Origin of the sequence: Sorangium sp. So ce887 (assembly GCF_051521455.1) — a bacterium.
In the GTDB taxonomy this organism is placed as follows: Bacteria; Myxococcota_A; Polyangia; order Polyangiales; family Polyangiaceae; genus Sorangium.
On the sequence record NZ_CP150354.1, the window covers coordinates 5,186,915 to 5,600,000 of the forward strand.

333 protein-coding genes, 4 tRNA genes and 2 pseudogenes (1 of these 339 only partly in view) are annotated in these 413,086 nt (G+C 72.4%); 167 read left to right on the forward strand and 172 right to left on the reverse strand.

Annotated elements, in window-relative coordinates; all coding sequences use genetic code 11:
- On the forward strand, positions 1-744 hold the 3' end of the coding sequence (locus WMF36_RS19260) for a protein kinase domain-containing protein (RefSeq protein WP_437581076.1). It extends 813 nt beyond the left edge of the window; the window shows 744 of its 1,557 coding nt (coding positions 814-1,557); its start codon lies beyond the left edge, outside the window; its stop codon occupies positions 742-744.
- A 28-nt stretch (positions 745-772) separates the two neighbouring features.
- Here the strand turns inward: WMF36_RS19260 and WMF36_RS19265 are convergent, their stop codons facing one another.
- Together WMF36_RS19265 and WMF36_RS19270 are read right to left on the reverse strand one after the other, a co-directional pair.
- A complete protein-coding gene (locus tag WMF36_RS19265) occupies positions 773-3,478 on the reverse strand; it encodes a dynamin family protein (RefSeq protein WP_437581077.1) in 2,706 nt (901 codons plus the stop codon).
- Between the two features lie 304 nt (positions 3,479-3,782).
- Positions 3,783-4,055, reverse strand: a complete 273-nt coding sequence (locus WMF36_RS19270) for a hypothetical protein (RefSeq protein WP_437581079.1) — start codon at positions 4,053-4,055, stop codon at positions 3,783-3,785.
- A 242-nt stretch (positions 4,056-4,297) separates the two neighbouring features.
- Between WMF36_RS19270 and WMF36_RS19275 the strand changes: the two genes are divergently transcribed.
- The 6 genes from WMF36_RS19275 (at position 4,298) to WMF36_RS19300 (ending at position 11,926) form a co-directional block, all read left to right on the forward strand.
- On the forward strand, positions 4,298-4,537 hold the full coding sequence (locus WMF36_RS19275) for a hypothetical protein (RefSeq protein WP_437581080.1): 240 nt from the start codon (positions 4,298-4,300) through the stop codon (positions 4,535-4,537).
- Positions 4,522-4,986, forward strand: coding sequence for a hypothetical protein (locus WMF36_RS19280; RefSeq protein WP_437581081.1), 465 nt, complete (start codon positions 4,522-4,524; stop codon positions 4,984-4,986). Before WMF36_RS19275 ends, WMF36_RS19280 begins: the two co-directional genes overlap by 16 nt.
- Positions 4,959-5,792 (forward strand): WD40 repeat domain-containing protein, encoded by an 834-nt coding sequence (locus WMF36_RS19285; RefSeq protein ID WP_437581082.1) that lies wholly within the window; start codon positions 4,959-4,961, stop codon positions 5,790-5,792. The genes WMF36_RS19280 and WMF36_RS19285 overlap by 28 nt, the downstream gene beginning before the upstream one ends.
- 172 nt (positions 5,793-5,964) lie before the next feature.
- The gene (locus tag WMF36_RS19290; RefSeq protein WP_437581083.1) at positions 5,965-6,552 is read left to right on the forward strand and encodes a Uma2 family endonuclease; all 588 of its coding nucleotides are present in this window, start codon (positions 5,965-5,967) and stop codon (positions 6,550-6,552) included.
- Positions 6,553-7,051: 499 nt separating this feature from the next.
- Positions 7,052-8,059 (forward strand): hypothetical protein, encoded by a 1,008-nt coding sequence (locus WMF36_RS19295; protein WP_437581084.1) that lies wholly within the window; start codon positions 7,052-7,054, stop codon positions 8,057-8,059.
- 111 nt (positions 8,060-8,170) lie between these two features.
- Positions 8,171-11,926 carry a TIR domain-containing protein gene (locus WMF36_RS19300; RefSeq protein ID WP_437581085.1) on the forward strand — a complete coding sequence of 1,252 codons (3,756 nt, stop codon included), beginning with the start codon at positions 8,171-8,173 and terminating at the stop codon, positions 11,924-11,926.
- Between the two features lie 116 nt (positions 11,927-12,042).
- On the opposite strand, the gene WMF36_RS19305 is transcribed toward WMF36_RS19300, so the two are convergent.
- On the reverse strand, positions 12,043-12,393 hold the full coding sequence (locus WMF36_RS19305; RefSeq protein ID WP_437581086.1) for a hypothetical protein: 351 nt from the start codon (positions 12,391-12,393) through the stop codon (positions 12,043-12,045).
- Between the two features lie 200 nt (positions 12,394-12,593).
- Here WMF36_RS19305 and WMF36_RS19310 point away from each other — a divergent pair, with 200 nt between their 5' ends.
- Complete coding sequence (locus WMF36_RS19310) at positions 12,594-12,986, forward strand: hypothetical protein (RefSeq protein WP_437581087.1); 393 nt, start codon at positions 12,594-12,596, stop codon at positions 12,984-12,986.
- Positions 12,987-13,420: 434 nt separating this feature from the next.
- Here the strand turns inward: WMF36_RS19310 and WMF36_RS19315 are convergent, their stop codons facing one another.
- From WMF36_RS19315 to WMF36_RS19325, 3 genes are all read right to left on the reverse strand, one after another.
- Positions 13,421-14,440 (reverse strand): methyltransferase, encoded by a 1,020-nt coding sequence (locus tag WMF36_RS19315; RefSeq protein WP_437581088.1) that lies wholly within the window; start codon positions 14,438-14,440, stop codon positions 13,421-13,423.
- A gap of 196 nt (positions 14,441-14,636) precedes the next feature.
- Positions 14,637-17,543 carry a serine/threonine-protein kinase gene (locus tag WMF36_RS19320; RefSeq protein WP_437581089.1) on the reverse strand — a complete coding sequence of 969 codons (2,907 nt, stop codon included), beginning with the start codon at positions 17,541-17,543 and terminating at the stop codon, positions 14,637-14,639.
- A 247-nt stretch (positions 17,544-17,790) separates the two neighbouring features.
- On the reverse strand, positions 17,791-19,269 hold the full coding sequence (locus tag WMF36_RS19325) for a hypothetical protein (RefSeq protein WP_437581090.1): 1,479 nt from the start codon (positions 19,267-19,269) through the stop codon (positions 17,791-17,793).
- 415 nt (positions 19,270-19,684) lie between these two features.
- Here WMF36_RS19325 and WMF36_RS19330 point away from each other — a divergent pair, with 415 nt between their 5' ends.
- Positions 19,685-20,419 (forward strand): hypothetical protein, encoded by a 735-nt coding sequence (locus WMF36_RS19330; protein ID WP_437581092.1) that lies wholly within the window; start codon positions 19,685-19,687, stop codon positions 20,417-20,419.
- 21 nt (positions 20,420-20,440) lie between these two features.
- Here WMF36_RS19330 and WMF36_RS19335 read toward each other — a convergent pair whose 3' ends face one another.
- From WMF36_RS19335 to WMF36_RS19345, 3 genes and pseudogenes are all read right to left on the reverse strand, one after another.
- On the reverse strand, positions 20,441-21,517 hold the full coding sequence (locus tag WMF36_RS19335) for an outer membrane protein assembly factor BamB family protein (RefSeq protein WP_437581093.1): 1,077 nt from the start codon (positions 21,515-21,517) through the stop codon (positions 20,441-20,443).
- 192 nt (positions 21,518-21,709) lie between these two features.
- Positions 21,710-21,931: pseudogene (locus WMF36_RS19340) on the reverse strand (Uma2 family endonuclease); the annotation flags it as partial.
- Between the two features lie 104 nt (positions 21,932-22,035).
- On the reverse strand, positions 22,036-22,662 hold the full coding sequence (locus tag WMF36_RS19345; protein ID WP_437581094.1) for a CDP-alcohol phosphatidyltransferase family protein: 627 nt from the start codon (positions 22,660-22,662) through the stop codon (positions 22,036-22,038).
- A 232-nt stretch (positions 22,663-22,894) separates the two neighbouring features.
- Between WMF36_RS19345 and WMF36_RS19350 the strand changes: the two genes are divergently transcribed.
- Positions 22,895-25,315, forward strand: a complete 2,421-nt coding sequence (locus tag WMF36_RS19350) for a PQQ-binding-like beta-propeller repeat protein (protein ID WP_437581095.1) — start codon at positions 22,895-22,897, stop codon at positions 25,313-25,315.
- Positions 25,316-25,360: 45 nt separating this feature from the next.
- Here WMF36_RS19350 and WMF36_RS19355 read toward each other — a convergent pair whose 3' ends face one another.
- Positions 25,361-25,933 carry a septal ring lytic transglycosylase RlpA family protein gene (locus tag WMF36_RS19355; protein WP_437581096.1) on the reverse strand — a complete coding sequence of 191 codons (573 nt, stop codon included), beginning with the start codon at positions 25,931-25,933 and terminating at the stop codon, positions 25,361-25,363.
- The gene (locus tag WMF36_RS19360) at positions 25,933-26,478 is read right to left on the reverse strand and encodes a hypothetical protein (protein WP_437581097.1); all 546 of its coding nucleotides are present in this window, start codon (positions 26,476-26,478) and stop codon (positions 25,933-25,935) included. Before WMF36_RS19360 ends, WMF36_RS19355 begins: the two co-directional genes overlap by 1 nt.
- Before the next feature lie 750 nt (positions 26,479-27,228).
- Here WMF36_RS19360 and WMF36_RS19365 point away from each other — a divergent pair.
- From WMF36_RS19365 to WMF36_RS19375, 3 genes are all read left to right on the forward strand, one after another.
- On the forward strand, positions 27,229-27,870 hold the full coding sequence (locus tag WMF36_RS19365; RefSeq protein WP_437581098.1) for an RNA polymerase sigma factor: 642 nt from the start codon (positions 27,229-27,231) through the stop codon (positions 27,868-27,870).
- Between the two features lie 61 nt (positions 27,871-27,931).
- Entirely contained in the window at positions 27,932-28,813 is an 882-nt protein-coding gene (locus WMF36_RS19370) for a hypothetical protein (protein ID WP_437581099.1), read from the forward strand.
- Positions 28,801-31,293 (forward strand): hypothetical protein, encoded by a 2,493-nt coding sequence (locus tag WMF36_RS19375; RefSeq protein ID WP_437581100.1) that lies wholly within the window; start codon positions 28,801-28,803, stop codon positions 31,291-31,293. Before WMF36_RS19370 ends, WMF36_RS19375 begins: the two co-directional genes overlap by 13 nt.
- On the opposite strand, the gene WMF36_RS19380 is transcribed toward WMF36_RS19375, so the two are convergent.
- A complete protein-coding gene (locus tag WMF36_RS19380) occupies positions 31,294-32,079 on the reverse strand; it encodes a sigma factor-like helix-turn-helix DNA-binding protein (RefSeq protein WP_437581101.1) in 786 nt (261 codons plus the stop codon).
- 239 nt (positions 32,080-32,318) lie between these two features.
- Entirely contained in the window at positions 32,319-32,837 is a 519-nt protein-coding gene (locus WMF36_RS19385) for a MerR family transcriptional regulator (RefSeq protein WP_437581102.1), read from the reverse strand.
- 353 nt (positions 32,838-33,190) lie between these two features.
- On the opposite strand from WMF36_RS19385, the gene WMF36_RS19390 reads away from it, so the two are divergent.
- From WMF36_RS19390 to WMF36_RS19400, 3 genes are read left to right on the forward strand one after another with little or no spacing between them, the layout of a single operon-like run.
- Positions 33,191-34,084 carry an alpha/beta fold hydrolase gene (locus WMF36_RS19390; RefSeq protein WP_437581103.1) on the forward strand — a complete coding sequence of 298 codons (894 nt, stop codon included), beginning with the start codon at positions 33,191-33,193 and terminating at the stop codon, positions 34,082-34,084.
- Positions 34,081-36,771, forward strand: a complete 2,691-nt coding sequence (locus WMF36_RS19395; RefSeq protein WP_437581104.1) for an ABC transporter substrate-binding protein — start codon at positions 34,081-34,083, stop codon at positions 36,769-36,771. Before WMF36_RS19390 ends, WMF36_RS19395 begins: the two co-directional genes overlap by 4 nt.
- A gap of 53 nt (positions 36,772-36,824) precedes the next feature.
- Positions 36,825-37,877, forward strand: coding sequence for an ABC transporter permease (locus WMF36_RS19400; protein ID WP_437581105.1), 1,053 nt, complete (start codon positions 36,825-36,827; stop codon positions 37,875-37,877).
- Between the two features lie 19 nt (positions 37,878-37,896).
- Here the strand turns inward: WMF36_RS19400 and WMF36_RS19405 are convergent, their stop codons facing one another.
- The 3 genes from WMF36_RS19405 to WMF36_RS19415 all read right to left on the reverse strand — a co-directional run bounded on the left by WMF36_RS19405 (position 37,897) and on the right by WMF36_RS19415 (position 44,176).
- Positions 37,897-40,704 carry a response regulator gene (locus WMF36_RS19405; protein WP_437581106.1) on the reverse strand — a complete coding sequence of 936 codons (2,808 nt, stop codon included), beginning with the start codon at positions 40,702-40,704 and terminating at the stop codon, positions 37,897-37,899.
- 181 nt (positions 40,705-40,885) lie between these two features.
- Positions 40,886-42,424: a serine/threonine-protein kinase gene (locus WMF36_RS19410; RefSeq protein WP_437581107.1), complete on the reverse strand. Its 1,539-nt coding sequence runs from the start codon at positions 42,422-42,424 to the stop codon at positions 40,886-40,888.
- 543 nt (positions 42,425-42,967) lie between these two features.
- Positions 42,968-44,176 (reverse strand): SPFH domain-containing protein, encoded by a 1,209-nt coding sequence (locus WMF36_RS19415; protein WP_437581108.1) that lies wholly within the window; start codon positions 44,174-44,176, stop codon positions 42,968-42,970.
- A 339-nt stretch (positions 44,177-44,515) separates the two neighbouring features.
- Here WMF36_RS19415 and WMF36_RS19420 point away from each other — a divergent pair, with 339 nt between their 5' ends.
- Together WMF36_RS19420 and nikR are read left to right on the forward strand one after the other, a co-directional pair.
- Positions 44,516-45,637: a hypothetical protein gene (locus WMF36_RS19420; protein ID WP_437581109.1), complete on the forward strand. Its 1,122-nt coding sequence runs from the start codon at positions 44,516-44,518 to the stop codon at positions 45,635-45,637.
- 119 nt (positions 45,638-45,756) lie between these two features.
- Entirely contained in the window at positions 45,757-46,188 is a 432-nt protein-coding gene (nikR, locus tag WMF36_RS19425) for a nickel-responsive transcriptional regulator NikR (protein WP_437581111.1), read from the forward strand.
- 28 nt (positions 46,189-46,216) lie between these two features.
- Here the strand turns inward: nikR and WMF36_RS19430 are convergent, their stop codons facing one another.
- Positions 46,217-47,044 (reverse strand): SPOR domain-containing protein, encoded by an 828-nt coding sequence (locus WMF36_RS19430; RefSeq protein WP_437581112.1) that lies wholly within the window; start codon positions 47,042-47,044, stop codon positions 46,217-46,219.
- A gap of 328 nt (positions 47,045-47,372) precedes the next feature.
- Between WMF36_RS19430 and WMF36_RS19435 the strand changes: the two genes are divergently transcribed.
- The 4 genes from WMF36_RS19435 (at position 47,373) to WMF36_RS19450 (ending at position 50,484) form a co-directional block, all read left to right on the forward strand.
- On the forward strand, positions 47,373-48,776 hold the full coding sequence (locus tag WMF36_RS19435) for a hypothetical protein (protein WP_437581113.1): 1,404 nt from the start codon (positions 47,373-47,375) through the stop codon (positions 48,774-48,776).
- A gap of 469 nt (positions 48,777-49,245) precedes the next feature.
- Positions 49,246-49,863: a DUF47 domain-containing protein gene (locus WMF36_RS19440; RefSeq protein ID WP_437581114.1), complete on the forward strand. Its 618-nt coding sequence runs from the start codon at positions 49,246-49,248 to the stop codon at positions 49,861-49,863.
- A 22-nt stretch (positions 49,864-49,885) separates the two neighbouring features.
- Positions 49,886-50,011, forward strand: coding sequence for a hypothetical protein (locus WMF36_RS19445; protein WP_437581115.1), 126 nt, complete (start codon positions 49,886-49,888; stop codon positions 50,009-50,011).
- 143 nt (positions 50,012-50,154) lie between these two features.
- Positions 50,155-50,484, forward strand: coding sequence for a hypothetical protein (locus WMF36_RS19450; protein WP_437581116.1), 330 nt, complete (start codon positions 50,155-50,157; stop codon positions 50,482-50,484).
- Between the two features lie 155 nt (positions 50,485-50,639).
- Here the strand turns inward: WMF36_RS19450 and WMF36_RS19455 are convergent, their stop codons facing one another.
- Positions 50,640-51,662, reverse strand: coding sequence for a helix-turn-helix transcriptional regulator (locus tag WMF36_RS19455; RefSeq protein WP_437581117.1), 1,023 nt, complete (start codon positions 51,660-51,662; stop codon positions 50,640-50,642).
- Positions 51,663-51,849: 187 nt separating this feature from the next.
- Here WMF36_RS19455 and WMF36_RS19460 point away from each other — a divergent pair, with 187 nt between their 5' ends.
- Positions 51,850-52,803: an SDR family oxidoreductase gene (locus WMF36_RS19460; RefSeq protein WP_437581118.1), complete on the forward strand. Its 954-nt coding sequence runs from the start codon at positions 51,850-51,852 to the stop codon at positions 52,801-52,803.
- A gap of 81 nt (positions 52,804-52,884) precedes the next feature.
- On the opposite strand, the gene WMF36_RS19465 is transcribed toward WMF36_RS19460, so the two are convergent.
- The 3 genes from WMF36_RS19465 to WMF36_RS19475 are packed head-to-tail and all read right to left on the reverse strand — an operon-like array spanning position 52,885 to position 55,594.
- Positions 52,885-53,322: a 23S rRNA (pseudouridine(1915)-N(3))-methyltransferase RlmH gene (locus WMF36_RS19465; RefSeq protein ID WP_437492872.1), complete on the reverse strand. Its 438-nt coding sequence runs from the start codon at positions 53,320-53,322 to the stop codon at positions 52,885-52,887.
- Positions 53,323-53,330: 8 nt separating this feature from the next.
- Positions 53,331-54,224 carry a ribosome silencing factor gene (gene rsfS / locus WMF36_RS19470; protein WP_437581119.1) on the reverse strand — a complete coding sequence of 298 codons (894 nt, stop codon included), beginning with the start codon at positions 54,222-54,224 and terminating at the stop codon, positions 53,331-53,333.
- A 59-nt stretch (positions 54,225-54,283) separates the two neighbouring features.
- Positions 54,284-55,594, reverse strand: coding sequence for a glutamate-5-semialdehyde dehydrogenase (locus tag WMF36_RS19475; protein WP_437581120.1), 1,311 nt, complete (start codon positions 55,592-55,594; stop codon positions 54,284-54,286).
- 70 nt (positions 55,595-55,664) lie between these two features.
- Between WMF36_RS19475 and WMF36_RS19480 the strand changes: the two genes are divergently transcribed.
- The 10 genes from WMF36_RS19480 to WMF36_RS19525 all read left to right on the forward strand — a co-directional run bounded on the left by WMF36_RS19480 (position 55,665) and on the right by WMF36_RS19525 (position 65,451).
- Positions 55,665-56,048: a hypothetical protein gene (locus WMF36_RS19480; RefSeq protein ID WP_437581121.1), complete on the forward strand. Its 384-nt coding sequence runs from the start codon at positions 55,665-55,667 to the stop codon at positions 56,046-56,048.
- On the forward strand, positions 56,045-56,347 hold the full coding sequence (locus WMF36_RS19485) for a hypothetical protein (RefSeq protein ID WP_437581122.1): 303 nt from the start codon (positions 56,045-56,047) through the stop codon (positions 56,345-56,347). Before WMF36_RS19480 ends, WMF36_RS19485 begins: the two co-directional genes overlap by 4 nt.
- A gap of 78 nt (positions 56,348-56,425) precedes the next feature.
- Positions 56,426-58,000 carry a glutamine-hydrolyzing GMP synthase gene (gene guaA, locus WMF36_RS19490; RefSeq protein WP_437581123.1) on the forward strand — a complete coding sequence of 525 codons (1,575 nt, stop codon included), beginning with the start codon at positions 56,426-56,428 and terminating at the stop codon, positions 57,998-58,000.
- Between the two features lie 2 nt (positions 58,001-58,002).
- Complete coding sequence (locus WMF36_RS19495; protein WP_437581124.1) at positions 58,003-58,320, forward strand: PEGA domain-containing protein; 318 nt, start codon at positions 58,003-58,005, stop codon at positions 58,318-58,320.
- 187 nt (positions 58,321-58,507) lie between these two features.
- Positions 58,508-58,930, forward strand: coding sequence for a hypothetical protein (locus tag WMF36_RS19500; RefSeq protein WP_437581125.1), 423 nt, complete (start codon positions 58,508-58,510; stop codon positions 58,928-58,930).
- Positions 58,927-59,874, forward strand: a complete 948-nt coding sequence (locus WMF36_RS19505) for an RNA polymerase sigma factor (protein WP_437581126.1) — start codon at positions 58,927-58,929, stop codon at positions 59,872-59,874. Before WMF36_RS19500 ends, WMF36_RS19505 begins: the two co-directional genes overlap by 4 nt.
- A 420-nt stretch (positions 59,875-60,294) precedes the next feature.
- Complete coding sequence (locus tag WMF36_RS19510; protein ID WP_437581127.1) at positions 60,295-61,959, forward strand: serine/threonine-protein kinase; 1,665 nt, start codon at positions 60,295-60,297, stop codon at positions 61,957-61,959.
- 66 nt (positions 61,960-62,025) lie between these two features.
- A complete protein-coding gene (locus WMF36_RS19515) occupies positions 62,026-63,009 on the forward strand; it encodes a hypothetical protein (protein ID WP_437581128.1) in 984 nt (327 codons plus the stop codon).
- 72 nt (positions 63,010-63,081) lie between these two features.
- Positions 63,082-64,455, forward strand: a complete 1,374-nt coding sequence (locus WMF36_RS19520; protein WP_437581129.1) for a 3-deoxy-7-phosphoheptulonate synthase class II — start codon at positions 63,082-63,084, stop codon at positions 64,453-64,455.
- A gap of 345 nt (positions 64,456-64,800) precedes the next feature.
- Positions 64,801-65,451 (forward strand): hypothetical protein, encoded by a 651-nt coding sequence (locus WMF36_RS19525; RefSeq protein ID WP_437581130.1) that lies wholly within the window; start codon positions 64,801-64,803, stop codon positions 65,449-65,451.
- A 252-nt stretch (positions 65,452-65,703) separates the two neighbouring features.
- Here WMF36_RS19525 and WMF36_RS19530 read toward each other — a convergent pair whose 3' ends face one another.
- Positions 65,704-68,313: a S8 family serine peptidase gene (locus WMF36_RS19530; RefSeq protein ID WP_437581131.1), complete on the reverse strand. Its 2,610-nt coding sequence runs from the start codon at positions 68,311-68,313 to the stop codon at positions 65,704-65,706.
- 437 nt (positions 68,314-68,750) lie between these two features.
- Between WMF36_RS19530 and WMF36_RS19535 the strand changes: the two genes are divergently transcribed.
- From WMF36_RS19535 to WMF36_RS19550, 4 genes are all read left to right on the forward strand, one after another.
- Positions 68,751-69,383, forward strand: coding sequence for a class I SAM-dependent methyltransferase (locus WMF36_RS19535; RefSeq protein ID WP_437581132.1), 633 nt, complete (start codon positions 68,751-68,753; stop codon positions 69,381-69,383).
- Positions 69,380-70,342: an NAD-dependent epimerase/dehydratase family protein gene (locus WMF36_RS19540; RefSeq protein WP_437581133.1), complete on the forward strand. Its 963-nt coding sequence runs from the start codon at positions 69,380-69,382 to the stop codon at positions 70,340-70,342. The genes WMF36_RS19535 and WMF36_RS19540 overlap by 4 nt, the downstream gene beginning before the upstream one ends.
- A 50-nt stretch (positions 70,343-70,392) precedes the next feature.
- Positions 70,393-71,064, forward strand: a complete 672-nt coding sequence (locus tag WMF36_RS19545; protein ID WP_437581134.1) for a glutathione S-transferase C-terminal domain-containing protein — start codon at positions 70,393-70,395, stop codon at positions 71,062-71,064.
- Between the two features lie 97 nt (positions 71,065-71,161).
- Entirely contained in the window at positions 71,162-72,910 is a 1,749-nt protein-coding gene (locus tag WMF36_RS19550) for a cation:proton antiporter (protein WP_437581135.1), read from the forward strand.
- A gap of 27 nt (positions 72,911-72,937) precedes the next feature.
- Here the strand turns inward: WMF36_RS19550 and WMF36_RS19555 are convergent, their stop codons facing one another.
- A complete protein-coding gene (locus WMF36_RS19555) occupies positions 72,938-73,876 on the reverse strand; it encodes a DMT family transporter (RefSeq protein WP_437581939.1) in 939 nt (312 codons plus the stop codon).
- 300 nt (positions 73,877-74,176) lie between these two features.
- Here WMF36_RS19555 and WMF36_RS19560 point away from each other — a divergent pair, with 300 nt between their 5' ends.
- A complete protein-coding gene (locus tag WMF36_RS19560; protein ID WP_437492908.1) occupies positions 74,177-75,052 on the forward strand; it encodes an MlaE family ABC transporter permease in 876 nt (291 codons plus the stop codon).
- 15 nt (positions 75,053-75,067) lie between these two features.
- On the forward strand, positions 75,068-75,925 hold the full coding sequence (locus WMF36_RS19565) for an MlaE family ABC transporter permease (RefSeq protein WP_437581136.1): 858 nt from the start codon (positions 75,068-75,070) through the stop codon (positions 75,923-75,925).
- A 39-nt stretch (positions 75,926-75,964) separates the two neighbouring features.
- Here WMF36_RS19565 and WMF36_RS19570 read toward each other — a convergent pair whose 3' ends face one another.
- Positions 75,965-76,705: an ABC transporter ATP-binding protein gene (locus tag WMF36_RS19570; RefSeq protein WP_437492912.1), complete on the reverse strand. Its 741-nt coding sequence runs from the start codon at positions 76,703-76,705 to the stop codon at positions 75,965-75,967.
- 147 nt (positions 76,706-76,852) lie between these two features.
- Between WMF36_RS19570 and WMF36_RS19575 the strand changes: the two genes are divergently transcribed.
- Complete coding sequence (locus tag WMF36_RS19575; RefSeq protein WP_437581137.1) at positions 76,853-77,875, forward strand: MlaD family protein; 1,023 nt, start codon at positions 76,853-76,855, stop codon at positions 77,873-77,875.
- 127 nt (positions 77,876-78,002) lie between these two features.
- Here the strand turns inward: WMF36_RS19575 and WMF36_RS19580 are convergent, their stop codons facing one another.
- Positions 78,003-78,218: an acetyl-CoA carboxylase biotin carboxyl carrier protein subunit gene (locus WMF36_RS19580; protein ID WP_437581138.1), complete on the reverse strand. Its 216-nt coding sequence runs from the start codon at positions 78,216-78,218 to the stop codon at positions 78,003-78,005.
- Between the two features lie 429 nt (positions 78,219-78,647).
- Here WMF36_RS19580 and WMF36_RS19585 point away from each other — a divergent pair, with 429 nt between their 5' ends.
- From WMF36_RS19585 to WMF36_RS19595, 3 genes are read left to right on the forward strand one after another with little or no spacing between them, the layout of a single operon-like run.
- Positions 78,648-79,415, forward strand: coding sequence for a hypothetical protein (locus WMF36_RS19585; protein WP_437581139.1), 768 nt, complete (start codon positions 78,648-78,650; stop codon positions 79,413-79,415).
- Positions 79,416-79,434: 19 nt separating this feature from the next.
- Positions 79,435-80,217: an orotidine-5'-phosphate decarboxylase gene (gene pyrF / locus WMF36_RS19590; protein WP_437581140.1), complete on the forward strand. Its 783-nt coding sequence runs from the start codon at positions 79,435-79,437 to the stop codon at positions 80,215-80,217.
- Positions 80,214-80,960 carry a TrmH family RNA methyltransferase gene (locus WMF36_RS19595; RefSeq protein WP_437581141.1) on the forward strand — a complete coding sequence of 249 codons (747 nt, stop codon included), beginning with the start codon at positions 80,214-80,216 and terminating at the stop codon, positions 80,958-80,960. The genes pyrF and WMF36_RS19595 overlap by 4 nt, the downstream gene beginning before the upstream one ends.
- Positions 80,961-81,420: 460 nt before the next feature.
- On the opposite strand, the gene WMF36_RS19600 is transcribed toward WMF36_RS19595, so the two are convergent.
- Positions 81,421-82,593 carry a cysteine desulfurase family protein gene (locus WMF36_RS19600; protein ID WP_437581142.1) on the reverse strand — a complete coding sequence of 391 codons (1,173 nt, stop codon included), beginning with the start codon at positions 82,591-82,593 and terminating at the stop codon, positions 81,421-81,423.
- Positions 82,594-82,630: 37 nt separating this feature from the next.
- Positions 82,631-83,893: a hybrid sensor histidine kinase/response regulator gene (locus WMF36_RS19605; protein WP_437581143.1), complete on the reverse strand. Its 1,263-nt coding sequence runs from the start codon at positions 83,891-83,893 to the stop codon at positions 82,631-82,633.
- A gap of 314 nt (positions 83,894-84,207) precedes the next feature.
- On the opposite strand from WMF36_RS19605, the gene lnt reads away from it, so the two are divergent.
- Positions 84,208-85,926, forward strand: coding sequence for an apolipoprotein N-acyltransferase (lnt, locus tag WMF36_RS19610; protein WP_437581144.1), 1,719 nt, complete (start codon positions 84,208-84,210; stop codon positions 85,924-85,926).
- Positions 85,927-85,995: 69 nt separating this feature from the next.
- Here the strand turns inward: lnt and WMF36_RS19615 are convergent, their stop codons facing one another.
- From WMF36_RS19615 to coaE, 3 genes are all read right to left on the reverse strand, one after another.
- Entirely contained in the window at positions 85,996-86,646 is a 651-nt protein-coding gene (locus WMF36_RS19615) for a DUF72 domain-containing protein (RefSeq protein WP_437581145.1), read from the reverse strand.
- 103 nt (positions 86,647-86,749) lie between these two features.
- Positions 86,750-88,189: a ribonuclease H-like domain-containing protein gene (locus WMF36_RS19620; RefSeq protein WP_437581146.1), complete on the reverse strand. Its 1,440-nt coding sequence runs from the start codon at positions 88,187-88,189 to the stop codon at positions 86,750-86,752.
- 42 nt (positions 88,190-88,231) lie between these two features.
- Positions 88,232-88,864: a dephospho-CoA kinase gene (coaE, locus tag WMF36_RS19625; protein WP_437581147.1), complete on the reverse strand. Its 633-nt coding sequence runs from the start codon at positions 88,862-88,864 to the stop codon at positions 88,232-88,234.
- Positions 88,865-89,183: 319 nt separating this feature from the next.
- On the opposite strand from coaE, the gene WMF36_RS19630 reads away from it, so the two are divergent.
- On the forward strand, positions 89,184-91,175 hold the full coding sequence (locus tag WMF36_RS19630) for an EAL domain-containing protein (protein WP_437581148.1): 1,992 nt from the start codon (positions 89,184-89,186) through the stop codon (positions 91,173-91,175).
- Positions 91,176-91,218: 43 nt separating this feature from the next.
- Here WMF36_RS19630 and WMF36_RS19635 read toward each other — a convergent pair whose 3' ends face one another.
- Positions 91,219-91,902 (reverse strand): cysteine hydrolase family protein, encoded by a 684-nt coding sequence (locus tag WMF36_RS19635; RefSeq protein ID WP_437581149.1) that lies wholly within the window; start codon positions 91,900-91,902, stop codon positions 91,219-91,221.
- A gap of 70 nt (positions 91,903-91,972) precedes the next feature.
- Positions 91,973-93,349: a nicotinate phosphoribosyltransferase gene (locus WMF36_RS19640; protein ID WP_437581150.1), complete on the reverse strand. Its 1,377-nt coding sequence runs from the start codon at positions 93,347-93,349 to the stop codon at positions 91,973-91,975.
- An 89-nt stretch (positions 93,350-93,438) separates the two neighbouring features.
- Here WMF36_RS19640 and folD point away from each other — a divergent pair, with 89 nt between their 5' ends.
- From folD to WMF36_RS19655, 3 genes are read left to right on the forward strand one after another with little or no spacing between them, the layout of a single operon-like run.
- Entirely contained in the window at positions 93,439-94,308 is an 870-nt protein-coding gene (folD, locus tag WMF36_RS19645; protein ID WP_437581151.1) for a bifunctional methylenetetrahydrofolate dehydrogenase/methenyltetrahydrofolate cyclohydrolase FolD, read from the forward strand.
- A complete protein-coding gene (locus WMF36_RS19650; RefSeq protein ID WP_437581152.1) occupies positions 94,305-95,048 on the forward strand; it encodes a class I SAM-dependent methyltransferase in 744 nt (247 codons plus the stop codon). The genes folD and WMF36_RS19650 overlap by 4 nt, the downstream gene beginning before the upstream one ends.
- Before the next feature lie 9 nt (positions 95,049-95,057).
- Positions 95,058-95,801: a hypothetical protein gene (locus tag WMF36_RS19655; RefSeq protein ID WP_437581153.1), complete on the forward strand. Its 744-nt coding sequence runs from the start codon at positions 95,058-95,060 to the stop codon at positions 95,799-95,801.
- A 22-nt stretch (positions 95,802-95,823) separates the two neighbouring features.
- Here WMF36_RS19655 and WMF36_RS19660 read toward each other — a convergent pair whose 3' ends face one another.
- Positions 95,824-96,525 (reverse strand): ABC transporter ATP-binding protein, encoded by a 702-nt coding sequence (locus WMF36_RS19660; RefSeq protein WP_437581154.1) that lies wholly within the window; start codon positions 96,523-96,525, stop codon positions 95,824-95,826.
- 17 nt (positions 96,526-96,542) lie between these two features.
- On the reverse strand, positions 96,543-97,817 hold the full coding sequence (locus WMF36_RS19665) for a hypothetical protein (RefSeq protein ID WP_437581156.1): 1,275 nt from the start codon (positions 97,815-97,817) through the stop codon (positions 96,543-96,545).
- A 219-nt stretch (positions 97,818-98,036) separates the two neighbouring features.
- On the opposite strand from WMF36_RS19665, the gene WMF36_RS19670 reads away from it, so the two are divergent.
- The gene (locus tag WMF36_RS19670; RefSeq protein ID WP_437581157.1) at positions 98,037-99,116 is read left to right on the forward strand and encodes a DUF72 domain-containing protein; all 1,080 of its coding nucleotides are present in this window, start codon (positions 98,037-98,039) and stop codon (positions 99,114-99,116) included.
- A gap of 175 nt (positions 99,117-99,291) precedes the next feature.
- On the forward strand, positions 99,292-100,857 hold the full coding sequence (locus WMF36_RS19675; protein WP_437581158.1) for a phytoene desaturase family protein: 1,566 nt from the start codon (positions 99,292-99,294) through the stop codon (positions 100,855-100,857).
- Between the two features lie 67 nt (positions 100,858-100,924).
- Here WMF36_RS19675 and WMF36_RS19680 read toward each other — a convergent pair whose 3' ends face one another.
- A complete protein-coding gene (locus WMF36_RS19680; protein WP_437581159.1) occupies positions 100,925-101,821 on the reverse strand; it encodes a sugar phosphate nucleotidyltransferase in 897 nt (298 codons plus the stop codon).
- Positions 101,822-101,916: 95 nt separating this feature from the next.
- Positions 101,917-103,440 (reverse strand): protein kinase domain-containing protein, encoded by a 1,524-nt coding sequence (locus WMF36_RS19685; RefSeq protein WP_437581160.1) that lies wholly within the window; start codon positions 103,438-103,440, stop codon positions 101,917-101,919.
- 293 nt (positions 103,441-103,733) lie between these two features.
- Here WMF36_RS19685 and WMF36_RS19690 point away from each other — a divergent pair, with 293 nt between their 5' ends.
- From WMF36_RS19690 to gyrA, 3 genes are all read left to right on the forward strand, one after another.
- Entirely contained in the window at positions 103,734-104,480 is a 747-nt protein-coding gene (locus WMF36_RS19690; RefSeq protein ID WP_437581161.1) for a hypothetical protein, read from the forward strand.
- A gap of 462 nt (positions 104,481-104,942) precedes the next feature.
- Positions 104,943-106,064 (forward strand): hypothetical protein, encoded by a 1,122-nt coding sequence (locus tag WMF36_RS19695; protein WP_437581162.1) that lies wholly within the window; start codon positions 104,943-104,945, stop codon positions 106,062-106,064.
- Positions 106,065-106,358: 294 nt separating this feature from the next.
- Complete coding sequence (gyrA, locus tag WMF36_RS19700; protein WP_437581163.1) at positions 106,359-108,989, forward strand: DNA gyrase subunit A; 2,631 nt, start codon at positions 106,359-106,361, stop codon at positions 108,987-108,989.
- A gap of 119 nt (positions 108,990-109,108) precedes the next feature.
- On the opposite strand, the gene WMF36_RS19705 is transcribed toward gyrA, so the two are convergent.
- The 5 genes from WMF36_RS19705 to WMF36_RS19725 form a co-directional block, all read right to left on the reverse strand.
- Positions 109,109-109,741 carry a gamma-glutamylcyclotransferase gene (locus WMF36_RS19705; RefSeq protein ID WP_437581164.1) on the reverse strand — a complete coding sequence of 211 codons (633 nt, stop codon included), beginning with the start codon at positions 109,739-109,741 and terminating at the stop codon, positions 109,109-109,111.
- 58 nt (positions 109,742-109,799) lie between these two features.
- Positions 109,800-112,820, reverse strand: a complete 3,021-nt coding sequence (locus WMF36_RS19710; protein ID WP_437581165.1) for an nSTAND1 domain-containing NTPase — start codon at positions 112,818-112,820, stop codon at positions 109,800-109,802.
- A gap of 213 nt (positions 112,821-113,033) precedes the next feature.
- Entirely contained in the window at positions 113,034-114,233 is a 1,200-nt protein-coding gene (locus WMF36_RS19715; protein ID WP_437581166.1) for a saccharopine dehydrogenase family protein, read from the reverse strand.
- A 38-nt stretch (positions 114,234-114,271) separates the two neighbouring features.
- Positions 114,272-115,732, reverse strand: coding sequence for an amidase (locus WMF36_RS19720; RefSeq protein WP_437581167.1), 1,461 nt, complete (start codon positions 115,730-115,732; stop codon positions 114,272-114,274).
- A gap of 178 nt (positions 115,733-115,910) precedes the next feature.
- The gene (locus WMF36_RS19725; protein WP_437581168.1) at positions 115,911-116,915 is read right to left on the reverse strand and encodes a hypothetical protein; all 1,005 of its coding nucleotides are present in this window, start codon (positions 116,913-116,915) and stop codon (positions 115,911-115,913) included.
- A gap of 774 nt (positions 116,916-117,689) precedes the next feature.
- Between WMF36_RS19725 and WMF36_RS19730 the strand changes: the two genes are divergently transcribed.
- The 7 genes from WMF36_RS19730 to leuB all read left to right on the forward strand — a co-directional run bounded on the left by WMF36_RS19730 (position 117,690) and on the right by leuB (position 126,201).
- On the forward strand, positions 117,690-118,118 hold the full coding sequence (locus WMF36_RS19730; protein ID WP_437581169.1) for a hypothetical protein: 429 nt from the start codon (positions 117,690-117,692) through the stop codon (positions 118,116-118,118).
- A 91-nt stretch (positions 118,119-118,209) separates the two neighbouring features.
- The gene (ilvB, locus tag WMF36_RS19735; RefSeq protein WP_437581170.1) at positions 118,210-119,919 is read left to right on the forward strand and encodes a biosynthetic-type acetolactate synthase large subunit; all 1,710 of its coding nucleotides are present in this window, start codon (positions 118,210-118,212) and stop codon (positions 119,917-119,919) included.
- 137 nt (positions 119,920-120,056) lie between these two features.
- Entirely contained in the window at positions 120,057-120,605 is a 549-nt protein-coding gene (ilvN, locus tag WMF36_RS19740) for an acetolactate synthase small subunit (RefSeq protein ID WP_437581171.1), read from the forward strand.
- Positions 120,606-120,657: 52 nt separating this feature from the next.
- Entirely contained in the window at positions 120,658-121,671 is a 1,014-nt protein-coding gene (gene ilvC, locus WMF36_RS19745; RefSeq protein WP_437581172.1) for a ketol-acid reductoisomerase, read from the forward strand.
- 34 nt (positions 121,672-121,705) lie between these two features.
- The gene (locus tag WMF36_RS19750) at positions 121,706-123,409 is read left to right on the forward strand and encodes a 2-isopropylmalate synthase (RefSeq protein ID WP_437581173.1); all 1,704 of its coding nucleotides are present in this window, start codon (positions 121,706-121,708) and stop codon (positions 123,407-123,409) included.
- A gap of 84 nt (positions 123,410-123,493) precedes the next feature.
- Positions 123,494-125,140 (forward strand): citramalate synthase, encoded by a 1,647-nt coding sequence (gene cimA, locus WMF36_RS19755; RefSeq protein WP_437581174.1) that lies wholly within the window; start codon positions 123,494-123,496, stop codon positions 125,138-125,140.
- Positions 125,137-126,201, forward strand: a complete 1,065-nt coding sequence (leuB, locus tag WMF36_RS19760; protein WP_437581175.1) for a 3-isopropylmalate dehydrogenase — start codon at positions 125,137-125,139, stop codon at positions 126,199-126,201. Before cimA ends, leuB begins: the two co-directional genes overlap by 4 nt.
- Positions 126,202-126,346: 145 nt before the next feature.
- On the opposite strand, the gene WMF36_RS19765 is transcribed toward leuB, so the two are convergent.
- Entirely contained in the window at positions 126,347-126,592 is a 246-nt protein-coding gene (locus WMF36_RS19765) for a hypothetical protein (protein ID WP_437581177.1), read from the reverse strand.
- Between the two features lie 289 nt (positions 126,593-126,881).
- Between WMF36_RS19765 and WMF36_RS19770 the strand changes: the two genes are divergently transcribed.
- Positions 126,882-127,403 (forward strand): hypothetical protein, encoded by a 522-nt coding sequence (locus tag WMF36_RS19770; protein WP_437581178.1) that lies wholly within the window; start codon positions 126,882-126,884, stop codon positions 127,401-127,403.
- 230 nt (positions 127,404-127,633) lie between these two features.
- On the opposite strand, the gene WMF36_RS19775 is transcribed toward WMF36_RS19770, so the two are convergent.
- Positions 127,634-129,010, reverse strand: coding sequence for an MFS transporter (locus tag WMF36_RS19775; RefSeq protein ID WP_437581179.1), 1,377 nt, complete (start codon positions 129,008-129,010; stop codon positions 127,634-127,636).
- 238 nt (positions 129,011-129,248) lie between these two features.
- A complete protein-coding gene (locus WMF36_RS19780) occupies positions 129,249-130,847 on the reverse strand; it encodes a serine/threonine-protein kinase (RefSeq protein ID WP_437581180.1) in 1,599 nt (532 codons plus the stop codon).
- 412 nt (positions 130,848-131,259) lie between these two features.
- On the opposite strand from WMF36_RS19780, the gene dusB reads away from it, so the two are divergent.
- On the forward strand, positions 131,260-132,246 hold the full coding sequence (gene dusB, locus WMF36_RS19785) for a tRNA dihydrouridine synthase DusB (protein ID WP_437581181.1): 987 nt from the start codon (positions 131,260-131,262) through the stop codon (positions 132,244-132,246).
- A gap of 9 nt (positions 132,247-132,255) precedes the next feature.
- Here the strand turns inward: dusB and WMF36_RS19790 are convergent, their stop codons facing one another.
- The 6 genes from WMF36_RS19790 to WMF36_RS19815 form a co-directional block, all read right to left on the reverse strand.
- A complete protein-coding gene (locus tag WMF36_RS19790; RefSeq protein WP_437581182.1) occupies positions 132,256-133,761 on the reverse strand; it encodes an HAD-IG family 5'-nucleotidase in 1,506 nt (501 codons plus the stop codon).
- An 86-nt stretch (positions 133,762-133,847) separates the two neighbouring features.
- Positions 133,848-134,405, reverse strand: coding sequence for an STAS domain-containing protein (locus tag WMF36_RS19795; protein ID WP_437581183.1), 558 nt, complete (start codon positions 134,403-134,405; stop codon positions 133,848-133,850).
- A 7-nt stretch (positions 134,406-134,412) separates the two neighbouring features.
- Entirely contained in the window at positions 134,413-134,979 is a 567-nt protein-coding gene (locus tag WMF36_RS19800) for a SpoIIE family protein phosphatase (RefSeq protein ID WP_437581184.1), read from the reverse strand.
- Positions 134,976-135,551 (reverse strand): ATP-binding protein, encoded by a 576-nt coding sequence (locus WMF36_RS19805; protein ID WP_437581185.1) that lies wholly within the window; start codon positions 135,549-135,551, stop codon positions 134,976-134,978. The genes WMF36_RS19800 and WMF36_RS19805 overlap by 4 nt, the downstream gene beginning before the upstream one ends.
- Positions 135,552-135,868: 317 nt before the next feature.
- Positions 135,869-136,570, reverse strand: coding sequence for a hypothetical protein (locus WMF36_RS19810; RefSeq protein ID WP_437581187.1), 702 nt, complete (start codon positions 136,568-136,570; stop codon positions 135,869-135,871).
- Positions 136,571-136,942: 372 nt separating this feature from the next.
- Positions 136,943-137,215, reverse strand: coding sequence for a hypothetical protein (locus WMF36_RS19815; RefSeq protein WP_437581188.1), 273 nt, complete (start codon positions 137,213-137,215; stop codon positions 136,943-136,945).
- A 122-nt stretch (positions 137,216-137,337) separates the two neighbouring features.
- Between WMF36_RS19815 and WMF36_RS19820 the strand changes: the two genes are divergently transcribed.
- The 4 genes from WMF36_RS19820 (at position 137,338) to WMF36_RS19835 (ending at position 140,385) form a co-directional block, all read left to right on the forward strand.
- Entirely contained in the window at positions 137,338-138,084 is a 747-nt protein-coding gene (locus WMF36_RS19820) for a nucleotidyltransferase family protein (RefSeq protein ID WP_437581189.1), read from the forward strand.
- Positions 138,081-139,076, forward strand: a complete 996-nt coding sequence (locus WMF36_RS19825) for a GHMP family kinase ATP-binding protein (protein WP_437493006.1) — start codon at positions 138,081-138,083, stop codon at positions 139,074-139,076. Before WMF36_RS19820 ends, WMF36_RS19825 begins: the two co-directional genes overlap by 4 nt.
- A 69-nt stretch (positions 139,077-139,145) precedes the next feature.
- Entirely contained in the window at positions 139,146-139,766 is a 621-nt protein-coding gene (locus WMF36_RS19830) for a D-sedoheptulose-7-phosphate isomerase (protein ID WP_437493008.1), read from the forward strand.
- A 7-nt stretch (positions 139,767-139,773) separates the two neighbouring features.
- Positions 139,774-140,385 carry an HAD-IIIA family hydrolase gene (locus WMF36_RS19835; protein ID WP_437581190.1) on the forward strand — a complete coding sequence of 204 codons (612 nt, stop codon included), beginning with the start codon at positions 139,774-139,776 and terminating at the stop codon, positions 140,383-140,385.
- 23 nt (positions 140,386-140,408) lie between these two features.
- On the opposite strand, the gene WMF36_RS19840 is transcribed toward WMF36_RS19835, so the two are convergent.
- Positions 140,409-141,695, reverse strand: a complete 1,287-nt coding sequence (locus tag WMF36_RS19840) for a DUF4388 domain-containing protein (RefSeq protein ID WP_437581191.1) — start codon at positions 141,693-141,695, stop codon at positions 140,409-140,411.
- A 94-nt stretch (positions 141,696-141,789) separates the two neighbouring features.
- On the opposite strand from WMF36_RS19840, the gene WMF36_RS19845 reads away from it, so the two are divergent.
- On the forward strand, positions 141,790-142,791 hold the full coding sequence (locus WMF36_RS19845; protein WP_437581192.1) for an AAA family ATPase: 1,002 nt from the start codon (positions 141,790-141,792) through the stop codon (positions 142,789-142,791).
- Here WMF36_RS19845 and dnaE read toward each other — a convergent pair.
- Positions 142,784-146,422, reverse strand: coding sequence for a DNA polymerase III subunit alpha (gene dnaE, locus WMF36_RS19850; protein ID WP_437581193.1), 3,639 nt, complete (start codon positions 146,420-146,422; stop codon positions 142,784-142,786). The two genes, WMF36_RS19845 and dnaE, sit on opposite strands and share 8 nt — an antisense overlap.
- Positions 146,423-146,659: 237 nt before the next feature.
- Here dnaE and WMF36_RS19855 point away from each other — a divergent pair, with 237 nt between their 5' ends.
- From WMF36_RS19855 to WMF36_RS19880, 6 genes are all read left to right on the forward strand, one after another.
- Positions 146,660-147,739 (forward strand): hypothetical protein, encoded by a 1,080-nt coding sequence (locus tag WMF36_RS19855; RefSeq protein WP_437581194.1) that lies wholly within the window; start codon positions 146,660-146,662, stop codon positions 147,737-147,739.
- Positions 147,740-148,241: 502 nt separating this feature from the next.
- Positions 148,242-148,829 (forward strand): OmpA family protein, encoded by a 588-nt coding sequence (locus tag WMF36_RS19860; RefSeq protein ID WP_437581195.1) that lies wholly within the window; start codon positions 148,242-148,244, stop codon positions 148,827-148,829.
- A gap of 207 nt (positions 148,830-149,036) precedes the next feature.
- Positions 149,037-149,480: a c-type cytochrome gene (locus WMF36_RS19865; protein WP_437581196.1), complete on the forward strand. Its 444-nt coding sequence runs from the start codon at positions 149,037-149,039 to the stop codon at positions 149,478-149,480.
- A gap of 6 nt (positions 149,481-149,486) precedes the next feature.
- Positions 149,487-149,951 carry a hypothetical protein gene (locus tag WMF36_RS19870; RefSeq protein ID WP_437581197.1) on the forward strand — a complete coding sequence of 155 codons (465 nt, stop codon included), beginning with the start codon at positions 149,487-149,489 and terminating at the stop codon, positions 149,949-149,951.
- A gap of 463 nt (positions 149,952-150,414) precedes the next feature.
- A complete protein-coding gene (locus WMF36_RS19875) occupies positions 150,415-150,594 on the forward strand; it encodes a hypothetical protein (protein ID WP_061607000.1) in 180 nt (59 codons plus the stop codon).
- 93 nt (positions 150,595-150,687) lie between these two features.
- Positions 150,688-151,779: a TIGR04552 family protein gene (locus tag WMF36_RS19880; RefSeq protein WP_437581198.1), complete on the forward strand. Its 1,092-nt coding sequence runs from the start codon at positions 150,688-150,690 to the stop codon at positions 151,777-151,779.
- A gap of 406 nt (positions 151,780-152,185) precedes the next feature.
- Here the strand turns inward: WMF36_RS19880 and WMF36_RS19885 are convergent, their stop codons facing one another.
- Positions 152,186-152,947 (reverse strand): Crp/Fnr family transcriptional regulator, encoded by a 762-nt coding sequence (locus tag WMF36_RS19885; protein ID WP_437493026.1) that lies wholly within the window; start codon positions 152,945-152,947, stop codon positions 152,186-152,188.
- A 211-nt stretch (positions 152,948-153,158) separates the two neighbouring features.
- On the opposite strand from WMF36_RS19885, the gene WMF36_RS19890 reads away from it, so the two are divergent.
- The 9 genes from WMF36_RS19890 (at position 153,159) to WMF36_RS19930 (ending at position 160,831) form a co-directional block, all read left to right on the forward strand.
- On the forward strand, positions 153,159-153,671 hold the full coding sequence (locus WMF36_RS19890; RefSeq protein ID WP_437493027.1) for a DUF507 family protein: 513 nt from the start codon (positions 153,159-153,161) through the stop codon (positions 153,669-153,671).
- Positions 153,672-153,879: 208 nt separating this feature from the next.
- Positions 153,880-154,197 (forward strand): hypothetical protein, encoded by a 318-nt coding sequence (locus WMF36_RS19895; protein WP_436618698.1) that lies wholly within the window; start codon positions 153,880-153,882, stop codon positions 154,195-154,197.
- Between the two features lie 22 nt (positions 154,198-154,219).
- The gene (locus WMF36_RS19900) at positions 154,220-155,266 is read left to right on the forward strand and encodes an SDR family oxidoreductase (protein ID WP_437581199.1); all 1,047 of its coding nucleotides are present in this window, start codon (positions 154,220-154,222) and stop codon (positions 155,264-155,266) included.
- A 26-nt stretch (positions 155,267-155,292) separates the two neighbouring features.
- Positions 155,293-156,162: a YicC/YloC family endoribonuclease gene (locus WMF36_RS19905; RefSeq protein ID WP_437581940.1), complete on the forward strand. Its 870-nt coding sequence runs from the start codon at positions 155,293-155,295 to the stop codon at positions 156,160-156,162.
- Between the two features lie 9 nt (positions 156,163-156,171).
- Positions 156,172-156,810, forward strand: a complete 639-nt coding sequence (gene gmk, locus WMF36_RS19910; protein ID WP_437493031.1) for a guanylate kinase — start codon at positions 156,172-156,174, stop codon at positions 156,808-156,810.
- Entirely contained in the window at positions 156,807-157,694 is an 888-nt protein-coding gene (mtnP, locus tag WMF36_RS19915; RefSeq protein ID WP_437581200.1) for an S-methyl-5'-thioadenosine phosphorylase, read from the forward strand. Before gmk ends, mtnP begins: the two co-directional genes overlap by 4 nt.
- A gap of 148 nt (positions 157,695-157,842) precedes the next feature.
- Entirely contained in the window at positions 157,843-158,769 is a 927-nt protein-coding gene (locus WMF36_RS19920; RefSeq protein ID WP_437493035.1) for a PfkB family carbohydrate kinase, read from the forward strand.
- A 77-nt stretch (positions 158,770-158,846) separates the two neighbouring features.
- Positions 158,847-159,512 carry a hypothetical protein gene (locus WMF36_RS19925; protein ID WP_437581201.1) on the forward strand — a complete coding sequence of 222 codons (666 nt, stop codon included), beginning with the start codon at positions 158,847-158,849 and terminating at the stop codon, positions 159,510-159,512.
- Positions 159,513-159,796: 284 nt separating this feature from the next.
- Positions 159,797-160,831 (forward strand): hypothetical protein, encoded by a 1,035-nt coding sequence (locus WMF36_RS19930; RefSeq protein WP_437581202.1) that lies wholly within the window; start codon positions 159,797-159,799, stop codon positions 160,829-160,831.
- 136 nt (positions 160,832-160,967) lie between these two features.
- Here the strand turns inward: WMF36_RS19930 and proS are convergent, their stop codons facing one another.
- The gene (proS, locus tag WMF36_RS19935; protein ID WP_437581203.1) at positions 160,968-162,524 is read right to left on the reverse strand and encodes a proline--tRNA ligase; all 1,557 of its coding nucleotides are present in this window, start codon (positions 162,522-162,524) and stop codon (positions 160,968-160,970) included.
- Between the two features lie 280 nt (positions 162,525-162,804).
- On the opposite strand from proS, the gene WMF36_RS19940 reads away from it, so the two are divergent.
- Both WMF36_RS19940 and WMF36_RS19945 read left to right on the forward strand, forming a co-directional pair.
- Positions 162,805-163,701, forward strand: coding sequence for an isoaspartyl peptidase/L-asparaginase (locus WMF36_RS19940; RefSeq protein ID WP_437581204.1), 897 nt, complete (start codon positions 162,805-162,807; stop codon positions 163,699-163,701).
- Positions 163,702-163,717: 16 nt separating this feature from the next.
- Positions 163,718-165,232, forward strand: a complete 1,515-nt coding sequence (locus WMF36_RS19945; RefSeq protein ID WP_437581205.1) for a phytoene desaturase family protein — start codon at positions 163,718-163,720, stop codon at positions 165,230-165,232.
- A gap of 27 nt (positions 165,233-165,259) precedes the next feature.
- On the opposite strand, the gene WMF36_RS19950 is transcribed toward WMF36_RS19945, so the two are convergent.
- Entirely contained in the window at positions 165,260-166,960 is a 1,701-nt protein-coding gene (locus WMF36_RS19950) for a sigma 54-interacting transcriptional regulator (protein ID WP_437581206.1), read from the reverse strand.
- 363 nt (positions 166,961-167,323) lie between these two features.
- Complete coding sequence (locus WMF36_RS19955) at positions 167,324-168,361, reverse strand: hypothetical protein (protein ID WP_437581207.1); 1,038 nt, start codon at positions 168,359-168,361, stop codon at positions 167,324-167,326.
- A gap of 356 nt (positions 168,362-168,717) precedes the next feature.
- Between WMF36_RS19955 and WMF36_RS19960 the strand changes: the two genes are divergently transcribed.
- On the forward strand, positions 168,718-170,127 hold the full coding sequence (locus WMF36_RS19960) for an alkaline phosphatase family protein (RefSeq protein ID WP_437581208.1): 1,410 nt from the start codon (positions 168,718-168,720) through the stop codon (positions 170,125-170,127).
- Positions 170,128-170,187: 60 nt separating this feature from the next.
- Positions 170,188-171,843, forward strand: coding sequence for a murein biosynthesis integral membrane protein MurJ (murJ, locus tag WMF36_RS19965; RefSeq protein ID WP_437581209.1), 1,656 nt, complete (start codon positions 170,188-170,190; stop codon positions 171,841-171,843).
- On the opposite strand, the gene WMF36_RS19970 is transcribed toward murJ, so the two are convergent.
- Complete coding sequence (locus WMF36_RS19970; RefSeq protein WP_437581210.1) at positions 171,812-172,432, reverse strand: protein-tyrosine phosphatase family protein; 621 nt, start codon at positions 172,430-172,432, stop codon at positions 171,812-171,814. The genes murJ and WMF36_RS19970 overlap by 32 nt on opposite strands.
- A 282-nt stretch (positions 172,433-172,714) precedes the next feature.
- Between WMF36_RS19970 and WMF36_RS19975 the strand changes: the two genes are divergently transcribed.
- Complete coding sequence (locus WMF36_RS19975; RefSeq protein WP_437581211.1) at positions 172,715-174,259, forward strand: L,D-transpeptidase; 1,545 nt, start codon at positions 172,715-172,717, stop codon at positions 174,257-174,259.
- Between the two features lie 62 nt (positions 174,260-174,321).
- Here WMF36_RS19975 and WMF36_RS19980 read toward each other — a convergent pair.
- From WMF36_RS19980 to WMF36_RS20025, 10 genes are all read right to left on the reverse strand, one after another.
- Positions 174,322-174,398, reverse strand: a tRNA-Met gene (locus tag WMF36_RS19980).
- Between the two features lie 132 nt (positions 174,399-174,530).
- Positions 174,531-175,919, reverse strand: coding sequence for an energy transducer TonB (locus tag WMF36_RS19985; protein ID WP_437581212.1), 1,389 nt, complete (start codon positions 175,917-175,919; stop codon positions 174,531-174,533).
- Positions 175,920-175,986: 67 nt separating this feature from the next.
- A complete protein-coding gene (locus tag WMF36_RS19990) occupies positions 175,987-176,790 on the reverse strand; it encodes a TatD family hydrolase (RefSeq protein ID WP_437581213.1) in 804 nt (267 codons plus the stop codon).
- A gap of 8 nt (positions 176,791-176,798) precedes the next feature.
- Positions 176,799-179,201 carry a PrkA family serine protein kinase gene (locus WMF36_RS19995; RefSeq protein WP_437581214.1) on the reverse strand — a complete coding sequence of 801 codons (2,403 nt, stop codon included), beginning with the start codon at positions 179,199-179,201 and terminating at the stop codon, positions 176,799-176,801.
- 24 nt (positions 179,202-179,225) lie between these two features.
- Positions 179,226-179,702, reverse strand: a complete 477-nt coding sequence (locus tag WMF36_RS20000; RefSeq protein ID WP_437493064.1) for a hypothetical protein — start codon at positions 179,700-179,702, stop codon at positions 179,226-179,228.
- A gap of 212 nt (positions 179,703-179,914) precedes the next feature.
- Positions 179,915-181,177, reverse strand: a complete 1,263-nt coding sequence (locus WMF36_RS20005) for a serine/threonine-protein kinase (RefSeq protein ID WP_437581215.1) — start codon at positions 181,175-181,177, stop codon at positions 179,915-179,917.
- A 13-nt stretch (positions 181,178-181,190) separates the two neighbouring features.
- Positions 181,191-181,946 carry a zinc ribbon domain-containing protein gene (locus tag WMF36_RS20010; protein WP_437581216.1) on the reverse strand — a complete coding sequence of 252 codons (756 nt, stop codon included), beginning with the start codon at positions 181,944-181,946 and terminating at the stop codon, positions 181,191-181,193.
- Between the two features lie 35 nt (positions 181,947-181,981).
- Positions 181,982-182,055 (reverse strand) — tRNA-Ile (locus WMF36_RS20015).
- Between the two features lie 261 nt (positions 182,056-182,316).
- Positions 182,317-183,306: a formylglycine-generating enzyme family protein gene (locus tag WMF36_RS20020; RefSeq protein WP_437581217.1), complete on the reverse strand. Its 990-nt coding sequence runs from the start codon at positions 183,304-183,306 to the stop codon at positions 182,317-182,319.
- A gap of 1 nt (position 183,307) precedes the next feature.
- A complete protein-coding gene (locus tag WMF36_RS20025) occupies positions 183,308-184,357 on the reverse strand; it encodes an SUMF1/EgtB/PvdO family nonheme iron enzyme (RefSeq protein WP_437581218.1) in 1,050 nt (349 codons plus the stop codon).
- A 291-nt stretch (positions 184,358-184,648) separates the two neighbouring features.
- On the opposite strand from WMF36_RS20025, the gene uvrA reads away from it, so the two are divergent.
- Positions 184,649-187,618 carry an excinuclease ABC subunit UvrA gene (gene uvrA, locus WMF36_RS20030; RefSeq protein ID WP_437581219.1) on the forward strand — a complete coding sequence of 990 codons (2,970 nt, stop codon included), beginning with the start codon at positions 184,649-184,651 and terminating at the stop codon, positions 187,616-187,618.
- Positions 187,619-187,744: 126 nt separating this feature from the next.
- Here the strand turns inward: uvrA and WMF36_RS20035 are convergent, their stop codons facing one another.
- Positions 187,745-188,107 (reverse strand): TraR/DksA family transcriptional regulator, encoded by a 363-nt coding sequence (locus tag WMF36_RS20035; RefSeq protein WP_437493075.1) that lies wholly within the window; start codon positions 188,105-188,107, stop codon positions 187,745-187,747.
- Between the two features lie 500 nt (positions 188,108-188,607).
- On the opposite strand from WMF36_RS20035, the gene WMF36_RS20040 reads away from it, so the two are divergent.
- Together WMF36_RS20040 and WMF36_RS20045 are read left to right on the forward strand one after the other, a co-directional pair.
- Entirely contained in the window at positions 188,608-189,519 is a 912-nt protein-coding gene (locus WMF36_RS20040) for an NUDIX hydrolase (RefSeq protein ID WP_437581220.1), read from the forward strand.
- Positions 189,520-189,522: 3 nt separating this feature from the next.
- A complete protein-coding gene (locus WMF36_RS20045) occupies positions 189,523-190,110 on the forward strand; it encodes a response regulator (protein WP_437581221.1) in 588 nt (195 codons plus the stop codon).
- Positions 190,111-190,150: 40 nt separating this feature from the next.
- Here WMF36_RS20045 and WMF36_RS20050 read toward each other — a convergent pair whose 3' ends face one another.
- Entirely contained in the window at positions 190,151-192,088 is a 1,938-nt protein-coding gene (locus WMF36_RS20050) for an N-acetylmuramoyl-L-alanine amidase (RefSeq protein WP_437581222.1), read from the reverse strand.
- 84 nt (positions 192,089-192,172) lie between these two features.
- Between WMF36_RS20050 and WMF36_RS20055 the strand changes: the two genes are divergently transcribed.
- The 3 genes from WMF36_RS20055 to WMF36_RS20065 all read left to right on the forward strand — a co-directional run bounded on the left by WMF36_RS20055 (position 192,173) and on the right by WMF36_RS20065 (position 195,532).
- Complete coding sequence (locus WMF36_RS20055) at positions 192,173-192,589, forward strand: YbjN domain-containing protein (RefSeq protein WP_437493083.1); 417 nt, start codon at positions 192,173-192,175, stop codon at positions 192,587-192,589.
- Between the two features lie 372 nt (positions 192,590-192,961).
- A complete protein-coding gene (locus tag WMF36_RS20060) occupies positions 192,962-193,981 on the forward strand; it encodes a hypothetical protein (protein ID WP_437581223.1) in 1,020 nt (339 codons plus the stop codon).
- Between the two features lie 90 nt (positions 193,982-194,071).
- Positions 194,072-195,532 (forward strand): hypothetical protein, encoded by a 1,461-nt coding sequence (locus WMF36_RS20065; RefSeq protein WP_437581224.1) that lies wholly within the window; start codon positions 194,072-194,074, stop codon positions 195,530-195,532.
- Between the two features lie 20 nt (positions 195,533-195,552).
- Here the strand turns inward: WMF36_RS20065 and WMF36_RS20070 are convergent, their stop codons facing one another.
- Positions 195,553-196,980 (reverse strand): sigma 54-interacting transcriptional regulator, encoded by a 1,428-nt coding sequence (locus WMF36_RS20070; RefSeq protein WP_437581226.1) that lies wholly within the window; start codon positions 196,978-196,980, stop codon positions 195,553-195,555.
- A 124-nt stretch (positions 196,981-197,104) separates the two neighbouring features.
- Here WMF36_RS20070 and WMF36_RS20075 point away from each other — a divergent pair, with 124 nt between their 5' ends.
- Positions 197,105-197,917, forward strand: a complete 813-nt coding sequence (locus tag WMF36_RS20075; RefSeq protein WP_437581227.1) for a hypothetical protein — start codon at positions 197,105-197,107, stop codon at positions 197,915-197,917.
- Between the two features lie 101 nt (positions 197,918-198,018).
- Positions 198,019-199,230, forward strand: coding sequence for a protein phosphatase 2C domain-containing protein (locus tag WMF36_RS20080; protein ID WP_437581229.1), 1,212 nt, complete (start codon positions 198,019-198,021; stop codon positions 199,228-199,230).
- A 105-nt stretch (positions 199,231-199,335) separates the two neighbouring features.
- On the opposite strand, the gene WMF36_RS20085 is transcribed toward WMF36_RS20080, so the two are convergent.
- Positions 199,336-199,665: an FKBP-type peptidyl-prolyl cis-trans isomerase gene (locus WMF36_RS20085; protein ID WP_437581231.1), complete on the reverse strand. Its 330-nt coding sequence runs from the start codon at positions 199,663-199,665 to the stop codon at positions 199,336-199,338.
- Positions 199,666-199,782: 117 nt separating this feature from the next.
- Complete coding sequence (locus tag WMF36_RS20090) at positions 199,783-200,886, reverse strand: M48 family metalloprotease (RefSeq protein WP_437581232.1); 1,104 nt, start codon at positions 200,884-200,886, stop codon at positions 199,783-199,785.
- A gap of 138 nt (positions 200,887-201,024) precedes the next feature.
- Between WMF36_RS20090 and WMF36_RS20095 the strand changes: the two genes are divergently transcribed.
- The gene (locus tag WMF36_RS20095) at positions 201,025-201,624 is read left to right on the forward strand and encodes a hypothetical protein (RefSeq protein ID WP_437581234.1); all 600 of its coding nucleotides are present in this window, start codon (positions 201,025-201,027) and stop codon (positions 201,622-201,624) included.
- Between the two features lie 81 nt (positions 201,625-201,705).
- On the opposite strand, the gene WMF36_RS20100 is transcribed toward WMF36_RS20095, so the two are convergent.
- Positions 201,706-202,761 carry a hypothetical protein gene (locus WMF36_RS20100; RefSeq protein WP_437581235.1) on the reverse strand — a complete coding sequence of 352 codons (1,056 nt, stop codon included), beginning with the start codon at positions 202,759-202,761 and terminating at the stop codon, positions 201,706-201,708.
- A 176-nt stretch (positions 202,762-202,937) separates the two neighbouring features.
- Here WMF36_RS20100 and WMF36_RS20105 point away from each other — a divergent pair, with 176 nt between their 5' ends.
- The 4 genes from WMF36_RS20105 (at position 202,938) to WMF36_RS20120 (ending at position 207,900) form a co-directional block, all read left to right on the forward strand.
- Complete coding sequence (locus tag WMF36_RS20105) at positions 202,938-204,377, forward strand: serine/threonine-protein kinase (RefSeq protein WP_437581236.1); 1,440 nt, start codon at positions 202,938-202,940, stop codon at positions 204,375-204,377.
- 188 nt (positions 204,378-204,565) lie between these two features.
- Positions 204,566-205,543, forward strand: coding sequence for a pyruvate dehydrogenase (acetyl-transferring) E1 component subunit alpha (pdhA, locus tag WMF36_RS20110; RefSeq protein WP_437581237.1), 978 nt, complete (start codon positions 204,566-204,568; stop codon positions 205,541-205,543).
- On the forward strand, positions 205,540-206,523 hold the full coding sequence (locus WMF36_RS20115) for a pyruvate dehydrogenase complex E1 component subunit beta (protein ID WP_437493105.1): 984 nt from the start codon (positions 205,540-205,542) through the stop codon (positions 206,521-206,523). The genes pdhA and WMF36_RS20115 overlap by 4 nt, the downstream gene beginning before the upstream one ends.
- Before the next feature lie 39 nt (positions 206,524-206,562).
- Positions 206,563-207,900, forward strand: a complete 1,338-nt coding sequence (locus WMF36_RS20120) for a dihydrolipoamide acetyltransferase family protein (protein ID WP_437581238.1) — start codon at positions 206,563-206,565, stop codon at positions 207,898-207,900.
- Positions 207,901-208,072: 172 nt separating this feature from the next.
- Here the strand turns inward: WMF36_RS20120 and fxsT are convergent, their stop codons facing one another.
- The 3 genes from fxsT to WMF36_RS20135 form a co-directional block, all read right to left on the reverse strand.
- Positions 208,073-210,943 (reverse strand): FxSxx-COOH system tetratricopeptide repeat protein, encoded by a 2,871-nt coding sequence (gene fxsT / locus WMF36_RS20125; protein WP_437581239.1) that lies wholly within the window; start codon positions 210,941-210,943, stop codon positions 208,073-208,075.
- A gap of 147 nt (positions 210,944-211,090) precedes the next feature.
- Positions 211,091-212,167 (reverse strand): ATP/GTP-binding protein, encoded by a 1,077-nt coding sequence (locus WMF36_RS20130; RefSeq protein WP_437581240.1) that lies wholly within the window; start codon positions 212,165-212,167, stop codon positions 211,091-211,093.
- Positions 212,168-212,193: 26 nt separating this feature from the next.
- The gene (locus WMF36_RS20135; protein WP_437581241.1) at positions 212,194-213,696 is read right to left on the reverse strand and encodes an SIR2 family protein; all 1,503 of its coding nucleotides are present in this window, start codon (positions 213,694-213,696) and stop codon (positions 212,194-212,196) included.
- A gap of 296 nt (positions 213,697-213,992) precedes the next feature.
- On the opposite strand from WMF36_RS20135, the gene WMF36_RS20140 reads away from it, so the two are divergent.
- Both WMF36_RS20140 and WMF36_RS20145 read left to right on the forward strand, forming a co-directional pair.
- Complete coding sequence (locus WMF36_RS20140; protein WP_437581242.1) at positions 213,993-214,898, forward strand: formylglycine-generating enzyme family protein; 906 nt, start codon at positions 213,993-213,995, stop codon at positions 214,896-214,898.
- Between the two features lie 67 nt (positions 214,899-214,965).
- A complete protein-coding gene (locus WMF36_RS20145) occupies positions 214,966-215,910 on the forward strand; it encodes a metallophosphoesterase family protein (RefSeq protein WP_437581244.1) in 945 nt (314 codons plus the stop codon).
- Positions 215,911-216,125: 215 nt separating this feature from the next.
- Here WMF36_RS20145 and WMF36_RS20150 read toward each other — a convergent pair whose 3' ends face one another.
- Complete coding sequence (locus WMF36_RS20150; RefSeq protein WP_012236438.1) at positions 216,126-216,332, reverse strand: cold-shock protein; 207 nt, start codon at positions 216,330-216,332, stop codon at positions 216,126-216,128.
- A gap of 738 nt (positions 216,333-217,070) precedes the next feature.
- Between WMF36_RS20150 and WMF36_RS20155 the strand changes: the two genes are divergently transcribed.
- Both WMF36_RS20155 and def read left to right on the forward strand, forming a co-directional pair.
- The gene (locus tag WMF36_RS20155; protein WP_437581245.1) at positions 217,071-219,281 is read left to right on the forward strand and encodes an ATPase, T2SS/T4P/T4SS family; all 2,211 of its coding nucleotides are present in this window, start codon (positions 217,071-217,073) and stop codon (positions 219,279-219,281) included.
- A gap of 138 nt (positions 219,282-219,419) precedes the next feature.
- The gene (gene def, locus WMF36_RS20160) at positions 219,420-219,932 is read left to right on the forward strand and encodes a peptide deformylase (protein WP_437581246.1); all 513 of its coding nucleotides are present in this window, start codon (positions 219,420-219,422) and stop codon (positions 219,930-219,932) included.
- An 18-nt stretch (positions 219,933-219,950) separates the two neighbouring features.
- Here def and ribD read toward each other — a convergent pair whose 3' ends face one another.
- The 9 genes from ribD to WMF36_RS20205 all read right to left on the reverse strand — a co-directional run bounded on the left by ribD (position 219,951) and on the right by WMF36_RS20205 (position 227,296).
- Positions 219,951-221,096: a bifunctional diaminohydroxyphosphoribosylaminopyrimidine deaminase/5-amino-6-(5-phosphoribosylamino)uracil reductase RibD gene (gene ribD / locus WMF36_RS20165; protein WP_437581247.1), complete on the reverse strand. Its 1,146-nt coding sequence runs from the start codon at positions 221,094-221,096 to the stop codon at positions 219,951-219,953.
- 16 nt (positions 221,097-221,112) lie between these two features.
- On the reverse strand, positions 221,113-221,574 hold the full coding sequence (nrdR, locus tag WMF36_RS20170; protein WP_437581248.1) for a transcriptional regulator NrdR: 462 nt from the start codon (positions 221,572-221,574) through the stop codon (positions 221,113-221,115).
- A gap of 24 nt (positions 221,575-221,598) precedes the next feature.
- Complete coding sequence (fabF, locus tag WMF36_RS20175) at positions 221,599-222,846, reverse strand: beta-ketoacyl-ACP synthase II (RefSeq protein WP_437581249.1); 1,248 nt, start codon at positions 222,844-222,846, stop codon at positions 221,599-221,601.
- 127 nt (positions 222,847-222,973) lie between these two features.
- Complete coding sequence (acpP, locus tag WMF36_RS20180; protein ID WP_020736512.1) at positions 222,974-223,222, reverse strand: acyl carrier protein; 249 nt, start codon at positions 223,220-223,222, stop codon at positions 222,974-222,976.
- A 144-nt stretch (positions 223,223-223,366) separates the two neighbouring features.
- Positions 223,367-224,113 (reverse strand): 3-oxoacyl-ACP reductase family protein, encoded by a 747-nt coding sequence (locus tag WMF36_RS20185; protein ID WP_437581250.1) that lies wholly within the window; start codon positions 224,111-224,113, stop codon positions 223,367-223,369.
- A 6-nt stretch (positions 224,114-224,119) separates the two neighbouring features.
- Positions 224,120-225,061 carry an ACP S-malonyltransferase gene (fabD, locus tag WMF36_RS20190; protein WP_437581251.1) on the reverse strand — a complete coding sequence of 314 codons (942 nt, stop codon included), beginning with the start codon at positions 225,059-225,061 and terminating at the stop codon, positions 224,120-224,122.
- A gap of 163 nt (positions 225,062-225,224) precedes the next feature.
- Positions 225,225-226,220, reverse strand: coding sequence for a beta-ketoacyl-ACP synthase III (locus tag WMF36_RS20195; protein WP_437581252.1), 996 nt, complete (start codon positions 226,218-226,220; stop codon positions 225,225-225,227).
- Positions 226,221-226,314: 94 nt separating this feature from the next.
- The gene (gene rpmF / locus WMF36_RS20200; RefSeq protein ID WP_020736516.1) at positions 226,315-226,509 is read right to left on the reverse strand and encodes a 50S ribosomal protein L32; all 195 of its coding nucleotides are present in this window, start codon (positions 226,507-226,509) and stop codon (positions 226,315-226,317) included.
- A gap of 4 nt (positions 226,510-226,513) precedes the next feature.
- Entirely contained in the window at positions 226,514-227,296 is a 783-nt protein-coding gene (locus tag WMF36_RS20205) for a YceD family protein (protein WP_437581253.1), read from the reverse strand.
- A gap of 106 nt (positions 227,297-227,402) precedes the next feature.
- Between WMF36_RS20205 and WMF36_RS20210 the strand changes: the two genes are divergently transcribed.
- From WMF36_RS20210 to asnB, 7 genes are all read left to right on the forward strand, one after another.
- Positions 227,403-228,737, forward strand: coding sequence for a hypothetical protein (locus WMF36_RS20210; protein WP_437581254.1), 1,335 nt, complete (start codon positions 227,403-227,405; stop codon positions 228,735-228,737).
- A gap of 165 nt (positions 228,738-228,902) precedes the next feature.
- Positions 228,903-229,466, forward strand: a complete 564-nt coding sequence (pyrR, locus tag WMF36_RS20215; protein WP_437581255.1) for a bifunctional pyr operon transcriptional regulator/uracil phosphoribosyltransferase PyrR — start codon at positions 228,903-228,905, stop codon at positions 229,464-229,466.
- A gap of 8 nt (positions 229,467-229,474) precedes the next feature.
- On the forward strand, positions 229,475-230,440 hold the full coding sequence (locus tag WMF36_RS20220) for an aspartate carbamoyltransferase catalytic subunit (RefSeq protein WP_437581256.1): 966 nt from the start codon (positions 229,475-229,477) through the stop codon (positions 230,438-230,440).
- Positions 230,441-230,632: 192 nt separating this feature from the next.
- Complete coding sequence (gene nadE, locus WMF36_RS20225; RefSeq protein ID WP_437581257.1) at positions 230,633-231,607, forward strand: NAD(+) synthase; 975 nt, start codon at positions 230,633-230,635, stop codon at positions 231,605-231,607.
- Positions 231,608-231,916: 309 nt separating this feature from the next.
- Entirely contained in the window at positions 231,917-232,177 is a 261-nt protein-coding gene (locus tag WMF36_RS20230; protein ID WP_061625355.1) for an acyl carrier protein, read from the forward strand.
- 21 nt (positions 232,178-232,198) lie between these two features.
- Entirely contained in the window at positions 232,199-233,794 is a 1,596-nt protein-coding gene (locus WMF36_RS20235) for a class I adenylate-forming enzyme family protein (protein WP_437581258.1), read from the forward strand.
- Between the two features lies 1 nt (position 233,795).
- Positions 233,796-235,808, forward strand: coding sequence for an asparagine synthase (glutamine-hydrolyzing) (gene asnB / locus WMF36_RS20240; RefSeq protein WP_437581259.1), 2,013 nt, complete (start codon positions 233,796-233,798; stop codon positions 235,806-235,808).
- A 48-nt stretch (positions 235,809-235,856) separates the two neighbouring features.
- Here the strand turns inward: asnB and WMF36_RS20245 are convergent, their stop codons facing one another.
- From WMF36_RS20245 to WMF36_RS20295, 11 genes are all read right to left on the reverse strand, one after another.
- Positions 235,857-237,077: a lipoprotein receptor gene (locus WMF36_RS20245; RefSeq protein ID WP_437581260.1), complete on the reverse strand. Its 1,221-nt coding sequence runs from the start codon at positions 237,075-237,077 to the stop codon at positions 235,857-235,859.
- Positions 237,077-238,042 carry a hypothetical protein gene (locus WMF36_RS20250; protein ID WP_437581261.1) on the reverse strand — a complete coding sequence of 322 codons (966 nt, stop codon included), beginning with the start codon at positions 238,040-238,042 and terminating at the stop codon, positions 237,077-237,079. Before WMF36_RS20250 ends, WMF36_RS20245 begins: the two co-directional genes overlap by 1 nt.
- A 63-nt stretch (positions 238,043-238,105) precedes the next feature.
- A complete protein-coding gene (locus WMF36_RS20255) occupies positions 238,106-239,641 on the reverse strand; it encodes a protein kinase domain-containing protein (RefSeq protein ID WP_437581262.1) in 1,536 nt (511 codons plus the stop codon).
- Positions 239,642-239,894: 253 nt separating this feature from the next.
- Positions 239,895-241,268 carry a tetratricopeptide repeat protein gene (locus WMF36_RS20260; protein ID WP_437581263.1) on the reverse strand — a complete coding sequence of 458 codons (1,374 nt, stop codon included), beginning with the start codon at positions 241,266-241,268 and terminating at the stop codon, positions 239,895-239,897.
- A gap of 86 nt (positions 241,269-241,354) precedes the next feature.
- Positions 241,355-241,876, reverse strand: coding sequence for a hypothetical protein (locus tag WMF36_RS20265; protein WP_437581264.1), 522 nt, complete (start codon positions 241,874-241,876; stop codon positions 241,355-241,357).
- Between the two features lie 66 nt (positions 241,877-241,942).
- Positions 241,943-242,947: a collagen-like protein gene (locus tag WMF36_RS20270; RefSeq protein WP_437581265.1), complete on the reverse strand. Its 1,005-nt coding sequence runs from the start codon at positions 242,945-242,947 to the stop codon at positions 241,943-241,945.
- Positions 242,948-243,321: 374 nt separating this feature from the next.
- Complete coding sequence (locus tag WMF36_RS20275; RefSeq protein ID WP_437581266.1) at positions 243,322-244,686, reverse strand: M16 family metallopeptidase; 1,365 nt, start codon at positions 244,684-244,686, stop codon at positions 243,322-243,324.
- Positions 244,683-246,125 (reverse strand): M16 family metallopeptidase, encoded by a 1,443-nt coding sequence (locus WMF36_RS20280; protein WP_437581267.1) that lies wholly within the window; start codon positions 246,123-246,125, stop codon positions 244,683-244,685. Before WMF36_RS20280 ends, WMF36_RS20275 begins: the two co-directional genes overlap by 4 nt.
- Before the next feature lie 23 nt (positions 246,126-246,148).
- Positions 246,149-246,796 carry a hypothetical protein gene (locus WMF36_RS20285; protein WP_437581268.1) on the reverse strand — a complete coding sequence of 216 codons (648 nt, stop codon included), beginning with the start codon at positions 246,794-246,796 and terminating at the stop codon, positions 246,149-246,151.
- A 65-nt stretch (positions 246,797-246,861) separates the two neighbouring features.
- The gene (lepA, locus tag WMF36_RS20290) at positions 246,862-248,664 is read right to left on the reverse strand and encodes a translation elongation factor 4 (protein ID WP_437581269.1); all 1,803 of its coding nucleotides are present in this window, start codon (positions 248,662-248,664) and stop codon (positions 246,862-246,864) included.
- 289 nt (positions 248,665-248,953) lie between these two features.
- Positions 248,954-249,163, reverse strand: coding sequence for a ribbon-helix-helix domain-containing protein (locus tag WMF36_RS20295; RefSeq protein ID WP_437581270.1), 210 nt, complete (start codon positions 249,161-249,163; stop codon positions 248,954-248,956).
- 293 nt (positions 249,164-249,456) lie between these two features.
- Between WMF36_RS20295 and WMF36_RS20300 the strand changes: the two genes are divergently transcribed.
- From WMF36_RS20300 to WMF36_RS20310, 3 genes are all read left to right on the forward strand, one after another.
- Entirely contained in the window at positions 249,457-250,224 is a 768-nt protein-coding gene (locus WMF36_RS20300) for a hypothetical protein (protein ID WP_437581271.1), read from the forward strand.
- 1 nt (position 250,225) lies between these two features.
- A complete protein-coding gene (locus WMF36_RS20305) occupies positions 250,226-251,002 on the forward strand; it encodes a hypothetical protein (RefSeq protein ID WP_437581272.1) in 777 nt (258 codons plus the stop codon).
- A 244-nt stretch (positions 251,003-251,246) separates the two neighbouring features.
- On the forward strand, positions 251,247-252,515 hold the full coding sequence (locus WMF36_RS20310; RefSeq protein ID WP_437581273.1) for a pseudouridine synthase: 1,269 nt from the start codon (positions 251,247-251,249) through the stop codon (positions 252,513-252,515).
- Here WMF36_RS20310 and WMF36_RS20315 read toward each other — a convergent pair.
- Complete coding sequence (locus WMF36_RS20315) at positions 252,427-253,590, reverse strand: AAA family ATPase (RefSeq protein ID WP_020736536.1); 1,164 nt, start codon at positions 253,588-253,590, stop codon at positions 252,427-252,429. The genes WMF36_RS20310 and WMF36_RS20315 overlap by 89 nt on opposite strands.
- 163 nt (positions 253,591-253,753) lie before the next feature.
- Positions 253,754-253,828: transfer RNA gene (locus WMF36_RS20320), tRNA-Gly, on the reverse strand.
- 414 nt (positions 253,829-254,242) lie between these two features.
- On the opposite strand from WMF36_RS20320, the gene WMF36_RS20325 reads away from it, so the two are divergent.
- Entirely contained in the window at positions 254,243-255,472 is a 1,230-nt protein-coding gene (locus WMF36_RS20325; RefSeq protein ID WP_437581274.1) for an FHA domain-containing protein, read from the forward strand.
- A gap of 107 nt (positions 255,473-255,579) precedes the next feature.
- Here WMF36_RS20325 and amrB read toward each other — a convergent pair whose 3' ends face one another.
- Positions 255,580-256,848 (reverse strand): AmmeMemoRadiSam system protein B, encoded by a 1,269-nt coding sequence (amrB, locus tag WMF36_RS20330; RefSeq protein WP_437581275.1) that lies wholly within the window; start codon positions 256,846-256,848, stop codon positions 255,580-255,582.
- Positions 256,849-257,123: 275 nt separating this feature from the next.
- Here amrB and WMF36_RS20335 point away from each other — a divergent pair, with 275 nt between their 5' ends.
- On the forward strand, positions 257,124-257,726 hold the full coding sequence (locus WMF36_RS20335) for a YkgJ family cysteine cluster protein (RefSeq protein ID WP_437581276.1): 603 nt from the start codon (positions 257,124-257,126) through the stop codon (positions 257,724-257,726).
- Positions 257,727-257,735: 9 nt separating this feature from the next.
- Here the strand turns inward: WMF36_RS20335 and WMF36_RS20340 are convergent, their stop codons facing one another.
- Positions 257,736-259,910, reverse strand: a complete 2,175-nt coding sequence (locus WMF36_RS20340) for a RelA/SpoT family protein (protein WP_437581277.1) — start codon at positions 259,908-259,910, stop codon at positions 257,736-257,738.
- A gap of 289 nt (positions 259,911-260,199) precedes the next feature.
- On the opposite strand from WMF36_RS20340, the gene hemW reads away from it, so the two are divergent.
- The gene (gene hemW / locus WMF36_RS20345; RefSeq protein WP_437581278.1) at positions 260,200-261,444 is read left to right on the forward strand and encodes a radical SAM family heme chaperone HemW; all 1,245 of its coding nucleotides are present in this window, start codon (positions 260,200-260,202) and stop codon (positions 261,442-261,444) included.
- Positions 261,445-261,529: 85 nt separating this feature from the next.
- Positions 261,530-262,471 (forward strand): pyridoxal-phosphate dependent enzyme, encoded by a 942-nt coding sequence (locus tag WMF36_RS20350; RefSeq protein ID WP_437581279.1) that lies wholly within the window; start codon positions 261,530-261,532, stop codon positions 262,469-262,471.
- 53 nt (positions 262,472-262,524) lie between these two features.
- On the opposite strand, the gene WMF36_RS20355 is transcribed toward WMF36_RS20350, so the two are convergent.
- Both WMF36_RS20355 and WMF36_RS20360 read right to left on the reverse strand, forming a co-directional pair.
- Complete coding sequence (locus WMF36_RS20355; RefSeq protein ID WP_437581280.1) at positions 262,525-263,289, reverse strand: carbon-nitrogen hydrolase family protein; 765 nt, start codon at positions 263,287-263,289, stop codon at positions 262,525-262,527.
- A gap of 109 nt (positions 263,290-263,398) precedes the next feature.
- Complete coding sequence (locus WMF36_RS20360) at positions 263,399-263,818, reverse strand: response regulator (RefSeq protein WP_437493192.1); 420 nt, start codon at positions 263,816-263,818, stop codon at positions 263,399-263,401.
- 293 nt (positions 263,819-264,111) lie between these two features.
- On the opposite strand from WMF36_RS20360, the gene WMF36_RS20365 reads away from it, so the two are divergent.
- The gene (locus WMF36_RS20365) at positions 264,112-268,530 is read left to right on the forward strand and encodes a protein kinase domain-containing protein (protein ID WP_437581281.1); all 4,419 of its coding nucleotides are present in this window, start codon (positions 264,112-264,114) and stop codon (positions 268,528-268,530) included.
- Positions 268,531-268,608: 78 nt separating this feature from the next.
- On the opposite strand, the gene WMF36_RS20370 is transcribed toward WMF36_RS20365, so the two are convergent.
- Entirely contained in the window at positions 268,609-269,799 is a 1,191-nt protein-coding gene (locus WMF36_RS20370) for a hypothetical protein (RefSeq protein ID WP_437581282.1), read from the reverse strand.
- A gap of 399 nt (positions 269,800-270,198) precedes the next feature.
- On the reverse strand, positions 270,199-272,958 hold the full coding sequence (locus WMF36_RS20375) for a transglycosylase SLT domain-containing protein (protein ID WP_437581283.1): 2,760 nt from the start codon (positions 272,956-272,958) through the stop codon (positions 270,199-270,201).
- A 274-nt stretch (positions 272,959-273,232) separates the two neighbouring features.
- Between WMF36_RS20375 and WMF36_RS20380 the strand changes: the two genes are divergently transcribed.
- The 4 genes and pseudogenes from WMF36_RS20380 to WMF36_RS20395 form a co-directional block, all read left to right on the forward strand.
- Positions 273,233-273,715: a MarR family winged helix-turn-helix transcriptional regulator gene (locus tag WMF36_RS20380; RefSeq protein WP_437581284.1), complete on the forward strand. Its 483-nt coding sequence runs from the start codon at positions 273,233-273,235 to the stop codon at positions 273,713-273,715.
- Between the two features lie 354 nt (positions 273,716-274,069).
- Positions 274,070-275,239: a hypothetical protein gene (locus WMF36_RS20385; RefSeq protein WP_437581285.1), complete on the forward strand. Its 1,170-nt coding sequence runs from the start codon at positions 274,070-274,072 to the stop codon at positions 275,237-275,239.
- 189 nt (positions 275,240-275,428) lie between these two features.
- Positions 275,429-276,226 (forward strand): CDP-alcohol phosphatidyltransferase family protein, encoded by a 798-nt coding sequence (locus WMF36_RS20390; RefSeq protein WP_437581286.1) that lies wholly within the window; start codon positions 275,429-275,431, stop codon positions 276,224-276,226.
- A gap of 221 nt (positions 276,227-276,447) precedes the next feature.
- Positions 276,448-277,080, forward strand: a pseudogene (locus WMF36_RS20395) (phosphatase PAP2 family protein); the annotation flags it as partial.
- Positions 277,081-277,127: 47 nt separating this feature from the next.
- On the opposite strand, the gene WMF36_RS20400 reads toward WMF36_RS20395, so the two are convergent.
- Complete coding sequence (locus tag WMF36_RS20400; protein ID WP_437581287.1) at positions 277,128-277,838, reverse strand: cob(I)yrinic acid a,c-diamide adenosyltransferase; 711 nt, start codon at positions 277,836-277,838, stop codon at positions 277,128-277,130.
- A gap of 99 nt (positions 277,839-277,937) precedes the next feature.
- Here WMF36_RS20400 and WMF36_RS20405 point away from each other — a divergent pair, with 99 nt between their 5' ends.
- On the forward strand, positions 277,938-279,515 hold the full coding sequence (locus WMF36_RS20405; RefSeq protein WP_437581288.1) for a hypothetical protein: 1,578 nt from the start codon (positions 277,938-277,940) through the stop codon (positions 279,513-279,515).
- A gap of 73 nt (positions 279,516-279,588) precedes the next feature.
- Positions 279,589-280,752: a molybdopterin-synthase adenylyltransferase MoeB gene (gene moeB / locus WMF36_RS20410; RefSeq protein ID WP_437581289.1), complete on the forward strand. Its 1,164-nt coding sequence runs from the start codon at positions 279,589-279,591 to the stop codon at positions 280,750-280,752.
- A gap of 108 nt (positions 280,753-280,860) precedes the next feature.
- On the opposite strand, the gene WMF36_RS20415 is transcribed toward moeB, so the two are convergent.
- On the reverse strand, positions 280,861-281,193 hold the full coding sequence (locus tag WMF36_RS20415; protein ID WP_437581290.1) for a hypothetical protein: 333 nt from the start codon (positions 281,191-281,193) through the stop codon (positions 280,861-280,863).
- A 266-nt stretch (positions 281,194-281,459) separates the two neighbouring features.
- Here WMF36_RS20415 and WMF36_RS20420 point away from each other — a divergent pair, with 266 nt between their 5' ends.
- The 5 genes from WMF36_RS20420 to WMF36_RS20440 all read left to right on the forward strand — a co-directional run bounded on the left by WMF36_RS20420 (position 281,460) and on the right by WMF36_RS20440 (position 285,905).
- Positions 281,460-281,828, forward strand: a complete 369-nt coding sequence (locus tag WMF36_RS20420) for a hypothetical protein (protein WP_437581291.1) — start codon at positions 281,460-281,462, stop codon at positions 281,826-281,828.
- Between the two features lie 199 nt (positions 281,829-282,027).
- Positions 282,028-283,044 (forward strand): tetratricopeptide repeat protein, encoded by a 1,017-nt coding sequence (locus tag WMF36_RS20425; RefSeq protein WP_437581292.1) that lies wholly within the window; start codon positions 282,028-282,030, stop codon positions 283,042-283,044.
- 56 nt (positions 283,045-283,100) lie between these two features.
- On the forward strand, positions 283,101-284,099 hold the full coding sequence (locus tag WMF36_RS20430) for an FxLYD domain-containing protein (RefSeq protein ID WP_437581293.1): 999 nt from the start codon (positions 283,101-283,103) through the stop codon (positions 284,097-284,099).
- A gap of 49 nt (positions 284,100-284,148) precedes the next feature.
- On the forward strand, positions 284,149-284,364 hold the full coding sequence (locus WMF36_RS20435) for a hypothetical protein (protein WP_437493219.1): 216 nt from the start codon (positions 284,149-284,151) through the stop codon (positions 284,362-284,364).
- Between the two features lie 62 nt (positions 284,365-284,426).
- Positions 284,427-285,905: a hypothetical protein gene (locus WMF36_RS20440; protein ID WP_437581294.1), complete on the forward strand. Its 1,479-nt coding sequence runs from the start codon at positions 284,427-284,429 to the stop codon at positions 285,903-285,905.
- 6 nt (positions 285,906-285,911) lie between these two features.
- Here the strand turns inward: WMF36_RS20440 and WMF36_RS20445 are convergent, their stop codons facing one another.
- The 8 genes from WMF36_RS20445 to WMF36_RS20480 form a co-directional block, all read right to left on the reverse strand.
- Positions 285,912-287,801, reverse strand: coding sequence for an ArnT family glycosyltransferase (locus WMF36_RS20445; protein WP_437581295.1), 1,890 nt, complete (start codon positions 287,799-287,801; stop codon positions 285,912-285,914).
- Positions 287,798-288,784 (reverse strand): hypothetical protein, encoded by a 987-nt coding sequence (locus WMF36_RS20450; protein WP_437581296.1) that lies wholly within the window; start codon positions 288,782-288,784, stop codon positions 287,798-287,800. The genes WMF36_RS20445 and WMF36_RS20450 overlap by 4 nt, the downstream gene beginning before the upstream one ends.
- Before the next feature lie 51 nt (positions 288,785-288,835).
- The gene (locus WMF36_RS20455; protein WP_437581297.1) at positions 288,836-289,624 is read right to left on the reverse strand and encodes a hypothetical protein; all 789 of its coding nucleotides are present in this window, start codon (positions 289,622-289,624) and stop codon (positions 288,836-288,838) included.
- Positions 289,621-290,043, reverse strand: coding sequence for a hypothetical protein (locus WMF36_RS20460; protein ID WP_437581298.1), 423 nt, complete (start codon positions 290,041-290,043; stop codon positions 289,621-289,623). The genes WMF36_RS20455 and WMF36_RS20460 overlap by 4 nt, the downstream gene beginning before the upstream one ends.
- Before the next feature lie 114 nt (positions 290,044-290,157).
- Positions 290,158-292,227: a hypothetical protein gene (locus WMF36_RS20465; RefSeq protein ID WP_437581299.1), complete on the reverse strand. Its 2,070-nt coding sequence runs from the start codon at positions 292,225-292,227 to the stop codon at positions 290,158-290,160.
- Positions 292,228-292,460: 233 nt separating this feature from the next.
- Positions 292,461-293,972, reverse strand: coding sequence for a metallophosphoesterase (locus WMF36_RS20470; RefSeq protein ID WP_437581300.1), 1,512 nt, complete (start codon positions 293,970-293,972; stop codon positions 292,461-292,463).
- A 760-nt stretch (positions 293,973-294,732) separates the two neighbouring features.
- Positions 294,733-295,347 carry a hypothetical protein gene (locus tag WMF36_RS20475; RefSeq protein WP_437581301.1) on the reverse strand — a complete coding sequence of 205 codons (615 nt, stop codon included), beginning with the start codon at positions 295,345-295,347 and terminating at the stop codon, positions 294,733-294,735.
- A gap of 704 nt (positions 295,348-296,051) precedes the next feature.
- Complete coding sequence (locus tag WMF36_RS20480) at positions 296,052-296,294, reverse strand: hypothetical protein (RefSeq protein WP_437581302.1); 243 nt, start codon at positions 296,292-296,294, stop codon at positions 296,052-296,054.
- Positions 296,295-296,442: 148 nt separating this feature from the next.
- Here WMF36_RS20480 and WMF36_RS20485 point away from each other — a divergent pair, with 148 nt between their 5' ends.
- Entirely contained in the window at positions 296,443-297,462 is a 1,020-nt protein-coding gene (locus WMF36_RS20485; RefSeq protein ID WP_437581303.1) for a hypothetical protein, read from the forward strand.
- Positions 297,463-297,569: 107 nt separating this feature from the next.
- Here the strand turns inward: WMF36_RS20485 and WMF36_RS20490 are convergent, their stop codons facing one another.
- The 4 genes from WMF36_RS20490 to WMF36_RS20505 all read right to left on the reverse strand — a co-directional run bounded on the left by WMF36_RS20490 (position 297,570) and on the right by WMF36_RS20505 (position 302,379).
- Complete coding sequence (locus WMF36_RS20490; RefSeq protein WP_437581304.1) at positions 297,570-298,691, reverse strand: hypothetical protein; 1,122 nt, start codon at positions 298,689-298,691, stop codon at positions 297,570-297,572.
- A gap of 147 nt (positions 298,692-298,838) precedes the next feature.
- On the reverse strand, positions 298,839-300,017 hold the full coding sequence (locus WMF36_RS20495) for a hypothetical protein (RefSeq protein ID WP_437581305.1): 1,179 nt from the start codon (positions 300,015-300,017) through the stop codon (positions 298,839-298,841).
- Positions 300,014-301,369, reverse strand: a complete 1,356-nt coding sequence (locus tag WMF36_RS20500) for an RNA polymerase sigma factor (protein WP_437581306.1) — start codon at positions 301,367-301,369, stop codon at positions 300,014-300,016. The genes WMF36_RS20495 and WMF36_RS20500 overlap by 4 nt, the downstream gene beginning before the upstream one ends.
- 113 nt (positions 301,370-301,482) lie before the next feature.
- On the reverse strand, positions 301,483-302,379 hold the full coding sequence (locus tag WMF36_RS20505; protein ID WP_437581307.1) for a hypothetical protein: 897 nt from the start codon (positions 302,377-302,379) through the stop codon (positions 301,483-301,485).
- A 551-nt stretch (positions 302,380-302,930) separates the two neighbouring features.
- Here WMF36_RS20505 and WMF36_RS20510 point away from each other — a divergent pair.
- On the forward strand, positions 302,931-303,521 hold the full coding sequence (locus WMF36_RS20510; RefSeq protein ID WP_437581308.1) for a Uma2 family endonuclease: 591 nt from the start codon (positions 302,931-302,933) through the stop codon (positions 303,519-303,521).
- Positions 303,522-303,739: 218 nt separating this feature from the next.
- Here WMF36_RS20510 and WMF36_RS20515 read toward each other — a convergent pair whose 3' ends face one another.
- Both WMF36_RS20515 and WMF36_RS20520 read right to left on the reverse strand, forming a co-directional pair.
- Positions 303,740-303,952 carry a Uma2 family endonuclease gene (locus tag WMF36_RS20515; RefSeq protein WP_437581309.1) on the reverse strand — a complete coding sequence of 71 codons (213 nt, stop codon included), beginning with the start codon at positions 303,950-303,952 and terminating at the stop codon, positions 303,740-303,742.
- Positions 303,953-304,059: 107 nt separating this feature from the next.
- Positions 304,060-304,440, reverse strand: a complete 381-nt coding sequence (locus tag WMF36_RS20520) for a hypothetical protein (RefSeq protein WP_437581310.1) — start codon at positions 304,438-304,440, stop codon at positions 304,060-304,062.
- A gap of 421 nt (positions 304,441-304,861) precedes the next feature.
- Here WMF36_RS20520 and WMF36_RS20525 point away from each other — a divergent pair, with 421 nt between their 5' ends.
- The 5 genes from WMF36_RS20525 (at position 304,862) to WMF36_RS20545 (ending at position 308,694) form a co-directional block, all read left to right on the forward strand.
- Positions 304,862-305,737 (forward strand): DUF6445 family protein, encoded by an 876-nt coding sequence (locus WMF36_RS20525; RefSeq protein ID WP_437581311.1) that lies wholly within the window; start codon positions 304,862-304,864, stop codon positions 305,735-305,737.
- An 86-nt stretch (positions 305,738-305,823) separates the two neighbouring features.
- On the forward strand, positions 305,824-305,973 hold the full coding sequence (locus WMF36_RS20530; protein WP_437581312.1) for a hypothetical protein: 150 nt from the start codon (positions 305,824-305,826) through the stop codon (positions 305,971-305,973).
- A gap of 207 nt (positions 305,974-306,180) precedes the next feature.
- The gene (locus WMF36_RS20535) at positions 306,181-306,720 is read left to right on the forward strand and encodes a 2OG-Fe(II) oxygenase (protein WP_437581313.1); all 540 of its coding nucleotides are present in this window, start codon (positions 306,181-306,183) and stop codon (positions 306,718-306,720) included.
- Positions 306,721-306,802: 82 nt separating this feature from the next.
- Positions 306,803-308,113: a hypothetical protein gene (locus WMF36_RS20540; protein ID WP_437581314.1), complete on the forward strand. Its 1,311-nt coding sequence runs from the start codon at positions 306,803-306,805 to the stop codon at positions 308,111-308,113.
- A gap of 89 nt (positions 308,114-308,202) precedes the next feature.
- Positions 308,203-308,694, forward strand: a complete 492-nt coding sequence (locus tag WMF36_RS20545; RefSeq protein WP_437581315.1) for a type II toxin-antitoxin system RatA family toxin — start codon at positions 308,203-308,205, stop codon at positions 308,692-308,694.
- Between the two features lie 5 nt (positions 308,695-308,699).
- Here the strand turns inward: WMF36_RS20545 and WMF36_RS20550 are convergent, their stop codons facing one another.
- A complete protein-coding gene (locus WMF36_RS20550; RefSeq protein WP_437581316.1) occupies positions 308,700-311,546 on the reverse strand; it encodes a helix-turn-helix domain-containing protein in 2,847 nt (948 codons plus the stop codon).
- A 112-nt stretch (positions 311,547-311,658) separates the two neighbouring features.
- Between WMF36_RS20550 and WMF36_RS20555 the strand changes: the two genes are divergently transcribed.
- Complete coding sequence (locus WMF36_RS20555; protein ID WP_437581317.1) at positions 311,659-312,237, forward strand: prolyl hydroxylase family protein; 579 nt, start codon at positions 311,659-311,661, stop codon at positions 312,235-312,237.
- A 16-nt stretch (positions 312,238-312,253) separates the two neighbouring features.
- On the opposite strand, the gene WMF36_RS20560 is transcribed toward WMF36_RS20555, so the two are convergent.
- Positions 312,254-313,114 (reverse strand): NAD-dependent protein deacetylase, encoded by an 861-nt coding sequence (locus WMF36_RS20560; RefSeq protein ID WP_437581318.1) that lies wholly within the window; start codon positions 313,112-313,114, stop codon positions 312,254-312,256.
- A gap of 323 nt (positions 313,115-313,437) precedes the next feature.
- Here WMF36_RS20560 and WMF36_RS20565 point away from each other — a divergent pair, with 323 nt between their 5' ends.
- Positions 313,438-314,049: a cytochrome c-type biogenesis protein gene (locus WMF36_RS20565; RefSeq protein ID WP_437581319.1), complete on the forward strand. Its 612-nt coding sequence runs from the start codon at positions 313,438-313,440 to the stop codon at positions 314,047-314,049.
- 35 nt (positions 314,050-314,084) lie between these two features.
- Here WMF36_RS20565 and WMF36_RS20570 read toward each other — a convergent pair whose 3' ends face one another.
- From WMF36_RS20570 to WMF36_RS20590, 5 genes are all read right to left on the reverse strand, one after another.
- Positions 314,085-314,540, reverse strand: a complete 456-nt coding sequence (locus tag WMF36_RS20570; protein ID WP_437581320.1) for a TlpA family protein disulfide reductase — start codon at positions 314,538-314,540, stop codon at positions 314,085-314,087.
- Positions 314,530-315,105, reverse strand: a complete 576-nt coding sequence (locus WMF36_RS20575; RefSeq protein WP_437581321.1) for a peroxiredoxin — start codon at positions 315,103-315,105, stop codon at positions 314,530-314,532. Before WMF36_RS20575 ends, WMF36_RS20570 begins: the two co-directional genes overlap by 11 nt.
- A gap of 199 nt (positions 315,106-315,304) precedes the next feature.
- Complete coding sequence (locus tag WMF36_RS20580) at positions 315,305-316,453, reverse strand: hypothetical protein (RefSeq protein WP_437581322.1); 1,149 nt, start codon at positions 316,451-316,453, stop codon at positions 315,305-315,307.
- A 57-nt stretch (positions 316,454-316,510) separates the two neighbouring features.
- A complete protein-coding gene (locus WMF36_RS20585) occupies positions 316,511-317,893 on the reverse strand; it encodes an OmpP1/FadL family transporter (RefSeq protein ID WP_437581323.1) in 1,383 nt (460 codons plus the stop codon).
- Positions 317,893-319,215, reverse strand: coding sequence for an OmpP1/FadL family transporter (locus WMF36_RS20590; protein ID WP_437581324.1), 1,323 nt, complete (start codon positions 319,213-319,215; stop codon positions 317,893-317,895). Before WMF36_RS20590 ends, WMF36_RS20585 begins: the two co-directional genes overlap by 1 nt.
- Before the next feature lie 51 nt (positions 319,216-319,266).
- On the opposite strand from WMF36_RS20590, the gene rlmN reads away from it, so the two are divergent.
- The 3 genes from rlmN to tatC are packed head-to-tail and all read left to right on the forward strand — an operon-like array spanning position 319,267 to position 322,192.
- Positions 319,267-320,517: a 23S rRNA (adenine(2503)-C(2))-methyltransferase RlmN gene (gene rlmN / locus WMF36_RS20595; RefSeq protein WP_437581325.1), complete on the forward strand. Its 1,251-nt coding sequence runs from the start codon at positions 319,267-319,269 to the stop codon at positions 320,515-320,517.
- A 44-nt stretch (positions 320,518-320,561) separates the two neighbouring features.
- Positions 320,562-321,236: a Sec-independent protein translocase protein TatB gene (gene tatB / locus WMF36_RS20600; RefSeq protein ID WP_437581326.1), complete on the forward strand. Its 675-nt coding sequence runs from the start codon at positions 320,562-320,564 to the stop codon at positions 321,234-321,236.
- A complete protein-coding gene (gene tatC / locus WMF36_RS20605) occupies positions 321,233-322,192 on the forward strand; it encodes a twin-arginine translocase subunit TatC (RefSeq protein ID WP_437581327.1) in 960 nt (319 codons plus the stop codon). Before tatB ends, tatC begins: the two co-directional genes overlap by 4 nt.
- Before the next feature lie 261 nt (positions 322,193-322,453).
- Here tatC and WMF36_RS20610 read toward each other — a convergent pair whose 3' ends face one another.
- The 5 genes from WMF36_RS20610 to WMF36_RS20630 all read right to left on the reverse strand — a co-directional run bounded on the left by WMF36_RS20610 (position 322,454) and on the right by WMF36_RS20630 (position 325,923).
- Positions 322,454-323,392 (reverse strand): prolipoprotein diacylglyceryl transferase, encoded by a 939-nt coding sequence (locus WMF36_RS20610; RefSeq protein ID WP_437581328.1) that lies wholly within the window; start codon positions 323,390-323,392, stop codon positions 322,454-322,456.
- A 2-nt stretch (positions 323,393-323,394) separates the two neighbouring features.
- Positions 323,395-324,168: a signal peptidase II gene (gene lspA / locus WMF36_RS20615; protein ID WP_437581329.1), complete on the reverse strand. Its 774-nt coding sequence runs from the start codon at positions 324,166-324,168 to the stop codon at positions 323,395-323,397.
- Positions 324,169-324,318: 150 nt separating this feature from the next.
- The gene (gene lspA, locus WMF36_RS20620; protein ID WP_437581330.1) at positions 324,319-325,002 is read right to left on the reverse strand and encodes a signal peptidase II; all 684 of its coding nucleotides are present in this window, start codon (positions 325,000-325,002) and stop codon (positions 324,319-324,321) included.
- 79 nt (positions 325,003-325,081) lie between these two features.
- On the reverse strand, positions 325,082-325,543 hold the full coding sequence (locus WMF36_RS20625) for a DUF4398 domain-containing protein (protein WP_437581331.1): 462 nt from the start codon (positions 325,541-325,543) through the stop codon (positions 325,082-325,084).
- 26 nt (positions 325,544-325,569) lie between these two features.
- Complete coding sequence (locus WMF36_RS20630; protein ID WP_437581332.1) at positions 325,570-325,923, reverse strand: DUF4398 domain-containing protein; 354 nt, start codon at positions 325,921-325,923, stop codon at positions 325,570-325,572.
- A gap of 533 nt (positions 325,924-326,456) precedes the next feature.
- On the opposite strand from WMF36_RS20630, the gene WMF36_RS20635 reads away from it, so the two are divergent.
- Entirely contained in the window at positions 326,457-328,862 is a 2,406-nt protein-coding gene (locus WMF36_RS20635; protein WP_437581333.1) for a DEAD/DEAH box helicase, read from the forward strand.
- A gap of 190 nt (positions 328,863-329,052) precedes the next feature.
- Here the strand turns inward: WMF36_RS20635 and WMF36_RS20640 are convergent, their stop codons facing one another.
- Positions 329,053-329,871, reverse strand: coding sequence for an SDR family NAD(P)-dependent oxidoreductase (locus WMF36_RS20640; RefSeq protein WP_437581334.1), 819 nt, complete (start codon positions 329,869-329,871; stop codon positions 329,053-329,055).
- A 323-nt stretch (positions 329,872-330,194) separates the two neighbouring features.
- Between WMF36_RS20640 and WMF36_RS20645 the strand changes: the two genes are divergently transcribed.
- Positions 330,195-331,799, forward strand: a complete 1,605-nt coding sequence (locus tag WMF36_RS20645) for a protein kinase domain-containing protein (RefSeq protein WP_437581335.1) — start codon at positions 330,195-330,197, stop codon at positions 331,797-331,799.
- 56 nt (positions 331,800-331,855) lie between these two features.
- Complete coding sequence (locus tag WMF36_RS20650) at positions 331,856-332,734, forward strand: class I SAM-dependent methyltransferase (protein ID WP_437581336.1); 879 nt, start codon at positions 331,856-331,858, stop codon at positions 332,732-332,734.
- 129 nt (positions 332,735-332,863) lie between these two features.
- Here the strand turns inward: WMF36_RS20650 and WMF36_RS20655 are convergent, their stop codons facing one another.
- Positions 332,864-333,991 (reverse strand): DUF1566 domain-containing protein, encoded by a 1,128-nt coding sequence (locus tag WMF36_RS20655; RefSeq protein ID WP_437581337.1) that lies wholly within the window; start codon positions 333,989-333,991, stop codon positions 332,864-332,866.
- 332 nt (positions 333,992-334,323) lie between these two features.
- On the opposite strand from WMF36_RS20655, the gene WMF36_RS20660 reads away from it, so the two are divergent.
- Positions 334,324-335,106, forward strand: coding sequence for a hypothetical protein (locus tag WMF36_RS20660; protein WP_437581338.1), 783 nt, complete (start codon positions 334,324-334,326; stop codon positions 335,104-335,106).
- Positions 335,107-335,239: 133 nt separating this feature from the next.
- On the opposite strand, the gene WMF36_RS20665 is transcribed toward WMF36_RS20660, so the two are convergent.
- The 3 genes from WMF36_RS20665 to WMF36_RS20675 all read right to left on the reverse strand — a co-directional run bounded on the left by WMF36_RS20665 (position 335,240) and on the right by WMF36_RS20675 (position 339,976).
- On the reverse strand, positions 335,240-336,793 hold the full coding sequence (locus tag WMF36_RS20665; protein WP_437581339.1) for a pre-peptidase C-terminal domain-containing protein: 1,554 nt from the start codon (positions 336,791-336,793) through the stop codon (positions 335,240-335,242).
- A 961-nt stretch (positions 336,794-337,754) separates the two neighbouring features.
- Positions 337,755-339,365 (reverse strand): hypothetical protein, encoded by a 1,611-nt coding sequence (locus tag WMF36_RS20670; RefSeq protein ID WP_437581340.1) that lies wholly within the window; start codon positions 339,363-339,365, stop codon positions 337,755-337,757.
- A 311-nt stretch (positions 339,366-339,676) separates the two neighbouring features.
- A complete protein-coding gene (locus WMF36_RS20675; protein ID WP_437581341.1) occupies positions 339,677-339,976 on the reverse strand; it encodes an FtsB family cell division protein in 300 nt (99 codons plus the stop codon).
- Between the two features lie 306 nt (positions 339,977-340,282).
- On the opposite strand from WMF36_RS20675, the gene WMF36_RS20680 reads away from it, so the two are divergent.
- On the forward strand, positions 340,283-345,565 hold the full coding sequence (locus WMF36_RS20680; RefSeq protein ID WP_437581342.1) for a protein kinase domain-containing protein: 5,283 nt from the start codon (positions 340,283-340,285) through the stop codon (positions 345,563-345,565).
- Here WMF36_RS20680 and WMF36_RS20685 read toward each other — a convergent pair.
- Positions 345,502-346,686, reverse strand: a complete 1,185-nt coding sequence (locus WMF36_RS20685; protein ID WP_437581343.1) for a hypothetical protein — start codon at positions 346,684-346,686, stop codon at positions 345,502-345,504. The genes WMF36_RS20680 and WMF36_RS20685 overlap by 64 nt on opposite strands.
- Between WMF36_RS20685 and WMF36_RS20690 the strand changes: the two genes are divergently transcribed.
- The 3 genes from WMF36_RS20690 to WMF36_RS20700 all read left to right on the forward strand — a co-directional run bounded on the left by WMF36_RS20690 (position 346,646) and on the right by WMF36_RS20700 (position 349,162).
- On the forward strand, positions 346,646-347,782 hold the full coding sequence (locus tag WMF36_RS20690) for a Fic family protein (protein WP_437581344.1): 1,137 nt from the start codon (positions 346,646-346,648) through the stop codon (positions 347,780-347,782). The genes WMF36_RS20685 and WMF36_RS20690 overlap by 41 nt on opposite strands.
- Before the next feature lie 121 nt (positions 347,783-347,903).
- The gene (gene nth / locus WMF36_RS20695) at positions 347,904-348,713 is read left to right on the forward strand and encodes an endonuclease III (protein ID WP_437581345.1); all 810 of its coding nucleotides are present in this window, start codon (positions 347,904-347,906) and stop codon (positions 348,711-348,713) included.
- Between the two features lie 155 nt (positions 348,714-348,868).
- A complete protein-coding gene (locus WMF36_RS20700; RefSeq protein ID WP_437581346.1) occupies positions 348,869-349,162 on the forward strand; it encodes a hypothetical protein in 294 nt (97 codons plus the stop codon).
- A gap of 124 nt (positions 349,163-349,286) precedes the next feature.
- On the opposite strand, the gene meaB is transcribed toward WMF36_RS20700, so the two are convergent.
- The 3 genes from meaB to WMF36_RS20715 form a co-directional block, all read right to left on the reverse strand.
- Complete coding sequence (meaB, locus tag WMF36_RS20705) at positions 349,287-350,360, reverse strand: methylmalonyl Co-A mutase-associated GTPase MeaB (protein WP_437581347.1); 1,074 nt, start codon at positions 350,358-350,360, stop codon at positions 349,287-349,289.
- 69 nt (positions 350,361-350,429) lie between these two features.
- Positions 350,430-350,702 (reverse strand): hypothetical protein, encoded by a 273-nt coding sequence (locus WMF36_RS20710; protein WP_437581348.1) that lies wholly within the window; start codon positions 350,700-350,702, stop codon positions 350,430-350,432.
- Between the two features lie 138 nt (positions 350,703-350,840).
- Positions 350,841-351,635, reverse strand: coding sequence for an arginyltransferase (locus WMF36_RS20715; RefSeq protein WP_437581349.1), 795 nt, complete (start codon positions 351,633-351,635; stop codon positions 350,841-350,843).
- A 375-nt stretch (positions 351,636-352,010) separates the two neighbouring features.
- Here WMF36_RS20715 and yhbY point away from each other — a divergent pair, with 375 nt between their 5' ends.
- Positions 352,011-352,313, forward strand: coding sequence for a ribosome assembly RNA-binding protein YhbY (yhbY, locus tag WMF36_RS20720; protein WP_437493389.1), 303 nt, complete (start codon positions 352,011-352,013; stop codon positions 352,311-352,313).
- Between the two features lie 54 nt (positions 352,314-352,367).
- On the opposite strand, the gene WMF36_RS20725 is transcribed toward yhbY, so the two are convergent.
- The 5 genes from WMF36_RS20725 to WMF36_RS20745 form a co-directional block, all read right to left on the reverse strand.
- Entirely contained in the window at positions 352,368-356,207 is a 3,840-nt protein-coding gene (locus WMF36_RS20725; RefSeq protein ID WP_437581350.1) for an FAD-dependent oxidoreductase, read from the reverse strand.
- A gap of 230 nt (positions 356,208-356,437) precedes the next feature.
- On the reverse strand, positions 356,438-357,784 hold the full coding sequence (gene accC / locus WMF36_RS20730) for an acetyl-CoA carboxylase biotin carboxylase subunit (RefSeq protein WP_437493394.1): 1,347 nt from the start codon (positions 357,782-357,784) through the stop codon (positions 356,438-356,440).
- Between the two features lie 21 nt (positions 357,785-357,805).
- On the reverse strand, positions 357,806-358,324 hold the full coding sequence (accB, locus tag WMF36_RS20735; protein ID WP_437581351.1) for an acetyl-CoA carboxylase biotin carboxyl carrier protein: 519 nt from the start codon (positions 358,322-358,324) through the stop codon (positions 357,806-357,808).
- A 39-nt stretch (positions 358,325-358,363) separates the two neighbouring features.
- On the reverse strand, positions 358,364-358,831 hold the full coding sequence (locus tag WMF36_RS20740) for a type II 3-dehydroquinate dehydratase (RefSeq protein WP_437494878.1): 468 nt from the start codon (positions 358,829-358,831) through the stop codon (positions 358,364-358,366).
- Positions 358,828-359,187 carry a roadblock/LC7 domain-containing protein gene (locus tag WMF36_RS20745; RefSeq protein ID WP_437581352.1) on the reverse strand — a complete coding sequence of 120 codons (360 nt, stop codon included), beginning with the start codon at positions 359,185-359,187 and terminating at the stop codon, positions 358,828-358,830. Before WMF36_RS20745 ends, WMF36_RS20740 begins: the two co-directional genes overlap by 4 nt.
- A 486-nt stretch (positions 359,188-359,673) precedes the next feature.
- Here WMF36_RS20745 and WMF36_RS20750 point away from each other — a divergent pair, with 486 nt between their 5' ends.
- Positions 359,674-361,551, forward strand: a complete 1,878-nt coding sequence (locus tag WMF36_RS20750; protein WP_437581353.1) for an aconitase family protein — start codon at positions 359,674-359,676, stop codon at positions 361,549-361,551.
- 104 nt (positions 361,552-361,655) lie between these two features.
- Here the strand turns inward: WMF36_RS20750 and WMF36_RS20755 are convergent, their stop codons facing one another.
- Complete coding sequence (locus tag WMF36_RS20755) at positions 361,656-363,749, reverse strand: hypothetical protein (protein WP_437581354.1); 2,094 nt, start codon at positions 363,747-363,749, stop codon at positions 361,656-361,658.
- 23 nt (positions 363,750-363,772) lie between these two features.
- The gene (locus WMF36_RS20760; protein WP_437581355.1) at positions 363,773-364,882 is read right to left on the reverse strand and encodes a hypothetical protein; all 1,110 of its coding nucleotides are present in this window, start codon (positions 364,880-364,882) and stop codon (positions 363,773-363,775) included.
- 77 nt (positions 364,883-364,959) lie between these two features.
- On the opposite strand from WMF36_RS20760, the gene WMF36_RS20765 reads away from it, so the two are divergent.
- Positions 364,960-366,474, forward strand: coding sequence for a sulfatase (locus tag WMF36_RS20765; RefSeq protein ID WP_437581356.1), 1,515 nt, complete (start codon positions 364,960-364,962; stop codon positions 366,472-366,474).
- A gap of 15 nt (positions 366,475-366,489) precedes the next feature.
- Here WMF36_RS20765 and WMF36_RS20770 read toward each other — a convergent pair whose 3' ends face one another.
- From WMF36_RS20770 to WMF36_RS20780, 3 genes are read right to left on the reverse strand one after another with little or no spacing between them, the layout of a single operon-like run.
- Entirely contained in the window at positions 366,490-367,524 is a 1,035-nt protein-coding gene (locus WMF36_RS20770; RefSeq protein WP_437581357.1) for a hypothetical protein, read from the reverse strand.
- A complete protein-coding gene (locus tag WMF36_RS20775) occupies positions 367,521-367,931 on the reverse strand; it encodes a hypothetical protein (protein ID WP_437581358.1) in 411 nt (136 codons plus the stop codon). Before WMF36_RS20775 ends, WMF36_RS20770 begins: the two co-directional genes overlap by 4 nt.
- Complete coding sequence (locus WMF36_RS20780) at positions 367,928-368,593, reverse strand: hypothetical protein (protein ID WP_437581359.1); 666 nt, start codon at positions 368,591-368,593, stop codon at positions 367,928-367,930. The genes WMF36_RS20775 and WMF36_RS20780 overlap by 4 nt, the downstream gene beginning before the upstream one ends.
- Positions 368,594-368,984: 391 nt before the next feature.
- On the opposite strand from WMF36_RS20780, the gene WMF36_RS20785 reads away from it, so the two are divergent.
- Positions 368,985-369,350, forward strand: a complete 366-nt coding sequence (locus tag WMF36_RS20785) for a hypothetical protein (RefSeq protein ID WP_437581360.1) — start codon at positions 368,985-368,987, stop codon at positions 369,348-369,350.
- A gap of 72 nt (positions 369,351-369,422) precedes the next feature.
- Here the strand turns inward: WMF36_RS20785 and WMF36_RS20790 are convergent, their stop codons facing one another.
- Complete coding sequence (locus tag WMF36_RS20790) at positions 369,423-369,638, reverse strand: hypothetical protein (protein ID WP_104981979.1); 216 nt, start codon at positions 369,636-369,638, stop codon at positions 369,423-369,425.
- Positions 369,639-369,957: 319 nt separating this feature from the next.
- On the reverse strand, positions 369,958-371,232 hold the full coding sequence (mutY, locus tag WMF36_RS20795) for an A/G-specific adenine glycosylase (RefSeq protein WP_437581361.1): 1,275 nt from the start codon (positions 371,230-371,232) through the stop codon (positions 369,958-369,960).
- 139 nt (positions 371,233-371,371) lie between these two features.
- On the opposite strand from mutY, the gene WMF36_RS20800 reads away from it, so the two are divergent.
- The 4 genes from WMF36_RS20800 (at position 371,372) to WMF36_RS20815 (ending at position 374,745) form a co-directional block, all read left to right on the forward strand.
- Entirely contained in the window at positions 371,372-372,145 is a 774-nt protein-coding gene (locus WMF36_RS20800; RefSeq protein WP_437581362.1) for a hypothetical protein, read from the forward strand.
- Positions 372,146-372,397: 252 nt separating this feature from the next.
- A complete protein-coding gene (locus WMF36_RS20805) occupies positions 372,398-372,904 on the forward strand; it encodes a hypothetical protein (RefSeq protein ID WP_437493432.1) in 507 nt (168 codons plus the stop codon).
- Positions 372,901-373,395, forward strand: a complete 495-nt coding sequence (locus tag WMF36_RS20810) for a hypothetical protein (protein WP_437581363.1) — start codon at positions 372,901-372,903, stop codon at positions 373,393-373,395. The genes WMF36_RS20805 and WMF36_RS20810 overlap by 4 nt, the downstream gene beginning before the upstream one ends.
- A 135-nt stretch (positions 373,396-373,530) precedes the next feature.
- Positions 373,531-374,745, forward strand: coding sequence for a phosphodiester glycosidase family protein (locus tag WMF36_RS20815; RefSeq protein ID WP_437581364.1), 1,215 nt, complete (start codon positions 373,531-373,533; stop codon positions 374,743-374,745).
- Positions 374,746-374,787: 42 nt separating this feature from the next.
- Here the strand turns inward: WMF36_RS20815 and WMF36_RS20820 are convergent, their stop codons facing one another.
- Positions 374,788-376,512 (reverse strand): ATP-binding protein, encoded by a 1,725-nt coding sequence (locus tag WMF36_RS20820; protein ID WP_437581365.1) that lies wholly within the window; start codon positions 376,510-376,512, stop codon positions 374,788-374,790.
- Between the two features lie 25 nt (positions 376,513-376,537).
- Positions 376,538-379,012, reverse strand: coding sequence for a hypothetical protein (locus tag WMF36_RS20825; protein WP_437581366.1), 2,475 nt, complete (start codon positions 379,010-379,012; stop codon positions 376,538-376,540).
- Between the two features lie 305 nt (positions 379,013-379,317).
- Between WMF36_RS20825 and WMF36_RS20830 the strand changes: the two genes are divergently transcribed.
- Positions 379,318-380,814 (forward strand): serine/threonine-protein kinase, encoded by a 1,497-nt coding sequence (locus WMF36_RS20830; RefSeq protein WP_437581367.1) that lies wholly within the window; start codon positions 379,318-379,320, stop codon positions 380,812-380,814.
- Positions 380,815-380,837: 23 nt separating this feature from the next.
- Here the strand turns inward: WMF36_RS20830 and WMF36_RS20835 are convergent, their stop codons facing one another.
- Positions 380,838-381,917 (reverse strand): tetratricopeptide repeat protein, encoded by a 1,080-nt coding sequence (locus WMF36_RS20835; protein WP_437581368.1) that lies wholly within the window; start codon positions 381,915-381,917, stop codon positions 380,838-380,840.
- A 280-nt stretch (positions 381,918-382,197) separates the two neighbouring features.
- Here WMF36_RS20835 and WMF36_RS20840 point away from each other — a divergent pair, with 280 nt between their 5' ends.
- Together WMF36_RS20840 and WMF36_RS20845 are read left to right on the forward strand one after the other, a co-directional pair.
- A complete protein-coding gene (locus tag WMF36_RS20840) occupies positions 382,198-383,994 on the forward strand; it encodes a protein kinase domain-containing protein (protein WP_437581369.1) in 1,797 nt (598 codons plus the stop codon).
- Between the two features lie 239 nt (positions 383,995-384,233).
- The gene (locus WMF36_RS20845; RefSeq protein WP_437581370.1) at positions 384,234-384,497 is read left to right on the forward strand and encodes a GlsB/YeaQ/YmgE family stress response membrane protein; all 264 of its coding nucleotides are present in this window, start codon (positions 384,234-384,236) and stop codon (positions 384,495-384,497) included.
- Here WMF36_RS20845 and WMF36_RS20850 read toward each other — a convergent pair.
- The 5 genes from WMF36_RS20850 to WMF36_RS20870 all read right to left on the reverse strand — a co-directional run bounded on the left by WMF36_RS20850 (position 384,458) and on the right by WMF36_RS20870 (position 389,683).
- On the reverse strand, positions 384,458-385,255 hold the full coding sequence (locus tag WMF36_RS20850) for a hypothetical protein (RefSeq protein ID WP_437581371.1): 798 nt from the start codon (positions 385,253-385,255) through the stop codon (positions 384,458-384,460). The two genes, WMF36_RS20845 and WMF36_RS20850, sit on opposite strands and share 40 nt — an antisense overlap.
- Before the next feature lie 144 nt (positions 385,256-385,399).
- Entirely contained in the window at positions 385,400-386,944 is a 1,545-nt protein-coding gene (locus WMF36_RS20855) for a serine/threonine-protein kinase (protein WP_437581372.1), read from the reverse strand.
- 216 nt (positions 386,945-387,160) lie between these two features.
- Positions 387,161-388,609: a flippase gene (locus tag WMF36_RS20860; protein ID WP_437581373.1), complete on the reverse strand. Its 1,449-nt coding sequence runs from the start codon at positions 388,607-388,609 to the stop codon at positions 387,161-387,163.
- A 353-nt stretch (positions 388,610-388,962) separates the two neighbouring features.
- A tRNA-Gly gene (locus WMF36_RS20865) sits at positions 388,963-389,035 on the reverse strand.
- Between the two features lie 105 nt (positions 389,036-389,140).
- Positions 389,141-389,683 carry a hypothetical protein gene (locus WMF36_RS20870; protein ID WP_437581374.1) on the reverse strand — a complete coding sequence of 181 codons (543 nt, stop codon included), beginning with the start codon at positions 389,681-389,683 and terminating at the stop codon, positions 389,141-389,143.
- 186 nt (positions 389,684-389,869) lie between these two features.
- Here WMF36_RS20870 and WMF36_RS20875 point away from each other — a divergent pair, with 186 nt between their 5' ends.
- Positions 389,870-390,184, forward strand: coding sequence for a hypothetical protein (locus WMF36_RS20875; protein WP_437581375.1), 315 nt, complete (start codon positions 389,870-389,872; stop codon positions 390,182-390,184).
- A gap of 340 nt (positions 390,185-390,524) precedes the next feature.
- Here the strand turns inward: WMF36_RS20875 and WMF36_RS20880 are convergent, their stop codons facing one another.
- From WMF36_RS20880 to WMF36_RS20905, 6 genes are all read right to left on the reverse strand, one after another.
- Positions 390,525-391,163 (reverse strand): sterol desaturase family protein, encoded by a 639-nt coding sequence (locus tag WMF36_RS20880; RefSeq protein ID WP_437493471.1) that lies wholly within the window; start codon positions 391,161-391,163, stop codon positions 390,525-390,527.
- A 204-nt stretch (positions 391,164-391,367) separates the two neighbouring features.
- Positions 391,368-392,522, reverse strand: a complete 1,155-nt coding sequence (locus WMF36_RS20885) for an iron-containing alcohol dehydrogenase (RefSeq protein ID WP_437581376.1) — start codon at positions 392,520-392,522, stop codon at positions 391,368-391,370.
- A complete protein-coding gene (locus WMF36_RS20890; protein WP_437581377.1) occupies positions 392,519-393,880 on the reverse strand; it encodes a glutamine synthetase family protein in 1,362 nt (453 codons plus the stop codon). Before WMF36_RS20890 ends, WMF36_RS20885 begins: the two co-directional genes overlap by 4 nt.
- A 175-nt stretch (positions 393,881-394,055) precedes the next feature.
- Positions 394,056-394,667: a hypothetical protein gene (locus WMF36_RS20895; RefSeq protein WP_437581378.1), complete on the reverse strand. Its 612-nt coding sequence runs from the start codon at positions 394,665-394,667 to the stop codon at positions 394,056-394,058.
- Positions 394,660-396,453, reverse strand: a complete 1,794-nt coding sequence (locus tag WMF36_RS20900; protein WP_437581379.1) for a serine/threonine protein kinase — start codon at positions 396,451-396,453, stop codon at positions 394,660-394,662. Before WMF36_RS20900 ends, WMF36_RS20895 begins: the two co-directional genes overlap by 8 nt.
- A 262-nt stretch (positions 396,454-396,715) precedes the next feature.
- Complete coding sequence (locus tag WMF36_RS20905; RefSeq protein WP_437581380.1) at positions 396,716-396,970, reverse strand: hypothetical protein; 255 nt, start codon at positions 396,968-396,970, stop codon at positions 396,716-396,718.
- 1,157 nt (positions 396,971-398,127) lie between these two features.
- Here WMF36_RS20905 and WMF36_RS20910 point away from each other — a divergent pair.
- From WMF36_RS20910 to WMF36_RS20920, 3 genes are all read left to right on the forward strand, one after another.
- Entirely contained in the window at positions 398,128-399,366 is a 1,239-nt protein-coding gene (locus tag WMF36_RS20910; protein WP_437581381.1) for an alpha/beta fold hydrolase, read from the forward strand.
- A 344-nt stretch (positions 399,367-399,710) separates the two neighbouring features.
- Positions 399,711-401,309: a hypothetical protein gene (locus WMF36_RS20915; RefSeq protein WP_437581382.1), complete on the forward strand. Its 1,599-nt coding sequence runs from the start codon at positions 399,711-399,713 to the stop codon at positions 401,307-401,309.
- A gap of 41 nt (positions 401,310-401,350) precedes the next feature.
- Positions 401,351-402,103: an ABC transporter ATP-binding protein gene (locus WMF36_RS20920; protein WP_437581383.1), complete on the forward strand. Its 753-nt coding sequence runs from the start codon at positions 401,351-401,353 to the stop codon at positions 402,101-402,103.
- Positions 402,104-402,451: 348 nt separating this feature from the next.
- On the opposite strand, the gene WMF36_RS20925 is transcribed toward WMF36_RS20920, so the two are convergent.
- The gene (locus WMF36_RS20925) at positions 402,452-403,363 is read right to left on the reverse strand and encodes a lysophospholipid acyltransferase family protein (protein WP_437581384.1); all 912 of its coding nucleotides are present in this window, start codon (positions 403,361-403,363) and stop codon (positions 402,452-402,454) included.
- Between the two features lie 387 nt (positions 403,364-403,750).
- On the opposite strand from WMF36_RS20925, the gene WMF36_RS20930 reads away from it, so the two are divergent.
- Positions 403,751-404,389, forward strand: a complete 639-nt coding sequence (locus tag WMF36_RS20930; protein ID WP_437581385.1) for a response regulator — start codon at positions 403,751-403,753, stop codon at positions 404,387-404,389.
- Positions 404,390-404,474: 85 nt separating this feature from the next.
- On the opposite strand, the gene WMF36_RS20935 is transcribed toward WMF36_RS20930, so the two are convergent.
- The gene (locus tag WMF36_RS20935; protein ID WP_437493507.1) at positions 404,475-404,747 is read right to left on the reverse strand and encodes a hypothetical protein; all 273 of its coding nucleotides are present in this window, start codon (positions 404,745-404,747) and stop codon (positions 404,475-404,477) included.
- 416 nt (positions 404,748-405,163) lie between these two features.
- Entirely contained in the window at positions 405,164-406,495 is a 1,332-nt protein-coding gene (locus tag WMF36_RS20940) for a hypothetical protein (RefSeq protein WP_437581386.1), read from the reverse strand.
- Positions 406,496-407,219: 724 nt separating this feature from the next.
- Here WMF36_RS20940 and WMF36_RS20945 point away from each other — a divergent pair.
- Positions 407,220-407,522, forward strand: a complete 303-nt coding sequence (locus WMF36_RS20945; protein WP_437581387.1) for a KGG domain-containing protein — start codon at positions 407,220-407,222, stop codon at positions 407,520-407,522.
- Positions 407,523-407,685: 163 nt separating this feature from the next.
- Here WMF36_RS20945 and WMF36_RS20950 read toward each other — a convergent pair whose 3' ends face one another.
- Positions 407,686-412,608, reverse strand: a complete 4,923-nt coding sequence (locus tag WMF36_RS20950; RefSeq protein ID WP_437581388.1) for an Lhr family helicase — start codon at positions 412,606-412,608, stop codon at positions 407,686-407,688.
- Positions 412,609-413,086: the final 478 nt, after the last annotated feature.

Below are 413,086 nucleotides of genomic sequence, written 5' to 3' on the forward strand. Positions count from 1 at the left end.
GCGATCATCCTCACCGCGCTCGCGAAGTGGCCGAGCCAGCGCCAGCAGGGCGCGCGCGAGCTGCGCGAGGAGCTCGAGCGGCTCCTGCCCCACCTGTCGGACGCGCTGCTCCCCGCCGCCCAGGCGAGCGCGCTCGCGGACGCGCCGACCGTCGAGTCGGCGATGCCGGTGTCGATCCGGAGCACGATGACGGCCGCGCCGCCGCTGCGCGAGGTCGATCTGCCGCCGCCGGCGCAGCGGGGCGAGGTGCTGGCGAAGGCCATGTTCCGCGAGGGCGCGTTCACGGAGGGGCCGGCGTCGAGCGCGATCTCGTCGCGCGCCGCGACGCTGCCGGGCGGCGCCCTCCGGCACGACCCGCTCGCCGGGCCGACGTCCGAAGACCTCTCGCGCACGCTCCCCCAGGCGCGGCGGATCGGCACCCCGTCGAGCGATCCGCCGGCGAGCGACGTCGTGATCCACGATCGCAAGGACTTCGCTCCGCTCTTCTCGCCGTCGGGCGCCCGCGCGCCGTCCCCTCGGCCGGAGGCGCCGCGCGGCCCCGGGGCGCCCGTCGCCGCCGCGCCGCCGCGGCACCCCGCGCGGCCCGCGGCCGAGCACGTCATCGAGGTCACGCCGCTCGTGGCCCGGCGGGATCGCCGGCCGCCCCCGCGCCCGACGGACCTGTGGCTGGTCCGGCTCGCGGTGCCGCTGGCGCTCGTGATCGGGCTGGCGCTCGGGGTGCTCGCGTTCTTCCTGAGCCGCTGACGCGGCGCCCCCTCGAGCCCGGCCGCGCTCAGGCGCGTGAGGCGTCGACCGACGCCTCGCGCGCCTCGAAGGCGGCGCGGAGCGCCTGCGCGCGCAGCTCGACCGCCGCCGAGGCCGGCGGCGGCACGGGCGCCTCCGCCTCGGCCGACAGCGCCATCGCGAAGGCGTCGATCGCGGCCTCGACCACGCCCTCGATCGAGCGCGCCGCGAGCTCATCGGGGGCGTCGTGCACCGCCACCATGCCCATCACGACCGCGCGCACGTGGGCCGCCGCCCGCGGCGACGGCGCGGCGCCCGCTTCTTCCACGCCGCCCTCGCTGTCGTCGTCGACGCCCCGCGCGCGGCGCGCCCCCGGCTCCACGCCCGCGTGCGCCGCCCGCGCGATCTCGGCCGACAGCGGCCAGCTCAGCCGCGTCACGAGCCGCTCCTGCACGTAGGCGCGGACGCTGGCGTCCGTGCGCTTGCGCTCCTCGGGCAGCGCCGCGATCGGGCGCAGGTCGGCCGCGAGCTCCCGGCGCGCGGGCTCGAGCGCCTTGTCGATCGCCGCGGCGATCGTCCGCCGCTCGCGGCGCAGGTAGGCCGCGCTCGCGCGGAGCCGGTCGGCCTCGGCGCGCGCCCTTCGCCCGGCCTCGCGGTCCTCCGCGGCGCGCGCCGAGGCCGCCTGCGCGAGCTCGGCCGCGATGCGGCCCGCCTTGCGCCGGAGCGCGCGCTCGCGGAGCGCGTCGCTCGCGTCGACGATCTGCTCGGCGAAGAGCGCCTCGACCTCGGCCCACCCCGAGGCCGCGAGCGCCGCCTCGTCGCCGAGCCGCCCCTTCAGCGAGAGCCGCGCCGAGAACGCGATCGGCGGCGTGAGCGAGGTGATGGCGCTCGCCGCCAGGCTGTCGCGCACGTGCGCGAGCACCGTCTCCAGGGCGTCGGGCTTGAGCCGGTCGGCCTTGTTCGCGAGGATCTGCACGGGCACGCCGAGCGCGCTGATCTCGGAGAGCACCCGCCGCTCCGACTCCTTCATCGCCTGGGGCGCGTCGAGCAGCCAGATGACGACGTGGGCCTCGTCGAACGCCCGCCGCGCCTCCGCGATGTGGTCCGGGTCCGGCGCGTTGAAGCCGGGCGTGTCGAGGATCTCGACGCGCTTGAGCCGCTCGATCGGCGCGTAGATGAAGACCCGCGCGACCTTCGCGCCGGAAGCGCCGAGCGCGCGCAGCGTGTCCTTCACCGCCGCGTGCGGCACGACGCGGTCCTGGCCGCCGCGCACGACGATGCGCGCGAACGGATCGGGCGCCCAGGCGACCCAGTGGAGCGTCGCGGTCGTCGGCAGGACGCCCGTCGGCGCCACGTCCTCGCCGAGCAGCGCGTTCAGGAACGTGCTCTTGCCGGCGTTGAACTCGCCGAGCACGGCGGCGCGGAGCGGGCGCTCGCGCTCCACCGCGAGGGCCTCGGTCGCCGCGAGCAGGTCGAGCCGATCGAGGCGCTTGGCCGTGCGCGCGAGCTCGCGCAGCACGTCGCCCCACGCCGCGGCGGCGACGCGGGACCCGGACGCGCCCTCCGCGGGGGAGAGCCACGCGCGCACGATCTCGCGGCGCATGTCGTCGGCCCACGCCGCGCCCTCGCCGGTCACCGCGTCGAGCGCGTCGAGCGCCTCGCTCCCCTGCCCCTCGGACGCCATGGCCGCGGCGTCGCGCAGCCGGACGAGGTCGGGCGGGAGCGGCGGCGCCGTCGCGCCGCGCACGTCCACGCCCGCCGCCCGCGCCGCGAGCGCGTCGAGCGCGCCGAGGTCGCGGGTCTCGACGGCCATGCGGAGCAGCGCCGCCGCGGCCGTGCGATCGCCGGCGGAGAGCCCGCGCGCGAGCGCTCGCCGCGCGTCGTCGCGCCGCCCCTCGGCGAAGGCGAACGCGGCGGCCCAGGTCGGCTCGTCGAGCGCGCCCGCGGCGCGGACGACGCGGCGCACGCGGTCGACGACGAGCACGTCGCGGGAGGCGGCGACGAGCGAGGCGCAGAGCTCCGCGGCGCCGGGGACGTCGAGCACGAGCGCCCGCAGCCCGAGGTCGAGCGCCCGCGTCACCTCGGCGGGCGGCAGCGCGGCCGCGGAGGCGCCCGGCGCGGCGCCCGCCTCGGCCAGCGCGAGCCGGGCCAGCACGAGGGCGGCGCGCCCCTCGATCGCGGTGGGCTCGCCCAGGATCTCCGCGGCCGCGCGCGCGCCATCGAGGTCGCCGTGCGCGAGCGCGCACTCGGCGCGGCGGAGGGCGGCGTCGCGGTCGGGCACGGTGGAGAGCGGCGCCGGGATGCGGTCGAGCCAGCGCTGCGCGCGGGCCGGATCGCCGGCGGCGAGGTCGAGGTCGCAGAGGTCGAGCAGCGCGAGCCGCGCCGCGTCGCGCTCCTCGGGCGCCGCGGTGGCCCGCTCGAGCGCGTTGCGCGCGCCGTCCCAGCCGACGCGCTGCCCTGCGCGCCCGAGGCGGAGCCACACGTCGGCGCGCCAGGGCACGCGCTTCGCGAGGTCGGTGAGCGCGGTGACGACCTCCTGGTCGAGCCACGCGTCCTCCGCGGCGTCGGCCCAGAGCGCGAGCCCGACGGCCGAGTCGGGCAGGACGGAGAGGATGCCGCGGGCGTGCTCGCGCGCCTCGAGCGGCATGCCCTTCGCGAGCGCGGCCTCGGCGGCGCTGCGCTCGTTCTCGAGGCCGAGGGCGAGGATCTCGACCCGCCCGAAGAATCGATTCAGCGCCTCGACGAGCCTCGCCATGGGCGGGATGAAAGCCTTGCGGGAGGGCGCTCGTCCAAGAAAATCGGCCAGGTCGCGGCCCGGGCGGGAGGCGTTCGGGGTGCAGCTCGGGTCGCCCGTCGTGCCGGGCGGGACGAGGCCTCGCCCGCGCGATGGCGCGCGCGCTTGTTTGTCAGAGTGGCCCGGTGCCGCCGAACCTCTCCACAGGGCGCGTCGACGCGCTGGTCGTGACCGCGCTGCAGGACGAGCTCGAGGCGGTGCTCGCGCTCGGCGAGGGCGGCCGGGACGGCTGGCGGGAGGCGCGGGATGCGGCCGGCTTCCCGTACTACGTCCGCGAGCTCCCGAACGACCGCGGCCAGCCGCTCCGCGTCGCCGCGGCGTGGTCGGGGCGGATGGGCGAGAGCGCGGCGGCGGCGAGGGCGCAGGGGCTCATCGAGAGGAGCTCGATCCGGGGTGCCTCGCGATGTGCGGCATCTGCGCCGGCAAGCGCGGCGAGGTGTCGCTCGGCGACGTCATCGTTGCGGATCGGGTCTACAGCTACGACGAGGGCAAGCGCGTCGCCGCGTCCGCCGGGGGCGGCGCCGGCGAGTTCTTCCACGACATCGAGACGTACAACCTCGAGCGGACGTGGAACATGGACGCCGCGCTCTTCGCGCGCGAGTTCGAGCGGCAGGCGGCGCTCGCGGCCGAGCGCCCGCCGCCTGCGGCGTCGCAGGCGTGGTGGCTCCGGCACGCGCTCTACGCGAGCCAGGTCGAGGGGGGCCGCCGCCGGTCTCGCGGCCGGAACGCCGCTTCCCTGCGCGCGCGGCGGGCCGCCACGCGGATCCGCACGGCGACGAGATGCTCTTGCCGGGTGAGGGGCGCAGCGACGACTTCCTCTCGCGCGTCGAGCGCGTGTGCAGGCTGCGCGAGCCCGACCGGCGCGAGGATCCCGGCCTCGTGTCCACGCTGGTCTACGGCGGCGAGCCCGCGCCGGAGGAGCTCGTCCGCTACGCGAGCGCGCCGCGCGTGCGCCTCGTGCGGTTCCTGGAGTACCAGGGGCTCATCGATTTCCGCGGCTACCTTTGCCGACGGAGCTGATCGCGGCGCTGCAGGAGCTCGGGCGGCACGAACTCGACCTCGGGGTGACGGAGCACCAGATCGGGTCGGGGACGCTGCTCGTGTGGGACGACCAGGAGAACTTCCGGTTCATCCACCAGTCGGTGCTCGAGTGGCTCGTGGCGCGGGAGGCGGCCGAGGAGGCGCAGCGCGCCGGCGGGGCGGCGGCGCTCGCGCAGCGGGAGGTGAGCGACCTGATGGCCGATTTCTTCGGGGCGCTCGCGGGGCGCGAGGCGGCGGCGGCGTGGGCGCGGAAGGCGCTCGGCGGGGCGTTCGGGGCGGTGGCGTCGGGGAACGCGCTGCGGATCGACGGGCGGATGCGGCTCGGCGTGAGCGAGCGGATGAACCTCGCGGGGATGGCGCCGTCCGGCTCTGGCAGGTCACCACATGCCACGAGCTCAGCGTGCTTCAGGGCCACGCGCATGGGGTGACTGCTGTGGCCTTCTCTCCTGAAGGCGACAAGCTGGCCTCGGGCTCTATTGATGAGACCGTGCGGCTCTGGCACGTGCCTTCGGGTCACGCGCTGTGCGTGCTGGAGGGCCACGCAGGGTCGGTGACGAGCATGGCGTTCAGTCCCGACGGGATGCTGCTGGCCTCCGGCGCGCACGATCGCACGGTCCGGCTCTGGCACGTGCCTTCGGGCGACGCGGTGCGCCTGCTGGAGGTCGACTCAGCCGCGGTGACGAGCGTGGCGTTCAGTTCCGACGGCGTGAGGTTGGCGTCCGGCGAGTCCGACGCCGAGATCCTCCTGTGGCATGCAATCACGGGCGTTCTGATCGACCGCTTGCAAGGTCATTCCGGCCTGGTCACGAGCGTGGCACTCAGCCCCGATGGCGCTCTGCTTGCATCGAGTTCGTACGACACCAGCGTTCGCCTGTGGGATATGGCGACCTGCAAGGTTGCGTGCGTGCTGCGGGGGCACTCCGGTTTGGTCATGAGCGTGGCGTTCTGGTCCGATGGCGCGACGCTCGTCTCGAGCTCCACCGATGGCACCCTTCGCCTCTGGGACGTGCGCACCGGCGCTTGTCTCGCCGTGCTCCTCAAGCTCCCCGAGGGCTGGGTCGCCTTCCGCCCCGACGGCCGCTACAAGCTCGGCGGCAACATCGCGGGCGGCTTCTGGCACGCCGCCAATCTCTGCCGCTTCGAGCCGGGCGAGCTCGACGCGCTCATCCCCGGCCTTCGCATCCCGGACGACGAGCCGCTGCTCCCCGTGCGGCCGGCGCTCGGCCGGGACTGAGCGCGAGGTTGACGAGGGGCCGGCCGGCGCCGGCGAATCCCGATCGATGGCGCGTACGTCTTCCGGATCCGCAGCTCCGAGGGGCGTCGCCTCTTGGCCGGCCGCAGCCGCGGTCGTGTTCGCGCGGCGCGCTCCGGGTGAGGTAAGCTCCGTGTGACCTGGGAGCCCCCTGATGAGCCTTGCCCGAAAGCTGGATCGCCCCGCCACGAGGGCGGACCTCGAGGCGCTGCCCGACACGATGCGCGGCGAGATCATCGACGGCGACCTCTACGCCTTCCCCCGCCCGCGCGCCCCGCATGGCAGCGTCGAGACCAGCATCGCCACCGACCTCCACGGCCCATTTCAGAAGCGGCGCAACGGCCCCGGGGGCTGGTGGATCCTCGTCGAGCCGGGCATCGAGCTCCCTCGCGCCCCGGAGATCTCGCCGGGCGTCGCGGGGTGGCGGCGCGAGCGGCTGCCTCGCCTGCCCGTGAAGGAGTCCATCCGCGTCGTGCCGGACTGGGTCTGCGAGGTCCTGTCTCCCCGGACGCGTGCTCATGATCTCATCGTCAAGCGACGTTTCTACGCCGAGATCGGCGTGAGCCACCTCTGGTACGTGGATCCCGAGGCGAGGTCGCTTGCGGTCAGCCGTCTCGTCGACGGCAGATGGCTCGAGCTCGGCGTCCACGGCCCGACGGAGCGCGTGCGCACCGAGCCCTTCGAAGAGGTGGAGATCGAGCTCTCCCTCTGGTGGGAGGACCTCGATCTCGAAGGCGATTGAGCGCTCCACGTCCGATCGACCGCTGGATCGCGAGCCGTCCCGTCCGGCATACAGAGCGACCTCGGCGGCGGCTACTGGCAGCTCAGGGGCGGAGCCTTCACGCTGTTCGTCGTCGAGATCGACGCCGCGGCAGAGGCGGAGGATGACGATCAGCTACGCTTGTTCGGGCACGGCGAGGCCCGGCCTACCCGCCGGCTCGGACGCGGCCCCCCAAGCCCGGCCACGGATTGCCCGTCGCCTCGGAGACAGGTTTGTAAGCTAGATTGCGCCTCCACCGCCAGACGGGACGCTGCGCTGAAAGCACGGCGACGCCGGGCGCGTCGCTTCGGCCGGAGGACGGCCGGAGGACGCAAATCGCGCCTCCGGCGCCGGGGCCGCGGCGCGGGCACGATTTCGCCGGTGCTCGCGAGGTGCGGAGAGTGCGGTCGGATTGAACAGATCGCCCGCTCCATGGCACGGTCGCCGGCTGGACAAACCGCGCGCACGCGGAGGGAGACCCATGGGCGGAAACAAGGACAGGAAGGCTGGCGCGAAGGACGCGAAGGCCGGCAAGAGGGATGGCGAGAAGGCTGGCGCGAAGGACGCGAAGGCCGGCAAGAAGACTGGCGCGAAGGCCGGCAAGAAGGAGGCACGGAGCGCGCGCAAGAGGGCTCGGGCGGGCGTCGATCCCGCGGTGCTCATCGCGGAGGCCCGGGCGGACGCGTTCACCGACGAGGCCCCCGAGCGCGCCTTCGCGCACTTCCGGCCGCTCGCCGAGCGCGTGCCGGCGGCGGATCTGCCCATCTTCACCGGCCAGCCGCTGCTCATGCGCGCGAACGTCAGGACCGCGCTCGACGCGCTCGCGCCGCACCTGCCGGCCGCCGTGAGCGCGCTGCGCGAGCCCAGGCTCAAGGAGGTCTTCGAGCTGCCAGCCCTGGTCATGGCGCTCGACTTCAGCGCGGCGCGCGTGCCGGTCGCGACGCTCAGCGCGGGCGAGATCGACAAGATGCTGGCCGAAGGCGCGCCGTGGCGCGAGCTGATGCTGAGCTACCTCGAGGTGGCGTCCCACCCGCTGCTCGGCCTGCTGCCACGCGAGCGCGTCGCCGCCGTGCGCGCGGGCTCGGGCAAGCTCGACAAGGCGCGCGACTTCGTCGCCCTCCCGGGGCTCTTCGCCGAGTTCTCCGGCGCGCTCGCCGGAAAGCACCCGTTCCCTGCCGACCAGATCGACCTGCTCGCCACGCTGGGCGGCGCGCTCGTGCAGCAGGTGCGCCCGGGCAACGCCGCCGCCGCGGTGCCGAAGCGCACCGGAGAATCGATCCTGCGCGACCGGATCGCGGCGCTCGTCGCCGAGCGCTACGACCACCTCCAGGTACTCGCGGCCGTCGCGCTCGGCAAACGCAAGGCCGACGAGCTGCTGCCCGCGCTCCGCGCCGCGGTCGCGCTCGGCAGCAACGGCGCGGCCGCGGCGCCGGAGGACGCGCCGGCCGAGGCGCCGGTGGGCGCGCCGGCCGAGATGACGGACGGATGACCGGGTGAACGATGTGGAGGGTGCGGCGCGCGTGCGCCGTGCGCTGCGCCCCCTCTCCGTCTCGATCAGGCCGTGCGGCGGCGCGACGAGGTCGTCTGTTAGACTGGCGCCGTGGCGAGAGACCTCATCGACTTCGGCATCGAGCGCAGCCGCCACGAGCGCTTCTTCGGTCGAGAGGACGTGCTCGCGGCCATCGATCGCCACCTCGATGGCGCGGGCGCGTCGGGCCGCTGGGTGCTCGTCACGGGCGGGCCCGGCATGGGCAAGAGCGCGATCCTCTCGCGATGGCTCGACGTGCAGGAGCAGCGAGGCCACGGGGCGCCGCACCACTTCCTGCGGCGCGACGTCATGGACTGGGATCGTCCCGAGGCGGTCGCGCGCTCCCTCTCGGCGCAGATCGAGGCGCTCTACCCGGCGCAGAAGGACCCCGTGGCGCGGCCGGAGAGCCGGCTGATCGAGCTCCTGGCGAAGGTCTCGAAGCACGAGCTCGCCCCCCGTGGAGAGCGCCTGGTGCTCGTCGTGGACGGCCTCGACGAGGCGCGGAGCGAGGGCGCCGGGCAGAACCCGCTGCCGGGCTTTCTGCCCTACACGCTGCCGCCGCGCGTGCACGCGCTCTGCGCCTCGCGCCCGCAGTACCCGCACCTCGGGTGGCTGGAGAGCCGAGGGAACGTGCGGCGCATCGACCTCGACGCGCCCGCGTGGGCGGGCTCGAACGAGCAGGCCTGCCGCGCGTTCTGGGGCGATCAGGCGCCGCGGTTCACGCCGCGGCTCGGCCCGAGGCTCGTCGAGGAGGCGGTCGCGCGGGCGGAGGGGAACCTGCTCTATGCGGTGAAGCTGCGGGAATGGCTCGAGGAGCAGCCGGTCACGCAGCGGCGTGTGGAGCGCCTGCCGCGGGGGCTGAGCGGGTTTCTGGAACAGATCTGGCAGCAGCTCCGGAGCCTGCCGCGCGAGCAATTCGGGCTCGTCGCGAACGGGCTCGGGCTGGTCTGCGCGGCGCGCGAGGCGCTGCCGCTCGAGGAGATCGAGGCGGCGGGGGGGTGGAAGGACGTGGAGGCCGGCGAGGACTTCCTCCGCGCCGTGCGAGCACTGCTCCTGGAGGAGCCGGAGGCATGGCGCGGCGCGCGGGCGTATCGGCCATACCACGAGGCGTTTCGCGCGTTCGTCGCCGAGAAGCTCGGGCTGAAGCGCATGGCCGAGCTGCACCGGCGGCTGCTGGAGACGACGGCGCACTGGCCGGTGGCAGAGAGGGAGACCGAATTCCGGAGGCGGTATGCGGCGCGCCATGCGATCGCGCATGCGCTCGCGGCGGGCGAGCAGGAGAAGATGCGGGGGCTGTGCCGAGATCTCGGGCTCCTGGAGGGGCTCTGCCGCGAGGACGGGCCTGCGGCGCTCGAGGATGCGCTGCGCATAGGCGCGAAGGAGCTCGGAGATGGCGAGCTCGACCTGCTCTACCGGGCGGTGCGGGCCGAGTCGCACTGGCTCCGCGAGGCGCCGGAGGCGCTGCCGGAGCTGGTCGACAACCGGCTGCGGTCGGCCGGGTGGGAGGCGGAGCGTGTTGCGCGGACGCTGGAGTTCCGGCGCGGCCTGCCGAGGCTTCGGCTGCGGCATCCGGTGCGGATGTGGACTGGCGAGGAGCGCACGCTGCACGGCCACTCCGATTCGGTCAATGCCTGCGCAATCAGCCCTGATGGCCAGCGTATCGTCTCGGCCTCCGACGACAGGACGCTCAAGGTATGGGACCTTGCGACCGGGCAGCTCCTCTCCACCCTCGAAGGCCACTCCGATTCGGTCAATGCCTGCGCGATCAGCCCGGATGGCCAGCGCATCGTCTCGGCCTCCGACGACAGGACGCTCAAGGTATGGGACCTTGCGACCGGGCAGCTCCTCTCCACCCTCAAAGGCCACTTCTCTTTGGTCAATGCCTGCGCGATCAGCCCTGATGGCCAGCGCATCGTCTCGGCCTCCGACGACAGGACGCTCAAGGTATGGGACCTTGCGACCGGGCAGCTCCTCTCCACCCTCAAAGGCCACTTCTCTTTGGTCAATGCCTGCGCGATCAGCCCTGATGGCCAGCGCATCGTCTCGGCCTCCGACGACAGGACGCTCAAGGTATGGGACCTTGCGACCGGGCAGCTCCTCTTGACCCTCAAAGGCCACTCCTCTTTGGTCAATGCCTGCGCGATCAGCCCGGATGGCCAGCGCATCATCTCGGTCTCCTACGACAGGACGCTCAAGGTATGGGACCTTGCGACCGGGCAGCTCCTCTCCACCCTCGAAGGCCACTCCTCTTCGGTCAATGCCTGCGCGATCAGCCCGGATGGCCAGCGCATCATCTCGGCCTCCCGGGACAGTACGCTCAAGGTATGGGACCTTGCGACCGGGCAGCTCCTCTCCACCCTCGAAGGCCACTCCAATTGGGTCAATGCCTGCGCGATCAGCCCGGATGGCCAGCGCATCGTCTCGGCCTCCTACGACAGGACGCTCAAGGTATGGGACCTTGCGGCCGGGCAACTCCTCTCCACCCTCGAAGGCCACTCCAATTGGGTCAAGGCCTGCGCGATCAGCCCTGATGGCCAGCGCGTCGTCTCGGCCTCCTGGGACAGGACGCTCAAGGTATGGGACCTCGCGACCGGGCAGCCCCTCTCCACCCTCGAAGGCCACTCCTCTTCGGTCAATGCCTGCGCGATCAGCCCTGATGGCCAGCGCATCGTCTCGGCCTCCTGGGACAGGACGCTCAAGGTATGTGGCCTTGCGACCGGGCAGCTCCTCTCCACCCTCGAAGGCCACTCCGATTCGGTCCAGGCTTGCGCGATCAGCCCTGATGGCCAGCGCATCGTCTCGGCCTCCGACGACAGGACGCTCAAGGTATGGGACCTTGCGACCGGGCAGCTCCTCTCCACCCTCGAAGGCCACTCCGATTCGGTCCAGGCTTGCGCGATCAGCCCTGATGGCCAGCGCATCGTCTCGGCCTCCGACGACAGGACGCTCAAGGTATGGGACCTTGCGACCGGGCAGCTCCTCTCCACCCTCGAAGGCCACTCCTTTTCGGTCAAGGCCTGCGCGATCAGCCCTGATGGCCAGCGCATCGTCTCGGCCTCCTACGACAGGACGCTCAAGGTATGGGACCTTGCGACCGGGCAGCTCCTCTCTACCCTCGAAGGCCACTCCAATTGGGTCAATGCCTGCGCGATCAGCCCTGATGGCCAGCGCATCGTCTCGGCCTCCGACGACAGGACGCTCAAGGTATGGGAAACTTCGACGGGGGAATGCCTGGATACAGTGCGCGGAGCCAGCCCATTCGTCAGCGTGGCTGTATCGCAACAGCTTCTCTGCGCGGGCGACGCATACGGCAACCTCTGGCATCTCGATTTCACGACCCCGGCACCTCTTGAGAAAGGTCTCCGGGCGAAGAAGGCCATCCGCCTCTTCTTCAGCTACTCCCACAAGGACGAGGCGCTCCGTGACGAGCTGGAGACCCACCTCGCCCTTCTCGAACGCGAGGGCCTCCTCCAGAGCTGGCATGACCGCCGCATCGCCGCCGGCGATGCGTGGGCTGGCCAGATCGACAAGAACCTCGACGATGCCGAGGTGATCCTCCTCCTCGTCAGCGCCGACTTCCTTGCCTCGGATTACTGCTTCGACAAGGAGATGAGGCGCGCCCTCGAACGCCACGACGCCGGCCAGGCCCGCGTCATCCCGGTCCTCCTTCGGCCGACCGACTGGCACAGCGCGCCCTTTGCCAGGCTCCAGGCGCTGCCCAAGGAGGCCAGACCGGTCACCCTCTGGCAGGATCGCGACGAAGCCTGGACCGGCGTGGCCATCGGCATCCGGCGCGCAATCGAAGCGCTTCGAGGGCGCTCCCGGTAGCTTTCCCGGCCACGTCCCTGACGGCACACCGCCGGTCAACGCGCGACATGCCGCCTGCCGCGCCGACCAACCCCAGGCCATGTCGCGACATGCCCGCCCGCCCCGCCCTCGCCCCCTCACCGGTACGGCCCGCCCCGCCGTTCTCCCCGCATCTCGCGCGCGAGCGCCAGCATGGGCCGCAGCACCTCCTGCGCTGCCGCCGGATCCGCGAGCGGCGCCGCCATCACCACGGAGATCTCCCCCGGCGCCACCGCGACCCCCTCCTCCGCGTCCGCGACGCCCCCGACGCGCGCCGCCTGCTCCAGGATCGCCGCCGCGATCCGCTGCTCCGCCGCCTTCATGGTCCCGCCCGCGCCCGCGATCGGCGGATCCAGCCGCAGCACGAGCCGCGTGCCCGTCGGCGCAGCCCCCTTGAACAGCGTCTCCAGCTCGAACCGCGCCCCCTCGAAGGTCCACGCCAGCCGCATCGACCCGACCCCGAGCGCCCCGGCATTCTCCTCCGATCACCACCGGCACGGAGTGCAGCACCCGCCCCCCTGTGTGCTCGAGCATCACCTCCAGCCGGTACTCCAGGGAAACCTCCGCGGAGCTGTAGGAAAACGCGAGCTCACGCGGCAGAGCGATGCGGAATGGCACCTCGTCCCCCTCGGCTATCCCATCGAGATCCTTGAAAAATGAGAGCCGACGGCCCTCGCTGGAAAAGCTGCGCTGGCGCGTCTGGGCCTGCTCGACGGCGATCAGGGAGACACCGAGCGTGAACGGGCGGCGCCCGACGAGATCACCGAAGGCGATGGCGCCGGCCAGGATCTCGCCCGGGGCGAAGGTCCGACCCGGCAGCGACACCTCGACGAAGGCGCCCTGCCCCCGGGGGCTCGCGCTGGTGAACGGCTCGTCTTTCGGCACCGGAACGGTCGGACGCCCGACGAGGATCACCGTGCTCTCCTCGGCGTCGAGCCACCACGGGAGGGAGACAAGCGCGCTGACCCGGCACCGGCAGGTCGCGAGAGAGCCGGCGTGCGACGGCGGGAGATCCACCGGCAGCGCGAACGAGACCCGGTAGCGGTGAACCCCCTCGCCGAGCCGCCCCTTCCCGGCGACGTCCTCGCTGAGAAGAAGCAGGTCGCGGGACACGGGGAACGCCCGGCTCCCCTGGCTCCATACCTTCTGCGTGTGCTCCAGGGTCACGCGCACGACGTCGATCGGCGTCTCCGTGACGCTGTCGAGCGAGAGCCCGACATCGATCGTCTCGCCCGGGAACACGACCCTGGACACCTGCAGCCGGATGAGAGGACGGCTCCTCATGGCCAGCTTCCGAGCGTAACCCACCGCCGCCTGACGGAGGAGCCCCGCCGCTCAGCCGCTCGGTGAGCGACAACGCCCCCGCCCTACCCGCCCGGCAGCGCCCCTCCGCCGCGCTCGACAGCGACGCGCGCGCCTCGGCCGCGTCGCCCGCCGCACGCCAGTCGTACCCGGGAGGCTGCCCCTCTCGAGCTGCTAGCGATAGGAGATGGCCAGGTGCTGCCCCGACGGCGGCAGGGGGTAAAACTCCGTTCGCGAGAACCCCGCGCCGCCGAACATCGCGCCGAGCTCCGCTTCCGTGTACGCGTCGCCCCGCGGCGTGTGGCTGAGCATCGTCATGGCGAACGCCGCCGCGTTCGGGGGCGAGACGCGGTCCTCGTTCGGAACGAACTCCAGCGTGACCGCCCTGCCGCCGTCGGCCAGCGCGGCGCGCGCCTTGCGCAGGAGCGCCTCGCACGTCGGGACGTCGAAGTGGTGCAGGAAGTTCGTCAGCAGCACCAGGTCGTACCCCTCGTCGAACGGCACATCGAACGCGCTGCCGTGGAGCGGCCGCCACCGCTCGGTCACGCCGGCGGCCGCCGCGTTCTCTCGCGCCACCTCCAGCACCGCAGGCCAGTCGAGCGCCACGACCTCGACGTTCGGGTGGCGCTCCGTCAGCGCGATCCCGAAGACGCCGTGCCCCGCCGCGACGTCGAGCACGCGGACCGGCCTGCCGTCCTCCACCTCGACGAGGTTCGCCATGAGCTCCGCCGGCAGCCGCATCGACGGGGCCATGGCGCGCGCGAACCTCACCCACACCGGGTGCTCGGGCGTCATCGATCCCTCGTCGGGCAGCACCGTCCCGCCCTTGCGCACCGCGGCGGCGATGTCGCTGTTGGCCTCCATCACCATCGGCGAGAGGACGAACTCGGTGACCCCGCCCAGGTACATCGGCGAGCGCCGGTCGAGGAACGCGGCCGAGTCGTGCGTCAGGCGGTAATGACGGCGCTCGTCCTTGGTCAGGAAGCCGAGGATGACCAGATAGTCGCAGAGGATGCGGACGCCCCGCTCCGAGGCCCGGCAGGCGCCGGCCAGGTCCGCGGCGGTCTCCTTGCCGGCCGCGATCGCGGTGAACAGGTCGAGATCGATGGCGCCCTTCAGCGCCGCGGTGCGCACGTGAGCGCCCAGCGTATCGAACAACAGCGCGGGAGACGGCCCCGCATCCGCTTGCGACATCGGGACTTCCTTTCTCTGTCGTGCCGATCCATTGCAGACCACGCCTGCTCCAGCGCTCCGCTCGCCCTCCGGCGCAGGCGGGGAGAAAGCTACTGGATCCAGCGCGGCGTTCGACAGGAGATGTCGCGCGCAGATCGCCTCGGCACGTCCACGGCGATCCCTGCAGCGCACCGCGCGCCTCGCGAGCAGAGGCGCATCACCTCGCCGGCTCGGCCGCCTCGCTCAGCCACGCCCGCACGAGCTCGATCGTGCGGGCATCGTCCGCTGCGCGCTCGAGGCGGGCATCGTCCGCCACACGCTCGTGGCGGACATCGTCCGCGGCGCACTCGAGCAAGCGCGCCTCGCTCTCGACGCGGCGGAGCTCGTCCACGACGGCAGGCGCAGGATCGCAGGCGATGCCGCGCGCCGCCCGCGCGAGCGCCGCGCCGGGGTCGTTGCCCCGCAGCGCCTGCCGCGCCGCCGCGAGGTGCGCCGTGGCCGCGCGCGCTGGCTCGCCGCCGCGCTCGAAGTGCTCGGCCAGCGCCATGGGATCGGCCTCGCCGCGCTCCGCGAGGAAGCCGCCCGCGAGCGCGTGGCCGAGCCGCCGGTCGCCCTCGGTCAGCATGCCGTAGGCGGCCTCCCGGAGGAGCGCGTGGCGGAAGCGGTACGCGGCGTCGCCGTCCACGCCCCGCACGCCGAGCCGCACGATCGCCTCGCCCCCCACGAGCTCGTCGAGCTCGCGCGTGAGCTCCGTGCGGCCCACGAGCGCGGCGACCCCCGCCTCGGAGAACGCCTCGCCGAAGACGCTCGCGGCGCGGAGCACCCGCCGCGCCTCCGGCGCGATCGCGTCGAGCCCGGCCTGCACCATCGCGAGCACCGTCTCCGGCGGCGACGAGGTCCTGCCGCGGGCAGCGGCGCGGATCTGCTCCTCCAGATAGAACGCATTGCCGTCGGCGCGCTCCACGAGCGTCCTCACGAGGTCCGCGCTCGCCCCGGCGCCGAGCGCCTCCCGCACGAGCTGCTCGCCGCCCGCCGGCGGCAGCGGCGGGAGGCAGATCTCCCGCAGCAGATGCGGCTCCCAGAGCCCCGGAAAGCGCTCGCGCACGCCGGGCCGGGACAGCGCGAGCACCGCGAACGGCCTGCCCCTCAGGCGGCGCAGCGCCGCCTCGACAAGCGCCACGGTCGGCAGATCGCCCCAGTGCAGGTCGTCGAGCACGAGGAGCACCGGCTGCGCGGCGCACTCGGCATCGAGGAAGCCCTCCCAGGCGAGGCGGAGCGCCTCGCTCACAAGGGGCGGGCGCCGCCGCGCCGCCCTGAGCTGCGCGTCGCCGTCGTCCGGGAACGGCGCGCCCGCGAGCTCGGCGAGGAAGGGCGAGATGCGCGCGCCGGCGGCGGCGCCGCAGCGACGCTCGACGCGCGCGTGGATCTCGCGGCGCCTCGACGCGATCGGCTCGACGTCGAGCAGGCCAAGCCCGCGGCGGAGCGCGCGCTGGAGCAGGCCGAAGGCGGAGCCCGCGCTCATCGGGTCGGCCTGGCCGATCCACACCTCCAGGGGCTCGCAGCGCGCCCTGAGCGCGCGGACGAGCTCGTAGCCGAGCCGCGACTTGCCCGCCCCGACCGCGCCGGTCACGAGCACCGCGCCCGGGGCCCTCCCGCGGAGGCAGGCGTCGAGCTCGGCCACGATCAGCCCGAGCTCGCGCTCGCGCCCGACGTACGGCGTCGGCCGGCCGAGGAGCGCGGGCGGCGCCTCGGGCTCCTCGCGGGGGCCGTGCAGCCAGCACCCCGACGCGTCCCGGGTCGCATCGAACCGCGCGCCGAGCAGGCCCGCGGTCATGTCGTCGATGCGGATGGCCGCCGGGCGAAGCGGCTCGCGGCAGCCCTGGACGAGCTGCACAAGGCGATCGATCACCGCGCCGACCGGCAGCCGCGCCGCGATCTCGGCCCGGCCGGTGACCAGGGAGAGCCGCGCGCCGCCGAGCAGCTCTCGGAGCGCGAGCGCGCAGCGGGCCGCCTGCGCCGCGAGATCGGTGGGCGCGGCCGACCCCGAGAGCGTGACGAGCTGCCACCGCGCCTCCAGGAGCTCGACCCGGCCGCGGTGGCGCTCGACGATCCCGCGGATCGCCTGCGACCGGCCCTCGTCCGCTGTATCGGAGAGGGTCGCCTCGGCGTCGGCCTCGTCCTCGCGGGCGAGGATGAGGCACATGACCCTCCGCTCGCTGGTCGTGATCTCGCGCGCGCGGTGCGGCGGCGGGTGGGACGACGAGGGCTGCTGCGGGGGCGTCGGACCCGCGCCGAGGCGCTGTTCGAGCGCCTCCGAGGCGAGCGCCGCCGCGACCGCGCCGCCGTCGCGCGGCCGGGCCTCGCGGGCCTTCGACAGCATCCGCGCGACGAGCCGCTCGAGCCCGGCCGGGAAGTCGCCGCGGAGCTCCCTGAGCCGCGGCGGCTCCTCGAGGAGGACCTTCATGAGCACCGAGAGCGGGTCGCCGCCGGCGAACGCGGCGCGCCCGGTCAGGCACTCGAAGAGCACGCTGCCGAGCGCGAAGACGTCGGCGCGGACGTCGATCCGAGGCTCGCCGCGGGCCTGCTCCGGGGCCATGTACTGCGGCGTGCCGCGGATCTCGCCGAGCGTCGGGAACTCGTCGTCGTCCCCGGAGAAGCGCGCGGCGCCGAAGTCGATCAGCCTGGCGCGCTGGAGGTCGCCGCCCTCGAGGAGGAGGTTGCCCGGCTTCACGTCGCAGTGCACGAACCCGAGCCGGTGGACGGCGGCGAGCGTCTCGGCCACGCGCGCGGCGAGCGTCAGGCTCTCGGCGATCGTGAGCGGCGCGCGATCGAGCCGCGCCGAGAGGGTCTCGCCCTCGAGCCACTCCGTCGCGAGGTAGAGCCGGCCTCCCGCGGTCACGCCGTGCGCGACGTAGCGGACGACGCCGGGGATCGCGAGCGTCGCGAGGGCGAGCGCCTCGCGCGCGAGGGCGCTCAGCGACGGGGTCGCGGCCGTCTGGAGGAGCTTGAGCGCCACCGGCGCGCCGGACCTCCGGTCGCGCGCGCGGTACACCCGCGCCGTCGCGCCCGAGGCGGCGTGCTCCTCGATCTCGAACCGGTCGTCGACGACCTCTCCTGACTGCATCGCCCTGACGCGCTCCTTCCGGGCGCTCTGCCGCTTCTACACAGCCTGCCAGCTGCGCGCGTCCGCCGTCCACTGTCACCTGCGACGACGCCGCGCGACGTGGCGCGGCGCGCATGCCGGCTCGCCGTGCCGGCTCGCTGGCGCGGCTCACATGGCGCCCGCGTCGGTGTCGCGAGCACGCCGGCGCACCTCGGTCGCGCCCACGTCAGCGCCGCATGCACGCTGGCGCACCGCCACGGCGACCGCGTCAGCGCGGCGCGACGCCTGCGCCCTCCTCCGCGGCGCGCCGCCGCAGCACCACGTACCGGAGGTGCGGCACGCCGCTCACCGCCGCCAGCGCGAACGCCTCGCCGGCGCCGGGCAGGCGCGCGAGGTGCAGCTCCACCCCGCGCGCGAACCGCGACGCGGTCCAGGGCGACGCGAGCGCCTGCCCCTCGGCGAGCAGCAGCACGAGCGCGTCCACCCCGCGCGCGTCCAGCAGCGCGCCGGGGATCCGCTTCGTTGTGTGCCCGCCGGGCAGCGCCGCGATGGCCGGATCCGTGACCCCCGCGAGATCCACGAGCGTCGCGCCGGTCGCGGCCCCGAGCCAGCCGATGTCGAGCGCCGCGACGACCTCGGCCCCGGCGAGCGCGCCGCGGAGCTCCTCGACGACGCGCAGGCGGTCGACGCCGACGCGCGCGGCGGTGGGGCCGACCCGGATCATCACGAAGAGCTGCCCCGCGAGCGCGAGCGAGATCCGGAGCGCCGTGGCGCGCGCGTCCGCCACCGAGGCGACGTGGGCCGCCGCGAGCGCCACCGCGGGCAGCGCCGGCACGACGAGGCGCGACAGCGGCATCCAGTCGCCGCCGGCCGCCGCGACCGCGAGGAAGTGCACGGCGATCGCCGCGAGCAGCCCGCGTGGCCACGCCGGCAGCGCCCGCCACGCGACCGGCGCGATCAGCGCCACCGGGCCGGTCAGGAGGAAGCACGCGAGCGCGTACCGGGCCCCGAGCGCGGCGTCCGGCGCCTTCGCGAGGGCGGCGAGCGGCGCCGCCCGCCCGAAGATCGCGAGCCGCGTGACGGCCACCGCGGCGAAGGGCACGCCCGCGAGCGCGAGCGCGGCGAGCGCGCGGGCCCACGCGGGCCGCTCCGGTCGAGGCGGCGCGCCGCCTGCGCCTTCGGCGCGCGGGGCCGCCTGGGCCGCGAGCGCCACGACGAGCGCGAACGGCAGGAGCTCCGGCCGGAGCGCCGCCGCCGCCCCGGCGCAGGCCGCGCCGGCGAGCGCGCTGCCGAGCGCGGGCAGCGCGACCGAGAGGGCCCCGAGCGCCGCGACGACGCCCGTCTCCATGCCCGCCGCGGACCACGCCGCGAGCGGCGCCGACGCCGGCACGAGCGCGAGCGCCGCGAACCGCACGGGCCGGTCGGACGCCCGATCGATCGCGAGCGCCAGCGCGCCGGCGGCGAGCGTCCACGCGACGACGCCGAGCGCCTTCGCGGCCGCGAGCGCGGCGAGCGGGCCTGCGGCCGCGAACGGCGCCAGCACGAACGCCCACCCGAGCGGCGTCACGCCGTCGGTCACCGGCCCCGCCGCGTTGAAGCGGTAGCCCAGCCCCCGCGCGAGGTGGTGCGCGTAGCGCGCCGTGATCAGCGCGTCGTCGACCGTGAACCCCGAGAGCGCGAGCGCCGGGAGCAGCGCCGAGAGGGCGCCGGCGAGCGCGACGAGCAGCGAGCGCCTCCGCCCCGTCACGCGATCCGTGCGTCCGCGCGGCACTGGAATGTGCAGGAGGACCGGACGCGCGCCCTGGACCGGCTCCCAGGCTCCGCCGCGCGCGCTCCATCGAGGACGCATCGGCGGAGGAGCAGGCGCTCGGGTTGCACGGCCATCACCACGCCCGGCGATCGTGTGGCAGGCGCACGAGGGACGCAATTGCGCTCGTGCATCCGCGACCGCGTGGACGCGCGGACGCGCGGGCAAGCGGGCATGCGTCACCGCGGGCATGCGTCACCGCGGGCACGCGTCACGAGGAACCGCGGACGTACGGGCCCGGGCGCGCGGACGTCGCGAACGCCCGGGTCCGCCGTGTCGCTCGCGACGTGGACGGCGACGACGACACGGCGCCTCGTGGCAGCCATGCGCCCTCGTGGACGGTATAGTTGCGCGCATGGCACTTCCCGCCGCGCTCCTGGCCGCCGTCGAGCGGCATTCCTGTTTCACCGGCTGCTATCGCAGCGAATCGGAAGTCCAGGTCTGCATCGATCCCACGCAGGCGCTCGTGCCGACGGTGCCTGTCTGTTGCAGCGATTGCCTGAACTTCCACCCGGCGGCGCTCGTGAGCCTCCTGCCGCTCGGCATGACGTCGTACGCGCTGGCGAACGCGCTGACGGCCCACGTCCGATCGCTGCGCGGGTACAGATGGGCGACCGGCGGCTACCACACCGCGGGCACCGGCTTCTGGCTCAACGCCGCCTACTACGGCAACGGCCTCTTCCTCGTCGACGCCGCGCGCAACCGCAACGCGCGCACCGACGTCGATATGCTGATCGAGGCCTTCCAGCACGGCATCGTCCAGCCCGAGGATCCGCGCATGCTCGATCCGGCGCTCTACACGGCCGAGCTCGCCTACATCAACATGTCGCGGCCCATCCTGCCGGTCTGCAGCAAGCAGGATCTCCTGGCCTCGCCGCAGCGCAGCGCCACGCCGAGGCAGGGGTTCTCGCGCGTGTCGATCCTGGAGTTCCAGCCGCTCGCCGTCGCCGGCGTCTCCGCGGGCGCGCAACCGGCGAAGCCGGCGCCTCCGCCCCGCGAACTCAAGCTCGGCGACACGTGCCCGACGTGCGGCGCCGCCGTCATGGAGCGGCCGCTGTTCTCTGGCACCTTCGTCGGCTGTCTCTGCTGAGCGCGCGGACGCCTGGCCGGCTCACGGGGGCAGCGGCGCGGTCGCGCGCCACACGGTGCCTCCGGTCGCCGGGTCGATCGCGCGCAGCGCGGCGCCGCTCACCGCGGCGCCGCTCACGACGTACACGTAGGGGCCCGCGGCCTTCGCCGCCACGAGCCGGTCGCCGAGGTAGCCCGCCGCGCGCTCGTACCGGCTGGCCCCGGACGCGGGATCGAGGGCGAGGATCCGCAGATCGGTGCCCCCCACGACGTCGACGCCGAGGACGATGGCGGCGCCGCCGCTCGCGACAAGGAAGAGATCCGGGCGCCCGCCGGAGCGCGGCGCGCGCGCCGGGAGCTCTTTCTTCCAGAGCGACGCGCCGCCGCGCCGCCCCTCGGCGATGAGGCGCGGCGGCCCCTCGGCCGGCGTCGTGAGCACGACCTCCACGTCGCCGACGTGGACCACCTGGGGGTTCTTCTTGCGCTCCCAGAATTGCCCCGTGATCGCCGACGGCTGCGGCGCCGTCGGGCAGTCGGCCACCGCGCCCCCGTCGAGCTGGATGCCGGTCGCCGAGCCGTCCTTCATCACGACGGTCGCGCAGCCCTCGCCTCCGGCGACCTCGTCAGGGACCCCGGGCAGGCTCGCCGCCCAGCGCGCCTTGCCCGTGCGGGCGTCGAGCGCGTGCAGCGTGGTGTTCTCCCCGCCCGCGAGCACCGTGCCGCCCGCGAGCACCGTGCCGCCCGCGAGCACCGTGCTCCGGTCCGGGCAGGCGAGCGCGTCCGGCTTCTCGAGCTCCTGCGAGGCCCAGAGCCACTGCCCGCTGCGTCCATCGACGGCGACCACCCGCCCGCGCGTCTTGCCGTCCTGCCACAGGACCGGGTCGGGCGCGTCGTCGCCGTTCGCGTCCACGAAGCAGAGCGCGTCGAGCTGTGTCGAGAGGTGGCGCGCTTGCGGCGCGGGATCCCGCGGAGGTTCGACGCGCGCGAAGAACATCACCGCGAAGCCGACCCCCACCGCGACCATCGCCACGGCGAGGAGCACCTTCACCGCCCGGGGCGGCCCCGGCGCCGGCGCGGCAACGGGGGCGACCGGCTGAGCGGCCGCAGCGCCTGCCACCACGAGGTTCTCGGCGCCGCAGCGCGGACACGTGATCCCACGACCGCTTGCCTCCAGGGAGGCACCACAGCTCCTGCAGGGCCGCATCGCGCCAGTCTATCGCCGCGGGGGGCCCGCGATCGAGAGCGACGGCGCTCGATGCGCCGGCCAGGGCGCGGCCAGGCCGCGTTCAGCCGGAGCCGGGACCCGCTGCGGCTACTTTGCCCACAGCAGGGAGAGATCGAGCTCGATGGCGTCGAAGGGCTCGACGCGAACGCGCGCGGCGTCGCGGTGAAGGGGGCCGCGCTCCCAGCCCCGGCCCGGGACGAGGGAGAAGACCTCCAGCGTCCGCTGGATGGGGTCGACGAGCCACGCGTGGAGCACGCCCTCGCGCGCGTAGACGGGCATCTTCTCCTCGCGGTCGACCTCCTCGGTCGAGCGGCGCGCTCACCGGCGCAGGGCGACGACGGTGAGCGCCAAGGCCAGCCCGAGGGCGTGCGGGGCCGGCGGTGGGCTCGCCAGCATCGTGGTGAGCCTCGCCGCTACGGCTTCGGGATGCGGAGCGTGCCGCTGACCATCGCGCTGCCGCTCACGACGTAGACCAGGCTGAGCGGGTGGAACGCCCAGGGACCGAGCGCGATGGACCCGAGCCAGAGCTGCTCGTGCACGCGCCCGAGCGCGAAGAGCACCCCGAAGAGCAGCACGATGAGCAGGCTCGTGGGAATGGGCGTGCCCTCGTAGTAACGCACCTTCCCGCGATCGTCCGACAGCTCGGCCGCGGTCACGTTGTACCGCGCGAGGCGGCTGATCCCGCAGGCGACGAAGTAGACGAGCGCGGCGGCGTCCCACGGGCCGCGCAGGCCGAGCGCGTAGCCGAGCACCGCGGGCGCGACGCCGAACGAGACCACGTCGGCCAGCGAATCGAGATCGGCCCCGAGCGGCGAGTGCCGGCGACGCCACCGCGCGATCGTGCCGTCGAGGACGTCGCACGCGAGCGCGAGCGGCAGGAGCCCGAAGACCACCCAGATGTAGATGCGCTCGCGCTCGGCCACGTAGTTCAGGCAGAGCAGGATGCTGAGGGTGCCGCTCGCCGCGTTCGCCAGCGTGAAGAAATCGGCCAGCGCGAACGACCGGAGCATCGAGAAGTGGGGCGGTCTTTCGGGAGGCATGGCGGTCGGGGGGCGGATTGTTGCACGTCCGGTTGGATTTCCAACCAGTCTGCGCGCCGCCCGTCGGCGACCTCGGGCCGTCCTCGCGCCGCGGGGCTCGTCGAGCGGCAGCAGCGGCGGGGGCGCCAGGCGCCGGCGCTGTCTAGTCAGGTGCCACGTGCTTGTCCACTCCGCGGCTATCCGCGCACAAAACTTAGGACCCGGCCCCACGATGCCTAGCATCCCTCGACGGATGCCCGGACTGTCACTTGTCGCCGACACCACCCGATGCTCACCGGAGCTCGAGCGCACGTCGCTGCACGATGTGCTCGGCTTCGTCTTGGAGGGGGCGCGCAACGCGCCTCCTCCACTCGATGAAGCGGCGCTGCCGCTACGCGCCGAGGCCGAGGCGCTGCCGCTGCTCTGCGATCTCGCCGAGGCCGCGGCGGAGCTCGCCTCCGGACGCCGCGCACGCGCGGTCGTGCGGCTGTGCCTCGAGCCCGACCCATGGGAGCTCGGGCTGGAGCGCGTGGGCCGCGACCTCCTCGTCACCGTCTTCCAGGGCGGCGACGTGCCCGAGGTCGCCCTGCACGAGCGGCGCTTCGAGGGCGAAGCGCTCTGCGCGCGCGTCCTCGCGGCCGTCGATCGGTTCGCCTCGCGGAGGGGCTCGGGCGCGCGCCGCGACCCCGCCTTCCCCCGCAACGACGCGGACCACGGCGGGCTCGGCGAGCACCGGCTCCAGGCCGCGCGGAGGTGCCTCGCCGCCGCCCTGCCGTTCTCGCCCGACGAGGCGGGCGGCGAGCCCGCCATCGTGGGCGTCGAGCCGACCGGCGAGATCCCGATCGCCATCGCGGCCGAGGCGCTCCTGCGCACGTCCCCGGGCGCGGCGCTCGCGCAGCCGGCCGTGCTCCGGGCCGACCTCTTCTCGCTCCTCTTCCGGGGCAAGATCCGCGTGCTCGTGGGCGAGGAGGCGCGCGAGCTGCCCGACGTCTTCATCTTCCCGATCGCCGAGCAGCTCGCGTCGCTGTCGCTCGAGTCGCTCGACGCGTGGGCGCGGCGGCAGCCCTACCACCGGCGGCTGACCGTCGGCGGCGCGATCCTCGGCGTGCGGCTGCACAGCGAGGGGGCGCTCTCGCTCACGCTCGGCGTGCCCCGCGTGGGCCGCGTCCCGCCCGCCGATCCGCGCGCGCTCGGCCGCGGCTCGCCGTTCGCGGGCGCCGAGGAGCGGGCGCAGACCTGGACGTTCCCCGCCGTCGACGTGGCCGCGCTCGCCCAGGGCGTCGTCGCGTTCGGGAGGGCGCTCGCGCGCAGCCTCGTGCGCCGAGATCGCGGGCAGGCGTCGAACCTGCGCCTGTTCGAGTTCCGGGCGCGCGTGCGCGAGCTCGCCGAGCGGCTCCGCGAGCTGACGCGCAACGACGCGAAGATCAACGTGGCCCCGGAGACGTACCGCGCCTTCGCGGCGGCCGCGCGCCCGCAGGCCGCGGCCGAGGACACGTTCGGGCGGACGCGGCTGCGCTTCACGGCCCGGTGGGTCGCGGCGATCCCCTCGCTGGATCTCCGCGCCACCTTTCTCTGCGGCGACGTGCTCGTCGTGGGCTCGACGCGCGAGCTCACCTGCATCGATCGGCGCACCGGCGAGTGCCTGTGGCGCAAGCAGGCGCCGCGCGCGGTCTCGGTGATGACGCCGGTCGGCCTCGGGCGGCTCCTGCCCGACGGCACGCTGCAGCTGCACGAGCTGTCGACCGGCGAGGTGGCCTGGTCGGCGCGGCTCTCGCCGCGCGTCGGCGCGAACGCCTCGGGCGCCGTGGTGAGCGCCCCGGGGCTGCCCCGGATGCTCATCGTGAGCGAGGGGACGCGCCACCTCGCGGCGGTGGACCTCTACTCCGGCGAGGTGCGCTGGCGCTACGCCGCGCGGCGCGGCGAGAACTTCCGGCTGCGCCGCGCGGGCAAGCTCGTCGTGGTCGGCAGCGGCGAGCCTGCGCTCGCGGCGCTCGACGTGCTGAGCGGCGAGGTCGTCTGGCGCTTCTGCGACCGGCTGCCGTTCGCGTCGCCGGTGGCGGTCGATCACGACGCGCTCTTCGCGCTGGCCGGCGACGGGGCGTTCGTCGGCCGCGGCGGGGCGCGGCTGCACCACCTCGACCCGTGGTCGGGCGAGGCGCGGTGGACGGTCGACCTGCCGAAGCACGTGGCGCCGGTCGGCGCGCCGCTGCTCGGGCCCGAGACGGTGTGCGTGGTGACCCACGGGCGGCGCGGCACCGGGCTCGTGGGGATCGATCGCCGCACCGGGGCGACGCGCTTCGATCTCACCGCGTGCGCGGCGACGGCCTCGTGCCTGATGGTCGACGACGTGGTCGTGGTGAACAGCGAGACGGGCGAGCTCGTCGGGGTCGACGCGCACGACGGCTCGGTCCGTTACCGGCACGTCCTCGCGGGCGGCGTCGAGGGGGACCGGCCGCGGCGCCTCGAGCCGGTGCTCCGCTCTGGGGCGCTGTTCGTGCCGCAGAGCGAGGTGCACGTCGTGCGGCCACGCGACGGCGCGCTGCTCGGCAAGGTGCCGACCGACCTCATCCCGGATCTCCTGCGGGTCGACGAGCGGTGCGACGTCTACGTCGCCGAGGAGAGCGGCCACCTCGCCGCCTTCGCCGCGGCCCCGCGGCTCAGCCTCGTCCAGTAGCAGCCCACAGGTCGAAGCCCCTGGCCGCCCGGCGCTGCGGCGCGATCAACGCGACCGCCGCGCCGGCTTCCAGATGAGCTCGAGCGACACGTCGGTGACCCCGTCCTTGATGAGCCCGATCCGCTCGGCGGCCCTGCGCGACAGGTCGATGATCCTGCCGCGCTTGAACGGGCCGCGGTCGTTGATCCGCACGCGCACGCGGCGGCCGTCCCGGCGGATCACATCGACGAGCGTGCCGAAGGGGAGCGTGCGGTGGGCGGCGGTGAGCGCGCGGGGGTTGTAGGGCTCGCCGCACGCGGTGGCGCGGCCCTTGAACTTGTCGGCGTAATAGGTGGCGCGCCCGCGCTGGATCGGGACCCCCTTCGCCGCGCCCCGGGCGCTCGCGGGCGCGATCGGCGTGGAGATGCGGCCGCCCTCCTCGTCCAGGTCGTCGTCTCCGGCCCGACCCGGCCCGGGCCCCGCCATGGGGCCAGGCGGGCGGGAGACCTCGGTGGACAGGGGCTGCGCGTCGCCGCTCGTCCGGGCCGGGAGCGGCTGGTGCGCGGAGCAGGCCGGGGTGCAGAGGAGGAAGAGGAGGCCGAGCGCCCTCGCCGCGGCGCGACGTCCCGCCGGCGTCATCACGTCGCCTCGGGCGCGGCGCGGTCGGCCGACGAGGGGTCGAGGGCAGCCGCGGGCGGGGTCACCGCAGCGACGAGGGCCAGCTCGGCGGGCGCGTTCCCCTCCCCGTCCGCGGACAGCCCCGCCTGGGCCCTGGCGTTGGACCGCACGAACCTGGCCAGCTCGCGGAACGGCACGCCGGTCGGGCAGATCTGCTCCTTCTCGGCGAGCACCTCCTCCGGCACGTGCGCCAGCGCGAGCGCCGCGGCGTCGAAGTCCGGCATGCTCCGCGAGGACGCGAGCACCACGGTCATGAGCCCGGGGTAGGCCCCCCTGGAGGCGGCGATGCGCTCGGCCTCGCCGAGATCGCAGCGCCCGCACGCGATGCAACGGGAGAAGCCGGGCAGCGCCGCGCGCTCGGCGGGCGAGAGCGGCGGCAGGCCGTCGGCGTCGTAGTTCTCGCGGAAGAGCGCAAGCCCGCTCGGCCCGTCGAAGAGACGGCGCACCACGACCTTGAGGAGCGACCACGCGAGGACCGCAAGGGCTAGAGCACGGCCGGAAAGCACGCTTGGTCCATAACCCGAAACAGGGCCGCGCGCAGACCTGATGCGCGCGCGTCGCCGGGGAACGGCGGCCGCGGCGGGGCGCGCGGCTGGATCTTTTCACCCTTGTAGCAGGCGTCACCTCCTGGCGACGGGGGGCGCGGGCGGGGCGGACCTCGTCCCGCCGTGCGGCGCACGATCGCGGAGCGTCGCCGGGGCGGGCGAGCCCATCCCGAGCACGCCGGCCCCGGATCCTCGTCGCGAGGAATGACTACCGGGCCGGCGCGGCGCAACAGAGTCTCCGAGGCCCGCTTTCAGGCTGCCATCGACCGACGGCGCCTCGGCGGACACGACACCTCTGCTCGCCGGCAGCGCGCGCCGGCGTCGACGGCGGGATCAACCTCCTCACCAAGGTGAATGCGAAACTGAATATCTCGACAACTCCGAGCAACGGAGTCCGCCATGCTCTTCGAGATACTATCGCACGCCGCACTCCACGTCCGGTCCGCCGGCGTCTCGCCCGCCGAGCGCGCGGCGCTCGGCCGCGGCCTCTCCGTGGAGCGCTACCTGTGACCGCCGCCGGCCCGGGAAGCCCCCCGGACAGGCGGCGCGGCGGTCTGCGCTCTGCGCCCTTGCCCCCCGCGCCCGGCGTGCAGTGAACCCTGGTTAACAGCTGCCGAGGTACGGTCACACGGAAACGGCGGCACACCGCCGATGAGCCGCCCTTTATCCGCCGCTGACGGCGCTGGCACGTCGGGTGCACTGACTCCCGGCATGCCCAACGACTTGCCTCTCTGCGGTAAGGGATGCTCGGAAGACCTCGGCGACATCGCCGAAGGGGTGCTGGTGAAGGAGATGATCGCGGGGAACGAGCGCGCCTGGCGCGCCTTCCACGCCCGGTACGACCGGCTGGTCCACCGCTGCATCCGCGGCGTGATCGCCCGCTTCTCCGCCGTGGTGGCGCAGGACGACATCCGCGACATCCACGCGACGCTGCTCATGCAGCTGCTCTCGAACGACATGCGCAAGCTGAGGACCTTCGACGCGGACCGCGGCACGCGGCTGAGCTCCTGGATCGGCACGCTCGCCGTCCACTGCGCCTACGACCACCTGCGCGGGGCCCGGCGCGCGCCGCGCTGCGCCCCGCTCGACGACGCGGCGGTCGAGCTCCCCTGCGAGCGCCCCTCCCCGCAGGAGCACGCCGAGCGCCGCGAGCGCGCCGCGATCGTGGGGCAAGTGCTCCACGATTTCTCCGACAAGGACCGCGAGTTCGTCGCGCTCTACTTCGGCGAGGGCCTGCCCCCGGAGCAGATCGCGGAGCGGATGCGCATCAGCGTGAAGACGGTCTACTCGAAGCGGCACAAGATCCAGAGCCGCCTCGAGGCGATGCTGTCCGGCGCGAGCCTCGCGGCCTGAGCCACCCCCTCCCCCGAAGGGGGCTCGGCGGCCGTCGGCCCTGTGGTATGAGCCGGAGAGGATGGCCCCCCCGCTCCGCATCATCACCGCGCTCGCCGCCGCCGTGGCCGCCGTCCCGCTGCTCGCCGGGTGCGGCGGCGGCAACGGAGACGCCCCCTCGATCCCCCTCGCCGACGAGCGCGGCGGCGGCGCCCGCATCGTGGATCTCGTCGGCAAGGCCGCGTGGTTCAACGCCGATCCCAGGACCCAGGACAGCGAGGACTGCAAGGGCGTGCCGGCCGATCGCCGCGTCAGCGTCACGGCCACGACGCTCATCGCGATCGACCGCTTCGACGAGACCGGCGAGGGGGCGCACGGCAACTACTACGTGCAAGACAGCGCCGACGAGCCGGTCGCCTACTCGGGCATGACGGTCTTCCAGCCCGCGTTCAGCCCCCCGGACCTGCGGCTCTTCCCCGGCGACGTTGTCGACCTGCTCGGCGTGCTCACCGAGTTCCGCGGCCCCTCCTCCGGCCGGTTCCCCGGCTGTCGCACCCTGCCCGAGATCGGCGGGACCATGAGCTTCCGTTTCGAGGACGGCCCCGCGAAGCCGATCCGCGTGCCGCTCGACGAGCTGACGAGCTACGCGACCGCGCGCAGCTACCTCGGCATGCTCGTGCGGATCGAGGGGGTCCAGACCGTCGGCGACCCCTCGAGGAGCGGCGGCCGGTACACGGCGCGGATCAACGTGGGCGCCGGCGTGCCCGCCGGCGACATCCCGAGCCTCTCGAACGAGCTCTACGATCTCGAAGCCGAGGGGCCGCCCCTCGGGGGCGGCGCGTCCTTCGGCTCGGTCACCGGCGTGCTCACCTACTTCTACGGCTTCAAGATCGCCCCGCGATGCCCGGCCGACTTCCAGCTGGAAGGCGCCCCCCTGCCGGCCGACGACGCATGCGCTCCCTGAGGCCCGCGCTCCCGCTGCCGCTCGTCCTGCTCGCCGCCTGCAGCGGCGCGGCGCCCGGCGGCCCGACGGCGCCGGGGCGCGCGCTCGTCTCGACGCCCGAGGGCAGCGTCGGCCGCATCGAGGTGCGCAACCTCGACGCCCGGCCGCGGCTCACGCTCGTCTCCCGCGACGGCGACCCCGCGCCCGCGCTCGTCGTCTCGGTCGCGACCGATCTCGGCTCGGTCGCCACGACGGCGCTCGCCAGCGTGGTCGAGGCGCGGCTCGTCGCCGCCGGCTTCGACGTGGACGCGCGCATCGACCGCAGCGCCTTCCGCGTGCGCCTGCTCGTCCGGGACGCGGCGCGCGTCGCGCCGTTCCTGCGCGCGCTCGCGGCGGCGTTCGCGCAGCCCATCGCGGCCGGCAGCCCGGAGGTCGCCCGGGCCATGGAGCGGCTCCAGGCGCTCCGATCGAGCCCCCTCGACGCGCCAGAGCTCTCGCCGGTCGCGGCGTGCACCGGCCGGCTGGGCCTCGCGGGCGCCGAGCCCGTGGTCGACCTGGCGACGCCCGCGGGCGTGCGGGAGCTCGAGGGGTGGCGGACCGCGGCGCTGCACGCCGGGCGCACCTCGATCGCCGCGGTCGGCCCCGCCGCGTTCTGCGCGGAGGCGGCCCGCGCCGCGGAGGGCGTCGACCGCTGGCCCGCGGGCGGCCCGCCCGCGGACGCGTGGCCGGCGGCGGACACGATCGGCGTGTACAGGACGAACCAGCTGGAGCGGCGGGCCGCTCGCGTCACCGTGGCCGTGCGCGTCGCGAGCCCGCAGGCCGCGGTCGCCGCGGCCGAGCGGCTCGGCGCGCCGGGGTCGCCGCTCCGGGCGCGGCTCGCGGCGCTCCCCTCCCCGTTCCGCACCGTCGAGGTGCTCGGGGTCGCCCGCCCGCGCGGCGGCTGCGTCAGCGTGACCATCGAGGCCTCCGATCTGCCCGCGGCGCCGCCCGCCGAGACCTCGGCGGCGCTCGCGGTCGCGGTGGCGCGGCAGGAGATCCGCCGCGGCCTCGCGGCGCCGCCGAGCCCCGCCACCGCCTCGCGGCAGATCCTCACCGCGCAGGACCCGCGCGACGCCGGCGCGCGCGCCGCCTGGTGGGCGCTCTCGGGCGGCGCCCCGAACGCGCCGGCGGAGCGGTGGGCGACGGCGCTCGGCCTCCCCCCGAGCGCCGAGCCGCCGAGGCCCGCCGCGCCGGGCGAGGCCGGCGAGCGGCCCTTCGAGACGGAGCTCGGGCGCGCGCTCTCGGCGGGGGCCCAGCCCGCCCTGGAGCGGCGCACGCTGGTCGAGCGCGGGCAGGGCGAGGTCTGGGTCCTGCTCGCGAGCCCGTGCGGCGTCGCGGAGGAAGGGGTGTACGACGCGGGCGCGACGGCGCTCGCCGCGCTCGCCGCCGTGCAGACCCGGCGGCGCGAGCTCGACGTGACGATCGAGCCCTGGGTCACGGCGGACGCCGTCGGGGTCATCGCGCACGCGCCGTTCCGCGACGACCGCGAGACCCCGGCCGAGCTCGGACGCCGCGTCGCGAGCGCCGCCGCGCGCACGGTCGCGGCGACGACGCCGGGCCCCGAGGCGCTCACGCTGGCGCGCGCCGCGGCGCTCGAGCACCTGGAGCGCCTCTCCGGCGGGCGGGCCGCGGCGCTCGAGGCCTTCGCCTCCGCGATCGCGCCCGACCACCCGTCCTGGATCGAGCCGTTCGGCGTCTGGGATCGGGTGGCGAGCGGCGCGCTCGAGACCGTGCAGCTCCGCTGGCAGGCGCTCGCGACCGGCCCGCTCCGGCTCGCCGTCCTCGCGAACGCCGACGCGTCGCAGGCGGCCGCCGCGGCGGAGGCCGCCGAGCGCTGGCTCTCGCCGCGGCTCGCGCCGCGCGGGTGCGCCTCACCGGACGGCGCGGTGGTGCCCCGGCTCGGTCACCACGACGCCCGCCTCCCGGCCGGGACGCCGCTCTCGCAGGCCGTCGTCGGCGCGCGGCTCCCGGCCGCGCGCGAGGCCACGACCACGGCCCGCGAGCTCGCGGAGATCACGGTCGCCGCCCTCAACGGCGAAGGCGGCCTGCTCGCGGCCGCTCTCGGCGCGGCGGCTCTTCCCGCGGCGGACGCCGCGGCCCCGAGGCGGCAGCTCGCGGCCCGCGCGAGCGCGCGTGTCCTTGGCGGCACGCGCGCGGCGGCGCTCGCGGTCGAGATCCGGGCGCCGAGCGCGGAGCTCGACGAGGCCTCGGCCCGCGTGAAGGAGCTCCTCGCCGGCCTGGCGCAGCGGGTGACCGACGCCGATCTCGGCCGCGCCGAGGCCCACGTCACCCGGCGAGAGCGCGACGCGCTCGCGGAGCCCCGGCGCCGGCTCATCCACCTGTTCAACGGCCGCGCCCCCCGCACGCCGCCGGCGAAGGCCACGCTCGCCGCGTGGCGCGCCTTCCTGGCGGGCGCGCTCGGCGCGGACGCGATCGTGACCGTGGAGGCCCGGCCCGACTGATCACTCCCCGCTGTCGAAGTCGCCGGCGTCCTCGATCTCCGCCGTCCGCTCGGGGGGCGTCGCCTCGACGCCCTCGTCCTCCGCGTCGCCCGCGACCTCGTCTTCGTCCTCATCCTCGTCGAGCGCGACCTCGTCCTCGTCCTCTTCCTCGTCCTCTTCGGGCTGGGTCAGCACCGGGAGCCGGCGCTTGCCGACCGGGCCCTCGTCGACGAACTCGCGCAGCGCCGACATGTCCTTCAGCGCCTCGAGCTTCGCGAGCGCCTTGACCTCGACCTGGCGGATCCGCTCGCGCGTCAGGTTCATGATCGCCCCCACGTCCTCGAGCGTGGTGCCGCCGCGATCCGCGACGTCGAGCGCGCACGTCTCGTTCATATCCCAGACCTCGAGATCGGGGAAGTTGAGCTTGATGGCGCCCGTCCTGGCCGACACGTCGAGGTAGAGGTGGTGCTGGCACGAGACGTACGGGCACGGCCTCGGGCCGTCGACGCACTCGGCGCGGGTCCGCGGCTTGTAGTAATCGGTCTCCGGATACAGCATCCGGCCGATCTCTAGCTCGCGCTTGGTCATGCGCTTGACGCTGATCGTCCGCGCCCGGATCTCGCGCTTCCTCCGGGACCTGCGCTGCTCACGCGTGATGGGGTTTCCCGGCGCCGCGGGGTCTATCTGGAGCGCGAGGGCGCCCTCCACGACTGGCTCACTGGAGCCCGCCGGTTCGCAGTCACCCCCCGCCGCATCCGCTCCGTCCAGGCCGAAGATCTCGAGCTCGCTGTCAGACACCGTCGCCATGCGCTGCCTCCGTTTGGTAGCGTCTCCGCTCTCAAGCGCGCGCGTCTCCCCACGCGCCCGAGTCCCAGCTCGAGCGCAAAGAGATCCCGCTCCTTGCCCGACGTAACGCCGGATGCCGTCCCTAAAAAATTGCGACGAAACGAGCCGTGCCCGTCCCGTCGATCGCGTCAAACCCAGGAGGGGCCGCGCTCGCGGCCCCATTCACTTCACGAAGACGAGAGATCCTGCGACTCGGTCCCTCAAGAGGATGCCGCCTGTTTCGTGAGCCGCGCTTGCGCCATCAAGCGCTCTTCTATCAACGACAGCTTCGCGACGAGCTCCCGCGCGAGCGTCTCCGCGCTCGCGAGGTCCAGGGCGATCGCCCTGCCGCTCGTCTCGCTCCGCCTCTCCTTGGCGGCGTCCCTGAGCGCATTGAAGACCTTGGTCATCGTGCGCTCGAGCTCCTCGATATCACCTCTCACGAACAGGAATTCACGCTGGATCTCTTCGATGGTGTAGTCCTGGGCCATCATCTCTTTGATGCGCTGAACCTGGCGGACTACCGTGGCCGGATACATCCCCTGTGAGCCCTGATGCTTGCCCTTGCGCCCCACCCGCACGCTGCGCGGGAGGAGGCCGAGCTGCACATATTTCCGGAGCGTCGCCTCGCTGAACTTGATGCCATGCGCCGCGAACAGCTCGAGGATATCGCTCGAGGTAATCCCTTGGGCGTGCTCCCGCTCGATGCGATTCAGCACGTCCTCGGGGATCCTTTGCACCGGTCCTCCCATCGATTGCCGGAGGCCCTACCCAACCGACGCGGGCGACTCTATTCCACTGAATGGAATACAGTCAATTGACGCGACTACGATTATTGTGTGGCTGTCACGGGACGCGGTGCTTTCCCGGGGTTCTTGACACGCCTCGGACATTTTTCGTCCGTCGGAACCGGGGCTCGATCCGCTCCGCACATCGGGAAGCCGGGGGCGAGGCGGGAAAATTGCGACGCGGGGCGCAATGGGTGGGAGCGGGGAGGCGCCCGTCCCGCAGCGGGGCTCGTGGAGCGGCATGGCCCTTACCCTGACACACATCGGTCCTTTCAGACAAAAGGGCTGATAGTCTCGTCGCCACCATGGCCAAGGCCCTTGCCAGCGAGGGTCGGGGCGCGGCCTCGCCCGCCGCCCCCCGACCCGTCGAGCGCGTCATCAGGGATGTCACCGCCCGGGGTGTCAGGATGCGGGTCCTGGTCGCCGGGGCCGGCAACGGCCCGGCGCTCCTCTTGATCCACAGCTTCCTCGCCAGCCACCTGGAGTTCGACGACGTGATCGACGCGCTGGCCCAGCGCTTCCACGTCATCGTCCCGGACCTGCCGGGGTTCGGCGAGAGCGAGAAGCCGAGCCCGGCGCGGTACGCCTACGGGATCGAGACGTTCGCCGAGGCGGTGGCCGATCTCATCGCCGCCTTCGGCGTGGGCCGGGCGCACCTCGTCGGCCACGCCATGGGCGCGGCCATCGCCATCACGCTCGCGGCCGACCACCCGGAGCTCGTGCAGCGGCTCGTCCTGGAGGACGCGCTCTGTTACCCGTTCCCGATGAGCTTCCGGATGAAGCTCCCGCTCCTGCCGATCGTCGGCGGCATCGTCTTCAAGCAGCTCCACGGCCGCGGGATGTTCCGGTCGTACTTCCGCGACGACGTGTTCCGCGCGGACGCGGCGGTGCCGCTGTCGCGCGTCGACCGGCACTACGACCTCTTCAACGCACCCTCGGCGCGCGAGAGCGCCCACGCGGTCATGCGCGCGGTGCTCGACGCGCGCCCCGTCGTCGCGCGCCTCACGCGGATCACGGCGCCGACGCTCGTCGTGTGGGGGCGCGACGACCGCATCTTCCCGGCCGCGGGCGCGCAGCGGCTGGCCCGCGAGATCTCGGGCGCGATGCTCGAGATCATGGACGCCGGGCACTCGCCCCACGAGGAGCGGCCCGAGGAGTTCGTCGCGCTCGTGACGCAGTTCCTCGAAGGGAAGCGGTGACGGCGGCGGCGCGCTGGACCCGCCTCGCTCGCGACGCGGCGCGGGCGGGCGAGCGCGCGGGTCGGGCCCTCCTCGGCGAGGACGCGGCGCGGCGCTTCCTGAGCGACCGGTCGGCGCTGCTCGGCCTCGGGATCGTCGTGCTGCTCGCGCTGTTCGCCGCGGCGGGGCCGGCCGTGGTCGGCCACGACCCGAACGCGAGCGACTTCGGCCTGTCCCGCGACGCCTTCGGCGCGCCGCCCGGGCCGTCGGCCGCCCACTGGCTCGGGACGGACCCGCTCTTCCGCGACCTCCTCGCGCGCCTCGCCCACGGCGCGCGGCTCTCGCTCGCCATCGCGCTCTCGTCCACGGCCCTCGCCACGGGGCTCGGCGCGCTCGTCGGCGTCGCCGCCGGCATGGCCGCGGGCACGCGGGCGAGCGCCCTCGACGGCGCGCTCATGCGGCTCGTCGACGTGATCCTCGCCCTGCCCTATCTCCTGTTCGTGACCGCGATCGGCGTCGCGGTGGGGCGCGCGGACGCGGGGACGATCCTGCTCGTCCTCGGCCTCACGGGGTGGACCGGGGCGGCGCGGGTCGTCCGGGCCAAGACGGTGGAGCTCGCGCAGCGCGACTTCGTGGCCTCCGCGCGCGCGCTCGGCGCGGGGCCGCTGCACGTCGTCCGGCGGCACGTCCTGCCGAACGTCGGCGGGACGCTGCTCGCGCTCGCGACGATCAACGCCGGGCAGATGATCCTCGCCGAGGCCGCCCTCAGCTACCTCGGCGTCGGCGTGCAGCCGCCGACCGCGACCTGGGGCCGCATGCTGCACGAGGCGGAGCCGTACCTCGGGGTGAAGCCGCTCCTGGTCGCGGCGCCGGGCTTCGCCATCCTGCTCGCCGTGCTCGGCTTCCACCGCGCGAGCGAGGGGCTCCGCGACGCGCTCGATCCCGCCGGCGCCGAGCTCCCGCGCGGCCGGCGCCTGCCGGTCGATCTGCTCGTCGCGGGCGCGGCGCTGCTCCTGCTCTCGGGCGGCTCGCCGCGCCGCGTGCGCCCTCCCCTCGGCGACGAGGCGGCCTCCGGCGCGCCGGTGCGGGGCGGGACCCTGCGCCTCGCGACCACGGTCAACGCCCGCACGCTCGACCCGTCGATCGCCTACGACGAGCTCTCGAGCGCCATCGCCGAGCTCGTCTTCGCCCGCCTCGTCACGTGGGACCGGGACGGCCGCCTCACGCCCGAGCTCGCGCGCGCGATCGCGGTCGAGCGCGGCGGCCGGACGTACGTCTTCACGCTGCGGGAGGGCGTGCGGTTCCACGACGGCGCGGAGCTCCGCGCCGCCGACGTGAAGCGCTCGATCGAGCGGACGCTCCACCCGGGGACGCCGAGCCCGGGCGCGAGCCAGTACGACATGATCGAGGGGTTCGCCGAGTTCCACGCGGGCGCGGCGCCGCACCTCGCGGGCGTGCGGGTGCTCGGCGATCACACCGTCGCGATCGATCTGCGCGCGCCGGACGCGACGTTCCTGCCCCGCATGACGCTCGCGTTCATGGCGCCGGTGTGCCCCTCGTCCGGCGCCGTGGTCGACGCTGCGCGCCCCCCGCCGCCGTGCGGCGCGGGCCCGTTCCGCGTCGCGCGGTGGGACCAGGACGGCAGCATCGGGCTCGCCCGGCACGAGGGATACTTCCGCCCGGGCCTGCCGTACCTCGACGCGATCGAGTGGCAGACAGGGATGCGCGCGACGACCCAGCGCTACAAGTTCGAGGAGGGCGAGCTCGACTACCTGCGCGATCTGACGGCGATCGACGCGGCGACCTACCGCGCCGACCCCCGGTGGCAGGGGCGCATGCGCTGGGTGAACCGGAACCGGACCAACGCCGTCTTCCTCAACACCGAGCTCGCGCCGTTCGACCAGCTCGCCGTGCGGCGCGCGGTCGCGTTCGCCCTCGACCCCTCCGTGCTCGAGAAGGTGCGCCCCGATCTCGTCGCCCTCGATCGGGTGCTGCCGCCGTCGATCCCGGGCCCCCCGCGCGACGAGCCGATGCGGCGGCACGACCCCGCGCGCGCCCTCGCGCAGATGGCCGCGGCCGGCTATGCGTACGACCCGGCGACCGGGAGGGGCGGCTACCCGGGCGTCGTCGACTACATCGCGATCCCTGACACCCTGGAGCAGGCGATCGGCGAGATCGTCCAGCAGCAGCTCGCGACGATCGGCCTCCGCGTCCGCCTGCGGCTCGTCAGCTGGGCGACCTACCTCGCCGAGGCGTCGCGGCGCCGCGCCGTCCCCATGGGCTGGGTCGGATGGCAGGCCGATTTCCCCGACCCGGCGAGCGTCTTCGAGCCGACGCTCTCCACGCGCGCCATCCGCGACGAGGGCTCGCAGAACTACGCCTTCTTCAGCAGCGAGGAGCTCGATCGCACGCTCGACGCCGCCCACGCGGAGCAGGACCGCGCGCGGCGCCTCGAGCTCTACGCCCGCGCCGAGCGCGTCGTCCGCGATCTCGCGCCCTGGGTGCCCACGCACACGATGCGCCAGCTCGAGCTCTGGCACCCCTACATGCGCGGGTACGAGCGCTCCGCCGTGATCCCGTGGCACTTCCACGAGGTCTGGCTCGACCCGTCCGCCCGGCCCGCGGCCGGCGGAGGGCCGCGCGCGGGCACGTCCCCCTCCGCCCGACCGCTCCGCGCGCTGCTCGCGCGCGCCGCCCTTCCGCGATGAGCCCCCCGCCCGCGCGCCGCACCTCCTCGCCTCGATCGGGCCGCGCTCCCGCGATGGGCGCCGCGCTCGCGCACCTGCTCCGGCGCCTCGCGTGGGCGGCGATCCTGATCGCCGGGGTCACCGCCGTCTCGTTCGGGATCGCGTACCTCCTGCCCGGCGACCCGGCGCGGATGCTCGTCGGGCCGCAGGCCTCGGCGGCGGATCTCGAGCGCGTGCGGACGATCTACGCGCTGGACCGGCCGGTCCACGTGCAGTTCGCGCGGTTCGTCCGTCGGCTCGTCCACCTCGGCCCCGCGCGGGGCGACGGCGGCGCCGCTGTCCCGCCCGAGGGCGCGCGCGGCGATCCGGAGCACCGGAGCTGCGCGGCCGGGCCGCTCGGCGTGCACCTCGATCTCGGCTACAGCTTCCACTACCGCAAGCCGGTCGTGGATCTGCTGGAGGCGAAGGTGCCGCGCTCCGTCGAGCTCGCGCTGGCCGCGCTGGTGGTGCAGCTGGCGCTCGGCCTCGCGCTCGGGATCGTCGCCGCGGCCCGCCGCGGGACGGCCTGGGAGGACGCGGCGCTCGGCGCCACCCTGCTCGGCGCCAGCGCGCCGACCTTCGTGATCGGCCCCGCGCTGCAGTACGTGCTCGCCTACAAGCTCCGGCTCTTGCCGTACGATGGGTACGGCGCCACGGCGGCCGATCACCTGCGCTCGCTCGTCCTGCCGGCGCTGACGCTCGGCATCTTCGGCAGCGCCCTCTACGCGCGCATCGTCCGCGAGGAGCTCCGGACGCTGCTCCGTCAGGACTTCATCCGGACCGCGCGGGCCAAGGGCGCCTCTCGCCTGCGCGCGCTCGTCGTCCACGCGCTGCGCAACGCGCTGCTGCCGCTCGCCACGCTCGCCGCGCTCGACTTCGGCGCGCTCGCGGGCGGCGCGATCGTCACGGAGAAGCTCTTCCGCTGGCCGGGCGTCGGGAGCATGGCGGTCGAGGCACTGCAGAACCGGGACGGCCCGCTCATCGTCGGGACGGTGCTCTTCGCCGCGGCCGCCATCGTGCTCGCCACCGTGGCGCTCGACCTCGCGGCCCTGGCCCTGGATCCCCGGCTCAGGTCGCGGTCGCGCTGAGCGCGCGCGGCCCGGGCGATCAGGGCATGCCGGCGAGCGCGCGGCACTCGGCGCCGAGCGGGGAGTCGGCCGGGGAGAGCTCGGCGCACTTGCGGAACGAGGCCCGGCCGCCGCGCCCTGCGGCCTGCTCCGCGGCGCCGCGCAGGTGCCACGCCGCGGCGCTCCCAGGCGAGGCGGCCGTGAGCTGCTGCGCGAGCTGCACCGCCTTGCCGGCCTGCCCCGACTCCAGGGCGCGCATCACGCGGGCCGAGAGGGACCCGCCCTCTTCGTCCGGCGCAGCGGGCGGTGGCGCCGACGCGCTCGGCGAGGCCGTCCGCGCCGGTGCGGCGACCTGGCCCGCGGTCGACGGGGCACCCGGCGGCGCCGCCGGGACGGCGGGCGCGGGCGAGCCCTGCTGGACGGGCGCTCCGGCCGGCGCGACGGGGCTCGCCGCGGCTGGCCTGGCCGTCGCGGCTGACGCGAGGTCGGCCGGCTCGCTGGCCGAGGTGTCGGCCGGGGTCGCCGTGGAGAGCCCCGCGGCGGCGGTCGGCTCCGCCTCCGGCGCGGCCGGAGCCGCTTCGATCGCGGCGCCGGAGCTCTGCTCCTCCGCCTGCAGGGGCGCATCGACCGGAGCCGGGGGTACGGGGTGCCGCGTCTGGCTGATCAGCCAGACGCTGGCGGCCCCGATCGCGAGCGCCGTGACCAGACCGGCGACGATCCGCGTGATGCGCGCCCGGCGCTCCTCCGGGCGGGATCGCCAGAGCGTGGCCTCGACCGCGCCGGCGGTTGTGTCGGTGTCCTCGGTGGAGGGATGCTCCTGCGTCAGGATCCGCTCCGGCGCGTCCACCCCTCCGCCGAGGAAGAAGCGCTCGCTCTCGCTGATCGGCCCGGGGTCGCTCGGGGGCGCGTGGTCCAGCGCCGCCGCGAGGCCCGCCGGCGGCGCCGCGGCAGCGTCGAACGAGCGCGCCTCCGCGACCGTCGCTTCGCCGCGCTGCGCCTCGCGTGGGATGGTGACGGCCGGCGGCGCGTCGCTCGGCGGGCGGGGCCGGAGCGTGGGGGTCGTCGGCGGAGGCCCAGCGGCGGCGCGCTCGTCGCCGGCGGTCGGCGGCGCGGCGGACGGCTCCGCCGCGGGCTCGGACGGCGTCGACGCGGGCAGCTCGGGCGGCCTGGATCGGGGGCGCTGCTCGGCGGGAGCGGTCGCGGCCGCGGGCCTGTCGCTCCTCGCGGCGCGGTGCTTCTGCGCGAAGCTGCGCGGCGTCACCAGCGGTCGCGTGAGCGGGGCCTCGTCGCTGCTGGTGAGCGTGGTGTCCTTGTCGATGTCGATCTCGGCACGCGCGCGCAAAGCCTGGACGGCCTCGGCGCCCGGTGCGACGCCCCGCGGAGGCTCCGACGGCACGCGGCCCAGTGCTGCGCCGCCCGAGCGCCGCGCGGCGCTCGCCGCGGCGCTCCACGGAGGCTCCGACGGCGCGCGCCCCGCCGTCCGCGGAGGCTCCGACGGCGCGCGCCCCGCCGTCCGCGGAGGCTCCGACGGCACGCGCCCCGCCACGCCCGAGCGCCCCGCCGCGGCGTTCGCGGCGGTCGCCCGGCCGACCGCCGCGGCCCCGTGGACCGCGCTGCGGGCCGTCACCGGACGCCCGGCGGATTCCGCGTCGGGGTCCGCCGCCGGCGCGGGCAGCTCGTGTCCGGGCCGGGAGCGCGGGAGCATCGCCGGCGACAGCCGGGTCGAGAGAGGCGCCGGAACCACGGCGGCATCCTCGAAATCGTCGGAACCGGCGTTCCCCGGCACGCCGTCGGGGAAATGGGAGCGCCGCGCCCCCGACGGCGACGAGAGCGGCGAGAACTCGTCGTGGAACGCCGCCTCCGGCTCGCTCGGCACCACGTCGTCGGGCGGGAGCGCCGCGGCGGGGACCAGCAGCCCCTCGAAGTAGAGCTTCGAGATGGTGGAGAGCGTCGAGAGATCCTCGAACGGGGACGCGTCGACCACCTGCATCAGCGTCCGCTTCCCGTCGAACAGGCGCAGGATCCCGTTCAGCTCGTCGGGGATCTCGTTCAGCCGCTCCAGGAGCTCCTCGCTGTCGACCTCGAAGACGGTGGCGAGCGACGGCAGCACCTCGAGGAGCCGGCCCCACTCGTCGACCCGGCGCATGCCCTCCATGAGCAGGCCCTGGGTCGACGTCTCGATCACGTCAGGGTTGTCGACCTTGCAGAACTCGACCTCGAACGTCCCCTCGTTCCACAGGAGCGCGCGGTAGACGGCCTCCTCGCCGCAGAGCCGGCCGAGCGTTGCGTCGACGACCTTGCCCTCGCGGAAGTAGACCTGCGCCTCGTTGTCCCCGTGCGAGAGGTGGACGATCCCGCTCTTCCGGCTCACCTCGAACGTCTGCAGAAGATCGACGACGTTCATGTCGAGGATCGACCCGGAGAACCTCGTCCGCCCGGTGGTCGAGAAATGGCGCGTCGTGATCCCCTCGCGCGTCCGCCGCGCGAGCAGCAGCGTCACCCGCGCGATGAGCTCGCGCACGAAGATCGGCTTGGTCAGGTAGTCCTCGACCCCGAGCTCGAGCCCGCGGATCTTGTCCTCGATCGACCGCTGGCTCGTGAGGAAGACAACCGGGATCGACGCCCAGTCGGCGTGCTCTTTCATCTTGCGGACGAGCGCGTAGCCGTCCACGTGGGGCAGGCGGGTGTCGCTGAGGACGAGGTCCGGCGTCGAGACCTCGAGCTTCGCGAGGGCGTCCGCTCCGTCCGTCGCGGTGGTCACGCTGTAACCGGCCTTCTTCAGGCTGACCTCGAGGACCCGAACGCTGCGTGGATCCGCGTCGACCAGGAGGAGCTGTTGCTTGGCCACTAGAGGTTTCCGCCTCGCGAAGGATGGCGAGCCCGAGCGGACGCTGTCAAGCGCTCCGCCCGGAGCGTCGCCGCTGCCGTCGATCGCTCGTCCCGCCGCCGTGGTCCCGGCGATCGACGGCGCCCATGGTGCGCACAGGACGCCTGCAAAGGCCAGGTTTCGTCGTGGGCCGCCCGCGCGATCAGTGCTTCCAGGGATCGATGATATCGCCGGTCGCCTGCGGCCTCTCGGGGGAAGCGGCTGGCGCGGCGGTCGCCGCCGGGCGGGCCGTCGCCGCGGCCGGCTTCGCCGGGCTCGCGGCGGGCGCCCCGTGCGGGCGGGACGGCTCCTGCGTGGGCGGCGCGGCCGACGCGCTCGGGGCCGGGGCCGCCGCCGCCGCCGCGGGCGGCTCGTCGGGCGCCGCGCCGACCGCCGTCGTCGCGTGGAGGGCGCCGGCGGCGGCGGCCTCGGGCGGCACCGCGCTGGCCGAGGCGCGGAGCGCGCGAAAGCCGAGGGCGATCGCGATCGGCACGAGGATCGCCGCGAGCGCGATCGCGACGCGCGCGCCCATCGAGAGCGGCTCCGACGCCTCCCTGGGCACCTGGACGGGGCCGAGCATCTCGTCGCGCTCGCGCAGCTTCAGCGGCTCGCGGCGCGGGTGCTCGTCCTGGAGCATGGTGACGGTCGCGCGCCCCGGCGCCTCGACGGCGAGCTCGATGGCCGCGGCGAGATCGGCCATCGAGGCGAAGCGCTCCTCGGGGTTCTTCGCGAGGCAGCGCATGACGATCGGGCCGAACGCGCCGAGCGCGGAGGCGTCGGGCATCACCTGCTCGAGCGGCTCGGGCGACATGTACATGTGCTTGGTGAGCACGCCCATGTACGTGTCGGCCTCGAAGGGGACGCGCCCCGCGAAGCACTCGTACATGAGGACGCCGAGCGCATAGATGTCGGCGCGCGCGTCGATGCGCTTCCCCTCGGCCTGCTCCGGGCTCATGTAGTGCGGCGTCCCGAACACCATGCCGATGCGGGTGAGCCGCTTGCCGCCCGTGACCTTCGCGACGCCGAAGTCGAGCAGCTTGACGAACTCCTGATCGCCGTTGCGCACGAGGTAGACGTTGTCGGGCTTGAGGTCGCGGTGGATGACGCCCGCCGCGTGCGCGGCCCCGAGCGCCGCGGCGCACTGGAGCATGATCTGGCCGACCCGCTCGGACGGCAGCGTCCGCTCGGTGCGCAGCAGCGACGCGAGGGAGGTCCCGGTGAGGAACTCCATGACGAAGAAGGGCAGCTCCGGCTGCCCCGGCTCGACCTCGATCGCGCCGAAGTCGCTCACCGCGACGATGTTGGGGTGGCCGATGGCCGCCGCCGCCTTGGCCTCCTGGATGAAGCGGGCGACGAGCTCGGCGTCCTGCGCGATGTCGCGCCGGAGCACCTTCAGGGCGAAGAGGCGGCCGAGCGACTTGTGGCGCACCTCGTACACCGTCCCCATCCCTCCCTCACCGACCACCGCCTGCACCTCGTAGCGGCCGTCGATCGTGCGCCCGAGCAGCGGATCGGCCGACGGGTTCCAGTCGGGCGCGTCGGCGAGCGGGTCGCCGTCGAACGGGCAGAACCGGGAGTCGCCGGAGAAGGTCAGCTTGCAGGTCGGGCAGCGCCGCGCGCGTGGGACCTGCTTCACCTTCCCCCGGCGCGCCGCGAACCCGTCACTGCGCGCTGGCAGCGCCGGCAGCGGCGGCAGCGCCATGTGTGCCTCGCCGCGCGCAGGAGGCGCCGAGCCGCGCGCAGGAGGCGCCGAGCCGCGCGCAGGGGGCGCCGAGCCGCGCGCAGGGGGCGCCGAGCCGCGCGCAGGGGGCGCCGAGCCGCGCGCAGGGGGCGCCTCGCTGCGCGCAGGGGGCGCCTCGCTGCGCGCAGGGGGCGCCTCGCTGCGCGCAGGGGGCGCCTCGCTGCGCGCAGGGGGCGCCGAGCCGCGCGCAGGGGGCGCCTCGCTGCGCGCAGGGGGCGCCGATCTGTGGACTGACGGCGCATCGCTGCGCGGTGGCGGCTGCGAGGCCAGGGTGTCTCCGTGCGGCCGCGGGATGTCGTCCCGATGGAACAGCTCGGCAGCTTCGGACTCGCCGGCGGTCATCTCAGGCTGAGCATCCCCGGCCATGCGGAGCGTGACGGGCACCTCGGCGAGTCTAGCCGAAAGCGCGTGCGGTGTTTCGGATCAGATGGCGTCAGATGGCGAACGCGGGGGGCGCCCCCCCACGGGTCCGCCGGGCGCGGCGGGCAGAGCGCCCGGAAGGACTCAGATCTCCTCCAGAATCTTCGCCTTGCGGGCCTGGAACTCCTCGTCCGTGATGAGGCCCTTGTTCTTGAGCTCCGCGAGGCGCTCCAGGCGCTGCTCGATGGACGGCCCCGCGGCCGGGGCGGCCTGCGGCGCGCCCGGGTAGCCCTGCTGCGGCGCGCCCGGGTAGCCCTGCTGCGGCGCGCCCGGGTGGCCCGGCTGCTGCATGTGCGGCGGCACGAACTGGGGCTGCCCCTGCGCCGCGAGCGCGGGGTTCATCGCCTGCGCCAGGCCGGCGCCGATCGCCACCTGGGCGCCCAGCCCCGCGACCCCGCTGCCGTCGCCGCCCTGCGCCATGCCCTGGCCGGCGCCCATCATCGCCTGGCCGGCGGCGTAGTTCTGCCAGTTGCCCGCCAGCTGCTGCACGTACCGCGCGTCCTGCTGGAACCGCTGATCGAGCTCGAACTGCTTCGCGCGGGCGGAGTCCTGCGCGACGCCGATGCCCCGGCGCGCCTCGCCGCGCGCCTTGTTCGCCTCGCGGAGGAGCTTCTGGTCCTCGGCCGAGAAGTTGATGTTGAAGTTGCCGATCTCGAGGATCTTGCAGCCGATCTCCTCGAGGTTCGGCGCGGACTGCACGATGCGGGCGCCGAGCTCCATGCTCATGCCGCCAAGGTTGAGCAGGCTCTTCTGCTGCTGCGCGCAGACCTGGCCGATCACGGTCTTCACGCTCATGAAGAACTTGCCCTTGATCCAGCTCAGGACGACGTCGTTGTCGCCGCTGCCGCCGCACTGGCCATGGTAACCGACGACGAACCGCACCGGATCGACCACGACCAGCGAGAACTCACCGAAGATGCGCGGCGTCACGAACTCGTAGAGGGTGGGATCCTCCATCGACTCCAGCGGCCCGCCGAAGGGCACGCCGCGGACCGGCTGCATCTTGACGAAGAAGATCTCGGCGATGAAGACGTCCCCGCCCGTGAACTTGTTGACGAGGTTGTTCAGGAACGGGATGTTCTGCGTCTGGAGGGTGTGGCGCCCCGTCGGCAGGTAGCCCACATACCGCCCGTCCTTGAAGAAGAGGGCACACTCATCGCTGTCGACGGTCAGCTGCGACCAGAAGGGGACGTTCTGGTCCGGGTGCTTGTAGACGATGAGATGCTTCGCTGCGTCCGGGCGCGCGATCATCATCTCGCGGACGCCGCTCTTCACGAAATCGAAAATCCCCATGTCGCGCTCCTCTTCGGTGTGCTGGATGTGACGGGCCTGCCGGTACCCTGCCCCCGGGACCTCGGGCTCATTTCGGCAGATGGCGCACTCGGCCTGCGCTGTTCGTTCTACGTTGACGATCGCCGCGCCTTTCAGGCACACAGCGGCCTCAGGATAATCCGCAGATCGCAGGGCAGCAATGCCCGCCGGGGAGGACCGCATGTCCGTCGCTTCGCTCGCGTCACCGGCGCAACCGAGGAAACCCGCGCCGCGGGCGCCGTCCGAGATCCCGGGCGCCGCCGCCCGACAGACGACGCGCTCGCCCCGCTGCGGCACGGCCGCGCCGGGGAGGACCCCGCGATGATCGCGCCGATCGACGTCGGCGTCCTCTCGGCGCCCGCGCAGAAGATGGCGCAGCCGGGGGCGCCGCAGAAGCTCCGCGACATGGCGGCGCGCGGCATCGCCCCCGGGCTCAAGCCGGGCGATGTGGTGACGCTGCTCGTCCTGCTCGCGTCGCGCGAGGAGGAGCCCGCCCGCGCGGCCGCGGAGAAGACCCTGTCGGCGCTGCCCGACCCGCTCCTCCAGGGCGCGCTCGGCGGGGAGCTGCTGCAGCCGCTCGTCATCGACCGGCTGGCCCGCCTGTACGCGGACCGCCTCCCGGTCGTCGAGCGGCTCTGCGCGATGCCGGGCATCGCCGCCGACACGCTCGAGGAGCTCGCGCGGACCGGGGGCGAGGCGGTGACCGAGCTCATCGCCGTCAACGAGGAGCGGCTGCTCAAGAGCCCGCGCATCATCGAGCGGCTCTACCTCAACAAGCACACGCGGATGTCGACGGCCGATCGCCTCGTCGACCTCGCCGCCCGCAACGGGGTCGAGCTCACGGGCATCCCGGCGTGGCGCGAGGTCAGCATCGCGATCAAGGACGAGCTCATCGCGGAGCCGTCGCCGGAGCCCACGCCGGACGACGTGCTGTTCGCCGAGACGCAGGCGCTCGCGGAGGCGCTCGCGGCCGAGGAGACGGTCGACACCCACGTCGAGGACGAGGAAGGGAAAGAGGAGATCAAGGAGCGGTACATCCCGCTCTCCAAGCGGCTCGCCGACATGACCATGTCGCAGCGGATCCGGCGGGCGATGCTCGGCTCGCGCGAGGAGCGCATGCTGCTCGTGCGCGACTCGAACCGCCTCGTGGCCAGCGCCGCCGTGCGCAGCCCGCAGATGCAGGAGGAAGAGGTCGTCCTCATCACCCGCAACCGGAACATCTCGGACGAGGTGCTGCGGATCATCGCGACCACGCCGGAGTGGATGAAGAGCTACACGGTGAAGCGGAACCTCGTGGAGAACCCGAGGACGCCGGTGCTCGTCGCGACGCGGCTGGTCCAGCACCTGCGCGAGTCGGACCTCCGGGGCGTCTCGAAGAGCAAGAACGTGACCTCGCCGGTGAAGGACGCCGCGAGGCGGCACCTCGATCGGCGCAAGAGCTGAGCGGCGCAAGGGCTGAGCGGGCGGCGCGGCGCGGCGCTCGCCCTGACGCCGGCGGAGCGCTCTCCGGGTGGCGAGCCCCCTTCCCGCCCGGACCCATGCCCCGCTAGCCTGCGCCCACGATGAGCGACCTGGTCCGCTTCGGCGTGGCGATGGATCGAGCGCTTCTGGCCGAGTTCGATCGGCGCATCACCGCGCAGGGATACGAGAACCGCTCGGAGGCGCTGCGGGATCTGGTTCGCGCGGACCTGACGCGCGCCGCCTGGGACGAGGGCGCCGAGGTGGCGGCGACGCTGACCGTCGTCTACGCGCCCGAGGTGCGGGAGCTCGTGCAGCGCATCACCGCGCTGGAAGAGCAGCACGCGGGGTCGGTGGTCTCCAGCCTGCTGGTCCGCCTCGACGAGGGCCGAGTGCTCCAGGTCATGGTGCTGAAGGGCCGCGGCGCGGCGCTGTCCGGGCTCGCCGGGCAGCTCGCCGGGGCCAAGGGGGTGCTGTCCTGCGCGCTCACGCCGGCCGCGGCGCTCTCGGAGGCGGCGCGCCGGCCGCGGGGCTGACGCGGCGGGCGCCCGGCCGTCCCCTGGTTCACGCGTCGTCGCCGGGGCTCTCGGCCACTTTCACCGTGGTCTTCGGCGGATCCACGATGAACGTCACGAGGCGCTCCTTGGCCTCGAACTCCTGCCGGTAGATCACGGCCGAGCGCTTGTACTTGAAGGGACCGATCCGCACGCGGTGCCAGAGGCCGCGGCCCTTCACGTACGCCGGCTCCACGTACGCCTTGTGCCCGCGGCGGCGCAGCGCCGCCGCGAAGCCCTCCGCGTCGGTGGGCTCCTTGAACGAGCTCACCTGGAGCTGGTAGCTGCCCGGCCCGCCGCGCTCGATCTCGGGCCCCTCCTCGCGCGAGACGTGGCGGGCCATCGCGGTGAGCGTGTCGTTCGGAGCGACCTCGCCCCCCGCGGGCCCGAGGACGTGCTGCGCCGGCAGCGAGACCACGGGGAGCCGGTCCGCGGCGAGCGGCGGACCGGCGTCAGCGGCCGGCGGCCGGTCAGCGGCGGCCGCCTTGGCCGCCCGCGGGTCGCGCACGGCCTCGAGCGCCGTCGTCGGGTGCTCCGCGTCCGACAGGATCGCGGGAAAGGTCACGTCTGCCCCGATCGTCGCGCGGCGCGGGGCCGGCTTCACGCCGGCCGGATGAGCGCGCGCGACCAGATCGCCGAGCGGATCGGCGCTGACCGGCTTCTCGCGGTGCGGCGCGCGCAGGAGCGCCACCGCCGCGAAGACGATGCACGCCCCGCCGAGCGAGGCCAGCACGAGGGCGCCCGCGCGCGACGGGCGAGCCCCGGGATCCTCTTCCTGGATCTCCTCGAGGTTCCGCACCGCCCCGGTGTCCATGCTCTCGCCTTTGCTGCGCCTCATGCTGCCTCCTCAACCCGTCTACCCTGCCCGGCCGAGACGCGACAACTTTCGTGTCTCACTTTATCCCACATCTGCCAGAGGGATCCGATCGCTGCACGAGCGCGCGCTGGATGGGGCGCCCGGCGGCGAGCCTGCGCCTCGGCTCGGGCCGGGCAGCCTCGCACACGCGGCGGCCGCGGGAAAAATTCTCGGCCGGCGACGGGGCGCGCGTGACCGGCCGGCTCCGCGGGCGTCGGTGCCCAGGGCCGCCTCACTTGCGCGCCGCTACGGGGCCGTCCGGCGGCTCCGCTGGCCTTTCGCGCGGCCGAGGCGCTAAGACTCCGCCTTCATGAAGACCCTGCGCATCGGCCGTGTCCTGCCCGCGATCGGCCTGCTGCTCCCGAGCTGCGCCGAAGGGCCGCGGACGCTCACGATCGAGGTCGTGCCGGGGCACGAGGCGGTCGCCTTCCAGGACGACCCGCCCGTCACCCGGATCGAGGTGACCGCGACGGCGGTCGAGGGGGACGTGGCCGTGTCCGCGGCGGCGGCGCCGGGCGGGGAGCTCGATTTCGGCGAGATCCCGGCGGAGCGGGCGTACACGTTCGAGGTGCGCGGCGTCGACGCGGGCGGGGCGACCGTGGTGCGCGGGCGCTCCGCGTCGGGCATCTACCTCGCCGGACTGGCGGGCGAGGTGCTGCCGCTCTTCGCCCAGCGGATCGGAGGCTGGGCGCGGCCGCCGGGCGAGCTCGCGGCGTCGCGCGTCGGCGCGCCCGGCGCGGCGCTGGCGGAGCGTTACGTGATGCTCACCGGCGGCGCCGTCGCGGACGGCGCCGCGGCGGATGACGTCGACCCGGCGCGGATCGACGGCTACGACCTCGCCGCGTGGGGCGGGAGCGCCTCCGGCGGCGCGCTCCCGCGGGCGGCGCGCTCGCTCGTCGTCCGGGCGAACCTGCTGCTCACCCTGGACGACGAGGGCGCGACCTGGACCGATGTGGCGTCGGGGCAGAGCGCCGAGGCGTCGCTGCCCGCGGGGCTCGGCTCGTTCGCGGAGGTGGCGGGCGGCCGGACCGTCGAGGCCGCGGACGGGCGCTCGTTCGTGGTGGGCGCGGCGCGCGCGGGGCAGACCGCGGGGGCGCCGGGCGAGCCCTCGGACGCGGTGCTGGTCGTCGGCGCGGACCAGGCGCTCTCGGTGGCGAGGCTCCGGTACGCGCGGGCCGGCGCGGCGGCCGTGTGGGTGGAGGGCGTGGGCCTGGTCATCGCGGGCGGGGGCGCGGACGTCGCCGGGCTGGAGGTGCTCGGCGACGGCGCGACCGCGTTCGAGCCGCGCCCGTTCCCGCCGGACGCCGCTCGGGGCGCCGGCGCCGCGGTGACGGCGCCCGGGGAGATCGTGCTGGTCGGCGGGGTGCGGGGCGACGCTGCGGCGCCGACCCGCCGGCTCGCGCCGGGGTGCGTCGGCGCGTGTACCGCCGTGGAGATCGCGGGCGCCGCGCTGCCGGCGGCGGTCGTGGACGTCGCGGCGTTCGCGCTGCCCGGCGGGCGCCTCCTCGCCGTGGGCTCCGAGGCCGGCGCGGGCGGGCTGACCAGGAGCTTCGTGGTCGACCTCGCCGCGGCGCACGTCGAGGAGCTGCCGCTGCGGGAGCCGCGGCGCGGCGCGACCGTGGTGCCCGCGCCGAACGGGACGCTCGCGCTGCTCGGCGGGGTCCACGCGGCGGGGACGCCGGCGCTCACGGTCGAGACGTTCTTTCCGGAGTGAGCAGGCGATAGGCGGGCTCGCCGGTCCGGAGCAACGGTATCTCGGGTTGCTGCGGCGGTGTCGACGTCGTCGCAGGTGACAGGACATTCTCCTGTGCGATCCGGCACCCCTGAAAAAGCGACGCTAGCTCAATAGCTTGCCAGAGCGAACGGGTCGCAGGCGCGGGGGCACGCCCCCTCGCTGTCCGCGGTCAAGCTGGTGGTCGTCCCGGCGGAGGTCGCGGCGGCGGACGCCGCGGTCCTCCAGGACGACCAGGGACCCGTACTCGTGGCGCTCAAAAATGCTTTCCAAAGCGGAAATGGGGGGGGGGCGCGAGCGGTGCGGCGCATCGTCAACGTGCCTGATCGCAAGAACCGGAGGTGGACCGCGCCAGAGGCGGAGGCGACTCCCAAGTTTTGCATTGTTCAACGAGGTGTCTTGTTCGTTTGCCCGCATTGACGAGCCCGGCGACGCCGGAGTATCACACGGCATGGGATTGACCCAGGACGCCTTCTTCTTCGACGCCCTCGCCGAGCACGCCCAGAAGAGCGTCATCGCGAGCAAGCTCCTCCTGGACATGCTCGACCGGCTGGAGGACGCCCCGACCATCGCCACGAAGATCAAGGAGATCGAGCACGAGGGGGACCGGATCACGCACCGCTGCCTCGCCGCGCTGCACAAGACCTGGATCACCCCCCTCGATCGGGAGGAGATCCACGCGCTGATCACCCGGCTCGACGACGTGCTCGATTGCATCGAGGCCGCCAGCGAGCGAATCGTCCTCTTCGAGATCGAGAGTGCGATGGCGGAGGCGCGCCCCCTCGCGGAGTCGGTGGTGGCCGCGTGCGTCACCATGAGCGCGGCCACGAGCTCGCTCCGCGACGTGAAGGACGGCGCCCGGCTGCTCGAGCTCTGCGTCGAGATCAACCGCCATGAGAACGCCGCCGACACGCACTACCGCGGGGCGCTGGCGGCGCTCTTCAAGAAGGGCACCGACCCGCTGCTCGTGCTGAAGTGGCGCGACATCTACGATCAGCTCGAGAACGCCAGCGACCGCTGCGAGGACGTCGCCAACATCATCGAGGGCGTGGTGCTCGAGCACGCATGACGACGTACCCGCCCTCATCCGCATGGAGGGCACGATCGACGGGTGGAGCTGCTCGAAGAGCGTCGACGCGACGCTGAAGTACACCCAGATGATCTACGAAACGCTGGGAATCAAGGACTACCCGGGCTTCCCCCAACCCGCCCCGTGATCGCTGCGAGCAGCCAGCAATGCGTCCACGGATGCATCGCGAGCGCACAGACGGACAGGCACCGCCGTTGCATTCTGTCCAACCGTGAGCGCTCGACGCATGACTGGAGTGTCGAGCCTTCACCGAGAGGATGGTAGACCATCATGAGCAGGATCAAGACCGGGAAGATCTGTGCTGGGTTCGGCATCGCGCTCACGGCGCTCGCCTTCGCAGGCTGTCTCGCGACGCCGGCCGACGCCGACGAATCGCTGGGCGTGGCCGAGCAAGCCTTTGTGAACGCCCCGCCGGGGACCAGAGTGCCTTGCACGATGTCCGGCGGCCCCACCGGGAGGCGGAGGGCGAATCTGGTCGTCGGCAACGACCAAAGGACCTGTTACCGGGTGCCGCTTCCGGGGGATATCCCGGAGGATCCGAGCGTCCCTAGCTGCCACTCCGTCGGCTACTCCATGGGGTGTGAGTTCATCTCTAGATGAATCTCGGTGACGCGGCCGGCGCCCGCGCCGCGCATCCGCGTCAACCGGGACCCGGGCCAGCGCCGCCGTCGCGCGCTGGCGCCGGGACCTGCTCTGACTCCCAGGGAATGTGGAGAGGGACCGGCCGAGGCGCGCGCCGCCTCCTCCGCGCGCTTCTACATCACCGCCTTCCGCCGGCCTCGCCGCGTCCGCGGCGGCGCCGCGTCGCGCGCCCCGTACACCGCGCGGAGGTCCGCCACGATCGCCTCGAGCCGCGCCCGCAGCGCCGCCGGCTCGACCACCTCGACGCCCCGGCCCAGCCCCACGATCTGCGAGACCGCGATCGACTCCCGCTCGAAGTCGACCGTCACGGTCCTCGCCCCGTCGCGCCCGCACCTCCCCTGCCCCCACCGCTCGTGCTCGCCGCTGGGCCGGATCCGCCGGAGCGCCGCTTCCCCCTCCTCGGTCACGCGCAACGTCGTCACGTAGCTCGCCCTGCGCTCCGCGAACCGCTGGCACCACGCCTTCCAGCACCCCGCCAGATCGAACCCCTCCGGCCGCGCAAACCCCTCGTCCAGGAGCCGCGCCCCCTCGACGCGCGCCCCACGGAACACGCTCGGCCCCCGCTCCGTCCCGGCCACGAGGTACCAGCGGTCGGCCTTGATCACGAGCCCGTACGGGTCCACCACCCGCTCGCTCGCCACTCCGTCGAAATCCCGGTACGCGAGCCACACCTTGCGATCCTGCCAGACCCCCTCCCGCAGGACCTCGAGGTACGGCACCACCTCCCTCCCCTGGAACCACCCCGACGAATCGACGTGGAGCCGCTGCCGCGCGTGCTCGGCCGCCGATCGCTGCACCACCGGCAGCGCCGCCGACAGCTTGATCAGCCCGCTCTGCAGCGCCGCCGACAGCCCGATGTCCGCCAGGGCCCCGGGCGCGGCGATCGCGGAGAGCGCCTGCACCTCGGGCTGCGTCAGCCCCGTCAGGCTCGTCTGCCACCCCTCCAGCAGCGCGATCCCGCCGTTCGGGCCGCGGTGCGCATAGACAGGCACGCCCGCGGACGACAGCGCGTCGAGGTCCCGGTAGATCGTCCGCGCCGAGACCTGCAGGCGGCGCGCGAGCTCCTCGGCCGTCAGCTGGCGGCTCTTCGCCTGCTGGAGGAGCAAGAGCAAGCTGAGCAGCCGATCCGCGCGCATGACTGACCTTCCGTGGCCCCTGCGTGGCGCCGGATACCGATCCGACCCGGCACCGAGGCTACGCGCAATTCATGACAGGAGGTGTCAGGAATCGTCCCGTAGCGTCCCCGGACGACCGGAGCCGCAGCGCCGCACCGCAAGGATCCCGCGCCGCCGCGAGCCCCGGTGCTCAAGGAGGAGACAGCGTATGAGACCGCTTGAAGGACAGGTCGCCCTCGTCGCCGGCGCCACGCGCGGCGCGGGGCGCGCCATCGCGTGCGCGCTCGGCGAGGCCGGCGCGACGGTCTACTGCACCGGCCGCAGCGTCCGCGGCCGCCCCGCCACGGGGCAGCGCCCGGAGACCATCGAGGAGACCGCCGAGCTCGTGAGCGCGCGCGGAGGACGCGGCATCGCCGTGCAGGTCGACCACACCGCCGAGGAGCAGGTCGAGGCGCTCTGCGCCCGGATCCGGCGCGAGCAGAGGCGGCTCGACGTCCTGGTCAACGACGTCTGGGGCGGCGACGAGCTCACCGAGTTCGGCCAGCCGTTCTGGAAGCTCTCGCTGGCCAAGGGCAATATCCTGCTCGAGCGGGCCGTCACCTCGCACATCATCACGAGCCGCCACGCGGTGCCGCTCATGCTCGAGCGCGACCGCGGCCTCCTCGTCGAGGTCACCGACGGCGACAACTTCGGCTACCGCGGCAACCTCTTCTACGATCTGGCGAAGATGTCGGTCATCCGCCTCGCCTTCGCCATGGCCTGGGAGCTGCGCCGCCACCCCGCCATGACGGCGCTCGCGATCACGCCCGGCTTCCTGCGCTCGGAGGCCATGCTCGACGGCTTCGGCGTGACCGAGGAGAACTGGCGCGACGCGACCGCCAGGGACCCGCACTTCATCGCCTCGGAGACCCCGTTCTACGTGGGCCGCGCCGTCGCGGCGCTCGCCGCCGACCCGAACGTCGCGGCGAAGGCCGGCCGCGTCTTCAGCTCGTGGGATCTCGCCCGGGAGTACGGCTTCACCGACGTCGACGGCCGAAAGCCCCACTGGGGCGAGTACTTCGAGGAGACCTTCGGCGAGTACAAGAAGGCCGACGAGGCCGCCTACGCGACCTGGTTCAACGGTCCGATGGACCTCGCGTCCCCCGACTGGCCCAGGGAGTGACCGGCCCGAGGGCCGCGGCGCGCACGCGGCCCGCGGCGCCGGCGGCCGCGCGGGCCGCGCTGGCCGACCGACAACCGCGCGTCAGTGGGCGTACGGCTCGCCGCGCAGCAGCGTCATCGCGCGGTAGAGCTGCTCGATCAGCACGAGCCGCGCGAGGCGGTGCGGGAACGTGAGCGGCGACAGGCTCCACCGGTCGTCGGCCGCGGCGGACACGTCGGCCGGCAGCCCATCCGCGCCGCCGATCAGGAACGTGACCACCCCCTTGCCGCGCGAGCCCCACCGCTCCACCCCGGCCGCGAACGCCTCGCTGCCGAGCGCCTTGCCGTTCACCTCCATGGCGATGACGCTCGCCCCCGCCGACGCGCGCGCGAGCAGCGGCCCGACCTTCGCCGGCGGGCCGTCCGGGATCTCGATCTCGTCGCACGCCACGTAGCGGCGGATGCGGCCGAGGTACTCGTCCATCGCCGCGCGCAGCGGCTTGTCCTTCACCCGCCCGACGGCGGCGACGACCAGTCGCACGGGCGCGCTCAGTCCGGATCGAACCGAGGGGCGGGCTGCGCCCCCGGCGGCAGGCTCTCCTCCGGGACCGGGACGCGGCCCGCGTCGATCCAGAGCCCCTCGATGTCGTACAGGCGGCGCGTCTCCTCCTGGAACACGTGCACCACCACGTCGCCGAAATCGATCAGCACCCAGGTCGCCGCGGCGAGGCCCTCCATCGACAGCGGCGCGAGCTTCTCCTTGCGCACCGCCTCCTCCAGGCCCGTCGCGATCGCGTGGACGTGCCGGTCGGAGCGGCCGGTCATGATCACCAGGTAGTCCGCGTAGTCGACGCGCCCGACGACCTCCAGGATCTCGACGCCGATCGCCTTCTTGTCGAGCCCCGCCGCGGCCAGCGCCAGCGCGAGCTCGCGCGCCGCCGCCGACGGCTCGGGGGCCGGCGGCGGCGCGCTCCGGCGCGGGCCGGAGCGCTTCGGGCCGGCGAGCGGCGACTTGCCCCGCGCCGGCGACCGCCCCGCGAGCGGCAGCATCGCCTTCGCGCCGCCCTCGCCGCCTCGCGCGGGCCGCGGCGCGTCGCCCTCGTCCCGCGCCGGACGCCGCGCCCGCGTCGCCGGCCGATCCGCCGGGATCGGCCGCGCCCGGCGCTCCAGCGGCTCGACCTCGTCGCCCGCGCCCGCCGCGCGGCGCACGCGCGCCGCCTTCTTCGCGGCGGCGTCCCCGACACCCGCGTGCGAGGCGCGGATCCGGGGCGACGCCGGCCGCTTCGTCTTCGCCGCGGACGACGCGCGCCCGGCCGCGCCCGCCTTGGCCGTGCTCGCCTTCTTCCGCGCCGGAGGGCGAGGCTCCACGCTCTCGCCCGCCTTCGACCCCGACTTCGCCCGCGGCTTGGTGCTCGCCTTGCCTGCGTCCTTCTTCGTCGCCAACGTTCTCTCGCTTTCTTCTGCGCCCGCTCGGTCGCCGGGCGCCCCTCGTCTCACCCGCGTCAGCGGGTCTGGCCGTCGCCGTATGCAATCCACTTGAGCGCCGTCAGGCTCGCGAGCCCCATCGGGCCATAGGCGTGGAGCTTCGTCGTGGAGATGCCGATCTCCGCGCCGAGACCGAGCTCGCCGCCGTCGTTGAACCGGGACGACGCGTTCACGAGCACGCAGCTCGCGTCGACCTCGCGCAGGAACCGCTGCGCGTGATCGTAGCGCGGCGTGCAGATGACCTCGGTGTGCAGCGACCCGTAGCGGCCGATGTGCTCGATCGCCTCGTCGAGCGATCGCACCACCCGCACCGCGAGGACGGGCGCGAGGAACTCCTGCCCGTAGTCGTCCTCCGTGGCCCTGCGCGCCGACGGCACGAGCGCGCAGGTGGCCTCGTCGCCGCGCAGCTCGAGCCCGCGCTCCGCGAGCGCGGCGACGCGCCCGAGCAGCGGCGCGGCGACGCTCTCGTGCACGAGCAGGCACTCGAGCGCGTTGCAGACGCCGGGGCGCTGGAGCTTGCCGTTCTCGACGAGGCGGCAGGCCATCTCCACGTCGCACCCGGCGTCGGCGTAGAGGTGGTTCACGCCCTTGTAGTGCTGGATCACGGGGACGCGCGCGTTCTCGGCCACGAACCGGATGAGCCCCTCGCCGCCGCGCGGGATGGCCAGATCGATCATGCCGGTCATGCCGAGCAGGATGCGCGTGGCCGCGCGGTCGAGCGAGGGGACGATCTGCACCGCGTCGGCCGGCAGCCCGACCGAGCGCAGCGCGTCCGAGAGCAGCGCGCCGAGCGCGGCGTTCGAGCGCGACGCCTCCTTGCCGCCGCGGAGGATCGCGGCGTTGCCGCTCTTCAGGCAGAGCACCGCGGCGTCGACCGTCACGTTGGGGCGCGACTCGTAGATCATGGCGATCACGCCGAGCGGGACGCGCACCTGCCCGACGAGGAGCCCGTTCGGCCGCCGCTCCATCCCGACGACCTGCCCGACCGGATCGCTCGCGGCGGCGACCTCGAGCACCGCGCCGGCGATCGACGCGAGCCGCGCCTCGTCGAGCACGAGCCGGTCGACGAGCGCCTCGGAGAGGCCTGCGGCGCGCGCCGCGGCCACGTCCTCGGCGTTCGCGGCCAGCACGGCGGAGCGCTTGCCCTCGCCGGCCTCGGCGCGCAGCCGCTCGGCGACGGCGCGCAGCGCGCGGTCCTTCTGGGCCCGGTCCAGCGGGGCGAGGGCCCGGGCAGCCGCCCGGGCGCGCACGCAGAGGGCGCGCAGCGTGCTCTCAAGATCGACGTTGCCGAGATCGACGTTGCCGAGATCGACGTTGCTCTGTTCCACAGCGGGAACCTAGCTCGCCTCCCTGCGCGGGCCAACCGTTCTCCTTCGCCTCCGTGCTAGCGTACCCGCCGTGTCCGGCGATCTCCGAAGCTCGAGCCAGGCGTCCTTCGCACCCCGCTCCCGCCCGGCCTGTCGCACGCCGCGCGCGGCGCCTGCGCGGCGCAGGGCGGCTCTCTTCGCGGGGGCGCTCCTCGCGGCGCTCGCGCCTGCGGCGTGCGGCGGCGCGGACGCCGCCGAGGACGCGCCCGCCCCGCCGAGCACGGGCATCCCGCTCGCGGCGCCGGACGCGCGCGGCGCGCCGCTCGAGGCGGCGCCGCCGGCACCCTCCATCCCCTCCTCACCGTTCATTGATCCGGAGGGCCTCCAGATACCGCCCGATCCGTTCCGTGTTCCCGAAATACCGCCGGATCCGGCTCCTTCCGGGAACGCCGGGGGGAGCGGAGTGGAGCTATGAAACGCCCTCACCACGCCTCGCAGATCGCCGCGATCGCCGCGGCCTTCGCCGCGCTCCTCGCCGCGGCGTGCTCGTCTTCCGCACCCAGGCCGCTCCCGGCCGGTCCGCCGCCCGAGTACGAGCGCCCGCGCGCGTTCGACGGCGGCGCGCCCGCCGATGGCGCGCCGCCGACGCCCGTTGCTCCGCCGGACGAGCCGGCGGCGACGCCGGGCGCGCCGCTGCTCGCCCCGTCACCGGCCGCGCCGCCGACGGGCGCACCGCCGCCGCCCACCCCGCCGCCGCCGCCCACGCAGCCGTGATGCCGGCGCGGCGGGCGAGCGCGCGTTCAGCGCCTCGCAGCGCCTCGCCCGTCCGACTCTGGCGGATCCAGCCCCGCCATGCTAGCGGCAGCCATGCTCTCACCCCGGCGGGACTTCGTCGTCATCCTCGATTTCGGCTCCCAGTACACGCAGCTCATCGCCCGGCGCGTGCGCGAGTCTGGCGTCTACTGCGAGATCCACCGCTTCGATGTGCCCGTCGCCGAGCTGCGCCGGCTCGCCCCGCGCGCGCTCATCCTCTCCGGCGGCCCCGCCAGCGTGTATGGAGACAACGCGCCCCACTGCTCCCGCGAGGTGCTGGAGCTCGGCGTCCCGACGCTGGGCATCTGCTACGGGCTCCAGCTCATGGCGCACCACCTCGGCGGCAAGGTCGAGCGCGCGCACACGGGCGGCGAGTACGGCCCCGCCACGGTGCGGGTCGAGCGCGCGGCGGGCATCTTCTCCCGCCTCGCCGAGGGCGACTCCATCGACGTCTGGATGAGCCACGGCGATCGCCTCACGGCGATGCCGGAGGGGTTCGTCGCGCTCGGCACCACGGCCGGCAGCCCGCTCTGCGCCGTCGCCCGCGAGCGCGACAAGCTCTACGGCCTCCAGTTCCACCCCGAGGTCGTCCACACCCCGCGCGGCAAGGAGATCCTCCACGCCTTCCTCTTCGACGTCGCCGGCCTCTCCCCGACCTGGACGCCCGCGTCGTTCGTGGAGGAGGCGATCGCCGCGGTCCGCGAGAAGGCAGGCCAGCACGATCGCGTCATCCTGGGCCTCTCGGGCGGCGTCGACTCCTCGGTCGCCGCGGTCCTCTGCCAGCGCGCCCTCGGCGACCGGCTGACGTGCATCTTCGTCGACAACGGCCTCCTGCGCGAGGGCGAGGCCGAGGCCGTCGAGCGGACGTTCCGCGACCACTTTCACATGAACCTCGACGCCGTCGACGCGTCGGCGCGGTTCCTCGAGGGGCTGCGCGGCGTCGTGGATCCCGAGCAGAAGCGCAAGGTGATCGGCCGCCTCTTCATCGAGGTGTTCGAGGAGGAGGCGAAGCGCGTGCAGGGCGCGAAGTGGCTCGTCCAGGGCACCCTCTACCCCGACGTGATCGAGAGCGTCTCGTTCAAGGGGCCGAGCGCCGTCATCAAGAGCCACCACAACGTCGGCGGCCTGCCCGAGCGGATGAACCTTGGCCTGATCGAGCCGCTGCGGGAGCTCTTCAAGGACGAGGTGCGGGCCGCCGGCGAGGCGCTCGGCATGCCGCGCGAGATCCTCTACCGCCAGCCGTTCCCCGGCCCGGGCCTCGCGGTGCGTTGCCTCGGCGAGGTGACGCCGGAGAAGCTCCGCGTGCTCAGGGAGGCCGACACGATCTTCGACCAGGAGATCCGCGCCGCCGGGCTCTACGAGTCGCTCTGGCAGAGCTTCTGCGTGCTCCTCCCGGTCCGCTCGGTGGGCGTGATGGGCGACGAGCGCACCTACGACGAGGCGATCGCGCTCCGCGCGGTGCACTCGACCGACGGCATGACCGCCGACTGGGCGCGGCTGCCCTACGACCTCATCGCGCGCGCGAGCTCGCGCATCATCAACGAGGTGCGCGGCGTGAACCGCGTGGTGCTCGACGTGTCGTCGAAGCCGCCCTCGACCATCGAGTGGGAGTGACGATGGCCGCCGGGAACGCGAGGCGGACGCGCGCCGCTCTGGCGCTCGTCCTGCTCGGGCTCTCCTCGTGCGTCGCGCGGACCCCGGCGACGGTCTCGCTGCGGATGAAGGGGAACATGCCCGACGCGTCGGTCACGATCGACGACCAGTACATCGGCGCGCTCGCCTACGTCGCCGCCCACGGCGTCGCGCTGCCGCCCGGCACGCACCGCATCACCGTGGAGAAGGCCGGCTACTTCGCCTGGGATCGCCTCGTCGAGGCAAGGAACGGGGCCCCGCCAATCCACCTCCAGGTGCAGCTGACGCCCGTGCCGGATTGACGATCTCGCGGACGGACACCGGCCGGTCCATCCCGCCGTCGTCGCCACCACCGCCCGCCGCTCCACTGCCTCGCGGGCGCGCGACAGCACAAGACGAAATCATCTCCGGGCGCTCTCCGTAATCCAGGGAGATGGATGCGCGCAGCACGCATTCATCGTCAACCCCAGGCTGATGATGGACAGGAACATGCCGAATCGGAGCCCTCCGAAGGCGCTGTCGTGCGCGTCTTCCACGAAGAACATGGCCCGGCGCGCCCGCCGGTGCGCCACCCTCGATGTGTGCGGTCCCGGGAGCTGTCGTCCGGGAGGCCGCCTGTTTCATGCCCTGTGCGATCTCGCCGATCGCTTCCTGCAGCGCCGGGGAGATCAGCGGGCGATGCAGCTCGGCACCGTGTTGTTCTATGTCGCCTTCCACAGCGCTCGCGCGGCCGAGGACGACGACTTCCGCCTCTCTCTCCGGACCTCCCTCGACATGCTCGTCGAGCTCGAGCCGATCGAGCGCTGGCTCCGCCCGCCGCCGGCGTTCGATCCGTCCGCCGGCCGGCCCGCGCCGCGCCCCTACCCCACCTGCGCCGGCGCGGATTTCCCGGCGGTACGGGGCGACGGATGACGCCGCCCGCCCCGCCTTCCCCTCCGGCGCGGCCGTCGTTCGAGACGGTCTATGCCGTGGGCCTTCCGTTCCTGCACCGCTCGCTCCGCTGGCTGGGCGTCGAGGCGAACGATCTCGACGACGTGCTCCAGGAGGTCTTCCTGGCGGCGCACCGGGGCCTGCCGAGCTACGAGCCGTGGCGCTATCACGCGGCGCCTGCGCCCGGGCCCCCCACGGACGGGCCGCCACCCCTGCGCATCACGCCCGAGGCGGCGCTGCAGCGGTGGCTGTTCGGCATCGCGTGGCGAAAGACGAGCCACTACCACGCGCGCGCTCACCGGCGCCGCGAGATCCCGTCCGGGGCCGGCGCGTCCTGGCCGTTCGACGGGCGCGACCCGACGCCGACGCCGGAGCAATCGCTCGCGAGCAGCGACCGCGCCGAGATCGTGACGGCGCTGCTCCTGAAGGTCGCGCCCGAGCGGCGCGTGATCCTCGTGATGTACGACCTCCTCGGCGTCGCGGTGGCCGACATCGCCCGCGAGCTCCAGCTCAAGGAGAACACGGTCCGCTCCCGCCTGCGCCTCGCCCGCGAGGACTTCCGCGCGGCGGTCGCGCGCCAGTCGTCCGAGCGCCGGAGCGCCCTCACCGCGTCAGAGCGCCCCCACCACGCCGCGACCGCGTCCCTGCTCCGCGCCGCGCGCGCGTTCCCGCCCGTCCCCGCGCCCGCTGCGCGCGCGCTCTGGCTTCGCCTCCAGCAGCGGATCGCGAGTGACCGACGTACCGACGTGGACGAGCGCGGGAAATACGCAGCCGGCGACCCCACTGACAGCTTGACGCCCCCGCACGTTTGTGTAGTCTCCGCCCCCCTCGCAGAGAAAGTCCTACGATCATGGCCAATACCCCGAAGTGGAATGTCCGTCTGCGTCACGAATGGCTCGCCACCCCGCTCAAGAAGAAGCGCCTGAAGCGCTGCCAGAAGGCGCGGATCGGCCTTCTCGACGCGGAGAAGCGCAAGGCTGCCAAGCAGAAGCCGGCCCCGGCGGAGCAGTCCACGGGCTGACCATCCGACCACCGTGCGGCGATAACCGGACCGGCCGCGCCAACGCCTCGACATCGCGTGCCGATCACGGTCCGGCATGTCGGCGCCCTCGCGCGGCGCGATCCATGGTAGCGTCGCTGTGCGGTGTTCGCCCGCGCGTTGGCGACGAATCGTCGGTCCCCGCCTCCGGCGAGGATCGACCCGGATCCATGGGAGCGAGGCCCTGAGCGTGTCGGATTCGAGCTTTTCGCCCGGTCGCTCGGGCAGCCCTGCCGTACCCTCATCCCGCTCGGCCGGAGGCGCGTCCTCGTCGGCGTCCGAGGAGGGCGATGGACCCACCCGCGTCATGAGCGACACAGAGCGGCAAGCCGCTCTGGCCGCCGTCCGCGCAGCGCAGGCCCAGGCCGCCGCGGCTGCATCCCCCTCCACGACCGCGGAGACGGTCCGCCCTCCTCCTCCCCCTGCGGGGAACGCGGCGGAAGACGACCTGGCCCCGGTGACGGTCCGACCGCATGCCGTCTCCATGGGGCCCGCGGCGGCGGCGCACTACGCGACCGCCGACACGGTCCGTCCACCGCCTCCGTCCCCGTCGGGCGAGCCGTCGGTCGAGGCGGACCCGCTCGTCGGCACCACCGTGGCGGGCGCGTACCGCATCATCCGCCTCCTCGGAGAGGGCGGCATGGGCCGCGTCTACGAGACGCACCACACCCGCATCCCGGGCAAGCGCTTCGCCCTGAAGACGCTCCACCCCGACCTCGCCCAGCACGCCACCGTCCTCGCGCGGTTCCAGCGCGAGGCCGAGGCGGCGGCGTCGGTCCGGAGCCCGCACATCGTCGAGATCTTCGACGTGAACCGGCTGGACGACGGCCGGCCGTGCATCGTCGCCGAGTACCTGGACGGCCAGGGGCTCGGCGAGCTCCTCGCGGCGTCCGGGGGACGGCTGCCGGTCGGCGCGGCGGTGCGGATCGCGCGCGAGGTCTGCGACGGCATCGCGGCCGCGCACGCCGCGGGCGTCGTGCACCGGGACATCAAGCCGGAGAACATCTTCCTGACGGGCGACCCTGCGTGTCCCACCGTGAAGGTCCTCGATTTCGGCATCTCGAAGACCTCCGCGCCGTCCGCGCTCACGAGGACCGGCATGGTGCTCGGAACGCCGGCCTACATGGCCCCGGAGCAGGCGAAGGGGGACGAGATCGACGCCCGGGCCGACATCTACGCCGTCGGCGCGGTCCTCTACCACGCGCTGACCGGGCAGCGCCCCTTCGAGCGCAGCGACCCGACGGCGATGCTGCTCGCCGTCATGACCGAGGAGCCGCCGGGGCTGCGGACGCTGAACCCGGAGATCCCGCCGGCCCTGGAGCTCGTCGTCCAGCGCGCCATGGCGAAGGAGAAGGAGGCGCGCCACGCCTCGATGAGCGAGCTCGCCGGCGCGCTCGCGCCGTTCGAGGAGGCGACGGGGGGGCCGTCCAGCGCGCGCGCGTCGCTCGCGCGCTCGTCCGTGGTGCTCGGGAAGCCCTATACGCTCTCGCACACCTTCGGTCTGCCCGGCTCGGCCGCGTCCGAGGCGTACCTGACGCGGCAGATGGTCTTCCTCTCGGCGAGCCTGGGCCTCGGGTGGCTCGGCGCCGGCCTCGTCAGCTGCCTTGCCGGCCTCGCGCGCGCGGCGCGGAGCGACACCGCCGCGCTATCGGGCCAGGGCGCCACGCTGCTCACGCTCGGGATCCTGTGCGCCCTGTTCGGCGTCGGGCTGCTCGGCGGCTTCTACGTCTTCCGCCACGTCTGGCGCGACGACACGAGGCTGAGCACGCTCGCGCCGCGGCTCACGACGCCCGTCGTGCTCGCCCTCGTGGCCTACGGGGTCGCGTCGCTGCTGGTGCGGCTGCTCGAGGCCGTGTTCCTGCAGCGCGCCATCGGCATCGCGTGGCCGGTCTGGGACGCGTTGCTCTTCCTGATCAGCGTGGGCGCCGCGCTCGCGGCCGCCCTGTTCCAGTGGCGAGCGCAGCGGCGATGAGCCCGCGGCGGGGCTGCGCGACGCCGCCCATGGGCCTCGGCCAGCGCCTGTGTTAGGGGAGCGAGCATGGCACCGCAGGCACCCGGGACGAGCGCCAGCCGGGCCAGCCCTCCCGACCGGCCGGGCTCGCTCCCCGGGACAACCACCGTGCTCGCCGCGGGCGGCAGCGCCCCGGGATCGCGCGCTGCCCTGCTGACGCGGGCGCCGGCCGCGGCGCAGTGGCTGGTCGCCGGCGCGGCCGCCCTCGTGGCCGTCGTGCTCGCCGCCGCCCTGCTGCGCGACGGCGACTCGCTCGCGCGGCTCGAGGCGGCCGCGAGCGCCGAGCGCGCGGCGCCCGCGGCCTCGGCGCTCCGGCGTCCAGTGGTCCCGCGGCCGAGCGATGCGGTCCCCGCCGACGAGCTCGCCGCTGCGACCGCGGGCGGCGTGCTCCCGCTCGAGGCGCTCGCCGCGCGCTACCCCAAGGATCCGGCGATCTTCCGCGCCCTCATGCTGCGCCACGCGCTCCCGCCGCCCTACCACGCCGCCGCGCTCGCCGCGGCGAAGCGGCTCCTGGAGCTCGATCGGGGGGCGGCGTCGGACGATGACGTGAAGCGCGTCGTCGCGAGCGCCGCCGGCGGACCTCCCGAGGCGGCGTCGGCCGCGATCGAGCTGATGGCGAGCAGCATGGGGAGCCACGGGGCGGATCTCCTTTACGAGCTCTCGGTGGGCACCTCTGCGCTGAAGGAGCGCGCCGCGCGGCGGTTCGCGGAGGCCGCGGTCCTGGAGCGGGCGACGCCCGCGCTGCGCATCGCGCACGAGCTCCGCGTCGCCACCTCCTGCAAGGCGAGGCAGGCGCTCCTGGAGCGCGCGGCGGCCGACGGCGATCGGCGCGCGATCGACGTCCTCACGCCGCTCACCTCCGGCAAGAGCAAGGGGTGCGGCTTTCTGGGAATGAGCCGCTGCGCGGCGCCGTGCGGCTCGATCGCGAAGGAGATCAAGGCGGCAATCCAGGCGATCGAGGCGCGCACCGGGCCATCGCCCGGGGCGGCCGACGCGCCGGCGAGCCGGTGATCGCGCCGGCGGGCCGATCCCGTTGACCGAGGGTTGCGCGGGTGGGAGCCTTGCCATATCAGGGCTCAACTCATGCACGTTCCTGCTCAATCCTGGTCGCCAGATTCATGGCGTGAACGTCCCAACGCAGCGCCGCTCCCTTATGACGATTCCGACGCTGTCGAGGCGGTCGTCGAGAGGCTCCGGGGGCTGCCGCCGCTCGTGACCTCGTGGGAGGTCGAGCGGCTCAAAGGCCATCTGGCCCAGGCGCAGCTCGGCCACCGGTTCGTGCTGCAGGGGGGCGACTGCGCGGAGACGCTCGACGACTGCCGCCCGAACATCGTCACGAACAAGCTGAAAATCCTGCTGCAAATGTCGCTCGTGCTGGTGCACGGCGCCCGCCGGCCGGTCGTTCGCCTCGGGCGCTTCGCCGGGCAGTACGCCAAGCCGCGATCCAGCCAGATCGAGACGCGCGACGGCGTGAGCTTGCCGAGCTATTTCGGGGATCTCATCAACCGTGCTCCCTTCGAGGCCGCCGCCCGCCGCCCGGATCCGGGCCTGATGATCGCGGGATACCAGCATGCGGGGCTCACCCTGAATTTCATCCGTTCCCTGTCGGAGGGTGGCTTCGCCGATCTGCACCACCCGGAGTACTGGGATCTGAGCTTCCTCGAGCGGGCGGATCTGCCCGGCGAGCTGCGCGAGCGTTACCAGCGGATGACCGATCAGGTCGGCGAGGCTCTCCGGTTCATGGAGGCGCTGGCCGAGGTGCCTGTCGGGGAGCTGTCGCGGGTCGAGTTCTTCACGAGCCACGAGGGGCTCAACCTGCACTACGAGTCGGCGCAGACGCGGAAGGTCGCGCGCCGTCCCGGCTACTACGACCTGACGACCCACCTGCCCTGGATCGGCGAGCGCACGCGGCAGCCCGACGGCGCGCACGTCGAGTTCTTCAGCGGGGTCCAGAACCCGGTGGGCATCAAGCTCGGCCCGAAGACGCTCCCCGGCGAGCTGATCCGCCTCCTCGACCGGCTGAACCCGGCGGACGAGCCGGGCAAGATCATGCTCATCGTGCGCATGGGCGCGGGCCGCGTGCGCGAGGGGCTCCCGGCGCTCATCGAGGCGGTGCGCTCGGCAGGGCGCAAGGTGCTCTGGATGTCCGACCCGATGCACGGCAACACCCAGACGACGGCCGGCGGGATCAAGACACGAAGTTTCGAGGACATCCTCACCGAGATCGAGGCGAGCTTCGAGGTGCACGAGGCGCTCGGGTCCCACCTCGGCGGCGTCCACTTCGAGCTCACGGGCGAGGATGTCACCGAGTGCATCGGGGCGGGTCTCACGGAGTCCGATCTCGACCTGCGCTACGCGAGCCTGTGCGATCCGAGGCTGAATTACCGCCAGTCGCTGGAGATGGCCTTCCGCATCGCCCACCGCATGGCGGAGTCCTCCCGGCGCGCGAGGGGCTGAGCACCGGCTCCGCCCACGAGCGGTGCTCGGTCAAGAAGGAGATGCGCCGCCAGGGCGTCAGTAAGAGAGAGAATGAGAATTCTCAGCTCTCCTGGCGTCCTCGGCGTCTTGGCGGCTTTTCTTTCATCGAGAGTACAGGACCTTTGTCGTGATTCCCATTGTGGCGTCAATGTCTTCTCGTCGGGTTTCGCCCGCGGGACGTGCTCCGCCCGCCCATCACCGGGAGCAGGATGCGCCTGCTGGCGATCCGTCGAGGCTACCCCAATGAATCATCGCAGGGGGTAGCTCGCCATGCAGAACATCTCGACAGAACAGGGTGAGATCCGACAGGGGGAGGGACAGACCATGACGGAGGGCTCGTTCGAGGGGCAGCAGCGCTGCGCCGCCGGCCCGACGCTGCTCGAGTCTTTCCTGCCGGAGGCCGATATCGTCGTGAACGAGGAAATCGTGATCATGGCGACGCCGGAGGTCACGTACGCCGCGCTGAAGAGGTTGGATTTCGCGAGGAGCCGCTCTCTCCTGCTGCGCGCGGCCCTCGCCCTCCGCGTGGCCGGAGCGCGCCGCGCCCGGAGCAGGCTCCGCCTCGCGCCGCTGCCCGCGCCCGCGCGCGTGTCGCTCCAGAACGTCGAGGACTATGGCCAGATCAGGCTCGCCGAGAAGGAAGGCTCCGAGATCGCCGTCGGCGCGATCGCGCGCCCGATGAGCACGGAGAGCCTGTACGCGAGGCGAACCGCCGCCGAGTTCAAGGCGTTCGACTGCCCCGGGCACATCAAGGCGGCGGCCAGCTTCGTCGTGACGCCCTACGGCCAGCGCCGGACGATGCTCTCGTACGAGGTGCGGATCCGCGCGACCGACACGCGGACACGGCGGCAGCTGTTCCTCTGGGACGCCCTGACGGCGCCGCTCACGAGGGCCATCACGCGCCGGCTGCTCGGCTACGCCGCGAAGGTCGCCGAGCGTCAGTGCGCCGCGCAGACGTATCGCCAGGCGATCTAACGCACGCGCAGCGCCGAGCGCCGGAGAGGCAGGCGCGCACGGCTCGCCGCAGCGCAGCCGGGGCGCGCCTTGCGCGCCTGCCCTCGCTCGTGCGCCCTACGCGGCGGAGGAGGCCCGCCATGCGCCCGATTGCAACGACGAGCCTCGGTCTGACGCGCCGCTGAGCGCGCCAGCGAGGCTCACATCCCCGAGCTCATTCGGTGGGGCGGCGGCGCGGAAGGCGCAACGCGAGGAGCGCCGTGAGCGCGCCCCTCATGGCCGGTCGAGGGTGACGACAGGCGACGTCCACGTGTCCCAGTGCGCCTCGTTGCCCGGATCCCCGAGCGCCCTGAGCGCGCGGAGCTTGATCCGATAGCCCCCGTCCGGCACGACCGTCGCCCGCCCGTTCAGCTTCGTCGTGCCCTTCCATCCGTACCGCGTGAACGCGATCGTCGACGCGCTCTGACCGACGCGCGAGAGCGAAAGCGCGCGCCCCCACGGTTTCGCGGTCGCGGCCTCGATGATGTCCAGGGTCAGACGCTCGGCGCCGTGGTCGAGGTGGACCATCACGTACGGGACGTCGCCGGACGCCAGCGTGTAGGTCGCGCCGCTCCGCTGCGGGGTCATGCGCGTCCCGCTCAGCTTGCCGAGCCACGGCGCCTCCTGATCCGACAGCTTGAGGACGGGCACGCTCTGGTAATCGCCCTTGAAGCCCGCGTACGGCACCCGCAGCGCGCCATCGGCCGCGCCGCCCCGCGGGGTGAACACGAGGTAGCCGCCGAACAGGCTGCCATCCGGGAGCGCGTCGCTCGCCCCGATGGTGGCGGAGACGGTCGCCTTCCCGCGGGCCGGCACGGTGACGCTCGGGGCGCCGAAGTCGACGCGCGCGGCGCCGGTCGTCGCGCTCGCCGGCCTCCAGTGATCGCGCCCGGTCGCGCACGCAGCCGGCGCGTGCGACAGGTCGTAAGTGACGTCGTGCCCGCTCGCGTTCTCGAGCGTCAGCGTGCGCGCGGCGGGGCCGGCCTCGCTCTCGCCGAGCGCGAGCTTGCCGGGGCTGATCACGGTGCTCGCGCGGATCGACCGGTCGACGCGGATCACCCCCGCCCCCTGCCGGTGCGCGCTCTCGGGCACCCCGGCGCTCAGATCGCCGCTCCACGGCGCGGGGACGGCGCTGTTCTGCAGGACGTCGCGCACGCGCGGCGCGGAGAGCTCCGGGCGCGCGTCGAGCAGGAGCGCGACGGCTCCCGCCACGTGCGGCGCCGCCATCGACGTGCCGCTGAGCGTGTCGTACGAGCCTTGCTCGACCGGGATCGTCGAGTAGATCGCCCCGCCGGGCGCGGCGAGGTCCGGCTTGAAGGAGAGCGTCGCGCTCAGGCCGTGCGAGCTGAAGCCGGAGATGAGGCCCGCGGTGCTGCTCTCCGCGGCCACGGCCCGGTCGGTCCAGCTGTGGGTCAGCGGCCCCGCGTCGAGGCGCGCGTTGAGCAGCTCGCCGTCGGCCTGCGCGATCCCCACGACCGGGATGGTGATCGAGCCGCCCGCCTCGACCGACGGGCTCATCACCCCGGCCCTGTCGTCGTAGATCACGACGCCGGCCGCGCCTGCGGCCTGCGCGCGCGCGGCCTTCTGGTGGAAGGGGCAGCCGCCGCGCCGGACGAGCGCGATCTTGCCTGCGAGGCTGCCCGCGGGGAGCTCGTCGCAAGCGTCGCGCGCGCTGGTGGGCGTCCCGGTGCGCTCCAGCGGGGCGCTCCCCGAGAGCGGCGGAGGCGGGCTCCCGATCGCGCGCGCATAGCCGATCGCCGCGCTGCCAGGCGCCACGGTGAACGACAGGCGGGTCACGCGGGTGCCGTCGACGGACGCGGTGCCGATGACCGCCTCGCCCACGCCGGGCGCGCCCGCGGCCCAGAGCCCCTTCTCGCCGCTGTTGCCGATCGACGCGACGACCACGACGCCGCGCGCGACGAGCGCGGTCGCCGCGGTCGCCGTCGGATAGTCCGGCCACTGGAACGGCGTTCCGATGCTGATGTTGACGACGTGCATCCCGTCGTCGGCGGCCCGCTCCATGGCCTTGACGATGATGTCGGAGCGCGAGCCGCCGCGGCAGCCGAACACGCGGTAGGCGCCGAAGGTCACGTCCGGCGCCACGCCCTGCACGATCCCGTTCGCCCCGATGATGCCGGCGACGTGCGTGCCGTGGCCCAGGCAATCGTCGGGGTCGCCGTCGGGCGCCGGCTGCGTGCTCGCGTCGCCGGCGACGAAGTCGTCGCCGACGAAATCGTGGCCGAACGCCACGCGGCAGCCCGGCCCGAAGCAGCCGCCGAGATCGGGGTGATGGTAGTCGACGCCGCTGTCGATCACGCCGACGCGGATGTCCGCGCCGGTCACGCCGAGGTCGCGGCGCACGAGGTCCGCGCCCGACATGTCGCTCGCGACGGCGAGGTCCGGGTCGACCGAGGTCACGGCGCGCGTGGTGTCGAGCTCCACCGGCACGACGGGGTAGACGGCCTTGACCCCGGGCATCTCGGAGAGCGCTGCGGAGCCCCCGCGCGCGACGCGGACGGAGAGGCCGTTCCAGAGCTCCTCGAACGAGAATCTTACTCTGTACCGGAGCCCGCGCTCTTCGGCCGCGCGCCGGAAGCGCTCCCGCTCCTCGCCCGCGAGGCCTTTGACGCGCGCCACCCCGCCGCTCCTCGCGGCCGGCGCGCGCTCGAGCTCCACGAACCAGAGCTCCGTCGGCTCATCCGGCGCGAACGTCGCCTCGCCCGTCTCTGCGCCGTCCGGAGGGGCGGTGTTCTGGCCCGTCGCCTCGCCTCCAGACTCTCCGCCGCACCCTGAAAGAGCGATGTAGAGGGAGGCCAGACCGAACCAGCGCACACCAACTTTCACGAGCCCTCTTCCGCGCGTGCCGATCATCGAGTCAGCTATGTTCGATGGCGCGAATCGGTCAAGCGCGAGCGGGGCGAGAACGGCTCGGGGAGCGAGCCTCACGACGTCATTGTCGTAGACCCTGGAAGAGTGGCTGTTTCACGGCAGCTCTCCTTTCGGGTCGGGCATAACGAGATACGCTTTGTCGGCCTCTGTCGCCACCGCGGGAGCGCGCGGGCCCCGGAGTCCAGGGCATCTTGCCAGTCGTCCTGGAGGGGTCTTGTTTTCGCGATCTCGCCGCTGTCCTGTCTGGCCACGGCCTCCCGGCTCCCCGCGCGCCGGAGAGCCGCGCCACGCTCGTCGAGCGCGGCGTGGCCCCGGGGCGTTGCCGGTCCTCGCGCGCTCGACTAGCGTGGCGCGGCTCTCCGGCGCGTGCGGCGCCGGGGCTCGGATGTGGAATGACGGTCCTCGCGCGCGGCTTGTTCTCCTTGCACCATCGCCTGGTCCACGTGCCTCGCGTGGGCCGCGTCGCGCGGGCGCTGGCCGCGCAGGTGGGCCGCGCGGCGTCGCTGCTCGACGTGGGCGCGGGCGACGGGACGGTCGCGCTCGAGGTCGCGCGCCGGGTGGGCGCGCAGCGCGTTGTCGGCGTGGACGTGAAGGCGCGCCCCGGGGCGGCGCTGCCGGTCGTCGCGTACGACGGCGAGCGCCTCCCCTTCCCCGACGGGGCGTTCGAGGCGGTGCTCCTCTCCGACGTGCTGCACCACTGCGCGCGCCCCGGCGCGCTGCTCGCGGAGGCCCTCCGGGTCGCGTCGCGCGCCGTCGCGCTCAAGGATCACTTCCGGTTCGGCCCGGTCTCGGAGAAGGTCCTGCTCTGGATGGATCTCGTCGGGAACGCCGCGCCGGGCGTCGAGGTGCGCGGCACCTACTTCACGCCGGGCGAGCTCGCCGAGCTCGTGCGCGGCGCGGGCGGGCGCATCACCGGCCTCGAGTGGCCGCTCAGGATCCACGACATGCCGTTCCGTCTCGTGACGCAGGATCGCCTGCAGTTCGCGGCGCGGGTCGAGCGCCTGGCCGCGGGAGGCGGGCGATGACCGGGCTCAGGTCGTTCGTCGTCGGCGGCGCCGGGTTCATCGGGAGCCACCTCACGGATCGCCTCGTCGAGCGCGGCCCCGTGACGCTGTATGACAACCTCTCGGTCGGGCGCCGCGCGTTCGTCACCTCGCACCTCGCCTCCGGGCGCGCGACGCTCGTCGAGGCGGACGCCCTCGATCTGGATCGCCTCACCGAGGCCATGGCGGGCCACGACCTCGTCGTGCACCTCGCGGCGAACCCGGAGGCGCGCTGGGGGCTCGCGCGGACGCGGCTCGACCTCGATCAGGGGACGATCGCGACGTACAACGTGCTCGAGGCGATGCGCCGCGCGGGGGTGGGCCGGCTGATCTTCTCGTCCTCCGGGACGGTCTACGGCGACACGGCGCGGCGGTGCGCGGAGGGCGATCTCGGCGCCTTGCCGATCTCGCTCTACGGCGCGAGCAAGCTCGCGGGCGAGGCGCTCATCAGCGCCTATGTCGAGTGCTTCGGCCTCACCGCGTGGATCTACCGCTTCGGCAACGTGGTCGGGCCGCGCGGGACGCACGGCGCGGCGCTCGATTTCCTGAAGAAGCTGCGCGCCCTTCGGACGGAGCTCGAGGTGCTCGGCGACGGGCGCCAGTCGAAGCCGTACCTCGATGTCCGGGACTGCGCGGAGGGCATCCTGTTCGGCTTCGATCGGGCCGGAGAGCGGCTGAACCTCTTCAACCTCGCGCCCGAGGACGCGACCCGCGTCTCTCGGATCGCGGAGCTGTGCGTGGCGGCGTCGCCCTATCCCGACGCGGTGATCCGGTATCAGGGCGGCGAGCGCGGGTGGCCCGGCGACGTGCCGGTATCTCGGATGGATCCGGGCAAGCTGGCGGCGCTGGGCTTCCGGGTGCGCCACACGAGCGACGAGGCGGTGCGCATGGCGGTGGAAGCGCTGGCGAGCGAGGTGTTCGGGGGCGAGCCGGCGGGGTGATGGGCCTGGCGCGCTGCCGCCCGGGGGGGCGACGGTGGTAGGCTCTGCACATGGCTGAGCTCACTCTCTACATTGGAAACAGGTCCTATTCGTCGTGGTCGCTCCGGCCCTGGCTCGTCCTGAAGCACGCCGGTGTCGAGCTCGACGAGGTCGTGATCCCGCTCAGGGCGCCCGGCGTCCGCACGCTGGAGATCCAGCGCCACTCGCCCTCGGGCAAGGTGCCGGCCTTGAAGCACGGTGCGCTCACGATCTGGGAGTCGCTCGCGATCGCCGAGTACGTGGCGGAGAGCTTCCCCGAGGCGAAGCTCTGGCCGGAGGCGCGCGACGCGCGCGCCGTCGCGCGGGCGGTGAGCGCCGAGATGGTGAGCAGCTTCGCCGCCCTCCGCACCGCGCTGCCGATGAACGTGCGGCGGAAGATCCAGGGCGTGGCGCTCACCGAGGCCGCGTCGCAGGACATCGCGCGCATCCAATCGATCTGGAACGACTGCCGATCTCGCTTCGGCCAGGGGGGCGAGTTCCTGTTTGGCCGCTTCAGCATCGCCGACGCGATGTACGCGCCGGTCGCGACGCGGTTCGACACGTACGGGGTCGAGCTCGACCCGGTCTCCCGGGGCTACGTGGCGTCGATCCTGGGGCTCCCCGCGATGCAGGAGTGGATCGCGAAGGCCAGGGAGGAGCCGCACGTCATCGAGGCGTACGAGGCGATCGGCGTCGTCGGGTAGGGGCGAGCACGGCGCGGCCGACGAGGTCGCACGGCCTTCGTCGCCCGTCGCGCGGTAGCGGCTGCGATCGGTGAAGAGAAGCGCTACTAGTGCCGAAATGCCGCACGAACTCGACCTCATCCTCACGCTCACGGGCGGCTTCACCGCCGCGCTCGCGTTCGGTTTCATCACCCAGCGCCTGAGGCTGTCGCCCATCGTCGGCTATCTGCTGGCCGGGATCCTCGTCGGCCCGTTCACGCCGGGGTTCGTGGCGGACAAGGGGCTCGCCGACCAGCTCGCGGAGATCGGGGTCATCCTGCTGATGTTCGGGGTCGGCATGCAGTTCCACGTCCGCGAGCTCCTCGCCGTGCGGAAGGTCGCCGTGCCAGGCGCCCTCATCCAGATCGCCGTCGCCACCGCGCTCGGGGTCGTGGTCGGCCGCGCCGCGGGCTGGACGTGGGCCGCGTCGGTCGTCTTCGGCATCGCCATCTCGGTGGCGAGCACCGTCGTGCTCACGCGCGTCCTCAGCGACAGCCACGTCCTGCACACCCCCGCTGGCCACCTCGCCATCGGCTGGCTCGTGCTCGAGGACGTCTTCACCGTGCTGGTGCTCGTGCTGCTCCCCGCCCTGGTGGGCGGGGGCGGCGACGCCGGCGCGACGGGGATCGCCGTATCCGTGGGCCTCGCGGTCCTCAAGCTCGCCGGGCTCGTGGCCTTCGTCTTCATCGTCGGACAGCGCGTCATCCCCGCGCTGCTCGGGTATGTGGCGAAGACCGGCTCGCGGGAGCTCTTCACGCTGACGGTGCTCGTCGTCGCGCTCGGCGTCGCCGTCGGCTCGGCGAAGCTCTTCGGCTCGTCGATGGCGCTCGGCGCCTTCCTGGGCGGCCTGGTCGTCGGCCAGTCCGACTTCAGCTCGCGCGCCGCCTCGGAGGCGCTCCCGATGCGCGACGCGTTCGCCGTGCTGTTCTTTGTCTCGGTCGGCATGCTCTTCGACCCCGCGCAGTTCGTCGCGAGCTGGCCGGTCGCCGTGGCGACGCTCGGGGTCGTGCTGATCGGCAAGCCCCTCGCCGCGCTCCTCGTGGTGGTGGTGCTCCGCCGCCCCCTCCAGACCGCCTTCGCCGTCGCGCTCTCGCTCGCGCAGATCGGGGAGTTCTCGTTCATCCTGGCGACGCTCGGCCGGCAGCTTGGCATCGTGCCGGACGAGGCCTCGCAGGCGCTCGTCGTCGCGTCGATCGTGTCGATCACCCTGAACCCCCTGCTCTTCAGCATCCGGGATCGCCTTGCGCGGTCGACGTCGGCGCTCTTCCTGCGGCGCGGCGCCGCGGCGGCCCCCGTCGCCGAGGCCGCTCCGGTGGACGAGCCCGCCCACCGCACGGTCGTGGTGGGCTACGGCCCGGTCGGGCGGACGCTGACGCGGCTGCTCCGGGAGAACGGCATCGAGCCCACGGTCGTCGAGCTCAACCTCGACACGGTGAAGCAGCTGCAGGACCAGGGCATCCGCGCGATCTACGGCGACGCGACGCAGCGGGAGATCCTCGATCGCGCGGGGGTCGGGAAGGCCGACAGCCTGCTGTTCACGTCGGCGGGCGCGCCCGGAGACGGGGTGATCGAGCAGGCGAAGGGCATCAATCCGCGGCTGTTCGTCCTCGCCCGCGCCTTTTATCTGCGCGAGGTGGCCGCGCTGAAGAAGGCGGGCGCGGACGTCGTCGTGACCGGCGAGGCGGAGGTCGCGTTCTCGATGACCGAGCGCCTCCTCGTGCGGCTCGGCGCGACGGCCGAGCAGGTGGAGCGCGAGCGCGAGCGCGTCCGGAGCGAGTTCTTCGGCACCGGCACGCCGGAGCCTCACCCCGCGACGCCGGCCGGGTGACCTCACCGGCGGGCGCCGACCTCGAGCTCAGCGCGATTTGCCGAGCCAGGTCACGCCGCCCACGACGAGCGCGAGCCCGACGACCTGCTGCCACGCGAACGGCTCCCCCAGGATGACCCATGAGAAGGCGATCGTGAGCACCGGTCCGAGCGTCGAGAACGTCGCGGCCCGGCCCGCGCCGAGCCGCCGGATCGCCTCCGCGAGCAGGACGATGGGGAGCACCGTGCTGATCGTCGCCATCGCCGCCGCGTACCCCCACACCGAGGCCGGGATCTCCCCCAGCCTGGCGGGGCTCCCCGTCGCCACGTAGTGCGCCAGCACCATCAGGCACGAGGTCGCCCCGCAGTACGCGGCGAGGCGCGTCGAGCCGACCCTGGACGCGAGCTTGCCGACGCCGATGTAGTAAAGCGCGTAGGTCACCGAGCTCGCGAACACCCACGCTCCGCCGACGGCGACGGTCCGCGCGTCCCCGGTTTGCACGAGATCGTGCCAGACGGCCGCCGCGAGGCCGAGATAGCACACGGCGAGCGCGCCCCAGGCCTTGGGGCGCACCGGCTGATTCAGCCACACCGCGCCGATCATGAGGACGAGCGTCGGATACACGAACAGGATCAGGCGCTCGAGGCCGGTGCTGATGTACGTGAGCCCGATGAAGTCGAACAGGCTGGACAGGTAGTACCCGAGGAACCCGACGAGCAGCACGCCCCCCCAGAGGCGGGGCGTCATGGGCTCGGCGGCCTCTCCGCGCTCCCTCCGGGCGAGCCACAGGAAGAACGGCAGCGCGATGCCCATCCGCAGCGCGAGCAGCGACACCGCGTCGATAGGGTGCGCGGCGTAGGCGAGCTTCACGAAGATCGCCTTCAGCGCGAACGTCGCGGCGGAGAGGACGGCAAACGTTCGGCCATCGTCGAGCAGGCCAGTCGGGAGCTCGCCTGTCATGGTGCGCGCGCGCGCGCGATCGGACATGGGATCCGTTTTTCTTTTCGTCACGGGCTCGATCCGCTGTTGACCGGACGTCGTCACCAGCGGCGCCCGCCCCGGCCGGCGCTCCTCCGGCGGCATCCGGCGGCCTCCGGCGTGAGACGAGTCAGCATTACGCGTGGAAGTCCGCGTTTGCCATCGCACAGGACGGCTTCGAAGCGAGGCATGCGCTTTTCAGATAGAGGACGATCTCCTGCTTGGGTAGCTGCCGGGCCGCTGCGCACGCCGGATCGCAGCGGATCGGGCCGCGCTCCCCGGGAGCCTTGGGCTAAGCTCCCTGTTCCGATGACGTCTCCTGCTGGCCCAGGCACCGCCGCGCGCGGCCCGGGTGCGCTCCCCGCGCCCGGCGGGCCGCCCGCGAGGCGGCTGCGTGCGCCGATCGCGCAGGAGCCCACCGGCGTGCACCAGGTCGGCGCCACGTTCCTGCAGATCGCCGCCACGGTGGGGGGCATGGCCGTGCTCGCGGGGCAGATCGCGACGCGCGTGGCCACGCTCCGCGTCGACGGCGCCGAGTTCATGCGCAACCTCTACAAGATGGGCGTCAAGTCGATGCCCATCGTCGCCGTGACGGCGCTCTTCACCGGCGCGATCATGGTCATCCAGGCGGCGCCGCTGGTCGAGCGCTTCGGCGCGCACGGCCTGCTCGGCTGGGGCGCGGGCTTCGGCACGCTCCGCGAGATCGCCCCGCTGCTCACCGCGCTCATGATCAACGGCCGCGTCGGCGCCAACAACACCGCCGAGCTCGGCACCATGGTCGTCACCGAGCAGATCGACGCCCTCCGCGTCCTCGCGATCGACCCGGTGAGCTTCCTCATCGCCCCGCGCTTCCTCGCGATGGTGCTGACGCTGTTCCTCTCGGTGATCTTCGCCGACGCGCTCGCGCTGATCGGCGCCGCCTTCACCGGCGATCTCCTGCTCGGCGTCGCCCCGGCCGTCTTCTACAACGGCCTCACGAGCGGGCTCCTCGGCATCGGCGACGTCATGAGCGGCCTCGTCAAGAGCGTCGTCTTCGGCGTCGTCCTCGCGCTCTCGAGCTGCCAGTACGGCCTCGGCGTGACCGGCGGCGCCCCCGGCGTCGGCCGCGCCGTCAACGCGACCGTCGTCGCCTCGGCCGCCGGCATCTTCATCCTCGACTACTTCGTCTCGTTCACGCTCGACTGATCGACGGCGCCGCGCATGCCCCCTTCCCACCCGAGCTTCCCGGACCGCGCGAGCGCGGGCCCCCCCTCGAGCGAGCTCCGGGATCTCGCGCCCGAGCAGTCCGGCGTCGCCGCGGTCGGCAGCGCCGCGCTGTCCCTCTTCGCGTCGGCGCGCGAGCTCTACTCGGTATTTGTAAGGACGCTTTACTACTGCGCGAAGGGCCGCCACGAGCCGGGCGCCGTGCTCGTCCAGATGTACGAGATCGGCAACAAATCGCTGTTCTTCCTGACGGTCGTGATGGGCTTCATCGGGATGATCATGGTCTTCCAGGCCGGCCAGCAGGCGAAGCGGGTGATCCCGGATCTGACCATGCTGGGCGCGACCTACCTCGAGCTGCTCATCCGCGATCTCGCCGCCTCGATCGGCGCGCTGATGCTCGCCACGCGGGTCGGCGCGGGCATCGCCGCCGAGATCGGCTCGATGGTGGTGACCGAGCAGGTCGACGCGCTCCGCATGTGCGCGGCCGATCCGATCGACTACCTCATCAAGCCGCGGTTCATCGCGAGCCTCCTCATGACCACGTGCCTCATCGTCTGGAGCGCCGCGGTCGCGTTCACCACGGGGATGGTCACCGCATACAGCATGTTCGACGTGAGCCCCGAGACGTTCATGAACGTGAGCCTCGTCGACGCCGGCGACCTCGCGACCGGCCTCGCCAAGTGCCTGGCTTACGGCGCCGCGATCCCGATCGTCTCCGGCCACTCCGGCCTCTCGACCTTCGGCGGCAGCGAGGGCGTGGGCTGGGCGACGACGCGCGCGGTCGTGAACTCCTCGCTCGCGGTCATCATCCTCAACATGCTGATCTCGGCGGCTGCCTTCCTGATCTTCCGCTAGCCAGGCCGCCTCCCGCGTCGCCGCGCGGCGCCCGGCGCCTCACTCGATCGGCCCCTCGGCGCTCCCGGTGATGAACTGCTGGACGATCGCGTCCTGCGAGCCCTGGAACCCCCCGCGATCTCCGAGCAGGCGGACGAGCCCTTGATAGAGCATGACGATGCGGTCGGCGATCGTGAAGATGCTCACGAGATCATGGCTCACGACGATGCTCGTCACGCCGAGCGTGTCGCTCAGCTCGCGGATCAGCTTGTCGACGCGCCGCGCGCTCACCGGGTCGAGGCTCGTGGTCGGCTCGTCGAAGAGCACATAGCGCGGGTCGAGCGTGAGCGCGCGGGCGATGGCGACCCGCTTGCGCATCCCGTCGCCGAGCTCCGGCGGGAAGCGGTCCCCGAACTCGCGCATGTGCACCTGCTCGAGCCGCCGCCGCGCCTCCGCGAGCGCCTCCTTCGGCTTGAGCCCCTTGTGCTTGCGGAGCGGGAGCGCGACGTTCTCGGCGCACGTCATCGAGTCGAACAGCGTCGAGTGCTGGAACACCATCGCGCACTTCATCCGGACCGGGTACATCCGGGCCTCGTCGAAGCGGCTCACCTCCTCGCCGTCCAGCCAAATCTCCCCGCCGTCCGGGTAGAGCAGGCCGACGAGGTGCTTGATGAGCACGCTCTTCCCGACGCCCGACTGCCCGATGATGAAGAACACCTCGCCGTCCTCGACGTCGAACGAGACGTCCTTGAGGACCTCTTTGGGCCCAAAGGATTTTCTGACATTTCGGAACGAAATCATCGCGGCCTGGGAGGCAAGTACGGTTGCGTCAGGGCAAAGGCAGCGCGAAGCGTCACGACGCGCGCCGGAGACAATGCGTCAGGGCAGCTGGATCCTGGCCTATTTCCCTCACCTCCCCGCCGCCAGATCGGAGAAGATGAAGACCCCATGGCAAGCCCGCGATCGATCGAGGTCAAGGTCGGGATCCTCATACTCACGGCGCTCGGGCTCCTCGCCACGTTCATCCTCGTGATGGGCGGAGTCAACTTTCAGCCGAAGTACTCCATCTACGTCGAGTTCGATAACCCGGGCGGCCTGCAGACCGGGGCGCCGGTGAAGATCGCCGGGGTGGAGGTCGGCAAGCTCAGCGAGATCCACTTCCGCGGCGGCCAGCTCGGCAAGGACGGCAGGCGCGAGCCGCTCGTGCGGATCCAGCTGCGCGTCGAGGAGCGCTACCAGCAGAGCATCCACGACAACGCAACGTTCTACGTCACGACGCAGGGCGTGCTCGGCGAGCAGTTCCTCGCGATCGAGCCCGGCTCGACCGATCGGCCGGTGCTCCCCGCGAACGCGGTCGTCCGGGGGCTGGATCCGCCGCGCCTCGACATGCTCCTCGCCGAGGGCTACGAGCTCCTGCACGCGACCGTCACGGCGATGCGCGAGCACCGGGAGGAGGTCGGCGAGGCGTTCGACGGGCTCCGGAAGACGCTGAAGGGCACCGGCGAGTTCATGCACCGGAACCAGGACCGGCTCGATCGCATCGCCGAGAACGTCGAGCAGATGAGCCTCGACGGCACGGATCTCGTGAAGGACGCCCGGCAGAAGTACGTGAACAACCCGCAGATCGACCGGATCCTCGCGAACGTCGATCAGGTGAGCAGCACGACCGCGCGCGATCTGCCGCCGCTCATGACGGACGCACGCGAGACGCTGGCCAACGCGCGCCGGCTGTCGACCACGGTGGGCGGCGAGACGGAGCAGGCGAAGATCAAGAAGACGCTCGACGACATCGCCGAGATCGCGGGCAGGGCGAGGTCGGCGACCGCCGACGCCCAGGAGGTCCTCGCCCACGTCAAGCGCGGCAAGGGGACGGTGGGCGCGCTGGTGATGGATGAGCAGCTGTTCGACGACCTGCAGGAGCTCGCCCGCGACCTCAAGCACAACCCCTGGAAATTCTTCTGGCGCGAGTGATCGGCGCCGCGCCCTCGGAGGCGCGCGCGTCGCCGCGGCCGGGCCCCGCGGCCGCCCTTGCGAGCGGCGGCCGCGCGCCGGCGCGCGGCGAGTCCGTGAAAACGCGGACGCGGGCCGGCCCGGGCGGTCAGGCCAGCTTGATCAGCGGGGCGCCTTCGGTGACCGAGGCCCCCTCGGTGACGAGGATCTCCTCGACGGTCCCCTCCTCCTCGGCCTCGACGGGCATCTCCATCTTCATGGACTCGAGGATGACGACCACGGTCCCCTCTTCGACCTTGTCGCCCGGCTTGACCTCGATCTTCCAGACCGTACCGGTGATGTGCGCCTTGATGACGTTTGCCATGGGCGCGCGAACCTACCGGAGAGCCACCGAGAATCCAACGGGACCGTGGCGCGGGGCGCGGCCTCGGGCGGGTCCGTGCTCGGGCGTCCTCCAGGCACCTTCTCTGGACGGTCGAGGTCGCCCGGTGGCGCGGGCACGCAGGACGGCGCCGGTGGGCAGGTGCGCGCGCAACGGACGTGGGGACGTGGAAGGGACGGAGCGCTGCGATTTCCGCTGGTACCTGCGGTGCACCACGGCGATAATCTGGCTGGCGGTTCCGCGGTTCCTCGACATCGCGAGGGTCGCGGTGATCGCGAATAATTGCGTGAAAGCCGCTCTGCGGGTCAGAATCGTCTTGCTCGGTGGCCCCACCCAGGGCGACCTGCAGGTTCTCCGCGCCGCCCCTTGGTAGCCCAACCGCACGCGCTCGATCGAAGGAGCCACGAGGTCATGTCGGAACAGAAGGAAAGCTCGGTCCTGTTCTCGCTCAAGGAGCTGATGAACCTCGAGGAGGATCGCATCAAGACCGAAGAGGCCCAGAAGGCCGCCGCCGCCGCCGCCGCCGAGAAGGCGCGCGTCGAGGCGGAGCGCGCCGCGCGCGAGGCCGAGGAGCTGCGCATCCGCACCGAGGAGGAGCGCCGTCGCAACGAGGAGCGTCGCTCCCGCGAGGAGGCGGCGCGGCTCGAGGCGATCCGGCAGGCCGAGATCGAGAAGGCGCGCGTCGAGGCCGAGCAGAGGGCGCGGCTCGAGGCGATGGCCGCGCAGCAGCACCACGAGCGCTCGCTCGCGGCGCTGCAGCAGGACGAGTCGAAGAACAAGCTGCGCAAGCTCCTCATCGGCGGCGCCATCGCCAGCGCGCTGGTGATCGGCATCGTCACCGTCGCCGCCGTCAAGTCGTCCCAGGACAACGAGGCGCGCATCGCCGCGGAGGCCGCGCGGGCCCGCGATCTCGAGGAGGCGAACAAGCGGCTCGAGGCGCAGTTCAAGGAGTCCGAGTCCAAGATGTCCGGGCTGCGCGACCAGCTCTCGAGCGCCAAGGACGAGGCGACGCGCCTCGCCCTGCAGAAGCAGCTCGAGGCCGAGCAGCAGAAGCAGGAGCAGCTGCGCCGCGGCGGCGGCAGTGGGCGGCCGGCCGCGGGCGGCCAGCCGGCGAGCGGCGGCGGCACCAAGGCCCCCTGCAACTGCGCCCCTGGCGATCCGCTCTGCAGCTGCCTCTGACACGGAACGGGAACACCGAATGGCGAACACCGGCTCCGTCAGGCAGCGGACGAGCCTCGGCGGCAGCTCGCTCGACGAGGCGCGCCGCAGGCTCGTCTTCCCGCTCGATTTTGCGACCCTGGACGAGGCCAGGGCGGCGGCGACCCGCGTCGCTCCCTCGGTCGGCGTGCTCAAGGTCGGCCTGGAGCTGTTCGTCCGCGAGGGGCCGGCCGCGATCGAGATCGGCAGGTCGCTCGGCCTCGACGTCTTCCTCGATCTGAAGCTGCACGACATCCCCGAGACGGTGGCGCGCGCGGTGGCGAGCGCCGCCGCGCACGGGGTCCGTTACCTGACGGTGCACGCGGCCGGCGGCGCCGAGATGCTGAAGCGCGCGGCCCAGGAGGCGGCGCGCTCCCAGGAGCTGATCCTCCTCGCCGTCACCGTGCTCACGTCGCTGGACGACGGCGATCTCGCCGCGCAGGGCGTCCAGGGGAGCGCTTCGGAGCACGTGGTCCGGCTGGCGCAGCTCGCGCGCGGCGCCGGCATCCACGGGTTCGTCGCCTCGCCGCAGGAGGTGCCGGCGCTGCGGCAGGCGCTCGGGCGGGGCGAGCTCCTCGTGACGCCGGGCATCCGCCTCGGCCCCGGCCCGACCGGCGCGCGCGCCGACGATCAGAAGCGCATCGCCACGCCGTCGGCCGCGATCTCGGCCGGCGCCGATCTCCTCGTCGTCGGCCGGCCGATCCGGGACGCCGCCGATCCACTCGCCACCGCGCGCTCCATCGTCCAGGAGATCGCGCACACGCTCCACCCGCCGCGCACGTGAGCCGTCTCGTCTACGGTCTTCAGCCGGTCCGGGAGGCGATCCGCGCGCACGGCGCACGGGTCGGCTGGGTCCTCGTCCAGCGCGACGGCGGCCCGAAGCTCGACGCGCTCGCGCGCCTCGCGGAGGGCCAGGGCATCCCGACCGAGCGCGCGCCCCGCAACGAGCTCGATCGCCGCAGCGCCGGCGGCCGCCACCAGGGCGCCGTCGCGTCGGCGCCCGAGCTCCAGATCGTCGGGGTCGACGCGATCCCGGTCGTCGAGGAGGGTCAGCCCGGCGCCGGCACGATCACGGTGGCGCTCGACGGCGTGATGGATCCGCAGAACTTCGGCGCGGTGATCCGCAGCGCCGTCGCCCTCGGCGCGCGGGCCATCCTGTGGCCCGAGCACAGCTCGGCGCCGCTCACGCCGGCGACGTTCCGCGCCTCCGCCGGCGCGATCGAGCACGCGAGGCTCTGCCGTGTCCGCTCCTTGCCCGACGCCCTGGAGTCCCTCGCCGCCCGCGGCGTCGCCGCGATCGCGCTCGACGCCCAGGGCCCGGTGGAGCTCGGCGATCTGCCCCTGACCGGCCCTGTCTGCATCGTCATCGGCGCCGAGGACAAGGGCACGCGCCGCTCGGTCCGGCGCGTCTGCCAGCACGTGGCCCGGCTCCCGATGACCGGCCCGATCTCCTCGCTGAACGCCTCGGTCGCCGGGGCGATCGCGCTCTACGAAGTCGTCCGGCAGCGCCGCACGTCGCGCGCGTAGTCCGGCAGCAGCCCTCGCCCCGCGACGCCAGCCCCCCGGCGATCCGCGCGCCGCGCGCCCGTACAACCAGCGCCGTAGGGCATTCCCGTAGCCTCCCGGGAACCTCGCTCGCTTGATTCCGCGCAATCGATCCGGGCTCGGCACGACCGCGCGCTGCGAGGTTGTCCGGGGACGCCGTAGGTCAAATCCTTAACCAAGCAAAATTCACAACAAATTTGCATGGATACGCGCAACATGTGATGCAGGTTCGAGCACCGCATCGATTGCTGAACAGGCTCGCAGGAAGACGACCGATTCGATCCATTCAATGGATCGACAAAAAGAATCCACACCCCCCTCGAAAAGCTCAGTCACTGCGGAGGGTTACCCCTGTGGACTCACCCTTCTCTGCGCGGTTATCCGGAATGGCTCGAGGGATGGTTCAAGAATCGGGGGGATCCCGGTAAGCGGCTGGATCGGCTCAGCTTCGGGCTGGAAGTGACCGCAGGCGGGAGAGCACGCGGGCCATGCGGAGCGCGGCCTCGGCCAGGTCGGCCTCGGTCGTGTCCTCGCCGATCGAGAAGCGCACGGCGGAGGCCGCGCGCTCGAGGCCGAGCATCGCCATGAGGACTGGGGACGGCTCGGCGGTCCCGGCGCTGCAGGCCGCGCCGCTGGACGCGGCGACGCCCTCCAGGTCGAGCGCGGCGCAGAGCTCGTCGCCGCGCCAGCCGGGCCAGGAGAGGTTCGTGACGTGGGGGGCGCGCGCGCCGTCCCCGTTGCGGAGGGGCGCGGCGCCGGCCGCGCGCCCAACCTGGGTGAGCGCGGCCTCGAGGCGATCGCGGAGCGGGGCGAGCGCCGCGTACCGGGCGGGGGCGTCGATCGCTCGCCGGGCGGCCACGGCGAAGCCGGCCGCGGCGAGCGGGTCCTGTGTCCCGGGACGCATCCCGCGCTCCTGGGCGCCGCCGAGCAGGACGGGCCGGAGCCGGATGCCCGGCCGCACCGCGAGCGCTCCGATCCCCTTCGGGCCCCGGATCTTGTGGGCCGCGACCGACACGAGATCCGCCCCGGCCCACGCCTCCGGCGGGAGGCGTCCCACCGCCTGGACGGCGTCCACGTGGAGCCGCGCCCGGCGGGCATGGACGATCGCCGCCGCCTCGGCGACCGGCTGGACGACCCCCGTCTCGTGGTTGACCGCCTGGAGGCTCACGAGCCGCACGGGCGCGATCGCTGCCGCCCGATCGATGGCGGCGGCGATCGCCTCCGGCGCGACCCGGCCGGACGGCTCGGGATCGACCCAGGCGACGTGCACGCCGCGGGCGGCGAGCCCCTCCGCGGCGCGGGTCACCGAGGGGTGCTCGATCCGCGAGACCACGAGCGCGCCGGCCTCCTCCCCGAAGGCGTGCCCGAGCGCGAGGTTGTTGGCCTCGGTCCCGCCCGAGGTGAGGGTCACGTCGCGCGCGTCGAACCCGGTCAGCCGGGCGACCGCCTCCCGCGCCTGCTCGACGAACGCGCGCGCTCGCCGCCCCGGTCCGTGCACGCTCGCCGGGTTGGCCCAGGCCACCTCGGCGGCGGCCTGCATCGCCGCCAGGACCTCGGGGTGCGGCGGCGTCGTGGCGTTCCAGTCGAGATAGATGACGCTGGAGGCAGGGCGCATCAGGACGGCGACGGAGAGGCAGGGCGCATCAGGACGACTACGGATCGGCGGGCGGCGACGAGGGCGGGCCGAGGCGGCCCGGCGAGCTGCCGTCGTCCTGGAGGGGCGCGCGCCGGGCGACGGTCAGGTAGAACGCCGATCCGGTGAGCGTCTCGCCCTCGATCACCTCGTTGCTGGGCGACACGACGCGCAGGTCGCCGCCGAGCCCGCGGGCGGTGCGCCGCGCGATCGCGAGCCCGACGCCGACGCCGCCGTAGGCGCGCGTGGCCGAGCCGTCGACCTGGTAGAACGGCTCGAAGATGCGCTGCAGGCGGTCCGCCTTCACCCCGGGCCCCGTGTCGGCGACGCAGAGCTCGTAGTGCCCCGACTGGAGCACGCTGACCCGCACGCCCGCGGTGCCGCCGGCCGGCGTGAACTTCGCGGCGTTCTCGAACAGCTGGATCATCGCCCGCTGCAGCCGGCCCGCGTCGCCCCAGGCGGGGAGCGGGCCGCGCGGCAGGTCCTCGACGAGCTGCACCTTCCCCTCGGCGAAGCGGTCGGCCACCTGCGCGAGGGCGCGCCGCGTGGTGTCGAGGAAATCGTACTCCGAGTGCATGAAGCGCATCCGGCCCGTCTCGATGCCGGTCACGTCGAGCAGGTTGTCGATGAGCGACCGGAGCCTGCGAACGCAGTCCTCCATCGCGAGCAGCGCCTTCTTCTGCGCCTTGTTGAGCGGGCCGAGCTCCTCGTCGGCGAGCAGCTTCACGTACCCGACGATCGGGGTCATCGGGGTCGCGAGCTCGTGCGAGATGTTGCGGTAGAACTCGGTGCGCGCGGCGTCGAGCTCGCGGAGCCGGGCGTTGGCGCGCGAGAGCTCGGCCACCTTCTGCTCGAGGTGGGCGACGATGCGCTGGCTCTGCTCGCGCAGCCGGAGCGGCCCCTGCGACGCGGGGAGCTCCTCGCGCGCGCCGCTGAGGTAGCGGGCGATGACCGCCGAGAAGGAGCGCGCGTCGATCGGCTTCTGGAGGAAGCCGTCGCAGCCGACGGCGAGGCTCGTGTCCCGATCGCCCTCGGCGGTGATCGCGACGATGGGGACGCCGGCGAGCGACGCCTCGCCGCGCAGGCGCAGGGTGACCTCGAACCCGTCGAGGCCGGGGATGTTCAGATCGACGAGGACGAGGTCCGGGTGAAGCGTGCAGGCAAGGCGCACCCCTTCGAGCCCGTCGGCGGCCTCGAGGACCTCGTAGCCGGCGCTCTGGAGCAGCTTGCGGACGAGCAGGCGGTTCGCGGGATCATCCTCGATGTGAAGTATCTTCGACATGGGCTCTGCGTGCGCATAGTAGTCGCGATCGACGGGGGTCAGGCACGTTCTGCGTTACTTTCCACCGCCTGACCGGGTCCGCCGGCCCGGCCGGCGCCCGGGTCGTCCGCTTGGGGCGCTCGCTTGCGCCGCGCTTGTTCCTGCGGTCGTGCTGAGCTCGTCACCGCGCGCGCGCCGAGCGGGTTGCCAGGCGAGCGCCGAGCGGGTTGACGACCGGCGGCGCCCATCCAATACGGGGGCGCCATGCCCGGCTCCTTCAGGTTCCACCGCGCCTTCGCCGCGGCGCGCTGCTTCCCCTTCCCCCGGCGCTCCCGATGACGACCGCGCACCAGCAAGAGAGCGAGGCCGCCGGCGCCGACGTCGGAGGCGGAGCGGCCGAGCACCTTCCTCGGCCGGAAGCGCCGGGCAGCGCGAGCGCCCCGCGCGCGAGCGCGAACGACGCGGTGCGGCCGCTGCCCGCGCGCCTCTCCTACGGGCTCGCGGCGCTCTCCGGCTTCCTCTACTTCCTCGGGTTTCCGGGGATGGATCTCTGGCCGATCTCGTTCTTCGGCCTCGTCCCGCTGATCGTGGCGCTGCGCGGACAGACGCCGCGGCGCGCGGCGCTGCTCGGCTGGATCGCCGGCTTCGTCATGACGATGACCGGCTTCTACTGGCTGCTCGAGATGCTGCGGGTGTTCAGCGGATTCCCCACAATCCTCTGCACGGTCTTCATGGCCATCCTCTGCGCCTACCAGGCGGGACGGATCGCCCTGTGCGGCTGGCTCTACGGGCGGGCCGAGGCGCGCGGCTGGCCGGGCGCCGTGGCGTTCGCGCTCGCGTTCGTGACGAGCGAGCTCGTCTATCCGCTGCTCTTCCCCTGGTACTACGGCGCCTCGGTCCACAACGCCCCGGTGATGGGCCAGGTCGCGGATCTCGGCGGCCCCTACCTCGTCGGGCTGGTGCTTGTCGCCGCGAACCTCGCGATCGCCGAGCTGGTGAAGCTCTGGCTGGATCGCGCGTCGCAGCGCGCGCCGCGCGAGGCGGGCGGCGACGCCGGCCCGTCGCGGCCCGGCCGCCCGCTGAACCGCGCCGTCGTCGCGGTGGGCGTCGCGGCCCCCGCCCTCGCCGCCGTGTACGGCCTCGTCCGGATGCGCGCCGTGGACGCGGCAGTCGCCGCGGCCGAGCCGATCAAAATCGGCATCGTCCAGCCGAACCTCGCGCTCTTCGATCGCCGGAACGCGGTCAAGATCCACCTGAAAAGGACCCAGGAGCTCGCGAAGCAGGGCGCTGGGCTCGTCGTGTGGAGCGAGGCGGGCGTGCCGCAGGCGTTCCGCGAGTCGGCCTACAAGACCGAGGTCCAGCGGTCGCTCACGGGCCGCCTCGGCGTGCCCACCGTGGTCGGCACGGTCATCCACCGGCTCCCGGCCGACCGGAACGAGCGCGGCGTGAGCTTCAACACGGCGCTGATGGCCGGCAAGGACGGCGAGATCCTCGGACGGTACGACAAGCAGTACCTGCTCGCGTTCGGCGAGTACCTCCCGCTCGGCGACACGATCCCGTACCTCTACACGCTGTCGCCGAACTCGGGCCGGTTCAGCCCCGGCACGTCGCTCGCCCCGCTCGAGTGGGACGGCCACAGGATCGCGACGATGATCTGCTACGAGGACATCCTGCCGCACTTCGTGAACAAGCTGGTCGCCGAGGGCGACCCCGACCTCCTCGTCAACCTCACGAACGACGCCTGGTTCGGCGACTCGACGGAGCCGTGGATCCACCTCGCGCTCGCGAAGATGCGCGCCATCGAGCACCGCCGCTACCTCGTGCGCGCCACGAACAGCGGCGTCTCGGCGATCGTCGACCCGGTCGGCCGGGTCGTCGTGCAAAGCGACACCTTCAAGGAGCAATCGCTCCTCGGCGAGGCGCGGTTCATGCGCGCGCAGACCGTCTACGGGACCGTGAAGGACATCCCGTGGTACGTCGCCGCGGTCGTGAGCGTCGCCATGGCGCTGTTCACGCGTCCGGAGCGCCTGCGCCTCCGGCGCGCCGAGCGCTGAGCCACGCGTCCGGAGCGCCGGACGCTGAGCCTCGCCGCCGGGGCGCGCCGACCGCGCGGCGCGCCCGCGTCAGATCTTCATCGCCTTCTTGAAGCGCTTCGCGTCGGCGAACATGTCGACGTTCGTGAACACGTACGTCGCGTCGTCGTGCTTCGCGCCGCGCGCGATCTCGGCGAGCCGCTCGATCGCCGGGTCCTCGTAGCGCGACTTGTGCCCCGCCGGGCCGTGCAGGCGGTAGTAGGCGACCTTCAGCCGCGAGAGCCCCGTGGTCAGCGGATCGCGCGCGGCGAGGGCGCCGACCTCCTGGGTGAGCTCGTCGCTCTCGTCCGGAGCCCACCCCGGCGGCGGCTCGAAGACGACGCGCTCGAAGCGCTTCTTCACGCTGGCAAGGAACTCGCGGAGGATGGCCTTGTTCGCGCGCGTCGGCGTGAACTCCGGGGGACCGACGAAGACGGCGCTCTTCGCCTCGAGCTCGTCGGCGACGGCCTCGATGCTCTTCAGAGCCGTCTCGATCACCTTGCCGTCCCGAAACCCCTCCTGCCCGATCTCACGCGGACCGAGCAGGGCAAATCGAAAGCCGACCGGAGCTTCGCGCCGCCAGCGCCGGATCGTTCCAGGTCCCGGAAGGGACACATGGGTCTCCTGCACCTCCACGAACATAAACTCGCGGAAATAGCGCGTCGCTGGGACGGGGAAACCGGCGCAGCCGACGGTAATCATCGCCCCCACCCTAGCCCACGCACGCCCCGGCGAGAAGCCAGACGGATGGATTTCTCGATCGGACCGTCCAGACCCCCGAACCGCGGGACTGCGGGGTGCCCGCTCACTCTCCGCCCTTGCGTCGCGGCGCGGCGGCGGGCAGGGGGCAAGGCCGCGCTCCGGCGGCGGCCTCGGCGCGCTCGAACGGCAGCGCGAGCGCGGCGCCGGCGGCGCTGCGATCGAGCTTGCGCCGCAGGCGGGCTCTGCGGCGGGCCTGCGCGGGCTCGGGCTCGGCGGTGCCCTGGTCGGCCAGGTCAAGGGCGCGGGCGAAGGCGCGGACGTGGTGCTCGTAGAGCTTCGCCAGCGCGAGGCGCACCGCGGGATCGTCGATCTCGGCGGCGAGCGCCTCGTAGTCCGAGAGCGCCCGCGCCTTGTCCCCGCGCGCCTTCGCGATGTCGCCGCGCGCGCGGCGCGCGACCGCGCCCCCGCCGCGCTCGACGGCCGCGTCCGCGAGCTCCGCCGCGCGCTCGAGCGCGCCCGCCCGCCGCAGCGTCGCCGCCGCCCCGGCGAGATCGCCGGCGGCGAGGCCGCCGAGCGGCTCGCCGTAGAGGCCGACCAGCGCGACCATCGCGAGCACGTCGGCCGCGTTGTGCTCGACGACGCCGAGCAGCGCGTCCTCGTCCCCGGTGCGCAGAAAGTGGGCGTAGCACGCGACGATCTCGCCGCCGGGCACGTCCCCGACGCGCACCCGGCCGAGCACGTCGTGCTCCAGCGCGATGAGCGTGCAGGTCTTCAGGCGCGCCTTGTGGATGCGGCGCGCGACGTGGACGAGATCGAGGTGCGGCAGCTCCGGCGGCGGCGGCAGGCGGTTCATCACGTAGCGCGTGCGCAGGAGCGGCATGTCGAACGCCTTGCCGTTGTACGTGACGATCATCGAGGCGTCGGCGAGGCGCTCGGCGAGGCGGCGCAGGATGGGCTCCTCCTCGCCGAGGCGGCGCAGGAGGAGCTGCTCCATGACGAAGGCGTCGAACGACGGCTCGCCGAGCGGCCCCGCGCCGGCGGCCCCGGGGTCGAACCAGGCGAGGCCGATCAGGAACGGCACGGTGCCCGTGCCGCCGGCGAGGCCCGTCGTCTCCGTGTCGAGGAACAGCGCCCTCCGCAGATCGCAGCCGGCGAGCGCCGGGTCGAGCGCCAGGAGCGCGAGCATCGCCGGGTCGGCGTCGCGCGCGGCGACGAGCGGCGCGCGGCCGACGCGGGCCGCCGCGAGCGAGCGGGTGCGGCTCACGTAGAGCGGCCCCCCGGGCGTCTGCTCGACATGGAAGGGGAGCTCGCCGCGCGCCGGATCGGCCCTGGGGGTCGGCGGCGCGCCGCGCGCGACGATGCGAGAGATGCGCTCGCGCAGCTCGTCCAGCGACGGTCGAGCGCCGACCGCGGCGGGCGCTCCCGCCGCCGCCACCGGCGGCCGCGACGCCTCGGCTTGTGCGATCGCGCCCGGGACCGCGCCGGCGCGTGGCTCCGTCGGGAGCGGCCCGAGCCGCGCGAGCTTCGACTTGAACGACGTCATCGGCCGGTCGCGAGACTTCCACGCCGGGCACTGCGCATCAAGTCAGCGTCCCGCCCGTTCAGCGCGGCCGCCGAGCTTCGCCCGGATCGAGGCGAGCACCTCGTCGGCCTGGCGCTCGGTCGCGGCGCGATCGCCGGCGTTGTCGATGACGTAGTCGGCGACCGCGACCTTGCTCGCGAGCGGGAGCTGCGCGTCGAGCCGGGCGCGCACCTGCTCCGCGGTCGCGCCGTCCCGCGCCATCGCGCGCGCGATCTGGACGGCCTCAGGCACCGCGACGACCACGAGCGGACGGAACGCGTCGGCGACCCCGTTCTCGACGAGGAGCGCCGCCTCGTAGCACGCCAGCGGCTCGCCTCGCGCCTCGAGCGCCGCGGCGCGCTCCAGCAGGAGCGCCGCGATGCGCGGGTGCACGATCGCGTTCAGCTGCCGGCGCTTGCCCGGGTCGTCGAACACCATCGCGGCGACGCGCGCGCGATCGAGCGAGCCGTCCGGCAGCAACACCTCCGGACCGAAGGCGCGGACCACCTCGCCGAGCCCCTCGGTCCCCTCCGCCACCACGTCGCGGGCGAGCGCATCGGCGTCGATGACCGGAAGCCCCTCCGCGCGAAAGCGCGCCGCCACCGTGCTCTTGCCGGATCCCAGGCCGCCGGTGAGCCCGAACAGGACAAGCCCCATCGATGCCTCAGCCCGCACCGAGCGCGATCCGCGCTCCCACACCGTCCCCCGATCCCGACACGCCACCACAACGCATCGCGTTAGCCCAGTCCTTCGTGGGCCTGTGGCCAGGCGTTTTTTGCTGAAGCTCGACAAATCGCCGCGACGCCGGCGAAAGGACGGCGGCGCTGGCGCCGAGCCCCGGCTTGGAGCGCCTGCTCTCCTCGTGACCACCCATGACCCGAGCCTACCCCAGCGGTCGGTCGTGGCCGTCGAGTTTCCTCGCCGCCGGCGCTTAAGAAGTCCGCTTCTCCGGGAATGCAACTACCATAACCGGGTGGTGGCAAAGATCGATGACCGGCCGGAGTCGAGCCTGCACGCCGCGTTCGATCGCTCGGACGCGCACCGTGGCTCGCCGGACAAACACCTCGCTGCGTGGCTGTCCGAGGTCGACGTCGGGCTGATCGAGATCGACGCCGAGCAGCGCGTGGTGCGCTGCAACGGCGCGGCCGAACGGCTGACCGGCTGGTCGATCGTCGAGGCGCGCGGCGCGCTGCTCGATCGCGTGCTCCGCCTGATCCCGGCGGCGGGGACGACGAGCGGAGATCCGGACATCGACGTCGGAGAGATGAACGAGCTGTTCGACGACGGCGCGCCCGCGAAGCCCGCTCCGCCGCCGGCGCTCACGCCGCGGCGCGAGCCCGCGGTGCCGCTCTCGCCGGTGATCATCGACGAGGGCGCGCTGCGCACGCCGGGCGCGCCGCTCGCCGCCCCCGAGGCGACCCGGCCGCCGGCGCGGTACACCGCGCTGCTCGAGCGCCGCGACGGCTCCGTCATCCCGATCCTCCACACGATCGGCACGATCGCGGGGCGGCCCTCGCGCGAAGGCCAGCGCGACTCGAAGCCGCCGCCTCCTCCCGGGCAGATCGTGCTCTTCCGCGAGCTCGGCGCGCCGGGGCCCCTGCCGATCCACCCGGCCAAGCCCCGCTACGACGCGCTGACGCGCCTCCTCGACCGGTACGCGATCATCGATCGCATCGAGGAGGCGCTCAACGACTGCAGGAAGACGGGGACGCCGTACGCGCTCTGTTACATCGACCTGGATCGCTTCCGCCTCGTCAACGCGACCTGCGGGCACGAGGCGGGGGACGATCTGCTCCAGTGGGTCGCGACGCGCGTGCACGAGATCGTCGGCCCGCAGGACGCGGCCGGGCGCATCGGCGGCGACGAGTTCGTGCTGCTGCTCGCGAACAAGAGCGAGCGAGAGGCGGAGCGGATCGCGCGCGATCTGCAGATCTGCTTGCTCGAGTTCCGGTTCGGGTGGGCGGAGAAGACGTTCTCGATCGGCGCCAGCATCGGGCTCGTGGTGCTGACGCCCCACTTCGAGCGGGCGGTCGACGTGCTCGGCGCCGCCGATCACGCGTGCCGGATCGCGAAGGAGAACGGGCGCGGGCGGCTGCAGGTCTACCTCGACGACCAGCAGATGACGACGAGCCGGCGCTCGATGCAGTGGGTCGCGAGCCTGCAGCGCCACCTCGCCGAGGGGCGGCTGCGGCTCTACTCGCAGGGCATCCACCCGCTCGTCATGCCGGGCGCGGCGCCCCGCCCCCACGGCGCGCACTTCGAGGTGCTCGTGCGGCAGCTCGGCGAGGACGGCCGGCTCTACTCGCCCGTGGGCATCATCCAGGCGGCGGAGCAGAGCGGCCTGATCCACGTCATCGATCGCTACGTCGCGCGGCAGGCGTTCCGGCTGATCGGCGCGATGCCGCAGCACGCGCTCCGGCGCCTCGACACGTGCTCGATCAACCTGTCGGGCGTGTCTCTCCTGCGCGAGGGCCTGCTCGACTTCCTTGTCGAGCAGCTGCACCGGGCGCAGGTGCCGCCGAGCAAGATCTGCTTCGAGATCACCGAGACGGCGGCGCTCGCCAACCTCGGCGAGGTGCTGTGGTTCATGCAGGAGCTCGGCGCCATGGGGTGCCGGTTCGCGATCGACGACTTCGGCAGCGGGCACGCGTCGTACGGCTACCTGGAGAGCCTGCCGGTCGACTACGTGAAGATCGACGGCATGTTCGTGCGCGATCTTCAGGACAACACGCTCCACCGCGCGATCGTCGAGTCGGTGCAGCGGATCGGCGACACGCTCGGCATCAAGACCGTCGCCGAGCAGGTGGAGAACCAGGAGATCGCCGATCTGCTCACGTCGATGGGCATCCACTACGCGCAGGGGTGGCACTTCGACAAGCCGCAGCCGCTCGTCGACCTCTGCGCGTCGCTGCGCGCCCAGGGCGAGCCGAGCGATCCCGGCGCGACGGGCTCTCCGGAGGGCCGCTGACGACGCCCCCGCGGGCGCGCCCGCGGGGACCCCGCCGGGCTCGCTAGCGAAGCAGGGCTGACGACGTGGTGAGCGTGACGCCGGCGGCGTGCATCTCGGAGAGCGCGGCGGCGACGCCGGCCTCGGTGATGCCGGCGACGGCGTCGGTCAGGAGCGTCGTGCGGTAGCCGCGCTGCGCCAGCCCGAGGGCGGCGGAGCGGACGCAGTAGTCGGTCGCCACGCCGTACACGACGAGCTCCGGCGCGCCGCCGAGCGCCGCGGCGAGCTCGCGCAGGAACCCCTCGGCGAGGGGGTTCGCGAAGAGGCTGTAGACCTCCTTCTCGAAGTAGACCGCGTGGATCGTGCCCGTCGCGAGCTCGCGCACCGCCGCTTCGATGGGCGCGCGCTCGACGTTCGGGAGAAAGCGGAAGCGCGGCGGCAGCGTCCCCTCGACCTTCAGCCAGCCCGGCGTCCCCTTCACGCAGTGGTCCGGGAAGCCCGGCTTGTCGCCCTCCGGGGCCGGGACGTCGTTCGACGCGAACTCCCACGCGTCCCACGCGTGCGAGTCGACCGAGCCGACGATCGGGATCCCGTGCGCGACGGCGTGCTCCGTGAGCCTCCGGAACAGCGCGTTCGGCGAGCCCTTCACGTAGAGCGCGCCGGCCTCCTCGCAGAAGTCTCGCTGCACGTCCACGTCGACGAACACCCTCGGGGGCGGAGGTTGCCGGGTCACGTTGCCACTCGCCATGTCCTCTCTCCTCTCGCGTGCCGCTCACGTGGGGCGCGCCGCCGCGCCATCGCCGCCTCGCTCGCTCTCGCTATCCTACGCCGGAGACGACGCGGGCGCGCACCGTCTCCACGAGCGCGCCGAGCTCCGGTGACACCTCGACCGGGAAGGGCGCGCCCGGCGAGGGGTCGTCGTCGATGCGCCGCAGCGCCTCCGGCAGCCCGGCGATCTCGGCCCGCACGCGCGCCCGGACCGCGTCGAGCCCCTCGGGCGGCGCGACGCGGGCGCCCTGCTTCATCACGGGCGCGAGCAGCGGCTCGGCCCCGGGGCCCGCGGGCTCGCCGTCGAGCGCGATGACGTCGCGGGCGAGCCTCCCGGCCGGGTCGCGGAAGCGGTGCACCTGGTGCGCGCCGGGCAGCGTCGCCTTGCCTTCCGAGAACTTCGCGATGGGCGTGCGCGCTGCTCCGGCGCCCGGCTCGACGCCGCCGATCTCCACGAGCTTGTACACGCCGCCCAGCGCGGGGGAATCGATCGACGTCACGAGGTCCGTCCCGACGCCGTAGAGATCGATGGGCGCCCCGGCGCGCCTGAGCTCGGCGATCCGGTGCTCGTTGAGATCGCCCGAGGCGACGATCTTCGCCGACGCGCACCCGGCGGCGTCGAGGATCCTCCGCACGGCCACGCTGAGCGCGCCGAGGTCGCCGGAGTCGAGCCGGACCCCCTTCAGCTTGTCGCGCGCGATCGCCGCCGCGCGCGCGGCGCCGACGAGCGTGTCGTACGTGTCGATGAGCAGGATCGCCGCGCTCGGGAAGACGGCGACGTAGCCCTCGAACGCGGCCTCCTCCGACGGGTGGGCCATGGTCCACATGTGCGCGGCCGTCCCGAGCACCGGGATGCCGAAGCGCATGCCGGCCTCCACGTTGGAGGTGCCGACGCAGCCGACCGCGTACGCGGCCCGCGCCGCGTCGAGCGCCGCCTCCGGGTGAGCCCTCCGGGTGCCGAACTCCATGACCCCCGCGTCGCCGGCAGCCAGGACGATGCGCGCGGCCTTCGACGCGATCGTGGTGGCGTGGTTGACGGCGGACAGGGCGAACGTCTCGATGAGCTGCGCCTCGATGATCGGCGCGGTGACGCGCAGGAGCGGCTCGTTCGGGAAGAACACCGTCCCCTCCGGGACGGCCCAGACGTCGCCGTGAAAGCGGAAGTCCCGCAGGTAGCTGCAGAACGCCGGCGTCATCGCGTCCGCGAGGGCGGGGAGCGCGCTCAGGTAGGCGATCTGCTCGTCGGTGAAGCGGAGCTGCTCGAGGTAGCGCAGGACGCGCTCGAGGCCCATCGCGACGAGGAAGCGCCGGTGCCTGGGCAGCCGCCGCACGAAGAGCTCGCACGTCGCGACGCGCGAGGCCATGCCGCGGTGGAAGTACCCCGCCGCCATCGTCAACTGGTAGAGATCGGTGTGCAGCGCGTCCACCGCTCATGGCTAGAGACGCTGGACGGAAGGGTCAACCCGAAGATCGCGCCGCTCCCGCGACGGCCGCGGCTGGTCTAAGCTCCGCGGCCGTGGCAGCCAAGATCCTGGACGGCAAGGCGATCGCTCAGAAGGTCCGCGACGAGGTGCGGGAGGGGGTGGCGCGCTTCGCGGCCGCCCACGGCCGGCCCCCCGGCCTCGAGGTGGTGCTCGTCGGCGAGGACCCGGCCAGCGTGACCCACACGCGGAGCAAGGAGCGGGTGTCGAACGAGGTCGGCATTCGGGGCCGGCTCCGCGCGCTCCCGGCCGGGACGACCGAGGCCGAGCTGCTCGCGCTCATCGCGGAGCTCAACGCGGACGACGCGGTCGACGGGATCCTCGTCCAGCTGCCGCTGCCGGAGCACCTCCGGGAGCACGCCGTGCTCGACGCCATCGCTCCCGCGAAGGACGTCGACGGCCTCCACCCGGTGAACGCAGGCCTGCTCGCGCTGGGCCGCCCAGGCGGCCTCGCGCCGTGCACGCCGGTCGGCTGCATGCGCCTGCTCGCCGAGGCGGGCGTCGAGCTCGCCGGCGCCCGCGCGGTGGTGGTCGGGCGGAGCCACCTCGTCGGCAGGCCGATGGCGCAGCTGCTGCTCGCGCAGCACGCGACGGTCGCGATCGCCCACTCCCGCACGCGCGATCTGCGGGCGATCTGCCGCGAGGCCGACGTCCTCGTCGCCGCCGCGGGCAAGGCGAAGCTCATCGGGGGCGACTGGATCAAGGAAGGGGCCACGGTGATCGACGTCGGCATGAACCGCGACGACGCGGGCAAGCTGGTGGGCGACGTCGATTTCGAGGCCGCCAGGGAGCGCGCTGCCTGGATCACGCCGGTGCCGGGCGGCGTCGGCCCCATGACGATCGCCTCGCTGCTCGAGGCGACGCTGCGCGCGGCGGAAGCGCGGGTCGCGAAGCAGCGGCCGTGATCGCTCGGGCGCCGGAGCCCCGCGGGCCCGTCGAGGCCCTCGCCCCTGCCGCGAGCGCCGCGGCGTTCGTGGCGCGCGAGACCGCCGTGGCCAGCCCGCCGCTCGTCCCCGAGGTGCGGCTCCACCTCGCGACCGAGGTCACGCCGCTCTGGCACGCGACCGAGGCGGCGCTCGCGCGCGCGGGCGTGCCGCCGCCGTACTGGGCGTTCGCGTGGGCCGGCGGGCAGGCGCTCGCGCGGTACCTGCTCGATCACCCCGCCGCGGTCTCGGGCAAGCGCGTGCTCGACCTCGCCGCCGGCGGCGGCGTCGTCGCGATCGCCGCGGTCCGCGCCGGCGCGGCGCACGTCAGCGCCGCCGACATCGATCCATTCGCCGCCGCCGCGCTCCAGCTGAACGCGGCCCTCAACGGCGTCGCCGTCGACGTCATCACGGAGGATCTCACGGCGAGCGCCGCGCGCGGCGCGTGGGACGTCATCGTGGCGGGCGACATCTTCTACGAGCGCGCGATGGTCGACCGGATGCTCCCCTGGCTGCGGCGTCAGGCCGCGGGGACGGCGGCCGTGCTCGTCGGGGATCCGGGGCGCGCCTACTGCCCCTCGGAAGGCGTCGAGGAGCTCGCGCGTTGCCTCGTCCCCACGTCGCTCGACCTGGAGGGGCGCGAGGGGCGCGAGGCGCGGGTGCTGCGGCTGTTGCCGCTCCCCCGGTGCGCCGAGGTGGACGCAACCCAGGATGGAGAATAGGGGCGTTTCATGAGTCGATCGGCGATGGTCTTCGCGGGCGTCCTGCTCGTCACCGGCTGCGGGCGCGGCGACGTGGCCCCCGCCTCCTCCTCATCGAGGACAGCTGCGGTGTCCCGCGGCGAGAACGGAGCTCAGCCGCCCCCGGCCGCCGCCCCAGCCTCCGGCCAGCCTGCGCCGCGCACGGCGGCCCCCGACGCAGCGGCCGACGCCGGAAGCCCCGGGGCCGCCCGGGAGGCGTCGGGCGACCCTCGCATCGATGAGATCCGGAAGAGATACGAGGAGATCCAGGCGGACAAGGGGCTCAGCACGAGCGAGGTCCGCATGGCCTGCCCGGGTCGCGAGGGGAGCGCCGAGCTCCGGCTGCACCGGAAGAACAAGGCTGTCGTGAGAGCGGAGCTGAAGGACCACGCCGCGGGAGACGCCGGGTCCACCTACCTCTTCTATTACGACAACGGACAGCTCATCTTCGCCCTGAACGACGCCGAGCCCTTCGGCGGGCTCACGGAGCTCCGCCTTCTGCAGCGCCGGTACTACTACCACCAGGGCAGCCCGATCCTCTGCATGAAGAAGAGCGTGGAGGGACCCCCCGACAAGGTCGAATCCCTGCTGCACAAGGCGCCGAACGAGCGTGTCGACTGCTCCTTCGCGCCCAAGGTCCAGCGAATCGCTTCGGTCGCGCTGCGGGGCGCAGAGGCGATCGACGAGCTGAAGAAGCTGCTCTGCCCGCAGCCGCCCAGGCAGACCGGCGGGTAGGCCGCGTCCGGCGGCGCGGCCCTCACGGGTCGCGAACGCCTTGCGTCGCCCTCCGCTCGAGGGCCACGCCGCCCGCGACCTCGGGGCCAGGAGCGGCCCCGTCCACGCCGAGCCGACCCGCGCTGAGCCAGCGCGGCCGCCCCCCGAGCGCCGGCGCGAGCGCCGGGTCGTTCGTCGTGAGCAGGGTCGCCTTCCCCTCGGCGCGGCGCTCCTCGATGAGGCCCAGCACCATGCGCGCGCCGTCGGTGTCGAGCCCGTTCGTCGGCTCGTCGAGGACGAGCAGCCACGGGTCGCCCACCAGCGCGGTGAGCAGGAGCGCGCGCTTGCGCTGCCCGAACGAGAGCCCGGAGAGACGCTGTCGCCAGAACGACCCCGCGCCGATCCGCTCGATCCACGCGCGATCGAGCGGCGGCGCTTGCTTGAGCGCACGCACGAGGGCGACGAGCTCGCAGACCTGCAGATCCGGCAGCGCCTCGGTGGCGTCGGGCGCATACCCGAGGCGGCGCCGCGCCGCGACGCCGCCGCCGTGAATGGGATCGCCGCAGAGGACGACGGCGCCTCGATCGGGCTCCAGCAGCCCGGCGACGATCCGCAGCAAGGTCGATTTGCCGGCGCCGTTGCCGCCCATCACGACCGCCACGTCCGAAGGTCCGCAACGGAGGTCGACGCCCGAGAGCACGTCCCTGCCCGCGAGCCGCTTGTGGATCCCCGTCGCTTCCAGCATCCCCCCACCCTCCTCTCTCATACCGCGGCGCCGCGCTCGCGGCGCGACGAGATCCAGCGCGCGCCGGCGGGCCCCGCGAGCAGCGCGGCCCCCGGAGCCCAGGCCGCGAGCGCGAGCTCGCCCCACGTCCACACCGACGCGGTCGCCACCACGACGGCGGCGAGCACCGAGAGGAGCACCCGGCTGCTGTCGCGCCCGTCCTGCCGCACGGACCAGCGCACGCAGCCGAGCGCAACCCCGGACAGGAGCAGCCCCGCCAGGCCCGCGCCGCCGAGCAGGCGCAGCGCCGCGAGGGGCGCCGCGCGGGTGAGCGCGCCGACCGCCGCCCCGTGCGCGAGCGCGAGGGCGACGAGCGGCGCGGCGACCGCCGCCGCCGCTGCGATCGCCCGGAGCGGGGCCGCCGCGCCGCACGCGTCGAGGAGCCACGTGATCCGCCGCTCCTCGCGCAGCACCGGACCGGAGAAGCCGGCGCCCAGGCAGAGCGCGACCGGCGCGAGCGCGACGAGCGATCCCTCGGCGAGCGGCGCGGCCCCGAGCGGTCCGTGGGTCCGGGCCCAGGCCGCCATGGCGAGCGCGCCGAGGGCGGTGAGCGCGAGGCCGCGCACCAGCACCGCGCGATGGCCGCGCAGGAGCGCCGCCAGGTAGGCGAGCGAGAGCGCGACGAGCCCGCCGCCGAGGACGGGCACGGCCGACGGGATCAGCGGGCGCTCGCGGCCGAGCGGGACCTCCGGCGCGCGGACGACGGCCGCGCGCAGCCCGAGGGCGAGCGCGGGCGCGGCGCACGCGAGCAGGATCGACGCCGGCGCCCCGAGCAGGATCGCGCCGGCGAGCAGCGAGAGGGACGCGAGCTCGCGCGCGCCGCGCGGCCGGGCGAGGAGCATGCAATGCGCCGCGAGCGCGGCGACGCAGGCGGCGCTCGCGGCGAGCGCGCCGGCGCCGAACGCCCAGAGCGCCACCCACGGGAGCTCGGCGACGGCGAGGAGCAGCGCATGCGCCGACAGCAGCAGGGGGCGCGGGACCGGCAGCGCGCGGAGGAAGAAGGTCGCCGGAGCGCGGAGCAGCGCGCGCGCCGCCGACGTCCCGACGAGAAGCCACGCCGCCCACAGCGCAAGCCGGAACGGGAGCGACTCGCCCGCGAGGCCGGTGAGCCGCGCAGGGTCCATCCCATTGCCGCCGAACACGACCGCCCCGACGAGGCCCAGCCCCATGTACAGCGGCATGGCGCGGGCGAAGGCGTCCTTGCCGGCCGTCGAGACCAGGACGCGCAGGACGAGGGCGAAGCGGCGCAGCACGTCGGGTGCATGGTACAACCGCGGCGGGCCCCGGCTCTTCCCATCGGAAACGCTGCCAGGGCCGCGCACGATCGCAGCGCGAGGGGCAGCCGCCCGTGACCCGGCCTGCGCCGGCCCGCGCCGCCGCTCGCGCTCGGCGCGCCGGGACGCGCGCCCCGGGCAGCGCCGGCCGGCGCAGCCTGTGTCGCGGAGAGCGCCGGAAGCGGTAGACTCGCCCGGGTGAGCCGGTCTCCCGGGCGCCGTGGTCCCGCCCCCTCGCAGCTCTCGCTGTTCGCTCCAGCGCCGGAGCCCGCCGCCGAGGCGCCCGAGCTCGACGCGATGGCGGCGGTCCACGACGACGCCGCCCGCCTCGCGGCGCGGCTGCCGGCAGGGCTGCACCTGGGCACGAGCTCGTGGAGCTTCCCGGGCTGGCAGGGCCTCGTCTACGCCCGGCGGCGGAGCACGGAGGAGCTCGCGCGCGACGGCCTCGCCGAGTATGCGCGGCACCCGCTGCTCACGACCGTCGGCATCGACAGGAGCTTCTACGCCCCCATCCCCGACAGCGACTTCCTTCGTTATCGAGCGCAGCTGCCGGACGGCTTTCGCTGCGTGTCCAAGGCGCTGCACGCCGTCGTGTCCCAGACGCTCCAGCGCGCGCAGACGCCGCCGGACGAGGACGAAGGCCGCGGCGCGCACCGCGCGCGCGTCGAGCCGAACCCGGACTTCCTGTCGGTCCCGCTCTTCCTGTCGCGCGTCGCCGCGCCGCTGCTCTCGGTCTTCCGGGCGCACGCGGGGCCGGTGCTGCTCGAGCTGCCCCCTGTCGGCCCGCCCCACCGGCTCCCGCCGCGCGCCTTCTTCGAGCGGCTCGACGCCTTCCTCGGCGCGCTGCCGCGCGAGCTCGCCTGCGCCGTCGAGCTCAGGGAGCGCGCCTATTTCACCGGCGAGTACCGGGAGATCCTCGGCGCGCACGGCGTCGCCCACGCCTACAGCTACTGGCGCAACATGCCGTCTCCCGCCGCCCAGGCGGACGTGGTGCCCGTCTCGAACGCGCCGTTCGCGCTCGTCCGCCTCTCGCTCAAGCCCGGTCGCCGCTACGAGGCAGAGCAGCGGCGGTTCCACCCGTTCAACCGGATCGTCGAGCCCGATCCCGCCATGCGCGCGGAGGTCGCGCGGATCCTGTGCGAGGCCGCGGCGCTGCGCATCGAGAGCTTCGTGCTGGTGAACAACAAGGCCGAGGGCTCTGCCCCCCTGACCGTGCGCGCCATCGCCGAGGAGGTCGCCGCGGCGTGGCAGGGGCCCACCGCGCGCGAGACGCGGTGAGGACAGGCTGGAAAGGGGCACCGTGCGGGCGGTCTCGAGGCCGGCGCGGCGTGCTCCTCCGGATTTCGGGGCGCGAAAAGGCCTCTCCTCGCCGCGCCATCCGTGCAACACCTCGCGCGCGGCGGCCCCAGCGCCGGCCGCGGCAGCGGACGCGCACAGCGCTTGGAGGTGCCCAGTGAAACGCAGTGAAGCTCCGACCCGCGCCGACGTCGTCATCGTCGGCGCCGGCCACAACGGTCTCGTCGCCGCCGTCCTCCTCGCCCGCCGCGGGCTCGACGTGGTGGTGCTCGAGGAGAAGGACGCCGTGGGCGGCGCGGTGAAGACCGAGCACCCCTTCAAGAAGGCGCCGTCCCTCGGCGTCTCGAGCGGCGCCTACCTGCTCGGGCTCGCCCCGCCCGAGCTGCTCCGCGAGGTCGGCGTCACCCTTCCCCTGAGAAGGCGCGATCCGCACTACTTCCTCCCGACGACCGACAGGCGCTACCTGCTCTTCGGCTCGGACCAGGCCGCGATGAAGCGGCAGTTCCTCGAGTTCTTCTCCCAGGAAGACTGGGACGCGAACAGCGCCCTCCAGGCCGAGCTCGCCGCGCTCCGGGACGACATCGCCCCGACGTGGCTCGAGGAGCCGCTCTCCATCGAGGAGACCGCGGAGCGCTACGTGCGGCCCGCCCTCCGGCAGACGTTCGTGGCGCTCTGCCGGGGCACGATCTCGGACTACCTCGCGCGGTTCCCCTGGAAGAGCGATCTCCTCCAGGCGATGTACGCCGCGACCGACGCCTTCTCGGGGCTCGCGGGCGGCTTCGACACGCCCGGCACCGGGATGAACTTCCTCGTCCACAACATGTGCCGCCTCCCCGGCGCGGACGGGACCTGGATGATCGTCGAGGGCGGCATGGGCACCGTCACCCGCCTCTTCGCCGAGAAGGCGCGGGCCGAGGGCGCGACGATCGTGACCGGCGCCCGCGTCGCACAGATCGAGTCGTCCGGGGGCGCCGTCTCCGGCGTGCTCCTCGAGGACGGCACGCGGATCGCCGTCGGGGCGGTCGTCTCGAACGCCGATCCGTTCCGCACCCGCGCGCTGGCCGGCAGCGCGGCGATCGGGGCGGCGCTGTCGGGGCGGCTCGACGCGCTCGCGAGGGACGGCTCGACGCTCAAGGTCAACATGGCGCTGACCGGCCTGCCCAGGTTCACGTGCCTCCCGGAGGACCGCGGGCAGTTCGGTCCGACCATCCACCTCCTGCCGGACGAGGACGTCGTGATGGACACGCTGCGCCAGGCCCACCGCGACGCGATGAGCGGTCGTCTCCCCGAGTTCCCCGCGATCGAGTGGTACTTCCACACGCCGATCGACCCGAGCCTGCGCGACGCGGAGGGGCACCACAACGCCGCGCTCTTCGTGCAGTGGGTGCCCTACGCGCTCGCGGACGGCGAGACGTGGGGCGAGGCCGCGCCGCGCTACGTGAAGCACCTCCTCTCGATCTGCGATCGCTTCGCGCCGGGGATGAGCGACCTCGTGCTGGACACGTTCACGCTGGCGCCGCCGGACATCGAGCGGCACTTCGGGATCACGCGGGGGCACATCCACCACATCGACAACGGCTTCGGCTTCGCCGATCGCGTTCCCTACCGGTTCGGGCTCGCCGGGCTCTACTCGTGCAGCGCCGGCACGCACCCGGCCGGGTCGGTGATCGGCGCGGCCGGGCACAACGCCGCCAGGGCCGCGCTCGCCGACCTCGGCAAGTAATTCGAGGAGTAATTCGGGCGGCGCGCCCGCGAGCGCTCCCGGTCGTGGGCCGCCCCCGGCCGAGCGATCACCCGGCCGCGCGCACGACGCGTCCCTGCGTCGTCACCACCGCGCGCTCGCACGGCGCGCCGACGTCCACGCCGACAGCGACCCGCGCCCCTGGCCATACCACGCACCCGCGCAGCGCCCCGGCCCCCTCGACCCGCGCTCCGGCGCCGACGACGCTGCCCGTCACGTCCACGCCCTCGGCCACGGACGCCCCCGGGCCGACGTAGCTCGGCAGGCCGCGCTGCGAGAGCCAGCGCGCGCTGGCCGCGAGGTAGGCGGCGATCGTGCCGATGTCATGCCACACGGCGGGCGCCGCGAACGTCGCGAGCGCGCGCCCCTCGCGCAGCCACGGCAGGGACACGTCCCCGACCATGCAGCCGCGCGGCGGCAGCCGCCGCCGGAGCGCCTCGCCGACCACCTGCACGCCCACGAAGTCGCCGCCCGCGACCTCCTCGCCGAAGCGCTCCCCGCGCAGCCGGACCACCTCGCCCCGGCCGCCGACGCCCACCGTCCCCTCCCCGACCGGCCGCGGCGCCACCGCGAGCGTCGCGGCCGCGCCGCGCTCGGCGTGCGCCGCGTGGAGCGCCGCCACGTCGAGGTCGATCAGGATGTCGCCGTTCCAGAGGACCACGTCCCCGTCGCCGAGCGCGCCCGCCGCGTTCGCGAGTCCCCCCGCCGTGCCGAGCGGCTCCGGCTCGTGCAGGACCTCGACCGGCACCGGGAACGCCGCGAGCAGCTCCCGCGTGAAGCGCTCGGCGAGGTGGGACTTGTTCAGCGCGGCGCGCCGGACGCCGCCCGCGGCGAGCTGATCGGCGATGTGCGCGATGAGCGGACGATCGCCGAGCCACAGGAGCGGCTTCGGCAGCTCGTCGGTGAGCGGGCGGAGCCGGGTCCCGAGCCCCGCTGCCAGGATCATGGCAGAGACCATGCGCCAAGGATCGCCCCTCCGCGAGGAACGTCCAAGAAGCTCGAGCGCGTGACCGCAGGCCGAGGCCGGAAGCCGCCGGGCGCTCACTCGCCCCGCTCGAGCAGCTTCCGCGCCGCGCGCTCGAGCAGGTCGTGCCCTGTCGTGTCGTCCTCCTCGAGGTGGGCGACGCCGATGCGGAGGGTCATCGGGAAGGGCATCGACGGGATGCGCCGGAAGCGGTGCTGGCGCACCTTCTCACCGAGCACCTTCGCGAACGCGGACGCCCGCGTCCGTCCGATCCCGGGGCGGACGATGGCGAGGATGTCGCGGCGGTAGCTCCCGAGCAGCCCGTCCACCGGCACATAGATCCGGACGACGCGCGCGAGGTCGCCCAGGATGCGATCGACCGCCGCCCGCCCGTGCTTCTCCTCGATCTCCTGGAGGCCGTTCACGCCGAGCAGCAGCAGGGAGAGCCTCCTCGTCCGCTGCTCCCTGGCGCGCTGGATCTCCTTCTTCAGGAAGGCCCGGAGCCGCTCCTCGTGGACGACCGCGGCGAGGTCCTCGTCGCGGTGCCGCGTGTCTCCCGCGGGCTTCGACCCGGGATCCGGCGGCTTCGGTCCGGGGTCCGGCGTGGCGGCGGCGCGCCGGTCGTCGGGCTCGCGGCTGCGGCGCGACGACGGCGGGGGGTTCGAGGGCGGAACGGGCGCGGGGGGCGGGCTCGACGGCGCGGGCGCGCCGAGGGCCTCCGCCATCAGGGTGACGGCCGCTGTCGCGCGGTCGAACCGGTCCTTCGGATCGATCGCCGTCGCCTGCTGGAACCAGGCGTCGAAGGCGGGCGGCAGCCGGACGTTGCGGCGCCGCGCGGCGGCGCGGACGCTCGCCGGCTCGGGCAGCCCCGCCGCCATCCGCTGCAGGAGCGCGAAGATCGAGGGCAGGACGTTGGCCTCGGTCAGCCAGTACGGGCTGCCCACGAGCAGCGTGAAGGCCACGTGCGCGAGCGCGTGGATGTCGGCCTTCGGCCCGACGGCGCCGTCGCCGCGGATCTGCTCGGTCGCCATGTAGAGCGGCGTCCCGACCATCGCCGTGCGGTCCGCCATGCTGCTCTGCGCCGCGACCTTCGCCAGGCCGAAATCGAGGACCTTGACGCACGGCGAACCGTCGTCCCGCCGCGTCAAGAAGAGGTTCGCCGGCTTGAGGTCGCGATGGACGATCGCCGCCGCGTGCATCTTGTCGAGCGCGCGCGCGACCTGGCCCAGGTAGAGCACCACCTCGACCGGCGGCAGCGGGCCGCGGCGCGCCGACAGGCTCGCGAGCTCCTCGCCCTGGAGCAGGTCCATGACGAGGAACGGCATCCCGGACTCGGCGTCGATGCCGGCGTCGGAGACGGGGACGATGTGATCGCTCTCGATCCCGCCGGTGATCCTGGCCTCCTGCGCGAACCGGGCGCGCATGGCGGGGTCCTGGATGGATCCCGGGAGCATCACCTTGAGCGCGCGGCGGCGGTCCGTGACCTCGTCCACGACCTCGTACACAGCCCCCATCCCGCCCGCCTTGAGCGAGCGGATGACGCGGTATCGCCCGTGGAAAAGCGCATCGGGTCTGAGCTGTGCGAGGCTCGGCGGCTCCATCGGGGGATCGAGGCGCTGGGAGCATAGATCGGACAGAGCCTGGGCCGGTCACCGTTCGCGACGAGCGCGGCGCCGGGGCGCGGCGCGACCTCCGAGAGCGCTGCGTCGGCGCGACACGCCCGGCGCTGCGGCTGCGCCGGCTCGGTTGCACCCTGCCGGTTGCACCCTGGACGCGCGCCGGCCTGCGGACGGCTGCTCCGCTGCGGGGGCGCCGGCCGCCCTGCCTGCGAACTGCGAGGTGGTGGGCGGCTGAAAATTCGACGCCCCCAGCGGCCACGTGGTAGCTCCGCCGGGTGGGTTCCTCTGCGCTCGCCGTCCTCTCCGCCGCGAGGCGGAGCTCCGCAACATGGGCCGCGGCCGGGTTGCTCGGCCTCGGGGCCGTGACCCTCGCAACGCAGAGCTGCGGCAACGACGCCGTGGGCGTCGACGCCTGCCGGCAGATCGAGGCGGCCCGGTGCGAGGCCGCCGCCGCGTGCCCGGGGTGGGTCGGCTCGGCTGACGCCGACGAGCGGGTGAAGACCTGCGTCGAGTTCTACTGGGATCAGTGCCTCCACGGCATCGAGAACGACGGCACCGGCGGCGACAACCGCGCTGCGGCGGAGCCGACGGACGGACAGGTGAAGGCCTGTGTCGACGCCGTCGGCGCGGCGCGCAAGTGCGCCGGCGACAAGGTCGCTTCCATGGCGGAGTGCTCCGCTGCGCCGCTCGCGGAGGGCGTCGATGGCGCGATCAGCCCCTGCGAGGTGATCACCGAGAAGGCGCATGAGCTCGCGGCCTGCGCGTTCGTGGTCGCCCCGACCGGTGGGAGCGGCGGCGCTGGTGAGGGTGGCGGCGGAAGCGCCAGCGGTAGCGGCGGCGCTGGTGAGGGCGGCGGCGCTGGTGAGGGCGGCGGCGCCAGCGGTATCGGCGGCGCTGGTGACGGCAGCGGCGGCGCCGGTGAGGGCGGCGGCGGCGCCGGTGAGGGCGGCGGGAGCGCCGGCGGTACCGGCGGCGCTGACGGCAGCGGCGGCGCTGGTGCGGGTGGCGGCGCTGACGGCTGATCCCTGGATCTGAGCGCCTGCATGGCTCGTCTCGCTCGAGGATCTCCTCGAGTCGCCCGTTTCAAGGCTCGAGATGGCCCACTCGCCTCCCGAGTCGCCCATTTCAACGCTAGAAACGCTCTCCTGGCGACCCGAGCCGGCGATCTCAACGCTTGCGATGGCCTCCTCGGCCTCCGAGTGGGCCATCTCGAGCCTTGAAACGGCCCACTCGCCTCCCGAGTCGCCCGTTTCAACGCTTGCTTCAAGCCTTGCAACGGCCGGGGCCCCACCTCCACGCAGGGTCGCTGCGCCGCCTCGCCGCCCGAGCGGGCCGCGTTTCATGTGGCGCCATTCCCCGGCTTGGACTAGTGCCCCCTGCCGATGGGCCGAGCTCGTGCTGGTGTTGGAACCTCGTTCGGTGCGGATCGCGGCGGCGGGCTCCCCCCGCGGCCACGGTCTGGCCGGCACGCCCTGGCGCTCGCCGTGCTCGCGATCGCGGCCTGCACCAGCGGGAGCAGCGACGACGACGACGACGACGGGCGGATCCAGACGTCGCTCACCATCGACCCGCTCGCCTTCCTGGGCGACGTGCGGTGCTCGAGCGAGCCGGGGGCGATCCGCAGCTACGTCGCCACGCTCACGGACGAGAGCGCGGAGGGCGGGCCGTTCACCCTCGCCTCGTCGCCGCCGATCCCCTGCTCGTCGCGCGTGTCGTTCACCTACGTCGTCGAGGCACACGAGTACACGGCGAGGATCGACGGCTACGCGCAGCACGCCGAGGAGCTCGCGCCCGTCGGCGACGAGACCTCCGGGAGCCCCCACATGCTCGTCGACGGAGCCCCGGTCGCGCCGCGCTGGACGTGGGCATGCCCCGGCCCCGACGCCACGGACGACGCCGGCAAGCTCGTGGCGAAGACGGGCGTCAACGTCGTCGTCCAGGGGTGCGCCCCGGTCGCCGGCCCCGACGACGCGCAGCGCGCGGCCATCGTGCTCGACCCGGCGAGCGCGCTCGGCGCGCTGCGCTGCGGGGCCGACGACCGCGAGGTCGCATCGTTCGATGTCCTCCCCGAGGGCAGCGCGCTCGCGCCGGTGCTCGGCGTCGGCTGTCCGCCGGCCGAGCCGGTCGTCTACGATCTCGGCGCCGCCCCGGGCCGAGCCCACTTCTTCCGCCTGGAGGCGAAGAACGCCGCGGGTGACCTCCTGTTCGGGTCGCGCTGCTTCGCGGCGGCGAGCGCGGGGATCACGGTGACGGCGACCTGCGCCCCGCTGTCCGACACAGGAGCGCTCGAGCTCGACCTCGACGCGCTCCTCGCGGCGGAACAGCTCGCCTGCGGCGCGGGCGCGTCCACCTACACGGCGGCCGAGCCGCGGCCCGACGGCGGGCAGCCCGGGACGGAGGTGCCCTACGTGCCCTACGTCGGCCCCGTGCCCTGCGGCCAACGCGCGCTCCTGTCGGCCCTCTCCCCGGGCACGTACGCGACGTCCGTCGCGGTGCTCGACGCGAAGGGAGCGTCGGTGCTCTCCGCCAGCTGCGCCGGTGAGGTCCGCCCCGGCGCGACCACCCGCGCCACGTGCGCGCCCAGCGCGTCCCGCGCGCCCCGCTGACCGCTTCCGCCGCGCCTCCCGGCGCTGCCCGGCGAGCCTGACGCCGCGACGTCTTCAGGCCGGCAAACCCTTTGCGCCGGCCTGCCCCTTGGAGTACCTGAACGCATCCGTCGCATCCCCTGAACAGCGCGGGTCAAGGGCGCTCGGCGGAGGCCAGACTCGACCTCATCGATCGTCGATCGAGGCCGAGAGATGCCTCCACCGACCCGCTCGACGCTCGAGCCGCGCTGGGATGGGCCTCTACGACGGGGCCGTGCGCGCCGCGCCCGCCCCCGTGCCTCGGGTGCAGATCCCATGGAAGAGACGTCGAACATCCAGCAGAAGATCCCGGTCAGCATCCAGGACGAGCTCCGGACGAGCTACCTCGACTACGCGATGAGCGTGATCATCGGCCGCGCGATCCCGGACGTGCGCGACGGCCTGAAGCCGGTGCACCGCCGGATCCTCTACTCGATGAACGAGCAGAAGATCGGCCCCGGCGGCTCGCACAAGAAGTGCGCGCGCGTCGTCGGAGACGTCCTCGGCAAGTACCACCCCCACGGCGATCTCGCGGTCTACGACGCGCTCGTCCGCATGGGGCAGACCTTCAGCCTGCGCTACCCGCTCATCGACGGGCAGGGCAACTACGGCTCGGTCGACGGCGACTCGCCCGCGGCCATGCGGTACACGGAGTCGCGCCTGTCGCGCATGGCGGTCGAGCTGCTCGCCGACCTCGACAAGGACACGGTCGACTTCGTCCCGAACTACGACGACTCGGAGCTCGAGCCGAGCGTCCTGCCGGCGAAGTTCCCGCAGCTGCTCGTCAACGGCTCCGGCGGCATCGCCGTCGGCATGGCGACGAACATCCCGCCGCACAACCTCGGCGAGATCATCGACGCGACGATCGCCATCATCCGCAACCCCGAGATCACGCTGGAGGAGCTGCTCCACCTGGTCCCGGGCCCCGATTTTCCGACCGGCGGCCTCATCTACGGCAAGAGCGGGATCGTGCAGGCGTACACGACCGGCCGCGGCTCGATCACGATGCGCGGGCGCAGCCACGTCGAGAAGACGATGAAGGGCGACCGCGAGCAGCTCGTGATCACCGAGATCCCCTACCAGGTGAACAAGGCCCGGATGGTCGCGAAGATCGCCGAGTGCATGAAGGAGAAGCGCATCGAGGGGATCAGCGAGGTGCGCGACGAGAGCGACCGCGAGGGGATGCGCGTCGTCGTCGAGCTGAAGAAGGACATCTTCCCGCAGGTGGTCCTGAACCAGCTCTTCCGGCTGACGGATCTCCAGGCGACGTTCGGCGTCATCAACCTGTCGATCGCGAACGGGCGCCCGGCGGTGCTGAGCCTGAAGGACACGCTCTCGCACTTCATCGAGCACCGGCGCGAGGTCGTGACGCGGCGCTGTCGCTTCGAGCTCCGGCAGGCCGAGTCGCAGCGCGAGCTCATCGAGGGGCTCGGGATGGCGACGAGCGACATCGATCGCATCGTCGCGACGATCCGGGCCTCGAGCGATCCGGAGGAGGCGCGGGAGAACCTGCAGAAGCTTCCGCTCCGCGGGCTCGGCGAGTTCCTCCGGCGCGCCGGCCGGCCGGAGCCCGAGTGCGCCGAGGCCGACGGGCGCGGCGACTACTTCCTGTCCGAGCGGCAGGCCAAGGCGATCCTCGAGATGCGGCTGTCGCGCCTGACCGGCCTCGAGCGGGAGAAGCTCGCGAAGGAGTACGGCGAGCTGTCGCAGACGATCGAGCGGCTCCGGGCGATCCTCGCGGACATGGAGCTGCTCATGAACGTGATCGTGATGGAGCTCGAGGAGATCAAGGCGCGCTTCAACGACAAGCGGCGCACCGAGATCGTGCCGGCCGAGGCCGAGATCCAGATGGAGGACCTGATCCAGGAAGAGGACATGGTCGTGACCATCTCGCACGCCGGCTACCTGAAGCGGACGCCGACCTCGACGTACCGGGCGCAGCGCCGCGGCGGCAAGGGGATGGTGGGGATGGAGGCGCGCGAGGAGGACTGGGTGAGCCAGCTCTTCGTGGCGTCGACGCACTCGTACGTCTTCTTCTTCAGCGACAAGGGCAAGGTCTACGTCAAGAAGGTCTACGAGATCCCGCAGGCGCCGCGGAACGCGAAGGGCCGGGCGATCGTGAACTTCGTCGGGATGGAGCCGGGCGAGAAGGTCGCGGCGATCACGCCGGTGCCGAGCTTCGACGGCGAGACGTTCGTCGTGACCTTGACCCGCCGGGGGCAGATCAAGAAGACGGCGCTCAACGAGTACGAGAACTACCGGGACAAGGGGATCATCGGGGTCCGGATCGAGGAGAGCGACCAGCTCTTCACGGCGGCGCTCACCGACGGCAAGCGCGAGCTCGTGATCGCGACGCGGAGCGGGATGAGCATCCGCTTCCCCGAGGATCAGGTGCGCCCGACCGGCCGCGCGACGATGGGCGTGAAGGGCATCGAGCTCGACGACGGCGATGTCGTGGTGGGCCTCGGCGTGAGCGGCGACGGGCGCGACCGGGTGCTCGCCGTGTGCGAGCGCGGGTACGGCAAGCAGACGCCTCTCGAGGAGTTCCGCCTCCAGAGCCGCGGCGGCAAGGGCGTGATCCTGATCGACGCGAGCGAGCGGAACGGGCCGGTGGTGGGCGTCGCCATGGTGAGCCCGAGCGACGAGGTGCTGATCGTGACCGACCGCGGGCAGATGATCCGCACGAAGGCGAGCGAGATCCGCGAGACGGGGCGCAACGCGCAGGGCGTGCGGATCATGCACGTCGGCCAGGACGAGCGGGTGGTCGCGGTCGAGGCGTTCGCGGCGGATGCGGCCGTGGCCGAGGCCGAGGAGGGCGGCGGGTCGACGCCGCCGGCGGCGGGGGCGGACGGGACCAACGGGGTCGCGGATCACACGGGCGGGGAAGGCGGCAGCGAGGTCAACTAGAGGCCGACCGAGCGGGGGGGGCGCGCGCGGGGGATCCCGGGCGGCCCGGCCCCGAGGGTGGGTGTCGCGCGCGCGGGGCGGGGGCCCCGGCGAACTCGCCTGTGCCAGCGCTCCTCCGGCTACACCGGAGGAGCGCTGGCACTCTGGCTCGAACACGGCCCGTCCCCTGCCCCGCGCGCGCGACACCCACCCTCGGGGCCTGCGGTGGTTCCGGGGGTCGGGTGGCCGACGAGCTGCGCGAGCGCGGTCACGTGCTCGTCATTCGCATCCATCGACGCGAGCGCCTCGGCGAGCCGCAGGAGGTACTCGACGTTCGAGCCGCTCGGCCCGCGCGACGCGAGCACCTGCGCGGCAAGCTCGGCCAGCGGCGCCTCACCGAGGTAGTCCGGGTTGTCGGGCGTGGCCATGTACACGACGGCTGTCCGAGGCGCGGGCTCCGGGTGCGCCGCCTCCAGGTAGAGCGGCACGTCGCAGCGCGCATATCCGCCCTTCTCGCGGTGGTCCAGCGCGCGCAGCACCTCGTCGAGCTCGGCATCGGCGACCCGATAGGCCATCCCCCAGCAGCGCGCGCCGGGCTCGGCGATGAGCGTGACCACCCGCCCCGGCGCACCGGGAACACCCCGATGATCGGTGGAGCCCTGCCAGAAACGGCGCGCCCACCCGGTGATGTACCCGGGTACCCTCTGCTCGAAGCGAAACGCCGGCCGCCAGATCAGCGAGCCGTAACCGAAGATCCAGGTCTCGCGATGCACGGGACCCATCCTAACTCGAGCTTCCCACCGCTCTCATGATGGCCACGAGGAACGCCCGCTACCGGATGTTGCCCACGGAGCGCTGGATGAGCTGCTCCAGCGCCTCACTGCTGCGGCGCTCGTGCTCGGCCGCCTCCCTGGCCCGCCGCTCCTCGGCGCCGGCCCGGGCCTCGGCGTCGCGGGCCCCGGTCTCGGACGCCCGCGCCATGTCGCGCGCCGTCCGGGCCTCCCGGGCCGCCTTGCGCGCTCGCTCGGCCGCGTCCTCGGCCCTGTACCGCGCCTCCTCGGCCTCCTTCTGCAGGAGCTCGGCCCGCAGCCGCTCGTCCTCCGTGTTCTTCCGGGCCCGCTCGGCCGCCTCGCGGGCCGCGCGCTCGTTGGCGAGCGCCTGCTCGAGGTTGTACTCGGTCTGGCGGATCTCCTCGAGCTGCGCGGTGATGACCTGGTTCTGACGGACCACCTTGATGATCCCCAGGGCGGCCAGGGCGACAAGCAGGGAGAGCCCCGTCATGATGCCGATGATCAGCGTGCGCCGCCTGCGCTGCGCCTGGCTCGCCAGCCGGAGCACCGCGTCGAGATACCGCTGCTCCCGCTCGGGCAACTGGCCTTGATAATAAACCCTATCGCGAAAGAGGCGCGCCTCCTGGGCGATCTTGCCGCGCCAGAGGGTGTCGTCGGCGCAGCCGCTCGACTCCCACTGCCTCGCCGCCACGCGCAGCTTGTCGAGGAACGCCGCGTCCTTCTGGTTCTCGTCGAGCCAGCGCAGCAGCGTCGGCCAGCGCTCGATGAGCGACTCGTGCACGATCTCCACCCGGTTGCCGGCGTCGTCGCGGCCCGTCTCGACGGCGAGCAGCCGCGCATCCGAGAGGACGTGGACGACCCCCTCGAGCTCGTCCGGCTCCCCCGGCAGCTCGCGGATCTCCCGCAGGCTGGCGATGGCCCTCGTGCGCTCGGGCGTGACCAGGCGCTCGAACACGGCCCGGCAGAGCTTCGCCTGGCGCCCGCTCATCCCGGCCAGCACCGTGTCGGCGTGGCTCGCGAGCGTGCCGGCCACGCCGCCGATCGCCTCGTAGCTCGCCCGCGTCAGGAGCCGGCGCCCGCGATCGCGCAGATCCCACCACCGCGCCGCCATGAACTGCAAGAGCGGCAGCGCGCCGCGGGTGGTCTCCAGCACGTCGAGGATCTCCTCGACGAGCGCCGGATCGTCGATCTCGTACCGCGCCGCCTGGACAGGCCTGGTCAGCGCCTCGCGCAGCCCGGCGCGGCCGATGGGCGGCAGGACCACGAGCCCGCGGGTCACCGCCGTCATGAAATGCCGGTCCTCGGCCACCCGCTCGATGAAATCCGACCGGATCGACAGGATGACGCGCAGGGGCGACGAGGCGTCGTCCGCGACGCCGCCGAGGCACGAGAGGAACGCGGCGCGCTCTCCGGCGTCGCACGAGAGCGTGTAGAGCTCCTCGAACTGATCGACGAAGAGCACGACGCGGCGCTGCTTCCGGGCCGACCACGCGCGCAGCTCGGCGCCGAGGTAGCCCGGCTCGGCGCGCAGCCTTTCGCGCAACACGCGCCCGCGCGATGCCTCGATGTCGAGCGACTCCGGCCGCTCCGAGCCGCCCCTCGACAGCAAGGAGGGATGATTGAGCAGCTCGGCGAGCGCCGCCATGGGCTCGCGCCCCGGCCGGAGGATGAGCGACTCCCACCCTCCTCCGGACCGCTTGAGCGCCGGGACGATCCCCGCCCGGACGAGCGACGACTTGCCGACGCCCGACGCGCCGACGACGGCGAGGAGCGGCTGGCTGCGGAGGCGCGTCACCATCCCGGCGACGTCCTCCGCGCGGCCGAAGAAGCGGTCCGCGTCGGCCTCCTGGAACGCCGACAGGCCCGCGAACGGGCTCTCGTCGGCCCCGAGGACGATCTCGTGACGCCCGGGCAGGAGCGGCAGGAGCTCGGCGAGGAGCTGCTGCGCCGAGGCGGTGCGCTCGGCCTTCCGCTTGCGCAGGCAGCGATCGATGATCGCGCCGAGCGCGCCGAGCTCCGGGCGCTCGCCGTCGAGCTCGGGCATGGGCTGGTCGAGCAGGGCGACCTGCATGAGGCTGTGCACCGTCACCGGCGCGAGCGGGTGCGCGCCGGTGACGAGCTCGTAGAGCATGATGCCCATGGCCCAGATGTCGCTCTCGTGATCGATCCCCTCCCCGAGCCACTGCTCCGGGGACATGTACGGTATCGTCCCCATCATCGCGCCCTCGCGCGTCAAGGTCGTCCGGAGCGAGACAGGAGGCCGCTCGATCGAGCTGGCGACGTCCGTGTCGAGCAGCTTGGCGATGCCGAAGTCGAGCACCTTGATGGCGCCGGACGCCTCCAGCATGATGTTCTCGGGCTTGAGATCGCGGTGGACGATGCCGAGCTTGTGGGCGCAGGAGAGGGCGCGCACCACCGGCACCATCATCTCCACGGCCGCGCTCGCCGACACCGGCGCGGTCGCGACCGCCTCGTCTGCGCCGGCCGGCCTGCGCTGATCCATCCAGGCGCGGAGGCTCTGGCCCTCGATGTATTCGAGCACCATGTACGGGTATCCGTCGTGCTCGTTCACATCGTGGATCGTCACGATGTTCTCGTGCTTGCAGAGCGCGGTGGCGCGGGCCTCGACAAGGAACCGCTGGAGTCTGGCGCCGGTCAGGGTGGTGACGACCTTGATGCCCACCAGACGCCCCAGGCGAACGTCGCGGGCGAGGAAGACGGTGCCCATGCCCCCTCGGCCGAGCTCGCGGATGAGCTCATAATGCCCGATGAGGGTCCCGGCGCGGATGGCCGGACCGGCGGCCTGCCGGCTCGACATGGGCGGGCCGCCGGGCTCCTGGGCCACCGAGGATCGCCGCAGAGGGGCCGTCCTGCTCGCGAAGCTCTCCTCCGGGCGCTGCGCGGGGTCGGGCGACCCCACAGGCAACGTGACAAGCGACGCGCCGGCGACCGCGGATTCCGCCGGCGAGGTGCTCGTCTGCACACGGCTGCCGGCCCCGGGCCCCAGCGACAGGGGCGCCGTCTCCTCCCCGCCAAGGCGGGTCTCCTCCGTGCCGGTCACTTCCCCCGAGGATACTCCAGGGACTCAGCCGTTCACAATGTCAGAGGGTGGGGTCATTTGAACATGAAGACGGGAAGAAAATCTCAAGGATCTTCCCGCCTTCCCGCCCTCATGGGACGTCTCTCTGGCCAGATGCCCCCACCACCCCGAGATGGGCAGTGCGACCTGGTACGTTGGGAGTGGCTCCCGTCTCCAACGGATCACCGCCGCAGCTCACCCCTCGAGCAGCTCGAACCGGATCCCCGCCGCCTGCAGCCGCTCGATGAGCCGCTCCCCCATCGCGACGGCCGGCGTGAGGACCCCGGCGCGCGCCGGCAGCCGCTCGCGGTCGAACGCCATGCAGAGCGCCGACTCCGCCACCATCTTCGCCGTCTCCGAGTAGCCCGGATCGCCGCCGCTCACCCGCGTCACCACCCTGCGCGACGCGCTCTTGCCCTGGAAGGTGACCTGGAACCAGCTGCGCGCCCGCTCCTCGGCGCTCGGCCCCTCCCCCGGGCTGCGCACCTTGCGGAGCAGCTCCCGCGCCGGTCCCACCTTGGCGAGCGCCGCGACGGCGCCGAAGCCGGCGATCCCGACCACGAGCTGCAGCCCGGACTTGACCTGCATGTAATGCCCGTACTGGAAGTCGGGGCCGTAGACGTCGAGCTCCCGCGCGCTCCGCAGCACGACCTGCGGATCGATGCTCGGCATCGGACAGACCCAGGCGCGCAGCCCCTTCTCGTAGCGGATGCGCGCCTTGAGCCCCTGCACCTTCCGCGCGCCGTGCGCCCCCTCGGAGCGCGCTTCGCGCTTCCCGCGGCCGCCGCGCGCCATGATCTCGAGCAGCGACTGCCAGGTACCGCCGGAGAAGCTGGCGTGCGCGCGCACGATGCCCTCCACCACGATCGGCTCGCCCGCGGGGAGCCTCGTCACCGTGAAGAGCGCCCCGAGGTCGTGCGGGATGCTGTCGAAGCCGCAGCAGTTGACGATCCGCACGCCGCGCGCGCGGGCGGCCTCGTGGTGGCGCTCGACGAGGCGGTCGACGAACTCGGGCTCGCCGGTGAGATCTGCGTAGTCGGTGCCCGCGCGGATGCACGCCTCGACAAGCGGCTCGCCGCGGGTCGAGTACGGGCCGACCGTCGTGATGACCACGCGCGCCTGGCTCGCCATGCGATCGAGCGACGCCGCGTCCTCCGAGGTCGCCTCGACGACGCCCACCGAGGAGCAGGCCGGATCGATCGCCTCCAGCGCCGCCTTCACCTCGGCGAGGCGCCCCGCGTTCCGGCCGGCGATCGCCCAGCGGATGGATCGTCCTGCAGCGTCGTCCCGGGCAGAGGCCTCCTTGCCCTTGGTGGCGAGATACTCGGCGACGAGGCGACCGGTGAAGCCGGTCGCGCCGAAGACGATCACGTCGTACGTGCGGTCGATGGTCATGGGGGGGAGCCTTGATACCACGACCGCGGGCGGGAACGTCACCGTCGGCACCACGACAGAGACGGCGGGACCCAGCCGCCGAACGAGCGCTCCAGGTGCTGCGCCACGGCGATCGTCACGTGATCGTTGCCGTGGATCGCCGCCACCTGGACGCCGAGCGGCAGCCCCTCGGCGTTGAGGCCCAGCGGGACCTGCGTTGCCGGCATCTCCATCACGTTGAGCACCGCCGTGTACGTCCACTGGAAGGGCGGCAGGAGAGGCGCGTAGTGCCGCGGCGCGGGCGTCGGATACGACGGGTAGAGCATCACGCCCCGCGCGCCGATGCGCGACACGAGCTCGGCGCGGAGCGCCTCGCCGAGCTCCAGGGCGCGCGCGATGCGCGAGGGGACCAGCCTGCCGACGTCCTCCAGCAAGGTGAGCCCGAGCGCGGGCAGCGTGTGCGGCGAGCGGCGGATCGACCAGCGCGCGAGCTCGCGCGGCAGGCTGACCGGACGGCCGTCCCCGAGCAGCGCCCGGAACGTGACGCCCCCCGCCACGCCCAGCATCGCCGTCCAGATGTCGAGCGCCCGCGCGAGGAGCTCGACGCGCGCCTTACGGACCGTCGCCCCGCGCGCGGCGAGCGCCTCCTCCGCCTTCCGCTGCGCGGCCTGGAGATCGTCGCTCACCCGGTGCACACCGTCGTCCTCGACCGAGAGCACCGTCAGCCCGCCGAGGTCGACCGAGGCCGGGTCCCCGAGGGGCAGCGGCGCGCAGCTCGGATCGCCCGCGTCGGGGCCCGCGAGGATGCGGAGCACCGGCATGAGATCCTCGGCGCGCCGCGCGATCGGGCCGGTCGTCATGAAGCGGAGCCCTCGCTCGCCGGGCAGCGGAAACTGGCCCGAGGTCGGCACGAGCCCGCCGGTCGGCTTGTGACCGAAGACGCCGTTGAAGAAGGCGGGCATCCGGATGGACCCGCCGATGTCCGAGCCGAGCCCGACCGGCGCGCCGCCCGCGCCGACCACCGCGGCCTCGCCGCCCGAGCTGCCGCCCGCGGTGCGCGTCGGGTCGTAGGGGTTGTTCGTCCGGCCGTAGAGCCGGTTGTTCGTCTCCATCCACATGCAGAGCTCCGAGACGTTTGTGACGCCGAGCGGGATGAAGCCGGCGGCGCGCATGCGCGCGACCGTCACCGCGTCCTCCTTCGCGCGCACGCCGGCGCGGGCGACGAGCCCCGCGGAGTTCGGCATGCCCGAGACGGCGAAGCTCTCCTTGATGGAGCACGGGACCCCGAGGAACGGCGGCGCGCCGGCGGCCTCGCCGCGATCGAGGAGCCCGTCGGCGGCGCGCGCCTCGGCGCGGGCGGCGTCGAACCGGTTCGCCACCATCGCGTTGAGCGTCGGGTTCACGCGCTCGATGTGCCGGATATGGACCTCCACGACCTCGGCCGACGTCACGGCTCGGGCGCGGATCAGCGCAGCCAGCCGCGTGGCAGAGAGCAGGAGCAGCGGATCTCGTGAAAGCATGGGTGTGGGTGGGATAAGGGATCAGGCTCGGGACGGCGGCCCAGGTCAAGGGTCCGCCACCCGGAGCCCGACAATGGCCCACCCGCCCTCCTGAGCGCCAGCCGCGCGTGGGCCCTCGCCGGGCGCAGCCCCGCGTGGGCCCTCGCCGGGCGCAGCCGCGCGGACGACCGCCGCCTGCCTACTCGCCCGCGGCGGTCCCCGCTGCGGCCGCGCCCTGCGCCGGCTCGGACGCGACCGCGTGTCCCCGCGCTCGCTGCGGGAAGGCCCACCGCACGGCCCCGGTCACCAGCCAGTCGACCGCGCCGCGGCTGTCGACCTGGATGCCCGGATCGACGTACACCTGCACGCGGTCGCTGAGCTCTGCGCCGACCTCCAGCACGCTCGTCGACACGACGCGGGGCGCGCCGCGGTGGTTGAACTGGAAGCTCTGGTCCGGCCCCACCCAGAACCCGCGCGGCAGCTCGATGATCGCGAAGGGCCGCACCACCGACGTCTGGATGTCGTCCCGCCGCGGATCGCCGCCGAACGACACCGCATGCTGCAGCTGCAGCCCCAGCCGCGCGGGCCGCGCCACGCGGACGTACGCCTGGACGAGGGGCGCGACCTGGTTCTTGCCCGAGCCCAGCGCGCGGCGCGCCGCCGAGTCGAGGACGAGATCCGAGCCGAGGACGAGCGCGAACCGCGGCGTGGCGATCGCGCGGACGAGCGGCCGGATCAGGATGTCGCCGAGCCCCACGTCGCGCTGTCCCTCGAGCCCGCCCGCGTACGCGAGCGGCACGTCCGCGCGCAGCGAGAAGCTCCTGTTGAAGGCGTAATCGCCCCGCAGCACCGCGGCGTTGAAGAAGCCGCTGCTGCCGCGCGAGACGTAATCGTCCCGGAGCTCGATGAACGTGCTGAGGTTGGCGGCCGCCGTCGCTTGCGTCCGGGGCGCCGCGGCGTCGCGCCGCCCCGGCCCGCGGCGCGGGGGCGCAGGCGCCACCGGCCGCGCGGGCTGCGCGCTCGCGAGCGCCGCGACGTCCGCTCGGCGCGCGGGATCGACGCGATCCGCGGCGGCGCCGGTCGAGGCGCTGCACAGCGCGAGGAGCCCGACCGCGGCGGAAGAGGCCGCGCGTCGGCGCCGGCGGCAGCAGGGCGAGATCGTTCGACTGGCAGGGCACGCCTGCGCCACGCGATGCGCTTGCATGGCGGATCCATGGTGGCGTCGCGCGATCCGTCGGCAGTCGGTTCAAGGCAGCACTCCGCACCGCGGGCGCGCACGAGCCGAGGTCCGGCGTTTGCGCACACCTCCCCCCGGCGCTCCGGGATCCGCTCGCCTCTGCGCGCTCCACGCGATGCGCTCGATGCGCCCGATGCGCCTCGCTCGACCCGCTCGGCGTCGCGATCGAGCGACGCTTCCCTGCACACCGCGCGCGCCTCCGTCGCGGACATCGCCGCTCGAGAGACGTGCCTAGGTAACGACTGAACGACTGAACGACCCGGACGGCGACCGTTCGTGCGGAACATCACGCGCTTCTTGCAGGCATTGCTCGAACAAAAAACGTCTCGAAATGCCGCAGAAACAAGCGATCTGTAAAGAAACAGCTTGACGCGACGCAGCAGCTCTGCAAGGTAGAGACCCTCACGCTATGCAGAAGTCGACATGCACCGCCAGCGCCCACGCCTCCGGCGATGGGACCCCCGCTGTGAAGCTGGTGCACCGCGCTTCGTCGGCGTCCTCGACGACCCGTTCGCTCGTCGTCGAGGGCGGCGTGTCCGTCGGGCTCCTAGCGGGCCTAACCATTCCTGCGCTCGTCAGCCTAACCGACATCGTCGGGCTGATTCGCGTCGGGAACGGGTGCGGGCCGCCGCTCTGAGCTGAAGCAGCATGGAGATAGGCCCCCGCACCGAGAAGGTCCGGGGGCTTTCCTTTTTCTGGCCTGTGGGTTCACGAAGAGCAGCCGTCGTCAAGGAGGATCAGGTGAGCAAGGAACATTCGAGGAAGAATCGCGAGGACGCCTCGAGCGAGGCCGTTGGCCAGCGCATCGCGGAGCTCGCGGAGCTCGTCGCCGCCGGCTGTGGGATGCCCGTCGCGTCGAGCGCCGTGCGCGAGGAGCTCGAGGCGCTCGTCGACGAGATCCGCGCGCGCGCCGGCGGCGGCGCCGCCCGGGCGCCCCAGCGCTCCTCGACGCACCTGAAGGGCGCGCGCCCGGACGGCGCAGCCGAGGCCTCGTTCGAGTTCCACTCCGACCCGCCCTCCGCGCGATCCGGCTCGGACCTCCACGCGGGCGCCCCGGGCTTCTCGCGCGTCGTGTCGCTCGACGACGCGCGCAGGGTGCTCGAGGCCATCCGCCGCGAGGAGACGAGCGGCGACGGCCCCCGGGAGGACCTGCAGCGCGCGATCGCCTAACTCGCCGGGCCTCTTAGAGACGGCAGAACCCCGCGGCCAAGGCGCCCCCGGGCGCCACCTTCACCAGCGTGACTCGATCGGAGTCAGGAATATGAAACGAACCGGTGCACAGATTATCTGGGAAGTCCTCGTCCGCGAAGGCGTGGACGTGGTCTTTGGCTATCCGGGCGGCGCGATCATGCCCGCCTACGACACGATCCTCGGCTACCCGATCCGCCATGTGCTCGTCCGGCACGAGCAGGGCGCGGCGCACATGGCGGACGGCTACGCCCGCGCCTCGGGCAAGGTCGGCGTGGCGATCGCCACCTCGGGGCCCGGCGCGACGAACCTCGTCACCGGGATCGCGACGGCGATGCTCGACTCCTCGCCGATCGTCTGTATCACCGGGCAGGTCCCCTCGAAGCTGCTCGGGACCGACGCCTTCCAGGAGACCGACATCACGGGCGTCACCCTCCCCATCACCAAGCACAACTACCTCGTGACCGAGGTCCAGGACATCGCCCCCGCCATCCGCGAGGCGTTCTACATCGCGCGCTCGGGCCGCCCGGGCCCGGTGCTCGTCGACATCACCAAGGACGCCCAGCAGGCGTCGATGGACTTCGAGCCGCCGAAGGGCGATGTCCGGCTGCCCGGCTACCGCCCCTCGCAGCAAGCCGTCCAGACGGAGATCGAGAAGGCGATCGAGCTCATCGACGACGCCCAGCGGCCGCTCATCCTGGCCGGTCAGGGCATCGTCAGGGCGGAGGCGACGCGCGAGCTGCTCTCCTTCGTGGAGAAGGCGGGCATCCCCGTCGCGTGCACGCTGCTCGGCCTCGGCGGCTTCCCGGCGACGCACCCCCTCAGCCTCGGCATGATGGGGATGCACGGCGAGGCGTGGGTGAACAACGCCATCCAGGAGGCCGACCTCCTCATCGCGCTCGGGATGCGCTTCGACGACCGCGTGACCGGCAACCTCAAGACCTACGCCGTGAAGGCGAAGAAGATCCACGTCGAGATCGACCGGTCCGAGATCAACAAGAATGTCAAGGTCGACGTCGGCCTCGTCGGCGACGTCCGGGACACGCTCCTGTCGCTCATCCCCGGGTGCAAGCAGCGCAACCGGAGCGAGTGGATCGAGCGCATCAGCCTGCTGAAGGGCGACTCGGCGGTCCGTGACATTCAACAATTGCCGTACCACGACAAACTGTACGCGGCGCACGTGCTGCACGACCTCTGGCGGCTCACCGACGGCAAGGCGCTTGTGGTAACCGACGTCGGCCAGCACCAGATGTGGGAAGCGCAGTACTACAAGCACGATTACCCGCGGAAGCTCATCACCTCCGGCGGGCTCGGCACGATGGGCTTCGCCCTGCCGGCGGCGATCGGCGCGCGCTTCGCGAAGGCGGACGACGAGATCTGGGTGGTCGTGGGCGACGGCGGCTTCCAGATGACCGCGTGCGAGCTCTCGACCTGTGCGCAGGAGGGCATCAAGGTCCACGTGGCCATCATCAACAACGGCTACCTCGGCATGGTGCGCCAGTGGCAGGAGTTCTTCTACAACCGGCGCTACTCGGCGACCCCGATGCGCAGCCCGGACTTCGTGAAGCTCGCCGAGGCCCACGGGCTGACCGGCATCCGCGTCACGAAGCGCGAGGAGATCGCGGGCGCGGTGGAGCGCGCCCGGGCGACGCCGGGCACCGTGGTCGTCGACTTCCGCGTCGAGCAGGAGGACAGCGTCTATCCGATGGTGCCCGCCGGCGCCGACCTGAACGACATGATCCGCCGCCCGAGCCCCATCGTGGAGACCGGGGAGGACCCGTGAACGCACCGGTAGAGGCGCGCGCCCCGAGCGCCCGTCCGGCGCCCCCGTCGCCTCCGTCGGACGGGCGGCGCGCGTCCGAACGCGACGCGGCCATAGCTGCGCGCACCACTGACAAGAGGGACTTTCGAGAGGCATCCATGGATCGACCCATCCTGCGCACGTTCATCGCTTACGTCGAAGACCGCCCCGGCGTGCTCAACCGAGTGGCGTCCCTCTTCCGGCGCCGCGCCTACAACATCGAGTCGCTGAGCGTCGGGCGCACCCACATCGCCGGGATCTCGCGCCTGACCCTGGTCCTCGAGGCCGACGAGGACGGGGCGCGCCGCCTCGAGGCGAACCTGTACAAGCTGGTCAACACCCTCTGGGTCCGGGACGTCACCCACACCGCCTCGGTCGCGCGCGATCTCGCGCTGATCAAGGTGAAGGCGAACGCGACGACCCGGGCGCAGGTGCTCCAGCTCTGCGAGGTGTTCCGCGCGCGCACCGTCGATGTCGCCCCCGAGGCGCTGACCATCGAGATCACCGGGACCGGCGACAAGATCGAGGGCCTGCTCGACGTGCTCCGCCCCTTCGGGATCATCGAGATGGTGCGGACAGGGATGATCGTGATGACCCGCGGCGCAGAGGAGGCGGAGGCCAGGTTCGACTCGATCCCTGCGCGCTCGGCCGACAGCGGCGCCGCCTGACGACGTGAAGGAAGGGAGCCGCGAGGTGCGGTCCCTGTTGAAGGAGACTGAGATGGCTAAAATTTTCTATGATAACGACGCGGATCTATCGCTCATCCAGAGCAAGAAGGTCGCGATCGTAGGCTATGGCTCCCAGGGGCACGCGCACGCGCTGAACCTGCGCGACAGCGGCGTGACGGTGATCGTCGCCCTGCCCGAGGGCAGCAAGAGCCGGCCCAAGGCGCAGGCCGCGGGGCTGCAGGTGGCCACGGTGTCCGAGGCCGCGAAGGCCGCCGACATCATCATGATCCTCGCGCCCGACACGTCGCAGGCGCGCATCTACAACGAGCAGATCGCGCCGCACCTCGGCCCGGGCAAGACGCTCATGTTCGCGCATGGGTTCAACATCCGCTTCAACACGATCACGCCCCCCGCGTCGGTCGACGTCTCGATGATCGCCCCGAAGGGCCCCGGGCACCGGGTGCGCGAGACGTACGAGGCCGGCGGCGGCGTCCCCGCCCTGCTCGCCGTCCACCAGGACGCGAGCGGCAAGGCGGAGGCGCAGGCGCTCGCCTACGCGAAGGGCATCGGCGCGACGCGCGCCGGGGTGCTCTGCACGACGTTCGCGGAGGAGACCGAGACCGACCTCTTCGGCGAGCAGGCGGTGCTCTGCGGCGGCGCGAGCGAGCTCGTGAAGGCCGGGTTCGAGACGCTCGTGAACGCCGGTTACCAGCCGGAGATCGCCTACTTCGAGTGTCTGCACGAGCTCAAGCTGATCGTCGACCTCATGTACCGCGGCGGCCTCAACTACATGCGGTACTCGATCAGCGACACCGCCGAGCAGGGCGACTACGTCTCCGGCCCGCGCATCATCACCGACAAGACGCGCGAGGAGATGAAGCGCATCCTCGCCGAGATCCAGAGCGGCGAGTTCGCCCGCAAGTGGATCGCGGAGAACGATGAGGGCCGGCCGACGTTCGAGGCGACGCGGGCCAAGGAGCGGGAGCAGCGGCTCGAGGTCGTGGGGGCCAACCTGCGCAAGATGATGCCGTTCATCGACCCCGTCACCATCAAGCCCGGCGACTGAGCCTCTCCACTCGTGGGAGGCGGCGGAGGAGACCATGCCTGAGATGATTGCGAATCAAGCGATGCCCCAGTCCGATTACGTGCGCATCTTCGACACCACGCTGCGAGACGGCGAGCAGTCGCCGGGCGCGACGATGACGTCCTCGGAGAAGCTCGAGATCGCGCTCGCGCTGGCGAAGCTCGGCGTCGACGTCATCGAGACGGGCTTCCCCGCCGCTTCCCCCGACGACCTGCTCGCCGTCCAGACGATCGCCGAGCGCGTGGGCACGGCCGCGGTCCCCGGCCGCCCCGCCGCGACCCCGCCGATCATCTGCGCGCTCGCCCGCGCCACAAAGGTCGACATCGACAAGGCGTGGGAGGGCGTCAGGCGGGCCGCGCACCCGCGGATCCACACCTTCCTCGCCACGAGCGACATCCACCTCAAGCACAAGCTCCGGATGAGCCGGGCCGAGGTGCTCGACCGCGTGCGGGCCATGGTCGCGTACGCGCGCGACCTCTGCGCCGACGTGGAGTTCAGCCCCGAGGACGCCGGCCGGAGCGAGCCCGAGTTCCTCTACCAGGTGCTCGAGGCCGCGATCGCCGCCGGGGCCACCACGCTCAACATCCCGGACACGGTCGGCTACACCATGCCGAGCGAGTTCGGCGCGCTCATCGCCGGGATCCGCAAGAACGTTCCGGGCATCGACCGCGCCATCATCTCGGTGCACTGCCACAACGACCTCGGGCTCGCGACGGCCAACGCGCTGGAGGGCATCCGCGCGGGCGCGCGCCAGGCCGAGGTGACCATCAACGGCATCGGCGAGCGCGCCGGCAACACCGCGCTCGAGGAGGTCGTCATGGCGCTCGCGACGCGCCGGGCCGTCTTCGGGCTGCGCACCGGCATCGACACGACCCAGATCGCCACCGTGAGCCGGCTCGTCAGCGCGGCCACGGGCTTCAACGTCCAGCCCAACAAGGCGATCGTCGGCGCCAACGCCTTCGCGCACGAGTCGGGCATCCACCAGGACGGGATGCTGAAGCACCAGGAGACGTACGAGATCATGCGGCCGGAGATGGTCGGGGTGGCGCAGACCCGGCTCGTCCTCGGCAAGCACTCGGGCAGGCACGCGCTCAGGAACCGGCTCGAGGAGCTCGGCTACCACCTGGACGAGGCCCAGCTCGCGGCGGCGTTCGCCAGCTTCAAGGCGCTCGCCGACAAGAAGAAGCACGTCACCGATCCCGACATCGAGGCGATCGTGTCGACGACGCGGGCGCAGGGCCCCGAGCTCTACACGCTCGACGCGCTCCAGGTCGCCTGCGGGACCACCGGGATGCCCACGGCCACGGTCCGCCTCCGCGGGCCGGACGGGGCGCTGCACGTCCGCGCCGCGATCGGCACCGGGCCGGTGGACGCCGCCTACCGGGCGATCGACGAGATCGTCCGCGTGCCGAGCAGCCTCCTCGAGTTCTCCGTGCACGCGGTGACCGAGGGGATCGACGCGCTCGGCGAGGTGAGCGTCCGGATCCGGGCGGACGCGACGTCGGGCAAGCGGCACCCGCAGCACGACGCCGCGCCGCGGGTCTTCCACGGCCACGGCGCCGACACCGACATCCTTGTCGCGAGCGCGACGGCGTACCTCACCGCCCTGAACCGGCTGCTCGCGACCTACGGCGTCGAGCCCAGGGACGACGCGGCGGCGTCCGAGAGCAACGAGAGCAACCAGAGCGGCCGCGGCGCCGCCGTCGAGACCGCGAGGTAGGTCGATGAGCGGAGCGCAGAGGGCCCCCGCGAGGGCCCGACGAGCTCGTCGGCCTGCTCTCGCTGCACAAGGAAGTTGAAGCTTATGAATCCGCCTCTCAACGGCGCGGAGCAGGGCGCCTGCCCCACGGACCGCGTCGACATCTACGATACCACCCTACGGGACGGCACCCAGCGCGAGGGCATCTCGCTCGCGTGCGAGGACAAGCTGCAGATCGCGCGCCACCTCGACGCGTTCGGCCTGACCTTCATCGAGGGCGGCTGGCCCGGCTCGAACCCGAAGGACGCGCAGTTCTTCGAGCAGGCGAAGGACATCGAGTGGAAGCACGCGAAGATCGCCGCGTTCGGCTCGACGCGCCGGGCCTCGCTCGCGCCCGAGGACGACGCCGGGCTGCGCGCGCTCCTCGCCGCCGGGACGAGCGTCTGCACGATCTTCGGCAAGAGCTCGACCCAGCACGTGACGGCGGTGCTGCGCACGACGCTCGACGAGAACCTCCGGATGATCGAGGAGACCGTCGCCTTCCTGCGGGCGCACGGCCGCCGCGTGATCTACGACGCCGAGCACTTCTTCGACGGGTTCGCGCTCGACCGGTCGTACGCGACCGAGACGCTGCGCGCCGCGGTGCGCGGCGGGGCCGAGGTGCTCACGCTCTGCGACACGAACGGCGGCTCGATGCCGTGGCAGATCGAGGCGGTGGTCGCCGAGATCAAGGCGCTGCTCGGCCACCCGCTCGGCATCCACGCGCACAACGACGGTGAGTGCGCGGTCGCCAACTCGCTCGCCGCCGTGCGGGCGGGCGCCCGCCACGTCCAGGGCACGATCAACGGTTACGGCGAGCGCTGCGGGAACGCGAACCTCTGCGCGATCATCCCGAACGTCGAGCTGAAGCTCGGCCTCCCGGCGCTGCCGGAGGGGGCGCTCGGCGGGATCACCGAGCTGTCGCACTACGTCGCCGAGGTGGCGAACCTCGCCCCCGACGATCACATGGCCTACGTCGGCCGGAGCGCCTTCGCGCACAAGGGCGGCGTGCACGTCGCGGCCATGCGGCGCGAGCCTGCGTCCTACCAGCACGTCGACCCCGCGCTCGTCGGCAACGCGATGCGCACCGTGGTGAGCGAGCTGTCGGGCCGCGGCAACCTCCTCAGCAAGGCCGAGGAGTTCGGGCTCCAGGTGCCGATCGGCGCCGAGGTGGAGGTGCTCGAGCAGATCAAGGAGCGCGAGGCGCGCGGCTCCTCGTTCGAGGCGGCCGAGGCGTCGGTCGCGCTCCTGCTCCACCGGAGCTCGCCGGGCTACAAGCCGCCCTTCCGGCTGCTCGATTTCAAGGTCACCGCGGGCCAGCGCGAGGGCGTCGGCACCTTCGCCGAGGCCATGATCAAGATCGCGGTCGGCGACGAGGTGGTGATCACGGCGGCCGAGGGGTCCGGCCCCGTCAACGCGCTCGACGGCGCGCTCCGCAAGGCGCTCGCGCCCGTGTTCCCGGCCGTGCGCGACATCCAGCTCGTCGACTACAAGGTCCGCATCCTCGACGGGCGCGACGGCACCTCGGCGACGACGCGCGTGCTCATCGACAGCCGCAACGCGCAGCGCCAGTGGAGCACCGTGGGCGCCTCGATGAACATCATCGACGCTTCCTGGCATGCGCTCGCGGACGGGATCGAGTATGGGCTCACGCTCGCAGCGAGAGAGCCAGAGCAGTACACATCCACGTTGCCTGCCAGCGAGGTCGCATGAAGGCCAATATCGTTCTTTTGCCCGGCGACGGCATCGGCGTCGAAGTGGTCGCCGAAGCCCGCGCCACCCTCGATGCTGTCGCCGCCCAGTTCGGCCACAGCTTCACCTACTCGGAGCACCTCATCGGCGGGTGCGCCATCGACGCCACCGGCACCGCGCTCACGCCGGAGACGCTCGACGCGTGCCGCGCGGCGGATGCCGTCCTCCTCGGCGCGGTCGGCGGCCCCAAGTGGGACAACCCGAGCGCGAACGTCCGCCCCGAGCAGGGGCTGCTCGCGCTGCGCCAGGGCCTCGGTCTGTACGCGAACCTGCGGCCGATCCGCCTGTTCCCTGAGCTCATCCAGGCCTCCCCGCTCAAGGCGGAGCGGCTCGCGGACGTCGACATCCTGGTCGTCCGGGAGCTCACGGGCGGGCTCTACTTCGGCAAGCCGCGCCTCCGCGAGGAGGTGAACGGGCGCAGGCGCGCGGTCGACACGCTCGAGTACACGGACGAGGAGATCGAGCGCGTCGTCGAGCTCGCCTTCCGCCTCGCGTCGTCGCGCAGGCGCCTCGTCACGTCGGTCGACAAGGCGAACGTCCTCGAGTCGTCGCGGCTCTGGCGGACGGTGGCGAACGAGGTCGCCGCGCGTCACCCGGAGATCCGCATCGAGCACCAGCTCGTCGACTCGTGCGCGATGCGGCTCATCACGTCCGCGTCGGCGTTCGACGTCATCGTCACCGAGAACATGTTCGGCGACATCCTGACCGACGAGGCCGCCGTGCTGGCCGGCTCGCTGGGGCTCTGTCCGAGCGCGTCGCTGGGCGACGGCACGCGCGGTGTCTACGAGCCGATCCACGGCTCGGCGCCCGACATCGCCGGCAAGGGGATCGCCAACCCGATCGGCACGATCCTGAGCGCCGCGATGCTGCTCCGGCACTCGCTGCGGCTCGACAAGGAGGCAGCCGTGCTGGAGCGCGCCGTGGCGCAGGCCATCGCCGGCGGCGCCAGGACGGCGGACCTCGGCGGCAAGCTGTCGACCCAGGCGATGGGCGGCGCGGTGCGGGCGAAGCTCGCGACCTGAACGCCCGCGCGGGGCGGCCTGGCAGCCCGGGGCCGGGTCCACCGCCGGCCCCGGGGACCGGTTCACCGCCGGCCCTCCGGGGCCTCGCGTTGCCGCCGTCCGGCGCGCCGCTAGCCATCCGCCATCTTCATCGTCGTCAACACCCTCACCGCCCCCGGTCCGGCGCTTCAGGCCCTGTGATCCGGTTCGTCGGCCGCAGGCGCGCGATCACCGAAAACGCCCTGTCCTCCACGAGCACCGGTCCCACCGGCTGCTCCAAGATCTCGCCCCTCGCGTAGCCTAGGAGCTCCAGGGCCGCGCGGCTCACGCGCTGGATCGACCCGTCCATCCGGAGCACGAGGAGCGCGTCGGGATCGCGGAGAGGATGTTCCGCGCGCCGCGCTTGCCGCACAGCGCTCTCTCAGGGGCCGGAGCCTCGGGAGCGCCGCGCCATCTCGGTCGACCGAGATGCTTGTATTTCAGGGCGCCACCAGGGCCGCCTTCGAGCATGGGCCGCGGAGGGTGTCGCCGAAAGCGTCCATGGTGTCTCAGGTGTCCTTCCTGGGGCAATCGACATCACTCCCCGGACACCACACATGATCGTGTGACGGGGAAGCTCAGGTCCCCGCGTGTCAACGCTCGTCGTCGAGACGGGCGATGACTCCATCCACATGAATTGATGTGCACAGGAGAATGGGAACATGAGCCAATTGACGAAGTTCGCATCGCTCGTCGCCCTCGCGACGGCCCTCTCCGCGGCCGGATGCGTGGCCGAGGCGATGGCGTCGGAGGCGACGACGGACGACACGACGGTCCAGACCGATGAGGCGAAGCAGGCGTCTCAGGTCGAGGAGATGGACTCCGCAGATCAGGAGTCGAGCGCGGCGCCGGCGACGGGCGTGAGCCCGGAGGACCCGAGCGCAGCAGACCCCGGCTCGGCGGACCTCGGTTCGACGAGCTCCGGTGAGGAGGAGAGCGTCGGCGAGAACCCCGACGCGGCTTCGCGCTTCTGGGGTGGCGGCTGGGGCTTCCGGCCCTGGGGGGGCTTCGGCGGCTGGGGCTTCCGGCCCTGGGGGGGCTTCGGCGGCTGGGGCTTCCGGCCCTGGGGGGGCTTCGGCGGCTGGGGCGGCTGGGGCGGCGGCTGCGGCGGCTGGGGCGGCGGCTGCGGCGGCTGGGGCGGCGGCTGGGGCGGCGGCTGCGGCACAGGCTTCTGCGGCTGGTAGCGCGCGCTGGCGATCGCGCGCCCCGGTGACGCCGACGTGCGGCCCTCGATGAGCGGCGGCAGCGCCGTGGCTCGGTCCTCGCCACGGCGCTTCACGCGCTCAGGGCTCACCATCGGCTCGCAGAACGGTCGTGGATCCTTGTCACGCCGAGGCCTCCTCACGCAGCCCCGCGGAGGAAGCCTCGGCGTCAGGAGGCGTTCGGAGATCGCCGGCGCGCCGGCGAGCGCGGCTCAGGCGTCGGCCTCGGCGAGGCTCGGGATGCGGTTCACGAGGAAGCGGGTCCTCATGTAGCACCACCACGTGAGCCCCATGCAGGTGAGATAGAAGACGAAGAAATACATGAGCGCCGTCGAGGCCCCGCCCGTCGCCTTGATCGAGGCGCCGAAGCTCCGCGGGATGAAGAAGCCGCCGAGCGCCCCGAGCGCCGAGGTGAACCCGAGGACGGCGGCGCTCTGGCGGCGCGCGGTGATCAGCGCCTCCTCGCGCGCAGCCTCGCCCCTGCCCTGTGCCGCGCGGAGATGGTCGCGCCGGAAGAGGATGGGGACCATCCGGAAGGTCGAGCCGTTGCCGATGCCGGTCGTGATGAACATGACCATGAACATCGTGACGACCCCGGCGTAGCTCTTCTCGTCGAGGAAGTGGATGATCCCGAGCGACGAGAGGCCCATCACCACGAAGTTGCAGAACGTGATGCGCGCTCCGCCGATCTTGTCCGCGAGGTAGCCGCCCAGCGGGCGGGCCACCGAGCCGATGAGCGCGCCCAGGAACGTGAGCTCGAGCGTCACGGTGGGGAACTGCATCTTGAGCAGGAGCGGGAGGGCCGCCGAATAGCCGATGAACGAGCCGAACGTCCCGATGTACAACCAGGCGATGATCCAGGTGTGCTTGTTCTTTGTGGCGGCCAGCTGGTCTTTGAAATTCGACTTCGCCGACGCCAGGTTGTTCATGAAGAAATACGCGCCGGCCGCCGAGATGAGGATGAACGGGATCCACATCAGCCCGGCGTTCTGCAGGTAAATCCCCGACTCGGTGTGGTACCCGCCGATCGCCGTCGCGACCGCGCCGGGCCCGACGAGGAGGGGCACGATGAGCTGCACATTGCTGACGCCGACGTTGCCGCCGGCGGCGTTGAGCCCGAGCGCCAACCCCTTCTTCTTGTCCGGATAGAAGAACGAGATGTTCGTCATGCTCGAGGCGAAGTTGCCCCCGCCGAGCCCCGCGGTCCCCGCCGCGATCGCCATCAGCCAGAACGGCGTGTCGGGCTTGGTCACGAGCACCGAGAGCGAGATCGCGGGAATCAGCAGCAAGAGCGCGCTGACGACCGTCCAGTTGCGCCCGCCGAACCTCGGGACGGCGAACGTGTAAGGGAACCGGATCAGCGCGCCGACGAGGCCCGGGATCGCGACCAGCAGGAAGAGCTGGTCCATCGTGTAGTTGAAGCCGACCTTGGGGAGCCGGGTGGCCGTCACGCTCCAGAGCAGCCAGACGGAAAAGCCGATGTTCTCGGCGATAATCGACCAGATGAGGTTCCGACGGGCGATCCGCTTCCCTGTCTTCTCCCAGAACGCATCATCATCGGGATTCCACTCGGTAATCAAAGTCGACATCTGTCCTCCTCACCGAGACCGGTGCACGGCCGCCTTGAAACATGGCGAGTCGAAGCCGCCGCTTTCCGATCAATTCCTGCTCTGCATCGGCCCTCGCGTCATACCGGTGGAGATCCAAAATCGGAGTTTCTCGTGTGTTTCCGAACCGTTTCGACGCATTTTTCCCGCGCGGCGTCGATCTCGTGGACGGTCGACGGCGCGGCGACGACAGCGCACGACGCCGCGCGGTGTCCCGGCTCTATCGAGCTGAGGCGGTGTGCGTCGAGCCCCCGCGCGTCGGGGCGACGCGCTCGGGCGGCGCCTCGATCTGGCCGAGCTTCTCCGCTCGATCGGCCACCCAGAAGCGCTCCGCGTCTGCCGCGCTCCAGGCGGACTCGTCCAGCAGCGGGAGGAGCGCGTCGAACAGGGCGCGCGCGCTCTGGAAGCGGTGGCGCGGGTCCTTGGCGAGGCACCGCAGGACGAGGCGGTCGATCGCGCGGGGGACGACCGGGCCGCGGCGCACCGACGGCGCGAGGGGCGCCTTCGTCATGTGCGCGACGAAGAGCTGCCCGGACGACGAGCCCTCGAACGGCAGCTCGCCGGTGAGGAGGAAATAGAGCGTGCCGCCGAGCGAGTAGACGTCGCTGCGCGCATCCGCGCGGTCGCCGCGGCACACCTCGGGCGCCATGTAAGCGGGCGTCCCGCAGAGCATGCCGCTGTTGGTCAGCTCGGCGTCCCGGCCGCCCTCGACCATCCGCGCGACGCCGAAGTCGAGCAGCTTGACGAAGTCGTGATCGTCGCCAGCGCGGGTGACGAAGAGGTTCTGCGGCTTGATGTCCCGGTGGATGATCCCGGCCTCGTGCGCCTCGATGAGCGAGCGGCAGGCCTGCAGGGCGAAGCGCACGGCGCGCGCCACGGGCATGGGGCCGTAGCTGCGCACGATCGCGGCGAGATCCGCTCCGCGCAGGTGCTCCATCGCGATGTAGTAGATGCCGTCGTCGCTCGCGCCGAAGTCGAAGATCCGGATGGTGTGCGGATCGCTGAGCTTGCTGGCCGCGTGCGCCTCCTGCTCGAAGCGCTTCAGCAACGCCGTGTCCGGCGCGTCACGGGTCCTCAGGAGCTTGAGGGCGACGCCGCGCTGGAGCGTCTCGTCCCAGGCGAGCCAGACCTCGCTCATCCCCCCCTTGCCGATCGGCGCCTCGAGCCGATACCTGCCCAGCTTGCGCGCCTGATACACCTGCTGCCGCGCGGCCCAGACGACGTGGCTCGACAGGGCCCCGATCACGCCCGAGGAGGGGACGAAGATGTAGTGGCTCGCGGCCGTGAGCAGCGTCGTCGGGTCGAGCCACGCCGCCAGGATCGACGGGGAGAAGATCGCGGCGACGCCCATGACGGCCGGGAAGGCGAGGAACATCGGCGCGGAGGCGACGAGCGCCTTGCCGAACGGCGCCGGCACGAGCGCCGTGCGCAGCAGCACGACGATGGAGAGCCCGTGCATGTACGTGCTGGTCAGGCCGCCGAAATCGAGCGCCATGAGCGAGATGAAGAGCGCGGCGACGAGGAACGCCGCGTCGTACCCGAGCAGCACGACGCGCCCCGAGAGCGTCGGTCGACCCGTGAGCCGGTACACGGCGATGGCGATCGCCTGCTCGATCATGCGCATGACGATGCAGCGCCACACCGGCGCCCCGGGGTACAGCACGGTCGCCATGAACACGTCGACGAGCGTGAACGCGGGCCAGATCCAGAGCGCGACCCGGAAAGCGCGGCGGACCGCGCGACGGACGCTCTCGGTGTCGTGGGCGGACAGAGCGCTCCGCGGCGCGCCGATCGGGCGGGTCTCGCGCTCCCTGAGCATGCGTGACGAGGCCGAGCGCTCAGCGCGGAGAGCCTCTCTGGTCAGCGCACGCTTCATGGCGACACTCGAGGGTCGCCAGAGCCGCGCCGAACGTCAAGCGAGCGTTGCTGGCTTCGGCGCGGCTGGTTTCCTCGGTCACGATGGCGGGCTGCGCCGCTCGCCGTCTCCCACCCAGGATGTCATACCAACAAGGTCGCTCGCCGTCCGACCCGCCGTGTTCGTGCGCTGATCGCATACACGCCCCGAGGTCCGAGGTGATGAATGCCGGCCGCGCCTCCGCGGCGCGGCGCGGGATCGAGCTCGGCGGGCCCGGCGCCCGGCGCTCGGCGCGCGGGGGGCCGCGCGCCGAGCGCCCGAGGTCGCGGCGTCGCCCTGGTCAACCGGCCGGATCCATGCTTGAAAGCTCGCCACCGTGCCGCTCTCGCCTGAAAGCTTTCGCCGGCTGTTCGAAAGCCGCCCCGTCGTCCTCGCGCCCATGGAGGACGTGACGGACGCCGTCTTCCGCCGTATCTGCCGGGAGCTCGGCGCCGAGCTGTGCGTGACGGAGTTCGTCAACGTCGAGGGGCTGCTGCGCGGGTGCAAGACCGCGCGGCGCAAGCTCACCCTGTCCGCCGACGATCAGCCGACGGCGATCCAGATCTACGGCGCCAACCCGGAGCGCCTCGCCGAGGCCGCGCAGGTCGCCGAGCAGGCAGGGCCGGCGTTCCTCGACGTCAACTGCGGCTGCTGGGTGCCGAAGATCGCCGGCCGCGGCGCGGGCGCGGGCTGGCTGCGCGATCCGGAGGCGATGGTGGCGATGGCCCGGCTCGTGACGCGCACGGTCGCGCTGCCGGTCACCGTGAAGACGCGCATCGGCTGGGGACCCGAGTCCCACATGCCGATCGTCGACCTGGCGCGCCGCCTCGAGGACGCCGGCGTCGCCGCGCTCACGATCCACTGCCGCACGGCCCAGATGGGGCACAGCGGCGCGGCCGACTGGAGCTGGGCCGCCCGCGCGCGCGAGACCGTGTCCATCCCCGTGGTGGTGAACGGCGACATCAAGACCGCAGACGACGCCGCCCGCGCGCTCCAGGAGACGGGCTGCGCCGGCGTGATGGTCGGCCGCGCCGCGATCGACCACCCCTGGGTCTTCCGCGAGGCCCGGGCCCTGCTCGACCACGGCGCGCGGCTGCCGCCGCCGACGGCCGAGGAGCGCCTCGCCCTGTGCCGCGCGCACCTCCTCGCGAACACCGAGGCGCGCGGCGAGCCGCACGGCGTGCGCGTGACGCGGCGCCACCTGACCGGCTACCTCCGCGGCCTGCCCGGCGCGTCCGCCCTCCGGCGCGAGCTGCTCTTCTGCGACAGCCTGGCGGGGTGCCTGGACATCCTCGACAGCGCCGCGCAGCGGCTCGCGGCCTGAGGCGGCCGCCTACATCCCCACCGGGGTCGCGTCGTCGACCGGGGCGGGCTCGCCGTTCTGCGGCTCGGCGCCCGGCGGCGCGCCCATGGGGTCGTGCGGCAGGCTCCCGCGGTGCGAGCGGAGCAGCACGTGGGGCGTCGCCAGGAGAAAGTTGGAGACGCGGGACGTGTAGATGTCCGCCGAGCGCTCGATCTGCCGGGCCAGGTGGCTCTTGTCGTTCCCCGCGCGGAGGAGCAGCCCCCACCGCGGGTTCAGCGTCTCGGCCGACGCCTTCGCGAGCGGAGCGATCCGCGCGTCGAGCGCCGCGAGGCTCACCTTGAGCTCGTTCATCTTCGCCTGGACCTCGGCCTCCGTCGCCCCGACGACCGGCCCGTAGCCGGCGCGCATCCGCTGGAGCTCCAGGCGCAGCCTGGCGTAGATGCGCTCCGCGTCCTCCTTCTCCCGCATCCAGAGATCGAGGCGCGCCTCGGCCCCCCGCGCCTCCTCGATGGCGAGGATCTCGTCCTCGAGCTCCCGGATGATGAGCGCCGTGCGCCACCGCAGGGCGCTCTTCGACACGTGCACATCTCCATAGATGTGATCGCCGATATAGAGGATCTCGTCGCCGGACAGCCTGAGGTGATGCTCGACGAGCCCGGCGTTGCCGCCGAGGTAGTGTCCGCCCTCGCGCAGCCGGCCGGCCGGGCGCAGGAGGCCGTCCTCCGTGACCACCTCGAAGAGCGGGCTGCGGCTCGAGAAGAACTCCGGCTTCCGCGCGGACACGATCACCACGTCGAACAGGTCGCGCCACGTCATGCCGTCCGGCAGGAAGCGATCGAAGGCGTAGCTCATCATCGCGTGCGTGTAGACCCACTCGGAGTTCGTGATCAGGACGAGCTTCTTGCCCGCCTCCTTCTGGTCGAGCACGGTGAGCGGGGTCTCCGGATCGAGCAGCACGAACCGCTCCGGATCCGCGATGATCTCGGCCTTCAGCTGCCCCTCCATGTGCGTCGCGTCGAGGCGATCCTTCACGCGGCGGTAGATGTCGCTGTAGCCGAGCACCTCGGGAAGCCGGCGCTGATCGAGCAGGTCGACGAGCTTCGCGTACATGCACCCTTCCGAGAGCGAGAAGAGCGTGTTCAGGAAGACGTAGCGCCCGTCCGCGAGGTCGACGATCGTCCGCGCGTAGGTGGCGCGCTGGGCCTCGAAGTCGATCGGCTTCGTGCCGTGGTAGGCCCGCTTCACGTACCCAAACCGGTTTACCTTGAGCAGGTTGCCGAGCTCGGTGTCCAGGATGAGCCCCCGGATCACGAGGTCCGGCTCGAAGGTCAGGTCCCCGACTGGCCAGCCCTCGTTTTCCAGCAGGTGGCGGAGGTGCTCATACGCCCGACGCTCCCACGCCTCCACCCGGTAGTGGATCAGCGTGTAATCCATATCGTACCCGATCGCCTTGATCGAACGGAGGTTCAGCGTCCGGTTGCAGAAGATCCCCCGCTGCTTGGGCGGCGGAGCGCAGAGGCAATCCAGCTTGTCCATGGTGATCGCCCGGAGAGCGGTCGTGAGGCATACCAGGGACCCACGGCGTTGCCCACCGGGACCATCGTCGTCACGCGGCCGTCAGATCAGCGACGCCTGAGGCGGCTCTTGCCGTTCTCCCGCCGATCCGTGCTCGCGCTGGACCGCGGCGACCGCCCGGCCGCCGGCGCGCGCGTCGAGTCGCTGCGGTCGTCCGCCTCCCATCCGTCGTCGTCGTCCTCGTCGTCGTCCTCGTCGTCGAAGAGATCGTCGTCGTCCTCGTCCTCGTCGCGCGCCTCGGCCCGGCGCACCTCGAGCCCGAGCATGGTGAGCGCCTGCTCGAGCGTCAGCGCCGTCTTCACGGCCTCGAGCTCGACCCCCATGGCCTGCAACGTCATCGCGATCTCCGGGCTCAGCCCGGACAGGATCGTGGGCGTGCCCATGAGCCGCGCGGCGGAGGCCAGGTTCGAGAGCACGGCGCACAGGTGGCTATCCATGATCCATACGGCCGTGAGATCGATGACCAGCCCCTTCGCCCCGCTCTCGTGGATGGCCCGCAGCACCTCGGTGTTCAGCTGCTCCGCGAGGTCGTCGGTCACGTCCCCCTGGATCGGAACCAGGATCCGGTCCCACAGGTTGATGATCGGAAGGCGCTTGAGCTCCATGGTCATCCTAAGGTTCGATGTCGGCGATCAAGACCGTTGAGTCGTCGTGCGAGCGCCGGTGTCGGCTCATGAGGACGCGGCACGCCTCCGCGGCCTTCATCCCACGCAACAGCGAGAGGTCGAAGCGGGGGGAGACCCCGTCGGAGAAGACGACGAGTCGGTCGCCCGGCGCGAGCTGCGCGTCGAAGATCCGGACCTTTCCGAGCGACGCGCCGAGGATGCCCGGGCTCTGGAGCCACTGCACGCGTGTGCCGTAGGACATCAGCTCGACGTTGCCGACGCCGCAGCCCTGGAGCCGCCCCTCCCGGAAGCGGCAGATCATCCCGGCGGCGCCGCGGGTCCCGCGGAGCCGCGCGTGGAGGCGGTCGACGAGCGCACGGACGTCCTCGCCGCTCGGCGCGTCGCCGAGCGCCTTGAGCGCGACGTCCGCCGCGGCCGCCGCGTGCTCGCCGTGGCCCAGCGCGTCGATGACCGCGAAGACGACGCCATCCTCGCCGGCCCGCACGAAGGCAGCGTCGCCGCTGACGCGCTCTCCGTCCTTGGGGAGGATGGTGTACTCGACGGCGAGCTTCACAGGTGGACCTCGATCTCCACCCGCGTGCCTTTCGGTCCCGAGTCGATCTGGAAGCGATCGGCCAGCCGCTTGACGCCGATGAGGCCGCGGCCCATGCCGGTCTTGCTCTTGTAGCGGCCGGCGAGGATCTCCTGCAGGTTCTGGATGCCGCTGCCCTCGTCCACCGCGACGATGAGGAAGCGGACCGGGCTGTCGCGCTGCACGGCGATCTCGATCGTCCCGCCCGGGGTATAATGAACGATGTTCCGGGCGAGCTCGCTGACGATGGTCGCGACCTTGTGCGAGGTGAAGCTCTTTGCGCCGGCCGCGTCGCAAATGGCCTTCGCGCTCAGGCGCGCCTCGCTGATGTCGGCCTCCACGTTGATGACCATGACCTTCGAGCGCCGCGAAGGTCGATCGCCGCCGATTGCAGAAATTTCCGACTTGAGCCGCCCGAGCCGCGCTGGATCGACATAGAGGCGGGCCCGGCGCTCGATGCTGGGAATGATGTCCGGGAGGTCGTCGAGCGAGAACCTCTCGGGCTGGATCTCCGCCTCCCGCATGGCCCGGAGCAGGACTCCCTCTGCATTCATCGCCGAGAGATAGCCGAGCAGGACGTTGAGAATCTGTTCGTGCGCGGGAGTCATCCGGGAAGAGCCTGGAAGGGCAGGTTACCGGGGGCCCGTGTCCGCGTCGAGTGCGTGGCGACGGCCTCGCAGGGTACGTCAGCCAACACACACACATGTCCGGCCGGATCAATCCGCAGGGCTCGCTCGGCTCGTCGCCGGCGGCCCGCGGCCTGGTGGCTTGTTCGGTAACGCCGCGCCGGCGCCGGCCCGCGTTGGCCACGCGTCAATCTGGCCGGCTCCTGGCAACGCTCATGCCCGGATGGCAGGCGCATCGACGTCGCTCAGGTCGGGTAGTACGACGTCTGCCCCTGGCTCAGCTCCTCGGTGATCTTGTTTTCCTCGAGAAGCTTCTTGATCGGCTCCTGGAGCTCGGCTGCGGGGGTGCCCATCGCCAGCGCAAGGTCGTCGATGCCCTGGCCCGGCTCAATTTCCACATGGGCGAGCAGCGCCTCGGCGATCTCGTCCCCGGGGATCCCGGACGGCGGGTTCTCCGGGCTCACCGGACGGGTTTGCTCGGTCCCTTTCCCTGCGGCCCCGACGGCGGGCGCCGCCAGGGCGCTCGCGCCACGCGCCCTGGCCGGTGCGGCCGCCGGACGCGCGGCGCCCCGGGTGGTCCGCGGTACGGCCGCCGGACGCGCGGCGCCCCGGGTGGTCCGCGGTGCGGCCGCCGGACGCGCGGCGCCCCCGGTGGTCCGCGGCGCGACCGCTTTCTTGGGCGGCGCGGCCGCTTTCTTGGGCGGCGCAGCGCGCTTGGGGGTGGGGGCCTTGCGCGACGGCGCGCTGCGGGCCGGCGCGGCCGGGCGGCTCGGCGCCGGGCGGCTCGGCGCCGGAGCGCGCTCGGCCTTGCGGGCCGGCTTCATGGGAGTCGCGGCGGGCCCGGTCGATATCCCTGCGGCCTTGATGTCGACTTCCAGGTACCGCGCCGCGTTCTGGACAACGTCCTTACGGGCCAGCGCTCTCATGCCCTCCAGGAACTTGGCCACCAAAGAACGAATCTCATTCTCGATCTCGACATCGGATATCACGCAGCCGCCGTCTCACGAATCCCCCGGAATGTCAACGTCTTCCGCGCGGAGTGGCCCGCAGAGACCGGAGAAACCCGGACGATCACGCGCCGGCCGGCGCCAGCGACCCGGCGCTCGATCGCTGGCCGCGGCGCGTGTCCAGTGTGAATTTGCCGCTCTATCAAATGAAATGCGGGCAAGATCCGAAACCCATCGACAATCCATGTCGGGCCCCTCCGTCCGCGGCGTGGGCCGCGGGCGCGGGCCACGTCGTTGAGCAGAGGTCGACTCGCCGCTCGCGGCCGCGCCGGCGGGGGCGGCCCTCCCGGGGGGGCGTGCGGGGGCGGGTGATCAAGCCGCCTTGACCGCGTGGAGCGACGGGGGGCGCAGCGGGCGGAGCGGCGCCGCCGCGAACGCCGCGCCGAGCGCAAGCCCGCGGAACGTCAGCCGCATCCGGAGGGCATCGAGGTAACCCTCGCGGTGCAGGGCGTTGATCACCCGTCGGACGTCGGCCCGGCGCACCGCGAGGGCCGTGGTCAATGTTTCAAGGGTCACCGTCTTGCCCTCGCTCTGGAGGGCAACCAGCGTCCGGAGAAGATGAGGAACGAGGTCCTTGTCCGTCATGGCGCCGAACCTAGTTCAGTAGCTGAACGGTCGTACAGTTTGTGACCACGATTTCTTCGGGCCGCCGGCGGGAGCGCCCGAGGCGCGCCGAAGGTGGCCGTCGTCTATGGTACGTCCCGCTGGTGCGCCCCGACGCCTCCTCCCCTCAAGCCGTGATCCTCGCCGGCGGGCTCGGCACCCGGATGCGCCCGCGGACGGAGCGCACGCCGAAATTCCTCCTGCCGGTGGTCGGCAGGCCGTTCGGGGCGTGGCTCCTCGAGCGGCTCGCCGACGCGGGCTTCGGCGAGGTGGTCCTCTGCGTGGGTCACCTCGGCGACGCCATCCGAGCGGCGATGGGCGACCGGTTCGCGGGGCTGCCGCTCCATTATGCCGACGACGGCCCCGAGCTCCTGGGCACGGCCGGCGCGCTACGCCGGGCGCTGCCCCACCTGGCCCCTGTGTTCCTCATGACCTACGGCGACTCCTACCTCCCCTTCGACTATCTCGCCCCGCTCCGAGACCTCTCCGCGCACCCGGGCGCCCTCGGTACGATGGCCGTGTTCCGGAACGAGGGTCGGTTCGACGCGTCGAACGCGGCGATCTCGGGCGACCTCGTGGTGCGCTACGAGAAGCTCCGCGCCGGCGCCCCGCCCGACCCTGCCCTCGATCACATCGATTACGGCGCGACCGCGCTCCGCCGCGGGGTCGTCGAGGCGCTGCCGGCGGACACGCCGCTCGGCTTCGATGCGGTGCAGCGCGATCTCGCTTCGCGCGGCCGCCTGCGGGCCCTCGCGGTCGCGGCGCGCTTCCACGAGATCGGCTCCGAGCGGGGCCTCCGCGAGCTCGAGGCCGCGCTGGCGGCATCGGCCACGGCGGAGGAGCGGGGATGATCGTCTCCCGCGCCCCGGTCCGCTTCTCCCTCGGCGGCGGCGGGACCGATCTGCCCGCCTACTCCGACCGCTTCGGCGGCTACCTCCTGTCGGCCTCCATCGACAAGTACATCTACGTCACGGCCAACAAGCGCTTCCACCGCGACATCCGCCTCGCCTACTCCAAGACCGAGATCGTGCCCTCGGTCGACAGGATCGAGCACCCGATCTTCCGGGAGGCGCTCCGGATGATGGGAATCGAGCACTCGATCGAGCTCACGAGCGTCGCGGATCTCCCCGCGAACTCGGGCCTCGGCTCGTCGAGCTCGTTCACGGTCGCGCTCCTCAACGCGCTGCACGCGTACAAGCGCGACTTCGTGTCGTCCGAGCAGCTCGCGCGCGAGGCGTGCGCCATCGAGATCGATCGCCTCGGGGAGCCGATCGGCAAGCAGGATCAGTACATCGCCGCTTACGGCAACGTCACCGCGTTCACGTTCTCGCCGGACGGGTCGGTGCACGTCGAGCCCGTGCCGGTCCGCGACGAGGTGCTGGACGAGCTCGAGAGCAACCTGCTCATCGTGTGGAGCGGCATCGAGCGACCGGCCAGGATCGTGCTCTCGGAGCAGGGGCGACGGCTGCACGACCTCGAGCCCGCGGTGGTCGAGCGGATGCATCGCATCAAGGAGATCGGCCGCGACGTGCACCGCATCCTCGTCTCGGGCAGGCTCGACGACTACGGCGAGCTCCTGCACGCCCACTGGACCCAGAAGCGTAAGCTCGCCTCCAAGATGACCGACGAGGTCCTCGACGAGATCTACGAGGTGGCCCGGGGCGCCGGGGCGCTCGGCGGCAAGCTGATGGGGGCCGGCGGGGGCGGGTTCTTCATGTTCTACGTCCGCCCGGCGGAGAAGCGCCGGGTGCTGGAGGCGCTCGCCGCGAAGGGCCTGCGCGTGCTGCGCTTCCGCTTCGATCTCGACGGCGCGCGCATCGTCGCGAACCTGCACCGATCGTGAGCGGGCGCGCCGACGCATCGGCGCGCCTCCCGCTGGGCATTTCTACGGGACTCTGGCTATAAATCGATCATGCCTCAGCGCACGCACGACTTCGTTGAAAAGTACCTTCGCGAGACGTCCGAGATCGCCCTCGCGACGAGCCCGGACGACATGACGCGGGTCATCGAGCTCCTCTTCGAGGCGTACCGGAACGACCGCACCATCTACACGTGCGGCAACGGCGGCTCGGCGGCCAACGCGAGCCACCTCGCGTGCGACATCGCCAAGTTCACGTGGGTCGAAGGCAAGCCGCGCTTCAAGTGCACCTCGCTCTGCGACAACGCGGCCCTCCTCAGCGCCCTGACCAACGACGTCGGCTTCAACCGGATCTTCCTCGAGCAGCTCGACGGCCGCGTCGTCGCGGGCGACGTGCTCGTGTGCCTCAGCGTGCACGGCGGCTCGGGCGCCGATCGGGCCGGCCCGTGGTCGCAGAACCTGGTGGCCGCCGCAGATTTCGCGAAGAAGTCGGGGGCCAAGGTGGTCGCGCTCGTCGGCTACGACGGCGGCGCCCTGCGCCAGATGGCCGACGCCAGCGTGATCGTGCCGAGGACGCGGGCCGGCTACACGTCGACGCCGCACGTCGAGGGCTTCCACGAGGTCTACCACCACCTGATCTGCGAGCGGCTCCTGCAGCTCGTGGCCGAGAGCTGAGCGCCGCGTGGCGAGGCGCGGGGTCGTGCTCGACCGCGACGGCACCCTCATCGACGTGGTGCGCGATCCCGAGCTCGGCGTCGTCGTGACGGCGTTCCACCCGGACCAGATCCGCCTCCTCCCCGGCGTACTCGAGGGCCTGCGGCGCCTCGCGGACGCGGGGTTCTTGCTGGCGATCGCGACCAACCAGCCGGGGGCGGCGAAGGGCCAGGTCCCGTGGGGGGCGATCGAGCGCACGAACCGCGCGCTCGTCGACGGCCTGCGCGCGGCGGGCGTCGCGATCGCGGCGCTCGCGGTGTGCCCGCACCACCCCGAGGGCGGGCCGGGCGGCGATCCGGCGCTGATCGGCCTCTGCGACTGCAGGAAACCGAGGCCGGGCATGCTCACGGGGCTCGCGCGCGATCTCGATCTCGACGTCGCCGCGAGCTGGATGATCGGCGACACGCCGAGCGACGTGGCGGCCGCGCGCGCCGCGGGCATGCGGGCGGGGCTGATCCTGGATCGACGCCGCTGTGAGCTGTGCCCGCTCCGGGGCGAGGCCGACCTCCCCTGCCCCGATCGCGCGGCGCCGCGGCTCGATCTCCTGGCCGCGGAGATCCTCGCCGAGCCGCGCGGCTAGTCCCGTGCGGCCGCCGTCGGCGGCTACCTGGGCGCGAGCGGGCCCACGAGCGCGGCGACGCGCTTCGACAGCGGGGGCTGGTTGTCGCTGCGCCTCGAGAGCGGGATGCCCTCGGGCGAGAGGCGCAGGCACGGCTCCGCGACGAACATGGCGAACGAGATGTACTCGTGTAGCCACTGCGAGAGCCTCGCCTCGGCCTGCTCGGGGCCGGCGAGGATCGTCGCGTTCTCGATCATCCTCGCGGGCTCGAACGTCCCGTCCGCTGCCGGCCCCGCCCCGCGGAAGAGGGCGTCGTAGAGGCCCGCGCCGGCGACGAACGCGGCGAGCTGCCAGCGCACCTCGTCGCCCCGCTGGACCCCGTCGGCGGCGGAGAGGATCGACGCGATCGCCTCGTTGAAGAGCGCGATGCCGGCGGCGGCGCCCGTCGGCCCCGGCGCGCGCATCACCACCCGTCCGGACTGCGCCAGCTGGAAGAGCGCCCGGGTGGTCTCGAATTCCCCCTGCCCGATCGCGCGCGCCACCTCCGCCACCGAGCGCTCGCCGTCGACGGCGTCGTACACCGCGCGGAGCTCCCCCGGCGCCGGGCCGCGATCCGAGACGCGCGCGGGCACGTGCTGGTCCGACGGGATCCGCTCGCGGAAGTAGCGCATCTCGTCCATGCGGCGCACCGCCTCCAGGAGCAGCGCGTGGACCGGGAGGTTGTGGCGCGTCGGGATCTGCTCCTCGTCGAAGCCCGCGAGGAAGTAGAACATCCCCTCGCCCGCGAGGAGCACCCGGTAAGCGATCTCCTCCGCCTGCGTGCTGAGCAGCTGGTACAGCCGCTCCCGGGGTACGAAGCCGAGCTTCACCGCGGCCTCGCCGAAGCGCACGTCCGGCGCTGCGGCGGCGAGCGTCTGCTCGACCTGCGCGCGCGAGAGCGCGCCGTAGCGATAGAGCACCTCGCCGATGCGCTCGCCCTCGACGGTCGAGCGCGCGGCGATGGCGTGGCCGGGCTCGAAGAACAGGGACCGGCTCTCCCCGCCGTCGATCACGATGAGCTCGCCGCACCACGCCGCCTGCCCGATGAGCGACACGACATCGCAGAGCGCGCCCGGCCCCGTGATCTGCCCGGCGAGCCGGAGCGCCGCGCCGGTCCCCGCGTCGCGCGGCGCCTCCTCTCCCACGTGGCGCATCACGACGAGGTGGTCGGGCGCCGGCAGCAGCTGGAACATCCCCTGCCGCGCGCGCAGGTGCTTGCTGGCGTCCAGGTCGACGGGGTGAGCCGTGCCAGTCGCGTCGATGCGCACGAGCGAGCGTTGCTCTTCGGTCATCGTCGCGATCTCTAACCCAGCACCGAGAGGGGGGCCACGGCCGGCCTCTGGCGCCGCGTCATCCCGCGGTCGCGCGGCGTGCTACCGTCCCGCCGTGACGCCCCCCCCGGATCACGACGACGGCGCGCCCGGCGATCCGAGCGCCCGCGACGACACCCCGGCCACCGCGGACGCGCTCGACGCGCGCCTCTCGGCGGCCCGCTACATCTCCGATCCGGCGACCTCGCTCGCGCTCTGGCTTGCCCTCCGGATGGAGCGGCCGCTGCTGCTTGAAGGACCGGCGGGCGTCGGCAAGACCGATCTCGCCCGCGCCGCGGCCGAGGCGCTCGGCCGCGGGCTCATCCGGCTCCAGTGCTACGAGGGCCTCGACGAGGCGAAGGCGCTGTACGAGTGGGACTACGCGAAGCAGATGCTCTACACGCAGCTCCTGCGCGACGCGGTCGCGAAGGAGATCGTCGGCGCGACGAGCCTCGCCGCCGCCGCGCGCGCGATCGCGGGGAGCGAGGCGTCGTTCTTCAGCGAGCACTTCCTGATCGCGCGCCCGCTCCTCGCGGCGCTGCGGAGCCCCGCTCCCGTCGTCCTCCTCATCGACGAGGTCGACCGCGCAGACCCGGAGTTCGAGGCGTTCATGCTGGAGGTGCTCTCCGACATGCAGGTCACGATCCCCGAGCTCGGCACGATCCGCGCCGCGCGCCCGCCGCTCGTCCTGCTCACGACGAACGCGACGCGCGAGATGACCGAGGCCCTGCGCCGCCGCTGCCTGCACGCGTTCCTGGACTACCCGCCGCCGTCGCGCGAGGTCGCCATCCTGAAGGTCGCCATCCCGGGGATCGAATCCCGCCTCGCCGCGCAGATCGTCGCGTTCGTCGGCGCCTTGCGGGCCATGGATCTGCGGAAGTCCCCCGCCATCAGCGAGACGATCGACTGGACCCGCGCGCTGCTCCTGCTCGGCAAGCGCGCGATCACCCAGGAGGTCGCCCGCGACACGCTCGGCGTCCTGCTCAAGCACCAGAGCGACCGCGGCGACGCCGAGGCGAAGCTCGGTGCCCTCGTGAGGGCGGCCGAGCACGCGGGCGCGGGCGAGCCGCCTACCTGAGCTCGGCCACCTTCTCGCCGAACAGCTTCTCGAGCCGCCCGAGCATGGCGTCGTTCGGCTCGACGCGGAGATCGCGCCCCAGCGACAGCACCGCCTCCGCCCCGTCGTCGAGCTGGATCACGAGCTGCACCGGGCACACGCCCGGGCTCGCCCGCAGGAGCGCCCCGAGCCGATCGATGTGCTCGCGCCTCGCGCTGCGCGACTTCAGCGTGATCGCCACGCTCCGCGTCTGCGCGAGGATCGCGTCGGAGAGCGGCTGCACCTCGTCGAGCAGGAGGGTCGGCTCGCGCGGCGCGGACTCGGTCTCCTCGGCGCCCTCCTCCACCATGGGGAAGCTGACCTTCCCCGAGATCAAGACCGGCTCTCCCCGGTTCAGGAGCTCACCGTAGGCCTCGATCTGCTTCTCGCGCACCTTGACCTCGACCCGGCCCGCGGTGTCCTCGAGCACGAAGAACGCGATCTTGCCGCCGCCCCCCTTGAAGATGCGCTCGCGATAGCCCTCGACCATCCCGCCGACGCGCACCCTGGACCAGGGATCCATGCCGGCCAGCGCGCTCACCGCGGTCACGTCGAAGCGGTTCAGATCCACGCCGTATCGATCGAGCGGGTGCCCCGAGACGTAGAAACCGAGCGACTGCTTCTCGCGCGAGAGCGTCTCGCGCAGATCCCAGTCCTCGGCCATCGGGTAGTCGTCCAGCCTCACGTCGCTCTTGGACGCGACCGCCGCGAACAGGCCGATCTGCGCGCTGTTCCGCTCCTTGCTCGCGGAGCGCGAGCGCTCCAGCGCCCTGTCGATGCCGGCGAACGCCCGCGCCCGTGAGATGCCCCGCGCCTGGAGGCTCGCGTCGAACGCGCCGCACTGCACGAGCGCCTCGAACACCCCCTTGTTGACCCGCCGCGGATCGACGCGCTCGGCAAAGTCGAACAGATCCGAGAACGCGCCGCCCGCCTCCCGCGCCTCGAGGATCGCCTCGAGCGCCGACTCGCCGACGCCGCGGATCGCTCCCATTCCGAAGCGGATCTTCGGGTCGTACGGATCCTTCACCCGCGAGCCTCCGCGCCGGGTGCCGGTCACGCGCTTGCCGCTCGTCCCCGGCGTTGCGCTGTAGACGACGGTGAAGTCCATCTTCGACTCGTTGATCTCGGGCGGCAGGATATCGACCCCCCACGCGCGCCCCTCCGCGATGATCCGCACGACCTTCTCGATCTTGTCGCGGTCGGCGGTCATCAGCGCGCAGAGGAACTCGACCGGGTAGTGCGCCTTCAGGTAGGCCGTCTGGTAGGTGAGCAGCGCGTACGCGGCCGAGTGGCTTTTGTTGAAGCCGTAGCCCGCGAAGTACTCGAGGAGCCCGAAGATGCGCTCGGCGTCCTCCGCCTTCACCCCGTTGTTGAGCGCGCCGTCGACGAACGTCGCCTTCTGCTTCGCCATCTCCTCGGGCTTCTTCTTGCCCATGGCGCGCCGGAGCAGATCGGCGCCGCCGAGCGTGTAGCCCGCGAGCTGCTGCGCGATCTGCATGACCTGCTCCTGATAGACGATGACGCCGTAGGTCGGCTTGAGGAGCTCGTCGACGAGCGCGTGCATCTTCTCGATCGGCTTGCGGCCGTGCTTGCAGTCGACGAAGTCCTTCACCATGCCGGTGCCGAGCGGCCCGGGCCGGTAGAGCGCCACGGCGGCGACGATGTCCTCGAAGGCGTCCGGCTTCAGGTCCTTGAAGAGCTGCTGCATGCCGCTCGACTCGAGCTGGAAGACCCCGGTGGTCTCGCCCGACTGGAGGAGCGCGTAGGTGGCGGTGTCGTCGAGCGGCACCGCGCTCACGTCGAACCGCGCGCCCTCCCTCGCGGCGACGTCCGGCCGCGCGTTCACGAGCCGCACGGCGATGTCGATGACGGTGAGCGTCTTCAGCCCGAGGAAGTCGAACTTGACGAGCCCGGCCAGCTCGGCGTCGTCCTTGTAGTACTGGGTGACGAGCTGCTCGCCGTTCTTGAAGCACGGGACGTGGTCCCAGAGCGGCCCCTCGCTGATCACGACGCCGGCGGCGTGCATGCCCGCGTGCCGCGTCAGGCCCTCGAGCTTCTGCGCCTGCTTCAGGAGCTCCGCGACCGTGGGGTCGCTCTCCCTGAGCGCCTTGAGCTTCGGCTCGATCTCGAGCGCCTCGGGGATCGTGTACATGATCCCCGGCGACTTCTGCGGGATGAGGCTCGCGATCTTCTGCGCCTCGATCGCCGGGAACGCCATCGCCCGGGCGACGTCCTTGATCACGCTCCGCGCCTTGAGCTCGTGGAACGTCGCGATCTGCCCGACGGACGGCTTGTCGGCCTCCTTGCTGTACTTCTTTGTAACGTACGAGATGACCTCGTCGCGCCGGTCCATGCAGAAGTCGACGTCGAAGTCGGGCATGCTGACGCGCTCCGGATTCAGGAAGCGCTCGAACAGCAGGTTGTACGGGAGCGGATCGAGATCGGTGATCTCCATGGCATAGGCCACGAGCGAGCCCGCGCCCGACCCGCGGCCCGGCCCGACCGGGATGCCGTGGTCCTTGGCGTACTTGATGAAGTCCCAGACGATGAGGAAGTAGCCCGGGAAATCCATCTGCACGATGACGTCGAGCTCGATGTCGAGCCGCGTCCGGTAGACGGCCTCGTCCACCTTCCGGCCCGAGCGCGCGATCTGGGCGAGCCGCTTCGTGAGCCCCTCGTGCGCCACGTGCCGGAAGTACGACCCCGTGTCGGCGAACCCGCTCGGCAGCGGGAACGTCGGCAGCATCGGTTTGCCGAGCTTGAGCTTGAGCGCCGAGCACCGCTCGGCGATCTCGAGCGTCGAGCGGACCGCCTCCGGGTAGTCGCGGAAGAGGTGCATCATCTCGTCGGCGGGCTTGAGGAACATCTCGAAGCTGCCGTGGTGCGCGTCGCTCGCCTCGGCGAACGTGCGGTTCGCCGCGATGCACGACAGGTAGAGCTGCCCCTCGCCGTCCTCGCGAGCGCCGAAGTGGGCGTCGTTCGTCGCGACGAGCGGCAGTCCCAGATGGCCCGCCGCGCGCGCCAGGATGCCGTTGAGCACGGACTGCTCGACGAGCCCGTGGTCCTGCAGCTCGACGTAGAGGCTCCCCGGCTCGAAGCAGTCCCGGAGCCGGCTGAGCGCCTCGCGCCCCTCCTCCTCGCCCTGCTCCAGGATCCGCTGGGCGACCACGCCGCCCATGCAGCCGGTCAGGCCGATGAGCCCCGCGCTGTGCTGCGCCACCATGTCGAGCCGCACGCTCGGCGCGAGCCCGCTCGCGGGATCGACGTGCCCCTTGGACACGATGCGGACGAGGTTCTTGTAGCCCTCCTCGGACGCCGCGAGCAGCACGAGGTGATCGACGGGCGTCTCGTCCACGCCCGAGCGCGACACCTGCCCCGCGGCCGCGCCCCAGCTGCGCGCCACGTTCACCTCGCAGCCGATGATCGCGCCGATTCCCTGCTCCTTGCAGGCCTTGTAGTGCTGAATCGCCCCGAACATGTTCCCGTGGTCCGTCAGGGCGACGGCGCGCATTCCCAGCGACTTGGCGCGCGCGGCCAGGTCCTTGATGCGCAGCGCGCCGTCGAGGAGCGAGTACTGCGAATGCACGTGGAGGTGGATGAACTCAGCGGTCACAGCGGGCTTCCAGGTGGCTTCTCATCGTCGTGCGAGTCGGGAAAGACAGGGAATCATGGAGAACGGAATCTGAAGGCAATTGGACGACCAACCGTCGCTTGCCGGCGAGCTCACATATAGCGCATTGCGCAGCGGGGATCGCCCTTGATGAGGCGCGCGAGCCGGCGCTAGCCTATGCGCCCGTTTGTAGAGCACTTGCCTGATTTGGGGTGGGGTTTCCAGAAAGTGAGGTCGATGATGCGTCATTCCCGTATCGCCGTCGCGGTCTATTTGGCGACGGCGCTCCTGTCCGTGGCCGGTTGTGGCTCCGATCCTGCGGCGCCGCCTGCCGAACAAGACCAGGACGTCGACCTCGGCCAGCCCCCTGCGCCGGGCCCGGCGCAGGCCGGCGACGGCGCGGGGGTCGCATTCGCGATCGACCGCCTCTTCCTCGGCGACACCGATCGCGACGGGAAGAAGACGGCTGGCAGCTGGAAGCAGTACGGCTTCAACATCGACGGCAAGGTGTCCAACACCATCTCGGAGGACCTGTGCCGGCCGGTCGACGATGCCCCCCCTTCCGAGGTCTATCCGGACGGGCTCGACGGGATCGACAACGCCTTCGGAAGCAAGCTCGTCGGCCTCATTGGGACTCTCCTGAGCGACCCCTCGACGAGGGTCACCGACGCCATCGCCAACGGTGATTTCACGGTGATCCTGAAGGTCGACGGGCTCGGCGCGCAGTCGTCCTACAACCCGCTCACCGCGAAGCTCTACGGCGGCGCCACGCTGGGCGCGGCGCCCGCCTGGGATGGCAGCGATGCGTGGCCCGTCGTTCCGGAGCTGCTCGATGACGCTCAGGACGTCGAGAGCGCCAAGATCGTGTTCCCGAAGAGCTACGTCGTCGACGACACGTGGGTTTCGGGCCCGGAGTCGCAGGTCGCCTTCAAGCTGAACCTGACGATCTCGGGGACCACCATCGGCCTCACGATCCGCAACCTGAGGATCGCGATGGACCTCGCGCCAGATCACAATTCGGTGATCAAAGGCACCCTCGCGGGCGTGCTCGAGACGGCTGTCCTCGTCGAGGAGCTGCGCAGCGTTATCGGCGCTGTCCAGCCGGGCGTCTGCGAGGGCACCGCGCTGGAGGCGATCCTCGACTCGGTCCGTCGCGCCTCGGACATCATGAAGGATGGTAGCCAGGACCCGAGCCAGGACTGCGATGCCATCTCCATCGGCATCGGGTTCACGGCGAAGGAGGTCCAGCTGGGCGAGATCGCCCCCCCGGCCGAGACGACCGGCGCGCCGTGCGGGACGGCTCCCGCGGACGAAGGCTGAGCGCCGCGCGACTCCCCTCCGTCTGCGGCCATCGCGGCGAGCCCTCGTTCAGGGCTCCGCGGGCGCCTCCCGGGTGCCCTCTGGCCAGAGCTCCACACAGCCTGCGACGTGCAGCCAGCTCAGCCTGACCGCGCCCTGCGCGAAGATCGTGCTCGCCGTTGAGCCGTCGCGCGCCCCGCGAGCGTCTCTAGAAGCGACCCCGCCCGTCCAGGGTGCGCGCTCAGGCGAGGGAGACCTCGGCGGCGTGCTCTCTCGGTCCGCCCGCTTGTGGGGGTCCGAGAGGCGCCCTCTTCCTGGTTTCGTTTGTCCCGACTTTTCGCTAGAAGTCGGCATCGCTTCGATGCGTCCACCACGCAAATACCCGATGGCAGTGAAGATTCATGGCGAGCTGCCGTCCCAGGGCGTCAGCCCGGCGGGTTGCCGACGCGAGCTCTGGCTCGTGTCCCTCAGAGGAGAACAACGTCCCATGCGTAGATACGTCGCTTCCGTTCTGTGCGCCGTGATGATGGTTGGTACCGCCGCCGCGACGGCGGGTTGCACGGCCAGCGCCTCGTTCAACACCGGCAAGGAGCCGGTGGCCGAGCCCCCGCCCCCGCCCCCGCCGGAGCCGGCGCCCGAGCCGAAGGAGGAGAAGAAGCCCCGCCCGCGCTTCAAGATGACCTTCAAGCTCAAGGGCAACCAGGTCGAGCTGCCCGGCCCGGTGGTCTTCGAGACGAACAGCGACAAGCTCCTGCCCGAGAGCGACGAGGTCCTCAGCATCGTCGACGACTTCCTGAAGCAGCGGAAGGACGTCACCCTGCTCCGCGTCGAGGGCCACACCGACTCCGACGGCGAGGACGCCGCGAACCAGACGCTGTCCGAGAAGCGCTCGATGTCGGTCGCCCGCTGGCTCGTCGCGAAGGGCCACGACTGCAAGCGCTTCATCGCCGTCGGCTTCGGCGAGAGCAAGCCGGTCGCCGACAACAACACGCCCGACGGCAAGGCCCAGAACCGCCGCACCGGGTTCTTCATCGCGGCCCTCGAGGGCAAGGCGGTCGACAAGCAGCCCGTGGACGGCGGCGGCAAGGTCGCCGGCGATGCCTGCAAGTGATGGCGCTCCGCCCGGGCGCGCTCCGGATGGCGCGCCGCGCTCCCCGCGGCGCACGTCCGAGGTGCGCTCGGCGGGCTGACAGCTGACGGCGGAGCCCCGCTCGCCGCCGCGCCGCGTCCCTCCGGGCGCGCCGGCGGCGGACGTCGTCTTGTTGTCCTTCTTTGCTTGCCTCCCCCACCATCTTCACTATCCGTACTCCTCCACGACATGCGGAGACGCCACGACAAGCCCCTGGGCCGCCTCCTCTTCACGGCCGTCCTTTCGCTCGGCCTCTTCGGCTGCGACCCCGGGACGGGCGACGTCCGCGAGTGGACGCCGGCCGATCACGATCCGCCGAGCCCCAACGAGGGGCAGGGCGGCAAGGTCGCCGCGCGGCCGGTCGCCTCGAACGAGACCGACCCGGGGCTGATCGAGCTCGCCTGGCAGCGGAACTGCTCCAGCTGTCACGGCAGGGCCGGCCGCGGCGATGGCCCGCAAGGTCCGATGGTCCGCGCTCCGGACCTCACCGACGCGGCATGGCAGGAGCGGGTGACCGACGTCCAGGTGGCCGAGGTGATCCGGAAGGGCAAGAACAAGATGCCCGCCTTCGACCTGCCGCAGCAGGTGATCGACGGCCTGGTGAAGCGGATCCGCACCGGCAAAGTGCGCTGAACCCCGATGAGCTCGACCTCGCAGGAGGATCTCGATCAGGCGCCGGAAGAACGACCGGACGCACGGGAAGAACGGTCGGACGCGCCGGAGGGGCGTCCGCCCTGGGTCCGGCGGCTCGCTCCGGCAATCCTTGTCCTGGGTGCGCTGTTCGCGGGGAGCGTCCTTTTCAAGAACCTACCCGAGGAACGCGAGGTCGAGCTGCGGCTGGACGACGCGGCGACGGTCGTGCGGCTCGCGGTGACCTGGACGGATCCTTCTTCGGATCAGCCTGCGACCGACGCCGCGCCGATCATCGACAGTTCGTGGCAGTTCGCCGAGGGGACGGCGCCGAGAACGGTCCTCACCAAGGTGTCGCTTCCGGACGGCCTCTACCATGTCGAGATCGCCGTCGGCCGGAAGCGCGGGCACGACGTCGTGAGCCGGACCGTCACGTTGGCGGACACCTCCCGGATCACGCTCTTCGTGCACTGAACAGCGCCCTCCTGAAGCGCGCGACAGCCTCCGGAGGACCGGCGATCCGCTCCCTCGCCGGCCGCTGTCGGCGGGTGCAGGAGACCGTTGACTCCAGGAAACTGACAAGCCAGGCACTGCCGTGAGTTGGAAGCGTGTCCCTGAGGCGCCACTTCGCGTCCAGCGGGCCGCGCGCAGCTCTTGATGCAAAAGCTTCAACTTCTGCGACAAACATTTGTTTCTGTTCAGTTTTTCGCGTAAGCCGTGGCGGCGGTTCGGATGGGAATGGAATATGAGAACGAATTCCCTTGATGCGTTCACCCCGGAACCGCTACTTCTTGGCCCGCAGCAGCAGGGCGTGGCACCTTATCCTACAACCACTTACACGCTCTGACCGGGACAACCGTGAAGCATCGTGGTGCCCTCCCGGAGCGAGCGACCATGCGGCCTTTACAGTGCCGCTGGAGGCGGAGAAGGAGAACCGATGAGGATCACCCCGTGGTATCTGGCTGCGCTCGCCCCGTTCGCCGCCATTGGTTGCAGTGGCGCGTACCTCGGCCACGCCACCGTCGTGGCATTGACGATCGGCATCTTCCTGGGGACCCTTTCGCTCGGCCGTACTCCGAGCTCTCGCCCTGCCCCGCCGAACGCCCCTGTCTCCTGACTTTCTCGCCCAACTGCCACCTGCCGCACGTCGACGCGACGCTTTCCCGAGCGCTCGACCGCGCCGGCGCTTACGCTCGGGGGGCGTGAGGTCATGACGCACGACGCCTCCGTCGGCCGGCTCAAGCGGCTTGAAGAGTTCACGCTCATGGACCTGGAGTCCGTGCACCTCATCCTGCGCGGCGAATCGGTCATCGACTGGCGGAGGCTCAACCTTCAGAGCGAGCAGGACGCGCGCGATCTCCTGCTCGCGCAGGAATTCCGCTCCGACGAGCCGGGGGATCGCGCCCACCTCGAGAGCGTCAAGAACGAGGCGATCGCGTACCTGCGCCGCCACTTCGAGTTCCCGATCCCGAGCCCTGTCGCGCGTGCGTCGGTGGAGGAGATCCTGATGCTCGCCTCGGGCAAGGGTCACCGCCAGCTCTGCGCCTGCACGATCCTCAAGGCGATGCACATCATCCATCACCTGGCCGGGCGCGAGCTCCTCTTCTCGATCCCGATGTCGGACCAGGACGTCTTCCACCTCGTCGAGGAGAAGGTGTACCGGGTGATCGGCGGCATGCTCGCGGCGGGCTTCCCCATCACCGAGTTCATCGGCGGGCGGAAGAACAAGGACTCGCTCTACACGAAGCTGCTGTCAAAGACGGACACGACCGCGGCGGCCATCTACGACAAGCTCCGCTTCCGCATCGTCTGCCGCACCGTGGACGATCTGCTGCCCGTCCTCCTCTACCTCTCCGAGCGCCTGTTCCCGTTCAACTACGTCGTGCCCGGCGAGAGCACGAACACGATCCTGCGGTTCCGGAGCTACTGCGAGGCGCGGCCGTTCCTCCAGCCGATGCTCGAGGGGCTGCAGACGGACGTCGACGACGGGCTGACAGCAGGCGACAACAGCTTCAGCGATCGGAGCTACCGCGTGATCCACTTCGTCGTCGATCTGCCGGTGCGCCTCCCCGCCGAGATCCTCGACATGGCGCCGCCCGCGGCCTGGGCGCTCGGGCCGATCATCTTCGTCCTCTGCGAGTTCCAGCTGATCGACCGCGAGACCGAGGCGGCGAACGAGATCGGCGAGGCGAGCCACGCCAGGTACAAAGAACGGCAGAAGCACGCGGTCATGCGCAGGCTCAAGCTCGGCGTGCGCTCCACCCGCGACCCGGTGAGCGGCGGACCCAAGCGCGACCGCTAGGCGCGCCGCAGCGCGGGCGCGGATCACGCTCCGGATCGACGGGGCCATCGGCGCGCGCGGTGCGCAACGGCGCGCGGATCGCACCATGCGCCGATCGCGCGAGGCGCGATCGTACGCGGAGCCGATCGCGCGAGGCGCTAGCCGCAGGCGTGGCCGCGACGTCGTCGCGGCACGTGGCGCGGGATGGAGCTGCGAGAGCCCAGCGGGGAGCTGGGAGAGGTCCGCAGGATCTCTGGATGGGGGGTCCCTGGAGGAAGCAGCGCTTGGAGCAGGGGGCGGACGCCGCCGGGAGGCCGGGAGCAGTCGGGCTATCGAAGCAGGAGCCGCCGAGCGAGCAGCCAGGGCAGTGACGGGCGTGCGTGGAGGAGACGCGCAGTCCCTCAGCGACGCCGCCGTGCGAGCGAGCTCAGATGCGGCCCTTCAGCGCATCTCGATCGAGGACGACGATCCGGCGGCGATCGATCTCGATCACCCCCTTGCGGCGGAGATCGCCGAGGGTGAGCGTGACGGTCTCGCGCGTGGAGCCGATCATGCTCGCCATCTCCTGATGGGTGAATGGCGCGGAGATGAGCACCCCGCGCGGATCGGGGATGCCCCAGCGCGTGGCGGCCTTGAGCAGGAACTCACAGAGGCGGGCCTCCACATTGCGGAAGAGCATCGAGGCCAGGCGCTCCTCGGTGTCCGTGTGGCGCTCGACCAGCGTGGTCACGATCGCGGCGGCGAAGTTGGCGTCGCTCGCCATCAGGTTGCGCACCGTCGTCAGGGGGATGATGAGCGCCTCGACGTCCTCGGTGGCGATCGCGCTCTCCCGGTGGGCCGTGACGCCCCCGAGCGCGGCCTCGCCGAGCACGTCGCCGGCCCCTCTGTAACCGAGCGACAGGCTGCGCCCGTCGCTCATCCCTCGCACCAGCCGGACCCGGCCGAGGCTGAGCATCGCGAGGGCGGTCGATGCGTCGCCCTGCGTCACGAGGTGACGCCCTTTCGCGACGCGTTGAATCGTCCCCCCGTCGGCCAGCGCCGCCTGCGTGGCCGGGGATGCCGCATTGCCGATCGCCCCACGCCGGACAACCCGTCGCTTGCGCGAGTCTAGGTCGAGTCCACCGTCGTTCCCGAGTGCGCCAGGCTGGACCCTGACGCTCCGTGCCATCGCATCCTTACCCATCATCATCGCGGCTGCTCCTGCGGTTTGCGGTGTCGCGGTCCTGCTGTTCCCTGAGGGCCCCGCCGGCCGGGGGGCACCGACTTGTGCCGGAACCTCCCACTTGCGTTGACATCTCGGAGACGCGGCCCGTACCTTTCGGTTTGAGCCGGGCACGCCCCGTGAATGAACCCCTGCACGGGGGAGCCAGTTCGACCGCTCCTCCAGCTACGGACGTTGGATGCGCCTCTTTAGCGGCAAAATTACTCCTCTCACAGAAGAAATCGTCCGCGCGCTCGTGGACAACCGTGACATCGAAGTCGAGTCGAAAAAAGAGGTCGCGCTCGACGTCGAGTCGGTGTTCACGAGCTACCTGCACGCCGAGCGGGAAGCGACCGAGCGGGCGAAAGAGATCCTTCAGGCACGCGGGCTGCCCCAGGGCGAGTTCAACCGGGTCAAGCGCCTGGCCGCAGAGCAGAAGGGGATCAAGATCGGCGAGGAAACGATGGATTATCTCCTCGACCAGCTGCTCGAGATGCTGATGCACTCGAACAACGTCGGAGAGGTGTTCGTCGAGGACCACGACCTGCGGCGCCGGATGAGGCCCATCCTGCGGAAGTACCTCGAGATGGACGAGGCGCTCGACACCGAGGTGCGCGGCAAGCTCCGCCACGTGCAGGAAGGCTCCCGCACCTGGGAGGTCGAGTACCAGCGGGTCATGGGCGAGATCCAGCGCCGCAAGGGGCTGCTGTAGCCGCCGGCGCCAGGCGGACGAACTCGCCGCAGGGCGAGCAGGCCGCCCCTGGCGTCCGTCGGATCCAGCGAGACCTTGCCCGAACCGCGCCGCGGCGCCCGTTCCACAGGAATGCTTCTGTAGGACAGGAGCGCACTGCCTGCGACCATTCCCCGTGTGGAACGTTCCGCCTGCCAGATCGGGCTCCGTCGTGGTACCGGAGGACATCATGAGCTGGATTCCCAAGGTCGAGGCGAAGCGGCACTTCTGTCATAAATGCAAGAACGAGCTCATCTTCGAGGTGAAGCTCCAGCGCGCGGACACCTGCCCCCATTGCGGTGTCGACCTCCACTGCTGCAAGAACTGCGAGAACTGGGACCCGGCTGCGCATAACCAGTGCAAAGAGCACATCGCCGAGTACATCCCGGATCGGGAAAGCGCGAACTATTGTACTTTCTTCACGTTCAAGAACGGCGTACCGGAAGATAACTCGAAGCGCATCGCGGATTCGCGCTCCAAGCTCGACAACCTTTTCAAGAAGAAGTAGGCGCCCGCTGGGGAGCACGCACATGTCCACGCCTCGCTACTTGGTCACCGGCGGTGCCGGATTCATCGGAAGCAACCTCGTCGCGGCGCTGACCGCCGCCGGGGAGCGGGTCCGCGTCCTCGATAACCTCGCGACGGGCCGGTGGGAGAACCTCGACGGGCTCCCGCACCAGTCGCTGATCGAGCGCATCACCGGGGACATCCGGGAGGCGGCGGCGGTCGCGGCGGCGGCGAAGGGGGTCGAGGTCATCCTCCACCAGGCCGCGCTCGGCTCGGTCCCGCGCAGCGTAGAGACGCCGGTCGAGTCGAACGCCGTCAACGTCGGCGGCACGGTCACGGTGCTCGACGTCGCGCGCCGGCAGGGCGTGCGCCGCGTGATCTTCGCCGCGTCCTCCAGCGCGTACGGCGAGACGCCCGTCCTCCCGAAGCACGAGGGCATGGAGCCGATGCCGCTGTCGCCGTACGCGGTCACGAAGCTCGCCTGCGAGCACTACATGAAGGTCTTCGCGGGCATCTACGGCCTGGAGACCCTGAGCCTGCGCTACTTCAACGTCTTCGGGCCGAACCAGACGCCGGACGGCGCCTACGCCGCGGCGATCCCGCGGTTCGTCGACGCCGCCTTGCAGAACCGGCCGATCCCGATCTTCGGTGACGGGGAGCAGACGCGCGACTTCTGCTTCATCGAGAACACCGTCTCCGCGAACCTGCTCGGCGCGACGTCGCCGAAGAAGTTCAGGGGCGAGATCATCAACATCGCCGGCGGCCGCAGGATCGGGCTGAACGAGCTCTGCAAGGAGATCTCGCGGGTCCTCGGGCGAGACGTCGCCATCGAGCACCTCCCGGCCCGCGCGGGGGACATCCGCCACTCGCTCGCCGACATCTCGCGCGCGTCCGAGCTCATCGGGTACGAGCCCCGCGTGCGCTGGGAGGACGGCATCGCCCCCACCGTCACGTACCTGCGGACGCTCCGTGAGAAGGGCCCCGCGGCCGCGTCGGCCACGGTCACCTGTGGCAAGGTTCCGCTGCCCAAGGCCCAGGCGGCCTCGGACACCGGGCCCCAGGCGAGCTAGGTAGAGCGGGGCGGCTCGTGCGGAGCATGACCGGCTTCGGGCTCGGTGACGCTTCGCTCACCGAAGGGCGCGTCGTCGCCGAGATCCGCTCGGTGAACCAGCGCTTCCTGGATGTGCGCGCGCGGCTCCCGCGCGAGCTCGTCGATCTGACGATGTTCGCCGAGCAGGTGGCGCGCGAGCGGCTGCGCCGGGGCCGCATCGAGATCATCGTGCGCACCGAGGGGGCGGTGCTGGCCCCGAGCACGCTCGATAAGTCGAAGGCGCGCGCGGCGTTCCGCGCGCTCGCCGAGCTCCGCGACGAGCTCGCGCCGGGCGCCGACGTGCCGCTCTCGCTGCTCTGCGCCGTGCCGGACCTCTTCGCGCCCGCCGGCGGCCACGAGATCGCCGCCGTCCGCGCCGCGCTCAAGGTCGCGATCGAGCGCGCGATCGACGCGATGGAGGGCATGTGTCACCGCGAGGGCGAGGCGCTCGCCAGCGACATGCGCGGGCGCGTGGCGACGCTCCGCGCGCTCGCCTCGGAGGTCGTAGCGCGCGCCGACGACGCGCGCGAGGCGCTCCGGCGGCGCCTGCGCGAGCGCGTCGAGCGCCTGCTCCACGGGGTCGAGGCTGGCTTCGAGGCGACGCGAATCGAGGCGGAGGTGATGTTGCTCGCCGAGCGCAGCGACATCACCGAGGAGGTCACCCGCCTCCGGAGCCACCTCGACCAGTTCGGCGGCGCGCTCGCGGCGCCGGGCGGCGACCCCTGCGGAAGGAGGCTCGACTTCCTGCTTCAGGAGATGGTACGCGAGGCGAACACGCTGGGCTCCAAGGCGCAGGACGCCGCCATCTCCCATCACGTCGTGGCGATGAAGGTGGAGCTCGAACGCCTGCGGGAGCAGGTCCAGAACATCGAGTGACAGGAGAGCATGTCGACCGAAGCACTCAGTGACGACTTCCTCCTCCTCATCGTGTCGTCCCCGTCCGGCGCCGGGAAGACGACGCTCTGCGGGAGGCTGCGCAGCGAGTTCCCCGACCTGCGCTTCTCGGTCTCTCACACGACGCGGCGCCCGCGCCCGAACGAGGTCGACGGCCGCGAGTACCATTTCGTCGACCCGAGCACGTTCGAGCAGATGATCCGCATCGGCGCGTTCGCCGAGTGGGCCCGCGTGCACGATCACCTCTACGGGACGAGCCTGAAGGAGATCGAGATCGCCCGCGCCACGGCGCGCGGCGTCCTCTTCGACATCGACCACCAGGGCGCGAGGCAGATCAAGGCGAGCCTTCCCGAGGCGGTCGCCGTGTTCATCCTGCCCCCGTCGCTCGCCGAGCTCGAGCGGCGCCTGCGCGGCCGCGGCACCGAGGACGAGCAGACGACGCTCCGGCGCCTCCGCAACGCGAAGGGGGAGATCGAGCACTACGGCTTCTTCGACTACGTGATCGTGAACGACGAGATCAACCGCGCGTACGAGCAGCTGAGGTCGCTCGTCTTCGCCGAGCGGTGCCGCCGCCAGCGGCGCGCGTCGCTCTGCGAGCGGTTGCTCGCAGAGAGGAGGTTCGAGCGATGAGCACCAGCGCGACGCACGACGTGCTCGCCGTCATCGGCGGCAGCGGGCTCTACGAGATGGGGTGGCTGGAGGACGTCGAGGAGGTCTCGGTGTCCACGCCTTTCGGTCTGCCGAGCGACGTCGTGCTCCGCGGCCAGGTCAAGGGCGGCGACGCGACCGTCCTCTTCCTGCCGCGCCACGGGCGCGGACACCGCTTCTCCCCTTCGACGATCAACTACCGCGCGAACATCTGCGCGCTGAAGATGCTGGGCGCAACGCACGTGCTCAGCGTGAGCGCCGTCGGCTCGCTGCGCGAGGAGATCGAGCCCGGTGACCTCGTCGTCGTCGACCAGTTCATCGATTTCACGAAGCGCCGGGCCTCGACGTTCTTCGACGACGGCGTGGTCGCCCACGTGCCGTTCGCCGATCCGGTGTGCCCGTTCATGGCGAGCGCCGTCCACGACGCCGCGAGCTCCACCGCCGCGCGCGTCCACCGCGGCGGCACCTACGTCTGCATCGAGGGCCCGCAGTTCTCGACGCGGGCCGAGAGCCACATGTTCCGGTCCTTTGGCGCGCACGTCATCGGGATGACCAACCTGCCCGAGGCGAAGCTCGCGCGCGAGGCAGAGCTCCCCTACGCCACGCTCGCGCTCACGACCGACTTCGACTGCTGGCGCGTGACCGAGGAGGCGGTGAGCGTCGAGGCGGTCATCGCCGTGTTGAACCGCAACATCGTGCATGCACGGAACGTCGCGAAGGCCCTCGCCCACAGCCTCCCCGACGTGTCGCAGAGCCCGGCCCGCCACGTGCTGCAGAAATCCATCATGACCTCGGCCGGCGCGACCTCGCCCGACGCACAGGCGCGGCTCGAGTGGCTCATCGGCCCTCGGCAGAAGGCGGAGTGAGCGGTGCTCCCCGGCGAAGGCTGTCGCCGCGCCCGCTCCGCGGCAGCGAGCCAGCATCGTCTCGCCCGGCCACACGGGCGCGGCGACGGTGTCGCTGAAACGAACCGCGCAGCTAGCGGCTGCGCGCCAATCTGACTAAGAGGCTTCTGTGACGACCTCCTCCGCGATCCTCATCATTGGCTCGATGGCCTTCGACGACCTCGAGCTCCCCTCCGGCAGCGCCAGGAACGTCGTGGGTGGCTCGGCCACCTACTCGTCGTTCGCCGCGTCGTGCTTCGCTCCGGTGCGCACGGTCGCGGTGGTCGGCGACGACTTCCCCGAGGAGACGCTCGCGGCGATGCGCGCCCGGGGCATCGCCGTCGAGGGCGTCGAGCGCGCTGCGGGGAAGACGTTCCGCTGGGCCGGGCGCTACGACGTCGATCTCATCCATCGCACGACGCTCGACACGCAGCTCAACGTGTTCGCGTCGTTCGCGCCGAAGCTGCCGGAGGCGTACCGCGACACGCCCTTCGTCCTGCTCGGCAACATCCACCCCGCGCTCCAGCTCGACGTGCTCGAGCAGGTCCGCTCGCCGCGCTTCGTCCTCGCTGACACCATGAATTTCTGGATCGAGGGGGAGCCGAAGGCGGTCGCGGCGATGCTGCGCCGCATCGACACGCTCGTGGTCAACGACGAGGAAGCGCGCCAGCTCTCGGGCAAGTACAACATCCGCCGCGCCGCGAAGGAGATCCTGTCCCGCGGTCCGCGCCGGCTGATCATCAAGCGCGGCGAACATGGCGCGCTGCTCTTCGACGAGGACGGCGTGTTCGCGGCGCCCGGCTTCCCGCTGGAGGACGTTGTCGATCCGACGGGGGCCGGCGACGCCTTCGCAGGCGGGCTCATCGGTTACCTCGCTTGCCAGCCGGAGATCACGCCGCTCGCCCTCCGACGCGGCATGCTCCACGCGACGGCGACGGCCTCGTTCTGCGTCGAGGCGGTGGGCACGCAGCGGATCGCGACGGTGGCGCGCGCCGACATCACGGCGCGCCTGATCGAGATCCGGGCGCTCTACGAGTTCGGCGCGAGCACCATGTGAACCCACCCGGGGGTGGACCCGCGCGAGGGCCTTCCGTGTGCGGTCGCTGTTCACCTTCCGGCGCATAGCCGTGCTAGATGACCGTCAAAGTGAACATGAACCTCACCACCCGTACATTCGCAGGCACCGTCTTGCTCGCCCCCCTCGTCTTCGGCTGCGCGGCCCGCTCGGCGCCGTTCGACGAGATGGACAAGGCGCAGATCACGGTGCTCCGCCTCCAAGGGCAGGAGCTGGCCCCCACGCCCACGACGACCCAGGCCCCCACCCTCATTCCGGGGATCCCGCCCGAGCTCCAGCAGATGGGCCAGGCCGCTCTCCAGGGGCTGCAGCAGGCGCTCCCCGGCCTGATCCCGCCCAACCTCATCCCTGGTCAGACGGCGAGCACGCCGGTGCTCCCCGCTCAGCCCCGCTTCAAGAACTTCGTCATCCTCCAGCAGCGTCAGCTCACGACCGGCGACAGCGATGAGGAGCTCAAGGACCAGATCCTCGACATCTTCGGCGATGAGGGCAGCTTCACCGCGGACCGCGGCAACTGCTTCTACCCGGGCCTGGGCATTTCCATGATTCGGCCGAACAACCCCACGCCGGTCGACCTGCTCATCTCCTTCTCGTGCAATCAGGCCATGGGCGACGGCTTCGTTTGGCCCCACCAGGGAGTCAACGGCTTCACGGCCGAGACCCACCAGAAGCTCAGCGAGATCTACCAGCAGCTGTGGGGACAGTCGGTCCCGCCCGGCGCGTGATCTCCCGGCGCGGCGAGGACACCTCCCGAGCCGCATTCATGTAAGCAGCGCTACATAGCGCGCCTGCAGGGCCCGGATGCTAGACTTGATCGAGCTTTCCGATGTCCCTGCCTTTCGGCCAGGAGCGCGCCGCGGCATCATGATCCCCCAACCCCAGCTGTTGCCGGGAAAGGAGCTCGGGCACTACGAGTTCCTCCTGCCCATCGCGCAGGGGGAATGCGCAAACCAACCCCGGGCAAGCCTCCCTCGACGCGGTGGGGGCCGACCGTGACCACTCCCGGGTTTTGAGCGGCCGCAGGACGCGGCAGCTCCGCGACGCGCTCCTCCTGGCAGCGAGCCTGGGCGTCATGGGCAGCGTCCTGCTGTTGCGCCGGAGCCGGGAGCCCAGCGCCTCGCCTGTCCCGGCGCCGTCGAGCACGTCCGCGGAGCCGTCGCCGCTGCCCAGGGGTGGCGAGCCCGAGCGCATGGCGCTCGACGAGCACGAAGCGCAGGCGGGGTGCGACTTCGCCGACCACGGCTTCGGTGGCTACGAGCGCTGGCGCCCCCTCCCGGTGGGCAGGCTCCTCGTCCCGCCGGCACGCGCGATCTCGACGGATGGCGGCTACGATCTGCTCGTCCATTTTCACGGCGCCGAGGCGATCCGAAAGGTGCTGGCTCCCAGGGACCTGGAGCTTGTCATCGCCGGGGTCGATCTGGGGACCCGCTCGAGCGCCTACGCGCGCGCCCTCGAAGGCGGCGGCTGGGACGCGCTGCTCCAGGCCATCGACCGCGAGGTCGGAGCTGCGGCCGGGATCGCGGGCGCGCGCGCACGCCGCCTGGTGCTGTCGTCCTGGAGCGCCGGGTCGGGCGCGATCGGCAGGGTCGTCGAGCGCGGGAGCCGCCACGTCGACGCCTTGATCCTGCTCGACTCCCTCTATGGCTCCTACATGCCTGGGCAGACGTCGCTCGTGCAGGGCCAGCTTGCCCCTTACGTGGCCCTGGCGAACGACGCCGCGCGCGGCGCGCCCGTCTTCTACCTGACGCACACCGAGACCCCGACGAGCGGCTACGCGTCCACGAAAGAGGTGGCCACCTTCCTGCTGCGCGAGCTCGGAGCGAGCCCCATCGCGGTGACCTCCAGCGGCGACGGCGCGCCGCCCGGAGCTCCGGGCCTCGGCGCCGAGGAAGCGGGAGACGCGCTGCGGCTCACCCGGATGTACGACGGCGGCAGCCTCTACGTCCGCGGTTACGCCGGAGCGGGCCCCGGCGGACACTGCGCGCAGCTGCGGCTGCTCCCCGCGATCCTGGCGGAGCACGTGCTCCCCGCGCTCGGCCGTTGAGGCGCCGCTGCTCCGAGGGCGCGCGGCGTCCTCTCCGGCGAGGCGCCGGGCGCGCCGGCGACGCCGCGCGCGCCCGGTGAACCGGCGGCTGCCCGGTGAGCCGGCGGCTGCCCGGTGAGCCGGCGGGCGCCTCGGCTCAGTACGATTTCGCGAACACCACGCGCCGCGGGCTGGGCTTGCCGGTGAAGATGCATGTCCCTTCGCCGGTCACCGCGTCGGCCCACGGCGCGCCTTCGAACCCGCCGGTCGGGATGCAGCGGATGGTCACCTTGTGCGCGTCCTTCACCGCCGTCTCGATCTCCGGATCGCCGGACCAGTGCGCCAGCGCGAACCCGCCCTGCGACTCCTTGCCCTCCTTCGACGCGAAGAACGCATCGAAATCGGCGCGGCTGTTGATCACATGCGTGTTCGCGTCGCGCATCGCGAGCGCGCGCCCATAGAGCGTCGCCTGGATGTCGGCGAGGATCTCGGTGATGCGCCCCGTGAGCTCTGCGCGCGCCATGCTCGACTTGTCCTTCGGCGAGCGGTCTCTGCGCATGACCATGGCCACACCGCCGTCAACGTCGCGCGGCCCGACCTCGATCCGGACGGGGACGCCCTTCTTCACCCACTCCCACTGCTTGTCGCCGCCGCGGATGTCGCGCCGATCGATCTCGACCTCGACGCGCCGCTCGCCGAAGCGCTGCGCCCGGAGCTCCTTCGCGAGCCCATCGATGTACTCGTCGACCTTGGCGCGCGTGTCGTCGCCCCGGTAAACCGGCAGGATCACGGCGTGCGCGGGCGCGAGGCGCGGCGGGAGCACCAGGCCGTCGTCGTCGCTGTGGGTCATGATCAGGCCGCCGACGAGGCGCGTCGACACGCCCCAGGACGTCGTCCAGGCGTACTCTTCGGTCTCCGCCTTGGTCTGGAACTTGATGCCGCTCGCCCGGGCGAAGTTCTGCCCCAGGAAGTGGCTCGTCCCGGCCTGCAGGGCCTTGCGATCCTGCATCATCGCCTCGATCGCGTAGGTGTCGACCGCGCCGGGGAAGCGCTCGCCCGCCGTCTTCGGTCCCTCGAGGACGGGCATCGCCATGAAGTCGCGCGCGAACGTCGCGTAGACGCCAAGCATGCGCAGCGTCTCCTCGCGCGCCTCGGCCTCACTCGCGTGCGCGGTGTGCCCCTCCTGCCAGAGGAACTCCGACGTCCGCAGGAACAGGCGCGTCCGCAGCTCCCACCGCACGACGTTCGCCCACTGGTTGATGAGCAGCGGCAGATCCCGGTAGCTCTGGACCCAGCTCGCGAACGAGGCGCCGATGATCGTCTCGGACGTGGGGCGCACGATGAGCGGCTCCTCCAGCCGGGCCTGGGGGTCGGGGATGAGCCCGCCGCCGGGGCCGGGCACGAGCCGGTGGTGGGTGACCACCGCGCACTCCTTCGCGAACCCCTCGACGTGCTCCGCTTCCTTCTCGAGGAACGACTTCGGGATGAACAGGGGGAAATAGGCGTTCTTGTGCCCGGTCGCCTTGAACATGCTGTCGAGCTCGCGCTGGATGTTCTCCCAGATCGCGTAGCCCCACGGCTTGATGACCATGCAGCCGCGGACCGGGGAGCTCTCGGCGAGGTCGGCCGCGCGCACGACCTGCTGGTACCACTCCGGGTAGTCCTCGTTGCGCGTGGGCGTGATGGCGGTCTTCGGCGCTTCGTTCTTGGCCACGGTCTCTGCTCTCCTCGCTGGGCGGCTTCGCAGGCGGCCTTCGACCTGGCCGCGCTCTTCCCGCAGCGGGCGGTCAGCTGGCACCGGCCCCGCTCCGGGCTGAGCGCGCGACGTATCAGGAGCGCGGCAGGGTGTCGAGCGCAGCGGCCCTGCCCGGGAGCCGCGCGGGCTCCCCGCTCGATGCACCCGCGCTCGCCGCTCGACGGCTCCCCGTCCTGGCCGCTGCGCGCCCGGCCGGCTTCGCGGCGGCGCGTGGCCATGGTACGCGCAGGAGAACGACGTGAAATACGTCATCCTCACGCACGGCGGGGTGGCCGCGCCGCAGAACGGCGCGGACAGCTGCGCCAGGGCCGCCGACGAGGCGCTCGGCGCGCTGGACGCGGGCGGAGAGGCGCTCGCGGCGGCGATCGCGGCGACCGCCCGCCTCGAAGACGACCCGCGCTTCAACGCCGGGACGGGCTCGAACCTCCGCCTCGACGGGCAGACGATCGAGATGGATGCGGCCGTGATGGCCAGCGATGGACGGTTCGGCGCCGTCGCGTGCGTCGAGCGCGTGAAGAACCCCGTCCTGGTCGCGGCGAAGGTGATGGAGACGCCCCACCTGATCATCGCCGGCGCCGGCGCGACCGCGTTCGCGCGCCGGCTCGGGTTCACCGACCACGATCCGGTCACCGAGGCGGCGCGCGAGAGGCACGGCCGCGCCCTCGCCGCGCTGCGCGGCGACGGGGGAGACAGCGACTACACGAACGACGCGGCGCGGTTCCACGCGCTCACGGCGACGCGGTTCTGGAACTTCGACGCCGAGCCGGTCGAGTGCGACACGGTCGGGGCCGTCGTGCGCGACACGCACGGCCGCTTCGCCGCCGCGGCGTCGACGGGCGGGTCGACCTACTCGCTCCGCGGCCGCGTCGGGGACGTGCCGCTGATGGGCGCGGGGATCTACGCCGGCCCGCACGGGGCGGTGGCGGCGACCGGGGTCGGCGAGGAGATCGCGCGACGCCTCCTCGCGCGAACGGTCTATGACTGGCTCGCCGACGGCGTCGCGCCCGCCCGGGCCGCGCAGCGCGGCGTCGCGATGTTCCCGGACGTGATCGCCGTCGGCGTGCTCGTCGTGGGGCGTAACGGCCAGGCGATCGCCTCGAACCGCAACATGCCGAGCGCGCAGCTCGCGGGCTGAGGAGCCGCAGACGACGATGCAGAGCGGAGACCCTGATGCGATCGTGGTGGGCGCGGGACCGAACGGCCTCACCGCGGCGGCGTACCTCGCCCGCGCGGGCTTCTCGGTGCTCGTGCTCGAGGCCGAGCAGGAGCCGGGCGGCGCCGTACGGACGCGCGAGGTGACGCTCCCGGGGTTCCACCACGATCTCGGCGCGGCGTTCTTCCCCTTCGGGCAGACGAGCCCCGCGCTGCTGCCGCTCGACCTGCCAGGGGCCGGCCTCGTCTGGCGGCACGCGCCGGTCGACAGCGCTCACCCGGCGCCCGATGGGACCTGCGCCTCGATCGCGCGGGACGTCGACGCGACGGCGAGGTCGCTCGGCGAGGACGGCCCCGCGTGGCGCCGGATCGCCGGCTGGCACGCGGCCACACGCGAGCGGCTGCTGAACGCGCTCCTGGCCACGCCGCCCGCCCTCGGGGCGCTGCTCCGCTTCGGGCCCCTCAACCTGCTCCGCCTCGCGCAGGTGGCCCTCTCGAGCGGCCGCGGCTTCTCGACGCGCACCTTCCGGACCGAGGCGGCCCGGCGAGTGATCCCCGGCCTCGCCCTCCACACCGACGTGGGCCCGGAGGATCCCTGCGGCGCGATCGTCGGCTTCATGCTCACCCTGCTCGCCTCGAGCGGCGGCTTCGCGGTGCCCGAGGGCGGCGCCGGCGCGATCACGCGCGCCCTGCTCCGGCGCGTCGAGGAGCGCGGCGGCAGCCTCCGCTGCGGCGCCCGGGTCGAGCAGATCATCGCCACGCAGGGACGGGCGACCGCGGTCCGGCTCGCGGACGGCGAGGAGATCCGCGCGCGCCGCGCGATCGTCGCCGACGTCGCGGCGCCGACGCTCTACCTCCGCCTGCTCGCGGCAGAGCTCGTCCCCGCCCGGGTCCAGCGCGCCATGCGCCGGTTCCGCCAGGGGTTCGGCACCTTCAAGATGGACTGGGCGCTCGACGGCCCGGCGCCGTGGTCCCACGAGGACGCCGCGCGCTCCGCGGTCGTGCACGCGGGCGACAGCCTCGACGATCTCGCCGAGTTCACGCGGCAGGTGCGCGCCGGCGCGCTCCCCGAGCACCCGTACCTCGTGATCGGGCAGCAGTCGCTGGCCGATCCGACCCGCGCGCCGGCCGGGCGCCATACCCTGTGGGCCTACTCGCGCGTCCCCTCCTCCATCGACGGCGGCTGGGCGTCCTCGCGCGAGCGCTTCGCCGACCGCATCGAGGCGCGGATCGAGGAGCTCGCCCCCGGCTTCCGGCAGCGGATCCTCGCCCGGAAGATCTGGGCGCCGGACGACCTGGAGGCGATGGACGCAAACCTCATCGGCGGCGATCTCGGCGGCGGCTCGGCCGACATCCGGCATCAGCTCTTCTTCCGACCGGTGTTCCCCTACTTCCGCTACCGAACGCCGGTCCGCGGCCTCTACCTGGGCTCGTCCTATGCGCACCCCGGCGCCGGGGTCCACGGCGCCTGCGGGCGCAACGCCGCCCTGGCGGTGCTGGAGGACGAAGGCTGAGCCGCCGGCGCTCCGCCCGTTCGAGGCCTACTTCGACCGCGAGGGCGGGCCGTCCCGGTAATCGGAGCGCTTCAGGCCCTGGCTGGCGATCTTCTCCTGGAGCGTGCGCAGCGGCATCCTGAGCCGCCGCGCCGCCATCGCCAGGTTGCCGTTGGTCGCGCGGAGGGCCTCGAGGATGATCTCGGCCTCCAGGCGGTCCATCTGCGCCTTGAGCCCGATCATCGGCGCGGAGCTGGGCGGCGCGATCTCGACGAAAGGCCGGTCCGGCGGCGGCGGCGTGGAGCGCTTGCGCGCCGCGAGGGCGTTGATGCTCTCCGGCAGGTCGAGCGCAGTGATGACGTTTCCCCTCGCGATGACGACGGCGCGCTCGATGGCGCTGCGCAGCTCGCGCACGTTGCCGGGCCATGGATACTGCTCCAGCAGCGCGAGCGTCTCCGGATCGAGCGAGCGCACGTTGCGCCGGTGCGCTTCGTTCGCCTGCCGGAGGAAGCGCTGCGCCAGCGGCCCGATGTCCTCGCGCCGCTCGCAGAGCGGAGGGATGCGCAGCGGCACCGCGTTGAGCCGGTAGAGCAGGTCCGAGCGGAACGTGCCCGCCTCGCACATCGCCTCGAGATCGCGGTACGTGGTCGCGACGATCCGCACGTCCACCTCGATCTCCCTGGTCGATCCGATGCGGCCCATGCGACCGGTGTCGAGGAGGCGCAGCAGCGCGGCCTGGGAGGAGGGCGGGAGATCGCCCACCTCGTCGAGCACCACGGTGCCGCCCGCGCACGTCTCGAAGACGCCCTCCTGCGCCTGGGTGGCGCCCGGGAAGGCGTCGGCCTCGTGGCCGAAGAGCGTGCTCTCCAGGAGCTGCGCGGGCACGCCGCTGCACCCGACGCGGACCATGTGCTTCCGGTGGCGCGGGCCGGCCTCGTGGATCAGGCGCGCGAGCACGTCCTTGCCGGTCCCCGACTCGCCCTGGAGCAGCACGGGTGCGGACGAGCGCGCGAGGCGCATGGCGGTCTCGAGCACCGGCCGCATCGCGGGGCTGCGCATCACGAGCCCCTCGTCGTTGACCGCGCGCACGCCGCCCGCCGGCGTCGGCCCGCCCATCAGGCTGTCGGCGTTCGGCAGCTCTCTCCGCTCCAAGGCGCCGCGGCGCGCGTCCAGCGCGTCGAGGTTGAGCACCGGCAGCTCGGCGCTCGCGATGACGCGCAACGACGCCGTGATCTCCCCGAGCACCACCTCGTCGCCGGGCTTCAGGGTGCCCTGCTCCACGCGCTGCCCGCTCAGGAAGGTGCCGTTCGTCGAACCGAGATCCTCGATGAGCACGTCGCCGCACTGGAACGTGAAGCGCGCGTGGCGCCGCGACAGGCTGCGCTCGGGGATCGCGACGTCGGCGCTCGGATCGCGACCCACGACGACCCCGACCCCGTCGGTCAGCCGCACCGTCTCGGCGCCGTGCCGGTGGTAGATGATGAGCAGCACGTGCGGCTGGGTCCCCCGCTCGCGGCTCAGCTGCTTCAGCGCGTCACGGACCTGCGACATGGCGATCGGATCCGTCACGCCCAGCTGCGAATCGAGCTCGGCCTCCTGTGCGTCAGGATCCTCGGCCGGCGCGAATGGCTGTGCGACCGCGGTCTCCGCCGGCGACGCGTCGCCACGGTGCCCCTCCTCGGGCGCGCCCGGCTCGCGGACGTCCGGCGAAGGTAGACTCCTCGGAGCGGCCGGACGCGAGTGATTCATGCGTTCTCTCTCAGTGCGTGCCCGAGGAACCCCCGGCACCGGATGCTGGCCCGCGAACCCTGCTCGCGCTCATCCTTTATCCTGTGACCATAAGCCGCAGGTAGGCCAGCGCGCAAGGCGCGAGCAGTCGTTCGTCGGCTCGTCCGCGGCCAGCGCGGCCAGCGACTCACCCAGCCACACCGCTCTCCACCTCTATCTCGCCCCGGTCTCTCCCCTCTCCCACTCTCCCCACTCCCGTGTCCCGTCGCTCGCGCCTCGCGCCTCGCGCCTCGCTCCCCTTTTTACCGCCGCCTTCTTTCTCGTTCGTTTCAGCAGCGTGCCGCCTCGGGCAGCTCCCCTGTGCAGGCCGCCTCGATGCTCTGCTCAGGCGCCGCGCGCGGCATGCTCGCCAGAGCCGGGCGGTCGCGCGGAGGGCGTGGCCGGATCTTCAGCGCGGCAGTGCGCGTCGAAGTGTGAACACGGGATGTCCTCGATCGGCGGGAGCTCCGCGTAGCCGCGGGGGCCGGCGATCTCGTTGAAGCGGCGACCGAGCCAACCTGGGATCACGAGCGCGTAGGTGCGCGCGAGCCGCCTTCGATCGTCCAGGGTGCGCAGCATCGCGTGGTAGGTGACCTCGCCATAGGTCGCCTTGAAGGCGGCCGCCTGCTCAGGGCGCGCGAGCCAGCTCATGACGCCGGCGCGATCCGCTTCCGGATGGAACTGGACCGCCTCGACCCCCGGCGCGACCTGCAGCCCGAGAATCGCCCGGCCCTTGGAGATCCCGTCACGGCTCTCGCGGGCGAGGAGCTGGCCACCGAGGGAGCCCAGGCGGCGCTCGTCGAGGTTCACCGCTTCCCAGTTGCGGTGCTCGAAGGCGAAGAGACGATCGCCGAACGGAGACAGCAACGGGTGCTGCTGGCCGACCGGGGTCGTGTAGATAGGCATGACCCCGAACTTGCGATCGGCGCGCGGCACGACGTCGGCCAGCCGGTAGTGATGGACGACGAGCTCGAACGAATAGCAGATCGCGAAGAGCGCTCGCCGCTCCGCGCCCCCCTGGACCGCCGACTCGACCACGCCGTCCAGCAGACGCGCGAAGTCGAGCGTCCACGGCTCGCCCTCTCCATCGAACGGAGAGCCGGGGCCCCCCGAGGAGAGGTACAGATCACAGTCCGTAGGGATGGGTGTGTTGGTGTCCCGGGGAGACGCCTCGACAACCTCGCAAAATATGCCCGGATTGTGCCCTCGGACACGTTCGAAGAACGTTGCGGCAAGCCCGCGCAGGCAGCGCATCGCCTGGTTCACGTGGCCATTGTTCATGTCCACGATGCAGAGCCGGAGCGGTCTCAGCGGCCTCATCGACCGGCCGTTCTCGACGGTATGTATCCCGGCGGGCGTAGGTGGGAGCGGATTCGAGCTCATCGGAAGTGGACAGAGTGCAAACGTCGGCCCCCGCGTTTCTACCCATATCACCGTGTTGACCTCGCGAAAAGAAAGGTTTTCTTGGTTACGTGGGCAGTCGTGCGGGTGTGCGCGGAAGGTCACGTGGGTCACGCGGCGGTTGCTCGGCGGTTACTCAGGGGTACGCGCGGGGCATTGTCGAATCGAGGGCAGACCAAAAGTCCTTCCTCGGCCCCGCGTTCCTGGGGATCCTGTGTGTGATGAAAAAACAGAATGTACTGCCGCGTGATCCGCTGACTCGACGCCATGTGCTGACAGGCCTCGGCGCAGCGGTCGGCGCCGCGACCTTCGGATGCACCGCCACGGAGAGCGCGACGATGCTCGGGAACGTCGGTTCGAGCACGGATAGCTCGGGCGGAAGCGACGGATCCGGCGGCGCGGGCGGCGCCGGCGGCGCAGGGGGAACGGGCGGCTCGGGACAAGCGGGAGCGGGCGGCGCCGGCGGCGCTCCTGCGGATCGCTGCGCCGACACGGGAGGCCTGAGCCCCGCAGAGCTGCTCGCGCCCATCAGCACCATCGTCGTCCTCTGTATGGAGAACCGCTCGTTCGACCACTACCTCGGCTCGCTGCGGCTGAAGGAGGGCAGGCGGATCGACGGCCTGACAGGGAACGAGTCGAACCGAGCGCCGGACGGCGCGCGGATCTCGCCCTTCCAGCTCGACAACTTCACGCCCGTCGACCCGCCGCACAGCTGGGACGCGGCCCACGCGCAGTGGAATCAAGGGATGAACGACGGGTTCGTCGCCGCCCACGCAGGGCCGGATCAGCGCGACGTGATGGGCTACCACGTGCGAGAGCACCTGCCGATCCTCTACGCGCTCGCCGACGCGTCGGCGATCTGCGAGCGCTGGTTCTGCTCGGTGCTCGGACCGACCTGGCCCAACCGCTTCTTCCTGCACGGCGCCACGTCGAGGGGCGTCGCCAGGAATGTGCCGGTCACCGGCTTCACGAGCGTGTTCGAGCTGCTGAGCGACGCGGGGATTTCGAGCAGGAACTACTACCATGACGTGCCGTGGTGCTCGGGGGCGTACTTCAAGTTCAAGGGCGTCTCCGGGATCGAGCGCTTCTTCGAGGACGCGGACGCGGGGCTCCTCCCCGCGTTCTCCGTCATCGATCCCCAGTTCTTCGGCGCCACCGCGAACGACGATCACCCCGACCACGACGTGCAGCTCGGGCAGGTGCTCATCGCCAGCATCTACAACGCGCTCGCGAGGAGCCCGCAGTGGGGTCAGTGCCTCTTCGTGATCACCTACGACGAGCACGGAGGCTTCTTTGACCACGTCGCGCCGCCCACGGCGACGGACGACGATCCGCTGTTCTCCCAGCTCGGGTTCCGGGTCCCGTCGATCGTCGCGGGCCCGTTCGTCCGGAGAGGCTGCGCGGTGAGCACGGTGCTCGACCACGCGTCGGTGATCCGCACGCTGGAGGCGCGCTTCGACATCCCCACGCTGAACGCGCGCTCCGGCGGGGCGAACGATCTGTCGTGCTGCATCGAACCGGCGCTCCTCCGCGATCCGCAGGACCCGATCCTCCTGCCCACGGTCGAGATCTCCCTGTCGCAGCTGCGCTCGCGGACCGAGACCGGGATCTCCCAGCCGGAGCTGTGGGAGGCCGCGGAGCGCGGGCTCATCCCGCGGCACCTGGATCGCCGGAGCGAGGGTCCGGACATCGCGCGGCGGGTGCTGGCGCACGCGGAGCGGATCGGCGCCGCGAGGCTCAGGGACTGAGCCGCCGGCCAGCCGGCGCCGAGGTCGCACGGGGGCGGGAGGTCTGATAGAAGCGGCGCCGTGCCGCCCGACCTCGATCCGCCCGCCGCCACGCAGGCAGGGACCGCGCCGGCGAGCGCAGCCCCGGGCGCGCCCGCGGCGACCGGCGCGCGCCGGCCGGCCGCTGGACAGGAGGCGGCGCCCAGCGCGGCGCGGTCGTCGGCGATGGTCACCGCGGGGATCATCCTCTCGCGGCTCGTTGGGCTGGTCCGCCAGCGCGTGACAGCGCACTTCTTCGGCACATCCGAGCTCGCCGACGTGCTCGCCGCGGCGTTCCGCGCGGGGAACATCACCCAGAACCTCCTCGGCGAGGGGACGCTCTCGGCGACGTTCATCCCGGTCTATGCGCGCCTTCGAGCGGCCGACAACGCGCGCCGCGCGGCGCACTTCGCGCTCTCCGCGCTCGGGCTCCTGCTCGTCGCCGCCGCGGCCGCGTCGATCGTCGGCGTGATCGCGGCGCCGTGGCTGTCCTTCCTGGTCGCGGCTGGCTTCGACGAGGACAAGCTCGCGAGCACGACGCGGATCGTCCGGATCATCTTCCCGATGACTGGCCTGCTCGTGCTGTCGGCGTGGGGGCTCGGGGTGCTGAACGCGCACCGGCGGTTCTTCCTCCCCTACGCCGCGCCCGTCGCGTGGAGCGCCGCCCAGATCGCGGGGCTGCTCGTGTGCGGGGCGTGGCTCGGGATGCGCGGGGAGCCGCTCGCCGAGGCGCTCGCGTGGAGCGCGCTCGCCGGCGCCGCGCTGCAGCTCGCGCTGCTGCTCCCCTCGGCGCGCTCGCTGCTCGGCGGGCTGAAGCCGCGCCTCGACACGCGCGACCCGAGCGTCCGGGAGGCGGGCGAGAAGCTGCCCGCCGCGCTGCTCGGCCGCGGGATCATCCAGGTCTCCGGGCTCGTCGACACGCTCCTCGTGAGCTTCCTCGGCGCCGGCGCGAACGCGGCATTCAACTACGCGCAGACCATCTACCTGTTGCCGATGAGCATCCTCGGCACCGGGGAGGCCGCGGTGGCGCTGCCCGAGATGGCGCGCGACACGGCCGAGGCGGACGTCGCGCGGCGCAACGAGGCGCTGGCGCGCCGCCTCGGAGCGTCGCTCGCGCGGATCACAGTGCTGACCGTGCCGGCGACGGCCGTGTTCATGGTGCTCGGGCGGGAGCTCATCACGCTGCTGCTGCAGACCGGGACGTTCGATCGGGCGTCGACCGCGCGGGTCGAGCCGCTCGTGTGCGCCTACGGGCTCGCGCTGCTCGGGAACGCCGCGGGGCGCGTGCTGATCACCGCCTCGTTCGCGCTGGGGGACACGAGGACGCCGGCGCGCTACGCGCTCTATCGCGTGATCGTCAGCACCGTCGTCGCGCTCCTCCTGATGCAGCGGCTCGACGTGCTCGGCGTGGTGATCGGCGCCGTCATCGCCGGGTGGGTCGAGGCGATCGCCCTCGCGCTCCGCGTGCGGCGCGAGATCGGCGGGCTCGGGCTGGATCAGGTCCGGATCGGCCGCGTCGCCGCGCTCACGGCGGTCTCGGTCGGGTGCGGCGTGGCGCTGAGGGCCGCGCTGCCGGAGGCGATCGTCGCCACGCCGTGGGGCGCCGCGCTCGTCCTCGCGGGGTGCGGCGGGGGCTTCGCGCTCGCGGCGCCGGCGCTCGGGCTCTTCAGCCTGAGGTCCCTGCTGCGCAGGAGGTGATCGCGGGCGGCGACGCGCGCTCGCTGACCTCCGCTTGCGCGCGGTACCAGGCGACGTACCGCTCGACGAACTCGCGCTGCACCCGGCGCAGCGCGACGCGCGGGCGCTGCCGCTCGAGCAGGGCGATCGCCTCGCCGATCTCGAGGCCACCGCGGGTGGCGAGGTAGCAGAGCGCGAGCGTGACGCTCCGCCCGACGCCGCTCGCGCAGTGGACGTGGACGCGATGGCCAGCGCCGAGATGGCGCTCGAGGAACGCCACGCCGCGCGCGGCTTCCTCGATCGTGGGGGCGCACATGTCCCAGCAGGGGATGCGCAGGTACTCGACCCCCGCCGCGCGCAGGGCGAGCACCGGATCGTAGAGCTCGCGCGACACGTTGATCACCGCGCGGACCTCGAGGCGGCGGAGCTCGGCGACGTCGCCAGGGAGGAGAAACCCGCCGATCAGGAGGTTCGGGCTCACCCACGTGCGCCACGGGTGCCGCGGTCGGAACGACGCGGTGGCGCGGCGCAGCGCCAGGAATGCATAGAAAACCACGGCATAGGGCGCGAGCAGGAGGACCACCAACGCGGGGCGGAGGCGCACGCGCATCTCATGGCGTCGTCGCGCGCACGGCGCCAGCGGCCGGGCGGCACGCGCGCGGGCGATGCGCACGCCGCGCACGCACACAGGCGGCGCCCTGGAACTTGGCCCAGGGCGCGCAAGTCGGGCATGCGTCGGCCGATGCCGCTCGCTTCCCTGCCGACGGAGCTCTCCCGGCCGGTCTCGCCTCCGGACCTCCGGGCGCCGGTGACCCGCGCGCCACGACGCTCCGGGGGCGGTGCCCGACCGCGTCTTCTCGACGGGCTCGCAGGCCTGATCGTCGTGCTGGCCATGTCCGGTTGCAAGGCGGCAGGCGCATCGGTGGAGCTGTCGAAGGACGAGGCGGGCGACGGCGGCGAGCTCCAGGTCGTCGCGCTGCCCGCGGACGGGCCCAAGCTGATCGCGCTCCGCGCGGGGACGCCCGTGCTCGCGCGCCCGCAGTCAGGCGCGCGCAGGCTCGGAGAGCTCTATCCCGGCGCCGCCGTCGTGCGGTCCGTGGAGCCGTACGGACGCGCGGGGTGCAGCGGAGGGTGGTACGCGATCCGCCCCCGCGGCTTCGTCTGCGCGGGCGACGGCGCGACGCTGCACACCGACGCGGTCGCGGTGCTGCCGGCGCCGCCCGATCTGTCGCGGCCCCTTCCCTACCGCTACGGGCGCGCGCGGACCCAGGGAACCCCGGCGTACTTCGGGGTGCCGAGCAGCGAGGAGCTGCGGCACGCCGAGCCGGATCTCGAGCGCCATCTCGAGCGCGTGCAGCGCAGCGACACGCAGCTCGGCGCGTCGGCCAACGACGTCCCGCTGGATGAGCGCGGCGTCGCCACCGGACCGCCGGTGCTGCTGCCGCAGCGAGACGGCGTCGGCGAGGACGGGCGGAGGACCGAGTCCGGATACTTTCTCTTCCCGCTCGCCGACGCGATCGCGCCGCTCCCACCCCTCGCCGCGCTCGGCATCGAGCTCGGCGCGAAGGATGGCGCGCCCGTCGATCTGCGCTCCGCGATGAAGACGGTGGCGCTGCGCAAGGGCAGCGGGGTCGCGATCACCCGCACCTTCACGGCGGGAGAGACCGACGGCCGCAGGCTCGGCGTGACGCCGGACGGCCGGCTCATCCCGACCGATCGGCTACAGGCCGCGCTCGGCTCGCCGTGGCACGGCCTCGACGTCGAGAAGATCGGGCTGCCCGTGGCGTTCGTGCATCGCCACGACGTCAACACGTGGTCGATCGGCCGCGGCAAGGCGACTCCCGACGAGGAGGAGCTCGAGCGGCACACGGGCGTGCCGCTCACGGGCAAGTTCAGGACGGTGGCCGGCGTCCGCTTCGAGGAGGCGCGCGACGGTTTCTGGCTGCGCTCTCAGGATCTCGTCGTCATCGTGCGGCGCGCCAAGCTCCCCGAGTTCGCCAAGGGCTCGCAGCGCTGGCTCGACGTCAGCCTGGCCAACCAGACCCTGACGGCTTACGAGGGGCAGAAGCCGATCTACGCCACGCTGATCTCTTCCGGACGCGATCAGCTCCGCGATCCCGCATCGAGCGCGTCCACGGCGCGCGGCACCTTCCGCGTGCGGAGCAAGCACGTGACGCGCAACATCGACCCGCGCGAGGTGGCCGACAGCTTCGACGTCGCCGACGCCCCCTGGGTGATGGACTTCGCGCCGGGCAACGCGATCACCGGCATGTACTGGGGCGCCGGGGTCGGCGAAGCGCAAGGCTTCCACGACATCGCGCTGACGCCCGTCGATGCGCGGCGCATCTTCCTGTGGGCCGAACCGGCGCTCCCCGACGGCTGGCACGCCGTGCACAGCAGCGGCGAGGAAGGATCCCTCGTCCACGTCCGGCCTTGAGGAGCTCGTCGCAAACGCTGGCCCTGAGGTCAGGGAGGCCAGCGGCCGACTGTCACCATTGCTGGTGCCGAAGGAGGGACTCGAACCCCCGACCCGGCGCGTATGAAACGCCTGCTCTGGCCAGCTGAGCTACTTCGGCAAAAGTGAGGGCGGACTAGTACCGCTCCGTTCCCAGCCTGTCAAGCGATGTCTCGCCCTTGCGACCCCGCCGTCGAGACGCGTCGGGCTCATCGATCGCATCGATCGCATCGACCGCATCGACCGCATCGACTCATCGATCGCGGGCGGGGTGCTTCGGCAGGACGGCGGGGTTCCTCGCCTCGAACGGCATCGACCACCGAAAGCTCTCGCCGAGCTCGGGGGGCACCGGCGGGTACGGTGCGCCGCGCAGCACCGCGCGCCGGCAGTTCTCGTCGAACTCGGGGATGCCGCTCGGCCGCGTCACCGACGCGCTCTCCATCGTCCCGTCCGCGCGGATCACGAACGTCACGATCACGGTCCCCTGGAGCCCCTCGCCCGCAGCCCACTTGGGGAACGCGTCAGCCCAGAGCGGGTGCAGCTTGGCCATGATCTGCCGCATGTAGAGGTTGCGCCGGCGATCGAGCGGGTCGTTGTCGAGCAGCCGGCCGCGCCCCGAGCCGAGCGCGCTGGAGCGCGATCCGCGGCCTGCCACGCCGCCCGATCCGATCGCGCCCGGCCCCGCCTCTCCGCCCGGACCGAGCCCGCGCGCGCCACCGGCCGAGCTGGCATGGACGAGCGACTGGATCGCGGTCGCCACCTCCTGCTCGCTGTCGACCGTGTCGCTCGGGCGCCCCGCGACGTCGGCGGGGACCGAGGGCGTGCCCACGGCGACCCTCGGCCGCGCCAGCGGGACCGCCGCGCTGTCGCGATGATCCGCGCCGGGCCGCCCGTCGCGCACGCCCAGCCCCGCGGACGAGCGCTCGCCGCCCTCCACGGCCCCGCCGACCGCGCGCGGGCTCGCTCCGAGGGACAGCGTCGCGCCGGGTGCGCCGGACACGTCGACCTCGCTCTCGACGCCCGCGGGCCGGGCAGCTGCGCCGAGCGCGCTGCCCCGACGCTCGGGCGCCCCGCCGTCGCGCGCGCCGACCGACGGATCGCGCTCGGCCGCGGCCCGTCGCTCGGCCCGGCTGCCGACGCGGCCGCCCGCGAGGAACGTGAGCTCCATGGGCTCCCGGCTGGCTCGCCAGTCCTCGCGCGACGCGCGATGGGACGACGAGCGGATGCGCTGGATCTGGCTCCTGTCGAGGCGCGAGCGGACCTCGGGAGACAGGAAGGTCGCGTCGTCCCTGTCGGCGAGGTTCAGCGCGGGCAGCTCGGCCGCCTCGGTGCCGCCGCGGCCGCTCGTGCCCGTGTCCGGCCGCGCCGCGGCTTCCCCTCCGCCCCGCGTCAGGCTCGCGGGCAGCTCGGGCGCGATCGCAGCGGCGCTGTCGAGCGTGCCGTCCGAGACCACGGGCAGGTCGATCTCGATCGGCGCGCTCATCGCCGCCGGCGCTCCGACCGTGCGCGCGAGCGTCACGTCCCGCGCCGAGAGCGAGCCCGCGACGACCACCGCGCCTGCCCCGACGAGCCCGGCGTGGGCAGCGACGGAGAGCGCCCACGCGGATGCGATCCGGCGGCCGTCGCGTGACCTCTGCGCCATCGTCCTCTCACTATGCCTTGAAACTCGCACGAGGCGAGCCCGGAGGCGCCGCAGGCGCGGGCTCGTCTCAGGCGGTGAGCGAGGCGAACGCGTCGGCCTTCGGGAGCCGCAGCCGCCGGCGGGTGTTCTCCGCGGTGCGCGCGGCCAGCGCCTCGAAGGGCTCGCCCCGGAGCTCCGCGACGAAGCGGGCCGTGTGCAGCACGTGCCCTGGCTCGCACCGCTTTCCGCGGAACGGCACGGGCGCGAGGTAGGGGCTGTCGGTCTCGACCAGGATCCGGTCGCCGGGAGCCCACGCGGCGACCTCCTGGATCGCGCGCGCGCTCTTGAAGGTGACGATGCCGGAGAACGAGATGTCGAAGTCGAGCGCGAGCGCCCGCTCGGCGAACGCGCGATCCTCGGAGAAGCAATGGATGATGCCGCCCACGTCGCTCGCCCCTGCGCGCTCCAGGATCGCGAGCGTGTCCTCCGGCGCCTCGCGCGTGTGGATGACGATCGGCTTCTCGACCCTCCGCGCGAGGGCGACGAGCTCGGCGAAGACGCGCTGCTGTGTGTCCCTGGGCGAGTGCATGTAGTGGTAGTCGAGGCCGATCTCGCCGACGGCCACGACCTCGGGGCGGCGCGCGAGCACCTCGATCTCCGCGAGCATCCTGTCGTCCAAGGCGGAGGCGTCGTGCGGATGGACGCCGACCGCGGCGTGCACGTCGGCGCGCCGCGCCGCGAGATCCGCGGCGAAGCGCGCCGCCGAGAGATCGGCGTCGACGCCGACGACCACGAACGCGTCGACGCCGGCGGCCCGCGCGCGGTCGAGGACGGCGTCCGCGCCCTCGCGGAAATGCTGCGGATCGACGTGGCAGTGCGAGTCGATGAGCATGCTTCGGCTCAGGTGACGAGCTCCGCGAAGCGCGCGCGGAGCAGCGCGCTCGCTGCGTCGAGCGCGCAGCGGTCGCAGTAGCCCATCCCGCGCAGCCGCTCCAGCGCGCGCGTCGCGTTCCTGCGCTCCTCCTCGCGCAGCTCGCCCCAGCCCTTGTCCGACTTGCCGTCGCTCTGCGCGTCGCGGAGGAGCGCGACCAGGTCGCGGACGAGCAGCGCCACGCCCTTGCGCCGCTCCATGAACACCGCCTCCCGCACCTTGCGGATCTGCTGCGGGAACACGACCGCGTTCACGATCTTCTGGCCCGGGTGGTCGATGGCCCACGCGGCGATCGCCGAGATCAAACCGCGCCGGTGATCGTCGTGCTTCGTGCGGACGCCGAGCAGCGCCTCCACCTCGCGCATCATGCGCTCGTCCGGGTTCTCGAAGTCGCCGGTGTGCGGGTTCCGGATCTTCTCCCCCTTCACCCAGACGCCGACGTGGGAGATGTACCGATCGAACAGCTCGGCGTAGCGGGTCTCGTCGACGAGGCCGCTGGCCGTCCGCATCTCCTCCTCGAGCGTGTCGAGCAGGCGCGTGCGCACCACCTCGCGGAAGAGCCGGTGGTCGTGGTAGCCGCCCGCGAGCTGCTTCTCCTTGAGCCAGTCGTACTCCGCCTGCCGCTTGCAGAGCGCGTCGAGCTCCGACAGGACGGCGAACGGCGAGAGGCACGCGTGATCCACGCTCTGCGCCGCGTCGAGCAGGAGCGACCGCACCTCGCGCGGCGAGACGCCGAGCCGCCCCTCGAAGTCCACGGACGCATCGCTCTCGTGGTAGATGGCCTCGATGCCCGCGCGCAGGACCTTCTGCGCCTCGACGTCAAACCGCTCCGGCGCCGTCCCCGTCGCGAACAGCTCCATCTTCTCGACGGCGGTGAGGCTCGAGACGAGCGGCGCGAGCGCGTCGGGGTACCGCTTCGCCTCCGGCTGACGCATGCGGGTGAGCACGGCGAACTGCGCGGCGACGCGCGTCGCATGCGGGGCGACGTGGCGGGTCACGAACGGGACGATCTGCGCGTCGTAGATCGTCTGCTCGTCGAGGTAGCTCCGGAGATAGGGCGCGCGCAGGAACTCGAAGCGCCCGCGGAAGCTCGGGAACTCCGGGTGCTCCCGGAAGGCGTTGAGGTGCACGTCGTTGGCGCTGCCGATCATGACGACGTTCGTCTGCACCGTCTGCTGCGGAAGGCTGACCTCGCCCGTCTCCAGCGTGAGCTGGAGGTAGCGGAAGGCGTCGAGCGGGCGCTTCAGGAGATCGCTGAACTCGAGCACGCCCCCGGCGGCCTCGATGAGCTCGCCGTGCGCCTCGAAGAGCGTCGTGGCCTGAAGCGAGGTCGGGAGCGAGGCGAGCGAGCGATCTGCCGTGATCTGCCGCTCGCCGGCGTCGACCGAGAGCTCCGGGCCGATCGTGACGGCGCCGACGCGGTAGTGGCGCGAGATGAAGTACCGCTCGACCTGGACGTGCCGCAGCGTCTCGACGAGCGAGCCGCCGCTCGCCACGAGGAGCGCCTCGAAGACCTGCTGGTTCTTGTGGGACAGCTTGCCGCTCATCAGCCACTCGGGCGGCGGCTCCGCCGCGCCGGCGTCCTCGTAGAGCTTCAGGATGAGCACCCGCCGCTCGCGCACCGGGAGCAGGAAGAGCGGGTGGTCCCTGAGCTCGATCACGAGCCGGGCGTCGATCTGATCGTCCTCGAGGTGGGCGTAGCTCGTGCCGTCCGCGGCGCTCGCCTTCACGTCGCCGCCGAAGCCGATCGAGCCGCGCATCGTCTTGCGGCTCGGGAACACCCAGTGGAAGCGGTACACGGCGCCCTCGTCGAGCGTCGAGTAGTGCTCCAGGGCGCGCAGCATGCAGGCGGCGAGCGTGCTCTTCGCCGATCCGTTCGGCCCGTGCATCAGGACGAGCCGGTTGGCCCTGCCCTCGCGCACGAAGTTGCAGAGCACCCGGTAGACCTCGGCCTGGAGCTCTTCGTGGCCGATCAGCGCGAAATCCCGCCCGTGGTAGGCGGCCGACGCCGTCGCGCCCTGCTGCTCCGGCCCGGTCGGAGGGAGCTCCCACGGGAGATCGAACAGCTGGAAGCGCGTCAGCTCACCCCAGGGCTTCTTGATCGTCCGCGTGCCGAAGTGATCGAACATGTCGCGGACGTAGCGAGCCGCGTCGCGCCCGAAGCGGACCGGATTGGAAGCGAACAGCTCGAGGTACTGCTGGAAGGAGAGGACCCGCTGCTCCTCGCTGAAGCGCCGGGCCATCGATGAGGCGATGGTGTCGAGCTCGGAGAGGGCCTTTCGGGCCCGCTCGGCTGCACTGCCTTGAACTGTCTGGCTGGGGCCGACCTCGCTGGGCTGGCCCCCCCGGCTACCTGAGGTGTCGTTATTCACGTGGGGCCGAGTTTACCGTTGTGCCTACTGCACGTCGATGACCGCCTCGAGCTCCTGCTTCTGCATCAGGCAATTCGCGGCGCTGCAGATGCTGAAGGAGAGCACGCCCGCCACCTTGGTCTTGCCCTTCTTGGCCGCGACGAACGGAACCTTGAGGGTGCCCTTGTTCTCCTCGAACGCGCCGTCTTCTCGCTTGAGCAAGGGCTTCGGGTACGTGACGCCCTCGGCGGCCGCCTCAGCGACCTTGAACTTGATGGGGTACTTGTCGTTGATGTGGTAGTCGCCCTTCGACAGGAGCGAGACCTCGACGACCCCCTCCTGGCCGGCCTTGTACGTCCCCGCCGGCTTCATCTCGAGGGTGTAGACCGCATCCTCGACCTTCGACTTTCCGCCCTGGGGTGATGCCGCAGGCACATCGGCGGCGCCGCGGGAGGTCGCCGCTTCGCTCTGGCTACAGCCCGAGCCGAGGACGGCGAGCCCGGAGAGTGCGATCAGGCACATCGCGGCGGAACGGGGCTTGCGGGTCCGAGTTGAAGGATGAGTGCTCATGGTCAACACAAATAACACAGCGGCGACGTCCGCGCGAACCGGGGGCTCCCGGCGCCCGTGAGGACGGGCGCACCGCGCCGCGGCGCTGGCGGGGCTCACGCGCTGCGGCGATGCACGTCTTCACGCGCTGCGGCGCCGGGCGGGCGCGTCTCCAGCGCGACATCTCAGCGCGCGATCAGCAGGGCAACGAGCGCGCAGAGCAGCACGGCCGCGCTGGCCACCGCGGGGACGACCCACCGCGGCACGCGCTGGGGCACCCCCATCACGATATCCTCGGCGAACGCGTCGGCGGCTCCCGGCGACGGTGCGGCGACCGCGGCGACGGGCGGTCGCCCTGCGCCGGCGACGGCCGCGCGCGCGGAGCCTTGTTCGTGGCGGGCCAGGACAGCGGGCATCGCGGCGCGGATCTGCGCCGCGAGCTCCTTCTGCGGCATGCACGCCCAGTCGCGGTGAGACCCCGCGAGGCCGTACGCCTGACCGACGCGATCGGCCAGCAGACCGACGGACGGGAGGCGCGCCTCCGGGCTCTTCATGAACGCCGCCTCCATCACCGGATCGAGCGAGGCGGGCACCCCGTACGCCTTGCCCGCCTCGCTCGGGGGCAGCGGGTTGCTGCCCATGATGCTGACGAGGATCATCGGGCCGGTCGACGCTTGGAACGGGACACGCCCCGTGACGCACTCGAACACGATCGCCGCGACCGACCAGACGTCGGCGCGATGATCGAGCGCGAGCAGCCCCTGCGCCTGCTCGGGCGACATGTAGAAGGGCGAGCCGATCGTCGTGCCGACGACGGTCAGCTTCTTCGCGCCCTCGCTGTTGTCGCGCACGCTGCCGAAGTCGAGGATCTTCACCCGGTCGCCGTCGTGCGTGCCGACGAGGAAGATGTTGTCCGGCTTGAGATCGCGGTGCACGACCTTGCGCTCGTGGGCCTCCACGAGGCCGAGCGCGACCTGCGACAGCATCCGCACCAGGCGCTCGGGGGGGAGCACCTTGTCGCGCTTCAGGACCGTCCGCAACTCCTCCCCCTCGAGGTACTCCATGACCAGCGCGAAGCTGTGGTCCTCGGTCCTCTCGAAGGCGAGCACCTCGACGATGTGCTCGTGGGGCAGCGACGCGCTGACCTGGAACTCGCGGTGGAAGCGCTCGACGCTCACCTCGTCGAGCGCGACCTCGGGGTGGAGGATCTTCAGGGCGACGCTGCGGCCGACCTGGAGATCGAGCGCCTGGTAGACGCGCCCCATGCCCCCGTCCGCGACGATGCGCCAGACCTGGTAGCGCCCGCCGCAGAGGGTCGCGCCGACGCGCCGGTCCTCCCGGTGCCTCGGCGGCGAAGCCTGGGCGACCGGGATGAGGCGCTGCCCATCGACCGGGCAGAAGCCGCTGTCATGCGAAAAGAGCCTGAAGCAGGCGGAGCAGGTCTTCAATCCGCACCCGGGGTCAGGCGCGGGAGGGGTCCGCGGGCGGCGAGCTGCCCGACGCGGGCTCTGGCGGCATGTAGTAGAGGATCCGGTTGCAGTTAGGGCACCGCTCGAACTCGTCCTGGCGGCGCATCTTCTGGAATATCATCGGCGGCACAGACAGGTGGCAGCCGAGGCACGTGCCGTCGTAGGTGCGGGCGATCGCGACGGGCCTGCGAGTGCGGATCGACTCGTAGCGACGGTACAGGACGACCGGCAGCTTGCTGACCACCTGCTGGCGCGCCTCGGCGCGTTGCGCGCGCTCGGCCTCGAGCGCGGCCAGCGACGCCTGCGTCCCCGGCGCGCTGCCGTCGATCGCCCCCGAGAGCTCGACGCGCTTCGCCTCCGCTTGCTCGATCGCCACGCGTGCGCCCTCGGAGGCCGAGTTCAGGCGCTCGATCTCTTCCTCGCGATCGCGGTGCAGCTTGCGCAGCTCCTCGATCTCGCGCTGCGCTGCGTTCGACTCGCGCTCGTTGCGGGAGCGTTGCAGCTTCTCCCGCGAGCGCTCGATCTGGTTCGACATCTGGCGGAACTCGATGAGGAGCTCGGAGCGTGTCTTCTCCATGGTCGCCAGGGTTTCCCGATCGGCCTTCAGCCGCTCCTCTAGCCGCTTCAGCTCGGACCGCATCCCTTCCAGGCTGCCGCGCTGTTTGTCGAGCTGCTCATCGATGCGGCGGATCTCGCTGTCGATGGCCGACAGCTCTTCGAGGAATGCGATCTGCTCGCGGATGCTCACGTGCTTCCTTGTCTCCTTGTGTTTCGTGGCTTTCGTGGGCCCACCTGGACTCGAACCAGGAACAGCCCGGTTATGAGCCGGGGGCTCTGACCGATTGAGCTATAGGCCCTGGTGCACGAGCGAAGCCCCGATCGGGTCCGCGCACTTTCGCACCGGCCGACAACGTAGTCCAAGCCGCGCGCAGTTGGAAGGGGAGCGGTTCGGCCGCCACCGGTTCTCGGCGGCGCCACGGCGGTCCGGGGTGGATCGCCCTCACGACAGCGCCGGCCGCGGGCGGCGCGCCGCGCGGCGGAGGCGCGCCATCCACGGCCGGCGCGCCGCGACAGCGCGCGCAGCCACCCGCGCCAGGCCCGCCCGGGCGGCGATCCGCTCACGGCCCCTGCCGCCCGCCCGGATCGACCATCGGGCTGCGGTGCGGGATGCGGGCCGTCTTGGCGGCGGGCGCCACGGCCTTGCCCCCGTCGAGCGCGTCGGCGCAGCACCGGAACCCGACCTGATAGAAGCGGAACCACCGGTTGTGCGTCGAGGTGACCGGGCGGCACCGCGAGCGGATCGGCCCCCAGTACCCGCCTTTCAGCGTCGATCGAAACGGCTTCTCGTCCAGCTTGCCCAGCTCGTTGTTGACCCACTCGTCGACGTTGCCGGTCATGTCGCGCACGCCGAAGGGGCTCACGCACCGATGCATCTCGCCGGACGCGACCCGGCGGTCGAGCCGCTCGACCTCCGCCGAGATCTTCCAGGGGTCGGAGAACGTCTCGAGCACGGGCATCGCGATCTTCCTGTCGATGTTGCAGGCCTCGGGATCACGAGCGATTCCATAGGGATAGGGCCACATTTGCGGGCCCTCGCACGCGAACTCCCACTCCTCGCCCGAGCAGAGCCGCTTGCCCTCGATCTCGCAGGCGCGCTTCGCATCCAGCCAGTTGACCATCACCGCCGGGTGGACGCCCTCGATGTTCGGGTACTCGAACACGTCGACGCAGAAGCGCCGGTGCTGGAGGCGCCCCTCGCAGAGGACTTCGGGCTCGAACCGCGCGCAGATATCCTTCTCCTCGTCGATGTACGCCGCGCAGTGGTGCCCGACGTAGGGGCAGTAGATGCCGTCGACGAGCACCATCCCATCGAGGCACGCCGTGGCGCTCGCAGGGTTGACGCGCACGTACGCAGGGAGCGGCGGGGGCGGAGGAGGCGCGAGCGCGGGCGGCGCCGGCGCTGGCTCCGGCGCGGGGACGCTCACCGGCGGCGCCGCGCTCGCAAGGTCGAGCGGCTCCGGCCGCCGCTGCAAGCGCGGGGCGAAGAGGAGCGCGCTCACCAGGGCGGCGACGACGAGGGCAGCGACGAAAGCGAGGCGCTCGCGCATGTCAGTCGTACACGCCGTCCTTCTCGCGGTCGCGCTCGATGAACGGCCGCGGCGGCGGCGTGACGACGCCGTCCACCGTGTCCGCGCAGCAACGGAAGCCGGCCTGGTAGAACCTGAAGGTCGGCCCGTGCCCCCCCGTCGTGAGGCGGCACGTGTTCCGCACGGGGCCCCAGTAGCCGCCGTTGAGCGTGGCCGGGCGCGGCGTGCCCGGATCATCGGCGAGGTTGTCGGTCCACTCGTCGACGTTGCCGGACAGGTCGTACGCCCCGTAGGCGCTGATGCAGCTCGGGTGCGACCCGATCGGATCGGCCTGCCACAGCCGGGTGATCTCGCCCTCGCGGGTCGCCTCGTCCGTCATCGCGTCGATGTCGAACGCGATCGCCGCGCGATCGATGTTGCAGGGGCTGGGCGTGCGCACGAATCCCCAAGGATAAGGCAGGCGCTTCGGTCCTTCGCAAGCGAGGATCCACTCGGAGCGCCGGCAGAGCCGCTTGCCGCTCGAGGCGCAGAGCGACTTCGCCTCGTACCAGTCGACATAGACGCGCGGGAGCTCGCCGACCCGGTTCGGCCACTCGTGGCGGTCGATGCAGAAGCGCCGGGGGTCCACGGTCGCCCGGCAGCGCGCGCCGCGCGCGTACTCGGCGCAGCCGTGGCCGATCCCGTCGCCGGCGCGAGCGCAGACATACGGGAGAGACGGGCAAAAATCGCCGTCCACGAGGGTCATGTCGGCCGGACACGCGGCGCGCGCCACCGGATCGTCCGCGAAGGGATCGACGAGCGGGGCCGCGGAGGCCGGCGGGGTCGCGCCCCGCGGAAGCGGGGCAGGCCCGGGGGGCGAGCCCGGAGCGGACGACGCCGGCTCTCCCGGGCGAGCGGGCGCGCCGGGCGAGGGGGAGGCCGGCGCCGCGGGCCCCATGGAACGCGGCGCGGCAGGAAGGGCTCCGGAGCGCCCGGGTGGAGCGGGCGGCATGAGCAGCAGCGCGTCCAGCTCGGGGGCGTACCGCGCCAGGAGCGCGACCGCACCGAGCGCAGCACCGGCGCCGACCGCCATCAAGAGACTCCTTGGTTGCGCTTCCACGTCACCCCGCGCGCCCCCTCATAATCCAGCTCGCGGCACAGCGACGTGAGAAGAATTGCAAGACATCCGGAAGACCATGTCCGGCGCGGTGCGTCTCGACGCGCTGCGCGCCGGAAGAGCGGGAAGACGCGCCGCGCGCGTCGAGCGAGCGGGAAACGCAACGCGCCCTCCGGGAAAGCGGGGAGACGCGCCAGGGGAGCGGGGCGCGACGAGCAGGAGCGCGCCACGCCCGCTTCCGTGTGTGATAGCTCTCCGGCTCCCCCTATGGATCGACTGGTCGTTCGAGGCGCTCGGCAGCACAACCTCAAGAACGTCAGCGTGTCGCTTCCGCGCGACCGCCTGGTGGTGATCACCGGTCCGAGCGGCTCGGGCAAGTCGTCCCTGGCGTTCGACACCATCTACGCGGAGGGGCAGCGACGCTACGTCGAGTCGCTCTCCGCCTACGCGCGGCAGTTCCTCGAGCAGCTGTCCAAGCCCGACGTGGAGTCGATCGAGGGCCTCTCGCCCGCGATCGCGATCGAGCAGCGCGCGCTGGCCAAGAGCCCGCGCTCGACCGTCGGCACGGTGACCGAGATCTCGGACTACCTCCGCCTGCTCTTCGCGCGGGTCGGCACCCCGCACTGTCCCGCGTGCGGCAAGCGGATCGAGGCCCAGACCGTGCAGCAGATCGTCGACCGCATCCTCGATCTCGGGGACAAGACGCGGGTCACGATCATGGCGCCGATCGCGCGGGGCCGGCGCGGCGAGCTGAAGCTCGACATCGAGCGGCTGCGCCGCGAGGGGTTCGTGCGCGCGCGCATCGACGGCGAGATCGTCGACCTCGGCGACGAGATCGTCCTCGACCGAACGCGCGCCCACGACCTCGACGTGGTCGTGGACCGGATCGTGGTCAAGGAGGGCATCAAGGGTCGGCTCACCGACTCGGTCGAGCTCGCCCTCAAGCTGGGCGAAGGCAGGCTGCTCGCCGACATCTCCAGCGACGGCATGAAGATCGAGCCGCTCTGGATGAGCGAGCGCTTCGCGTGCATCGACTGCGGCATCTCCCTGCCGCCGATCGAGCCGCGGATGTTCTCCTTCAACGGCCCGCACGGCGCCTGCCCCGCCTGCGACGGCATCGGCGCGCGGACCCGCATCGATCCCGAGCGCGTGGTCCCCGATCCGCGGCGAACGATCCGCGAGGGCGCCGTGGTGGCGTGGGGGCGCCGCGGCTCGCTCTCGCTCGCGACGGAGACCGAGCGTGCCGTCAGCACGCTCGGCTGCGATCCGGACGTCCCCTGGGCGAAGCTGCCGGCGGGCGTGCGGCAGGCGATCCTCGACGGGAGCGACGCCCAGGGCGCCGGCGGACGGGGGAAGAAGAAGGCGGCCTACGAGGGGATCATCCCGCGGCTCGAGCGCCTGCTGAGCAGCGGCGAGTCCGCCCTCGCCGACGAGGAGGAGGCCGATCTCGACGAGGACAGCGCCGCGCTCTCCGACGAGCTCGGCCGCTTCGTCATCACGCGGGTGTGCGATGCCTGCGACGGCAGGCGCCTGCGCCCGGAGGCGCTCGCCGTGCGCCTCGGCGATCGCAACATCGCGGACGTCGGCACCCTGCCGCTGCGCACGCTGCGGGTCTTCCTCGATGGGCTCATGCCGCCCAAGGAGGGGGCGCCGCGGCCCTCCGGCGACCGAGCCGCCGCGGGCGAGGCCCCGGCCGACAGCGGGCTCGCTCCGCGCGAGCGCGCGATCGCCGAGCCGCTGCTGCGGGCGGTGATCGCGCGCCTCGGCTTCCTCATCGACGTCGGGCTCGACTACCTCACGCTGGACCGCTCCGCGCAGACGCTCTCCGGCGGTGAGGGGCAGCGCATCCGCCTGGCGACGCAGATCGGGGCCGCGCTCGTCGGCGTGCTCTACGTGCTCGACGAGCCCTCGGTGGGCCTGCACGCGCGCGACAACACGCGCCTGCTCGAGGCGCTCCGGCGGCTCGTGGACCTCGGCAACACCGTGATCGTCGTCGAGCACGACCGCGACGCCATCCTCGCGGCCGACCACGTCGTGGACATGGGCCCGGGCGCTGGGGTGCACGGCGGCAACGTGGTGGCGCAGGGCACGCCGGAGGAGCTGAGCGCCGATCCCGCGTCGATCACGGGCCCGTACCTCAGCGGCAAGAAGCAGCTGGCGATCCCCACGAAGCGCCTGCAGCCCGACGGGCGCTTCATCCGCGTGGCCGGCGCCCGGGCGCACAACCTCCGCAACGTGACGGCCGAGATCCCGGTCGGCCTCTTCTGCACGGTCACCGGCGTGTCGGGCTCGGGCAAGTCGAGCCTCATCGTCGACACGCTCCTGCCGGCCGCGAAGAACGAGCTGTACCGGAGCTCCGCCCCGATCGGCGCGTGTGACGGCATCGAGGGCCTCTCGCACATCGACAAGGTGATCTCGATCGACCAGGCCCCCATCGGCCGCACGCCGCGATCCAACCCGGCGACGTACACGGGGGTCTTCGGGCTCCTCCGCGAGCTCTACGCGGGCCTCCCGGAGGCGAGGACGCGCGGGTACAAGGCGGGCCGCTTCTCGTTCAACGTGAAGGGCGGCCGCTGCGAGGCGTGCCAGGGCGACGGCGTGCTCCGGATCGAGATGCACTTCCTGCCCGACATCTTCGTCACGTGCGAGACGTGCGGGGGGCGCAGGTACAACCGCGAGACGCTCGAGGTGCTCTATCGCGGGATGTCGATCGCGGACGCGCTCGACCTCACGGTCGAGCAGGCGATCGAGCAGTTCGAGGCGCTCCCCCGCGTCCGGGAGCGGCTCGCTGCGCTCGCGCGGGTCGGCCTCGGCTACATCACGCTGGGTCAGCCCGCGACGACGCTCTCGGGCGGCGAGGCGCAGCGCGTGAAGCTCGCGCGCGAGCTCGCGCGCAAGGCCACCGGCCGCACGCTCTACGTGCTCGACGAGCCGACGACGGGCCTGCACTTCTCGGACATCGAGGTGCTCACCGCGAGCCTCACGAGCCTGCGCGACGCCGGGAACACCGTCCTCGTGATCGAGCACAACCTCGACGTGATCGCCTGCAGCGACTGGGTGATCGACCTCGGCCCCGAGGGCGGCGAGCGCGGCGGGACGGTCGTCGCGGCGGGCACCCCGGAGGAGATCGCCCAGGAGGAGGCGTCGTACACCGGCGCGTACCTGCGCGAGGTGCTCACCGCGGCCAAGCGCCGCGGCCCGCAGCCCCCGCGCAGCCGCGCCGCGGCCCGCAAATAACAGAACGGGCGTGGCCCCGCCCGGTCCGCACGACGTGGACCGGAGGCGGAGCGCACGCCCGACGGCGCGGAGGCACCACCGCGCGTGAAGGCCGCCGACCCGGGGACCTTCACGCGCAGCGCGGCGTCAGCCGTAATCCTTCTCGACCCTCTCCTGGTCCTCTTTGCAGCGGATGCAGAGGGTCGTCTCGGGGCGCGCCTCTAGGCGCTTCGCCGAGATCTCCTCCTCGCACTCCTCGCACTTACCGAACGAGCCGTCCTCGATCTTCAAGAGCGCCTTCTGGATCTTGTCGAGGAACGACTTCTCGCGACCGCGGAGCCGGAAGGTGAACGACTGCAGGTACTCGCTCGACGCGAGATCCATCTCGTCAGGGAGATCGTTCGCGTCGAGCATCATGTCCTCGGTCAGCGTTTGCTTGGCCTTCTTGATGATCTCGTCGCGCTTCGTCTCAAGCAGGGTCTTGAACTTCTTCAGCTGGGCCTTGTTCATAGGTCCTCTCGCGTCGAATGCGCCGTTCGGCGCTGCCATCTGAGCTCCCTGGCGCATGCAAGCCGCGGGGCGTTGACCCCCAGCTGCCGGAACGGGGCTTACGGCTCCGCGACATGTCCGGAGAGGCCGGATAGCCCCCCGAATTAGCGAGGCGCGGGATTCTAGGCGTGAGCGCCGTGCCCGTCAACGACGCCTCCGTCGGTGGCAGAGTTCGCCCGATCCACGCGGCAAATAACGCAGTTTCGCCGATCCAGGCCGCGACCGATCGCTCGCTGCGGCATCGATGTCGGGAGAGCATGGAAAGCACTTGCGGGAAGTCCCCGAGTCGCCGGAAAAGGCGTCTGTTTTGGCCCCAAACCCGCATGCTCACCGCAGAGTACGCCGGAAATGAGACGCAGCGGACGGTTTGACGAAAGACAGCTCACGTGGAACAAATTTATCCCATATTGCTGGATTTCGATCAGAACCGAACCGCGGTCCGACCTCGCGATGCCGCCACGGTGATCGTCCTGCGCGACGATCGCGCGGGGATCGAGGTGTTCTGCGTCCGCCGCCACGCGAGCTCGAGCTTCATGGGCGGCGCCGTTGTGTTCCCCGGTGGGAAGGTGGACGCGCAGGACGGCGCGGAAGTCTGGAGGGATCGGGCGACCGCGCCGCCGGCGCGCGCCGCTGCGTTCGCGACAGACGCGGCGCCGGCGCAATCCCTGTGCGTGGCGGCGTGCCGCGAGACGCTGGAGGAAGGGGCGATCCTGCCGACGGATCCGCCGCTGTCCGGCGACGAGATCGACGCGGTCGGGCGGGAGCTTGCCGCCGGGACGCCGCTCGACGCGATCCTCGATCGGCGTGGCCTGAAGCTCGCCCTCGCGGCGCTCGTGCCGTGGGCCCGGTGGATCACGCCCGTCGCCGAGACGCGCCGCTTCGACGCGCGCTTCTTCCTGCTGCCGCTGCCGCGCGGCCAGATCGGGCGCCACGACGGGCACGAGACGACGATGAGCTTCTGGGCCGCGCCTTCGGAGGTGCTGGAGCGCGCCGAGCGTGGCGAGATCTTTCTCGCCCCGCCGACTTCGCGCACGCTCGAGCTGCTCTCCGGGGTCACGGACGTGCGCAGCGCCGTGGCGCTCGCGGAACGCCAGCCGCTCCTGCCGATCTGTCCGCGCTTCGTCCCGGGCGATGGGGCCGAGCCGCCGTACCTGGCGCTGCCGGGCGACCCTTCGCACGAGATCCGCGAGCGACACACCGAGGGTTCGACCCGTTATGTCCTGCGCAACGGGCGCTTCGTCGCCGAAGAATGCTGCGCACAGGGATCCCCGATCCACATCAAACAGGAACGAGAGCCCAGATCCACGACCAGCATCGACCCCCCCCTGACGAATGCCCCCTCCGTGCCGGCGACGCCTGATCTCGAGGAGTGAGCCATGGAAACGAACCCGAAAGAGAACACGACGCAGCCCGAGCTGTTCACCGCGAGCGACGTCGCGCGCTTCTGTCAGGTGGACCTCAAGACCATCCACAACTGGGCGGACAAGGGGGAAATCCGCCACTTCCGCACGCCCGGACGGCACCTCCGCTTCCGACGGCTGGACGTGCTCGATTTCCTCCGGAAGTACGGCTACCCGATCCCGGAGATCCTGCGGATGGGCAAGCCGAAGGTCGTCGTGGTCGACGATGACCCCGCCGTCCTCGCCGCGCTCCGCAAGACCCTCTCGCGGAGGTTCGACCTGACCACGTTCCAGGATCCGTTCGACGCCCTCGTCGCGGTGGGCAACCTCCAGCCCGACGCGCTCATCCTGGACGTCATGATGCCGGGCCTCGACGGGGTGCGCTGCCTGGAGCGCCTCCGGTCCATCGACGCGACCTCGCACATCCGCTGTATCGTGTACTCGAACCACGAGGAGATGAAGAAGAACGCCACCGAGGCCGGCGCCTACGACTTCATCAAGAAGGGCGAGGCCAGCGAGCTGCGCGACTCGCTCGAGCGGCTCATGGGCCTCGAGCGGGGGTGATCCCGGCGCGGGCGACGCCTGCGCGGGCCGGCTTCGCCCTTCACTTGCCTTCGCGGTAGGCGCGGATCGCGTTCACGATGGCGTCCGCCATCTTCTGCCGGAAATCGGCGGTGGCGAGGCGGGCTTCGTCCTCGGGGTTCGAGATGAACGCGGTCTCGAACAGCGCAGCCGGCATGTCGGCGCCCGCGAGGACGAAGAACCCCGCGCCCTTGACGCCCTGATCCTTCGTGTCGGGGTAGCGGGGCGACAGCGAGGCGAGCGACGACCGCTGGAGGAGCTCGGCGAAGTGGCGCGAGCGGGCCGCCATGTCGCCGACGTTGAGGTTCGACAGGATCGCCGCCACCTCGCGGCGGGCGTCGGGATCGCCAGGGTCCACGCCCTGCCCTCCCCTGGCGGCGCGGGCGGCGTTCTCGCGCGCCGCGAGCGCGGCCGACGTCCCCTCGCCGTCGTGAGGCGCCGCGAGCGAGAAGGTCTGGACCCCGCGAGCGCGGCCGTTGTCGCTCGCGTTGCAGTGGATCGAGACGAACAGGTCGGCGTGGAATGCGTTCGCGCGCGCGGTGCGGAGATCGAGCGGGACGTAGACGTCGCTGTCCCGGGTGAGGAGCGTCTCGATCTTGAGCTCGCGCGCGAGGAGCGGGGCGACGCGGTGGGCGACGTCGAGCGTCACGTCCTTCTCCTTCAACCCGGTGGGGCCGACCGCGCCGGTGTCGTTGCCGCCGTGCCCCGGGTCGATCGCGACGCGCCGGACCTCCCGCGCGCCGCCGGGCTTGCCCTCGTCGTCGCGCACCGGAGGGCGGGTGCTCACGTCGACGACGATCCGGAACGGCTCGGGCAGGTAGAAGACCCGGCGATACAGGTTGGCGGCGAGATCCAGGACGACGCGCGTGCCCTTCGGCTGCACGCCGACGCGCACGCGCCGCAGGACGCCGCCGACCTCGATCTCGCGCGCGACGCCGCGCGACGTCGCCCCCGCGATGTCGACGAAGATGCGCGCGTCCCTGCCGGCGGTCTCGTCCGCCGGGAGCGTGCCGACGTCGAACGTCGTCGGCGCGGACAGCTCGATGACCACGCGCGCCCCCTTGTCCGAGCCGTGCCGCTCGATCGCGGTGACCTTCACCGGGCCTGTGGGCGCGGCGGACGCGGGGGGGGCGACGACGAGATCGCCGGAGGCGTCGGCGGTCGTCACCTGCACCGCGCTCGCGGCGCTCGCCGGCGCGGCGGAGGTGCCCGGCGCAGACCCCGGCGAGAGCGCGAGCGCGACGCCCTCGACGCGGTGACCTTCCTGCTCCAGCGCACGCAGCGCTTCCCCGCTGGGCCGGTAGGCGGCGGCCTGCGCCAGCGCGACCGCGATGGCGCCGAGGCACGGCGAGAGCGCGGGCGGCGCGCCGCCGGACGGCGCGGGCGGGGCGAGGGCCGCGTAGCGCCGCGAGACCAGGTAGAGCTCGTGGTACGCGACGGCGGCGTCGTGGGCGAGCTCGCCGGCGAGCAGCGCGCGGCGGCGCTCGGCCTGGCACGCGCGCTCGACGAGGGCCGGCTCGGCCGAGGCGCGGAAGGCGGTCGCCGCCGCGCCGTACAGCTCCATCGCCTCACGCGCGTCGGTGGCCGCCTGATCGAGGCGGAAGAGCCGCACGCGAAGGTCGCCGGCGAGCTCCGCGAGCGAGGCAGCCTGCGCCCCGGCCCCGGCCCGCGACGACGCGATGGCGACGGCGTCCGCGAGAGCGACCGTCTCGGCGCGGGGCGGGAGCAGCGCGCCCGGATCGAGCAGCGCGGCGGCGCGCTGCTCGTCGGAGAGGGCGGCGGGCGCAGCGGGCGCGCCGCCCTCGGCGCTGCACCCGAGGATGTGCGCGGCCGCGGCAAAAAGCGTGATCGCCGCGAAGGCCGGGGCGCTACGATGCAGCTGCGCTGGGGTGGTGCGCCGTCGGCTCGCCAGAGCAGCCCCGCGCGCCGAGTGAACGGCGATACGTCCCGGAGGTTTCACGTGCCCGACCTCACGCCCACTTCAACCACAGAACCCCTCTACGCGGATCGTGCGTCGGGGGAGAGGTTTGCTGACGCGACGAGCATGGTCAACGCGTATCTCGCCCGGTACGCCGCGAGCTCTCGGGGCGGGGCCGGATCGCTGGGTGGAGCGGGCACGAACACGCTCGACGAGACCGGATACGCGCAGCTCCAGCACGGGAGCGCGACGATCGGGGTCAACGTGCTCGAGGCCCAGGGGGTCCTGATGGTCTTCGCTCCCATCATGGCCGTCCCCCTGAGCGGGCGGGAGGCCTTCTACCGGCGCCTCCTGGAGCTCAGCTTCATCGCCACCTCCGACGCGGCGTTCGCGATCGACAGGTCGCGCGACGAGGTGGTGGTGCGCTGTCTGCGGCGGCTCAGCGCGCTCGAGTACGAAGAGTTCGAGGATATCGTCACGACGGTGAGCCAGGTCGCCGATACCTGGGACGACGCGCTTCTGCGCGAGGTGCGCGGCGGATGAGCGGGTCGCGATGCCTTCCGGGGGCGTCGGGAGGCGCGCGCCCCGGGCCCTCGCGCGGCAGGTAGGTAGCGCGCGGATCCGTCGCGAGATTGCGGTGCGGCGGATGCGGGTGGTAAGTTCCTCACCGCGATGACTGCGGGGGAGCGACCGACGACCGCGGAACCTGGTGAACGCTCCCTCTCTGCGGAGGAAGCGGATCGGATCGCGGCGTCGATCCGGCCTTCCTGGGAGGCATTCGACGAGCTGTCGACCGCGCGGGGTGGCGAGCGCGGCGGCGCCCCCGAGCCGGAGACCGGCGCCCCCGCCGCGAGACCGCCGGAAGCCCCGGCGACGCCCCTGGGCGAAGCGCCCGCTGCGTGGCGAGAGCCCGCGATGGCGTCGTTCCCTGCTGCGTCGACCGCGCCCACGGCCCGCGTGATCGAAGCGCCGCCGGCCGGCGCGTCCGGCGTGTCCGACACCGTGATCGAGGGGGTCCCGACCATCGCCATCGGCGACGACGTGCAGGGAGCGCCTGCAGCGGAGGCCACGCCCCACGGCGCGGTGGGCACACCGGGTGCCGGTGCGCACGCCAGCCCCTCGCCTCAGCCGCTCGCGGACCCGCAGACGACCGGCAGCGCTTCCAGCGCAGGCGCCACGGGCACGACGGGCAGCGGCGCGGCGAGGCCGGGCGAGCCCCCCGCGCCCGCCGGAAAAACGCGCGTGGGAATGGGCGAGCCGGATGCGGTGGCCGGCGCGCCGACGGCCGAGCTCGGCGCCGGGGTCGACGCACGATCCGCTGAGCCGCAGGCGCGTCCAGGGGCGGCCCCCCCTCCGCCCCGCGAGGGTGAGCCGCCGTCTGCGCGGCCTGCGCGCACGCGATCTCGCGCGGCGCATCCGGCGGTGGGGAGCGCCGACGCAGCGGCTGCATCCGCCGTCCGCACGGAGGACCACGATCCGATCGAGATCCCCGTGTCCAGTCCGAACAAGACGGCGCTGCGGCTCGTCATCGCCCTCGTGGGCGCGGTCTTCGTGTTCTTCGTCGTCCGCGCCCTGCGTCACGACGACGATGGCGTGGATCCCTGGCCCCCGACGGCCTCGCCGACGACGGAGGCGCCGCCCGCGGCGGCCGCAGCAACCCCCGCCGCCACCGCGCAAGCGACCGCCGGCGACCCACCTGCGGTCGCAGCCACGGAAGGCAGCGCTGGACCGACGCCGAGCGCCTCAGCGCCGGCGAGGCCTCCGGCTCCCGCGGCGACGATGTCTGCCACCGCCTCGACGCCGGCGGCGCCCACGACGCCGGCGGCCGGGCCCGAGACAGCCCCCGCACCGAAGAAGCCTGCGCCGACGCAGCGTGGGACGAGCTCCACCGGAGGCAACAAGAGCGGCGGCATCATCCGCGATGCGCCTTTCTGAAGCGCACCCGTTTCTCGCCTCGACAGCGAGGCTTTCTGCAGTCGTTACCTTCCGCGGACGCCGACGAGGCGAAGCCCGACCTGAGGAGCCATGAAAACACGCGCCTGCGCCCCCGTCCTCCTGCTCTCGCTCATCGCGCCAGCTGTGCTCACCGAGGCCGGGCTCACCTCCTCTCTTCTCAGCGAGCCGCTGAGCTTCGCGCAGTCGTCCGATCCCGTCACGGAGGTCGCGCGCCAGCGTTACGAGGAAGGGGTCAAGGCGTATGACGCCGGTCGGTTCGAGGATGCGCGTACGGCGTTTCTTCAGGTCTACGCGCTCAAGCGACACCCGGCCGTGCTGCTCAACCTCGGACAGAGCGAGCTTCGCTCCAATCACCTGGAGGATGCCGGCAAGCACCTCCAGCAGTTCCTGCGCGAGCACACCACCGCGACCCCGGAGCAGCGCGCCGCCGCGGAGAAGGCGATCGCCGACGTCAAGCGACGGACCGGCTTCCTCCTCGTGACCACCGACGCGAACGGCGCGGACATCAGCGTGGACGGCGTCCTCGTCGGCAAGGCGCCGTTGCCCGATCCGGTGTTCGTGACCCCCGGCAAGCACACCCTGTTCGCGACCTATCAGGACCGATCCGCGACCCTCCAGGTGGACGCGAAGATCGGCACAGCCACGCCCGCGACGCTGACCCTGGGAACGACCGGTGCGCCCGCTGCCGGCGCGCCGACGCCCGCGCCGGGTGTGCCGCCGACCGCGCCCACCTCGGCCTCGCCGGCCGCGGTCCCGCCAACGCCGGCGCAGCCTCCCGCGGTGGGCACCGCGCAGCCAGCCCCCGGCGCGGCGGCACCGGGCGCAGCGGCACCGGGCGCCGCGACACCCGGAGCGACGGCACCCGGAGCGACGGCACCGGGCGCGACGACACCCGGAGCGACGACACCCGGAGCGACGGCGCCGGGCGCGACGACACCCGGAGCGACGGCGCCGAGCACCTCGCCCGCAGCGCCGACGAGCCCCGGTGGGCTCAGTGTCTCGACGAGCAACACGATGGGCTCGATGAGCCCGGACCAGAGCTCCGGCGGTCGCGAGCCGTTCTTCCACTGGTACGCACGCAAGCCGCTCGCCTGGGCGGGGACCGGCATCGCGGGGGTCGGTCTGGTCATGGGGATCGTCGGGTCGGCCATCGCCGTCAACGCGAGCAGCAACGCCGACGACGTCGGAACGCAGATCAAGGCGTACGTCGCGAGCCACGAGAGCACGATCCCCGCAAACCGCAGGTCCCAACCCTGCGGCGCGCGCGAGGATCCGTCGGGCGACCTCCCCGGCTTCGAGACCGCGTGCGGGAGCCTCCGGGGGGAGCTCGACAGCTACGACGGCGCGCTCCCCTGGGCGATCACAGGCTGGGTCCTCCTCGGCGTCGGGGTCGTCGGCACCGCGACGTACGCCATGATCGACTGGTACCCCCGGAAACAGCAGGCCGCGTCCGACGGCCCGCGCGTCACCGTGATCGCGCCGTTCGTGGCGCCCGGTCAGGCCGCCGTCGGCGTCGCGGGCACCTTCTAGCTTCTCCCACGGACGTCAGCTCACCGCTCCCTCGCGATGCGGAGCAGATCCCGCATCGTCGAGCGCGGGATGTCCGCGAGGCGCGCGGCGGCGCTGATGTTGCCGCCCACCTCCTCGAAGGCGCGGAGCGCGTCCGCCGGCGTGATCTTCCGGCGGACCGGGGGCTCGCGATCGGCGAGCACGGCCGTGACGTGCTCCGGCAGCACGCGGCCGTGGGCGCGCAACGCGGCTTGAATGAGCACGTTCCGTAGCTCCCGGACGTTGCCTTGCCAGCGGTGCGCCCTCAGCGCGACGAGCGCCCCGGGGGAGAGCTGCCGCGGGCCGATCTCGGAGGTCGCCAGCAGGTGCTCGGCCAGGAGCGGGATGTCGTCCGGCCGATCGCGCAGCGCTGGAAGATGGATGCGGCACACCGCGAGGCGCTCGTAGAGGTCCGCGCGGAAGCGACGCTCGGCGACGAGCGTCTCCAGGGGCTCGCAGGTCGCGACGATGAGCCGCACGTTGACCTGCGTCGTCCCCTCCGCGCCCAGCGGGCGGACCACCCCCTCCTCCACCGCGCGCAGCAGCTTCGCCTGGACCTCCAGCGAGAGCGCCGCGATCTCGTCGAGGAAGAGCGTGCCCAGGTGGGCCTCGGCGAACGCGCCCCGCCGATCCCGATGCGCGCCGGTGAACGCGCCGCGCCGGTGACCGAACAGCTCGGACTCGGCGATGTCGCGCAGGATCGTGGCGGCGTTCAGGACCACGAACGGCCGGTCGGCTCGGTTGCTCTCCGCATGGATCGCCCGGGCGACCAGATCCTTGCCCGTGCCCGACTCGCCGCGCAGGAGCACGGGGAGCTGGAGCGGCGCGACCCGCCGCACCGCTGCGGCGAGCTGCCGCATGGGCCGCGAGCGGCCGACGAGCGACGGCAGCGGCAGCCCCTCCTCGATCGGGGGGACCCTCCGGGCCGCCTCGACGCACACGGTCGTGCGGCCGACCTCGAAGCAGCCGCCGGGGACGAGCATCGCCTGCCGTACCCGCACGCCGCCGACGCGAACGCCGTTGCGCGAGTCGAGATCCGTCACCTCGATCGAGGCGCCGCGGTGCGCGACACGGCAGTGGCGAGCGCTCACCGCAGCGTCGTCGATGCTCACGTCCGCAGCCGGGGCGCTGCCCAGGATGAGCTCAGCGCCCGGCGGGACGGCGATGCGCACGGGGGTGCTCCAGCCGCTCTGATCGCAGCGGAGCCACACCGTGGTGAGCGCTTCGCGATCCTCCACGAGCTCCACCGTGGTGTCCCGGGTCGCTCGGGCCCCACCGCCGTGAGCTCCAGAGCCCGGCCGGTCGCGGAGCGCTCCCGCCGGCTCCCCTCGCAGCGCCGCGGCCGGCGAGAAGGGCTCGGCGGCGGCGTGAAAAGACGTGACGGGCCTGAAGTAGTTGCCTTGATCGCTGCGGGTCGGTGCGTTGTCCATGGTCCAGGAGGTCTGTCGTCGACACGCGGCGCGCAGTTGCGTCGTTCCTCCGCCCGGTCGACATTCCTCACGCCGGCCCGTCACCCCCTTTGCGCTCGGGACCGCGCTGTTCTAGAGGCCGTTCGTGAGATCGCGCTCAACAAGGTGGACCGCGCCGGCGCTCGGCGTGGCGGCAGCGGGCTGGGTGCTCTCGGCCAACCAGGCCCTCGCCCAGCCAGCAGATCGAGAGACCGCGGCCGAGGAAGAAGAAGACGAGGCCGGGCCGGAAGCCGGCGCCAAGCGCCCCGCCGGACCCGACGAACGAAGCGGGCACATCCTGCTCCAGGGACGGGCCGGCTACAGCCAGCCCTTCGGCAGCATGGCCGCCGGCCAGCCGGTCAGCGAGAAGGTCTCGGGCGGCTTCGCGTTCGGCGGCAACGTTGGACTCGGCCTGAGCCGCGTGACCGTCCTGGAAGCAAGCGGCTCCTACGCCCTGCTCTCCGCCGCCGAAGGCTGCAACGGCTGCTCCGGTCGAAGCCTCGATCTCGGCCTCGGGTTCGTCTACCACCTCGCCCAGGGCATCGCCTTCGACCCCTGGATCAGCTACGGCGTGGGATACCGGCGAGCGGTCCTCACAGGGTCGGAGGACTCGGCCTCAGGGCCGACAGTCTCCGACGATGTGTTCCATGGGCTTGATGTCGCCCGCATTGCGCTGGGCGGCGATTTCTACCCGGTGTCGAGCTTTGGCATCGGGGTGTTCGCCGAGCTCGACGCCGGCACGTACCTCTCGCGCCCGGGCGAGGGCACCGATGCCACCGTCTACGGATTCTTCCAGTTCGGCCTGCGCCTCGCGCTGGATCCCGTACCCCGGGGTACGCGTACGCCCGCCGTCTCGTCCGGTACGTCTCGGAGGGTCGCCGTCCAGGCGACGGGCTCCCGGGGAGCCGCCCACCGGTAAAGCAGCCGGAATGTGGGCGGTCCGGAGGGCTGGGCAGGTATAATCAGCCGCGAATGGGCGAGTTCAGGACGAGCAGCCGCACCCGACCCGTCGCGGCTGCCGTGACCGACGTTGGACGCCAGCGAAAGCACAACGAGGACAACATCCTCGTGAAGTCCGAGCTCGGTCTCTTCGTCGTGGCGGACGGCATGGGTGGGCACAACGCGGGCAACGTCGCTAGCGCGCTCGCGACCAAGTCGCTCGACAACTTCTTCGAGGCGACCCGCGCCGGCAGCCTGCCCGGCCCCGTCCCAGTCGACGAGCAGGAGCTCGATCCGGAAGCACGGCGCGTCGTCGCCGCGATCCGCAAGGCGAACCACGATGTGTTCGTCATCTCGAACACGTACACCCAGCACCAGGGCATGGGCTCGACGGTGGTCGCCGCCTACGTGTCGCGCGAGACGGAGCAGATCCACGTCGGGCACGTCGGCGACAGCCGCTGCTACCGGATCCGGCTCGGCGAGATCGAGCAGCTCACGAAGGACCACTCGCTCATCAACGACGCCCTCGCGCTGAAGCCCGACCTGAGCCCGGACGAGCTGGCGAGGCTCCCGAAGAACATCATCACGCGCGCTCTCGGCATGAAGGACGGGGTGAAGGTCGACATCCGCTCGGAGCGCATCCAGCTCGGCGACGCTTTCCTGCTCTGCTCGGACGGGCTGAGCGGGATGGTCTCGGAGCAGCAGATGCTCGATGTGCTCGACATCACCCAGGACCCGCAGGAGGCCTGCGAGCTCCTCATCGAGATGGCGAACGACGCGGGCGGGACCGACAACATCTCGGCGCTGATCATCCGCATCCAGCCGGAGGCGCAGGACGAGCGGCAGCCCGACAGCGCGGAGCTCGAAGACACCCGGCCCCACCGCATCGACGAGTTCGGCGCGATGCTCCCGCCGCCGCAGGTCCAGGCGGCGCAGGCCCCGGTCGAGGAGATCGAGCTCGACGCGGCCGCCTCGAGCGACGAGCGCATCGCGGGGCAGCAGGTCCACTCGATCGGGGGCAACGGTCTGCGGAGCCAGGCTCAGGGCGCGTCGGGCACGATGTCGCGCGTGGCCGCCGTGCCGTTCACCGACCGGCGCTCCCGGGCGGCCGCAGGCTCCGGCCGCTACGTCGCGGTCGCGACGGAGCCGAAGCCTCCGGTGAAGGAGGCTCCGCCGTCGAAGCCCGCGAAGCGCCCGACCGAGGTGCGCGTCGCGCGGTGCGCGCACTGCAAGCACGAGCTCTTCATCGGCAACCGTTTCTGCGTCGAGTGCGGCGCGCCCATCAAGCCGTGAGCGGCCCCGCGGGCGCGCGAGGCACGGCGCCTCGCCGGAAGCGCGCGCGCCGCCCCGCGCGCCGATCGCGAGCCGCGACCAGCGCTGCGGGGGCGACGCCGCGCATCACTTGAGCGAGAGCAGCTCGACCTCGAAGATGAGGGTCGAGTTGGGCGGGATCACGGGCGGGAAGCCGCGAGCGCCGTAGCCGAGCTCCGGCGGGATCGTCAGCTTGCGGAGGCCGCCGATCTTCATGCCGGCGACCCCCTGATCCCATCCCTTGATCACCTGCCCGGCCCCCAGCTTGAACGAGAAGCCCTGGCCGCGATCGCGCGAGCTGTCGAACTTGTCGCCGTTGGTCAGCGTGCCGACATAGTGAACGGTCACGAGCTGGCCGTGCTTTGCCTCGGCGCCCGTCCCTTCCTTGAGGTCCTCGATCCCAAGCTCTGCTTGCATGACTGACTCCTTTCGACGCGATGGGAGGAGCGCTGCGCGGTCGCGTCAAGCTGAAGCAGCGCGCGGGCGCTCCGGACGAGCGCTCGCGAGCGCACAGGGGCTCGGGGAAGTCGCGGGTCAGCCGCCGAAGCCGGGGAACGAAAACACAGGCGCGCCTCCGGTCAGGCGCCAGGTGTTCGCGGTCTGCTGCACGACGGGCTGGCGCAGCGTCGGGTGCGGGTGCGTCTGCTCGAAGGCGAACAGGATCGCGGCCGGCGTGAGCTGATCGAGCGACGCGAAGAAGCCGAGCGTGAGCATCGCTCCCCCCTCGGTCCACCGGTACCCCTGCCGCCGGGCGCCGGCGGTGAGCAGATTGTTCACGCCCGCCACGTCCGCCGCGATCTCGTTCGGCTGGTTGAAGACGGGGAGCGTGCGCGACAGCATCCGCCCGAGATCCGCGGGCGTTACGCCACGGCTCCCGCCCTGCCCGTTCGCGCAGCCCGTGTGCCCGAGGTGATGGTGGCCGAGCTCGTGGCCGAGCACGAACGCGAGCTGCTCGTGATAGAGCTGGCGCTGCCGCTCGACCTTGCGCGCGTCCGTGTGCTGCGCCGGATCGATGAAGCCCATCGGCGGACGGATGATCGGCTGCCCGGGCCGCTGCCGCTGCGCGAGCAGCCGCAGGAACTCGTCGAGCTTCCTCGTCCCGAAGATCTCGTCGGTCGCCTTGAACTGCGCGATCTGCGCCTGCACCTCGAGCAGCCCGTCGGTGATCGCCATGAACGGCATCCGCTGGTCGTCGCAGCCGGCGAACGCGTTCACCTCGCCGACCGTCGGATCGGCGATGAACGGGATGCCGTTCACCTTCTGCTGTGCGGCCGACGGCAGCGCGCCGATCAGCGCGCCCATCACGACGCCGGCCTCGGACTGGAGCCAGCCGACGTGGATGTCGTTGATGGGATCGCCGAGCACCGGCAGCCCGGGCATCGTGGGCACGGTGAAGGTGGGCGCCGGCGCGGGCCCGGTCTGCGCCGGCGGGTAGCCGGGCTGCTGCTGCGGGTAGCCGGGCTGCTGCTGCGGGTAGCCGGGCTGCTGCTGCGGGTAGCCCTGCGGGGGTGCGCCGTACGGCGGGTAACCCTGGCCGTACGACGGCTGGGACGGTGGTCGGCGCGAGCTGCTCCGTTGACAGCCTGCGACGAGTCCGAGAGCCAGAGCGAGCGCGCCGATCGATCGAAGCAGATTCATCGCCGCGAGCATAGCGCACGGAGCGGGCGTCAACCCGCGCCCTGGAGCGAGCAGGATCCCAGCGCGCAGGATGCGTGGGCCGCGCGGCGCCGCAATGAGCCGAAAGCCGCGCGCCGGGCGTCAGGCGCAGGAGGACCGATGAACAGATACCGAGCCTGGTCTACCGCAGCCGCCCCCCTGTGGATCAGCGCCGTCGCGCTCTCGGGCTGCGGCGGCGCCTCCGTCGCGCAGGCGCCCGCGATGCCGGAGCCCGCCGGTGCCGCCTTCATGTCGCCGCGCGAGGAGGGCTCCATCGAGACGGCCGAGGATGCGCTCGCAGAGCTGGAGCGCGCGGAAGGTGAGCTCGACCAGGTCCTGGGCGCACCGACAGGCCGCGAGGAGGACCGTGCCGTGACGCAGGCAGCTCCGCCGGGGGCTCCACCGCCGCCAGCGGCGGCGCCATCACCGCCGCGCGCGGCGTCACCGTCGCGTCCGGAGGCATCCGACAGCACCCCCGCACCGGCCCCGCGGGCGACGGCCGCCGGCGCTGAGCGCCCGGCGAAGAAGGCCGAGGCCGAGAGGATGACCGCGACGCCGTGCGAGACCGCGTGCCGCGCGCTCGCGTCGATGAACCGCGCAGCGCAGCACCTCTGCGGGCTCGCCGGCGACGCGGACCCGCGGTGCGACGCCGCGCGCACCCGGGTCAACGGCGCGACCGACCGCGTCGCGTCGCGGTGCCCGCGCTGCGTCGAGCTCTAGCTCGCACGAGGCTCCTCCCCGCTCGGCGCACCGGCATCCGCCTTCGAGGCCGCCGGACGCGCCCCCCTCCGCCGAGCGATGTCAGGGGCCCGGCGCGAGGAGCTGGAGCAACCGTACGTTCTTGTACATCTCCCCGAGCGAGCCAGCCGCCGCCTGGCCGGCCTTCGCCAGCCGCTCGATCTCTTCGGGGCGCACGTCCACCTGCACCGTGAGCCGACCTGCACCCTGATCCACGGTGAGCGTCGCGCGCTTCGCGATCTCGGCAAGCGCCGCGCCGGGCTCCGGACCGGCGAGCGCCTTCAGCGCATCCACGTTCGCGCGCTTCTCCTCCAGGAGCTTCCGGAGCTCCTCGGCCGCGTCGGCCGACGCGGCATCGATCACGACGGTCGCCGCGAGGCCCTCCTTCGTCGAGACGCCGACGGTGACGGCGCGCGGGCCGGTGGAGCCGGTGAGGATCGCGCGGAGGCTCGGCTTGCTCTCGGCGAGCAGGGCGACGCCCAGGAGGGGACGATCCCACCCGATGTGCGCGAGGCGCGAGGTGACCTCGTCCCGGCTCGCCAGCGACGTCTCGGACTCCTCGGCGTCGATGCCCGCGCGGATCTCGGGCTCGGTGCCGTACAGCAGGATCGATCCATCGCGCACGGCGATCGCGTCCTCGCCGGCGCGGAGCAGGTACCTCACGCCCTTGTACTCCGCCTGGACGTAGCTGTGCTCCGCGAGGCGCGCCGCGAGCTTCTGCTCGTCGAAACGCCCGCGCGCGACCACGAGCGACGGGGAGAGGATCAGCTTGTCGACATCGAACCCGAGATCGATGCCCGTCGCCTTCTTGATGTCGTCGCGGGTGCGCTCGATGTGCTGCCGCACCGAGCCGCCGTCGACGCCGAGCGCGTTCAGGTCGAGCTGGTGAGGGTCGACGATCACCACCCCGGGAACGCTGCCATGGACATATTCGAGCAGGGACTCGTCCTTCGGGAACGTGGCGGCGCGGAGGTGCGACAGCCCGAAGCCGAGGAGCCCGGTCTGCTGGGCGAGGACGATGGAGAACACGAGGCCGAGGAGCACGATGTACTTGGCCTTGCCTCGCTTCCTGGGTGCTCCGGCGGCCCGTGCCGGCTTTGACGCGCTCTCGGTGCTCATCTGTGCTCGCTGCGCCCTCGCTGGATACCGCGTCCGCCGGGCCCTGCGGGGACCACCGCCGCAGCGCCTCGAGCGCCGCTCGTCGACCCGGCGCGCGCTGCGGCAGAGCATAACCGGAAGCGGGACGCCGGCCAGGCCTTCCGCCGGGGCCGCTGGACGGATAGAAACGACGCGACGTGCCTGGATCATCGTCCCCCGATGGCGGCCGCGGCGCGCTCGCACAGCCGAGCGACGGCGCCGTGCTGCCCGCCTCCCTCGGCCGCTACCACGTGCAGCGCCTCCTCGGCGAGGGGGCGATGGGGCGCGTACTGCTCGCGCACGATCCGCTGCTCGATCGCGACGTCGCGCTGAAGCACCTGCGGGACGATCTCCGCATCCCGCGCGACGTCCGCGAGCAGCTCGTCGTGAGGATGCGCCACGAGGCGCGCGCCGCCGCCCGCGTGACGCACCCGAACCTCGTCACGCTCCACGACGTCGGCGAGGACCCGGACTTCGGGCTCTACCTCGTCTTCGAGTACGTCGAGGGGCCGACGCTGAAGCAGCAACTCCTCGAGCGCCCGCTCTCGGCGGCGCAGGCCGCGCGCCTGGCGCGCGAGCTCGGCGAGGCGCTCACGATCGCGCACCGGGCAGGCATCGTCCACCGCGACATCAAGCCGGAGAACATCATCCTCTCCACGAAGGGCGGCAAGATCGCCGACTTCGGCATCGCCCGGATCCCGGACTCGACGCTGACGCACCAGGGGGGGCTCATGGGGACGCCCGCGTACAGCGCGCCGGAGACGTTCCGCGCCGGGAAGTTCTCGCCCGAGAGCGATCAGTTCTCGCTCGCGGCCGTGATGTTCGAGGCGATCTCCGGCAAGCGCGCGTTCCCGGGCGACGACGCGGTCTCGGTCGCGTCGAAGATCGCGAGCGACGAGCCGCCGTCCATCGCGAGGGAGCTCGGCGTGCCGCCGTCGCTCGATCAGGTGCTCGCGCGCGGCCTGTCGAAGCGACCCGAGGACAGGTACCCGAGCTGCGACGCGTTCGGCGCCGCGTTCGCCGACAGCCTCGAGTGGGCCGCCTCCAGCCAGCTGCCAAGGCGCATGCTGGAGGCCCCCGTCGCCGCGACGGCGGCGCTGTCCACGGAGCCCGGCGCGGTGCGCGCGGATCCGCTCGACGACCACTTCCCTCCCCGCGAGCGGAAGATGGGGCAGATCGTCCTCGGCGCGGCCGTGGTCGTTGCGACGGCCATGCTGCTCGTGCGCACGGCGATGCGATCGACGGACGCGCCGGTCGAGGCGCCCCCCGCAGGCGCGGCGCCGATCGCGTCGCCCGCGCCCACGCCGCCGCGGCCGCGCGTCGTCCCGACGACGCGGCCTGCGCGCCCGAAGCACGAGCCCGCCGACACGGCATCGCCGGCCTCGCCGGCGCCGCGCGCGACGGGCAGCGTGGAGCCGAGCGCGAGCCCGTCGGGCAGCGCCAGCGCCCCGAGCCAGCCCGCGACGGAGGCTATCCCCGAGGACGAGGACGAGGAGGCCGCGGACGCCGGGACGCCTGAAACCGACGACTTCGGCGCGCCGCAGACCACCGAAGGTGACGCGCCGGACGCCGGGGCGGCCGATGCCGCCGCGCGTTGAACGGCTGAGAGCGCGGATGCGTTGTCACGCGGAAAAAACTCCCGTAAAGGAGCCCGGGTAAGCGGCGTCGCTGTCCGGAACGGCCGACGTCAAGCGCCCCTCGCGGGCTCGGCATGTCGTCCACGATCACGCCGACCGCCGCGCTGGCGACTGTCTGGAACGCTGTCCTGCCCCCTGAGATCTCCGCGATGACTACCCTGACAAACGGCGACGATCTCCATCTGTCGCTCTACCGAAAGATGTTTCAGATACGCCGCTTCGAGGAAGAAGCGGCCCGCGCCTACGCGCAGAGCAAGATCGGTGGGTTCCTGCACCTCTACATCGGTCAGGAGCCCATCGCCGTCGGCGCGTCCGCGGCGCTCCGCCCTGACGATTACGTGATGACGACCTACCGCGATCACGGCCTCGCGCTCGCCCGCGGGATGACCCCGCGCGCCGCGATGGCGGAGCTCTACGGCAAGGTCACCGGGTGCTCGAAGGGGCTCGGCGGCTCGATGCACTTCTTCGACAAAGAGCACAACATGCTCGGTGGCTACGGCATCGTCGGCGGCCACATCCCCATCGCCGTCGGGACCGCGTTCGCGTCGAAGTACCGCGGCGAGGACAGGGTCTCGATGGTGTTCTTCGGCGAGGGGGCGGTGAGCATTGGTGACTTCCACGAAGGCATGTCGCTCGCGGCGCTCTGGAAGCTGCCGATCGTGTTCGTCTGCGAGAACAACGAGTACGCGATGGGGACGCCGCTCTCCCGGACGCTCTCGGTCGAGGACGTCTCGCTGAAGGCGCTCGCCTACGGGATGGAGCGCGATCGCTTCAACTCCGAGCACGTCCTCCAGGTGCGCGATCGCCTCGCCGAGGCCATCACGCGGGCGCGCACCCACTCGGAGCCGACGCTGGTCGAGATCAGGACGTACCGCTTCCGGGGCCACTCGATGAGCGATCCCGGCAAGTACCGGACGAAGGAGGAGCTCGAGGAGCGCAAGAAGAAGGACGTGCTCCTGCGCTCGCGCATCGAGCTCGAGGAGAAGGGGCACAAGGCCGCCCTCGAGGCGATCGATAAAGAGGTGGAAGACGAGATCGCCGATGCGGTCCGCTTCGCCGAGGAGAGCCCCGAACCCGGGCCCGAGGTTCTCGAGCCCACAACCTACGCAGGACCTTTTGCGCGATGACCGTCCTAAGATACCGGGAGGCGGTTCGCGCCGCCATGATCGAGGAAATGGAGCGCGACGAGCGGGTGTATCTCGTCGGCGAGGAGGTCGGGCACTACCAGGGCGCCTATAAGGTGACCGAGGGGATGCTCGATAAGTTCGGATCCAGGCGCGTGATCGACGCGCCGATCACCGAGAGCGGGTTCACCGGCATCTCGATCGGCGCCGCGATGGTCGGGCTCCGGCCGATCGTCGAGTACATGACGTGGAACTTCTCCGCCGTCGCGTTCGATCAGATCCTCAACAACGCAGCGAAGCTCCGGCAGATGTCCGGCGGACAGCTCACCATCCCGCTCGTGCTGCGGGCGCCGAACGGCTCGGCGCGGCAGGTCGGCTCGCAGCACTCGCACTCGATGGAGCACTTCTACGCGCATATCCCCGGCCTCAAGGTGCTCGCGCCCGCGATGCCCGCGGACGCGAAGGGGCTCCTGAAGTCGGCGATCCGGGACGACAACCCGGTGCTCTTCATGGAGAGCGAGACGCTCTACGGTGTGAAGGGCGAGGTGCCCGACGATCCCGACTTCATCGTGCCGCTCGGGGTCGCCTCGATCGTGCGCGAGGGGACGGACGTCTCGATCATCGCCTGGAGCCGGATGGTGCACGTGGCGCTCGAGGCGGCCGCGGAGCTCGAGAAGGAGGGCATCAGCGCGGAGATCGTGGATCTGCGATCGCTGCGCCCGCTCGACGAGGAGACGGTCGTGCGGAGCGTAACGAAGACCCACCGCGCGGTCGTGGCGCATGAGGGCTGGCCCTACGGCGGCGTCGGCGCCGAGGTCGCCGATCGCATCCAGCGGCTCGCGTTCGACGAGCTGGACGCGCCCGTCCTGCGCGCGACGACGCTCGACGTTCCGATGCCCTACAACGCACGGCTGGAGCAGTACGTGATCCCGCAGGCAGCGCGGATCATCGAAAACGTTCACCGCGTTCTCTACAAAAGCTGACTGAGCGGACGCACATCCCCGATCAAGGTTGATAGACCCATGGCGAAGGTTCTGGAACTGCCGAAGCTGTCCCCAACCATGGAGGAGGGGCAGATCAGTGCGTGGCACAAGAAGGAAGGCGACACGATCGACATCGACGATCTGCTCGCAGACGTCGAGACCGACAAGGCGACCATGGAGTACAAGTCCTTCGATCGAGGGACGTTGCTCAAGATCCTCGTGCCCCCGGGCAGCGTGGTTCAGCTCGGCCAGCCTGTCGCGATCATCGGCAACCCGGGCGAGGACATAAGCGCCCTCGCCGGGGGGAGCGGTGGCGGCGCTCCGGCGCCGCAGCCGAGCGCGGCGGAAGCTCAACCCAAGGGGGATCGCGCGGCGCAGCCGGCCGGCAGCGCCGCGCCGAGCGGCGAGGCGCCCGCGACGACCGCGCCGCCCGCGGCCCGCGGCGACGCGGTCTCGCCGCCCACGCAGCCGGCGGCGCCGCAGCCGTCGTCCGACGGGCGCGTGAGGGCGTCGCCCTACGTGCGCAAGCTCGGCCGCGAGCGCGGGCTCGACCTGACCAGCGTCGCCGGTACGGGTCCGCGCGGGCGCATCGTCGCGCGCGATCTCGAGGGGCTGAAGCCGGCGCCGACCGCCGCGGCGGCTGCGCCCGCCGCGCCCGGCGAGCTCGCTGCGCCGGAGGTGCGGCCGCTCAGCATGATGCGCAAGGCGATCGCCCGGCGCCTCACCGAGTCGAAGCAGACGGTCCCGCACTTCTATCTCTCGATCGACGTCGACGCCGATCCGCTGAACGCGCTGCGCGAGCAGATCAACGCGGATCTCGCGGCGACCGCCGGCGAGGGCGAGAAGCCGCCCAAGATCAGCTTCAACGATCTCCTCGTCAAGGCGTGCGCCATCGCGCTCGTGCGCGTGCCGGAGTGCAACGCGCAGTTCACCTCGGACGCGATCCTCATCCACCGGCGCGTCGACATCTCGGTGGCGGTCGCCGTCCCCGAGGGCCTCGTCACGCCGGTGGTGCGTGACGTCGACCGCAAGCAGGTGCTCGATATCGCCGCCGAGGTGCGCGAGCTCGCGGGGCGGGCCAAGGCGAAGAAGCTGCGGCCCGAGGAGATGGCGAACGGGACGTTCTCGATCTCGAACCTGGGCATGTACGGGATCGACAACTTCGGGGCCGTCATCAACCCCCCCGAGGGCGCGATCCTCGCCGTGGGTCAGGTCCGCCGCGAGCCCGTCGTGCGCGGCGAGCAGGTCGTGCCGGGCCGCCGCTTGAGCATGACGCTCTCCTGCGATCACCGCGTCGTCGACGGCGCGGTCGGCGCGACCTTCCTGAAGGTCCTGCGCCAGCTGCTGGAGCACCCGACGCAGATCCTGCTCGGCTAGCCCTCCACACCTCCACTGCCAGAGAACAGCCAGGATGCAGAGGACGCCGGGGAGCTCCCGGCGTCCCCATGCGCAGCGCGCGCTGGCCTCACCGCCGCGGGCACGCGCTGGCCTCACCGCCGCGGGCGCGCGCCGACCTCACCGCCGCGGCGCACGAGCGCCGCGCTTCTGCTCAGGTAGCCTCGGCGCTGCTCCCGAGCGCGTCGCCGAGGCGCGCCAGGTTCCGCGAGAAGATCTGCACCGACGGGTGCGACGGCCCGAGCGCCTTCGTGGCGATCGCTACCGCGCGCTCGATCTGCTGCCACGCGCCCGATAGATCGCCGAGCGCCTGCAGCACGCGCCCGAGGTTGTTCACGATGCTCGCTACGACCGGGTGATCCGGGCCGTAGGTGGCCTGCGCGATGCCGAGCGCCCGCTCCAGCTGCTCGCGCGCCCCGGGCAGCTCGCCGAGCGCTTGCAGCACGCTGCCGAGGTTGTTGCAGCCGATCGCCACCGCCGGATGATCCGGCCCGTAGGTCGCCTCGGCGATCCTCAGCACGCGCGCGAAGTTCGCCCGCGCCCCCTCGAGATCGCCGAGATCGCGCAGCACGCTGCCGAGATTGTTGATGTCCCGCGCGACGTCCGGGTGATCCGGCCCGTAGGTGTCCTCGACGATCGCGAGCGCGCGCTCGAAGTCGGCGCGCGCCCCGGCGAGGTCGCCGAGGTCGCGCAGCACGCGCCCGCGGTTGTTCAGCGCCAGCGCGAAGCGCGGGTGGTAGCAGCCGTAGCTGTGCTCGTCGATCTTGAGCGCCTCCTCGAACTGCTCGCGCGCGCCCTTGAGGTCGCCGAGATCGTGGAGCAGCCGGCCGAGGTTCGTGCGCCCGATCGCGACCGTCGGGTGCTCCTGCCCGTAGGCGCGGATGTCGATCGCGAGCGCCCGCTCGAGGTGCACGCGCGCGCCGGCGAAGTCGCCGAGGTCACGGAAGAGCGCGCCCAGGTTGTTGAGCCGTATCGCGACGCTCGGGTCGTCGGGGCCGTACGTGGCCTCGTCGATGGCGAGGGCGCGCTCCAGGTGCTTGCGCGCGCCCGGCAGATCGCCCTGATCCATGAGCACGCTGCCGAGGTCGTTCACGTCGCGCGCGACGTCCGGGTGGTCGGGGCCGAAGCTCGCGATGTCGATCGCCAGCGCGCGCTCCAGGTGGGCCCGCGCGCCGCCGAGATCACCGAGGTCGTGCAGGACGCTGCCGAGGCTGCGCAGCACGGCCGCGACCTTCGGGTCATCGTGGCCGAACACCGCCTCGTGGAGCGCGAGCGCCCGCTCCAGGTAACCCTTGGCCTCCGCGAACGCCGCGCGCCCCTGCAGGTAGACGGCGAACCGGGCGAGGAGGCGCCCGCGCACCTCCTTCGCGACGTCGTAGGCCTCGGACTGGCTCGCCGCGGCGAGCGCGTGCGGCAGCCAGCGGGCGCAAAAGGGCCACGTCTCCACGTCGTCGCTGCTCTCGGGGAACGCGTGATCGACGAGCCGGACCGCCGCCTCGGCCCACATCCGCCGGTCCTGAGGCGAGAGGCGATCACGGACCACCGCCTGGACGAGCCGGTGCACCGAGAGCGCGCCCTCGTGCACGTCGATGAACGAGTAGCGGCGGAGCGCGGCGACCGCCTCGTCGAGCATCAGCGGATCGCTCAGCGCCTCCGCGAGCGCCGGCGGCAGGTGCGGCGCGGCGTCGGCGAGGCCCTCGCGCGGGATGTCGTCGGGCGCGAGGAACGCGCACAGGCTCAGCAGATCGACGGCGACGGGCGAGAAGCGCTGCGCCTCCTGGAACGCGAGGCCCCAGGTGGTGGCGACCGGCGTCGGGTAATCCATCGGCACGCCGCGGAGCAACAGCTCGCGCTGATGGTCGCCGAAGACCGCGTGGTAGGTCGCGATCGAGGACCTCGTCTCCTTGATGGTCGCCGCCGCCTGCACCAGCGCGAGCGGCAGACCGCCGAGCGTCTCGGCGAGCTTCTCCGCGGCGCGCTCGTCGCTCTGCCCGGTCCGATCGAGCAGGAACTTCACCGAGTCGGCGCGATCGAGCGCCGGCACGGTGAGCGGCGTGGCGATGCCGCGAAAGCTCGGGTTGCGCGAGGTGATCAGGATGTGCCCGGTGCGCGGGTGCGGGAGGTAGGGGGCGACGTCCCGCGGGTCGTTGACGTTGTCGAAGACGACGAGCCACTTGTCGTTGCGCGACAGCCACGACCGGACCGCCTCGATCGCGATCCGCTGGTCGGCCTCGTTCTGCTCCGGCAGGTCGAGCGCCGCGGCGAGGCGCGCGAAGTCCTCGGCCATCGTCGCCGGCTCCTCGGCGCGGACCCACCAGACGACGTTGTACTGGCTCGCGTACCGGTGCGCGTACTCCGCGGCGAGCTGCGTCTTGCCGATCCCGCCGAGGCCGCTGATCGCCTGCGTGAGCGCCGCGGGCCCGCCCGTCGTGAGCGCGCTCCGCAGCTCGTCGAGGAGCTGGTCGCGCCCGGTGAAGCTCGGGTTGCGCGGCGGCAGCTTCTTGATGTGCGGCTCGGCGTCGGGCGAGCTCGACTGTCGCCGGGGGGGCGGCCGCTGCGTCGGCGGCTCCGTCTCGCGGACGGCGCTCCGTATCCCCTTCGCGATCTCGGTGAAGGCCTCGCTCTGGTTGGGGTAGCTCGTCACGGGCCGCGCGCGGTTGGGCAGCGGCTGCAGCTTGCCGAGCACCGTCTTCTCCCAGGCGCAGGGCCGCAGGACGACGGGGATGACACGACATTCCCCCGCCTCGTGCCGGGCGATCGCCTCCCGGATCTCCGGCGAGAGCCACGCGTCGGCGTTGAGGAAGTCCGCGCTCACGAGCAGCAGCACGACCCGGGCCTCGCGCAGCCTCGCCGCGAACGCCTCTCGCCGCTCCCTCCCCCCGCCGAGCGCGAAGCCCTGGTACGTCCGGATGACCCCCTGCCGTTTGAGCGCGTCGAGGTGCGTCTCGATCTTGGGCCGCAGGTCCTCGTCCCTCGGGGAGTAGGAGAAGAACACATCGGCGGGGCTCGTCGCCAAGGCAACCATAGTTCCTCTCGCGGGCCTTAAGGTCTCACGACGGACCTGAAGCGCAACGAGAATACGCGGTCGGGAAAGACCCAGGAAGAGACGGTATATGACGCTCTCGGCGGATACATGCGGGTCGAACCTCCATGGCTGCTTCGGGGGTTTGCCTTACCCCGAATCCGGCTCCGTCCTACCTTCGCGTTCCTCTTCCGTGCTGGGGAAGAATCTGCCGGAAGCCTGGACGATGCGGCGCGCCGCTTCCATCCATTGCCGCCGATCGTCCCGTCGCAGCTGGTTGCGGACGACGATTTTTACGAGACGATGAACGCTGAGCGCGTGCGGCCGCACCTCGATCAGCGAGTGCAGCCGCAACATCGCGATCGCGTCGTCGAGCGCGAGCGGGTCGTACTCGTTCAGCGCCCGCCGCGGGATCGCGTCCATCGGCAGGAATGAGCAGAGGCTGAGGAGCTCCGCCGCGGCCTGGTGGCTGAACACCGCGGCGAGCGCGCTCTCCCACGCGGTCGCGACCGTCACCGGGAAGCTGACCGGGCGCTCCAGGAGCGCGGCCGGTCGCTGGCGGAACAGCGCGAGGTACTCCGCGAGCGGGCGCCCGGTCTCCTCGATGTACGCGCCGGCTTGCGCCAGGGCAAGCGGCAGGTCGCCGAGCTCCTCGGCGAGCGCGTCGGCCGACTCCGCGTCGGTCTCGCCCGTGCGCCGCAGCAGGAAGCTCACCGACTCGGCGCGCTCGATGCCGCGGACGGTCACCGTCGTGAGCCCGCGCCAGATCGGATTCTGCGACGTCGTGATGATGTGGCCTCCCTGCGAGACGCTCGGAACGTAGGGCTCGACCTCGCTCGGGTCGCGCACGCTGTCGAAGAAGAGGAGCCAGCGCCCGCGGCGCCCGAGCCTGTTGCGCACCGCCGCGACCCCGCGCGCCGGATCCAGCTGCTCGTGATCGGGCAGCCGCATCTCGGCGGCGAGCGCCATGAAGGCGGCGTCCATCGTCGCCGGGCTCTGGCCGTCGATCAGGAAGACCGTGTCGTAGGCGCTGGCGTTGCGGTACGCGTACTCGATCGCGAGCTTGGTCTTGCCGGTGCCGCCGAGCCCGCAGAGCGGCGCCATGCCGCGCCTCGCGAGCATGGCGCCGATCTCGGCGAGCAGATCCTCGCGCGCGGCCAGGTTCCGGCTGCTCCACGCGGGGACGCTCCAGATCCCGGGCGGCGGTGGCACCTCTGATTGGCTCACCGGCTGGGCGCCGGTGCTCGGTGAGCCTACGGGGGGTTTTGGGTGAGCTGCTCGACCTGCTTTCGGATGCCCTTGGCGATGTCGGTGAAGGCCTCGCTCTGGTTGACCCAGCTCGTCACCGGGCGCCCACCTCGCGGCAGGCTGGCCAGCTTGCCGAAGGGCGCGCCCTCCCAGTCACAGGCGTCGAGGATGACCGGGATGACGCGCGCCTCACCCCGCTCGTGACGATCGATCGCCTTCTGCATCTCGACGTCGTAACAGAAGTCCGACGCGAGAAAATCGGCGCTGATGAGCAGGAGGACGACCCTCGCGGTCTCGAGGTGCTCGGCGAGCGCTCTGTCGCGCTCCTCGCCGGCGCCGATCTCGCCGTCGTGCCAGCCGCGGATGACGCCCTTGCGCTTGAGGATGGCGAGGTGCGTCTCGAGCTTGTCGCGCAGCTCGCGGTTGCTCTCCGAGTACGAGAAGAACACCTCGATGGGGCTCGCCGGAGGCTCGGACACCCGGTCGCGCCGCGGAGAGTCGAGCGCCCCCGGCACCGTGACCGTGTCGTCGTACGCGGCCGGGCCGGGCGGGAGATCGTACGCCGGGAAGCCGAGCGGCGACGACGACGGCGGGAGCTCCAGGTCGGGGATCGGCGGCGGGACGATCGAGCGGGAGCGGAGCGGCGTCGCGCGCGGGCGGGGCGCGCACATGCGCTCGAGGATCGCGAGCGCCTTGTCGTGGCTGCCGTCGGCGGTGTCGTAGGGCAGGAGCAGGAACCCCATGTCCACGAGCGTCGCGCGGCGGTACGGCGTCAGGCTCGCGCTCGGGACGATGACGAAGCGGGGCGGCGGCGAGCTGCCCGAGAGCGCGTGGATGTCCGACAGCATCTCGTCGAAGTTGTTGTCGGCGCGCCCGAATCCGATGAAGAGCACGGGGCACTTCGACAGCACGGCCGTGAGCGACCTGCGCACGGCGGGGGCCGCGATCGACGCGAGGAAGCGCTCGCGCTCGAACACCCAGCTGCCCGGCTCCTTCAGCGTGCCGTGCAGCTTGAGGATGAACCGCCGCCGCCACGCGGCCTCGTCGGTGACGCGCCACATGGTGTCCCACTCGATGCCGAAGGCGCGCTCGAGCAGGTGGTTGAGGTTCGTGGTGAGCACCGCGCGCAGCTTGTCCCGCAGCGCGGCGATCGCGAGCGCGATGCGCGGCGGCTCGAGCCCCTCGTCGTCGAGCGCGTCCTCGACGAACGCGTTGAACTCCGCCGCGCCGAGGGCGTGCTCCGCCGCGGCGAGCGCCTCGCTGTAGCGCTGCGATCGCGCGAGCGACGCGACCTCGGCGGTCACGACGTCGTCGCCGACCTGCTCTCGCACCCTCTCGACGAGCAGGTCGACGAGCTGGCGCCACGTCGGCAGCCCGGCCGCAGCCGAGATGCCTCCCCCCACGAAGAGCACGAGCTCTCCGCTCTCGAACGCCTCATGCAGCTCTTCGATCACCGCGGCGTCGAGCTCCGCGCTCATCGTATTCGCGTTGTCCATAAGGGTTGACATCGAGCCCCTCGAGTCTATCGCTCCTCGGCGCCCAGCGCACTTTTGCGACGCGTCGCGCTCACCTTCGCGCATGACGCGCGACGCCGCGTCGAGCGCGCGACGCCGCGTCGCGCGCCAAGCCCAAGACGTCCCAGACGACAGACCGCGTCGCCTCGGGCGCGGTGCCGCCTCGGGCGCAGTGAAGCGCGGTCGGAGCAGCGGAAACAGTCCGCAAGCCTGGAGCATGCTACGCCTCCGACATGCGTCCGGCGGCTCTCTTTACGCTGGCCACGCTGGCCTCGATTTTCGCAGTCTCCATGATCGGCGTGGCTGCCCCTCCCCCCTCCCGCGCGCGGCGCGCCCCGCGCCTCCCGGCGAGCGCGGAGGCCGCGCTCCCGGCGGGCGCCGGCGGCCCGCGCTCGCCCGCGAGCGTCGTCGCGCTGCGCGCGCCCGGCCCACCTGCGGTCCTTGTGCGCGCGGGCAGCTTCACGATGGGCTCGAGCGAGATCGAGATCGCGCACGCGGTGACGCTCTGCAAGCTCGAGCCGGGCGGCGATCTGTGCGTCGACGAGACCGAGGCGAGCTTCGCGAACGAGCTCGTACCGCACGAGGTGTACCTGTCGGACTTCTGGATCGACCGCACGGAAGTGACCGTCGCGAGCTATCGCCGGTGCGTCTCGGCCGGACTCTGCACCGAGCCTCCCTATGCGTCCGGCGGGCAGCGGTTCGATCGGCCGGATTATCCGGTCGTGCTCGTCTCGTGGAGTGATGCGCAGCGCTACTGCGCCTGGGCCGGCGGTCGCCTGCCGACCGAGGCCGAGTGGGAGCGCGCCGCGCGCGGCGCGGCCGGGCGTCGCTACCCCTGGGGCCATGTCTACAACCCCTTCCACGCGAACCACGGGAGGCTCTCGTTCGACGAGCTCGACGACGGCGACGGCTTCCTCGAGCTCGCTCCCGTGGGCTCGCTCGTCTCCGGGCGGACCCCCGACGGCATCGACGATCTCGCCGGCAACGTCGAGGAGTGGGTCGCCGATTACTACCATCCCGAGTATCCAAGCAGCAGCGCGAAGGACCCGCGGGGGCCCGACATGGGCGAGGAGCGCGTGCTGCGGGGCGGCAGCTATATCCTGGGTCGGCCCTGGCTGCGCGGCGCCGCGCGAGGGCACGACCTTCCGACGAGCCGCCGGGCATGGCGCGGCTTCCGCTGCGCGCGCGACGCCTGAGCCGGAGCGCGGGCGACGGGCCCGCGCGGCGGTTGGCCACCGCGCGCGAAGGGCCCATACTGCGCCCGTGAGGATCGCGCACCTCTCTGATCTGCACCTCCTGTCCCTCGAGGGGGCCATCCCGTTCCGGCTGCTGAACAAGCGGCTGACGGGCTACATCAACCTTCGCTTCCGGCGCCGCGCCATCCACAAGCCGCACGCGGTGCACGCGGCGGCGAAGGAGATCCGGCGGCTCGACGTGGACCACGTCGTCATCACGGGTGACGTGTCGAACCTCGCGCTCGAGCGAGAGTTCGTCCTCGTCCGCGACTTCCTGCAGCGCGATCTCGGGTTCCCTCCCGATCGGGTGAGCATCGTCCCGGGGAACCACGACGCGTACACGAAGGGCGCGCACCGCTCGCAGCGGTTCTCGCAGTACTTCGCGCCGTACCTGCGCTCCGACCTCCCGCTCGACGCGCCGGCGGGACGCGATGACGTCGAGCCCGGCAGCGACGGTGGGAGCTCGGCGTTCCCCTTCGTGCACCTGCGCGGGCCGGTGGCGATCATCGGCCTGTCGACCGCCTGGCCCCGTCCCCCGCTGGTGGCCTCGGGGCGGATCGGCCCGGTCCAGCTGCGCGCGCTGGAGCGTGTGCTGTCGCACCCGGAGGTGCGACGGCGAACGCCGATCGTGCTCCAGCATCACCCCTTCCACAACCCTGCGAGCCGGACGAAGACCTTGCTGGAGGGCCTGGGAGACGCCGCGGCCGAGGGGCGGCTGCTCCGGCAGGTCAGCCGCGGACTGCTGCTGCACGGGCACCTGCACCGGCGCATTCACCGGAAGCTGCACACCGAGCGGGGTCACATTGACGCGGTGGGCGCCGCCAGCGCTTCGCTGCTTCACGAGAGCGATGAGCGGATGGCGGGGTTCAACGTCTACGAGGTCGACGACGCCGGGGCGATCAGGGGCATCACCTCGCTCCGCTTCGTGCCGGGTCAAGAGGCGTTCCGCGAGGTCCCGGTACCCGAGCGCTGAGCGCTCGGCGGCGCGCCCCACCGGAAGCGACGCTCGCCGAGCGCCCACGGGAGGCGGCGCTCCGCCGAGCGCCCCACCGGAGCCACACGCAGATCATCCGCTGCGCGCGGGACCCGCCTTGCGGGCGCGCGATGATCAGGCTCGGAGGTGGGATGGATCGAGCGCAGCGGAGGCGCTGCGCGGGCAGTCCGGTGGGGCGCTGGTCAGGAGGAGAGTCAGGCGGTGGCGCGGATCACGTTGACCGCCTGGAGACCTTTGGGACCTTCTTTGATCTCAAATTCAACGGTCTCGTCCTCGAACAGACGGCGGCGCCCCTCCCCGTTGATCTGCGAATAATGAACGAAGACGTCGGGGCCAGTCTCTTGCTTAATGAAGCCCCAACCCTTCTCATCGTTGAACCACTTTACCTTGCCAACTGCCATATTTCCTCCACTTCAGAGCTCGTCGATACCCGAGGCGCGCAGGCTGGCAGTCGGGAGGAGACCGCGGCTGCGGTCCCTGATTCCGATGCGGGCTTGGCTGCTTGCAGCAAACCCCCCTCGTAGACAGATCCAGCTTGCGCAGGGCGATTGCCCAGCCGCTGGTTGATGTGCATGCGCGGCGACTTCGACGATTCTCCCCGGTCCGAGCGGGCGCCAACGTAAACGGCTCGAACCGCCAAGGTCAAGCAGCGATGATGGTTCGGCACGAGCTAACGCGAGGCCGTGCCGCGTCACCGGAAGTCCCTGCTTGCAGCAGCTCCCGACGAGAATGTTCCGCCGTACAGCAGATCCTGGCGGCGAGTACGGAAGCGCGTTCGAATCACGGGCGCCCCGCGCGGTGCGAAGCAGAATTCGCGCGGCCGTCAAGATTTGCGCTCTTATCGAAGAGCCTTGTGCGTCGGCCCGTGCATGGCGTCGTGCCCTCCACGCGCGTCTCGAGGTGTCGCGCGGCGGGCGACCTCCCGCGGGCGTCGTGCAGCGGGCGCTGGCCGACGATGGCTCCGCCTGTTCGCCGGCGAGCCGCCGACGTTTTACCCGGCGCGAGCGCGCGGCGGCTCGATTTTCTGGACCCGCGCCTCCGCGCTCCGCCTGCGCCGCGCCGCCTGGGCGCGGCCGGCGCGCGCCTGGGCTCGCGCCCGCTCGCCGCCGGGGAGCAGGATCCGAAGGCATCTCGTTGACATGTCTGTTCGAGCTTGCTCGTATGGCGTGGCGAGGGCATCGGGTCTCACCTCCGCCCTGGCCCCGCGAGGCGACGACGAGATGTTCTCGGTGATCATCAGCGAGAAAGGGGGCGCGGAGCGCCGCGAAACCTTCGACCGGACAGAGATCAACGTCGGTCGCGTGCAGGGCAACGACCTGATGCTGCCGAAGGGCAACGTGTCGAAGCGGCACGCTCGGCTGCTCTTCCGCGACGGGCGCTTCATCGTCACCGACCTCAAGAGCACGAACGGCACGTACGTCAACGGCCGGAAGATCGCTCAGGCGACGATCGTTCGCGAGGGCGACAAGATCTACATCGGCGACTTCGTGCTGCGGATCGAGACGGCCGCGGCCGGAACGGCGCCCCCGGACAGCACGGCGCCCCCGGCGCGCGTGCCGGAGGAGACGGGCACGGGCGATCCGGCGCATCTGGCCGACCGCGCGCCGCCGTCCGCCGAGAAGGGGCTGCACCGGTCGGCGCCCCTGCCGCTGATCAACGAGAAGGGCGAGCCATCGCGCACCAGCCAGGGCGTGATCAGCCACTTCCCGCTCGAGAACGATCCGGACGAGTCAGCCGATGCCGCCGCGCCCGTCCCCGGTCCGCCGCGCATCCCCTCGCCTCGCCCGCCCATCGTGCCCGGCGCGCAGGGCGGCGCGTACGCTCCGCCGCTGCCGGTCCCTCCCGCGACACCCAACGCCTCGCCGGCGCGCGACGGTCGCGCGGCGGTCAACACCGTCCACCCGACCACGCAGATGGCGCGCCCGTACCCGACCGCGACCCCGCTGCCGGGACAGGGCGGAGCGAGCGCCGCCGCGCCGCCGCAGGGCGCTGCGAACGTCGCCGTCCACCCCAGCGTGGTCCCCATCCCGAGCCGGCGCGCCATCCCGCCCGTCTCGGACCGGGTCGACCGCGGGCAGGGCGATTCGGCGCAGGCCGTGGCGCACCGCAGGGCGCTCGGGCGCCTCGTGGAGCGGCTCGGCGACAAGGTCGACCTCGCGCCGCTCGACAGCGGAGCGCCGCCGGACGGCGCGCTCGCCCAGCGGATCGAGCAGGCCATCGCCGCCGGCGCGGAGGCGATGCGCGCGGCGGGCGAGCTGCCCTCCGAGATCGACGCCGAGGCGCTCATGGCCGACGCGCACCGGGAGCTCTTCACGCTCGGCCCGCTCGATCGTCTGCTCGACGACGCCGAGGTCGGTGAGATCCAGGTGTTCCGTCACGACCACGTGATCGCGATGCACGGGCGCCGGCGCGCGATCACGGAGGTCGGGTTCAGCAGCGAGCGCGCGGTCGACCGGGCCATCCGCCGGCTCTGCGTGATGGCCGGGCAGCCGCTCGAGAGCGGCGCGAGCTTCGTCGAGCGGACCCTGCCGAAGGGGCGGCGGCTCTTCGCCGTGCTCCCGCCGGCGGCGACCTCCACGCTGGTGATCCGGAAGCCGCAGCGCCCCGATGTCACGCTCGAAGACCTGGTGCGCAACGGGACGATCTCGCGCGCGATGGCCGGGCTGCTCTCCCAGTGCGTGCTCGGGCGCGGCAACCTCCTCGTCACGGGGACGCGGGACGCAGGGACGGGCTGGTTGCTCGGCGCGCTCGCAGCCGCAGCGCAGCCCGACGATCGGTTCGTCGTGCTCCAGGACGAGGACGAGCTCGCCCTCGATCAGCCCAACACCCTGTCGATCGCGCTCGGCAGCACGACGGTCGAGCGGACGCGGGCGGTGCAGGCGGCCGTGCGCATCCGGCCCGAACGGGTCGTGGTGAGCTCGTTCTCGGGCCACGTCGCGGCCGAGATCGTGGATGCGATCGGCGGCGGCATGGACGGCGTGCTCGCGGCCGCCCGGGCGCCCACGCTGCGGCAGGCGGTGACGCGGCTCCCTGCGGACATCGCCGCGACCCGCCCGGGGATCACGCCGGAGGCAGCGCGCGAGTGGCTGGCGTCGTCGTTCGATCTGGCGATCGAGATCGCGCTGCTCCGCGACGGTCGTCACCGCGTGCTCCGCATGGCCGAGCTCGCGGTCGAGAACGGGCAGATCGCCATTCGCGACGTCTTCACGTTCGTGGTCGAGCGGACGGCCGCCGGCGGCGCGCTCGAGGGGACGTTCCACCCTTCCGGGCTGGTGCCGGACATCGTGGAAGACCTCCAGTCCCGCGGGCTCACCGTCGATACGTCGACCTCGTTCCGCAGGAACCGCTAGCCCCGCCCGCCAGAGATCCGACCGGAGATCCGGCCACCCAGCACGAGCCAGCACGAGAAGACGGGAAGAACTCTGGCGCGCGACGAGAACGTCTTGACGAGCGCCGGCGAGAAACGGAGGTTATGCTGTTGAGCAGCCATGGCCATCCGCACCATCCTCCACTATCCCGATCCGCGACTGCGACAGAAGGCGCAGCCGGTCGGGGACGTCACCCCCGAAATCACGAGGCTTATCGACGACATGGCCGAGACCATGTACGCCGCGCCCGGCGTCGGTCTCGCGGCCACGCAGATCGGGGAGCCACACCGCATCTTCCTCGTTGACATCGCCTCCGACAACGAGCCGAGCAACCTCCTCGTGTTCATCAACCCGGAGATCGTCCGGCAGGAGGGGCAGCAGGTCGGCCCCGAAGGGTGCCTGTCGTTCCCCGGCATCAGCGAGGACATCAAGCGCGCCGAGAGCGTCCGCATCCGCGCCCGCGGGCGCGATGGCGCGACGTTCGAGATCGCGGCCGACGGCCTGCTCGCCGTGGCCGTCCAGCACGAGCTCGATCACCTCGACGGCGTGCTGATGATCGACCGGATGGGCCCGCTCAAAAAGCGCATCGTCCAGCGGAAGATGCAGAAGCGCGGCGCCGAGGCGGCGGGCTGACCCGCGCGAGCGCCCCGATCAGCTGCGCGCCGGGAAGGCCAGAGGGCCGCTGACGTACGCGTCGCGGCCGCAGAGCTCCCATCGCGGATCGACGATCCGGGGCGCGTCCCCCGGCGTGTCCGGGCCGGCCCAGTCCACCGCGCCCGGCCGGCCGCGGGGGCCGAGCAGGATGGGCGCGACGAAGGCGTGCAGCTCGTCCGGCAAGCGCGACGCGAGCAGGCTGCCGGCGAGCTCGGCGCCGCCCTCCACGAGGATGGAGACGATCCCCTGCGAGGCGCAGAGGCGCATCGCGGCGGTCACGTCGACGCGGCCCTCCGCCGAGGTCGGCGCGCGCAGGACGACGCAGCCCGCGTCCACGAGGACCTGCTCCGCCGCCTCGGGCGCGTCGGCGCCCGTGAGCACCCACGTCGGCACCTCCCGCGCCGTCTGCGCGAGGCGCGTGTGGAGCGGCAGCCGGAGCCTCGTGTCGAAGACGAGCCGGATGGGGCTCCGCCCGCCGGGCGCGAGCCCGGCCTCGCGCAGCGTGAGGCGAGGATCGTCGGCCAGCGCGGTGCCGATCCCGATCGCCACCGCGTCGTGGCGCGAGCGGAGCTCCTGCACCTTGGCGCGTGCCTCCGGGCCGGTGACCCACTTCGAGGCCCCCGTGCGGGTCGCGATGCGACCGTCCAGCGACAGGGCGAGCTTGAGCGCGATGTGAGGGATGCCGGTCGTGATGAACTTGGTCCAGGGCGCGATCAGCGCGCGGGCCTCGGCGCCGGCGACGCCGATCTCGACGGCGAGGCCGGCGTCACCGAGCCGCTGCGCCCCGCCGCCGACCACCCCTGGGTTCGGATCGGGCGCGCCGATGACGACGCGCTTGATGCCGGCGCTCAACACCGCGTCCACGCAGGGCGGCGTGCGCCCCTCATGGTTGCAGGGCTCCAGCGTCACGTAGAGTGTCCCGCCGCGCGCCACGTCCCCGGCCCTCGCGAGCGCGAGCCCCTCCGCGTGCTCCTCGCCGGCGCGCGCGTGGTGCGCGACGGCCACGACCTCCCCCGCGGCGTTCACCACCACCGCGCCGACCGGGGGGTTCGGCGACGGCATCGCCTTGTGCGCCTCCTCGATGGCGAGGCGCATCATCGCGGCGTCGAACTCGGGATCGGGGGTGGGGAGCTTCGCAGACATCGAAGTGCCGGATCTACTAGGGCGCCTTGGCCTTCACAAGCTTGCCAAGCTCGACCATGAACTGGTCGATGTCCCGAAAGGAACGATAGACGCTGGCGAACCGGACATAGGCGACCTCATCGAGTGTCCGCAGGTGGTTCATCACCCGTTCGCCTAGCTCGGTCGACAGGATCTCCCGCCGCTCGGACTCCTGCGCCTCGCGCTCGATCGCGTCGGCAATGGCCTCGATCTGGTCGGTGGACACGGGCCGCTTGTTGCACGCGATCCGCAGCCCCCGCACGAGCTTCTGCCGGTCGAACGGCTCGCGCCGGCCGTCCTTCTTGACGACCGTCGGCAAGATGTCCTCGACGCGCTCGTAGGTCGTGAACCTGCGCTCGCACGACGCGCACTCGCGCCGCCGGCGGATCACCTCACCCGCGCCGCCGGCGCGGGAGTCGATGACCCGGTCTTCGAGATGGCCGCAAAATGGGCACTTCATCGAGCCATCCAGCGCGGCGCGCGATCAGCCGTCGAACTGGGAGAACACGAGCGACACGTTCGTCCCGCCGAAGCCGAAGGAGTTCGACATCACGTGCGTCAGGCGGCGCTCGCGGGAGGTGAACGGCACGTAGTCCAGGGTTGTGCACTCGGGATCGGGGTCGTCCAGGTTGAGCGTCGGCGGCACCGCGCCGTGACGCAGCGCGAGGGCGCAGAGCGCCGCCTCGACCCCGCCTGCACCCCCGAGCAGGTGGCCCATCGCCGACTTTGTCGAGCTCACCCAGAGGCGCTTCGACGCCGCGTGATCGCCGAAGACCTTCAGGATCGCCCGGGTCTCCTCGATGTCACCCTGGGGCGTCGAGGTGCCGTGGGCGTTGATGTAGTCGATCGCGTCCGGCGCGAGCCTGGCGTCTTCGAGCGCCATCCTCATCGCGCGCTGCGCCCCGGCGCCCTCGGGCGCCGGCTTCGTGATGTGGTACGCGTCGCACGAGGCGCCGTAACCCACGACCTCCGCGTAGATCTTCGCGCCGCGTCTCTTCGCGTGGGAGAGCGACTCGAGCAGCAGCGACCCGGCGCCCTCGGAGCAGACGAAGCCGTCGCGCCCCTTGTCCCAGGGGCGGCTCGCCCGCTGCGGCTCCTCGTTGCGCCGCGAGAGCGCGAACATCGCGCAGAAGCCGCCGATGCCGAGGCCGGTGATCGTCGCCTCCGCGCCGCCCGTGAGCATGATCTGCGAGCGCCCACGGCGGATCCACTCGAACGCCTCGCCGAGGGAGTGCGCGCTCGACGAGCACGCGCTCGTGTTGCAGTAGCTCGCGCCCCGCAGGTCGAGCGACAGCGCCACCTGTCCGGCGGCGAGGTTCGCGATGACCGTCGGGATGAAATAGGGGCTGACCTTGTGAGGGCCCTTCTCGTGCAGCGTGATCGAGTGCTGGAACAGGTACTCGAGACCACCGAGGCCGACGCCGATGAAGGTGCCGCACTGATCGCGGTCCTCCTCGGTGAACTCGATCCCCGCGTCCTTCACGCACATCTGCGAGGCGGCGATGGAGAGCTGGGCGAAGCGGCCCATCTCCTTCACCTTCTTCTTGGGGATGTACTCCTCCGGGGCGAAGCCCTTCACCTCGCCGGCGAAGCGCGTCGGGAAGACGCCCGCGTCGAAGAGGGTGATGGGTCCGATACCGGACTGACCAGCCAGCAAAGATTGCCAGGTGGCCTGCGTCCCGATGCCGTTGGGCGTGATGAGCCCGATGCCGGTGATGACAACGCGTTCCATGGCTCTTATTGCCCTAGCGCCACCACAGAGGTGAGGACACGTGCTTCGGCGAAGAGCGGACCCTTCGCTGGCTCACGCGCCATCACACCTCCATGGTGACGCCGCGTCCGGTAGGGCGGTAGGGACGCTACTTCTTGGCATTCCTTTCGATGTAGTCGACCGCATCCTGGACGGTCCGGATCTTCTCCGTGTCCTCGTCCGGAATGTCGATCTCGAACGCCTCCTCGAACGCGAGGACAAGCTCCACCAGGCCCAGCGAATCGGCGCCCAGATCGTCGATGAAACTCGCTTCAGGCTTGATGTCCTTCTCGTCGACGTCGAGCTGTTCCTTGATGATTCGCTTTACTTCGGCCGTGATGTCGCGACCTTCAGCCATGGTATTCCTCCCGGGAAAACGGACCCCCTAGTAGCCCATCGCCATGGGCGTTGCACCATCGAATTACCAGCGACCGGCTTTTTCGTGTGCGCCTGGTTTGCCGCTGAGCGGACGCCTGGCTGCCTACGTTTCCATCCGGCGCGCTCAGACGTACATGCCGCCGTTGACGCGCAGCGTCTCGCCCGTCACGTAGCTCGCTTCGTCGGAGCACAGGAATGCGATCGCCGCGGCGACCTCCTCCGGTCGACCTGTACGCCCGAGTGGGACCATCTTGGTCAGGCCCTCTTTCATCTCAGCGCTGATCGTCGTCGTCATGTCGGTGTCGATGAACCCGGGCGCCACCGCGTTGACGGTGATGCCGCGCCCCGCGTACTCGCGCGCGAGCGACTTCGTCACCCCGAGCAGGGCCGCCTTCGTCGCGGCATACGCCGTCTGCCCGACGTTGCCCATCTCCGCCACGACGCTGGAGAGGAAGATGATACGCCCCGTGCGCGCGCGCATCATGACCTTCGTCGCGGCGCGGGCGCACGCGATCGAGCCCTTGACGTTGACGGCGAAGAGGCGATCGAGGTCCTCCTCCTTGATCCGCAGGAGCAGGCCGTCGATCGCGATCCCCGCGTTCGCGACGAGGATGTCGAGCCGGCCGAGGCGCTTCGCCGCCTCGGCGATGGTGGCCTCGGTCGCCTGCAGGTTCGCGACGTCGAAGCCGAGCGCCTCGGCCTTGCCGCCGCGCGCGGTGATCGCCTCGACGAGCGCGCGCGCCTCGGCCTCCCCGCGCACGTAGTTGACGATCACGTGCGCCCCCTGCGCCGCAAGCGCCTCCGATGCAGCCCGCCCGATCCCTCGCGAGCCACCCGTGACGATCGCAACTTTGCCCGTAAGGTCGAACATCGATGCCTATGCCTCCGAAAGGAACGCGCTCACGCGCTCAATCCCCGCCATGTCGCTCACGCTGAGCACCTTGATCTGCTTCGTGATCCGCTTCACCAGCCCGGCGAGCACCTTGCCAGGGCCGATCTCCAGGGCGTGCGTGACGCCGTCCTCCGCCATGCGCTCGATCGTCCGCATCCACTGCACGGTGCCGTCGACCTGGCGCAGGAGGAGCGACCGGACCCGCTCCGGATCGACGTTCGGCGTGGCATCGATGTTCGCGATCACCGGGAAGGCGAGCGGCCTGAGCTGGGTGCGCTCGAGCTCGGGGCGCAGGCGCTCGGCCGCGGGTCGCATCAGCGCGCAGTGGAAGGGAGCGCTCACCTTGAGCGGGATCGCCTTGCCGCCGCGGGCGACGGCGAGCTCGCCCGCCCGCGCCACCGCGCGGCTCTGGCCGGCGATCACGATCTGCCCCGGCCCGTTGTAGTTCGCCGGCGCGACCACCTCGCCCTGCGCGGCCTCCGCGCAGATCGCGAGCACCACGTCCTGATCGAGCCCGATGAGCGCGGCCATGGCCCCCTCGCCCGCCGGCACGGCCTCCTGCATCGCGGCGCCGCGGATCCGGCAGAGCCGCACCGCCTCCTCGATCTCGAGCGCGCCGGCGGCGACGAGCGCGCTGTACTCGCCGAGCGAATGGCCGGCCGCGTAGAGCGGCGGCTCGAGGTCGGGCAGGTGCTCGATGAGCGCCGCGGCGACGGCACAGCTCGTGGCGACGATGGCGGGCTGGGTGTTGCTCGTCTGCGTCAGCTCCTCCATCGGCCCTTCGAAGCAGAGCCGCGAGATCGGCTCGCCGAGCGCGGCGTCCGCCCGCGCGAACGCGCCGCGCGCCGCCGCCGAAGCCTCCGCGAGGGCCTTGCCCATCCCGACCTCTTGCGCCCCTTGCCCTGGAAACAGCCAAGCGATTTTCACGTTTGCCCTCACTTCCAAGCGGGGGAGGCGGACGTCGTCCGTCCCCGAACCACGTCACGAGGCCAGCGCGCGCCAGGCCTCGCTCACGCTGGCGCGCCCGGCGAGCACAGCCGCCTTGGCGCGCAGATCCCGACCTCGACACCGGCGCGCGCGCATGGCCCGCTCACATCCGGACGACCGATGCGCCCCAGGAAATGCCAGCGCCGAGCGCGCAGAACAGGACGTTGTGACCCGGCTTGATACGCCCGTCGCGGACCGCCTCATCGAGGGCGATGGGGATCGAGGCGCTCGAGGTGTTGCCGTATTCCTCGATGTTCAGCACGAACCGCTCCAGCGGGAGGCTGAGCCGCGCGGCGACCTGGCTGATGATCCGCAGGTTCGCCTGATGCGCGACGACCCAGTCGAGGTCCGCGGCCGCCATACCCGCCGTATCGAGCGCGATCAGCGAGGCGCTGGAGAGGTTCTTCACAGCGACCTTGAAGATGTCCTGCCCCACCATGTGGACCTTGTTGCGGTTCTGCTCGATGCCCTCGGCGGTGAGCGGCTCGGCCGTGCCGCCGCCCGGGATGACCAGGGAGCTCGCGAGCGCGCCGTCGCTGAAGATGCGCGTCGAGACGATGCCCCTGCCGTCGCCGGACGCAGGCCCGAGCACGACCGCGCCGGCGCCGTCGCCGAACAGGACGCACGTCGTGCGATCCTTCCAGTTCAGGATGCGCGAGAGCAGCTCGACGCCGATCACGAGGACGTGCCGGGCCACACCGTTGGAGATGAACTGATCGGCGATCGTGAGCCCGTAGACGAAGCCCGCGCAGGCCGCCGAGATGTCGAACGCGGGGATCTCCTCGGCGCCGAGCTTCTGCTGCACGTGCACGGCGCAGGCGGGCACCGGCGAGTCGCCGCTGATCGTCCCGACGATGATCATGTCGAGATCGGCCGCAGAGAGCCCGGCGGCCGCCAGCGCAGAGCGGCCGGCAGCGGCTGCCATATCGCTCGTGAGCTCGCCCTCGGCCGCGATGTGACGCCGGCGGATCCCCGTTCTCTCGCTGATCCAGCTGTCGGAGGTGTCGACGATCTTTTCGAGATCGGTGTTGTGCAGGACCCGGGCGGGCGCGTAGCTGCCCGTCCCGAGGATGCGGCTCCTCGGCCGCGCGGCGCTCATGCGCCGACCTCTCGCGCGCCGGTGTGGGCCTTTGCCGCGTCCGGGGGCGCGGGCGCAGCGTTCACGCGCGCCGGCGTCCGCGCGCCCGCCCCTGTCATGTGGCCGCGGTCGCCTTGGTCGCCTTCGCCTTGCGCCCGTTGTAGTGCCCGCAGGCGCCACAGGCGCGGTGCGGGAGCCGGGCTTCCCCGCAGTTCTCGCAAGAAACGAGCTGGACGGGGGTTACCTTGTCGTGGTTGGCGCGCCGCATGTCGCGCTTGCTGGGGGTGGTTTTCCTCTTGGGGACGGCCACGGAGCTACTCCTTCTTGGTCTTCTTCTTCGGTGTCCCGGCCTTGGCCGGGGAAGTTGAGGCAGGTTGCGCGCGCCGGTCAGAGCCGCCGGGCTTCTGTCCAAGCTTCTCTCGGAGCGCGCTCAGCGGCGCGAGCCGCGGGTCGAGGCCTGGAGCGGCCTCGTCCTCCTCCACCGCCCCGCGGGCGAGGGTCGAGGAGCCGCCTTCGCGGTCCTCTCGGGACGCGGCAGGACCGATACCCGGGCAAGCCTCCGAGCACAAGGGGAAGTTCGGCATCTCGAGGAGAATGGCCTCCCGGATGAACGGATCGAGAACCACCGTCTCGCCGTCGTACGTGTCAACGTCGGCCTCGTCGGCCGAGAACTCGTACTCGGGCTCCTTGGTCTTGGCCACCGCCTTCGTCGCCCCGTTGTGCCCCGCGTCGTCCCGCCGGTGGCCGTGCCCCGCGTCGTCCCGCCGGTGGCCGTGCCCCGCATCGTCCCGCCGGTGGCCGTGCCCGTGGCCCTCGGCCTTCGGCGCCGGACGCAAGAGGAGCGAGAGCTCGGCGTCGATGTCCAGCGCGGCCGGAGAGAGACACCGCGCGCACGGCATGGCGACAGACGCCTTGACGCGACCGCGCACGACGATCTCGTTCCCCGTGCGGGAGAGGCGGGCAGAGAGTTGGCCTGGCGCGCGGCTGGTGACGTTGACGTCAGCGAGCTCAGCGTTCAGCCAGTCGGTCGGCAGCGGCATTTCCAGCGAGGTGCCGGAGAGGTCGATGTCATTGGCGGAGAGGGCGATCTTGGACATGGGTTCGGGGCCAGTGAAGGCGGAGCGTTTAGCGCGGGGTGCGTTGGCTCGCAAGACCGAGTACGACCGCCGTCAGAACGGGGCTGCATGGTAGCGTCGCCCCTGCATGGACCCTAGCGCAACGCCCGAGGTCCCCGCCGCGAGCGCCGCCGACAAGCGACCGGAATCGTCAGGGGAGGCACGGCGGGCGAGCCGGCGCAGAGCGGTCGCGCTCGCCCTCTACGTGCTCGTGACGCTCGTGTACGCGGTCAGCTGCTCGCGCGAGCTCTTCACCGTCCACACGCCTTACAACCACTACGCCCTGCTCGCCGAGGCGTGGCTCCACGGCCGCCTCGACCTCGGCGGACCGCCGCCGGCGTACGCGGGCGGCAACGACTTCGCCGCGCTCGGCGATCGCTACTACGTCAGCTTCCCCCCCTTCCCCGCGGTCCTCATCGCGCCGCTCGTCCAGCTCGCCGGCAGCGCCGAGCGCGTGCGCGACGGGCAGTTCTTCCTGGCGTTCGCCGGCGTCGGTCCGGCCGTCCTCTTCCTCGCGCTCGAGAAGCTCTCGGCCTCGCGGCGCAGCCGCCGCACGCAGGCCGAGAACGTCGCGCTCTCGCTGCTCTTCGCGCTCGGGAGCGTCTACTGGTTCAGCGCCGTGCAAGGGACGGTGTGGTTCGCGGCGCACGTCGTCGGCGTCGCGCTCGCGTGCATCTATCTCTACTGCGCGCTCGACGCCGCCCACCCGCTCGCTGCAGGCCTCGCCCTGGGCCTCGGCTTCGCCACCCGCACGCCGCTCGGCTTCGCCCTGCCGCTGTTCCTCTGCGAGGCGCTCCGCGCGGGCCGCTCGGACCCGCGCGCCCTCGCGCGCCGGCTCGCCCTGTTCGCCGCGCCCGCGGCGCTCGTGCTGGCCGCGCTGCTCTGGCACAACCACGCGCGGTTCGGCGACGCGACCGAGTTCGGGCACCGGTACCTCCACATCGCCTGGCGCGCGCGGATCGAGAAGTGGGGGCTCTTCTCGTACCACTACCTGCCGCGCAACCTCGCGGTGGTGCTCACGAGCTTGCCGTACGCCCACGTGCAGGGCGCGCCCTTCCAGATCAACGTGCACGGGCTCGCGCTCTGGGTGACGACGCCGATCTACGCGTGGGCGCTCTGGCCCCGGCGCACGCCGCCCCTGTTCTGGGCGCTCGCCGCCACGGCGTCCGCGGTCGCGCTGCCGAGCCTCTTCTACCAGAACACCGGCTGGATCCAGTTCGGCTACCGCTTCTCCAACGACTTCGCCCCGTTCCTCTTCGCCATGATCGCCGTCTCCGGCCGCCGCTTCGGCGTCCCGTTCTACGCCCTCGGCGCGGCCGCGATCGCCGTGAACGGGTTCGGCGCGGTCACGTTCCAGCGGGCGGGCTTCGAGCGGTTCTATTTCCTCGAGCGCACCCAGCGCGTCCTGCACCAGCCCGACTGAGCGCGCCGGCGCCGCCGCTCAGCCGCCGCGGCGCCGCGCTGTTCATTCCCTCCTCCGCACGCGAGCCCGGGAGCGGCCCGCTTCCTCGGGCCAGCAGGGAATCCAGCGGACGGCGCACGCGGCCCTTGGGTGCAGGGCGCTCGCTGTGCTAGCCCTCGCCGCGCCATGGAAGCTCTGCTCGACCCGGCCGCCATCGGGCGCGGCCTGCGGCGCATCGCGCTCCAGATCGCCGAGCGTGGCCGCGGCGTGGACGATCTGGCGCTCATCGGGATCCGACGGGGCGGCGAGCCGCTGGCCAGACGGCTGGCCGCGCTGCTCCTCGAGATCGAGGGGCAATCGCCGCCGGTCGGCGCCGTCGACATCACGCTCTACCGCGACGACGCCGCGACCGCCCTGCCGAACCCGCGCATCGGCCCCAGCCACATCACCTTCCCCGTCGACGGCCGGCGCATCGTGCTGATCGACGACGTGATCTACACCGGCCGCACCATCCGCGCGGCGCTCGACGCAGTGCTCGACTACGGGCGTCCGCAGCGGATCGAGCTCGTCGCGCTCGTCGATCGCGGCGGCAGAGAGCTGCCGATTCACCCTGACTACATCGTCCGCGCGGTCGAGCTCGCCCCCGGGCAGCGCGTCGACGTCGTGGAGCGCGCCGGCGAGCTCTGGGCTCTCGTCACCGCCGTCGGCGCCAAGATCTCGGAGCCCCCTGCTCCCCCGGAAGGGACGTAAGCCAGCGCATGAGGAGGATCTACCCGCACCGACACCTGCTCGGCATCGAGGGGCTCACGCGGCCCGAGATCGTGGCCCTCCTGGACGCCGCCGAGTCGCTCTTCGACGTCTCCCGGCGGAGCGTGCGCAAGGTGCCCACGCTCCGCGGCAAGACGGTCGTGAACCTGTTCTACGAGCCCTCGACGCGCACGCGGACGTCGTTCGAGCTCGCGGGCAAGCGCCTCAGCGCCGACGTCATCAACATCAGCGTCTCCACATCGAGCGCCGTCAAGGGGGAGTCGCTGCTCGATACGGTGCAGAACCTCCAGGCGATGCAGCCCGACGTCCTCGTCATCCGGCACAGCGCGTCCGGCGCGCCGCACCACATCGCCGCGCGCACGCGCGCCGCGGTCATCAACGCGGGGGACGGCACGCACGAGCACCCGACGCAGGCGCTGCTCGACGCGTTCACCATCCGGCGCGCCAAGGGGCGGCTGGAGGGGCTGGAGGTCGCCATCTGCGGCGACATCGTCCATAGCCGCGTGGCCCGCTCGAACGCCCACCTGCTCACGACGATGGGCGCGCGGGTCCGCTTCGCCGGGCCGCGCACGCTCCTGCCGGTCGCAGGCGAGTCGCTCGGCGCGACCCTCTACGACCGGATCGAGCCCGCCCTCGAGGGCGCCGACGTGGTGATGATGCTGCGGGTGCAGCGCGAGCGGCTGAGCGGCAGCTTCCTGCCCAGCACGCGCGAGTACAGCCGCACCTTCGGCCTGAGCCCGGCCCGGCTCGCGCTCGCGAAGCCGGACGCGATCGTGATGCACCCGGGGCCGATGAACCGCGGCGTGGAGATCGATCCGCGCGTCGCGGACGGCCAGCAGAGCGTGATCCTCGACCAGGTCGAGGCCGGCGTCGCGGTCAGGATGGCGGTGCTCTGGATCCTGGCCGCGGAGACCAACGAGTTCTCCGCGACCGGCGAGCCGCGGCCCGCGCCCTGACGGGGCCGCGCCGCCCCGCCGCGGCCCGCGCAGCGGCGGCGGATGGGCTGCTCTCGCCCGCGCGAAGCGAGGAGCCGGCGCCGGCTCCTCGCTTGGCCGCCCGGGCTTGCGGCGGCTCGCAGCGAACGGGGTTCCCTGCCGCGCCTCGTTTTAATAGGCTGGTCCATCTTTTTGAAAGGGTGGATGCCAATCATGTTTTCGCGAGACGTCCTCAGGATCGATGCCCCGGCAGTAGCGCAAGAGATCGAGCAGGCCATCCGGGATCAGGTATTCGGCACGCTGCGGCGGCGCGGGGCCGTGGTCGGGCTCTCGGGCGGGATCGACAGCTCCGTCGTCTCGACGCTGTGCGTCCGCGCGCTCGGCAAGGACAAGGTGCTCGGCCTCTTCATGCCCGAGCGCGACACCTCGGACGACGCGCTCCGGCTCGGCAAGCTGCTCGCCGAGCAGCTCGGCATCGAGGCGGTCATCGAGAACATCAAGCCCGCGCTGACCGGCCTCCGTTGCTACGAGCGGCAGGACGAGGCGATCCGGATGGTCTACCCGGACTACGACGAGAGCTGGAAGTTCAAGATCACCCTGCCCTCCATCCTCGAAAGCGACCGGCTGAACGTCTCGCAGCTGACGGCACAGCCGCCCGGCGAGGAGCCGCGGGTGAAGCGGATGCCGCTGAACGCGTACCTGCAGCTCGTCGCCGCGACGAACTTCAAGCAGCGCATCCGCAAGATGATGGAGTACTACCACGCGGACAGGCTCAATTACGCCGCCGCCGGCACGCCGAACCTGCTCGAGTACGATCAGGGCTTCTTCGTGAAGCAGGGAGACGGCGCCGCGGACTTCAAGCCGATCGCGCACCTGTACAAGAGCCAGGTCTACGCGCTCGCCGAGTACATCGGCGTCCCCGCCGACATCCGCAGGCGCGCGCCGACCACCGACACGTTCTCGATGCCTCAGGGGCAGGACGAGTTCTACTTCGCGCTCCCCTACGACAAGATGGACCTCTGCCTCTACGCCTACAACAACAAGGTCCCGGCCGCGGAGGCGGCGTCCGCCGTCGGCATCAAGCCGGAGCAGGTCGAGCGCGTGTTCAAGGACATCGAGGCGAAGCGCCGGGTAGCGCAGTACCTCCACGCGCAGCCGCTGCTCGTCCGCGATCAGAGCCACGCCTGACGATCCGCGCCCCTCGCGCCGCACGGGCCGGCGTCGACGCCCGGCGGCGCTGCCCCGGGCGTGAAACCGACCGGAAACAGCGCAGCCCGCGTCGACGATGACGTGAGAGGCGGGACGCGCTCGCGCGAGACCGCTCCACGACCACGACGGACTCGCGACGAGATCGCGAGTCGCGACTCTCACCTCGGCAGCGTCCCCCCGACGGCGGAGCGGCGTTGCGGTCTGCAGCGGCCTGCACACCGCAACGCCGCTCCGCCGAGTGTTCTCGACAGGAAAGCCTGGAGGGTGATAGACGTAGGAACTAACTCCATGAGCACTTCCAGCATCGAATCGACGATTCGCAACTTCCTGGTCGCCTCGTTCGGATACAGGGGCGCTACCGCCGATCTTGGGGCCGAGGTCCCTTTGCTCGATCAAGGTATCCTGGACTCGACGGCCGTCCTCGAGATCGTCCAGTTCCTCGAGCAGGACCTCGGCATCCAGGTCGCTGACGAGGAGATGGTGCCGGAGAATTTCGGCTCGATCGCCCGGCTCGTGACCTACGTCAACGGGAAGAAGAGCAGCAACTAGCCCGAACACCCCGGGGGGCGCATGAGCACGCAGCACACCGCTCGTCGCGATCCGCGCTCGGATCGCTTTCTCATCGACTCAGCGCTGCGATCGTTCGCCGCTTCGCGCCCCGACCACGTCGCGCTGGTCTCCGAGGGGCGGCGGCTCACGTACCGCGAGCTCGACGTGCTCGCCGACCGCTGCGCCGCCCTCTTCCGCGAGTCGGGCGTGCAGCGCGGCGATCGCGTCATGATCGCGCTCGACAACGGCGTGGACGCGGTCGTCGCCTACTACGGCACGCTCCGGGCCGACGGGGTGCCGTCGCTGCTCGGCACCGCGATGCGACCCCGGCGCCTCGGCCAGGTGATGGCGCTCGCCGAGCCGCGCGTGCTCGTGGCGGCGCGCGGCATGCGCGACGGCCTCGCCGCCGTGGCCGAGCTCCCGCCCGCCGCGAGGCCCGCGGCGACGTTCCTGAGCGGCGCGGCGCCCCCGGCCGCGGCGGCCGGCCCCTCGCCCGAGGGGCGCGACCTCCAGGAGGCGCTGGCCGGCGCGCCGAGCGACGCCCCCCCGGAGCGCCGCGCCATCGAGCTCGACCTCGCGACGCTCTGCTGGACGAGCGGCAGCACGGGCGAGTCGAAGGGGGTCATGCTGACGCACCAGAACCTCCGCAACAGCACCGCGGCGATCGGCGCGTACCTCGAGCACACGGCGGACGACGTGATCCTCTGCGTGCTGCCGCTGTCGCACACCTACGGGCTCTTCCAGCTGCTCGTGACGCACGCGTTCGGCGGGACCGTCGTGCTGGAGAAGGGCTTCTCCATGCCGTGGCCCATCGTCCAGAAGATGGCCGAGGAGCGCGCCACCGGCTTCGCGGGCGTGCCGACGATCTTCGCCTCGATGCTGTCGCTCAAGAACTTCGCGAAGGCCGACCTGTCGGCGCTCCGCTACATGACGAACGCCGCGTACGGGCTCCCGGCGCCGCAGCTCCTGCGCCTCCGCGAGCTCCTGCCCAACGTCTCGTTCGTCGCGATGTACGGCCAGACCGAGTGCACGCGCGTCTGCTACCTGCCGCCATCGCTGGCGCTGGAGCGACCGTCCTCCGTGGGCATCGCGATGCCGAACGAGGAGCTCTGGATCGAGCGGGAGGACGGCACGCGGGCGGAGCCGGGCGAGGTGGGCGAGCTCGTCGTGCGCGGGCCGAACGTGATGCGCGGTTACTGGAAGAACCCCGACGCGACCGCGCGCGCGCTCCGGCCGGGGCCCCTCCCGGGCGAGGTCGTGCTCCACACCGGCGACCTCTTCAAGATGGATGAGGAGCGGTACCTCTACTTCGTCGCGCGCAAGGACGACATCATCAAGACCCGCGGCGAGAAGGTGAGCCCCCTCGAGGTCGAGTCGGTGATCTGCAAGGTCCCCGGCGTGATCGAGGCGGCGGTCGTCGGTGTGCCGGATCAGGTGCTCGGCGTCGCGGTGAAGGCCGCCGTCGTGAAGGCCCCCGACGCCGTCGTGACGGCCGACGACGTCCGCAAGAAGGTACGGTCCGAGCTCGACGAGTTCGCCGTGCCCAAGTTCGTCGAGTTCATGGATACGCTCCCCAAGACGGCGAGCGGCAAAGTCAAGAAGAGCGAGCTCATCTGATATGTGCGGTATCGCCGGCCTGATCAACCTCCGCTCCGACGCGCCGAACCCCGACCGCGACCTGGCCCTCAAGATGGCTCGAGCGCTGCGCCACCGCGGCCCCGACGGCTTCGGCATCTACCGCGATCACCACGTCGCGCTGGCCCACGCCCGCCTGTCGATCATCGACCTCGACGGCGGGTGGCAGCCGATGGCCAACGCCGAGGAGACGCTCTGGGTCTGCTTCAACGGCGAGATCTTCAACTACATCGAGCTCCGCGAGGAGCTCACGGCGAAGGGTCACCACTTCCGAACCAAGAGCGACACCGAAGCGCTGATCCACGCCTACGCTGAGTACGGCGAGGCCATGGTCGATCGGCTGAACGGCCAGTGGGCGTTCGTCCTCTGGGACGTCAAGCGGAGGCGCGCGTTCTTCTCGCGCGACCGCGTCGGCATCAACCCGCTCTTCTGGACGGTCCACCGCGGCGTCCTCCGGTTCGCCAGCGAGGTGAAGTCGCTCTTCCAGGACCCCACCATCCCCCGCGCGATCTCCCGCGAGGGGCTCGACGAGGCCCTGACGTTCTGGGCGCCTGTCGCCCCGCTCACCCCGTACGAAGGCATCCAGCAGATCCCGCCGGGCGCCGCGGCGACGCTCGACCTCGATCGCGACGTGGCGCCGCGCGTCTCGATCCGCTTCCGGCCCGCGTTCCCCCACGGGCGCGCGCCTGGCGGCGACGAGGCCTCGCTCGTCTCGAGCGTGCGCGAGGCGGTCCGCGGCGGCTCGACGATCCGCCTGCGCGCCGACGTCCCCGTCGGCAGCTACCTGAGCGGCGGGCTCGACTCCACGATCGTCGCGGCGCTGATCGCGTCGAACCGCGAGGTTCCGCTGCGCACCTTCTCGGTCGAGTTCGCCGAGCACGAGTTCGACGAGACCGAGTACCAGCGCGCCGCCGTCGCGCACCTCGGCACGTCCCACGCCTCGATCCAGTGCGGTGACGCCGACATCGCCGGCGTCTTTCCGGATGTCGTCTACCACGCCGAGGCCCCGCTCCTGCGCACCGCCCCGGCGCCGCTGTTCATCCTGGCGCGGCTCGTCCGCCAGAGCGGGTACCGCGTGGTGCTGACGGGCGAAGGCGCCGACGAGTTCTTCGCCGGCTACGACATCTTCCGCGAGGACCGGGTCCGCCGCTTCTGGGCGCGCCACCCGGACAGCAAGCTCCGGCCCCAGCTCCTCCTCCGGCTCTACCCTTACCTGCAGCGGTCGCCGGTCGCGCAGGTCGAGATGGCGAAGGCATTCTTCGGGCGGAACCTCACGCAGACGGACGACCCGTTCTACTCCCATCGCCCGCGCTGGGACGCCACGAGCCGCATCAAGCTGATGCTCGACCCCGCGATGCGCGAGGGCGTCAGCGACACCGCGGCGGCCGATCGCCTGAGGGAGCAGCTGCCCGCCGACTTCATGCGCTGGACGCCGCTCGCGCGCGCGCAGTACCTGGAGATCACGACCCTGCTCTCCGGCTACCTGCTCTCCTCCCAGGGCGAGCGCATGATGATGGCGAACTCGGTCGAGGGTCGCTTTCCGTTCCTCGATCCCAACGTGATGGACGTGGCGGACGCGCTGCCGGACGCGCTCAAGCTCCGCACCCTCGACGAGAAGCACGTGCTGAAGCGCGCGATGGGCGATCTGTTGCCGCCCGGCGTCCTCGCGCGGAAGAAGCAGCCGTACCGCGCGCCCGTCGTGCAGCCGTTCTTCGGGAGCGGGACGCCGGACTACGTGGAGATGTGCCTGTCGCCGGACGCCATCAAGGACGCGGGCATCTGGCATGCGCAGCCGGTCGCGTCGCTCGTCGCGAAGTGCCGCAAGACCGGCGGCAAGTCGATGAGCAACACCGACGACATGGCGTTCTGCGCGATCCTCTCCACGCAGCTCATGGCGCGGGACATCATCCAGGGTGCGCGGGTCGTCTCGGCCGCCGACGACATGTCGGGCCGGCTGGGCGTCGACGTCGACCGGCTGCGCGACGCCGCGGGCTGATCCCGGGCGCTCGACCTCGAGGCGAGGCTGCGCCGGGCGCGCCCCCTCTCAGCGGGGCAGCTTGCGCACCCCGCCGGCGCCCTTCTCCTCCACCCAGAAGACGAACCCGCCGTGGAGCGCGATCCCGCGCGGCGCGCCGCCTTCGTACAGCACCTGCTGCCTCCCGCGGCCGTCCTTGCGCCTCCGCAGGACGCGGGGCGTCCCCTGGTCGGTCCAGTAGACGTAGTCGTCGTTCCCATCCACGGCGATGCAGTCGGGGGACGGGTGCTCCACGTCGTCGTCCTCGGAGGGCTCCCAGATCGCCATCGCCTCCTGCGAGCCGTCCTTCGGCGCCCTCATCACGGCGGCTTGCTGGTCGGTGTCGTTGCCGCGCGGGCTGTTGGTCCAGTAGACGAACGCCTCGTCGACGGCGATGGCGTACGGGAACGGCTGCTCGTCCGCCAGCTCGACCGTGTCGCCGGTGTCTCGCCGCGTCCGGTTCACCGTGCCGCGCGCGCTCCGATCGACCCAGTACACGTGCTCCGCGTCGAGCGCGATGAGGTGCGGCGACGCCTCATCGTCCTCGTGGAACTCGTCGTTCGCCCCCTCGTCGTTCGGCCACTCGTCGAGCATCGCGATCCTGCCGATGAGGCTGCCTTTCCCTGGCACGCCGATGCCGGCCGCGCGCTGCGCCCAGAACACGTCGCTCTCGTCCGCCGCCACGCCGAGGGTCGCGTGGTTCGAGTCGTAGATCACCTTCGGCGTCTCCTGTCCCTCACGGTCCACCCACATGACGTTCGTGTCGTTGAGGTTGGCCCAGAAGACGCCTTGCTGGTTGACCGCGATCCCGTACGGAGCGTTCTGTCCGGCGGCGAGCAGCGTGACCGACCCGCCGAGGGCCGGCACCTTCTGCACGCTGCCGTTCGCGCCTTCGCCGGCCGTCCAGTAGATCTCGTCCTGGTAGATGACGAGGAGCCTCGCGTTCGCGTCCTCCGGGGTCGGGAACCCGCGCGCGATCTCGGTGACCCCGCTACAGCCGCTCTCGCTGCACATCCCCTCGTCCAGGCACACCGAGCCGCAAGCGCCGCAATTCTGGGGGTCGTCGTGCAGGTTCACCTCGCAGAACGTGTCGCCGTTGCAGTCCGCCATGCCAGGCGGGCACCCGGAGGACCCACCGGACGAGCTCGCGCCGGGCTCTCCCACCGTGAAGTCGCCGAGCACGCTTGTGCATGCAGAGGCGGTCGCGACGGCAACGCTGAGCATCAAGCCGACCTGGAACGCCTGGTGCATCAAAAACTCCCCTTCGCTCCCGCGGAGCCGAGCCCGATCACGGGTGTGATCGATATCCCGGCGCGCTGCGGCGACCTCGGCGCTGTCAGGAGAAGGAACGCCCCCGCGCCGACGCCCACGGCGCCGATCGCGAACCCGATCGTCGAGAGCGTGCTCATCGCGTGGTAGCTGTCGACGTCGCCCTGGAGCGACGGGTCGCACCGGCCGGCGGGGCAGCGCTCCGAGAGGTCGCGGTGCTTGCCGATCGCGAGCACGCCGCCCACCGCGCCGGCCGCGAGGCCGACGCCGCCGAGCCCCAGCGCGGCGATCCCGAGGACGGTGCGGCTGCTGCTGCCCGAGCCTGAAGGAGCGCCAGAGCCCGTGTCGCGCGACGGTGCGCCCGGCGGAGGCGACGCGACCGACGGCGGCAACGCGACCGGCTTGAGCTCGAGCGCGAGGGTCTCGCTGGCGCCCTCCGCGAGGGTCACCTTCGCCTCCGCCGGAGCGAACCCCGCCGCCTCCGCGCGGACGGTGTGGCCGCCCGGATCGACCGGCCGCCGGACCCCGAGGGCGGCGCGCGGCACGGGCTCGCCATCGATCGTGACGGCGGCGGTGTCCGGCCCGATCACCGAGATCAGCACCTGCGGGATCCGGGGCGCGAGCGCGTCGAGCTCGCGTTGAGCGTCCGCGATCGCCTCGAAGAACTGCTCGGGCGAATTCTCCGGCGCCCCCTCACGGACGATGCGGCTGTACGACTCCTGGGCCGCGATCCACTGGCCCACGCCCACCTGGGCTCGAGCGACGCCGAGCAGCAGCGTCGGGGCGTGGATGATGGCGTCGGCGCGGCGGAACCGCTCGAGCGCGGCGGAGAAGTCCTGCCGTTCGAGGGCCTCCTGCCCCTCCACGGCGAGCGAGCGCGCCGTGGCGCGATCGGCGTCCGAGACCTGTGCCAGCGCGGCGGGCGCGCAGGTCAGCGCGAGCAGCAAGGAAGCGATCCCTAGTCGACGAGCCATACGAACAAGGTCTGTGCGAGATGCTGCGGGTGAACTTCAGATGCCGAAATCCGTCGGCTTCGGCTTGCGGCGCACGCTACCGGCCGGCGCCGGGGCACGCGGCCTCGCCTGAGCGGGGTTCGCCGCGGGAGCGCGCGGGCCGCTCCGGGGCGCCGACGACGAGGCCGCGGGCGCCGGCGCGGCAGCGCTGGCCGCCGAGGCGGGCGGCTCGGGCTCTCGCAGCGGCGCGGAGGCTGACGCCGCGACGTCGGGGCCCCGTGGCACACCGGACGCCGACGCCGTGGGAGCCGGCTGCGCGAGCGGCTGGGCCGGGGCGCCGGGGCTCGCGCCGCGCAGGACGAAGAACCCGACGGCGACGAGGACGACCGCGGAGGCCCCCGCAGCGGCGAGCACACGCCCGACGACGGGCCGCCGGATCGGGGGAGACACCACCGAGACCAGCGCGCTGGCGGTCTGCGACCGCATATGGCGGCCCGACATCGCGGACGCCGTCTGCGCCTCTCCCGGCGAGGCCACCGTCACGCCGGAGCTCGTCGAGATCCGCTCGGCCTCGGCCTCCGACGAGGCGACCAGCGTGGCCGCGTCGCCGAGCGACGGCGCGGCGCTGTCGGGCCCGGCGTCGAGGGGCGTCGTGCTCGCCCTCGAGCGCGGGGCGAACCCGAGCTCCACCGAGGCGCGCTCGCCGGGCGCGCGGAACGGGACGAGGCTCATCCTCGGCTCGAAGCTGTCGCTCGCGATGTCGAGGGCGATCGCGAGCGCGTCGCAGAACTCCTTCGCGCTCTGGAAGCGGGCCTCCGGCTCGCGCGACGCCGCGCGGGCCCACCAGGCGTCGAAGCCGGATGGCACGGGGGCGAGCTGCGACGGCACGGGCAGCGGCTTGACCATGATCTTGAGGAGCAGATCGCCGAACGCCTCGCTGTTGAACGGGAGATTGCCGGTCAGGCACTCGAACACCACGACGGCGAGCGACCAGAGGTCCGAGCGGTGATCGATGCGCTTGGTCCCTTGCGCCTGCTCCGGGCTCATGTACGCGGGGGTCCCGAGCAGCGAGCCGGTCTTCGTCGTCGAGGTGACCCGCGGCGTGCTGTCCTTCGCGATGCCGAAGTCGAGCACCTTGGCGATCTCCCGGTCGTCGTCCCGGACGAGGAAGATGTTGGCCGGCTTGAGATCGCGATGGACAAGGCCGGCCGCGTGGGCCCGCGTGAGGGCGCGCGCCACCTGCGCCGTGATCGCCATCGTGTCGTACGGGTCGAGCCGCCCTACCCGCTGGATGCGGGTGTCGAGGTCCTCCCCATCGAGGTACTCCATCGCGATGTACGGCGTCCCTTGCCACACACCGTGGTCCAGGATCTGCACGACGTGGGGGCTGCGGATCTGCGCTGCGACCTTCGCCTCCCGCTCGAAGCGGAGCCGCACCTCCTTCGAGACGCCCTGCGCGTGCATGAACTTGATCGCACACGGGATGTCGAGGCCCATGTGCTGAGCGAGCCACACCGAGCCCATCCCGCCTTGCCTGAGCGGACGCACGAGGCGAAAGCGATCGGCAACGGTGGTCCCCGCGGCGGGTGTCACGCAGCCTCCCAGACCTTCGGGAATATCACAGGTGGCCGTCCAGGGTCACCTTTGCGCCGTGCAAATGAACGGCTGGCCAGCGCAATTCGTTCGGTCGAGGCGCGCGTCGGTTCCATCGGTTGCCGTCGGTTCCATCGGTTGCCGTCGGTTCCATCGGTTGCCGTCGGTTCCGTCAGCTTGCCCGCACCGGAGGCGCAATGCGGTCGCGGCTTGTGCTGCCCGTCACGAACCTCGCGGGACCTCGGGCGCGGCGCTAGCGAGAGCCCGAGCTCGCCGCGGGCTCCTGCGGGGACCGCCGCGCGCCGGGCCGGGACGGAAGCGCGCTGCCGCCGCCCGCGGCGCCGAGCGGCGTGCCCGTCGTCTGCGCGAGCTGGCTGCCGCGCGGATCGTCCGGGAACGCGTCGAGGAACTTGCGCGCGTGGTGGCGCGACTCCTCGACGATGCCCGCGCGGTACGTCAGGAGCGCGACGTTGTAGCGCGCCTCAGCGTTCCTCGGATCGGCCTTCAGGGCGGTGAGGTAGCCCTGGCGGGCGCCGTTGTAGTCGCCGCGTTTGTCGGCGATGAGCGCGAGGTTGTAGAGCACCTCGGCGTCGGAGGGATCCTGCTCGGCGAGCGGCGCGAGGTGCGCCTTCGCCCCGTCGAGATCCCCGGCGAGGATGGCCAGCGCGCCCGCGAGCAGCTGCGCCTTCCGGCCGGCGCCGGCCTCGATCGCGCGCTCCGCCTCGGCCCTGGCGTCCGATAGGCGGCCTGCGCGCTCGTGCGCGAGGGCGAGCGCGTAGCGGAGCCGCGACGGGTCGCCGCCCTCTTCGAGCGCGGCCCGCGCCTCGGCTTCTGCGCGCTCGGGGCGGCCGGCGACGGCGAGCGCCTCGGCCAGGACGGCGCGCGTGCTCTGCTGATCCGGGCATCGCTCGCGCGCTGCCTCCGCGTCGCGGAGGGCGGCGACGGCGTTCCTGGCGTGCAGCCTCGCCTCGGCGCGGAGCGCCAGGCAGGCGCACGTGGCCGGCGCGGCGGGCGCGGCGGCGACGGGGTGCATCTTCAGGCAGCGCGCCGCGACCCCGTCGAGCTCGTCGAGCTTTCGCCGATCGAGGAGCGGTCTCGCGAGCTCGTCGACCGCGCGCAGGTGCGCACCGTCGCGGCGCAGCGCCGCCCACCACATCCGCTCGCGCGACCCGAGCAGGGGCGCGGCCCCGAGCAGCTGGACGGCGCCGAGGCCGATCACGACGATCGCGGCCCCCATCCGCCGGTGCTTGAAGCTCGACCCGAGCCAGTGCTCCGCCGCGGCCGCGGCGAGCGTCGCGAGCGCTGCCCACAGCGGCACGCCGACGAGCGCGACCCCCTGCGCGAGCGGCGCGCGAGGCCCGCGGTAGTAGAGCGCGGCCGCGAGCGCCGCGGCGATCGCGAGCCACAGCAGCGCCGCGCCGTTCCTGGCGAGCCGCGTCTCGATCCGCGCGGCGAACCACGCCGACAGGCCGAGCGCCGCCGCGAGCGCGGCCGCCGAGAGCGCGCCCGAGAGCGCGAGCGCGGCCGGCGGCAGCGGCTCGGGCGAGAGCCACGTGGGCGCGATGGCGAGGACCGCGAGGTGAAGCACGCGGCTCAGGTGCAGGGCGAGCTCAGCGAGCCAGGGCACGGCGTGACCTTAGCCCAGCGCCCATCGCGGACCAAACGGCGGCGGAGCGGCGAGGCTGCTGCGAGGCCGCCGCGGCGGCGGCGCGCTCACGGCAGGATCATCTCGACCTCGACGGCGACGCGCGTCCCGGGCGGCGGCACGCCGATCCCGAGCGGGATCAGCCGGAGGCATTGCGCTGCGTCGGGGCGCTCCATCCCTCGCACCTCGCTGATGCCGCGGGCGATCTCCTTCCCGGACTCGTCGAAGGTCATGTTGAAGAGGTATTTGGCGCGCGCCGGCGTTGAGCTCTTCCTGAGCGAAGGCTCCCAGCACTGCTTCACGAAGAGCGGCCGCCGCGCTTCGAGCGCCCTGATGGCGTCCGCCTGGACGCGCTTGTAGAGCGCGCCCGGCTGCGCCGGCGGGGCCGCGGCCGGCGCCGGGTGAGGCCGCGAGAGAGACGGCGCGTCCGCCGGTACCGGTGGCGCCCTCATGGAGCCTGACGCGGCCTCCACGCTGGCCGGAGGGGGCCCGGCGGAGGGCGCCGGGCGCTGGAGACCCAGGTAGAGACCCACCGCGATGACGACGCTGCCGAGCAGGATCGCCGCGGGGGTCATCAGCTCCTTCTGCATGGTGGAAATCGCGGGGCAGGCGCCGCGCAGGCCGTCGTGCGCGAGGCTGGGCTCCCAGCCCGGACCTTACTCCATGGTGACGACAGCGGAGGTGTACGAATAATCGTTGTTGGTCCAGAAGGGGCTCTCGGAGCTCCCGCAGAGGCCGACGTTGTGCTGGCCGGGGGGCAGCAAGAGCACCGCGCTCAGCCCCATGATGATGCTGGTGTTCGCCGGGACGCGGAGCGCATAGACGCCAGTCCCGGTCCGCTGGATATCGCCGAGCGGCACGAGCTGCTGGGAACAGATCCAGAGAAAGAGCCGATCCGCAGGGGACGCCGCGGCGCCGAGCGCCTTGTTGGACACGACGAAGACGCGCTGCCCCGGGTCGGTCACGTTCACGGCGGCAGGTGCAGCCAGGAACTGAAGCGTCGACCGGGGGTCGGCGCCCACGCCGGAAACGGAGGTGCTCGAGACCACGCCGGGAGGCCCCTGTGCGCCGGCGGCCCCGGGCTCACCGGGCGGCCCCGGCTCACCGGGCGGCCCCGGCTCACCGGGCGGCCCCGGCTCACCGGGCGGCCCCACAGGCCCGATCGGACCGGTCGGACCTTGCGCGCCCTGCAGACCCACGGAATCGCCGACCCACACGCCGCTGCTGTCGATGACGAGGCGGCCGCCGACGGAGATGGAGTTCGGCGTGATGTCGCCGGCGACGTTGCTCGCCTGGAGCGCGTACGGAACGCTCGCGATCCTGGCGCGCGGGCGCATCTCGGGGTCTTCCCCCACGGTGATCCCCAGGTAGCGTGCCGTGCCGTTGAAGACCGGCTTGTCGATGGGCGCGAGATCGCCGAGGTCGGCCGAGAAGTACCCGTGGTCGAACGTGATGGAGTGGACCTCGCTCCAGATGGGCACGGTGGCGTCGAGCGCATCGTAGAACGCGAACACCACCTCGAGCGTGTCGTCGATGGGCTGGCCTGCCGCATCGAACAGGCGCCCCTGATGGGTGATCGTGATCGGGACCGCCGCTGCGGCGGTCCCGCACAGCGCGGTCGCCGCCGCGAGGACCAGCGCGTTGATCGTTCGTGCCTTCATCGCGAGCTCCCGTCGTTCGCCCTCGCGAGCCGGCGCCGGGGAGCGCCGGAGCGCCCATCGAAGGTCGCGTGCGGAACGATCGCGGCCGAAGGCGCCGGAAATTCTCGATCGCAGCGCGATCTCTGCCCTGATCTCGCGAAGAAGCAGCGCCTTCGATGCCGGCGGCTATCGGACGGTTGCGACGGTTGCGATCGCGTTCGCGGTCGTTCCGCCTTCGTCCGAACCGGCCACCCGGCGTCGCCATCGCCTGGGCCGCGCTGCCTCGGGTCGGGCGTCCGCGACGGGCGAGCGCCCGGCGCTGCGGGGGCGCGCCCGTCGCGGATGCGCCCCAGCTCCGTGCGTCAGCGATCCCGCCTGGGATCGCCGACGCTCTGCTACTCGAGGTCGTGCGGCTCGACCTTCACCTCGGTCAGCCTCGGAATGGCCGCGGCGATCGCCTCGCCGATCTCTTCGTGGGTCCCGACGACACCGATCACGAGATCGTCCTCCGGGAGCCGGCGGCGCACGGCGCCGTTCGCCTCCGCGAGCGTGACGTCCTCGACCCGCGTCAGGTAGGTCTCGTGGTACCCCTCGGGCAGGTCGTACAGGATCTCCTCGAGCCTCTGGTGGACGCGCTTCCTCGCGGTGTCGATCTCGAACGCGTGGGAGCGGACGAGGTAGCGCTTCACGAACGTGAGCTCGTCCTCGGTGATCCCGTCGTGCCGCAGCGCCTCGAGCAGCCCGAGCTCCAGGGAGAGGCACGCGGCGGCGTCCTGCGCCGCGGGGGCGGTCCACATGGTGAAGGCGTCGCGGTGCCGATCGAAACCCGCCCGCGACGAGGCGCCGTAGGACCAGCCACGCTTCGCGCGCACCTCCTGCATCAGCCGCGAAGAGAAGGTGCCCCCGAAGACGGTGTTCGCGACCAGGAGCGCCATGTGATCGGAGTCGTGGGCGTCGGTGCCGAGCCCGCCGATGACCATCTGCGTCTGCGTCCGCTCGGCCTTGTCGACGAACACGAGACACCGCCCCGGCCTCGCGCTCGGCTCCGTCACCGGATCGGCGATCGCCTCGCCATCGGCCAGGCCGGACAGGAGGCGCTCCGCGACCCGGTGCGCCTCGCCGAGCTCGATGTCGCCCGAGATGGCCACGATCGCGTTGCGTCGGGTGTAATGCCGCGCATAGAAGGCCGCGACGTCGTCGCGCGTGATCTCCCGCAGCGTCGGGATGGTGCCCGCGACGCGGCGGCCGTAGGCGTGCCCCGCGAACAGGGTGCGCCGGAAGGCGCGGCTGCAGAGCGAGCGATCGCTGTCGCGCGCCTCGATGAGCTCGGCCTCGGCCTCGCGCAGGAGCCGCGCGAGCTCGGTCGGCGAGAACGTCGGGCGCGCGAGGAGCGTGGCCCCGAGCTCGATGAACCGATCGAGCGAGCGCTTGATCACCTCGAAGTGGACCGTCGTCGCGCTCGTCGCCACGTCGGCGCCGAACTCACCGCCGAGCGCGTCGATCGTCTCCTCGATCTCGTTCGCGCTGTAGCCCTCCGCCCCGCGGCGGAGCATGCGCGCCGTGATCCGGGCGAGCCCCTCGCGCCCGACCGGGTCGTGCGCCGCGCCGGAGCGGAACGCGACCACGATGCTGACGATGGGGAGCGCGTGGCTCGTCTCCACGAGCACCGCCCCGTCGCGCGACGCCACGCGCCCAGCCGACGCTCCCCTGCCCTGCCCCTCGGCGCCCCATGCGAGGCCGCTCTTCACGCTCTGGCTCACGATGCCTCCTCGCTCTCCGCGTCCGCCTCGTCCCCGTCGTCATCGGTGCTCGATCCGTCCGGGATCACGTGGACCACGGTCCGCGCCGAGCTCACGAGGTAGCGCCGCGCCACGCGCAAGAGGTCCCCCACGGTGGCCCGCCGGTAGGCGGCGAGCCGCTCGAACAGCGCCGCGGGATCGCCGAGCACCGTCTCGTAGAAGCCGATCTGCTCGGCCTTGCCGGCGACCGTCTCGAGCCCTTGCAGGATCGAGAGCTCGATGCGCGCCTTCGCCCGGTCGAGCTCCGCCTCGCTGACCGGGGTGCGGCACACCGCCTCCAGGAGCGGATCGAGGGCCGCGAGCAGCGCCTCGCCGGTGTGGGCGCCGCGGGCGCAGAGATAGATGTCGTACAGCGCGGGATCGCGGAACGAGCCGACCCAGCCACGGATCTCGCTCGCGATCTCCTGCTCCTGCACGAGCGCGCGGTGCACGCGCGACGACCGCCCGGCGAAGAGGATCTCGTTCAGCAACACGAGGGGCGCGTGGTCGAAGTCCCCGAGCGCCGGCGAGCGGTAGCCCATCGCGATCTTGTGCGTGGCGGTCGGCTTCGCCACCTCGGCGCGGCGCTCCGCGACCTGCGGCGGCTCGGGGCACACGTCCTCCACCGGGAGCTTCGACGGCTCCTGCGTGCCGTAGTGGTCCTGCACCGCCCGCAGCGCCTGGTCGAGCGCGACGTCGCCGACGACGACCAGCGCCGCGTTGTTGGGGGCGTAGTACGTCCGGTAGAACTCGAGGCAGTCCTCGGTCGTGAAGCCCTTGATGTCCTCCATCCAGCCGATGGTCGGCCACCCGTAGGCGTGCTCGCAGAACGCCTCCTTGTAGAGCAGCTCGCTCACCGCCCCGTCGACGTCGTCCTCGACCCGCTGCCGCCGCTCGTTGGCGACGACCTCTTTCTCGCTCGTCACCTGGGGGTCGCGGAGGACGAGCCGCGCCATGCGCTCCGCCTCGAGACGGAGGGTGAGCTCGAGCGCGTCCTTCGGCAGGTTCGTGTGGTAGTAGGTCCAGTCGAGGAACGTCGCCGCGTTCGTCTCGGCGCCGGCCTCCTCGAGCATCCGGTCGAACGCGCCGTGGGCGACGCTCTCCGTCTCGCCGAACATGAGGTGCTCGAACAGGTGGGCGATGCCGGTCTTGCCCACGCGCTCGTGGCGCGAGCCGACGCCGAACCAGGTCTGCAGACAGACCACGGGCGCCGAGGCGTCGGCGAGCACGAGCACCTTGAGCCCGTTGCCCAGGACGAAGCGCTCGACGCGCATCGCGGGACCGAACGCGATGGTGGCGTCATGGCACAGCCGGGCGAGCGGCGAGCGGTCGCGGTTCAGTTCGTCGAGCATGTCGGCGAGCGGATCCAGTCGAGGGAGCGCGTTGGCGCCGGGGACCGAGTAGGCAAGCGTCTCCTGCATGGCAGACGCAGCCCATACCACGCTCAGCGCCGCGGCGCTGCGTGGCACAGAACGTCGTTCGGATCTCGCGTCGACTGGTGGCACTCCCACAGGGCGTCGTGGCAGGAGACGACGAGGACCCCCGCGTCGTACGCCTCCTGGAGAGACGAGCCTGCCCGCTGCGCCAGCAGGTTCGACGGGGTGCGCTCGGTGCACCCCTTGCCCATGTCGACCTCGATCTTTCTGTTCCCCTTGGCCGGCTTCACGGGGCTCGGCGGGGTCTTGCCTTTGTCCGCGGTGCGCACCGCCGTGGCGAGCTTCGGCAGGATCCGCTCGAGGTAGGCCTTGTCCACGAGGGGATCGGTCGGCTGCGGCGACACCATGGCGAGCGTGTACTGGATCGCCATCATCTGCTGTTCGGCCGGGGCGCTCGGCTGGATCGGCCCGCTCGACCCCATCGGGACCGGCCGCGGCGGCATCTCTCGCTTCGCGGTCTCCGTGGCCGCGGGGGTCGCCGCGGCGCTCTGGGCCGGCGCGGCGCTCGGCGCAGCCGGCGGCGTGAGAGCTGAGGCGGACGCCCCCGGCGCCTGGGCGCGCGGATCGTCGCACGCGAGGACGGCGAAGCCGAGGGCAAGGGCGAGGACAGGGTGCACCGCGCGGCGATCGCGCGAGCGGACGAGGGCGGGCTGCATGGGCGGCTTATACGGGCGGGGGGCGCCCGCCGCCACGCCGGCGTGCCGGCGGCGCCCCGCGCGCCTCAGTCGATCTTCAGGATGGCGAGGAACGCCTCCTGCGGGATCTCGACGCTCCCGACCATCTTCATCCGCTTCTTGCCCTCCTTCTGCTTCTCGAGGAGCTTGCGCTTCCGGCTGATGTCGCCGCCGTAGCACTTGGCGGTCACGTCCTTGCGCATCGCCTTCACGGTCGTCCGCGCGATGATCTTCGACCCGATCGCCGCCTGGATCGCGACCTCGTACTGCTGGCGCGGCACGATGTCCTTGAGCTTCACGGCGAGGTCCCGGCCCCGGGCGTAGGCCTTGTCCCGGTGCACGATGACGCTCAGGGCGTCGAGCGGATCGCCGTTCACCATCATGTCGAGCTTGATGAGCTCGTCGGCGCGGTACCCGACGAGCTCGTAGTCCATCGACGCGTAGCCGCGCGACACGCTCTTCAGCTTGTCGTGGAAGTCGAAGAGCACCTCGCTGAGGGGCATGTCGTAGGTGATGATCACGCGGTCGGACGAGGCGTACTGGATCGACTTCTGCTCCCCGCGCCGCTCCTGGCACAGGGCGAGGACGGCGCCGACGTACGTCGACGGCACGTGGACGGTCATCCGGAAGATCGGCTCCTCGATGCGCTCGATGAGGTTCGGCGGCGGGAGCTTCGCCGGGTTCTCGATCGACTTCATCGAGCCGTCGCTCAGGAAGCAGTGATAGACGACGCTCGGCGCGGTCGTGATGAGGTCGAGGTTGTACTCGCGCTCGAGCCGCTCCTGGATGATCTCCATGTGGAGCAGGCCGAGGAAGCCGCACCGGAAGCCGAACCCGAGCGCCTCGGACGTGTCGGGCTCGAAGACGAACGCCGCGTCGTTCATGTGGAGCTTCGACAGGGCGTCCCGGAGGTCCTCGTACTGGGCCGAGTCCGTCGGGAAGATCCCGGCGAAGACCATCGGCTTGACCTCTTTGAAGCCGGGCAGCGCGACCGTCGCGGGGTGGACCGCGTCGGTCACCGTGTCGCCGATCTTTGTGTCGACCACGCTCTTGATGTTGCCGACGAGGAAGCCGACCTCCCCTGGCCCGAGCTCGGTGATGGCGGCCGCGTGGGGCGTGAACACGCCCATCTCCGTGAGCTCGTAGTCGCGGCCGGTCGCCATGAAGCGGATCTTCTGCCCCTTGCGGAGGACGCCGTCGACCACGCGCACCATGACGACCGCGCCGCGGTAGCTGTCGTACCAGCTGTCGAAGATGAGGGCGCGGGGCGCCGCGTTCAGGTCGCCCTTCGGCGCGGGGATGCGCTCGACCACCGCCTCGAGGATCTCCGCGATGCCGATCCCCGTCTTGGCGCTGGCGGGGATGGCGCCGGAGCAGTCGAGGCCGATGACGTCCTCGATCTCGCGGGTCGTCCGCTCGACGTCGGCCGAGGGGAGGTCGATCTTGTTGAGGACCGGGATGATCGCGAGGTTATTGTCGAGGGCGAGGAAGACATTGGCGAGGGTCTGCGCCTCGACGCCCTGGGTGGCATCGACGACGAGCAGCGCCCCCTCGCACGCCTGGAGGCTGCGCGAGACCTCGTAGTTGAAGTCGACGTGCCCGGGCGTATCGATGAGGTGGAGCCGGTAGGTCTGCCCGTCCTTCGCGGTGTAATCGAGCCGGACGGTCTGGGCCTTGATCGTGATCCCCCGCTCGCGCTCGAGGTCCATCTTGTCGAGGAACTGCTCCTTCTGCTCGCGGGCGGTGAGCGCCCCGGTCACGTCGAGGATGCGGTCGGCGAGCGTGGACTTGCCGTGATCGATGTGGGCGATGATGGAGAAGTTGCGGATGAGCTTGGAGTCAACGGGCATAGCGAGCTTCAGGGCGCGGCGACCTGACCAGCGTTAGCGGCCGCAGCGCGCGGCCTCGACCGAGATGCGAAAGGAGCGGACCTGAGGCCCGTGCCCCCTCCGGGAACCGAGCCGCAGCGCGCGGCGCTGCGGGCGCCGAGGGAAATGGTGGACCGCGGCGTGCCTGCTCCTAGCGCGAGCAGCGCCGCGAAGCTATCCGCCCGGACAGCGCGCGGCGTCCAGGCACATGCCCTCCCTCGGCCTCCCGGGTGCTTCCCAAACCCGGAGGCGCGCCAGCCTCCAGCCTGGGTCATTTCTTCGGGATCGGCGGCGGGGGAGCCGGCGTGCTCTCCAGGGACATCTGCCCCGGCAGCACGTGCTCGTAGTGCTTGAGGAGCATGTCGATCCCTTCGCGGATATAGACCGCGATCGGGACCTTGGTGCGTTCGTGCAGGATCTTCAGCCGCTCGGCCTGCTCCGGCGTGATGTAGATGGTCGTCGAGACTTTCTTCCGCGACATGTCACGCCCGGGAGGGTAAACCCGCCAGTCTCGATGGGTACGACTGACAAGACGTTACCCTAGATGCCGGTACGTATGATGTCAATCGGAATGGCGCTGTCGCTCGGCGGGGCGCGGTCGTTCATCCCGCACGCATCCCGCACGCGGGCCGGCGGGGTCATCTCCCGTGGCCTTCTTGATGTGCGCACGGACGGCGGTCTAGACTGCCGCCGAAGCTGGTCCGCGTCGGGACGGCTCGCCCGGCGCGTCGAGCTTTGTCCCGAAAGTCCCGGGCCCGCCGGAGGAATCTCTTGATGACGCGATTCCCGCTCACCTGGCCGTCGCCCAGGTGCTTGCTCGTGGCCCTGATGACCGCTGCCGTCGCCTCCTGCGCGTCCTCGACGCCGGCGCCTTCGAGCGCGAAGAGCTCCACCGGCGAGCGGGACACGGCGGTCGTCCACGAGCCCTGCGAGAAGGACTCCGCCTCTGCGCAGAAGGTCGATGTGAACGGCGACCGGATGCCCGACATCATCCACGTGAAGAAGGACGGCCGGGAGGTCTGCCGGGTCGTCGACCTGAACCTGGACGGCGCGATCGACGCCTTCATCTACTACGACGGCAACGGGGTCGAGCGCCGGCGCGAGTCGGACTTCGATCGCGATGGGCGCGCCGACGAGATCGCGCACTACGAGCGCGGCGCCGTCGTGCTGAAGGAGCGCGAGACCAACTTCGACGACAAGCTCGACACCTGGGACTACTACGAGGGGCCGCGCCTCGCGCGCCGCGAGCGCGACTCCGACGGCGATGGAATCATCGACCAGTGGTGGCAGTTCAACAACCCGAACGACCCGAGGTGCGCGGTCGTATCCACCGATCAGAACACCGACGGCAAGCCCGACCCGAACAGCGTGGTTGATCTCTGCGCCGAGTCGTACGGCGCGCCGAAGGCGATCCCCCCGCCTCCTCCGGGCAGCGCGTCGACCCCGGCCGGCGCCGCCCCGGCGACGAACGCCGCGCCCGCGAGCGCCGCGCCCGCCCCCGCCAACGCCGCGAGCCAGCCGGCCGACAAGAAGGGACCGTGACATGAGGAGACAGGCGCTCATCGCGCTCGCCGCGCTCGGCTTGCTCGGCGCGGCGTGCGGATCGGATCCGGGGTTCGAGGGCGCGAAGGCGCCGAAGGTGGAGGCGGCCCGCAACGCCGACGGCAGCATCGACGATCGCTCGATGTGCGACTGGAAGGGCAGACAGGATCGCGAGGCGAGCGAGACCGCGGGGCCGGGCGCGATCCAGCCCAACGTGCGGCGCGTCTGGCAGATCGTGGGCACCGGCGAGGACCGCCACCGGGCGCTCGTCTGCCGCGAGATCGACACAAACTTCGACGGGGTGAAGGACGTCGTCCGCAAGTACAACGACAAGGGCGAGAGCCTGCACGAGGAGTCCGACTCGAACTACGACGGCCGGATCGACACCTGGCTCACGTTCGCCAGCGGGAGGCTGGCCGAGGTGAAGATCGACTCCGATCGCGACGGCAACCCCGATGAGTGGAAGTACTACGGCGGCGGCAAGCTCGCGCGCATCAAGCGGGACACGAACCGCGACGGCAAGCCGGACGTCTGGGAGATCTACCGCATGGGCCGGCTCGAGCGGATGGGCGTGGACATCGACGCCGACGAGCGGGTCGATCGGTGGGACCATGACAACGAGGTGAAGCGCCGCGTCGAGGAAGACGAGCGCAAGAAGGAAGAGGAGGCCGCTGCGGCGGCCGCGAAGAAGGCCGCGGAGGATCAGTCCGCCGCGGACAAGGCGAACGCGGCCGCGGGCGGCAGCGGGAGCGCGGATCCCCCCAAGGACAAGAAATAGCGCGCGCCTCCTCCGACCGAGTGGAGGTCGATCTCGCCCGCCCGGCCCCGCCCGCGTCCTGCTCGCCCCGGTGCTCCTGCCGCCGCAGGCGCTCGCCGCGGCGGACATGCGGGCGCGCCGGCGTCGGCGTCGGCCTCGGGCCTGAGGAGAGCGCGGCACCAACGTTGGTCGACGCGGCGCGAGGGGCGTGCTTATCAGAGCCGCCGGCCGGCAGCGCAGCGTCGGCGTAGGTCCCGAGCACACCATGGAAGAACGTCTGCAGAAGATCATCGCGCGCGCCGGCGTGGCCTCACGCAGGTCGGCCGAGGAGCTCATCCTCGCCGGGCGGGTACGCGTGAACGGCCACGTCGTGACCGAGCTCGGCGTGAAGGCCGACCGGCAGAAGGACCGGATCGAGGTCGATGGCAAGCGCCTCGTCTCCGAGGCGCCGGTCTACGTGGCCCTGCACAAGCCGCGGAACGTCGTCTCGACCTTGAGCGATCCCGAGGGGCGCCCGACGGTCGCCGACTACGTGCGCGGCACCGGCGCGCGGCTCTACCCCGTGGGTCGGCTCGACTTCGCTACCAGCGGGATCCTGCTCATGACGAACGACGGCGACTTCGCCAACGCGCTGCTCCATCCGCGCGGCGGCGTGCCGAAGACGTACGTGCTGAAGGTCCAGGGGACCATGAGCGACGACGACCTCACGCCGTGGCGCGAGGGCATCCGCCTGGAGGACGGCGTCACGCTGCCGGCCGAAGCGCGGCTGCTCCGCCGCGAGGGCGACAAGACGTGGATCGAGGTGACCCTCCGCGAGGGCCGCAACCAGCAGATCCGGCGCATGGGCGAGGCGAGCGGTTGGCCCGTGATGCGCCTGGCCCGAACGACGTTCGCCGGCGTGACCTCGGAAGGGCTCCGGCCCGGAGAGTGGCGCGCCTTGAAGGTGGACGAGCTCATCCACATCCGCGAGTCGTTCGGCGTGCCCAAGCGCATCCGTGGCGCGATGATGGGCGCGTCGTCCGGACCGGTCGACCATCGCCGCACAGCGGGCTTGGCCCGGTCGACCGCGAAGGCGTCGCCTCGACCTGCGCCGGAGGCCGGCGGCCCGGCCGCGCGCAGCCGCGGGCCCGCTGGGCCGAGGGCTCGCACGAGGACCAGCGCCGACGTCCCGAGCGCATCCGGTCCGGCCCCCGCTGGGCCGAGGGCTCGCTCCAGGACCAGCGCCGACGTCCCGAGCGCATCCGGTCCGGCCCCCGCTGGGCCGAGGGCTCGCTCCAGGACCAGCGCCACCGCGCCGACAGGGCCCGGCCCGGCCCCCGCTGGGCCGAGGGCTCGCTCCAGGACCAGCGCCACCGCGCCGACGGCGCCCGGCCCGGCCCCCGCTGGGCCGAGGGCTCGCTCCAGGACCAGCGCCACCGCGCCGACAGCGCCCGGCCCGGCCCCCGCTAGATCTGCGCGAAACGCCCGCTCCGAAACGAAGCCTCGAGCAGCTGAGACACGCGCGCCTCGAGCTCGCGGGCGCGGGCGTCGTTGATGCCGGCAAGCGCCTGCTTGATCTCGCCGAGCGCCTTCAGCTGACTGAACAGCTGCACGTCACCGAGCGCGGCGCCGCCCGTGAGGATCTGCCGGATGCGGTCGATCTCCGCGGCGAGCGCCTCCACCCCGACGCCGAGCGCGCCGACGCGGCGGCGATCCGGGTGCTCGCGGAAGAACGCCTCCAGCACCGGCTGCACGATCCCCTCGAGGATCGCCGCCTGATCCTGGTTGTTCCAGATGTGTTTGAGCACGAAGAAGTCGCTCGCGTCCGTGGTCTGACGGCCGTCGAGGTAGGCGCTGGCGGCGAAGAGCTTGAGCATCTTCACGACCCGGCGGTCGGAGAGCGATATCCCCTCGGCGCGGATCTGGAAGACCAGTCCCTTGTAGGCCGAGAGGAACGCGTCGCCGAAGTTCATCCGCGCGCCGAACCCCCGGCCGAGCTCGGCGAGCTCGCGCGCCGCGACGAGCGGGCGGAGCGGCTCGCCGGCCATGTGCCGGATCTCCTGCTGGATGCCGCGCTGGAGCAGCTCGCTGAAGTGGTAGGCGTCGAGGTTGTCGGACTGCACGCGCAGGAGGAAGCGGTCGAAGATCGCTGTCAGCGTCTCGTCGCCCGGCACCTCGTTCGAGGCCGCAAAGACGCTGATGAGCGGGCAGCGGATCACCTGCCCGCCGCTCGAGAACTTGCGCTCGTTCAGCAGCGTGAGCAGCGCGTTCAGGATGGCGCTGTTCGACTTGAAGACCTCGTCGAGGAAGACGATCTCCGCCTCGGGGAGCATTCCCGACGTGTTCCGGCGGTAGACGCCCTCGCGGAAAGCGCCGATGTCGACCGGACCGAAGATCTCGTTCGGCTCGGTGAAGCGCGTGAGCAGGTACTCGAAGTACTGGGCCTGCATCAGCTCGGCGAGCGTGCGGATGAGCGCGCTCTTCGCGGTCCCAGGCGGGCCGAGGAGCACGCAATGCTCCCCCGCGACGACCGCGATCATGAGCAGGCGGATGATCTCGTCCTTGCCCAGGAACTGCCGCTCGAGGCTGTGGGCAAGCAGGCGCAGGCGCTCGTGGAGCGGAGCGGACATGAGGCGAATCCTCGTATCACAGGCCCGCCGCCCGGCGCATCGATCGCCGTAGCGCCCCGTGCGTTCCCGCGGCGCCCGCACGCCGGGCAGTGGAACAAAAACACAGAGGCCGGTGGGTCGCACCGGCCTCGCTGGTCTGCTCGCTGTTGCAGAGCCTATCTCGTGGAGCGGGAGACGGGATTTGAACCCGCGACGTCAACCTTGGCAAGGTTGCACTCTACCACTGAGTTACTCCCGCAGATGTCAATCGCCTGTTTCAGGAAATCATCATCTGATGGCGCTTGTCAGAGAATTCCTGATTCGCGCCGGGTCATCACCGGAGGGCGTCTCCGTCGATGCGTGGCGGATGAGTACCAATCGGCGTGACCAGAGTCAAGCTCTCAAGAACAAAACCTTAAAACTTCCGTCGCCGGCAGGTTGCACGGCCGCTCTGGTCGAGTATTGTGTGGCCATTGCGAGCGAGGGGGCTCGCCAAGCAGCACCGCGCTACGGTGCCGCTCACAAAAGCCTTCGCGTTCGCGACAGCGGCACCGTGTGGCGTGCTCTTACATCATAAGGGTGCCCGCCGCTCGGCGCGCTCTTGGTTGGCCTGGGTCGACCAGGCGGGTCCTTTGGACTTGGGGGGAGCATGAACGAACAGACTGCTTTGCGAGTGGACGTTGCGGAGACGCCGGCACCGGTCCTTCAGAAGGAGTACCGGTCCGGAGTCCACGCCAAGCGACAGGACGATGATGGAGGGTGGGGGCTCGTCCTGATCGGTCTCGACGCCCCGCCGCGGATCGTGAGCCTCATGGACGGCGCCGTGATCGGCAGCGCCGCGCGCGACGGGCGCATCGAGGGGAGCGGTATCGCGCCGGAGCACGCCAAGATCAGCGTCCGCTCGGACGGTTGTTACATCGAGGACATGGATACCCACGACGGCACGTGGGTGAACGGCGTCCGCGCCCGGCGCATCGGCGTGATGCACGGCGACGTGGTGCGCCTCGGCCAGCAGCTCGCGATCTTCGTGGAGCGGCACCTCGCGCTGTACGACGGCGCGCCGTCGCGGCTCGGGCCGCTCGTGTTCGGCTCGAAGCAGCGCAAGGACTGGATCGACCCGGTGATGAAGCTGGTGCAGTCGGGCTCCAGCGTCTGCATCGAGGGCGCGCCCGGGGTCGGCAAGCGCACGCTGGCCCGCCTCGCGGCCGCGGTGCGCGAGGGCCTGGGGGAGACCCTGGTCGTCGACGGCGGCGCCGAGACCAAGCCGGTCATCCCGCCGGGCGCGCGGCCGATGACCTGGCTCGTCCTCGACGCCGATCGCCTGCCGCGCCCGCAACAGCTGGAGATCGCGCACTCGGTCGGCCGCTCGAACGGCGTCAGCATCATCGCGACGACGGGGCAGCCGCTCGATCGGGCGGCCGGCGACGGGCGCGTGGCGCCGTGGTTCGCGTCGCTCTTCTCCGGCAAGCGGATCACGATCCCGACGCTCGAGATGCGGCGCGAGGACGTGCCGCTCATCGTGCGCGACATCGCGGAGCGCAACGCGATCGGCCTCGATCGCTTCACCCCGCAGCTCCTGGAGGCGCTCGTCCGCGCCGGCTGGCCGGGCGGCGTGCCGCAGCTCGAGTCCGCCATCGTGACGGCGGCCCAGGCCTCGCCGGACGGCCCGCTCTCCGTCACGCCGATCGCGGGCTCGCTCGCGCGCGGCCCGCGCGTGAAGCCGAACCTCCCGCCGGCGACGGATCCGTCGCTCGCGCGCGCCCGCCTCGAGGACGCCCTCGCCCGGGCCAACGGCTCCGTCGCGTCGGCAGCGCGCGCCCTGGGCATGTCGCGGCAGGCGATCTACCGCGAGGCCGACCGGCTCGGCCTCGACATCGCGCGCCGCAGGGTCCCGCGCGGCTGAGCTGATCGCCGCCTCACGCCCGGGAGCCTCGCGGCGCGCCAGCGCCGCCAGGGGCTCTCGGCGCGCCTCATGACGAAGCGCGGCGCGCGCCGGGCAGGCGCGTACCTTCAGCCGTAGAATCCAAGAGACGTGTGGCTGACGATCGATCCCTCCTCGGGGTCGATGCACTGCTCGTAGTTCAGCAGCTCTCCGCGCGACGACGGCGGGAGCGCGCGGAGCAACGTGTAGATGGGGCCGAGGCCGCAGACGCGACGGGTGCCGAGGTCCTCTGCGACGTCGGCGAAGAAGCTCGGCGGATCGACCGACGTTGCGCGCTCGATCGAGGCGAGATCGCGATCGCGCAGCGCCATCCGCTGGCGCTCGCCGAGCGGCGCGGGGTCGCCGAAGCGCGGACCGACGTGGGCGAGGTCTGCCCCTGCGATCACGAGGACGCGGCCGGGGCGCCTCGCCAGGGCGTCGCGGAGCGACGTCAGGAACGACTCGGCGCCGTCGTCCTGCGCGGGGTCGCGGCGCCGCGCCTGGCACTCCGAGAGGCCGCAGAGGATGGGCACGATCGACGCCGCGCGGTCGCCGAGGAGGTGCCGGACGAACACGGCCTGGAACTCGATCGAGTGCTCGTTCTTGTGCAGGTACTGATCCTCATGCACGTCGAAGCGGCTCGCGGCCGCGAGCTCCGCGATCATCTCGCGATCCGGATCGAGCGGGCCGAGCGGCGTCGCGAACGTCTTCTCGCAGACGGCATACGGGCGCCGCATCGGGGCGTGCGACGTCCCGAGCAGAACGAAGATGTCGACCTTCTCCAGCCCCGGCGCCGCCAGCGCCTGTTCCAGCGCGGCGTAGGCGTGCCCGTAGCCCGCCGCGGCGCGCCAGAGGTCCATGTGCGGCGCGCAGAGCCCGACCATGCGCTTCGGCGCGCCCTGCGCCGCGGCGGCGCGCGTCGCTCCGCCCTGCGGCCGCGCGCCCCGGAGACACTGGCGCTCGATGAAATCGGCGAGCCTCAGCCGATCGCCGTGGTACGCGCCGCCCGCGTGGGCAGCCATCCGGATCGGCGACGCGTCGAACGACCGCACGACCGTCCGCCGGCGCGCGTGGAACCGCGGGCTGTCGAGCATCCACGCGCGTTCCAGCTCGTCGGCCAGCTGCGCCACGTGGGCGGCATCCACCTGCTGGCCCGTCGACCGGGAGACGTCGCGCGCGATCTCGTCGACCGATCGCCGCCCGTCGAAGCGCGCGAGCACCGCGGAGCTCGCGGCGGGCACGACGACGGTGGACGGCGCGATGCCCTCTGTGTCGCGCAGCATCAGCGCGCGGCCGTGGCGCTCATCCTGGATGACGATGACCTCCAGAGCTCGGAGCTTCGGGCGCAGGGACGACATCTATCGCGAGGATAGCGCGTGCGCGCCCGCCGCCCAGCATGCAGCCTCGCGCGCCCTGCCGCAGCGCCGACGGCCCCCTCGGTCGCAGGGGGCAGCTCGTTCCGGAACGGACCGCGCTGGTGCCACGCGTCAGAGCTCCCATCAGGATCGCGGATTGCCGCTTCGCGGCGGAGCAGCGTGGCACTAGGCTCGTTCCTCGGGATCCGCCCCGCTCCGCCCCCGCCGCGCGCCGACCACCGTCGTGCGCGCGGACGCACGAGAGCTCGCCCTGACGAATGCGCCGCACCGCGACCCCTGAGCCGCACGCCCGTGAAGCCGACCTGCTCGCCGAGCTCTCGGCCGTGTACCGCGAGGCGGAGGATGTCTTCCACGGCTGGACCTGCCAGGCCTCGACCGAGTGCTGCCGGTTCGGCGTCACGGGTCGCGAGCCGTATGTGACGTCCATCGAGCTCGCCGCCGTCCGGCGCGCGATCGCGGCCCGTGGCGGCCCGCGGGCGCTTCAGGGAATCGTGCGAGCCAGCGGGACCGGAGCGCCCGAGCAGCCCTCGTCCGCCGGTGAGCCGAGCCGTCGGCGCGCGCTGCCGCAAGCCTCGGAGCGGCGGTGTCCGATGCTCACCGACGCTGGCCGCTGCGCGATCTACGCCGCGAGGCCGCTCGGGTGCCGCACGTTCTTCTGCGATCGCGCCACCGCCGGATCCCCGGTGCGCCACCACGACGTGACCCGGCTCGTCCGCAAGGTGCAGGAGGTCGCGGCGCGGCACGAGCCGGGCGGCGACCTCGGCCGCCCGCTCACCCGCGCGCTCGCGGACGCCGGTCCAGGCGCCGGGGGTGGACCGCCCAGGACGAGCAGCGCGGCGCGCGCTCGCCGCGGTCGCTGACGCGCCGGCTCAGGTCCGCTCGACGGCCATCACGCCGGGGATCCGCTGCAGGTGCCGGATGACGCTCTTCAGCTGCGCGAGGTCGGAGCAGAGGAAGGTGAACGTGTTCATCGCCCGGCCATCGTCGCCCGCCCGACAGGTCGCCTCGCTGATGTTGATGCCCTGCTCGTGGAACGTATGGCCCACCGTCGCGAGGATGCCCGGCCGGTTCGCCGTCATCACCTTGATCTGCACCGGGCGGTTGATCTTCGCGCGCGAGTCCCACGAGATCTCCACGCGTCGCTCCGGGTCCGTGTCGAACGCCTTGGCGCAGTTGCGGCGGTGGACCGTGATGCCGCGGCCGCGCGTGATGAACCCGACGATCTCGTCGCCGGGGAGCGGGTTACAGCACTTCGTGTAGCGAACGAGGACATCGTCGATGCCGTTCAGGCGGATGCCGTGGCTGTCGCGCCCCGTGACCTTGCGGACGAGCGACTCGATGCGCCCCTCCTTGATCGACTCGGGCGGCGGCGTCGGGGTGCCCTTCTCGTTCTCCTTGGGGGTGGGCGCGAGGAACTCGCACACCGCGCGGACGCTCACCTTGCCGTAGCCGACCGCGATGAACAGCTCGTCGGCCGAGGAGACGCCGAACCGCTCCATGACCTTGCGCAGCTCGGCCTCGTTCTTGGTGAGGCGGCTCAGGCTCATGCTCCGCTGGTGCATCTCCTTCTCGAGGAGCTCGCGGCCGAGCTTGAGCGACTTCTCTCGCTGCTCCGTGCGCAGGTAGTTGCGGATCTTGGAGCGCGCGCGGCTGGTCGAGACGTAGTCGAGCCAGTCCTTCGAGGGGTGCTGGCTCGGGTTGGTCATCACCTCGACGACGTCGCCGTTCCGGAGCTTCGAGCGGAGCGGGACGATGGCGCCGTTGACCCGCGCCCCCGAGCAGTGATCGCCGACCTTCGTGTGGATCGCGTAGGCGAAGTCGATCGGTGTCGAGCCGCGGGGGAAGACGCGTACGTCCCCCTTCGGCGTGAAGACGTACACCTCGTCCTGGAACAGGTCGACCTTGACGCTCTCGAGGAACTCGGCCGGGTCCTTGAGCTCCTTCTGGAACTCCATCAGCTGGCGGAGCCAGCCGAACCGCGCGGCGTCCTTCGGGTCGATGCCGCCGGAGTTGTTCTCCTTGTACTTCCAGTGCGCGGCGATGCCCTGCTCCGCCACGCGGTGCATCTCGTGGGTGCGGATCTGGATCTCGATCCGCTCGCGCCCAGGTCCGATGACCGTCGTGTGCAGCGACTGGTACATGTTCGGCTTGGGCAGCGCGACGTAATCCTTGAAGCGGCCGGGGACCGGGGTCCACTGCGAGTGGATGACGCCGAGCGTCGCGTAGCAGTCGGCGACCGACTCGACGAGCACGCGGAACGCGATGACGTCGTAGACCTGATCGAAATCGCACTGCTGCGCCTGCATCTTGCGCCAGATCGAGTAGAGGTGCTTCGCGCGGCCGGTGACGTCGACCGCGAAGCCCTGCTCCGCGAGCTTGCCCGCGAGCACCTTCGAGACCTCGTGGATGTACTTGTCGCGCTCCTTCGCGGTCGTCTTGACCTTCTGCGAGAGGTCCCCCCAGGCCTCCGGCTCGACGTACCTGAACGACAGGTCCTCGAGCTCGCTCTTGAAGCGCGCGATGCCGAGGCGGTTCGCGAGCGGGGCGTAGATCTCCATCGTCTCCCGGGCGATCCGGTCCTGCGCCTCGGGCTTCATGAACTCGAGGGTTCGCATGTTGTCGAGGCGGTCGCACAGCTTCACGAGGAGCACGCGAATGTCGCGCGCCATCGCCACGAGCATCTTGCGGAAGTTCTCGGCTTGCCGGTCTTCCTTGGAGGCGAAGTTGATCTTCGAGAGCTTCGTCACACCGTCGACGAGGAACGCCACCTCCTGGCCGAAGCTGTTCTCGATGTCGGTGGTCGTCGCGAGGGTGTCCTCGACGACGTCGTGAAGGAGCCCGGCGCAGACGCTCGCCGTGTCCAGCTTGAGCTCGGTGATGATCGCGGCGACGCTCGCCGGGTGGGAGAAATACGGGTCGCCGCTCTTGCGGGTCTGCCCCCTGTGAGCGTCAGAGCTGTAGGCGTAAGCCCGGGCGATGAGATCGACGTCTGCAGCGGGCTGATAGGTCCGAACGCGATCGACAAGCTCCGTCAACGTCAGCATGAAGAGTTCGGCGGGCGCATTGCGCCCCCTCCCTTTCGCACGCTAACACCGCGATCTAGACCCCGCAATTGTGTCACCATGCGCGTGCCCGGCGCCGTGCTGCGCGCCGCCGATCCATTCTCGTTTCTCGTTCTCGTGTTGGTTGCCTCAGCCGCGTCCGTCGCCTCGGTCGCGCCGGCTGCGCCGGTCGCCTCCACCACATCGGTTGCGTCGGCTGTTCGTCGCGTCTGTCGCGTCCGTCACGTTCGTCACGTCCTTCACGTTCGTTGCATCGATTGCATCCGTTTTCATGGATTACATGGAGCCGATCACCGCCTACGTCCACTTCCCGTGGTGCCTCAAGAAGTGTCCCTACTGCGACTTCGTCTCTTTCGCGAAAGCGCGGGAGGCGATCGACCACCGCGGCTATGCCGACGCCGTGCTGGCCGAGCTCCGGAAGCGAGCGGATGCGCTGGGCGAGCGCGAGCTGCGGAGCGTGTTCTTCGGCGGCGGGACGCCGTCCCTGTGGGAGCCGGAGGAGATGGGCAGGGTGCTGTCCGCCATCACCGCGGCCGCCGGCCGGCTCTCGCCAGACATCGAGGTGACCGTCGAGTGCAATCCGACCTCGCTCGATGAGCAGCGAGCCCGAGCGTTCCGAGCGATCGGGGTCAACCGACTGAGCGTCGGCGTTCAGGGGCTCGACGTGGAACGCCTCCGGTTCCTCGGGCGCCTGCACGACCCAGACGGCGGGCTCGGCGCGCTCTCAGCGGCGCTCCGGTCCGGGATGCCGCGCGTGAGCGGCGACCTCATCTACGGTGTCGCGGTAGGGACGGCCGATGAAGCACGAGAGCAACGCCCCGAGCACGCCGCCGCCGAGGCGCGCGCGGTGGCCTCGACAGGGGTGACCCACGTCTCGGCGTACAGCCTCACCGTCGAGCCCGGCACCTCGTTCGGAGAGCTGGCGCGGCGCGGGCGCCTGCCGCTCGCCGGAGACGAAGGGGTCGCGGACACGTTCTTCGCGATCGACGAGGCGCTCGAGGCAGCGGGGCTCGCCCACTACGAGATCTCGAACTACGCGAAGCCGGGCCACGAGGCGCGCCATAACCTCGGGTACTGGCAAGGCATCGATTACGTCGGGCTTGGGTGCGCCGCCTACGGGACCGTGTCGCGCCCGGATCCGCGCTGGGGCCTGCGCTCGGCGGGCGCGGAGGGCAGCGGCGAGGCGCTCGCGGTCCGGTACCGGAACGTCGTGAGCCCGGACCGGTACATGGCCGTGATGGCCGAGGGCGGCGAGACGATCCCCGTGGAGAGCGACGAACGGCTCGACCCAGAGACGCGCCTGTCCGAGCGGATCATGCTCGGGCTCAGGCTGCGCGAGGGGTTCGATCTGGAGGCCGCCGCGGCGGCGCTCGGCGTGGCGGCATGGCCCGCCGCGCGACGGCGGGCCGCGGAGCGGCTCGAGCGCGCCGGCCGCCTCGAGGTGGCCGGCGGGCGGCTCAGCGTCCCGCGGGCCGCCTGGGTCTTCACCGACGGCATCGCGGCCGACCTGTTCTGACGCCGCGATCGCGGGCGCGCGATGCGCGATGCGCGATTCGCTCACGGTGGACGTCGGGCGCAGACCGCGCTCCGATGCTCGTCCCATGCGCCCCCTGCCGACGATCGAGGACATCCGTGGCGCCGCCGCGCGCCTCGCGCCGCACGCCCACGTGACCCCCGTCATGACCAGCCGGACGATCGACGGCATCGCGGGAGCGCGCGTGTTCTTCAAGTGCGAGAACCTCCAGCGGGTCGGGGCGTTCAAGTTCCGCGGGGCGTGCAACGCGGTCCTGTCCCTCCCGGACGAGGAGGCACGGCGCGGCGTCGCGACCCACTCGTCGGGCAACCACGCCGCCGCGCTCGCGCTCGCCGCCCGCATCCGCGGCATCGCCGCGCACATCGTCATGCCCTCGAGCGCGCCCGCCGTGAAGCGCGCGGCCGTGGAGGGCTACGGCGCCCGGATCGTGACCTGCGCCCCCACGCTCCGGTCGCGCGAGGAGGCGCTCGCCAGCGTGCTGTCCGAGACGGGCGCCATCCTGGTCCACCCGTACAACGACGCGCGCGTCATCGCCGGCCAGGGCACGGCCGCGCTGGAGCTGGCGAGCCAGGTGGAGGACCTCGACGCCGTGGTCGCACCCGTCGGCGGCGGCGGGCTGCTCTCGGGCACCGCCATCGCGATCAGCTCGCTGCCCCACACGCGCACGATCGGCGCCGAGCCCGAGGCGGCGGACGACGCGGCGCGATCGCTGCGCCAGGGGACCCTCCTGCCCTCGAACGACCCGACCACGATCGCGGACGGCCTCCGCACCTCGCTCGGCGAGCTCACCTTTGCGGTCCTGCGCGAGCGCGGGGTCGAGATCGTCACCGTGGGCGAAGAGGACATCGTCAAGGCGATGCGCGTCGTCTGGGAGCGGATGAAGATCCTCATCGAGCCGAGCTCGGCGGTCCCTGTGGCGGCGGTCCTGCTGCGCAAGGTCCAGGGAGCGCGGATCGGCGTCATCCTGAGCGGGGGAAACGTCGACCTGAGCCGGCTCCCGTTCATCTGAGCGCGATCGCGCACGCGGTGCCGCGCGGGCGCACCGGCGCTCCCCGGGCTCCCTCAGCTGCCGCGCCGGTCCTGCGCGAGGCCCAGGGCGGCGCGCACGACGCTCGGCCCCGGACCGGGCGGCGCCACCGCGATCGACCGCCCCTGCGCGTCGAGGATGCGCGATCCGCCCTGGCCGCCCAGCGCGGGGCGGGACGGCCCCCAGTTCGCGTTCACGATCGCGATGCGATGACGCCGAGCGAGGGGGGGCAGGAGCTCGGCGCGCGCATCCCCCTCCCCGGGCGGATCGACCCAGGCCGTCGGGAAGACCAGCAGATCGGCCTCGTCGAGCGCCTCGCCCGCGTCCTCGGAGAGGAAATGGATGTCGAAGCAGATCGCGACCGCCACCTTCACGCCGAGCAGATCGAGGACCGGGGACCCTAGATCGCCCGGAGCCGCCCAGCGCTCTGGAAACCACGGGTGACGCTTGCGGTAGTGGCCGACGCGCCGCCCGGCGCCGTCGAAGACGAGCAGGCTGTTGTAGAAGCGACCCCGGCTCTCCTCGACGAGCGGGCCCGCCAGCGCGATCCCGTGCTTGCGCGCGAGCTCGGCGAGCCGCTGCGCGGACTCGCCGTCGAGCGGCTCCGCGAAGCGGCGCAGATCGCTGTCGCCCCTCGGCGAGAGATAGCCCGTGAGGATGAGCTCGGGCAGCAGCACGAGCTCGGCCCCGGCCAGCGCGGGCGAGCCGAGGAGACCGTCGATCTCCGCGAGCGCGCCCCGCCGATCGCCGAAGCGCTGCGGCAGCTCGAGCGCGACCACATCGAGGGAGCGGGCGCTCACCGGGATCGGCCGGCGCCCCCGCGCCGCGACCGGGAGCCCGCGCTGACCGGCGGCGATCCTGTCAACTCGCCCTGGACAGCGCGCCGAAGAGCCACCGGACGCGCTCGGCTCAGCGGAGGTTCCGCGTCACGTTGAGCTGGTGCAGGCTCACCGCCAGGTCGACCTGGCGGCGCAGATCCGAGGCGATCCAGGGCTTCGTGATGATCCGGAACATCGCGCTCTCCCGGGAAATCTTCTGGATCTGCTCCACATCGGTCGGCGCGCAGACGAGCACCGGCACGTAGCTCAGCCCCTGCCGGCGCAGCTCGCGCAGGAGCGCGAGCCCGCTGAAATGAGGCATGCGGTAGTCCGCGACGACCACGGAGGGCGGCTCCTTCACCGCCGCTGCCAGCGCGCGGCGCGGATCGCCGAAGGTGCGAACCTGGTAGCCGGAGCGGAGCGCCCGCTCCATGAGGTCGAGGTTGCTCTCCTCGTCGTCGACGGCGTAGAGGAGCGTTCCTTGGCCCCGACCACTCGAAGGTGGCGGCATGCTGCCGGAATGCGGGGCATTGCCCATCAAGCGCGAGGGTATCAGACCTCGTCCTCCCGCACCACGCGCTCAAGCCGAAGTAATCCCGGTTGCCTGAATCACCCCCAGCGCAAGACGGCGAAGCACGCTCGCCACGGTACGGTAGAGGGGGGGCGCCTCCGAGATCCGGCCAGGTCCCCACCCTCGCTGCCTCGGCCGCCGCGGCCGGCCTCGGGCCGCGCGAGCGATCAACCTGGGCCGGGAGCAGCGTTCACGATCCACTCCGGCGGCGTTCGGCTGTAAGAGATCAAGAGATGTCCGCTCGCGATGGATTGCTCGAGGTCGGCGCGCTCGTGGACGGCCGGTATCAGGTGCTCGGCCATCTCGGCAGCGGCGGTCATAGCGTCGTCTACGACGCGCGCCAGATCGTGACCACCCAGCGCGTGGCGCTCAAGCTGCTGCGGCCCGAGGTGCTGCGGCGCTCGCGCGAATCCAGCTCGCAGGAGGCGCGCTTCGAGCGGGAGATGCAGGTCATCGCCCAGATGAGCCACCCGAACATCGTCCGGCTCCTCGACGCCGGGCGCCTGCCCGAAGGTGAGCTCTACCTGGCGCTGGAGTACGTCGACGGCGAGACGCTGACCGCGCGCTGCCAGCGCACGAAGGGGATCGAGCCGAACGAGGCGAAGCGGCTGATGCTCCAGGTGCTCGACGCGATCGGCTTCGCGCACGAGCGCGGCGTCGTGCACCGCGACCTCAAGCCGCACAACATCATGGTCGCCGGCACAGGCAAGCGGACGCTCGTCAAGGTGCTCGACTTCGGCATCGCCGCGCTCATCGGCGAGGCGCGCTCCGCCGACTACCGCGCGCTCACGCCCACCGGCGAGTTCAACGGGACCCCGGCCTACATGGCCCCGGAGCAGCTCGTGCAGGCCACCCCGACCACGGCGGCGGACATCTACGCATGGGGGCTCACCTTTCTCGAGTGCCTGATCGGCGCGCCCGTGATGCACGAGGCGACGGTCGCCGAGGTCATCTTCCGCCAGCTGAGCCCCGAGCCGGTGCCCATCCCCCGCGCGCTCCGCGGCCACCCCCTCGGCGCGCTGCTCGAGCACGCGACCGCCAAGTCGCCGGCGCACCGCTTCCGGTCCGCCCGCGAGGCCTTCGAGCTGCTGGAGGACTGCGACGTGTCGACGATCCCGTGGCCGCTGCCGCGCGACAAGGAGCGCGGCGGCTCGCCGGAGCAGCGGGCGATCGCGACGCGCGCGGTGCACCCGGCCGAGGCGGAGCAGGAGACGCAGCTCGTGCCCTCCGAGCCCGAGCCGCCGCCGGGCACGCAGCGCAGGTCTCCCGAGCAGCAGCGGCAGGACGAGCGGCTCGGCGCAGCGCCCACGCTCGCGATCCCGGGCCGCAGCTTCGCGCCCGCCGAGCCGCCGGCGAGGCCGATCCGCAACGCGTCGATCCAGCTCGACACCGCCGAGAGCCCGCAGACGGCTCCGAAGCTCAGTTTCCGCCCGAGCGTCCCGCCCGGGACGCGCCCGGTGACCCTCACCGGCCGCGGCGAGCGCCGCCAGCTCACCGTGCTGGTCTGCGGGCTCGCCAGCGCCGAGCGCATCGCGGACACGGTCGACAGCGAGGCGTTCCACGAGCTCGTGCAGATGTACCAGGCCGCGTGCGCGCAGGTGATCGGGGCGCAGGAGGGGGTGTTCCTCCGCTCGCCCGGCGAGGAGACGATCGCCTACTTTGGCCACCCCGTGGCGAAGGAGGACGACGCCCTCCGCGCCGTGCAGGCGGCGCTCGATCTTGTCGAGCACATGTCCCATCTGAACGCGCGGGAGCTCGTGTCCTTGCCCCTGTCGGTGCAGGTCGGCGTGCACACCGGGATCGTCGTCGTGGCGGACAGCGACGCCGTGCCGTCGCTCGCCGGCCCGACCCTGAACGCCGCGACGCAGCTGAAGGCCCACGCCGAGCCGGGCACGGTGCTCGTCAGCCGCGCCACGCAGAAGCTCATCGAGGGCTATTACTACGTGGACGCGCTCGGCGAGATCAGCCCGAAGGGCGCGCGCCAGCCGCTCGAGGTCTTCGCGGTGCACGGGCGCACGACCGCGCGGGACCGGCTCGACGCGAGGATGCACCAGGGGCTCACCCCGCTCGTCGGGCGGGACAGCGAGCTCGACGAGCTCGCGGCCCGGTGGGCGCGGGCCGCAGACGGCGCCGGGCAGGTCGTGCTGATGACGGGCGAGGCCGGCATCGGCAAATCGCGGAGCGTGCGCGCCTTCCGCAACCGGCTGGCGGGGACGCCGCACCTCTGGCTCGAGGCGCGCTGCTCGCCGCAGCTCCAGAACAGCGCGTTCTATCCGGTGATCGAGCTGCTCAACGCGCTGCTCGCGGGCGACCGCGACCGCGCGAGCACGCTGAGCGGCTCGGCCGCGGCGCCGAGCGAGCGCGGCGCGGCGCTGGAGCAGGGCGGAGGCCGGCTCGCCCGGCTGGAGCAGCTGCTCGCCGAGGCGGAGGCGGGGCCGCTCGCCGTGCCGCTGCTCGCCGCGCTGCTGTCGATCCCGACCGAGGGGCGCCACGCCGCGCCGGCGCTCACCCCGCAGCGCCAGCGGCAGGAGACCATCGCCTCGCTCCTGCAGCTCTTCCTCGGGCTCGCCGATCGGCAGCCGCTCGTGCTCACGGCCGAGGACCTGCACTGGGCCGATCCGTCGACCCTGGAGCTGCTCGGCCGGCTGATCGACGAGGGGAGGCCGTCGCCGCTGCTGCTGCTCCTGACGGCGCGCCCCACGTTCACGCCGCCGTGGCCGCTGCGATCGCACTTCACCCAGATCTACCTCGCCCCGCTCAGCGCCGAGCGGATGCAGGCGCTCATCCAGCAGCTGGCCGGCGCCTACGCCACGAGCGGCGGGTCGGCCATCCAGGCCCCCCCGCTTCCGGACGAGATGATCCGGACGCTCGCCGAGCGCAGCGACGGCGTCCCGCTGTTCGCCGAGGAGCTCACGCGCATGATCCTCGAGTCGGCCTCCGCCAGGGCGGCCGCAGGCGAGTCGGCCGGCACGCCGAGCGCCTCGCGCGGGTGGATGGGCACGCTCGAGATCCCGACCACCCTCCAGCACTCGCTGACGTCGCGCCTCGACCGCCTCGGCCCGGCGAAGGAGGTCGCGCAGCTCGGCGCGGTGTTCGGCCGATCGTTCGGCTACGAGGCGCTCGAGCTCTGCGCGGGCGGCGCGGGCGGCGAGCCGCTCCTCATGGCGTCGAGCCCGGCGCCGCTGCGCGAGGCGCTCGCCCAGCTCGTCGACGCCGAGCTGCTCTTCCAGCGGGGGCGCCCCCCGCGCGCGACCTACACGTTCAAGCACGCGCTGGTGCAGGACGCGGCCTACCAGTCGCTGCTCCGCAGCACCCGGCAGGTGTACCACGCGCGCATCGCCGCCGTCCTCGCCGAGCGCTTCCCCGAGACGCCGCCCGAGCTGCTCGCGCACCACTACACCGAGGCCGCGCTGATCGGCCCCGCCATCGCCGCCTGGCAGCGCGCGGGGGAGGCCTCGCTCATCTCGTCCGCGCACGCCGAGGCGATAAGCCACCTCCGCCGCGGGATCGAGCTCCTCACGCAGCTGCCGGAGACGAAGGAGCGGACGCGCGACGAGATCACGCTGCAGACGACGCTCGGCGTCCCGCTGATGATCACGCGCGGCTACGCCGCCCCGGAGGTCGAGGCGGCGTACGCGCGCGCGCACGCGCTCTGCCGCGAGGCGGGCTCCTCGCCGCAGCTCTTCCCCGCGCTGTGGGGGCTCTGGATCTTCTTCCACGTCCGCGGCGATTATGCGCTGGCGGAGCAGCACGGCGAGCAGCTGCTCGCGCTCGCCGAGAGCACCGGCGACCCCGGCATCTCGCTGGGCGCTCACCAGGCGCTCGGCGCGACGCGCTTCCTCCGGGGGCACCTCCACGAGGCCCGCGAGCACTTCAACAAGGTGCTCTCGATGTACGACCCCGCGCGTCACCTGCCGCTCGCCTTCCTCTTCGGCCATGACGCCGCGGCGTTCTCGCTGTCGCACCTCGCCTGGATCTCGTTCCACCTCGGCGAGCCGGAGCGGGCCAAGGCCTCGATCGACGAGGCGATCGCGCTGTGCGAGGAGCTGAACCAGCCCGTGAGCCGCGGCTTCGTCGAGCACTTCGCCGCCGTGCTGTGCTGCCTGCTCGGCGATCTCGCCGGCGCGGAGGCGCACGCGCTCGTGCTCGGCAAGCTCTCCGAGGAGGTGGGCATGCCCCACTGGGCGGCGCTCAGCCAGATCGATCTCGGCTGGGCGACGGCGGCGCGCGCCGCGCAGGGGCCGGCCGGCGAGGCGGCGCGCGCGCGCCACGCAGAGGGCGCCGCGCGCATCCGCGGCGGACTGACGATGCTGATGAGCGTCGGCAGCCGCGTGTCGCTGACCTACTGGCGATCGGCGCTCATCGAGGCGGAGCTCGGCGCGGGCAACGTCGACGAGGCGAGCACGCTGCTCGACGACACGCTGGCCTTCGTCGACAAGAGCGACGAGCGCTACTTCGAGGCCGAGCTCTACCGCCTCGAGGGCGAGATCGCGCTCGCTCGCGGCACACCGACCGCCGCGGAGGCGCGGGCGCGCGCCGAGGCCGCCTTCCGGAAGGGGCACGAGATCGCCGAGCGGCAGGCCGCGCGCGGCCTGGTGACCCAGACGTTCGAGCGCCGCGGAGCGCGAGCCGATGCGGCGGGAGAGCGCTGAAGGAACCGTGAAGGGCAGCGCGCGCGGGACGGCGCGACGCGGCGGAGGGAGCTCCGGCAGGAGCGCCGACGCGCGGAGCTAGAGATCTCCGTGGATCGGCGTCGGCACCCGCCACGCGACGATCTCGGCGTGCTGCTCGCGGCTGAAGGGCCGCTCGAGGAGCCGCGGGCAGCACTGCCGCGAGCGGAACAGCTCGAGGATGTAGCTCATGCGCTCGTTCAGGGACGCCCAGTCCTCGGCGCCGCAGCCGTCCGTCGTCTGGTCGTGGGCGTCGTACTTGTGCAGGAGCTCGTACAGCTCGCGATCCTCGATGGTCGCGAGCTCCGCGCAATGGAGCGGCAGGCCGGGCGGCGCAGGCAGGTCGTGGCCGAGCTCGAGGATCTCGTCCGGGAAGCGCATGGTCATCATTGCCTTCGTCGCGATCAGCCGCCAGACCGCCTGCAGCTTCTCGATCCTGTCGAGGACCAAGGACTGAAGCGCCTCGGGCAGGTACCGACCGCGCGGGCCGACCGTGTCGATCGTGCAGCGGATGGGCGCGTTGAGCGCCCGCGCGATGTACGTCTGGAGCCGCACCTGCTCGTGCAGCCCGACGCGCGCGTTGGCGAGGAGGATGAGCTCCGCCTTCTTGTCCTGCTCGTCCGTGAGCATCGCCTCGTGGTAGTGCTCCATGGCGCTGCGGAGCAGCCCCTGCCCCCCCTGCGGAGACGGCCCCGACTGCAGCCCTTCGAGCAAGGCCGCGAGCTCGTCCTTCCCGGGTCGCGGGCAACCCCGATAGAGCTGGATCATGCGGGCGAACAGCGGCCCGAGCTCCCCGAACACCTTGAGGTTGCCGACGGCGATGGCCGAGCTCAGCTCGCCGAGGATCCGCTCCGGCAGCTCCATGAGCTCGACCCCTTGTTCCCACCAGGGCGCGATCAGCTCGATGGCGCTGATGCGCAGCGCGCTCCCTCGCACGGGCTCACCCAGGCCGCGCCCCCTCAGGATGCGCGGCAGGAGCGCCTCCCGCTCGTCCTCGTCCGAGAGGATCAGCCACCGGAGCACCGACGGCACCTCCTCGTTGCGGATGAACGTCCCTGCAGTCTTGGAGGCCCACGTGGCGAAGGAGCACCAGTGGGCGTTGCCCCCGCCGAGCAGCTTCACGAGCTCGGCGGAGAGCTCGTGGTAGCACTGCGTGATGAGCAGGTTGCGCAGCACCGGCTGGCCCTCCAGCGCGATGATCGCGTGCACCTGGTCGAGCAGCGAAGGCAGCTCGGACGTCTCGGCAGGCATCCCCCTCGCAGCGATCCGTGCCGAGCGTTCCACGACGCCGCTTCGCGTCACGCGAGGCGCCGGATGCGGCGCCTCCGCTGCCAACGAGGCCTCCGCTGCCAGCGAGAAGGAGGGCCGATAGGCAGTGTCCTGGAAATGTGCGGCGTGTTCGCTCGCTGCTACCGCGGACATCAGCGGCTTTGCAGGGGTCGTCATTCTCCCGTGCTATCTCCAATTGATGCCAGATGTCCATACCTGTCCATAAGTCCATGGTGAGAAGTGCGGGCTGGCACACCATGTTCTGTTCCAGACGCTGATAGCGTGCTGAGGAGTTGCTGAACGCGCGGCTTCCCCCTTGCGCTGGGTTGAGCGCCGCAGCGCAGCAACGTCGCAACGTAACGCCGCGCGCGCGGCCGTGGGTCACGGAGACGGAGCGGGAGGCGCGGGCGAGGCGGGGGCGGTCGTCGCGAGGGGGATTCCGCCGCTTCCACCGGGGCCGCCGCGGGGCCAGGTCGTGACGCTCACGCGGCGCTCGCGGGCGAAGGTCCGCGCGACCACGGCGCGCACGTCGGCCGGCTCGACCTCCTCGAGCGCGCGCAAGAGCCGCGGCAGGCTGCCCGGATCGAGCGCAGCGCGCAGCCGCAGATCCGTGATCGGCCGCGGGGACGCAGGCGGCGGCGCGACGGCGGCGCGGCGCGCGAGCTCCTTCTCCAGATCGAGCTTGAGCAGCGCCTTCGCGAGCGACAGCTCCTTCCAGGTCGGGCCGGACGTCGCGAGCGACGCGAGCTCGGCGTCGAGGCGCTGCTCCAGCTCGGCGGCGTTGCGCGACGGAGCGGGCGTGAGCTCCACCGCCGCCACGCTCGCCTGCGCGCCGAGCGACAGCCGCCCCGTCACCTCGGACGCGAGCTGCCCCTCGGTCACGAGCGCCTTCGCGAGCCGCGCGATGCGCGGGCCGGTGAGGATCTCCATCGCCACACGGAACGACGCCTCGTCCGCGCCCCCCTCCGGCGGCGCGATCCAGCCGTAGAGCAGCCGCGGCGCCGGCACCGCGCCCTCGAGGACGATCCGCTCCTCGCGCGGGTGCGGCCCGATCGGCCGCTCCGGCTCCGCGACGACGCGCTGCAGCGAGCGCGCGAGCGCCTGCTCGACCGCCGCGCGCGAGACGTCGCCCGAGAGCGCGATCGTCGCCTGGGCCGCGGCGCGCTCGCGCCGGAGCGACTCGGTGAGCAGGAGCTCGCTGGCCGCGCCCACGTCGGCGCGCGCCCCGAGCAGGGTGCCCTCGAGCGGGTGGCCCGCGGGGAACAGCGCCTCCCCGAGCGAGAGCCATGACGGGCCGTACGGCGTCCGCTCGAGCGCGCGCCGCGAGGCCGCGCTGGCCTGCCTCCTGAGCTCGGCCACGCGCGCCGCGCTCGCCTCGCCGAGCAGCATCCTGAGCCGCGCCGCGACCAGGTCGACGCCGATCTCGAGATCCCGCGGCGGGACGGTGATCGCGACGCGCGCCTCGCTGGCCAGCGCCGGCCCCGCCGCGCCGGCGTCGCTCGCGGACCGCGCCGGGACCGCGACGGACGCGCTGATCGAGACGAGCGGCGCCGCTGGGTCCTCCCGCAGGTCGACCGCGATGCCGCTCGGGAGGCGGAAGCGCTGCACCTGCTCCAGGCCGAGCCCCGCGAGGAGGCCGATCTGCTTCTCGATCGCCGCCTCTCGGCCCTTGAGGGCGCGGCGCGCGCCCGGGCCCTCGGCGACGTCGAACGGCGACGCCGGGGCGAAGCGACCGCTCCGGAGGCCGAGCGGGTCGTCCTCGAAGGCAGGGCGAAAGCCGACGTCGCCGCCGATCATCACGACCGGGAGCTTCGCCTCCAGCGCCTCCGGGTTGCCGAGGAGCGGCATCGGCGCCGGCGCCTGGCCGGGCGGGATGAAGAGCGGGAGCCGGTTCCGGCCGAGCGACACGGGGCGGGGCGGCAGCGACGCGTCGTCCAGCGCGAGCTCGCCGCTCGCGCCGCGCGGCGGCAACGCGGCGGACACGCTCGACAGGCCATCGCCCCCCTCCTCGTCGAGCTCCTCGTGGTCGAGGTACGCCGGGAAGAGGGCCATCGCGCGCGCGACGCGATCCGCGGGGAGCGAGATCAGGTGGTCGACGCGTCCCGGCGGGACGCGGTCGCGCAGGAGCTCGGGGTTGTGCTCGCGCAGCACGGCGGTCGAGATGCCCGCGGCGCGCGCGACGGTGCGGAGCCGCGTCCCCGGCGGCACCGCGACCTCGCCGAGGTCGAGCGGCGCGAGCGGCGCGACGTCGGGCAGGTCGAGCCCGAAGCGCGCGCGGTTCGCCGCGACGATCCCGAACGCCACGATCTGCGGCACGTAGTCCGCGGTCTCCTTGGGGATGGCGCCGGCCTGCGCGAGCTCGGCGACGCCGATGGGCCCGCGGGTCTCGGGATCGCGCGCAGCCGCGACCTTCGACAGCGCGCGGAGGACGCCCTCGTGGCCGACGTTGTACGCCGCCAGCGCGAGATCCCAGCGGCCGAAGCGCTCGTACAGGTCGCGCAGGTGCGCGGTCGCGGCGTCGGTGGCGCGCGTGAGGCTCATGCGCGCGTCGATCCACTCGGACTGCTCCAGGCCGTAGGACTCGCCCGTCCTCGGCATGAACTGCCAGAGCCCCGCCGCGCCGGCCGGCGAGACCGCCCGCGGATCGAAGCCGCTCTCCACCGCCGCGACCCAGAGGAGATCCTCCGGGAGGCCCGCCTCGCGGAGCGAGCGCTCGACGATCTCGCGGTACGCGCCGGCGCGCCGGAAGCGGCGCTGGAAGACGGCGCGCCCCTCGTCCGACTGGGCGAAGAAGCGGACGAACCGCATCGTGCGGCGCGTGAGGGGGACGTCCAGATCCGGCATCGCCAGCGTGGCCAGCGCCGCGCCGTCGGGGTCCTCGAGATCCTCGTCCGTCGCGGGCTGGAACTCGCGCACGAGCAGCGCCGTGACGACAGGCGGCGCGTCCCCGGCAGGCGGAGCGCATGCCAGCGCCGGCGCGACATCGGCCGGCGCCCGATCGAGCAGGCCGGGATCACGGAAGGCGCGGTACGCCGCCGAGAAGGACGCACGCACCGAGGGCGCCTGGCCGACCGCCGCGCCAGAGAGGCAGATCAGCGCGCCGAGCCCGGTCCACAGAGCGGCTCGCCGTGCCCAGCTCATCACCGCCGATCTTGCTCCGAAACCGTCCGCGGGCGCTACGGCAAAGCGCGGAGACGGCGGCGGCGATGTGCGCTGCTCGACGGTGCGCCCCTCCCCGGGCGCGCCGTCCCTGCCCCTCGGCATCGCCTCCCCACCCCTCCCCGCCTACCCGTCCCTGCGGGGTCGAGCCCCGCGGCGCGCCTCACGCCCGCTCCGCGACCGCTCATTCACCGGCCGGCCCTCCCTGCGGCCAGCACTAGCCACCTGCGTCCGGGCGAGCTAGCACGCGTCGACGATGCGCTCGTCTCAAGCCGCGCGCCCTGCGGAGAAGACCTCTCGGCTAGGCGAGGTGCTCGACTTCATGAAGCTCCTGTGGGCCGTCGATCACGGCCTGCAGTCGACGTCGAAACGCATGGAGGCGAAGATGGGCGTGACGGGTCCGCAGCGGCTCGTCATCCGCATCGTCGGACGCTACCCCGGGATCTCCGCCGGGCAGCTCGCCGAGATCATGCAGCTGCACCCGAGCACCCTCACGGGCGTGCTCAAGCGGCTGCAGCAACGCGGCATCATCGAGCGCCGGGTCGATCCGAAGGACGGCCGGCGCGCGCTCCTCGGCCTCACCGCGCGCGGACGCGAGCTCGACAGCCTCCGCACCGGCACGGTGGAGGCGGCCGTGCGGCAGGCCCTCAAGGCGATGCCCCGGCGCAAGCTCGAGGCCGCGCAGGATGTGCTCTCGGCCGTCGCCGAGGCGCTGCAGCCGCAGCAGGCCGACGAGTAGCGTCGCCGGCCGGATCAGCGCGCGCGGCGCGCGTTTCAGTCCGGGCAGCGCGGATCGGCGAGCGCCTGGCAGCCGCGGCAGCCGCGACGCGCCGGAGCCGCGTCGCGCGGAGCGAACGGTGCTTCGCGCCGGGGAGCGCAGCGCGATCTACGCGAAGCGCACGGCTCCGCCGCGACCGGCCGACCCTGCGGACATCGAACGGAGGAGCAGCGGTCGTCCCGCACGGCAACCCGCTTCCCGCGTCCCCGAGGCGGCGGGAGGCGCCGCGCCGGACCCGCGAACCGAGGCCTTCGACGCGGCCTCCGCCCGGCGCGCGGCGCGCCGAGGGCCTCTCATCACCACGACGAGGGAACAATGAAGCACTGGGTTCTTGGCGCGATCAGCGCGGCGATCCTCGCCGCAGCGTGGGGCTGCGGCTCCGGCGGAGGAAACGGCGGTGCCGACACGGGAGGCGGCGCAGCAGGGACGGGGGGCAGCGGAGCAGCGACAGGCGGCGGCGGGAGCGGGAGCCAGGCCGCGGCCTGCACGATCACGGCCCGTGGCCTGGAGGTGAGCGGCGGCCGCGGGACCACGCCCTCGATCGCATGGACCGGGTCGGGCTTCGCCATCGCCTGGCAGGAGCGCGGCGCCGACGAGGGCGACATCCACCTCGCGGTGGTCGACGCGGACGGCAACAGGCTGGGGGAAGAGGCGATCGAGGCAGGTCCGGGCGTCTCCAGACACCCGAGCGTCCACCGCGACGGAGAGGGCCTGCTCGTCCTCTGGCAAGCCGAGGACGGCACGGGCAGCATCGTGCGCGGCCGCCGCGCGACGCTGGAGGGCGTCCCCGACGGGGCCGCCTTCGAGCTGGTCCAGAGCGGCGCGGCCGAGTCCTGGCCCATCGCCGCCGCGGGCCAGGACGGGGTCGTCCTCGCGTGGATGGATGCGGGCGGGTCGCTGCTCGGCTTCCTCGACAGCGGCGCGCTGGGCAACGCGACGCCGCTGGACCAGGCGCAGTTCCCCGCGGTCGCGACCGACGGCGAGAGGACGGTGCTGGCCTGGACCCAGGGCGACGCGCTCGGCTTCGCCAGACCGGGCCGGGGGAGCGCGCCGCTCGAGCGGGTCGCCCACCAGGGCGTCGACGCGAAGCTGACGCGCGTCGCGCTCGGCGGGGACGACGCCTTCGTCGCCTGGGAAGACACCCGCACGGGCACCGAGCAGATCCGCGCGATCCGGATCTCCGCGCAGAACGAGGTGTCCCGCGAGGCCCTCGTCTCGCGGACCGAAGGCAGCGCGAACTGGCCGGCGCTCGCGTGGACCGGGCGCAGCCTGGCCGTCGCGTACTACCAGTTCCGCGACGGCGCCCCGGCCGTCTTCGTGGCGCTGCTGAACCGCGATCTCTCGCCCGCCGGCGTCGACGTCGAGGCGAGCGGCGGCGGCGCGCCCGCCCGGTACCCGGCGCTGGCCTGGACGGGCGAGGAGCTCGCCATCGCGTACGCGGAGGAAGACCGGGGCATCCGCCTCTCGCGCGCCAGCTGCAAGTAACCGGCGCGGCGCTCGCTCGCGCGCTCCCCGCCGCGTCGCCGCCGCAGGTCGATCGCCCGCGGCGGCGCCGCGACCGGGGCGCCCGCGGCGGCGCAGGACGGCCGCCCGCGTCGGCCCGGATCGAACCCTGCAACCGCTCCCTGGGTGGCCGTTCTCCCCTGCGCCCTTGCGATCCTAATCTGCACAGCCGTGCTCGGCGCCTACGCCCTGCGCGTCGCGCGCCACGGCCGACCCGCGATGCCGCGGCTCGGCGCGTCCCCGGGGAGCGCGCTGCTCCCGGGCCCCGTGGTCGAGGCCTTCTACTGGTCGTTCCACGCCCCCGCGCGCGCGCTCGTGCGCCTGGGCGTCTCGCCGGACACCCTCACCTACCTCTCGCTCGCCCTGTCGCTCGCCTGCGCGCCGCTGCTCGCGATCGGCCGCTTCCGGGCCGGCGCCGCGCTGCTCATCGCCGGCGCCGTCCTCGACGCGCTCGACGGCATGGTGGCGCGCGAGGGCGGCAAGGCGTCGCGGGCCGGCGCCGTGCTCGACTCGTGCCTCGACCGCGTGTCCGACGCCGCGCCGCTCATCGGCCTCGCCGTCTTCTACCGCGGGCACGCCGTCGCGCTCGCGCTCCCGCTCGTCGCCATGGTCGCCTCGTCGCTCGTGAGCTACGCGCGCGCCAAGGCCGACGTCTACCGGATCGCGCTGCCCAACGGGCTGATGCGCCGACACGAGCGGCTCGCCTACCTCGTCGCGGCGCTCGTCTTCGGCCCGGCTGTTCCGACCACGCCGCTGACCGGCGCGCTGCCCTTCCCGATCACGCTCGCCTGCCTCGCCCTGGTCGCGAGCGTCGGGCTCGCCGCCGGCCTGCGGCTCATGCAGCGGACGCGCGCCGCCCTGGCGACCGCCGACGCGGCGGAGCTGCATGGGCCGAGGACGACCGCGCGCCCCGAGGGGGAGCGCCGGCGCCTGCTCGGCAGCGGCAAGGCCACAAGCGCGCCGCTCTGATCATGCTCAGGCACGCGCGCGCGCTCTGGGGCCCCCTCTGGTGGCTGCCGGCGCTGCCGTGGCTCGCCTACGTCGCGCTCCTCGCGAGGCGCGGCGCCGCGCGCTGGGACCACCTCGCGGTGGCCGCCCTCGTCGCGACGAGCGCCTACGCGAACGAGCGCTCGCGACGGTTCTTCGTGAACGCCCTGCCCTTCTTCCTCCTGTTCCTCGTGTACGACGCCATGAAGCAGCTCGGCGGCGGGCTCGTCGCGCCGGACGACGTCCTCGGCTGCGAGCTGCGCTCGGCCGAGCTCGCGCTCTTCGGCGTGGAGATCGGCGGGCGGCGGCTCACGCCGGGCGATCTGCTCGCCCGGCTGGAGCGCCCCGCGCTCGATCTGCTCTGCGCCGTCCCGTACGGCGGCTACGTGCTCGTGATGGTGGGGCACTGGCTCCACCTCTACCGGAGCGACGCGCTCGCGGCGCGCCGGTTCGCCTGGCTCGCGTTCACCACGCACCTCCTCGGCATCGTCACGTACCGCCTGCTGCCGGCCGCGCCGCCCTGGTACGTGCGGGCCCACGGGTGCGCGATCGATCCGGCCGCCCAGAGCTCCCCCGCCGCGCTCGTGCGCGTCGACGCGATGCTCGGGATCACCTACTTCCGCGACCTGTACAGCCGCGGCGCGACCGTCTACGGCGCGCTGCCGTCGCTCCACGTCACGTACCCGCTCTACGGGCTGCTCGTGACCTTCCGCACGGCGAGCGCGCCGTCCCTCGTCGTCCAGCTCGCCTACGCCGTGACCATGCTGTTCGCGGCGCTCTACCTCGACCACCACTGGCTGATCGACGCGCTGCTCGGCTACGCCTACGTCGCGCTCGCGTGGGCGATCGTCCTCTGGACCTTGCCCGACCGGGGCGGCTCGGATCAGGCGAGATGTGCCTTGCCGCCGCTCGCCGAGACGTCGGGCTCCCAGAGGAGCTCCGGCGTGCCGAGGAGCGCGGCCGCCCAGCGGCTCCAGACGAAGAGCGCGTCGCTCAGGCGGTTCAGGTAGCCGACCGCCTGCGGATCGGCGTTGCCCCCCTGCGCGAGGCGCACGCAGCAACGCTCGGCCCGGCGGCACACCGTCCGCGCCACATGGAGATCCGTGTTGAGCCGCGAGCCGCCCGGGAGGACGAACGAGCGCAGCGGCGCCAGATCGGCCTGGCAGCGGTCCATCTCGGCCTCGAGGAGCTCGATCTCCGCCTGCGTCACGCGGGGCTGCTTCGGGTGCACGTCCTCCGGGAGCGTCGCGAGGATCGAGCCGAGGTTGAAGAGCTCGTGCTGGACGCGGAGCAGCGTGCGCCCGAGGTCCTGGAGCCGCTCGGCGCTCCCGGCGGGCGCGCCCGGGAGGAGCTCGATCAGCGTCTGCCGCGAGGCCCCGATCAGCGCGTTGAGCTCGTCGACCGTGCCGTAGGTCTCGATCCGCGTGTCGTCCTTCGGGACGCGCTGCCCGCCGACGAGCCGGGTCAGCCCGCCGTCCCCCTGCCGCGTGTAGACGCGGTTGATCGTGATCTTCGGCGCGCTGAAGACGCGCCCCGCCTTGTCCTCGGCCTCTGCCCGGGGAGCACCCGTCCCGCGCGGTTCGTCGTCGTTCACAGGGATTTCACGTAGGGCGTGCGCGTGCGAGGGTCAAGGAACCCCGCCGGAGGGGCGGCATTGACGATCGTCCGGATGGAGTGGAACAGTCCCTTCCCTATGCGCTCCCCCGGACCGTCGCTCCGTCGTCCGTTTCCCCTCGCCCTCGTCCTCCTCGCCGCGCTCCCCGTCGCGGCCGGCTGCGCCGCCGAGACCGCCGCGCGACCCGCGCCCCAGCCCGCCGTCACGGCGGAGATGGCGCGCATCGCCGAGAGCCAGCGGCACTTCGACGAGGCGAGCCGCGCGCTGTCCGACAAGCGGTACCCCGAGGCCCGCGCGCTGCTCGACAAGGCGAGCGGCCTCGGCGTCGACTCGCACCGCTACCAGATCGGCGAGCTGCGCGAGAAGCTCGACCGGCGCGAGGCGAAGCTCCGGGCCAGCGAGGCCGCCGAGCTGCTCGATCGGCAGGACTGCGAGGGCGCGTTCGCCAGGCTGTCGGCGCGGATCGACGAGCTGAAGAGCGAGGCGTTCACGCAGGAGGCCCGGAAGCTCGTGGCCTCGCAGGCCGTGGCGTGCGCGAGCGGGAAGGTCGACGCGGCGACGACCGCCGGCAAGTTCGCGGACGCGCGCGCGTTCGTCGCCGCGCCGCCGACCAGGACGGTCCTCGGCGACGAGGCCGCGGATCGGCTCGCGGCGGAGCTCGACGCCACGATCGCCGAGGCCCTCTACGGGCAGGTCGAGCCCGACATCACGGCCGGGCGCTGGGCGAGCGGGGTCGAGAAGCTCGACGCCGCAGTCAAGCGGGGGGACGCCTCCGAGGAACAGGGGCGCGCGGTGCTCGCGCGCGTCCGCGCGGCCGCGGCGCCGCGGCTGACCGAGCTCGCCGGCAAGGCGGTCGGCGCGCGGGACGCGGCCGCCACGCTGGAGCGGCTCGACGCGACCCTCGCGCTCCTGCGCTGGGACGCGCTCGCGCCCGACACGGCCGATCTGCAAGGGAGCAGCGCGGCCGACTTGCCGGGGAGCAGCGCGCTGCCCGAGCCGCTCGCGCGCAAGCGCTCGGCCCTGGCAGCGTGGGTCGAGGCGATGCAGGTCCGGATGAAGCCGATGAAGAAGCCCTCGATGCGCTGGTCCCACGGCACGGTCGCGGTCGCGCCCGCCTCGGACATCGACGGCGAGCCGAAGCACAGCCTCCCGCCCTCGACCCCCGTCTGGATCCTCGGCCAGACAAAGGATCTCGCCCTGGTGACCGCGGTCGATCCCGGCACGGCCATGCTCACGGCGGCGCTCGAGGTCGCGATCGGGTGGGTGCCGCTGCCGCGCCTCGCCCCGGAGCCGACCGTCGACTGGCTGCCGCCGAACGATCAGCTGAAGGGCGAGCGCGTGTGGGGACCGCTCCGGGAGAAGCAGCCCACCTTCGAGCTCGGCGTCGTGAGCGACGTCCAGGGCGCCGACATCCTCGTCCGGCGGCTCGCGGACGACGTGGAGGTCAAGCTGTCGCGCAAGCAGCTCCGCAGCGGGCGCCTCGCCCCGGGCACGACGGTGCTCGCCCTCTGCAAATCCGAGAACGAGATGGCGAGGATCATCGACGTGCCGCCCACCGGCCGCGTCGCGCGCATCGAGTGCGCAGGGGGCGTGCAGAAGGAGGAGCCGCTCGCCTCGCTCCGGTCAAGGCCCGATCTCCTGCCCCGCAGCCACTAGAAAATCCGCCTCCGTCCGTCCGTCGTTGACTCGTAGCGCCGCGCACCTAAGTCTCCCCATCTCAGGAGCCACGATGCCTACGACCTATAGCGACCTCATCTCCGACGTCCGCAAGTCCATCCGCGAGCTCTCGCTGAGCGAGCTCAAGCGCCGCCTCGACGACAAGGCCCCGATCGTGCTCCTGGATGTGCGCGAGAAGGAGGAGTACCGCGCCGGCTACATCCCGGGCGCGATCTCGATCCCGCGCGGCTTCCTCGAGATGCAGGTGGAGCAGAAGCTGCCGGACAAGGCGGCGCACATCGTCGCCTATTGCGCCGGCGGCACGCGCTCGGCGCTCGCCGCGAAGACGCTCCAGGAGCTCGGCTACACAAACGTCGAGAGCGCCAACCCGGGCTTCGTCCGCTGGAAGGACCTGAACTACCCGGTCGAGCTGCCGCCCAACCTCACGGAGGCGCAGCGCGACAGGTACTCCCGCCACCTGCTCCTGCCCGAGGTCGGCGAGGCGGGGCAGGCCAAGCTGCTCGCCGCCAAGGTCCTCCTCCTCGGCGCCGGCGGCCTCGGCAGCCCGGCCGCCCTGTACCTGGCCGCCGCCGGCGTCGGGACGCTCGGCCTCGTCGACGCCGACGTTGTCGACAACTCGAACCTCCAGCGGCAGATCCTCCACGCGACCTCGCGGGTGGGCATGCCCAAGGTCGACAGCGCCGAGGTGGCGATCCGCGACCTGAACCCCGACGTGAAGGTCGTGAAGTTCCAGGAGCGCGTCGACAGCTCCAACATCGACCGCATCTTCGACCAGTTCGACATCGTCCTCGACGGGTGCGACAACTTCCCGACCCGCTACCTCGTGAACGACGCCTCGGTCTTCAAGAAGAAGCCGGTCGTCCACGGCTCGATCTTCCGCTTCGAGGGCCAGGTGACGACGTTCCTGCCGGGCGTCGGCCCCTGCTACCGGTGCCTCTATCCCGAGCCGCCGCCCCCGCACCTCGCGCCGAGCTGCCAGGAAGCGGGCGTGCTCGGGATCCTCCCCGGGCTCGTCGGCATCATCCAGGCGACCGAGGTCGTGAAGCTGATCCTCGGCCAGGGGACGCCCCTCATCGGCCGGCTCCTCACCTACGACTCGCTGCGGATGAAGTTCGGCGAGCTCAAGCTGCGCCGCGACAAGACCTGCCCGGCGTGCGGCGAGTCGCCGACCATCACGAGCTACATCGACTACGAAGGCTTCTGCATGATCGGCTGATCGCCGCGCTCTGGGCAACGCGAGCGGCGCGAGCGGCGCGGGCGGCACGACGACCAAGCGCCCGCGCCGCCCGAGGCGCCGCCCCGTCCGGCGAAGCCCTCCGCGATGTCACGAGGGGTACTGGACCACGGTGCTCTTCTCGGGCCGCTCGATGCGCTCCACGCGGCTCGTCACGACCTGCCGCTCCTGCCCATCGGGGTCCATCTGGGTGAAGTAGATGGGGGCGCCGACGCGCGCGTTCTGCGGCTCCGGGATCACGACCCCGTTCGGGTTGATCCGGACCGCGCCCTGGAGCTTCAGGTGCAGCGCGAGGTGGGCCGGCCTGAACTTCCGCGCGGCCCGATCGCGCACGGCGACGCAGACCTCGTCGCGGACGTGATACTCCGTGTTGCGGGTGATGAAGACCCGGTGCCTGCGGCGGTCGTTGCCCGTGTAGCTCATGGTCGCTCCTTCGCGCCCTTCGGCGCGACGCGCATCCTGGCAAGGCGCGACGCGCGTGGCCAAATTCGTCGCCGCCGCGCGGCCCTGCGTCCCGCACACAACCGCGTGCCGCAGCAACTTTGTGCGGATCTCCGCGAGCTTCTGGGAATGCCGAGCGCGTCGGTGCCACGATCGCGATCGCAATGCCCCGCAGCGAGCGTCTACCCGGTCCCGGTCTGGCGAAGGTCAAACGCCCGCCTCTTTTCCAGCGACGGCGCGTCGAGCTCGTGACCTGCTCGGCAGGGCGCCTCCACGCGCTGTTCGACGGCGCCGACGTGGTGAGCGAGGGGAGCACCCGGAACGAGGGGGGCGCGCTCGTGTATTACGGGTCGACCAGCCTGCTCGTCGCGCTCCCGCCGGACGTGCCGCTCGCGGCGCCGCTCGACCGGGCGCTCGCGCTCGACCCCCACCTCCGGCTGCGGGCGCTCCGCGTCGCGCAGCGCGAGGCGGCCGCGCGCGCGGGGGGCCCGCTCGGGCCGCTGCAGGCCGAGATCCGCTGCGGGCTCGCGCCGCGCGCGGCGGCGGTCGCGTTCGCGCTGACCGTGGACGTCATGGCGCGCGTGCTGGTCACTACCGGCAGGACGGCGCGCGCGTGATCGCTATGCGAAGCAAGAACACCCCCCTGGAACCGCTCGCCGTCGCGCCGCCGCGGCGAGCGCTCGCGATCTCCGCTGCGTGCCCTCTTGACGCGCGTGTCCACGTGGAGAACGGGAGCACTCCGGCGCGAGGCGGGGTACGCTCCCCGCGGCGCGCTCAGCCTCTGCCGATCCTCGGCGCGGAGCCCGCGACGCTGCGATGAGCAAGAAGGACCGTTCCGCCTCCGGCGATTCCGACAAGGTGATCCACGTCGTGTTCGGCCCCGGCGGGGGCCGGGTGTCGGAGCCCCCGCCCGCCCCGCGGACCGGCGAGCCGGAGGCGCCGCAGCCTGCGCCGGGCGCGCGCGAGCCGGTCACCGACATGTTCACCGGCACGGAGGTCGGGCGGCTGCTCGGCATCTCGCCCGGGCGACTGCGCTCGCTCGATCGCGCCGGCATCGCGTCGCCGAGCGGCCGCCGGCAGGGGCGGCGCGCGTACACCTTCTCGGATCTGATCGCCCTGCGCGCCGCGCGCGATCTCATCGCCCGCAAGGTGCGCCTGCGCGACGTCGCGCGGGCGATCGACAACATCCGCGCCGCGCTCCCCAAGGTGACGCGCCCCCTCGCCGAGCTCCGCGTCGCCTTCGACGGCAAGGCGGTCGTGGTCCGGGGCGCGTCGGGCGCGTTCGAGCCGCTCACGGGGCAGATGGTGCTCGACTTCGAGGTGAAGGAGCTGCGCGACGACGTCGTGCGCGTGCTCCGCCCGAAGGTCGGCAGGGATCGCGCGCGCACGGCCTACGAGCTCTACATGCAGGCCAGCCAGCTCGACGAGGATCCGGCGACGATGGACGAGGCCGAGGCGCTCTACCGCCGCGCGCTCGAGATCGACCCCTGGCTGGCCATCGCGTACACGAACCTCGGCAACATCTGCTTCCGGCGCAACGCCGAGCAGCAGGCCGAGGCGCTCTACATGAAGGCGCTCGAGCTCGACGCGGCCCAGCCGGAGGCGCAGTACAACCTCGGCTACGTGATGCTGGAGCGCGGCCGTGCGCCCGAGGCCATCCGCTACTTCCGCGGCGCGATCGAGAGCGATCCGCGCTTCGCGGACGCCTATTACAACCTCGCGATGGCGTACGAGCAGATCGGCGATCCGACGAAGGCGCGCCCGTGCTGGCGGAGGTACCTGGAGATCGAGCCGACCGGCACGTGGGCCGAGATCGCGCGCCGGCACCTCTGAGCCCCGCGCCGCGGGTTGGATCTGGAGGCCCTCTTTTCCGGCATACTGCGGGCCTCATGGACCAGCAGGGCGCACCGCTCGGCGCGGCAAACCACCCCCCTGGCGGCTATCCGCCGGGTGGAGGCCCACCGGGCGGCCACGGCCCTCCTCCCGGCGGCTACGGCCCCCCCGGCGGCTACGGTCCACCGGGTGGCCACGGTCCTCCCGGCGGCTACGGTGGTCCGCCTCCGCAGGCGTTCGGCCCCTCTCCGGGGGGCTTCGGCGGCGCGCCGCTCAGGCCTCCGCCGAGGCGGTCGCACCTCGGGCTGATCCTCGGCATCGGCTGCGGAGCGATCTTCCTGCTCTGCATCCTCGCCGGCGCGGTGGTCATCTATTTCTCCACGGGCGTCACCGCCCGCGAGATCGCCAGGCTGCCTGAGCCGCTGCCCACGGCCCCGACCGTTGACCGCCCCGTCGACGCGGGCGCGGAGCGAGGCGTGCACCGCGCCGAGATCCGCGATCTCCGGACCTTCGCTGCGCGCGCCGGGAAGCTCCAGCATTTCGTCGGCGAGATCCACAACACCGGGACGGTCGCCATCGGCTCCCCGAGCGCGAAGGTGACGCTCTACGACGCCGGCAACGTCGCCCTCCTGAGCGGCGACTGCGCGACCCAGGTGCGCCTCTTGCCGCCGGGCGAGAAGGTCCCGTGCGCGTTCGCGTCGCAGCGTCCCCCCGGGCTCGCCGCGTTCAAGGCCGAGATCGCCCCCGCGGCCCCTTCTTTCCGGGGGAAACTGGCCAAGCTCAGCATCGCGGACACGAAGTTCACGCCGACGCGCGGGCAGAGCCCGTACCAGGTGGCGGGCAGGATCACGAACGAGTCCACCTTCACGGCCCGGTCCGTGCTCGCGATCGTCTCGCTTTACGGCGCCGACGGCAAGATCGTCAGCGTGGGTCGGATCGCCGTGGCGGGCGGCGATCTCGCCCCGTCGGCGAGCGGCGACTTCGCGGCGAGCATCGTGGATGTCGCCGACGCGCCCGCGACGTGGCAGGTCTTGGCGGTCGGATACAGCGAGTGAGCGCGAGCGGCTGTCGCGGCGCGCTCCAACCGATGGAGAGGTGAACGAGATGAGCGACGTGGGATCGGCCCGGCGGGCCAAGGACGAGCTCAAGGCCAAGATCGCCGGCGAGCCGTGGTGTGTTGGCGTCGGGGTCGAGCGAGAGGACGGGGTCGGCTTCATCGTCCGCGTCAGCGTCCGGTCGGGAGGGGCGGCGGCAGCGCGCGCGGCCATCCCGGAGCGGATCGGCGGCGTGCTGATCAAGCTGATCGAGAACGACCCCTGAGCACGGCCGATCCGCGCTCTCCGTATCGCCAGGTCGCGCAAAACGTGTAAGCTGCGCGCCTCGTGAACGAGCGCAATCTCTCCCGCCGACTTTCCACGAGCATCGTCGATGCACTGAAGGCTCACGGACACATCCTGGTGGCCAGGGGCGGCGCGACCGCGCTCGCGCGCGAGCTCGAGGACAAGATGTCCGCGGACATCGCGACCATCGCGCCCCGGCTCGAACCCTACGCCCTCGTCGACGGAGAGATCACGACCACGTTCGGCACCGACGAGCTCGACGACCAAGTCGAGGAGCTCGTCGCGAGCCTCACGGGCACGCTGATGGAGTCCGAGCACGTCGAGGACATCTTCACCGAGGACAACGTGATCAAGCGCGACGTCTTCCGTGTGATGCGCGACGCGCTGCTCGGGCCGCGGCCCGATCTCGGCCTCGAGGACGACGGCCCGGTGCAGGTGCGGCTGGACACGCTCGGGTACGTCGCCTCGACCGTCGGCAAGCGCGCGCCGGTGGAGGTCTTGCGCGAGTCGCTCGCGCGCGCGGCCGAGAGCGCCGGCGGCAAGCTGACGGCCTACGATGCCGAGCTCCGCGAGGCGACGTTCTCGCTCGAGAGCAGCGACCCCGACGCCCGGCTCGAGATCGAGGAGGCCGTGGCCGACGAGCTCTCCGATCTCGTCGAGGCGAGGGTGGTGACGCTCCCGATGATGGAGCGCCGCTTCGAGCTGCAGCGCAGGATCGACCCCGGAGCGCGCGGCGGCCTGCGCCAGCGGATCGACGCCATCGCCTCGAGGATGCTGCGCGAGGGCGGCTGCGCCGCGTCGTGGGAGCTCGCGGGCGACCGCATCCTCAGGCTCAAGCTGACCCCGCTGTCCGAGCAGGACGCGCTCGAGGTCGACAGCCACATGACGGAGCTCACGCACGAGATCGGGGCGCTGCTCGGCGAGCCGCTCGGCGAGCTCGACGCGACGAGCCCCCCGGCCGTCGCTCCGCTGCGCGGCGGTGCCCCCGCCTCGCGGCGCCGCGAGCCGACGCCGCAGCCGGTGGGCACGGACGACGACGACCTCGAGGACGAGGATCTCGACGACGAGGATCTCGACGACGAGGACGAGGACGGGGACCTCGAGGACGAGGACGAGGGCCTCGAGGACGAGGGCGAGGCGGACGAGGATCTCGACGACGAGGCGGACGACGACGACCTCGAGGACGAGGAGATCGAGGGCGAGGCGGACGAGGACGAGGCGCCCTCGAAGAGGCTCGCCGCGCGCGAGAAGCCTCGCAAGCCGGCCGAGCCCGAGGTGGAGCGGCCCGCGTCGAGCAAGCCCAAGGCCGCGGCGGTCCGGGGCGCGAAGAAGGAGCCGGCCAAGAAGGCGGCCGCCGCGACGAAGAAGGCGCCCGCCTCGGCGGAGCGAGCCGCGACGGGGAAGGCCGCCGCGAGCGCCGCGAAGAAGACGGCGAAGGCTCCGGCGAAGAAGGCCGCGCCCGCTTCCACGAAGAAGACGGCGAAGGCTCCGGCGAAGAAGACCGCGGCGAAGAAGCGCTGAACGCGCTCAGCGGGCCCGGTTGTTCCGGTAGACCAGGATCACCGGCACGCCATCGAGCCCGGCGATGTGATCCGGGCTCGTGGTCCCGAACGCGACCCACGCCTGGTACGCCTGCCCGAGCATGTGCTTCTCGTGGTGGTAGAGGGCGAAGTCCGCGCCCGCGACCGCCCCCACGCTGCGGATGTCCTTTCGCAGCCGCCCGTCGCGCAGCAGCATGTCCCACGCCTGGCCGGCGGTGTCGTGGATGTACACCGTCCCCCGGGGCGGGACGTGCTCGTTGAGGTAGTCCACGACCGCGCCCGTCGTGTAGCCCCAGAAGGAGCGGTTCAGCCCGAGGCTCGCCCCGCCGGGCGCGCCGCCGAAAAGCGGCGTATAGCTCGAGAGCGCCCACGGATGTGCGTGCAGCGTCTCGGCGATGGGCGCCGCGACCACCGCCGCCCCGAGCAGCGCCGGGACGAGCGGCCCGCGCGCCGCACGCGCGAGCGCGGCGACGCCGGACGGCGCGCCGGCGCCGCGCCGGGCGAGGAGCAGCGCGCGGAGCCCGACGCGCGCGCGCCTCACCGCGGCGGAGAACGCGGCCCCGGCGAACAGGGCGATGAACGGGTAGGCCGTCATCCAGTGCTTCGTGCCGCCGAAGATCGGCGTGCTCGGGGAGAGCCACGCGCCGTAGACGGCGGCGATGGCGAGGAACCAGAGGAGCGCCGTGCCGCCGGGGTCGTGCGGCGGCGGCCGGAGCCGCGCGGCGAGCGCGCGCGCCGCGGCGAGCGCGGGCCTCTCGCTGGCCGGGGCGAGCCGCGCCGCCGCGCGCGCGAACGGGTAGAGCAGGCGCTCGCGCGCGGCCGCGCAGAGCCCCGCGACGAAGAGGCAGAGCGTCACGACGGGCACCGTCGCCGCCGTCATCACGGGCGCGTAGGCCCTCGGCATCGGCGGCGTCCAGTAGTTCCGGCCGAGGAACTCCATGTTGTAGTACTCGTGGTTCAGGTGGAACGACGCGTACTCGCGCAGGCGCGGGAGCGTATCGCGCCAGATCCACGGCCAGAGCGCGTAGAAGACGAGGGGGCCGATCGTCGCCATCGCGGCGAGCGCGGCGACCGATCGCCGGGCCCCTCGCGGCGGCTCCGGCGCCGCGGCGGGGGCGCCCGCCGGCGCGGCCTCCAACGACGACGCGGCCTCCGACGACGACGCGGCCTCCGATGACGGCGCTGCCTCCACCGCCGGCGGGTGCGCGACGATCCGCTCCCTGAGCTCCAGGGCGACGGCGTGCGCGACGCAGACGATCGGCAAAAACCACGAGTTGTGCTTCGTGTCGAGCGCGAGGCCGAAGGTGATGCCGGTGAGCACGGGCCACAGCACGCCGCCTTCCCGCAGCGAGCGCCAGTACGCGTAGGCGCACAGGGCCCAGACGGTCACGATCGGCGCGTCGAAGCACGCGAGGTGCGCGTGGTAGAAGTACCGCGGCAGCATCGCGAAGAGCACGGCCGCGGACGCGCCGGCGAGCCGATCGCGCGCCTGCGTGCCCCAGAGGTACACGAGCGCGACCCCTGCGCCCGAGAGGACCATCGCGGGGAAGCGATAGCTCGTGCCCTCCATGCCGAAGAGCCCGAGCCGCTTCTGCAGGAGCAGGTTCGACAGCGCGAAGAGCGACTTGATGAGGCCGGGGTGCTCGTGGTTCACCGACCAGGCGGCGTCGACGATCGCCGGATCGAGCGCGGCGCGCGGCGCCTCGAGCAGCGCCTGGAACCACGCGCCGTAGCGGCTCGCGGCGTGGAAGTAGAACCCCTCGTCGCGCGCGTAGCCGAGATCGCCCGCGGTCGCGAGCAGGAGGGCGACGTACGCCGCCGCGAACGCGAGCGCGATCAGGCCGTCGGCGGGCGCGAGGGGCGCCGTTCGCTTCATCGGGTGTCTGCCTCGAAGCAGTAGTGGCGGTGCGTGTAGTCCGCGGACCGCACGGCGAGCTCCACCTCGGCGCTGGCCGCGCCCGCGTGGGCGGCGAGCGGGAACTCGAACGCCGCCCACCCGTCGCCGTCGGCGTGCGTCGCTTCGCCCACGGTCTCGCCGTTCACGCGCACCGACAGCGTGACCGGCGCGCCGCGCCGCTCGCGCTCGATGATCCAGTACATGCCCGCGTGCCCCCGGATCACCGAGCCGAGCGGGACGCCGCGGAAGCGCGTGACGATCTCGCCGTCCCTCGGCGGGTGCGACCAGATGCACCGGCGAGGGCGGAACTCCTCGTCCGCGATCACCGTGACCCCCACGTTGAAGAACGGCCCGCCGGGGCACTCGAAGCGCTCGGCGGGGAACGTCGGGTGGCCGCCGAGGCCCCCGGCGGCGATCCGCGCGCGCGGGTTCCAGCGGCACGCGGCCGGCGGATCCGTCACGCGCACGTCGGCCGACGCCGGCGCGACGTGATCGACGAAGTCGTAGACGACGCGCGCGGGCGACGGGTTCACGAGGCGCCGGAGCACGAAGCGGCCGTGCTCCTGCCGCGCCTCCTCGCGGAAGCCCGCGAGCTCCTCGGCGCGCTGCCCGAGGACGCTGATCTCGACGGCGGCCGCGTAGCGGCTCTCGTCGGGCCGGGCCGCGTCGCGCAGCGGCATCAGCTCGTCCCCGAGCGCGCGGCGCGCCGCCGGATCCGCCCACGCGGGCGCCACGACCACGAGATCCCCGGGCTGCCTCATCGCCGCGAGGGGCGCCTTCACCTCGCGCCATGCGTCGAACGCCGGAGCCCTCTCGCTGAAGTGGACGTGCATCGCGAGCTCGCCGAGGCCGAGCGCGGGGAGGCCGACGAGCGCGAGCAGGCCCAGGGCGCGGAGCCGCCCGCGCGCGCCCGTCGATCTGCCCGCGGGCGGGGTCGTCTGGTGCGGTTGCGCCGAGGTCATGGGGCCCTCCGGGCGAGCCGTGGGTTGCTGTCGACGGCCTTCGCCACCGGGCTACGGGCGGGGCCATCCCAGGAGTCGCTGCTCGGCGTCCAGGGCGATGACGACGTCCCGGAAGCTCCCCTTGAGTCGCCCGAGCGCGAGGAGGAATCCGTTCCAGTCTTCCTCGGCGACGTGGGCTCCGAGCTCCATCATCGGATACATCAGCTCCTCCCGCGCCGCGTGCCAGCCGAACTCCTGGATGCACGAGAGGCGCGCATGCGCCACCTCCCACCTGGCGGCGGCCGCTCCGCCGGCCTCGAGGAGGTCCGCCGCTCGAAACAGGACGTCCGTATCGATCTCGTCCAGCAGGTCCAGCACGCGTCGCGTCCACATGCGCGCCGGGGCTCCGCTGGCGAGCACGCGGCGCACCAGGCTCGCGTACATCATGGCCCTGCGGCCGTCCGCGGCCCCCGCGAACGTCGCGAGCGTCAAGGAGCGGCGCTGCACGGTGGTGTCCGGCGCGCTGTCCAGCGCGTGGTAAGCGGCGACGGCCCGGGTCACGTTGTCCAGCCGCTCCGCGTCGGGCACGTCGTCGCTGTCGTATGCGCGCGGGACGAGGGGCGCATGGGTCTCGAGGTCAGCCATGTACGCTACCTGAGAGAACTCGTCCTCGTGTTCCCGGATGCCATCGCGAGCGAGGAACATCGGCAAGTCCTTGCGATGCAGGTATTTGCACGTCGTCTGTTCCGGCTGATCGAGGATCGAGCCCCACGTCAGGCAGAAGCCAGCGCCCGGCCCCAGCGTGAGCCCCTGGGCCGGGTTGTGGATGCAGTTGCGGCACGAGAACAGATCGGTGCTCATGCCTTCACAAAGTAGTGCCGCACGTGAGGACGCGCCCACTCCGAGAGCTCTTTGCGAGCGATCCGGGAGACATCGAAGCTCCAGTGGACGAGCGCCTCCTGGCGCTTGACCGCGCGCGGGAGCGCCCGGGCCGCGAGCTCGCGGGCAGCTGGATCGGGCGCGGACCTGAGCTCCTCGCGCAGGGTGCCGACCAGGGCGTCGTGGGAGACGACGCCGTGACCTTCGTCGTAGATCTTGGGTTGAATCAACAGCCAGAGCTGAGGCCCGAAGTCGACGATGGTGGCCGGGTCGATGCTCAGGGAGGTGAACCGCGTGCGCTTGCCGCGAGCATGGACGATGTGCTCCGCGTAGGTCGACTCGTCGGCGAGGTTCGGCGGCGTGATGCCGTCGGCCTGGTCGCGGCGGTAGCAGGGCGTCACGGGCTCCTCATGTCGCGCGAGTATCCGTAGACTTTCGCTCGATCGTCAAGGGCAGGGCGATGCCGACAGCGCTCCGCCCGGCATGGACGTCAGCACGGCGGACGGGGCGACCTGCTACCTCTCGATCGCGTAGACGACGCTGCCGAGCGGCATGCGCTGCATGCGCTCCTCGATCACCCCGCGGAGCCCCTTCCAGGCCCCTTCCTGCTCGACGTAGGTGTCGCGGAGGCGCAGCGCGCCGGCCTTGTCGCCGCGCGCCTTGATGCCGAGCACCGTCCTCGCGAGCGCCTCGGCCGCGGCGGGCAGCTTGTCGGCCTGGATCGCGAAGCACCCCTTGTCCGTGCCGTTCGCCGCCACCTCGCCGCGGTGGAAGCCGAGCGCGCCCGCGTCGAGCAGGCTGCCGAGCTGGATCGCGGCGAGCTGGCCGTAGGGCCGCGGCTCGCCGCCCGCCGTGTGCATGCCCTGCCCCACCTGCCCGAGCGCCCAGATCACATCCCTCGCCTCGGACATCCGGGCGAGCGCCGGGTCGAGGACGCCCTGCTGCACGAGCCAGCCGGTGAAGAAGAGCGCGCCTGTCTGGGCCTTGAGCTCCTCGAGCATCGACGCGAGCGGCCCGCCGTAGATCTCGCTGTCGGTCTTGCCCTGCACCTTGTAGCCCTGCGCCGGGCCCAGGTTGTGGGCCGCCTCGTGCAGCACCGTGCCGAGCGTCGCGACGGGGCGCTCGAGCGAGACGCTCTCCATCGTGGTCTTGCAGAACAGCGACGCGGTCGCCTCCCGCAGCGCGGCGCGGCTGTCGTCGTCGTGCAGGAGGTTCACCATCGCCACGGTGCGGCCGCGGCCCTCGGTGGCGACCCGCCCCCAGTTCGGCAGGCTCTGCCCCGCGGTCCCGCCGGTCGCGGCGCGCGAATCGCCGGCGTTCACCAGGACGTCGATGAAGTCGGGCAGGTGGAACGCGACCTTGCGCGCCTTGTACGGCGCGCCTGCGAGCTGCGCGAAGGCCGCCTCCATGTCGGCCTTCACCGGGTCGAGCTTCCTCTGCCAGGTCAGCGACTCCTGGTTGATGCGCGCGAAGCTCACGTGGAAGCCCGCCTTGCGGTTGCACGGCTCCCAGTACGTCTCGTCCGGCCCCACGCGCAGGTACCACGCCGAGTTCTCGGCGTTCATCTTCGCCCAGGGCTCGTCCGCGAGCTCCCAGCCGTTGTCGAGGAACGCCTGCGACGCCGCGAGCAGGTACGCCTTGAAGGCGGCCTCGCCGGGGCTCTGGATCGCCTCCGCCGCGGCCTTGAGCTCCCGGCTCACCGCCTCCATCTCGGGCTTGTAGGCCTCGCTGTACGGCACGGCCTTGAGCGCGCCGCCCTGCTCGACGACCACGGTGAAGGGGGAAAGGAGCGCCTGCTGGTCCCGCCGCGCCTCGAGCGTGGCGCAGAGCTTCTTGTCCTGCTGGAGGCGCGCGGGGTAGACGCCTGTCACGGGGGGCGGCTTGCCGGGCAGCGCGCTGCAGCTCGGCTCGTTGCGGCTCCTGGGTTGCTCGCACCAGGGCCCCTGGTTGCGCCAGAAGAGCGCCCGGCTCGCCGGATCGTCGGGCGGGATCTTGTCGGCCATGCCGGCGGAGCCGAGCTGCTTCGCGTGGATCTGCTCGATGAGCTCGGCCACCTTGAGCAGGTGGCCGACGATGGCCCGGTCCTCGGCGGACGCGCCGCGGAAGTCGGACCGGAGGAGCGAAGGGCGGCCGGCCGCGAGCTCCGCGAGGACGGCGTCGCGGCGGCGCTTCTCGGCGTCGTCGAGCCCGGCGCGCGGGTGGCCTTCGGCCTTGATCCTTGTCATGGCCTCGTAGGCCGAGGTGAACTCCGGGGTGAACGCCCCGGAGGCGACCCAGGCAGGGGCCGTTGTGTGGTGCCAGAGCCCGGAGACCTCGTCCGGCTCGACCGCGCCCGAGCTGTTCCGGTCGGCGATCCAGAAGAGCGGCAGATCGAGCTCGACGGCGATGCGGTTGAAGTCGAGCCGGGGGATCTTGTCGAAGCGCGGCGCCGGGAGCGCGGCCTGGGCGGCGGTGGGCGCCGGGGCTGCCTGGGGCGGCTCTGCCGGCGGAGGGGCGTGCGGCTGCACGCAGGCGGCGCCCGCGGCGAGGGCGGCGAGGGCGGCGAGCGAGGCGCGGGATGGGGGCATCGGGAGGGGGATCTTCATGGCTGGATCTCCGAGGTGGCCCTCGACCTGCGAGGCGCGCGGGAAGCCGGCAGGCCAGCGAGAGCGCGTGGGCGCGCCGCGAGAGCGGCCGGCGCCCTGGTCGCGCCGCGGGAGCAGCTCCCCGCCCGCTCGGCCGCCGGACTGCCGGGGCGGGCGGAGCGTAGATCAATGGCGCGCGGCGAGGGCGTGTTTCTACGCCGGTCAGCGGTCGTGTCCCAGGGCCGCGAGCGGCCTCATGCGGCGGGACGGAAGCTCGCCGTCCTTGGCACCCGTTGCCCGAAGATGCCGGCCAGGAGCTCCCCCCCGCCGTAGTAACAAAGGTAGCCGGCCAGGGCGAACTTGAGCAGCACCGCCGACGCGGGCAGCGAGAGCAGGACGAGGCTGGCGAGCATCGAGCCGGCGCCCACGGCGAAGAGCCACCTCGACTCCACCATTCCCTTGAGCACGACCGACGCCGCGACGCGCAGCGCGCCGGAGATGAACGCCCAGATGCCGACGAGGATCACGAAGACCTCGACCATATAGCCGCGACGGAGCACCACGAGGCCGAGCAGGAGGCTCGCCACGCCGCGCACGAGGGAGAGGAGACGCCGGACGGTCGGCTCACGCGACGCGCCGAGGAGCGACAGGGCGCCATCGAGGAGGGCGTACGCCGCGAAGGCCGAGACGAGCAGGCGCCACCCCGCGGACGAGCCCTGACCGACGGAGATCGTCAGGACGCCGGCGCCCACGGAGAGCGCGAGGACGCCTTGAGCGATGAGGACCCACCGGGAGCGCTCCGGCCGGGTCGGCTTCGGGAAGAGCGTCCTCGCCGCGGAGAAAGCCGCGGTCACCGGGTTCTTCGGTGCCGCGGGCGCGCGGCCGGGCCCCGCCTCCGGGAGCACGACGGGCATCTCGCGCTCGATGGCGCGACCGTCCTTCCACTCGAGATAACGCACGTGTCCGTCCGGAGAGATGCGAAGGAACGAGTTGCGGGGCCCGGTCCACGAGCCGCTGTTGAAGTACCAGTCGCCGATGCGACCTGGCTTGTGGGTGTGCCCGAGCACCGTCACGTCGTATTCGCCCTTGTCGAGTTCTGCTCGGACCCCGACCACGTGCTCGCCGAGCCGGTCCGGGTTCTGCGCCGGCGTCAGCTCCGAGGTGGGGCGCACCTCCTTCGTTACGCCCTGGCTACGGTGAACCGTCGCCAGGGAGCGCTTCCAGATCGTCAACATCGAGTCGCCGAATTGCTCGAGGACATCCTCGACGCTCTCGCCGCTCGTGAGGAGGGGAGAGCCGTTCTGGTCCTCGAAGACGCCGGCGAAGATGGAGAGCATGCGGCCGAAGCCCGGGTCGTCCCCGGCGTTGAACGGATCGGTCTCGTGCCCGTGGCAGAAGCGGAACCGTTTGCCCCCGAGCTCCCGGACGAAGGGCGCGCGCATGCAGGCGAAGAAGGGGTGATGGAGGAAGTCCGTGTCGATGAAGTGCGCGAGGTCGATGTCGTGGTTGCCGGGCACGTAGACGAGCCTCAGCGTGGCGAGCTGGTCGAGGAGCGCCCGCCGCTTCACGAGCAGGAGGCTGAGGTTCATCTGCCAGAGCTCGAAGAAGTCGCCGAGGACGAAGAGCTCGCCTCCCTCGCTGCCCACGTGGTCGAGGAATGCGCGCAGCTGCGGCGTCTTCTTGCCCGAGTCGAAGTTGTCGCGCGCGCCGCCGTCACCGATGTGCAGGTCGCTGATGACGAAGATGTCCCTGGCTGCGCCGTCCATCGCCTTGCTCCAGGGCCGAGCGATCCCGCGATGAGACGGCCGCGCCCCCACGCCGCATGCGTCGCAAACTGCGTGCCGCGACGGTGCGCAGGGGGGCGAGCTCGGGTCGAGCAGGCGAGCAGCCGTCGGTGGGTCTCGGCAAACCGCATGCGGCCGCTCGCCGACCGTCCACCGCGCCGGGCTGCACTCCCGAGCAAGCCGGGCTGGTGTGACCGGCTCGTCCCCCCTCGGCGTGCGCGCGCCGGTCGCCAGCGCGGCCGCCGCATGGCTCGAGAGCGACTGCACGCATGGCTGACCGCTGTAGCCCTGGCCCGCGGGAGGTGCCATCGCGGGCCTTCGCGCCTCCTTACGTCCGGGGTGTCCCCTTCGTGTGGTGTGTGGTTGGCATCGATCGATGTCCCGCGTATTCTCAGCGTCCGCTACAATCGTCCAAGCTCAGGCGCGCCATGATACAACCTGCATCGATCCGAAAATTTGCGATGTCGACTCTCCTTGCAACAGGAATCGCCGGCTGCACTGAGACGTACCTCTGCCCCTACGAGAACACGTACTGGGCCTGCACCTACGAAGTGCAAGTTTCGACGTGCGATTGCTTGGAGGAGGTATGGGAGTTGAGTTGTACGACCGATGCGAAGTCAGCCGCTGACGAGATAGAACCGCTGATTCGAGAGAGGCCGGACGTCGAAAGCTATCGGCTGATAAAGTGCCAAGATCTGGGCCATTAGCACTACCGCGGCCACCGGCGCAGCTCCGCCGCGTGCTACGCGAGACAGCAGAACGTCGACGGCTCGGCCGGCAGGATCTCCCCGACCGGCTCACCGCCGCTCGGCGTGCAGGAGCCGGGATCGACGGCGACGACCTCCGCCGACTTGCTGCCGAGGGCGACGCCGGGCGGCGTGACCCCGCAGAACGGCGTCGTCGAGCTCACGACGGCTGACACGAGCGTCTCCGTGCACGCGCCGTCGCTGAAGACCGAGGCCATGATCGTGCACGACGCGCCCTCCGGCGCCCCGCAGCCGCACTCGGAGCAGCCGCGGGCGTCGTCGGCGCCGCCGAAGAAGACGTGCCTGTCCAGATAAGGGCTCTCGCACGTGACGTCGCCCTCGTGGAAGATGCACGTCAGGAAGCCGCCGGGCGGCGGGACCCCGGGCTGCCCGGGCGACGGCATGCAGGTGCTCCGGTCGTCCGCGCACTCCGTGTAAGCGCCGGGCAGGCAGGCGAGCGCCCGGGTCTGCCACGGATCGAGGCGAGCCGGCGGCGGCGGCTCGTCCACCCGGGGCGTGCAGGTGGCGGTCACCAGCACGGTCGGCGCCTCGACGGAGAGCGACTGCACGCACGGCTGCCCGCCGCAGTCCTGGCCCGCGGGAGGTGCCATCGCGGGTCTTCGTGCCTCCTTACGTCCGGGGTGTCCTTACCCTGTTCGCTCCAGTCTTCTCATGCAATTCATCTTGACCACGGTGAGCCGCATGGCTATCCAGCGCTCGTGTGTGCCATTCGGCTTGATTGTCCGAGCGGACGTGCGCCGTGAAGCGCGCCATCGCCGATCGCCCTCGGCTGCTACTGCTTCCTCTCGGGCTGCTGCCGGTGGCATTGACTCCTGGGAACATCAAGCCCCGTGGTCGAATCCTGATACAACAAAGGGGAGATCGCGGTTCGATACCCATGGTCGCCGGTTGAAGGCAGGGTTCGGCCACGGTGCGGCCACCACGTCCTGGGTAGGCTCGATCAATGTCCCGCGGATTCTCAGCATCCGCTACAATCATCCAAGCCCAGGCGCGCCATGACACAACCTGTATCGATCCGAAATGTTGCGATGTCGATTCTTGTTGTAACCGGAGTCGCCAGCTGCACTGCTCCGGAAGTCCACTCCTGCTACAACTGGGGAGAAACGATCTGGCTTTGCACCTACGAAGTGGAAAGATCGATGTGCGACTGCTCGCTGAATCAAAGGCAGACCGAGTGGGCTTGCGCTACCGACCCACAGATGGCCGCCGGCAAGACAGAGCCTCTGGTTCGAGTTACGCCGGGCATGGAGCGCTATCGCTTAATAATGTGCGTGGACACGCACAACTCGCATCCTCAAATGTCGGTGCCAAATTTTTCAGCGCTGCCGCTCTGCGATGCCGATCCAGGCGACGGCGAATGCGCGAAATGTGCAAAGACATCATGCTGCGACGAATATGAGGCATGCTCTGGCGATCCAAGTTGCGTTTGCTGGGTCGACTGCCTGGCAAGCGGGAACACCGTCGCGGCCTGCAGCCTGCCAGCCCAATGCGGCAATATGAGGGGGGTCACGACGAGCATCAGCGCATGCTTGAGCACCCTATGCCCTGAGCAATGCCCTGACCTTGGCCACCTGAGTGACACGTTGATGTCCCTGCCGGAGCGGAGTATCGAAGCCGGTGGTGCCCGGCCGTAGGACGCATCGTGCATACGGTCTTTTTGAATCTCAGCCTGGACAGGGTGCCTGATGCGTAGAGTCATCGAGTCGTCCGAGCGCGCGCCTGTTGCGGTGCTGGGATACGAGCTTGCGAGAAAATATGATGATCGCATCTTGATCGGCGCCCTATCGAAGAGACTCGCGCTTGACGGTCGCGATAGCCTCCAGGCGTTCATCTTGAGGAGTGTGGAGCGAGAGTCCGCAGGGCCGTGGACACGCGCGGTGTTCTTCGCGCAAGCGCTTATTGGTCGCCTGCGAATTGAGGACCGTGGTGATCTCGCCGATGCGCTCGTTTCGTTGCTCAGCGGCGAGTCACCGGAAATCGATCCCGTGCTCTGGCTGAACGAAACCCACGCGTTCATCGCGACGAATCGCAAACTGGTTGAAGCGTACCGCGCCCGCGGGCTCGCGGCGCGCGCGGATGAGATCGCGGACCGCATGTGGGTCCACTTTCGAGTCCCACTTATCCAGCGCCTCCGTGCGGATGGAGCAAAAGACCTTGCGCAGACTATTAGCACCACATGCTACGCGATTGAGCATCCAGCGTGGAAGGAGGAGCCGCCCAAGAGAGAGCCCCAAGGCAAAGATCCCCGAAGCCTTGCCGCGTGCCGAGAGCCGCCTCCCGAGATTGCCGCGCTCTTGTCCATGATTGACGCCCTTGTCCATGCGCATCCGGCCGATGTGCTGGCTTACGCGGCAGTGGCGAGGATTCGCGACGAAGGTCGCGAGCCCCTCGCGGCATCGATCATGATGTTCTGGGCGCGCGAGATGGCTGGACCGCTGGTCGATCCCGCGCAGCTCGCGCGCGAGCTTGTCGATGAGCTCCGCGCGTGTGGGCATGATGAGCCGGCGGATTCTATCTCCGCGCTCGTCTCCAGTGCTTCGATTGGGCGTGACCCGTGTGAAATCATGGCGCTTTGGTTGCACGAGCTCGCTGGACCGATGGTCGACCCGAGGCCTCTCGGCGTCACGCTGGTCGCTGCCCTCCGCAACGAACGATTCGAAGAAATCGCGAGTCGGGTTGAGGCCTTGCTTGCCACGAGTCCGTGAGCAGGGTTGAGCGCGTCTCCGCGCGGCGGAGCAGGTCGACCGCAGGCGCGGAGAGGCGGCCCGGCGCCAACCACGAAATGGGCCGCCCCGCGCCGGCCAGGTCGAGCCTATGCCAGGCAGCAGAACGTCGACGGCTCGGCCGGCAGCATCTCGCCGATCGGCTCGCCGCCGCTCGGCGTGCAGGAGCCGGGATCCACGGCAACGACCTCCGCCGACTTGCTGCCGAGGGCGACGCCTGGCGGCGTGACCCCGCAGAACGGCGTCGTCGAGCTCACGACGGCTGACACGAGCGTCTCCGTGCACGCGCCGTCGCTGAAGACCGAGGCCATGATCGTGCACGAAGCGCCCTCGGGCGCCCCGCAGGCGCACTCGGAGCAGCCGCGGGCGTCGTCGGCGCCGCCGAAGAAGACATGCCTGTCGAGATAAGGCTCCCTGCAGGTGACGTCGCCCTCGTGGAAGATGCACGTCAGGAAGCCGCCGGGCGGCGGCACCCCGGGCTGGCCCGACGAGGGCATGCAGGTGCTCCGATCGTCCGGGCACTCCGTGTAAGCGCCCGGCAGGCAGGCGAGCGCCCGGGTCTGCCACGGGTCGAGGCGAGCCGGCGGCGGCGGCTCGTCCACCCGGGGCGTGCAGGCGGCGGTCACCCGCACGGTCGGCGCCTCGACCGAGAGCGACTGCACGCACGGCTGCCCGCCGCAGTCCTGACCCGCGGGGATCGCGTTCGCGGCGGTGCAGGCGCCGTCCCAGCCGTCGGACGCCGAAAAGGCGGTCTCGACGCTGCCGGGGATGTCGCCAGCACACGTGGTCGCGTGCGCCGACCAGCCCAGCGGGAGCTCGCACGAGGTCGACGCCGGCGGGTCGCACAGGCAGGCCGCGCAGGCGAGCGGCGCCGGCGCCAGGTCGGCGAACCCTTGGTAGCCGACGTTCGGCGCGGCGGCGGGGCAGTCCGGCGCCTGGTCCGGCGGGCCGTACCAGAGGAGCGCCGGCCCGAACCAGCCGAGCGGCGCCGGCGAGACGCAGTTGCCGGCGCAGGCGCTCTCGTCGCCGCCGCCTGCACCGCCCTCGCCGCCTGCACCGCCCTCGCCGCCGGCCCCGCCGCCACCTTCCTCGGGCCACGGGCACCCTGGATTGCCGTACTCCTGAGGTTGACAGGGACCGTAGACGATCGGATCTGGGCCGCAGCCCGTCAATAGGAACAGCGCCACGAACGTGCAGGAGAAGATGCGCATGAGGAACAAACTACCTGAGGTAGCCGTGGGCATACAATGGACACCTTCCGACATAGTATCGTTCACATCAGTCATTGCCGACTTCTGAGACAAATTATCACCGATTCTTCCATCTCGACGAGAACGCGCCGCCGCGCGGGAGCTCGCTCAGTAGGTAGCCGTGATACCCAGCCCGAGCGCTGCCGCGAGCGGGGCGGAGGACCAGCTGGGGGGTGCAGGAGCTTCGCTCCCGTCGCTCTGACGCCGGAGCCGCGCATCTTCCACGATCCAGATCGCCTCGGCGTGGCCGTGCACAGACCACCTGTCCGAGAGCGGCCATGCGCTGCCAAGCCGCGCCCCTATCCCGAGCAGGGTCTTGCTGCGTACATGCATGTTCCACGGATCCTGCGGGACGAACCGGACAGCACCGAGCGTCGCGAGCCCGCAGCCGAACATGAAGTGACCGCGACGGCAGGCCACGGTGGCGACCGTGAAGGCCGTCGTGCTGATGTCCATGTCGGCTACCTCCTCCGCGAGCGAGACGAGCCCCCGCCCCTCCACGGCGACCGACCAGCCGGACCAGCGCACGCCGAGGGCCAGGGTCGTTCCGGCCGCGACCCCAGGCGTGATCCCCAGTCCGACGGTCGCCCCGAGCCCCGCCTCGAACCGCAACGGCTCGGGAGGATCCGCCGTCGCCTCCTCTCCCGAAGCGATAGGCGGCTCCGGCACGCCCCGGTCGGACGGCTCCGGCGCCGCGCGCGCCGCATGCGTGGGCGGAAAAGGCCCCGGCGGACCCTGCGGAGCCTCCGCAGGCGGCGGAGGCCCGGGCGGACCCTGCGGACCTTCCTGCGCAGGCGCACGCGGCGAAGGTTCACGCGACACCCGCGCCGCCATGCTCAGGAGCCGCGTTGCGATGGCGAGACCCATGCCGGCGACGAGCGCCTCGCAGGCTCTGCTGGTGCTGAACCCGTCGGCCCACCCGATCTCCCCCTGGCCGTCGCGCAGCGCCAGCGAGGCCATGAGCTCGGCCCCATGACGCTCGATCCTGGCCGAGATCAGGAGCGGAGCATCGTCCCGGAACGGGTCGGCGCCGGCCACCCGTGCCACCTCGGCGCGCAGGAACGACGCGTCAGGGCAGTGTTCGGCGCCACGCCCGCGCACGTACTCGAGGCGCGCGGCGCTCGGGCGCAGCCCCGGCTCGGCGTGAGCTTCCCCGGCGGAGAGCGGGCACGCGGCGCCCAGAACGGCGGCGCCGGCAAACGCCGCTCGCCGGGCATGGCGGAGAGGCCCCGTGGCACGGAGCGCGAGCCGCGCGCGCTGCGCCCGTTCCTCGTGAGGCCGGCTCATCGCGACGGCTCCTCCCTCGCCGCGCCACCGGCCGGGCCGGTCCGGCGCATCTGCACGAGCTCCCGGAGCCGCTCGCGCACGGACCTCAGACGGCCGCTCGGGAACCGCTGCTCATGGAGGGCGAGCTGCCGGAGCGCCCCGGCGGAATCGCCGGCGGAGAGCATCGCCTGCGCCGTGTCGAGCACCCGGTATTCCTCGGCGAACGAGTCTCCCTGCGCGGGTGCCGGCGCCGCTGGACGCGGCGCCACATCGCGCCGGGAGGTCACGTCGGGCGGCGGCGCGCTGGGCGGCGGCGCCGGCCTCTCCTCCGGCGCCATCTCCACGTCGCGGGAGAGGCGCACCCGGGGCAGCTCGGTCGCGAGCACGCCGAAATGGTCAGCCCAGAGCGGTTGCGGCGGCGCGAACACGATCAGCAAGGCCACGGTGCCTCCAGCGCCCGCCACGCTCCACCCGACCGCGCGTCCCAGCTCACCCAGCCAGGTGTGCGGGCCCGCGAGGCCCGCTGGCGCAGGAGCGCCCGCGAGCCCCGCTGGCGCAGGAGCGGGTGGCGCGAGCGCAAGCGGAGCCGACAGTGGCGGCGCAAGAGCGGGCGGCGAGGCTTCAGGCGACAAGGGAGCTGGCGACGCGGCTTCAGGCGGCGGGGCTTCAGGCGGCGCGGGCGCGATCGCTCCGGCGTCCTCGTAGACCAGAAACGCCGAAGCCAGCGGGAACCCGAGCCAGCATCCACGCAGCGCGTCTCGCTGCTCCGGGCGCAGCCGCTGGATGGCAGCGTGGTAGTCCTCGCGGGCGAGGCGCAGCCGGTTGGTCGCCGTGTTGTAGTTGATGCCCAGCTCTCGCGCGATCTCGACGAGCGGCACCTCGTACGCCTCGTGAAGGACCAGGAGGAGCCGCCGCTCCGGGGCCAGCGTCCAGAGCACGTCGATGACGAGCTCCAGCCGCTCCCGCTCCACGGCGCGCTGCTCGCTGAGCGGCGCGGGATCGACGGGCTCGCCGCGCGGCGCCGGGAGCAGGCCGCTCGGCACCTCGCGGCGGCGATGGGCGCGGTCCAGATAATGGCTCACCTTCCGCCACGCGATCCCGAACACCCACCGCGCCTCGGCGCTGCGGTGCTGGCGCCATGCGTCCCGGCCCGCGGGATCGGCATCGTCCTGGGGCGGGCACCAGGTGGGGTCGAATCGATCGAGGGACCGGTAGGCAGCGAGGAGGACCTCCTGGAGGAGGTCCTCGATGTCAGCCTCGGCCACGCCCATCAGACGGAACGCGCCGGGGAGCGCTTCCACTGCGGCTGTATGAAGGGCGTTCCAGGTGCGTTCGCGGGAGGTGCCGGCGGGGGGCGAGAGAGATGCGCTCATATCCCCTTAATTACGGGGGGCTCTCCGGACCCGTTTGTGTTCGCCGTGGCTGCACGCGGGGCAGCGGCGATGCGCGCGCATAGCCCGCCGCGCGGCGGGCTATGCGCCGCGGCTCACGGAGACGGCGCGATGGCGGGCTGGGCCGGCTGCGCGACGGCGCCGCCGCTCTCGTCCACGCCCGGGTCGTCGCCGCCGCCCTCCTCGGCCTCGACCTCCGCGGCCACGTCGGCGGCGGCGGAGCGCGACAGGCGCGACTGGAGCTTCGGGGTCACCTCCTCGAACGCTTCGCCGTGGAAGTAGTACGCGATCTTGCGCAGATCCGCGTACCGCCGGACCAGGAGGGTCCAGAGCCGGTCGCGCATCTTCTCGGCCTCGCTGCGCTGCCTGGCGACGGGCCGGCGCGCGCCGTCGGGGGTGAGGGTGTCGAGCAGCCACTCGCTCGCCTCCCGCAGCTGGTCGAGCTCCTCCTGCGTGAAGGGGTGCTTTCCGCGGAGCGCGCCCGCGTGCTCCTCGTACAGGTGGGCCAGCGCCATCCCGTCGCTGGCCAGGTCGTACTTGCCGCTGCCGGCCCGGATCTCCGCCACCACGTCCTTCGGCAGGAGTCCCCGCTTCGCCAGCGTCTCGGCGAGCGTGAGCATCGGCTCGCGCAGCTCGGTCACGATGGCCAGCTTCGCCTCGATCTCGCCGGAGCTCGCCGGCTTCGCCGTGACGCGCGTGGCGGCGAAGACAAGGGCCCGGCCGAGGTCCGGCAGCGCGAGCACGTCATCGAGCCGCAGCTCCGGCAGCGCTCGCCGGATCCGCGCCGGATCCGCGCACGCGGCCTGGACACCGCGCTTCACGTTGGCAAAGGCGATGCGCACGTCCGCCCGACAGACCTCGATCTCCCGCTCGGGAAGCTCCGCGGCCAGCGGGGCATAGCGCTTGTAGCAGGCGTGGTAGGTCGTTGTTGCCGTGGGAGCCGCCTTGGGCGCCTTCCCGGTGGGTTCTTTGTTGGTCTTGGCTTTGGCCATCTCGAGAACGTAGATCGAGACAAGCGCGGCTGTGGCGCCACATCGCCGCCGGATGTGTGCTCTGAGGAGCGCAAGATCTCGACGCGATGGCGCGATGGCGCGATGGCGCGACGGGGGGTGGGCTGGGGATCGGAGGTGCAACGCCTCGCCGGGAGCCCGAAGCGGGTGCGTCGGTGGTCACATAGTGTCATTTCGCAGGCAGATCTGTAAACGGCGGGACACACGTAGTGTCATTTCGCAGGGCCCGCTGAGAATACCGGTGGTCACGTAGTGTCATTTCGCAGGCAGATCTGTAAACGGCGGGGCACACGTAGTGTCACCCGGCGCGGGGTGGCGGTGGTGGAGCGATCCACGTGTCCTCCGCTGGCGCGCCACCCGGCGTGTGAGGGAAGCTGGATCTCCGCCTTGTTCCGCACGCCGCGCCGCGCGTCCCCGGCTCCACGTTACCGATGAACACCGCCCGCGCCGATGAGCGGCCCGGCCCCGGCGCGCCGCCCCGGCCCGCTCCTCACCGCGTTGCCCAGCCGCGCGCCCCCGGGCAGGCTACGCACATGGGTCAGCCCACCGAAACGCAGCGCCGCGCCACGTACGCCGACCTCGAAGCCGTCCCGCCGAACAAGGTGGCGGAGCTCGTCCGCGGTACCCTGCACGTGTTCCCTCGGCCGGCGCCGCGACATGCACGGGCGTCGTCCAGGCTCGGGGGGAAGCTGTCCGGCCCCTTCGATCTGGGCGAGGGCGGACCTGGCGGCTGGCACATCCTGGACGAGCCAGAGCTCCACTTCCCCGATCCCGAGGCGCCCGGCGAGATCGACGCGCTCGTGCCCGACCTTTCGGGCTGGCGCGTCGAGCGCATGCCGGAGCTGCCCGACACGGCCTACTTTGCCCTCGCCCCGGACTGGGTCTGCGAGGTCCTGAGCGCTTCGACGGAGGACGTCGACCGCGACGAGAAGATGCCGATCTACGCGCGCGAGGGCGTGCGGTACGCGTGGCTGGTCGATCCCATGAAGCACACGCTCGAGGTCTACGTGCTCGGCGAGGATCGTCGCTGGGGGCCCGCGGTGGTCCACCGCGACGCCGCGCGCGTGCGCATCGCGCCCTTCGAGGCCATCGAGCTCGACCTCTCGGTGCTCTGGGCGAAGTAGCTGGCCGCCGCGCTGGCGAGGACGGCGGCGACGATCTGTGCCTCGAGGCCCCCTTGAGCGACAAACGGGTTGAAACCCCGAAAAAAAAGCAGGAATTTCACAGGGAGGCGAGGAGGCGGGGAGCGAGAGACGGCGAGAGGGAGAGATTCTTTTTTTTCTTCCTCCCCGCCTCCCCGCCTCCCTGTGAAAATTCTCCGGGTTTCTACATGATTGGTGTTCTAGGCGAGGGTGGGCTCCTCCGCGCAGGGCCGCCCGCGGAGATGCGCACGTAGCTCGGCGCCGACGCTCACGCACAGGCGCGCATGCGCCGGCGTTCCGCCGGCCATTGCGACGATCTCGCCGTTCAGGAACTCGTGCTTCGTCGGGCTCGCCCGCTCCTGATCGAGATACTCGGCATACGTCCAGAGAATCTTGCGCGCCGGCTCGTTCATGGTCCTGCCGAGGATGCCACGCGGGCTCCTCCAGGAGCCAACGCTGCACGCGAGCCTCCTCCGACGGCCGGGTCGTCACGCCGCCTCCACACAGGCCCCCCGCCAGCTCACTTCGGCTGCGTGGCCCGCAGCGCCTGCTGCTCCTCCTCCTGCTTCCGATGCGCCTCGATCACGGCGTAGCCCGCCGCGGCCGCGGCGGACGTGCGGCTCTGGGGCTGAGCGGCCGGCGCCGCTCCAGCCGGCGGTGGCACGGCGTAAGGGCCGGCCGGCGCCTGAACCGGCTCGCACACGCAGCCCGCCACGCCGCGGTCCACAAGCACGAAGGCGGACATCCGCATCCCGAGCGCGTAACAGGAGCTGGCGCAGTGGGTCGGCCCGCGCTCCGCCGACTCGAGCTCGGCTGCCGTCTGATACCCCCGGTTGCAGCCGCCCAGCGCGAGCGCCGCAATAGCCGTGAAACCGAACACGAACGCCGATCGGTGAGCCATGAACGGCGGACTACCTGGGTGCTCGCGAGACGTCAACGGACCGGCGCGCACCGCACCGGCGGCGAGCTCCCGGTCGCTCAGCGCGTGAATGCCCGGCGCATGCCCAGCGCAGCCCGGGCAACGCCGATCCATCGAGCGCACAGCCAGAGGGCGCAGCGCGCTCATCGCGCAAGACAAGCCCGCGAGACCTCGCATCACGCGGCCGGCCTTTCGCCGCCGGCTCTTCATCGTCTTGCGCGCCTCGGTTTGCTCTCTCACGCAACGGTTTGCTGAGGGCGCGTCGAATCCCGCGGAGGACACGGAGTGGCATGCGGCGTGCTCTCCCTCGACTCGAGCTCGATATGGCTCCCCAGCACCGGCCGCGAATCGCCGCCGGCCGATCGCCGCAGCCAACGCCACCGGCGCGTCGGCAGGCGGCCTCGTGGGGATCGCGCGCGCCAGAGGAAATGCCATGACCGTCGAGAACACGAATACCCAGTTCATCGTCGCGCAAACGGACGCACACGCCAACGGGGCGCCGGCACCGCGCACGAAGGCGGCCGTCGACGCGTTTCCCGCCCGCGCCTGGGGCGTGCAGACCGCCGAGCCCGAGGTGGTTTCGGCCGCCCCGTTCTGGCGAGGAATTGGGTATCGCGGTCGAGCCCGCTCGCCGCACATCCTCGTCATCGACGATTTCTTCGCCGATCCTCGGGAGCAACGGCGCATCGCCCTCGCACGCGAGTACGAGCCCGAGAAGCGCGCGGACGCGAACTACGGCGGCCGCGACGCCATCGAGACCGAGCCACTCAAGGGCACGCACCTCACCGCGGCCCGCGGAATCGCCTCGATCCTGGGCTCGAAGATCAAGTTCTTTCCATTTTACCGCATCAACACCGCCGGCACGCACGATCGCGGCCGCGCGAACATCCACTTCGACGACTACGACGGCGGCATCGTCTACCTGAATCCGCCGGAGCAATGCGAGGCCCGGGCGGGGACGCACTTCTGGCGGCACAAGCGGTTCGGCTGGGAGTCGTGCCTCGACATGCGCGTCGCGCTGCACGGGCACACGGGCGCCCAGCTCTCGGACTTCTTCTGGAACGAGCTGAAGGGCGGGCGGGATCCGAGCGATTGGGAGCCGACGTTCACTGTGCCCATGAAATGGAATCGCCTCGTGCTCTTCCGCGGGGACTTGTTCCACTCCACGGGTCAGTCGTTCGGCAGCACGAAAGAGGACGCGCGCCTGATTCAGGTCATTCAGTTCGAAATCATCGGCGAGCACGCGGGGCCTCCGCGCCGTGTCATCGCCCAAAAATGACGGGGTGTCCGGGCACCCCGACACGTCGGGGCCGCATTCAGCGCGCCACCGGCGATGTATCGCCCGGATCGAATCGAGAGAGCACCATGGAAATTCACGAACAGCTCAGCACCGAGAGCGAGAACGTCAACGAGACCGCCGCCGCTGTGGGCGTCGAGTACCTCTCCGACGAGGAGTACGCCCAGGCCGTCTCCGACATGTACCCGAAGATCGGTGGCGGCCGCCCCACGACCTGATCGCGCAGGCGTCGTCGCGACGGGGCTTTGGCCCCGTCGCGGCCGGCGGCGAGGCGTACGGCCCGTCCGCGCCCTTCGCCCGCCGGCCCGGAGCGGACCACGGAGTCAATCATGCAAGCTGTCACCGCATCGGCGGAGCGCGCGATTTGTCGACACCCATCGTCCTTGGACGCGGCGACCTGCGCTGCGTTGTGCGCGGAGATGCGCGTGGCCAGCGGGGCCCCCGGCTCCGTCCTCAATCCACGGTACGGCGCGAGCGGTCCGAGAGAGATCGTCGACGTCGCCGCGCGGAAGGCGTCCGAGGTCGAGGTGTCTCCGGAGAGCCGAGCGCTCGTGCGAAGGCTGTTCGAGCGCGCGATCGACGGCATCGCTCGCCACACAGGCTTTCGCGACCTCGCGCTGCGCTACGAGCACAAGTTCCTCGTCTACAGGCCCGGCGATCATTTCATATTTCATCGCGACCGGGACGACGCACCGGACGACCCGCCGTACGTCCGGGAGCGAAGGGTGAGCCTCGTGCTCTATCTGAACGACGCCACCGAGGCGCCTTCGCCCACCACGTTCGGCGGCGGCGCGATCCGGTTCTTGGCGCACGACCTCGATCCCATGGAAGCGAGCCACCGGCGGCGCGTTCTCTCGCTCTCACCCACGGCGGGCCTCCTCGTCGCGTTCGATCCCCGCGTGATGCACGAGGTTCGCCCCATCACGCACGGTGAGCGGTGCACCGTCGTCAACTGGTTGTATTAGCCGCCCGGAGCGCGCGCGACCGGAGCGGCGCCCCGAGCGCATGCGCGACGGGCGGAGCGGCCCCTTCCCTGGGCGAGTCGACATGAACGAAAGAAACGACGGAGCGGCGAGCGCATCGCTCGCTGCATGGCGATTGAACAGCTCGTTGAGCCTGAGCGTCACGTGCGGTGTCCGCCTGGCGAACCGCCCATACGCGCGCTTCCGCATCGACGTCCCGAAGGACCTCGCCCTCGTGCGGTGGCTGCTCGACGCCCTCGCGCAGGGATCGAGCGGCCCGGGCGAGCTCGACGGGGACGCGTCCCTCGCGGTGCTCTCGGCCGCCGCCGAGAAGGGCCTCGTCGTGACGAACGAGACGGACCCGGGCGAAGCGGCGCCCTTCGCGTGCGACCTGGACGACCCGACGCTCCTCGACCTCGTGCCGGAGGCATCGCGCGCGGGCAGCGACGGCGACGGCGCCGATCTCGTGCTGAATCCGGCGTGCGTCGTCCAGGCGGAGGTCACGCTCCCGCCCGCGCTCGTCGGCCGTGTTCGCGTGGATGCCTCGCTCCGCGCGCGCACGCTCTCGGACGACCCGATTCGCAACCACGTGCGCGCCCCGCTGGCCGGCCTGCCCCAAGGGCTCGGGCCGCTTCGCGACGGCGCGCGCGTGTGGTTGCAGCATCCCGTCATGGGCATCTGGCAGCCGTTCGAGGCGTCGACGCCGCTCGCGCACATGCTCCGCCGCATCGCCGGTGGCGAGCTCGACCCCGCGTGCCTGCCGGCGGCGACGCGGACGCGGCTCGCCCTTGCCCACGTCCTGGGCCCGCCCGCCTCGTTCGACGGCGCCGCGCGAGAGGCCCGGATCACCGCCATGCGCGAGAGCCTCGCGAAGAACGGAGTTGTCGTGCTGCGCAGCCTCGTGAGCCCGCTCCTGCTCGCGGCCCTGCGCAAGCACTACCGCGGCCTCGAGCGTGCCGGTTACCTCGAGACGGACAGGACGCAGGTGAAGGACGGGCGCGACGGGATCTACTGCGAGCTCGCGGGCCTCTTCCTGCAAGACCAGCTCGCCCAGCTCATCAACCGCATCGTCCCCACGCCGGTGAAGCCTTCGTACTGTTGGTTCTTCAAATATCGTCCTTCGGCCGTTCTCTGGCGCCACACCGATCGCGCCCAGAACCGGTGGAACGTGTCGTTCGCCGTGGATGCCCATCCGCACGTGGACGAGAGCTCCGCGTGGCCCCTCTTCATGCAAGTGGGCGACGAGGTGCACGCGGTTCGCCTCGGTGCCGGAGACGCCGTGCTCTACAGCGGCACGGAGACTCCCCACTGGCGCGATCCCCTGCCGGCGGGCCAGACGGCGAGCATGTGCCTCCTTCATTATGTCGACGAGCACTTCACGGGCACCCTGGGCTGATCGCGATCCGACTGCGTGGCTGGCACGCCTGAACGGCCGTCGCAGCGCGCGCTCGCCATCGCGATCCCCACGGCCCTATCCTGAGCGCCATGCCCACGATCCAGAGCACCGCCGAGATCGACGCCGCTCCCGACGAGCTCTTCGCGCTGTCCCAGGACCACGATCTCCGGCTCGAGTGGGACCCGTTCCTCCGCGAGATGCGCTTCCGCGGCGGCGCGACCGAGGCCGCCGTCGATGTGCGGGTGTGGGTGCGGGCGAAGAACGGGCTGTCCATGGAGGCCCGTTACATCACCCTGAACCCGCCGGAGCAGGTGGCCATCACCATGGTCGACGGGCCGCGGATCTTCCGCCAGTTCTCGGGCGCATGGCTCTTCAAGGCGCTCTCGCCGCGGCGGACCCGCGTCACCTTCCGTTACAATTTCACAGCGCGCCCGCGGGTCCTCGCGCCGGTGCTGGAGCCGGTGATGGCGGCCCTGCTGAAGCGCGACGTCGAGAAGCGCCTCGCCGGGCTCAAGGCCAGCGCCGAGACGACGGACATCCTGCAGCGCCTGCAGCGCCGCGGGACGACGGCGGCGGCCTGACCCGCCTACCTGAACCGCGCCTCGCTCTCCGGGGTCGGCCCGAGCCGCAACAGCGCCTCCCGCGACGCCGCCGCCTCGGGATGGCGCAGGCGCCGCCGCAGCGCCGCCGCCCCGGCGAGCAGCTCCCGCCCGCGCGGCACGTCCCCCTCGCGCGCCGCCGCCACGCCCGCCCAGTGCAGCGCGTCCGCCCTCGCCCACGCGTCCTCGCCCGCCCACGCCACCGCCGCGTCGGCGAGCGCCACCGCAGACGCCGCCTCCCCCGCGCCGCGGGCCAGCGCGCACCGCGCGGCGACCACCGCGAGCCGCGCGCGGAATGGGCCGAACCCGCACGCCTCCGCGACGTGCAGCCCCTCCAGCGCCTGCCGCGCGCCGTCGTCGAGCCGGCCGCGCGCGAGCGCGAGCCGCGCCGCGAGCTCGTGGCACCGCAGCGCGACCTCCACCTCGCCCGTCGCCGAGGCCCAGCGGCGCGCCTCGACGAGGTGCGCCTCGGCCGACGCGACGTCGCCGTCGCCGCCCTCCAGCAGCGCGAGGCCGAGCAGCGTGTGGCCGTGCGCCACGTGCCCCTCCCAGCCGCGCCGCCGGCACGCCGCGAGGTTCCGCTCGGTGGCCTCGCGCGCCTCGTCCCGGCGCCCGAGCGCGAGGGCGTGCTCCGCCTCCCAGAGCGCGCGGCGCGCCACCGGGGCGTCGCCCATCGCACGCAGCAGCGCGAAGCGCTCGCCCGCCGCGTCGACCTCGCCGAGGTCGTGCAGCACCGCGGCGAGCAGCGCCACGATGCGCACCGTCTGGCCGCTGTCCGAGGCGCGCACGGCGCTCTCGACGCGCCCGGCGATCTCCGACGCGCGCTCTAGCAGGCGGCGCGCCTCGGTCAGGTTGCCCCGCAGCCGCTCCGTGTACGCGAGCGTGCGCAGGCCGGTCGCGAGCGGCGCGGGGTCGGCGAGCGCCCCGGCGATCTCGTTGTGCGCCTCGTAGCAGGCGCAGGCGAACGCGAGATCGCCGAGCGCGCCGGCGTAGAGGCCCGCGTCGTACGCGAGCGACGCGCGCACGCGCGCGGGCAGCGAGGCCGGCATGCCGCGGGGGTCGTCGCCGCCGGCGAACGCGCGCAGGAGCCGGGCGCCGCGCGCCATGTCGCCGAGCTGGAGCCCGAGGTGCGCGAAGCCCCCGAGGCCGAGCGCGTAGATCTCGTACGCCTCGGTCGCGCGCCCGGCGCCGAGCAGCTCGGTGACGATGGCCTCGTATGCGTCGACCGCCTGGCGCTCCCGCGGCGCCCGGCGCGGCGCCTCGTCGAGGCGCGGCGGCGGCGCGGCGCTCCCGGCGGCGTGAATGCGATCCGGCGGCACGCCGAGCAGCGACTTGAAGTGCTGCCGCACGAACGGGTGCGTCGAGTGGCAGAGCTCGCCCTGCCGCGCCGCGAACACGAGCCCCAGACGCTCGAGCCGCGCGAGCCCGCGGGCGAGCTCCGCGGCGCCCCACCCCGCCATGGCGCCCGCGATCTCGCCGCCGGCCCGGACCAGCTGGAGCAGCGCCGCCTCGCCCGCGCCGCCCGGGAACACCGAGAGGCGCGCGAGCAGGTCCCGCTCGCCCGGGGGCAGCGCGCGCGCGTAGGCCGACAGCACCGAGCTCAGCCGGCGGGCGAGGACGTCGTCGCGCTCGGCCTCGGCGAGGTGCGCCGCGCGCGCCGCCGAGAGCCGCCCCGCGTCGCCGCCGAGGAACGCGCCGACGTACGAGCCGACCACGGCGACCGAGAGCGCGTGGCCGCCGGTGCTCTCGAACAGCGCGCGGAGGGCGTCGTCGTCGCTCTGGATGCCCCAGCGGCGCATCAGCGACGCGGCGTCGCCCTCGCCGAGCGACTCGGGCCGGATCGTCGAGAGCCCGCCCTCGGCCCAGGCGGCCAGATCCGCGAGCTCGAAGCGCGACGTGACGAGCGCCCGCGCGCCGCCGAGCCCCGCGGCAAGCGCGCAGAGCAGCCGCCGGACCAGCGCGTCGTGGAGCTCGCCGTGCGCGCGGCCGGCGCCCCCCTCGGCCTGCACGGTCTCGAGGCCGTCGAGCACGAGCAGGTGCGGCGGGCCCTGCCCGAGCGCCTCCTTCAGCCGCGCGAGCTGCTCGCCGGGCGCCGCCGGCGGCCGCGGCGCTGCGCCGGGGCCCGGCGCGAAGTAGACCGCCGCCTGGTCGAGGAACGCCTCGGTCCTGGGATCGTCGTAGAAGCTCCAGACGAGCACCCCGCCGGGCCGCGGGGCGTCACCGAGCCCCTGGAGGAAGCGCTCGGCGATCGCGGTCTTGCCCGCCCCGCCCACGCCGAGGAGCGCGATCACGCGGGGGGAGGGCGGCGAGGCGCCGGCCCACGCGGCGAGCCGATCGAGGATCTCCCCGCGCCCGACGAAGTGCCGCGCCCGCTGGAGCGTGTGCGCGTGCAGCGGGCGCCACGCCGGGGCGGCTCCGTGCGCCGCCGTGGGCGCGATCGCCGGCGCCTGTGCCTCTGCGGCGCCGGTGGGCGCCTCTGCTGCGCCGGCAGGTGCCTCCCCCGCCCCGCTCGCCGCAGCGTCTCCTCCTGCCGCCGGCGCCTTCCCCGGCGCGACCCCCGCCCCGCCGACGAGCAGGTCCGCCTCGGCGAGGCCGAGCTCGGCGCCGAGCCGCTCGAGGATGCGCCGACGGGACGGGCTCCGGACCGAGAAGCCGAGCCGCGGATCGTTGACGGCGCCCGACTCGTAGCGGCGGTAGGTCCGCACATCGACGCCGATCGACGCGGCGACCTGCTCCTGCGTCAGGTCGAGCTCGAGCCGCGCCCGCAGCAGGAGCGCGTGGTTGAAATGCGCCGCGGGCTCCGCGCCGCGGCCCGCCCTGGGGACCTGTGCCATCGCTGCGAGCCCTCGATGTTCGGCGATGCCCTGCCCTCCTGTCCACCGCGCTGCCCGGTCCTGCCCGGTCCCGCCCTTCCGGATCCGGTCCGCCGCGACGCAGGGTTCCCGCATGAGCAGCACGATCCACGCCGAACGACCCGCCCAGCGGACCGCCCACGCGGACGACCTCCGCGTCTTCACGGTGACGAACCTCCTGTCGCCCGAGGAGTGCGATGGCTTCATCGCCCTCGCCGAGGCCCGAGGCTTCGAGCAGGCGCCGATCGGGGGCACGGACGTCGTGAACCTCGAGGTGCGCAACAACGGCCGCATCCTCCTCGACGACCCGGCCCTCGCCGTGAGCCTCTGGGAGCGGCTCGCGCCGTGGACCCCGCCGAGCTGGTGCCACCACCGCGCCGTCGGGCTGAACGAGCGCTTCCGCTTCTACCGGTACACCGAGGGCGAGTACTTCAACTGGCACGGCGACGGGTCGTTCCTGCGATCGGACGGCGAGCGGAGCCTGTTCACCGCGATGCTCTACCTGAACGACGACTTCGAGGGCGGCACGACCGACTTCTGGGGCGGCCGGAGCATCACCCCGCAGCGCGGGATGGCCCTCGTGTTCGAGCACCGGCGGCTCCACCGCGGCGCCGCCGTGACGCGGGGGTGCAAGTACGTGCTCCGCTCCGACGTGATGTACCGGCGCGACTGACCCCGGCGCGGCGCCCTCACCGCGGTGAGGACGCGCCGGCCAGCGCCTCGGCGAGGCGCGGCAGCACGTCGCCCGCCCGGGCCTCGATCTTCAGCGCGCCGAGCTCCTCGCCGCGCGCCGACCCGAGGTTGACCATGGCGATCGGGATGCCCCGCTGCGCGGCGCGCAGCACGAAGCGGTAACCCGAAAAGACCGCCAGCGACGAGCCCACGACGAGCAGCGCGTCCGCGGCGTCGACGAGGGCGAACGCCGCGTCGACGATCGGCCGCGCCACGTTCTCGCCGAAGAAGACGACGCGCGGCTTGAGCGGGCCGTCGCAGCGCAGGCAGGGGGGCGCCTGGAAGCCGGCCACGCGCTCGGCAGGGAGATCGGCGTCGCCGTCGGGGGCGATGTCGGCCGCGAGGCGCAGCCAGCCGGGGTTCCGCGCGAGCAGCCGCGCCTGGAGGGCGGCGCGCGGCTCCATCGCGCCGCACGCGAGGCAGGCGACCTCGGAGAGCGTGCCGTGCAGCTCGATGACCCGGCGGCTCCCGGCGGCGTGGTGGAGGCCGTCGACGTTCTGCGTGATGAGGCCCTCGAGCAGCCCGTCCCGCTCGAGCCGCGCGAGGGCGCGATGCGCAGGGTTGGGCTCGGCGCGGGAGAAGCGCTCCCAGCCGATCACGGCGCGCGCCCAGTAGCGCTGCCGGATCTCGGCCGAGCGCGAGAACTCCCGCCCCTGGATCGGGTTGCGCGCGCGGCGCCGCGTCTCGGGCCCGCGGTAATCCGGAATGCCGGACTCGGTGCTGCACCCCGCCCCCGTCAGCGCCACGAACCGCTTGCCGCGCAGGAGCGCGATGAGGTCGTCGACCGGATCCGCGAGGAGCGCTTCGCTGAGCGGCATGGGCCGGTTTGTGACCCGTTCCAGGGGGCGCCGCCAGCCGCCGGCCGCCCGCGCGCCGGCGCGACGCTCGGCCCAGGCACGGCGCCCCTCCGGGCCCGCCCGTCCAGGCACACGCCCCCGGAGCGACGGATACGGGCGCTGCGCAGAAGAGCTGGGACGGGCAGGCAGGGAGTCGTGGCGCACGCCGGCAATGCGTCACGCTGTCGCACCTCATCAAGCGATGCAGCGGTATCCCGGCCTTCAGGCGGCACGCGGGCGGGTCGCGATGAGCGCGACATCGTGTCGCAGCGCCCTGGCGAGCGGCGCCGCTAGGCTCGTTCGCCATGATCCAGCGAGAGCACGGCAGATCCGCGAATGCCCCGGCCCATTCCACTCATGGGGCGCGCGAGGTGAGCTCGCCATGGCGCCTCCGGTTGCTGTGCGGCGCGCGCTGGCACCGCGCGGCGGCGCTGGCCGCCTTCGTCGCTCTCGTGGCGATGAGCGATAAGGCCGAGCCCGCGACGCCCAGCCAGGCTGCGTCCGAGCTCGTGGATACGACGCCGGCGCCCGGCGAGCGGGCGCTCGCAGGGCGCCTGCTCGCGCCTTGCTGCTGGGATCAGACGCTCGATGTCCACGAATCGGAGGTGACGCGCGATCTTCGCCGCGAGATCCGCGCGCGCCTCCGCCGGGGCGAGGGGGCCGGCGCCATCGAGCAGGACCTCGTCGCACGTTATGGCGACCGCATCCGCGCGGCGCCCTCGTCAGGCACCCTCGGCAAGGTCGCACTGGGATTGATGCTGGGCATCGCGGTCGCCTTTCTCGGGGTCATCGCCCTGCTGCGCTCGTGGAGGCGCAGCACAGCGCAGACGGCTCCTTCGAGCGGCGCCACAGCGACGGCCCTCCGCGACGAGTACGACGAGCGCCTCGACAACGAGCTCCGGGAGCGCGACGCGTGAGCGCATCCGCGCTGTCGCGCGTCCGGCCGGACCGCTCAGCCGCCCTCCCCGGCCGTGAGCTGCGCGAGCGTGCGCTCCAGGTGCGACAGCCCTGCGGCGCCCGCGGTTCGCGCCCTCAGCTTCCCCTCGCCGTCGAACAGGAAGTACGCGGGCCAGAGGCCGCCCGTCTGGAAGCGGTCGCCGATCGCGTGCGCGTTGTCGATGGCGACCGGCTCGTCCATGCCGCTCTCCTCCACGACGGCCTCCACCTGATCGACGCGCGTGTCGGACTCCTGGCGCGGCATGTGGACCGAGACGAAGCGGACGCCGCGGGGCCCGTACTTCTCCTTCCACGCGCGCAGGGTGGGCAGGTTGTCCTTGCAGAGCGAGCACGACACCGCCCAGAACTGCACGACGGCCGGCGCGCCCTTCAGCGACGCGGGCGTGGGCTCGCCGTGCAGCCAGCGCGTCGCGCCCTCGAACGAGGGCATCGACGCGCCGCTAGGCAGCACGGCGCCGCTCCGCCGCGATCTCGATCGTGTCCTTGCCCGGCTTCCAGTCGGACGGGCACAGGCCGCCGGTCTGGAGCGCCGCGAGCACACGAAGCGTCTCGTCGGTCGAGCGGCCGATGTTGAGCGAGTGGATCACGGCGTACTGGAGCAGGCCCTTGGGATCGATGATGAAAAGCCCGCGCAGCGCCGCGTGGATGCCCTCGATGAGGACGCCGTATTTGCGCGCCGCTTCGCCCGAGTGGTCGGCGGCGATCGGGTAGTTCACGCCCGCGATGCCGTTCTGCTCGCGGGGCATCATCGCCCAGGCCCGGTGGGTGTAGATCGTGTCGGTCGAGCAGCCGAGGAGGCTCGCGCCGAGCTGATCGAAATCGGCTCGCCGGTCGGCCAGCGCGAGGATCTCGGTCGGACAGACGAAGGTGAAGTCCATCGGATAGAAGAAGAACAGGAGCCACCGGCCGCTGTGATCCGACAGGGAGGTCGAGAGATCGTTGCGGTTCGGGGCGGCGGGATCGAACACGGGGAGCGTGAACTCGGGGGCGGGCTCACCCACTCTGGCGATGGACATGATTCCTCCGTGGGCCTCGTCGAGCACGGGCTCGATCGGCCGGTGCGCTGGCGATTGCGTCGTACGTCGTGCGTGCGTGCGTGCGTGCGTCGAACGATGGTGTCGACGCGGAGGTCGTTGTGCCGGGGCCCACGGCGTCAACTGCGGCGCGACGGGCAGCCGGCACGGGCGGCGCGGCGGGCCGGCGGCCCGAGCCCGCTCACGGCCCGGGCGGCGGGAGCGACGCGTCGGCCGGCGCGACGCCGGCGGCGACCGCAGGGTAGCGCTGGCCGTCGCCCGCCCCGGCCGCCTGCGTGACGAACAGCAGCGAGAACCCGGGGTAGGCGGCCACGCAGGGCGCGCGCGGCGCGAGCGCGGACGACGCGCCGAACACCGGCGCCGCCGCGCGCTGGAGCGGTCCGTCGGGACCGAAGCGGGCCGCGAGGCCGATCGCGGATCGCCCCGCGCTGTCGCGACCCGCGTAGTAGACGCGCAGGCTCGGGCGGCCCGTGGCCGAGACGGCGAGCACCGGGGCGGGGTCGAAGACGGCGGCGCTGTCGAAGGGCTCGTCCTCGCCCGCAGGCGCGCCGGCGGCCGGCCGGGGCGCCGGCGCGAGCGCGGGGCCGTCGCCGACGCGCTCCCAGGCGAGGCCGTCGTCGCTGCGCGCCTCGCCCACGAAGGAGGCGTCGCCGTCGCCCGTAACGACGTAGAACATCCGGAGCGAGCCGTCGGGCAGGCGGACCACGCCGGGGCTGCCGGGGACGGCGCCGCGCTCCCAGCCGCCGTCGCCGGACGCGAGCGGCGCGAGCACGGGCGATGGCGCACGCGCGAAGGCGGCGCCATCGGCGCTGCGCGCGAGGCCGATGCCGCCTTCCGCCGCGTAGTAGAGCCAGATCTCGCCGCCCACGAGGAGCGCCGAAGGGGCCGCCACCACGCCGCCTTCCCAGGGCAGCTCCGGCGTGAGGACCGTCACGGGCGCTCGCCCGAACGAGCGGCCGTCCGCGGCGTCGTGGCGGACGATCGCGTTCGGCGGGGCCAGCGGGTCCGGCGAAGCGTCCTCGGGGCGGAGCGTGGCGGCGAAGAAGCCGGCGGCCGCGAGCGTGGAAGGGTCGCCGTCGAGATCGACCACCGAGGCGTCGCGCGCGAAGCGCTCGTCGTCGTCCATGGCGTACGGGGCTGCCCTGGAGCTGCCGAGCTCTTCCTGATCGATCTCCCGGAACGGCCCGGCGAGAGCGCTCGGCAAGCTGCCCTCGTCGCCGTCCGACGGCAGCGTCGCGCAGGAGGCGAGCGACGCGAACGACGCGCACGACAGCAGGAGCGCGGACACCGCGGTCGAACGGCGGACGAGCGGGTGAGGAGGCCCATGCATGTCGGCGGAGGGTAGCGCGCGTCGCGATCCCCGGTCGACGCAGGCGGCAGGTCCACCTCAGAACGCGGCCGTCACCGTCGCCCCGAGGTTCACCATCGTCCCGCCCGCGCGGTAATCGCCCACGAAATCCGCCGGATTGTCCTTCTCCACGATCACCTCCGGCAGCACCGACAGCTGCCCGTGGAGGTCGACCCGGAGCGACCCCGGCAGCTCCTCCAGCGGGCGATTCAGGACGGCGCCCGCGCCCAGCGACATCGTGTGCCGATCCGCATCGAGGTAGTTCGTCACGCCCCGCTGCGGCGGGACCGGCGAGCGCTCGTAGACGTACCCCGCGCGGAGCGGGATCTCGACCGCGCGGCGCGCTCCCCCCTGCGCGCCCTGCCCGGCCACCTTGCGCAAGCCCCCCGCCGCGACGACCACGTACTCGACGCCCAGCCGCGGCACGAGCCGATCCGCAAACCGGAGCGGCACCACGGACGTGGGCCTCGGATCGTCGGGCAGATCGAGCGGCAGGTCCGGGGGCGGCGCCGCCTCGAGGTGCGCCCTCGTCCTCGCCACCGGGCTCTCGTAGGCCGACCAGTTCACCCACGTGACGTCGAGGTTCACGCGCAGGCCCTCGATCCGCTGGAAGCTCGCCCCCACGACGACCTGCTGCGGCAGGAACGCGTCGACGGTGCGCGACTCGAGCTCGTACAGGAGCGGCACCTCGATGCCCGCGAAGTCGACGATCCCTCGCAGCCGCGCGTCGATCGACAGCGGGAGCTTCGCCTCCCCGCGGTAGGCGATCCCGACGAAGCCGAGATCTCCGGCGCGGACCCGGGCGCCGAGCTGCGGGTAGCGGATCGACGTGAGGTCGGCGTCCACCTCGTGGCGGAGCGCGGAGTCGTAGGGAGAGAGCGCGTCGGCGCGGCCCGTCACCGAGAAGCGGCCCCGCGTCGAGGCCAGGAACGCGACGCCGCCGCCGAGCTCCAGGAACGGGAGCGGGCGCACCGCGATGTTCGCGGCGAGGAACAGGATCGACAGCCGGTCGTCGTAGAGCTCCCAGCGCGGCGTCTCCTGGCGGATCGCCTTGATCCGCGACAGCCCGTCGTCCGGCAGGAACGTCGCCAGGCCGAATGCGAACGGGACGCCGAGCACCTCGCCCGGCACGACGAGGCCGCCCGAGAGCCCGTGGACGTCGCGCACCCCGCTGTCGCGATCGTTGACACGCAGGCGGTTCGACGCGTGACCGTAGCCGATCGAGAGGCCGAGCCCCGTCGCGCCGGCGAGGCCCGCCGGGTTGTAGTAGCTCGCCGAGAAATCGGTCGCGTCGGCCGCGAGCGCGCCGCCCATCGAGGCGCCGCGCGAGCCGAAGCCGTACGCGTCGGGCGCGTGCGCGCGCGCTCGCCCGGCGGCGAGGAGCGCCAGCAGCGAGGCGGCGGCGCAGGAGAGCCGGCGCATCAGAACGCCACCCCGAGCGTCGTCCCGCCCGCGACGAGGACGCCCCGCGTGCGCACCGCGCGGGCGCCGCCGTCCCCGCCGCCCGCGGCCTGCTCGCCGCGCTTCTGGTGCGCGCGCGGCAGGAGCAGCTGGACCTCGGCGAACAGGTCCAGCGTCAGCCGCGGCAGCGGCGCGGCGAGCGCGAGCCCGTAGCCCAGCGAGAGCGCGACGCGCGCGCTGTCGTAGAGGTTCGACGCGCCCGTCTGCTCGGGCGCGGGCGACGGCTCCACGTAGGCGCCGCCGCGCGCGTGCGCCGTGGCCCCCGGCCGCAGCGCGAGGCGGCGCTCCACGCCGACGCGCGGCACGACCGTGTCCGAGTACCCCGGGTCCGCGGGCGCCGGCGCCGTGCAGGAGCCGGTGAACGGCTCGCCCGTATCGGGATCGACCGCCGGGCAGCGCACCGTCGCCTCGACAGGGCCGGGGTAGTCCGACCAGCGCTTGTACGTCGCGCCGATCGCCACCTTCCAGGGGCCCTTCACGCGCGCCACCTCGAGCGCGACTTGCGCCGGATCGTACTGCGCGATCCCCGCGATGTGGAGCGGCGGCACGGCGATCCCCCCGAGATCGTCGGCGTGGATGACGACGTTGAAGCGCCCGACGAGCTCGCCGCGGAACGTGGCCCCGACGCGGTACGCGCCGATGTCGTAGCTCGCGCCGAGGATCGGCCCGTAGCTCGCGACGAGCGTGTCCTCGACGAGCGTGCCCACGCGGCCGGACGCGTCGGTCGCCACCGTCACCGAGCCGGACAGCGCCGCCAGCGCGGCGAAGCCGGCGCCCACCCGGACGCCGCGCCCGAGCGACGCGCCGAGCGCCGCCTGCACCGCGACCGACTGGGTGCGGTCCGCGATCGGGAACTGCGGCGTCTCCGGGTGGAGGATCCGCCCGCGGACGACCACGTCGAACGGCGCGAAGAAGCCGAGGCCGATCGTCACGCGGTCCGCGAGCGCGCCGCCGAACGGGATCGGCACCGTGGCGCCGATCAGGCTGCCGCGCAGCGGCGCGTACGAGAGCCGCCGGCCGCCCGCGCGGAGGTCGAAGATCGCGCCCGCGAGCCCCAGCGTGAGCCGGCGCTCGCGCGACAGCGACAGGAGCGCCGGGTTCGCGTAGACGGCCTCGTAGCCCTCCGCGACCGCGGCGCCGGTCGCGCCCATGGCGCTCGCGCGCGCCCCGAAGCCGAGCACGTCCTCCGGAGACGCCTGCGCCGCGCCGGCCGGCGCCAGGGCGAGCCCCGCCGCGAGCAGAGGCGCGATACCGCGCCACATCCAGCGGATCGGGCGAAGCATGCGCGGTCGACCGTAGACTGGGCCCCCCTGGCGCGCTAGTCGGTATCCGCCGTGGATCTCCGCCCTAAAAGCACCTCGGACGAACGTCGCCCTCGCCTCGCGCTCCAGGCCGTGCTCCCGGACGAGCTCGCCGCCACGTGCGGCATCGATCTCACCGACGCGCGCCGCATCGTCTCGCTGGCGCACCGCCTCGGGGAGCTGCCCGCGCGCGCGCCCGCGACCGTCCGGCGCGTCGCGCTCGAGGCGGCGCGCGCGGCGGGCGAGATCCGGACGCTCGCGCTCGTGGAGCGGCGCGCGAGCGCCGAGGATCCGTTCGTGAAGTACGCGTTCCGTCTGGAGGACGGCGCGATGATCGAGTCGGTGCGCATCCCGCTCGAGCGGCCGGGCCGGTACTCGGCGTGCGTGAGCTCGCAGGTCGGCTGCGCGCTCGCCTGCGCCTTCTGCGCCACCGGGCGCATGGGCCTCACGCGCAACCTCGAGGCCTGGGAGATCGTCGAGCAGGTGCGGCTCATCCGCCGTGATCTCGGCGCGACCACCGAGCGCGCGGGCGGCGGCGCGCGCGTGCACGGCGTGCTGTTCCAGGGCATGGGCGAGCCGCTCGCCAACGCCGACCGCGTCATCCAGGCGATCCGGGTGCTCTCGGAGCCGAGCGCGCAGGCCATCGATATGCGCAACATCACGGTGTGCACGGCGGGGCTCCCGTCCGGCATCCGGCGGCTCGCGGCGGAGGTCCCCGGCGTCCGGCTCGGCCTCTCGCTCGGCTCGGTGCGGCCCGGCAGGCGGCGCCAGCTCATGCCGATCGACGGCGCGCACCCGCTCGACGAGGTCCTCGCCGCCGCGGGCGAGCACGCGCGCGCGACCGGGCACGCGCCGATGTGGGCGTACACGCTGCTCGCGGGCCAGAACGACACGGACGAGGACGCCGCGAGCCTGGCCGCGCTCGCCCGCGGCTTCGCCGCGCAGCACGGGATCTTCCCTCGGATCAGCCTGATCCCCTACAACGCGATCGGCCCGGCCGACGCTCCCCTGCCCTCGCCCGGCGGCGTCGAGGACAGCGGCGCGGCGGCCGATCCGTTCGTGCGCTCGGCGCGGCTCCAGGCGTTCCGCGCGGTCCTCTCCGCCGCCGGGGTCGGCTCGATCGTGCGCTATTCCGGCGGCGGCGACGTCGGCGCGGCCTGCGGGCAGCTCGCGCGGCCTCCGGCGGAGGCGCAGCGACCAGGCGGCCGCCGGGCGCCGCCCCTGCCCGGAGCGGCGGCGGGTGCTGCCGCGGTCGGGCCGAGCGCGCCGCCGCGGCCTGTGTGAGGGTCGCTATGGATCCCCGCTCCGGTGCGCGCTAGCTTGCGCCCGTGTTCGGCTTCAGCTTCGGCGAGATGATGGTGCTCGTCATCGTGGGCATCATCGTGGTCGGCCCACGACGGTTGCCTGCGATGATGCGGACGGCGGGCAGCTGGATCACCAAGGTTCGCCGGATGACCACGGAGCTCCGGTCGCAGAGCGGCATCGACGATCTGATCCGCCAGGAGGGGCTGGAGCGCGACATCCGCGAGCTCCGCTCCCTGTCGCGGGTGAACGTGATCGAGACGCTCGTGAAGCCCGTGATGGACGCCGCCACCGTCGGCACGGTCGTCTCGGCGACGCCACGCATCAGGCCACCGGAGCCCGAGCCCCCGCAGCCCCCGCCGAACGTGCAGCCGCTCCGCGAGCGTGAGTACCCGGTCCTCGGCTGCGACGCCTACGAATCCGAGATCGACGCCGCGCCCAGGCTGGCGGCCGCGGCGGAGGGCGCGAACGGAGCGGTGGCGGCGAGCGCGGCAGAGCCCGCGGCCACGGCAGACGCGGCGATCACGGAAGGGCCCACGGCAGCGCCCGCGGCCACGGCAGGCGCGGCGATCACGGAAGGGCCCACGGCAGCGCCCGAGCCCGCGGCCACGGCAGGCGCGGCGATCACGGAAGGGCCCACGGCAGCGCCCGAGCCCGCGGCCACGGCAGGCGCGGCGACGGGGAACGGAGCGGCGTCATGAGCCAGGAGCAGGTGGCGGCGAAGAGCGATTCCCCGGAGACGGCCGGCGCGACCGGCGCTGCCGCCGCGGCCGGCGCTGCCGCCGCGGCCGCCGCGACCGGCGCTGCCGCCTCGGCCGGCGCTGCCGCCGCGGCCGTTGAGGATGCCACCGAAGACAAGCCGATGTCGTTCTGGGAGCACCTCGACGAGCTGCGCAAGCGGCTCGTCCGGAGCATCCTCGTCTTCTTCGCGGCCTGCCTCGTGGGGTGGGAGGTGCGCGAGAAGCTCCTGCACTTCCTGACCATCCCGTTCGTGCAGGCGTGGCGGGAGCAGAGCCTGCCGGGCGACCCCTCGCTCCACTTCGGCGCGCCCGCGGCCGCGTTCGTCGCTTACTTCAAGCTGTCGATGATCGGCGGCGCGGCGCTGGCCTCGCCGTTCATCTTCTATCAGCTGTGGTCGTTCGTCGCGCCGGGCCTCTACGCCCGCGAGAAGCGCTACGTCATCCCCTTCGTCCTGTTCTCGACGATCCTGTTCGTGGGCGGCGGCCTGTTCGGCTGGCGCGCGGCCTTTCCGATCTCGTTCGGCTACTTCCTCAGCATGGCCGGCACGGTCGGCAGCGGCGGGGTGACGATCACACCGACCGTGATGATGGGCGACTACCTCGACTTCGTCGCCCAGCTCCTGCTCGGCTTCGGGATCATCTTCGAGATCCCGCTCATCGTGCTGTTTCTCTCCCTCGCGGGCGTCATCAACTACCTGCAGCTCATCCTGTTCGGCCGCTGGTTCGTGTTCGCCGCCTTCGTGCTGGCCGCCATCCTGACGCCGCCCGACATCACCAGCCAGCTCGTCATGGCCGTGCCGATGTGCATCCTCTACGTGGTCTCGATCGGCCTCGCGTACGTCTTCGGCAAGCCGCCGACGGACGCCCAGCGCGAGGCGTACAAGAAGCGCAAGGAGAAGGAAGTCGCCAAGGGCTGAGGGCCGGCGCGGCGCGGTTCAGGCTGGCTGCGCCGCCTCCGCGCGTCGTCCTCGGCGCCCGGCGCAGGGTCCGCGGCACCGCGCGTCGTCCTCGGCGCATGTCGGCGGCACCGCGCTCTGAGCGTCCGGGCCGCGGCTCCGGTCCGCGGCACCGCGTCCCGTCCTCTGCGCCCCGCGCCCCGTCCTCTGCGCCTCGCGCCCCGTCCTCTGCGCCCCGCGCGCATCGTCGGCGGGCCCCGCGCGCCGCCGGGACCGCGGAGCTCAGGCGGCGGGCGCAGGCGCCGCGGACGCCGTCTTCCGGCTCCGTGTCACGTGGATCGCGATCGCCGCGCCGGCCATCGCGAGCCCGATGAGCTGCGACGTGGACAGGCCGAGGAGGCCCCCTCGATCGTCGGCGCGCCCGAACTCGAGCGTGAAGCGCCCGATCGCGTAGAGGCCGAGGAACGTCGCGAAGACCTGCCCGTCGTACCGCTTCCGCCCGTGCACGTAGAGCATGCAGATCGCCGCGATGGCGAACGACATGGCCGACTCGTAGATCTGCGTCGGGTGCACCGGGTGCGACGGCACGCGCGCGCTCACGAGCTCGTGCAGCTTGAACTGCGCCTCGCTCGCGGGGCTGTTCGGCGGGAACGAGAGCCCGAACGCCCCGTCGGTGCGCTGGCCGAAGCAGCAGCCGGCGAGCAGGCAGCCCATCCTGCCGAACCCGAGGCCCAGCGGCACGGCGAAGCCCGCCATGTCCGCCGCCTTCCAGAACGGGAACCGATCGCGCTTGAGCAGCCAGTACGCCGCCGCCGACGCGCCAAAGAAGCCTCCGTAGTACGTCAGGCCGCCGGCCCAGAACTTCGCCCACGCCAGGCAATCGCGCTCGGTCGGGTGGCAGACCCCCTTCGCGGCGTCCCAGACGCCGTGGTACCGCGGCACGCAGAGCGCCTGCTCGACCTTCCAGTCGACAAGCGACGGATCGGTGCACAAGTGCACGTAATCCCAGAAGTATCCGTCGGCGATGACGTGGAGGAGCCTGCCGCCGATGACCCCCGCGAGCAGGCAGGCGAGCCCCAGGTCGACGACCACGTCCGGATCCTCGCCGATCCGCCGCGCCCAGAGGGCGCCGATCGCGGTGGCGAAGAGGAAGCCGGTCAGCAGCAGCAGGAAGTAGGCAGGGAACGCGACGTCGAGCAGGCGGAACAGCTCGGGCCGCATGGTCAGCCCGCCGACGCCTTCGCTCCGGTCGCGCCGGAGGGCTTCCTCGCGAGCTCGGGGCGCTGGGGGGAGAACATGTCGATCGCCATCAGCCCGACGCCCACGACGATCGCGATGTCGGCCACGTTGAACGTCGGCCACACGAACGTCGGCGTGAACCGAACCTGGATGAAGTCGATGACGTACCCGTAACGGATCCGGTCGACGAGGTTCCCGAGCGCGCCGCCGAGCACGAGCGGCAGCCCCCACCGGAGCGCGATCTGGGAGGGGTGGAGCTTCCGGTACAGCGAGACGATGAAGACGATCGCGGCGAGCGAGACCACGAGGAAGAAGGGACGGCGGATCGCCTCGCTCTCGTCGCCCAGGATGCCCCACGCCCCGCCGTGGTTCTTCGCGTAGATCAGGTTCAGGTGGTCCTTGATCACCTCGATCTTCCGGAGCGCGAACGGCCGGGGCGAGGCGGCGAGGTCGGCGAGGTCGGTGAGCGCGCGCGGCTCCAGCCGGTCCTTGGCCCACCACTTCGTGCCGAGATCGGCCACCAGCGTGACCGCCGACACGCCGAGCAGGAACGCATACGACGGGCGGTAGGTGGGCTTCGCCGGTGCGACCACATCGTCGGCGTCCCCCTCCGGCGAGGAGGCGCGCCCTGCGTCGTCGCGCTCGCCGGCGGCCAGCGGCTCGTCTTCCGGTGCCTTCACCGGCGCGGCGCGGTCCGGCTCCGCATCGGCACCCTCGGTCTTCACGGCAGCATCTCGCGGCGTCGCGTCTTCAGTCATGCGGAGCGCGTTCCTGTACGACAAACCGAGCGCTCCGGCAAAGGCTTCCCTCCGCGCGCGCCGTATCGCCCGTCTCGCGCGTCTTTCATGTCGTGCCTCCCGGCGTGCGCGCGCACACCCTGCTCCGGTCGCGCTGCCTGCTTCGGTCCTTCAGGCGGCCGGCGGCGCCGGCGGAGGCGCTTCCGTCGATAGCGGAGCGGCGGCGTCGCTGCCTGCCGGGCTGCCGGGAGCGCCGCTCGGGTCTGGAGAGGGAGCGCTCGCGTTGCGGGCGGAGGCGATCATGTCCGTCGACATCAGGATGACGCCGGCGACGATCGCGATGTCGGCGACGTTGAACGTCGGCCAGTGAAACTCCTGGCCGCCGCGGGTCACGTACACGTCGATGAAGTCGATGACCCAGCCGTAGCGGATCCGGTCGACCAGGTTGCCCATCGCGCCGCCGAGCGCCAGCGCGAGCCCCCACTTCATCGCGGTCTGGTCCTTGTGGACGCGCCAGTAGATCGAGACGATGAAGACGATCGCCGCGGCCGAGACGAACAGGAAGAACGGCCGCCGCAGGCCGTCCGGGAGGCTGCGGAGGAAGCTCCAGGCGCCGCCGGGGTTCTGCGCGAAGATGAAATCCAGGTGGTCCGGGATGACCGTGACGATCTTCGGGCCCGACCGCTTCGCGTCGAACCCGGCGAGCCGCGCGTGCGCCCACGCCTTCGTCGCCAGATCGACGGCGCACGAGACGAGCGCAACGACGGCCACGAAGGCGAGCGAGGCGCGCTCGCCTCGGGGCAGCTCGTCCGGAAGGTGTGAGGCGGGCGACGCTTGCGCTGCGCCAGAGGACATCACCCTCGCTTCTACGCGATGGTGCAGCGCGGAGCAAACGGCCCGGAGCAGAGCGACGCCGGGCGGGCTCCGGGCCCGTTCACCGCCTGTTCAGGATCATCAGCGAGCGCTCCGGAGCGCTCGCCTGCGCGGGCGCCTTCTCCTGCGGTCTGCGCGGCTCTGCCGGCTCGATCGTCGGTGCCCGCTTCCTGCTCCGCGCGATCTGCACCTCGGCGTACGCTTGGAGGGCCGCGCCGCGCTGCCGCTCCATGGCCGCCGTGCGCCCGAGCGCCTCGGCCAGCTGCGCCCGGCGCTCCGCGAGGTACGCGAGATCCCTCGCCTCGGCGAGCTCCCTCCCCTCGGCGAACGCGCGCTCCGCGCGCTCCAGCGCCTCGAGGGCGCCTTGCAGATCGGCGGGGGCGAGCTCCGCCGCCGCGCCCGCTCGGGCGCGCGCGTAGCTCTTCCGCGCGCCGATGAGCTCCTTCGGCGGAAGCGGGGCGCTCGCGCACCCGAGCACGCCGCCGAGGAGCAGCATGACCACGATCCCTTGGTTGTATCGCATGATTTCGCGCCTCTTCCCGCGAGCCCCTAGCGGAGCCGCTGATGGATGGATCCGACCTCCGCGACCGCCTCACGCGCGAGCGCCTGGGCCCGCGCCTCGCGCGTGAGGGCGAGCGCGAGCTCCGCGTCCGCCTGCGCCCGCAGCAGCATGCGCCGCGCCCGATCGCGCACGCCCTCGGCCGACAGCCGCCTCGCCCGCTCCACCTGCTCCCTGGCGAGGCACAGGTGGATGTCCGCCGGCGGGACCTCCTCGGCGCCGACCTCCTCGGCGGCCCGGATCATCGCCTCCGACGCGAAGACCCGCTCGCTGAACGGCGGCGTGCGCGCGGCGCACCCCGCCGCCGACGCGCCGAGGAGCGTCAAGATCACTGCGTTTCTCATGTGCGACACCTCGTGGCCAGCCCCGGACGAGCGGTCGCCCGGAGCAGGCGGGTCAAAGAGCGGATGTGGACCTCGACTCCGGATCTCCGTCGCCGGTCGGCTCGTCCTCAGGCAACCGGCACACCAGGCCAGCCCGCCCTGGGGCCGCGCCTGAGCGCCCCCGCGAGGCGCGCCTCCAGCCGTCCGTCGGTGCAGCAGGATGGCCGGAGACGCTGAGACATCGCCTCACGCGCCGTATCCGCGCTTCCCAGCCGTTGCGCGCAAACGAGCCATTCGCCGGCGCCTCGGTGTGCCTCGCGCGCAGCGCCTCGACGGCGGGAGAGCCGCCGACATCCGATCTCGTTCGAGGACACGAGAGCTCCTCCCTCCGATGTACGCGCGCCTGCCGCGCCGGTCCTCGCCCTCCCCTGCGCCCCTCCCCTGCGCCGCCTGCCGAGCTCCAGCGTCGCGGGTCATCGCAGATCCACCCACCATCACCCTCGGCGCCCGATCCGGTTGAGCGACACGGCGCATCTGTTTAGTATGCCGGGGTCATGCCGTCGCCCCCCTGGAAGATCGAGACCGGCGTCGAGACGGTCATCTCGTCGTGGCTTGCCTCGGGCTACGTTCGCCCGTGTCTCGCCGCGGATCGCGAGCTGCCTCCGGCCGAGGCGCGCACCGCGGCGATGCCCGAGGCGCTCTCGCCGGCGCTCCGCGGCGCGCTGGAGCGGCGCGGCATCTCCCGGCTCTACGACCACCAGGCCCGGGCCTTCGTGGCCGCCCGCGCGCCGCGCGGCGCGGGGGCAGCCGAAGAGCCGGCGCAGGCCGGGCGGCACGTGGTCGTCGCCACGCCCACGGCGAGCGGCAAGAGCCTCTGCTTCCATCTCCCGGTGCTCGACGCGCTGGCGGAGGGCGCCGCGTCGGGCCAGGGCGGCAGCGCGATCTACCTGTACCCGACCAAGGCGCTCGCCCGGGACCAGGAGGCCGGCCTGCACGCGCTCATCCGCGAGGCCGGGCTCACGATCCCGGCCATCGTCTACGACGGGGACACGCCGGGCGACGCACGTCGGGCGGCGCGCGAGCGCAGCCCCATCGTCATGACCAACCCCGACATGCTCCACGCGGGGATCCTGCCGCACCACGCGCACTGGGCGCGGACGTTCCAGCGCCTGCGCTACGTCGTGCTGGACGAGCTCCACACCTACCGCGGCGTGTTCGGCTCGCACGTCGCCCACGTGCTCGCCCGGCTGCGCCGCGTCGCCGCCTTCCACGGCTCGAGCCCGACGTTCCTCTGCGCGACGGCGACCATCGGCAACCCGCGGGCGCACGCCGCGCGCCTCCTGGGCATCGCCGAGGACGAGATCGAGCTCATCGACGAGTCCGGCGCCCCGCGCGGGCCGCGGCGCTTCTTCCTCTACAACCCGCCCGTGGTGAACGCGGAGCTCGGGGTGCGCGCCAGCACCCTGAAGAGCGCGGTGCGCCTCGCCGGGGATCTCGCGCGGGCCCGCGTGCCGACGCTTGTGTTCGGCCAGTCGCGCAACTCGGTCGAGATCATGCTGAAGTACCTGCGCGAGGGCGTCGGCAAGGAGATCGGGGCGGAGGACGCGATCATGGCCTACCGCGGCGGCTACCTCCCTGAAACGCGCCGCCGGGTCGAGCGGGGGCTACGCGACGGCGAAATCCTCTGCGTCGTGGCCACGAACGCGCTCGAGCTCGGCATCGACGTCGGCGAGCTCGACGCGGTGATCTGCGCCGGCTATCCCGGGTCGGTCGCGGAGACGTGGCAGCGCTTCGGCCGCGCGGGCCGGCGCGGCAAGACGAGCATCGCCGTCCTGTGCGCGACAAGCGCGGCGCTCGACCAGTACCTCGCGAGGAACCCGAGCTACCTGCTCGAGCGCAGCGCCGAGTCGGCCCGGATCGATCCGCACAACACCGAGATCCTTGTGCAGCACCTCAAGTGCGCGGCGTTCGAGCTGCCGTTCCTCAAGGGCGAGTCCTACGCGGCGATGCCGGCGGACGACACCGTCGCGGCGCTCCGTTTTCTCCAGGACAAGGGGGTCATCCACGAGTCGAACGATCGGTTTCACTGGGCGACCGACGCCTATCCGGCGAACCACGTGAGCCTTCGCTCGGTGGGCTGGGACAACTTCGTCATCATCGACAAGGCGCATGGGAAGACGCTCGCGGAGCTCGACTGGCGCGCTGCGCCGACGATGCTCCATGAGCAGGCCATCTACCAGCACGACGGCGAGCAGTACCAGGTCGAGCGGCTCGATTACGAGAACCACAAGGCCTTCGTGACGAAGGTCGTCCCCGACTATTTCACGACCGCGCTCACCCACCGCAAGGTGAGCATCCTCGACGAGGGCGCGACCGCCTCGCTCGGCCGGGCGACCGCTTCTTTCGGCGAGGTGAGCATCGTGGAGAAGGTGGTGGGATACAAGAAGATCAAGTTCTACACGCACGAGAACGCGGGGTATGGCGACGTGCGTTTGCCCGACATCCAGATGCACACGACGGCTTTCTGGCTCACGGTGCCCGAGCCGCTCTGCGAGGAGCTCGGCCTCGGCCGCGCGACCGCCATCGACGGCCTGCGCGGGATCGCGCGGGCGCTGGAGACGGTCGCGACGCTCTCGCTCATGTGCGATCCGCGGGACATTGGCCAGACGCTCGAGGACGGGAGCGAGGCGCGGGCGCCGGACGTCCCGCCTGGCGGCGAGATGGCCGGGGTCTTCGATCCGACGCTGTTCCTGTTCGACAACGTACCCGGCGGCGTCGGCCTCGCCGAGCGCATCTACGAGCAGCGCGACGAGCTCCTCGCGCGCACGCGGCAGCTCATCGCGGGGTGCGGCTGCGACAAGACCGGCTGTCCTCTGTGCGTCGGCGCGACCGAGGCCGTCGACGGGATGCGCAGGCGCGCCGCGATCGGGCTCCTGGAGATCTTGCTCCACCAGGCGTGAGGCATGGCGCTCCTGGTTCCGCGAGGGGGGAAGAGGATTGAGCCACGGAGGCACAGAGGAGAGAAGGAGAGATCGACAAGAATTCTCTATCTCTGTACCTCCCTACTCTTGTTCTCGCCTCTGTGCCCTCTGTGCCTGCGGGGTTCCCTCTCTCATGAATCCAGGGTGGGCCTGGGCGACGTGGACCTACCTAGCTCCGCTTCACGGCGAAGCCGGCGAACGCCTGCATGATGGGCATCAGCTCCAGCCGGTTCACATTGACGTGCTCGGGGAGCGTCGCGCACCAGATCACGGCCTCGGCCACGTCCTCGGCCGAGAGGGGCTTCACTCCCTGGTACACGGCGGCGGCCCTCTCCTGGTCGCCCTTGAAGCGCACCAGCGAGAACTCCGTCTCGGCGAGGCCAGGCTCGATGTCGGTGACGCGCACCCGGCTGCCGAGGAGATCCGCGCGCAGGTTCAGCGAGAACTGCGCCACGAACGCCTTGCACGCGCCGTAGACGTTGCTCCCGGGATACGGCGTCTCCGCGGCCACGGAGCCGAGGTTGATGATATGGCCCCGGTCGCGCGCCACCATCCCGGGCAGGAGCGCCCGCGTGCAGTGGAGCAGCCCGTTGATGTTTGTGTCGACCATCTGCTGCCAGTCGTCGGGGTCCGCCGTGTGCGCCGGCGAGAGGCCGATCGCGCCGCCCGCGTTGTTGACCAGCACCGACACCTCGGACAGCTCCGGCGGGAGCTCCGCGATCGCCCGGTCCACCGCGCCCCGGTCCCGGACATCCAGCCGGACGAGGTGGACAGCAGCCGCCCGCCCGCCCCCATCGCCGGGCGACGAGCGCGCCCCGCCGCCGGTGAGCTCGGCGGCGAGCGCCTCCAGGCGCTCGTAACGGCGCGCGGCCAGGATCAGGCGAGCGCCCAGGCCAGCGAAGCGGCGGGCGATCGCAGCGCCAAATCCAGCGGAAGCGCCGGTGATGAAGACAACCGGAGTCGGATCGTTCGGGGCAGCGCGCATCATGTCCTGAGCGGACTTGTACCAGACCCGCCCAGATCCAGCGACATGCACCGCGCCCGGCGACACACGTCGGCCCACCCCGTGCCAGGTCGCCGGGCCGGCCGCGCATTCGTCGTGGACGTGCCGCTACGCCCGCGCTCATGACATCCGGGTTTCGGGCGCGGAGGGCACACCGCGAGTCGATTTGTGCAATCGACCGCAGCATCTCCGGCGGTCGGGCGCGGTCGCCCCTTTACCCCACCCCTCGGTGCCATTTACAGTCGGGCACCGTGGAGAGCGCGCCATCGAGGGGGTTTGTTCTGGGGCGTTACGCCGTCGGACCGCGGATGGCGCGCGGCGGGATGGGCGAGGTGTTCCGCGCGGTCGCGCTCGGGCCGGACGGCGAGGAGGCCCCGGTCGCCATCAAGCGAATCGTCCCGATGCACGCCGGCAGCGACGATCTCAAGCAGCTTTTCATCGCCGAGGCGGGCATGATGACCCACCTCAAGCACCCCAACATCGATGAGGTGCTCGACTTCGGCATCGACGAGGCGGGCGACTTCTACCTCGTGCTCGAGTTCGTGTCCGGAACGGATCTCGGGCGGCTCTGCAAATGGGTCTGGGCGCGGGGAGAGGCCGTCCCGGTGCCGGTCGCGCTCTTCGTTGCGTCCGAGGTACTCAAGGGGCTCGGTTACGCGCACGAGCGCTCGGCCGCGGAGGGGCGGCTGATGGTGCATCGCGACGTGAGCCCGGGAAACGTGCTCATCTCGCTGGCCGGCGCGGTGAAGATCGGGGATTTCGGCGTGGCGCTCGCCACGCGAGGCGGAGCGGGCGACGCGGCCCGGCGCGATCTCGTCGGGAAGCCGACGTACATGCCGCCCGAGCAGTTCGACGGGGAGCGCGTCGACCCCCGCGCCGACCTGTTCGCGCTCGGGGTGGTCCTCTTCCAGATGCTCACCGGCATGCGGCCGTTCTCCGGGACCAGCGCCGCCACGCGCATGGCCGCGGCGCGCGAAGGGCAGATGCTGCGGGCGGGCGAGCTGCGTCCCGAGGTGAGCCCCGCGATCGAGGCGCTCCTCGCGCGCGCGCTCGCGCCCCGCCGGGAGGACCGCTTCCACGACGCGCGCGCCATGCTGGAGGCGATCGAGGCGCTCCGCGAGGCCGGCCACGAGATCGGCGCGCCGGAAGACCTCGCGGCGCTCGTGAGCGCGGCGCTGAGAGAGCCGCCCGAGTCGCGCTTGGCGGGCCCCCCCGCGTCGGGCCCCCCCGCGTCCGATTTCCCCTTCCCCGACGGCGACGACGATCTCGAGGGGGGCGAGCTGGCGCGCGCCGACGCGGACAGCCCCTTCACCCTGCGCGTGACGCGGCGCCTCAACGGAGCTGCGCAAGCGCTCGGCGGCGAGGCCGAGCCGCTCGATGCGGACGGCGCGGCGCTGCCGGAGCCGTCGAGCGCTCCGCTGAGCGGCGGATTCCACGCGGTGGCGCCGGCGTCCGGCGACGAGAGCTCGATCGATCCGCTCCTGGCCCCGTCCGTGAGGGCGGCGGTCTCCTCGTCGCAGCGGCCGCGGGACGAGCTCCGGCCGCCCTCGGTGCCGGCCACGGCCCTCCCGGCGGCCGGGGCGACGCGGCAGCGCCTGCTCGCGGCGGCGATCGCCTGCGCCGCGCTGGCCGGGATCGCGGTCGCCAGCGTGCGCGTCGGCCGGGGTCGTCTGAGCGCGACGCACCCCGCGGCAGCGCAGCACGCCGCCGCCGTGGCGCAGCCGCGGCTCGCTCCCGCGGTGCAGGCGGCGCTCCTGCCCCTGCGAACGCCGGCGCTGCCGGCGAGCTCCACCGTGGACGCAGCGCCCGCCGCGGGCTCCACCGCCGATGCAGCGCCCGTCGCGGCCCCCCCTGCGGGCGCTGCGCCTGTCGCGCCCCCTGCGGACGCGGCGCCCGCCACCACGCTGCGCTGACCGCCCCGCGTCCCGACCCGCTTGCGTCGCTCAGCCCGCTCGGCTAACAGCGCGGCGTGCGAAGCCCTCACGCCCTCCTCGCCCTTGCCCTCGCCGCGCTCACCGGGTGCGGCGCCGCGCCTCCCGCGGCTCCGCCTGCGCCGCTCGCCACGCCGGCGGGACAGCCCGACACGGCGCCCGCCACGGCGACCTCGCCCCCGAGCGACGCGACCGCGTCGGCACCGTCCCAGGCCACCTCGGTCGAGGTGCCCCCCGCCCTGCGCGCCGTCGTCGACGCCGCCGACCGGGCGGACGCCGACAGGGCGCTCGACGTCGGCCGGAAACCCGCGGAAACGCTCGCATTTTTCGGCATTCAGCCGGGGATGAAGGTCGCGGAGCTCGAGGCTGGGGGCGGGTACACCGCCGAGCTCCTGGCGCGGGCGGTCGGCCCGGGCGGGGCCGTCTACGCGCAGAACAACCGCTTCGTCCTCGAGCGCTTCGCCGAGAAGCCGTGGAGCGAGCGGCTCAAGAAGCCCGTCATGAAGCCGGTGGTCCGGGTCGACCGCGAGCTCGACGACCCGCTGCCGCCCGAGGCGCGGGATCTCGACGCCGTGTTCTTCATCCTCTTCTACCACGACACCGTGTGGATGGAGACGGACCGGGCCGCGATGAACCGCGCGATCTTCCGCGCGCTCAAGCCCGGCGGCGTGTACGCGATCATCGATCACGCCGGGCGCGAGGGGACTGGCGTCGCCGACGTGAAGACGCTCCACCGCATCGAGGAGAAGGTCGTGCGCGAGGAGATCGAGCGGGCCGGCTTCCGGCTCGCGGCCGAGGCGAGCTTCCTCCGGAGCCCCACGGACACGCGCGACTGGAACGCCTCGCCCATGGTGGCCGGCGAGAAGCGGGGCACGAGCGACCGCTTCGTCCTGAAATTCGTCAAGCCCGGCGGCTGAGCCGCGGCGGGCTGGGCGCTCGGCCCGCGCGGCGGGTCGGCGCCGGCGGCCTTCGCGATCGGCCTCGGCCCGCGCGGCGGGTCGGCGCCGACGGTCTTCGCGATCGGATGCGCCAGGCCCGGGCGGCGCTCACCCGTCGGAGCGAACGCAGCGCGTGAGCCGCTGAGCGCGGACCGAGTGGTCCTGCGATGTGCCGTTCGTGAAGTTGACGAGGATGGCCTTGTCGGCGCTGCTGATGGCGGGCGTCGACGACCAGAAGACATCGGACGGCGTCCCCGGGAAGGCATCCCGGTCGATCGCCGGCCCGGAAAGCCGATCGTCGACGATCGAGAGCAGCTCCTTCGCGCTCGGCAGCCGCCAGTCGCTCTTGCCGGCGAGGGTGAGCTCCTCGCAGTGCTCGAGCGCGCCGCTCCAGATGAACCGGGTCAACGAGGCCTGACGCTGCCAGATGAGCCCCGTCAGCCCATCGAGCACCCATTCCTCGCCGAACGACAGATCGGGCTGCGCCATCTCGCGCTCGCCTCCGACGCACAGCGCTCGCGCGCCGGACATGTCCTTCTGGAAGAACCCGACGGACGCATCGCTGGCGAGCACGCCCCACGCGAACGTGCTGTCCACGTCGACGTCGGTCGCGGACCAGTAGAAGCTGCCCTGGGAGCCCGTGAAGAAGATGTCCGGGAACGCCGTGGTGTGGCCGAAATCCAGGATGGAAACGAGCTCGCGCCGCGTCGGCAGGCGCCACTTCTCGATGCCGCCGGCGCGCTCGGCGTCGAGCACGGCGCAGTGCTGGAGCGCGGCCTCCAGCGTGAACATCCCGTTCTCCGTCACCTTTTCCCACGTGAGCCCGGTCACCGAGTCCGTCACGGTGCCGTCGCCTTCTGCGTAGGCGGGAACGGCGATCTCGTAGTTGCCGTCCTGTCCGAAGAAGGGCTCCGACGGTCCAGGGCACGCCTCGAGCACGGTCGTCCCGTTCGAGCAGCGTTTCGTCGGCGAGTCTGGCCAGGTCACCGCCACGGTGGGCGGCCCTCCGCCGGTCCCGCCCCCGGCGCCGCCGCCGCCGATCGGCTCGCTCCCGCCGCCGCCGATCGGCTCGCTCCCGCCGCCGCCGCCGCCACCGCCGCCACCGCCGGTCCCTCCCCCGGAGCCGTAACCGATATGAAAGGGGTCTCCAACGCATCCGGCGAGCGCGACGAGCTCCACGAGCAGCGCGGCCAGCGGCCGGGTGAAGCGAAGGGCGTGAGGGGTCTCGTTCGGCATGGGCAAGCAGCGGCGTCCGTGGAGGATCTGGGCCAGCAGCCTACCATTCACCGGGGCACCGGGGTCGATTTCCTCGCGGCCGAGCCCCGCGCCGCAGGTTCTCATCGCGGCCCGCCCACCGCGCCTTCTCCGCGCGCTTTTCCCGCGCGTTTTGGCCGCGCGTTTTTCCCGCCCCCGGCCCCGCGCGCTTTTCCCGCGCATCGAGCTGCGCGCTTTCTCCGCGCGCCGAGCCGCGCCCGTCCCGGCGGCGTGCGCTCCGCCCGCCCCGAACCGGCAGCCGCGAAAAACGGAGTGAGCATGAAATAACCAGGAGGCTACGGCGAAGAGTGGGTATGAGCACACGCACCTCACTGTTGTTCGCGGTCGCGCTCACGGGCAGCGTGCTCGTGGGATGTGGCGACAGCGCGACAAGCTTGGCCGGGGATCGGGTCGCTCGAGGGGCAGCCGCCTGCCTCCCGGGGGAATCGGTCGGGAAGGCCGAGAGGAAGGTCTACACGTTCTTCGGTGGCGCCGGCGCGCAGAGCCGGGTCGAGCGGTCGATCCGGCCGGATGGGTCGGAGACCCTCTCGAGCGAGACCCGGAGGTCACGCGCCGATTCTGGCCAGGGTGCTGCGGCGGGCGGCGCGCTTTCGGCCGGCGGCGTCCTCCGCGAGTACGCCGAGCTCGATCCCTCGGGTCGCCTCGTCTATGCCGACGTCTCCCTCAGCGACGCCGCCGGCGTGGTGAAGCGGATGATCCTCGATCCGCAGCACGGCGCGGCGCTGCTCCGCCGCGCCGGCCGCGCGTCCGGCTTCGTCCGGCTCCCGATCGGAGAGGCCATCATCTATGCGCCGGTGAGCTCGATCGTGACGCCGGTCGCGGCGTGGGTCGCGCGGCGAGCGGCGCGCGCGGCGCCGAGCGTCCGCATGTTCGACGAGCTCACCACCGAGAGCCACGCCATCCTGAGCGACCAGCTGGTCGTCGAGGACGGCCACGACACGTTCGTGGTGCTGGGCGACGCGGCGCTGTCGGCAGATGACGAGTTCATCACCTCCCTCCCGCTCGGCGACGCCGCGGCGGCGACGGCCTGTGAGGAGAGGGGGAACGGCGCCGCCGCTCCCTGGCGCTCGGGGTGAGCCCACCCGCGGGCGGTCCGGAGGCGGCCCTGCGCCGCGATCGCGGAGGACACCGAAGACAGGCGTTCGCTGTCCTCGGTGTCCCTCCGGGAGATGAATCTCCTCGAGCTCCCGGGTCCTTTCCGCCGCTACGTCACGGGGTCGTGTAGTCGACGTTCACCGTGTACGTGCTCTCCGTGTATCCCTGCACGAGGAGGAAGGCCTCCGACTGACCTTCCGGGACCGTCAGCTCGCACGTCTCGTCCGCGCCGTCGATGTAAGGACGGCAGTCATAGGCGCTCAGCGTGGGCTGCTCGCCGAACCGCACGTAGAGATCGGGATCCCCGGAGCCGCTCATCACGGCCCGGAAGGTCGTGCCCGGCACGACCGCGATCGGCCCGTGGGGTGCCGTCTCGCGCCGCGCGATGCTGCCCTCGAAGCTCGTGGAGGTCGCGGTGCCGCCGCCTTCCGGCGCCCCCGGCGCGGAGTAGCGCACCTCGATGTCGTAGGTCGAGGCCGTGTAGCCGTGCACCTTGATGAAGGCCCTCGTCTCGCCTTCCGGCACCTCGAGCGTGCAGGTCTCGTTGGCGTCGCTGAGGTACGGCCGGCAATCGAACGATCGCGCCGTCGGCGCAGCGCCGAATTTCACGAAGAGATCGGGGTCTCCGGTCCCGGTCATGACGACGGTGAGGGTCGTCCCGGGCACCACCTCGATCCCCTCGGCGGGCCCTACCGCGTCGAACGCCCCGCGGGCGACACGGCCGCTGAAGCTCTCGGTGGCCGGCGCGCCGCCGCCGCCGCCGCCGCCGCCGCCGCCGCCGCCACCACCACCACCGCCGCCGCCGCCACCACCGCCGCCGCCGCCGCCGGGGGCGCCGTAGAGCGCTTGAACGCCGTTGATGTCCTTCTCCGTGAGGTTGAGCGTCCTGTCGCCGGTGCCGTTGCACTGGGGATAGTGCATGACGGACGCACCGTCGTAGTTGGTGAGGGCGCGCCAGTTGTCGTCCTCGAAGCAGGTGCCGGCCTCAGGACGGGTGTGCTCGTGGCGGAAGGCGAGGGTGTGACCCAGCTCGTGGCGGAGAATGCCCGTGAGGTCGGGCTGGGTGCTGTTGTAAGCGGACCTGTCGATCAGGACGTTCCGCGACCCCCTCGACTGGCCGGGGAAGAAGGCGCGCGCCAGGTACTGGCCGCCCGTGTTCACGGGGTTCACGTCGAACAGGACGCTGCTGGTGCTCGACGTGCAGCTCGAGTCGGCAGACTCCACGTGGATGAAGTCGACATCCGCGACCGCCTCCCACGCCTCGACGGCCTCCGTCATCGCGGCCACGACGGACTCGTAGTTGCTCCCGAATCTCGTGCTCACGCAGTAGGTGAGGTTGCGCCGCTGCTCCGTCGTCCAGACCATGTCGCTGCCGCCTGACTGGTTGACGATCAGCGCACCATCGCGCACATGCGTCTCCCAGAACTCGCGCAGATGCTTGATATCTACGACCGGCGTGTCCCCGTTAACAATGTAGATGCCTGTGTCAGCCTCGCGGAAGACGGTCCGCTCGAAGTGGTCAAATCCCAGCTGATTGGTGCCGACTGCCTCGGTGCTACCGTCGCCGACGTCGGCCGAGCAACCGACCGCAGCAGCGGTCAAACCAGCGATCACCAACGCGAGCTTACGGGCGACCACATTGCTCTCGTGCGGCTTTGCAGGATGCATTTGAAGCTCCTTTCGGGGAGGCGAATCACGCTGTCCAGACGAACTCGATGAGACCCAAATGCCTTAACCCGATTTGACCCTCAGTCGGATAGCCAAATCTGACCGCCGTTCAGAAAAAGGGTTCCGGATTGTAAAAAATTTCGAAAGGAGTGTATTTGGTTCCCTTGTCACAAGAAAATTCTCGTCACACGCAACAAGACCAGATCGCCATGTACCGACACACTGGAAAATCACACCTCTTGAGTTCATGCAACGCGCACTTGCACCTCGATAAGCATCGGGATTTTCCTGCTTTTGTTGCGTAGATGAAAGGCGCGGCGCGCACGCATGCAACGCGGCGCGCGGCGCGATGCCGTGCGGTGGCAGCTGCAGGCGCAGCGGCAGCCGCGGGCGCGCCGCGCGATCCGCGAGATCGCGCAGCAGCTGCAACGGCGATGCAGCACGCGGGAGCGCAGCGCCCGCAGAGATGACCTGCGTTCAGATAGCGGTCGCTCCCCGGTGCTCGACCCGGATCGCGCGCTGCGCTGCGCTGCGCAGCTCGAGCCTCGCGATCTGCTCGACCTGGATCGCGCGCTGCGCTGCGCGAGCTTCGCTAGCTGCGCTGCGCGAGCTTTGCTAGCTGCGCTGCGCGAGCTTCGCTAGCTGCGCTGCGCGAGCTTCGCTGTCTCCTCGACGATGCGCTCGCTGTCGCGGAAAGAGATGCCGGCGCGCTCGCTGAAGGAGGTGCCGCCGCGATCGTTGGAGAGGGTCGCGGCAGGAAGAGGAACGAGACCTGCGCGCGGGCAGCATCGCCTGGGTCGAGCGCGGCGGCGTCGACGCGCGCGATGCCGTCGGCGTGCATGGACGCGATCTCCTGCGCCGCGCCGCCGCGTGCCCCGCGCACGGCGTCGGCGCGGCTCGAGATCGAGCGCGGCCCCGGCGCGAGCGCGGCGGGTCGCGCGCGCCGCGCGACGGCGGGCGCTCACCCGCGCGCGGACAGGATCCGGCTGAACGCCTCGCCGACGGCGCGCGCGAGCTCGATCATGCGGCGCGACCCGCTCGCGGTGTCGAGGATCCGGTCGGCGACAAGGATCATCGCGGGCCGGCCGACCACCTGGACGGTGACCGCGGCGACGTCGAGGCTCGGGTTGACCATGACGTCGAGCAGCGGCGCGTGGGTGGGCGTGCCGGGGATCGGCCCGACATAGAGGTGGGTCGCCACGGCCGTGGCGAGGACGCTCGGCTGATCCATCGGGAGGGTGAGCTTCCGCAGCGCCTCCTGGTCGCCGAACTCCACATTGCAGGCGAACCCCCGAAAGACCCCGCGGTGCGCGGCGAAGATCGCGACGCGCACCGCGAACAGGCGCATCCCCCGCAGCGCGAGCCGGACAACGTCGTCGCGCGTGCGCGCCAGGTAGAGCGCGTCGACGACGTCGCTCAGATCGACGAACGGCTGCGGCGGCGGATCGTCGTCGAGGGGGTCGATGAGCTCCGGCTCGGGCGCGGGGGGCAGCACCGGGAGCCGACCGGAGCGCCTGCTCGACGGCGCCGCGGCGCTCTCGGGACGACCCCCGCCGCGGTCAGGCGACGGGACCGGCGCGGAGGCGGCGCCCCGGCGCGAGGGCGGCGCGAGGCCGGAGGCCACGTCGAGCGGCAGCCGGCCGAGGCGCCGCGTCGAGGGGGCCGGCTCCCGCCCGCCGCTGTCCGGACCGCGCTCCGGACCCGGCAAGCTCGGGGGCAGGATCGAGGCGAGCAGCTTGAAGGGAGGAGAGATCTCCACGGGCGGAGGCGGCGGGAACGAGACCGCGGGCGGCTCCGCATCCGCCGGCGCACGCAGCGTGGCACGACGCCGGGTCGGGCCCGCGCCGCGCTCGGCGTCCAGAGGGCCGCGCGCGTCGGCCGCTGCCTTGGCGTGGCGGAGCGGCAGGATCGGGTCCTCCGGCGAAGGCGCGCCGGCGAGCCGGGCGTGGCCGTTGTGAGGTGGACCACGGCGACCGGATCTGCCGCTCGGCGGCTCGTGGAGGCTCGGCTCGTCGAACGAGGGCACCGAGGCGCGCCGGATGAGCGGGATGGGCACCTCGTGCGACGGCGGCGGCGGGATGGTCGACTGGGGCGCGCCGTGCGGAAACGCCGGGGTCGCGCGGCGCAAGCGGACGGGGGCCTGCTCGCGCTCGTCGAGCTCCAGGGCGCGGATGGCCTCCTCGATCGCCGTGATCGGCGCGCGAAAGATGCGCACCGGCGCGCCGAGGTGGAAAGTGAGCTCGTCGGCGATGTGGCGGTCGAGCGGATCGGCGGCCGCGACATCGACGGTGCCGGCGCCGGGATCGACGCGGATCGGGACGGCGCCGAGGCGGCGGCACATGGCGCGCGGCAGGCGAGCGACGAGGTCGCGGGCGCCGACGACCTGCCGGAGCGCGAGGCCACCGCGGCGCTCGAGCTCCCTCTCCAGGGCGTGCTCGGTGATCGCGGCGCGGTCGATGAGGGCGCGGGGGAACGAGATGCCCCGCAAGACCGCCACGAAGAGGGCGGCTTCGACCTCAGCCTTGGAGACGGCGCCGGCAGAGATGAGAAGGCGGCCCAGGTCTAGCGACACTCGCCGCACGATACCAGAAAGGGCGCTGCCAGCGTGCAGCGCCCCGCATGCGGCCACGACGGACGCCGTGGCCTCCGCGCGAGCGGCGCGCAGGATCTCCCTATAAGGAGACGCGGGCGGCGCCGGACCGTCGATCGCACGGGAGCGCCACGGCGGGCGGAAGCCGGGGCGCGCGCTCCGCGACGCAGGCGCGCGGCGACGCGGGCGAGACCGCCGGGCGAGCTCACGCGATCACGCCGGGCGCTCCCGCGGAGGAGCCCTGGTGTCCGATACGACACCAGCCCTGGACAGAACCAGAAGACCCCGAGTCCTCAGCGGGAGAACTGAAAGACCACCTCGCTCTGCCGCACGAGACCCAGGTTGTCGCGGGCGATCCTCTCCACGGCGGTCGGGTCGTCGCGCAGGCGCGCCACCTTGCCGCGGAGCGACTCGATTTGCCGCCCGAGCTCGGCGTTCTCCTCCTCGACGTCAGCGAGCTCTCTCTCGAGCTCCCGCAGGCGCGGCAGCCCCTGAGGCGAGAAGATCATGATCGGAGCGCCCACGACGGCGACGATGAGCACCGCGATGGGCAGGGTCCGCTCCAGGAACTGCGCTATTCGACGCACAGACATCCGCTCGCACATCACACGCGATCCTGTCAACTTTCCTCCACGGTTCCTGGTACTCCGCGTTAACTTCCATCAGGTTGCAGCTCGGCAAACGGGGTGAGCGCAACCGCGCGCGGGGCGGCCGCGCGGCGCGGAGACCGCGCCCTCATCGAGCACCGCCATGGCCGCGCGCCGCCGGGACGCCGCCCGAACCGGCGATCGTCGGAGGTCGCGTGGAGCCGCGAGCTTCGCTAGCATGACGCACGCCCGGCCGTACGGCAGGTCCGCTGCGCGCGCATGCCGCCACGAGGGCTCGGCCCGAGGAGACCTATGTCCATTGATATCGTCCGAGGCGAGCTCGAGCGCCTCTTCTCGCTAGATGAACTGATGGCCCTGTCGTCCGACCTCCTCGGCTTCAGCCCGGCCGAGATCGGCGGCAACGCCTCCAAGGCCTCCTTCGCGCGCGCGCTCACGGACCATTGCGTCGAGGTCGATGCCATCGAGGCGTTGATCGACGCCGTCATCGCCTCACGCGCCGAGGTCGACGCGCGCGTCCGCGCCCTCGGCGCCCAGGGGATCAGCCTGCCCGAGGAGATCGCGCCCGGCGACTCGTTCGGCGACTACATCATCACGAGAAAAATCGGCGAGGGACCGCGAGGGCTGGTCTACGCGGCGACGCGGGGGACCAAGCCGCGGACGCTCAAGGTGCTCCGGCGCGAGGTGACCCGGGACGGCCGGGCGGTGCGCCGGTTCCTGACCCACGTCCGCCTTGTCGCACAGGTGCACCACGAGAGCCTGGCGAGCGACGTCGATGCCGGGCTCGTGGGCGGCCGGGCGTTCGTCGCGTACGCGCACGTCGACGGGCTCCCGCTCTCGGCGCGCCTCGCGCGCTCGGGGCCGCTCCACATCAACGAGGCCAAGCCGCTGCTCCGCGGGATCCTGGACGGGCTCGCCGCGCTCCACGAGCAGCGCCTCGTCCACGGCGCGCTCAAGCTCGAGAACGTGCTCGTCGCCCGCGGCGACGAGGGGCAACCGCTCCCCGTCCTCATCGACGCGGGCGGCGACCGGCTCGGCGCCGGATGGTCCAGCCCGGAGCTCGTCAAGACGGCCAGCCCCGAGCGGCTGCGCGGCGAGGGCGTCGGCCCTGCGAGCGACCTCTACGCCTTCGGCGCGCTGCTCTTCGAGCTCCTCACGGGCAAGCCCGTGTTCCCGGGCGCGGCCGCGGTCGACATCGCCGTCGCGCACCTCACCGAGCCGCCGCCCGCGCCGAGCGCGGTCGCGCCGCGCGGGTGGGTGGGCAAGGACATCGACGAGCTCGCGGGGCGCCTGCTCGCGAAGCCCCGGGACGCCCGGCCGCGGAGCGCGCGCGCGACGCTCGACGCGATCGAGTCGCTCGGCACGCCGCAGCAGCAGGGGGCGGCGATCGACGACGGGCAGCTGAACGATCTCGTCGACCGGCTGGTCGCGAGCCCGACCGACACCGACCTCGCGCTCGCCGTCGAGGCGACCGTCGATCGGGGGGCAGACCCGGGGCGGGTCGCCGAGGCGCTCGTGATGGCCTCCGAGCAGGTCGACGCGGGCGAAGGCGGCGACCAGGCGGCGGCGAAGAAGCTCCTGCACTACCGGGCGGCCCGGATCTACGAGAAGGGGAGGCTCCACGACAAGGCGGAGGCCGTCTACCTGCGCCTCCTCGAGCTCGATCCGGGCGACGACATCGCCTTCAGCGCGCTCGAGGAGCTCCGCAAGGCGCTGGGCAAGCACGAGGAGCTCGTGGAGATGCTCCTCCAGCGGAGCGAGCGCGCCGAGAGCGCGGGCGAGCGCGCCAGGGCGCTGAACGAGATCGGGCACCTCTACGTGCGGGAGCTCGACGACAAGGACCAGGGGGTGTTCGCCTTCGCCCAGGCGCTCGTCCAGGACCCCGAGCAGGACGCGTACGCCGTCGACCTGGAGCGCGCGGCCGGCAACGACATGAAGATCTGGTCCGAGGCGCTCCAGATCCTGAGCCAGGCGAGCACCGAGGAGGCGATGGCCGCCGAGCCGAAGATCGCGCTCTTCAACCGGCTCGGGCCCTGGTACGCGGAGAAGCTCGCGCGGGCGGACCTCGGGATCCCGTGCTTCCAGTTCGTGCTCGGGCTCGACCCGGCGAACGAGAAGGCGCTGGAGGGGCTGACGCAGGTCTACCGCCGCGCCCAGCAGTGGCAGGAGCTCGTCCAGGTGCTGCTCTCGCGGGCCGATCGCGCCGCGACCCCCGGCGAGGCGCGCGATCTCCGCGCCGCGGCGGCCGAGCTCCTCGAGTCGAAGCTGAGCGACGCGGGCCGCGCGCGCGACCTCTACGAGCAGATCTTCACCGAGGACCCCGGCCACACGAAGGCGTGCGACGCGCTGCTCAGGATCTACCGGCGCATCGAGGACCACGCCGGCTACGCCAAGATCCTCGAGCGGCGCGCGGAGGCGCTGCGGGGCGAGGAGCGCGTCGACACGGTGTGCAAGCTCGCCGAGCTCTACGAGGACCGGCTCGGCGACCTGAACGAGGCGACGCGCCGCTACGAGGCGGCGCTCGAGCTCGATCCGACCAGCCTGACCGCCCTGCGCGGGCTCGATCGCATCTACAGCCGCACCGGGCGCTTCAAGGAGCTGCTCCGGAACCTGGAGCGGCAGATCGACGTCAGCGCGACGCCGCGCCAGAAGATCAACCTCCACGAGCGGATCGCCGGCATCCACGACGAGGAGTTCCTCGACCACGCGAGGGCGGCCGAGGCCCTCGAGGCGATCCTCGGGATCGACGGCGCGCACGAGGGCTCGCTCGCCGCGCTGGGGCGGCACTACCGCGCCCTCGAGCGGTGGGAAGACGTGGTCGCCCTCTACGAGCGGCACCTCGCCATCGTGCCCGACGACAGGCGCCGGGAGGAGCTCCTGCTCGCGATGGGGCGCGTGCTGCTCGAGCAGATCGGCTCGCCCGAGCGCGCCAGCAAGGCCTACGAGCGGGTGCTCGCGATCGACCCGCACCACGCCGGGGCGCTGGAGTCGCTGGCGCACGTGCGGGCCGCGACAGGCGACGCCGCGGCGGCGCTGAGCGCGATCGAGTCGCTCGCGGCGTCGGCCAAGACCGCCGAGAGCCGGGGCGATCTCTGGATCCGCGCGGCGAGGATGCTCGAGGAGAAGGGCGATCGCGACGGGGCGATCGAGCGGTACAAGATGGCCCTCGACGCGCAGCCGCAGAACGCGGGCGCGTCCTCGGCGCTGCGCGCGGCCTACCTGGCCCGGGGCGACGCGACGAGCGCCGTCGAGCTCATCGCGCGCGAGGCCGAGGTCGCCGAGGGCAACCTCGCCAAGGCCCGCCTCCACGGCGAGATGGCCCTCCTGCTGCGCGAGCGCCTGAAGGACGACGCGCGCGCCGCCGAGGCGGCCACCAGGGCGGTCGACCTCGATCCGACGAGCGTGATGGGGCTGATGATCTCGGGCGATCTCGCGTTCGAGGCCGGCCGGTTCCTCGAGGCGGGGAGGCACTACGAGCTCCTCTCGGGCCGGGTCGACGCCCTGCCGAGGGAGCAGGGGCTCAAGCTGCTCCTCCGCTACGTCGACGCGCTCAGCAAGAGCGGATCGAGCGGCAAGGCGATCGGCACGGTGCAGGCGCTGCTCGCGCTCGCGCCGGACGACCCGGCGGCGCTCTCGCGCGCCGCGAAGGTCAACCTCGACGCGGGCAAGGCCAAGGAGGCGGCGGAGCTCTACGAGCGCCTCGTGGAGCGCTTCGGCGCTGGCCTGCCGGAGCGGGAGCGGGCCGAGGCGCTCCTCCGGCTCGGCGAGGCGAGGCTCGCCGCCGGCGACCCGGACGGCGCGGTGGCCCCGCTGAACGAGGCCGCCGACCTCGTCCCGGAGTCCCCTGCCCCGCTCGCCCTGCTCTCCCGGGTCTTCGAGGCGAAGGAGGACTGGGAAGAGGTCGTGCGCCTCAAGCACCGGCGGCTCGACGTGGTGACCGGCGAGGAGCGGAGCGCGCTCCTGCTCGAGATCGGCGACCTGCTCGCGACGCACCTCCACGACCGGACGCGCGCGGCGAAGAGCTACGTGGCCGCGCTCGACGAGCGCCCCGACGACCGGAAGATCCTCACCAAGCTGATGCAGCTCTACAGCGAGGAGAAGGACTGGTCGAAGCTCATCGACATCGTCCTCAAGCTCGCCGCCAAGATCGACGACAGCCGGCAGAAGGCGAAGTACCTGCACACCGCGGCGATCGTGAGCGCGCGGCAGCTCGGCGATCTCGACCGGGCTGCCCGGTTCTACGACGAGGTGCTGGAGCTCGATCCGTCCCTCACGCGGGCGCTCGCCGAGGCGATCGAGCTCCGCGCCGAGAAGGGGGACCACGAGGAGGTGGAGCGCCTGCTCAAGGTCGAGCTCGACCTGGCCACCGAGGAGAACGACACGGCGAAGATGCTCGAGATGTTCGACCGCCTGGGCGCCCTCTACAAGGACAAGCTCGGCTGGATGAGCGAGGCGATCGACGCCTACGAGGCGGCGCAGACGCTCGATCCGGACAGCGAGGAGCGGAACGAGCTCCTGGCGAACCTCTACGCGAGCAACCCGGCGGAGTACCTGGACAAGGCGGTGGCCGCGCAGCTCCCGATCCTGCGGCGCACCCCCTACAAGCCGGACGCGTACCGGCTGCTGCGGAAGCTGTACACCGAGACGAAGCGGGCCGACGCCGCCTTCTGCCTCTGCCAGGCGCTCTGTTGCCTGAACGCGGCCGAGCCGGACGAGGAGCGCTTCTTCCGGCGGCTGCGCCCGGACACGGCCGCGGCCGCGCAGCAGCCGCTCGACGACGACGCGTGGGCGACCGCGCTCGTCCACCCCGACGCGGATCCGCTCCTGACCGCCATCTTCGGCGTCATCGAGCCGGCCGTGCTGAGGAAGAACGGGCAGCCGCTGGAGGAGCTCGGCTACCAGCTCGCCTACCAGATCGATCTCTCGCGCCACCCCTACCCGATGTCGCAGACGCTGTACTACGCGTCGGGCGCCCTCGGCCTTTCGCCGCCGCTCACGTTCCAGAACCCGAACGACGGCGGCGGCGTCTCGTTCCTTCACGCGCATGTGCCGGCGATCGTGCTCGGCGCCGCGGCGCTCCAGATGGATCTGCCGACCCAGGCCGCCTCGTTCATCGCCGCCCGCCACCTCACCTACTACCGGCCGGGCATGTACCTCCGCCACCTGGTGCCGACGGGCACCGGCCTGCGCGCCTGGCTGTTCGCGGCGATCAAGATGATCTCGCCCACGTTCCCGATCACGAAGGAGCTCGAGGGGCCGGTGAAGGACAACCTGTCGGTCCTGGAGCCCACCATCGTGGGGCCGGCGCGCGATCAGCTGGCGAGCATCGTGACCAAGCTCCTCCAGGGCGGCGCCATCGACCTGAAGCGCTGGGTGTCCGGCGTCGACCTCACGGCCGACCGCGCCGGGTTCCTCCTGGCCAACGACCTGGAGCTGGCGCAGGAGATGATCAAGGCGGCCGATGACGCGAGCGCCGCTGTGCCCCAGAAAGAGCGGCTCAAGGAGCTCATGCTCTACGCGGTCAGCGAGGAGTATTTCGCCGTCCGGCAGCGGCTAGGCATCAACGTCGACAGCTGAGGTCCGGGCGCGGAGCCGTGGCGCGCTCTCGTTCGGCCGCACGGCGGCGCGCCCGCGCCCGCCGCGGGCGCTGCCCGGCAGGCGCGCGGGCAGGGTGGATCGCTGATGATCCAGATCGACGATGTCGCTTCCGGTCCACTTCTGCACCGGACTGGTTGACGGATAAATCCCCAAATTGCTAGGCTGCGGGCCGGCATTAGGCCCTTTGGATCGTATGTTAGCTCGCCGCAGCGTGGCAGCGGGCAGCCTGAGCGATTGTGTGAAAGCACGCCCATGGCGGCAAAGAAGACCCGAAAAACTTCGAAAAAAGACCGGAAGAGAGCGACCAAGGCGAGCGCGGTGAGCTCGAGGCGAGCTGCCTCGACGGCGCGAACGCGGAAGGCGAAGCCCGCCGCCCGTTCGGCCGCGCGCAAGCCGAAGCGGAAGGCCGCGTCCTCTCGTCCTGCTGCGCGACGCACCGCTGCCGTGAAGGCGGCAAAGCGCCGGAAGGTGACGACGAAACGGGCGACCGCCCGCAAGTCGGCGGCCCCGGCGCGGCGCAAGGCAACGCGCACACCGGCACGGGCCACCCGGACGGGCGCCAGGAAGAAATCGGCGGCCGCGAAGGCAAAGAAAACGACGCGCGTTGCTGCGAAGCGAGCCAGCGCGTCCAAGGCGAGGAAGGCAGCCGCCAAGAAGAAGACGAAGGCGACGAAACCGACGCGCGCCGCCGCCAAGCTCAGGACCACCAAGGCCAGGGCGAAGGCGCGGGCGACGAAGGTCAAGGCGAGGGCGACGAAGGCCAAGGCGACGCGGGCGAAGACGGCGAGGGCCAAGGCTCCGAAGGCCAAGGCGACGCGGGCCAGGGTCGCGAAGCCGAGGGCGGCGAAGACCAGGGCCGCGAAGGCCAGAACCGCGAAGACCAGGGCCGTCGCCGGCCGGACACGGCGCGCGAATGCCGCGAAGCCGAAGCTCGCGCGGGTCAAGGCCACGAAGAAGCCGAGGCTCGCACGGGTCAAGGCCACGAAGCCGAGGCTCGCGCGGGTCAAGGCCACGAAGCCGAGGCTCGCCCGGAGGAAGATCGCGGCGCGCTCCGAGCGGGTGCTGGCAGCACCGGCGGCGGAGCCGACGAAGCTCCGCAAGAAGCTGAGGCTCGACGACAAGCCAAAGCTCAAGGAGAGGCTGAAGCTCAAGGAGAGGCTGAAGCTCAAAGCCGACGTGGAGCAGGTCGCGCCGGTCGAGACCGAGCGCCCGCGCCGGACGAGCGACAACCCGCAGCGCGCGAGCGACAGGCCGCAGCGCGCGAGCGACAGGCCGCAGCGCGCGAGCGACAAGCCGGCCGCCGAAAAGAAGAGCGGGCGGCCGGGCGTGGTCAAGGGGAAGGTGTTGATCGAGCGCCGTCCGGGCCGCGTCCCGCTCCGGGAGCCCCCGCGGGTGGTCACGCTGCCCCTGCCGATGCTGCCCCCTCCTCGGCGAGCCACCATCGAGGAGCGCAGCGCCATCATCGAGCAGCGGCTGAACGCGCAAACGGAGGAGTTCCGGCGGCGCTACATCGACAGCCTGGATATGTCGTGGATTTACCACGACAGCGCGCTCGAGGGCGTGGTCTACACGTTCGATGAGCTGCGCGCGGCCCTCAACGGCCCGGCGCCGCTCGTGACGGACTCGAGCCTTCAGCCGACATACGATGACATCCGCCGCCACAAGGAGGCCATCGTCTACGTGCGCGAGCAGGGCGCGAACAAGCGGGCGCCGGTCACGCTCGACTGCGTGAGGAAGCTGTACCTGATCCTCCACCCGGAGGAGGGGGATCTCAAGACGGTGAAATACCGCAAGGACATCCCCCAGCACCGGCTCTACTTCCACGAGTACGCTCCGCCGGACAAGATCGCCTACAAGGTGCGGCAGATCATCGACTGGCTGAACGACCCCGAGACACGGAAGACGCGGAACGGCATCCGTATCGCGGCGCGCGCGCACTACGATCTGCTGCGGGTCTATCCGTTCCCGAACGACAGCGGCAAGGTCGCGAGGCTGTTCATGAACATGCTGCTGCTCCGCACCGGTCTGCCCCCGTCGATCATCCACTCGACCGAGCGGCAGCGCTACTACGAGGCGCTGAAGGGCTCGGCGACGACGGTGCTGCAGATGGTGCAGGAGTCGGTGGAGAACGCGCTCGCGAGCGTCGAGAAGCTCCTCGATGAGCATGAGACGCGGAAACGCGCCTTCGTCAGCTGAGACAGCGGAGCGCGGCCTCGGGGGGAGCCCCGCCCCGGTCGGACGGGGCGCGCGCCGCCCGCCCGGGGCCGCCGCCGTCCGTCCCGTAGCCCAGAATCAGGGGAAGAGCGGCGCTGCCCCCGTGAAACGGCCCCACAAGGCCGCTCCCGGGGACGCGCCCGCGGCGGCGATCCGCGCGCCGAAGACCCGGAAGGCGGCCGCGGTCGCCGCCGCGGATCGGCCCGCGCCGGCGCGCGCGCGGCCGGGCGCCCCGCCTCAGGCCACGTTTGCGCGGCTGCGCGCGTTGCACCCGGATGCCCACTGCGAGCTGGATCACAGGTCCTCGTTCGAGCTGCTCGTCGCGACGGTGCTCAGCGCGCAGACGACGGACGTGCTGGTCAACAAGGTGACGCCCCACCTGTTCGGCGCCTATCCCGACGCCCGCGCGCTCGCCGGCGCCGATCCCGCCGAGGTGGCCGCGCTCCTCCGGCGGCTCGGGATGGGCATGTTCAACCAGAAGGCCAGGAACGTCGTGGGGCTCGCGCAGGGCCTCGTCGAGCGGCACGGCGGCGAGGTGCCGAGGACGCTGGCGGAGCTCGTGAAGCTGCCCGGCGTCGGACGGAAGACCGCGAATGTGGTGCTCGGCGTCGCCTTCGGGGCGCCGGAGGGCGTCGTGGTCGATACCCACGTGCAGCGCCTGTCGCAGCGGCTCGGGTGGACGAAGAGCGACAAGCCGGAGCAGATCGAGCGCGATCTCGTGGCGCTCTTCCCGCAGCGTGACTGGGATATGCTGTCCCACACACTGATCTTCCACGGCCGCCGGATCTGCTTCGCGAGGAAGCCGGCGTGCGGAGGCTGCGGGATCAACGACGCGTGTCCGAGCGCGTTCCACGCCGAGAATGTGGGGCGCAAGGCGCCGCGCTCACCACGCCGCGTCGGCGCGCAGGCGTGAGCGCCATCCATGCCGCGCAAGCCGGGTGTCGAGCGTACAGACGGAAGATGGGAGCGCAGCAGCGCGGATCATCGCTCATCGCTCATCGCGGCTCGACGCGTCTGTTGTCAGCTGTTTATTGCCCTGACGCTGGAGACGCGGGGTAAGCTGGGCCCATGAAGGCCTCGCACCTGACCCTCGCCCTCGCCTGCCTTTTCACCACCGCGTGCGGCCGCGTGGAAGGCGATCTCTGCGACTACAAGTGCGACTGCGAGGGATGCAACGACCGCGAGTACGGCGATTGCCTCGATCGCTACGATATCCGGTACGAAGACGCAGACCGCCACGACTGTGTCGACCGCTACGACGAGCTCGTCGCGTGCGAGGACGATACCGGGATTTGTCGCGACTATAAGTGGGATACGTCCTGCAAGAACGAGAACGACGCGCTGAAAGAGTGCGTGGACTAGCTCCGCGCGTCAGCAACCCCTGGCGGGATTTCTGACGCATGAAACCAGGCGCGGTCGGACGGCCTGATGCGGCGGCCGCAGGAGCGCCATCGCCGGCACCGGTGGCCCTGTGCGTGCCGCCGGCTCAGGGCCCGTCGCCCACCGCGACGGCGCCGCCGGGCGAGAAAGCTCCGGTGCTGCGGAACGCCTCGACGAGCCGCTCCGACGCCGTGTAGGGGTCGACCTCGCGCCGCGCGACGGCATGCACCGCCGCGTCGAGCGCCGGCCCGAGCACGGCGACCGCGGCGTCGGTGAGCGCGTCGCGGAGCTGCACGTGCATCGCCTCACGCAGGCGCTCGTCCAGGCGCGCGGCGCCCGCCTCGGTCCCGAACAGCCACGCCCGGTGCCCCTCCAGCTTGTCCACGAGCGCCGCCACGCCCTCGTTCCGCGTGGCCACGGTCCGCGCGATCGCGGGCTCCCACGGCCCCTCGGTCGGCGAGCCGCCCGGAGCCGCCGCGACGGCGCGGGCGTGGTGCGCCGCGGCGCTGTGCCCGCGCGCCCGCCCGGACGCGCTCGCCACCTCGCCGCCGAGCGCGATCATGAGCTCCAGATCGCGCACCGCGGCGTCGGCGCCGTCCCGATCGGCCTTGTTCACGGCGAAGACGTCGGCGCACTCCAGGATGCCCGCCTTGATCGCCTGCACCTCGTCGCCCATCCCCGGCGCGACCACGACCAGGGTGGTGTGCGCCATGCGCGTGATCTCGAGCTCGTCCTGCCCTACCCCGACGGTCTCGACCAGCACGACGTCGGCGCCCCACGCGTCGAGCACCCGCGCGATGTCCACCGCCGAGCGCGATAGCCCGCCGAGCGCGCCCCGGGTCGCCAGCGACCGGATGAACACGTCGGGATCGCCGAAATGCGTCTGCATGCGGATGCGATCGCCGAGGATGGCGCCGCCGGTGAACGGGCTCGTGGGATCGATCGCCACCACGGCGACCCGGCGATCCTGCTTCCGGAACACGCTGATCAGCCGGTCGGTGAGCGTGCTCTTGCCTGCCCCCGGGTTGCCGGTCACGCCGAGGACCCAGGCGCGGCCGGTGTGGGGGAAGAGATCCTTCAGGATCGCGGCATAGTCGCCGGCGCGATCGTCGGCGAGCCGGCAGGCCCGCGCCGTCGCGCGCGTGTCGCGGGCGAGGACCTTCTCTGCGATCGGATGCACGCGAGCGGTCTAGGCCCGGCGGTGCGTGGACACAACCGGGCCCGTAGGCAGCGCGGCCCCGGCCTCTACCTACGCTGCCCCGCCGCCGCCGGCCTCGCCGCCGCCCGCCCCGCCGCCGGCCTGACCTCCGTCACCACCGGCGCCCGCCCCGCCGCCGGCCTGACCTCCGTCACCGGATGGCCCCCCGCCGGCCCCGCCCTCGCCGCTCGCCGACGAGCTTGCGCCCCCGGCGCCGCCCGCGGCGTCGCCGCGGTCGACGATCGGCCTTGTCTCGCCGCACGCGAGGGCGAGCAGGGCGGAGAGCACAGCGGAGGAGGCGAACGCGAGCGCGCGATTGCACATGGGCGCGTTCTTGAAACGGGGCGCCCCCGAAGTCCAGCCGCGCGCTCCCGTCAGGGCGCCGCGGGCGCGAGCTGGTCGAGGCGCCGCCCGGCCCAACCGCGCGCTCACGTGCCCGGCCGCGCGCTCACGTCAGGGACGTCAGGGCGCCGCGGGCGCCGGCCGGTCGAAGCGCCGCCAGCGGCCGTCGATGAGCCGCTCGTGCGGCAGGTACTGGGACTTGTAGATCAGCTGCGAGCACCTCTCGACGTAGAGGCCGAGGTACAGGTACCGCAGGCCCCAGGTGCGGCACAGCTCGAGCTGCTTCAGGATCGAGAAGACACCGGGGCTCAGCGGCTCGAGCTCGGGATCGTAGAACGAGTAGACCGCCGACAGCGACTCCAGCCCGCGATCGACGATGGCGACCCCGACGAGGCGGCCGCCGAGGCGGTAGCGCATCTCGAACGTCTCGCAGCAGCTGTCCACGAGGAACGCCTCGTAACCCGCGGCGCCGAGCGGGACGTCGTCGCGCATGAGCCCCCTGCCGTGCTTGTGCAGGTTGTACAGCGCGACCCTCTCCCGCGTGGTCACGGGCGGGCCGATCTCGACGTCGACCACCTCCTCGCCGCGGCGGAGCACCCGGCGCTGGGTGCGGCCGGGGACGAAGTCGCGCACGACGATCCGGATCGGCTCGCACGCGCGGCACGAGGGGCACTGGGTGCGGTAGAGCAGCTTGCCGTGGCGGCGGTTGCCCGCGACCAGCCTCCGGTCGAACTCCGCGCGCGTGAGCGGACGGATGGGCACGCGGAGCGGCATCCGTGCCTCGGCGTCGGGGAGGTACGGGCAAGGGCTCACTTCGTCGTGGACCGTGAGCTCGAGCGGGCCGGCTACCTCGTCCAGCCGAGGGAGCTCGACGTCCTGCCCCGATGACGCATCTCGCTCGCTCGATGAGCCCATGTCGCTGTCGATCCGAGCGCTCGAGACCCCGTCGACACGCCGGCCGATACATCCAGGGGATGCCTGTTGCGCGGCCACGTCAAGCAAAACCCAGAGCGGCCCGGGGCCGCCTGGAGATCCCGCCCGCTTGCGCAACGCCGGAATTCACCATCGGTCTGTGCGCATTCATGCGCCTTTGCATACATTAACTCCAGAACACCCACCTTGTCCCTCAGGCTCTGCGCTCCGATCCGGACAGGCTGTGCGCGGAGTCCGCGCGGCGCGCCCTTTTCCCTTGGCCCGGAGGCCGGTATGGACCCGGCGCGCGCCCGCGAGGAGAGGTCGGTCCGGTGAAGGGTCCGCCTCGCGCGAGCGACTCAAGAAAGGCCGAACGCTTTGGATCTCACAGGAAAACAGCGCCGCCATCTCCGGGCGCTGGCGCATCACCTCGACCCGATCGTGCAGCTCGGCAAGGCCGGGCTGACCGACGGGGTCGTCGCGGCCGTCGACGCCGCCCTGGAGCGGCACGAGCTCGTGAAGGTACGCCTGGGCACCGAGTGCCCGGACGATCAGGGCGAGGTCGCCGGCTCCCTCTCCGAGCGGCTCCGCGCCGAGGTGGCGCAGACCCTCGGCCGGACGATCCTGCTCTACCGGCGCCACCCCAAGGAGCCGAAGATCAAGCTGCCCACAGGCGACTGATCACGAGCCGCAGCTCAGGGGGCGCCCCGGGATCGCCGGGGCGCCCGGGCCACGTCACACGTGCCGGAGCGAGGGGCGCTCGGCCAGGAGGTGATCGAGCCAGGCGTTCGACAGCTTCTCCTGCACCGTGTTGGCCCGGAGCCTCGCGGCGAGGTTCTTGAAGTCGACGTGGTCGATGAGCTGGTCCTGGTTGAAGCACGAGAAGACCACCGTCTCCTTGCCCGTCTCCGGATCCACGTGGCGCTGGAGGCACTGCGCGCAGACCTCCTTCATCATGCACTGCATCGGCGAGTTGATGCTCGCGATGCCGACGTGCTTCGGATCCAGGTGCGGCGCCAGCACGCCGTGCCGCGCCTCGCGCACGGCGTTCATCATCTTGTCCGAGCCGATCGCGATGATGCGCCGGACCTCCGAGAGGCTCGCCAGCTCGCCGCCGAGCTGGCGCTCGGCGTAGGCCCGCATCGCCTGGACGATGTTGCCGCGGAAATGGCGGTCCGTCGCGCGCCGCGGGGCGATCTCCGCGCCGCTGTCCGTGCACCAGACGACCTGATCGGTCGCCACCTCGATGTCGTCCTGCTTGAAGAGATCCTCGCCCCGCCGGTAGCCGGCGAAGTAGATCACGCGGTCGCCGCGCGCCTTCAGCGCCTTCGCGATCGAGAACAGCACGGCGTTGCCGAGCCCGCCGCCGGCGAGCAGCACCGTCTCTCCCTCGGGGATGTCCGTCGGCGTCCCGGTCGGCCCCATCACGACGACCTCCTCGCCCGGGCGCAGCGCGGCGAGCAGCCGGGACGAGGCGCCCATCTCGAGCGCGATGAGCGAGAGCAGCCCCTTCTCCTTGTCGACCCACGCGCCCGTGAGCGCGAGCCCCTCCATCGCGAGCCGTGTGCCGCGGATCACCGGCGAGCTCACCTCGTAGTTCTGCAGCCGATAGAACTGCCCGGGCTCGAACTTGCGCGCCGCCGCGGGCGCGCGCACGACCACCTCGACGATCGTCGGCGTCAGCCGCTCGACGCGCTCGACCACCGCGACGAGATCGTGATCGAGGCGGGCGAACAGGTCGCGCCGACGCGCGTCGCGCGCCGCCTGCGGCTCCTCGCCGAGCCGGGCGATGTCGCGCCGGAACAGCGCGACGACGGACGGGTACGCGTCCTTGGCGCTCGCCATCGCCTTCACGACGCTCCCCGCGTAGTGCGGGTGGTTGTCGCCGTAGAAGCTCACCGCGTGCTCGCCGTCGTTGTAGCTCGTGAAGAAGCCCTCCCTCGGCTTGGCCGGCTCGACCTTGAGCGCGCCGCCCTCGTCGACGTACGCGCGGTGCGGCTGGAAGAACTGCCGCCACTTGTCGAACACGAACGAGCCCGGGCGCTCCTTCTCGTAGGTGACGTTGGGGCTCGTCCCGGCCGCCACGCACACGGTGCGGGCAGGGATCGAGACCGTCTGCCCCGCGCTCCGCCACTTGCCGTCCACGACCTCCTGGCGATCGAACACGAGCGAGGACACGCACCCGCGCTCGTCGAGCACCGCCTCGATCGGGGCGAGGTTCTCGACGTAACGGATGCCCTCCTCGAGCGACTTGGCGACCTCCTCGTGGTTCAGCCGGTAGGCCGGCGAGTCGATGAGCCGCTTCCGGTAGACCAGCGAGACGCCGCCCCACGCGTCGATCAGCCCCTGGAACCGCGGCGGCCGCCCCTCGCGCGCGGCGCGGGCGCGCTCGTCGCGGATCTCCTCGGCGTGGCGCCGCTGCTCGACCAGGAAATCCCGCTCCTCCTCGTCGAACATCGCGAGGACCGAGGCCTCGCCGCGCTCCGCGACGAGCGCGTCGAGCCGGTCGGCGGTCTTCTCGGCCTGCACGATGTAGTAGGCCGCGAGCTCCGTCGCGGTGTCGATCGCCGTGAGGCCGCCGCCGATCACCACCGCGGGCAGCCGCACCTGCAGGTTCGCGAGCGCCGAGCGCTTGTAGGCGCCGGCCAGCTGCAGCGCCATCAGGAAGTCCGAGGCCTTGCGGATGCCGCGCGCGAGGTTGTTCTTGAGCGGGATGATCGTCGGCCGCCCCGCGCCCGCCGCGATCGCGACGTGGTGGAACCCGAGCCGGAAGGCGTCGTCGAGATCGATCGTGCCGCCGAACCGCACGCCGCCGTGGATCCGGAGCAGGCGCTGCCGGGCGAGCGTGACGTAGAGGACGGTGAGGAAGTTCTTGTCCCACCGCACCGTGATCCCGTACTCGCTCACCCCGCCGAAGCCGAGGAGGACGCGCTCGTCGAGCTCGGTGTAGAGCCGCTTGAAATCCCTGACCGGCCGCGGCGGGCGCGTCTCGTCGCCCGTGAGCTCGACCGGCAGCGGCTCGATCTTCAGCCCGTCGATCGACACGCACGCGAAGCCCTGCCGGGTGAGGTGGTGCGACAGGGTGTAGCCGGCCGGGCCGAGGCCCACGACGAGCACGTTCTTGCCGTTGTACGGGAGCGCGTGCGGCCGCAGCGCGTCGAGCGGGTTCCACCGCGTGAGCAGCCCGTAGATCTCGAGGCCCCACGGGAGCGACAGCACGTCCGTGAGCGCCGCGGTCTCGATCTGCGGGATGTCCACCGGATCCTGCTTCTGGAACACGCACGCCTTCATGCAGTCGTTGCAGATGCGGTGCCCGGTGCCGGGGCACATCGGGTTGTCGATGCAGACGAGCGCGAGCGCGGCGATCGACTCGCCCCGCCCGCGCATCGTGTGCATCTCGCTGATCTTCTCTTCGAGCGGGCAGCCGTGGAGCTCGACGCCGAGCGGGTTCGACTTGATCGCGCCGGTCTTGTTGTCGCGCAGGCCCTTCGAGCACGAGTCCTTGTCGCGATCGTGGCAGAGGAGGCAGTAGTCGACCTGGCTCTCGACCTCGCGGGGCCCCGCCCGCCGGTCGGTCAGCGCGAAGCCGTCGCGATCCCTCCGCTCGTGCTCCGGCCCGACGAGGAGCTCGGCCGAGCCCGGGCCGTCGCCCGCGCCCTTCTTGTGCAGCTGGACGAGCGCCTGGTAGTCGAGCGTGCGCGGCGCCTTGAGCGTCGGCCAGCGCCGCGCCGGATCGTGCTCGTCCGCGCGGCGCGCCGCGAGCCACGCCTCGACGGCGTCGAGCGCGAACGAGACGACCGCCGCGTCCTCGGCCTCCGTCGGCTCCGCGCCCGCGACCGAGACCGCCTGCGCCACGCGCTCCGCGAGCGCCGGGTCCTCCCGCAGCGCCGCGCGCGCCTTCGACGCCCGCCCGCGGAGCTCGTCCGTCCACTTCGCGCCGCCGGCCTTGGCGGCCTTGCGCGCGATCTCGTCGACCTCGATCAGCGCGAGCACCGCGCGCGCGATCGCGAGCTCCTCGGCGGCGGAGCCGCTGTCGAGCGCGCTCGCCGGCGCGCCCATGGCCACGAGCGACCGCCGCGCCGCGTGCGCCGCCTCGACGTGCGTGCCCTGCCACGCCTTCCCCGGGTTCGGCTTGAACAGCCGCTTCTTCGAGAACTCGCGCTTGAAGTCCCAGAGCGCGCCGCGCTCGAGGGTCGCGTCGATCTGCGCCTGGGTCTCCCGCTCGACGCGGAAGAGCGTGGCCACGAAGCGGCCGACGTACGGCGCCGCCGCGAGCAGCGCCTCGGAGACCTGCTCCGGGGTGAGCGCGGTCCGGACCGCGTCGCCGCCCCCGGCGCCGGAGGCCCCCGCCGGCTCCGCGCGCAGTGCGGCCCGGTACGCGTCGAAGCGCGCGAAGGCGCCCTCGTCCGACGCATGGAAATACTCCTCGAAGCGCTCCGTCAGCTCGGCGAGCTTCGCAGGGTCGAAGAGGTCGGCGTAACCGAAACCAGGGATTCCGAGCTCGAGCTCGGAAGCATCGGAGGTGGCCTGCACCCACGCAGAGAAGTCACCCTGCACTCCAGCGTTCGCTTCCATACCCGCGGCAAATGCTTTCTATTTCAAGGGGTTTGCTCGACCGGCGAGGGCGCGCCCGCCCGATCCCGAGAGCGACGTAAAGTAGCACCGGGCGGTACCGCCGACCTGTCTCTCGGGCAACATTCATCGCGCCCGCGCTGCGCTCGCCGACGCGAGCGCGCATCGGTTGCGCGTTCGCCGCGTTCGCCGCGCTCGCCGCGCCGGCGAGGCGAACGCGGGCGCATCGCGGTCTAGAAGCCCTGCGAGACGACGCGCTCGATCGTGTGGGTCGAGATGTTGCCCGCGATGACGTCGGGATCTCGCAGCAGCGCCTGGTGCAGCGGGATGTTCGTGCGGATGCCGCCGATGATGAACTCGTCGAGCGCGCACCGGAGCCTGGCGATCGCCTCGGCCCGGTTCGCGCCGTGCGCGATCACCTTGGCGACCAGCGAGTCGTAGGAGCTCGGGACGCGGAAGCCGCCGTACACGCCGGAGTCGACGCGGATCCCGACGCCGCCGGGGGAGTGGTACTCGGTGATGAGCCCGGGCCACGGCACGAACGAGCGCGGATCCTCGGCGTTGACCCGGCACTCGATGGCGTGGCCACGGAAGCTCCAGGGCCGCGTGTCGGGCAGCGTGAGGCGCTCGCCGGCGGCGGCGAGGATCTGCTGCGCGACAAGATCGACGCCGGTCACCATCTCGGTGACCGGGTGCTCGACCTGCACGCGGGTGTTCATCTCCATGAAGTAGAGATCGCCGCGGTCATCCATCAGGAACTCGAGCGTGCCGAGGCCCGTGTAACCGGTCTCGAGGACCGCGGCCCGGATGATGTCGCCCATCCTGGAGCGCTTCTCGTTGTCCATCGCCGGGCTGGGCGACTCCTCCATCACCTTCTGGTGCCGGCGCTGGAGCGAGCACTCGCGCTCGCCGAGCGTCCACACGCCCCCGTGCTGATCCGCGAGCACCTGGAACTCGATGTGGCGCGGCGCCTCGACGTAGCGCTCGAGGTAGACGTCCGGGTTCTTGAAGCCGTTCATGGCCTCCTGCGTCGCGATCTCGAACGAGCGCTGCACCTCGCCGTCGTGGCGGACGATGCGCATGCCCCTGCCGCCGCCGCCCCCGGAGGCCTTCAGGATCACCGGATAGCCGACGCGCTCGGCCTGCTCGCTCGCGTCCGCCGCGCTCGTGAGCACGCCGGTGCCGCTGAGCATCGGGATGCCGAAGCGCTTGGCGACCGCGCGCGCGGACACCTTGTCGCCCCAGGTCCGCATCGCCTCGGCGGTCGGCCCGATGAAGGTGAGCCGGCACTTCTTGCAGAGCTCGGCGAACTTCGGGTTCTCCGAGAGGAACCCGTAGCCCGGGTGGATCGCGTCGGCGCCCGTGACCTCGGCGGCGGCGATGATCTGCGGGATGTTGAGGTAGCTCTTCGACGCGTCGGCCGGGCCGACGCACACGGCCTCGTCCGCGAACCGGACGTGCAGCGCCGCGGCGTCCGCCTCGGAGTGGATCGCGACCGAGCGGATGCCGAGCAGGCGGCAAGCGCGGATGACACGCATCGCGATCTCGCCGCGATTGGCGATCAGGATCTTCTGGAACACGGCACCCTCGCCCCGGCAGCGCTAGCTGCCCCGCACCTTGAAGAGACGCTGCCCGAACTCGACCGGCTTGCCGTTGTCGACGAGAATCTCGACGATCGTGCCGGGGGAATCCGCCTCGATCTCGTTCATCAGCTTCATCGCCTCGATGATGCACAGCGCCTGACCCACGCGGATCGCGCTTCCGACATCGACGAAGGGCGGCGCGTCAGGAGACGGCGAGCGGTAGAACGTGCCGACGAACGGCGAGGTGACGTACGAGATCCCCTCGTCGCTCGCCGCGGCGGGCGACGCCGGTGGCAGCGCCGCAGCAGGCGCGGCCGCCGGCGGCGCGGCGGGTGCCGCGGCCGGCGCGCTCTGGAGATGGTACGCGACGGGCGTGAGCTGCGACGCCCCGCCCTGCGGCACGAGGCCCCCGCGCGTCAGCCGGATGCGAACGTGTTCGTCCTCGAACTCGAAGTCGCTCACGTTGCGCTTCTCTAGGAGGCGCACCAGCGCCCGCAACTGCTTGAGGTTGATGTTCATGGAAGGACGTTCGGCCATCGATGTTTGCCGCCTTTCAACCAGAGTGACGGCGCATGTTCAACCTCTTTCGTCCGACCGCAGCTTCTCCAGGTGCCCGAGCAGCCCGAGCAGCCCGAGCACGTACGAGCTCGGACCGAAGCCCGCGACGCGCGCCATGCACGCAGGCGCGATGCGGGAGCGGCGGCGGAACGGCTCGCGAGCGTCCGGGTTGGAGATGTGCACCTCGACGGTCGGGAGCGCGCACGCGCGGATCGCGTCGTAGAGCGCGATGGAGGTGTGCGTGTAGGCGCCGGCGTTGAGGAGGATGCCGTGGAAGCCGCGATCGCCGGCATGGCTGATCGCGGTCACGAGCTCCCCCTCGCAGTTCGATTGCATGCACGACACCGTGGCGCCGTGGGCCCGTGCGGCCTCCTCGACGGCGCTGTGGATGTCATCCAGCGTGGCCGTGCCGTAGATCGCTGGCTCGCGCTTGCCCAGCCGATCGAGGTTCGGCCCCGAGATGACCGAGATCCTGAAGCTGCTCAGACGAGCTCCTTCAGCAGCACCGGCACCTTGGTGCGCAAGAGGTACCGGGCCTTGCCGATGTTCGCGTCGGGCGTCATCGAGAAGGCCACGAAGTACGAGTTGTTCACGACGCGGATCAGCGTGGTGACCTTCTCCGCCTGGATCGCGATCTCGGCGGCGTTGCCCGCGTCGAGCATCTCGGCGGCGCGCTGGATCGACTTCAACACGACGCTGAACTCGGCGCCGATGGTGGTGATGTCGAACGCGGCCCCGGGCTTGGAGTAGCTGTCGACCGCGATCCCCTCGAAATCCATGAGAAGGGTCGCGATGCCGCCCTCGGTGTTCTCTACGACTTCCTTCAGCACGGCCTGGAACATGCGCCGAGACTACCCAAGCGCGGCACGATCGGGAAAACAAACGAACGGGACCCGCCGTCCCGCGCCGGAGGGAGGAGGGAGGAGGGAGGAGGGAGGAAGACGGACAGCCCGCGGAGACGCAGCCGCGCGACCGCGCCCGACACCGCGAAAGCTCGCGCCGTCCGCCCGTCAGCGCGGCGAAGCGGGCTGATATAACGATGAACGGCGAGCGCGCTTTGCCTCTTGCATCCTGGTCCCAACCGGGCGATTCCCGCCCCAGGGGGCCCGCTCCAAAGCACGCCTTGACCCTTGTCCCGGCGAGCGGCTAACGTGCGGCCGTTCTTTCGCCTCGCGGCAAGGCCGTGGGCGGATCCCGCCGGAGCATCTCACCGGCGGGGCGACGTGAAACGTGGTCGGAGCGGCGTACGCCGCACCCGCCAGCTCATCAAGAAAAACAAGGACGGCCCAACATCTATGCGTGCGCGAGCCGGGGATCCCCCCCGCACGATGCCCCAGAAGATCCTCGCCGGGCGGGCGACGGATCCTCAGCTGCGGGGTGATCTCGTTCAGGTCAAGGTCGATCAGGTAATCCTCTCCCGGGCGCCATCGCGCGCGCTGGCCGAGGCCATCGCCACGGGCATGAAGAAGACGCCGGTCGAAGTCGCCGTCGCCTACGACGGCACCTGCGTGGCCGACGCGAGCTCGCTCGCGGACACCGACGAGGGGAGCCCGCACTCGGTGTCGCCCGAGTTCCCGACCTACAACATCCCGATCGCGCGGCCCGGCATCGGCTTCCCCGCCCCCGTGCACCTCGAGCGCTTCGCCGCGCCGGCGCGGCTCGCCCTCACCGACGACCCGCGCCTCGCGACGGTCGGCGGCATCGGCATGCTGTCGCTCGTCGTCTCGCCGAGCCAGCTCGGGCAGGCGCTCGCCACGGGCTCGGCCTGGCTCCGGCCGCCGCGGAGCGTCCAGATCCACCTCTCGGGCCGGGTGCGTCCGTTCGTGTGCGCGAGGGACGTCGCCCTCGAGCTGCTCCGCAGGAACCTCGACGAGGTCGTGCGGCGCATCGAGGGCGAGCACCACGCGCCGGTGATCCTCGAGTTCGCCGGGCCGAGCGCGCGGCTGCTCTCGGTGGGCGACCGCGCGGTGCTCTGCGGCATCGCGCCGCAGGTGGGCGCGGCGGCGGCGCTGTTCGTGAGCGACGAGAAGACGGAGGTCTTCCTCCGCGATCAGCGCAGGTCGAAGGCCCACCGGGCGCTCGTGCCCGATCCGGGCGCGCCCTGCGAGGAGGTCGTCTCGATCGACCTCGGCACGGTCGACCCCCTGCTGATGGACGAGGAGGGCGTGGTCCGGCCGGTCCGCGATCTCGCCGGCAAGCCGGTGGCGCAGGTCGTCCTCGGGGGCGACTCCGGCGTGACGTTGCGCGACATGCTCGCGGCGGCGCTGCTGCTCAAGTCGAAGCGCGTCCCGTCGCGGCTCGATCTGCTCGTCGCGCCGCCGTCGCGGCAGGTGCTCGAGGTGCTCGCGCAGTCGGGGGCGCTTGTCGATCTCGTGGCGACGGGCGCGCGGATCATCGAGCCGGACAGGCGCGTCGTGACCTCGGAGATCTACCCGCCGCCGCCCGGCGGCCTGTCGCTGCGCACCGCCGATCCGGAGCCGCGCATCGCCGGGGCGCCGTCGTTCGTCGTGGCCTCGGCCGAGACGCTGGCCTACGCCGTGGCCACGGGCTCGGTCGGCGATCCGCGGTCGTTCAAGCGGCCGGTGCGGGTGACCGTGCCACGGGCGCTGCCGACCGACGACGTGCTGATCCTCCGCGACAAGAAGGGCGAGCAGGTGAGCACGAAGAAGCCGCCGGCGGCGCCCGCGGCGGTGCCCTGGAAGGGGCCGCTGACGCTCGACGTGCTCGCGGGCGTGCCGAAGGGGAACGGGCGCGCGGCGGTCGGGGTGCGCGGGCGCAAAGCCCCTGGCCTGGCCGAGCCGGCCACGCCTGTCGCCGACGGCGACAGGGCGCCGGCCGAGAGCACGGCGGCCAGCGGGGTGGCGCTCGTCCTGTCGACGCTCGACGAGGTGCGGGCGGTCGCTGAGCGCGCGACCGACCTGTCGGCGGTGCGCGCGGTGGTCGCGCCCTTCGTGCCGAGCACCGCGGTGTCGGCGTTCGCGAGCGAGGGGATCGCCACGTTCCTCGTCGGCGCGGAGGCGCTCGGCAGCATCAAGGGGCAGAAGAGCTTGGAGCTCCCCGCCCCCGCCCAGTGGGGTGATCGCGTCGCGGCCGTCTTCGACGGCGAGCGCGTCGAGGTGGCCTGGCTCGCGACGGGCATGGAGCGGAGCTGGACCCACGCAGGCACCGTGCGGCAGCCGCCCATCGCGAGCAAACCAGCGCGGTAGCGGGGCGAGCGCGCGGCCGATCCGGTGGGGATGCGGGGCCATCCTCACCGGAAGCGGGGGCGCGGAGCCTCCCCGCCGGGAACCGGGGAACGAGAGCGCGGCGCTCAGGGCGCCGCGCGCACCGGGGCGAGCGGGGCGAGGAGCTTGATCTCGTTCGTGAGATCGCGGAAGCGGATCTGCTGCTCGTTGATCTGCATCTCGAGCACGATGACGCGCTTCGTGATCTCGTCGAGGCGCGCCGACGCCTTCGCGAGCCGGTCGGTGAGATCGCGGCGGAGCTCGTCGGCGGTCCTGTTCTTCTCGATCGCACGGAGGTTCTGCCGGAGCTCGTGGCTTTGCTGCTGGAGGCGCTCCTGCTCCGCGATCAGCTTGTCGCGCTCGTCGATGGCGGGGCGCAGCTTGCCCCGGACGTCCCAGGCCTGGCCGAGCTGCTTCGCCGCGGTCGCGTCGGCGCGCGGGTCCTTCAGGTAGGCCTGCACCGCGTCGTCGGCGAGCTGGCTGAGCCAGTCGATCTGCTGCCGGAAGAGCCGCCGCTCGTCCACGTCGAGCACCGCCGTCCCCCGCCGCGGCACGTCGATCGGCACGAGCGCGCTGCCCGTGCCGACGTTGTCCTCGGTGCCCTTCGGGGGCGCGTGCAGGCGCGTCCCGTGCAGGCGGGGGTGCTTCACGAGCGTCCTCGCCGCGAGATCGCCGCCGTTGCGGACGGCGTACTTGGTGTGCGTCACCCAGTCGCGCTCGATCTCGAGCGCGCCGCCCTCGATCTTCGCGATGCGCGCGCCCTCCGCGCTCTCCTCGCGCGCCGTGTCGACGGCGAGACCCCGCTCCAGCGCGAACGGCACCGTCGTCGTGGCCCCCGGCGGCAGCGGCTCGACCATGCCCTGGCCGAGGAACGAGCCGTTCTCGAAGACCGCGATGGGGCCGCGCTCCAGGAGCCCCTTCGTGTCGTTCGTGAAGCGCGCCACCCGGAACGGGTGGGAGCTCGACGCGGGCACGCCGCCGTCGGGCGCGAACAGGAAGATCGACTCGCCGGGCACCTGCTTCGCGAGGAGCAGGACCATCGTCGCGCTCCGATCGGGGATGTCGACCGGGAACGGGATGTCGTACCGCGTCGTGCCCGCCTCCATCGCGACCGCGGCGAGGGCGCTCATGTTGCGCGGCGGCGACGGGTTCATCATGGCCTTGCTGTCCATGGCCGCCGGATCGTCGGCGAACACCGCCCCGCCCCGCTGCGGCCCCGCGGCGCCAGGCGCGCCGCCGTAAGCCCGCTTCGCCGCCGGCCTTGTGGGCATCTTGACCCTGGCAGCCTCGGCCTGCTTCATGAACGCCAGGTTGCCGCTCTCCTCGGCCTCGCGCGCGTACTCGTCGGCCACCTCTGCCGCAGGCGCCGGCGGCGCAACCGGCATCGCCGCGGGCGGCGGCGGAGGCGGCGCGGGCTGCGCAGCCTCGGTGGCCAGCGTGGTCTCGCTCGTCGGCACGGACGCGATCACCTCGCCCTGGTCGCTGACGATGGGGCGCGGCGGGATCGCCGCCTGGTCGAGCGTCGCCTGGAAGGCGAGCGGCGCGCCCGCCACGAGCGACAGCTTCACGCCATTCCAGTCCTCGCCCGAGAGGTTCTGCACGATGCCCCACGCCTGGAGGTGCGCCTGCTTCGACGTGGCGCGCGGGTCCACGCTCGCGGCGCCCGGAGCCCCGACCGCGCCCATCACGAGCCGGTAGGAGGGGCGCCACACCGGCGTCTCGGCCACGTAGCCGACCACGAGGTCGTGCTCGCGCCCGTCGAGCGTCAGTTTCACGTCCGCGAGCTTGTCTCGCTTCTTCTTCTCTGCCGTCGCGCCCTTGTCCCTGGGCGGCGGCGCGACCGTCACCTCGGGCCCGGGCGCCGCCGGTGCGTCGTCCTCGTCCGAGCCGTCGTCGACCTCGACCGGGAACGACGCGCTCCGGACGCTGCTGCCGCCGGCCTCGATGACCGCGAGCGTCGCGAGGAAGTCGCCGACCTTCTCCTTGCGCACGCGGAAGGTCACCTGATCGGCGTCGATGACCCCCCGGCGCTCGAAGTACGCGACGCCGTTCCTGTAGATGACCACGCGGCGGAGCGCGAGCCCCGAGGCGTCCACATCGGGGACGCGCGCGCAGCCGACGAGCAGAGAGAGAGCGAGGAGCAGGCCGGAGCCCGCTCGCGCGACGTCGTACCGTCTCATGATGTCCGTGGGTTTTTCTTGGGTCAGCTGTCGGTAGGCGCCGTCGAGGCGCGGCGCCAGTCGGGCGGCAGGTCGAGAAAGCCCTCGTTGCAGAGGAACTCGTAGAGCCCCTCGCAGACCTCGCCGCAGATCATGCTGAAGAGCTGGGGATCGGTGATGAAGAGGATCGTCTCGTCGCGCTCGGAGCCGGCCGTGTCGGCGAGCTGGGCGACCAGCTCGTCCTCGGCGAAGCCGATGAGCATCACCATGAGGTGGCGCTCGAACGCCGCGCGGAAGCGAGGGAAGGCCTCGCTCGTCACCTTGTACGCGAACGCCCTGCCCTCGAACGTGCCCGCGTCACGCACGACCCGCGCGGCGATCTCGCCGAGGCTCTGGGCGAGGCGCACGCTGAAGAAGTCGACGAGCACGGCGTGCACCACCGAGACGATGCGCCTGAGCTCGCTCGATCGGCGCGACAGGAAGGCGTCCTGCATGTCCTTCGTGAGCTTCGCGAGCAGCTCGAACGACTGCTCCCGCGCCTCCTCGGAGGCGAACTCGAAGCCGTCGAGCTCGGTCGCGATCCGGTTCTTGTAGCGGGTCAGCACGTAGAAGAGCGCCTGCTCGCCGTGGTGGATCACCTTCGGCGCGCCGTCGCGGCCCCGCGTCTTCTCGTGGAGCTCGGACTGGAAGAACAGGCGGGCGAGGTTCTTGTGGATCTTCTTGAGCCGCCGCTCGACGAGCAGCGAGATGCCGTCCTCGCGGATGACCCGCTCGAGCAGGGTGCGGAGGGTCTTCTCGTGCGCGTCTCGGATCGCGTCGTGGTTCCTCGTCCCGCGCTCCGCCGCGCCCGCGGAGGCCTGGATCACCTTCAGCTGGGCGACGACCTGCGCGGTGACCGCGTCGAGCTGGGGGTTGGTCTCGAGATCGGCGCGGTAGTGGACGATGCGGGCCTGCATCTGCTCCTCGAGCAGGCCGAGCGCCATCTCGGTGATGTGGTCCTTCAGCGCCTGGCTGACGTGCTCGCCCACGCGCCGCGGCGCGTTGGGCGGGAGCGACCGCGGCGGCTCGAGCGCCGCCCTCTCCCCCGGCCTGGCACCGGGTTGCGATCGGCCCGAAGGCGGCAGCGGCGGCGGGTTCCGAGGGGCCGAGGCCATGAGCAGAGAGCATACCGGAAGTCGCGCGCGGTGTGCGGCTTTGGCGGAGCGGCGCAAGTCGGAGTAAGACGGCGCTCATGCACACGGTCGCTTCACGTACGAGAGCCTGGGAACCGGAAGGACAACGGGCGCCCTCCTGCTCGGCGCCCCCTCCCGCGGCGCCCCCGCGCCTGGCCCGCCGGCGCCTCGCGGCGACGCTCGCGCTCGCGCTCGTCAGCGCCGGAGCGGGCTGCTCCCGCGAGGGCGACGGCCATCCCCCGCCCGCGCGCACGCCGGAGCCCACGGCGCGGCAGGAGCCAGTCGCGGCCGGATCGCAGGCCGCCGCGGGCAAGGAGGGCGACGCCGCGCCGGCGGCCGAGGGCGCCGCCGCCGCGGGCAAGGAGGGCGACGCCGCGGGGGCGCCGGCAGCGCAGCGCCCGAAGATGAACGTGCTCGTGATCTCGATCGACAGCCTGCGCGCGGACATGCCCTGGAACGGCTACGAGCGCGACATCGCGCCCACGCTGACGGCGTTCGAGAAGAAGGCGGTCAGCTACACGCGCCACTATGCGATCTCGTCGTACACCTCGATGAGCGTCGGCGGCTTCCTCGCCGGCCGGTACCCGAGCGCGGTCGATCGCAGCGGCTACTTCTTCGGCAACTACCCCGACAGCGTCGTGATGTTCCCGGAGCTCCTGCAGAAGGCCGGGGTGCGGACGATGAGCGCGCACGCGCACTTCTACTTCGACCAGAAGGCGGGCTTCCGGCAGGGCTTCGACCTGTACGAGATCGTGCCCGGGCTCTCGGCCGACAACACGACCGACCGGAACGTGACGAGCCCCGGGCACCTGGAGCTCGCGATCAAGATGCTCTCCGACAAGGCGAACACATCGGGCACCTTCTTCGCGTACTTCCACTTCCTCGATCCCCACGACGTGTACATGACGCACGAGGGGATCGAGCCGTTCGGCAAGCGCGCCCGCGACAAGTACGACGGGGAGGTGAAGTTCACCGACATGCACGTGGGCAAGCTGCTCGATTTCGTCGCGAAGCAGCCGTGGGGAAAGGACACGGCGATCATCGTGACCGCGGACCACGGCGAGGCGTTCGGCGAGCACAAGATGTATCGCCACGGCTTCGAGGTGTGGGACGTGCTCACCCACGTGCCGCTGATGATCCAGGCCCCCGGGGGGATCACCCCGCGCCGGATCAACGTGCCGCGCAGCTCGATCGACCTCGCGCCCACGATCCTGGAGCTGACCGGCGCCCCGCCGGAGCCGTCGTTCCCGGGCACGAGCCTCGTGCCCGAGCTCTACGGCGCGAGCGCCGAGCCGCGCGACGTCATCGTCGATCTGCCGCGCACGAGCGACAACGACCGGCGCAGGGCGCTCATCAACGGGCGGCACAAGCTCATCGCCTACGGCGACGACGACGCGTTCGAGCTCTTCGACGTCGTCGCGGATCCGGGGGAGACGAAGGATCTCAAGCGCGAGCAGGGGGCCGTCTTCGAGGCGATGAAGGCGATCTACAGGGAGCGCTCCGCCGCCATCAAGGACGTCTGCCCGAAGAACACGGCGAAGCTCAAGGGGAAGAAGAAGAACAAGCCGTGCTAGCGCAGACGCACGGAGCTAGCGCGCCGGCGGGGCGACGACGATCGTAACGACGTCGTCCTCGCCCGCCTCGCTCGCGGCGCGCGCCACGAGGCGGGCCCCTCCGCACTCCAGGTGCAGCACAACGGGCGCCACCGCCTCGCGGCTGCACGACGGATCGCCGGAGACGCGCGCCGCGAAGGCGCCGCGCGAGAGCTCGACCGCCAGGGCGATCCCCCCGATGCGGCCCTCGGGGTCGTCCGGGGCGACCTCGCGCGCCGAGCGCGCCTCCTCGAGGCGCGTGAAGAGATCGGGCCCCCGGATCGCGACCTCGAGCGGGCGGCCCGCCGCGTCCTGGAGGACGGCGACCTCGATCTCCGCCTGCCGCGGCGCGCTCTCGCCCCCGGCGTTCACGACGAACGGGAGCGCGATCCGCTTCGCGCAGGCGGCAGCGCCCGGGGGCGCGCGCTCGTCGGCCGGCGCGCACCGGGGCGCTGGCAGCGTCAGGCTGAACGGAACGATCACCTCGGCAGGCGCCTCCGCGAGCGGGCGCCCCCAGGCCTCCTTGCCCAGGAACCGGTGCAGCCATGCGGCGAGCTCCGCGCGGATCCGCGCGCGCTCCGCCCGCTGCCTCGAGAGGTGCGCATCCGTCTGCTGGGCCGCGCGCGAGAGCAGGTCGCCGGCGCTGCGCTCCCGGACGAGCGCGCGCAGCCGGTGGGTCGCCTCCGCGCGGAACGCGCCCCTGGGCAGCGTGGCCAGGTACGCCGCGAGGCCGGCGGCGGTCCCGCGCTTCGCGGCGTAGTAGATCGGCTCGGCCCGCGCGAGGTACGCGCGCACCTCGGCGGCGAAGGCCCCCTCCGGGTGGCGCTCCAGGTAGGCCGACGCCGCCGCGAGCCGCCCCTCGAGGGTCCTCGATACGCGCGTCGCCCGGTACGCCGCATAGTCGTCGTAGCTCGCGAGGAGCGCCGGCTTCGAGGCGCACCCGGACAGGGCCGCGACGAGCGCGGCGCACGAGAGCACCCGCGCGGCCCTCGCGAGGCGTCGACCCGACGCGACCGCGCCGCGCCCGCTCACGGCGCCTCTTCCAGTGGGCAAAAATTGCACTCCGTCGGGATCGACGCGCCCTCGTCCGCCATGTGATCGCGGTACTCGTCGCAGCTCGCCATGTTGAGCTTGTGCAGGCACACCTCGCCGTCGTGGACCAGCGGATAGCAGCCGGCCGGGAGCTCCGGCGTGGCCTCGAAGCCGCAAGCGGCGGCGCAGGCGCGCGTGCGCAGGCCACAGTCCTCGCACTGGGCGCAGTCGATCTGCGCCTTGAGCGCGAAGAATTTGTACGGGTCGAGCTCCTCCGGCGCCTGCCCGCAGCTGCCGATGTCGCCCACGACCGGCGCGATGCCCACGAGGAGCAGCAGCGCCGCGACCCCAGCGGCCTCGCTCGCCCGGAGGCGCCCGCGGCGCCGCTCGCGCCCCGACGAGCTCATGGCAAGAGCTCGTGCTCGATCATGAGCCCGAGCTGCGCGGAGACGACCGGATAGATGGTGTACGCCGCGTCGTACGTCGCGGCGCCGTAGAAGAGATCCCCGACGATCTCGCCCGACAGCGCGACGCCCGCGAGGAGGAAGTACCCGAGCCCCACGGCGAGCTCGCCGCCGACGTTCACGTCGGGCTCGATCAGGATCGCCGCGCCGAGGCGCCCGTACGCGAGCGCGCGCGTGAGGCCGCGGTAGGCGACGAAGTAGCTCGGCGTGAGCGACTCCTGCGGCACGCCGTCCACCGCGATCGAGAGGCGCAGCGCCCCGCCGTGCTGGACGCCATCGGCCGGCCCCAGCGCCAGCGCGACGCCGAGATCGAGGTACCCCGCGGTCAGCGAGAGCGACTCCGCCGTCTCCCCGAGCTGCGTCTGCAGGCGGTACGGGTTGTTGAACCGGATCCCGGTCCCCATCGCGAGGGTCGACACGACGCGCCCCGCCGTCCCCGGTGGCCGCGAGAGCGCGCGGTACGCCTCGATCTCGGCGCCCCCGCCCGCCTCGCCCGGCGGCGCCTCCGCGCCGCGGCCGGCAGCAGGCTGGGCCGCGGCGGCGCGCCCGAAGGACGCCCCGAGGAGAACGGCCGCGAGCGCAAGCCCGGTCCGGAGTTCCAGCATCGCCACGAGCCTTCTACCCCGAGGTGGCGCTCGCTGGCACGCTCAATTGCGTCCCGACCGCGCGGCGCGCGCGCCTCGTCCGCGCGCGGCGCCCCCGGCCGCGGCGCAGCGTGCAGCCTTCGGCACGGTCCTCGCTCCCGTTGCGTATCCGCCCGCTGCACCTGCGGACCGGACCCTGCATGGGGAGACCACCGTGAGCAATTCAAGCACCCGAGGCAGGCAGAGCACCGCCGCACCTTCGTCACCGCCACGCGCGCCGCGCACGAGCACGACGCAGCGCCGAGAACGAGAAGATCGCAGCGACCCGGGAAGGCTCCGCAGTCAGGCGCAGGCTCCTCAGAGCGCCGCGCGCTGGGCCGGAACGAGCGAGCTGGACGAGCCGTTCATCGACATGATGGACGCCGCCGCGGCGCCCCCGCTGCGCGGCAAGGTGAGCCCGCGCAGCGAGATCAGCGACGTGATCCCGACGCTCGACGACGAGGTCCGCGGCTACCATCACCACCCGAACGACGCCGGCTGCACCGAGTTCGAGGTGAACCCCGACGCCGCCGACGCCGCCGCCGATCTGGCGAGCGATCTCGGGGCGGAGTTTCTCGAGGGAGCGACGCGGGGACAGGACATCAGCGACGTCGTGATGTCGCACGACGACGACGACCTGCCCTATCTCCTGGAAGACGAGGAGGTCGAGTCCGTGGAGCCGGACGCCGAAGACGACGAGCAACCTGTGACCCAGCGGATGCGACGGAACGTGGGCTGAGAGGCGGCCCGCGCCGGCGCGGCGAGACCGCGGCGCGCTCCGCCTCGCGCGGCGCGAGCAGGCCCGGCCCGGTCACGCCTGCCCGAGCACGGGCAGCTCTGCCACCACCTCCCCGTCGATGCGGATGAAGGCCAGCAGGCCCTCGTCCTCGTAGGCCAGCACGTCGAGCACGATCCGCTCGCACAGCGGCAGCACGTACAGCGCTCCGTCGTCCGCCATCACGGTCATGGATCGCACAGGTGCGCTCGCCGTGGGCAGCGTCTCCGTGGTCCGTCGTCGCGCATCCATGTTGCTTGAGCTCCCAGGCTTGAATCGAGCTCCGGCCACCGCCGGCGCCGCGAGGCTAGAGGGCCTGCCCGCCCTCCCACCAAGCGCCTTCCGTGCCACAGCGCTGGCGCTGCAGCGTCAAAGCCGGCGACGTTCCACCGCGACATACGGGTTTCGCCCCCGCCCGCGCCGCTGCGCCGCAGCAGCTCGGCCGCAAGCGGCGCCGCCCCCCGCCCGCAGCGGAGCGAGGCCCTTCGAAGCGCAGCGAGGACGCGATTTCGAGCCATCTCCGGCCTCTCCGCGGACCGCGCCGCGCGGCCGCCCGCCCGGCCGCGCGCGTTCACCGCGGCCGACGCGCGCCTCCGGCGTCCGGCGCCGATGCCGCGGACAGGACCTTTCGCGCGAGCTTGGAAACGCCGAACTCCAGCACGCCCGGATCGAGCCACGCCGCCTTCTCGTAGGGGGCGGCAAGCTTTGCCCGGCAGCGCCACGGGGCCGCCACCTCGGCGCGCGCCACCGTCACGTCGAGCCGCCGGTGCGTGAGGATGTGGCGCACGCGGCCGACCTCGCGGAGCGGCGCGTCAGGCCCGACGCCGACCTGCTCGAGGAGCGCGCGGGCGTCCGCGAGCGCGCGCGCCTCGACCATGGGCGGCTCCCAGAGCCCGCCGAAGAGACCTCCCTCGGCGCGCCGGGCGAACAGCACGCGGTCGCCCGACCGCACCACCGCGGCGACCATCTCGACCGCCTGGACGTCGCGCTTCGGGGCGATCACCGGCAGCTCCGCCTGCCGCCCCAGCGCGCGGGCGGCGCACGCGCCGTCGACGGGACAGGCATCGCAGCGGGGGTTGCGGGGCGTGCACACGGTCGCGCCGAGCTCCATCAAGGCCTGGTTGAAGCGTCCCGGATGGACGCTGCCCGCGGGGCCCCGCACGAGGCGCTCCGCGGTCGACCAGAGCTTGCGCGTGCCCGATGCGCTGCGGATGTCGTCGTCGATGCCCTCGATGCGGGAGAGCACCCGGGCGACGTTGCCGTCGACGAGAGGCACCGGCTGATCGTACGCGATGCTCGCGATCGCGCCCGCGGTATACGCGCCGACGCCGGGCAGGGCGAGGAGCGCCGGGACGTCGCGGGGGAGCGCGCCGTCGTGGCGCGCGGTGATCTCGCGCGCGGCGAGGTGGAGCACGCGCGCACGGCGGTAGTAGCCGAGGCCGCTCCACAGCGAGAGCACGTCGTCGATCTCGGCGGAGGCGAGGGCGGAGACCGTGGGGTAGCGGGCGAGGAAGCGCTCGTAGTACGGGATCACCGTGTCGACGCGGGTCTGCTGGAGCATCACCTCGCTCAGCCAGATCGCGTAGGGGTCGCGCGTCCTGCGCCACGGCAGGTCACGCGCGACGCGGTCGAACCAGGCCCCGAGGGCGGCCGCGATCTCCCGGTCGCGCTCGCTCGGGTCCGGCGGCGCCGGCGGGGGCGCGCTCGCGCCCTGCTCACCGGACGAGGCGCGGCGGCGCGGGGCGCGCTCCTGATCCTGGTTCTGGCGTGAGCCCGCGCTCGGGCGCGCGGGTGTCTGGCGTGAGCCCGCGCTCGAGCGCGCGGGTGGGCGGGGCGTCGTGCTCACGCGCGAGGGGCCCGCCCTCTGCAACGTCGGCGCGGATCGCGCGCGTCGTGCCTCGTTTTGTGCGGATTGCGCGGCCGCCGCTCGCTGCGCACAGAAAACGCTTCCATCGCGCGGGACTCTAGCGCAAGAGCCGACCGCGGTGTCGTCCCGGCGCCCCTGCCCCTCCCTGCTCTTCCTCAGGGCCGCGCGCCTCTGCGCCGCGTTGCTCCTCGGGCTCGTCGCGGCGGGCTGCCGTGATGAGCCGCGCCCCTGGGAGGGCAAGCCCGGCCCCCCGGTCGTGCTCTCGGCAGCGCCGCCGAACGTGGCCGTCACGGTCGGGACCGGCGGGCTGTCGGACGCCGACGCGGGACAGGGCGAGGGCGACGCCGGCGCGCCCGCGGATCTCGACCTGCCGGTCCTCCCGGTGCGCGTCGGCGGGCCCTGGGTGCGCTGCTACGGGAACTTCAGGATCAGCGGCAATCCGGTGAAGGACGTCACGCGCCTTTCGCTGCTCTGCGGTCCGGAGAACGGCATGCGCCGGGTCTCGCCCAAGCCGATCGAGGGGCAGGTGGCCGAGGGCGGGGCGATCGTCACGGAGCAGCTGCAGGCGGTCCGGGGCGCATGCTACCGGGTGTTCGCCGTCGGCGGACCGGGGGTCCTCAACCTGGATGTCGCCGTGCGGAGCAGCCGCGGGGCGATGATCGCGAGCGACGGCACCGAGGACGCGTGGCCGATCGTCCAGCCGGATCGGCCTTTCTGCCCGCTCGAGGACGACGACGCCACCGTCGAGATCAGCGCTCGCCGCGGCGCCGGCCGGTTCGCTGCGGAGGTGTGGATGCTGAAGTCCTACAAGCGAGCGCGCGAAGGCGACGCCGGCGCGGACTCCGACGAAACCTACGAGACGCACGACACGGACGCCTACGAGGAGCTCTGAGCCGGCGGCGCGCCCCCGCGATCGGCATGCGCGCGACGCCGCGGAGTCGCTAAGTTCTGTCCTGGTCACCACGACCCCCCGCCGCGCGGCCTGGTTCGAAGGCCGAGCTCTCCCGCCAGCGGACCCGACGCGCGAAAGGCTCCCCATTGTCATCAAAATCCGGCAGATCCATGGACCATGGCGCGACGCCGGCACCCTGCACGAACCGCTGCATTGACGTGGCCGCCCCGTCCCGCTAGGGGAGCCCGAGCCATGGCCGACGACACCGAGCCGCTCCGCGAGGACGAAGGGGACAAGGTGGAAGGCGAGGGCGAGAAGAAACGCCTCTTCGAGCGCGCTATCCCGGAGCTCTTCAAGCGCGTGGTCGAGCGCGCCGTCGAGAGCGGCATCGACAGGCTGAGCGAGGGGCCCGAGAACCTCCGGCACTTCGTGGGCGACCTCAAGCTGCCCAAAGAGGTCCTCCACTACCTCTATACCCAGATCGACGAGACCAAGAACGGTCTCTACCGGGTCGTCGCCAAGGAGATCCGGGACGTCCTCGAGCACACCCAGTTCGCGGACGAGATCACGAAGGTGCTGACGAAGCTCTCCTTCGAGATCAAGACCGAGATCCGCTTCGTTCCGAACGATGCGGCCAAGAAAGACGACGGCCAGGACGAGCCGAGGACGGGCTTGCCGAAGCCGGAGGTGACCGCCCAAGTGAACGTCAAGGATCGAAGCAAAGAGACCGGGCGAGACCGGCGCCGTGAGGAGAAGTGACGACGAAGAAGCTTAGGACTGGCGGCGAAGTCGACGCCTGGTGCACCAAGTGCCGCCTGGACCTCACCCACCGGATCATCGCGATGGTCGGCGACGTGGTGAAGAAGGTCGAGTGCAAGACCTGCATGTCCCACCACCTCTACCGCCAGCCGAAGAGCGAGCGCGAGAGCCGCGCGGCCGCGCGCGTCGCGTCGCGGGGCAGCGGCGAGCCGAGGGCGACGTCGTCGGCCTCGACGCGCGGCGGCGGCGTGGAGCGCCTCACGGCCGCCCAGCGCGCCGAGCGCGACCAGACGCTCGCGTGGGAGCGCGCCATCGCGGGGAAGCCCTCCGGGGCGTTCAAGCCGTACCGCATCACCCTCACCTTCGGCGAGGGCGAGCTCATTCACCACAGCAAGTTCGGCGACGGCGTGGTCGCGAAGGTCATCGATCGGGGCAAGATCGAGATCCTGTTCAAGGATGGGCCCCGGACGATGGCGCACGGGCAGCCGTAGCGAGCTCGGCGGCGCTCGCTCGCAGCCCGGAACTTGGGGCTGCCCGCACGATCGGGTAGCCTCTGTGTCGCCGTGGACAAGCCTTTGCCCCCTCCCGCCAGCGAACCCCCGCGCAGGCGGCGGTCCCGCCCGCGCTTGCCCGAGCGCGCGCTGCGCTGCGTCGCGGTCTGCGCGATCGCGGTCGAGGCGCTCTGGTACGGCATCCATGAGGTCCGCGGCTTCGGCCCGGCGCTGGCCGACGGGGCCCGGGCCGTGGTCGGCCCGGCTCCGGTCGCGTGGGCCGAGGACGTGGCCTACGGCGTCGCCGACCGCCTGAACCAGGCCATCTACCGGCACGCGCCCCCGAAGACGTTCTGGGAGCCCGCGCCCGCCGCCGCGGCGGAGGCCGTGAAGGGCAGCGAGGGCGTGGAGACCGAAGCGATCTCGTCCCCCTCCTCGTTCGAGCCGCCCTTCCGCGAGGTCGCGGCCACGGGCGACGGCGTCTGGGCGCCGGTCCCCGACGCCGTGCGACCCGGCGACGCCCCGGTGCTCTGGAGGAGCGTCGTGCACCCGGATCCGAGGCGCGTGTTCGCGGCGATCGCCGTGGTGGCGATCGACCTCGGGCGCGTCGACCTCCGGCTCGTCGCGGGCACGAAGGAGCCGTTCTCGCCGGACATCCCGGCCGAGCGCCGCCCGGGGCTCGTCCCCGAGGGCCACGCCGGAGGGCTCATCGCCGCCTTCAACGGGGGCTTCAAGGCGATGCACGGCCACTACGGGATGATGCTTGACGGCGACACCTTCCTGCCGCCGCGCGACAAGGCGTGCACGATCGCCCTCTACCGGACCGGCGCGGTGCGGATCCGCACCTGGCCCGAGCTGCGCGCCGACGAGGCCCGCATGGCCGCCTACCGGCAGACGCCGCCCTGCCTTGTCGAGCAGGGCGAGCTGCACCACTTGCTCTACGACTCGAACCGCGACTGGGGCGCGACCGTGAGCGGCGAGACGGTGATCCGGCGGTCGGCGCTCGGCGTCGACGCGACGGGCAAGCTGCTCTTCTACGGGCTCGGCGAGGCCGTGACCGCGCGCACCCTCGCCCAGGGGATGAAGGCCGCGGGCGCGCACGACGTGGCGGAGCTCGACGTCAACCACGCCTACCCGCGCTTCCTCCTGTACGGGCGCGGCGCGGACGGCGAGGGGCCGCGCGCGCGATCGGCGCTGATCCCGGACGTGCAGTTCAAGCCGGAGGAATACGTCGCCGAGCCCGCGCCGCGCGACTTCTTCTACCTGCGGCGGCGGCGGCCGACGGCGCCGCTCGGTATCGCCGATCGTCCGTCCCCCGCCGGCGACGTCCTCGGCCGCGGCGGGCGGTGATCCTCGATCCGCGGCGCCCCGGCGGAGCGCTCGCCGCGAACGCTACCGCCGGTCGAGCAGGTCGCGCACGCGCTGCGCGAGGGTCTCGGGGGTGAACGGCTTCTGCAGCAGCACGAGCTCGCGGTCGGCCTCGGCGCCCGCGAGGACGTCCTCGGCGTAGCCGGACATGTACAGCACGCACGCGCGCGGCTGGATCGTGAGGGTGCGCTCCGCGAGCTCGCGGCCGTTCATGCCTGGCATCACGAGGTCGGTGAGCAGGAGGTCGATCGCCTCCCCCCCCTCGCCCGCGAGCGCGGCCAGCGCTTCCTCGCCGCTCGCGGCCGAGAGCACGCCGTAGCCGCGCCGCTCGAGCACCTCGACGATGAGCTTGCGCACGGCTTCGTCGTCCTCGACGACGAGCACCGTCTCATCGCCGCCGGCCGGCGACGGCCGGGCGCGCGCGGGCGCCTCCTCGGAGCGGTCCTCGACGCGCGGCAGGTAGACGCGGAACGTCGTGCCGCGCCCGACCTCGCTCTCGACCTCGATGAGCCCGCCGCTCTGGCTCACGATCCCGTAGACCGTGGCGAGGCCGAGCCCCGTGCCCTTGCCGCGCGCCTTCGTCGTGAAGAACGGCTCGAACAGGTGCGCGAGCGTGTCGTGGTCCATCCCGTAGCCGCTGTCGGTCACCGACAGCACGACGTACGGCGGACCGCTCGCGGCGGGCGCGTCGCCCTCGTCCCGCTCCGCGGGCACGAACGACCGCGCCGCGGGGTTCTGGCCGGGCTCGCCGAGGGACGTCTCGACGACGAGCCCGCCGCCCCGCGGCATCGCGTCGCGCGCGTTCACGACCAGGTTGAGGAGGACCTGCTCCAGCTGGCTCTTGTCGAACTTGATCGACCCGAGATCCCGGCCGACGTTCGTCTGCAGATCGATGTTCTCGCCGATGAGGCGCTGGAGCATCGTCTGCATGTCGAGCACCACCGCGTTGAGGTCGAGCACCTCGCGCTGCAGCACCTTGCGGCGGCTCATCGCGAGGAGCTGCCGCGTGAGCGCCGCGGCGCGCTCCCCGGCCTTCGTGACCTGGAGGGCGTCGCGCCGGAGCGCGCTCTCGGTCCCGAGCCGGCGCAGGAGGAGCTCGCCGTAGCCGAGCATCACCATGAGCATGTTGTTGAAGTCGTGCGCGATGCCGCCGGCCAGCCGGCCGAGCGCTTCCATCTTCTGCGACTCGCGCGATCGCTCCTCGCGCTGCCGGAGCGCCTCCTCGGTGCGCCGCCGCTCGGTGATGTCGCGGAGCAGGACGAGGGCGTGCCCCTCGAGGAACGGCACCATGCGCGCCTCCACGTGGCGCTCTCCGCCCGCGCTCGGGACGGCGTGCTCGAGCGCGACCACGGCGCCCGTCTCGTGAGCCTCCCGGACCCCGCGCTCCAGCTGCTCTCCGAGCTCGCCGGGGAGCACCTCCGCCATGCGCTTGCCCAGCGGCGCCACGGGCGCGACGCGGAGCGCGGAGAGCCGCGGCTCGTTGTGGTCGACGATCCGGAGCTCGGCGTCGACGCGGAAGCAGAGATCCGGGATGGCGCGGAAGAGCGCGCGGAGCTCGCCCGTGGCGCGCGCGAGCTCCGCGGCCAGCGTGGCCTCGGTCTGCCGGGCCTCTGCGGGCACCGCCGCCGGGGTGGCGCCGGCAGGCGCGGCCGCCGGGGCGGCGCTGGCAGGCGCGGCCGCCGGGGCGGCGCTGGCAGGCGCGACGCCGGCGTGGACCGATCCCTCGGGATCGAGGTCGTCGTGGGACACGTGAAGCCGCGTAGCCCCCATGCGCTCAGCCGCCGGTCTTTTCCGCGGCGCCGCTCTCCAGGTTGACCGTCCAGCACACGGCGCCCGCCGAGGGCTCGCCGCCGGACGGCCCCACGCTGACCTCGGCGCGCGCCGGCCCGACGGCCCGGATGTAGAGCCGCTGTCCGACGGCGTCGCGCCCGAGCGCGCAGGCCGCGCGGCGCACCCGCGGATCGTCCGCCGCGACCTCCCCCTCGTCCTCGACCGCCATGAACAGGATCTCGACCTCGGGCTTCAAGCAGGCGCCCATCTCGCGCCAGGCGTCGTAGTCCACCGACGGATCGAGGACGTCGGCGAGCTGCCCGTGGCGGGCGCGCCCGACGCGGTAGCGGAACGCGTCGCGCTTCTCCGCGCGGAGCGTGGCCCCGATCCGATCGAACCGCAGCGACAGCGCGCCGAGCGCGGTCGCCATCTTGACCGTGGGCGCGCCCAGGTTCGCCTTGTCCGGCTCCTTGAAGCGGTGCACCTGCACGCCCGCGGGCAGCACGCCGGCGAGCAGCTCCGCGAGGCGCGGGTTCATCCCGAGGCGCCCGCCGAGCAGGATCCGGAGCCCCTGGTAGGGATCCGGCTCGCGCCCGATCTTGGCCACCGCGCCGCCGAGGTGCTGCCGGAACACGTCGATCGCGTCCCGGAGCCACGCGTCGAGCGCGCCGCTCAGCGCGCCGCGATCGATCGAAAGCGGCACCACGGCGCTCTCCCCGTCGAGCCCGACCAGCGCGAGCTTCTCCTCGACCGGCGCGCTCGGCCCCCCTTCGAGGAGAGGCCGCAGGAGCTCCTTGAGCGCCCAGGTGTTGGCGCGCGCGTCAGGCGACGGCGCGAGCAGATCTTCCGCGCCGTCGAGCGCGCTCTCCTCGGGCGGGCGCTCGAACGGGATCCGGCGCTCGCTCATCGCGGCCCGGCTGGCCGCGTACACCCGGTAGGCGAGCCGGTGCAGGAGCCGCTCGCCGCCGAGCCAGGGGATCGCCGTGGGCTCGAGGTACTCGACCATCCGCTCCAGCCCCTGCGCCACCTCGTGGCCCTTCGCGCTCCGCAGGATGCCGAAGGCGATCCCCGCCTCGCTTGCCCCGGCGTCGATGACGCAGAACGGGACGCCGCCCTCGCGCGGCTGGATCCCGAACATGCGGAACGCCTGCACGGCGTAGGCGATCGCCGACGGGCCCGCGTCGACGACCTGGAGGCCGTCGAGGTCGTGGTACTCGCAGAGGCCCGCCGGCAGGCTCCGGAAGAGACCGCGGCGGAAGGCGACGAGCACGCTGGCGCGGCGCTCGGGCGACCAGCCCGTCGGCATCGTGATCGCGTAGCGCATGGAGATCCCCCGCGAGCGCTGGTTCAGCTGCAGGCCGACGTAGTACGCGTAGAGCTCGATCGGGTCGAACGGGTCGTGCGCGCCGATCCCTTCCTCGTCGATGATGGGCGGCGCCGGCTTCTTCAGCGCCTCGGCGGTGTCGGGGTCGCTCCTGCCCCGGAGCCGGAACGGCTCGCCGCGCTCGGTCCGCTCGCGCAGGAGCGCGAGGGCCGGGAGGGAGGCCGCGGCGCGCTCGTGGGCGCCTTCGCCCGGCCGGAGGCGCATGTCGCGCGCGGCGTGCCCGACGAGCACGTCGCCCCAGCGCGTCATCGGCAGGATCACCCGATCGCGCCACGCCTTCGTGGTCCGGGCCAGCGCCTCGAACGCGACCTCGCTCGGGTTCTCGTTGTCGGCCGACACACGGACCGGGCCGTCGGCTCCGATCCGGACGAACTCGGCGCCGCCGCGCTCTCCCCGGACGGCGACGACCGTCGACGCGGCGCCGACGTCCACGGCGACCCAGTCGGTGCGCACGTCGAGCCGCGGGTCGCGCCGCTTCACCTCGGGCGGGATCGGGTCCTTGTCGGTCTTGCCGGTGCGCCGGTGCAGCCCGACCACGCGGCCCTGCCGGAGGATGGCGATCGACGTGGCGCCGAGGAAGCGCGCGCCCGTCCAGAAGCCCTGCGCGGGGTCGACCAGCGTCGTCCCCTTCACCGGATCGAGGTTCGCCACGACCTTGGGGAAGAAGTCCGCGATGTGCTCCGGCGAGGCCACGCCGTCGTAGCGCTCGACCTTGATCGGCGGCGAGTAGTAGTTCTGGAGCCCTTCCCCGAAGATGCGCGGACTGACCTGGATCAGCTTCAGATAGGGGATCGGGCAAGTCTGCTCGTCGAGGCGGAACTCCTGGTAGAGCGCGGACGGAGCGATCGCGTTCTCCATCTCGGGCGCGATGCGGGGGACGCTCGCGCTCATCTCGGTGCCGAAGTACATGAACTTCGTGCCCGCGTGCCCCGTGAAGGCGGCAATCCTGACCTCGTTGAACGTCGCCTGCCCGACGATGAGCGGCGGTAACGCGATCACGTAGTCGAGCACGAGCGTGGTGAGCCACGGCTGGTCGAAGAGGCGCGATTCCCAGCGCATGACGAGCGTCGGGAACTCGCGGCCGGCTAGCGACACGATCTTCTCCGCTTCGCGAACCAGGGCTCCATCGACCGATAGCTCGTAAACCGGCATACGAGGGCGACGTTACCACGAAGATCCCCTGCGCCAGCGCCGCGGATGCGCGGCGCTGGGCTTTCATTCCGCCCTCGGGCAGAGGGCGCGCTGTTCGGGCGGGGGTCAACGAACGCGGAGGCCCGCGCTCGGGCAGGCAGGTAAAGGCGACGCGGCGGGCGCGCTCGCCCCGCGAGGGCGTAGGCCGGGCTCGGGCCACCGTGCTAGTCTGGCCGGGTGATCTGCTTCTCCGCACCGGGAACGCTGTCATGAGCCCCTTGGTCGGCGAGACCATCGATGGCAAGTACCGGATCGTCCGGCTGCTCGGCCAGGGGGGCATGGGCGCGGTCTTCGAAGGCGAGAACTTGCGCATCCGGCGCCGCGTCGCCATCAAGCTGCTGCACGCGAGCATCTCGAGCCAGGCCGAGTCGGTCGCGCGCTTCGAGCGCGAGGCCCAGGCCGCAGCGCGGATCGGCTCCGATCACATCTGCGAGGTGCTCGACCTCGGCGTGCTGCCCGACGGCACGCGGTACATGGTCATGGAGTACCTCGAGGGCGAGACCCTCGGGGCCAAGATCGAGCGGATGGGGCGGCTCGGGCCCGAGATCACCGTGCCGATCATGGCCCAGGTGCTCGAGGCGCTCGGCGCCGCGCACGCCGCGGGGATCATCCACCGCGATCTCAAGCCCGACAACATCTTCATCGTCCCCTCGAAGGCCGGGCTCAGCAACTTCGTGAAGGTGCTCGATTTCGGCGTCTCGAAGTTCTCGCCGCTCGCCGGCTCGGAGATGAGCATGACGCGCACGGGCGCCGTCGTAGGCACGCCGTACTACATGTCGCCCGAGCAGGCGCGGGGCTCCAGCCCCGTCGACCAGCGGACCGACATCTACGCCATGGGCGTGCTGCTCTATCAGGCGACGACCGGTCAGGTGCCGTTCGACGCGGCGACCTTCAACGAGCTGCTCTTCAAGATCGTCCTCGAGACGGCGCCGTTGCCCCAGCAGCTCGTGCCCGACCTCGACGTCGAGTTCTCCGGGATGATCCAGAAGGCGATGGCGCGCGAGCCGGGGGCTCGCTTCCAGAGCTGCGCGGAGTTCAAGAGCGCGCTCCTCGCCTGGGCTGCGGCGCGGCCCAGCCTGGCCTTGCTGAACACGGGGCGGGCCTCCATCCCGCGGCTGTCGCTGCCGTCCCAGCCCGAGACGACCACGCTTCCGCCCGTCCGCCCCGACACCCCCTCGTGGGGGAGCCAGAACGGACCGACGGTGCCCGGCATGGGCCACACGCCGCAGCTGACCGCCAACTCGTGGGGCGCCTCGTCCGGCGTCACGGGCCGCGCGACGCGGCCCCCGTCCAGGGTGCCGATCCTCGCCGCGCTCGCCGCGGTGGCCACCCTGTTCGGCGCGGGCCTCGCCGTCTGGTTCGCCTTCGGCCGCGGCGGGACGACCGGCGCGGCGACCCCGGATCCGGGCGCCGTCAGCGCGACCGCCGTCCCGACGCCGCCTCCACCGCCGCCGGTGACGGCGCCCCCGTACGAGCCGCCGCTCGTCACCGCGAGCGCCACGGCCGCGGATCCCGCTCCGCCCGCCACCGTCGAGCCCACCGCCGCCCCGGCGGCCTCCTCGGCGCCCGTGAAGCCGCTCCCGCCGCGGACGCCGCCTCCCCAGACGAGGCCCCCGCCCGTGACGAAGCCGCCGCCGCCGGCGAAGCCGATCGCGCCGCCCCAGAAGCCGCAGAAGCCGGGCGTTCCGGGCGACTTCGGCTACTGAGCGCGCGCTCGGCGGCGCTCCCGTCAGAACGCGCCGCGCACCCCGAGCCCGGTCGGCGTCACGTAGGGGGCGATCCAGGCCGAGCTCGACGGCTCCGGCTTGGACGTCAGCTCCAGCACGATCAGCGTCGCGCCGCCGGCGAGGAGCACCCCGCCCGTGATGAGGTTGACCGTGCCGGTCGTCTGGTGCGACGCGGCGTCGGCGTCGAGCCGCTTGATCCTGTTCTGGACCAGCGGACCGCAGCTCGCGCCGACGCCGTTCGGCGACTCGCACCGGTTCGCCTCGCTCAGGTCGTTCGCTTCCTGCTGCGTCGCGCCCCCCTTCGCCAGGAACACCGAGCCGACCACGATGCCGCCGAGCCCGAGCGCCGCGGCCGCGATGCCCCCGCCCAGCATCAACACGTTCGTCTTTCGCTCCGGGCTGCCCGGCGGGTCGACGGGGGGAACCGCGCCTGGCCCGCCGCTCCAGGTCCCCTGCCCCTGCCCCGAGCCGTCCGGCGAGGGCGCCATGGCCGGGCTCTCCGGGACCGGGATCTTCAGCTCCTTCCGCTCGCCGTCGCCAAGGGTGAGCGCCTGCTCGATCGGCGAGAGGCCCGGCGGAACCACGGTCACGACGTAGTTGCCGGGATCGATCGGGCGGTGCACGCCGAGCAGCGCCTCCGCGACCGGCTGGCCGTTCAGCTTCACGACGATCTTCCGGCCGGCGGCGCCCTCCAGCGCGATGCGCAGCGACGCGATCCTGGGATCGACCGCGGTGAGCTCTTCCCGCGCGTCCTGCTGGGCCTTCTTGAAGGGAGACGGCGCGGTGGGCGGCAGCTCCTCGCGGACGATCCTCAGGTACGTCTCCTTGGCCGCGACGAGCCGGCCGAGGCGCATCTGCGCGCGCGCGATCAGCAGGAGGTGCGTCGGCGCGTGCACGACCGCCTCGGCGCGACCGAGCAGATCGATCGACTCCTCGAAGCGACCGGACGTGAACGCTTCGGCGCCCTGCGTGGCCAGCGACCGGGCCGCGGCTCTGTCCTGGTCCGACTGCGCGCGAACCTCGCCTGTCGGGAGCAGCAGGAACAGCGCCGCAGTGAACGGAACGCATCGTCTCAAGAGCACTCAGGCCTCCTCGCGCGCCACGCTATCACAGGCCGTCGACAACGGAACAAATCAGCCCCGCAGCGCCGCCGCCCTGCGCTCTATCCGGCGTTTCGCGCGTTTCGCGGCGCCTTCCCGGACGAAACGCGCGTCACGCGCCCGCTCGGCGTGCGCCGCGTCGCTCCCGCGGCGCACGCCGCTCCTGAGCGCGCAGCGCGGCCGCGCCTGACGCTCCGTCCGCGGCCGGCTGTGAACCGTCCGCACAGCGCGATGGCACCCATTCTGCTGCGTGGGACGCGCCATGGACTGCCTCCGCTCCTCCGCGCCCCTCGACGCGGGACTCCCGTCCTCAGAGCGATTCCTCAGGGGACGCCTGCTCGGCGGGCGGTACCTCGTCGAGCACATGATCGGCGCCGGGGCCATGGGGCGCGTCTACCGCGCGCGGCACCTCGGGCTCGGGCGCGCGTGCGCGGTGAAGATCATCCGCGAGCGCGTCGCCTCGCCGCGCGCGGCGGGCGGAGCGGGCCGCCGCGTCTGCACGACGCGCGTCGCCTCGCCGCCGCGCCGGGAGGGCCCGGGTCTCCGGGGATCGAGCGGCGTGAGCGAGCGGTCGCGGACCGACGCCAGGTCGCGCTCCGGCGGCGGCGCCCGCGCCGGGGACGCGGTGCTCAGGTTCCACGTCGAGGCGCTGGCGGCGAGCCGGCTCGATCACCCGAACATCGTGCGGGTCCTCGACTTCGGCTGCGAGCCGACCGAGGCGCTCGGCGCGGGCGCCGGCGGACGTGAGCCGGAGCCGCCGAGCCTCTGGTACCTCGTCACCGAGCACCTCGACGGCGAGGACCTCATCGATCTCCTGAACGCCACGCCGATCCTGCCGGCGGAGCGCATCGTCGCGATCATGCGCCAGCTGTGCTCCGCGCTGCAGCACGCGCACGACGCGGGCGTCATCCACCGCGACGTCAAGCCCGAGAACATCCGCCTGGTGCCCCGCGTCGACGACGACGGGGCGCCGTTCGAGCAGGTGAAGCTCCTCGACTTCGGGACGGCGAAGCTGCTCCACGACGAGCGGTCCGGCGCGTTCCCGGGCGCGCCGCTGCTCGCCATGCCCGCCGACGACGGCCGGCTCGTCATCGGGACCCCCGCGTACATGAGCCCGGAGCAAGCAGCAGGGCAGCCCGTCGACGCGCGGAGCGACATCTACGCGTGCGGCGTGCTGCTCTTCGAGATGGCGACCGGGCGGCTCCCGTTCGAGCGCCCGACGCCCATCGCGCTCGCCGCCGCGCACGTCGAGTCCCCGCCGCCCCTACCGAGCGCGCTCCACCCGGCGATCGATCCGGATCTGGAGGCGCTGATCCTGCAATGCCTGCGCAAAAATCCAGACGACCGCCTGCAGAGCGCGCGCGCCCTGCGCGAGGCACTGGCGCACGTCGCGCGCCGCCGGGCGCCCTCCGCCCTGGAGGATCGCCCCGCGGCGCGCTCCGCGCACGACCCCGCCGCGGCGCGCTCCGCGCACGACCCCGCCGCGGCGCGCTCCGCGTGCGTCTCAACGTGGGTCGGGTACCGCGCCCCGTCGTCTCTGCCGGGGAGCGCGCCGCTGGATCAGCCCTGTTCCCCGCCGGATGCGCGGCGCGACCCGTCGTCCGCGCCCACCTGGGTCGGCCACCGCTCCTCGCCCTGCCCGTCGGCTGCGCTCGTCGAGCTCGCCGCGCCGCCGGTGGACGCGCCGCCGGCGGACGCGGCGCCTCTCTGCGCCGCGGCGCCGACTCCCTCGCCCGCTCCGGCCAGCGCGCAGCGCAGCCCGGAGCTCGACGCCGCGATCGAGCCGGTCCTCCTGCTTCGCGCGCGCCTGCCCGGTGGGCTGCGGAGCCAGGTCAGGCTGCGCCAGCGTCGTCGCCGGCGGCTCGCTCCGGTCGTGGTCGGCACCGTCGCGGCCACGGTGCTCGGCGGATCGCTGTGCCTGCTCTTCAACGCTGCCGGCGCCCCGCTCGCCCCGACCTCACCGGGGGACGACGGCGACGCGCCCCCGGCGGGCGACGCGCGGCCGAGGGCGATCCGCGCGGCCGAGCCGGAGCACACCTGCCCCCGCGAGCTGCCGTGAGCGCCGCCGGATCAGGAGACCGGCCTCGAGGTTGGCGCGCCGGATGGGTCGCCGATGTACAGCCGATGCCCATCGCCGCGCGCCGGATGGCGACGCCGTTCACGCTGGCTGCCGAACCTCCGCTTCAGCCCGGTGCGAACGGAGCTCACACCGGACGGCACGTCGTCTGCAAACGCTGGCCTCCGCGTTGACGCTGGAGGACGCCCCTCGGCGTCACCCGGTGTCGAGAGGAGCAAACCATGTCCGTGCTGTTGTGGATCCTGTTTGGGCTCATCGTCGGCGTCATCGCCAAGCTGCTCACCCCCGGGCGCGATCCGGCCGGCTTCGTGGTGACAGCGCTGCTCGGCATGGCTGGCGCCCTGCTCGGCGGCTTCATCGGCCGGGCCCTGGGCCTCTACCCGTCGTATCAGTCGAGCGGGGGCTTCTTCATGTCGATCCTGGGCGCCGTCATTCTCCTCGCCATCTACAACGCGACGCTCGGCCGGAGAGCGACGAGGCCCTGATCGCCCTGCCGCGTCGAAGCGGGCTGCCCGAGCAGCGCGGCGGCCGGCACCACCCGGGCCGGCCGGGCGCGCCGATCCAGGCGAAAATCGAGCGCGACCTCCGGCGGCAGGGGGCGGATGGCGCCCGCGCCGTAGCAGCGGCGATGGACGAGATCGCCCGGCCCCGCGCCCTGCCCGCCGAGCTGATGGCTCCACCACCGCGAGTAGACCGTCGGGCGCGCGGGATCGACCGAGAGCAGCTCGGCGCGCTCGAGCCGCACCTCGCTGTGATCGCCGCGGTCGGCCACGCCGTGCTCGACGGCGAGCCCCCCGTCCGCGCCCACGCTGTAAACGATCCTGAACCCCTCGACGTCGCCCTTGCCGTAAGCGACGCGCTGGAGTCCCGGACCGAAGAGCAGCCCGTGCGTGTAGACGAGGTCCACGGCGAGCGCAGGCAGCACGGTCCACGTGAGCCAGTTGTTGCCCCAGGGCCGCTCCTCCGAGAAGAAGGCGTAATAGCCGACGGAGACCTCGCCGTGCTCGCCCGGCGAGCTGCGGTAGTACAGGACGTCGCCCAGCTCCCCCGCGCTCACGACCGTCGAGCCGACGCAGATGGATTGCTGCTCGATGGCCGCGCCGATCGCGCTCGATTCCGCGGGCGCGACCGCCTCGCCGGCGACCGGCCGCGGCAGCGCGCTCCCGCCGGTGGCGCTCGCGAGGAGGGGGACGGACAACGCGGCGAACGCGAGGGAGCGGCTCAGGAGATTCCGGAGGTGCATCAGGGCGGGCTAGGCTAGCGAGCCCGTCCCTGCCCGCGCCATCGCAAAGGGCCGTTCGCGTTCGGCGCATCACGGCGGCGTCGCCGAATGGAGGTCTCCCGGAGATCGCGCGAGCTCCGCGCTTTCGATGCCCGCGCCTGCGCGCTAGCCGGGTGCGCCGCGGCTCGCCGGCGCGTCGCCGCCGTCGAACGCGCCGATCGCCCTGCCCGCGAGCGCTCCGACGGCGAACGTGACCGCCGCGATCACGAGCCAATGCAGGAGGCGGGCGCGCCGCGGCGGGCGCGCTTCCCTCCAGTGCGGCGTCACGGCGTTCCTGGCCTCGCTGCGCTCGCTCTCGGGCTCCGTCGCGCCCGCGCCCGCGTCGAGCCCGCGCGGCCCGGACGTCGTCTTCGTCTCGCTGCGCTCCTCCCCCGAGCGGCTCGCCGCGATCCGCCGGGCGCCGGTGCGCCCGCGGAGCCCGGCGGATCTCCGGCAGCCCCGCACGAGCAGCGACCGGTGCCGATCGCGCCCGCTCGCGATCTCGCGCACGAGCGCGGCGATCTCCTGGCCTGCGAGGAGGCCGCGATCGCTCGAGCTCGGCTCGTCGCCCCCGCCCGGCGCTCTGCGCAGCGAGGCGAGCACCTCGGCGAGGGCCTCTTCCATCTGCGCCGCGGTCTCGAATCGGCCGTCGGGATCGCGCGCGAGCGCGCGCCGCACCGCCTCCTCGAGCAGCGCCGGGCACGCGGGGCGGAGCGGCGCGATCGCTGGCACCTCGCCGGAGAGCACCGCGCCCATCGTCGCGCCGTCCTCCTTCCGGTGGAACAGGCGGCGCCCCGTCAGCAGCTCGAAGAGGATCACCCCGACCGCGAAGAGATCGGCCCGCGCGTCGATCCGCTGCCCGCGGAGCTGCTCTGGCGCCACGTAGCCGAGCTTGCCCTTCACCGTACCGGCGCCGCTCGATGGCGTCGCGTCGCCCGCCGGGTCCGGGGAGCCCAGGGGGAAGGCGTCGTCCATCCCGCTCATCGCGGTCATCTTCGCGACGCCGAAGTCGATGAGCTTGATCTCGCCCTCGAGCGAGAGGAGCACGTTCTGCGGGCTCACGTCGCGGTGCACGAGGCCGACGAGCTGCCCGCCGTCGTCGCGGAGCCCGTGCGCGTGCGCGAGCGCCCGCAGCACGCCCAGGCCGATCTCGAGGGCTGCCTCGAGCGGAAACGGCCGCCCCTCGGCGAAGAGGGCGCGCGCTGCCGCCGCGAGATCGCAGCCCTGGACGTACTCGACCACGAGGTGATGGCGCCCCTCGTGAAAGACGAAGTCGTGGAACCGGATCACGTTCGGGTGCTGGAGCCGGGCGCCGATCCACGCCTCCCGGAGGAACATCCGCACGATCGACGGATCCCGCCTCGCCTCGGGGCGAAGGCGCTTCACGACGACGGGGTGCGCGATCCCTGCCGGCCCGCGCCGGCACGCGAGGAACAGCTCGGCCATGCCGCCGGCCGACAGGCGCGCGAGCAGCGCGTAGCCGCCGTCGCCCATGGGCAGGTCCATCTCTCGGGGCCTCCACGGCTGCTCCTCCGCGCGCACATCGTCTCGCCCCGGCATGCCGAACGCGCGGAGCGAGGACGGCCGCCGCGCCATCCATTGCCGGAGTCGCCCCACCCCGGCCAGCCCCCGGACCTGCCCGCGCCGCCACATCGTCCCTTCGCTATTCACGCTGCATGCCACGGAGAGAGCCGCAGCACCGTCACCTCCGAGCAACAGGCATCGCGCGCCCCTGCGTGGATCCCGCCGGATGAGCGCGCATGTCGGCAGCCGCGGGTCCCCGCGGCGAGCGCCGCTTCCGGTGAAATAACCGAAATTTCGATGGCCCCCGGTTCCGCGCAGGAGCGCAGCGGGCCGCGCGGCGCCCCGCCCTCGGCAGAACGCGGATCAGGCCGCGGTGGCGGGCGAGGCGCGGACGCGCCGCGCGAGCAGCGCGCGCAGCTCGCGAAAGGAGACGGCGCGCAGGGCGAGCAGCAGCACGACGTAGACGGCGATGCCCACCGCGATCGACGCCCACATCCCCGCGAGGACGCGCGCGGCGTAGGCCGCGCTGGCCATCACCACCGTCGCGGCGAGGACCGCGGCGATGCGGCCGAGCTCGACGAAGGGGGCGAAGCGCGCGGTCAGGCCCCACGACGCGACCAGCAACGCGGCGCTGACGGCGAGCGTCGCGCACGCGGCGCCCAGGGCGCGGTAGCGCGGCAAGAGGAGCAGGTTCAGCGCGACGTCGGCGACGAGCGCCACCGCGAGCAGCTTCACCATCGCGATCTCGCGCTTCGCGGCGAGCAGCGGCAGCGTCACGACCTGGAACGCGAACATCACGGGGACGCCGCAGGCGAGGACCCGGAGGACGCCCGCCGCCGGGGCGTAGTCGCCCGCCGATCCGTAGACGAGCCGGATGATGTCCGGCGCGAGCAGGACGACGCCGGCGGCGACCGGCAGCCCGAAGAGCGCGGCGACGAGCATGCAGCCGCTGTAGAGGCGCCCGAACGCGTCGCGATCCTGGGCGTAGAGGCGCATGCCGGCCGCGAAGGCCGCGCCGAGCAGCACGTCGGGGAGCATCCTGAAGTTCTCGTTCAGCACCCAGGCGGCGCTGTAGACGCCCACGGCCTCCTCATCGCAGAGGGCGCGGAGCATCACGCGGTCGGTCTGGAGCAGCGCGCTCGTGAGCGCCCCGAGCGCGCCGATCGGCAGGCTGCGCTTCGCGATCTGCCAGAGCTCGGCGGGGGGCGTCGTGAGCTCGGGCCGGTAGAGCCGGGAGCGGAGATAGTGCGCGGTGATCCCGAGCTCCAGCACGTTGCCGAGCAGGAACGCCGCGGCCGCGGCGACGACGCCGAAGCCGAGCGCGAGCAGGGCCGTCGAGAGCGCGATGACGAACAGCCGCGCGCCGAGCTCCGCGTAGAGGATGTACTGGAACCGCTCGTGGGCCTCGAACGAGAGCCACATGGTCGAGTAGAGCAGCGTCGCGAGCTGGGACGCCGCGGCGAGCACGACGAGCTGCGCGCCGAGCCCCGAGCGCGTCGCGAGCACGACGGCCGCGGTCGCGCCGAGGACCAGGGTCCCGGTCACGCCCCGGATGGTGAGCGCCGCGCCGAGGTGACGCGGCCCGAGCTCCGGCTTCACGGCGATCTCCCGGGCGACGTATCCCCTCACCCCGACGCCGGCGGCGATCGTGACGATCCCCGCGATCGCGAGCGACGCCTGGAACTCCCCCCAGGCGGCGACCCCCACCTTCCGCGCGAGATAGCCGACGAACACGACGCCGAGGACGGCCATGATCGCCTGCTTGAGGAGCATCAGCGCCGCGTTCAGCGCGATGCGCCGGCCATCCTTCATGAACACCTCCAGGTGTCCCCCTGGGGTAGGGCGCCGCGGTCCGCGCAGCGGGACTGGCCCCGATCCGAGCGTCGTGCGCCCCCAGAGCGCGTCCGTCTCGCGCGGCGCGCGCTGACGATGCGCGGCGTTCGCGCTCGCCACGATCGCAGCTGCGGCGAGCCAGCGCCGCGGCGCTCGCCACGATCGCAGCTGCGGCGAGCCAGCGCCGCGGCGCTCACGACGCCTGCGGCGCGCGCCGGCTCCGATCTCAGCTCGAGGAGCCGTCTCGGGCTGCGCCGGTGCAGGAGGCGTTCATCGTGCCCGAGGCACCACCAGGAGGACCGCCAGCGCAAGAAGGGGCCGGCAATCCTCGGAGCGGGACACGGGATTCGAACCCGCGACCCTCAGCTTGGGAAGCTGATGCTCTACCAACTGAGCTAGTCCCGCGTGAGGTGGAGGAAGCTTCTACCGAATCCGGAGCCGCAGAGCAACCCCTTCATTTCGTTTTCCGTCCCCGCGTTCGACCGGGGCCGGCGCGCGCGGGACGCTGGGCTAGCGGCGCGCGCGCGCGCGGAGCGCGGGCGCGCCGAGCACGTCGCCCGGCAGCGGCGAGCGCGTGCGGACGGAGCTGTGGCATTCGCTGGTCGCCGCCTCGAGCGCGCTCGTGATCTCACTCGCGCCCGCGTCCGGCGGGATCCAGGGCAGCTGCTGCAGCGTGGGCCTGTCCGGCGGCAGCCAGCGCAGGCTCCTCGTCACGAGCACGACCGGGTGGTCGCTGTCCACGAGCTCGCTCGCGAGCCGCGCGCCGCCGAGCGGCGCCGGCGGCAGATCGAGGCAGACCAGGCAGGCGTCGAATCGCTCGGTCGCCGACGCGAGCAGGGCGTCGTCGATCGACGAGGCGTCCACGATCTCGACGTTCGCCAGGATCGCCTCGATCGTCCGGGCGAGCGCGTCGCAGGTCGCGGCGCGGGCGTCGTGCGCGAGCAGGATCTTGAAGCTGCGCACCGAGCGCGGCCCGGGCCGGCCCGTCTCGACGACCTGCAACCTCCCCGAAGCCGGCGTCGCGCGCTCACGAGGTGCACGTCGAACGGTCATGGACTCCCCTTCCTCAGTCACACCAGGGCAACCGTGCCTCAGGCTAACACCCCTTGAGCTCAAACTGACCAACCTTTATATGAGGACGCGCTCTTTCTCTGGCACGCCGCGCTGCGGCTCTTCGAGCACGCCGCGTCGCGGCATGTCGACATGGACTACGGAAACATCTACGAAGGACGGTCATGCATGAGTCGGTTTCTCATCTCCACTCCTTGCGAGTGCCAGGCAAGCCTCTCAGCCACCCTGGACGAGCACCGGCAAGTCACCGCCGGGTGGGCCACCCGAGCTCCCCGCGGCCGGTCGGCCGCCGATGAAGCCGAGAAGGAGCTCGCGCCGGCGCACAGCATCAATGCCCACCTCGACCGGTTCGACGTGGCGTGGTTGTGCCCCCACTGCGGGCGCAACACGCTCCGGACCTTCTATGCAGGCGCCATGAGGCGGTTGTCTGACACCTCGCCTGCGGCAGGGCTCGCCCCTTCAGGCACGACGCTCGCGCAGTGAAGCGCCCGCTGCACGAGCGCTCCGAGGAGCGCTCGTGCAGCGGATCGATCCGCCGCGTGCCTGAGCCTGGGCAAGCGCCGCACGGTCGCCGCCGCGCCTGCGTCGTTTCCCGCGTGCGGCGAGCCGGCGCAACCGGACGCCTCCCTCCCCGCTTCAACACGCGCGCGGCTTCAGCGCCTGACTGCTGCGCCGCGTCTCTCGCGGAGGTGCAAGCGCACAGACGCGACCGACTCATGGCCCATCAACCCGCCGCGCGTCGGGGCCATTCCCATCTCCTGAGGATCGCCGGCCGCGCGCTCCGCCGCGCTCGGCTCTCCCCCGCCGCGCTCGGCTCTCCCGCTCAGCTGCCTTTTCCCGACGGCGAGGTGCCCATCGTCCCGAAGACCCAGTCCCATAGGGGCGACGACACGCCCCACCGAGCGTGTTCTCCCGTGTGGTGATGGACCATGTGATGGCGCTTGATCCACTTCCCCCAGCGCGAGCTCATGCGGAAGTGGTGAATGGCATAGTGGGTGCCGTCATACACGAGGTACCCGAGGCCAAAGCCGGCGAACAGCGGATCCGCTGGAACAGGGCCGAAGGCCGTGCGGAACAGCATGTAAAAGGCGACGCCCAGGGGAATGCTGGCGCCGAGCGGCATCACCAGCCGGTCGGCGTCCTGCGGGAAGTCGTGGTGCACCCCGTGGAGAACGAAATGCATCCGGCGCTGCCACTGGCGCGGCCCGACATAGTGAAACACGTAGCGGTGCAGGACGTACTCGGCGAGCGTCCACAGGAACAGGCCGACCAGCACCAGCCCGAGCCCGGCCCAGAGGCCGACACCGTGACCGGCGGCGCGGACGAGCAGATAGCCGTAGACCGGGAGCCAGAAGGCGAACGGCGTGATCGGGTGGATCCGCGAAAATCTCTCGATGAGCGGCGTCTCGAACATCTGGCATGTCGCTGGACGCGCGGTGCGCTCGGTGGTGGTGACGGTCATCGTGCACCCCTGGTACCGCATTTATCCATTGTCGGCCAGAGGTAGGCCGGCATCCAGCGACCCGCTGGATGCCGGGAAATGGTCACGATCCCGTCGTGGTCGACGCAAGCCAGGGCGACCCCTCCGCGACGGCGACGCGGGCGCGCCGCGCGCGCGACAGACGCACGACGCGCCGCACGACCACGGCACGGCGCGTCGCGCGCGTCAGCTCGCGAAGGAGGCCTCGTACAGCTGGCGGAGATCGTCGCGCGAGCACGGGCGGGGGTTGCTCGTGTGGCACGCGTCCTGCGTGGCGAGATCGGCCAGCGCGTCGAGCTTGTCGCGCGGGACCCCCGCCTTCTCGAGGCCGGCCGCGAGCCCGATGCGGGCGCGCAGGGCGCGGATGGCCTCGGCGCACGCGGCGGCGTCCTCGGGAGCGCCGAGGAGGGCCGCGATGCGGGCGAGGCGCGGCGCCGCCGCGGCGACGTTGAACTCGACGACCGGCGGGAGACAGAGCGCGTTGGCCAGGCCGTGGTGCAGCCCGCACTCGCTCGAGAGCGGGTGGGCGAGCGAGTGGCACGCGCCGAGCCCCTTCTGGAACGCGACGGCGCCCATCATCGCCGCCTTCATCATGCCGCCGCGCGCCTCGAGATCGTCGCCGTGCGTCACCGCGCGCTCGAGGTGCGCGGCGGCGAGGCGGATCCCCTCGAGCGCGATGCCGTCGGCCATCGGGTGATCGCCCTTCGCCACGTACGCCTCGACGCAGTGGGTGAGCGCGTCGAAGCCCGTCGCCGCCGTGAGGAACGCCGGCATCGACCGCGTCATCACCGGATCGAGCAGCGCGGCGTTCGCGAGCAGGTACGGGGAGAAGATCACCGTCTTCCGGTGGTTCACGTCGAGCGTCACGACGCCCGAGCGGCCGACCTCGCTGCCGGTCCCGGCCGTCGTGGGGATCGCGAGCATCGGCGGGACGCTCGGCGTGATGAAGCGATCGCCGCCCGTGGCGTCGTCGTAGTCGACGAGCGGCCGATCGTGGTTCACGCCGAGGCGGACGAGCTTGCCGACGTCGAGCGGCGAGCCGCCGCCGAGGGCGACGACGAGATCGGCGCGGGCGTCGCGGAACGCGGCGACGCCCTCGTGCACGTTCCTCTCGATCGGGTTGCCGAGCACGTCGTCGAAGACGGCCACCTCGAGGCCCTCCTTCCGCAGCGAGGCCGCGACGGGCTCGAGCAGCCCCGAGCGGACGACGCCCTTGTCCGTGACGATGAGGGCCCGCGTCGCCCCGAGCCGGCGCGCCTCGGCGCCCGTCTGCTCGACGACGCCGGCGCCGAAGAGAATGCGTGTAGGAAAGCTCCAGACCGTGAACTTGCTCATGATCACACCGCCTCGAAGTAGCGCTTCAGCTCCCAATCCGTGACCGCGCGCTCGTACTGCCGAACCTCCCAGTCGCGCGTCAGGACATAGTGGTCGACGAACCTCTCGCCGAGGATCTCCCGGGCCTTCTGGCTGCCGGCGAGCATCCGGGTCGCCTCCGCGAGCGAGCGCGGCAGCGAGAGGCGTGAAGACTCCGCGGACGACGCGTCCCCGGCGGCCTGCGGGGGCGGCTCGACCTCGTGCTCGATGCCGTGGAGCCCCGCGCCGAGGCACGCGGCCATGGCGATGTACGGGTTGATGTCCGCGGCCGTCTGGCGGTACTCGACGCGCGCGCCGGGCGTGCCGAGGCCGATGAGGCGGATGGCGGCCGTGCGGTTCTCGACGCCCCAGCTGGCGGTGAGCGGCGCCCAGACGCCGGGCACGTACCGCTTGTAGGCGTTGATCGTGGGCGAGTAGAGCGCCGTGAGCTCGGGCATGAGGGCGATCTGGCCGCCGACATAGTGGCGCAGCGCGGCCGGGAGCCGGTCGGGCGACGACGCGTCGTCGAAGATGTTCCGGCCGTCCTTCCAGAGGCTCTGGTGCAGGTGGCCGCTCGAGCCGGGGAGGTCAGCGTTCCACTTCGCCATGAACGTGACCGAGAGGCCGTGCTCGTGGGCGATCTGCTTCATGGCGACCTTGAACAGCGCGGCCTTGTCCGCGGCGCGGAGCGCGTCGTCGTAGCGGATCGCCGCCTCGTACACGCCCGGGCCGGTCTCGGTGTGCAGGCCCTCGATCTCGATGTCGAAGGCCCGCATCTGGTCGAGGATGGCGGCCATGAGCTTCTTGTTCTGGCCCTCGCGGACCCACGAGTAGCCGAACATGCCGGGGCTGAGCGGCGTCAGGCCGGCGAAGCGCTTCTCGTGCAGCGAGCGCGGGGTCTCCTCGAAGAGGAAGAACTCGAACTCGCACGAGAGCTTCGCCGAGAGCCCCATCCGCTCGCCCTTCGCGATGACGCTCCTGAGGAGCGAGCGCGGGCACGCGGGGTGCGGGCCGCCGCGCTCGTCGCGGAAGTCGGCGAGCACCGCGACGGTGCCCGGCTCCCACGGGAGGTCGCGCAGCGTGCTCGGATCGAGGACCGCGTGCGCGTCCGGGTAGCCGGTGTGCCAGCCGGTGACCTTGGCGTTGTCGTAGAGGACGTCGGCGATGTCCCAGCCGAAGATGACATCGCAGAAGCCGAAGCCGCTCCCGAGGGCGCTCTTCAGCTTCTCGAGGGAGACGTACTTTCCGCGGAGGATGCCGTCGATGTCAAAGCCACCGATCTTGGCGCGGGTGATGCCCCGCGCTTCCAGATCGGAGAGGAGCTTCTCGGAGGTCGAGGCGGTCATGGGCCGCGACGATAGCAGGGGTACGGGGCGGCATGGCAAGCACGCGCGCGGGCACCCGGGCGACGTCCCTGCTCCATCTCCGGGACATACGCTGGACGCGCGCGACCGGCGCGAGCGCGCGCTCGGCTGGACGCGGGCGCCCGGCGCGTCCTCGGCGGACGCGCGCGCGGGTCGCTCACTTCACCCGGACGCTCTGGATCGGGTAGCGCTCCGCGAGCGGCACGAGCGCGCGCTCGACGAGCTCGCGGACGCGCGCGTAGCGCTGGTGGTTCGTCGCGGCCGGGTTGCGCTTCGAGTCGATGACGCCGATGCGGATGTCCAGCGTGCGCGCGTCCTCGACGCCACCCGTCACGAACGCGTCCGGGTGCACCTTGTCGAGCTCGGCGTTGAGCTCCGCCGTCTCCGGGACCGCGCCGGCGAAGGTGACCTCCAGCCCCTCGCCCAGGCCGTTCAGCACGGCGTTCAGGTTCTCCACCGGGAACGGCTGGCGCGCGAGCCACGCGACGACCGCGCGCCGCGCGCCGCGCAGCGCCACGCTGACGGCGAGCGCGACCGTGATCGGCGCGAGCACGAGGGCGCCGAGCGGGCGCGCGACCGCGGGGCCCACGTCGCGGCCGAGCGCCGCGAGGAACGCGAGCAGGAAGACGCTCGAGGCGAGCGCCACGAGCGGGGGATCGGTGAGCACGCCCCACCGCGAGGTCGACGCGTTCATCAGCCGCGTGAAGCGGGCCGACACGCTCTGGTCGGCGCGCTGCTCCGCGGCGCTCCCGTGGGTCATCTCAGGCATCTCCGGGGTCTCCGAGCATGCGCCAGAAGAACAGGCCGACGCCGAAGAGGAGCAGCACGCCGGCGACCCAGAACGAGCGCACCGGGCCGAAGCTCAGCACCTCGCCCGATCGCTTCATGATGAGGTCGGCGACCGTGACCACGCACGCGAACACGATGCAGGCCACGGGCAGCCCCAGCTGCTGGAGGAGGGTCGGCCCGGTGGCGATCGGCCTCGGCTCCGGTGGACGTGGTCGTATGTCCGCCGGCGGGCGCGTCGACGGCCGGTACCTCGCCGACGGCATGTCCGACAGCGGGCGCACCGCGACCGGCGGCAGCGAGGTCGCGCGCGGCGCCACGCCGAGCGCCATCTCCAGCGGCGGCGTGCTCTCCATCATCCCGAGCATCCCGCCGCCGCGCGCGTGCATGCTCGGCGAGGCGCTCTCCATCCCGATCCCGCCGGCGCGCGGGTGTCCGCCCACGGGCGTCGCCTCCGCGAAGCCCGCGCGCTCGTCCCTGATCGCGCGGCCTCGCGCGCTCGCGGGCGCGCTGTCGGCGGCGAACGCGCCGATCCCCCGGCCCAGCGCGCTCGGCGGGGCCTCCGGGAGATCCATCTCGAGCCCGGCGGAATCCGGGCCCGGCAGCGGGCGCACGCTGCTCGCCGGGCCGTCGCGGCGGCCTCCCCGCGGCGAGCGCATCGACGCCGGGGCCACGTCGAGATCGAGCTCGAGCGACCCCGCGTCCCTGGGCGTGTCGAGCCAGACGTGCCCGGCGCGCTTGACCTGCGGGGCGCGCATCGACGACGACGGCGGCGGCGGGGTGGAGTACGCGTCCTCGAGGGCGGCGGCCCGCCCGAACGTGGCCGGGAGCCCCATCGCCGCCTCCAGCTCGGTCCAGAAGGACTCGATGTCCCTCGTGCGGTCGCGCGGGCTCACGGCGAGCGCGCGCTCGAACACGGCGTCGACCTCCGGCGGGATGCTGGCGCCCTCGGTCCGGGGCGTGGGCCGGCGATTCACGTCGAGCGCCGTCCCCATCATGGCCTGCGCCTCGCCATCGATCACCTGCCGCCCGACGAGCGCCTCCACCATGGTGAGCGCTAGACCCCAGACGTCGGTCCAGGTTCCCGCCTGCCCGAACCGCTTCGGCGCCCACTGCTCCGGCGCGCCGTACGCCGGGGAGAACGCGTTCAGCGGGTCGCCGTTCGTCACCCGCCCGACGGCCTGCTCGGCCAGCGTCTTCGCCTGGGCGATGCCGTAGTCGAGGATCCTGAGGCGCTCCGTCCCCTCCTGCGTCGTGATGAAGATGTTCTCGGGCTTGAGATCGCGGTGGATGATCGACACCGGGCCGTTCGGGCTCGGGAAGCGGTGTGCGCGCGCGATCGCCTGCGCGATCGGGCGCATCATCTTCATCAGCCGGTGGAGCGGGATCGGCGGGTCCCCCTGGAGCCTGCGCCGATCGATGACCTTGTCGAGCGACTCGCCCTCCAGCCACTCGAGGGCCAGGAAGGGGACGAACTCCCCGCGCTTCAGGTGCAGCACGTCGACGTGGAGCGGGCGGACGACCTCCGGGATGGAGGCGGAGAGCCGGAAGAGCAGCTGGGCCTCCTCGCGGAACTTCTCGAGGAAGAGCTGGCGCTCGCGCGGGGTCTTCGCCTCGGAGACCTTCAGGCATTTCAGGGCGACCGGCGCGCGGAAACCGGCATGAAGCGCTCGGTACACCACGCCAAATCCCCCTTCCGCGACCACCTGCTCGACGTGGAAATTACCCGCCTGCGTGGTCCCGACGATGCCGAAGACGTCGTCCGCCATGCTCCCCTGAGCCATAGCGCACGGGGCCGCTAGACCGAAGGGCGAAACCGAATCGTGCTGTTCGATTGTGCCAGCGTCACATCCGGCTGCCCCGAGGTGACCAGATGGGCGCGGAGGACGGAGGAGGGCGCGAGGCCGGCTGTTCTACGTGACCGCCTACGTGACCGCGGACGGTGACCGCCTACGTGACCGCGGACGGTGACCGCCTACGTGACCGCGGACGGTGACCGCCGAGGCGGCCGAGCGGCCGGGAGGCGCTGGCTCAGCTGCGGAGGTGCGAGGAGGCGTCGCGGTGGGCCCGGTCCTCTTCCTGGAGGATCGAGAACACCAGGCCGGCGCCGATGATCGGCAGGAGCCAGACGAGCTGCGCTTGCCAGACCTTCTGCTTGGGCTCGTAGACGCGGCTCCGGAAGACGCGCACGGTGACGTAGACCTGGAAAGCGAGGATCGCCGCGAGCGCGGTGCCGATGAGGATATCGAAGAGCGTCATGGGTGGGCCGCGGACCAGCCTAGCCATGAAGGGACCTCCCGCAAGCCGGCGGTGCCCGCCGTCGCGATTTCGTCCCCGGCGGGCACGGACCCGACGCGGGCGCTGACGGGTGGCCGTGAGCCGCCCGTGGACCGCCGTCGCCCTCGGCGACCCCCTCCGGTGCACGCGGCCGAGCTGGTCGGCGCTCGGCTCTCCAACCAGCCAGCGGGCAACCTGACCGAGACCGCCTACGGTCCGGGTCGCTGATCGCGTGGTGCGCGAGCGCCGGACGCTGAAGGGCTTGTTAAAGACACCGCGCTGCCCCCGATCGCCTCCCGGCGGCGCCAAGAAGTAAGACATCTTACCTGGATCGCCACACGGTGGCCCTCTGCCGCATCCCAGCTCGCGCCGATCGCTTCCCGGCGGCACACCGAAGTAAGACCGCTTACCTCAAACCGCCGCTCGGTGGCCCTCTACCGTATTCCAACTCGCCCCGATCGCCTCCCGGCGGCACACCTAAGTAAGGCATCTTACCTGAATCGCCGCTCGGTGGCCCTCCACCGCATTCCAACTCGCCCCGATCGCCTCCCGGCGGCACATCGAAGTAAGACCACTTACATCAAGCCGCCGCTCGGTGGCCCTCTACTGCATTCCAACTCGCCCCGATCGCCTCCCGGCGGCACGTTGGAGCAAACCGCGCTCGGCGAAGCGCAGCCGCCGGCTCGGGTCGCACCGATCGCAGGCGGGTTGCTCGGGCAGATCAAGATCAAAGACGACTTCGATGCACCACTCCTGACGACGTCCGGCGCGCGTTCGAGGGAGACGACGCTTGAAGTGGCTGCTCGACACGCACGTCGCAATCTGGTTTGCATCCGACCCGGGACGATTGCGACGGGGGTTATCGATGCAGTCCAGGACCCCGGTGCGCAGATACTGATCTCGGTTGCTTCCTGGTGGGAGCTCGCAATCAAGCACGCCATCGGACGGCTGGAAGGCAGCCTGCCGCCGGAGCAGCTCCGGGCGTGCTGGCTTGGCTACCCGACGGTGCGGGAGCTGGCCATGGGTCGCCGAGAGGATCATGGCGGTCGAGCGCGGGCGCCGTCCGCACCCGAGCGCCTCGCGTGCGCAGCATCCCCCGAGCCGCCCGCGGTCCCCGATGAGAAATCCCGGGCGGAGCTCCGTCGACGTCGTACTACAGTACGCCCGTGCCTCGACCCCGACCCGGGCTCCGCGCGCGGCGCACCTGGACGCCGGATCTCCCCGGCCCCCGGCGCGGCCGCGCTCTGCTCGCCGCTGCCGCGGCGTGGATCGCCGCGGCCTGCTCCACGCCGTCGTCCGGGGTCGACGGCGGCGACCTGCTCGGCGTCTTCGAGCGGGATGCCGGCACAGCCGCCAACGACGGCGGGCCGCCGCGGCCGGCGGCGGCGCGGCAGGATGCAGGCGCCCGCGCGACCGGCCCGGCCAGCGCGGCCGCGCCGCCGTCGAAGCCGCCCGCGGCGAGGCCGCCCAGCGAAGGGCGCTGCGTCGCCGAGCAGGGGCGCCCGGGACGAGAGCTCCGCAAGACGCTCGGCAGGCCGCCCTGCCGCGGCGCCCAGGTGCTGGAGACGCGCGACGCCGAGGGGTCGCCCCGCTACGCCTGCGTGATCGCGCCGAGCGGCGTGGAGACGCGCGCGCCGCTGCCGCTCATCGTCTTCTTCCACGCCGACGGCGACGACCCGACGAGCGTCGACAAGGAGACCGGCCTGCGCAAGCTCGGCGCCACGTGGAACCTGACCGGCGACCCCGCGCACGCGGGCTTCATCGTGCTCGCGCCCCAGGGCCGCGCCTTCAAGACGCCGAGCCAGGCCGAGCGCGAGCGCGGCACGAAGATGTACACGGCGGTCGCGCCGTTCGACGTCGAGTTCACCGGCGAGGGCAACGTCGACGTCGCGACCGTCGACGCCTTCGTCGACCAGCTGCTCGAGAAGAAGCTCGTCGACCGGCGGCGCATCTACGCGCTCGGCGGCTCCTACGGCGGCCACATGGCGGCGACGTACGCGATGATGCGCGCGGACCGCGTCGCGGCGTTCGCCACCTTCGGCAGCAACGCGCCGCCGGCCGAGTGGGCGTGCCCCGGCCCTCCCCCGCCCGCGATGGCGATCTACCGCGCGTGCGACGACATGTTCTCGTGCGAGTCGGTCGAGCGGTGGCTGCGCGCGCGCGACGCGCTCTCCGCGCACACCTCGTTCCTGCGCCTCGACGAGGCCAGCAGGGACGAGCCCCACTGCGCGCTCAGGAACCGATGCTCCGCCAAGAAGGGCGCCATCAACCACGCGCGCTGGCCGAAATCGCGCGAGACCGACGTGCTCCGCTTCTTCGCTGGGCACGCCCTGGCGCTCGGCGCCGACGCCGCCGACACCGCCGCTGAGCGCACCCGGACGCAGACCGACGCAAACGTACGCTGACGCGCGCTGACGCGCGCAAACGGATGTCGTTCGTCGTACCCAGGCGCAAGCGCGCGCTGACAGGCATAGCCACGCGCTGACGGACGTACGTGGACGCATGCGCGCGCTCACGCACGCCAGCGCACGCTGGCCGACGCACCCGAACGCGAGCGCGCGCTGGCGGACGCGAGCGGATGCAAACCGACACAAGCGGACCCAAACGCGCGCTGACGGACGCTGACGCCGCAAGTGCACGCTCCCACTGCTCATCCCACGTCGGCGCAGAGCTTCGCCGAACGTCGACACTGCAACGTTGCGGTGCGGCGTTGAGCGGACCCCGCGTGTTGGCGTAGTGTTGCTCCCCGATGTCCGCTCAGGTCCAGGTCATTCTCACCCCCTTGCCGGTCGGCATGTCCATCCCCGCCGGCACGCTCCGCGCCGAGATGGAGTCGCGCCGCGCGACCGGTCGCCGCTTCGACGTCCGCGACGCCGTCGCCCTCGCCGTGCCGCTCTGCACGCAGCTCCACGCGCTGCACGCGCAGGGGCGGACCATGTTCGTCCACCCCTCGTGCCTCGGTTACGACGCGGGCGGCGCGCTCCAGCTGATCGAGGAGCTCGCGCACACCCCACCTCTCTTGCCGCGCGACCGCGCCTGCCTCGCGCCCGAGGAGCGCAAGGGCAGCGAAGGCGACGCGCGCGCGAGCGTCTTCGCGATCGGGGCCATCCTCTACGAGCTGCTCACGAACGCCAGCGTCGGCCCGGGGATGCGGCGTCCGGCGGACGTGATCCCCGATCTGCCGCCCGCGCTGGAAACCGTGCTCGGCAAGTCGCTCGTGGCCGATCCGAAGCACCGGCCGGCGGACCTCGCCGCCCTCGCGCAGGCGCTCTACCAGATCGTCCCGGCCGCCTCGGAGCAGCCGCCGAGCGCCGATACCTCGCACCTCGACGGCGACGGGGACTTCGAGGTCGACATCAATCTCTCCATGATGCCGCCGAACGGGCACGCAGAGGGGCACATCCCGTCGGCGCCGTCCTTGCCGAGGATCCAGTCGGTGACCGGGGACGGACCGTTCGCTGTCGCGATCCCGGTCAACCAGCCGCCGCGCCTGCACGGCGACGATCCGACGCGCAAGCTCGCGGATCTCAAGGCCGCGCTCGAGTCCGATACGCGGCCGCGGTACGTCGTCATCAAGGACGGCATGGACCACGGGCCGTTCTCGTCCGTGGAGCTGCTCCAGCAGGTCGCGTCCGGCTCCTTCACGGGCGACCAGGTGCTGCGCGACACGTTCTCCAGCGAGGAGCGCGCCATCCAGGACTGGGAGGAGTTCGCGCCGTTCGCCGAGCAGGCGAAGCTGAACCGGGACATCGTGCAGGAGAAGCGCGCGCTCGACGCCGTGGTGTCGGCCGAGAAGCAGGGCACGCAGTACAAGGCGCTGCTCGGGATGGCGCTGATGGGCGTGATCCTCGCCGCGGGCGCGGGCTGGTGGTACCGCGAGCGCAGCCACAAGGAGCAGGAGCTCGCCGTGCAGGGCGCGACCGACCGCATCGCGATCGAGGTCGACGCCGGCCTCGGCAGCGCCAAGGCGGCGCGCCAGGGCGGCGGGGCGCGGCCGAGCGGCGGCGGCAGCTACCCGACGCTCGGCGGCGGGATGAGCTGTGAGGCGGCGCAGGCGCGCTACGTCGAGGAGTACAAGCTGGGCAACAACGGCCCGGCCGATCTCACGGCGGGCGCCTACGGCAACGTGCTCAACCGCGGCACGTACCTGAACGCGTGCGGCGTGCCGTCGACCATGGACGTGAGCGTCTGCGCCGCCGTGCAGAACGGCCGCGCCGTGGGGGTCACCATCACGACGAGCCCGTCGAGCCCGGGCATCGCGTCGTGCATCTCCGGGCAGATCCGCGGGATGTCGTTCCCGTCCCATCCGCGGCTCGATGTGGCCCGGACGACGTTCTCCTCGAAGTAACGGGGGTAGGGTACGGGGGCGCGCGCCCCTCCCCGGCGACCGTGTCCACGCGACCGATGATCCAGATCGAGCAGCTGACGAAGAGCTTCGGGGGCATGCCCGTCCTCCGGGGCGTCGACCTCGACGTGCCCGCCGGCTGCCTGTACGGGCTCATCGGGCCGGGCGCCTCGGGCAAGAGCGTGCTGCTCAAGATGATCACGGGGCTGCTGCGGCCGGATCGCGGGCGCGTGGTCGTCGACGGGAAGGACGTGCACGCGCTGAGCGAGCTCGATCTCCAGACGTTCCGCCTCAAGTTCGGGATGCTGTTCCAGAACAACGCGCTGTTCGACTACCTGACCGTCGGGGAGAACATCGCGTTCCCGCTGCGCCGGCTCTACGATCTGAGCGAGGAGGAGATCGAGGAGCGCGTCGCGGAGCGGCTCCGCGTGGTGTCGCTCGCGGGGTTCGAGGACCGGACGCCGGCGGGGCTGTCCGGCGGCCAGAAGAAGCGCGTCGGCGTCGCCCGGGCCACGATCGCGCGGGGCGAGATCGTCCTCTACGACGAGCCGGCGGCGGGGCTGGATCCGGTGACGTCGCAGCGCATCTTCGACCTGCTCCGCGCCGAGCAGCGGGCGATGAACGCCACCGTGGTGATGGTCTCGAGCGACCTCGACCGCCTGCTCACGGTGACGGACCGGGTGGGGATGCTCTACCGCGGGAGGCTCATCTTCGACGGCACCACCGAGCAGGCGAAGGCGAGCGATGATCCGCGCGTGCGGCAGTTCGTGCATGGGTTGACCGAGGGGCCGCTCTAGTCTTCTTGTCCGAGCACCGCTCCAGATCGCAAGACCCGCCAGCGCGGCTGTCACGGTGGTTGGAAACCATCGATGCCGAGGAAGCAGGCCGTTGAGTGGCGGGAGCCGCAATGGATCGCGAACAGGGACACGATTCATTACCTCCCCTGTGTCGATCGCGCCCCTTGCGGGTTTCACCTGGGAAATCCCCTCATTTTGTGCCCGTTTACAGCGAAAAATTGAACAGGGAGGCGGGGAGGCGGGGAGTTATTCTGAGGTTTTACTCCCCGCCTCCCCGCCTCCCTGTGAATTCTCCGAAAATTTGAGGGGATTCATCAGGGGTTTCACCCCTTCAGGCAGCGATCTGCTCTACGCCGGCGCGACCGGGCCGTCGCCGGCGAAGTGGAACCACTGCGTGGGGTGGGCGCGGACGAAGCGCTCCATCGCGGCCATCATCTCGGACGCGGCACGGTCCCGCTCCGCCTCGGTCGCCCGGCGGGCGAGCCAGATCGGCGGGGCCACGACCGCCTCGTACTCGAGGAAACCCAGGCGGTGCGTGAACACCGGCAGGATCGGCGCGCCGCTCATCGCGGCGAGCGCGATCGGCCCCTCGGGCGCACGCCAGCGGGCGCCAAGGAAGGCGACCTCCCGGCTGCGCATCCCGGGCGGCACGCGGTCGATCTGCATCGCGACGACGCCGCCGCGCTGCAGGTGCTTGAGCAGCGGCAACGCGTCGAGGGGCCCGTCGCCGATGTGCACAACCTGGACGCCAGCGCGCTGCCGCGCCGCATCCTGGATGGCGCGCGCCTCGGCATCCCGTTCGCGCTGCATCGCCAGCATGACACCCCCAGGGTGCACAACGCCGAGGATCTGGCCGGCAATGTCCCAGCCACCCGTGTGCGCCGTGACGATGAGGACACCCCGGCCAGCCGCAGCACACGCACGGTAATGCTCGACACCCAGGGAACGCCGCTCCACCGTGTAACCACGACCGCTCGCGAGCAGCAGCGCCTCGGTGATGCAGCTTCCGTAGGTCGCGAACACCGCGGCGCTGTCGAGCATGTCGACGAGGCGTGGCCGCGGCCCGCGCACGCGGCGCAGGTTCTCCTCGACGCGACGGCGCAGCCCGGGGAGCGCGGCCGCGAAGAGCACGCCGAAGACCGGAGGGCTGTGGCGCACCCAGGGCTCCGGCCCGCGCGCGACGCCCGCGGCGAGCGCGCGGCGCCAGAAGGCCGAGTCAGGTCGTAAACGGGAGAGGAGAGCTCCGCGCAGGCCAGGCATGAGGCAGGCTATCTACCGCAAACATAACGGCCGAGGGAGAGGCATCGACCGAGAGGCCGCACCGGCATGAATCGACCGAGAGCCCGCGGCGTCATGGGCGGGCCGCCGAGGGCTCGCCGCGCGACGCCGCGAGCTGCCGGACGACGGGACGACGGGACGAGCGCCGAGCGCCCCGGCCCGATGGAACAACGTTCCAGGTGACATCGGCCCGCCGCGCCCGATTGCCCTCCTCGCTCGTCCAAGGCGATTCCGCGCGGAGCCAGGGCCACTCCACAGGAGCTCCGCAGAAATGAAATCGCGCTCGCCAGGCGGCTCCTTACCGAGAAAACAGGTTCGTGGAGATCAAAGCATTCTGTTACAAGGCCCATTGGCAAGGGGGGTTTCGACATGAATATCCTGCTCGTCGATGACCAGAACGTCGTTCGGGAGGCGCTCGCGCTCGCGCTCGCGTCACAGCCAGGGGTGAGCGAGGTCGTTCAGGCTGGAAGCGGGCAGGAGGCGCTCCGAGCGCAGGAGAGCCGCCGCTGTCAGGTGGCGGTGATCGAGCTCGGCCTCGCCGACCGCAGCGGCGCCGAGCTCATCCGCGAGCTCAAGCGCCTCGGGGAGCTCCGCGTCGTCGTGCTCTCGATACACCGGGACGAGTTCCGGGTGGCCGAGGCGATGCGGGCCGGCGCCGACGGGTACCTGTCCAAGCAGAGCCGGCTCGCGGATCTCATGGAGGCGCTGCGCACCGTCGTTCGCGGGCGCACGGTCGTGTCGCCGGACGTGAGCGCGGCGATGGTGCGCGCGCTCCAGCGGCGCGACGCCGCCGCCCAGGGAGACATGGTGGCCGCGCTGAGCGACCGGGAGCGGCAGGTGCTCCGCCTGCTCGCCATGGGCCGCTCGGCCAAGGAGGTCGCCGCGCAGCTCTCGATCAGCGTGAAGACGGTCGAGACCCACCGCGCGCGCCTCTGCGCGAAGGTGGCGACGCACAGCGTGGCCGACCTGACCCGCCTCGCGGTGCGATCAGGCCTCGTCGAGGCGTAGACAGCCCCCTCGATGGCGAGCGCCCGGCGGACTCCGGGCGCTCCCTCGCGCCCACGCAAAGGCGGCGCGGCGGCTGCGCTGGCGCTCACGCCGCCGCGGTGGCGGCCCGAGGAGCGGCCCTCAGCGCCGGCAGCGTCTCTCCGATCAACGCCGAGCCGATGGCGAACCCCGAGAGCGTGAGTCGCATGCGGAGCACGTCCAGCATGCCCTGGCCGTGGAGAACGGTCAGCGTGCTGCGGATATCTCTGCGGCGAACACACAGCTTCTCGACGAGCGTCTCAAGGGTCTCGGCGCGTCCTTCGCGCTGGGCAACGGCAAGCGCCTGCAGGAGGGTTGCGGCTAAAATTTTCTTGTCCATGAGAGCACCCTAGAAAGCGTTCCCGTGAAGTGCCTAATTTTCGACGACGATTTTTGTGCTGTGCCGGGATGTCGCTCGCCGGTTGGATGACGGGCCCTCCCTACTCTGCTCATCCTGCGCCTGAACCCCACTTACCTGCCCCCGTGGAACGCCAGGCCACGATGTGTTCAGGCTGCCGCCATCCAGGGCCCGCCTCCCAGGAAAGACACCCTCGACGGGGCGCAAGCACACCGGGGTGGACGAACGTTCATTGAATCCAGCTCCTCGAATGGCTCGATGCGTCAGCGGGGCCCAGCGGAGCGCGCCAGGCCGGTCCGGTGCTTCGCGACCCTTGCATGGCCCGCCGCGAGAACGCGCGGACGCTCGCGCTCGCCGAGCAGTGGACCGGCGAGCCGCCGTGACGTGGCGGCGGACGGTTACAGCTTGCCCCTGGCGTAGGCCCGCTGGAGCGTCAGCCCGGGGGGGCCGGGCGAGAGCTCGAACGCCTCCGGGCGGCCGTCCGGCGCGAGGTTGCCGACGAGGCGCATGGTGCCGAGAGAGACCGTGACCGAGCCCGACGCGTCGCGGGCGTACTGGACGTCCACGGGCTTTGTCGGATCGATGGAAGGCATGTATTCCTGCTGCTTGAGGTCGAACGGCCCCTTCTTGAGACGCCGGGCGAGCTCCGAGGCGGTGGCGACAGGCGACGCGAGCCACGCCTTGGCCGAGGGGGTGAACGTCCCCTGGACCTTCTTGCCCTCGACCTCTCCCGAGTACTCGTATTGATAGTTCGTCTTCTGCGACAGCTCGATCCGGTGGTTCGTCTTGCCCCCCTCCGATTCGATCCAGACGCCTCCCTTGAGGCGCCCCTGAGCGTCGATGAGCACGTTCGACGCATCATCCTCGATGTGCAGCGACCTCGGGTCTCGCGGCAGGAGGGTGGCCGCGCGCGAGAGCCATCGCCGCTGGCCGCCCTCGTCCTTGAACAGATCGCTCGTCTCGAAGCCGACAGGGACCTTGCCGATGCGCAGGATCACCGTGTCCGTGTACTCGGATCTCGGCGCGGCGCTCTTCGAGTCGAACGAGTCGAAGATCCCCTTGGCGAGCCGCTCGAACGTGCGGACATACCCGACCTCGTCGTGCAGGCACGCGATGGGGTGCGCCCTGTCCGCGTGCAGCGCGATCTTGAGCAGGCCGGCCGCCTTGCCGGCGGCGGTCGGGGCGACGTAAAGGGCCTGCACGAACACCGCGGGGCTCTCCCGGTGCACGCTGACCTCCCAGGGCACGACGCGGGAGACCTCCACCTTGGCGGGATCGAGGAGCTCGACGAAATTCCTTATCACCTCTCCCGAGTCGAGCATCGTGTTGTAGACGAAGCACTCGACAGGGCTGCCCGTGCCGAGGGGGATGGTGATCGCGACAAGCTTTTCCTTCTGCTCGATCTGCGGCTCCCCTGCCCCGAACGCGCGCGCCGACCAGTCCGCGGCGCGGACCTCGTGGGCCGGCAGCTCGTCGACCTCGCGGGCGAGGGCCTTGTCAAGGTCGAAAGGCTCCTGCGCCGCGGGCGCGGCGCTCGGCGCAGGGCTCTCCGCGGGCGCCGCGCCGGTGGACCCGCCGCATCCAGCGAGGAGCGAAAGGGGCAGCACGAGCAGGCCCGCGCCACGAGCGGCGCCCGGAGAGCGGCCGCGCGCGCGGCGAGGCGAGGATGTCGTATTGGGTGAGATGAGCTGGCCTTCGTCGAGCCGAGCCCCCGGAATCGGAAGCGCCATCGTGAGGATCTCCTGCACGCCACCCCGGCCGCCGGCAACGCCCCTCAGCAGGCCCCAGCGCCGAAATGATGATGCGATGCAACAGAAGCGGCAGCGGGGTCGTGATGTCAAGACGCGACGCGCCAGCACCGCTTCCCATCGCCGCGCGACACGCCCGTCAAGGACCTCGGCGGCTTAGCGAGACAATAGCCATAACAATGAAAATTAACAACCTCACAGGAAGCGGCTCGGCGCGGCCCACGGGCCGGTGAGGCACAAGAAACGCGGGCTCTCTCGCTCGGAGTCGCCAGTGTGCTCGGGAGATACCCTAGGCGCGCACGGTGTTGCCCCTTCGTGTCACGTGTCGACGACAGGTCATCTCGCCGGCTCGTTCGATGAGGCGATACAGGCCATCGGAGGATTGCAACGAGAAAATCAGAATGCGCGACGCGTCATCCCGGCCGTGCGGCGGCTGAGCCCGCAGCGGCTGAGGCAGCTGCGCACGGTCGCACGCACAGTGAGGCAGTTTGCCGCATCGAGCCCTCGAAGAGGTACGCGCCCTGTCGAGGTGGTCATCGGGTGTCCGGCCTCGACGCATCGTCGGATTCGTCCGAACGCTCGCGTCTGGCACCCGCGTTGCAGCACCGTCCAGCGTCGCCGGCACCGCCGGTGCGATGTGGCTAGGCAGCAGGTAGTCACGATCGTCGAGTGACGTTCACGATGCAATCAATGCGAGGAGTGGATCATGGGACAGATCAGCGAGAGCAAGCGGGGCTTCGCGGCGATGAACGCAGAGCAGCAGCGTCAGATCGCGAGCCAGGGCGGCAAGGCGGCGCATGAGAAGGGCACCGCGCACGAGTTCACGTCCGAGGAAGCGCGCGCGGCGGGCCGCAAGGGCGGCGAGGCCGTCAGCCAGAACCGCGAGCACATGGCCGAGATCGGGCGCAAGGGCGCCGAGGCGCGCAGCCAGGGGAACGGGAGCCGGAAGAGCCGCGATGCGAGCCGCGCTCAGCACGTGAACGCGGACGAGCAACCCCAGCAAGGCTGAATCGTCCCGGCGCCGCTCGAGATCCCTCCAGCGCCGCAAGGACCACGAAGAGCCGCCGAGGAACCACGAAGGGGCCTCCCCTTTCCTGGTTGCTCGGGGGTCCTTTCTGGCAGGAGGCGTGCGCACGGCGGACGGCGCCCCCGCAGCCGCGCCCCATCGACGGTCACTCCGGGCCGTCGTCGATCCCCGCGCCGTCCTCGAACATCGCCGGGTCGTCGTCATCGAGGTCGAGCTCGCCGTCGTCCGGCGCGCTGCCGTCGGCCGCGTGCGCACCGCCCTCGGTCGCGCCGGCGGGCGGCGCCATCCGCCATCCGCCGGCCGGAGGCCCCGCCGGCCATGAGCGCAGCCCGGGCGGCGGCTTGAAGCCGTCGACCTCTTCCCCCTGTGCGTCGAGCCCCGCCGCGGCCGCGCGGCGGGCCCAGTCGGGCGCGTTCGCGGGCGTTTGCCGCGGCCGCCACGGGCCGCGCTCGGGCGTGGGGGCGCGCTTGAGGTAGCCGTGCACCCCGGAGGTGAAGCCCACCTCCGCCAGCGCGCGCGCCACGGGGGAGCCGTGCGCCGGCTCGCCGTCGATCGTGGCCACGAGCACCGCGCGCCGCCGCCCCTCGGTGACGAGCGCCGCGAGCGCCGACGCGATGGCGTGGATCGCGTCGCCGCGCTCCGGCTCGACCTCGGGCAGGAAGGTGGTGAGGCTCCGCTCGGTGCGGCCCATCCACGCGAGCAGCCGGCCATCGTGGAGGATCACGAGGGCGCCGGCGGCTCGCTGTGGCCGGACCGGGCCGCGGACCGCGGCGTCGGGCGCGCTGTCGGCGCGCGGGGCGAGCTCGGGCCAGCGGACGGCGGCGCCCCAGGGGCTCGCCGGATCCGTGGCCGCGAGGACGAGCGTCCGCGGCTCGTCGGACGGCTCGCGGCAGGCCCGGAGCCGATCGTCGGCCCCGGGCACCGCGAACTGCGCGGCGCCCAGCCCGGCGACGAAGTAACCGCGCCGCGCCTGACCGGCCTCCTCCATGGCGCGGAGCACGCCGTACACGGCCGAGAAGCCGCCCGCGAGCCCCTCGACCGCCGCCGCCTCGCGCGTGAGCACGCCGTGCCGCTCGAGCAGCGCGCGGGCGAGCGCCGCGCGGCGCTCGGTCTCGCCGGGCGCGCCGGCAGCTGCGCCGGGCACACCGGAGGCGCCGGCAGGCGCCCCGGAGGCGCCGGGAAACGACAGCAACGACCAGCGCCCCTCGCTGCCCGGCGGGCCGATCCGGCGCGCCCGCAGGCCGGCGAGGCCGGACGCGGGACGCTCGCGGTCGCGCCGCCGGCCGCTCGATCGGGACTCGCGGCCGAGGGCGCGCAGCGGGGCGAGCGTGTCGTTCGTGACCTCGCCGGCCCACACGAGATCCCAGAGCGCCGCGAGCAGGTCGGCCCCGAAGGCGCCCGTCTCGCGCGAGAGGTCGGAGAAGAAGAGCGCGCCGCGGCGCGCGAGCGCGGCGCGGATCCCTTCGGCCAGCGGCCCCTCGGCGCGGCCGGGCGGCGGGACGAGGTACGGATAGGCCTCGGCGAGGTAGAGCGCGACGCGGCCATCGCCGTCGCCGACCGGCTCGACGCCGCGCCAGAGCACCTCGCCGGCCGCGCACAGGGCGTCGAGATCGCCGGGGCGGTAGCCCTCGACGCGGGCAGGCAGGATCTCGGCCTCCAGGGCGGAGGCCGAGAGCGGCGCGCCCTGGAGCTGCTCGAGCACCGCGAGCAGGCCGTCGAGGCCCCGGCGGCGGCGGTTCAGGCCGTGCCAGTCGGCGAGGAAGCGCGCGTAGGCCTCGGGCGGGACCGGCTCGACCTCGGCGCGCAGCCGCGCCAGCGAGCGGCGCTTCAGCGAGCGCAGCACCTCGGCGTCGCAGAACTCCCGGCCGTGGCCGCCGGGGAGGAACTCGCCCTCGATGACGCGGCCGCGGTCCGCGAGCCGCGCGAGCGCGGCCAGGACCGGCGCGGGCCCGAGGCCGAAACGCCGGGCCACGTCGTCCGCGCGGAAGGGCCCGTGCGTGCGCGCGTAGCGGGCGACGAGCTCGCCGAGCGGATCCGCGACCGGCTCGAGGAACGCGATCGGGAGGCCGGGCGGCGGCACCACCCCGAGGGCGTCGCGCAGCCGGCCTGCGTCCTCGGCGGCGGCGAGGCGGCGCTCGCCGCCGAGCTGGACCTCGATGGCGCGCCGGTCGCGGACGAGCTCGTCGATCCAGGCGGCGGTGCCCTCGCCGGCCGCCTCGGGCGCAGGGTCGGGGCCCGCCGCGCGCCGGGCGATCTCGTCGCGCGTGAGATCGCCGAGCGAGAGCAGCAGATCGTGCAGCTGGTCCTCGTGCTTGATCGGCGCGCGGCCGTCGAGGCGCTGTAGCGACGCCTCGAGGGCCAGCACGGCGTCGGCGTCGAACAGCTCGCGCAGCTCGGCCTCGCCGAGCAGCTCGCGCAGGCGGGCGTGATCGATGGCGAGCACCTGCGCCCTTCGCTCGGCGAGCGGCAGGTCGCCCTCGTAGATGAAGTTGCCGGCGTACGCGAAGAGCAGCGTGGCCGCGAACGGCGAGGGCGCGCGGACGTCGACCGTGACGACGCGGACCTTGCGCGCCGCGATCTGCCGAAGGAGATCCTCGAGCGCCGTGAGGTCGAAGACGTCGCGCAGGCACTCCCTGTAGGTCTCGAGCAGGATGGGGAAGGAGCCGTAGCGCGACGCGACGGCGAGCAGGTCCGCGGCGCGCTTGCGCTGGGCCCAGAGCGGCGAGCGCTTGCCGGGGAACTTGCGCGGCAGGAGCAGCGCCCGGCCGGCGCACTCGCGGAAGCGCGAGGCGAAGAGGGCGGTGTCGCCGAGGCCGCGGACGAGCAGGTCCTCGACCTCGTCGGCCTGCGGCAGGAGCTGCTTCGCTTCGGGGGGCGACTCGGACTCGGGCAGCCGCAGGACGATGCCGTCGTCGGTCCACACGGTGTCGACGGCGAGGCCGAGCTCGAGGCGGCACTTCTCGGCGATGCAGATCGACAGCGGGGCGTGCACGCGGCCGCCGAACGGCGAGAGGAGGCAGATGCGGTAGTCGCCGACCTCGTCGACGAAGCGCTCCAGGACGATGGCGCGGTCGCTCGGGACCTCGCCCGTGGCCGCGGCCTGGTCGCGCACGTAGCGGACGAGGTTCCTCGCCGCGCGCTCGTCGAGGCCGTGCTCGTCGGCGAGCGCGCGCTCGGCCTCTTCGTCGGGCAGCGAGGCGAGGCGGCGCGCGAGGGCGCCGATGGAGGCGCCGAGCTCCGCGTTGCGGCCGGCCTGATCGCCGCGCCAGAACGGCATCTTCCCCGGCTCGCCCGGCGCGGGGACGACGAGGACGCGGTCGTGGGTGATGTCGGTGATGCGCCACGAGGAGGCGCCGAGGAGGAAGACCTCGCCCTCGCGGGCCTCGAAGACCATCTCCTCGTCGAGCTCGCCGACGCGCCGGCCGGGTTGCGCCGCGTCGCCGCCGGCGTCGAGGAAGACGCCGTAGAGGCCGCGATCGGGGATGGTGCCGGCGTTGACGACGGCGAGGCGCTTCGCGCCCTTGCGGGCGCGCACGGCGCCGCCCACGCGGTCCCAGACGATGCGGGGCCGGAGCTCGGCGAACTCGTCGGAGGGGTAGCGGCCGGAGAGCATGTCGAGCACGCCCTCGAAGCCCGCGCGCGGCAGGTCGGCGAAGGGCGCGGCCCGGCGGACGAGCGCGAAGAGCGCGTCGACGTGGAGGGTGTCCATCGAGACGATGGCGACGATCTGCTGGGCGAGGACGTCGAGCGGGTTCCTCGGGTAGAGGGTCGCCTCGACCTTGCCCTCGCGCATGCGGGACGCGGCCGCGGCGCAAGCGAGGAGGTCGCCGCGGTGCTTGGGGAACACGATGCCGCGCGACGTGCCGCCGACCTCGTGCCCGGCGCGGCCGACGCGCTGGAGCCCGGCGGCGACCGAGGGCGGCGCCTCGAGCTGGATGACGAGGTCGACGGCGCCGAGGTCGAGGCCGAGCTCCAGCGACGAGGTCGCGACGATGCATGGCAGGAGGCCGGCCTTGAGCCGCTCCTCGGTCTGCTGTCGCTGCTCGCGGGCGATCGACCCGTGGTGGGCGAGCGCGATCTCGGCGCCCGCGGTGTCGTTGAGGGCCGCGGCGAGGCGCTCGGCGAGGCGCCGGCTGTTCACGAAGATCATCGTGGTGCGGTGGGCGCGGACGAGCTCGACGAGGCGCGGGTGGATGCTCGGCCAGATCGAGCGCTGCGCGGGCTCGGCCGGCCCCTTTGGCGGCCCCTCGCCGGCGCGCGCCGCCTCGCCGAGCTTGGTCATGTCCTCGACGGGCACCTCGATGCGGAGCTCCAGCGCCTTGGGCGCGCTCGCGTCGACGATGGTCACCGGCCGCGGAGCGAAGCGCGCGCCGGCGCCGTCGATCTCGCCGCCGCCGAGCAGCCGCGCGACCTCGTCGAGCGGCCGCTGCGTGGCGGACAGCCCGATGCGCTGCATCGGTCGGGGCGCCGATCGGAGCGCCTCGAGCCGCTCGAGCGACAGGGCGAGGTGCGCGCCGCGCTTCGTCGCGACGAGCGCGTGGATCTCGTCGATGATGACGGCCTCGACGGCGCGCAGCCGCTCGTGCGCGGCGGCGGTGAGCAGGAGGTAGAGCGACTCCGGGGTGGTGATGAGGATGTCCGGCGGCTTCTTGGCGAGCCGGGCGCGGTCGACGGGCGCTGTATCGCCGGAGCGCACGCCGACCTGGGGGACCCGGTACGGCAGGCCGAGCCGCTCGGCGGCGGCGGCGATGCCGGCGAGCGGCGCGCGCAGGTTGCGTTCGACGTCGATGGCGAGCGCCTTCAGGGGTGAGACGTAGACGACGCGGCAGCGCTCGGCGGCGTCGGGCTCGGGCGAGGCCATGAGCCGGTCGAGGGCCGCGAGGAAGGCGGCGAGCGTCTTGCCGGAGCCCGTCGGGGCGAGCAGCAGGGTGGAGGCGCCGTCGAGGATGGGCGGGAAGCCCTGAGCCTGGGCGGGGGTGGGTGCCGAGAAGGCACCCCGGAACCACGCCTGGGTGGCGGGGTGGAAGCGGGCGAGCGGATCGGGTGCGGGGGAGCGTTTCTTTGCCATCGGCGGCGCTTGCGCGGCGCGGGAAGCCAGTCGAGCGCGGCGCTTCGTCCGTGCGTCTGTCTTCGCGCGGTCCCTTCCTGAGCGGGGGGCTGCGGACGATGCAAGAGCCATCCCTCACGGGGAGACCTGGCGCAACCGCTCCCGGTGCGGGCCGGAAGGCCACGCGAGCGCATTGCCCTGCAGCTGGCGAGTCGGCGGGGCCCCGCGCTGCCCGGCGAGCGCCCTCCACGGGGGCCGGGCTGCTCGGAATGCCCGCTCTCATCCCGCCCGCTGCATCCTGCAGCCAGCAGCCTGCTGCATGGAGCACGCAGCCCGGCTCGAGACGAACCCGCCGAGGCTCGCCGCGCTCGCGTATCACCCCGACACGAACGCACTCCAGATCACACGCGCTCGGCGCGGCCCATTCGCCGACCCCGATGGCCTGCTCTGCGGCGCCCGAGTCTGGGCCACCAAGGGATCTCCCGGGCGCCCGGCGCAG

Excerpts from the sequence above, each read along its gene's own strand:
- WMF36_RS19265 (WP_437581077.1), bottom strand. The coding sequence starts at position 3,478 with ATGGCGAGGCTCGTCGAGGCGCTGAATCGATTCTTCGGGCGGGTCGAG.
- WMF36_RS19275 (WP_437581080.1), top strand. The coding sequence starts at position 4,298 with ATGCTCTTGCCGGGTGAGGGGCGCAGCGACGACTTCCTCTCGCGCGTC.
- WMF36_RS19290 (WP_437581083.1), top strand. The coding sequence starts at position 5,965 with ATGAGCCTTGCCCGAAAGCTGGATCGCCCCGCCACGAGGGCGGACCTC.
- WMF36_RS19295 (WP_437581084.1), top strand. The coding sequence starts at position 7,052 with ATGGGCGGAAACAAGGACAGGAAGGCTGGCGCGAAGGACGCGAAGGCC.
- WMF36_RS19305 (WP_437581086.1), bottom strand. The coding sequence starts at position 12,393 with ATGCGGCTGGCGTGGACCTTCGAGGGGGCGCGGTTCGAGCTGGAGACG.
- WMF36_RS19315 (WP_437581088.1), bottom strand. The coding sequence starts at position 14,440 with ATGTCGCAAGCGGATGCGGGGCCGTCTCCCGCGCTGTTGTTCGATACG.
- WMF36_RS19320 (WP_437581089.1), bottom strand. The coding sequence starts at position 17,543 with ATGCAGTCAGGAGAGGTCGTCGACGACCGGTTCGAGATCGAGGAGCAC.
- WMF36_RS19330 (WP_437581092.1), top strand. The coding sequence starts at position 19,685 with ATGGCACTTCCCGCCGCGCTCCTGGCCGCCGTCGAGCGGCATTCCTGT.
- WMF36_RS19345 (WP_437581094.1), bottom strand. The coding sequence starts at position 22,662 with ATGCCTCCCGAAAGACCGCCCCACTTCTCGATGCTCCGGTCGTTCGCG.
- WMF36_RS19350 (WP_437581095.1), top strand. The coding sequence starts at position 22,895 with ATGCCCGGACTGTCACTTGTCGCCGACACCACCCGATGCTCACCGGAG.
- WMF36_RS19355 (WP_437581096.1), bottom strand. The coding sequence starts at position 25,933 with ATGACGCCGGCGGGACGTCGCGCCGCGGCGAGGGCGCTCGGCCTCCTC.
- WMF36_RS19365 (WP_437581098.1), top strand. The coding sequence starts at position 27,229 with ATGCCCAACGACTTGCCTCTCTGCGGTAAGGGATGCTCGGAAGACCTC.
- WMF36_RS19370 (WP_437581099.1), top strand. The coding sequence starts at position 27,932 with ATGGCCCCCCCGCTCCGCATCATCACCGCGCTCGCCGCCGCCGTGGCC.
- WMF36_RS19375 (WP_437581100.1), top strand. The coding sequence starts at position 28,801 with ATGCGCTCCCTGAGGCCCGCGCTCCCGCTGCCGCTCGTCCTGCTCGCC.
- WMF36_RS19380 (WP_437581101.1), bottom strand. The coding sequence starts at position 32,079 with ATGGCGACGGTGTCTGACAGCGAGCTCGAGATCTTCGGCCTGGACGGA.
- WMF36_RS19390 (WP_437581103.1), top strand. The coding sequence starts at position 33,191 with ATGGCCAAGGCCCTTGCCAGCGAGGGTCGGGGCGCGGCCTCGCCCGCC.
- WMF36_RS19400 (WP_437581105.1), top strand. The coding sequence starts at position 36,825 with ATGGGCGCCGCGCTCGCGCACCTGCTCCGGCGCCTCGCGTGGGCGGCG.
- WMF36_RS19410 (WP_437581107.1), bottom strand. The coding sequence starts at position 42,424 with ATGGCGCTGCCGCCGCTGCCGGCGCTGCCAGCGCGCAGTGACGGGTTC.
- WMF36_RS19415 (WP_437581108.1), bottom strand. The coding sequence starts at position 44,176 with ATGGGGATTTTCGATTTCGTGAAGAGCGGCGTCCGCGAGATGATGATC.
- WMF36_RS19420 (WP_437581109.1), top strand. The coding sequence starts at position 44,516 with ATGATCGCGCCGATCGACGTCGGCGTCCTCTCGGCGCCCGCGCAGAAG.
- nikR (WP_437581111.1), top strand. The coding sequence starts at position 45,757 with ATGAGCGACCTGGTCCGCTTCGGCGTGGCGATGGATCGAGCGCTTCTG.
- WMF36_RS19430 (WP_437581112.1), bottom strand. The coding sequence starts at position 47,044 with ATGAGGCGCAGCAAAGGCGAGAGCATGGACACCGGGGCGGTGCGGAAC.
- WMF36_RS19435 (WP_437581113.1), top strand. The coding sequence starts at position 47,373 with ATGAAGACCCTGCGCATCGGCCGTGTCCTGCCCGCGATCGGCCTGCTG.
- WMF36_RS19440 (WP_437581114.1), top strand. The coding sequence starts at position 49,246 with ATGGGATTGACCCAGGACGCCTTCTTCTTCGACGCCCTCGCCGAGCAC.
- WMF36_RS19445 (WP_437581115.1), top strand. The coding sequence starts at position 49,886 with ATGGAGGGCACGATCGACGGGTGGAGCTGCTCGAAGAGCGTCGACGCG.
- WMF36_RS19450 (WP_437581116.1), top strand. The coding sequence starts at position 50,155 with ATGAGCAGGATCAAGACCGGGAAGATCTGTGCTGGGTTCGGCATCGCG.
- WMF36_RS19455 (WP_437581117.1), bottom strand. The coding sequence starts at position 51,662 with ATGCGCGCGGATCGGCTGCTCAGCTTGCTCTTGCTCCTCCAGCAGGCG.
- WMF36_RS19460 (WP_437581118.1), top strand. The coding sequence starts at position 51,850 with ATGAGACCGCTTGAAGGACAGGTCGCCCTCGTCGCCGGCGCCACGCGC.
- WMF36_RS19485 (WP_437581122.1), top strand. The coding sequence starts at position 56,045 with ATGAAACGCCCTCACCACGCCTCGCAGATCGCCGCGATCGCCGCGGCC.
- guaA (WP_437581123.1), top strand. The coding sequence starts at position 56,426 with ATGCTAGCGGCAGCCATGCTCTCACCCCGGCGGGACTTCGTCGTCATC.
- WMF36_RS19495 (WP_437581124.1), top strand. The coding sequence starts at position 58,003 with ATGGCCGCCGGGAACGCGAGGCGGACGCGCGCCGCTCTGGCGCTCGTC.
- WMF36_RS19500 (WP_437581125.1), top strand. The coding sequence starts at position 58,508 with ATGCCGAATCGGAGCCCTCCGAAGGCGCTGTCGTGCGCGTCTTCCACG.
- WMF36_RS19505 (WP_437581126.1), top strand. The coding sequence starts at position 58,927 with ATGACGCCGCCCGCCCCGCCTTCCCCTCCGGCGCGGCCGTCGTTCGAG.
- WMF36_RS19510 (WP_437581127.1), top strand. The coding sequence starts at position 60,295 with ATGAGCGACACAGAGCGGCAAGCCGCTCTGGCCGCCGTCCGCGCAGCG.
- WMF36_RS19515 (WP_437581128.1), top strand. The coding sequence starts at position 62,026 with ATGGCACCGCAGGCACCCGGGACGAGCGCCAGCCGGGCCAGCCCTCCC.
- WMF36_RS19520 (WP_437581129.1), top strand. The coding sequence starts at position 63,082 with ATGCACGTTCCTGCTCAATCCTGGTCGCCAGATTCATGGCGTGAACGT.
- WMF36_RS19525 (WP_437581130.1), top strand. The coding sequence starts at position 64,801 with ATGACGGAGGGCTCGTTCGAGGGGCAGCAGCGCTGCGCCGCCGGCCCG.
- WMF36_RS19535 (WP_437581132.1), top strand. The coding sequence starts at position 68,751 with ATGACGGTCCTCGCGCGCGGCTTGTTCTCCTTGCACCATCGCCTGGTC.
- WMF36_RS19540 (WP_437581133.1), top strand. The coding sequence starts at position 69,380 with ATGACCGGGCTCAGGTCGTTCGTCGTCGGCGGCGCCGGGTTCATCGGG.
- WMF36_RS19545 (WP_437581134.1), top strand. The coding sequence starts at position 70,393 with ATGGCTGAGCTCACTCTCTACATTGGAAACAGGTCCTATTCGTCGTGG.
- WMF36_RS19550 (WP_437581135.1), top strand. The coding sequence starts at position 71,162 with ATGCCGCACGAACTCGACCTCATCCTCACGCTCACGGGCGGCTTCACC.
- WMF36_RS19555 (WP_437581939.1), bottom strand. The coding sequence starts at position 73,876 with ATGTCCGATCGCGCGCGCGCGCGCACCATGACAGGCGAGCTCCCGACT.
- WMF36_RS19560 (WP_437492908.1), top strand. The coding sequence starts at position 74,177 with ATGACGTCTCCTGCTGGCCCAGGCACCGCCGCGCGCGGCCCGGGTGCG.
- WMF36_RS19565 (WP_437581136.1), top strand. The coding sequence starts at position 75,068 with ATGCCCCCTTCCCACCCGAGCTTCCCGGACCGCGCGAGCGCGGGCCCC.
- WMF36_RS19570 (WP_437492912.1), bottom strand. The coding sequence starts at position 76,705 with ATGATTTCGTTCCGAAATGTCAGAAAATCCTTTGGGCCCAAAGAGGTC.
- WMF36_RS19575 (WP_437581137.1), top strand. The coding sequence starts at position 76,853 with ATGGCAAGCCCGCGATCGATCGAGGTCAAGGTCGGGATCCTCATACTC.
- WMF36_RS19580 (WP_437581138.1), bottom strand. The coding sequence starts at position 78,218 with ATGGCAAACGTCATCAAGGCGCACATCACCGGTACGGTCTGGAAGATC.
- WMF36_RS19585 (WP_437581139.1), top strand. The coding sequence starts at position 78,648 with ATGTCGGAACAGAAGGAAAGCTCGGTCCTGTTCTCGCTCAAGGAGCTG.
- pyrF (WP_437581140.1), top strand. The coding sequence starts at position 79,435 with ATGGCGAACACCGGCTCCGTCAGGCAGCGGACGAGCCTCGGCGGCAGC.
- WMF36_RS19600 (WP_437581142.1), bottom strand. The coding sequence starts at position 82,593 with ATGCGCCCTGCCTCCAGCGTCATCTATCTCGACTGGAACGCCACGACG.
- WMF36_RS19605 (WP_437581143.1), bottom strand. The coding sequence starts at position 83,893 with ATGTCGAAGATACTTCACATCGAGGATGATCCCGCGAACCGCCTGCTC.
- lnt (WP_437581144.1), top strand. The coding sequence starts at position 84,208 with ATGACGACCGCGCACCAGCAAGAGAGCGAGGCCGCCGGCGCCGACGTC.
- WMF36_RS19615 (WP_437581145.1), bottom strand. The coding sequence starts at position 86,646 with ATGATTACCGTCGGCTGCGCCGGTTTCCCCGTCCCAGCGACGCGCTAT.
- WMF36_RS19620 (WP_437581146.1), bottom strand. The coding sequence starts at position 88,189 with ATGACGTCGTTCAAGTCGAAGCTCGCGCGGCTCGGGCCGCTCCCGACG.
- coaE (WP_437581147.1), bottom strand. The coding sequence starts at position 88,864 with ATGGGGCTTGTCCTGTTCGGGCTCACCGGCGGCCTGGGATCCGGCAAG.
- WMF36_RS19635 (WP_437581149.1), bottom strand. The coding sequence starts at position 91,902 with ATGGCGAGTGGCAACGTGACCCGGCAACCTCCGCCCCCGAGGGTGTTC.
- WMF36_RS19655 (WP_437581153.1), top strand. The coding sequence starts at position 95,058 with ATGAGTCGATCGGCGATGGTCTTCGCGGGCGTCCTGCTCGTCACCGGC.
- WMF36_RS19660 (WP_437581154.1), bottom strand. The coding sequence starts at position 96,525 with ATGCTGGAAGCGACGGGGATCCACAAGCGGCTCGCGGGCAGGGACGTG.
- WMF36_RS19680 (WP_437581159.1), bottom strand. The coding sequence starts at position 101,821 with ATGATCCTGGCAGCGGGGCTCGGGACCCGGCTCCGCCCGCTCACCGAC.
- WMF36_RS19685 (WP_437581160.1), bottom strand. The coding sequence starts at position 103,440 with ATGGAGCCGCCGAGCCTCGCACAGCTCAGACCCGATGCGCTTTTCCAC.
- gyrA (WP_437581163.1), top strand. The coding sequence starts at position 106,359 with ATGGAAGAGACGTCGAACATCCAGCAGAAGATCCCGGTCAGCATCCAG.
- WMF36_RS19715 (WP_437581166.1), bottom strand. The coding sequence starts at position 114,233 with ATGACCATCGACCGCACGTACGACGTGATCGTCTTCGGCGCGACCGGC.
- WMF36_RS19720 (WP_437581167.1), bottom strand. The coding sequence starts at position 115,732 with ATGCTTTCACGAGATCCGCTGCTCCTGCTCTCTGCCACGCGGCTGGCT.
- WMF36_RS19725 (WP_437581168.1), bottom strand. The coding sequence starts at position 116,915 with ATGCAAGCGCATCGCGTGGCGCAGGCGTGCCCTGCCAGTCGAACGATC.
- ilvB (WP_437581170.1), top strand. The coding sequence starts at position 118,210 with ATGAAACGAACCGGTGCACAGATTATCTGGGAAGTCCTCGTCCGCGAA.
- ilvN (WP_437581171.1), top strand. The coding sequence starts at position 120,057 with ATGGATCGACCCATCCTGCGCACGTTCATCGCTTACGTCGAAGACCGC.
- ilvC (WP_437581172.1), top strand. The coding sequence starts at position 120,658 with ATGGCTAAAATTTTCTATGATAACGACGCGGATCTATCGCTCATCCAG.
- WMF36_RS19750 (WP_437581173.1), top strand. The coding sequence starts at position 121,706 with ATGCCTGAGATGATTGCGAATCAAGCGATGCCCCAGTCCGATTACGTG.
- cimA (WP_437581174.1), top strand. The coding sequence starts at position 123,494 with ATGAATCCGCCTCTCAACGGCGCGGAGCAGGGCGCCTGCCCCACGGAC.
- leuB (WP_437581175.1), top strand. The coding sequence starts at position 125,137 with ATGAAGGCCAATATCGTTCTTTTGCCCGGCGACGGCATCGGCGTCGAA.
- WMF36_RS19770 (WP_437581178.1), top strand. The coding sequence starts at position 126,882 with ATGAGCCAATTGACGAAGTTCGCATCGCTCGTCGCCCTCGCGACGGCC.
- WMF36_RS19775 (WP_437581179.1), bottom strand. The coding sequence starts at position 129,010 with ATGTCGACTTTGATTACCGAGTGGAATCCCGATGATGATGCGTTCTGG.
- WMF36_RS19780 (WP_437581180.1), bottom strand. The coding sequence starts at position 130,847 with ATGCTCAGGGAGCGCGAGACCCGCCCGATCGGCGCGCCGCGGAGCGCT.
- WMF36_RS19790 (WP_437581182.1), bottom strand. The coding sequence starts at position 133,761 with ATGGACAAGCTGGATTGCCTCTGCGCTCCGCCGCCCAAGCAGCGGGGG.
- WMF36_RS19795 (WP_437581183.1), bottom strand. The coding sequence starts at position 134,405 with ATGGAGCTCAAGCGCCTTCCGATCATCAACCTGTGGGACCGGATCCTG.
- WMF36_RS19805 (WP_437581185.1), bottom strand. The coding sequence starts at position 135,551 with ATGAATGCAGAGGGAGTCCTGCTCCGGGCCATGCGGGAGGCGGAGATC.
- WMF36_RS19815 (WP_437581188.1), bottom strand. The coding sequence starts at position 137,215 with ATGACGGACAAGGACCTCGTTCCTCATCTTCTCCGGACGCTGGTTGCC.
- WMF36_RS19825 (WP_437493006.1), top strand. The coding sequence starts at position 138,081 with ATGATCGTCTCCCGCGCCCCGGTCCGCTTCTCCCTCGGCGGCGGCGGG.
- WMF36_RS19830 (WP_437493008.1), top strand. The coding sequence starts at position 139,146 with ATGCCTCAGCGCACGCACGACTTCGTTGAAAAGTACCTTCGCGAGACG.
- WMF36_RS19840 (WP_437581191.1), bottom strand. The coding sequence starts at position 141,695 with ATGACCGAAGAGCAACGCTCGCTCGTGCGCATCGACGCGACTGGCACG.
- WMF36_RS19855 (WP_437581194.1), top strand. The coding sequence starts at position 146,660 with ATGCGTCATTCCCGTATCGCCGTCGCGGTCTATTTGGCGACGGCGCTC.
- WMF36_RS19860 (WP_437581195.1), top strand. The coding sequence starts at position 148,242 with ATGATGGTTGGTACCGCCGCCGCGACGGCGGGTTGCACGGCCAGCGCC.
- WMF36_RS19865 (WP_437581196.1), top strand. The coding sequence starts at position 149,037 with ATGCGGAGACGCCACGACAAGCCCCTGGGCCGCCTCCTCTTCACGGCC.
- WMF36_RS19870 (WP_437581197.1), top strand. The coding sequence starts at position 149,487 with ATGAGCTCGACCTCGCAGGAGGATCTCGATCAGGCGCCGGAAGAACGA.
- WMF36_RS19875 (WP_061607000.1), top strand. The coding sequence starts at position 150,415 with ATGAGGATCACCCCGTGGTATCTGGCTGCGCTCGCCCCGTTCGCCGCC.
- WMF36_RS19880 (WP_437581198.1), top strand. The coding sequence starts at position 150,688 with ATGACGCACGACGCCTCCGTCGGCCGGCTCAAGCGGCTTGAAGAGTTC.
- WMF36_RS19885 (WP_437493026.1), bottom strand. The coding sequence starts at position 152,947 with ATGATGATGGGTAAGGATGCGATGGCACGGAGCGTCAGGGTCCAGCCT.
- WMF36_RS19890 (WP_437493027.1), top strand. The coding sequence starts at position 153,159 with ATGCGCCTCTTTAGCGGCAAAATTACTCCTCTCACAGAAGAAATCGTC.
- WMF36_RS19895 (WP_436618698.1), top strand. The coding sequence starts at position 153,880 with ATGAGCTGGATTCCCAAGGTCGAGGCGAAGCGGCACTTCTGTCATAAA.
- WMF36_RS19900 (WP_437581199.1), top strand. The coding sequence starts at position 154,220 with ATGTCCACGCCTCGCTACTTGGTCACCGGCGGTGCCGGATTCATCGGA.
- WMF36_RS19905 (WP_437581940.1), top strand. The coding sequence starts at position 155,293 with ATGACCGGCTTCGGGCTCGGTGACGCTTCGCTCACCGAAGGGCGCGTC.
- gmk (WP_437493031.1), top strand. The coding sequence starts at position 156,172 with ATGTCGACCGAAGCACTCAGTGACGACTTCCTCCTCCTCATCGTGTCG.
- mtnP (WP_437581200.1), top strand. The coding sequence starts at position 156,807 with ATGAGCACCAGCGCGACGCACGACGTGCTCGCCGTCATCGGCGGCAGC.
- WMF36_RS19925 (WP_437581201.1), top strand. The coding sequence starts at position 158,847 with ATGACCGTCAAAGTGAACATGAACCTCACCACCCGTACATTCGCAGGC.
- WMF36_RS19945 (WP_437581205.1), top strand. The coding sequence starts at position 163,718 with ATGCAGAGCGGAGACCCTGATGCGATCGTGGTGGGCGCGGGACCGAAC.
- WMF36_RS19950 (WP_437581206.1), bottom strand. The coding sequence starts at position 166,960 with ATGAATCACTCGCGTCCGGCCGCTCCGAGGAGTCTACCTTCGCCGGAC.
- WMF36_RS19955 (WP_437581207.1), bottom strand. The coding sequence starts at position 168,361 with ATGAGCTCGAATCCGCTCCCACCTACGCCCGCCGGGATACATACCGTC.
- WMF36_RS19960 (WP_437581208.1), top strand. The coding sequence starts at position 168,718 with ATGCTCGGGAACGTCGGTTCGAGCACGGATAGCTCGGGCGGAAGCGAC.
- WMF36_RS19970 (WP_437581210.1), bottom strand. The coding sequence starts at position 172,432 with ATGCGCGTGCGCCTCCGCCCCGCGTTGGTGGTCCTCCTGCTCGCGCCC.
- WMF36_RS19975 (WP_437581211.1), top strand. The coding sequence starts at position 172,715 with ATGTCCGGTTGCAAGGCGGCAGGCGCATCGGTGGAGCTGTCGAAGGAC.
- WMF36_RS19985 (WP_437581212.1), bottom strand. The coding sequence starts at position 175,919 with ATGGCGCAGAGGTCACGCGACGGCCGCCGGATCGCATCCGCGTGGGCG.
- WMF36_RS19990 (WP_437581213.1), bottom strand. The coding sequence starts at position 176,790 with ATGCTCATCGACTCGCACTGCCACGTCGATCCGCAGCATTTCCGCGAG.
- WMF36_RS20000 (WP_437493064.1), bottom strand. The coding sequence starts at position 179,702 with ATGTGCCTGATCGCACTCTCCGGGCTCGCCGTCCTCGGCTCGGGCTGT.
- WMF36_RS20020 (WP_437581217.1), bottom strand. The coding sequence starts at position 183,306 with ATGCGCGAGCGCCTCGCTTTCGTCGCTGCCCTCGTCGTCGCCGCCCTG.
- WMF36_RS20025 (WP_437581218.1), bottom strand. The coding sequence starts at position 184,357 with ATGGCGGTCGGCGCCGGTGCTGCGCTCGGTGCGGTCGCGCTCCTGGCG.
- uvrA (WP_437581219.1), top strand. The coding sequence starts at position 184,649 with ATGGATCGACTGGTCGTTCGAGGCGCTCGGCAGCACAACCTCAAGAAC.
- WMF36_RS20035 (WP_437493075.1), bottom strand. The coding sequence starts at position 188,107 with ATGAACAAGGCCCAGCTGAAGAAGTTCAAGACCCTGCTTGAGACGAAG.
- WMF36_RS20045 (WP_437581221.1), top strand. The coding sequence starts at position 189,523 with ATGGAAACGAACCCGAAAGAGAACACGACGCAGCCCGAGCTGTTCACC.
- WMF36_RS20055 (WP_437493083.1), top strand. The coding sequence starts at position 192,173 with ATGGTCAACGCGTATCTCGCCCGGTACGCCGCGAGCTCTCGGGGCGGG.
- WMF36_RS20060 (WP_437581223.1), top strand. The coding sequence starts at position 192,962 with ATGGCGTCGTTCCCTGCTGCGTCGACCGCGCCCACGGCCCGCGTGATC.
- WMF36_RS20065 (WP_437581224.1), top strand. The coding sequence starts at position 194,072 with ATGAAAACACGCGCCTGCGCCCCCGTCCTCCTGCTCTCGCTCATCGCG.
- WMF36_RS20070 (WP_437581226.1), bottom strand. The coding sequence starts at position 196,980 with ATGGACAACGCACCGACCCGCAGCGATCAAGGCAACTACTTCAGGCCC.
- WMF36_RS20085 (WP_437581231.1), bottom strand. The coding sequence starts at position 199,665 with ATGCAAGCAGAGCTTGGGATCGAGGACCTCAAGGAAGGGACGGGCGCC.
- WMF36_RS20090 (WP_437581232.1), bottom strand. The coding sequence starts at position 200,886 with ATGAATCTGCTTCGATCGATCGGCGCGCTCGCTCTGGCTCTCGGACTC.
- WMF36_RS20095 (WP_437581234.1), top strand. The coding sequence starts at position 201,025 with ATGAACAGATACCGAGCCTGGTCTACCGCAGCCGCCCCCCTGTGGATC.
- WMF36_RS20100 (WP_437581235.1), bottom strand. The coding sequence starts at position 202,761 with ATGAGCACCGAGAGCGCGTCAAAGCCGGCACGGGCCGCCGGAGCACCC.
- pdhA (WP_437581237.1), top strand. The coding sequence starts at position 204,566 with ATGACTACCCTGACAAACGGCGACGATCTCCATCTGTCGCTCTACCGA.
- WMF36_RS20115 (WP_437493105.1), top strand. The coding sequence starts at position 205,540 with ATGACCGTCCTAAGATACCGGGAGGCGGTTCGCGCCGCCATGATCGAG.
- WMF36_RS20120 (WP_437581238.1), top strand. The coding sequence starts at position 206,563 with ATGGCGAAGGTTCTGGAACTGCCGAAGCTGTCCCCAACCATGGAGGAG.
- fxsT (WP_437581239.1), bottom strand. The coding sequence starts at position 210,943 with ATGGTTGCCTTGGCGACGAGCCCCGCCGATGTGTTCTTCTCCTACTCC.
- WMF36_RS20135 (WP_437581241.1), bottom strand. The coding sequence starts at position 213,696 with ATGTCAACCCTTATGGACAACGCGAATACGATGAGCGCGGAGCTCGAC.
- WMF36_RS20140 (WP_437581242.1), top strand. The coding sequence starts at position 213,993 with ATGATCGGCGTGGCTGCCCCTCCCCCCTCCCGCGCGCGGCGCGCCCCG.
- WMF36_RS20150 (WP_012236438.1), bottom strand. The coding sequence starts at position 216,332 with ATGGCAGTTGGCAAGGTAAAGTGGTTCAACGATGAGAAGGGTTGGGGC.
- WMF36_RS20155 (WP_437581245.1), top strand. The coding sequence starts at position 217,071 with ATGTCTGTTCGAGCTTGCTCGTATGGCGTGGCGAGGGCATCGGGTCTC.
- def (WP_437581246.1), top strand. The coding sequence starts at position 219,420 with ATGGCCATCCGCACCATCCTCCACTATCCCGATCCGCGACTGCGACAG.
- ribD (WP_437581247.1), bottom strand. The coding sequence starts at position 221,096 with ATGTCTGCGAAGCTCCCCACCCCCGATCCCGAGTTCGACGCCGCGATG.
- nrdR (WP_437581248.1), bottom strand. The coding sequence starts at position 221,574 with ATGAAGTGCCCATTTTGCGGCCATCTCGAAGACCGGGTCATCGACTCC.
- fabF (WP_437581249.1), bottom strand. The coding sequence starts at position 222,846 with ATGGAACGCGTTGTCATCACCGGCATCGGGCTCATCACGCCCAACGGC.
- acpP (WP_020736512.1), bottom strand. The coding sequence starts at position 223,222 with ATGGCTGAAGGTCGCGACATCACGGCCGAAGTAAAGCGAATCATCAAG.
- WMF36_RS20185 (WP_437581250.1), bottom strand. The coding sequence starts at position 224,113 with ATGTTCGACCTTACGGGCAAAGTTGCGATCGTCACGGGTGGCTCGCGA.
- WMF36_RS20195 (WP_437581252.1), bottom strand. The coding sequence starts at position 226,220 with ATGAGCGCCGCGCGGCCGAGGAGCCGCATCCTCGGGACGGGCAGCTAC.
- WMF36_RS20205 (WP_437581253.1), bottom strand. The coding sequence starts at position 227,296 with ATGTCCAAGATCGCCCTCTCCGCCAATGACATCGACCTCTCCGGCACC.
- WMF36_RS20210 (WP_437581254.1), top strand. The coding sequence starts at position 227,403 with ATGGACCCTAGCGCAACGCCCGAGGTCCCCGCCGCGAGCGCCGCCGAC.
- pyrR (WP_437581255.1), top strand. The coding sequence starts at position 228,903 with ATGGAAGCTCTGCTCGACCCGGCCGCCATCGGGCGCGGCCTGCGGCGC.
- WMF36_RS20220 (WP_437581256.1), top strand. The coding sequence starts at position 229,475 with ATGAGGAGGATCTACCCGCACCGACACCTGCTCGGCATCGAGGGGCTC.
- nadE (WP_437581257.1), top strand. The coding sequence starts at position 230,633 with ATGTTTTCGCGAGACGTCCTCAGGATCGATGCCCCGGCAGTAGCGCAA.
- WMF36_RS20230 (WP_061625355.1), top strand. The coding sequence starts at position 231,917 with ATGAGCACTTCCAGCATCGAATCGACGATTCGCAACTTCCTGGTCGCC.
- WMF36_RS20235 (WP_437581258.1), top strand. The coding sequence starts at position 232,199 with ATGAGCACGCAGCACACCGCTCGTCGCGATCCGCGCTCGGATCGCTTT.
- asnB (WP_437581259.1), top strand. The coding sequence starts at position 233,796 with ATGTGCGGTATCGCCGGCCTGATCAACCTCCGCTCCGACGCGCCGAAC.
- WMF36_RS20245 (WP_437581260.1), bottom strand. The coding sequence starts at position 237,077 with ATGCACCAGGCGTTCCAGGTCGGCTTGATGCTCAGCGTTGCCGTCGCG.
- WMF36_RS20265 (WP_437581264.1), bottom strand. The coding sequence starts at position 241,876 with ATGCAGAAGGAGCTGATGACCCCCGCGGCGATCCTGCTCGGCAGCGTC.
- WMF36_RS20270 (WP_437581265.1), bottom strand. The coding sequence starts at position 242,947 with ATGAAGGCACGAACGATCAACGCGCTGGTCCTCGCGGCGGCGACCGCG.
- WMF36_RS20280 (WP_437581267.1), bottom strand. The coding sequence starts at position 246,125 with ATGCAGGAGACGCTTGCCTACTCGGTCCCCGGCGCCAACGCGCTCCCT.
- WMF36_RS20285 (WP_437581268.1), bottom strand. The coding sequence starts at position 246,796 with ATGCAGCCCGCCCTCGTCCGCTCGCGCGATCGCCGCGCGGTGCACCCT.
- lepA (WP_437581269.1), bottom strand. The coding sequence starts at position 248,664 with ATGCCCGTTGACTCCAAGCTCATCCGCAACTTCTCCATCATCGCCCAC.
- WMF36_RS20295 (WP_437581270.1), bottom strand. The coding sequence starts at position 249,163 with ATGTCGCGGAAGAAAGTCTCGACGACCATCTACATCACGCCGGAGCAG.
- WMF36_RS20300 (WP_437581271.1), top strand. The coding sequence starts at position 249,457 with ATGACGCGATTCCCGCTCACCTGGCCGTCGCCCAGGTGCTTGCTCGTG.
- WMF36_RS20305 (WP_437581272.1), top strand. The coding sequence starts at position 250,226 with ATGAGGAGACAGGCGCTCATCGCGCTCGCCGCGCTCGGCTTGCTCGGC.
- WMF36_RS20310 (WP_437581273.1), top strand. The coding sequence starts at position 251,247 with ATGGAAGAACGTCTGCAGAAGATCATCGCGCGCGCCGGCGTGGCCTCA.
- WMF36_RS20315 (WP_020736536.1), bottom strand. The coding sequence starts at position 253,590 with ATGTCCGCTCCGCTCCACGAGCGCCTGCGCCTGCTTGCCCACAGCCTC.
- amrB (WP_437581275.1), bottom strand. The coding sequence starts at position 256,848 with ATGTCGTCCCTGCGCCCGAAGCTCCGAGCTCTGGAGGTCATCGTCATC.
- WMF36_RS20335 (WP_437581276.1), top strand. The coding sequence starts at position 257,124 with ATGCGCCGCACCGCGACCCCTGAGCCGCACGCCCGTGAAGCCGACCTG.
- WMF36_RS20340 (WP_437581277.1), bottom strand. The coding sequence starts at position 259,910 with ATGCTGACGTTGACGGAGCTTGTCGATCGCGTTCGGACCTATCAGCCC.
- hemW (WP_437581278.1), top strand. The coding sequence starts at position 260,200 with ATGGATTACATGGAGCCGATCACCGCCTACGTCCACTTCCCGTGGTGC.
- WMF36_RS20350 (WP_437581279.1), top strand. The coding sequence starts at position 261,530 with ATGCGCCCCCTGCCGACGATCGAGGACATCCGTGGCGCCGCCGCGCGC.
- WMF36_RS20360 (WP_437493192.1), bottom strand. The coding sequence starts at position 263,818 with ATGCCGCCACCTTCGAGTGGTCGGGGCCAAGGAACGCTCCTCTACGCC.
- WMF36_RS20365 (WP_437581281.1), top strand. The coding sequence starts at position 264,112 with ATGTCCGCTCGCGATGGATTGCTCGAGGTCGGCGCGCTCGTGGACGGC.
- WMF36_RS20370 (WP_437581282.1), bottom strand. The coding sequence starts at position 269,799 with ATGCCTGCCGAGACGTCCGAGCTGCCTTCGCTGCTCGACCAGGTGCAC.
- WMF36_RS20375 (WP_437581283.1), bottom strand. The coding sequence starts at position 272,958 with ATGAGCTGGGCACGGCGAGCCGCTCTGTGGACCGGGCTCGGCGCGCTG.
- WMF36_RS20380 (WP_437581284.1), top strand. The coding sequence starts at position 273,233 with ATGCGCTCGTCTCAAGCCGCGCGCCCTGCGGAGAAGACCTCTCGGCTA.
- WMF36_RS20385 (WP_437581285.1), top strand. The coding sequence starts at position 274,070 with ATGAAGCACTGGGTTCTTGGCGCGATCAGCGCGGCGATCCTCGCCGCA.
- WMF36_RS20405 (WP_437581288.1), top strand. The coding sequence starts at position 277,938 with ATGCGCTCCCCCGGACCGTCGCTCCGTCGTCCGTTTCCCCTCGCCCTC.
- moeB (WP_437581289.1), top strand. The coding sequence starts at position 279,589 with ATGCCTACGACCTATAGCGACCTCATCTCCGACGTCCGCAAGTCCATC.
- WMF36_RS20415 (WP_437581290.1), bottom strand. The coding sequence starts at position 281,193 with ATGAGCTACACGGGCAACGACCGCCGCAGGCACCGGGTCTTCATCACC.
- WMF36_RS20425 (WP_437581292.1), top strand. The coding sequence starts at position 282,028 with ATGAGCAAGAAGGACCGTTCCGCCTCCGGCGATTCCGACAAGGTGATC.
- WMF36_RS20430 (WP_437581293.1), top strand. The coding sequence starts at position 283,101 with ATGGACCAGCAGGGCGCACCGCTCGGCGCGGCAAACCACCCCCCTGGC.
- WMF36_RS20435 (WP_437493219.1), top strand. The coding sequence starts at position 284,149 with ATGAGCGACGTGGGATCGGCCCGGCGGGCCAAGGACGAGCTCAAGGCC.
- WMF36_RS20445 (WP_437581295.1), bottom strand. The coding sequence starts at position 287,801 with ATGAAGCGAACGGCGCCCCTCGCGCCCGCCGACGGCCTGATCGCGCTC.
- WMF36_RS20450 (WP_437581296.1), bottom strand. The coding sequence starts at position 288,784 with ATGACCTCGGCGCAACCGCACCAGACGACCCCGCCCGCGGGCAGATCG.
- WMF36_RS20455 (WP_437581297.1), bottom strand. The coding sequence starts at position 289,624 with ATGAGCACCGATCTGTTCTCGTGCCGCAACTGCATCCACAACCCGGCC.
- WMF36_RS20465 (WP_437581299.1), bottom strand. The coding sequence starts at position 292,227 with ATGAAGATCCCCCTCCCGATGCCCCCATCCCGCGCCTCGCTCGCCGCC.
- WMF36_RS20470 (WP_437581300.1), bottom strand. The coding sequence starts at position 293,972 with ATGGACGGCGCAGCCAGGGACATCTTCGTCATCAGCGACCTGCACATC.
- WMF36_RS20475 (WP_437581301.1), bottom strand. The coding sequence starts at position 295,347 with ATGGCACCTCCCGCGGGCCAGGACTGCGGCGGGCAGCCGTGCGTGCAG.
- WMF36_RS20485 (WP_437581303.1), top strand. The coding sequence starts at position 296,443 with ATGCGTAGAGTCATCGAGTCGTCCGAGCGCGCGCCTGTTGCGGTGCTG.
- WMF36_RS20490 (WP_437581304.1), bottom strand. The coding sequence starts at position 298,691 with ATGCGCATCTTCTCCTGCACGTTCGTGGCGCTGTTCCTATTGACGGGC.
- WMF36_RS20495 (WP_437581305.1), bottom strand. The coding sequence starts at position 300,017 with ATGAGCCGGCCTCACGAGGAACGGGCGCAGCGCGCGCGGCTCGCGCTC.
- WMF36_RS20500 (WP_437581306.1), bottom strand. The coding sequence starts at position 301,369 with ATGAGCGCATCTCTCTCGCCCCCCGCCGGCACCTCCCGCGAACGCACC.
- WMF36_RS20505 (WP_437581307.1), bottom strand. The coding sequence starts at position 302,379 with ATGGCCAAAGCCAAGACCAACAAAGAACCCACCGGGAAGGCGCCCAAG.
- WMF36_RS20510 (WP_437581308.1), top strand. The coding sequence starts at position 302,931 with ATGGGTCAGCCCACCGAAACGCAGCGCCGCGCCACGTACGCCGACCTC.
- WMF36_RS20515 (WP_437581309.1), bottom strand. The coding sequence starts at position 303,952 with ATGAACGAGCCGGCGCGCAAGATTCTCTGGACGTATGCCGAGTATCTC.
- WMF36_RS20520 (WP_437581310.1), bottom strand. The coding sequence starts at position 304,440 with ATGGCTCACCGATCGGCGTTCGTGTTCGGTTTCACGGCTATTGCGGCG.
- WMF36_RS20530 (WP_437581312.1), top strand. The coding sequence starts at position 305,824 with ATGGAAATTCACGAACAGCTCAGCACCGAGAGCGAGAACGTCAACGAG.
- WMF36_RS20540 (WP_437581314.1), top strand. The coding sequence starts at position 306,803 with ATGAACGAAAGAAACGACGGAGCGGCGAGCGCATCGCTCGCTGCATGG.
- WMF36_RS20545 (WP_437581315.1), top strand. The coding sequence starts at position 308,203 with ATGCCCACGATCCAGAGCACCGCCGAGATCGACGCCGCTCCCGACGAG.
- WMF36_RS20550 (WP_437581316.1), bottom strand. The coding sequence starts at position 311,546 with ATGGCACAGGTCCCCAGGGCGGGCCGCGGCGCGGAGCCCGCGGCGCAT.
- WMF36_RS20555 (WP_437581317.1), top strand. The coding sequence starts at position 311,659 with ATGAGCAGCACGATCCACGCCGAACGACCCGCCCAGCGGACCGCCCAC.
- WMF36_RS20560 (WP_437581318.1), bottom strand. The coding sequence starts at position 313,114 with ATGCCGCTCAGCGAAGCGCTCCTCGCGGATCCGGTCGACGACCTCATC.
- WMF36_RS20565 (WP_437581319.1), top strand. The coding sequence starts at position 313,438 with ATGATCCAGCGAGAGCACGGCAGATCCGCGAATGCCCCGGCCCATTCC.
- WMF36_RS20575 (WP_437581321.1), bottom strand. The coding sequence starts at position 315,105 with ATGTCCATCGCCAGAGTGGGTGAGCCCGCCCCCGAGTTCACGCTCCCC.
- WMF36_RS20580 (WP_437581322.1), bottom strand. The coding sequence starts at position 316,453 with ATGCATGGGCCTCCTCACCCGCTCGTCCGCCGTTCGACCGCGGTGTCC.
- WMF36_RS20585 (WP_437581323.1), bottom strand. The coding sequence starts at position 317,893 with ATGCGCCGGCTCTCCTGCGCCGCCGCCTCGCTGCTGGCGCTCCTCGCC.
- WMF36_RS20590 (WP_437581324.1), bottom strand. The coding sequence starts at position 319,215 with ATGCTTCGCCCGATCCGCTGGATGTGGCGCGGTATCGCGCCTCTGCTC.
- tatC (WP_437581327.1), top strand. The coding sequence starts at position 321,233 with ATGAGCCAGGAGCAGGTGGCGGCGAAGAGCGATTCCCCGGAGACGGCC.
- WMF36_RS20610 (WP_437581328.1), bottom strand. The coding sequence starts at position 323,392 with ATGCGGCCCGAGCTGTTCCGCCTGCTCGACGTCGCGTTCCCTGCCTAC.
- lspA (WP_437581329.1), bottom strand. The coding sequence starts at position 324,168 with ATGACTGAAGACGCGACGCCGCGAGATGCTGCCGTGAAGACCGAGGGT.
- lspA (WP_437581330.1), bottom strand. The coding sequence starts at position 325,002 with ATGTCCTCTGGCGCAGCGCAAGCGTCGCCCGCCTCACACCTTCCGGAC.
- WMF36_RS20625 (WP_437581331.1), bottom strand. The coding sequence starts at position 325,543 with ATGCGATACAACCAAGGGATCGTGGTCATGCTGCTCCTCGGCGGCGTG.
- WMF36_RS20630 (WP_437581332.1), bottom strand. The coding sequence starts at position 325,923 with ATGAGAAACGCAGTGATCTTGACGCTCCTCGGCGCGTCGGCGGCGGGG.
- WMF36_RS20635 (WP_437581333.1), top strand. The coding sequence starts at position 326,457 with ATGCCGTCGCCCCCCTGGAAGATCGAGACCGGCGTCGAGACGGTCATC.
- WMF36_RS20640 (WP_437581334.1), bottom strand. The coding sequence starts at position 329,871 with ATGATGCGCGCTGCCCCGAACGATCCGACTCCGGTTGTCTTCATCACC.
- WMF36_RS20645 (WP_437581335.1), top strand. The coding sequence starts at position 330,195 with ATGGCGCGCGGCGGGATGGGCGAGGTGTTCCGCGCGGTCGCGCTCGGG.
- WMF36_RS20655 (WP_437581337.1), bottom strand. The coding sequence starts at position 333,991 with ATGCCGAACGAGACCCCTCACGCCCTTCGCTTCACCCGGCCGCTGGCC.
- WMF36_RS20660 (WP_437581338.1), top strand. The coding sequence starts at position 334,324 with ATGAGCACACGCACCTCACTGTTGTTCGCGGTCGCGCTCACGGGCAGC.
- WMF36_RS20665 (WP_437581339.1), bottom strand. The coding sequence starts at position 336,793 with ATGCATCCTGCAAAGCCGCACGAGAGCAATGTGGTCGCCCGTAAGCTC.
- WMF36_RS20675 (WP_437581341.1), bottom strand. The coding sequence starts at position 339,976 with ATGTCTGTGCGTCGAATAGCGCAGTTCCTGGAGCGGACCCTGCCCATC.
- WMF36_RS20680 (WP_437581342.1), top strand. The coding sequence starts at position 340,283 with ATGTCCATTGATATCGTCCGAGGCGAGCTCGAGCGCCTCTTCTCGCTA.
- WMF36_RS20700 (WP_437581346.1), top strand. The coding sequence starts at position 348,869 with ATGAAGGCCTCGCACCTGACCCTCGCCCTCGCCTGCCTTTTCACCACC.
- WMF36_RS20710 (WP_437581348.1), bottom strand. The coding sequence starts at position 350,702 with ATGTGCAATCGCGCGCTCGCGTTCGCCTCCTCCGCTGTGCTCTCCGCC.
- WMF36_RS20715 (WP_437581349.1), bottom strand. The coding sequence starts at position 351,635 with ATGGGCTCATCGAGCGAGCGAGATGCGTCATCGGGGCAGGACGTCGAG.
- WMF36_RS20725 (WP_437581350.1), bottom strand. The coding sequence starts at position 356,207 with ATGGAAGCGAACGCTGGAGTGCAGGGTGACTTCTCTGCGTGGGTGCAG.
- accB (WP_437581351.1), bottom strand. The coding sequence starts at position 358,324 with ATGGCCGAACGTCCTTCCATGAACATCAACCTCAAGCAGTTGCGGGCG.
- WMF36_RS20745 (WP_437581352.1), bottom strand. The coding sequence starts at position 359,187 with ATGTTCCAGGCCGTGCTGAAGGAAGTCGTAGAGAACACCGAGGGCGGC.
- WMF36_RS20750 (WP_437581353.1), top strand. The coding sequence starts at position 359,674 with ATGCCCCAGAAGATCCTCGCCGGGCGGGCGACGGATCCTCAGCTGCGG.
- WMF36_RS20755 (WP_437581354.1), bottom strand. The coding sequence starts at position 363,749 with ATGAGACGGTACGACGTCGCGCGAGCGGGCTCCGGCCTGCTCCTCGCT.
- WMF36_RS20760 (WP_437581355.1), bottom strand. The coding sequence starts at position 364,882 with ATGGCCTCGGCCCCTCGGAACCCGCCGCCGCTGCCGCCTTCGGGCCGA.
- WMF36_RS20765 (WP_437581356.1), top strand. The coding sequence starts at position 364,960 with ATGCACACGGTCGCTTCACGTACGAGAGCCTGGGAACCGGAAGGACAA.
- WMF36_RS20775 (WP_437581358.1), bottom strand. The coding sequence starts at position 367,931 with ATGAGCTCGTCGGGGCGCGAGCGGCGCCGCGGGCGCCTCCGGGCGAGC.
- WMF36_RS20780 (WP_437581359.1), bottom strand. The coding sequence starts at position 368,593 with ATGCTGGAACTCCGGACCGGGCTTGCGCTCGCGGCCGTTCTCCTCGGG.
- WMF36_RS20785 (WP_437581360.1), top strand. The coding sequence starts at position 368,985 with ATGATGGACGCCGCCGCGGCGCCCCCGCTGCGCGGCAAGGTGAGCCCG.
- WMF36_RS20790 (WP_104981979.1), bottom strand. The coding sequence starts at position 369,638 with ATGGATGCGCGACGACGGACCACGGAGACGCTGCCCACGGCGAGCGCA.
- WMF36_RS20805 (WP_437493432.1), top strand. The coding sequence starts at position 372,398 with ATGGCCGACGACACCGAGCCGCTCCGCGAGGACGAAGGGGACAAGGTG.
- WMF36_RS20830 (WP_437581367.1), top strand. The coding sequence starts at position 379,318 with ATGAGCCCCTTGGTCGGCGAGACCATCGATGGCAAGTACCGGATCGTC.
- WMF36_RS20840 (WP_437581369.1), top strand. The coding sequence starts at position 382,198 with ATGGACTGCCTCCGCTCCTCCGCGCCCCTCGACGCGGGACTCCCGTCC.
- WMF36_RS20845 (WP_437581370.1), top strand. The coding sequence starts at position 384,234 with ATGTCCGTGCTGTTGTGGATCCTGTTTGGGCTCATCGTCGGCGTCATC.
- WMF36_RS20850 (WP_437581371.1), bottom strand. The coding sequence starts at position 385,255 with ATGCACCTCCGGAATCTCCTGAGCCGCTCCCTCGCGTTCGCCGCGTTG.
- WMF36_RS20860 (WP_437581373.1), bottom strand. The coding sequence starts at position 388,609 with ATGAAGGATGGCCGGCGCATCGCGCTGAACGCGGCGCTGATGCTCCTC.
- WMF36_RS20870 (WP_437581374.1), bottom strand. The coding sequence starts at position 389,683 with ATGACCGTTCGACGTGCACCTCGTGAGCGCGCGACGCCGGCTTCGGGG.
- WMF36_RS20875 (WP_437581375.1), top strand. The coding sequence starts at position 389,870 with ATGAGTCGGTTTCTCATCTCCACTCCTTGCGAGTGCCAGGCAAGCCTC.
- WMF36_RS20880 (WP_437493471.1), bottom strand. The coding sequence starts at position 391,163 with ATGACCGTCACCACCACCGAGCGCACCGCGCGTCCAGCGACATGCCAG.
- WMF36_RS20890 (WP_437581377.1), bottom strand. The coding sequence starts at position 393,880 with ATGACCGCCTCGACCTCCGAGAAGCTCCTCTCCGATCTGGAAGCGCGG.
- WMF36_RS20895 (WP_437581378.1), bottom strand. The coding sequence starts at position 394,667 with ATGCCTGAGATGACCCACGGGAGCGCCGCGGAGCAGCGCGCCGACCAG.
- WMF36_RS20900 (WP_437581379.1), bottom strand. The coding sequence starts at position 396,453 with ATGGCGGACGACGTCTTCGGCATCGTCGGGACCACGCAGGCGGGTAAT.
- WMF36_RS20905 (WP_437581380.1), bottom strand. The coding sequence starts at position 396,970 with ATGGCTAGGCTGGTCCGCGGCCCACCCATGACGCTCTTCGATATCCTC.
- WMF36_RS20915 (WP_437581382.1), top strand. The coding sequence starts at position 399,711 with ATGTCCGCTCAGGTCCAGGTCATTCTCACCCCCTTGCCGGTCGGCATG.
- WMF36_RS20925 (WP_437581384.1), bottom strand. The coding sequence starts at position 403,363 with ATGCCTGGCCTGCGCGGAGCTCTCCTCTCCCGTTTACGACCTGACTCG.
- WMF36_RS20930 (WP_437581385.1), top strand. The coding sequence starts at position 403,751 with ATGAATATCCTGCTCGTCGATGACCAGAACGTCGTTCGGGAGGCGCTC.
- WMF36_RS20935 (WP_437493507.1), bottom strand. The coding sequence starts at position 404,747 with ATGGACAAGAAAATTTTAGCCGCAACCCTCCTGCAGGCGCTTGCCGTT.
- WMF36_RS20940 (WP_437581386.1), bottom strand. The coding sequence starts at position 406,495 with ATGGCGCTTCCGATTCCGGGGGCTCGGCTCGACGAAGGCCAGCTCATC.
- WMF36_RS20945 (WP_437581387.1), top strand. The coding sequence starts at position 407,220 with ATGGGACAGATCAGCGAGAGCAAGCGGGGCTTCGCGGCGATGAACGCA.
- WMF36_RS20950 (WP_437581388.1), bottom strand. The coding sequence starts at position 412,608 with ATGGCAAAGAAACGCTCCCCCGCACCCGATCCGCTCGCCCGCTTCCAC.